This window comes from Micromonospora sp. CA-263727 (assembly GCF_050942455.1).
GTDB lineage: Bacteria > Actinomycetota > Actinomycetes > Mycobacteriales > Micromonosporaceae > Micromonospora.
Map to the genome: position 1 here is coordinate 228839 of NZ_CP192031.1, position 459008 is coordinate 687846.

Sequence of the window (459008 nt, forward strand, 5' to 3'; positions counted from 1 at the left end):
CCGCAGGGGCTGTGCCTGCTCCCGGCGCACGCCGCCGAGGTCGCCGGGTACGACCTGGTGGTCGCCGACACGGTCAACCACCTGCTGCGCGGCGTACGACTGGCCACCGGCGAGGTGGTCACCGTGGCCGGCACCGGGCGGCAGTGGCGTTCCACCGTCGACGATCATCCGCACGACGCGCTCTCGGTCGACCTCTCCTCCCCCTGGGACCTCGCCTGGTACGACGACAAGCTGGTCATCGCCATGGCCGGCATCCATCAGCTCTGGTGGTTCGACCCGATCAAGCGCACCGCCGGGATGTACGCCGGCACGACGGTGGAGGCGCTGCGCGACGGGCCGCTGGCCGAGGCGTGGCTGGCGCAGCCGTCCGGGCTCTCGGTCTCGGCTGACGGTGCCCGACTCTGGGTCGCCGACAGCGAGACCAGCGCCATCCGGTACGTCGAGAACGGGGTCATGGGCACCGCGGTCGGCCAGGGCCTGTTCGAATTCGGCCACGTGGACGGGCCGGCGGCGCAGGCCCTGCTCCAGCACCCGCTCGGGGTCTGCGCGCTGCCCGACGGCTCGGTGCTGATCGCCGACACGTACAACGGCGCGGTCCGCCGCTACGACCCGGGCGACGACCGGGTCGGCACGGTGGCGACCGGGCTCGCCGAGCCGAGCGACCTGCTGCTCACCCCGGACGGCGAGGTGCTGGTGGTGGAGTCTGCGGGGCACCGGGTCACCCGGTTGGCTCCGGGCGCGCTCTCGGCGGCCGGCGCGGAGACCGTCGACGGCCCGCGGCACCGCACCGAACGCAAGCCGACCGACCTGGCCGCCGGCGAGGTGGTGCTGGACGTCGTCTTCACCCCGGCCCCCGGGCAGAAGCTGGACGAGACGTACGGCCCCTCCACCCGCCTGGTGGTCTCCGCGTCGCCGCCCGAGTTGCTCGTGGAGGGGGCGGGCACCGGCACCGAGCTGTCCCGCCGCCTGGTGATCGACGGCTCGGTGACCGATGGCGTGCTCCAGGTGACCGCCCAGGCGGCGACCTGCGACGCCGACGTGGAGCACGCGGCCTGCCACCTGACCCGCCAGGACTGGGGTGTGCCGGTCCACGTGGCCGCCGACGGCGCGACCCGCCTCCCGCTGGTGCTGTGCGGCATGGACGCCGGCTGAGCGCCCCGCTTGTTAGGAGGGGGCCCCTTACCTACACCAGGCGTTAATAGGGGGCCCTTCCTTACACCTCAGGTGAATGGGGTTGGGGTTATGCCGGCGTCGATCAGGGTGGCGCGGACGAGTTCTGCGGCGGCTACCGCGCCGGGGCTGTCGCCGTGCAGGCAGATGGACTCCACCCCGCAGGGGATCACGCTGCCGTCGACGGCGACCACGGTCCGCTCGGCGGCCATCCGCACCGCGCGGCGGGCCACCTCCTGCGGGTCGGTCACCAGCGCGTCGGGCGCGCTACGCGGCACCAGTTGGCCGTTGGGCAGGTAGTTGCGGTCGGCGAACCCCTCGGCCACCACCCGCAGCCCGGCCCCTTGGGCGAGCTGGGCCAGCACCGACCCGGACGGGCAGAGCAGGGGAAGTTCGTGGTCGTAGTCGCCGATCGCGGCGACCAGGGCCGCCGCCGGCAGCTCCTCGCAGGCCGCCGCGTGGTAGAGCGCGCCGTGCGGCTTGAGGTAGCGGACCCGGGTGCGGTACGCCCGGCAGAACGCGTTGAGCGCGCCGAGCTGGTAGAGCACCTCGTCGCGCAGCTCCGCGAAGTCGTACGCGATGTGTCGACGACCGAACCCGGCGAGGTCCCGGTAGCCCACCTGAGCGCCGACGGCGACCCCCCGTTCGACGGCGGTGGCGCAGACCCGACGCATGGTCGACGGGTCTCCGGCGTGGAAGCCGCAGGCGACGTTGGCCGAGGTGATCAGGTCCAGCAGCGCCTCGTCGTCGCCGAGTCGCCAGACACCGAATCCCTCACCGAGATCAGCGTTCAGGTCCATGGAATCTGACCGTAGTGCCTGGGCGGGCCTGCGCGAGCGGGGTCACGTCGTCCACCACCGCGATGACGGGGTACCCGCCGGTGGTGGGATGGTCGGCCAGAAAGATCAACGGCTGGCCGTCGGCCGGCACCTGCACCGCGCCGAGGACCAGCCCTTCGCTGGGCAGCTCCCCGGCCACCGCGCGGGGCAGCGGTGCGCCGGTCAGTCGCGCGCCGACCCGGTTGCTCAACGGGCTCACCTGGTACGCAGTGCCGAGCAGCCGGTCGAGCGCGGCCGGGGTGAACCAGTCGTGCCGGGGGCCGGGCCGGGCGGCGAGGTGCAGCTCCGCCGGGTGCCCGGCCGGGACGGTGACGTCGACCGGGGCGGGCGGTCCGGCCGGTGCGCCCAGCGGCAGCCGGTCTCCGTCGCGCAGCGGCGCCGGCCCGATCCCGGAGAGGATGTCGGTGGCCCGGCTGCCCAACACCGGGTCGACGGCGATCCCTCCGGCCACCGCGAGCCAGCAGCGCAGGCCCTGTCGGGCGGGGCCGATGCGGAGCACCGTCCCGCCCGGTACGGCCAGCGGGCGGCCGGTGTCGCCGGGCCGGGTGCCGACCCGCACGTCGACCTCGGCACCCACCAGGGCGACGGTGCTGGCCCGGGTCAGTCGCAGGTCGCAGCCGGTCAGGGTGATCTCCAGGCCGGCTGCCGACTCCGGGTTGCCGACCAGCCGGTTGGCCAGCCGTAGCGCGCCCGGGTCGAGCGCGCCGGAACGGGGCACACCCAGGTGCGCCCAACCGGGGCGGCCCAGGTCCTGCACGGTGGTCAGCGCCCCGGCCCGGAGCACCTCCACCGCGCCGGTGGCCACCGACGACGATCCGTCGCGCGCCACGCCAGCCGGCGTGGTGGGTCCGGCCCCGGCGGTGCCCGTCGGCTCAGCCCGGTCAGGTCTCACGCCGGCACCAGCCGGACCCGGGTGCCGGGGGTGAGCCGGGCCGGCGGATCGGCGCGTACGTCGAACAGGGTCAGCCCGGTCCGCCCGACCAGCAGCCAGCCGCCCGGCGACGCGGTCGGGTAGATCCCGGCGTACGGGCCGGCCAGGGCGACCGAGCCCGCCGGCACCCGGGGACGCGGGGTGGCGAGCCGGGGCACCGCCAGTTCGTCGGGCAGCCCGGTCAGGTAGCCGAAGCCGGGCGCGAAGCCGCAGAAGGCCACCCGGAACTCGGTCTCCCGCAGGCGGCGCAGGACGGCTGGCACGTCCACCCGCCAGTGGGCGGCGACGAGGGGCAGATCCTCCCCGTCGTAGCTGACGGGGATCTCGACCGTGCCGGCGGCGGCCGTGGCGGTCGGCGGTGCCGGCGTCCAGCCCGCGATCCGGGCGGCGGCGGCCGGCGGATCCGGTACGCCGTCGAGCAGCACGGTGGTGGCGGCCGGCACGATCTCGGTGGCGATCAGCTCGCCCCGCTCCCGGCGGCGCCAGAGCTCCGCCCGCCACGCCTCCACGGTCGCGGCGACGCTGCCAGCCGGCTCGGCTGGCTCGTTCGGCTCGGCCCGCTCGTTCGCGGTCACCGCGAGGTCGAGCAGTAGCGCGTGTGCGCCGACTGGCCTGATCCGCATCCAGTCATCCTCGCGGACCAACTCCACCTCCGCGTCGTTCGCTGGTCGGAAGACGTGACCAGTTGCACTACCCGAAGGTAACCTACGGTGCCGTAACCTAATCACGTGACCACCTCAGCACGCCCCCGGCTCAAGCCGGTCGACATCGGGAAACCCCGGATGCGCGGCTGGCTGCACGCGTACGCGTTCTTCGTCGCCCTGGTCTGCGGCATCGTGCTCTGCTCGATCGCCGCCGCCCGGCCCGGCTGGACACCGTTGCTCAGCTGCGCGGTCTACAGCCTCACCGTCTGCGGCCTCTTCGGCACCAGCGCGCTCTACCACCGTCGAGTGTGGTCGACCCGCGGCTATCAGGTGATGCGCCGGATGGACCATTCGATGATCTTTCTCTTCATCGCCGGCACGTACACACCGTTCTGCCTGCTCCTGCTGGACACCCGCGGCTCCGTGATCATGCTCTCGGTGGTCTGGGGCGGCGCGCTGGCCGGAGTGGCGATCAAGCTGATCTGGCCGCACGCCCCGCGGTGGGTATCCGCCCCGCTGTACCTGGCCCTCGGCTGGGTGGCGGTGGCGATACTGCCCGACATCCTCTTTCAGGGTGGGGTGACCGCGCTGGTGCTGCTCATCGTCGGCGGGGCGATCTACACCGTCGGGGCGGTCTTCTACGCACTGCGCCGCCCCAACCCGTGGCCCACCGTCTTCGGGCATCACGAGTTCTTCCACGCCTGCACGCTCGTCGCGGCGATCTGTCACCACATCGCCATCTACTTCGCGCTGTTCGCCTGAGCGCCCGAGGCGACGCCCGGCGCGAACGGGGGTGACGGGCCGAGCCCGCCACCCCCGCTGTGTCCCGTTGGGAGATCAGATCGTCGGGTCCGGCCGGCGCACCTCGCGGTACTCCTGCACCACCCGGTCGTCCTGGACCGGCACGGTGCGGTCGGCGACCACCCGCTCCTCACGGACCGGAGCGACGACCGTACGACGGCGCGAGTTCCAGAAGTAGAGGGTCACCAGCAGGCCGGCGACCCCGGCGAGCATCAGCACCCAGCCGACGACGCTCAGGTTGAGCCAGCCAAGCTCCGCCTCCACGGCGAACGCGAAGATCGCGCCCAGCGCGATCAGGAAGATACTGCCACCGATGCCCATTTCGTCGTCTCCTCGGTTCTGACCAGTCCGCCGCGGCCATGGATGAGGTAGCGGCACGGACGACTTACCCCGGCACGGAGATCGCCAATCGGGCAAGCTGGAGACATGACGGACACCCCGGTGGATGAACGGACACTCGTGCTGCTCCGGCACGCGAAGGCCGAACAGCCGACGGACGGTCCCGACGTGGCACGCCCGCTGGCTGCCCGCGGGCGCGCCGACGCCGCAGCGGCCGGCGCCTGGCTGGCCAGAAACCGGCTGCTGCCGGACGTGGTGCTCTGCTCGGCAGCGCTGCGGACCCGGCAGACCTGGCACAACATGGAGATGGGCATGACCGGTTCGCCGCCGGAGAACGGTCCCGCCGGACCGGCGCCGGTCGTCCGCTACGAGCCGGATGCGTACGAGGCGCACCCGGAGGATCTGCTCACGCTGGTCCGACGGGTCGAGCCGACCGCGACCACGATCCTGCTGATCGCCCACAACCCGGGCATCTCGCTGCTCTCCGAGTTTCTCGACCCGCGCCACGCCGATCCGGAAGGGCTGCGCACCTGCGACCTGGTGGTGCACCGGCCGGTGGTGCCGTGGGCGGAGCTGGGGCGCGGCACGGCCGGGATCACCGCCCGGCATACCGCCCGCGGCTGAGACTGTCACAGCGGCCGAGCCGGCACCGCCGACGGGCGGGCGTGCCGGCTCAGCCGCTGTGCCGTACGGCTCAGCTGGGCGGGGCGGTCGGTGGCGGCGGGTCGGGAGGTGGCGGCATCATCGCCGTCGGATGAGACAGCCGGTTCTCCTCCACGATCAGGGTCCGCGCCCGCTTGCGGCGGTCCTGCCAGAACCAGAGCGTGGTGAGCAGGACGGCCAATCCGGCCAGGATGAAGACCCAACCGACCGCCCGCAGGTCGACCCACCAGACGTTGGCCCGGAGGGCGAAGGTCAGGATCGCGCCGATCGCGATCAGGAAGATCCCACTACCAATGCCCATGTGCGCGGCACTCCCCCGTGCGGTTGCTTCTGGGCGAACTCTGAACGGTCCGGTTACCCGGCCGCCCCGGGCTTACCCGCGCCGTCGCCCGGCGAACACCCCGGCCGGTCTCCCGCCCCCGGCAGCGACGGACAAAGCTCAGCTCGGCGGCCTAAACCAGTCAGACCTCGGCCGGCGGCCAACGGCCAAGCCCTCCTGCGGGTCTGCCGAGCGCTGGACGGGAATCTCCATGGTCGCCGACGCCGGGTCCCCGATCGCCGGCCCGGCGGCTGCCGGATCCGGTACCGCCGGCAGCACCTGGGTCTCGTCCGCCGAGGGCTGCGTCGGGACTCGTTCGGTGACGGATGGGGCGGCCTGCCGGGGGACCCGGACGGGCGGAGCGGCGGCGGGACCGGCCGGTGCCTTCCCACCCTGCTCCTCGCTCAACCGGAGGGCCAGATGCGCCTCGCGCAGCACCCGGGGGATCTCCATGGTGATGTCGCCGACCCGGTCCGGGCTGCGAATCTCCTGGATGGGCTGGGTCTGGTCGATGGCCCCGTCGATCGCGGGCGCGGTCATCCGCAGGTCCCGCCGCCACAGCGCGATCGGTGCCAGGCAGATCAGCAGGGCGACGACCGGCCAGAGCAGCGCGGCAGGGCTGGCGTAGTCGCGGACGAAGGCGACGCCGATCGCCGCGGCCAGCACCGCGAGCCATCCCAGGTGGGCGCGGAACGTGTACAGCCCGTCGCTGCTGCTGTGGTCCCCCTTCGGGGTGACCACGAACCGGGCCGGCCGGCGCAGCACGGTGCTGATCAGCTGCCCGGCGTAGATCGGCGCCGAGATGATCGACATCAGCATGCCCTTGAGACCACGGGAACCGGGTGGCTCGTACGGACTGACGTTGTACTGCCGGTTGTACAGGTAGAGCCAGAGGGAGAAGGCGGTGGCGTCGGTGTAGAGCGCGAACCAGATCTGCGGGGAGATGGTCATGCCGGTGACCCCGAGGGCCAGGAAGAGCAACGCGTTGACGATGCCGAGCAGCCAGGCGATCGCCATCGACGGGTAGAATGTGGTGATCAGCGTGTAGTGCAGCATGCCGCCGACGGAGAGTCGCGGGAAGCGTAGCCAGTAACGGCCGGAGAGCAGCTCGAAGGTGCCCCGGGACCAGCGGCGTTGCTGCGAGAAGTAGTCGCTCCAGCTGGACGGGCCCTCGCCCGCGGAGAGCACGTCCGGGGTGTAGACCGACTTCCACCGCCGGCCGGTGGCCCGGTTGCGGGTGGTGTGCACGGCCAACCCGGTCGCCATGTCCTCGGTGATCGAGTCGCTGAGCCCGCCGATGTCGCGCAACGCGCGGATCCGGATCGCGTTGTTGGTGCCGACCAGCATCGACGTGCCGTACATGTTGGCGGCCCGCTGGATCACGCTGTGGAACGGGAACTGCTGCGACTCGGCCGCACGGGTGACGAATGCCTCGCCGTTCTTGTAGCACTGCGGACCGACCACGTAGGCGACGTCCGGGTCACGGAAGTAACCGAGAATCCGCTCGGCGAAGTTGGCCAGTGGGACGTGGTCGGGGTCGACCGAGAGGAACACGTCGTACGCGTCGCCGTGTGCGTCGACCCAGGCGTTGTAGTTGCCGTGCTTGGTCTTGGCCCGGAACGGGCCACGCGGCTGGTTGTAGTTCGCCACCCCTTTGCGGGTGAAGTGCCGGACACCCAGCTCCGCACAGACCGCCTTGACCTCCGGGTCGTCGCCCTCGTCGAGCAGCCAGACGTCGAAGACCCCGCGATGGCGGATCCGCTTGGCTGCCCGGAGCGTGTCCCGTACCACCGCGATCGGCTCCTTGCTCGGCACGATGGTGGTGAGGAAGGCGACCTTCAGCCCGGGTTGTGGTGTCACCGGGACCGGGTCCCGGGCGATGACCGAAGCGAGCGACAGTGACAGAACGTTGATCAGACGTAACGTCTCGACGACCAGGATCGAGCAGATGACGAAGACGTTGGCGACCCGGGCCGCCTCGGCGACCGGCCCCGGATTCGTGTCCGCGAAGTGTTCGGGCCGCAGCAGCCAGATGAGGAAGAACACCTCGAAGCAGACGTTCGCCAGCGCGATGCCCACCGCGACCGCGATCCGTCGGCGGCTTCCGGTCGCCCGGTGCATGCTGCGGTATCGCACCCGATAGCGCTCACCGTCCGGCGGCTCGGTCAGCGGGCCGGCGATCCGGCTGAACGCTTCGAGACGAGCCCACGATCGCCCATATACCGGAATTTCCAGGGGATCGGTCACAGGTAAAGCCAGCCATCCTGTTCGCATTGCGCCGACCCAGGCCCGGGTCGATGGTTCTGCGCGATCGTACGTCAAGAATGTTTCGGATTTCGGATCGGCTGGTTGAGCTAGTCTCGGCGATGCCTTACGCCCGCGACGGAGGACGAACGGTGTTGTTTTCGGTGCCCCGCTGGTCGGTGCTTGCCCTACCCACGGTAGCGGCCCTGCTGCTCTCGGCCGGCTGTGGGAGGCCGGAGCCTCGGCCGTCTCCGGTGCCGGACGCCACCGCCGAGACGGGTCCGACCCGATCGGCCGGCGCGCCGACGGCGCTGGCCGGCGCGACACTCTTCGTCGACCCGACCGGTGCCGCAGCCGAACAGGTCACCACCTGGGAAGGCACCGGGCAGTCCGAGGACGCCGACCGGATCAGGCGGATCAGCGAGCGGCCCGTGGCGGTCTGGATCACCAGCCCGACGGCGCAGGTGGCGGCGGCGGTCGACGCGGTGCTGACCCGGGCCGCCGAGTCCGGCGGGATGCCGGTCCTGGTGGCCTACCACATCCCCGGCCGCGACTGCGGCAGCTTCAGTGGTGGCGGCGCCCCGGACGGCGAGGACTACCGGGCGTGGATCCGCAACTTCGCGGCCGGGATCGACGGCCGTCCGGTGACGGTGATCGTCGAGCCGGACGCGGTGGCCCACAGCCTGGACGCCTGTGCCGGCGACGACGACCGGCCGGCACTGCTCGCCGACGCGGTCGCCGTCCTCAAGCAGACCGGCACCGCCCAGGTCTACCTCGACGCCGGCCATCCACGGTGGATCCGGGACGTCTCCCGGCTGGCGAAGGCGCTACGCGCGGCCGGCATCGAGCAGGCGGACGGCTTCGCGCTCAACGTCTCGAACTTCATCCGTACGCCGGAGAACGTCGACTACGGCCACCGGGTCTCCGACGCACTGGGCGGGCGTACCCGATTCGTCGTCGACACCAGCCGCAACGGTGCCGGGCCGGCCGCCGGCGCGACCATCGACGGCGGCCCGGCCTGGTGTAACCCACCGGGACGCCGGCTCGGCGCGGCACCGACGACCTCGACCGGCCTGGACCGGGTCGACGCGCTGTTGTGGATCAAGAGGCCCGGCGAGTCCGATGGCGACTGCCGGCCCGGCGAGCCGCCCGCCGGCCGGTGGTGGTCCGGGTACGCCCTCCAACTCGTCGGCGACTGAGCCGCCCGGGGCGGCCGACGGTCAGGAAACCAGCACCGGTACGCCAGCCGAGGGCACCCCGTCGGTGTCGACGGCGAACAGCAGGTACGGCCCGGAGAGCAGGATTCCCGACTTGCGCGGCAGGGTCAGCTCCAGCCCGTCCGCGCCAGCGGTGAACTCGACCGCAACCGAGCGCTGCTCGTTGTTGAGCATGTGGGTGGCGGCACCGGGCCGGATCAACCGGACCTTGTCGATCCGGGCGGCGTCCGGGCTGGTGACGCGGAACTTCTGGCCCCGCTTGACCTCCTGCGGCACCGTGCCGATCTCCGGGCGGTCGCCACGGAACAGGTACGGCGGCGAATACAACTCCAGCCGCTGCTCGAACTCGCCGCTGATGCTGTTCTTGGCATCGCGGAACAGCGGGTCGGAGCCGACGGTCAGCACCCGCCCGTCGGGCAGCAACAGCGCCGCCGCGTGGTAGTTGCGGCCGATGAGCGGGTCGGCCGCGACCGCGAGGGTGCTGGAGTCCGGGTGGTAGATCCGCGCGGTGTGGTTGTCGCTGGCGCCCCGCCCACGGTAGTCGCGGGACCCGTTGGTGATCAGCGTGGTGTCGTCGGGCAACTGCACCAGATTGGGGTAGCGGGTGCCTTCCGGCAGATCCGGCCCGGGGGTGAACCGCGGGTTGGGGCTGTCCAGGTCGATGATGTCGATCCGGTCGCTGGAGAGTTCGGATTCGCCGACGCCGCCCCCGCCCACCACCATGATCCGCTGGTCCTGGACCGGACCGATCCAGGCGCTCATGCTGGTTTCCAGCTGGTCGGTGTCGCGCAGCCCGTCGACCTTGGTGAACGAGTTGTTACGCAGGTTCCAGAATCCGGGGTCGCGGCCCTGTTCCTCCGGCCCGTAGCCGGCGTTGGAGCCGCTGTAGAAGAGCCGGTCCTTCACGGCCGTCTGGAACAGGCTGGGGTAGGTCGGGAAGTACTGCTTCAGGTCGGGCCGCAGGGTCCAGCTCTTGGTCGCCGGGTCGTAGATCTCGTTCTGCGTACCGTCGAGGATCCGGCCACTGCCGTCGAGGCCGGAGACGGTGAGCACCCGCCCGTCGGGCAGCCCGGTCAGCGTCGGGTACCAGCGCTTCTCGAACATGTCGTCGACCCGCTCGTAGCGCTCGGTCCACGGGTTGAACTCGTACGCGTCGGCCAGGCCCTGATAGTCCTGCTTGTCCATGGTGATGGCCTCGGCGAGGCCGTAGATGTTCTCCGCCTCGTCGCCGACCAGGGCATCCACCCGGTACTGGGTCTGCCGGTCCACCACGTACTCGTCGCCGAACCCGGCCGCGTCGACCCAGATCGCGGTCTCGCTGGCGGTGACGGTGACCCGCTCGACGGGGTTGCCGTCGTGGGCGAGGGCCGGGTCGTAGTCGGGCTCCCCGGGCTCGATCTCCTCGACCGTCTTGGTGGCCGGCGGGACCACGAAGTCGTGGCCGGCGGTGTAGCGGCGGCCGTCGGGGGCGACGAAGACGGTGCCCTTGACAAAGCTGTGCGGCTTGCCGTCCGGGGCTTCGTTCTTGACCAGCATGGTGCCGCCGGCCCGCTTGACGTCCTCTTCGAGAACCTCGTAGCGCTGCGTGCCGCCGGCGACGAGCAGGTTTCCGCCGGGCAGGAAGGCGTGACCGGAGCAGAACAGGTCGACCGGGGTGTGGACCAGTTCCGTGGCGTTCGTCGCCGGGTCGAAGAGCAACGTCCGGAAGGTGCCGGCCTCGAACTGGTCGCGGACGTTGCCGGAGCCGGCAACCAGCAGCACCTTGCCGGTGGGCAGCAGCGCCGCGTGGATGGCGTTGACCCGGCGGTCCTCCGGCAGCTCGATAATCTGCCAGGCACCGTGCTCGCGTTGATACTCCGCGCTGTTGATCCGGCGCTCGTGCAACCAGTTGCTGGAGAAGTTGTAGAGCGGTGGGACATTGGCGGTGAGCAGGATCGATACACCGACCACCGGGAGCAGCACGCGCTGTCGCAGGGTCTGACCGGTTGGCCACTTCACGCGCTGCACACTACCGTCCCTCGACCGCGTCGCCCCGACGGTGTCTCAGGGCCTCGAACAGAGGCAGCCGGCGGGCTGATGCCCGCCGGCTGCCGGAGCACCGGCCCGACTCAGAAAGCCTCTTCCGGAAGGTCCATGATGTCCAGATCGGCGCCCTCGATGATCCGCCGGTCGGCACCGATGCGGGGCAGCACCTCGCGGGCGAAGAACCGGGCAGCCGCCACCTTCCCGGTGTAGAACGCCTGGTCCGTCGCCGAGACCTCGCCGGCCAGGGCCGTGAGCGCCACGTCGGCCTGCTTCTGCAACAGCCAGCCGACAACCAGGTCGCCGAGCGCGAGCAGGAAGCGTCGGCTGCCCAGCCCGACCTTGTAGAGGGCCCGGTCGTCGCCGCCCTGCGCCTCGCCCAGCCAGCCGGTCATCACACCGAGGATGGTCTGGATCTCGGCGAGCGCCCTGCCGAGCGCCTGGCGCTCCTCCTTGAGCTGGCCGTTGCCGGCCTCGGTGGCGATGAACTCCTGGATCTCACCGGCCACCGCCATCAGGGCCTTGCCGTTGTCCCGGACGATCTTCCGGAAGATCAGGTCGAGGCTCTGGATCGCCGTGGTGCCCTCGTACAAAGTGTCGATCTTGGCGTCCCGGACGTACTGCTCCAGCGGGTAGTCCTGGAGGAAGCCGGAGCCACCGAAGGTCTGCAACGACTCGTGCCCGAGCAGCTCGTACGCCCGCTCCGAGCCGACGCCCTTCACCAGCGGGAGGAGCAGGTCGTTGACCCGCTTGGCCAGCCTGGTGGCCGGCTCGTCGCCGGCCGCCTCGGCGATGGCGACCTTGTCCTGCCAGGAGGCGGTGTAGCAGACCAGCGCCCGCAGGCCCTCGGCGTACGACTTCTGTAGCAGCAGCGAGCGACGCACGTCCGGGTGGTGGGTGATGGTGACCCGGGGCGCGGTCTTGTCCGTCGACTGGATCAGGTCGGCGCCCTGCACCCGGTTCTTGGCGTACTCCAGAGCGTTCAGGTAGCCGGTGGAGAGGGTGGCGATCGCCTTGGTGCCGACCATCATCCGGGCGTACTCAATGATCATGAACATCTGCCGGATGCCGTCGTGCTTCTCACCCAGCAGCCAGCCCTTGGCCGGCACGCCGTGCTCGCCGAAGGTCACCTCGCAGGTGTTGGAGACCTTCAGGCCCATCTTGTGCTCGACGTTGGTGGCGAAGACGCCGTTGCGCTCGCCCAACTCGCCGGTGTTCTCGTCGAAGTGGTACTTCGGCACGACGAACAGCGACAGGCCCTTGGTGCCCGCGCCGCCGACGCCCTCCACCCCGACCGGGCGGGCCAGCACGTAATGGACGATGTTGTCGGTCAGGTCGTGCTCGCCGGAGGTGATGAAGCGCTTGACCCCCTCGATGTGCCACGAACCGTCCGGCTGCGGGACGGCCCGGGTCCGGCCGGCGCCCACGTCCGAGCCGGCGTCCGGCTCGGTGAGCACCATCGTCGAGCCCCACTGCCGGTCGATGAAGAGCTTGGCCCACTTCTTCTGCTGCTCGGTGCCCTCGACGTGCAGCACGTGCGCGAAGGACGGGCCGGAGGCGTACATCCAGATCGGGGCGTTCGAGCCGAGCACCAGCTCGGCGAGCGCCCACCACAGCGCCCGCGGGGCGTTGGTGCCGCCCAGCTCCGGAGGCAGGTCCAGGCGCCAGAACTCGGACTCCATGAACGCCTGGTACGACTTCTTGAACGACTCCGGCAGCGGCGCGGTGTGCGTGGCCGGGTCGAAGACCGGCGGGGTGCGGTCGCTGTCCTGGTAGCTGGCGGCCAGATCGTCCCGGGCCAGGCGGTCGACCTCGGCGAGGAAGCTGCGCGCGGTGTCGACGTCGAGGTCGGAGTACGGCTCCTGGCCGAACGCCCGGTCCGCCCCGAACACCTCGAACAGATTGAATTCGAGGTCCCGAAGGTTGCTCTTGTAGTGGGTCATGTGGCTGGCCCCGCTTCCGGACAGGTGTTACCGATCAGTAACCCCGACTGTATTACTCGCGGGTAGACAACGACAAGCCAGCCGCCGAAGTGACAGCCATTACACATCTGCGGTTCAGGCTCCCGCCAGACGGCGTCGACACACACCCCGCAGGCCCGGCTCAGCTCTCGGCCGCGCCGACCTCCCAGCTCGGAACCGCCGCCGTCGTGCCACTCGGCGACCCGGTGTACTCCATCAACACCAGCGCGATGTCGTCGTCGAGCCGGCCCTGCACCCACTCGACCAACGCGGTCTCCAGGGAGGCCAGGCCGTCGGCGACCGTACCGTGCCCGAGCAACCGCCAGGCGCGGTCGGCGGTGGGGAAGAACTCGCCGTCCCGGCGCGCCTCGCCGAGCCCGTCGGTGAACAGCAGCAGCCGATCGCCCGGCTCCAGCCGCTCCACCCTCGGCCGGACCACCGGCATGAAGCCCAGCGGCGGTGCCGGGGCCGGCGGTTCGAGCGGGATCACCGCGCCGTGGCGCAGCAGCAGCGGTGCCGGATGCCCGCAGTTGACGATGGTGAGCGTGCCACCCCGCTCCTCCACCAGCGCCGCGGTGACGAAGTCCTCGTCACCCACGCTCCGGGCCACCGCCCGGTCCAGGTCCGCCACCACCGCCCGCAGGTCGGCCCGCTCGTAGACGACGTGCCGGTACGAGCCCAGCACGATGCTCGCCAGCCGGACCGCCTCCAGGCCCTTGCCGCGCACGTCACCGATGATCATGCGTACGCCGTAAGGGGTGTCGAGCGCCTCGTACAGGTCCCCGCCGATCTCCGCCCTGGCGGTCGTGGAGATGTACCGCCCCGCCACCGAGAGCGCGCCCACCTGGGGGCCGAGCGGGCGCAGCACCGCCTGCTGGGCCACCGCGGCGAGCTTCAACAACTCGGCGATCCGCTCGGCCTGCCGTTCCCGCACCGCGGCGACCACCGCCGCGATGCCGGTGCCGAGCACGATGCCGGCCACGGCCACCGCGGTGGCGAGCGAGACGACTGACTCGACCAGGGCGAAGGCCACCCCGAGCAGGGATGCGACAGCACCGACCCCGAGCACCACGCGCCAGGACGCCAGCGCCGCGGCCAGGAACGGGGCGGCCACCATCAGCGCGATGTAGTTCGCCTCGCGGCCGTCCATCCACTCGACCGCCGACACGAGTGCGAGCAGGACGAGAGCCGCGCCGAGGCCGGCGCGGGATCCGGGGCTCAGCGGGCCACGGCCCGGCTGGAGGAGTCGCGTGCGTACATCCGACAGCATGCCCGATGGACGTGAACGAAAGAATGAACCTGGCCCGTCGTACGAGCCGGTTCTGACCGCGCGGATCGCGGCCCGAAGCCGATCGCCGAACGGCACAGTCAGCCGAGCACCTCGTACCGGACCTCGACGTGCCCGAGGTCGAGCGAGGCGATCTGGGCGAACGCGGCCCGGGACAGGTCCAGGCAGCGCCCCTCGATGAACGGACCCCGGTCGTTGATCCGGACGGTGACCGACTTGCCGTTGGCCGGATTGGTGACCCGAACCCTGCTGTCGAAGGGCAACGTCTTGTGGGCGGCCGTCAACTCCTCCGGATTGAACGTCTCGCCGTTGGCGGTCATCTGGCCCTCCCAGTAGAAGGAGGCGCCGCACGAGCCGGTCTCGACCACCGGGCGGGCGGTCGTCTTCTTGGCGCTGGGTGTCGGCGACGGGCTGGCCGTACGCGACTTGCTCCGGGATGGCGCCTGCGCGGTGCGGCTCGGGGTCGGGGTCGCCGTCGGGCTCGGCGCGGCGCTGGCGCTGGCGCTCGGCGACGCGCTCGGCGAGCCGGTCGCCGGGTCGGCCGGTACCAGGCTCGGCGAGAGGTCGATCGCGACCGGCCGGGCCGGCTCCGACCCGGCGGTCAGGCGTACCGCACCGACGGTGCCCCCGACGGCCAGGGTGACGGCCACCACGGCGCTGGCCGCAAGACCGGCCGGCGAGGTGATCCTGCGGGTACGGGAGTGCCTACCAGCCACCGGCCCGGTCCTTTCGTCAATGGATCAAATCGGGTCGGACCATAACGAGAGAAGCACTTCGGAAGTCAACGTGATCATTACGGTATGCCCGTAATTGCGGTAATACGTGAAGCCGATCATCCGATCCGTGGTGGGCCGGGTGGCCCGTACGGCTGCTGACGCAGGAAGGGTGGTGGGCCGGTGCGCGGCACGCTCCTGGCGCAGGATGGTGGCATGCCCGCCGAGCTGAGGGAACGCCTCGTCGAACTGTTCCGCTGGGTCGATCCCGGCCCCGGCGCGAGCCACCTGGTCAGCGACGTTTCCGGCTGGTGGCGTGACCCGACGGTCCTCGCCGAGCTGGGCCCCGCGCTGGTCGCCCCGTTCCGGTCGGCCCGGCCCACGGTGGTCGTCTCCCCGGCGGTCACCGGGCTCCTGCTCGGCCCCCTGGCGGCCACCGCGCTCGGCGTGGGATTCGTGGCGGCCCACAAGGCCGGCGACGGGCGGCTACCCGCCGGGTCGCTGACCTGGGCGCAGAGCCCACCCGACTTTCGCGGCCGGCAGGTCGACCTGGCCGTCCACGACCGCCACCTCGGACCCGGCGACCGGGTGCTGGTGGTGGACGACTGGGTCGCCACCGCCGCTCAGGTACGCGCCCTGTACGAGATCTGCGCAGCCCGGGGCGCCGAGCCGCTGGGCACCTCCGCCATCGTGGCCGATTGCCCCCCACCCGTTGCACACGACCTAAACATCCACACCCTCCTAACCCTCCCCTGAAAGGAAGGGCCCCCTATTAACGCCTCCGGTAGAGGAGGGGTCCCCTATTAACACCTGCGGCGAGCGGCACACGCACCGCACGGCAGCGCCGGGTCAACGGACGAAGTCCTCTACGACCGTGCAGACCCGGCCGAGCGCCTCGGCGGAGCGGGCCAGCGGTCCGGGCACCATCAGCGCGTGGTCGGCGGCCGGGATCTCCAGCACGTGCGGCGTCAGCCGCCGGGCGACCTCGCCGTCCCACGACGAGTCAGCCGCGCCGCCGACCAGGACGAAGGGGGCAGTGGCCCGGCGCAGCGCGTCGACGACCTCGCCGCGGTGCAGCAACGGGGTGAGCCAGACGGCCGGCAGCCCCCGAGCCGCCGCGAGCGGTGCGGCCAGCGTGCCGAGCGACTTGCCGACCAGCAGGTCGGTGCGCTCGCTCAGGGCCGGGCTGACCTGGTCACACACCCACCGGCCAATGGTGTCCACGTCGAAGTCGTCCGGCACCTGCCAGGAGATCCCGTGCAGCCCGAAGCCAGCCCGCCGCAGCGCCTCGCCCAGATAGAGGAAAAGGGGGTAGCGCGTGTCATAGCCGCGTCCCGGGATGAGCACCGCACGTCTGTCCGCCATGGACGTCTCCTTGTCGTCGGCATCGACCGTACCGCCATCCAGCCGGCGGCCGACGGCGCTCCCGGTCAGGCGCGCAGTACGGGCAGCAGACGGGTGGCCACGTCCACCAGGACCGCCTCGTCTCCGGCGTACCAGCTGCTCTTCCGCGGCCAGTGGGTGATCACGTCGGTGAAGCCCAGCTCCGTCGCGCGCCCGACCTGGTCGGCGAAGAACTGGGCGCTGGTCAGCGAGAAGACGGGCGCGGAGTCCAACGAGAGGTAGCGATCCAGGCTGGCCGGGTCACGCCCCTCGGCGGCCAGCGTCGAGTCGAGCCGGGCCACCATCCCGGCGACCCCGGCCCACCAGGCCGCCAGGTCGTCCTCACCGGGGCCGGTGGTCACCCAGCCCTGCCCGAACCGGGCGGCGAGTCGCATCGAACGAGGGCCGTTGGCGGCCACCACGAACGGCACCCGGGGCGTCTGGACGCAGCCCGGGTTGTTCCGCGCGTCCACCGCCGCGAACCAGTCACCCTGCCAGGTCGTACCGTCCTTCAGCAGAATCGCGTCGAGCAACCCGATGAACTCGGCGAAGCGGTCCACCCGCTGCCGCGGCGGCAGTGTCTCGCCGCCGAGCACGGCCGAGTCGAAACCGATGCCGCCCGCCCCCACTCCGAGCAGCACCCGCCCGCCGGAGACGTCGTCGAGGGCGGTCACCTGCCGGGCGAAGGCCGCCGGGTGCCGAAAATTCGGGGACGCGACCAGCGTGCCCAGCCGGATCCGGGTGGTCACGCTCGCGGCGGCGGTCAGCGTGGTCATCGAGTCGAACCAGGGCCCGTCCACCAGGTCCCGCCAGCCCAGGTGGTCGTACGTCCAGGCGTGGTCGAAGCCCCACTCGTCGGCCTGCCGCCAGCGGTGCTGCGCCACCGACCAGCGCTGGTCGGGCAGGATCACGATGCCAATTCGCATGATCGCCAGGGTACGGGCCAGTTACCGACCCGGGCACGCGCCTGCTGGCCGGCCGAGCGGGCTACCCAGCCGCCGGCTGGCCTGCGGCGGCCGGCGCGGGATCCGCCGTCCGCGACTCAGTGCAGACGGCCGAGAAACTCCAGGGTACGGCCGATCAACAGCTCGGCGGCCTGCTCGTCGTAGTCCACGCTGCTGGAGTCGGCGAAGAGGTGACCCGCGCCCGGATAGAGGAACAGCTCCGCGCCCTCGACCTCCCGCGCCACATCCCTCATGATCGGCACCTCGGCCCACTCGTCGTCGGCCATGGCGTGCAGCTGCGCCGGCGTCCCGGCCGGCCACGGCTGGTCGAAACTCGCCGTCGGCACCGCGCCGTAGAGCAGCAACGCGCCGAGGGCACCCGGACGGGTCTGGGTGAGCGACTGCGCCGGCAGTACGCCGAGCGAGCAGCCCGCGTAGACCATCCGGCCCGGCAACGGCTGCGCCGCGGCCGTACCCCGACGGATGATCTCGCCGAAGCCGATCGACTCGGCGTGCGCGACACCCTCGTCGAGGGTCGCGAAGGTGGCTCCGTCGTACAGGTCGGGCGCGTGCACGGTGTGCCCGGCCGCCCGCCAGCGGTCGGCGAACTCCAGGAAGCCCGGTGTCTGCCCCTGGGCGTGGTGGAACAGCAGTATCTCGGCCATCGGCCGAGCGTACGACCGCCGACCGACAGAAACCGGCCGCCACCACAGGTCGAGCAGTCGCGGCGGGACCTCGCACGCCGGACCCACCGCATTCATGCGACCGGCGATCGGCTCTCCGATGCTGGCCAGCGCTCACGAGGCGCGACCATCTATCCCAGCGCGGAGTCAGCGCTTGCTGCGGCTCCGCCGCACCGCCCAAACTCCACCGGCAATCGCTGCCGCCGTTGGCAGGAGGCAGCACAGGGTGAGAACGAACAGATGCCATGGCTTGACTGCTCCCATGGCACGGGAGCGTAGCCGCAGTTCGCCACCGGCACCGTCGCTGCGATACGACCGGCACGCGGTCGAAGACGCCGACAAGCGCCGACGGAGTGGGGCGTGGTGATCAATGGAGCGGATCTTCCCGTCGGGCAGTCTCCGATCGTCCAGCCTCCCGGACGCCACCGTGGAGCCCCTTCCGGACGAAGGACCTGGTCCCCCGTCCGGGGCAGCCGGTAGCCCTCGTGGCGCACGCTTCGGCGGAAGCTGACCGCTGAAACCGGCCTGCCTCACTCGTGTCGTACGCAGGGCAGCAGATGGCTTGGGTTGCCATTAGGGTCCAGGAATGGCGGAGATACGTCTCGATCCCACACTCGGTCCGGTGCTGGCGAGCACGGGCGACGAGCGTTCCGTGCTCGAATCCTTCCTCGACTTCCATCGTTCCGTGGTGCTGCGCAAGCTGCGTGGGCTTTCCGAGGCCGATGCCACCCACCGATTGGTGCCGTCAGCGACCACGCTCGCCGGCCTGGTCAAGCACCTCACCGTCGTTGAGCGGAACTGGTTTTTGTCTCTGCTCGCCCCCGGGCCGGGTGACGACTACCTCACCTCAAGGGAGGACGCGACGGCCAGCTTCGCTCTCGCCGACGGGGACACCGTCGAGCGGCTTGCGGCGGCCTACGAGGCACAGTGCGCCCAGTCCCGAGAGGTGGCCGCACGGTTCGACCTCGACCACACTGTGCCGCACCCGCAGCTCGGCGAGGTGTCGCTCCGCTGGATCCTGGTGCACATGATCGAGGAAACGGCCCGACACGCTGGCCACGCCGACATCCTCCGAGAACTGACCGACGGGTCGACCGGCGCGTTCTGACGGGGCCACGCTGTCTCTCACGCCATTGCGATCACTTTCCGCCGTCGACCTCGCCTGTCGACTGCTGCGCGTCATCACTGGTGGGAAGGCGAGAACCTGACATCTGGCCTGAACGACAGGGCCCCAGCCAGGAGCAACTCCTGAGCTGGGGCCTCGCGGTGGAGCGGGTGACGGGAATCGAACCCGCACTGTCAGCTTGGGAAGCTGATGTTCTGCCATTGAACTACACCCGCAAGCGGCACCACTGTACCTGAGTCACCGACCCGGTGCACCCAGGCACCCCCGTGCGCTGCCCGGCCTTGCGACGGCCGGTCGGGGCGACAAGAAGTTTCATGGCGGCAATACATAGCTGTTCTCAAATCTGTCGATGGGTTGTAACGTCTGCCCCACGTTTTCCGCAGGACGCGACACAACCCCCGGTCGCGTCGCCAGAAAGAGGTGGGCTTATGGGACTCCGTCCCGTCCTGCTGCATCGGCGCGTCGCCGGCATCACATCGACCTCGTTGGCTCTGGTGCTCGGCGTGGCCACGGTCGGCCTGCTGCCGGTCGCCACGACGGCCGCGAGCCCGGCTGCTGCCGCCGTCACGGCCGACGAGCATTGCGAGGACCCGACCGGCACCGCGGCCCGGGTCCGTGGCGACGCGGTCGTCAAGCACGACCCGAACGAGCTGACCGTGGCCCAGCTGCAACAACGGGAGGCCGAGTTCGCCGACCTGTTGCAGGAGCGGGCCAAGCGGGTCGGGCAGCGCACGCTGAGCGCCCAGGTCGCCGCGGCGTCGGTCACCATCCCGGTGGTGGTGCACGTGATCCGGAGGGACACCACCCGGGCGGGCGGCAACATCCCCGACTCGATGATCCAGTCGCAGATCAACGTGCTGAACCAGTCGTTCAGCGGGGCCACGGGTGGCGCTACCACCGCCTTCGCGTTCCAGCTCCAGAGCATCAACCGGGTCACCAACACCGCGTGGTACCCGATCCGGCAGGGCAGCACGGCCGAGCGGCAGATGAAGACCCAGCTGCGCCAGGGCAACAAGGCCACGCTCAACATCTACCTCGGCGAACTGAGTGACGGCCTGCTCGGCTGGGCGACCTTCCCGCAGAGCACGCTGAACGTGATGGACGGCGTGGTCGCGCTGAGCGAGTCGCTGCCCGGCGGCACCGCCACCAACTACAACCAGGGCGACACCGGCACCCACGAGGTGGGCCACTGGCTGAACCTTTACCACACCTTCCAGGGTGGCTGCTCCGGCAGCGGCGACCAGGTCGCCGACACCCCGGCCGAGGCATCGCCGGCCTACCAGTGCCCGACCGGCCGGGACACCTGCACCAGCGCCGGCCTCGACCCGATCACCAACTTCATGGACTACACCTACGACTCCTGCATGTACCAGTTCACCCCGGGGCAGGCGACCCGGATGATCAACGCCTGGAACACCTACCGCGCCGCGTAGCGCGGGCCAGGTCAGCGCATACCACTGGTGCCGGTCCCGGGTTACGGGGCCGGCACCGGCGCGTGTCGGGTCAGGCCGCGCGCACGTGCCGCCCTGCACGCCTCCCGCGCCGTGCGGGATGGGCGACCGCCTCCGGGTTGGCGCCCGCCGGGTCGAGCCAGACCTGGACGGCCGGACCGCCGGGCCGCTCGCCCGAGCTGCCGGCACCGGCCTGCTCGCGGCGGGCCAGCATCGCCACGTCGACGGTGAACTCGAACAGCCGCCAGTCGGCGTGTGGCGCGGCCCGGGAGGCGAGCGCCAGGCGGGCCACGGTGGCATCGTCGGTGACGGGCCGGGCCTGCCCCGCGACGTACGCCTCGTCGTCGCTCTCCTCCGCGGGGAACGAGTGCAACGCGTAGCGCCCGTCGCGTTCGAGATCGCGCCGTTTCGGCGAGTTGATCACGAAGCAGTAGAGACCGTCATCGGTGATCACCGGGGAGACCGGGTGCACCCGGGGCCCGCCGTCGGCGCGGACCGTGGCCAGGTAGCCGAAGCCCGGGCCGTACTGCTGGAGGAGAAGGCGGATCCCGTCGGCGAGCCGGGGCTCGTCGGCGGCGAAATCGGACCAGGAAGCCATGCCGACATCCTATCGAACATATGTTCTAGAGAGGTAGTCCGACACGCAGGTCACGCGTACCGCTATGGTGTGGCGATGCTGCTCTCCGACCGCGACCTGGTCTCCGAGATCAAGGCGGGCGCCCTGGCGTTGGAGCCGTTCGAGCCCACGCTGGTGCAGCCGTCCAGCATCGACGTACGCCTGGACAAGCTGTTCCGGGTCTTCAACAACCATCTCTACACACACATCGACCCGGCGACCCGGCAGGACGACCTGACCTCGCCGGTCGAGGTGCCCGACGGCGAACCCTTCGTGCTGCACCCGGGCGAGTTCGTGCTCGCCTCCACGTTGGAGGTCATCTCCCTCGGTGACCAGCTCGCCGGCCGGCTCGAAGGTAAGTCCAGCCTGGGCCGACTCGGCCTGCTCACCCACTCCACCGCCGGCTTCATCGACCCCGGCTTCTCCGGCCACGTCACCCTGGAACTGTCCAACGTGGCCAATCTGCCGATCACCCTCTGGCCCGGCATGAAGATCGGCCAGCTCTGCATCTTCCGGCTCTCCTCGCCCACCGAGCACCCCTACGGCTCGGCCGTCTACGGCTCGCGCTACCAGGGCCAGCGCGGCCCGACCCCAAGCCGGGCGTGGCAGAACTGGCGCACCTGGCCGACCCGCTGACCCCGGCAGCCGCCAGGGCCGGCAGCGCCGTGGGCCGCAGGGCGGGTGGGCCGCGGTCGGCGGGGCCCGCGCTGTGGCCCCGCCGACCGATCCGGGTACGCCTCAGAGGCTGTCGGGACACCGCGCGACGGCTGCGGCGGGCCCAGCCGCCTCGCTCGCCCCGGGGTTCCCGACAGCCTCTCAGCCGGGGCGGCCGAAGCTGTGGATGGGGCCGAGATCCAGGCGTTTCATCTTGACCGGCTGGCCCGCGCGGGAGGCGTGCACCACCCAGCCCCCGCCGACGTACATCCCGACGTGGTGCAGGTCCCGGTAGTAGAAGACCAGGTCACCCGGGCGCAGGTCGCCCCGGCTGACCGAGGCGGTGACCTGCCGCTGCCGCGCCGCGTTGTGCGGCAGCGTCACTCCGGCACGCGCCCACGCGGCCAGCGTCAGCCCGGAGCAGTCGTACGCGTCCGGCCCCTCGGCACCCCAGGAGTACGGCTTGCCGATCTGGGCGCAGGCGAAGGTGACCGCCTTACCGGCCGGCCCGCCCGGATATCCCGCCGGGCAGGGGGCCGGTCGCTGCGGGCCGCCAGCCCCGTCGTCGTACGCCCGCTGCCGCAGGCGTTGCAGCCGGTCGATCTCGGCGTCGATCTGCCGTCGCTTCGTCGCGAGGTCGGCCTCGGTGCGGGCGAGTTGCCCGATGGTCCGGTCCAGCCCGGCCTTGGTGCTGGCGAGTTCGTCGCGCAGCGCGCTGGCCTCCTGGACGTCCTGCTGCTGGTAGCGGGCGTAGCGGTCGAGCACGCCGAGTTGCTCGACGACCTCACCGGGCGACCGGCTGCCGAGCAGGGTGTTGACGGCGCGGACCGTCTCGCCCTTGTAGGCCCGCGCGGCCAGCGCGCCGACCCGGTCCATCGCCTCGTCCACCTGACGTTGTAGTGGCGCGATGCGGGCGGCCAGTTCGTCGGCCTGCCGCCGCTTCGCGGCCAGGTCCTGACGGGTGGCGTTGTGCCGTTCGATGACGGGTTCGAGCCTGTTCCAGTCCTCGTCGATCTGGCGCTCGATGTCGGCGACCGTCGGGTCGGCGTGTGCCGCCGTGGCGCCGCCGGCCAGGATCATGGCTGCGGCGGCGAGTGCGGCGAGCGTGTTGGTGCAGCGGTACCAGCGGGAACGCGGCTCAGCCGTCGTCGGGCCGGGCATCGCCGGCCGCTGCGACGGTGGCCGCGGGGCATGGTGTGCCACCGGGCTCCGTACTCCTTCTTCCCATACCGCCTACCGGGTTAGCTGACGGGTTCGGGCGGGAAGGGGACGCCCTACCGCGACCTTCGCGGATTCACCCCGGATACCTGGGTCCCCGGCTCGCTCGGATGCGACTCGGCGGTGTCGGACCGTTACCGCCCCGGGTGGGCGGATCTACCAGCGGGCCGACGATTGCCCAGCGTAGGGACGATCGCCGTCAATACGCAACAGAATCGCGCCATCACTCTCGGTGCTTAAATCTGACAAAGGGGAAGGCCCCCGGTCGCTTGACCGGGGGCCTTCGTTCGTTCCTGTGTGACCGCTCAGCCGGGTCGGCGGAAGCCGGCGACCGGCATGGTGGTGATGGGCGAGACGTTGACCGGCTTGCCCGCCCGGGGCGAGTGCACCATCTGGTTGTTGCCCAGGTAGAGCCCGACGTGACTCAGGTCGCTACGGAAGAAGACCAGGTCGCCGGGGCGGGCGTCGGCCCGCGCGATGGCCTTGCCCTCGTTCCACTGCGCGCCGGTGAAGTGCGTGAGGTAGATGCCGGCGGCCTTGTAGGCGTACTGGGTCAGCCCGGAGCAGTCGAACGAGTTCGGTCCGGTGGCGCCCCACACGTACGGCTTGCCGACCTGCTCGCAGGCGACCTTGATGGCGGTCCGGGCGGCCGCGCTGACCACGCCGTTGATGGTCGGGCAGTTGGTCGTCTTGACCGTGGTCACCGGCAGCGAGCGCTCAAGCCGCTTGATCTCGACGTCGATCTTCTTCTTCTTGGCCGCCAGCTCCTTCTCCTGCTTCTCCTGGGAAGCGATCAGAGTGTCGAGCTTGGCCTTCTGGTCGTCGTACTTCTTGCGGACCTTCATCACGCCCTCAAGCTGCCGGCGCTCCTCCTCCGCCAGCCGGTTGAGGAAGGCCATCTGTTCGCCGAGCGTGTCCGGCTTCGCATTGAGCAGGACCGCGCCGAGATCCTGCGAGGGGCCGGTGATGTAGTACCGGGACGCCATGTCGGCCACCCGGTTCATCGCCAGCTCGGTCTCCAGGGCCAGCGGCTGGATCTTCTTCTCCAGGCTGGCCGACTTCTGGCGGTTGACCCTCAGCTGGGCCCGCACCTTGTTGTACTGCTCGATGGTGGGCTCCAGCTGCCGCCACTGCTTGTCAATCTGCGCCTCGATCTCGTCGACCGAGGGTGCGGCGTACGCCGGGGCGGCGAGCAGGCCAGCGCCGACCGCAGCGGCGGCGACCAGAACGACCAGACCGCGGACGGCCCGGCGTAGGCCGCCTGGACGGCTGACACGTCCGGGCACGTGACGATGGAGGGGCATGGTTGCCACCGACTCCTTTGCGACCGACCACCGGGCGTCTCGCAAGCGGTAGGGGGCGAGACAGACGACCCACGGCAGCCGGTGCCCAACATTAGGGAAGGCGCGGTCCGGAATCAAGGAGACCATCGGCTTATTCACCTTTGCGCGACCGATCGCACACAAAGGGTGTCGACCATTCCGTTATAGTTACGTACGCCAATATAAAACAGGACGCGGCGACACCGGTCATGGTGTCGCCGCGGGCCTGCGTACGTCGCTGGTCAGCCGGCGACCGGCTCGCCCTCCTCGGCCTCCTGGGCCGGCTCGGGCTTGACCGATCGGAGCAGGACGCTGGCCACGTCGACCACCTCGACCTGCTCGCCGGCACCCTTGCCATTCACACCGTCGTTGAGCATCGTCGAGCAGAACGGGCAGCCGACGGCGACCGTCCTGGCCCCGGTGGCCATGGCCTCCTCGACCCGGTCCACGTTGATCCGCTTGCCGATCCGCTCCTCCATCCACATCCGGGCGCCACCGGCGCCGCAGCAGAAGGAGCGCTCGCTGTTGCGCGGCATCTCGGTGATCTCGCCGTTGCCCAACGCGCTGCCCAGCACCTCGCGCGGCGGAGCGAAGACCCGGTTGTGCCGGCCGAGGTAGCACGGGTCGTGGTAGGTCACGCCGCCGTCGACCGGCTGCACCGGAGTGAGCCTGCCGGTGGCGACCAGGTGCGCGAGCAGCTGGGTGTGGTGCACCACCTCGAACTCGCCGCCGAGCTGGCCGTACTCGTTGCCCAGCGTGTTGAAGCAGTGCGGACAGGTTGCGACGATCTTGCGCTTGGCCCGCTCGCGGCCCTCGAACGCCTCGTTGAGGGTCTCCACGTTCTGCTGGGCGAGCATCTGGAAGACGAACTCGTTGCCGATCCGGCGGGCCGGGTCACCCGAGCAGGTCTCGCCCTCGCCGAGGATGGCGAAGGAGACGCCGGCCTCGTTCAGCAGCGTGGCGACCGCACGGGTGGTCTTCTTGGCCCGGTCCTCGAACGCACCGGCACAGCCCACCCAGAACAGATACTCGAAGTCCTCGACCTCGCCGACCCGGGGCACCTCGAAGTCGAGGCCCTTGGTCCAGTCCTCGCGGGTGTTCTGCGGCGCGCCCCAGGGATTGCCCTTGTTCTCCAGGTTGCGCAGCATCACGCCGGCCTCGGAGGGGAAACTCGACTCGATGAGCACCTGGTAGCGGCGCATGTCGACGATGTGGTCCACGTGCTCGATGTCCACCGGGCACTGCTCGACGCAGGCCCCACAGGTGGTGCACGACCAGAGCACATCCGGGTCGATCACGCCGCCCGCCTCGGCGTCGCCGATCAGCGGCTTCTCCGCCTCGGCGAGCGCCAGCACGTCGACGTGGGCGAGTTGGGCGGCGGTCGCCTTCTCCTCGCCGGTCAGGTCCTTGCCGCCACCGGCCAGCAGGTAGGGCGCCTTGGCGTACGCGTGGTCGCGCAGGCTGAGCACCAGCAGCTTCGGCGAGAGCGGCTTGCCGGTGTTCCAGGCCGGGCACTGCGACTGGCACCGGCCGCACTCGGTGCAGGTGCTGAAGTCGAGCAGGCCCTTCCAGGTGAACTGCTCGACGTGCGCGACACCGAACTGGTCTTTTTCCGGGTCCGCCTCCTCGAAGTCCAGCGGCTTGCCGTCGCTCATCATCGGCCGCAGCGGGCCGAGACCGGAGCCGGCCGCGCCCGGCTTGCGCTTGAAGAAGATGTTGGGGAAGGCGAGGAAGCGGTGCCAGGCGACGCCCATGGTCACGTTCAGCGAGATCACGATGAGCCAGGTCATCGAGATCGCGATCTTGACGAGGGCGGCGACGCTGACGCCGGACTCCCAGCCCGGCAGCGCCGCGCCGGCCAGGTGGCTGAGCGGGGTGGCCCAGGCCGGGTACTCGAAGTGGTCGGTGGCGACCTTGAAGCCGCGGATCAGGAAGCCCATGACCAACACGGCGAGGACGACCGCCTCGACGAAGTAGCCCTGCCACATGGTGGAGCCGGTGAACCGCGACCGGCGGCCGGCCCGGTTCGGGCGATTGGCGAGCCGGATCGCGATCAGCACCACGATGCCGACGATGCCCAGGATGCCGATCCACTCGGTGACCACACCGTAGAGCGCCCAGCCGCCGATCAGCGGCAGCCCGCCGGTCGGCGACACCACCTCGAAGTACGCCTCCAGCACGAGCAGCGACAGCACGATGAAGCCGACCATCACGAACCAGTGCGCCGCGCCCACCACGCTCCAGCGGAGCATCCGGGTGTGCCCGGCGGTCTCCGCGAGCATGGTCGTCGTACGGCTGCCCTTGTCACCGAAGCGCGACGGGTCGGGCTGACCCAGCCGGATCACGGCCACCAGCTTCATGACCGCGCGTACCGCAAGCCACACCGCAACGACGGTGATGGCGGCCGCGAGGATCGTGGTGACGATCTGGACGCTGCCCATCGAGTTGGCCTCCCGGTCTGCTGCCTGTCGAGCGGCTCGGCGACCAGAGCCGGGTCAGGGCACGATCGGTGGGTTCACCACTGCCGCACCCTCCACCGGACCGGTCGATGACCTGCACCACTCGGTCATGCCGTGCAGCCTACGCGCAAGGTTACTCGCCGGTAACGTGAGACTTCTCGCACCCGGGCCACGCTGCCCTGCGCACACCATAGGAGGCCAGCCCGGCCGAGACTCGGCCGGGCCCTGTCGATAGCCGGGGTTCCGGGGCAGCTGGCCTGCGGGTCAGCGCCAGCGGGAGAGCAGGATCAGCGAGCCGACCATCGCGCCGAAGCCCACTGCGAGGTTCCAGTAGCCCAGCTCCATGACTGGGTACTCCTGCTCGGAGAGGTAGTAGACCACCAGCCAGCCGATGCCGAAGACGATGAGCGACACCGCCGTGGCCGGCAGCCAGATCGGGCTCGGCTTACGCGTCGCCGCCGTCGCCGTCGGGCGGACGTCTGTCGGCGGGGTGTACACCTTCTTCTTGCGGACCTGAGACTTGGGCACGGCGCTCTCCAGAGGGGTAACGACCTCGTCCGGCCTACAACCGGGCGCGAGGGCGACGGTCCATGGCCAATAATGTTCGACAGCTAGCGTAGTCCGGAAGGCCCGCCCAATCCACGAATGGGGCCAGACCAATAGGGCCAGGCCGGTGCCCGGCAGGACGCCGGGCGGCCGTCGCGGCGACCGCAGCGTGCGGACCGCGGTGCAGAAAGACAGGGGGAACGGTTCGTGGAGTACACCTCCGGCGCAGCGTCGTGGCAGAAGGTGCTGCGACGGCTGGTCGCCGGGTTGCTGCCCCGCCGGCCGCGCCAGCGCCGGCCGGGCTGGTCGATCGGCGTACCGTTGATCGCCGCCGCGGCCGGTCTGCTCTTCACCACCACGGCCACCACAGCCGGCGGCACCGCGCTGCGCGAGGACCGGCGACCCCAGCTGACCGAGCTGATCGAGGATCGCCGCGCCCAGGTGGCGGCGAACGAGGAGCGGGCCGCGACGCTGCGCCGGGAGGTCGAAAGCCGGACAGCTGATCTCGCCGACTCGGACGGCCCGATCAGGGAGCAGCAGGAGCGGGCCGCCGCCAGTCGCACCGCCGCCGGCTTCACCGCCCTCACCGGGCCGGGGTTGACAGTCGAGCTCAACGACGCGCCACAGCTCAAGAATCTGCCCGAAGGTGCCACCAACGACGATCTGGTCGTCCACCAGGGCGACGTCCAGGCGGTGGTGAACGCGCTGTGGGCCGGCGGAGCCGAAGCCATGTCAATCATGAATGTCCGCGTCCTGGCAACCAGCGCGGTACGCTGCGTGGGTAACACCCTGCTGCTGCACGGGCGGGTGTACTCCCCACCGTTCAAGATCGTAGCGATTGGCGATCCCGCCGCACTTCAGCAGGCCCTCGCCGCTTCCGAGGGAGTCCGGTTGTTCAAGAACGCCGTCGACAACTACCAGCTCGGCTACTCCGAGGCCGTGTCCACGGTCACCGTCCCGGCGTTTGAGGACTCCACCACCCTGCGGTCGGCGACGGTGTTGCCATGAGCAATAACTCCGACGGCCGGCACCGCGACCACACCGACGAGCCCACGGCCTTCATACCCAAGATCGACCGGACCGAACCGCCGTCCCGTTCGCGGCTGGCCGGCCAGTGGCCCGACCCCGTGCCGCCGCGCCCCGCCGACCAGACCGGCGGCCAGGTGCAGGAGGCGCAGCGACCGACGAACACCGGTCGCTTCGACGCACCCGGGGACGCCCCCCGGCCCGCCGACGCCGCACCGCCGCCCGGCCCCGCCGGCTGGGACATGAGCACCGCGTCGGATCAGCCGAACCGGTCCACGGCCGGATGGGGCACCCCGGGCGGGTGGAACGCCCCCACCGACCACCAGCGCACCGAGAGCCCGGCGACACCTACCCAGTGGGACACGGCACCCGGCCAGAGCGGTACGCCCACCGGCCGGTGGGACACCGTGCCGGGCCAGCCCGGCACGCCCGCAGGCCAGCGGGACACTGCTCCGGGCCAGGGCGGCACGCCGGGCCAGGGCGGCATGGTCACGGGCCCGTGGGGGACGGCCGGGGAGCCGGGACTCGGCAGCACCCCCGGCCGGCGGCCAGACACCAGCGGCACCGAGCAGTGGAGCGGCGTACCGCTGCCCTCCGGCCAGCCCGACATTCCGGTGGAGCCGACGCCCTGGCGTGGCGCCTTCGAGCCGAGCCGGCCCGCCGCGGGCCAGGGCCAGCCGGGCAACACCCGGTCGACCGCACCGGACCCCGGCCAGGCCGGGTCGGGGGCGTTCGGTCACTCGGGTGCCCCGGCGTCCAGCGGTGCGGCGGCACCGGCCACTGCCACCGGTCCCGGTGCGCCTCCGCCCTGGTCCACCGCCCAGCCGGCGCGGCAGAGCGTGGAGCCGACGCCGCCGGCCGGCGGAGCTGGGCAACCCGGCAACGGGCCGCATCCGGGCGCCGGAGCGATGCAGGCGGGTGGCGGGGTGGTCCGGCCCGCCACACCGCAAGTCGGTCACCCGACGCAGCCGGCCACGCCGCAGGCCAATCAGCCCGCCACGCGTGGTACGACGTCACACACCGGACCGGCCTTCGGGCAGCCGTCGTACGCCGGCCATGCTCCGCACCCCGGCCCGGCACCCTACGCCCAGGCGCCGAACGGGCAGCCACAGCACACCCAGGCTCCGAACGGGCAGGCGCAGCACGGACCGGCTCCGAACGGGCAGGGACAGGCGCAGGGCCCACGGTCACAATCGGCTCACCCGCAGGGGCTACACGGCGGACCGCAGGGCGGCTGGTCGGTCGAGGGACCGACCGCGCTGATGCCGAAGATCAGCGCTGCCACCGGCACCCCGCCACCGGCGGCGGCCGGCCGGCCGGCGGACCCGGCCCGGCCCGGCCCGAACGCCGCTGCGGCGGCGATGGCGGGCCGGCCTGCCGGCCCGTCGCACAACCCGGATGCCGTCAACCGCCCGGGCGATCCGACGGCCGCACCGGCAGCGGGCAACCAGCAGGCAGCCGCGCCGAACCAGCAGCCACCGACCGCCGCAGACCGGCAGGCCGACCCGGGTGCCACCGCACTCATCCCGGCGATCACCGCCGCACGGCCCAGCAGCCCACCACCGGCTATGGACTCGACGGCCCTGATGGGGGCCGTGCCCCGGACGCCGAAGGTCGAGGACCCGTCGGACGGTGCCGACCAACCCGCCGAGCCGCCCAAGCCGCGACGGGGCGAACGGGTGGTGCAGCTCCGCCCGAACCAGACGGAAGAGGGTTACCAGAGCGTCTACTCGGAGCTGACCCGTCCGTCGTTCTGGTCCCGGGTACGCGCCGGCCTGCGGGTCAGCGGCGAGCTGTTGATCACCTTCGGCCTGGTGGTGCTGCTCTTCGCCGGCTACGAGATCTGGGGCAAGTCGGCGATCGTCGACGCGCACCAGGGCGAGCTGAGCCAGGAGTTGGCCGAGGTGTGGGGGCCCGAGGGCGATCCGACGGTGGCCCCGTCGGCGAGCCCCTCGACCAAGCCCAAGCCGCCGGTGCACGGCAAGCCGATCGCCCTCCTCTCCATCCCGAAGCTCGACAAGGAATGGATCGTGGTCGAGGGCGTCACCCAGAAGGACATCCGGTACGCCCCGGGCCACTACCCGGACAGCGCCATGCCGGGCGAGGTCGGCAACTTCTCCGTCGCCGGGCACCGGAACCGGGCCACCTTCTGGCGCTTGGACGAGCTGCGCAAGGGCGACCCGATCCTCGTCGAGGGTCGCAACGAGTGGTACGTGTACCAGGTCACCGAGAGTCTGATCGTGAAGCCGACCCAGGTCGAGGTGGTCGCCCCGGTGCCCGGCCGACCGGGCGCGCAGCCGAGCAAACGGATGTTGACCCTGACCACGTGCAACCCGAAGTTCGACAACTATCAGCGGTTGATCATCCACGCCGAGTTGACGCGTACCCAGCCGAAGGCCGAGGGACGCCCGGCGGAGCTGGGGACCTGACGACGATGTACGCCTGGATCTGGCGGAAACTTCCCTTCGGGCTCCCCGGCAAGCTCGCCGGCAGCCTGCTGCTCGTCACCACGGCGGTGGTGCTGCTCTGGTACGTGGTGTTCCCCTGGGCGGGACCGCTGCTGCCCTTCACCGGCGAGGACGTGCAGGTCACCCAGCAGGACTCCGACCTGCCCGGCGGCGATGTGGTGCCCGGCGACGGCCCGGCCGGCGACACCCCGGCCGGCGACGATCATGACCTGCCGTACGACACCGACCGGAACAACACCCCACCGCCCGACGAGGACGAGTGAGGCCGATGCGCGTACTGGTTATCGACAACTACGACTCGTTCGTCTTCAACCTGGTGCAGTACCTCGGCCAACTCGGGGTGGAGTGCGACGTTCGCCGTAACGACGAGATCGACATCGCCGAGGTGGCGCGGGTCGACGCGGCCGGCATCCTGCTCTCGCCCGGGCCGGGCAGCCCCGACCGGGCCGGCATCTGCCTCGACGTCATCCGCCGGTACGCGGGTGAGATCCCGATCTTCGGTGTCTGCCTGGGACACCAGGCGATCGGCGAGGCCTTCGGGGCCACCGTGGCCCGGGCACCCGAGTTGCTGCACGGCAAGACCTCCGAGGTCCACCACGACGACACGGGGGTCCTCGCCGGCCTGCCCGACCCGTTCACCGCGACCCGGTACCACTCCCTCGCGGTGCTGCGGGACACCCTGCCGGCAGAGCTTGAGGTCACCGGCTGGACGGAATCCGGGATCGTGATGGCGATGCGGCACCGGACGCTGCCCATCGAGGGCGTCCAGTTCCACCCGGAGTCGGTGCTGACCGAGGGCGGCCACCTGATGCTGGCCAACTGGCTGGCCGCTTGCGGCCACCGCGACGCCTTGGAACGCGCCCCCGAACTCGCCGCCCAGGTCGACGCCCGCCGCCGCGCCGCCTTCGCCACCCCGTAGACGGCACGCCGTCACCGGTCCAACCCGCCTCCGGGGGACGATCAGGGGATGAGGGCGGTGGTGATGGCGGCGTCGGCCGGAGAGTGGATGGCCGGTGGACGGCGGCGGATGGCGTCCCAGGCCGCCTTGCCGCTGGCGAAATAGTCCCGGGCCGCTTTCCGCATCAGGAGGGTGGATTCACAGCCCGTGCAGCGGGCGGCCACCCCGTCGACGTCGAGGCCGACGTGCCGGCACAGCGCCACCGCCCGGGACAGGTGGTAGGACTGCGTGACGATCAGGGCCCGCTCGACTCCGTACACCTCGCGCGCCCGAACACAACTGTCGTACGTGTCCAGGCCGAACGGGTCGGCCACGACGCGACGCGGATCGACGCCGAGTTGCCCGGTCAGGTGGGCGGTCATCGCTGCCGGCTCGTCACCGGACGCCCCGCCCCCGTCGCCCGACACCAGCACCACCCGGGCCCGACCGGTGCGTACCAGCTCGGCGGCGGTCTCCAGGCGGCCGGCCAGCCGGATGCCCGGCTGCCGTCCCTCCTCCGTCACCGCGGTGCCGAGGACGATCACGACGTCGGCGGCCGGTGCCTCGGCCTCGTCGTACCGGTGCCCGTGCGCGGCGATCGTCGTCCAGAGCCAGGGCAGGCTGAGCAGCAGCAGCGCGGCCAGCCCCAGCACGGCCACCCGGATCAGGCGTCGCCGCCACCGGCCCGCCGGGCCCCCGTGGGCGGCTCCGCCCGGCCGTCCGGTCACTGCCCGGAGAGGCGGAACGGCAGGAGAGTCGGAGTCGGTGTGATCTGCCCGCCACCGCCGCTACCGCCGCCCTCGCCGTCCGGCGGCGGGGTGGTCGGGGTACCGGTTGGCGGCGTCTGGGTCGGCGGGTCCGGATCCTCAGCTTCCTCCACCGACACGGTGATCGTCACCCGGCTGCCCTTGGTGCGCGGAGTGTTCGCGTTCGGGTTCTGGTCGACCACTCGGCCGGCCTGATCGGCGGGCACCTCGGGGCCGAGGTTGACCCGGACGGTGAAACCGGCCTGCTCCAGCGCCCGCTCTGCCTCAGCCCGGGTGAGACCCTCGACATCCGGCACCGGAACCACGTTGCCCTTGGAGACGGTGAGGGTGACCTTGCTCCCCTCCGCGACCTTCTCGCCCGGGCCCGGGGAGATGGCGAGCACCGTGCCCTTCTGGGCGGCGTCGTCCTTCTCCTCGATCTCTGGCTTCAGCTTGAGGTTCTTGAGTTGGGCCTCGGCGAACTCCCGGGTACCGCCGACGAGACCGGGCGGAATGGTCACCTCGGGCTTGCCGCCACAGAGCTGCACGGTCACCGTGCTGTTCGGCGCCAACTGATCGCCGGCGGGCGGGGTCTGGCTGACCACCGCGCCCTTCTTGCAGTCCGACGTGAAGACCTCGTCGCCGACCGCTGGCGTGAAGCCGTCCCGCTGGATCAGGTCGAACGCCTCCTGCTGGCTCAACCCGGTCAGCGTCGGCACCGGTTTGTCGTCCGGAGCCTGCTCGTTGAAGAGCAGCGCGGCGATCAGGGCGATCACCGCGAGCACGCCGAGCGCGGCGAACAGCGCGATCAGCCAGGAGGAGGCCCGGCGCTGGCGCGGGTCACCCACCCGGGCCGGGATCTGCCGGGTCTGGGCCGCCGCCCCGGCCGACGGGTACCCCGAGGCGTTGGCCGGGGCCATCGCCACGGTCTCGTCCTCGCGCAACACCGGGGTCGCCATCACCGGCCGGCCGGCTGCCGCCCGGAGCAGGTCGGCGCGCATCTCGCCGGCGCTCTGGTAGCGGTTGAGCGGGTTCTTCGACAGCGCCTTGAGCACGATCGCGTCGACCGCCGGGGTGACGTCCGGGTTGAGGTCGCTCGGCGTCGGCGGGGCCTCCCGCACGTGCTGGTACGCGACGCTGACCGGACTGTCGCCGACGAACGGCGGGTGCCCGCAGACCAGCTCGAAGAGCACGCAGCCGGCGGCGTACACGTCGGAGCGGGCGTCGACGGCCTCGCCGCGCGCCTGCTCGGGGGAGAGATACTGGGCGGTGCCGATGACCGCGCTGGTCTGCGTCATCGTGGTGGCGCCGCTGGCCAGCGCCCGGGCGATGCCGAAGTCCATCACCTTGACCTGGCCGGTCTGGGTGAGCATCACGTTGCCGGGCTTGATGTCGCGGTGGATGATCCCGTGCCGGTGGCTGAACTCCAGCGCCGCGCACATGTCGGCGCAGATCTCCAACGCCCGCCGGGGCTGCAACCGGCCCTCGGCGCCGAGCACCTCCTTGAGGGTGCGCCCGTTGACGAACTCCATCACGATGAACGGGAGGGTTTCGCCGGTCGGCGCCTGTTCCTCACCGGTGTCGTAGACGGCGACGATGGCCGGGTGGTTGAGCGAGGCGGCGTTCTGCGCCTCCCGCCGGAAGCGCATCTGGAAGGTGGCATCCCGGGCGAGGTCCGCCCGGAGCATCTTGATCGCGACGTCCCGACCGAGCCGCAGGTCGCGACCGCGGTGGACCTCGGCCATGCCGCCATACCCGAGCAACTCGCCGACCTGGTACCTGCCACCGAGCAGGCGGGCCTGCGCTGTCATCGCGTCTGTCGTCCTTCGCTCGTCGTCGTCTCGTCGCTGCCCGGTCGGGGCTGATCCAGTCGACGGTACGCCGTACCGGCCGGATCGTCTCGTCCGTCGAGCCGCAGCGCGTCGGACGTCACCACGCGCCCGGTCGCCCCGCCCGACATGCTGTTGATGAGGCTCTTCCGCACCTGGTAGGAAATCACGCCGGAGCAGAGAAGAACCAGTGCGGCCAACATGATGGCCAGGAACACCCTTCCGGAGCGCGACCGCCTGGGCACCGGTCGCGACTGGCCGGGCTGCGGAGCGTACGGCGACGGGACCGGGGCCGCACCACGCGGATAGCCGGTCGCCGCCGGCGCGACCGTCGTGGGACGCGGCGGCTGCGCCACCGGCGGGCGGGCCGGCGACGGCATCGCGGCCGGCCGCTGCCCGGCCGCCGGAGCGTACGGAGCAGCCGGCGCGTGGCCTGGCATCGGGAGTGCGGCCCGGCCGCGGCCCGCGGCGGCTGCGGCACCTGGGCCCGGCCTGGTGCGGGCGAGGCCGGCGCGGCGGAGATCGGGGCGGCCGGGCCACCGGCCCGTGCCTCCCGGGACAGCGCCGCCTTCAGTTGACGGGCCGCCCCGGCGAGCGCGGCGGCGCTCGGCCAACGATCCTTCGGATCCTTGGCCATCGACCGCTCCACCAGCGCGCGAACCTGGGGCGGGATGTCGGACGGCAGCGCCCTGGGGGTCTCCCGGACGTGCCGCATGGCGATGTCGAGGGGGTTGTCACCCTCGAACGGCCGGCGACCGGCGAGACACTGGTACGCGACCACGCCGAGGGCGTAGACGTCGGAGGCGGGGGTGGCGACCTGGCCGGTGGCCTGCTCGGGCGAGATGTACGACGCGGTGCCGAGCACCGAGCCGGCCGCGGTGAGCTGCCCGACCAGCTCGGAGCGGGCGATGCCGAAGTCGGTCAGCACCAGCGTGCCGTTGGGGCGGACCAGCAGGTTTCCGGGCTTCACGTCGCGGTGCACGATGCCCTTGACGTGTGCCGCGTGCAGCGCGTCGGCGGCCTGCGCGACCAGCGCCATCGTCCGACCCGGGGTGAGCCGGCCGACCCGGCTGAGCGTGGCCGAGAGCGGGTCGCCCTCGACGTACTCCATGATCAGGAAGGCGATGTGCTGGTCGTTGCCGAAGTCGTAGACGTCGACCACACCGGGGTGGTTGATCGTCGCCATGGTGCGGGCCTCGCCCCGGAACCGCTCGGCGAACCCCGGCTCGTCCAGCAACGCCGGGAGCAGGCTCTTGACCGCCACCGTACGACCGAGCACCTGGTCGGTGCCGCGCCAGACGTCGCCCATGCCGCCGCTGGCGATCCGCTCGTCGAGGCGGTAGCGGTTGCCGAGCTGCACCCCTGGACTGAGCATGTCAGCGCCCCCCGGGATCGGCGATGGCGGCGCGCATGATCTGGCCGGCGATCCGGGCGGCCTCGGCGCTGCCGCCGCTGCCGGCCTCCTCCAGGACGACGCAGACGGCGGAGACCGGGTTGCCGTCGGAGTCGAGCGCGAAGCCGATGAACCAGCCGTGGTCGGGCCGGTCGGGCGCGGACTGCGCGGTGCCGGTCTTGCCGCCGACCGTGTAGCCGTTGATCCGCGCGTTGCGGCCGGTGCCGTTCTCGACCGCGCTGATCATCATCTCCCGCAGATCGGCGGCGACCTGGCTGCTGACCGGCCGGCGCAACTCGCGCGGCTTCGCGGTGTCGTAGACGGTGGTGCGGTCCGGCGCCAGCAGCTGGCGCACCAGGTACGGGCGCATCTGACTGCCGTTGTTGGCGACCGCACCGGCGATCATGGCCCCCTCCAGGGGGGTCATCCGGACGTCGCGCTGCCCGATAGAGGACTGGGCCAGCGCCGCCGGGTCCGCGCCGCCGTCCGGGTTCTCCATGCTGCCGGTACGGCTGGCCGCCACCGAGTGCCCGCCCTCGCCGAGCCGGCCGACGGTCAGGTCGTCCTGCTCGAACCCGAACTGCCGGGCCTTCTCCTTGATCACGTCGGGGCCCAGCTGCACGCCGAGCTTGGCGAACCCGGTGTTGCAGGATTCGGTGACCGCCCTCATCAGGGTGACCTGACTCTGCGGGCAGATCGACGGCGCGGCGTTGGTGATCGACTGGCCGGAGGTGGGCGGGGTGTAGCTCGAACCGGCGGGGATGTTGGTGTTCTTGCCGATCCCGTTCTCCAGCGCCGCGGCGGCCACCACGATCTTGAACGTGGAGCCCGGCGGCAGCACCTCGGCGAGTGCCCGGTTGCGCAGCGGGCGTCCCGCCGCCTGCTCCAGCTCGTTGTACGCCGCAGCCGCCTCGTTGCTGTTGTGGCTGGCCAGTGGGTTCGGGTCGAAGCTGGGCATGGAGACCAGCGCCTGCACCGCTCCGGTACGCGGGTCGATGGCGATGGCCGCGCCCTTGCTCACCCCGCTGTTGTTGTTACGCAGCTGGTCGTACGCGACGTCCTGGGCTTGCGGCGAGAGGGTGAGCAGCACGTTGCCGCCGGCGGTCTGGTCGCCGGTGAACATGTCCTTGATCCGGTCGGCGATCAGTTGATCGCTGGTGCCGGCGAGGAAGTCGTTCTCGGACTTCTCGATGCCGGTGTCGGCGAGGTTGACCGGCTTGTAGCCGAGCACGTGGGCGTACTTGGCCCCGCCCGGGTAGGTGCGCAGGAAAGTCAGCTCCCCGTCGGTCTCCTTGCTCACCGCCAGGGCGGTGCCGCCCGCCTCGATGTTGCCGCGCTTGCGCTGGTACTCGGCGACCTGGACCCGGCCGTTGTAGTCGCTGGTGCGGTACTCGTCGGCCTTGTACGCCTGAATCCAGTTCAGGTTCGCGAAGAGCAGGCCGAACAGGACGATGACGACGACGCCGACCCGGCGCAGGGGTGCGTTCATGGCTTGATCACCTCCGTGGGCGCACCGTGCAACTGCTCGGGCGGGCCAGCGGAGGGCCGGGTCACCTTGCCGCCGACGCCGGTCACCGGGCGACGCCCGGCATCCGACACCCGCAGCAGCACCGCGACGAGCAGCCAGTTCGCCATCAGCGAGGAGCCACCGGCGGAGAGGAACGGGGTGGTCTGACCGGTGAGCGGGATGAGCCCGCTGATCCCACCGACGATCACGAAGACCTGCAACGCGAGGGTGAAGGCCAGGCCACCGGCGAGCAGCTTGCCGAACGAGTCCCGAACCGCCAGCGCGGCCCGCAGCCCCCGCTCGACGATCAGCAGGTAGATCACCAGCAGCGCGGAGAGACCGAACAGGCCGATCTCCTCACCGAGGCCGGCGAAGATGAAGTCGTTCTGCACCTCGGGCAGCAGCAGCGGCTGGCCGCCCCCGGGACCGGCGCCGAACATCCCGCCGGTACCGAGCGCCAGCAGCCCCTGCACCAGCTGGTAGCCCTTGTCGTACGGGTCGCCGAACGGGTCGAGCCAGATCTCGGCGCGCACGTAGAAGTTCGCGAACGGCCCGCCGAAGGCGTCGCCGAGCACGTACGCCAGGTAGGCGCCGCCGAAGAAGAGGACCAGACCGATGAGCAGCCAACTGACCCGTTCGGTGGCGATGTAGAGCGTCACCACGAACATGCCGAAGTAGAGCAGCGAGGTGCCGAGGTCCTTCTCGAAGACGAGGACCAGCAGGCTGATCACCCAGACCACGAGCACCGGGCCGAGGTCACGCCCGCGCGGGAAGTCGATGCCGAGGAACCGGTGGCTGGCCAGCGAGAGCACCTCGCGCTTGCGGACCAGGTAGTAGGCGAAGAAGACCAGCAGGGCGAGCTTGGCGAACTCGCCCGGCTGGATGGAGAAGCCGCCGATGCGTACCCACAGCTTCGCGCCGTTGATCTCGGAGATGCTGGGTGGCAGCACCGCCGGCAGCATCACCAGCACGATGCCCGCCAGGCCCAGGGTGTAGGCGTACCGGGAGACCGACCGGTGGTCCCGCATCAGGGCCAGCAGCCCGGCGGCGAGGATCACCGACACCAGCGTCCAGGCCAGTTGCCGGCCACCGATGCCGGCGAAGGTGGCCAGCTCCGCCCGCTCGGCCGGCGTCGCGTTGGCCAGGTCGAGCCGGTGCAGGAAGCCGACGCCGAGCCCGTTGAGCAGCGCCACCGCCGGCAGCAGGGCCGGATCGGCGAACGGCGCCAGGAACCGGATCACCAGGTGCATGCCGAGGAACACCGCGGAGAGCGCGGCGGCCGGCACCCAGAAACTGGGCGTGATCGTGTCGAGCACGTTCGCCTCGACCATCGCCCCATAGGCGGCGACCAGGACCATCGCCAGCACCAGAAGCGACAGCTCCGCGTTGCGCCGGGACCGGGCCAGGCGTACGCCGGACTGCTCGCCCGCGGGTGCGGGCGAGGTTGCCGGAGTGGCCGCTGCGGTCACGATCGTCCTCGGGTCGGCCGGTGCCTACTCGGGCGACCGGCAGGCCGCCGGATCGACCGTGGGCGAGAAGGTGTCGGCGGGCGGGGCATCGGGGGTGCTCTCCGGCGCAACGGAAGCAGCATCGGGCGACGGCGAGCCCCGGCCCACCGGGCTCGACGCGGGCGAGCCACTGGGGGCACTCGGCGTCGGGGAGGGTGATCCGACCGCAGCACTCGGTGTCGGGGAGGGCGAAGCGGCCGGCGAGGGCGGGCAGAGTGGCTTGAGGTTGACGTTGGTCGGGCTGTCCATCGTCAGCTCCGCCAGCCGGCGCTCCGCGTCCGGCTCGCTCTTGGCAGGGATGCCCTGCTTGACCTGCTCCTGCGCGGCAAGGGTGAGATCGTCCAGCTGGGCGGTGCTCTTCGAGTGCACGGTGGAGAGGTCCATGCCGGCGATCTGGCCCTGGATGCCGCGGAACACGGCCACCTGGCCGTCGGCCGTCGCGCCGACGTAGTACTGCTGCTGCGTGTAGCGCCACCCGGCGAAGACCCCGCCACCGACGATCACCAGCAGGGCGGTCGCCATGGCCACCGTGCGCAGCGGGCGTCGCCGGGCCTCCGGCTCGTCGTCGCCGTTTCCGGCGGGCTCCTCCGGGGCCGCGGGCCGGGGGGCGGAGAGCGCCGAGGCCCGGGCGGCCGGGGTGGAGACGTCGGCCGAGGTCGCCATGCCCCGGTCACGCGCCGCTGCGCCACCGACGATCGGGGCGGCCTCGACGATGTCGCGGTCCGTCGCGTCGGCGATGATCACGGTGATGTTGTCCGGGCCGCCGCCGCGCAGGGCCAGCTGGACCAGCCGTTCGACGCACTGCTGCGGGTCGGTGTACTCGCGCATGGTCTCGCCGATGGTCTCCGCGCTGACCACGCCGGAGAGGCCGTCGGAGCAGATCAGGTAGCGGTCGCCCGGCAACACCTGGCGGACCGAGTACTCCGGGTCGATGTCGCGGCCGTCCAGGGCCCGGGTGAGCAGCGAGCGCTGGGGGTGGCTGCTCGCCTCCTCCGGGCTGATCCGGCCCTCGTCCACCAGCATCTGGACGTAGGTGTCGTCCTTGGTGATCTGCGCGAACTCACCGTCGCGCAGGAGGTAGGCCCGGGAGTCGCCGATGTGGACCATCCCCAGCTTGCTGCCGGAGAAGAGGGTCGCGGTCAGCGTGGTGCCCATCCCCTCCAGTTGCGGGTTGGCCTCCACGGTCTCGCGGAGCTGTTGGTTGGCGGTGCCCACGGCGGAGCGGAGCGCGTCGACCAGGGCGTCACCGGGGACGTCCTCGTCCAACGGCGCCATGGCACCGATGACGATGTTGCTGGCGACGTCACCGGCGGCCATGCCGCCCATGCCGTCGGCGACGGCGAGTAGCCGCGGCCCGGCGTAGACGGAATCCTGGTTACCGTCACGGATCAGGCCGCGGTCGCTGTGGGCCGCATAGCGCAGGGTCAGAGTCATGGCCGTAATTCGAGAGAGGTGCGGCCGATCCGGATCGGCACGCCGAGGGGGACGGGGGTCGGTCCGGTGACCTTAGCGCGATCGAGGTACGTCCCGTTAGTCGAACCGAGGTCCTCGACGAACCATTGCCCGTCACGCGGCACGAGCCGGGCGTGTCGGGCGGAGGCGTAGTCGTCGGTGATGACGAGGGTGGAGTCCTCGGCGCGACCGATGGTTATCTGCGCCTCACCCAACGTGATCCTCGTGCCGGCCAACTGACCTGCGGTCACCACCAGCTGGTGCGCCGCCCGACCCCGCTTCACCTTCGCCGGCCTCGCCGTCGCCTGACCGGTCGATGCGCCCACCGATCGGGGCGCGGCCACCAGCCGGCCCGAACGGGCCCCTGCGAAGAGGTCCCGGCGGATGACGCCGACCACGGTGAACACGAAGATCCACAGCAGCACGAGGAATCCGAACCGGGCGACGGTGATGACGAGTTCCGGCAAGGCGGATCAGCCGTCCACGCGGAAGGTCAGGGTGGTCGTACCGAGCTGGATCATGTCACCGGGGTTCAGCGCCACGGCCGAGACCCGCTGGCCGTTGACCATGGTGCCGTTGGTGGAGCCGAGGTCGGTCAGCACGACCTGGCCGCCGTCGAAGTCCAGCCGGGCGTGTCGCCGGGAGATGCCGACGTCCGGCAGGCGCAGGTTGGCCTGGTCGCCGCGACCGATCACGGTCGAGCCCATCTGTAGGGGGTAGGTGCGGCCATCGCCGGAGACCAGCCGCACGTTGCGGCCGCCACCGTGACCGGCCGGCGGGCCGTAGCCGCCACCCTGGTCGTACGACGGGTAGGCGGGCTGGCCGGCGTCGTAGCCGGGCGCCGGGGCGACCTCGCCACCGGTGTAGACCTCGGCGGTGACCCGGAACATGCCCGTGTCCAGCCCTTCACCGCGCTCGATCTCGACGATCACGTCGCCGTAGACCGTCCACGCCTGCTCGCCGATGAACTCCGCCTGCGACTGGGCCAGTTCCTGGGCCAGCGCGGCGGCGTACGGCGCCAGCCGACTGTGGTCGTACGGCGAGAGATCGATCACGTAGCGGTTGGGCACCAATGTGCGCCCACCGGCCAGGATGGCCTTGTGCGCCTCGGCCTCCCGCTGCATGGCGTTGAGGATCTCCACGGGGTGCACGACCCCCTTGAAGACCTTGGCGAAGGCCCCTTCGACCAGGCCTTCCAGACGCTTCTCGAAGCGTTGCAGCACGCTCACCGGCTCCTCCTCGGGTCCCGAGGACATGATGGTATCCGCCCAGAGCGCACGCAGCTCACACGCCGCTCGGCCGGCAGGCGATGGCCTGCTCGGACGGCCCCGGATTGTCGTGCTACTCTTTCGTCCGCCACGAACGGTAACCGCTCACCGCAGCGAATGCCATTCGCGGCGAGGACCTGGGGTCGCGTAACATGGCCGGGGCCCGCTGGCGACAGCGGGAGCGGCACAGAATACGCTGCTGAGGGTCATGCCACGGGGAAGTGGCGGAATGGCAGACGCGCACGGTTCAGGTCCGTGTGCCCGAAAGGGCGTGGGGGTTCAACTCCCCCCTTCCCCACCACAGACGAGGGCTTCGCGGCGACGCGGGGCCCTTGCTCCGTATCGGGGCGTACCGGACGTCACGCTATGCTCCGATGGTTTCGGCCTCTGACGCACCAGGAGTGGCATGTGAGTGTCGCATTCGTGACCGGCTCGGGCGGGCTGATCGGCTCCGAGGCGGTCCGGCACTTTGCCGGCCTCGGTCTCGACGTCGTCGGCATCGACAACGACATGCGGCAGGAGTTCTTCGGTGAGGAGGCATCCACCGCATGGAACGTCCGCCGGCTGACCGACGAGCTGGGTGACGCGTACTCGCACCACAGCATCGACATCCGGGACCGCGGCGCGCTGGGCGCGCTCTTCCAGCGGTACGGCCGGGACGTCGCCGTGGTGATCCACACAGCCGCGCAGCCCTCGCACGACTGGGCGGTACGCGATCCGTTCACCGACTTCGACGTGAACGCCGCCGGCACGCTGAACGTTCTACAGAGCGTCCGGGAACACTGCGCCGACGCCCCGTTCATCCACTGCTCGACCAACAAGGTCTACGGTGACCGGCCGAACAGCCTGCCCCTGGTCGAGTTGGAGACCCGCTGGGAGATCGAGCCGGGCCACCCGTACGAGCAGGGCATCCGCGAGGACATGTCGATCGACGCCTGCCTGCACTCGATCTTCGGTGCCTCCAAGGTCGCCGCCGACGTGATGGTGCAGGAGTACGGCCGGTACTTCGACATGAGGACGGCCTGCTTCCGGGGCGGGACGCTGACCGGTCCGGCGCACTCGGCCACCGAGCTGCACGGCTTCCTCGGCTACCTGATGCGGGCCAACATGGAACGCCGGATGTACCGGATCTACGGCTACCAGGGCAAGCAGGTCCGCGACGCGATCCACAGCTCGGACGTGGTCTCCGCCTTCGAGGCGTTCTTCCGCAACCCGCGCTCCGCCGCCGTCTACAACCTCGGCGGCGGCCGGCACTCCAACACCTCGATGCGCGAGGCGTTCGCCGAGGCCGAGCGGATCACCGGCCAGGAAATGATCTCGGAGTACGTCGAGGCCAACCGGATCGGCGACCACAAGTGGTGGATCGGCTCCAACGAGGCGTTCCAGGCCGACTACCCGGACTGGAAGCAGGTGTACGACGTACCAATGATCATGCGTGAGATCTACGAGGCCAACGTGGACAAGTGGGTGCCGGGAGCATGACCAAGAAGAACGTCCTCGGCGTCCTGGTCGACGCCACCGACTACGCGGAGGCGACCGAGCAGGTGGTGGCCGCCGCGCAGGAGCGCCGCCCGCTGGCGTTGACCGCGCTGGCCGTGCACGGCGTGATGACCGGGGTGCTGGACCGGCCGCACAACGCCCGGCTCAACTCCTTCGACGTGGTGACCCCGGACGGCCAGCCGGTGCGCTGGGCGCTGAACCTGCTGCACGGTGCCGGTCTCACCGATCGGGTCTACGGGCCGACGCTGACCCTGCACGTGCTCTCCCGCTTCGCCGACGAGGGCCTGCCGGTCTACCTGTACGGGTCGACCGAGGAGACCCTGGCCCGGCTGATCCCGGCGCTGGAGCGGATGTTCCCGGCCCTCAAGATCGCCGGGGTGGAGGCGTCGAAGTTCCGCGCCGTGCGGCCGGGCGAGGACGCCGAGATCGCCGACCGGATCCGGGCCAGCGGGGCCCGGCTCGTCCTGGTCGGGCTCGGCTGCCCCCGCCAGGAGGTCTTCACCTACGCGATGCGCCCGCTGCTGGACATGCCACTGATGGCGGTCGGTGCGGCCTTCGACTACCACGCCGGGCTGCTGCGCCAGCCCCCGCCGTGGATGCAGCGCGCCGGGCTGGAGTGGTTCTGGCGGCTCGGCCTGGAGCCGAAGCGGCTGTGGCGGCGCTACGTGATCCTCAACCCGGCCTACCTGGGCCGGTTGTTCGCGCAGAAGACCGGGCTGTGGAAGGCTCGCCCGCCCGCCCCGGCTACCGAACCGCCCGCCGGGTTCGCGGTCTGACCGGAGTACGCGACCGGGCCCCTGGCGTGCTGCCAGGGGCCCGGTGCCGTTACGGACGTCAGAGGGTCAACGTCCAGGTGTTGATGTAGCCGGTGTCACCGCCGTAGACGTCCCGCACCTGGAGCCGCCAGGTGCCGTTCGCCGCCTTGCTGGACAGGTTCACCGTGTAGGTGGCGTTGACGTTGGCCGCGCTGTCGAAGATGTTGTTGCTCTTCAGCCGGTAGGACGTGCCGTCCGGGGCGAGCAGGTCGATGACCAGGTCACCGCGGTAGGTGTGGACGATGTTCACCGCGACGGTCGAGGCCGACGAGGCGTTCCGGTTGCAGCCGGCGATCGTGATCGAACTGGTCACCGCCGCGCCGGCGTCCGGGATCGGCACGTCGGTGCCGTTCGTCCCGGAGCAGCCGCCGCCGGTGCCGGTCACCGTCAGCGAGTACGTCGCGGTCTTGCTGCCGGAGGCCGCGGTGCCCGTCACGGTCACGGTGTACGTACCGGCCGGGGTGCTGGCCGAGGTGCTGATGGTCAGCGTCGACGAGCCACCCGAGGTGACCGTGGCCGGGCTGAACGAGGCGGTCGCCCCGGACGGCAGGCCGCTGGCCGAGAGGCTGACCGACTGGGCGGACCCGTTGGTGGTGGCGGTGGCCACCGTGGCGGTCACCGAGCCGCCGGGCGCGGCGGAGCCGGAGGTCGGCGAGACCGAGACCGAGAAGTCGTTGGTCGGCGGCGGGGTGCTGCCGTTGACCACGTACAGCAGGCGGTTCGGGGTGCCGGTGCCCACATTCGTGATCACGTTCGGGGTGGCGTTGTTGACCAGGTAGTCCCGGACCTGCTGCGGGGTCCACGACGGGTTGGCCGAGAGCACCAGCGCGGCAACCCCGGCGACGTGCGGCGACGCCATCGAGGTCCCGCTGATCGTGTTCGTCGCGGTGTCGTTGGTGTGCCAGGCCGAGGTGATGCCCACCCCCGGCGCCAGGATGTCCACACAGGTGCCGAAGTTGGAGAAGCTCGCGGCCGCGTCGTTGCTCTGGGTGGCACCGACGGTGATCGCCGGCTCGGCGCGGGCCGGGGAGTAGTTGCAGGCGTTCTGCCGGTTGCCGAGGATGTCGCCGTTGCCGGCGGCGATCGCGTACGTGACGCCGGAGTTGATCGAGTTGATCACGGCGTTGTCGGTGGCCGTGCTCGCGCCGCCGCCGAGGCTCATGTTGGCCACGGCGGGCTTGACCGCGTTCGCGGTGACCCAGTCGATACCGGCGATGACACCGGCGTTGGTGCCACTGCCCTGGCAGTTGAGCACCTTCACGGCCACCAGCCGGGTGCCCTTGGCCACCCCGTACGCCGAGCCGCCGACCGTACCGGCGACGTGGGTGCCGTGGCCGTTGCAGTCGGTGTTGTTGGTGTCGACGGTGTTGGTGCCCCAGGTCGCCCGGCCGCCGAAGTCCGAATGGCTGGTCCGGATGCCGGTGTCGATGACGTACGAGGTCACGTTCGTGGCCGTGTTGGGATACGTGTAGGAGCTGTCCAGCGGCAGGTTGCGCTGGTCGATCCGGTCCAGGCCCCAGGACGGGGGGTTCGGCTGGGTAGCGGTGATCGACACGGTGTGGTTCTGCTCGACGTACGCGACTGCGGGGTCCGCGGCGATCCGGGCCGCGGCCCGGGCGCTGACCCGCAGTTCGGCGCCGCGGACGGCCGAGCGGTACGTCCGGGCCGTCGCGCCCCCGTGCCGACTCAGCAGCCGGTCCACGGAGGACCCGACCGCGGCCCGACTGACCTCGCTGTTCTTGAACACGACGATGTAGCTGCCTTCGACGGCGGTGGCACCGCCGGCGCTGCGGATCGTGCCGACCGGCTCGGCGGCCATGGCCGGGGTCGCCGTCGCCACCATGGCCAGCGCGGCCAGACCGACGAGTACGGACCTGTGTGGAAGAGCCATCTCCCTACCTCCCTCTGACCGGCACCGATCGCCGACCTGCCGGTGACAGCTTGATCGATAAATGCCGATCGAGGTGAGGGTAATTGGCCGCCTGAAGACTCATGAACATGCCGGATCCTCCATAACACCAACGGGATGTCCCCCTACGGGGACGGGTACGGGACGAACGGGGGGTGGGCCCGGATTCGCCGAACCACGGATCGGGCAAGGCTGATGGACATGCAGAGCCATCTCGCCCTTCTGCTTCCGGTCGTCGCCGTCTGGTGGGTCGCCGGCTATCTGGCCGACGGGTTGCCCCGGATGACCCACGCCCGCGAGCTTCACCGGCGCGCCGGCTGGTTGCTCACGCTGACCCTGATCGGGCTCGCCCTGACGGCGGCCCTGCCCATCGCCGGGCTGGCCACCACCGGGGCGAGCACGGCGGACCAGGCCGCGAGCGGGCTCGCGCTCGCGGCCATCCCGGTGCTGGTGGTGGCGATCTGCACGGTGCGCCGGGTACGCCGGCTCCGGGCCGGTGCGGCCACGCTGGCCGTCGCGCCCCGGACACCGGCACCGCACGGACTGCGCGCCGCGACCGCCCACCCGCTGATCGGAATGCCCTTGCAGGTAACCGGGCTGGCCCTGCTGCCGGCCCTGATCGAGGCGAGTGGCGCCGGCCAGTTCTTCGGGCCCGGGGCGACCGGGCCCGCGATCACCGTCGGGGCGCTGGGCATCGTTGCCATCGGCGTACGCCATGCCCTGCGCCACAACCGGCTCGCCGAGCGGGCCAGGCCGGAGCGGGCGGTGGTGTCAGCGCGCTCGGCCGGCGCCCTGCACGTATAGCAGTTCCAGGATCGCCCGGGTCGCCTCGAACCAGCGGTCCAGCCAGCCGGGTGGCGGCACGCTGCCCTTCGGTGGCAACTCCATCAACAGGCCACGCAGCAGCGGGTGGTCCACGAGCGAGCCGTTCTCCTCCACCGACGCCGACCAGCCGGACGCCGGAAACGACGGCTCGGTGAGCGGGTTCGGATCCAGCGACGGCAGGGTGAGCGGCGACCCGCTCTGCTCGGTCACCGCCGCGCTCTCCCGCCCGGCGTGCTCGGTGTCCGTCGACACCACCTCGGTCAACACCGTGTCCCGCCGGGCGCCGCGGTACTTGCCGCCGAACCGCTCCGGCTTTCCCGGCCCGTTGGTGAGGTTCTCCGACCCGATACTCGTCATCCGTCTCGCCTGCCTCGCTCGGTTACCCGCCCTGTCGGGGGGATGTCGACCAGCGCGTACCGAGAGGTACAACGAGACGGGCACGATGTGGCGACGGGAGCCGGCGGATCATGCCGACCGGAACTGGCCTGCGGCACAACGCCACGGTCCCCGCCCGGCCAGGCCGGGCGGGGACCGTCACCACTGTTCCGGCAGTCAGCCCCGGCCGAACGCGCCGTCCCTGGTGCCGGCGACGAAGGCGTGCCAGCCGCCGGGAGCGAAGACGAGGGCCGGTCCGGCCTTGTCCTTCGAATCCCGGACGCCGACCGCCCCGGTCACGTACGCCACCTCCACGCAGTTGTCACAGTTCGGCCCACTCTTCGAACTCTTGAACCAATTTGCCCGCGTCAGGTCCACGGAGAATCCCTGCGTCGCCACTTCCACAACGGCTCCTCTGCCAGTCTCGCGATGTACTCGACGGACTCCTCCGGACGTATGGCCGCTGCTCGAATGTGATCGAAGATGAAGCTGTACTTCTGTAGTTCGTCACTCTTCTCCAGGAAGAGCCCACCCGTGGCGTTCTCCGCGTACACGACATCCGGATCACCGGGCTCGGGGAAGCTGAGGATCGTGAAGGTGCCGTCCATGCCGGCGTGCGCCCCCTGCGCGAACGGCAGGATCTGGAGCGTCACGTTCGGCAGCTGGGCCACCTCCACCAACCGATTGAGCTGGTCACGCATGACCGCGTCCCCGCCCACCGGACGGCTCACCACCGCCTCATCGAGCACCACCCACAGATCGACCGGATCATCCTGGGTCAACAACGACTGACGGTCGAGTCGGACACGCACCCGTTTCTCAACCTGATCCTGGTCGAAATCCGGCCGGGCTGCCCGGATCATGGCGCAGGCGTACTCCTCGGTCTCCAGCAGCCCCGGCACCACCTGCTGCTCGTACGCCCGGATCGAGCTGGCGGCCGCCTCCAGGCCCACGTACGCCCCGACCAACACCGTGCTGTACGGATGCCACCAGCCCTTCTGCCGCGCCTCACGGGCGATCTGCACCAGCTCGTCGCTCTCCGCGCCCACCACCCCGTAGATCCGGAGCATGTCCCGCACGTCCCGCGGGGTCGCCGTGGTGTGGCCGGTCTCGATCCGGGAGATCTTCGACGCCGAGCACTCCAACTGCTCGGCGACGGTCTCGATGGTGATCCCGGCCGACTCGCGCTGGCGGCGCAGTTCCGCGCCGAGCCGGCGCCGCCGGATGGTCGGGCTGCGCCGCTCGCTCACCGCTGTCACCTCTCCGCCTCGACGCGCCGCTGTCGCCACCCGCCCTCGGGCGCGACCATCGGGGCGGACGTTCGCGGCTTGGGGGTGGAGCCGGTCCGGCACCGGCCGCGGCGGGCGAAACCGGTCTCAGTGTGCCGTCCGGGTAGTGGCACGTTCAAGCGCCGTTTCGTGCGTGCCGCTCACGTATCGGCAAAAGTCGACGTGCAACTTGCATGAAGCACGACCCTGATGCACTCTGTTCCGTATGACACGGGTCACGCACCGTTCCGACGCGATCTCCCCACGTGATCAACACGGTGGAGGCGGTGGGGTGCACGACCCAGGTCGGGCGACATGACGCCACCAGCGAATCCGGCACCGACCATGCCAGCTCCACGAACCGGCCCACGAGACACGACCTCGTCGCCGGAGCCGAACATCCCCCCGTTCAGCCTCGCCGGCCTCCCCGCCGGCCGACCCTTCCAGGAGCCCATGTGCTTCCCCGCTCCGGTGACGTACTGCACGTGACACGCGCGGCGAGTGTCCAGTTCCTCAGACCCATCCTGTTCCGAGTGATCCGGGTGCTCGACCGGCCCACCTACGACGGCTGGCTCTGGCTCGAAGGCTACGAGTTGAACGCGGCGGGGGATGCGGTCAACCGTCGCTCGATCTTCGTCCAACGGGAAGGGCTGCGGCAGGCACAGGCCGCACCGCAGCCGCGTCCGCACACGGTGCGCCCGGCCCGTCGGCCGAACGCCCGGACTCCGGTCCGGGTGGGCTGAGCACCACGAACCGCCGCCGGGGGGCATGTCGGCACCATAGAATCGGTATGCCCACCCCGGCAGGTTTCCACCCCGCGCGTCATGGACCCCGAACCTGGGATGGCCATGGTCAATCTGCCCGCGCGGCGGCCCCACCGGTCCCGTATCGCCTACGCCTTCGGACTCCTGGCACTGCTCGGTGCCGCCACCACCCTGGTGGTACTGATCCGGGATCCCGCTCTGTCCTCCACCCGGCTCGCCGAACCTGTCCCGGCACCGGAGATCACCGTGGTCGAGAGCGACCCGACCGGACCCGACGACATGCCCGGCGCCTGGGACGACTTCGCCCCCGCCGACACGGCCGGAGAGCCGACCGACGATCCGGCCGAGCGGTACGGCGGCTCCGGCCGGTCAGCCGACTCACCAGATCATGAGCCGGACGCCTCCGCCCGGACCAGTGGGCACACCCGCCAGGAACTCAGTCGCTCACTGTTCTGGTCGGGCGTCTTCGGACTGGCGATCTCCCTTGCCGGGCTCGGGCTGGTCGGCACCAGACGCCGCATGTGGTAGACCTGCCGGTCGTTCCTATCCGGTGGGGCTCGCCGTGGCGGTGGGCTCCGTGCTCGGCGAACTGGTCGGCGTACCCGTGGTCGCCGACGGGCTCGGGCTGGCCGCGGCCACCACCAGAGTGACCTCGTCGCCGGCCTCGACCAGCTGACCCGCCTCCGGCTCGGTGGCGATGACGGTCCCCGCCGGCCGGTCCGACGGGCGGTACTGCATCCGGTAGTCGAGACCGAGCTGTTCCAGCATCGCCCGCGCCGCCGCCTCGGGCAGGCCGACCAGCGGCGGCACCGGCACCTGGGCCACTGCCGAACTCGTCGTCGGCGCGGGTGAGGGCGAACGCGTGGTCGGCGAGGCCGACGCGGTGGTCGGTGCAGGCTGCGTCGTCGGCTGCGGCGACTGCGGAGTCGACCCACCCTCGTCCAGCGCCTGACGGGCCAGCCACAGCCCGACGCCGAGCAGCCCGAGCAGCAGCAACAGGACGACGCCCCAGAGGATCGGCAGGAACCATGGCCGGCCCGCCGGCTCGTCGGCGTACCACTCGTTGCCCGACGTCTCCCGGTCGGCGCCCGGCCGGACCGACGGCACCTCCGCGCGCCCCGACCACGCCGCCGCCCCGGAGCGCTGGGTCGGCGGCACCGGCGCGGTCTCCTCCGGCGCCGCCTCCTCCGGGGTACGCCCCAGCGGCGCGGTCTCGTCCGGACCGCCGACGGCCGGCGGCAGCCGACGGGTCGCGTCCTCGGGCGGCTCCTGGCGATCGTCGCTCATGCCGGCACTCCGCTTCGCTGCGCGCCATGAGGCACCACCGCGCTGCACCGATGATTCGCTCGCTGACGCTCGCTCATGCCGGCATTCCGCCTTCCTTGACCGGGCGGGCATCAGGGCCCTCGAAGGTCAACCTAACGGTTCCGCAGGCCATCGGCCGGCATCAGCGTGTCGGGTGCCCGTCATTGCGGCGGCGGGCTTTCGTCGCCGTTCGGCAGGTCACCACACCAGATCGAGACGATGTCGTTCCATTTGCCGACGGTGTCACCGGCGGGGTCCTGTGCGGTGACCTTCCCGGCCCGTCGGTTCGGATAGCGGGGCGAGAACCCGTCGTCGACGAGTTGGGCCCCCGCGTCGCGGCAGTTGAGCCCGAGCAGGTCCGGCACCGAGTTCGGCGGCGCGGCACCGGCCACGGTGATCACGACGGTGTGGCCGCGGCTCACCGGCGCACCGGCCGCCGGCTTGGTGCTCCGCACGCTGGAGCTGGCACCGCTGCCGAAGACCAACTGCCAGCCCAGTCCCAGGCTCCGCAGCTCCTCCCGGGCTTCCTCGAAGTCCTCGCCGACCAGGTCCGGCACGGTCAGCCCGGTGGGCTGGGTCGGGGCGGTGCTGGTGGCCGCGGGGGTCGGTGTCGGCCGCCCGCGTGTGGGGCTGGCCTGGACGCTGGGGCTGCGACTGCCGGCCGCATCGGCGGGCGCCTTCACCGGCGGCCTCTGGTCGCCGGCCAGCACCCAGCCGCCGGCCGCCCCGATGACCGCGAGCAGGGCGGCAGCGATTCCGCCGCCGACCATCAGCGGCACCCGGTCCGGGCCGGCGTCGTCGCGCCCGGTCTCCCGCTCCGTGGTTCCGTCCGTCATACCGCCCACCGCCTCATCACCGGCGACCGTACTCGTCGGCGCCAAGCACTCTCCGTCACCGTTCACCACCCGGTACCGCGCACGACTCGCCGCACCGACCACAGGACGTTACGCTGCCCGGCATGGCCAGACAGGGCTGGGGAGGATCGATCGCCACCGCGGCCGGCGTGGCAGCCGGCGCCGGGGCCGCTCAACTGGGTTTCGGGTACGGCCTGGGCATCCTGAACTGGGCACCGGCCGAGGCGGCCGGCGGCACGGCGGCGTGGGTGGCCAGCCTGATCTGGGCCACCTGGATCGCCGCCACCTCGACCATCTTCGGCGCGGTCTGTGCGCAGCGGCTGCACGACCGCCGCACGGGCACGGTCACGTCGAGCGCGGCAGCGCTGGGCAGTGGAGATTCACCGGCCGACGCCGACCAGCCGGACGGTGACAGCCAGCCGGACGGGAACAGCCACGGCGATCTCGGCCGGCCGGACGGTGGTGGGCTGTGGTGGATCACCCTCTCCGTGGCCGCCGCAGTGGGTGCCCTGATCACGGTGCTGCTGGTCGCCGTACCGGCCCGGGTCGCGGTGGTCCCGGACACGCCGTCCCCCCGGGACATGGCGGCCGGATACGCGGCACTCGGCGTACTCGTCGGGGCGCTGGTGGCACTCTGGGCGCTGCGCTGCCGGGCGGCAGCCACCAACGTCATCGCCACCGCCGGCTGGCTCTGGCTGCTCGCGGTGGTCGCCGTCGTCGACTCGGTACTCGCCGGCCGTGGGCTGACCACTGCGCAGTTGGGCATCTGGCAGCTCAGCTCGGGCAGCGACCAGTTCTGGATCCGGGACTACTTCTACTGGCCCGGCGCGGTCCTCTCGCTCGGATCGGCGCTGCTGATCGGCACGCTGGCCGCTCGACGCGGCGTCCGCGAGGCCGGCCGGCGGGTCGGTGCCACCGCCTCGGGTGCCGCCGGACCGCTGCTGGTGGCGGTCGCGTACTTCCTGGCCGTGCCGAGGCTGACCGCGATCAGCCCGGAGCAGGTGTCGGCCCACCTCATCGCCCCGTACGCGGTGATCGTCGGAATCGGCGGCTCCGTCCTGGTCGCGGCGCTCGCCCAACGGGCGGCCCGACACCCGCAGCGCCGCCCGGCCGGCGACGGCGTATCCACGGCGACGGTGCCTCGGCAGCGGACCGGGCAGGACGCCACGAAGACGGCCGGCGAGCCGGCGACCGTCGGCGTCAGGACCGGAGCCCGCGCCACCACCGGCGGCACCGGGCGGCGACGCACGTCCCCGACGCCCGCCGACGTGCCGGCACCCGCCGCTCCGGCGGCACCGACAGCCTCGACACCGACGCCGGCCCAGCAGTCGGTAGACGAGCCGGCATCGGCCGGCGGAACGAGCGGTGCCTCGAAGCCGGCCGGCTCGTCCGATGCCGACTCGACGCCGGAGGAGGCCGGACGCCGGGCCCGACCGCCCCGCCGACCCCGCTGAACCCGTCGGTGAGAGCGCCGGGCCAGAGTGGTCAGTCGATCGGCCAGGTGTGCACCGGCTCGTTGGTGCACTGTAGTTCGGCGTAGCGCTGGAGCATGTGGTGCAGGGCGGCGCGGCGGTCCAGGTTCCGGTGTCGCTCGGCGGCCCAGACCGTGGCGGTCTGCCAGACCGCGCCGTTGCGGCCGTTCCGGCAGCGCTGCTCGATGATGCCGAGCAGGCGGTCCCGCTCGGTCGGGGTCACCCCGAAACCGTCGAGCCCGGCGGCGGCGATCGGCAACAGCACGTCGAGTACCAACCTGGTCACCGACACGTCGCCGAGCCGCGGCCAGTGCAGTACGGCATCCATGCCGCGCCGGGCGGCGGCGTGGAAGTTCTCCTCGGCCGAGCTGAAGGTGAGCTGGCTCCAGATGGGCCGGTCGGCCTCGGCGAGACCGCGGGCCAGCCCGAAGTAGAAGGCGGCGTTGGCCAGCATGTCGACCACGGTCGGCCCGGCCGGTAGCACCCGGTTCTCCACCCGCAGGTGCGGGCGGCCGTCCATGATGTCGTACACCGGCCGGTTCCACCGGTAGACGGTGCCGTTGTGCAGCCGCAGCTCGGCCAGCTCGGGTACGCCACCGGCGTGCAGGACCTCCACCGGGTCCTCGCTCTCGCAGATCGGCAGCAACGGCGGGAAGTAGCGGACGTTCTCCTCGAACAGGTCGAAGATCGAGGTGATCCAGCGTTCCCCGAACCAGACCCGGGGGCGTACGCCCTGGGCCTTCAACTCGTCCGGCCGGGTGTCGGTGGCCTGCTCGAAGAGGGCGATCCGGGTCTCCGCCCAGAGTTGCCGGCCGTAGAGGAAGGGCGAGTTGGCACCGACCGCCACCTGCGCGGCAGCGATCGCCTGTGAGGCGTTCCAGTAGTCGGCGAAGCTGTCCGGCGCGACCTGGAGGTGGAACTGGAGGCTGGTGCAGGCCGCCTCCGGGGCGATCGAGTCCGTGTGCGTCCGCAGTCGCTCGACGCCCCGGATGTCGAGTTCGATGTCCTCGCCCCGGGCGCCGACGATCTGGTCGTTGAGCACCCGGTACCGCTCGTTTGTGGAGAGGTTGTCGGCCACCAGGTGGCGCTCGTTCAGCGTGGGCAGGATGCCGACCAGGACGATCCGGGTGTCCGACCGCGCCGCCCGCTCGTTCGCCCTGTTCAGGCTGCCATGCAGGTCACGCTCGTAGTCGGCGAACCCGCCGCCGGAGATCAGCCGAGGGTTGGCGTTGAGCTCCAGATTGAACTGCCCCAACTCGGTCTGGAACAGGGGATCGGCGATGGCGGCGAGGATCTCCTCGTTCCGCATCGCCGGCTCGGCCGCCGGGTCCACCAGGTTGAGCTCGATCTCCAGCCCGGTCATCGGCCGGTCGGCGTCGAAACCGAAGTCGTCCAGCATCAGCGCGAAGACATCCAGACAGCGGCGGACCTTCTGCCGGTATCGGACCCGGTCCTCCCGGGAGAAGGCGGTTCGATCGACGTCCCTGCCCATGTGTCCTCCCGGCGCGCGACGCGACGGAACGGTGCCGTTCCGCAGCGCATTGTGAACCATACTCGTTAAGCGCGCCGAACCGGTCGAGCCGATCGCACCATCGCTGGTCAGCGTTTACGTGTCACCGGCCGGGAAGGGACCGGCGCAACGGAACGCCGGGCACGGCGAGGCGGACGGAAACCCCGTGATCCGCCACAGCTCTCATGCGGGCAGCCGAAAGGCCCGCGCGTCCGGGCGCGGGCCTTTCGGAGAGTGCCGGGAATCAGGACTGCCGGATGGCCTCACCCTCGATCTCGATCTTGATCTTCTTGCCGACCAGGACGCCGCCGGACTCCAGGGCAACGTTCCAGGTCAGGCCGAACTCCTCGCGGTCGATCTCGGCGCTCGCGGAGAAGCCGAAGATGTCCTGGCCGAACGGGCTGCGGCCGACGCCCTCGAACTCGACCTTCAGGTCGACCGGACGGGTCACGCCCTTGATGGTCAGCTCACCGGTGAGGACGAACTCGTTGCCGCCCTCGGACTTCACGCCGGTGCTGCGGTACTCCAGGGTGGGGAACTGCTCGGCGTCGAGGAACTCCGGGCTGCGCAGGTGCGCGTCCCGGTCGCTCTGCGCCGTGTTGATGCTGGCGGCCTGGATGGTGGCGGTGACCGAGGACTCCAGCGGCTCCTCGGCGATGGTGATCGTGGCGCTGGCGTCGGCGAACTCACCGCGGACCTTGCTCACCATCATGTGCCGGGCGACGAAGCCCACCCGCTTGTGCGCCACATCCAGCAGGTAGGTGCCGGCCGCCGGGATGGTGAGGCCGTTCCACTCGCGGGTAACCGGCTCGGTGCTGCTGGTCATGAGAGACTGCCTTCCGGGAAGATTTTGTTTAGTAGCCCAACGGCTGCGTCAGCAACTATAGTCGCGGCAATATTCCCTCTGTCAAGGATTGGTACGATGGGATGGTGAACCCGAACGTGTTCGACGACCCGCGGATCACCGCCGTCGGCCTGCTCTTCGAGGTGTACGCCGGGCTCTCCGCCCGGTTCGCCGCCCAACTGGAGGAACACGGACTGTCGCCGGTCGAGTTCGAGGTGCTCACCCGGCTGAGCCGGTCACCCGACAACCAACTGAGGATGACCGACCTCGCCGCGCAGACCTCCCTCTCCACCAGCGGCGTCACCCGGGTGGTGGACCGGATGGAACGGGACGGCCTGATCGCCCGGCGCGCCTGCCCCTCCGACCGGCGCAGCTCGCACGCGATGGTGACCGCCGCCGGCCTGCGCCGGCTCGACGAGAGCCTGCCCGGCCACCTTCAGCTCATCGAAGACTGGTTCACCGGACAACTCGAACCGGCGGAGCTGAGCGCGATGCTCGACGGCCTGCGTCGGGTACGCGACGCGGTGCACCCGTGCGCCACCGCCGGCAGCGGGGGATCCACCCCGGCCAACCCGGGACCATCGGTGTTCGGATGACCAGCCCAGCGTGACACCACCGGCAGAAAGACCGGCAGAACCAATTGACCAATGGGCGATAGCTCATCAAACCCGACAGATCATCGGGCCGTGCCTCGCTAATCTCGCTACAGCGGGGGCGCAGTGGGGGGCACCGGCGCGGGCGATGAGCGAGGGGTAACAAAAGGGGGCTTCCTCGCCCGCGCCACCCCCGTTCCCGCCGCCGGTTGGCCGGGTCCCTCGCCCGGCCAGCCGTGCCCAGCGGTGGCCTCCGTGGGCAGCCCGCTCCGGGCCACCGGCAGCACGTGCAGCAGTTCCTCTTCGTGCGGCAACAGCCGGATGCCGGCGTCCCGGCAGGCCAGCTCCAGCCGGTCGAGCACGGTCGGGTCGGAGGTGCTCACGGCCAGGCCCACCAGCGCCTCCACCGTCGTACGCCGGTCCCGATCCGCCGCGTCCATCTCGGCCGCCGCAGCGAACCACTCCGCCGCTGCCTCCCGGTCGCCGCGGCGCAGGGCCAGGTGCCCCTCGACGAGCGCCCCGGGCCCGTCCAGCGGGCGCAACTCGACGAGCACCTCGGCGGCCTCGGCCGCCCGACCGTCCTGCGCGAGCGCCAGCCCCAACGTGCCGAGCACCCGGCGTCGGTGTCGCGGCGCGCCCAGGTCGGCCAACGCCGCCAGGACCCGCCGCGCCTCGTCGGCCGCGTCGGCGTACCGGCCCTCCAGGCGGAACACCTCCGCGACCGTGCCCCGCGCCAGCACCCGCAGGCGCTGCTGGCCGCACTGCCCGGCGAGCCGGTCGACGGTGGCCAGCCGGCGTCGGGCGGCGGCCAGGTCACCCACCCGGATCTCGTGCCACGCCAGGTGGTGCTGCGCGACCGCCATCTGGCGGACCAGGCCGCCTTCGGTGGCCACCGCCAGCACCGCCTCCGCCTGCTCCCGCGCCTGGCCCGGCCGGCCCGTCGCGGCCAGCAGGGCACCCAGCACGGTACGCGCCTCCAACTCGCCCGGGACGTCGCCGAGCCGCCGGAACGCCTCCAGCGCGGCGTGCGCCCTCGACACCTCGGCACCGGCCGCGCCGTGCTCACCGGCGAGCATCGCGACCCCGAGCGACGCCCACGCCCGCAGCGCCGGATCAGCGTCGGCGGTACGCGGGTCGGCAAGCAGCCGCAGCAGCCACTGCCGACCCGGCACGTCACGCCCACGCAGCCGCCACCACCACGGCAGGCCGGCCGCCAGGCGCAGCGCGGTCAGCGGGTCGTCCACCGCCGCGTACGCCAGCGCGGAGCTGATGTCACCGGTGACCTCGTCGAGGCGGTGCGCCGCGGCGGTGGCACCGGCACCGGTCAACCCCGGCGCGGTCCGCTCCACCAGCCGGGTGACCACCCGGGCGTGCCGACGCCGGATCACGGTCGACTCGCCGGAACCGGACGCCTGCTCGACCGCGTAGTCCCGGACCGCGTCGACCAGCCGGAAACGGAACGGCCCGGTCCCGCGTACGTTCAGCAGCCCCAGATCGAGGAACCGGTTCAGCAGCGGAACCGGATCAGCGGTGATCCCGGTGCCGGCGAGCATCTGCTCGGCCAGCTCGACGGACCACCGGTTGCCGAACGCGGCGAGCCGGCGCAGCGCCGCCCGCTCCTCGTCGGCGAGCAGCCGGTAACTGGTCGCCACCGCGTCCCGCAGCGTCTCGGCCACCGCCGTCCGCGCGTCGTCGCCCCGCGACTGGCCCGCCTCCCAGCCGCTGCGGGTCGCGGCGGAGGTGTCCAGGTCCAGCACCCGGTCGCCGTACCGGTCGAGAAGCTCGGTGAGATCGAGCAGCCGGCCACGCGCCGCCATCAGCTCGATGGCCAGTGGCAGGCCGCCCAGCCGGCGCACCAGTGCGGCCAGCGCCGGCAGTTCGTCCGCCGACGGCGGCTCCCGCCGCACCTGGGCCAGCCGCGCGGTGAACAGCTCCACCGCCGGATAGCTGGCCAGCGTCGCCGGATCGGTGTCGCCCGGCGGTGGCACGTCCAGCGGCGACACCGGACGGACCCACTCGCCCGGCAGCCCCACCGGGTGCCGGCCGGTGACCAGCACCCGCAGCGACGGCACCGCGCCGATGAGCCGCTGCAACGTCCCGGCCACCGGGTCGGGCGCCCGTTCGGCGGCGTCCACCAGCAGCAGCGCCCGTCGGTCGTCGAGGCGGGCGGTCAGCTCCGTCAGCCGGGCCACGCCGAAGACCGTCACCGAGGCGGCGAGCACGTCGGCCGCGTCCGACCCGGCACCGACCAGCACCCCGGCGGCGCCGCCGGGGTGGGCGGCGGCGACGGCGTGGACCGCCGCCAGCGCCAGTGCGGTCTTGCCGACGCCGGCCAGCCCCACCAGGCTCACCACCCGAGGACCGCGCGGATCGGTCAACATCGTGGCCAGCTCGGTCAGATCCCGCTCCCGGCCGATCAGATCCGGCGGTGGCGGCAGGTCCAGTCGGGTACCCGGCTCGGACGGTGGTGCGGCGGGGACCGTTCCCCGCGCGGCGGCCAGGAACGCCGTCCGGGCTGCGCCGGCCAGTTCGAGCGCCCCGGCGAGCAGCTCGACGGTGGTGCGTTGCGGCCGCGAGGAGCGTCCCCGCTCCAGGTCACGGACCGTCCGTACGCCGATGCCGGCGCGGGCCGCGAGGTCGGTCTGGGTGAGGCCGGCCGCCAAGCGGTGTGCCCGCAGCACCTCCGGGAGGCCGGCGTGCGCGGGCGGCCCGGACGAACGATCATGACCCAAAGTCATGGCCCGGGACATTACGGGCCAGGCCCGACACCGGACACCTGAGCGTCAGCCACCCGACCGGTCGATGCCGAAACCCGACAGCGGGCCGGCCGTTGGCCGGTACTGGACGAACAGCCGTTGATCGATTTAGTCGGCGGCGGTGACAATGCCGCCCATGTCGTACGACCGGCTGCCCGGTGGCCTGGGAACGTGGCGGGCCCGCTGGCTGCTCGCCCGGCACAACGGAATACTCGGCCCGCTGACCTATCTGGTGGCCCTGGTGGTCGTCCTGCCGGTGATGCTGCTGTGGGGAGCGTTGCTGGCCCTGGTCGGCGCGGGCTCCGCCCGGCTCGGCAACCGGGGCGGCGTGCCGGTCACCCCGAAGAGCCACCCCGAGCTGTACGACCTGGTGGCGGCGACGGCGCAGCGGCTGGGCACCCCGATGCCGGGGCGGGTGCTGCTCACCGCCACACCGACGGTGGACGTGACGGTGGCGTACCGGCAGCGTCATCTGGAGATCGGGCTTCCGTTGCTCGCCTGCCTCTCCACCGCCGAACTGCGGGCGCTGGTCGGCCACCGGCTCGCCCTGCTCCGTCACCGCCATGCCGACCTCGTCACCGGCCTGCTCGACCTCTGGACCGACGCGGTGCAGGCCGAGTCGTACGAGGAGGGCCGCGCCCAGCGGCGGGCCGCCGAGTTGCGGCGTACGCTGGCCGGCTTCGCCGCCGAGGCGCAGCGCGACGCCGACGACGCGGCCGTGCTGGCGGCCGGCGGTGTCGACCCGGCGGCCCGCGCGTTCGCGCTGGCCAGCCTCGTCGCCGACGAGTACGCCGGCTTCCTGGACAACTCCGGAGTGCCGGAACAGCGCTGGTGGCGGCCGGTCGAGGTGGGCATCAGCGACGTGGACGACGGCTGGCGGCGGGCGCTGCACCACGGCCTCGGCGAGTCCGACTGGGCTGCCGACGACGCGCAACTGCTGGCCACCATCCACCCCCGGCTCGCCGTCGCGCTGCGCGCCCTGGGCCACGCGCCGCTTTCGGTGACCCTGACCGCCGACCCCGTGCCGGTCCCGCCGCTGTCGGAGCGGGAGCGCCGCCGGGTGACCCGTCGGATCATGGACATCCCCTACCCGCGCTACATCCGCTGGTCCAGCTTTGCCGACTCGCCACCGCGCTGGTGGCTCCGGCGTGCCATCCGGGACGTCACCAGGGTACGCAGCGACGTCGCCCTGGTGCTGGGCCGGGAGCCCGTCGACGACGTGGAGGTCTTCCAGGTGGTCCGGACGCGACCCCGGGAGGTGCTGGCCGCTGCCCTCGACGTGCCGGTCGACGAGCTGTCGGATCATCCGCACGACTGGGAGCTGGGCGACGAACCGCCGGACGTGCTGATCTGGTTGGTCGAGGAGAACCTGCTGCGGCGGGGCTGGCGGCTGGCGCATCCCGCCGTCCGGGGCGTACTGGTCGGGCCGCGGGGCGACCGGGTCGACGCCCGAGACGTGATCGCCCAGGCCGGCCGGGAGGCGGAGGACGCGCCGGGTCTGCGGCGCTGGCTGGGGCCCACCGCCCCGACCGGCTGACCCGGGCGGCTGCCACGGCGTCGACACGGCCCGCCCCCGTCCTGGGCGGTGTTCACATCCCCAGGTCGCGGGCGATGATCATGCGCTGCACCTCGGAGGTGCCCTCGCCGATCTCCAGGATCTTGGAGTCCCGCCAGAACCGGGCCACCGGGTACTCGTTCATGAAGCCGTACCCGCCGTGGATCTGGGTCGCCTCCCGGGCGTTGTCCACCGCGATCGTGCTGGCGTGCAGCTTGGCGATGGCCGCCTGGCGCTTGAACGGCTCGCCGGCCAGCATCCGGGCCGCCGCGTCGTAGTACGCCAGCCGGGCGGTGTACGCCTTCATCTCCATGTCGGCGATCTTGAACTGGATCGCCTGGTAGTTGCCGATCGGCTGGCCGAATGCCTGGCGCTGGCCCGCGTACTTGATCGACTCGTCGACGCAGCCCTGGGCGAGGCCGACGGCCAGCGAGGCGATGGCGATCCGGCCCTCATCGAGGATGCGCAGGAACTGGGCGAAGCCCCGGCCGCGCTCGCCCAGCAGGTTCTCCGCCGGCACCCGACAGTCGTCGAAGGTCAACTCATGGGTGTCGGAGGCGGTCCAGCCGACCTTGGAGTAGCCGGGCGCGACGGTGAAGCCGGGAGTCCCGCTCGGCACGATGATCGTGGACAACTCCTTCGCGCCGTCCGGCCGGAGACCGGTGACCGCGGTGACGGTGACCAGGGCGGTGATGTCGGTGCCCGAGTTCGTGATGAACGCCTTCGATCCGTTGATCACCCACTCGCCCGCCGCCTCGTCCAGCACGGCCCGCGTCTCGGTGCCGCCGGCGTCCGAGCCGAAGCCCGGCTCGGTGAGCCCGAACCCGGCCAACGCCTCGCCACTGAGCAGCTTCGGCAGCCACCGGGCCTTCTGCTCGTCGGTGCCGAACCGGTAGATCGGCATCGCGCCGAGCGAGACCGCCGCCTCCAGGGTGATCGCCACGCTGGAGTCGACCCGGGCCAACTCCTCCAAGGCCAGGCAGAGGGCGAAGTAGTCGCCGCCCATCCCGCCGTACTCCTCGCTGAAGGGCAGGCCGAACAGGCCCATCTTGCCCATCTGCCGGATCACCTCGTACGGGAAGGTGTGCCGCTCGTAGTGCTCGGCGATGACCGGCGCGACCACCTCGCGGGCGAAGTCCCGCACGCTGGCACGCAGCGCCTCGTGCTCCTCGGTGAGCCGGAAGTCCATCGGGTTCCTCCTGTGTGGACGGGCCGCCGGACGCTCGTGACGCCTCGACGGTGGTCGTGCTGGCTGGTGCGCGTCGACGGCGTGGTCCCGGCCGGGGGTGGACGGGGTTGCCTTCCGGCGGCGTCGACGGGGTGCGTCCCGGCCGGGTCGACGGGTTCAGACGGGGGTGACGCCGTGCCGGCGACGGGAGAAGTGCCGTTCCTTGGTGCGGGCGGCGGCGAACCGGCGGACCAGCTCGGCGCGTAGCTCGTGCGGCTCGACGATCGCGTCGATCACCAGCTCGCTGGCGAGCCGGACGATGTCGATGTCCTGCTCGTACTCCGCGCGCTTGGTCGCGACGAAGGCGGCCCGCTCGGTCTCGTCCCCGATCGCGGCGATCTTGTTGGCGTAGACCGCGTTGACCGCGGCCTCCGCGCCCATCACCGCGATCTTCGCGGTGGGCAGGGCGATGGTGGCGTCCGGCTCGAAGCCCGGCCCGGCCATCGCGTAGAGGCCCGCGCCGTACGCCTTGCGGACCACCACGCAGATCTTGGGTACGGTCGCCTCGGAGATCGCGGTGATCATCTTCGCGCCGTGCCGGATGATGCCCTGCTTCTCCACCGCGCTGCCGACCATGAACCCGGGCACGTCGCTCAGGAACAGCAGCGGCACGTTGAACGCGTCACAGAGCTGCACGAACCGGGTCGCCTTGTCGGCCGAGTCGACGAAGAGCACCCCGCCCTTGAACATCGAGTTGTTGCCGACCACGCCGACGACCTCGCCGTTGAGCCGGCCGAAGCCGACCGTCAACTCCTTGGCCCAGAGCGCCTGGATCTCGAAGAAGGAGTCCTCGTCGAGCAGGCCCTTGACGTACCGCCGCATGTCGAACGCCTGCCGCTCGCTCGCCGGCACCAGCGCGGCGAGGTCCACCCCGGCCTTCGCCGACACCGCCTCGGCCGTCGGCGGCTGCTGGGTCCAGTTCGCCGGCAGGTACGACAGGTAGCGCTTCACCACGTCGAGCGCCTCGGCCTCGGACTTGCAGAGGAAGTGCCCGACGCCCGACTCGGCGCAGTGCACCTTCGCCCCGCCCATCGCCTCCAGGGTGGTCTTCTCACCGGTGACCATCTCGACCATCCGGTCCGAGCCGAGGTACATGCTGGCGTTGCCGTCGACCATCGCCACCACGTCACAGAACGCCGGGATGTACGCGCCACCGGCCGCGCTCGGCCCGAACAGCGCGCAGACCTGCGGGATCGAGCCGGAGGCGCGCACCTGGTTCCAGAAGATCTTTCCAGCGCCGCGCCGCCCGGGGAAAAGCTCGACCTGGTCGGTGATCCGGGCACCGGCCGAGTCGACCAGGTACACCATCGGCACGCCGGTGTCGTACGCCCGCTCGATGATCCGGATGATCTTCTCGACGGTACGCGCGCCCCAACTGCCGGCCTTGACCGTCGAGTCGTTGGCCATCAGACAGACCTGCCGACCGTCGATGGTGGCGGTGCCGGTCACCACGCCGTCGGCGGGCAGCCCCTCGGCGCGCGCGTTGGCGTAGAGCCCGTCCTCGACGAACGATCCCTCGTCGACCAGCAGCGCGACCCGCTCCCGGGCGAACAACTTGCCTTTGGCCGCGTTCGCCGCGTGGTACTTCTCCGCCCCACCCGCACGGACCCGCTTGCCCAACTGCTCCAGCGCCCCACCGTCAACCGTCACGTCGACCCCCCACCCAGCCACCTGAACGATCGTTAGGCTACCCCACTCCACCCTCCCCCCGCACCCCACCCATTCCACCCGCCCCCACCCCCGCCCCCGTCGATCATGGAGTTGTGGTGCCTCACAAAAGCTACGAAAAGGTCGAAGCACCCACCACAACTGCATGATCAACGGGGCAGGGGTGGGGCAAGGGCGGGGGCGGGGGTGGGTGGGGGTGGGTTATGGGGTGGGGGTGAGGCGGGTGCGGGGGCCGGCGCGGAGGACGCCGGAAGGGAGGCGGCGGGCGGTGAGGTGTTCGGCGAGTTCGGCGGCCTCGATGAGGGCATCCAGATCGATGCCGGTGTCGATGCCCATGTCGTGCAGCATGTGCACCGCCTCCTCGGTGGCCAGGTTGCCGCTGGCACCGGGGGCGTAGGGACAGCCGCCGAGGCCGCCGACGCTCGCGTCGAACTCGGTCACGCCCAGCTCCAGCGCGGTCAGCAGATTGGCCAGGGCGGTTCCCCGGGTGTTGTGGAAGTGCAGCAGCAGCGGGATGTGCGCGTTCCGGTCGCGTACGGCGGTGAGCAGGTCACGGACCCGTCGGGGCGTACCCATGCCGGTGGTGTCGCCGAACGCGACGCGGTCGGCGCCGTCGCGGACCACCCGGTCCACGATGGCGGCCACCCGGGCCGGCGCGATGTCGCCCTCGTACGGGCAGCCGAAGCTGGTCGCGATGATCACCTCGGCGCGGGCGCCGGCACCGTGCAGCAGGTCGATCAGCTCGGCGATGTCGTCCAGCGACTCGTCGGTGGCGCGGTTGACGTTGCGCCGGTTGTGCGTGTCGCTGGCGGAGACGACGACCTCGATCTCGGTGAAACCGGCCGCGAGGGCACGCTGGGCACCACGGGTGTTCGGCACCAGCGCCGAGTAGCGGACCCCGTCGACCTTCGCCGCCCGCTGCCACACCTCGTCGGCGTCGGCCATCTGCGGGATCGCCTTCGGGTGCACGAACGACACCGCCTCGATCCGCCGCACGCCGGTGCGGGAGAGCGCGTCGAGCAGCCGCACCTTGGCGTCGGTCGGGATCGGCTCCTCGTTCTGCAACCCGTCGCGCGGCCCGACCTCTCGAATCAACACGAAGCCCGGCAGTTCCGCCATAAGGGATCACCTCACTGTGACGGTGTGACGTCTTGGATGTCCCCAGCATGTCACTCCCACCGCCGCGACCTTGTTGGTCAACGGGGTGGGCCGGGGTTGGTCAGCGCATGCGGGGGATCAGGGCGGTGTCGTAGTCGCCGGAGATGAACTCCTCGTTCTCCAGGAGTTCGGTGAAGAAGGGGAGGTTGTTCTTGGGACCGGAGAGGTGGAAGTTGGCGACGGCCGCCTTCGCGCGCTCCAGGGCCTCGGGGCGGGTGGGGGCGCTGACGATGAGCTTGGCCATCAGGCTGTCGTAGAAGGGGGTGACGGTGTTGCCCTCGACGTAGCCGGAGTCGACGCGTACGCCCTCGCCGGTCGGCTCCACCCAGGTCTTGATCGCCCCGGGGCCGGGCAGGAACCGCTTCGGGTCCTCGGCGTTGATGCGCAGCTCGATGGCGTGCCCGCGCGGGGTGAGCGCCTCCGGGTCGAAGGTCGGCGCGAGGCCGGCGGCCACCCGCAGTTGCTCCTCGACCAGGTCCAGGCCGTAGACCAGTTCGGTCACCGGGTGCTCCACCTGGAGCCGGGTGTTCATCTCCAGGAAGAAGAACTCCTCGGACGCCGAATCGTCCCGCTGACGCGGGACCAGCAGGCACTCCACCGTGCCCGCGTTGCGGTAGTTGACCGCCTCGCCGGCCCGGACCGCCGCGGCCAGCAGGCGCGAGCGCAGCTCCGGCGAGACCGCCGGGGAGGGCGACTCCTCGACCAGCTTCTGGTTGCGGCGCTGCACCGAGCACTCCCGCTCGCCGAGCGCCACCACCCGGCCGTCGGCCAGCCCGAGGATCTGCACCTCGACGTGACGCACCCGGGGGAAGTACCGCTCGATCAGCACCGAGCCGTCACCGAACATCCGTTCGGCGAACGCGCGCACCTTGTCGTACTCGGTGCGCAGCGCGGCCTCGTCGGCGGCCACGCCCATGCCCATGCCACCACCGCCGGCGGCGGCCTTCACCATCACCGGGTAGCCGATCTCGGTCGCCGCGGCCAGCGCCGCCGCCAGGTCCGCGGCCGGCTCGGTGGTTCCGGGTGCCACCGGCACGCCGGCCGCCGCCATCAGGTTCCGTGCGTTGATCTTGTCACCCATCGCGCTGATCGCGTCCGCGCCAGGTCCGACCCAGATCAGGCCGCTGGCCTCGACGGTACGGGCGAAGTCGGCGTTCTCCGACAGGAAGCCGTAACCGGGATGGATCGCCTGCGCGCCGGTCGACTTGGCGGCGGCAAGGATCGCCTCTGTGTTGCGGTAGCTCTGTGCCGGGTTGGCCGGGCCCACGCAGACGGCCTCGTCGGCTTCGAGCACGAACGGCAGGTCGGCGTCGGCCTCCGAGTGCACTGCGATCGCGCGCACGCCGAGCCGCTTCGCGGTACGGATGATCCGGCGGGCGATCTCGCCCCGGTTGGCGACCAGCAGCGACTCGATCATGGTTCCTCCGAGCGTTCCATTTTGTGGGACGCCGGCTAGCCAACCACGCCGATCGGGACGCAAGGAAGGGCCCCCTGTTAACGCCTCCGGTAGAGCAGGGGCCCCCTATTAACCACCGCTGATGTGGGCGGGCTCGGTGGGGGCGAGCAGGGCGGCCAGCGTCGCACCGCGCAGCAGCTCGGCCCGGCGGCGACGGTCGACCTCGCCGCCGAGGAACGGGGTCGAGTTCATCAGGCCGAACGCGGCATGTGCCAGCACCCGCGCCGCACCGTCGGGCAGCCCCGGGTGCAGCACGGTCAGCACGGTCACCCACTCCTCGACGTAGAGCCGCTGGAGGCGGCGGATGCGCCGCCGAGGTTCCTCGGGAAGCCGGTCCAGCTCATGCAGGTGCAACGCGATGACGGCCGGATTGGCCAACGCGAACTCGACGTGGAAGTCGATCAACGACTCCAGTACGGCACGCGGGTCGCCCGGGTGCGCCGCGGACCGCTGCCGGCCGCCGTCGAGCAGCCCCTCGCTGACCGGCACCAACGCGGCGACCAGCATCGCCTCCTTGCCGGCGAAATGGTGGTAGAGGGCCGGGCCGGTGACACCGGCCGCCGCACCGATGTCGTCCATCGACACGCCGTGGTAGCCACGGGAGGCGAACAGCCCCACCGCGATCTCCAGGATCTCGTCCTTGCGGGATCGGCGCCGCCCCGCTCCCGCGGTTCCGCCGTTCGCGCCCCGGGCCTGCTGCTCCACCGTCACCGGCCAAGCGTAGACCCGGCCGGCGCGGGCGCGGCGGCGTGGTTACCCGCCAGTCCGATTACCGGGAACCTCCGCCTCCAGGCGCTGGTTGAGACCGGAGAGGCGCAGCGCGATCCGGCGCCGGATCGGTGGCAGCACCGATACCAGGCGTAGCAGCACGTCCCGGGCCGGGCGGGCGGCGGTTGGCACGGTGGCGAGCCGGGTCAACCGGTCGGCGAAGCCGGCCACCTCGTGGGCGAGCGGGCGACGCCGGGTCGCGTACTCGTCCAGCCGACTTTCGGGCGCACCGGCCAGCACGTCGGCGAGGGTCTCGCCGAGATCGACCGCGTCGCAGATGCCGAGGTTCATGCCCTGCCCGCCGGCCGGGCTGTGCACGTGCCCGGCGTCGCCGGCCAGCAGCACCGGCCCGGCGCGGAACGTCTCCGCGACCCGGCGGTGCAGCCGGAAACGCGACGACCAGAGCACCTCCCGCACCTGGTCCGGCTGCCGGCGCGGACCGCGCTCGTCGAGCAGCTGTTGCAGGTACGCCGCGTCCGGCGCGGCCGGCGGGTCGGTGACGGTGGCGACCAGCCGTACCCGCCCGTCGGGCAGGGGTGCCCAGACCAGCGGGCCACCACGGGCCAGGAAGATCGAGGCGCCGTTGCGGGGCAGCGCGCTGTCGACGCGTACGTCGGCCAGGACGAAGGACTCCCCGGAGCCGGCCGGGCCGGTGAACGGGATGCCCGCCAACTCGCGGACGGTGCTGTGGATGCCGTCCGCGCCGATCACCCATCGCGCCCGCACGGTCGCGCCGTCGAGCTGCGCCACCGCGCCGTCGTCGTCGTGGTGCAGGCCGGTCAGCCGGTACGGGCGCAGCACCCGCCCGCCCGCGTCGGCCAACCGCTCGGTGAGCACCTCCTCGGTCACCGACTGGGAGATCATCAGCGCATAACGGTGGCGGGTGGGCAGCCGGTCGAACGGCACGGTGACCAGCACCCGGTCGCGGTCACGGACGGTGAAGCGCACCGACCGCAGCCCGCGGGCCGCCAACGGCGCGCCCGCGCCGAGCCGGTCCAGCATCTCCAGCGTGTACGCGTGCACGACCGCCGCCCGCGACGTCACCGCCGGCTCCTCCCGCTGGTCGACCAGGGTGACCTCGACTCCTCGGCGGGCCAGGGAGAGTGCGGCGGTCAGCCCGGTCGGGCCGGCCCCGACGATCAGTACATCGGTTCGTTCGGGCAGCATGACGACCTTCCCGAGGCAGTTACCAACATGTTTGCCAACAAGTGTTTGCCAACACTTGTTGGCAACGTTAGGTGGCCCCACGTCCGAGAGTCAACAGCCGTTGGCATACTGTCGGTCACATGACGGACGGCGTATCCCGGGAAGCACAGGAACCGGCGGCGGAGCTGGCGGCCGGGGGCGGGCGCGCGCGCAACTCGGACGCGACCCGCGCGGCCATCCTGCGGGCCGCCCGCGACCGCTTCGCGGCCGACGGCTACGACCGCGCGACGATTCGGGCCATCGCCGCCGACGCGCGGATCGACCCGTCGATGGTGATGCGCTACTACGGCAGCAAGGAGGGGCTCTTCGCGGCGGCGGCCGAGTTCGACCTGCGGCTGCCGGACCTGAGCGGGGTGCCGACCGACCGCCTCGGTGCGGCGCTGGTCAGCTACTTCTTCACCCGCTGGGAGGGAGACACCACGCTGCCGGCCCTGCTGCGCACGGCGAGCACCAACCCGAGCGGCGCCGAGCGGGTACGCGAGATCTTCGCCACCCAGCTCGGCAGCGCGGTGGCCCGCATGGTCGCCGACCCGACCGAGGCTCCCCGCCGCGCCGGCCTGGTCGCCAGCCAACTGCTCGGCGTGGCCCTGACCCGCTATGTCCTCCGCCTACCCCCCATGGTCCACATTCCCCCCGCCGACCTGGTCAGCTGGCTGGCCCCCACCATCCAGCGCTACCTCCGCGCCGACTCGCCACCGGTGACCCCCGGTTGATCGAAAAGTTGTCGTCCCGACACGCCGGGCGGGCTGGTATCAATTTCATGATCAACCACGCGGGTCAGGTGGGGTTGGGGCCCTTGACGACGGGGGCGCGGACCAGGTTGCCCCATTCGGTCCAGGAGCCGTCGTAGTTGCGCACGTGAGGGTAGCCGAGCAGGTGGTGGAGGACGAACCAGGTGTGGCTGGAGCGTTCGCCGATGCGGCAGTAGGCGATCACGTCGTCGTCCGGGCTCAGCCCGAGCTGGTCGGCGTAGATGGCGCGTAGCTCGTCGGCGGGCTTGAAGGTGCCGTCGTCGTTGGCGGCGGACTTCCACGGCTTGTTCACCGCGCCCGGGATGTGCCCGCCGCGCAGCGCGCCCTCCTGCGGGTAGTCCGGCATGTGCAGCATCTCGCCGGTATATTCGCCCGGCGAACGCACGTCCACCAGCGGCCGGTCGGCCGTGATGTGTGCCATCACCTCCTCGCGGAAGGCCCGCACCGGCGCGTCGTCGCGCTGCGGCACCGGATAGTCCGCCGGTGTCCGGGCCGGCCTGTCGCGGGTCAGCTCCCGCCCCTCGGCGATCCACTTCTGTCGACCACCGTCGAGCAGCCGCACGTCCGGGTGGCCGAACAGAGTGAAGACCCAGAGGGCGTACGCCGCCCACCAGTTGAAGTTGTCGCCGTAGAAGACGACCGTGTCGGCGCGGCCGATGCCCTTGGCGGCACACAGTTCGGCGAACCGCTCGGCGTCCAGGTAGTCCCGGGTGACCTGGTCGTTCAGCTCCAGATGCCAGTCGACCTTGATGGCGCCCGGGATGTGGCCGGTGTCGTAGAGCAGCACGTCCTCGTCGGACTCGACCACCACCAGCGCGGCATCGTTCAGGTGCTCGGCCAGCCATTCGGTGGTGACCAGACGCTGCGGATCGGCGTACGACTGGAGGCGGGGATCGGGATCGCTCGGCACAGGCATGATCCCCAAGCTACGCCGGTCGCCGGCCGACCATTGAGATTCGCGGGCGAAGACGGTAACTCGAAACCGCCGCACCCGGTCGGGCTGGGCCGGCAGCAGTGGTGCCGGCCCGGCCCGATTGCGAGATCACCGCGCTGTCGCCCGGCCGGCGGTCGGGCGCACGATCAGGGCCGGAGCAAAGTCCAGTCCTGGTGTTTGCCACCGTTCCTGGGCAGGGTGTAGACCGCGCCGAGGTCCGCGTCCGGGTGCCCCGACTGGTGCCGGTTGCTGTCCAGCGCCCGGCCGGTTGCGCGACTCGCATAGACGTAGCTGGCCAGGCCGCTGACGCCCCGGATCAGCATGGACCCGACCGATTTAATGATCTTCGAGAATTCTCCTCATGACCGACGGGAACCGCTCGTCGCACCCTGACCGACGATCGAGATCACCTTGGGGTTCAACGCACCGGGAGTCCTTTTCGGAGGGTTGTCCGGACCGTCACCGGCCGCGTTCGCCGCCACTCGTCCGGTCACCTCGACGATCATGGCTGCTGAAGATCAGCCGCCCGCCGGGTCGACCGGGTCGGTGAGGATCAGCGGTGCCAGGCTGGGGCGCTTGGGGGCCAGGGTGTCGCCGGAGGAGCGGCCGGTGAGGCGGCGCTTGATCCAGGGGGCCAGGTGCTGGCCGGCCCAGCGCAGGTCGGCGGTGCGGGCGGAGAGCCACGGGGTCGGTGCCGGGTTCGGCGGGACCAGCAGCCACTCCTCGTCGCAGCCGAGGCCGAGCCCGGCGAGCACCTGACCGGCGACCCGGCGGTGCCCGGCCGGGGAGAGATGCAACCGGTCGGTACTCCACAGCATCGGGTTGAGGTACGTGTCGTCGGCGTACAGGTCGACCAGGGTCGCGCCGTGCCGCTCGGCGGTCTCGCCCACCGCCCGGTTGAGCAGGGCGACCCGGGGCGCGATCAACCGCTGCCCGGGCAGCCGCGCCATCACGTCGGCGAACCGGAACAGCACCACGTCCGCGCCATCCGCGCGCAACCGCCCCACCACCTCGTCGAAGCGGCCGACCAGATCGTCCGGATCGAAGGTACGGCGCAGCACGTCGTTGCCCCCGGCGGCGAAGCTGACCAGGTCGGGTTTCATCGCCAGGGCGGCCGGCACCTGCTCGGCCACGACATTCGGGAAGGTGCGACCCCGGATGGCCAGGTTCGCGTACCGGAAATCGGGACCGGCCTCGGCGGCGAGCCGGGTGGCGACCAGATCCGCCCAGCCCCGGAAACTGCCGTCCGGGTAGGCGTCGTCCAGGCCCTCGGTGAAGCTGTCCCCGACCGCGACGTAACTGCGCCAGCGCACTACCCACTCCTTCGGCGTTTCGGAGTAAGGAAGGGCCCCCTGTTAACGCCTGCGGTAGAGGAGGGGCCCCCTTTTAACACCCGGAAGTGTGGCACCGAGCACGCTGACCGGTCCGCCCCGCAGGTGGCAACGTGTCAGAGGTCATCCACACTGCGGGCTCCCGGTGGAAGCGGCTACGGCACCTCCGGGTGATCGGTGGTACCGCTGCGGGCCATCGACGAATAGTGTCCTCAACCACACCGTCCGATCACCTGAAGGGTTCTGCTGTGACTGTGGGTCGCCGATGGCTGTCTCGAACAGTCGCTGCCGCGCTGCTTTTCCTCGCTGGGATCGCTGTCCCCGCCGGTCCCGCCTCGGCGGTGGATCCGGATCCGACGTTCAGTATCGATCTGAGCAGTACGACGGTTCCGCTGGGAGTCAGCAAGAAGGTGGTCCACCTGAGGTTGACCAACCCGACCAACGAGACCCCGAGTGCACTTGAGTTCCGTGTCCGGCCCCTCGAACTGGATTGGTTCGAGAAGGCCTCCGTCGACTGGGCGGACCGCGGCGCCTCCGGCGAGTGCGACGGCGACAGCGGAAGTTGGTACTGCCGTATCGCGAAGGACATTCGTCCCGAGTTGCTGCCGGCACCCGGCGGAACTACGGACATACCGATGAATGTTCACATTCGGGGGACGCCAGAGCCCTTTGAAGGCAGGATCGCGATCGAGGTCAGCATGGCCTGGGGCGAGAACGGGGAGCGCATCACCGACCGCAGGGAGTTCACGCTCACGTTTGTCGACGATTCCGAGGCTGATCTGTCGGTCGTGGTGCCGGACGTGAAGCAGTCGGTGCGCGTCGGTGCAGACGGCAAGCTCGCGTTCACCGGGGCGTTGCACCCGGGCGGGACGGGTGCGGTCCGGTACCAGATCGTCAACCAGGGCCGGCGGGCGGTCAGCGGCGTCACCGTCACCGTGCGCCTGCCCGAGGGCGTGGCGTTCACCCGGCCACCGCAGGAGTGCGTGGTCGACGCCGACGGGCGATCGGCCGTCTGCACCTACGATGCGCTCGCGCTCGTACCGGTCGACCAGGACACCGACCCGAAGGACAGCGTCTACTCGGCTGTCGAGTTGCACAACCTGGTGACGGTGCCGGCCGACGTGAAGGCACCGGTCACCCTGGCGGGCGGGGTCGTGCAGGTCGAGGGCCTGACCGAGGGCGTCGACGCGCTCTCCGGCACGAAGCGGACCGCACTGCCGGCGAACGCCGTCGCCGTACCGGCGGCCGATGTGGACGCCAGTGACAACCAGGACGGGTTCGCCGTCGTGGTCGCCGCCACCGGCGACGGCGGCGGCAACGGCGGCGGTGGTCTGCCGGTCACCGGGCCACAGGCCGGGCTGATCGCCGGAGCCGGTCTCGCCCTGGTCGCGGCGGGCATCGTGCTGCTGCTCGCCCGACGCCGCCGATCGATCGCGTTCGTCACCGGCGACGACACCACCGCTTCCTGATCTGCCCCGCCCGTCCGCCGGACCGCGACGCGGCACCGGCATCCGGTGGCCGGGCCATGAGGCAGTACGCCCGGCTGCATGGTCGGGTCACGACGCGGTACGGGCGGTTGGTTCGGATCGGGCATCTCCACCTCCTGCGGCAAGGGGAAGGGGCCGCCCCGGCACGGGGGAAGCGGGACGGCCCCGGCGCTGCCCCACCCCGCGATCGAGCTGGGGCAGCGCCCGTTCGACCGGCTCTTTCTCAAGCGGGCCGACGAGGTGCTGAACAGCGACGGCCTGCGGCTGGGACTGCTGCGCCTCGCCGAGTTGCAACCCCTCCGGCCAGGGCACTTTCGCACCAAGATCCGATCTTCAGGGCGGCGGGGGCAAATGGGATCGCCGCCGCCGGCCCGGCAGTCGTACGCTGCGGCAATGCTGCTGCGTATGTCGACCACGCTGCTCCGGACTCTGCGCGAGGATCCGGCCGACGCGGAGGTGCCGAGCCACCGGCTGCTGCTGCGCGCCGGATACATCCGTCGGGCCGCGCCCGGCGGCTACACCTGGCTGCCGCTGGGCAAGCTGGTGCTGGACCGGGTCACCGAGATCGTCCGGGCCGGGATGACCGCGATCGGCGACCAGGAGGTGCACTTCCCGGCTTTGCTGCCGGCGGAGCCGTACCGGACCAGTGGCCGGTGGGTGGAGTACGGCGACGACATCTTCACCCTGGCCGACCGGCGCGGTGCCGAGCACCTGCTCGGGCCCACCCACGAGGAGTTGGCCGCGCTGCTGGTGAAGGAGCTGTTCAGCTCGTACCGGGACTTCCCGGTGACGCTGTTCCAGATCCAGACCAAGTTCCGCGACGAGGCCCGTCCCCGGGCCGGGCTGCTGCGCGGACGCGAGTTCCTGATGAAGGACGCGTACTCCTTCGACCTGGACGAGGCCGGCCTGCGAACGGCGTACGACCGGCACCGGGACGCCTACCGGCGGGTCTTCGACCGGCTCGGGCTGGACTACACGGTGGTGCACGCGACGTCGGGGGCGATGGGCGGCTCCGCGTCGGAGGAGTTCCTGGCCGCCACGCCGGTCGGCGAGGACACCTATGTCGGCTGCACCGACTGCGACTACGCGGCCAACACCGAGGCGGTCACCACGCCCGCACCGGCGGCCGGCGACCCGCAGGCGCCGCCGTCCGTCGAGGTGCACGACACCCCGGAGACGCCGACCATCGCCAGCCTGGTCGCGCTGGCCAACGACCGCCGGCTCGCCGGGCACGACGACTGGACGGCCGCGGACACCCTGAAGAACGTGGTGCTGACCGTCCGCCGGCCGGGTGTCGAGTCGGCCGAACTCCTGGTCGTCGGGGTGCCCGGCGACCGGGAGGTGGACCTGAAGCGGCTCGCCGCCGTGCTGGCACCGGCCACCGTGGACGTTTTCGACGCCTGGGACGAGCATCCCGAACTGGTCCGGGGGTACATCGGGCCGCAGGTGTTCGACAAGCTCGCCGTGCGCTACCTGGTCGACCCCCGGATCGTGCCCGGCACCGCCTGGCTGACCGGCGCGAACGAGCCGGGCCGGCACGCCACCAATGTGGTCTGCGGCCGGGACTTCACGGCCGACGGCACGGTCGAGGCCGCCGAGGTACGCCCCGGCGATCCCTGCCCGGCCTGCGCCACCGGCCGGCTGACCCTGCGCCGGGGCATCGAGATCGGGCACATCTTCCAGCTCGGCCGCCGCTACACCGACGCCTTCGCCGTCGACGTGCTCGGGCCGCAGGGCAAGCCGGTCCGTCCCACCATGGGCTGCTACGGCATCGGGGTGTCCCGGGCGGTGGCCGCCATCGCCGAGCAGCACCACGACGATCGGGGACTGGTCTGGCCGGAGGCGGTCGCGCCGTGTGACGTACACCTCGTCGCTGCCGGTAAGGGCCCGCAGGTGGAGGCGGCGCTCGACCTCGGTGCCCGGCTGGCCGCCGCCGGCCTGCGAGTGCTGGTCGACGACCGCACCGGCGTCTCCGCCGGGGTGAAGTTCACCGACGCCGAGCTGATCGGCATCCCGCGGACCGTGGTGGTCGGCCGCCGACTGACCGATGGGTACGTCGAGCTGCGCAACCGGGCCACCGGAGAACGTATCGAACTTTCCCTCGAAACGGTGGCGGAGCGTCTGCTGGACAAGGTAGGCAGGAACGTGGTGTAGCCGTCGCGGTACGGGGTACCGCACCCTGATCGGCAGGAGTGTCTGGAGGCTCCCATGACCGACTACCGGGTCGTCGACGCGATGACCAGGCAGGTGATCTACCTGCCGGCGGAAACCACCCTCGACGAGGCTGCCCGGGTGATGCGGGACGCCGACATCGGCGATGTCGTGGTAACCGACGGTGCCAGTCTGGCCGGCATCCTGACCGACCGCGACATCGTGATCCGCGCGGTGGCGGAGAACGCCGACGTCACCGCCATCACCATCGGTTCGGTCATCACCCGGGAGGTGGTGATGATCGAGCAGTTCTGCACCGCCGGGGATGCCGCGTCCCTGATGCGCGAGCGCGGCATCCGCCGCATCCTGGTCTGCGACCACGACCGCAAGCTGGTCGGCATCGTCTCCCTCGGTGACCTGGCGATGCAGCTCGACCCCACCTCGGCCCTCGGCGAAATCAGCCAGCTTTAAGGAAGGGCACCTTATTAACGCCTCCGGTAGAGCAGGGGCCCCCTGTTAACACTCGACCCGAGGGCGCAGAGCGCGCGGAGGGCGCACACTGCGCCGGTAGCCTGGCGGGATGCCCGAGAGCGAGATGCCGGAGATGCCGAGCAGGCTGGCCGAGATCGTGGACGAGTTCGCCGACGCCCCGCGTGACCTGGTGCTGGAGATGCTGCTGGAGTACTCCGACGCCGTACCGCCGCTGCCGGCCGAGCAGACCGGACACGAGGGCATGGAGCAGGTGCCGGAATGCCAGACGCCGTTCTTCCTCCGCGCCGAGGTGACCCCGCAGGGCACCGTACGCACGCTCTTCGACTGCCCGCCGGAGGCGCCCACCACCCGGGCGTTCGCCGGCATCCTCGCCGAGGGACTGGCCGGGGCCAGCCCGGCGCAGGTGCTCGCCGTACCCGACGACCTGTACCAGCGGATGGGCCTGGCGCAGGCGATCAGCCCGCTGCGGGTACGCGGCGGCACGGCCATCCTCGCCCGACTCAAGCGGCAGGTCCGGGAGCAGGCCGGCTGACTCGACCGGCCGTGCCTGGGATCAGCTTGGCTGACTCGCGGCCGACCTTGAGCTGAGCCGCACCGAGTCGGGCCTGCCCGTCCGGGTCCGGCAGGCCAGGCTCGGCCGACCAGGCAGGAACAGACCGGCCGACCACGCGGGAACAGACCGGCGGAACAGCGGGTTGTGCCGGTCATGGAGATCGACATCTACGCCGACGTGGTCTGCCCCTGGTGTTGGATCGGCCGACGCCGGCTGGAGCAGGCCCTGGCGTCGTACGACGGCAAGGTGACCGTCCGACACCGCCCCTTCCAGCTCGACCCGTCGCCGGTTACCGAGCCGCGCCCGCTGCTCGACGCACTGGGCGACAAGTTCGGTGGGGCGGAGCGGGCCAGGCAGATGGCCGCCCAGGTCACCGAGGTCGGCGCGAGTGTCGGTCTGGACCTTCACTTCGAGCGCGCGATCGCGGCCAACACCTTCGACGCGCACCGGCTGATCAACTGGGCCGCCGAGCGGGGACGGGGCGGCGAGACCGTCGAGGCCCTGCACCGCGTCCACTTCACCGACGGCGTCGACATCGGCGCACCGGACGCCCTCGCCGCCGTCGCCGCCGATGTCGGGCTGGACGGCGACGAGGCCCGTCGCTTTCTCGACTCCGACGCGGGAGTGGCCGAGTTGACCGCCGAACTGTCCGCCGCCCGGCAGCTCGGGGTGACCAGCGTGCCCACCTTCGTGCTCGCCGGGAAGTACGCGGTCACCGGCGCCCAGGAGCCGGCCACCCTGCTCGCCGCCCTCGCCGAGGTCGCCGACCGGGAGTCGACCGGCGCCTGAGCCCCGCCCGCCGCCCGCGCCACCCCAACGGACGCCATCCCCTCCGGAAGCCACCCCGACGGACGGCATCCCAACGGAAGGCACCCCGGCGGGAGGCAACTCCGGACATCCGACCACCACCCGGGGCCAGCCAGCACCCTGGGACCTTCAGCCGCCACTGTGGACGGCTGGCCGGCACAACCCCGGCCGGCCGACTCATCGACGTCGCTGATGTTTCACGTGCAACCAGATCGACGTTGATCGACAGTCAGGCCGGTCGGGCCAGCTCCTCCACCACTCGCGCCCCGGGCAGCGCGGCCAGCGCCGCGCCGGGCAGCGCGATCTTGCTGTGCCGTACGCCCGAACCGACGATCACGTGCGGCGTGGCCACCACCCGCGCGTCAACCAGGATCGGCCACTCCGGCGGCAGGCCGATCGGGGTGATCCCGCCGTACTCCATGCCGGTCAGCTCGACCGCGTCGGTCATCGGCGCGAAGCTCGCCTTTCGCACGTCCAGCGCCCGCCGGGCCACCCCGTTCACGTCGGCCCGGGTGGTGGCGAGCACCAGGCAGGCCGCATAGCGGATCACACCTTCGCGCTTGCCGGCAACCACCACACAGTTGGCCGACTCGTCCAGCCCCACCTCGTACGCGGCACAGAACGCCGCGGTGTCGGCAAGGTCGGCGTCGATCGGCGCGACCAGCACCGCGTCGACGTCCACCGCGGCGTCGGCGGGCCACTGGGCCAGCGCGGCGGCGACCGGCGGGGCCAGTAGGTCGGGGCGGGTGCGGGCAGGCTCAGTCTTCAACGTTCCCATCACGGATGCGATCGTCGCATCCGCGATGGGCATGGCCGCCAGTAGTCCCCGGAGACTGCTCAGCCGTTGGTGAGGAAGCCGTGCTTCTGCAACATGGCCCGGTCCCGGGCCGCGGCCATCTCCTCCACCCGCTCCGCTTGGACCCGACGCACCTCGATGTCCTCGAAGGCGTGCCGGACGGCAAGCCGGATCACTCCGTACAGGAAGACAAACCCGCAGACGTACAGGATGACGGTGGCGACGATGGTGAGCATGAGCCGACGGTAGGGCGAACGTGAACGGGAGCAGGTGTCATCTTGTGGCCGTTCGCCCGTCCGTGTCGGAGATGGTCCGGACATGGTCAGGCCGGTCGCGGTCCGGGCACCACCCGGCCGGCGAGGAACGCCCCGAGCAGCGCCAGTCCGGCGGCCACCACGAGCGTCCCCGCGTAGCTGGCCGGCCCGGGTGCGGCTCCGGCGGCGAGCACCGCGCCGGTCAGCGCCAGCACGGTCGCCGCCGCGAGCGAGTCGCACAGTTGCAGCGACGAGCTGTTGCGTCCCTGCTCGCCGGGGGCCGACAACTCCAGGGTGAGCACCGACAGCGACGGGTAGAGCAGCCCCATGCCGAGGCCGGCCGCCGCCCAGCCGAGCACGCCCACCCAGGCCGGCACGGCCGGCGCGACCGAGACCGCCACCACGGCGGTGCCGACCGTGATGCAGGTGAGGCCGGACCTCGGCAGGGTGGCCGGGGACCGGGGCGCGCGGATCCGCCCCTGCAACCACGAGCCGAACGACCAGGCGACCGCGCCGGTGGTCAGCACCAGACCGGCGGCGGTGGGCGAGAATCCGCGCTCCCGGGACAGCATCAGCGGGATCACCACCTCGGCGCCGACGAAGGCGCCCGCGGCCAGGCCACGCAGCCCGACCACGGTAGGCAGGCCCCGCCGGGCCCGCAGGAACCCGCCGGGCAGCAGGCGCGGGGCGCTGATCAGGACTCCGGCCAGGGCCAGCCCGACCAGTACCACGGCGGTGGCGCCGCGCTGCTGCCCCCCGATGTGCAACAGTGCGGCGCTCACCCCCGCCCCGCAGGCCCAACCGATCCGCGCCAACGCGCCGACCGGTCGGTCCACGACCCCGGCCGCCGGCCGGACCGGGCCGACCGAGCGCAGGCCCGGGTGGATCAGCAGCACCGCCGGCACCGCCACCACCGGCACCGCCAGGAAGACCCACCGCCAGCCGAAATGCTCCACGACCAGCCCGGCCAGTACCGGCCCCACCAGGGACGGCACGACCCAGGCGGCGGCGAAAGCGGCGAAGATGCGGCGGTGCAGGTGCTCCGGGTACGCCTGGGCGACGATGACGTACAGCGCGACCGACAGCAGGCCGGAGCCGAAGCCCTGCACGATCCGACCGATGACGAGCGTGCCCATCGCGTGCGCACCGCCGGCGAGCAGCAACCCGGCCACGAACCCGGCGAGGCCGGACCACATGGGTACGCGCGGGCCCCGGGCGTCGCACCAGATGCCGGAGAGCACCATCGCCACCACACCGGCGGCGAACGGGCCGCCGAAGGCGATCCCGTACAGGGCCAGCCCGTCCAGGCTGCGGGCCACGGTCGGCATCGCCGTGCCCACCGCGAGGGCCTCGAACGCCAGCAACGAGACCAGCGCGACGCTGCCCACCGTCATCGCCCGCAGGCGGGGCGCGAGGAGCGCATCCGGCGGGGTCGGGGCCGCCGCCGGGAGGGTGGCCGTCATCGAGCGCCCGGGCCGCAGGCCGGACGACGTGGGCGGCGCTCGGTGACGGCGGTCCCGGTCGGGAGCGGGTCGATCGGCATGACCCGAGCCTCCGACCTCAACCCACCTTGAGGTCAAGCGTGACGCGGCTTACCCTCAGGCGGCTTCCAGCGCCTCACCGACCCCCTTCGCCAGCCCGGACAGGTGCTGGTCGGCCAACAGATGCCCGGCGGTGATCACCAGCGCCAGCGGCCACTCGATCACCTGGAGCGCGGCGAGCACCCCGATCCCCGCGTAGTAGGCGAGCTTGTCCGGCGGGGGCACGGCCACCTCGCCGAGCCCGGGAATCTCCATCCGGCGGGTGAACGCCCGCAACGTCTCGTGTGTCCCGCTGAGCTGTCGAGTCAGCGCACTCATGTCGACCTCCCCCTGACGTTGACGCCCACCCCGGATTCCACCGCCGGGGCGGTCCATGCCCACCCGAGCGGGAAACTTCCCCCGCCCGGACGGGCATAAGGGACGCCCCGCCGGGAAGCCAGGCCGCCGGGCACAAACGGTAGGAGGCGAGATGCGGCACGGCAGGGGCAGCGGAAAGCCGATCGTCCACCTGAACCGTCGTACCCTTCGATGACCTCCCTTGGCGGCCTCGCCCGCCGCCTCCGGCCACCGGTCGCCGTACCACCGGTGGTGGGTGAGGCCTCCCGCAGCATGGGTGCCGCCGCCACCCGGCTGGCCCGCGCGGTCGGACTGACCAGCCGGCGGGTGTGGTCCCGCCCGGGGCGGCACCACATCGAGGTGCGCGGTGTCTGCCAGAACGGCGGCGACACCCTGGCCCGCCAGGTGGAAACGGCGCTGGAACGGATGCCGGGTGTGCTCTGGGCACGGGTCAACGCCCCGTCCGGGCGAGTCGTCGTGGCGGTCGGCGAGCCGGAACCAAAACTGCGCGACCTCATCGCCACCGTTGCCCGCACCGAACGCAGCTGCCCCCACGAACCGGATCCGGAGATCCCGCCCCCGCATCCGCCCGAGGAGGGGCCGCGTACCCCGCGTACCCTCGGCGCTCTCGCCTCCGACGCACTCGGCCTGACCATCTCCGCGGCCACCCGGATCCTGCCCGTCACGCCGATCCCGGGTGAGGTGTCCGGCCTGCTCAGCGCCATCGACCTGCACCCGAAGCTGCACGCCCTGGCCGGCCGGGGACTGCGCGCCGACCCGCGCGCCGACGTGCTCTTCCCGCTCGCCGAGGCGGTGGTGCAGGGTCTGACCGGCGGCTGGACGGGCATCGTGCTCGACGGTGCGCAACGAGTCGTGCAGTGGGGCGAGGCCCTGGCCCAGCAACATGCCTGGACAAAGGCCGAACCGCGGCTCACCGGTGATCCGGAACGCGCCGTGGCGCGCACCCCGGCTCATGAACGTCCCTGCCCCAAGCCGGACGGGCCCACCGAGCGGTACATCAGCCGGATGATCGGCAGCGGAGCGGCGGCCGTCGCCGCGGCAACGCCCGTCGTCGGCCCGAAACGGGCCGCCGCGCTGGGGCTCTCCGCGCTACCCAAAGCGCCCGGCAGCGGACGCGAAGGGTACGCCGCCCAACTCGGGCGGATCCTCGCCCGGCGCGGCGTCATCGCGATGGACCGCAGCGTGCTGCGGGAACTCGACCGGATCGACACGCTGGTCCTGGACGACCGGGTGCTCGGCTCCGACCGGGGCGTCCTGGCCGACCTGGCCCCGCTGCCCGGCGCCGACACGTCCCAGGTGGCGGCGCGGGCATTCGCGCTCTTCGAGCCGGCAACTCCGGAAGCGGTACGTCACCTCGACGGCTGGCGGCTCGGGCCGCTGAACCGCCTCGACGCACGCGACCCCGGCGACACCGACGACAGCCGGCGGCTACGCGAACGCGGCGGCAACCTGCTCGGCCTCGCCGAGGGCGACGCCCTGGCGGCCGTCCTGCGGATGGAGCCGGAGCCGGCACCCGGCGTCGAAACCCTGCCGGCCGTCGCCCGACAGGCCGGGTTGCGGCTCGTCGTGGCCGGCGGCGACGCCCAGCGGTACGCCTCCGCCGACGCGCTGCTACCCGGCGGCGACCGGCTGGCCGAATCAGTGCGCCAACTGCAACGCGAGGGTGCGGTGGTGATGCTGGTCTCCGCCGACCGGGCGGCGCTGGCCGCAGCGGACTGCGGTCTCGGCCTCGCCGAACCGGAGGCGCTGCCACCGTGGGGGGCGCACCTGCTGGTCGGGACCGACCTGCGGATCGTCGCGCTGATCATCGAAGCGGCCGGGGTGGCCCGCCGGATGACCGCGCAGAACCTGCGCATCGGCCTGGCCGGCAGCGGCCTGGGTGCGCTCGGCGCCTTCACCGCCGCCCCCGCGCAGTTGCCCGCCCGCACGCTCTCCTCGGTCAACGGCGCGGCGGCACTGGCCTTCGCGCACGGCGTCTGGCGGGCCAGCCGGCTCTCCGAACGCACCGAGTCACCCGCCCCCGCGATCACCGCGTGGCACCTGATGCCGGTGCCGACCGTCCTCGACCAGCTCGACACGGGACGCAACGGGCTGACCGACGCCGAGGCCGAACGCCGGCAGGCCGCCGGGCCGGGCGAGACATCCGGCCCGAGCGGGCTGCTGCGCGCCTTCGTCGACGAGTTGGCCAATCCGCTCACCCCGGTGCTCGCCGCCGGGGCGGTGCTCTCCGCCAGCTTCGGCTCGCTGGTCGACGCGGCCCTGGTCGGCGGGGTGGTCGGCGGGTCCGCGCTGGTCGGCGCGGTGCACCAACGCAACACCGAACGGTCGCTGGCCGAGCTGCTGTCCCGCTCGGCGGTCACCGCCCGGGTCTGCCGGGACGGCGTCGAACGGGTGGTGCCCGCCGACGACCTGGTACCCGGCGACGTGATCGTGCTCGAATCCGGCGACGCCGTACCCGCCGACTGCCGGGTGCTGGAATCCGTCGGGCTGGAAGCCGACGAGTCCTCCCTGACCGGCGAGTCGCTTCCGGTCAGCAAGACCGACCAGCCGGTGGTGGCCGCGGCGGTGGCCGAACGCCGGTCGATGGTCTACGAGGGGACCACGATCGCCGCCGGACGCGGGGTCGGCGTCGTCGTGGCCACCGGCGCCGACACCGAGGCCGGCCGCAGTCTCGCCCTGGCCCGCCAGGCGCCACCCGCCAGCGGCGTCGAGGCCCGCCTCGGCCGGCTGACCCAGACCGCGATCCCGCTGGCCGCGGGGTCGGCCGTGGCGGTGGTCGGTGCCGGGCTGCTGCGCGGCGTACCCCTGGCCCAGACGGCGGCGACCGCGGCGAACCTGGCCGTCGCGTCGGTGCCCGAGGGGCTGCCGTTCCTGGTCAGCGCCGCCCAACTGGCCGCCGCCCGGCGGCTGGCCGAGCACGGCGCGCTGGTCCGCAACCCGCGCACCATCGAGGCGCTCGGCCGGGTCGACGTCCTCTGCTTCGACAAGACGGGCACCCTCACCGAGGGGCACCTGCTGCTGGCCGGGGTGGGTGACGCCGACGGGTACGCCCCGATCGACCAACTCGACGACCGGCTTCGGCGGACCCTCGCGACGGCGCTGCGCGCCACCCCGGCCGCGGAGGACCCGGAGGAGCTCTCCATGCAGACCGACCGGGCGGTGCTGCGGGGCGCCACCACCGCCGGGGTGGCCGAACAGGAGGGCGCTCCCGGCTGGCGGGCGCGCGGCGGCCTGCCGTTCGAGCCGTCCCGGGGCTACCACGCCACGGTCGGGGAGACCGAGGGACGAATGCTGCTCAGCGTGAAGGGCGCACCGGAGAGCGTGCTGCCCCGCTGCGCCGCCCGCCGCACCGGCGGGCGGGACGAGCCGCTGGACGACGCGGGCCGCGCCGAGCTGCACCGGCTGCTCGGTGAGCGCGCCGGGGCCGGGCAACGCATCCTCGCCGTCGCCGAATGCACGGTCGGCGCCCCGGACATCGCCGACGAGGACGTGCGCGGCCTGGTCTTCACCGGGTTCCTGGCGCTCGCCGACGGGGTACGCGCCAGCGCCGCGCCGGCCGTACGCCGGATCCGCCAGGCCGGCGTGCACACCATCATGATCACTGGTGACCACCCGGCGACCGCTGAGGCGATCGCCGCCACCATCAGCGACGGGGACGCCCAGCGGGTGGTCACCGCGACCGAACTCGACCAACTCGACGACGATGCCCTGGCCGCCCGGCTGGCCGCCACCGACGTGGTGGCCCGGTGCACCCCGGCGCACAAGGTCCGCATCATCCAGGCGTTGCAGAAGTGCGGGCGTACCGTCGCGATGACCGGCGACGGCGCCAACGACGCGCCCGCCATCCGGCTGGCCGACGTCGGCATCGCCCTCGGCCAACGCGGCACCCCGGCGGCCCGGGCCGCCGCCGACCTGGTGGTCACCGACGACCGGTTGGAGACCATCATCGCCACCCTGGTCGAGGGCCGGGCGATGTGGTCCTCGGTGCGGCACGCGCTGAGCATCCTGGTCGGCGGCAACCTCGGCGAGATCGCCTTCAGCGTGCTGACCGCCGCCGCCACCGGGCAGGCCGCACTCAACGGCCGCCAACTGCTGCTGGTCAACCTGCTCACCGACATGGCACCCGCGCTGGCCATCGCCGTCCGGCCGCCCGGCGGCGACCACGCCGACGACCTGCTCCGCGAAGGGCCGGACAGCTCACTCGGCGGGACCATGACCCGGGAGATCGGGCTGCGCGCCGCCGCCACCACGCTCGGCGCGACCGCCGGCTGGGCCCTGGCCCGCTACACCGGCACCCGCCAGCGCGCCGGCACCATCGCCCTGGTCTCCCTGGTCGGTACGCAACTCGGACAGACCGTCCTGGCCGGCGGCACCAGCCCGTCCGTGCTCGCCTCGACCGCCGCGTCGATCGGCGTGCTGGCCGTGGTGGTGCAGACCCCCGGGGTGAGCCAGTTCTTCGGTTGCACCCCCCTGGGGCCGGTGGGCTGGACCATCGCCACCGGTTCGGCGCTCGGTGCCACCCTCGCCAACGGCGCTCTCACCCGACTGGTCGCCCGGCTACCGGAGGTCAACGGCGAGCAACCCGACCCGGCGAACCAGGACGGCCCTCCGGAGCAGGAGCCCTGACCGACCGCGCCATCCGGCGGGTTGCCAGGTGGCGTCAGCTGGCGGGTTGCCAGGTGGCGGCGGCACGGCGCAGCCGGTCGTTGATTGCCCGGCCGACACCCGTCTCCGGCACCGGCTCCGCGACGATCTCGGTCACCCCCGCCGCGTCCAGCCGATGCAACGCGTCGAAGAGCCGGGCCGCCGCCTCGGTAAGGTCCCCGGCGGCGGAGAGCACCTCCACCGCCGCCCAGCCGTCCACCGGCCGGTCCCGGAACGCCAGGTAGCCACGCCGAGCACCGTCGCCGGCCACCGGCTCGCCGCCCCCCAACAGCCGCAGCGGCGTACGCGGGGCGTAGTGCGCCGCGAGGGTGCCCGGTGCCACCGGATGCCCCGAACTACCCGGACGCACCGTCACCGGGCCGGTCACCTTCTCCACCTCCTCGACCGGCAGCGCGCCGAGCCGCAGCACCACCGGCCGCTCCCCCCGGGCGTCCACGATCGTCGACTCGATGCCGCAGCGGGTCGGCCCGCCGTCGAGCACCACCTCCACGGCGGCACCCAACCCGCGCACCACGTGCTCGGCCCGGGTCGGGCTGAGCTGGCCGAACCGGTTGGCGCTCGGCGCGGCCACCGGCACGCCCGCCACCGCGATCAGCCGCCGGGCGTGATCGTTGTCCGGCACCCGGACCGCCATCGTTTCCAGCCCGGAGGTGACGATCGGCGGGATCGCCGCCGGCCGATCCACGATGAGCGTCAGCGGCCCCGGCCAGAACCGGGCCGCCAACGCCGCCACCACCGGCGGCACCGGCCCGACCAGCGGCTCCAGGTCGGCCGCGTCGGCGAGATGGGTGATCAGCGGATCGAAGCTCGGCCGCGCCTTCGCCTCGAAGATCCGGGCCGCCGCCCGCGCGTCCAACGCGTTCGCGCCCAGGCCGTAGACGGTCTCGGTGGGAAAGGCCACCAACCCGCCGGCACGCAGGACGGCCGCGGCCTCGGCAAGGTCGCCGTCGGCGGGCAGAAGACGGGGAAATCCGGTGCTCACACCCTCGACGCTAGCCTGCGCCCCGCCACCGCCAAACGGCGCTCTCCGGCCGTCAGGCAAAGTGACGACCGAATAGCCAGTTCTCCTGCCACGCTCCTCTATGTCGGGCCGCCGGTGTTCCGGATCATCCGCCGAAGCACCCTGAGGGTTGTGACGTAATCCGCATCATCGATGCCCTCATGGATTTGGGCGCGGATCGCCGGAGCATGCCGCGCAATGTCGACGCGAGCCTCCTCCCCCGCCTCGGTGATCCACAGTCTTCCTTCACCGTCTCGGGTCAGCCACCCACGCTCCAACAGGGTCTTGGCTTCAGCATCCAGATCGTCTTCGGCCCTGCGGTACGAGCTCATCGCCTGCTGGAGCTCCAGCACGGTCAGCCCGCCACCATCCGGTAGTAGGTCATTGTTGGAGAGGTTACGCAGCAGCCAGAACTGAGGCTGGGTGAAGCCGTGTTCGGCAAACCGGGCGCGGGTGAAGGCGATGAGCGACTCGTAGGCAACGCCACTCCAATAGGCGGCAGGTTGGCCCGCAAGTTCGGCGTCGGACAACTGCTGCATCATCACGTGATCTACCTCCGGCATCGACGGCTGAGGACGAAGGTAGAACCTCAACTTGAGTTCAGGTCAAGAGCACGGCCGGAATGACTGGTGCCGGCGGGTTCGAGTGCCAGCGGCCCGTCGGCCCAGCCGTCCACCGGCGCTGGTGCGGCGCCAGACACCGGCCCGAAGCGCCGATCCGGGACCGCGTGCACGAGCAGGGCCCAACCCGGAGGCGTAGCCCGCTCGGTCCGAGTAAGCGGCCGTCGAGGGAGGGAGGGCAAACATGAGCTTGCCTCGCGCGGCTGTTAGGTTAGGTTTGCCTTACCTATCTAGAAGTGGAGTTGCACCATGCGCGCCACCCGATACCTCGCAGGATTCGTCGCTGCAACCGCCGCCTTCGCGCTCGTCGCCTGCGGCGGATCGTCCGACAGCGACACTCCGGCCGCGTCCGGCAGCGCCGCAGCGTCGTTCCCGGTAACGATCACGCACGCGTTCGGCGCCACGACCATCGACAAGAAGCCCGAGCGGGTCGCCACCGTGAACTGGGCCAACCACGAGGTGCCGCTGGCGCTCGGCGTGGTCCCGGTCGGCTACGCCAAGGCCAACTTCGGCGACGAGGACGGCGACGGCCTGCTGCCCTGGGACGCCGCGAAGCTCAAGGAGTTGGGCGCGCAGACCCCGGTGCTGTTCGACGAGACCGACGGCATCGACTTCGAGGCCGTGGCGGACACCAGGCCGGACGTCATCCTGGCCGCCTACTCGGGCCTGACCAAGCAGGACTACGACACGCTGAGCAAGATCGCGCCGGTCGTCGCGTACCCGAAGGCTCCGTGGGCCACCGCCTGGCGCGACAGTATCAAGCTGGAGAGCCAGGCCCTCGGCCTGGCAGCCGAGGGCGACGCCCTGATCGCCGACATCGAGAAGCAGATGGCCGACTCAGTCGCGCGGTACCCGAAACTGGCCGGCAAGTCGGCGATGTTTCTGACTCACATCGATCCGACCGACCTCAGTAAGATCAGCTTTTACACCACCCATGACACCCGGGCGCAGTTCTTCACCGACCTCGGCATGAAGCACCCGGAAAGCATCGCGACCGTCTCGGCGACCACTGACCAGTTCAGCCTCACGCAGAGCGCCGAGCAGGTCCAGAACCTCAGCGACGTGGACATCATCGTGACGTACGGTGACGCCGAGGGCACCACCCTCGCCACCCTGCAGAAGGACCCGCTGCTCTCCAAGATCCCAGCGATCAAGCGTGGCTCGTTCGTCGCGCTGCCCGGCAGCACCCCGGTGGCCACCGCCGCCAATCCCACCCCGCTAGCCATCCCGTTCGTGCTGAACGACTACGTCGACCTGCTCGGCAGGGCAGCCGACAAGCTCTGATGACGTACGTCGAAACCTCGTCCGGGCCGGACGTCGCCGCTCTGGGACGTCCGGCCCGGGTGCGCCTGGCCTGGCTCCTGCTCGTGCTCGCCGTCCTGCTTCTCGTCATGCTGGCCTCGGTCGCCTTCGGCTCCCGCATCGTCGGCTGGTCTGACATCATGGCCGCCGTAGGCGGATCCGACGAGACTCTTGACCAGGCGGCCGTGGTCAAGCGCATCCCGAGGACACTGCTCGCGGCTCTGGTCGGCGCGGCTCTGGGCCTGTCCGGCGCGGTCATGCAGGGCGTCACCCGCAACCCCCTCGCCGACCCTGGCATCCTCGGCGTGAACACGGGCGCCTCGCTGGCGGTGGCCGTCGCCATGGTGACCGTCGGGCTCTCCACCGCCACCGACTACATCTGGGTCGCCATCGCCGGTGCCGCCGTCACCGCCGTGTTCGTCTATGCAGTCGGTTCCCTCGGCCGCGGCGGCGCCACCCCGCTCAAGATCGCCCTGGCTGGCGCCGCCACCTCCGCCGCGCTGGCCTCCCTGGTCGTCGCGGTCGTGCTGCCTCGCGGTGACATCGTCGACAACTTCCGATCCTGGCAGGTCGGCGGCGTCGGCGGCGCGACCTGGAACAGCCTCGGTCACATCCTCCCGTTCCTGATCGGCGGCCTGGGCATCTGTCTGCTCTGCGCCCGGCCGCTGAACGCGTTGGCACTCGGCGACGAGTTGGCCGCCGGCCTCGGCGAACGGGTCGGCCTGGCCCGCGGCGCCGCCGCCCTCGGCGCGGTCGTGCTGTGCGGTGCGGCCACTGCCATCGCCGGGCCGATCGCCTTCGTCGGCCTGATCGTCCCGCACATGTGCCGCCTGCTCGTCGGCCTGGACCACCGCTGGCTGCTGCCGTTCGCAACGCTCGTCGGCGCCGTGCTACTGACCGCCGCGGACGTCGTCGGCCGAATGGTGAACCGGCCCGACGAGATCGAGGCCGGCATCATCACCGCCCTGATCGGCGCCCCGTTCTTCATCTACATCGTCCGCCGGCAGAAGGTACGCGAACTGTGAGCACCACGACCCTGGCAGCCGTCACCCGCAGCCGGGTCCGGCGTGGCCGGCGGCGGCGAACCGTACTGGCCGTCCTGGCGGTGGCCGTTGCCGCGATGTTCGCCGTCTCGCTGATGGCCGGGAAGACCTTCTACCCACCCGGTGACGTGCTGCGGGTGGTCCTCGGCGAGACCGTGCCCGGGGCCTCCTTCACGGTCGGCACGCTGCGGCTGCCCCGCGCCGTCCTCGCGCTGATCACCGGCCTGTGCTTCGGCATCGGCGGGGTCACGTTCCAGACCATGCTGCGCAACCCGCTGGCCAGTCCCGACATCATCGGCATCAGCGCCGGCGCCGGCGCCGCGGCCGCCTTCGCCATCATCGTCCTGGGACTTGACGAAACCGGCGTCTCCGCGTTCGCCATTACCGCCGGGCTCGGCGTGGCGCTGATCATCTACGTCTTGTCGTTCAAGGACGGGGTGGCCGGGACCCGGCTGGTGCTGATCGGCATCGGCATCGCCGCCATGCTGCACAGCGCCACCGCGTACGTGCTGTCCCAGGCTGGCCAGTGGGACCTGCAAGCCGCGATGCGCTGGCTGAACGGCAGCCTGAACGGCTCGACCTGGGACGAGACCGTCCCGGTGCTACTTGCCCTGCTGCTCCTCGGCCCGATACTGCTCAGCCAGTCCCGTAACCTGTCTATGTTGCAACTCGGCGACGACACCGCGGCCGCCCTCGGCACCCGGCTCGAACGCACCCGGCTGGTGGCCATCGTCGCCGCCGTCGGGCTGATCGCGTTCGCCACCTCGGCCACCGGGCCGATCGCCTTCGTGGCGTTCCTTGCCGGCCCGATCGCCGCCCGCCTGCTCGGCTCCGGCGGCTCGCTGCTGCTCCCGTCCGCCCTGGTCGGCGCTCTGCTGGTGCTGACCGCGGACTTCATCGGCCAGTTCGCCTTCGGCATCCGCTACCCGGTCGGCGTCATCACGGGCGTGCTCGGCGCCCCGTACCTCATCTACCTGCTCATCCGCACGAACCGCGCGGGAGGCTCCCTGTGACCACCACCCATTCGCTCACGGTCGAGAAACTGACCGTCGGCTACGCCGACCGAGTCGTCATCGAGTCGCTCGACCTGCTTGTGCCACCGGGACGGATCACCGCGATCGTCGGCGCCAACGCGTGCGGAAAATCGACACTGCTGCGCGCCATGTCGCGGCTGCTCGCGCCACGCACCGGGCACGTCCTGCTGGACGGCCGGGAGGTGCACCGGATGCCGGCCAAGGAACTGGCCCGCACCCTCGGCCTGCTTCCCCAGTCGCCGATCGCGCCGGAGGGCATCACGGTCGCCGACCTGGTCGGCCGGGGCCGCAACCCACACCAGCGGATCCTGTCGCGCTGGAGCAAGGGCGACGACCGTGCCGTGGCGGCCGCCCTAGACGCCACCCGGACCGCCGACCTGGCCGACCGCTCGGTCGACGAACTCTCCGGCGGCCAGCGCCAGCGGGTGTGGATCGCGATGGCCCTCGCCCAGCAGACTGACCTGCTGCTGCTCGACGAGCCCACGACGTTCCTCGACGTCAGCCACCAGGTCGAGGTGCTGGACCTGCTCACCGACCTGAACCGGGACCGTGGCACCACGATCGTGATGGTGCTGCACGACCTGAACATGGCCGCCCGCTACGCCGATCATCTGATCGCCCTCGCCGCCGGTGCGCTACACGCGGCGGGCGAACCGGCCGCGGTGCTGACCGAGGGCTGCGTCCGCGCGGTCTTCGGCCTGGACAGCCAGGTGATCATCGACCCGCTCTCCGGCAAGCCTCTGATGCTTCCGATCGGACGCCACCACATGCGGTCCATGGCCGGCGACGCATGACAGGTTGTCAAGCCCCGGGTCTGGTGGAAAGCTGGTCAGCTGGTTTTCAGGGGTGCGGTGACCGGCTGGGTCATCGCGTTGTCGTACGAGTCGCTCTTGGACCCGACCGAGGCGACGACGCCGGCCTCGGCGAGCCGCTGGGTACAAGCGCCCAGCAAGCTACCAAGCGCCACAACAGACACTCCGGGAACATGAAAACGCAGGTCAAAGCGTGGGCCGGAGGTACCACCATGTGAACCACACCGTCACGATCGCAGGCGATCCGCTGACCCTGGACCTGCCCACCTCACGGACCTCAGGTCGCGCGTGATGATTCCGACATCATTCACCGAACCGCCGGCCAGCCCCATCGCCTAGACCTCGTGGATCTCGGTGGTCAGCGAACAGGCAGCCCGGATGACACCAGGAGCTAGAACCGTAGAACATATGGTTCTACACTCGTGTCCATGGAACGCATCGGTGTCCGGGAGCTGAACCAGAACACGAGCCAGGTCTTGGCTCGGGTGAGTGGCGGGGAGACCGTCGAGATCACCGATCGCGGACGCCCGATCGCCCGACTTGTCCCGGTAGGCGACGACAGGTCGGTACTGGCCAAGCTGGTAGCGGCAGGGCGAGCCGTCGCTCCCACCGGCGGCGGCTCCGTTCCACTTCCACCGAAGCTCGGTGACGAGAGTGTGGACGTGGCCGCCTCGCTCGCTGCGATGCGTGACGAGGAGCGCTGGTGATCTATCTCGATTCAGCTGCCGTCGTCAAGCTGGTGCGGCAGGAAGCATGCAGCGCCGACCTTGTCTCTTGGCTCAACAAGCACGACGACGTGCCGCTGGTCTCCTCCGCTCTCGTCGAGGTGGAAGTACCCAGAGCGCTGCGCCGATCAGCTCCGCGTGCGTTGATCGGAGTGCCGGCTGCTGTCGGACGGCTGTTCCGACTGGAGATCGACAGCACGATCCGTGCAACCGCAGCCGCGTTCGCCGAGCCGACGCTCCGCAGCCTTGACGCCATCCACCTGGCCACCGCCCAGGTGCTGACCAACGAGTCCGGCACGGCACTTATCGCCTTCGTCACCTACGACCGGCGGCTGCTCGATTGCGCCAAGCAAGCAGGACTACCCGTAGCAAGCCCCGGCCAGAACTGACCCACGAATCCACCACCCTGTACGAAGTCCGGCCGCCGCTTGGCCGCGGCCACGACATCGACCGTGGCCTGCGTTCTGCGACCGGGCACCCCTCCGTTTGGGCATCCGCTTCAAGTGGGCCGCCAGGGACTCGAACCCTGAACCTATGGATTAAAAGTCCACAGCTCTGCCATTGAGCTAGCGGCCCGCGCGCTCAGGTTACCGGACACCTGCGGGATCGGCCTCGCGGCTTCCGGGCCGCCATCGATGGTTCCGGAGAGCGCCTCGGCAGCGTACGGGGTCGAGGGGGTAGCTCAGGGCTGGCAGGATCGGTTCAGTCGGCAGTACGACAGGGGAGGTCCAGCGTGCCGGAGCCGATCCGCCTCGCCATTCTGGCCGGGGCGACCCTCAGCACGGGGCTGGTGGCGGGACTGTTCTTCGCGTACGCCTGCTCGGTGATGCCGGGTCTGGCCGCGACCGACGATCGGACGCTGGTCGGGACCATGCAGTCGATCAACCGGGCGATTCTCAACGGATGGTTCCTGTCGGTGTTTCTCGGCGGGCCGCTGCTGGTCGCGGTTGCCGTCGCCGGATATGTGGGCGACGGTGGCGCGGTGTTCGGCTGGCTCGTCGCCGGGCTGGTCGGCCATCTGGTCACGCTCGGCGTGACGATGCGGTGCAACGTGCCGCTCAACAACCAGTTGGACGCCGCCGGGTCGGTCGACGGGATCACCGACCTGGCGGCGGTGCGACGGGGGTTCGAGGCGACCTGGGTGCGCTGGAACCTGGTTCGGACGGTCAGCTCGGTCGCCGCCTTCGGCTGCCTGATCGGGGCCCTGCTGACCCGGTAGACCCGACACGTCAAGCCCACCCGGCCTCGCCCCGCCCGCCCCACCCCCGGGCCCGGCGATCATGCAGTTGTGGTGCTGGACAAAAGCCGGGTGAGCGAACCTTCCGGGCACCACAACTGCATGATCGACAAACGAGGGCGGGAGGGCGGGCGGGTGGGGGCGGGCAGGCGGGGGTGAGGGTGGGGGTATTAGCGGATGGTGGAGGAGGCGAAGGTGGGGGTGCCGGAGCCCAGGTAGAAGATGCCGGGGTAGGTCTCGAAGCCGTGGCTGGGGTTGCGGCGCAGGGTCGAGTTTTCGATGCGCAGGGTGCCGGTGCGGTTGTTGCTGACGAAGAAGAGTGCGCCGCCGCCCTCCTTGGCGTCGTTGCCCTCGATCATTGTGCCGGCGATGCGTACCGAGAACTTGTCGCCGTCGCAGTAGATCGCGCCGCCGCTGCCGCCGCCGGGGGTGCCGGAGCGGGCCGGGTTGGCGCCGTTGCCGACCGCCTTGTTGTTCCGCAGCACGCTGTTGAGCACCACCCAGGAGACTCCGATGCTGCTCAGCGCGCCGCCGTTGGCGCAGGAGCCACCGGTGAAGGTGCTGTTGACGACGTACACCGGCTGGTCGTTGTGCTGGTCGAGGACGCGGATGGCGGCGCCGCCGACGTCCGGGCCGGTGCGGTCGCAGCGGTTGCCGGCGAAGTGCGAGTTGACCACCTTGAAGCGGCCACCCCGGACGAAGATCGCTCCACCGCCGCCGCCTTCGGCCTTCTGGCCGGTGGCGTCGCCGTCTACGAAGGTCAGGTTCTGCACGGTCAGCTGCGGGTGGTCCTGGTCGTTGCAGTGCGAGGTGGTCCAGCCCTGTAGGGCGTCGCAGGTGTTCATGTAGAGGATGCGCCGCTTGCCCTGGCCGCTGAGGGTGACCTTGCCGCCGCCGTCGAGCACCACCTTCGGGCCGTTGGCGTTGCGTACCTTGGCGGTCGCCGTCATCTGGATGGTCACCGGGTCGGGGCCGCAGTCGAAGGTGATGATCCCGCCGGCCGCCACCGCCCGGACCACCGCGGTGGAGGTGCAGCTGGCGGCGGTGCCGGTGCCGACGGTACGGGTCGGCTTCGAGGTGTCGACCGCCCGCGCCTCGGCCGGCACGGCCGCCCCGCCGGACGGGTTGCCGGTGGGGCGTACGGACTGCGGTGCGGACGATGGCGTGGCGCTGGGGCCGGGTGCGCCCAGGCCGGTACGGGCCGACGGGGTGGGCTGGCCGGTCGACGGGTCGGTCGGCTGTTCGGCCTCCTCGGTCGGCGCGGCGGCGTCGGTGTCGCTCTCGCTCACCGGCGGCTGGGCGCTTCGGGGGTCGGCCCGTGGCACGGACGGACCACAGGCGGACAGGGCGGTCATGGCGACGCCGAGTGCGACCACGGCGGCGAGGGGCTTCAGACGCACGTCCGTGATGCTAGGAGCAGAGCGCCGTCGGTGCGAGCCCCGGGCCGGTGATCAGGTGAGCGGTACGTGGTGCAGGTGCCGGCGACGGCGCAGCCGGACGGCGAAGACGCCCGCCACCGTCACCGTCAGCAACACGGTGACCGCCAGCCCGTGCAGCAGGCCCCGGGTCAGGTAACCGTCGTCGGTGTGGTCCACCGCCCAGGTGCCGATCTCCCGGCTCGACCAGAACGGGGTCAGCTTCGCCCCCGAACTGGCCGGGTCGAGCAGCATCTGCATCGCCACCACGGTGAGCAGCAGCAGGGTGCCCTCAAGCTCGCGGGGCAGCAGGGCGCCGATCAGCATGCCGAACGGCGCGGCCACCGCCACGCAGCAGAGCATCGCCACGGCGATCCCGGCGTACCGCACGTTGGTCGTGTCGAAGACGGTGAGCAGGAAGAACGGCACCGAGATGGCCAGCCCGAGCAGCCACAGGCCGAGCATCCGGCCCGCGTAGAGGTGGTGTGGCCGGTAGCCGGCGAGCCGGAGCCGGGGTTCCATCTCGCGGGCGGCGCTGGTGGCGAAGAGCGCGGCGGTGCTGACCGCCCAGCTGATGCCGAGCAGCAACGCGCGGATCGACTGCCCGACGTAGGAGTCCCGCCGGATCAGCCAGAAGACCAACGGCATCAACAACAGGAGCAGGAGTACGCCTCGACGGCGCGCCAGCTCCCGCAGGGTCATCTCGGCCACGGTGACCAGCCGGTTCACGATCGGCCTCCCTGCTTGGCGGGGGTCAGGTCGAGCACGATGTCGACCCGGTCGAGCTGGTTGAGCAGGTGGGTCACCACCACGATGGCCCGCCCCTCGTCGCGCAGCCGGCTCAACTGGTCCCAGAGGTTGACGTAGCTGCCCTGGTCGAAGCCCTGGTACGGCTCGTCGAGCAGCAGCACGTCCGGTTCGGCGAGGGTGGACATGGTGAGGTTCAGCTTCTGCCGCGTACCGCCGGAGAGGTGCCGGGCGAGCAGGTCGCCGTCGGCCTCCCAGCCGAGATTCCGGGCCGCCGCCCGGCCGGCGCGTCGGGCCGGCCCCCGGGCCACGCCCTGACCGGCGCCGACCAGCACGAAATGCTCGTCGGGCAGCAGGAAGTCGGCGGTGCCGCCCTGCTGCGGGCAGTAGCCGAGCCGGCCGGAGACGGTCACCTCGCCGCTGTCCGGCGAGACCAGCCCGGCGCAGATCCGCAGGAAGGTGCTCTTGCCGCAGCCGTTCGCGCCTACCACGGCCGCGATCTGTCCGGCCCGTACGGTCAGCGACGCGTCCCGCAGCACCGGGCGTCGCCCGTACCGCTTGGTGATGCCCCGGGCGTGCAGCCGGACCGGGCCGGGACGCGGGCCGGGCGCGGTGCCGATGCTCTCCACGATCGCGGCGGCGTACGACTGCGGTGGGCCGAAGACCAGCCACGGGTCGCCCCCGCCCTCGCGCAGGTGCGTGGCGGCCTCGGCGACCACGTGCCGAGCGGCGTCGACCGCCACCCGGCGCTGGTGCAGCTCGGCCGCGAACGCCCGCAGCCACTCGTCGGCGTTCACCCGTCGACCCCCTTCGTGACGATGCCGTTCACCGGCGCCACGAACGCCAGCCAGGCGTTGCCGCCCTGGTGCAGCGCCGTCCGCCCGTCGTCGGTGAGCTGGTAGTACTTGCGGGCCGGACCCGATCCGCCCTCCCGCCACTGCGCGGTGACCAGGCCGGTGCGTTGCAACCGCAGCAGCACCGGGTAGAGCGTGCCGCCCTGGATCGGCCCGACGCCCGCGGCGTCGAGCGACTGGGCGAGCTGGTAGCCGTAGGACTCGCCTTCTCGCAGCAGGGCGAGTACGCAGAGGTCGAGCACCCCACGCAGCCATTGCCCCCGACGGTCGGAATCCACTCGCCGAACCCTAGTGGCGCTATCTAGATGGCACAACTACTTAGCTGGACACGCGGGTACGCGGGCCGACCCGGCCCGACGGAGCGGCAGCTCAGCCGGGGGTGATGTCGGAGATCACGACGGTGACGTTGTCCGGCGCGCCGGCCTGGTGGGCGAGCTTCACCAACTGCTCGCCACACTGCTGGCGGTCGGCGTGCAGGCTCAGCGTGGCGGCGATCGCCTCGTCGGCCACGTAGTCGGAGAGCCCGTCGCTGCACAGCAGCAGGCGGTCACCGGCAGCGACCGTCACCATGCCCATCGTCGGCGGCGCGTCCGCACCCTGCACCGCCCGGGTCACCAGGGACCGCTGCGGGTGGTGCCGGGCCTGCTCCGGGGAGAGCGCACCCTGGTCGACCAGCGCCTGCACGAAGGTGTCGTCGCGGGTCAGCTGGCGCAGCAGGCCCGCGCGCAGCAGGTAGCAGCGGGAGTCGCCGACCTGGGCGAGCACCAGCGTGTCACCGGCGAGCAGGGCGGCGGTCAGCGTCGTACCCATGCCGTCGCGGGCCGGGTCGGCGGCGATCGCGGCGTGGATGCGCTGGTTGGCGGTGCTCACCACGGCCCGCAGCGCGTCGTCGGCGGCGTCCGGCGTGGTCGGCGGGATCAGCTCGTCGAGGATCCGGATGACGATCTCGCTGGCCACCTCACCGGCGGGCAGCCCACCCATGCCGTCGGCCACCGCGACGAGGCGCTCGCCGGCAAGGGCCGAGTCCTCGTTGTTGGTGCGGACCAGGCCGATGTCGTTGAGGATGGCCGAGCGGAGGATCAGCGTCATGGGGTCCAGCTTGCCAAGAAGACCCTTCCCGCGTCTCTACGCACTACTGCGTAGGGTTGAGGAATGTTGCCGGTGTCCATGGTCGGGCGCGCCGGTGAGCTGGCGGAGCTGGACCGGACGTGGTCCACCGTGGTCGACCGTCGCCGCCGGTCACCGGCGGTCGCCGTGGTCACCGGTGGCGCGGGCGTGGGCAAGAGCCTGCTGGTCGCCGCCGCGCTGGACGGCTTCGCCCCACGGCCGGAGGTGGTGCTCAGCGGCGCTGCCCGGGTGCACAGCCCGGCGCCGTACGACTGGTTGGCCGCCGTGTTGAGTGGGCGCGACACCAGTCGACTCGACCTGCCGGCGGACGCGCTGGCCTGGCTCGCCCAGCAGCCCACCGCGCCACGTGAGCGCTACGCCCCGGGCACCCTGCTCCGCCTCGCCGTGCGTACCGTCCGGGTGTTGGTCGGTGCCGGCCCGGCGGTGCTCGTGGTGGAGGACCTGCACGCGCTCGACCCGGCCAGCCTCAACCTGGTCGGCGAGCTGGCCACCGCCGCCGGGCTGCCGGCCCTGCTGGTGGTGGCCACCAGGCCCGCCGCGCACGCGGTCGCGCCGGAACTCGCCGGCCGCACCCTGGCCCGCCTCTGCGGGGTACGCGGCGTGGTGCGCCAGCACCTCGGGCCGCTGCGCCCGGCCGAGGTCGCCGAGGTGCTGACCCAGGTGTACGCCGACCGCACGCCCTGCGCCCGGCTGGTGCACGGGGTCTGGCGGCGTACCGGCGGCAACCCGTACGCCCTCACCGAGCTGCTCGCCGCGCACGCCGGACACGAGCCGGAGGCGCTGCTCGACCCTCCCTCCCCGACCGAGGCCCCACCCCTCGCCCGGTCCCCGGTCGACGCTGTGGCTGCGGGCGGGTTTTCCTCCGATTCCGACGGTCCGCCGGGCGGGCCGCCATCGCTGGCGGGCCTGGCCGAACTCGCCGACCTGACCGGCCGGGAGGTCGAGGTGCTCGAATGCCTGGTCGCCGGGATGTCCAACAAACAGGTGGCCCGCGCGCTCGGCATCTCGGTGCGGACGGTCACCGTGCACGTGTCCAACCTGCTGCGTAAGACCGGCTCGGCCTCGCGTACCGGGGTGGCGCTCTGGGCCCTCCGCCAACGACTGGCCGCACCGATAGACGGCTGACCCGTTAGGAAGGGTCCCTTTACCTACACCAGGCGTTAACAGGGGGCCCCTCCTTACATCTGTCGGGGGTAGCGGAGGAGGAGGCTGGCGGCCACCTCCTCGTCGCCGACGGCGGCGTACAGGTGGGGCACGTCGGACGCCCAGCGCAGGTGACCACCGGCGGCGGCGGTCAGCGGTGCGTCGGCCGGGCCGGCGCGCAGCACCCCGGCGAAGACCGTGACGTGCTCGGTCACGCCGGGCTGGTGCGCAGGTGAGAGCTGGCTCGGGCCGGGCGCGACCCGCATCCGGTACAGCTCGTAGGTCGCGTCCGCCTCCTCGAACACCTCCAGCAGGGTGGCGCTGACCGCCGCGCCGCGCACGGTCTGCCCGGCCGGCGGCCCGGACAGCACCGCGGTCAGCGGTACGCCGAGCTGGGCGGTGACCGCGTACAGCGTCTCCAGGGTGGGGTTGCGGGTGCCGTTCTCCAGCCCGGAGAGTGTCGCCTTTCCCACGCCGGCCAGTCGGGCCAGGGCGGAGAGCGAGATCCCGTGCGCCTCGCGCAGCGCGCGAACCCGGCGACCGATCGCCGGGGTGTCCGCGTCGACTCCGGCCGGCTCGGCCGCTGCGACGGGTGCGCGTCCGGTTGCTGTGCGGGCTGGCCGGGGGGCCTCGGCCCGCGGCCCGGGCGGCGCGGCGGATGGGTGGTCGTCCGGTGTGCGGGCGGGCACGGCTGGCCGGGTGTTTTCGGCCCGCGGCCCGGGCGGCGCGGCGGGCGTGCGTTCGGGCCGGGGTGGGTCTGGTGGTGACTGTGGCACCTCGCTATGGTGCTACACGGTCACTGTTCCGTAAACGGAACGATCGGAGGTGGGGCATGGCGGGACGGATGCAACCGGTGCTGGCGGGTGTGGTGACCGCGCTGGTCGGGTTCGCCAGTTCGTTCACCGTGGTGCTGGCCGGGCTGCGGGCCGTCGGTGCCACCGAGGCCCAGGCCGCCTCCGGGCTGCTCGTGCTCTGCGTCGCCTGCGGGCTCTGCGCCGTCTGGCTGGGCCTGCGGCACCGGCTGCCGTTGAGTATCGCCTGGTCCACGCCGGGTGCGGCGCTGCTGGTCGCCACCGGCCCGGTTCCGGGCGGCTGGCCGGTCGCCGTCGGGGCGTTCCTCGTCTCGGGGCTGCTCATCGTGGCCGCCGGGCTCTTCCCGGTGCTGGGCCGGGCGGTTGCGGCGATCCCTAAACCGGTCGCCGGGGCGATGCTCGCCGGAGTGCTGCTGCCGTTGTGTACGGCGCCGGTCCGCGCGCTCGTCGAGGTGCCCTGGCTGGCCGCCCCGGTGCTGGTGTCCTGGCTGCTGCTGCACCGGTTCGCCCGGCGCTGGGCGGTTCCCGGCGCGCTGGTGGTGGCGGCGGGAGCGATCGCGTCGACCACTCCTGGAGGTGGCACCGGCGGACTCCGTCCGGTGATCGAGGTGACCGCGCCGCAGTGGAGCGTGCCGGCCCTGGTCGGCTTGGCGCTGCCCCTGTTCCTGGTGACCATGGCCGCGCAGAACGTGCCGGGCACCGCCGTGCTGGTCGGCTACGGCTACCGGCCGCCGCTCAGCTCCGCGTTGCGGACCACCGGGCTGGCCAGCATGGTCGCCGCGCCGGCCGGTGGGCACGCGGTCAACCTGGCGGCCATCACCGCCGCGCTCGCCGCCAGCCCGGACGCGCACCCCGATCCGGACCGTCGCTGGATCGCCTCGGTGACCGCCGGTGTCGGGCTGGCCCTGCTCGGGTTGGGCGCCGGGGCGGTCACCACCCTGGTCGGGTGGGCGCCGCCGGTGCTCATCGAGGCGGTCGCCGGTCTGGCCCTGCTCGGCGCGTTGGCCACCGCGCTGACCTCGGCGTTGGCCGACCCGGCGGCCCGGGAGGCCGCCGTGGTCACCCTGGTGGTCACCGCCTCCGGAGTGTCCCTGGCCGGCGTGGGTGGCGCCTTCTGGGGCCTGGCAGCCGGCTCCCTGATGCTCCTGATCTTCCGCCCCCGCCCCGTCCCACCCCAACCTCCCGACCGCCCCATCCCACCGCCATCTCACCCAGTCGATCGTGAAGTTGGCGGGCGCTTACCCGCCAGCTGACCTCATGACGCCGGGAGCATGGCTGTGGTCGGCCAGCGCGCTCTCCGCCCCGCCCGTATCGACCCGGCAGGGGGTTAGTGCTCGGAGGGGAGGGTGGTGGCGGGGGCGTTGAGGAGGACCTGGTTGTCGGAGACGGTGACGATCTGGTCGGCGAGCACGTAGACCGCGCCGGTGGGGACCAGGTCGGTGGAGACCTTCAGATAGCCGGTACGCAGTAGCCGGGCGGCGAGATCCGCCGGTACGTCCGGTTCCCCCGCGGTCGCGGACTCGATCAGTTCGTCCAGGCTGCCGCCGGGGTCGGCGCTCGGTGCCTGCACGGTCACCGCGTTCGGGTCGCCGCGTTGGACGAGGTCGACCGTACCCACCTCGATGCCGGCGGAGTCGACCACCCGCATGCCGGTGGTAACCCGCGCCACGGTCGTCTGCTGATCGATGCCCTGCTGCTCCATACCCGCGCGGTTCCCACCTCGCGCTCCCGCTAAACCCTCGCGCGATCTTGGTACGAAAAGGCCCTTCCGGGGACCGTTTTGTACCAAGATCGCGCGGAGGGGTTCAGGGGCGGGGGGAGAGTTCGCGCCACGGGTCGGGGCCTTGAAGCAGGGCGCGTACGGTTTCCTCGGCCTCGTCGATGGAGTCGTACTCGTAGAACCGGGAGATCCCCTCGGCGCCGCCGGCCCGCTGCTCGACGTGCCACCGGTCGGCGTCCACCCGGAGGAAGACGTCACGCCGGGCCAGTCGCCCCCATTTCCCGTTCCACCAGTGCTTTCGCTGCTCCATGGCGGGACTCTATCGAACATGTGTTCGACGTGACGCGGCCCCTGCGGGATTCCCGCAGGGGCCAATGTGCGACTGCCGGATTCAGCGCCCGGTGGGCGGTTCCTCCCGGCGGCCGAGGGCGTCGTCGAGGGCCCCGCGCTGCTGGGCCGGGGTGGTACGGCCGGCGGCGACCAGGGCGTCCCGGATCTCGGTGAGCAGTTTGATCTCCTCGCTCGGCGCGGCCGGCGGCGGCTCCTCGCCCCGCTGGCGCCGCTCGGCCAGCTTGTTCATCGGAAACACCACCAGGAAGTAGAGCACCGCAGCGGTGAGCGTGAAGGTGACCAGAGCGTTGAGGAACTGGCCCCACTCGATGGCGTTGTCGGTCCCCAGCTTGATGCGGGCCCCCGGCCCGGCCTCCGTCGCGCCCACCAGCTTGATGAGCGGTTCCAGGAAGGACGTGGTGAACGACGTCACCAGCGCCGTGAACGCGGCGCCGATGACGATGCCGACCGCGAGGTCGACGACGTTGCCGCGCATGATGAAGTCCTTGAAGCCCTTGAGCATCCGTACTCCCCAGGTGTCCGGTATTCCGTCGGGGACAACCTATGCCCCGGGCGAGGGCTCCAGAAAAGCGCCGGCTTCCCGGGCGGCGAGTTCGGGGTCGCCGGCCCGGATGGCCGCCACCAGCCGGGCATGGTCGACGTGACGCTCCGGCGTCAGCGCGTCGCCCGTCGCGTGGGCGACGGTGCTGCGCAGTGCGGCGCCGACGGAGGCGTACAGCTCGGCGAGCATGCCGTTGTGCGCGGCCGCGACCACCGCCATGTGTAGCGCGGCGTCGGCCTCCACGAACTCGGCGACCCGGCCGCCGCGCCAGGCCGCCTCGCGGGCGGCCAACGCGCCGTCGAGCGCGTCCAGGTCCCCGGGGGTACGCCGTCGGGCGGCCAGCCGGGCGGCCTCCACCTCGAAGGCGCGGCGCACCTCGATCACCTCGGCCATCCGGTCGTCGGTCAGCCGCCGGGCCACCACCGGGGCGAGTTCGTCGGTGGAGAGGACGTATGTCCCGGAGCCCTGCCGGCACTCCAGCACCCCGGCGTGGGCGAGGGCACGGACCGCCTCGCGCACCGTGTTGCGCCCCACGCCGAGCGCGTCGACCAGCTGCGGCTCGGTCGGGATCCGGCTGCCCACCGGCCATTCGCCGTCCATGATCCGCTGGCGTAGCTGGGCGATCGTCTCCCGTACCCGCCGGCCACGGGGCGGGACGGCGGCGGAATCAACCGCTGGTGTCACTGGTTACACCTCGCGCCGAAATTCATCCCATGATTGTAGGTTCGAGGTCATGACCCCGCCGCCCGCCGGCACCCCCGCCACCGACGCCCCGCCCGCCGGCACCGCGCCCGCCCAAGTCGCCCCAGCAGCCCAGGCCGGTCCCGCCACCTCGGCCTGTCCCGCAGCGTTGGCCGGCTCAGCCGCCCCGGCGGCCCAGGCCGGTGTGCCGGAGGAAGTGCAGGAGGGGCTCAGCGGGAGGTCGGCCTCCGGCACCGGCGGGGGATGGCTGGTGCTGGCCGGGATGTTGCTGGTGGCACTCAACCTGCGGGCCGCCGTGACCAGCCTCGGCGCCCTGCTCGACGAGGTACGCGTCGGGCTGGCCCTCTCCGGGACGATGGCCGGCTTCGTCACCACCCTGCCCACCATCGCGTTCGCCGGGCTCGGGGCGGCCACCCCGTGGCTGGTCCGCCGGCTCTCCCCGGCCCGGCTGCTGGTGCTGGGCATGCTCGCGCTCACCGTCGGGCAGGTGCTGCGGGTGGTCACCGGATCGGCCGTGGTGTTCCTGCTGACCAGCGCGCTCGCGCTGGCCGGCATCGCGGTGGCGAACATCCTGCTGCCGATGCTGGTCAAGCAGCACTTCCCGCACCGTACCGGGCTGGTCACCGGGGCGTACACGATGGCGTTGACCGTGGGCACGACGGTGGCCGCCGCGTCCGCGGTGCCGGTGGCGCACGCCTTCGGCTCCTGGCGCGCGGGGCTGGGCGTCTGGGCGGGGCTCGCGGCGGTGGCCGTACTCCCGTGGCTGCCGGCCGCCCTGCGGGCCCGCACCGCCGCGCGGCGGACGAGCGGGAGCGCCGTCGCGCCCAGGTCGGCCATCCGGCCCGCCCGCACCCGGCTCGGCTGGGCGATGGCGGTCTACTTCGGGGCGCAGTCGCTGAGCGGGTACGCGATCATGGGCTGGCTGGCCCAGCTGTTCCGTGACTCGGGCTTCCGCCCGCAGGACGCCGGCCTGCTGCTGGCCGGGGTGACCGCGCTCGGGGTGCCGATCGCGCTGCTGATGCCGACGCTGGCCGGCCGCTTGGGCAGCCTGCGGCCGGTGGTCTTCGCGCTGACCACCGCCTCCACCCTGGCCTACCTGGGGCTGGCCTTCGCGCCGCGTGGCGGGGCGGTGCTCTGGGTGGTGCTGCTGGCGTTCGGTCAGGGCGCGTTCCCGCTCATTCTGACCACCATCGGCCTGCGCGCCCGCACCGCCGACGGGACGGTCGCGCTGTCGGCCTTCGCGCAGAGCACGGGGTACGTCATCGCGGCGCTGGGGCCGCTGCTGGTCGGGATCCTCTACGAGACCACCGGCGGGTGGACGGCGCCGATCGGGTTCCTGCTGGTCGCACTCGCGGTGCAGACCGGCGCGGGAGTGGTGATCGCCCGTCCCCGCTACATCGAGGACGAGCGCTGAGTCTCTGAGCCGTCCGGGTCAGGAGGAGGCCGGCGTGGGGTCGCCGGCGACCGCCTGCTCGACGGTCGGATAGGTGTGCAGCACCTCCACCAGGCCGCTCACCTCCAGGATGCGCAGCACACCCCGCTGCGGCGCGGCCAGCCGGACCACTCCGCCGGCCTCGTCGCAGCTGTTCTTGGCGCGGACGAACACCGACAGGCCGGTGGAGTCGCAGAACGAGACGTTCGCCAGGTCGAACACGAGGCGGCTGCGCCCCTTGTCGAGCAGGTCGGTGATCTGATCCTGCAACTGCGGTGCGGTGGCCATGTCCAACTCGCCCGCGACCGACACGACGACCACGTCGTCGCGCTGTTCCGTGTGCACCGTCAAGGACATTCGCCAGACCTCCTGTGTATCGCTGGAACGGTATCCCACGCCGCCCCCCGTACGCAGAACGGGAGGGTAAGGAAAGGCACCTTCTTAACGCCTGCGGTAGAGCAGGGGCCCCCTGTTAACGCGCCGGCTCAACGTCCGGCGTACGTGCCGGGGGAGACGCCGGTGACGGCGGTGAAGTCGCGTACCAGGTGGGCCTGGTCGCTGTAGCCGAGTTCGGCGGCGAGCCCGGCCCAGTCCGGTGGCCCGCCCGAGGCCCGCTCGATCGCCTCGTGCAACCGGTACCGGCGGATCACCCATTTCGGACCGACCCCGACGTGGGTGACGAAGAGGCGTTGCAGCCGGCGGACGGAGATCCCGTGGCCGGCGGCGAACTCGTCGACCCGCCGTACGCTCCGATCGGTCCGGATCGCCTCGACCAACCCGATCACCTCGTCATTGACCGGATCCGGCCGGGGCGCCCAGCTCGTCAGCAGGTCGTCGAGGGCGTGGCAACGCTCGGTGTCCGTACCGGCACAGATCCCGGAGTCCGGGTACGCGGCCGGTGGCCAGCGGTCGGCCAGCTCGGCGAAGGGCCACCGCCGGTCGGTCAGCTCGGCGACCGACCGCCGCCAGAACGGGTGGAAGCCGCCGGGCCGGAACTGCACGCCGCAGACCCGACCGGCGCCGGTGAGCACGATCGAGAAGAGTTTCCGGCCGACCCCGGCCAGCTCGGCGCGTTCCGGCCCGTCGCCGTCGCGCTGGACCACCACGTTCACCGCCGGATGCGGTACGACCCGCTGCTCGAACGGCTCGGTCAGGTCCCAGTCGATGAGCCAGTAGTGCTCCACCCAGCGGCGTAGCGCGACGGTGGGCAGGCGCCGGCGGAACCGGACCCGCCGCATCAGCCGGGCCGGGTCGAGGATGCCCCGGCTGTCCCCGCGCGGCTGTCGCATTTCTTCAAGACCATCCTCATACGCTGGCCCTATGGCCACACAGACTAGCGATCTGCTGGCGGCGGCGGCGCCGCGAACCGTGACGGTGATCCATGGGATCGCCGATGACCAGCTCGACCTGCCCACCCCCTGCCGGGAGTACACCGTCCGCGACCTGCTCAACCACCTCTACGACGTGGTGGTCAACTTCCAGGCGCTCGCCGCCCGGGAGCCGGTGACCTGGGCCGACAAGCCCGACCACCTCACCGACGGCTGGCGGGACCGGTTCGAGACGCAGACCCGCCAGCTGGTCGAGGCGTGGTCGGATCCGGCCAGTGAGCAGGGCATCTCGCCCGGGATGGGGATGCCGCAGCAGGTGGTGGGCGGCATGGCGCTGCTCGACCTCACCGTGCACGGCTGGGACCTCGCGGTCGCCACCGGCCAGGCGTACGAGCCGGCTCCGGCGGTGCTGCCCGTGTTGCACGAGCTGGCCGACCAGCTCGGCCCGACGGCTCGGCAGATGGGCGTCTTCGCCGAGCCGGTGGCCGTCGACACCGCCCTGCCGGACCTGCCCCGGCTACTCGGCGTGACTGGCCGCGACCCGCGCTGGTCGCCCGCCGGCTGACCACAGCGCGGCCGGCTGACCGGCGGGACCGGCTGGGCAGCGAGGGCCGGCCGGCGTGGCGGGTGGCGGCTTGACATCTGCTATTCACTGAGCGAATAGTAGCCGGGTGTCCACGTCGCACGTCCTGATGGGGCTGCTCGCGGGCGGCACCAAGCACGGGTACGAGCTGAAGCGAGCCCATGACGAACGGCTGCCGCAGGCCCGCCCACTGGCATTCGGGCAGGTCTACGCGACCCTGGGTCGGCTGCTGCGGGACGGGCTCGTGGCGGCGGCCGGGCAGGAACGCCTCGCCGGCCCCGACCGGACGGCGTACGCGCTGACCGAGGAGGGGCGGGCCGCGCTGGACCGGTGGCTGGACACGGTCGAGCCCCCGATGCCGCACGTCAACAGTGTGCTCTTCGCCAAGGTGGTGGTGGCGCTGCTGGCCGCCGACGTGGACCGGGCGCGGGCGTACCTGATCGCGCAACGCCGGGCGCACACCGACCGGCTGCGCGAACTTACCGCGCTGAAGACGGCCCGGTCGGCCACCGTCGACGACATCGTCGCGGCCGACTACGCCATCGCCCATCTCGACGCCGACCTGCGCTGGCTGCACACCACCCTGGAGCGGGTCGCCGACTGGCACCAGGAGGTGCACTCGTGACGCAACTTCAGGCTCGCGGTCTGGTGAAGTCGTACGGGCCGACGCCCGCGCTGCGCGGCGTCACTCTCGACGTCACCGAGGGTGAGATCGTCGCGGTGACCGGGCCGAGCGGTTGCGGCAAGTCCACCCTGCTGCACTGCCTCGCCGGCATCCTGCGGCCCGACGCGGGCGAGGTGACCTGGCGCGATCACCGGATCGACACCTGGTCCGAGGCGGCCCGGTCCCGGTTGCGACGCACCGAGTTCGGGGTGCTGTTCCAGTTCGGCCAGCTCGTCGCCGAGCTGACCGCGGCGGAGAACGTCGCGCTTCCGTTGTTGCTCGCCGGCACGGGGCGGCGAGCGGCACGGACGGCGGCGCTCACCTGGCTGGACCGGCTGGGTGTGGCGGAGTTCGCCGACGTGCGGCCCGGCGAGATGTCCGGCGGCCAGCAGCAGCGCTGCGCCACCGCCCGGGCACTGGTCAGCGAGCCGCGGGTGCTCTTCGCCGACGAGCCGACCGGCGCGCTCGACACGCTCACCGGCGAGCAGGTGCTCACCCAACTGGTCTGGCTCGCCCGGGAGCAGCGTACGGCGGTGGTGCTGATCACCCATGAGCCCCGGATCGCCGCGTACGCCGACCGTGAGATCGTGCTGCGGGACGGCACGATCGACCACACCGGCCTGGGCCTCGACGCGCCACTGGCCGGCGGCACCTGGTGAGGCCCGGCACCCTCGTCCGGCTCGCCGTGGCCGGCAACCGTACCGATGCGGCCCGGGTGGCGTTGACCGCGCTGAGCGCAGCCCTGGCCAACCTCGCCGTGCTGGCGGCGCTGACTGTCCTCGCGATTCAGGAGCCGCCCGGCGATCCGGGACAGCAGTCCGAGCAGTACACCAACGCGTTGCTGCGGGAGCCGGGGCTACGCGGCGGCACCGCGTTCGTGTTGCTGCTGCTGACCATCCCGGTGCTGGCGTTGGCCGGGCAGTGTGCCCGGCTCGGCGCGCCGGCTCGGGACCGCCGGCTTGCCGCGTTACGGCTGGCCGGTGCGACTCCCGGCCAGGTGACCAGGATCGCGATGCTGGAGACCGGTCTGGCCAGCCTCGTCGGCACCCTCGTCGGGCTGGCCGGGTATCTCGCCGGGCGGGCGCTGCTGCACCGGCCGGACGTCAACGGTCAACTCGCCCTGCCGACCGACGTGCTGCCGGCGGTGCCGGCCGTGGTGGCGGTGCTGCTCGGGCTGCCCGTGATCGCCGCGGCGGCCACCGCGGTGATGCTGCGCCGGCTCACCACCACGCCGCTCGGGGTGGTCCGCCGGGCCCATCGCGCCGGGGAACCGCGTCCCTGGCCGGCGCTGCTGATCGGGCTCGGCGTGGTGGGGGCCGCCCTGTTCAACCCGATCCGGGAGGCATCCGGCCCCCAGTTGCCCGGCTGGCTGTTCGCGGTCGTCCTGCTCGGCGCGTTCGCGGCCGTGCTCGGGGTGGTCCTGGGGGCCGGGTGGATCTCGCACCTGGCCGGGCGGGTGCTGCACCGGTACGCCGGCAGCCCGGCCCGGCTGCTGGCCGCCCGCCGGCTGACCGACGACCCGTGGGCCGGCAGCCGGACCTTCGCCGCGTTGCTGGCGGCGCTGGTCATCGGTTCCGGTGCGGCGGCGTTCCGGGCCTGGTTCCTGCTCCACGACCAGATCCAGTGGGAGCAGAACCGGCCGGCCGGCGTCGACGACTCCGCCCTGCACCGCAGCTCCTTCTACCTGCGCACGATGGACCAGGTCGACCTGGCGGTCGCCGTGGCGGTGGCCATCGCCGCCGCCGGCCTGCTCGTCATGCTGGTGGAAGGGATCACCTCGCGCCGGCGGGCGTACGCCGCGCTGGTGGCGACCGGAGTGCCGCGCGCCACCATCGCCACCTCCATCCTCTGGCAGGCGCTGGCACCGGTGGTGCCCGCCGTGCTGATCGCACTCGGTGCCGGGTACACCCTCGGCCGGATGTTCGCAGGTGACGTCGTTTCGGGTGGCCGCTGGGAGAAGGTCTGCCGGGCGACGGCCGAGCAGTGCGCGGATCCGGCCATCCGCGACCGCCACACCGAGCTGGTGCTGGTCGACCAGGTGATCCACGTGCCGGGCGTACCGCTGGAACAGCTGGCGCTGCTGGCCGGTGGCGCGCTGGCCGCGGCGCTGCTCACGGTCGGGCTCGGGCTGCTCTTCCTGCGCGCGAACACGGCGGTGGAGGAGCTGCGTACCGGCTGAGCGGGCTCGCTCAGCCGGCGTTCGCGCGCAGGTAGGTCAGCGCGGCCAGCACCCGGCGGTTGGTGTCGTCGTCCGGCGGTAGGCCGAGTTTGGCCAGGATGTTGCCGATGTGCTTGCCGACCGCCGCCTCGGTGACGTGCAGGCCCGCCGCGATCGCCGCGTTGGACCGCCCCTCGGCCACCAGCACCAGCACCTCCCGTTCCCGGGCGGAGAGGGCGGCGAGTGGATCACGAGGGCGGTGCAGCAGCCGGCGGACCACGTCGGGATCGACCACCGTGCCCCCGGCGACCACGGTGCGCAGGTTGTCGACGAACTCGGTGACCTCGGCGACCCGGTCCTTGAGCAGGTAGCCGACCCGCCGGCCGTCGGCGCTGTCCAGCAGCGCCGCCGCGTACTCGGGCTGCACGTGCTGGCTCAGCACGACCACGGCCAGCCCGGGCTGCTCGGCGCGCAGGGCGACCGCCGCGCGCAGCCCGTCGTCGTGCTGCCCAGGCGGCATCCGGATGTCGGTCACCACCAGGTCGGGCCGGTGTGCCCGGACCGCCTTGATCAGCGCCGTCGCCGAGCCGACGGCGTCGAGCACGTCGAAGCCGAACCGGGCGAGCAGGGCCACCAGCCCCTCCCGGAGCAGCACCTCGTCCTCGGCGAGCACGACCCGCGTCACACCGACCACGGTAGTTCCACCCGGACGACCGTGGGGCCACCCGGCGGGCTGGCCAGCAGCAGCCGCCCGTCGGCGGCGGCGACCCGGTCGACGAGCCCGGTCAGCCCGCTGCCGTGCGCCGGGTCCGCGCCGCCCCGGCCGTCGTCGCTGACCTCGACCACCAGCCCACTGGCGGCTTCGGTGAGCCGGACCTGCGCCCGGGTCGCCGCCGCGTGCCGCGCGACGTTGCCGAGCGCCTCCGACACCACGAAGTACGCGGTGGTCTCGGCCGCCTCCGGCACCGGCCGCCCGAGGTCGGCGTGCACGTCCACCGGGATGGGCGCCTCGTCGGCGAGTTCGCGGACCGCGCCGGCCAGCCCGAGGTCGGTGAGGCTCTGCGGGCGGATGCCCCGGACGATCTGCCGGAGCAGGACCATCAGGCCCTTGGCCTGGTCGTGCGCGATGGCGAGCGGACGGGCCGCTGGCGAGTCGTCCGGCACGTCCAGCCGGGCCAGGCCGATCTGTAGGCTGAGGCTGGTCAGTCGGGGTTGGGCGCCGTCGTGCAGGTCGCGCTCGATGCGGCGACGTTCGGCCTCGTACGCGTCGACCAGCCGGGCGCGCGACCGGGTGACCTCGCGCAGCGCGGCACCGTCCGGGGCGGCCCGGAGCAGCCACCGGGCCACGGCGGCCTGGCCGGCGGCGAGCCCTCCCGCCGCATACCACAGCACCGGCGCGAGCAGCACCCCGACGATCGCGTGCGGTACGGCCTGTGCGGGCGTGTCCACGGTGGCCCAGATGAGGATCACCTCGTCGGCGGCGCCGGCCGCGAACGGACTGCCGATGAGCACCAGGTCGAGCAGCACGATCAGGATGAACAGCCAGTAGACGACGGGGACGACCCCGCCGAGCCAGAACAGGTACGCGGCCTCCCGCCAGGCCGTGGCGGTCGTGTACTGGGCGACGACCCCGCGCCACGGTTGCCGGGGCAGTGATCGCTCGTCGACGAGACCGAGGCGGTACCGCTCGAAGGTCGCCACCGGAGCGCTCAGCAGCGGCGCCAGCGCGAGCACGGCCAGGCCGCACAGCGTCAGGAACACGGTGAGCAGCCCTGGGACGGGCCGGTCGTGCTGGCGTACCGCGTTGACGGCGGCGATCAACGGTGCCAGCACGACCAGCGGCCCGATGGAGAGCAGGCCGGCCAGCGGCACGGTGGTCAGCAGGTAGGCCAGCGCGCGCCACGGCCAGGCGGTCAGCGGGTATCGGGGGCTGCGCAGAGCCCGGGCGAGATGGTCGGGTGCTGCCGATGTCATGCCGCTGACGCTAGTGACGCGTCCCGGCCGGCCCCAGCCGACTGGATCCACCATTGCGGGTATGGCCACCCCTACCTCGTTCGGGTGGGCAGCGGTAGTGCGCCGGCCGGGCGGCATCGGCTGGAGTGGGGCGCATGTCTGCGTACCGCCTCGGTTCCTACGCTCTGCTGCTTGCCGCGCCGCTGTTCGTCGCCGGGAACGCGGTGGCCGCCCTCGGCTGGCGGCAGCCGCCGTTCGACTGGCGTACCCACAACATCAGTGACCTGGGGAACGTCACCTGCGGCATCTGGGACACCACCCGACCGCGACCGGTCTGCTCGCCCTGGCACCCGGTGATGAACGGGGCGATGATCGCCACTGGCCTCCTGATCGTGGCCGGCCTGCTGCTGGCCTGGTCGGCACTTGGCCGCGGGGTGGCCGCCCGGTCGGCTCAGTGGTTGGCGCTGGCGGGCGCCGCCGGGTACGTGTTGGCCGGGGCGTACCCGGCCGACGCCGACGAGAACCGACACTTCCTGGCCGCGCTGTTGGTGTTCGTGGTCGGAAACGTCGCGTTGCTGGTGGCGGCGCTGGCCGGGCGGTCGTCGGTGCTCGGGCCGATCCGCCGGTTCACCCTCCTGCTGGGGTGCACCGGCGTCGTCGCGACGGCCCTGTTCCTGGCCCAGGTGGATCTCGGCTTCGGCGTGGGTGGCATGGAGCGGGTGGCGGTCGCCCCCTTCCTGCTGTGGACGGTCGCCGTCGGAGTCCGGTTGAGCCCCGGGCCGGGCTGCCCGGCGGTCAGGCGCGGTCGAGTCGATCCAGGATCCAGGCGTTGACGAACGCCTCCTCCCGCCAGGCGTCGTAGCGTCCGCTGGGCCCGCCGTGACCGGCCTCCATCTTGGTCTTGAGCAGGTAGTCGCCCTGTGGCGCGACCGCCCGCAGCCGGGCGATCCACTTCGCCGGCTCGTGGTAGAGCACCCGGGTGTCGTTGAGGCTGGTCATCGCCAGGATCGCCGGGTAGTCCAGCGCCGCGACGTTCTCGTACGGCGTGTACGACTTCATGTACGCGTACACCTCCGGGTCGGCGAGGGGGTTGCCCCATTCCTCCCACTCGGTGACGGTCAGCGGCAGCGACGGGTCGAGGATCGTGCTGAGCGCGTCCACGAACGGCACCTGCGCGACGATGCCGGTGAAGGCGTCCGGGGCGAGGTTGGCCACCGCGCCCATCAGCAGCCCGCCGGCCGAGCCGCCCCGGGCGACCAGCCGGTCCGGTGCGGTCCAGCCCGCCTTAGCCAGGTGCCGGGCGCAGGCGACGAAGTCGGTGAAGGTGTTCTTCTTGGCCAGCATCTTGCCGTGGTCGTACCAGCGGCGGCCCAACTCGCCGCCGCCCCGCACGTGGGCCACCGCGAAGACCACCCCGCGGTCGAGCAGGGAGAGCCGGCCGACCGAGAACCACGGGTCCATGCTCGCCTCGTACGAGCCGTAGCCGTAGATGACGCAGGGCGCGGAGCCGTCGCGCGGGGTGCCCCGGCGGCAGACCAGCGAGATCGGCACCTTCGTGCCGTCGTCGGCCAGCGCCCACTCCCGGTGCTGCTCGTACTCCTCCGGCTGGTACGCCCGCCCGTCCGGCCCGGGCAGCACCGGCCGGCGGCGCAGCAGCGTCATCTCGCGGGTCATCAGGTCGTAGTCGTACACCGAATCCGGGGTGACCAGCGAGGTGTAGCGCAGCCGCAGACGCCCGGTGCGGTACTCGGGGTTGGCGTCCAGGCCGACGGTGTGCAGCGGCTCCGGGAACTCGATGTCGTGGGCGTCGCCGCCGCCGACCGGCAGCACCCGGAGCCCGGTCAGGCCGTTGCTGCGTACGGTGACGACCAGGTGGTCGGCGAAGGCGTCCACCGACTCCAGCCGGGTGCCGGGGGCGTGCTCGATCAGCGGCACCCAGTCGCCCGGCGAGTCCGCCGAGGTGTACGCGAGCGCGAAGTCCTCCGCGCCGTCGTTGTGCAGGATCAGGAACCGGTGCCCGTGGTGCTCCACCGAGTACTCGACGCCCTGCCGACGCGGCGCGATCACCGCCGGCTCGCCGGTCGGGTTGCCGGCCGGGATGACCCGTACCTCACTGGTGAGCTTGCTGGCGATGTCGATCAGGATGAATCGCTCCGACCGGGTCAGCTCGACTCCGACCCAGAACCGCTCGTCGTCCTCGGCGTGCACCACCACGTCGTCGGCGGTCGCCGTGCCGACCACGTGTCGCCAGACCCGGTGGGGCCGCCACGCCTCGTCCACGGTGACGTAGAACAGCACCGATGCGTCGGCGGACCAGGCGGTGCCGTAGAAGGTGCCGGGGATCTCGTCGGGCAGCAGCTCGCCGGTGCTGAGGTCCTTGATCCGCAGGGTGAACCGCTCGTCCCCGGAGAAGTCCGTGGAGTACGCGAGGAAACGCCCGTCCGGGCTGACGTCGAAGGCGCCCAGGGCGAAGAAGTCGTGCCCCTCGGCGAGCAGGTTGCCGTCGAGCAGGATCTGCTCCCCGTCGAGCGGGGCACCGTCGGAGCTGATCGGTGGCCGGGTCTCGCCGTCGCGGACCGCCCGGCGGCAGTGCACACCGTACTGCCGGCCCTCGACGGTGCGGGTGTAGTACCAGTGTTCGCCCTTGCGGGTCGGCACCGACAGGTCGGTTTCCTGGGTACGCCGCCGGATCTCCTCGAACAGCTCCGTACGCAGCCCGGACAGGTGCGCCGTCCGGGCCTCGGTCCACGCGTTCTCGGCGTTGAGATAGTCGATCGTTTCCGGATCGTCCTTGGTGGCCAGCCAGGCGTACTCGTCGACGACGGTGTCGCCGTGGTGGACGCGTTCGGTCGGCAGCCGCCTGGCTACGGGCACGGTGGTCTCGGTGGTCACGGCGCCACGTTACCGGCCGTTCCCGCTTCCTGTGCGGAGCAAGTCCCCACCCAGGCCGTTAGAACACATGTACGATTGCTGCCATGGTGCCAGCACGTTCCACCGGTGCGTCCGGGGCTCTCGACATCGCCCACCGACTGACCGAGATCTGCGGTCCGCGTTTCGCCCGGTTCGCCGGCGCGGCGGACGAGGTCGCCGGGCGTCCGGCCCGCTGGGTGGCGGTGCCGGGCGGTCCGCACGCGGCGGCGCAGGTGTTGCAGCTGGCCGCCCGGCACGATCTGGCGGTGGTGCCCCGCGGCGCCGGCACCAAAATCGACTGGGGTGCCGCGCCCGAGCGGGTCGACATCATGCTCGACACCGGGCGACTGGCCGGCATCGGTCACCAGCCGCCGGGCCGGGGCACCGCCGAGGTCGGCGCCGGCACGCCGCTGCGCGCGCTCCAGGCCACCCTGGAACGCACCGGCCAGCGGCTCGCCCTGGACGCGCCCTCGCCCGGCGCCACCGTCGGCGGGGTGCTCGCCGCGGACGAGGCCGGCCCGCTGCGGCATCGCCACGGCACCGCCTGCGACCAACTCGTCGGTCTGCGCTACCTGGCCGCCGACGGCGAGCTGGCCGAGGCCGGCGGCGGGGCGGCCGGGCTGGCCCAGGCGCGGCTGCTGTGCGGCTCCGAGGGCGCGCTCGGCGTGTTGGTCAGCGCCACCCTGCGGGTGCAGCCGGTGCCGGCCAGCCGGGTCTGGGTGAGCCGCCCGGTGTGGACGCCGCTGGAGGTGCACGACCTGATCCGTGCGGTGCTCGCGGCCCGGCTCGACCCCGCCGCGGTCGAACTCGACCTGCCGGCCGGCGCGGGATCCCGGCAACGGCGGGGCGGCCGGGCCGAGTCGATGGCGCGGCACCCGTCCATGATGGGGCGCCCGTCGACCGGCCCGGCGGCCGCCGGCTCACTGGTGGTGCTACTCGAAGGTGGCCCCGCCGAGGTGGCCGAACGCGCCGACCGGCTGGTGTCGCTGCTCGGCCCTCGGGCGACGGTGGCCCGGTCGGCGCCGCCGTGGTGGCGGAGCTACCCGTTCGCCCCCGGCGACACCGCGCTGCGGCTGGAGGTGCCGATCACCGACCTGCACGCCGCCGTGTACGCGCTGCGCGACGCGGCGGGCACGCTGGTGCCGGTGCGTGGCTCGGCCGGGCTCGGCATGGTGCACGCCGCGCTGCCCGGCGCGATGGCGCCGGATCGGGTGGCGGCGATCCTGGCCGCGGTCCGGGGCGTGCTGCTCGCCCGGCGGGGCCGGTGCGTCGTGCTCGCCGCCCCGCCCGCCGTCCGGCGGGCCGTCGACCTCTGGGGCGAGCTGGCCGGACTGGCCCACCTTCGCGCCGCCAAACAGCACCTCGACCCCACCCACCGGCTCGCCCCCGGCCGCCTCCCCGGCGGCCTCTGACCACCACCGGCGGCGCCGGCGCCGAGCGACCGGCGGGGGCCAGGGCGGCCGTGCCAGGCGGGTGGGGCCACAGGCGGGCGGGGCCAGGATGGGCGGGGCCCGGGCGGCTGCGGGGACGGACCGGAGCGGCTGTCAGACGGCGTCGTTGCGGAGGACGAGGATGGCGATGTCGTCGCGGGGCTCCTCCACCGAGAAGTTGATCGCGGTGGCGCGTAGCCGGGCCGCCACCACGTCGGCCGAGTAGCCGGCCAGCGGCGCGGCGGCGTCCCGCAGCCGGCCGGTACCGAACAGCTCCCGGCCGCGACGGCGCTCGGTCACCCCGTCGGTGTAGAAGACCAGACAGTCGCCGGGGTCGAGGGTGATCTCCGCGGTCGGCGAGGTGATCGCGTCGAGCAGGCCGAGCGCGGTGCCGCCGGTGCCGAAGAAGGTGGCCGGCCCACCCCCGGAGCGCAGCAGCACCGGACGATCGTGCCCGGCCAGGTGCAACCCGACGTCGAGCCGGCCTTCCTCGCCCGGCCCGACCGCCGCCAGCGCCAGCGTGCAGTAGCGGCCGGCACCCCGCTCGACCAGCGTCTCGTTGAGCCGGGCCAGCACCTCGGGCAGCGGCTTGCCGTCCCCCGCGAGCACCCGGATCACGTCCCGGACCAGCCCGGTGACCGCCGCGGCCTGCACTCCCTTGCCGGAGACGTCGCCGATCACCACCAGCCAGCGCCCGTCCGGCATCGGCACCACGTCGTAGAAGTCGCCGCCGACCTCGGCGTCTCCACCGGTCGGTACGTACTCGGCGGCGAAGCCGATGCCCTCCACCACCGGCAGCACCGGCGGCAACAGCGACTGTTGCAGCGTCTGCGCCACCCGGCGGCGCTCGGCGTGGATGCGGGCGTTCTCGATCGCCAGGGCCGCCCGCCGGGCCACGTCCTCCAGCACCGCGATCTCGTCCGGGTCGTGCCGGTGCCGCTGGTGCCGCCCGACGGCCAGGGTGCCGAGGCGTTGGCCCCGGGCGATCAGGGGAACGGCGAAGCCCTCCATCGGCGCGCCGAGCGGCGTCTGGGCTCCGTTGCGGCTGGCCTCACGCAGCCGGGCCTGGATCGAGTCCGGGCCCGCCTCCCGCAGGGTGGCGTGCAGCTGCGCCAGCATCGACTCGTCCGCGTGACTGGCCGCCGCGAGCCGGAGCCGACCCCACTCGTCGGTGGTGTGCACCGCGCACCACTGGCCGAGCCGGGGCACCACCAGCTGCGGGATCAGCGCCATGGTCAGCTCCACGTCCAGGGACTGGGCGAGCAGCTCGCTGGCCTCGGCGAGGAAGGTCAGCCACGCCTGCCGGCGGACGTCGGCGCGGCGCAGCCGGTCGTTCTCCAGGTGCAACGAGAGCCGCTCGGCGGTCAGCACCGCCAGCGGCTGGGCGTACGCGGTGGGGGCGCTGTCCAGTTCCAGCTCGCCGGCGTACGGGCGGTGCACCGCCAGCGGCACCCGGAGCAGGTCGTTGCCGGCCCGGGGCTGCCGGCCGTACCGGGCGAGCACCTGCGGGCCGTGGCCGTCGCCCCGGTCCAGTCGCACCACGCCCCCGGCGGCACCGACCATCTCCGCCACCCGGGTCAGCAGGCTGGTGGCGAAGTCCGGCAGTGGATCGTCGGCGTACGGGTCGGGGGTGGTCTGCATCAGCGCGCTCATCGCCCCGGCGCTGGGGGTGGAGGTCTCACCGTTGGCGCCCGGATCGCCGCCCGGAGTCACCTCGTCGTCCCGGTGCTGCCCGTCCGGGTCGGCGCGGTCCAGTCGGAACCACACGCCCTTGCCGGTGGGCAGGTAGGTGGTGCCCCAGCGGCTGGCGAAGTGGTCTACCAGCAGCAGCCCCCGCCCGCGTTCGGCGACCTCGGTGATGTCGGTCGCCACGTTGCGTACGCCCACGGTCAGCTCGTCCACCGGGCCGGAGGCGAAGTCGGAGACGGTCACGGTGAGCCCCGCCGGGTCGGCGGTGACCTCGATGTCCAGTTCGGTGCGGGCGTGTTCGACCGCGTTGGTGGAGAGTTCTGTGGTCAGCAGAAGCGCCTCGTTGAGCAGTTCGTCCAGGTTCGCCTCGGCGAGTACGGACCGGACGACGGCCCGTGCGGCGGCCGGGGTGCGGCGGTCGGCGGGGAGCCGGACGCGCCGAACGTGCTTGTCTGGGCCCTTGGTCATCGCGGGCCCCGCCTCCGCTGACACCCTCGTATCCTCCACCGACACCCGGCCGGTGCCAAGCTGATCACTGCCGGGTCTTCGACGGCGGGCGGCGATGCGCCGTGGCGGTTTCGAGGTCACGGGGACAATATGGGGTGGCCGGTGTAAGCCGGTGGACCCCGATCTGAGCGAGGAATGATGACCACGGCGAAGCAGTCGGCGACCGCGGAGACCTCCGTCGCCGACCACGAGGCGGTCCTCACCGAGCTGGCGGAGGCGTTGCGGCAGGTCCGCCGCGGCGACCTCAAGGTCAGGCTGCCCCGACGTTCGGGCGCGGCCGGCGAGGTGGCGGACGCCTTCAACGACGTGGTGTCGCTCCAGGAGCGGCAGCAGCTGGACCTGCGCCGAATCAGCCGGATCGTGGGCCGCGACGGCCGGCTGACCGAGCGCCTCGACGAGGAGGGGTTGGACGGATCCTGGGCGGAGGGGCAGCGGGCGGTCAATTCGCTGATCGACGACCTGGGCCGGCCCGCGACCGAGATCGCCCGGGTCATCGTGGCGGTCGCCGACGGCGATCTCTCCCAGCACATGGCGCTGGAGATCGACGGCCGCCCGCTGCGCGGCGAGTACCTGCGGATCGGCCGCACGGTCAACACCATGGTCGATCAGCTCTCGTCCTTCTCCAACGAGGTGACCCGGGTGGCCCGGGAGGTGGGCACCGAGGGCGAGTTGGGCGGCCAGGCCGACGTACGCGGGGTCGCCGGCACCTGGAAGGACCTCACCGACTCGGTGAACACCATGGCGTCGAACCTGACGTACCAGGTGCGGTCGATCTCGCAGGTGGCGACGGCGGTGGCCAAGGGCGACCTGTCGCAGAAGATCACCGTGTCGGCGAAGGGTGAGGTGGCCGAGCTGGCCCACACCTTCAACTCGCTGACCGACACGTTGCGGCTCTTCGCCGAGCAGGTGACGCGGGTGGCCCGTGAGGTGGGCACCGAGGGCAAGCTGGGCGGTCAGGCGGAGGTGCCCAACGTCGCCGGCACCTGGAAGGACCTGACCGACAGCGTCAACTCGATGGCGTCCAACCTGACCGCCCAGGTGCGCAACATCGCCCAGGTCTCCACCGCGGTCGCCCGGGGCGACCTGTCGCAGAAGATCACGGTGGCCGCGCAGGGCGAGATCCTGGAACTCAAGGACACCGTCAACACGATGGTGGACCAGCTGTCGTCGTTCGCCGACGAGGTGACCCGGGTGGCCCGTGAGGTGGGCACCGAGGGCAAGTTGGGTGGTCAGGCCCAGGTCCGTGGCGTCTCCGGCACCTGGCGGGACCTCACCGAGAACGTGAACCAGCTCGCCGGCAACCTGACCAGCCAGGTGCGCAACATCTCCCAGGTCTCGACGGCGGTCGCCAAGGGTGACCTGAGCCAAAAGATCACGGTCGACGCCCGGGGCGAGATCCTGGAGCTGAAGTCGACGGTGAACACGATGGTGGATCAGCTGTCGTCGTTTGCCGACGAGGTGACCCGGGTGGCCCGTGAGGTGGGTACCGAGGGGAAGTTGGGTGGTCAGGCGCAGGTCAAGGGGGTGTCCGGCACCTGGCGGGATCTGACCGACAACGTGAACTCGATGGCGTCGAACCTGACCAGTCAGGTGCGCAACATCGCCTCGGTCACCACGGCGGTGGCCAGGGGTGACCTGTCGCAGAAGATCACGGTGGATGCCCGGGGCGAGATCCTGGAGCTGAAGAACACGGTGAACACGATGGTGGACCAGCTGTCGTCGTTCGCCGACGAGGTGACCCGGGTGGCCCGTGAGGTGGGTACCGAGGGGAAGTTGGGTGGTCAGGCGCAGGTCAAGGGGGTGTCCGGCACCTGGCGCGACCTCACCGACAACGTGAACTCGATGGCGTCCAACCTGACCGCCCAGGTGCGCAACATCTCCCAGGTGTCGACGGCGGTCGCCAAGGGTGACCTGTCGCAGAAGATCACGGTGGATGCGCAGGGCGAGATCCTGGAGCTGAAGTCGACGGTGAACACGATGGTGGATCAGCTGTCGTCGTTTGCCGACGAGGTGACCCGGGTGGCCCGTGAGGTGGGTACCGAGGGGAAGTTGGGTGGTCAGGCGCAGGTCAAGGGGGTGTCCGGCACCTGGCGGGATCTGACCGACAACGTGAACTCGATGGCGTCGAACCTGACCAGTCAGGTGCGCAACATCGCCTCGGTCACCACGGCGGTGGCGAACGGTGACCTGTCGCAGAAGATCACCGTCGACGCGCAGGGCGAGATCCTGGAGCTGAAGAACACGGTGAACACGATGGTGGACCAGCTGTCGTCGTTCGCCGACGAGGTGACCCGGGTGGCCCGCGAGGTCGGCATCGAGGGGAAGCTCGGTGGTCAGGCGCAGGTCAAGGGGGTCTCCGGCACCTGGCGCGACCTCACCGAGAACGTCAACCAGCTCGCCTCCACCCTGACCACCCAGCTGCGGGCGATCGCCCGGGTCTCCACCTCGGTGACCCGGGGCGACCTCACCCAGCGGATCGCGGTGAAGGCGCAGGGCGAGGTCGCCGAGCTGAAGGACAACATCAACCAGATGATCGTCACCCTGCGGGAAACCACCCACAAGAACGCCGAGCAGGGCTGGCTCGACTCCAACCTGGCCCGCATCGGCGGTCTGTTGCAGGGGCAGCGCGACCTCGGCGAGGTCTGCTTCATGATCATGCAGGAGGTGACCCCGCTGGTCGACGCGCAGCTCGGCGCGTTCTTCCTGGCGGACAACTCCGAGGGGGTGATGCGGCTGCGACTGACCGCCTCGTACGGCTACGTGTCCCGGGGGCATGACGTGACCTTCGGGCCCGGCGAGGGGCTGGTCGGGCAGGCCGCGCTCTCCCGGCGCACCATCCGGGTCAGCGCCGTGCCGGACGGTCGGATCACGCTGCGCTCCGGGCTCGCCGACACGCCGCCGGCCGACCTGGTCGTGCTGCCCGCCCTCTTCGAGGGCGAGATGCTCGGCGTGATCGAGTTCGCCAGCGCGACCCCCTTCTCCGAGCTGCACCTGTCCTTCCTGGAGCGGCTGGTCGCCACCATCGGCATCGCGGTCAACACCATCCAGGCCAACCGGCGTACGGAGGAACTGCTCGCCCAGTCCCAGCGGCTGGCCCACGAGTTGCAGGAGCAGTCGGCGGAGTTGCAGCGCACCAACGCCGAACTGGAGGAGAAGGCCAAGCTGCTCTCCGAGCAGAAGGCGAACATCGAGACACAGAACCGGGAGATCGAGCTGGCCCGGCTCGGCCTGGAGGACAAGGCGCAGCAGCTCACCCGGGCCTCGGCGTACAAGTCGGAGTTCCTGGCGAACATGAGCCACGAGCTGCGTACGCCGCTGAACTCGCTGCTGCTGCTGGCCCGGCTGCTGATGGAGAACTCGGAGCGGAACCTCAGCCCGAAGCAGATCGAGTTCGCCCGGACAATCCACGGTTCCGGGTCGGACCTGCTGCGCCTGATCGACGACATCCTCGACCTGTCCAAGATCGAGGCGGGGCGGATGGACGTCGAGCCGACCGAGGTCCGGTTCGTCGAGATCCGCGGTTACGTCGAGCAGGCGTTCGCCCCGCAGGCCGACGACAAGGGCCTGGACTTCCAGGTACGCACCGCCAAGGACCTGCCGCCGGCGGTGGTCACCGACGCCCAGCGGCTCCAGCAGATCCTGCGCAACCTGCTCTCCAACGCGGTCAAGTTCACCGACAACGGGGCGGTGACGCTACGCATCTCCCGGGCCCCGGAGAACGCCGTCTTCGACGTGCCGGCGTTGACCAATGCCCGGCAGGTGATCGCGTTCACGGTGATCGACACCGGCATCGGCATCTCCGACGACAAGCTGTCGTTGATCTTCGAGGCGTTCCAGCAGGCGGACGGCACCACCAGCCGCCGGTACGGCGGCACCGGGCTCGGCCTCTCCATCAGCCGGGACCTGGCCCGGCTGCTCGGCGGCACGATCACCGTCAGCTCGGCGCCCGGCCAGGGCTCGACGTTCACGCTCTACCTGCCCGACGTGCTGGCGCCGGACGCGGTGGTGGCACCGGCGCCGCCGTCGCCGCAGCGGGCCGGCCTGCCGTCGTCGTTGCTGATGCCGCCGATGGAGTTGCTGCCGAAGGTGCCGGAAGCCCCGAAGACCCGCCAACTGGACGGTGCCACCGTGCTGATCGTCGACGACGACGTGCGTAACGTCTTCGCGCTGACCAGCGCGCTGGAGCTGCACGGCATGACCGTGCTCTACGCCGACAACGGCAGTGACGGGGTACGCCTGCTGGCCGAACATCCGGAGGTCGACATCGTGCTGATGGACGCCATGATGCCGGACCAGGACGGCTACGAGACGACCCGGCAGATTCGGCGTAACCACCGTTTCGCGGACCTGCCGATCGTGTTTTTGACCGCCAAGGCGATGCCCGGTGACCGGGAGTCGGCGATCGCGGCGGGTGCCAGTGACTACATCACCAAGCCGGTCGACCTGGACGAGCTGATCGAGTTGATGGCCTCCTGGATCAGCGGCAGTCGTACCGAGGAGGGCTCGTGACGCAGGTGGCGAAGGCGCTGCTGGTCGACGACCGCAGGGAGAACCTGATGGCCCTGGAGGCGATCCTCCAGGGGCTGCCGGTGCATTCGGTCGCGGTGGAGAGCGGCGAGGCGGCGCTGAAGCAGTTGTTGGTGGACGACTTCGCGGTGATCCTGCTGGACGCCCAGATGCCGGACATGGACGGCTTCGAGACGGCCAGCCACATCAAGCGGCGGGAGCGGACCCGGCACGTACCGATCATCTTCCTGACCGCCGCCGACCGGGACGCCCAGCTCGCTCTGCGGGGCTACGCGGTCGGCGCGGTGGATTACCTCACCAAGCCGTTCGACCCGTGGGTGCTGCGCGCCAAGGTCTCCGTCTTCGTCGAGCTGTGGACCAAGACCCGCCAGCTCGCCGCGCAATCCGAGATGGTCCGGGAACGCGACGCCCAGTGGCGTCTCCTCACCGACGCGGTAGACGAAGCCACCACCCTCCTCCGCACAGACGACCCGGACGCCGTGACCCGGGCCCTGGCCATCCTCGAACAGGCCCGCTGGGGCACCACCACCTGACCTCCACCCACAGCCCGGTTGATCACGAGGTTGGCGGCGGTTTGGAGATCGAACTGCCGCTAACCTCATGATCGACGCGGTGGGGCCCGCAGCGGTGCCGGGTCAGGTGGTGTGGGCGTCGTTGCGGATCATCAGGGCGCTGCGGAGGCCGGTGATGTCCAGGACGCGGAGCAGGAACTCGCCCACGTTCGTGAGGATGAGCAGGCTCTGCGCGTGGCTGGCCTTGCGGCTGAGGACGACCAGCGTCCCCAGCCCCTGGGAGTCGCAGAAGGTGACCCCGCCGAGATCGAGCACGATCCGAGGCGGCGGCTCGGTGAGTACCTCATTGACGATGGTTGACAGCTGGGCGGCCGTGAGCATGTCGATCTCACCGGCGAGACGCAGCGTCGCTTCGTCGCCAGTCCGGTGCACGGTGATGGACAGTTCGGCACGATCCACCGGGTCAGCCTATCGCGATCTCCGGCACCCGGCCTGTCGAGGCGAATCGCCTCTGCGCAGCGTGCCGCAGGTGAGCCCGGTAACCCCGATCCGGGGTGCCTGCCGATCGTCCGTCGGGCGCTGACACAATGGCGGCATCGTGACTGAGGTGTTTCCTGCCGGATCCGACCGTTACCCGGTCGACGCGCCGGCCTCAGAGGCCCTGTTCGACCGCGCCCGCGCCATCGTGCCGGGCGGGGTGAACTCCCCCGTGCGCGCCTTCCGGGCGGTCGGCGGCACACCACGCTTCATGGTCCGTGGTGACGGACCGTGGCTGTACGACGCCGACGGGCGGCGCTACGTCGACCTGGTGTGTTCCTGGGGGCCGTTGATCCTCGGCCACGCGCACCCCGAGGTGGTGGCGGCCGTGCAGGCCGCCGCCGCGCTGGGCACCAGCTTCGGTACGCCCACTCCCGGCGAGGTCGACCTGGCGGCCGAGATCGTCGAGCGCACCCCGGTCGAGCAGGTCCGGCTGGTCAACTCGGGCACCGAGGCGACCATGTCGGCGATCCGGCTGGCCCGTGGCCACACCGGCCGCTCGAAGATCATCAAGTTTGCCGGTTGCTACCACGGCCACGTGGACGCGCTGCTCGCCGCCGCAGGGTCCGGCGTGGCCACCCTCGGCCTGCCCGACTCGCCCGGCGTCACCGGGGCGGCGGCCAGCGAGACCATCGTGCTGCCGTACAACGACATCGCCGCGGTCGAGGAGGCGTTCGCCGCCGAGGGGCCGGACATCGCCGCGGTGATCACCGAGGCGGCCCCGGGCAACATGGGCGTGGTCGCCCCCCGCGACGGCTTCAACGCGCAGCTGGCGCGGATCGCGCACGCGTACGGCGCGCTGCTCATCATCGACGAGGTGATGACCGGGTTCCGGGTCTCCCGCTCCGGCTGGCACGGCCTCGACCCGGTCGACGCGGACCTCTGGACGTACGGCAAGGTCATGGGGGGTGGACTGCCAGCCGCGGCGTTCGGCGGGCGCGCGGAGATCATGTCGCGCCTGGCCCCGGCCGGCCCGGTCTACCAGGCCGGCACCCTCTCCGGTAACCCGCTGGCCTGCGCGGCCGGGCTGACCACCCTGCGGCTGGCCGACGACGCCCTTTACCACCGGCTGGACGAGACCGCTGCGGTGGTGGGCAAGCTCGCCGCCGACGCGCTGGCCGCCGCCGGTGTCCCGCACCGGCTGTCGTACGCGGGCAGCATGTTCTCGATCTTCTTCACCGACGCCGACGTGGTCGACTACGACAGCGCCCGCACCCAGCAGGTGCCCGCGTTCAAGGCGTTCTTCCACGCGATGCTCGCCGCCGGCGTGTACCTGCCGCCGAGCGCGTTCGAGTCGTGGTTCGTGTCGGCGGCGATCGACGACGTCGCCCTGGAACAGATCGCCGCCGCCCTGCCGGCGGCGGCCAATGCGGCGGCGGCTACAGGGGGGTAGCGGTGAGCAAGACGGTGGTCCACGTGCTTCGGCACGGTGAGGTGTACAACCCGGACGGCATTCTCTACGGCCGGCTACCCGGTTTCCGCCTCAGCGAGCTGGGTGTCCAGATGGCCAAGGCCGCCGCGCAGGGGCTCGCCGAACGCGAGGTCGTGCACGTGGTGGCCAGCCCGCTGGAACGTGCCCAGCAGACCGCCGAGCCGATCGCCGCCCAGTTCGGGCTGCCCGTCGGGGTGGACGAGCGGCTGATCGAGAGCGCCAACTGGTTCGAGGGCAAGCGGGTCTCGCCCGGCGACGGCTCCTTCCGTGACCCGCGCAACTGGTGGGTGCTGCGTGACCCGGTCACCCCCTCGTGGGGCGAGGCGTACCGGGCGATCGCCGAGCGGATGTTCGCCGCGCTGCACGCCGCCCGGGTCGCCGCCGAGGGACGCGAGGCCGTCCTCGTCTCGCACCAGCTGCCGATCTGGACGCTGCGCCGGCACGTGGAACGCAAGCGGCTCTGGCACGACCCGCGCCGCCGGCAGTGCGGGCTGGCCTCGCTCACCACGTTCCACTTCGACGGCGCAAAGATCGTCGGCATCGGCTACTCCGAGCCGGCCGCGCACCTGGTGGCCATCTCGCCGACCGCGCGTACGGCCAAGGGGGCCTGAGTGGCGGCCCGGAGGCGGGCGGCGGGACTGCTCGCGGCGGTGGCCGCGCTGGCGGCCCTGACCGGCTGCTTCGGCGGCGGCGGGCGGCCGGAGTGCGACACCGTCGACGGCATCGTGCAGTGCCGCCCGGACCAACGCTCCGGTGCCCCGGACATCGCCGGTGAGCTGCTCAAGGGTGGCTCCTACGACGTGGTGGACCAGCGCGGCCAGGTCGTCGTGGTCAACTTCTGGGGTTCCTGGTGCGCGCCGTGCCGGGCCGAGGCCGACGACCTGGAGGCGACCTACCAGGCGACCAAGGACTCCGGGGTGACCTTCCTCGGCATCAACGTGCAGGACAGCCGGGACAAGGCGATCGCCTTCGAGGAGGGCCGGGTGACCTACCCGAGCATCTTCGACCCGGGCAGCCGGCTCGCGCTCGCCATGGACGTCCCGCCGAACACCATCCCGGCCACCGTGATCCTCGACCGGGAGGGCCGGATCGCCACCGTGATCCGGGCCGCGGTCAAGCAGGACGGCCTGCAACCGATCGTCGAGCGGGTCGCCGCGGAGTCGCCCGCGTCGACCGGCCAGCGCTGATGGGCGAGACGTTCCGCCAACTCGCCGAGTCCGGCCCGCTGCTGCTCGCGGTGGGCGCGGCGGCCCTGGCCGGCCTGGTCAGCTTCCTCTCCCCGTGCGTGCTTCCGCTGATGCCCGGCTACCTCTCCTACGTCACCGGCCTAGCCGGCACCGACCTAGAACAAAGTGCAAGGAAGGGCCCCCTGTTAACGCCTCCGGTAGAGGAGGGGCCCCCTGTTAACACTTCCGGCGCGGGCGGCGCTCGCGGCGCGGGCGGTGGGGCGGGTGGCGCTCGCGGTGGTGTTGATGCGGCGGTGCGGGCCGAACGGCCGAAGGTCAGTGTCGCGGTGCAGGGGCGGGTGCTCGCCGGGACGCTGCTCTTCGTCGCCGGCTTCACCGTGGTGTTCGTCGCCACCGCGATCCTGTTCAGCAGCATCGGCCGGGTCTTCTTCGACTACGAGCGGACGCTGGAGATCGTCATCGGCGGGCTCGTCGTCGTACTCGGGCTGGGTTATCTCGGGGTGCTCCCCGGGTTCCAGCGTGAGCTGCGGATCAACCGGTTGCCCGCCGCCGGCCTGCTCGGCGCGCCGGTGCTCGGCGCGGTGTTCGCGTTGAGCTGGGTGCCCTGCGTCGGGCCCACCCTGACCGCCGTGCTCGGCCTGGCCGTCACCAGCGGGCAGTTGGACCGTGCGGTGGTGCTGGCCGTGGCGTACTGCCTCGGGCTGGGCATCCCGTTCGTCGTCTTCGGGCTGGGCTTCAACCGCCTGCTCGGGGTCTTCCGGGCGATCCGCCGCAACAGCCGCTGGGTCACCCGGATCGGCGGCGTGCTGCTGATCCTGATCGGTCTGGCACTGGTCACCGGCGGCTGGACGAACGTCGTGATCTGGCTCCAGACCACCGTCGGGGTGGGCGATTTCCAGGTGAGCATCTGATGAGCGTGGTGGACGACCGGCCGGCCACGCCGGCCGAGGCCCCCCGGCACCGCCCCAATGCGCTGCTTGCCCTGCTGCGCAACTCGTGGCGGCAGCTGACCAGCATGCGTACCGCACTCGTGCTGCTCTTCCTGCTCGCGGTCGCCGCCATCCCCGGCTCGGTGCTGCCGCAGCGCGGCGTCAACCCGGAGGACGTGCGCGACTTCTACACCGCGTACCCCGATCTGGCCCCGATGCTCGACCGGGTGGGTGCGTTCGAGGCGTTCGGCTCGGTCTGGTTCTCCGCGATCTACCTGCTGCTCTTCACCTCGCTGATCGGGTGCATCACGCCCCGGTTGCGCGACCACGTCCGGGCGCTGCGGGCCGCGCCGCCGGCCGTACCGAAGCGCTTGGATCGGCTGCCGGAGCATGCGGTGGCGCCGGCACCGGCCGGCGGTGCGGCGGCGATCGCTGAGACGCTGCGACGCCGGCGGTGGCGGGTGGTGGTCCGCGGCGACGGGATCTCCGCCGAGAAGGGCTACCTCAAGGAGACCGGCAACCTGATCTTCCACACCTCGATGGTGGTGGTGCTGGTCGGCGTCGCGCTCGGTTCGTGGTACGGCTGGCACGGCAACCGGCTGCTGGTCGCCGGCGCGGAGCACGTCTTCTGCAACACCCGCCAGCAGTACGCCGAGGCAAAGCTCGGCCCGCGCGTCGGCGACGACCTGCCGGGCTTCTGCATGCAGCTCGACGAGTTCGACGCCCGGTTCCTGCCGACCGGCCAACCCGCCTTCTACAACGCCAAGGTGACCGTCGACGAGGACGGCGGCCCGCCGAGCTCGGCGGAGTTCTCGGTCAACTCGCCGCTGCGCCTCGACGGGGCGAACGTCTACCTGCTCGGCCACGGGTACGCCCCGGTGATCCGGTACACCGACCGGTTCGGCGGTACGCAGACCAGCCCCGTGCCGTTTCTCAGCAACGGCGACATCGGGCTGACCAGCGAGGGGCTGGCCGCCTTCCCGGACGCCAACGTCGACCCGGAGACCGGAGCCCGGGACCCGAACCTCCAGGTGGCCTTCTCCGGCCTGTACCTGCCGACCGCGCCGGAGCAGCCACCGTTCACCCGTTCCCTGCACCCGTCCGAGCAGAACCCGCTGCTCGACCTGGTCGCCTACCGGGGCAACCTGGGCCTGGACGCCGGCATCCCCGGCTCGGTCTACCAGCTCGACCAGCGCCAGGTACGCAACGGCCGGCTCACCGAGATCGGCGCGAAGCAGCTGCGGATGGGGGAGAGCTGGACGCTGGACGACGGCACGAAGGTCGAGTTCGTCGGCACCGAGCCGTACATCGTCCTGTCGGTGCGCTACGACCCGGGCACGATGCCGCTGCTGGTCAGCTCCATCGGGCTGGTCCTCGGGCTGATGGGCTCGCTGTTCGTCCGGCGTCGGCGCGTCTTCGTCCGGCTCCTGCCCGCCGGTTCCGGGTACCCCGGCGGTGGGTCTCCGACGGGCGGTAGTAGCTTGGTCGAGGTGGCTGGCCTGCCGCGTACCGAGCATCCCGGGTTCGCCGCCGAGTTTGCCCAGCTGGTGTCCGCGATTCGCGGTGACGGGCGGGGCGGTGAAGCCGGCTCCGGAGCCGGGTCTGGCGTCCGGGCGCGGGAAGGAGCCGAGTGATGTCCGCACTCTCCGACCAGGTGGTGTCGATCGCCACCCTGGTCTACCTGCTAGCGATGATCAGCCACGCGGTGGAGTACGCCCTCGGCAACGCGCGCGCCAGGGCCGTCGCCGCACCACCCGCTCGCGATCTCGTCGGCGCGTCGGTCGGCGAGTTGGCGATCGGCGGCACGGGCGGGGCGGTCGGCGGGGTCGTGGGTGGCACCGTGCCCCCGGACGGGGCCGAGTGGACCGCACGACGGGCCGCGCTGGCCGCACGACGGGCCGAGCTGGCCGGAAAGATCGCTGTCGCGGCCACCGCCCTGGGCGCCGCGCTGCACCTGGTCGGGCTGGTCACCCGTGGCCTGGCCGCCGGACGGATGCCGTGGGGCAACATGTACGAGTTCGTGCTCACGGTCTCGTTCATCGGTGTCGCCGCCTGGCTGGTGGTGCTCTGGAAGGTGCCGTCGCTGCGCCGCCTCGGGCTCTTCCTGACCCTGGTCATGGTGCTGCTGGTGGCCACCGCCGAACTGGTGCTCTACACGCCGATCGTGCCGCTGGTGCCGGCGCTCAACTCGTACTGGTTCATCGTGCACGTGTCGACCATCGTCTTCGCCTCCGGGCTGTTCCTGCTCGGCGTGGTGCCGGCCGTGGCGTACCTGATGCGGGCCGGCTACGAGCAGGGCAAGCGCAGCTTCCCGTACACCCTGGCCAAGCGGCTGCCGGCGGCGGCCGGCCTGGAGCGACTCACCTTCGTGCTGCACGCCTTCTCGTTCCCGATCTTCACCTTCGCGGTGATCGCCGGGGCGATCTGGGCCGAGGCGGCCTGGGGCCGGCCGTGGGGCTGGGACCCGAAGGAGACCTGGGCGTTCATCTCCTGGGTGGTGTACGCCGGTTACCTGCATGCCCGGGCCACGCCGAGCGTGAAACGGAACGTGACCGCCTGGCTGGCCATCCTCGGCTTCCTGACCGTGCTGATGAACCTGTTCGGCGTGAACATCTTCTTCGAGGGCCTGCACTCCTACGGCGGTCTGTGAGGCCCGGGCCCGGTTTACCGTCGACCGCCTCGCCGGGCCAGGAGGGGCACGTCAGTCCCGGCCAGGTCGGCTCAGGGTTTCGTCGACGCGCAATGTGATCTGGTAGGCGATCTCCGGCACGTCGGCCAGTTCGATGTGCTCGGCGCGCATCGTGAGCTGCGCGTGCAGTTCGCGGGCGATCGCGTCGCGCAGGCGGGTGAGCAGCGGCGACAACCCGTCGGGGTCACCGACGACGTACGCGTCCGACATGCGCCAAGCCTGCCTGTCCCGGTGCCCTGCGGCCAGCGCCAGTGAGATATTCCGCCGCTCGTCGCCTCTGCTGAGGAGATCTGTCCGGTGCCCGGTGGCGGCAACCTCTCCGGTAGGCCGTCAGGCTTGGGTGAGTTCCGCTGCGTGTTAACAGGGGGCCCTGCTCTACCGGAGGCGTTAACAAGGGCCCCTTCCTTCCTCCGTAGGGGGGTGGGGGAGACTGGCTGGCATGGCGGCTCGTGGGTTTCCGTACACCGATCTGAAGGACTTTCTCGCGGCGCTGGAGCGTGAGGGCGAACTGCGCCGCATCGGCGTGCCGGTCGACCCGACGCTGGAGATCAGCGAGATCGTCACCCGGACGGTCCGGGCGGACGGACCGGCGTTGCTCTTCGAGCGGCCCACCCGGGGCGAGATGCCGGTGGCGATCAACCTCTTCGGCACCGAGAGGCGCACCGCGCTGGCGCTCGGCGTCGAGTCGCTGGACGAGATCGGCAACCGGATCGGGGAACTGCTCAAGCCGGAACTGCCGGTGGGCTTCTCCGGCATGATGGGTGGCCTCGGCAAGGTGATGCAGCTCAAGTCGATGCCGCCGAAGAAGGTCAAGACCGCGCCCTGCCAGCAGGTGGTCTACCGGGGCGACGACGTCGACCTGAACCGGCTACCCGGGCTCCAGGTGTGGCCGGGCGACGGCGGGATCTTCCACAACTTCGGGCTGACCCACACCAAACACCCGGAGACCGGCAAGCGGAACCTCGGGCTGTACCGGCTCCAGCAGCACAGCCACAACACGCTCGGCATGCACTGGCAGATCCACAAGAACTCCACCGCGCACCACGCCGTCGCCGAGCGGCTCGGCCAGCGGCTGCCGGTCGCCATCGCCATCGGCTGTGACCCGGTGGTCAGCTACGCGTCGAGCGCGCCGCTCCCCGCCGACATCGACGAATACCTGTTCGCCGGGTTCCTGCGCGGCGAGCGGGTGGAGATGGTCGACTGCCTGACCGTGCCGTTGCAGGTGCCGGCGCACGCCCAGGTGGTGCTGGAGGGCTACCTGGAGCCGGGCGAGCGCCTGCCGGAGGGACCGTTCGGCGACCACACCGGCTTCTACACCCCGGTCGAGCCGTTCCCGGTGCTGCACGTCGAGGCGATGACCATGCAGCGCGACCCGGTGTACCACTCGATCGTCACCTCCAAGCCGCCGCAGGAGGACCACGGCCTCGGCAAGGCCACCGAGCGGATCTTCGCGCCGCTGCTGCGGTTCCTCATCCCGGACATCGTCGACTACGACCTGCCGGCCGCCGGGGTCTTCCACAACTGCGCGATCGTGTCGATCCGCAAGCGCTACCCGAAGCACGCGCAGAAGGTGATGAACGCGATCTGGGGCGCGCACATGATGTCGCTGACCAAGCTGATCGTGGTCGTGGACGAGGACTGCGACGTGCACGACTACCGGGAGGTGGCGTTCCGGGCCTTCGGTAACGTCGACTACGCCCGGGACCTGCTGCTCACCGAGGGCCCGGTGGACCACCTCGACCACTCGTCGTACCAGCAGTTCTGGGGCGGCAAGGCGGGCATCGACGCCACCCGCAAGCTGCCGACCGAGGGCTACACCCGGGGCTGGCCGGAGGAGATGACCATGTCGCCCGAGGTCGTCTCGCTGGTCGACAAGCGCTGGAAGGAGTACGGCATCTGATGGCAACCGCCGCCGCCGTGGAGCCGGTCGCGCGCCCCGGGCGCGTGAAGTCCTTCCTCAAACTCGTGGCGATCGAGCACTCGGTCTTCGCGCTGCCGTTCGCGTACCTGTCGGCGTTGACCGCGATGCAGGTCGACGGCGGGCGGGTGCGCTGGCTCGACCTGCTGCTGATCACCGTGGCGATGGTCGGGGCGCGGACGTCCGCGATGGCCGCCAACCGGATCCTGGATCGCCGGATCGACGCGCGGAATCCGCGTACGGCCAGCCGGGAGCTGGTGACCGGGGCGGTGAGCCTGCGCACGGCCTGGACCGGCGCGGGGGTGGCGCTCGTGGTGTTCCTGGCCGCCGCCGCCCTGCTCAACCCGCTCTGCCTGGCGCTCGCGCCGCTCGCCGTGGTGCCGCTGGTCGTCTACCCGTACGGCAAGCGGTTCACCAACTGGCCGCACGCCATCCTGGCGGTCGCCCAGGCGGTCGGCCCGGTCGGCGCCTGGCTCGCGGTGACCGGCACCTTCGCCGGCTCCGGCCCGGCCTTCCTGCTCGGCGCGGCGGTCGGCCTCTGGATCGGTGGCTTCGACCTGATCTACGCCTGTCAGGACGCCGAGGTGGACCGCGAGATCGGCGTGCACAGCGTGCCGGCCCGGTACGGGCTGCGCTTCGCCCTGCACGCCTCCACCGTCGCGCACGTGGTGACCTTCGGGCTGTTCCTGTGGTTCGGCGTGCTGATCGGCTTCGGCTGGTTCTGGTGGATCGGACTGGCGCTGACCGCGGTCGCCTTCGGCTACCAGCACCTGGTGGTCACGCCGACCGACCTGAGCCGGGTCAACCGGGCGTTCTTCACCGCCAACGGCTTCGTCGGCATCGCGTTGTTCGTCTTCGCCCTGCTCGACCTGGTGTTCCGGCTCGGCCTGCGCCCCTGAGCGCGGGGTGTTAAGAAGGGGCCCCTGCTCTACCGAAGGCGTTAATAAGGTGCCCTTCCTTCGGTGTAGCGGGCGCTCTCCAGGGTCCAGTCGATGGTGCCGCGGACGGCACGGGCCACCCCGTCGAGGTGGGCGGTGACGGCGCTGTCCAGCGCCGGGCCGAACGACGGCAGCGTGGCGCGCAGGGCCACGAAGTCAGCCATCGACTCGTGCCAGCGTCGCGCCACCAGCTCGACGGCGGCGTCCAGCGGCACGCGGTGCTCGGCGGCCACCGCCAGCACCAGGTTGTGCCCGCCGGAGCTGGCCGCGTCCGGTTCGAGCGAGGCGATGTCGTTGTACCAGGAGAGCAGGTCGTTACCGATGTCGCGGAACCGGCGCAGCAGCGGATGGTGGTAGACCGGGTCGGGCAGCGGTCGGCCGGTGACGAACTCGACCAGCGGATACGACACGTTCGCCGCCGAGGTGGCCCGGCGCAGCTCGACGTACTCGGCCACGCCGGGCCGGTGGCCGGTCGCCTTGTTCACCGCCTCCTGCCAGGTTCCGTCGAGGTGATGGGCGACCGCGTCGGCGAAGCGCAGCCGCCAACGTGCGGTCATCCGCCGGCGCGGCTCGCGCCACGCGCTCACCAGCAGCCGGCGCAGCGGGCCGCCCAGCCCGGCGTGCCGCAGCCGGGCACTGCCGCGCAGCAGCGCCACCGCGCCGTCGCGCAGCCCGCGGATCTCGTCCAGACCGAGCCGGCCGGGCCGGTCGCAGGCGTCGTCGACCAGGAAGAACCAGGTGAACAGAGCGGTCAGGGTACGCAGGTCGGGCTCGCTGGCGTCCGGATAGAGCCGTCCCGCGTAGCGGGCAAAGCCGGCCCGGGCCAGCCGTTCGCGGGTCGGCGCGTCCAGCGGCAGCCCGGTCCGCGGCAGCCAGGGGACCAGCCACCGCTGCACGTCGTCGGCGTACGGCGAGAGCCGGGGTGGGATCGGGCAGCCGTCGCGCAGCGACGGCAGGATGTCGGCTGCGGCGAGCGGTGCGGGTCGGAGATTGGCTGCGGCGCGCGGTGCGGGCCGGACATCGTCGGTCATCCGGGATCCTCCCGCGTCTGGTGTCGGCGCGAACCGCCTCCGCAGCATGTCAGGTCGCGGTGACCCGCGCAGGCCGGCCGGACATCGGCGGCGTAACGGCTCAGCTACCGAGGATCAGGGACGGGTCGGACAGTCCGCCCGGGGGTGCCCGACCGGCGGCGGCGACGACCAGGCAGGCTGGAGGGCATGCGCGAACCATGGGTGGTCGGGGTGTCCGGGGCGTCCGGAACGCCGTACGCGGCGGCGGTCGTCCGTGGGCTGCTCGACGCCGGAGCGCCGGTGGACCTGATCGTCTCCCGGGCCGCCCGGCTGACCGTTCTCGACGAGACCGGACGGCCGTTCCGTGACGCGCACTGGGCCGAGGACCTGGCCGCCTGGCTGGGCCGCGACCTCGACGGCGCCGACGTCCGGCACTGGCCCGCCGGTGACCTGGCGGCCGGCCCGAGCAGCGGCTCCTATCCGGTACGCGGCATGGCCGTGGTGCCGGCCAGCACGGCGGCCTGCGCCGGCATCGCGATCGGGCTGTCGAAGGACCTGTTGCAGCGGGCCGCCGAGGTGAACCTCAAGGAGCGCCGGCAGGTGGTCGTGGTGCCCCGCGAGACGCCGGTGACCCGTAGCCACCTGGAACATCTGATCGCGTTGCATGATGCCGGCGCGGTGGTGCTGCCGGCCAGTCCCGGCTTCTACGGCGCGGGTGCCACCGCCTCCGCGGCTCAGCTCGTGGACTTCGTGGCGGGCAAGGTGCTCGACGCCCTCGGCGTGCCACACACCCTCTTCCATCGCTGGGCCGGTCGGTTGAACGCGGACCGGACCTGACGACCGGTCCGCGTCCCGATCCGCACCATTCAGTACATGCCGGCGTTGGCCGGGCCGGAGCCGGTCGAGGCGGCCGGGCCCACATTGCGCGGTCTACCCATCTCGTCCGCCTCGTCCAGCATGCCCTCCCCCTCAAGCAGAGCCCGCACCTCGGATTCCCGAAACCGGCGATGCCCTCCTGGAGTCCGGATGCTGCCGATCCGGCCCGCCGCCGCCCATCGCGTCACAGTCTTCGGGTCAACCCGAAACAGCGCGGCGACTTCACCCGGTGTCAGCAGGCGATCTCCAGTGTCCACAGCCCCCTCCTCGCGTCGACGAAGCCCCCGGCTGAACACACTGCCCCCGGCCGGTGCGAGCCCAGAGCCGTCATGAGGGACGTATGGCAATTACAGCACCAGCGACCTGGCCTGTCCGCCAAACGCGAAAAATGCACTGAGTGGGAAGTTAGTAAATGATACCGGCGTCCCGCCCTCCGAACCTTGGGTATGCGAACTGTCGCCCTCCGCAACGTTCAACGGATGTCGGCGTCCGGCTGTAACGCGGCAACGACTAGGGTCTACAGTCCGTGGACGCCATCGACCTCAGCCTCGTGGACCTGCTCCGCGGCAACGCCCGCCTCTCCTACGCCGAGCTGGCCCGCCAGGTCGGCCTCTCCGCCCCGGCGGTGCACGAACGGGTCGGCAAGCTGGAGTCCGGCGGGGTCATCCGGGCATACCGGGCAGAGGTCGAGCCGGAGACCATCGGGCTGGGCGTGACCGCGCTGATCAGCATCGTGGAGGACTCCGGCGCGGACACCGACGACGTGCTGGAGGCGTTCCGCGCCATCCCCGAGATCGAGTCCTGCTACTTCATGGCCGGGGTCGAGTCCTTCCTGCTCAAGGCCCGGGTGGGCAGCATCGCCGAGTTGGAGCAGTTGATCGTACGGCTGAACCGGACGCCAGGGGTCAACTCGACCCGTACCAGCATCGCCCTGTCGACCAAGTGGGAGAACCGGCCGCAGTCGGTGGCCCCGCCGGCCGGCTGAGCCCGCTTGCTACGTTCGGAACGTGACTCATCTCGACCGCTGTGACGAGGCCGGCCGGCGGTGGGTGACCGAGGCGATCGCGGCCGTCGAGGCGGACGCGAACCGCTCGGCCGACACCCACCTGCTGCCCTTTCCGCTGCCCCGGCGCTGGGGGATCGATCTCTATCTCAAGGACGAGTCGGTCCATCCGACCGGGTCGCTGAAGCACCGGCTGGCCCGCTCGCTGTTCCTCTACGGGCTCTGCAACGGCTGGATCGGGCCGGACACCACGGTCGTGGAGGCGTCGTCGGGCTCCACGGCGGTCTCCGAGGCGTACTTCGCCCGGATGCTCGGGCTGCCCTTCATCGCGGTGATGCCGGCCTCCACCTCGCCCGAGAAGATCGCCCAGATCGAGTTCCAGGGCGGCCGTTGTCACCTGGTCCAGGATCCGGCGAAGGTGGTCATCGAGGCGCGCTGGCTTGCCGAGGACTCCGGCGGGCACTTCATGGACCAGTTCACCTACGCGGAGCGGGCCACCGACTGGCGGGGCAACAACAACATCGCCGAGTCGATCTACGCGCAGCTCGCCCTGGAACGCCACCCCGTCCCGGCCTGGGTCGTGGTCGGCGCGGGGACCGGCGGCACCAGCGCCACCATCGGCCGGTACGCCCGCTACCGGCGACTGCCCACCAAACTCTGTGTGGTCGACCCGGAGAACTCCGCGTTCTACCCCGCCTGGCAGGCGGCGGACTGGTCGGTGCGCACCGGACGGGGCTCCCGGATCGAGGGGATCGGCCGGCCCAGCGTCGAGGCGTCGTTCCTGCCCTCGGTGGTGGACCGGATGGTGCAGGTGCCGGACGCCGCCTCGCTGGCCGCCATGCGGTCCGGTTCGGCCGTCCTGGGCCGGCGGGTGGGCGGGTCGACCGGCACCAACCTGTGGGGCGCTTTCGGGCTGATCGCCGAGATGGTGGCCGCCGGCCGGACCGGCTCGGTGGTCACCCTGATCTGCGACGCGGGCGACCGCTACGCCGACACGTACTACGCCGACGACTGGGTGACCGCCCAGGGCCTCGACCTGGCTCCACACCTGGCCACCGTCGAGCGCTTCCTGAACAGCGGCGCGTGGCCGACCCGCCTCTCCTGACCGGCGACCGGCAGGTGCTGGCGCTGGCGGACCGCCGGTGCGGCTCAGCCGGGGACGAACCGCTGCGCCAGCCCGGGGTAGCGCAGCACGTAGCCGTCCCGGTCCACGTCGACCTCGGCGCTGAAGTCGCCGTTGGCGTACCGGAACCGGGCCGGACCCAGCCCGGTGTAGACCTGCTCGGTGGGCAGCACCGTCAGGCTCGGCAGCAGCACCCACGCCACGTCGATCCGGTGACCGGCGCCGGCGGGCGCGGCGGGCAGGCCGAGCCGGCGCAGCGGCAGCGTGTTGAACAGCGGCGAACCGCCCAGGTCCACGTCGAGGGCGTCGGCCAGCCGGTCCGCGTCTTCCACACCGGGCAGCCCGGCCGGGGCATGCCCGCCGGCCGCCAGGACCGCGTCCAGGTCGCCCTGCTCGGCGGCGGTCACCCGCCACCGCCGCGTGGCCCGCTCCAGACGTACGCTGCGCCGCCACCCGGCTCCCTCGACCTCGACCTCCAGCCGGACGCTGACCCAGTCGGCGTCGGTGACCAGCTGGTAGCGACAGGTGTACGGAATCGGGTCGGCGGCCAGCTGGGTGCCGTACGCGGTGAGCCCGTGGCCGTCGTCGACGAGGGCGTGTTCCGCACCGGCCGTGTCCGTCCGGGTCCAGAGCAGCGACTTCGGCATGGTCGGCATGAGCCGGACGTTACGCCACCCGGCCGGGCTGGGCAGCGCCTTGCGCCGAAGGCCGCTGCGTCACGCCGGTTGCTGCAAGATCCTCAGTAGGTGCGCGCCCGCGGGCGTTCACCTGCCGCCCGCCGATCCTCGCGTGACCGGTCGTGCAGGCCCCGGCCCTCCGAGCGCGGCACCCGATCGCCGAAACGCCGCTCCCCACGGGGCTGGTCCCCGTAGTGCCGCTCGGCGCGCGGCTGGTCTCCGTAGCGCCGCTCGCCACGGCCCTGATCGCCGTGACCGTAACCCCGCTCGCCGCCGGGACCGCGTCCGCCGTATCCGCGCTCGCTGCCGTATCCCCGCTCGCCGCCGTGACTGCGCTCGCTGCGGTACCCGCGTTCGCTGTAACCGCGCGTGCCGAACCCGCGCTCGCCGCGCGACTGGTCGCCGAACCGACGCTCGCCGCGATCCCGGTCACCGTGCCGCCGGTCGTCGCCGTGCCGGTCGGCGTAGCGCCGCTCGCCGCCGGGCCGATCGCCGAACCGGCGAGGGCTGCCCGCCCGGCCCGTCCGGCGCGGCTCCTCCGGCTCGTCGCGTACCGGCACCCCGCTCGGCTCCCGCGCCCCGGTCAGCTCGACCAGGGCGGGGTCGCCGGCGCGTACCCGAATCTCCGCCGGTGCCACGCCGGCCTTCTCCAGCATCGCCAGGGTGGTGCGGCGCTGCTTCGGCAGCACCAGGGTGGCCACTGCGCCCGTCTCGCCGGCCCGGGCGGTCCGGCCCGCGCGGTGCAGGTAGTCCTTCGGGTCCTTCGGCGGGTCGACGTGCAGCACCAGCGAAACCCCGTCGACGTGGATGCCCCGGGCCGCCACGTCGGTGGCGACCAGCACGTTGGTCCGCCCCTCACGGAACTCGGCCAGCGTGCGGGTACGCATCCGCTGGGTCTTGCCCCCGTGCAGCCCACCGGCGCGTACCCCGACCGCCGCGAGCTGCCCGACGAGCCGGTCCACACCGAGCTGGGTGCGGGCGAAGACGATGGTCCGGCCGGCCCGTGCGGCGATCGACGCGGTCACCGGGAACTTGTCGTGCGGCGGGATGAGCAGCAGATGATGGTCCATGGTGGACACGGCGGCGGTCGGCGGCGCGGTGGAGTGGGTCACCGGGTCGGTCATGAACCGCTGGACCAGTGCGTCCACGTCATTGTCCAGGGTGGCCGAGAAGAGCAGCCGCTGGGCGTCCGCCGGCGTCTTCGCCAGCAGCTCGGTGACCTCGGGCAGGAAGCCCATGTCGGCCATCTGGTCCGCCTCGTCGAGGACGGTGATCTCGACATCGTCGAGCTGGCAGACGCCGCGTGCGATCAGGTCGGCGAGCCGGCCCGGGGTGGCCACCACGATCTCCACGCCGCGCCGCAGGGCGTCGATCTGGCGGTCGTAGGGAACCCCGCCGACGGCGGTCTTCAGGAACACGCCGACGGCCTTGCCCAGCGGCATCAGCGCGTCGTTGACCTGCATGGCGAGTTCCCGGGTGGGCACCAGGACGAGGGCCCGTGGGCGCAGCGGCCGAGCCCGGCCGCTGTCCGCGACCCGGGCCAGCAGCGGCAGCCCGAAGGCGAGAGTCTTGCCGGAGCCGGTCTGTCCCCGGCCCAGTACATCCCGGCCGGCGAGGGCGTCCGGAACGGTGGCGCGCTGGATCTCGAACGGGGTGGTGATGCCCTGCCGGGCGAGGGCGCCGACCAGCGGTCGGGGGAGCCCGAGCGCGCCGAAGTCGATCGTGTCGTCGGCGACGCCGGTGCCGGTCGGCTGCGCGGCGGCGACATGGGTGGACAGGGAGATGCCGGGGTCAGCGGAGGTGGTCAAGAAATGCCTTTCGAGCGGGGCGCACCTTCGCGATGTCCCGCTGCGGCACGACGCCGCCGGATCTTCCGCAAGAACGCCCATGGGCGCGCGGGTCGCGCGCCGGGTCGGTAATCGTCGACAAGTGTACGGCGGATGTCGCCCACCCACCGGCCGCCCGGGTGGGTAGTGGGCGGACTCACCCCGGATCCGTAACCGCCCCGGCACCGATCGTGCCCGAGCTGCAAACCCCGCGCTTGAAGCGACACTGGCCGTGACGATCGAGGGCGTCACTGCCTCACTCTTGCAGGCCGCTCAGCGCATCGTTGGCCAGCAGTACGACGAGCACACTGATCGTCACCAGCAGGCCCAGCGCGACGGCCAACACGATCACCACCCGGAGGGTGCCGCTGGACCGCTCGGCCGAGGTCTCCGTCCAGCCCTGGGCCAGGATGTGCCCGGTCAGCGAGCCCGAGTTCTCCTGCTCTCCGGCCGGAAAGGGCACCGTGGCGGAGCTGGTCCCGTCGGCGTAGTACCTGCTCAGGTCGGACCCGCCGGGACGCTGCGCGGCTGGTCCGGCTCCGCCGGGGTGGTGTGCGGCCGATCCGGGTCCGCTGGCGGACGTACCTTGCCGGCCGGCCGGATCCGCGTCGGCCCGGGTCACTGCCGGGCGGCTGTCGGGTGCTGCCCCGGTCGCCGACAGCAGCCGGGGACGGGACGACGGCCGGGGCGCCGCACCGGGCGATCCGGGGGACGGTTCGTCCCGGCGGCCACTGGGATTGGTCGGCGGCGGCCAGACCGGCAGGGCGGGAGCCGGAACGACCGTGGCCGCGGTCGCCGACGAGCCCGCCGTCGTGGGCGGGCCCGGGACCACGGATTGGCCCGGGAGAGCGGGCCGGCCTGGGGGCGCGGGCCGGCCGGCCGTCGCGGGTGGGGGCGGGAACGGCGGTGCCGGCATGGGGCCGGGTGGGGGCGGCGGCGCCGGCACGGGTGGGCCGGGCGGCGGCGTCGGTGGACCCGGCACGGGTGGCGACGGTCGGGGGGTGGGCGGTGGCGCGGGCATCGGCCCCGGCGGGTACGGCGCAGGCCGGGGCGGAGCCGGTGCAGGCGCGGGTGGGGGCGGTGAGGGTGGGGTCGGTCCGGGCACCGGTGGGTATGGCGCCGGTGCGGGTTCCGGCTCGGGCGTGGGCGGCGTTGGTGGCTTGGCCGGCTCGGGTGGCTGGGCGGGCTCCGGTGGCTCCGGGTCGACCGGTGCCGACCGGTAGACGCCGGCCGCCTTGCCGCCACTACCGGCTGCCGCTGCCTCGTCCACGCTCACCCGGCTCAATCCGGGCACCCGGACGCTGGCCCGAACCGGCTTCGGCGTCCCGGGCTCCCGTGGCCCAGGCACGCCGGCCGTACCCGCCACCGCCGCGGAGCCGCTCGCGCCCGCCGGAGCGTTCACGCTCGCCGGTGCGGCCAGGCCGGCCGGACCGCTTGGGCCCGTCGGAGCGGTTGGGGCCACTGCACCGGCCAAGGCCGCCTGACCGGCTGGGCTGAGCTGGGCGAGCTCGGTCGGCTGCGGGGCATGCCTGGTCGGGACGGCCGCTGCCGTGGCCCGGTACGTGGTTCCGGTGGGCCCGGCCGCGCCGTCCCGGGGCGGGTCGACCGGGGCGACACCCGCCCGTCCCCGCGCCGGTGCCGCCGGCCGATCGGCAGTGCGGGGGTCGGACTGCGCGGTGGTGCCGGCGTCGGTGGAACCTGACACGGCGGTGGTGCCGCTGCCGGCAGCGGGCGCGGGGGTGGTGCTGCTGGGGGGAGTCGGTTCGGTGGGGGCGGACGGGGACTCCGGTTCGGCCGGCCCCGCCGGAACCTCGTGCTCGGTCATCCTCGCCCTCCGCGCCACGCTCGCACCCGGACCCGTATGGCCGGACCCGGGAGTGCCCTGAGAGACACCGTGCCATATTCCGACCGTGTGGCACACCCGGAGTGCCCACAGTGTCCGGGTGTACCTCGTGCCGGCCGCCGTCAACCTGCTCCGGGCCGGCAAGCTGCCGGGACCGGCGGTGGCCTTCGGCGCGGGTCAGCGACCGCCGAGGTCCGGGCTGGCCGAGACGCTCACCTCAGGAGCGGAGCTGCTCGCCGCCGTGGTGGGGTCGGCGTCGGCGCTCTGCGACGCCGAGACCGACGGGCTCGGCGGCGGCGAGGTGGAACCCGAGGGCGTTGGCGAGGTGGAGCCGGACGGCGTGGGCGTGGGCGAGGGCGAGGGCGAGGGCGAGGTGGAGCCCGAGGGCGTCGGCGAGGGGGTCGGGGTGGTCGACGGCCGAGGCGTCAACGTCGGCGTCGGCTTGGGCGTGGCCGTGGGGGTCGGCGTCGGCTTGGGGGTCGGGGATGCCGACGGGGTGGGCGAGGCCGTCGGAGCCGGCACCGCACCGACCACCCGGGTCGCGGCGTAGAGCCGGGACCAGCGGACGGTCGAGATCTTCACCACGTCGCCGGTGGTCGGGGCGTGGATCATCTTGCCGCCGCCGATGTACATCCCCATGTGGTGGATGCTCTGCCAGCTGCTGCCGGAGGCGAAGAAGACCAGGTCACCGGGGAGCAACGCGGTCCGTGGCACGGTCCGGGACCGGGTCGCGTAGTACTGGTCGCGGGAGACCCGGGGCAGCCCGTAGTAACCCGCCGACCGGTACGCCGACCAGACCAGCCCCGAGCAGTCGAACGAGTTCGGTCCGGTGGCACCCCAGACGTAGGGATCGCCGAGCTGCTTGCGGGCGTAGGCGACCGCGGCCAGTGCCGTGGGATGCGCGACCAGCCCGTTGGCCGGCTGGTCGAGGTAGTCGGCACCGAGCTGCTGCTCGGCGCGTTCCTGCTGGCGGGCCAGATCGATGAGCTGCGCGGCGTTCTCCTCGCGCAGCTTGATCAGCTTTGCCTCTTCGTCACGCAGCGCCTGCTGGGTGGCGGCGTACTGGTCCTGGACGCCCCGCAGCCGGGAGTCGGCCGCCGTGTACGCCGCCGTGGCCACCTGCTCGTCGGCCTGGGTACGGGCCAGCTCACCGGCGGCCGAGCCGGTGGCGTGCTCGGACTTCTCGCCGAGATGGGCCCGCCGGAGCAGGTCCAGGTCGCGCAGGTCGGTCGCGAAGTCGCCGGGCGGCAGCGCGGCGGCGGCCTTGATCGCCTCGGCGGCGGCCTGGTCGGCGCCCTGCTGCGCCTGCTGGACGGCGGCGCGGGCGAACTCCAGGGTGCGCTCGGCCGCGAGCTGCTCCGCCTCGGCCTCGGCGCGCTGCTGTTGCAGTTCGAGCAGTTGGGTGCCGAGCTCGCCGACCCGCGCCTCGGCGGCGTTGATCTGGGCCTCAAGCGTGTTGCCCGGGACGGGCGGGGTCACCACGCCCGGGGCGCCGCCGGCCTGAGCGCCGCCGGGCAGCTGTAGCGGGCCGGTGACCACCGGCCGGGAACCGCTGTCGGGCACCGTGACCGGCACGCTCGGGTCGGCGTACGCCGGAGCGGCGAGGACCGTGCTGGCGATGGCGCTGAGCAACGCGGACCAGAGCATCGGTCGCAGCACCGGTGAGACCACCGGACTCCGTCGCCGCTGCCGTTGCCCGTTCGCGCTGTCGACCATGCCGCTCCCCGTCTGGCTTGTTTCGCCGCGACTGCCCGGACGCGGCGGTGGGACGCGAAGTGGGTGTTCGTGTCCCATCCTGTCTTACCGCACCTGGTATCCCGGTGTCGATGTCTGGGCCGGTAACAGGAGGCTGAGAGTCCGGTGTCGCCCGCGTTGCCGCCGGACCGCGGTGTGAGCTGCGCCTGCGGTCGACGTAGGCTCTGGTGGCGACCGGGCTCCGGTTGCGACCGGAGGTGGAAGGGACGGGCTTTCGATGGACGCCGGACTCAAGCGCGAGCTCGAAGCGAAGGTGTACGCGGGGGAGCGGCTGACCCGTGAGGACGGGATCGCCCTCTACGACAGCGACGACCTGACCTGGCTCGGCCGGCTGGCACACCACCGGCGCACCGAGTTGAACGGCGACCAGGTCATGTTCAACGTCAACCGGCACCTCAACCTGACCAACGTCTGCTCCGCCTCGTGCGCGTACTGCTCGTTCCAGCGCAAGCCGGGCGAGAAGGACGCGTACACGATGCGGATCGACGAGGCGGTCCGCAAGGCCAAGGAGATGGAGGACGAGCAGCTCACCGAGCTGCACATCGTCAACGGCCTGCACCCGACGCTGCCCTGGCGCTACTACCCGAAGGTGCTGCGCGAGCTGAAGGCGGCGCTGCCGAAGGTCAAGCTCAAGGCGTTCACCGCGACCGAGGTGCAGTGGTTCGAGAAGATCAGCGGGTTGACCGCCGACGAGATCCTCGACGAGCTGATGGATGCCGGCCTGGAGTCGTTGACCGGTGGCGGCGCGGAGATCTTCGACTGGGAGGTCCGCCAGCACATCGTCGACCACGCCTGCCACTGGGAGGACTGGTCGCGGATCCACCGGCTGGCGCACAGCAAGGGCATGAGGACCCCGTCGACCATGCTCTACGGCCACATCGAGGAGCCCCGGCACCGGGTCGACCACGTGCTGCGGCTGCGGGAGTTGCAGGACGAGACCGGGGGCTTCGTGGTCTTCATCCCGCTGCGTTACCAGCACGACTTCGTGGACTCGGCGGACGGCAAGATCCGTAACCGGATCCAGGCCCGGACGACGATGGCCTCGCCGGCCGAGTCGTTGAAGACCTTCGCGGTCTCCCGGCTGCTGTTCGACAACGTGCCGCACGTCAAGTGCTTCTGGGTGATGCACGGGCTCTCAGTGGCCCAGTTGTCGCTCAACTTCGGTGTGGACGATCTGGACGGTTCGGTCGTGGAATACAAGATCACCCACGACGCCGACTCGTACGGGACGCCGAACACGATGCACCGGGACGACCTGCTGCACCTGATCTGGGACGCCGGTTTCCGGCCGGTCGAGCGGAACACCCGCTACGAGGTGGTCCGCGAGTACGACGCCGCGCCGACGCTGGCGCAGCGCCGCTCCGAGCCGCAGCAGGTCTGGGCCTGACCTGAGCCGCCCACCGGCCGGAGTGGCGCTCCGCCGGTCGGTGTTCATCTGCTGTCTGTCCCGCGCGTCGGCGGGCGTGCGCCGGTGTTCGCACACCCCGCATAGACCCTCGGTGTGTCCAGATACCCACGTGCGCGCTCCGCCGTCGCCTCCGTTCTCTTCCTGGCTGCCGCGAGCGTCGTCGCGCCCGCCCCGGCCAGCGCCGCGCCATTGGGGTCGGTGCGGCTGCCGGTGACCAGCGGCACCGTCGACACCACCCCGATCTTTGCCAGTGCCACCACGTCGGCGCCCTGCCCGGCCGGCTTCGGGCGCAACGCCCAGCTGCGAGTAGGTCCGCCCGGTGGCCCGTTCAGCAACCTCGCCCGGCCGCTGACCGACGGTGGCTACGACCGCGCCCCGGTGACCGCCCGGCCCAACCGTTCCTTCGCCACCGCGCTCGGTGGCGCACCGGTCGACGGTGAGTGGTGGGTGGTCGTGGAGTGCCTGAGCGACACCCAGGGCCTGCACCCGGAACGGTTCGTCACCTCGATCACGGTCTCCGGCCGGCAGTGGCGTACCGGCCGGCCTGCGGGCGCCGCACCCGCCACCCCGGGCCCCGACGGTGGCCTGGTGGTGCCCGACGACGCCGCGACGGGTGCGGGCAGCGCGACGCGGCAGCCGCCCGGGACGGCGTCCGCGACCCCGGCCGGCGGGGACGCGACAGCCCCGGCAGAGCCCGACGACGCCGAGCGTCGGCTCACCGGCAACGGAGGGACCGGTTCCGCCTCGCTCCCCAACCCCTGGTGGATTCTTGCCCTGCTCGGCGCCCTGGCCCTGGTCGGCGCGACCTGGCTGGCGACCCGCCGGCCGACCCCGCAGGTGCCCGGCCGGAAGGGCGGCCGTCGCTGACGGGACGGTGACCGGTCCGCTGCGCGGGTGGCCGAGTTATCCGAACGGTGGATGCTCCGGTACGCGCTGTTCACATGCTGCACGTCTGGCGTGAGCGGACGGCTGCGTAAGGGGTCACCCATGGTCCCCACCCTGTACAGCGAATTGCTTCCTGGGGAGGCGGCAACCTGCGTGCGTGGGGCACGCCGGAGAAGAGGGGGACGAGGGTGCAGCGTTCACGGTTCGTGTTTCTCGCCGCGCCAATGCCCGGGCCGTACCAGGGGCAGGAGGTCGACGGCATCGTCTGGATGCTCGTCTCGCCGAACAACCGGCCGCTCGGTCGCGGCGCGGTCTACCACCAGCTTTACGCCAACTGCCGGCAGTCGGTCCTCGACCTTCGAGCCAACGTGGACCGGGTGGTGCCGATGGAGAGCACCCTGCCGACCGACGGGCAGTGGACCTGGCTCGTCGAGCTGGACGGGGTGCCGGTGGCCTTGTCCAGCCGCTCGTACCTGCGTGCTCGCGAATGCATGTACAACCTGACCCGGTTCCTGGAGGCGCTGCCGCTCGCCGAGGTGGTCCCGGGAACCCGTAGCGTACGGCGGCGCCGGACGCCGGAGCCGTTTCCGCCACCACGGGACGGCCACGGCGGCCTGCCCCGTTCGCCGATTCCGACCCACCTGGTGCGGGAGTCGGCACTGCGGCGGGACCTACGGCAGCGGGACGTCGGCTGATGACGGTCGTCGTTTCCGGCCGTGAGACGCCGACCGGCGGCGGGGCCGAGGCCCCCCGCCGGCTACGGCAGCGCCGGAGCCTCTCCGACAGGTTCTTCCGAGGCGTGTTCCGGGTGGCCGGCGCGATCGTCCTGGTCATCATGCTGCTGGTCGGCACGTTCCTCACCCTGCGCGCGATTCCGGCGCTGGACATCATGGGCTGGCGGTTCCTCACCACCCAGGAGTGGGATCCGGAGGGGGCCAACTTCGGTGTGGCCGGCGTCCTCGTCGGCACCGGGCTGATCGCCGCCGTCGCGATCGCCATCGCGGTGCCGTTGGCCGTGGGCGCTGCGCTGTACATCACCGAGTACGCGCCGCGCCGGGTCGCTCCGGTCCTGATCAACCTGGTCGACCTGATGGCTGCGGTGCCCAGCGTGGTGTACGGGATCTGGGGTCTCTACCTGCTCGAACCGCACCTGCTGGTGGTCGGCGAACAGAACGAGGGACTGCCCCGCTGGCTGGCCACGTACCTCGGCTGGTTTCCGCTGTTCCGGGTGGACGACTACGACCCGCGGAACCCGATCAGCGAAGGCGCGTTCACCAGCTCGACGTTCATCGCCGGGATCATCGTCGCGATGATGGTCACCCCGATCATCGCCTCGGTCATGCGGGAGGTCTTCTCCCAGGCGCCGGTGAGCGAGCGGGAGGGCGCGTACGCCCTGGGGGCGACGAAGTGGGGCATGATCCGTTCCGTCGTGCTGCCCTTCGGGCGCGGCGGAATGATCGGCGGAACCATGCTCGGCCTCGGTCGGGCGTTGGGCGAGACCATCGGCGTCTACCTGGTCATCTCGGTCGTGTTCGTCATCCAGCCGCACATCCTGCAGAGCGGCGGTGGCTCCATCTCCTCGCTCATCGCGCTGCGGTACGCCGAGTCCAACGAGATCGGGATCGCGGGCCTGATGGCGGCCGGTCTCGTCCTGTTCGCGATGACCCTGGTCGTCAACTTCGGGGCCGGCCTGATCATCAGCCGCAGCCGGTCCGGCGCGGCGAGTGACGCGTGAGGAGCCGCGGGTGAGCGCCGACCAGACGATGTTCGCCGAGCCGAAGGTGCCGGCTCCGGCGGTGCCGACGGAACCGGAAGGTACGGCCGGCGGGGCGTCCAACACCACCGTGCCGCAGCGATCCGCGCGCCCGAAGGCGCCCGAGGCGCGGCGCGCGCTGACGGCGGCCCGACGTACCGATCTCCTCGCGTTCCTCGGTGCCGCGACGGCGGCGGTCAGCGTCACCTTCCTGGTCTTCCACCAGTTGGCGCCCTTCGACGGTCTGCTCGGCTTCGTCGTCCTCGCCTACCTGATCTTCCTGGGCATCTACGGCGTGCTCGTCTCGCTCGACGAGTCGGGCCCGGCGGTGCAGGACCGCATCGTCGCCGCCGTCGTGCACAGCCTGGCCTTCCTGATGCTGCTCGCGCTGGTCGTGGTCGTCGGGTTCACCCTCTTCAAGGGCCGGGAGCCGCTGTCGCACCTCAACTTCTACTACGAGGACGCCCGGCAGGCCGGCCCGCTGGATCCGCTCTCGGTCGGCGGCATCCGGCACGCGATGATCGGCACGCTCCAGCAGATCAGCATCGCCCTGGCGATCACGATCCCACTGGGCCTGCTCTGCGCGGTGTTCCTCAGCGAGATGCCCAGTCCGTTCACCCGCTTCGTGCGAATCATCGTCGAGGCGATGACGGCCCTGCCGTCGATCGTGGCGGGACTTTTCATCTACGCCACGGTGATCCTGGCGCTCGGCGAACTGGAACGCCGCTACGGGGACCTTCCGCTGATCGGCCAGAAATCCGGGTTCGCCGCGGCCCTGGCGATCAGCGTGATGATGTTGCCGATCATCATCCGTGCGGCCGACGTCGTCCTCCGGCTGGTGCCGGGCACGCTGCGGGAGGCGGCGCAGGCCCTGGGCGCGTCGCAGTGGCGCACCATCTGGCACGTCATCCTGCCGACCGCCCGTTCCGGCGCGACGACCGCGATCATCCTCGGCACGGCGCGGGGTATCGGCGAGACCTCGCCGGTGCTGCTCACGGCCGGCTTCACCCAGTTCACGAACCTCGATCCCACCAATGGGCCGCAGGTTTCGTTGCCCTTGTTCACCTTCGACGCGGTACGCCGACCGGACGAGGTGATGATCGCCCGCGGGTTCGGCGCCGCGACCGTGCTGATGCTGCTCGTCCTCCTGCTCTTCGTGCTCGCCCGGCTGATTGGCGGCCGGGCTCCCGGCCAACTCAGTCGGGGCCAGCGTCGACGCCGGGCCATCGCCTCGCGCCGGGACGCGCTGCGCTTCGCCAGGCGGGAGCGGGAGCGTCCGGAACGTCCGGCTCATGACGCCGGCGGTCCACCCCGATCCGACAACCAAACGGAAGCGACAACGAGGTAGGTCATGGTGAGACAGCGGATCCGCCGCCCGGTGCGGCTGCTGGCCGTTGCGGGAGTCGTCGCCCTCGTCGGCGCGCTCGCACCGCCCGTTTCGCCCTCCGCCCAGGCGGCGAAGCGGACCGTGCGGATCGTCGGCATCGGTTCGACGTGGAGCGCCAACGCCGTCGCCGCCTGGGCCGCGAACGTGCAGGCGAACGGCCTGGAGGTGCAGTACGAGGCAGCCGGGTCGACCCAGGGGCGCACCCAGTTCCGGGAGGGGAAGGCCCACTTCGGCGTCTCGGAGATCCCGTACGGCCTCCGGGACGCGTTCGGCGGCACGGACAGCAAGGGCGCCCGGCCGTCCGGGTACATGCCGATCGTCGCCGGCGGCACGGCCTTCATGTACAACCTGAAGATCAACGGTCGGCGGGTGACCAACCTCCGGCTCTCCGGCGAGAACATCGCCAAGATCTTTACGGGCGGCATCACCCGGTGGAACGACCCGGCCATCCGCGCCGACAATCCCGGCCTGAGCCTCCCGGCCCGCGCGATCACGCCGGTGGTCCGGCAGGACGGATCCGGCACGACAGCCCAGTTCACCCTCTGGATGAGCAAGGAGCATCCGGCGATCTGGAACGCGTACTGCCGGAACTGGAACAAGCCGGCGCCGTGCGGCATCACCTCCACGTACCCCCGGCTCGCCGGCATGATCGGAGCGACCGGCTCGGACGGCGTCTCGGGCAAGGTCCGGCAGGACAACGCCGAGGGCGCGATCACCTATGTCGAGTACTCGTACGCGCTCAACGCGCGCTTTCCGGTGGTCCGGATGCTCAACCGGGCGGGTTACTACGTCGAGCCGACCGCACGGAACGTGGCGGTCGCCCTGACCCAGGCGAGGATCAAGGACACCGGCTCGGTCGACGCCGACGACTACCTCACCCAGATCCTGGACGACGTCTACCGCAACCCCGATCCGCGCAGCTACCCGATGTCGTCGTACTCCTACATGATCCTCCCCGTCGGGACGGTGGCGGGGCAGGAGCAGTACGCCTTCACCACCGACCACGGCGAGACCCTCGGCAAGTTCGCCTACTACTTCCTCTGCGAGGGGCAGCGGCAGGCCGAGGTGCTGGGTTACTCGCCGTTGCCGGTCAACCTGGTGGAACGCGGCATGGAACAGGTGCAGCGGATCCCGGGCGCCCAGAAGCTGAACATCAAGCAGAAGATCGCCAGCTGCAACAACCCCACCGTCTCGTCGAGTGGCGGCAACGCCCTGGCCCAGAATGCTCCACAGCCCTCGGCCTGTGACAAGCGTGGCCCGACCCAGAACCCGGCCGGCACGGCCGGCGCACCGCAGGCGACTCCGGTGCTGGCGGCGGCGGCCTGCTCGGCCGGCGGGGGCAGCCCGAACCCGACCACCTCGGCGGGCCCCGGTGGCGGCACGACCGGACCGGGCACGGGTGGCAGCGGCACGGGCGGAACCGGTACCGGTGGAACCGGCACGGGCGGCCCGAGCGGGGTGCCCACCGCCGGGGCCCCGCCGGTGGTGGACCCGGACACCGGTGAGGTCATCGGCTCCGACGACCCGGGCGGTGCCGGCGCGGGCGAGCAGGCCGTCGCCGTACCGGTGTCCCTTGCCGGCGAGGGCGGCTGGCGGCTCCAGCACACGATGATGCTCTTGGCCGGCCTGCTGCTGCTCGGCCTGGTGATCGCACCGCCGCTGCTGGCGAACACGTTGCAGAACCGGCACCGTGGCGACGACCGGTGGCGTGACCGATGAGCCGCAGCCGTACCCGCGCAGCAACCCGCCGCGCCCTCTCCGTCACCGTGCTGGCTCTCCTCCTGGGCATCCTCGCGACCCTGCAACCCGCTGCCGTGGGGAGTCGGATCGGTGCCGATCCGGCCCGTGCCGAGCAGGCCGCCGGGGGCTCGGCGGTGACCGTGAAGGGGCGGAACCTCGGCCCCGACGAGGTCATCCCCGGCACCGCGCCGGCCGACTTCTCGTCCTTCGAGGTCACCGTCAGCCAGACGAAGGACCTGGCCAACCAGGCCGTCGTGGTGACCTGGAAGGGCGCCACCCCGACGCCGAGACTGCGCCAGCTGGGCGTCGACTACCTCCAGTTGATGCAGTGCTGGGGTGATCCGAACGCGGCCGACGATCCGCTCGGGCTCAGGTTCCGGGAAACCTGCCAGTTCGGCACGAAGCTCGCCACACCGGTGATGCCGAACCAGAACGTCGGGGACCTGACCTCGATCAACGCGGGCAGCCGTGAGATCGAGGGCCTGGGGATCGCCGGCTATCCCGAGCGCGACCCGGGCGAGACGCTGCCCGAGGGGGCCAGGTCGGTGCCCTTCTGGCCGGTCAGCTGCCAGCCGGTCTCCGGCAGCTGCGAGCAGCCCCGGACCGCGGACGGCAGCCCGGGAAACCCGTTTCCCATGATCAAGGACCCGAGAAGGCCGGACGAGCGGGAGGCCTACTCGGAGGAGACGCTGGCGCAGTACTTCTCGCCGGCCGTGACCAACGAGTACCCGTACGCCCTGACCGCCGGTGACGGCACCGGCCGGATCGCCTTCGAGGTGCAGAACGCCATGCGCGCTCCGGACCTCGGCTGCGGCGCACCCTACCTGGACTCCGCCGGACGCGAGCAGCCGTCCCGCCCCTGCTCGCTGGTGATCGTGCCCCGGGGCCATCTCCACCCGTACACGAGCGAGGACGTCTCGGTCAGCGGCGGGGTCCACGGGTCGCCGTTGACGCCCGCCTTGTGGCAGCACCGGATCGTGGTGCCGCTCGAATTCGAGCCGATCGGCAACGTGTGCCCGCTCGACCGGCCAGAGCGGATCACCGCCGGCACCGAGCTGGCCGCCGAGGCGGCGACCTCCTGGCGGCCGGCGCTCTGCACGGCGGCCGGCGGCGCCTCCGTCAGCTATTCCCCGGTCGGGGACTTCGAGGCCGCACGCCAGCTCCTCGCGCCCTACGAGACCGCACCGGGGCTGGTCTACAGCGCCGAGCCGGTGTCGACCACCGACACCGATCCGGCGGTCGTCCACGCTCCGGCGACCCTGAGCGGCGTCGTGATCGCGATCAACATCGACGTCAACCTCGGCGTGGACCGGCGCGATGCGGAGACCGAGAAACTGCGCGGCCTGGGGCTGCACGACCTCAAGCTCACGCCCCGGCTGGTCGCCAAGCTGCTCACGCAGTCGTACCGGCGGGACGTTCCGGGCGGCGCAGGTCCGGAGAAGAACCCGGGCAGCATCCGCAACGATCCGGAGTTCCTGGACCTCAACCCGGTCTTCCGGTCCTGGGAGGACCGTCCCTCGGCCACCTTGCAGGGCCTCATGATGCCCAACGGCAGCTCGGTGGCGGCGCGGACGCTCTGGCAGTGGGTGCTGGCCGACCCGGACGCCGCCGCCTGGCTCAAGGGCACCGAGGAGAAGCCGGCACCGGACGAGCACGGCATGGTGGTGAACCCCGCGTACGCGGAGGCGCTGCGCAGCGGGGCGCCGGACTACTTCCCCAAGGCCGAGTCGCACTGCGTGGTGGAGCCCTGGGAGCGGGAGGACCGGACGGGCGAGGCGAACCTCTGCACCCTGGACTACCGGCCGTACACGCAGGGCCTCGGCAAGGGCGCGGAGCAGACGCTGCGGGCCGACATCGGCGGCCGGGCGTCCCCGCTCGATCTGATCAACGTGCCGTTGTCCGGGGTGCCGGAGTTCACCAAGGTGCCCCGCGACCAGGTGGGCACGCGGTTCGCCATGTCGGTGACCGACTCGGCCTCCGCCGCGCGGTACGGGCTCTTCACCGCGCAGTTGTGCCGAGCGACGTACCAGGCCGCCACCGGTCGGTATGCGGCCTCGGACTGCCGCGGCGCCAGCACCGAGGGGATGCAGGCGGCTGCCGAGGTCGCCGTCCCGAGCGAGGTCCGGGACGTGCCGGTGATCGATCCGGGGAAAGCCTGGTCCACGTCGGGGGCGTACCCGCTGTCGATCCTGACCTATGCGGTCGCCGACCTGACCGACCCCGCCGACGCCCGGCGCGACTACGCCATCCTGCTGCGTTACATCGCCGGCGCGGGTCAGCAGTCCGGCTTCGCCCGTGGCCAACTGCCCGAGGGGTACGTGCCGCTCTCCGAAGCGTTGCGCGCCCGGACCAGGGCCGCCGCGGACCAGCTTGAACGGGCCCGTCCGTCGGCCACGCCGACGCCCGGTGCGACCGCGCCGCCGGCCGCCGGGAACTCTCCGCCTCCCGGTGCCCCGGTGGCCACCACCGGTGCCGCGCTGCCGCCGGCCGGCGTGCCGAGCCCGGGTGCGGTGCCTTCGCCGGCGAACACCGCGCCGTCGCCGCAGGCCCCGACCGATCTGGCCGTCCGCGCCTCCCAGGGCAGCCCGCTGGGCAACATTCGCTATCTGCTCGTCGGCATTCTGGCCGTCGGGCTGATAGGTGGCGTGGCCGGACCCATTCTGCGCCGATACGGCGTCCGCTATCTGTCCGTGGAATCCGACGAATGAGGTCCGACAAGTCCACCTGGCGATTTCGCCAATTGCTGTTCATTCGGCCTACGTGTTGGCGAGAGACAACGTCCCAAAACGTTTGTCTGTCGCCGGTTTCAGCAGCCATCAGCCGCAGCGACCATGGGATTTGGCCCGTCCGCTTTCGGACGAGCGCGAATGTCATGCCCCGAAGAAAGGGAGCACGCATGAAGGTCAAGTCCATCGGCAGGGTGAGCGCGGCGGCCTTCGCCGCCGTGGTCGCCGCCGGCATGGTGGCCACCCCGGCCGCCGCGGACCCGGTTCCGGCCAACGAGTACCGGGTTCTGGCCGGCACCGGGTCGGACACCACCCAGGACGTGATGAACGGTCTGGGCAACGTCGTCACCTCGGGTGGCAACAAGGTCATCGCGTCCTGGGACGCCCGGGGCACCGCCAACATCAAGACCAAGTCGACGGACTGCGAATTCCCGCGTCCGAACGGGTCGGGCAACGGCCGCCGGTCGCTGCTCGCCTCGGAGGGCGAGGACATCGGCCAGGGCGGCCCGGGCCGGTGGCAGAACGTGAACGTGACCGGTTGCGTCGACTTTGCCCGGTCGTCCAGCTACGGCGGCGGCAGCAACCCGTCGACGACCGGCAACTACACCTACATCCCGTTCGGCGTGGACGCCGTGGCCCTGGCCCGCAACACCTTCGGCGACCTGCCGTCGAACGTGTCGTTCGCCCAGGCCCAGCGGGTCTACCGCTGCCTCGACCGGACCATCGGTGGCGTCACGGTCCAGCCAGTGATGCTCCAGGCCGGCTCGGGCACGTGGGAGTTCTGGTCGCAGCGGGTGGGCATCACCGAGCAGGAGATCAACCTCGGCGACTACCCCTGCCTGGCGACCGGCGGCACCCCGCTGATCCCGCGGGCGCAGGAGCACGACGGCACGGTGCTCAACGGCTTCCCGAACCGGGTCGTGCCGTTCTCTGCCGCGCAGTATGTTGCCCAGTCCAACTCCGCCCGGATCCAGAACCTGACCCAGGTCACGGTCGAGGACCGGCGGGGCGAGGCCTCCCTGACGGGCATGCGGCCCACCGGCGGGACGGTCCAGCAGCCGGTGGTGGGTGGCGTGCTGAACATCAACTTCCCGCTTCGTCGTGACGTCTACAACGTCGTGCCGACCGCCAAGCTGAGCGTGCCGGCCATCGCCGGCAACTTCGTCGGGCCCAACTCGACGGTCTGCACCGCGACTGTCAACGAGGGCGGCGTGCCGCGCAACGTCGCCCAGCTGTTCGGCTTCGGCATCCGTGCGAACTTCGTCTCGCCCCTTGAGGCGAACTGTGGCTACACCAACCTGCGGTTCAACAGCTGATCGGTGCGATACCGGTCCGGGCGGTCGTCGGCCGCCCGGACCTCCGCATCAGCCCGGACGACCGGACCAGGTCCCATCCCACCAGCGACTATCCCGACCAGCGGAGGTACCGCAGATGAGCAGGCGTTGGTTCGCCCGCGTGACCGCGCTGGGAGCCGCCCTCGTGCTCTCCCTCGCATCGCTGACCACCGGCGTGCTGATCACGTTGGCCGGCCCGGCGCAGGCGGCGTCGCTCGGCGCCGTGCGGATCAGCCAGACCAGTGGTCTGGTGACCGACACCCCGATCTTCGAGAGCGGCACCACCGGCCGCTGTCCGGCCGGCTGGGGTGAGAACGCCAACCTGCGGATCGGTCGTCCGGGTGGCCCGTACTCGAACCTGGCTCCGGTGCTCGGCGGTGGCGGCTTCGACAACCCGGCGGAGTACCCCGACGGCATCACCGTGAACCCGAACCGGTCGTTCCAGACCGCGCTCGGTGCCGCTCCGGGCGAGGGCGCGTGGTGGGTCGTCATGGAGTGCTACAGCCTGACCGAGGGCCGGCACGCCGACGAGTTCCAGACCCCGATCTTCGTCTGTGGCAACACCTGGCGGGTGGGCACGAGCTGCTCGACCGCGGCGGGTACGACCACCACGCTCACCCTGTCGGCCGAACGGCTGGAGGCCGGCGGGGAGGTGACGCTGACGGCACACGTGGAGCCGGCGTCGGCCGCCGGTGAGGCGATCTTCCGGAGGGTGACCCGGAGCGCGGACGATGGCGGTGACCCGCGGACGTTCGACATCGGCACGGTGACGGTCGTGGATGGAACCGCGGTCCTCACCACGTCGGAACTTCCGGCCAACGCCACGCCGCACGAACTCTTCGTCACGTTCCAGCCGGCGGACGAGAACGCGTACCAGGTGTCGAACTCCGAGCGCCGGCAACTGCTGGTGGTGGCGCCGGGCACCACGACGGTCACGTTGAAGATCGACAAGACCAGCCCGCAGCCGGTCGGCACCCCGCTCACGCTGACCGCGACGATCGAACCGGCGGCAGCGGGAACGGTCCACTTCGCCCGGTACGGCGCTACGACAAAGACCGAGCTGGGCTCCGCGGCGGTGTCGAACGGCACGTCCTCGATCACGGTGACGGAGCTGCCTCAGGGACGGCACAGCTTCGATGCGCACTTCGTGCCGGCGGGCCCGGAGGGTGCGGCCAGCACCTCGCTCCGGCAGACCTTCCAGATCGGGGCGACCGAGACCACGACGAGCTTGGCCGTCTCCCCGACCGGCCCGCTGGCACCGGGTGCGGAACTCACGCTGACCGCGGTGGTCACGCCCGCCGACGCGGCCGGCGCCGTCCAGTTCTGGAACGGCGCGACGCCGCTCGGCGAGCCCGGGACGGTCACCGGCAACGGCTCCGGCAACACCGTCATCCACACGACCGCGATGACCGCTGGACGGCACACCCTCACCGCGGTCTTCACCCCGACCGACAGCACCGTCTTCGCACCGTCGACCTCTGACGAGGTGGTGGTCGAGGTAGGAGCGGCCTCGCCGAGCCCGGATCCCACCGACCCGACGGACGAGCCCACGGACGACCCCACCGACGACCCGACGGACGATCCGAGCAACCCGGGCGGTGGCGGCGACCTGCCGAAGACCGGTCTTCCGCTGATCGGCATGGGTCTGACCGGGTTGGTGCTGGTCGGCGTCGGCACCACCGCGATGGCAGCCGGACGCCGTCGCGAAGGCGAGTGGGAGCCGGTGCGGTGGCCGGATGACGACCAGCCCGGCGGCGACGCCACCGAATCCGACATTGACCGGCGGAGCTGAGCCCCCACCCGCCGTGCGGGCCGTCCGGGCCACCGTCCGGACGGCCCGCCAGAGCAGATCCGGTCGCGAGGAGAGAAAGCATGTCGACGGCCACGATGAATCCGCTGGCGCCGCCGCCGGCCGAGCCGCCGGTGGCGGCCACCCCGCCATCCGCACCGCCGCCGCTGCGCCGGTCGGTCAACCTCGCGCTCCAGGTGCCGGGCACCGCGCTGAGCATCCTCGCCGTGCTGGCGCTGGGCATGGTGCTGCACCTGACCGTCGTCAGTCAGTTGCAGTACCAGCGCAACCAGCAGACGGCGTTCGCCGACTTCCGGAGTGAGCTGGCCCAGGGCACCGCACCGGTGAGCCAGTACCGGATCGACTACCGGGAGGATCCGGAGGGGAGGGAGATGTTGGTCGCGCCCGGCTCGCCGGTCGCGCTGCTGCACATTCCCCGGATCGGCCTGGACGCGGTGGTCTTCGAGGGCACCAGCGCCGACGTGCTGCGATCCGGTCCCGGCCACCGTCGCGACAGCGTCCTGCCCGGACAGCGCGGCACCAGCGTGATCATGGGACGGCGGGCGGCGTACGGCGGACCCTTCCGCGACCTCGAACTGCTCATGCCCGGCGACGTCATCCGGGTCACGACCGGACAGAGCGAGAACCGACACGAGTACGTGGTGACCGGAATCCGCCACCCGGGCGATCCGGTGCCGGACCCGCCCGCGGCGGACGGGGGACGGCTCACGCTCATCACCGCCCTCGGCACCGAGTTCATGCCCACGGATGTCATGTGGGTCGACGCCGACCTGGCCAGCGATGTCCAGCCGACTCCGGCCCGCCGGTTCACCGCGGCCGCGCTGCCCCCGGCCGAGCTGGCGATGGGGACCGATCCGGACGCCTGGACGCCGGTGATGCTCTGGGCCCAGGCGCTCCTGTTCACCGTGCTGGCCGTGACCTATCTGCGCAATCGCTGGGGCGGCTGGCAGGCGTGGATCGCCGGCGGACCGCTCCTCGCCGCCCTCGGCTGCGCCGCCTGCGACCAGGCCGTCCGACTGCTGCCCAACCTGCTCTAGCCGGAGGTTCCTGTGAAACACCGCATCGACAATCCGGGCACCCCGGCAACCGTCCCGATCTCCGGCCCGCCGCTGACGACCGCCGAATCGGCTGGTTCGGCGACGCTGGTCGACCTGCCGGTCACCGACCCCTCTCCGGCCGACCCGGTACCGGCCGGGCGGCGGTACGGGCCACCGGGAGAGGGGCTGGCTGCCCTGGACGCCCGGTCCATCTCGGCCTGGTTCGGCGACCACAAGGTGCTCGACCGCGTCTCCCTCACCATGCCGGCCGGTCAGGTGACCGCCCTCATCGGCCCTTCCGGCTGCGGAAAGTCCACCTTCCTGCGGACGCTCAACCGGATGCACGAACTCGTGCCCGGCGCCTCGCTCGCCGGTGAGGTCCTGCTCGACGGGCGCGACCTGTACGACCCGGAGCGCCGGCTGACCGACGCCCGCCGCCAGGTCGGCATGGTGTTCCAGAAGCCGAACCCGTTCCCAGCGATGTCCATCTACGACAACGTGGTGGCCGGCCTGAGACTGACCGGCACCCGGGCGTCCCGGGGTGAACGTGACGCGCTGGTCGAGGAGACGCTGACCAAGGCCGGCCTGTGGAAGGAGGTGCGGGATCGACTCCGCCAGCCCGGCGGGGCCCTCTCCGGCGGCCAGCAGCAGCGGCTCTGCATCGCCCGGTCGCTCGCCGTACGCCCCCGGGTGCTGCTGATGGACGAGCCGTGCTCGGCGCTCGACCCGACCTCGACCCGCCGGATCGAGGAGACCATCGCGGAACTGCGCGCGGAGGTGACGATCGTGATCGTCACCCACAACATGCAGCAGGCGGCCCGGGTCTCCGACCAGTGCGCGTTCTTTCTCGCCTCGCACGGGACACCCGGTCTCATTGTCGAATACGGGCCGACCTCGGCAATGTTCGACAATCCGCAGGATCAGCGCACTCACGATTACGTCAATGGCCGCTTCGGCTGATCCGCTTACCCCGACATCCGTTCGGTGGATGGGCGGGCACCCAGAATTTGCTTTGCGCACGTTTGGCGGAGACATTGCCCTGCCTGCGCTTTCATGCCCGAGGTTGAGCCTTATCCCGGCCCTTCCAGAGGGACGGGCCGGGTTCACCCTCACGAGAGGAAGTGATTCATGAACAAGCGTGTGCTCGCCCGCGCTGGCGCTCTCCTCGGCGCCATGGCGCTGTCGGCCGGCGTCCTGGTCGGCATCGCCGCCCCGGCGCAGGCGGCGTCGCTCGGCGAGGTGCAGATCAGTCAGACCAGCGGTCTGGTGACCGACACCCCGATCTTCCAAAGCGGCACCACCGCCCTCTGCCCGGCCGGTTTCGGTGAGAACGCCAACCTCCGGATCGGTCGTCCGGGCGGTCCGTACTCGAACCTGGCCCCGGTGCTCGGCGGTGGCGGCTACGACAACCCGGCCGAGTACCCCGACGGCATCACCGTCAACCCGAACCGGTCGTTCCAGACCGCGCTCGGTGCCGCCCCCGGCAGCGGTGAGTGGTGGGTCGTCATGGAGTGCTACAGCCTGACCGAGGGCCGGCACGCCGACGAGTTCCGTACCTCCATCGTGGTCAGCGGCAACACCTGGCGGGTCCCGATCGCCGAGGAGACCACCACCGCGCTCGCCGTGAACCCGGCCAGCCCGGTGGAGCAGGGCACCGAGGTCACCCTGACCGCCACCGTCACCCCGGCCACCGCCGCCGGCACCGTCGAGTTCCGCCGCGGCGCCTCCGTGGTCGGTACCGCGGCGGTCTCCAACGGCACCGCCACCTTCGCGACCACCGCCCTGCCGGTCGGCACCTTCGGCCTGTCGGCTGCCTTCGTGCCGACCGACGCGACCGCCTTCAAGGCGTCCAACTCGGCGGCGGCCCCGTACCAGATCACCGCCGCCGCGGGGGCCATCACCGCGCCGGTGGAGATCATCGCCGACGTGGCGCCGGGCGCGTTCACGCTCGTCGTCGCCAGCCCGACGGCCCAGCTGGCCGGCGGCACCGTCGGTGGCACCGCGACCGGCAACCTGCCGACCGCGACCGTCACCGACCTGCGTGGCACCAACGTCGGCTGGGACCTCACCGGCCAGGTGGAGGACTTCACGCTCGGCGACGACACCATCCCGAGCAGCAACCTGAGCTGGACCCCGTCCGCCGCCAAGACCGGCGGCTCGGGTGCCGTGGTCGCCGGTGCCGCCGCCGACCTCGGCGACGCTCGGACCCTCTGCTCGGCCGCCCTGGATTCCAGCGCCGGCACGTTCACCTGCGACGCCGGCCTGAGCCTGACCATCCCGGACAACATCCCGCCGGGTGAGTACTCCGCGACCCTGACCCTGACCCTGGCCTGATCGCCAGCCGCTCGACCAGCGGCGGAGTGGTCGTGGGCACCGCCCCGCGACCACTCCGCCGCAGCCGGCTTTCTCCTGCTCGACTCCCGGAGCCGCAGATGATCGACAAGATCCGGGACGGACTCCGCCGTCTCGCCGTCGCGCTGACCGCCACCATCGTGGCGGCCGGCATGCTCGCCCTTCCCCTACCTGCCACGGCCGCCGCTGCGGAGGATCCGACCTGGACGGTGGTGCCGTCGAGCCCGAGCGGCCCCAAGGGGCGCAAGCAGTTCGACTACGAGCTGGCGCCGAAAGAGGAGATCACCGACTGGTTCTCGGTGAGCAACCTCGGTGCCCGCCCGATCAAGGTCGACCTCTATCCGACCGACGCGTTCAACGCTCCCGACGGCGGTTTCGCACTGCTGCCCCGCAGCCAGGCACCGAGCGGGGTGGGGTCGTGGATCACGCTGCCCAAGTCGTCGACGACGCTGGCACCGGGAAAGCGGTCCGACATGTCGTTCCGGTTGACGGTGCCGGCCGATGCCACCCCGGGTGATCACGCCGGCGGTGTCATCGCATCGGTGACGGAGGTGCAGGTCGGCGCGGACGGCCAGCAGGTGAACGTGGAGCGGCGGATCGCCGCCCGGGTCTACCTCCGGGTGGCGGGTCCGCTGGAGCCGGCCGTGACCGTCACCGCGGTCGAGGTGAACCACGACAACCCGGCAATGCCGGTGCCGGGCGGAAAGATGCAGGTTGCCTACCGGATCGCCAACACCGGCAACGTCCGCCTGACCGGCACGGTCCGGCTCCAGGTCAGCGGCCCCCTGGGCGTACGCCTGGCCACCGGCGGCCTGGTCGACCTGCCGGAGCTGCTGCCCGACTCGGAGCTCCGGCTGCGGCAGGAGTTCGCACACGTCGTGCCGGCCGGCCCGCTGACGGCGACGGTGGTGGCCAACGTCCGGACCTCTCGTGACACGCTGCCCTCGGTGTCCGGCTCCGGATCGACGCTCTCCGTGCCGTGGACGCTCGTCGGACTGCTGACCTTCCTGGTGGGGCTGCTTATGTACCGCTGGTACCTGCGCCGATCCCGCCGGCTGGCCGCCATGCCACTCGATCCGCCGTCCGGTGCCGGCGGGTCGCTGCCACGTAGCGGTGCCGCGCGGGCCCGGTCCCACCTCGGTGCGGCGAAGTGAGCAGAATTCCCGAACCGCTGCCCGCCTCGGAGTTTCGGCTCACCGGCACGATCCCGAAACGTCTCCTGAGCCGGCCGGATATCCGCCTGCCGTGCGGTCGATCCAGGGACCGTGAGCCGAACGGCGGTGGTCGCGTCCGCCAATCGGGCCGTCTCGACAGCGGGGGTGTCATGGGGCATGCTGATCTTCCTCGGGGTCCAGGTCACGGCCATGTTCCTGGGGATCGTCGGACGCCGGCGCGGTGGGCCGCCGCGGGCGACCGCCGGACTGGTGGCGGTGTTCCGGACCGGCGGGCGGAGACCAGTGAGACCCGAGACGAGAGAGAGACTGTGGTGAACAGGACCCGGATCCGCCGGCACGCGGCGGCGGTCACCTCGATGGCCGGAGCGATCGTCGTCCTCTGGGCGGCGGGCGCCCAGGCCGCGGTCGACCACCGGCCGCCGAGCACGGTGACCGTGGTCGCCCTGGCATCCGCCACCGCGCCGGCACCGGATCAGGGCGGCGAGCAGGGCAGGCCTGTGCGTATCTCCGTCTCGATCGCCCCCAAGCCGACCCCCTCGGGCACCGCCAGCCCGACCGCCTCGCCCTCGGCAACCGCCTCGCCGACGCCGTCGACCACCACCTCGCCGTCAGCCACCGCCTCGCCGGGTTCTCCCGCGCCGTCGCCCGGGGGTGGACTGCCGCGCACCGGTGCCGCGATCGGTGCCCTGGTGCTCGCCGGCGCAGTGCTGGTCGGTGGCGGCGCGGCGCTGCGGACGTTGGCCCGGCGGCGACGGGAACTCCCGTCCGGATAGTCCGCCGACATCGGACGCCGGAGGGGCCGGCGAACCATGGGCGACCCGGCCAGCGGGCTGGCGCCGCCGCGGTTCGCGTACGCTGGCACGACGATGACCGAGCAGCAGAGCGCGTTTCCCCGTCGGGACGCCGAGGGACGCATCCGGACCCTGGGCGACCTGCTTGGTGTCGGCCTGGCCGGGGTGGTCATCGGGCTGCTGGTGCTGGTGCTCTTCGACGGGGCCTTCGCCTCGTTCGGGGCCGGTGACTTCGGCCAGGCAAACGGTTGGCTGGCGGTGATCCTGCCGGCGTGGCTGTTCTGGGAGGACTTCCGGGCCTGGGAGTTCGGCGCCCCACGGGTGGTGGCCGCGCTGGTGGCGGTCGCGGTGGCGGTGGTCGCCGGGCTGGCGCTGGCCGGCGTGACCGTCGGGCTTCCGTCGTTGCTCTCCGGAGGGCTGGCCGCGGCGACGTTCACCGTGGTGTACGCGGTGATCTGGTTTCCCGGCGTCCGCTGGCTGGCCAGCCGGACGAGCTGAGACCGGGCCCGGCGGGCCGGCACCGCAGGAGTGAGAGCGCCGTCAGCCGGACGGCGGGAAGAGGAGAGGCTACGTGAGCGAGCGCACCATCTGGCTGAGCGGCGAGGCGTCGGCGTGAGCGCGGCGGTCAAGTACACGCTGGGCCGGATCGGGCTCTTCGTGGTCGTCGTGGCGGCCCTCTGGCCGGTCAGCATGAACATCTTCCTGAAGCTGATGGTGGCGCTGCTGTTCTCCGCCGCGCTCTCGTTCTTCCTGCTCAAGCGCTGGCGCGACGAGATGGCCGAGGAGATGGCCGCTGCCGCCGAGCGCCGTCGCACGGAGAAGGAGCGGCTGCGGACCGCGCTCGCCGGTGAGGAGCAGGACAACACCGACGCTCCGGCGGGCGGTGCAGCCTCCGCGGACCAGGCCGCCGACCAGCCCGGGACGGGCTCGGATCAGGGGCGCGGTCCGGCCAGCTGAGCCGGCGGATTCCGGCACCCGGCTCCGTCGCGAACCGGCTGGCGGAAACATGTTGCCGGCATGAGGATCCGGCTGGGATGGACCAAAAAACGATCGATATTGATATGACCATGTGACCGGTGGTGGGCTGTCCGCTACCGAGCGGGGGATCCCCGCGCCTTCAGGAGGTTGTCCATGGCCTTCCGCACCGTCCCCGTCCGCCGTGCTCTGGCGCTCATCGTCGCCGCCGGGCTCGGCCTGCTCGCCATATCCGCGCCACCGGTCTCCGCCCGGCCGGCCCCGGACCGTGAGGAACAACCGGCCGCCGCGCCCTACCGGGTGCTCGGTCCGCGTACGCTCGCCGACCGTAGCGCGGTCGCCCGCACCGGCGCCTCCATCGACTACTCCGAGCACGGGGTGCTGCACGTCTCGGCCACCCGCGCCGAGGCCGCCGCCATCACCCGGCTCGGCTTCCGGCTGGAGGAGGTCGCCCCGGCACCGACCGACCGGGGCCACGACGACGGGGACGTCGGCGTGCTGGCCTTCCCGCCGGCCGACGCCGACTACCACGACTACGCCGAGCTGACCACCGTGGTCAACCAGATCGTCGCCACCTACCCGTCGATCGCCCGCAAGATCAGCATCGGCACCTCGTACGAGGGCCGGGACCTGATGGCGGTGAAGATCTCCGACAACGTCGCCGTCGACGAGAACGAGCCGGAGATCCTCTTCAACTCGCAGCAGCACGCCCGCGAGCACCTGACCGTCGAGATGGCGATCTACCTGATGCGGCTCTTCACGCAGAACTACGGCACCGACTCCCGGATCACCAACCTGGTCAACAGCCGGGAGATCTGGATCGTGCCGTCGGTCAACCCGGACGGCAGCGAGTACGACATCGCCACCGGCTCGTACCGGTCCTGGCGGAAGAACCGCCAACCCAACAGCGGATCGTCGTACGTCGGGACGGACCTGAACCGGAACTGGAGCTACAACTGGGGTTGCTGCGGCGGCTCGTCCAGTTCGACCTCCTCGGACACCTACCGGGGCCCGTCGGCGTTCTCCGCCCCCGAGACGCAGGCGCTGCGCAACTTCGTCAACAGCCGGGTGGTCGGCGGAGTGCAGCAGATCAAGGCCAACATCGACTTCCACACCTACTCCGAGTTGGTGCTCTGGCCGTACGGCTACACCTACAACGACACCGCACCCGGAATGACGGCCGACCAGTTCAACACCTTCGCCACCATCGGCCGGCAGATGGCGGCGACCAACGGCTTCACCCCGCAGCAGTCCAGCGACCTGTACATCACCGATGGCAGCAGCATCGACTGGATGTGGGCGGTGCACGGCATCTGGGCGTACACCTTCGAGCTCTATCCGCGCACGGCCTCCGGCGGCGGCTTCTACCCGCCCGACGAGGTGATCCCCGCGCAGACCTCGCGCAACCGGGAGGCGGTGCTCATGCTCGCCGAGTACGCCGACTGCCCGTACCGGGCGATCGGCAAGCAGGCGCAGTACTGCGGCGGTGGCGGCGGCACCACGGTCTGGTCGGACACCTTCGAGACCGCGACCGGCTGGACGATCAACCCCAACGGCACCGACACCGCGACCTCGGGCCAGTGGGAGCGGGGCGCCGCGCAGGCCACCAACTCCAGCGGGGCCAAGCAACTCGTCCCGTACGCGGGCAGCAACGACCTGGTGACCGGCCGGCTCGCCGGCGCCGGCGCGGGTGACTACGACGTCGACGACGGCGTGACCAGCGCCCGGTCCCCGGCCATCACGCTGCCGTCCAGCGGCACGCTGACCCTCTCGCTGGCCTGGTATCTGGCGCACGGTTCGAACTCGTCCTCGGCGGACTACTTCCGGGTCAGCGTGGTGCACAACGGCGGCACCACGGCGCTGCTCACCCAGGCCGGAGCGGCCAGCAACCGCAACGGCGCCTGGACGCAGTCGAACCTCAACCTCACCCCGTACGCCGGACAGTCGATCCGGATTCTGGTGGAAGCGGCCGACCTCTCGACGGCCAGCCTGGTCGAGGCGGCTGTGGACAACGTCACGATCACCGCCTCCTGAGTCGACGGGGCCCCGACACCCCCTCGCGCGGGGCCCCGTCTCAGGGACCAACCGGACAAAGAACACCGAGCCTCCGCCCCGACCTCGGCCGGTGGCGGCCCTGCGGCGTCGACCGCGGCCCTGCTCAGCCGGGTGCGGTCGGGCCGTGCGCTACGGTCTTACCGACCCGCCGCAGCGAAGCCGGTGTGACCCCGGCGCTGTCCCGCAACTGTGATGCCCCCGCCAGGTCGAGATCGAACAGATCACGCCGTGCGGGGACGAGCCAGGTCGCCTGGGGCGCGGTCGCGATCCGCGCTCTCGAGGAAGGGCGCCTCGCGGACGGGCGTCCAGGCTCCCTGTCGGCGAAGCACCGCACTCCTCGACCGACAGGAGGACCAATGTTCCGACGTACCCCCCGGGTCTTCGCCGCCACCCTCGCGGTGGCCGCGCTCGCCCTCGGCGCCTGCGCCGAGAAGGCCGCCGAGACACCCGCCGCCAGCGGTAGCCCGACCAGCGCCGCCTTCCCCGTCACCGTCGGGTCGCTGACGCTGGAGCAGCGCCCCGAGAAGATCGTCTCGCTCTCCGCCTCCGCCACCGAGATGCTCTTCGCCATCGGTGCCGGACCGCAGGTCACCGCCGTCGACGACCAGTCCAACTTCCCGGCCGACGCGCCGAAGACGGACCTCTCCGGCTACCAGCCGAACGCCGAGGCGGTCGCCGCCAAGGATCCCGACCTGGTGGTGCTCAGCGACGACCGCAACAAGATCGTGGACCAGCTCGCCGCGCTCAAGATCCCGGTCTACCTGACCCCGGCGGCGCAGACCCTGGACGACTCGTACCGGCAGATCACCGAGCTGGGCACCCTCACCGGCAACGCGACCGCGGCGGCCGACGTGGTGCAGCGGATGAAGGACGACATCGCGAAGATCGTCGCCGAGGTGCCGCAGCGGCTCCAGGCGCCCACCTACTTCCACGAGCTGGGCCCGGAGCTGTACACCGCCACCAGCAAGACCTTCATCGGCTCGCTCTACACCCTCGCCGGCCTGGCGAACATCGCCGACCCGGCCGACGCCGACGGCAAGAACGGCGGCTACCCGCAGCTCTCCCAGGAAGTCATCGTCAAGGCCAACCCGGACTTCGTCTTCCTCTCCGACGTCAAGTGCTGCCAGCAGAGCGCCGAGACGGTGAAGGCCCGCAGCGGCTGGTCCGGCATCAACGCGGTACGCAACGACCAGATCGTCGCGCTCGACGACGACATCGCCTCCCGCTGGGGGCCGCGCGTGGTCGACCTGCTCCGCACCATCGTGGACGCCACCGCCAAGGCTGGCGCGTGACCGGGTACGGCAGGCGTTAACAAGGGACCCTTTCCATGCACCAGGCGTTAAAAGGGGACCCTTCCTTCGCGCCGGCCGGGGTGGGTGCGCCGTCCCGGCCGGCGGGGTTGCGGAAACGCTGGCTCGCCGCCGGTGTGCTCGCCGTGCTGGTCGCCCTGGTGGCCGGCGTCTCGCTCGGCCCGGTCAGCCTGCCGCCCGGCAGCGTCGCGATCGAACTGCTCAACCTGCTGCCCGGGGTACGCCTGGAGAGCGGGCTGACCGAGCGCGAGATCGCCATCGTCACCGAGCTTCGGCTGCCCCGGGCGGTGCTGGGCCTGCTCGTCGGCGGGATGCTGGCCCTGGCCGGCGGCGCCTACCAGGGGGTGTTCCGCAATCCGCTGGCCGACCCGTACCTGCTCGGCGTCGCCGCCGGAGCCGGGCTGGCGGTCACCGTCATGCTGACCCTCGGTGTCGGGGCGGGCGGTGCGCTCAGCGGCCTGCCGGTCACCATTCCGCTGGCCGCCTTTGTGGGCTCGCTCGGCGCGGTGCTGATGACGTACCTGCTCGGGGCCGCCGGCGGGCGCAGCCGCTCGCCCGCCACGCTGATCCTGGCCGGGGTGGCCGTCTCGGCGTTCCTGAGCGCCGGGCAGACCTACCTGCTGCAACGGCACGCGGAGAGCATCCAGCAGGTCTACTCCTGGCTGCTCGGGCGGCTGGCCACCGCCGGTTGGCACGACGTCCGTCTGGTCCTGCCGTACTTCCTGCTCACCAGCCTGGTCATCCTGCTGCATCGCCGGGAACTGGACGTGCTCTCGGTCGGCGACGACGAGGCGGCCAGCCTCGGCCTGCACCCGCAGCGGTCCCGGTACCTGCTGATCGCCGCCGCCTCGCTGGGCACCGCCGCCGCCGTCTCCGCCTCCGGCCTGATCGGCTTCGTCGGCATCATCGTGCCGCACACCGTGCGGCTGCTCGCCGGGGCGAGCTACCGGGTGATCCTTCCGCTCTCGCTGCTGTTCGGCGGCGCCTTCCTGGCCCTGACCGACGTGGTGGCGCGGACCGCCGCCGCACCGCAGGAGATCCCGATCGGGGTGGTCACCGCGCTGCTCGGCGGCCCCTTCTTCGTCCTGGTCCTACGTACCGCCCGGCGGGTGCTGACATGACCGTGCCCGGCACTGCGGCCGAGGTGCCGCCGGCCGTCGAGGTGCGTGACCTGCACGTCAGCCTGGACGGCGTACCGATCCTCGCCGGCATCGACCTGACCGTGCGGGCCGGCGAATGGGTCACCGTGATCGGCCCGAACGGGGCCGGCAAGTCGACGCTGCTGCGCGCCGTCGGCGGCCTGCACTCCGCGCCGGACGCCATCCGACTCTTCGGTACGCCACTCAGCGCGCTGCGCCGCCGGCAACGGGCCCGGGTGGTGGCCACGGTGGCCCAGTCGCCGGTGGTGCCGCCCGGCATGGCGGTGCTGGACTACGTGCTGCTCGGCCGCACCCCGTACATCCCGCCGCTGGGCCGGGAGTCCGCGGCCGACCTGGCCGTGGTGCACGAGGTGCTCGACCGGCTGGACCTCGCCGGCTTCCGGGACCGCGAGCTGGCCACCCTCTCCGGCGGCGAGCGGCAGCGGGTCTTCCTGGCCCGGGCGCTGGCCCAGGGGGCCACCCTGCTGCTGCTCGACGAGCCCACCAGCGCCCTCGACATCGGCCATCAGCAGGAGGTCCTCGAACTGGTCGACCAGTTGCGCGGCGCACACGGTCTGACCGTGCTGGCCACCATGCACGACCTGTCGATAGCCGGCGAGTACGCCGACCGGATGGTGCTGCTCGCCGGCGGCCGGATCGCCGCCACCGGAACCCCCGAGGAGGTGCTCACCGAGGACCTGCTCGCCCACCACTACCGCGCCCACGTGAAGGTGATCCCCGGCCCCCACGGCCCCCTCGTCCTCCCCACCCGCCCCCACTGACCCCTCCCCCCGCCCCCGCCCCTCCGCTCCCTCCCACCCCACCAGCGCCGATCATGCACTTGTGGTGCCTCGCAAAAGCCGCATAAATGGGTCAACCGGCCACCACAACTCCATGATCGGCGAGGCGGGAGGCGAGGCGGGAGGCGAGGCGGGGTGGGAGGTGGGGTGGGTTTAGGGGGTGGGGGAGGTTAGGGAGATCAGGGAGAAGAGGGCGCCGGTGGGGTCGCGGAGGGCGGCGATGCGGCCGGCGGGGATGTCGCGGGGTGGGACGAGGATGGTGCCGCCGAGTTCGGCGGCGCGGGCGGCGGTGACGTCGGTGTCGGCGACGGAGAAGTAGACCGTCCAGTACGCGGGTGAGTCTGCCGGGAACTCGTCACCCAGCGGCGGCATCATCCCGGCCACCACGCGGTCGCCGAGGCGCCAGCCGGTGTAGGCGACCTGCCCCATCGGCTCCTCCTCCGGTTGCCAGCCGAAGACCAGCTCGTAGAAGACCCGGGCCCCGTCCGGGTCGGGTGTGACCAGCTCGGTCCAGCTCATCGCGCCGGGTACGTCGAAGACCTCGGCACCGGCGAAGGCCATCGGCTGCCAGACGCTGAACGCGGCGCCGGCCGGGTCGCTGAAGACCGCCATCCGACCCCGGTCGAAGACCTCGAACGGCGGCACCACGACCTGACCGCCAGCCCGCTCCACCCGCCCGGCGACCAGGCCGGCGTCGTCGGTGGCGACGTACGTGGACCAGATCGGCACCTGGTCCGGAACGGCCGGCGGGCCCACGCCGGCCACCGCCTGGCCGTCGAGCTGGAAGACCGTGTAACCGCCCGCCTCCGGTTCGGGGTCGACCCGGCCGGTCCAGCCGAAGAGTTCCGGGTAGAAGCGTCGGGCCGCGTCGAGACCCGGCGTCGCCAGGTCGGCCCAGCAGGGTGTGCCCGGCGGGACGCTGGCCACGGCTACCCCTCTCGACCTCCGGCGACCGCCACCCGACAGTCTCTTACCGGCATCGTGGCACCGCCCGGCCGCCGCGGGGGGCGGAATCGGGTGCAACGTCAGCTGAACCGGCGACCCTCGTCCCGCCGGTACGCCCACCCGCCGAGCACGGCCAGCACCACCAGCCAGACCCCGAGCATGATCAGCGACACCCGGCTGGCCGAGTAGTCGCCGACGGCCGCCCACATCAGCTCCACCGCGCCCCGGGTGGGCAGGTACGGCGCGATCGCCTCGATGAAGCCGGGCGCCTCACCGGGAGCGGAGAGCAGCCCGCCACCGAAGGCGAGCGGGAAGAAGACGAGCTGGGCCACCACGATCGCCGCCTTGCTCGGCAGCGCGTACCCGATGGTCAGCCCCATCAGCGTGAACGGCACCGAGATCACCGCCACGGTGACCAGCGCCACCAGGAACGCCGCCGGGGTGATCCGGGCCTCGGTCAGGGTCGCCGCGATCACCACCACCGGGATCAACGACAGGTAGGTGATGGTCAGCCCGGCCAGTACCCGCCCGGCGAAGCGCGGGGCCGGCCCGGCCGGCAGGGTCCGGGTGAACGGGTCCCACGGCTGTTGGCGGTCCTCGGCGACGCCCACGCCGTAGGTGAAGATGTTGGTGCTCATCACCGAGAAGGTGACCATCGAGGCGGTGGCGAAGGTCGCCGCCACGGGGTCCTTCCCGGCGAACGGCACCACGAAGAAGAGCATCGCGGCGGCCGGGAAGAACGCGCTACCGAAGATCGCGATCGGGACGCGGATCGTCTCCAGCAGCTGATAGCGCGCGTGGGTCAGGGCGAGTTGCACGGTCGAGGTCCCCTCAGGCGGCGGCCGGCTCGGCGTCGGCGGTGGTGATGGCGAGGAACGCCTCCTCCAGCGAGGTCGGGCGTACCTCCAGGTCGCGGAACTCGACTCCGCTCGTGACCAGGTCCCGGACCAACTGGTCGGCGTCGGGGGTGAGCAGGTGGGTGCGGCCGTCGACCTGTTCGGTGCGGACCACGCCGGGCAGCGCCGGCAGCGCGTCGGCGGTGAGGCTCACCCGGCGTACGCCGACCACGGCGCGGACCGCGTCGACGGTGTCGTCGGCGAGCACCCGGCCGTGGCCGATCACCACGACCCGGCGGGCCAGCGCCTCCACCTCCTCCAGGTAGTGGCTGCTCAGCAACACCGTGCCACCGTCGGCGTGGAACCCCCGGATCGCTTCCCACAACGTGTGCCGGGCCTCGACGTCCAGGCCGGTGGTCGGCTCGTCGAGCAGCACCAGGCGGGGCCGGCCGACGAAGGCCAGCGCGACCGCGAGGCGGCGCTTCTGCCCACCGGAGAGCCCGCCGGTCTGCCGCCGGGCCAGCTCGCCCAGGCCGAACCGGTCGAGCAACTCGCCGCGGGGGATCGGATCCGGATAGTGGGCGGAGACGAAGTCGACCACCTCGCCGACCCGCAGCGTGGCGGGCAGCCCGGTCTCCTGCGGGGTGACGCCGATCTGCCGCCGGGTCGCCGGGTCACGCGGGTCACCGCCGAACAGCTCCACCCGGCCGGACGTGGGGTGGCGCAGCCCGACCAGCAGGTTGAGCAGCGTGCTCTTGCCGGCGCCGTTCGGCCCGAGCAGGCCGACCAACTCGCCGGCGCGCACCTCGATGTCGACCTGGTCCAGGGCGAGGACGTCGCCGTAGCGGCGGCTGACCCGGTCGGCGCGGGCGAGGATCACGGGCTGCTCCTTTCGGTGTGAATCACCTACCGGTCTACCTGGTGGACGCAAGTGGATACCGGAGGGGTCCGGCGCTGCGGTCGTCAACCGAGCGGGGCGGGCAGCGGCGCGGCATGCAGCACCGAGAGCCGGGACACGGCTCGGGTGAGCACCACGTACAGCCGGTGTAGCCCGCGTGGCTCGGCGGCCACGATGGCGGCCGGTTCGACGACGATGACGTGGTCGTACTCCAGCCCCTTGACCAGGGTGGCGGGCATCACCGTCACCCGCGTCGCGGCCTGCGGGTCGTCGTCGGTCGCGGTCTCGACCCCCGCCGCCGCCAGCGCCGCCCGCAGCCCCTCCACCGCGTCGTCGGCGGCGATCACGCCGATCGACCCCTGGTGGGCCAGCGCCGCCCGGACCTCGGCCGCCGTCGCTCCAGCAAGATCGGTCACGGTACGCACCTCCAGCGCGCCGTCGCGGCGCAGCGACTCGGCCGGCGGTACGTCGACGGCGAGCGCCGGAAGCAGCCGGTTGGCGAAGGCGAGCACGGCCGCGGGCACCCGGAATCCGACCGTCAGCGGAACCACCGCCGCGTCCGGCTTGCCCAGGTGGCGCAGGGTCTCCCGCCAGTCGATGGCGGCCCATGGCGCGGTCGCCTGGGCCAGGTCGCCGAGGAGGGTGAGCGACCCGTGCTCGCTGCGCCGGGCGATCACCCGGCACTGCATCGGGGAGAGATCCTGGGCCTCGTCCACCACGACGTGTCCGTAGCCGGCCGGGCGCTCGATCAGCCCGGCCGCCTCGTCCAGCAGCACGGCGTCGGCAGCGGTCCACCGGCTCGCCTTGGCCGTCCGCCCCAACCTCGTCCCACCCGCCATGCTCGTGGGGTGGCCGGAGAGGAGGGTCTGCTCCGGTGGCGACAGTAGGCCGTCGGCGGCTGCGGCGAGCCGGGCGGCGTCGCTGAACAGGGCGTGCAGCAGCCCGTCGGGGGTGAGGGCCGGCCAGACCGCGTCCAGGAAGGCGGTGACCGGCTTCGCCCGGCCCATCCGGCGCAGCCACGCGTCGCCCGGCGACTCCGCCCGCCGGGCCTCGGCCTGCCGTTGCAGCAGCCCGACCACCCGGGCCCGGATCCGTTCCCGTCCGACGGCGTACGGCAGCCTCTCCTCGCGCGTCTCGTGTACCAACCGGTGTAGCGGCTCCAGCCCGATCCGCCAGCGGAACGAGCCGTCGGAGACGACGATCGGCTCGGTCGGCTCGCCGACGCACGCGTCGACCGCCCGGCGCAGCACCTCGGCCATCCGCGCGTCGTGCTTGAGGGTGGCCACGGCCGGTGGGTCCACCGCACGCAGCGCCACCCGATCGACCAGGTCCTCGACGGTGGCCTGTTCGACCTCCACCTCACCGAGGGCGGGCAGCACCGCCGCGATGTACCCCAGGAAAGCCCGGTTCGGGCCCACGACCAGCACCTTTGACCGCCGTAGCCGTTCCCGGTGCAGGTAGAGCAGGTACGCGGCGCGGTGCAGCCCGACCGCGGTCTTCCCGGTGCCCGGTGCGCCCTGCACGCAGATCGAGTCGGCCAGGTCGGCCCGGACCAACTCGTCCTGCTCCGGCTGGATGGTGGCGACGATGTCACGCATCGGCCCGACCCGGGGGCGCTCGATCTCGGCGGTGAGGATCCGGCTGGCCGTGCCGAGTTCCTCGCCCCGATCCAGGTGCTCGTCCTCGAAGCTGGTCAGCACCCCGTTACCGAAGCCGAACCGGCGTCGTACCGCGAGGCCCTGAGGGTCGCGGGCGCTGGCCCGGTAGAACGACCGGGACACCGGTGCCCGCCAGTCCAGCACCAACGGTTCGCCCTGCTCGTCGGTAACGTGCCGGCGGCCGACGTGGTACCGGTGCCCGGCGTGCTCGGCGTCCGCGTCGCCGAAGTCGAGCCGGCCGAAGAACAACGGCGTACGCGGATCGTCGGCCAGCTCGGCCACCCGCCGGGCGAGGTGGCGGCCGAGCTGCTCAGCGGTGTACGCGTCGCCGGCCACCTTGTCACCGGTGGTGAAGAGCGCCTCGGCGCGCTCCCGCATCCGGTGCAGCGCCGCCCGGGAGGTGGACAGGTGCGCCTGTTCGGCGGCCAGTTCGTCGTCCAGGTCCGGCCCGGACTGGCGGCGCTTTGCGGCATGCGGGATCTCTCGGGCGTGCAGGCTCATCCATGTGCTCCTCGACACGGGAAAAGGCTGCCGCTCGCGTTTCCGACTTGTCGGTCGGCGCGGGGACGTCCGCTGCGGTGCTACTCACCGCGGCCGTCAGGCGGAACGGAAAGCCTACTCCTCGACCGGACCGGGGCAACCGGATTTCCCGCCGGCCGCTCGTCCGACCTCGGGGTGCGGGGTTGGCCACTTTGATGCCGGCCCGCTGAGCAGGCCCGCGGGGGCGAGGATACGGTCAGGGCATGGTCGACCGCGTCGCCCGCCCCCGGGTCGGGCACATCCAGTTCCTCAACTGCCTGCCGATCTACTGGGGGCTGATGCGTTCCGGCGCGCTGCTCGACGTCGACCTGCACAAGGACTCGCCGGACCGGCTCAGTGCCGCGCTGGTCGCCGGTGACCTGGACATCGGGCCGATCTCCCACGTCGAGTACCTGCGGCACGCCGACGATCTGCTGCTCCTGCCCGACCTGGCGGTGGGCAGCGATGGCCCGGTGCTCTCGGTCAACCTGGTGAGCACCCGGCCGCCGGCCGAGCTGGATGGTGCCCGGGTCGCGTTGGGCTCCACCTCACGGACCGGCGTGCTCCTGGCCCAACTGCTGCTGCGGGAGCGTTACGGGGTCCGCCCGGAGTACTTCCGGTGCCCACCGGACCTGACCCAGATGCTGCTGGAGGCGGACGCCGGGGTGCTCATCGGTGACGTGGCCCTGCGCGCCCTCTACGAGGCGCCGCGCCGTGGCCTTGAGGTGACCGACCTGGGGCAGGCCTGGCGGGAGTGGACCGGCCTTCCGATGGTCTTCGCCGTGTGGGCGGTCCGCCGGGACTTCGCCGCCGCCCATCCCGGCCTGGTCAAGGAGGTGCACGAGGCGTTCCTGCGCTCGCGCGACCTGTGCCTGGCCGAGCTGGACCAGGTAGCCGAGTCGGCCGCCCGCTGGGAGCCGTTCGACGCGGCCACTCTCGCCGACTATTTCCGCGCCCTGGACTTCTCCCTCGGCGACCGTCAGATCGCCGGCCTCCGCGAGTTCGCCCGCCGCGCCGCCGCGCTCGACGAGGTTCCCCCGCTGCCCGCCGACGGTCCCGCCTTCTTCACCGGCTGACCCCGCCCACCGGCTGTCACCCGTGGGTCAGGTCGCGGAGGTCAGCAGGGCTTCGGTGATCTTCTGGCAGTTGTTCATGCCGTACTCGTAGCCCTTGTTGATGGGGTAGCGGAGCATCACGCCCATCGTCCAGGTGTCGCCGATCGCCAGGCAGTTGACGTGGATCTCCTGCTCCCGGGTGCGGTCGACCCAGCCGTTCTTGATGGCGATCGTCTTGGCCTCGGCGTCCGGGAACGCCTTGCGGATGCCGAAGTCGCCGGCCCCGCGTACCAGGCGCATCTCGTTGAGCAGCCACTTGGTCCACTTCGGGCCGGCGGCCCGACCGTCGGCGATGCAGTTGCCCAGGCGGGCGGTGTCGCGCGGGGAGAGTTCGGTGCGGCTCCACCCGAGATCGCTGGAGACCTTGCTGTCGGTCAGGTCGCAGGTCGAGAGCAGCCGCTTGATCGAGGCGGAGCGGCCGATCTGGGTGTAGAGCTGCTCGGTGCGGGTGTTGTCGCTGTCCCGAATGATCTTCGTGAGGTCGTCCAGCTTCGCGTCGCTCGGGGTCTGCCCGGCATCCGCGGTGCGGCGCAGGTAGTCGGCGACGATCCAGGACTTGATCAGGGACGCGGTGGTGTTGGTCTCGGTCATGTTCTCCGAGCCGATGATCTCGCCCGAGCGGCGGTCCAGCACGCTCCAGGCGTACCAGCCGTCGATGTCCAGGTCGATCTCCTTCGCCTCGAACGGCAGCGGCTCGGGCTCCGGCGACGGGCTGGGCGAGGGGGACGACGAGGGCCGCGAGTTGCGGTCGGTGGCGGACCCGGTGCGGGCCGCCGGCGACTCGGCCCGACCCCATTCGGCCGCGGCGGCGGACTCGAAGGGCGAACCGGGCAGCAGGCGCAGCGAGACCAGAACCAGTCCGATCAGGACGGAGGCGATGGCGACGAACCGTAGCGGCGATGTGTCGCTCTTCGGGCTGCGGCGGTTGCGGGCCATCAGAGTGTCTTCACTGTCGGCTGCTGCGGCACCTTGAGCGCGCCACCGGGCTGCGGGGTCACCAGTTGGGCCGCGACACTGGCGCAGACATCCGCGCCGTAGTCGAGCCCGCTGCTGTACGGGTAACGCATCATCACCGCAAGGCTCCACTTCTCGGTCACGGCGAGGCAGTTGACGTGCCAGTTGCCGTCGTAGCTGAGCGGGGTCCAGCCGTTCTTGATGCTGACCGGGCCCTGACTGATGATCGACGTGGGCAGGCCGTCGATGATGCCCCACTTGCCGCCGCCGGAGCGGGCCTTCTGGTCCTTGGCGGCGGTGCTGCCGCGTACCTTGGCCATCTCCGAGAGCACCCATTTGGTCCACTTCGGGCCGGCGGCCCTGCCGTCGGCGATGCAGTCGCCGAGCCGTACCGCGTCCCGTGGTGACATCCGGGTGAAGCTCCAATACCCCTCGTAACCGGAGACGTCACCCCGCTTGGTGTCGGTGAGGTCGCAGATGCTGATCGCCCGCTTGATCACCGGCCCGGGCTGGCCGCCGGGCGGCACCACGTACGAGCCACCCGCGATCCGGTAGATGACGTTGGTCGCGTCGTCGTCACTGTCCCGGATGGCCAGACTGGCCGCCTTCTTGAACGTGGCAGGCGGCTCCTCGTCGCCGAGTTGGCGCAGGTAGTCGGAGACGATCCAGGCTTTGATCATCGACTCGGTGGAGCTGGTCGCGGCCAGGTTCTTCGAGCCGGAGATCTTGCCCGACTCGCGGTCCATCAGCGCCCAGGAGAAGAATTCGCCCTTGAAACCCACCGATACCGTGCCGGCGGCCAGGGTCGGCTGCGGTGGCGCAACGGGTGCGGGCGCGGCGACGCTCTCCGGCTTCCCGGCAGCCTCGCCGGTGGAGAGCCGGGCGTACGCGGCCGGCACCAGCATGACGCCGCCGATCAGCACCGCCGTGACGGCAAACACCATGGTCACGCGAGATCGCATGAGCGGGTGAGCTCCCGATATGAGGGCCGGGGGGACCGGCTGGGTTGCCAGGACTGATCGGTGTGGATCGCCTGGGGCCGGGGGAAGCGGCCCCTGTCAGCCGGCGATCGTCTTCAGCCGATCGGTGTGACGGGGGAAGTCTACGTGCGGATTCGCGCCACGCCAGGACCCGACGCAGGTCAACGCGCCGTGAAGGTGGAACAACCGACCGCTATGTGACTGTTGCGAGGATTTGCCGGCTGTTCGTGACCCAAGTCATAGTCGCGGGCGCTACGAGTGGCGGTCGGCTGGTGACGATGGGCAGTTGTCCCAATTCTGTGACACCCTCTGGTGTCTTGGATCGCCAGCTGTAACACTTAGGGAATGTATGGCAATGACTTCCTGGGCGAGGACGCGCCCGGCGGCCTGCTCGGCGAGGTCGAGGCGGCGGAGGCGGCGCTACGGGCGGCCGCGGAGCGGGAACGCGGTGCGGCCGGCCCGGGTGAGGACCTGGCCGCGTACTTCGCGGAGGTCGTCGGCGCCGACCAGAAGATCGAGCCCCGCGACTGGATGCCCGAGGCGTACCGGCGGACGCTGATCCGGCAGATCGCCCAGCACGCCCACTCCGAGATCATCGGTATGCAGCCGGAGGGGAACTGGATCAGCCGGGCCCCGTCGCTCAAGCGCAAGGCGATCCTGCTGGCCAAGGTGCAGGACGAGGCCGGCCACGGCCTCTACCTCTACGCCGCTGCCGAGACCCTCGGCATCAGCCGCGACGAACTGGTCGACCTGCTGCTGAACGGGCGGCAGAAATACAGCTCGATCTTCAACTACCCCACCCTCAGCTGGGCCGACGTCGGCACCATCGGTTGGCTGGTGGACGGCGCGGCGATCGTCAACCAGGTCCCGCTCTGCCGGTGCTCCTACGGCCCGTACGCCCGCGCCATGATCCGGGTCTGCAAGGAGGAGTCGTTCCACCAGCGCCAGGGCTACGAGATCCTGCACACGCTCGCGCACGGCAGCCCGGCGCAGAAGGCCATGGCGCAGGATTCGGTGGACCGCTGGTGGTACCCGTCGCTGGCCATGTTCGGCCCGCCGGACGGCGACTCCACCCACTCGGCCCAGTCGATGGCCTGGAAGATCAAGCGCTTCTCCAACGACGAGCTGCGCCAGCGCTTCGTGGACATGTGCGTCGGCCAGGCGGAGGTGCTCGGGCTGACCCTGCCCGACCCCGACCTGCGCTGGAACGAGGAGCGCCAGGCGTACGACTTCACCCAGCCCGACTATGCCGAGCTGATGCGGGTGATCTCCGGCGACGGGCCGTGCAACCGGGAGCGGATGGCGCACCGGCGTCGCGCCCACACCGAGGGTGCCTGGGTCCGCGAGGCGGCCGTGGCGTACGCGGCGAAGCAGCGCAGCAAGGGGCAGCGAGGCAAGGAGAAGGTGGCGGCGTGACCGAGCGTAGCGAGCGGGGGCTCTCGCCCCTCTGGGAGGTCTTCGTCCGGGCCCGGCGCGGGTTGGCGCACACCCACGTCGGCAGCCTGCACGCGCCCGACGCCGAGCTGGCCCTGCGTAACGCCCGGGATCTCTATACCCGCCGCCAGGAGGGGGTGTCGATCTGGGTGGTGCCGGCGAGCGAGATCACCGCGTCCAGCCCCGACGAGAAGGACGCCTTCTTCGACCCGGCCGCCGACAAGGTCTACCGCCACCCCACCTTCTACGAGGTGCCAGAAGGGGCGGCCCACCTGTGAGCGCGAGGAGTGAGCCGGGTCTGCGAGCCCCGCAGTCCCGAACGGAGATGGCCCGGTGAGCGCGAGGAGTGAGCCGGTTTTGCGAGCCCCGCAGTCGCGAACGGAGACCGCCCGGTGAGCGCGCCCTTCGCCTTCACCCTCGCCCTCGGCGACGACGCGCTGATCGCCGCGCAGCGGCTGGCCGAGTGGACCACCCGCGCGCCGGAGATGGAGGAGGACATCGCGCTGGCCAACATCGCCCTGGACCAGCTCGGCGCGGCCCGGCTGCTGCTGTCGTACGCGGCCGAGTTGGAAGGCGCCGGCCGGGACGAGGACGCGCTGGCGTACCTGCGCGACGACCGGGAGTTCCGCAACTGCCTCCTGGTCGAGCTGCCGAACGGGGACTTCGCGGTCACCATGGCGAAGCTGCTTTTCCTGTCGGCCTACCAGCTGCCGCTCTACACCGCGCTGGCCGGCTGCGCCGACGAACGGCTGGCCGCGATCGGCGCCAAGGCGCGTAAGGAGTCCGCGTACCACCTGGATCACGCGGCGCTCTGGGTGCGACGGCTGGGCGACGGGACCGAGGAGTCGCACCGGCGGATGCAGGCCGGCATCGACCAGATCTGGCCGTACGCCCACGAGCTGTTCGCCGCCCGGCCGGAGGCGCCGGTCGACCCGGCCACCCTGCGGGGCGACTTCGACGGCACCGTGGCCACCGTGCTCGCCGAGGCGACGCTCACCCTCCCGGAGCCGGGCTGGGCACCGGCCGGCGGGCGCGACGGGGTGCACACCGAACACCTGTCGTACCTGCTCGCGGAGATGCAGGTGCTGCACCGCGCCCATCCCGGAGCGAGATGGTAGACCCGCGCACGGCGGTGGCGGCGGTGGTGGATCCGGAGATCCGGGTGATCACCATCGAGGATCTCGGCATCCTGCGGTCGGTGGAGGCGGATCCCGGCACCGGCCGGGTCGTGGTGACCATCACCCCCACCTACACCGGCTGCCCGGCGATGGACGTGATCCGCGCCGACATCCGCCGCGCGCTGGCGCGGGCCGGTCATCTCGATGTCGAGGTGCGCACGGTGCACAGCCCGGCGTGGAGCACCGACTGGATCACCGACGCCGGGCGGGCCAAGCTGGCCGCGGCCGGCATCGCCCCGCCGGCCCCGGTCCGGTGTGCCGGCGTCGTACCGCTCACCCTGGCCGTCCGCTGCCCGCGCTGCGGGTCGCCGGATACCGAGCAGCTCAGCCGCTTCGGGTCCACCGCGTGCAAGGCACTCTGGCGCTGCCGCGCCTGCTCCGAACCCTTCGACCACGTGAAGGCACTGTGACTGTCACCATCACCCGCCCGGTCCGCCGCCGGCCCGTGTTCCACCCGCTGCCCGTCACCGCCGTGGACCGGCTCACCGCGGACGCCGTCGCGATCACCTTCGCGGTGCCCGAGGAGCTGCGCGCGGCCTTCGCGTTCCGCGCCGGTCAGCACCTGACCGTACGCCTGCCGGCGGCGGCCGAGAGCGCCGGCGCACCCGCGGGCGGCGAGGCGGCCGGTAACGGGGCCGGCGCGCCGGGCGGCGGGGACGTGCGGCGCTCGTACTCCATCTGCTCCACGCCGGTGGAGTTGGAGCGGCGCGGCCGGCTGCGGATCGGGGTGCGGGAGGTCCCCGGCGGCGCCTTCTCGTCGCATGCCTGCGCGGCGCTGCGGCATGGTGACATCGTCGAGGTGCTGCCGCCGCTGGGGCACTTCACCACGGCGTTCGCGCCGGACCGGACCCGCCGCTACGGCGCGGTGGTCGCCGGTTCCGGCATCACCCCGGTGCTCTCGCTGGTCGCTACCGCCCTGGCCGTCGAGCCGGCCAGCACCTTCACCCTGGTGTACGCCAACCGCACGGCCAACTCGGTGATGTTCGCCGAGGAGTTGGCCGACCTGAAGGACCGCTACCCGACCCGGCTGCACCTGGTGCACGTGCTCTCCCGGGAGCAGGGCGAGTCGCCGCTGCTCTCCGGGCGGATCGACGCCGAACGGCTGGGCCGGCTGCTGGACACCATCGTGCCCGGCGACACGATCGAGGAATGGTTCCTCTGCGGCCCGTACGGGCTGGTGGTGGCGGCCAAGGCGGTGCTCACCGCGCGGGGGCGGGCGGAGTCGGCGGTGCACACCGAGCTGTTCCACGTCGATGCGCCGCCGGAGCCGGTGCGCCGCCCGGACGAGTCGCCCGACGGCTCGTCCGGCACCGAGGTAACCATCCTGCTCGACGGCCGCTCGTCGCGCTTCGCCATGCGTCGGGACGAGCGGGTGCTGGACGCGGCGCTGAAGGTGCGCGGCGAGTTGCCGTACGCCTGCAAGGGCGGGGTCTGCTCGACCTGTAAGGCGAAGGTGGTCTCCGGCGAGGTCGAGATGGCCCGCAACTACGCGCTGGAGCCCGACGAGGTGGCCGCCGGCTACGTCCTCACCTGCCAGTCCAGCCCTGTCACCGACACCCTCACGGTCGACTACGACGCCTGACTGGCAGGGCGTCGTGGGCACGCCCGCCGTGCTGTCGCGGCGATAGCGGATCGAGAAAGCCCGCGCCAGGCTTGAACGCGCACCGGCCCGCAGTCGTCTGAGTGTCGTAAGGCAGGACCGACAGCATGCCTTCCGGTTTTCGAAAGGTGGGCGGTCCGTCCTGCGATGCTCCACATTGGACGGACGTTGATACGGTCAACTCCGGCCAATCTGGGCTTTTCGGCCGAAGGGAAGCTATGCGTAAGTTCACGTCGGTGGTCCTCACCGCGGCTATGGCGTTCGTGGCGATGGACGCGGTGGTCGCCGCTCCCGCCCGGGCTGCGGCCACCCAGGAGTACGTCGCTCTCGGTGACTCGTACGCCTCCGGAGTCGGCGCGTACCCGTACGACTCCGCCAGTGGCGCATGTCTGCGCAGCCCGAAGAGCTACCCCAGGACGCTGGTGTCCTCCCTCGGCGGGTACACGCTGAAGGATGTCACCTGTAGCGGGGCGACCATCGCGGACGTGCGCAGCAAGCAGCTCTCCGCGCTGAGCAGCAACACCGCCCTGGTCAGCATCACGGTGGGTGGGAACGACGCCCAGTTCTCCGCGGTGGCGAGGGCCTGCCTCACCGAGAGCGAGGTGTACTGCAAGGAGGCGACGGGGTACTCGTCGTACTACGCGAGGAACCAGATGGTGGGTGAACTCGCCGGCCTGTACGGCGAGATCAAGCGCCGCGCGCCCCGTGCCAAGGTGGTCGTGCTCGGCTACCCGAGGCTGGTCGCCCCGACCGGCTCGTGCGGCGCGATCAGCCCCAGCACCACCAAGCGCGCCAACATGAACGCCAACGCGGACGCCGTGGCCGAGGGCACCCGGGCGGCGGCGAGCCGGGCCGGGGTCACCTTCGTCGACATGCGTCCGGTCTTCGCCGGCTACGAGGCGTGCAGCGCCAGGCCATTCATCCACGGCGTCGACCTGACCCGCCTCACCGAGACCTTCCACCCCACCGCGGACGGGCACGGCGCGTACGCCTTCGTGCTCTCCGCCCACCGCTCCTGACCCACCCGCCGGGGCCGTTCGCCGTCCGCGCCACGGGCGCGCGGGCGGCCCCCACGCAGATCTTGGTACGTGAGCGCCCCTCGTGGGGCCGTCCCGTGTGCTGCCGCGTGGGTTGAAGCAGAGCAAAGAACGTCGGAGGGCAGCCCTACCGTCGTCTGGTGGCGGTGACGCAGCCTCCGACCACCGAAGCTCGCTTGAGGTGCTTGCCGGGTGTGGCCCAGGTCCCAGCAGGGCACCGTGGTGGCTGATCAGGCTCGGCGTAGGCTCGGGGCGTGACGGTGAGCCGGGAGATCGACGACATCCTGCAGCGCGGCGCGGACGGCGGGCGGATCGCGCCCGAGGAGGCGCTGCTGCTCTACAGCGAGGCGCCCTTCCATGCTCTGGGCGAGGCCGCCGATGCGGTGCGTCGGCGGCGGTACCCGGACAACATCGTCACGTACCTGATCGACCGCAACATCAACTACACCAACGTCTGCGTGACGGCGTGCAAGTTCTGCGCGTTCTATCGGGCGCCCAAGCACAAGGAGGGGTGGACCCACCCCACCGAGGAGATCCTGCGTCGCTGCGGCGAGGCGGTCGAGCTGGGCGCCACCCAGGTCATGCTCCAGGGCGGCCACCACCCGGAGTACGGCGTGGAGTACTACGAGGAGCTTTTCTCCTCGGTGAAGAAGGCGTACCCGCAGCTCGCCATCCACTCGATCGGGCCGAGCGAGATCCTGCACATGGCCAAGGTCTCCGGGGTGAGCCTGGACGAGGCCATCGCCCGGATCAAGGCCGCCGGGCTGGACTCGATCGCCGGTGCCGGCGCCGAGATGCTGCCGCAGCGGCCCCGCAAGGCGATCGCGCCGCTCAAGGAGTCGGGCGAGCGTTGGCTGGAGGTCATGGAGCTGGCGCACCGGCAGGGCGTCGAGTCGACTGCGACGATGATGATGGGCACCGGCGAGACCGCCGCCGAGCGGATCGAGCACCTGCGGATGATCCGCGACGTGCAGGACCGTACGCGCGGCTTCCGGGCCTTCATCCCGTGGACGTACCAGCCGGAGAACAACCATCTCAAGGGCCGGACCCAGGCGACGACGCTGGAATACCTGCGTCTGGTGGCGGTGGCCCGGCTGTTCTTCGAGACCGTGCCGCACCTACAGGCGTCCTGGCTGACCACCGGCAAGGATGTCGGCCAGCTCGCGCTGCACCTGGGCGTCGACGACCTGGGCTCGATCATGCTGGAGGAGAACGTCATCTCCTCGGCCGGCGCCCGGCACCGGTCCAACCTGCACGAGCTGATCGGGATGATCCGCTCCGCCGACCGGATCCCCGCCCAGCGGGACACGCTCTACCACCGGTTGGCGGTGCACCACACGCCCGCCGACGACCCGTCCGACGACCGGGTGGTGTCGCACTTCTCGTCGATCGCGCTGCCCGGCGGCGGTGCCGGCCGGTCGCTGCCACTGGTCGGGACGAGCTGACCGACGCGCGGGCCGGGAGGGTCCTTCGCTCGCGGCGGGTGCTCGTGGCGGCATCACGGTCGGTTACCCACGGTGGCACACTGCGTCGACGGCATGGCTTGTGTCGGTGTCAGCCGAACGGCCGGTCGGAGTTATCCATCTGGCTCGAAGCATCGGGCTGCCGCGCGGCCGGTCCGGGCGTGGTCGGGCAGCAAGAGCCATCAATCCGGACAATCCTTAAGTGAGCATTAGCTGAGCAGCTGATGCTGGGTGTGTTTCCGGGGTGGCGCGGGTGATCGCCGACCGATAACGTCCCCGCCCGTAGCTTTCCGTCATCCCACGGGGGAGACCACTTCATGACCTTCCGCACCCGCCGAGCCGCCAGCCTTGCCACGGCCGCGCTGCTCGCCTCGGGCGTGTTCACCGGTCTCAGCGCACCGGCCCATGCGGCCGGCACCGAGACCGACCTGGCGATCACCGCCGCCGGCACCCGCCTCACCAGCGGCGTCGAGGGCAAGGTCGCCTGGGCCAAGATCGCAAACCAGGGCGAGGGTACGCCCGGCAAGGTGTTCCTCAAGGTCGACATCTCCAAGGTGGACGACAGCAAGCTCGTCCTGGAGCCGTACCAGGAAGGTGGATGCCCTGCCACCGCCGACGCCAAGCCCAAGCTGCACGTCTGTGAGCTGGACGCGGACGAGATCCCCGGGCCGGGCGAGACGATCGAGGTGCCGATCCTGCTGCTGAACCAGGCCAAGGGCCTCACCGAGCCGTACAGCGCGCCGGTGACCATCAGCGTCGAGTCGCCGGACGACACCGACGACAGCAACAACAGCGTCGACATCAACGTCGAGCTGACCCCGGAGAGCGGCGTCGACCTGGGCGTGTACGTCCCCGACGTGAAGACCCGCGTCGACTTCGAGACCGGCGACGAGGGCCCGCTGCGGCCGGGCGACACCAGCGTCGTCGTCGGCCTGGTTTTCAACCAGGGCGACCTGGCCGTCAAGGGCGTCAAGTGGACCTACCGGCTGCCTGAGGGCGTGACTTTCACGTTCGACGACGAGGTGTGCACCTACAGCGCCGATCGGCGCACCGCCGTCTGCGAGGACAAGGCGCTCGTCATCGAGACGGGCGACGTGCTCCTCCACGGGTTGCCGGTGGCGGTGGACGACGGTGTCGAGGCTCCGGTGACGCTGAAGGAGGGCTGGCTGGAGGCCGAGGCGTTCGGCTCGCTGCCGGCCGGTGCCCGAGTGAGCCAGCAGGCCACCAGGCCACTCTCCGACCGCGCCGAGGTGCGTGCCGTCGAGGACACGGAGTACGCCGACATCGACCCGTCCGACAACAAGGACGACTTCGCCGTGATCGTTGCCGCCGATGCCGGCGGCGGGGGCGGCGGGGGTGGTGGCCTGCCGGTGACCGGTGTGCAGGCCGGCCTGATCGGCGCGATCGGCGCGGGTGTGCTGCTCGCCGGCGTGGCGATGTTCCTGGTCGCCCGCCGTCGCCGGGTGGTCGTGGTGGCGCCGGGTGACGAGAAGCCGGACGCCTGAGGTTCGTCCTCTATCGGCCCGCGAGGGTCGTTCACATAACGCAGGGCAGTCAGGGCGGGATGGGTGACCATCCCGCCCTGAGTGTGTCGGTGACCCGCACCGGGCCGGCCGGGGTCGGGCTGGCAGAGTGGAGGGGTGAGCCGTACCCCGCAGGGCCATCGCGCCAGCCTGGACAAGCAGCCGCACGAGGTCGCCGCGATGTTCGACGGCGTCGCGGCACGCTACGACCTGACCAACACCGTCCTCTCCTTCGGGCAGGACCGATCCTGGCGGCGGGCCACCCGGGCCGCGCTCGACCTGCGTCCCGGGGACCGGGTCCTCGACGTCGGCGCGGGCACCGGAGTCTCCACCGAGGAACTCGCCCACTCCGGGGCGTACGCGGTCGGTGCCGACCTGTCGCTCGGCATGCTGCACGCCGGCAAGCGCACCCGGCCGCAGGTGCCGCTGCTGGCCGGGGACGCCCTGCGGCTGCCCTTCGCCGACGCCAGCTTCGACGCGGTGACCATCTCCTTCGCGTTGCGCAACGTCAACGACACCGACGCCGCGCTGCGTGAACTGGCCCGGGTGACCCGGCCCGGCGGCCGGCTGGTGATCTGCGAGTTCAGCACCCCGGTCAACGCCGCCTTCCGCACCGTCTACCTGTCGTACCTGATGCGTTCCCTGCCGGCGGTGGCGCGGACCGTCTCCAGCAACCCCGACGCGTACGTCTATCTTGCCGAGTCGATCCGGGCCTGGCCGGACCAGCCGGCGCTGGCGGCGCGGGTGGGCGCGGCCGGCTGGGGCCGGGTGGCGTGGCGCAACCTGACCGGCGGAGTGGTGGCGTTGCACCGGGCCGTCCGGGAGTGATCTCCACTATTTAGGTGAATGCAGCGATTTAGTCCGCTTTGCCCCGTAGGCTGGCCGGCATGACGGATCCGAAGGACGTGGCCATCGATGATGCCGCGGAGCTGGTGGAGCAGCTCAGGGATCTGGCCGGCGCGGATCCCGCCGACGTGCGCCAGGTGGTGTCCGAGGTGCTCGCGGCCCTCGACCGGGCCGCCGGCGGCGCGCTGCGTGAGCATCTGCCGGAGACCATCCGGGCCGGCCTGGACGCGACCAGCCCGACCCGGTAGCGACCACCCGGCCGCCCCGCCGAGCCCCCGCCGCCGTCCCGAATTCCCGCGCGCCATGGCGGCGGAGCGGCCCGCAGCGCCGTGACCGGCCCTTCTCCAGCAGGTTAGGTCGCCCTAACAAGGCGAGCTTGCGGCGCCGGTCCTAGACTCGTCCCGGCTGGCTTGTGAAGCATTTCACGAGCATGCGGGAGGAGGCGCGGATGACCGCGGTGGAGAACGACGCCGACGTGATCGTCGTGGGCGCCGGTCCCGGTGGTTCGGCGACCGCGTACCACCTGGCGCAGCATGGCGTACGCGTGCTGCTGCTGGAGAAGACCGAGTTCCCCCGGGAGAAGGTCTGCGGTGACGGGCTGACCCCGCGCGCGGTGCGGCAGCTGATCCGGATGGGTGTCGACACCTCGCCGGAGGCCGGCTGGCTGCACAACCGGGGCCTGCGGGTGATCGGCGGGGGCCTCCGGCTGGAGCTGGACTGGCCAGATCTCGCCAGCTTCCCGAACTACGGCCTGGTGCGTACCCGGCTCGACTTCGATGACCTGCTGGTCCAGCGGGCGGTGGGCGCCGGCGCGAAGCTGCGCACCAGCGTCAACGTCATCGGCCCGGTGCTCGACCCGGACGGCCGGGTGATCGGGGTGCAGGCCGAGGACGGCCCGGAGAAGACCCCCGCCGCCTTCCACGCGCCGCTGGTGGTCGCCGCCGATGGCGTGTCGGGGCGCTTCCCGCTCGCGCTCGGGCTGGCCAAGCGGGAGGACCGCCCGATCGGCGTGGCGGTGCGGCGCTACTACCGCTCCGAGGCCCGGCACGCCGACGACTACCTGGAGTCCTGGCTGGAGCTGCGGGCCAAGGGCAGCGACGCGCTGCTGCCCGGGTACGGCTGGATCTTCGGCCTCGGTGACGGCCGGGTCAACGTCGGCCTCGGCATCCTCAACTCCTCCTCGGCCTTCGGCAAGACCAACTACCGGCGGCTGCTCACCGACTGGCTGGCCAACACGCCGCCGGAGTGGGGCATGTCCGACGAGACGAACGCCGAGGGGCCGATCCTCGGCGCGGCGTTGCCGATGGGGTTCAACCGGGTGCCGCACTACACCCGCGGGGTCATGCTGGTCGGCGACTCCGGCGGCATGGTCAACCCGTTCAACGGCGAGGGCATCGCGTACGCGATGGAGTCCGGCGAGCTGGCCGCGGAGATCGCGGTGCAGGCGCTGGCCCGGCCCGCCGGTGCCGAGCGGGAGCGGGCCCTGATGGCGTACCCGCAGGAGTTGAAGACCCGGTTCGGCGGCTACTACCGGCTGGGCGGGATCTTCGTGAAGCTGATCGGCCGGCCGGAGATCATGCGCGTGGCGACGAAGCACGGCATGCCGCACCCGACCCTGATGCGCTTCGTGCTCAAGCTGCTGGCCAACCTCACCGACCCGCGGGGCGGTGACGCGATGGACCGGGTGATCAATGCGATGACCCGGGTCGCGCCCACGGTGTAGGGGCGCGGCGCAGGCAAGGTCCACCCCGGCGATGGTCGCCGGGTGGGATGTGAATAGTGTGAATTTCGCCAACGAACGAGGGCAGGGAAGGACGAGCAGGAGAAGAATATGTCGCTCTCGCCTTACGTACCCATCATCGGGCTGCTCGCCCTCGCCGCCGGGTTCGCGCTGTTCTCGATAGCCGCCGCCCGCTTCGTCGGGCCTCGCCGCTACAACAAGGCCAAGCTCGAAGCCTATGAATGTGGCATCGAGCCCAGCCCGCAGCCGATCGGCGGAAGCCGGTTCCCGGTCAAGTTCTACCTGACGGCGATGCTCTTCATCGTCTTCGACGTGGAAATGATCTTCCTTTACCCGTGGGCGGTCTCCTTCGACTTCCTGCCGGTGTTCGGGTTCGTCGCCATGTTGATTTTCATCGGTGCGGTCTTCGTCGCGTACGCCTACGAGTGGCGGCGCGGCGGCCTGGACTGGGACTGAGGGAGGAACGTCAATGGGTATCGAGGAGAAACTTCCCGCCGGCGTCCTGCTCACCTCGGTGGAGAAGCTGGTCAACTGGTCGCGCAAGTCCTCGGTCTGGGGTGCCACGTTCGGCCTGGCCTGCTGCGCGATCGAGATGATGGCCGCCGGTGGCCCGCACTACGACATGGGCCGGTGGGGCATGGAGGTCTTCCGGGCCTCGCCCCGGCAGGCCGACCTCATGATCGTCGCCGGCCGGGTGAGCCAGAAGATGGCCCCGGTGCTGCGCCAGATCTACGACCAGATGGCCGAGCCCCGCTGGGTGCTCTCGATGGGCGTCTGCGCCAGCAGCGGCGGCATGTTCAACAACTACGCCATCGTGCAGGGCGTCGACCACGTCGTGCCGGTCGACATGTACCTCCCGGGCTGCCCGCCCCGGCCGGAGATGCTCATCGACGCGATCCTCAAGCTGCGCGAGAAGATCGGCCACGAGGCGCTCGGCCCGAACGGCCGCAAGATGCTCGCGGCCCGCGAGGCGCGCGGTGACGTGCCGGTGGTGCCGTACGGCTCGATGCCGTCGTCGTACCGCAGCGACAAGGCCCGGCGGGCCGAGTGGACGAAGGCCGTCCGCGAGGGCCGCGAGGAGCAGCTGCGGATCGAGAACTGGATGAAGGCCCAGAACCACCTCCAGCCGTACCGGGGGATCAAGTGACTGACGAGAAGCCGACCAACGACGGCGTACCCGTTCCGGTCACGCCGGCCGGGGCGACCAGCGGCGCGCCCGCCGAGTTCCCGCCGGCCAGTCCCGCCGGTCGGGGCATGTTCGGCAACCAGGGCACCGGTGACGTCTCCGGCTTCGGCGGCCTGCTCCGGCAGCACCGGACGATCGAGGACACCCCCCGGCCGTACGGGGGCTACTTCGACGAGGTGCGGGACGCGCTGGAGGAGGCGTACCCGGCCTTCGGCGAGGCCGTCGAGCACGTGGTGGTCGACCGGGGCGAGCTGACCCTGCACATCCGCCCGGAGCGGATCGCCGAGGTCTGCCAGGTGATGCGGGACGACCCGGCGCTGCGCTTCGAGCTCTGCTCCTCGGTCTCCGGGGTGGACTACCTGGGCGCCGACGCCCGCCGGCTGCACGTGGTCTACCAGCTCACCTCGATGACCTACCGGCGTCGGGTCCGGCTGGAGGCCGCCGTCCCGGTCGAGGTGCCGCACCTGCCCAGCGTCACCGCCGTCTACCCGACCGCCGACTGGCAGGAGCGGGAGACGTACGACATGTTCGGCGTCATCTTCGACGGTCACCCGGCGCTGACCCGGATCCTCATGCCGGACGACTGGGAGGGCCACCCGCAGCGCAAGGACTACCCCCTCGGCGGCGTGCCCGTGGAGTACAAGGGCGCCGAGATCCCGCCGCCCGACAAGCGGAGGTCTTACCAATGAGCGCGTCCAACTACGCCACCGAGCGCGAGACCACCGAGGGCCGGGTCTTCACCGTCACCGGTGGGGACTGGGACGACGTCGTCTCGGGCGTGGACCCGATCAACGAGGGTCGGATCGTCGTCAACATGGGCCCGCAGCACCCGTCCACGCACGGCGTGCTCCGGCTGATCCTGGAGCTGGAGGGCGAGACGGTCCGGGAGGCCCGCTCGGTCGTCGGCTACCTGCACACCGGCATCGAGAAGAACCTGGAGTACCGCAACTGGGTCCAGGGTTCGACCTTCGTGACCCGGATGGACTACCTCTCACCGATCTTCAACGAGACGGCGTACTCGCTCGCGGTGGAGAAGCTGCTCGGCATCACCGACGACGTGACCGAGCGGGCGAACACCATCCGGGTGCTCATGATGGAGCTGAACCGGATCTCCTCGCACCTGGTCTGGCTCGCCACCACCGGCATGGAGCTGGGCGCGATCTCGATCATGCTCTACGGCTTCCGGGAACGTGAGTACATCCTGGAGATCTTCGAGCTGATCACCGGCCTGCGGATGAACCACGCGTACGTCCGGCCGGGCGGCGTCGCCCAGGACGTGCCGGACGAGGCGATCGTCAAGATCCGCGAGTTCCTCAAGGTCATGCCGAAGCGGCTCAAGGAGTACGAGGACCTCCTCTCCGGCCAGCCGATCTGGCTGGAGCGGACGAAGAAGGTGGCGGTGCTCGACGTCACCGGCTGCGTGGCGCTCGGCATCACCGGGCCGGTGTTGCGCTCGGCCGGCCTCGCCTGGGACCTGCGCAAGACGATGCCCTACTGCGGCTACGAGACGTACGAGTTCGACGTGCCGACGCACCCCGATGGCGACGTCTGGGGCCGCTACCTGGTCCGGCTGGCCGAGATCCGCGAGTCGCTCAAGCTGGTCGAGCAGGCGCTGGACCGGCTCAAGCCGGGTCCGGTGATGGTGGCCGACAAGAAGATCGCCTGGCCGGCGCAGCTGGCCATCGGCGTCGACGGCATGGGCAACTCGCTGGAGCACGTCGCCAAGATCATGGGGCAGTCGATGGAGTCCCTGATCCACCACTTCAAGCTGGTGACGGAGGGCTTCCGGGTGCCGCCGGGCCAGGTGTACGTCGGCATCGAGTCGCCCCGCGGCGAGCTGGGTGTGCACGCCGTCTCCGACGGTGGCACCCGGCCCTACCGGGTGCACTACCGGGAGCCGAGCTTCGTCAATCTCCAGGCCCTGCCGGCGATGGCCGAGGGCGGCCTGATCGCCGACGTGATCGCCGGCGGCGCCTCGCTGGACCCCGTCATGGGAGGTTGTGACCGGTGAGCGCGAGGAGTGAGCTTGCGCGCCCCCGACGCCTGGGCGAGGAGCGAGCGAAGCGAGCCCCGCAGTCGCGGGCCGAAGCCGGTGCAGTCGCGAACGGAAGGCGGCGCTGATGAGCACGACAGTCTTCACCGATGAGACCAGGGTCCGGGCGCGGGAGATCATTGCCCGCTACCCGGCCGACCGGTCCCGGTCGGCACTGCTGCCGCTGCTGCACCTCGTGCAGTCCGAGGAGGGCTACGTCTCCCCGGCCGGCGTGGCGTTCTGCGCCGAGGTGCTCGGCCTGAACAAGGCCCAGGTCGGGGCGGTCGCCAGCTTCTACACGATGTACAAGCGCCGGCCCACCGGTGACTGGCTGGTCAGCGTCTGCACCAACACCATGTGCAACGTGCTCGGTGGCCAGGAGGTCTACGACACCCTCGCCGAGCACCTGGGCGTCGGGCACGACGAGACCACCGCCGACGGCACGGTGACGCTGGAGCACGCCGAGTGCCTGGCCGCCTGTGACTACGGCCCGGTGATGACCGTCAACTACGACTTCTTCGACGGTGTCGACCCGCAGACCGCGGTCGGCGTCGTCGACGAGCTGCGGGCCGGTGGCCGGCCCACGCCGAGCCGGGGCGCCCGGCTCTGCACGCTCAAGGAGATGGCGGTCCAGCTCGCCGGCTTCGCCGACGAGCGGGAGGGTGCGGTCGCCGACGGCGTGCCGGGCGAGCCGTCCCTGCGCGGCCTGCGGCTGGCCCAGCAGCACGGCATCTCGGCGCCGGGCTTCGACCCGAACACGCCGATCCGCAGCGGGCAGTCCGGCGGCAAGCCGGCCCCGGCCACGCCGGCCAAGGCGGCGCCGACCGGCAGCACCGCGCCCGACGTGCCGGCCCCCGACCGCAAGTCGCCGCAGCTGCGTACGGCCGAGACCCGGCAGCCGGACGCCGGGACCGCCGTGCCGGACGCCCCCGGCACCCGGCTGCCGGCCGATGGCCCGCCGCCCGGTCCGCGTGACGCCCGGGCCGCGGAGGCCGCCGGGGCCGCGGCCAACAAGCCGGCCGGTGACGCCAAGCCTGCCGGCGACGACGCCGAGGCGCAGGAGCGCAACCTCAGGGAGGCGGAGTCCACCGGCCCCGGCCCGGGCTCCGCGAACGACAAGGGGGCTCAGAAGTGACCACGCCTCGGCCCGAGACCCTGGCCAAGCTGACGCCGGTGCTCACCAAGCGCTGGCTGTCGACGGACGCCTGGCGGATCGGCACCTACGAGAAGCTCGACGGCTACGCGGCACTGCGCAAGGCGCTCAAGGCACACCCGGACGACCTGATCCAGCTGATCAAGGACTCCGGGCTGCGGGGCCGCGGCGGTGCCGGCTTCCCCACCGGTCTCAAGTGGGGCTTCATTCCGCAGGGCGACGGCAAGCCGCACTACCTGGTGGTGAACGCCGACGAGGGCGAGCCGGGCACCTGCAAGGACCTGCCGCTGATGACGCACGACCCGCACTCGCTGGTCGAGGGCGTGATCATCGCGTCGTACGCGATCCGGGCCAACCGGGCCTACATCTACATCCGTGGTGAGGCGGTGCACGCCGCACGCCGGCTGCGCAACGCGGTGAACGAGGCGCACGCCAAGGGCTACCTCGGGCGGAACATCCTCGGCTCGGGCTTCGACCTGGAGCTGGTGGTGCACTCGGGCGCCGGGGCGTACATCTGCGGCGAGGAGACGGCGCTGCTCGACTCGCTGGAGGGCTTCCGCGGGCAGCCCCGGCTGCGCCCGCCCTTCCCGGCGACGCACGGCCTGTACGCCAGCCCCACGGTGGTCAACAACGTCGGCACCATCGCCAGCGTGCCGTACGTCGTGCTCGGCGGGGCCGACTGGTGGAAGAGCATGGGCACGGAGAAGTCCTCCGGGCCGATGATCTACTCCCTCTCCGGCCGGATCGCCAACCCGGGCCAGTACGAGTGCGGCCTCGGCATCACCCTGCGCGAGCTGCTGGAGCTGGCCGGTGGGATGCAGCCCGGGCACAACCTGAAGTTCTGGACCCCGGGCGGGTCGTCCACCCCGCTGCTCACCGCCGAGCACCTGGACGTGCCGCTGGACTTCGAGGGGGTGGCCGCCGCCGGCTCGATCCTCGGCACCACGGCCACCCAGATCTTCTCCGACCAGGACTGCCCGGTCTACGCGACCTACCGGTGGCTGGAGTTCTACCACCACGAGTCGTGCGGCAAGTGCACCCCGTGCCGGGAGGGCAACTACTGGATGGTCCGGGTCTACCGGCGCATCCTCGCCGGCCAGGGCACCCACGACGACCTGGACACCCTGCTCGACACCTGCGACAACATCCTCGGCCGCTCGTTCTGCGGCCTGGGTGACGGTGCCACCAGCTCGGTGACCTCGTCACTGAAGTACTTCAAGCAGGACTACCTCGACTACATCGAGGGACGGACTGCACCGAGGTTGTCCGACAAGCAGTTGGTGGGAGCCCACTAATGACGGACGTTGCCAAGTCGACCGAGACGGTCACCCTCACCATCGACGGTGTCGAGGTCACCGCCCCGAAGGGGGCGCTGCTGATCCGGGTCGCCGAGCAGCTCGGCACCGAGATCCCCCGGTTCTGCGACCACCCGCTGCTGGCCCCGGCCGGCGCCTGCCGGCAGTGCCTGGTGGAGGTGGAGGGGCAGCGCAAGCCCGTCGCCTCCTGCACCCAGACGGTGGCCGACGGCATGGTGGTCCGCACCCAGCTCACCTCCCCGGTCGCCAAGAAGGCGCAGGAGGGGGTCATGGAGCTGCTGCTGCTGAACCACCCCCTCGACTGCCCGATGTGCGACAAGGGCGGCGAGTGCCCGCTACAGAACCAGGCCATGTCGACCGGGCGCAGCGACTCCCGGTTCCACGAGCACAAGCGGGAGTACCCGAAGCCGCTGCCGATCAGCACCCAGGTGCTGCTCGACCGGGAGCGGTGCGTGCTCTGCCAGCGCTGCACCCGGTTCTCCGAGGAGATCGCGGGGGACAAGTTCATCGACCTGATGAACCGCTCCTCCGCCGAAGAGATCAACATCTACCGGGACGAGGAGTACGGCGCCGAGGGCGAGGCGGGGGATGTCCCCTTCAACTCGTACTTCTCCGGCAACACGGTGCAGATCTGCCCGGTCGGCGCGCTGACCGGCGCCCAGTACCGCTTCCGGGCCCGCCCGTTCGACCTGGTCTCCAGCCCGAGCGTCTGCGAGCACTGCTCGGCCGGCTGCGCCCAGCGCACCGACTGGCGTCGGGGCAAGGTGCTGCGCCGGCTGGCCGGCGACGACCCGCAGGTCAACGAGGAGTGGAACTGCGACAAGGGTCGGTGGGGCTTCCAGTACGCCCGCGCCACCGACCGGCTCACCACTCCGCTGGTCCGCGACCAGCGCACCGGGGAACTGCGCGAGGCGTCCTGGAGCGAGGCGCTCGCCGCCGCCGCCGAGGGGCTGCGCGCCGCCCGGGACGGCGGCCAGGGCTCGGCGGTGCTCACCGGCGGCCGGCTGACCGTCGAGGACGCCTACGCGTACGCCAAGTTCGCCCGGGTCGCGTTGCACACCAACGACATCGACTTCCGGGCCCGCCCGGTCTCCCGCGAGGAGGCCGACTTCCTGGCCAGCAACGTCGCCGGTAACACCGACGTCACCTACGCCGACGTCGAGAACGCCCCGGCCGTGGTGCTGGTCGGCCTGGAGCCGGAGGAGGAGTGCCCGATCCTCTTCCTGCGGCTGCGCAAGGCGTACCTGAAGAACAAGCTGAAGGTGTACGCGATCGCGCCGTTCGCCACCCGCGGCCTGGAGAAGCTCGGGGCCAAGCTGGCCCGGGTGGTGCCGGGCGAGGAGGCCGGCGTGCTCGCCGAGCACGCCACGGTGGCCGAGGCGCTCGGCGCCGAGGGTGCGATCCTGATCGTCGGTGAGCGGCTGGCCACCGTGCCGGGCGGCCTCTCCGCCGCCGCCGAGGTGGCCGCGCGTACCGGGGCGAAGCTGGCCTGGGTGCCGCGCCGCGCCGGTGACCGGGGCGCGGTCGACACCGGCTGCCTGCCCAACCTGCTGCCCGGGGGCGACTGGTCACCGAGCCGGCCGCTCGGGCCGAGCTGGGCGAGGCGTGGGATCTCCCGGCCGGGGTGATCCCGAGCCAGGCCGGCCGGGACACCGACGGCATCCTCGCCGCCGCCGCTGCGGGCCAGCTCGGCGCGCTGGTGGTGGCCGGCGTGGACCCGGCGGACCTGGCCGACCCGCGCCTGGCCGAGCAGGCCCTGGACGCGGTGCCCTTCCTGGTCAGCCTGGAGCTGCGGGCCAGCGCGGTGACCCGCCGGGCGGACGTCGTCCTGCCGGTCGCGCCGGTGGTCGAGAAGGCCGGCAGCTTCCTGGACTGGGAAGGCCGGCTGCGCGCCTTCGACGCGGTGCTGGACAGCGCCGCGATGACCGACGGCCGGGTGCTCGACGCGCTGGCCGCCCAACTGGACGTCCAGCTGGGCACCGGGGACGTGCTCTCCGTCCGGCGCGAGCTGGGCAGCCTGCCGGCGACCCGGGTGACGCCGCCCGCCGCCCCGACCCACCAGCCGGGGCCGGTGCCGCAGCCGGGCGCCGGTGAGGCGGTGCTGGCGACCTGGCACCAGCTGGTCGACCTGGGCAGCCTCACCGACGGCGACGAGCACCTGGGCGGCACCGCCCGCCCGCCGGTGGTCCGGCTCGGCAAGGGCATCGCGGAGGCGCTCGGTGTCGCCGACGGCGACCCGGTGACGGTGGGCACCGACCGGGGGGCGTTGACCCTCCCGGCGGCGATCACCGAGATGCCGGACGGCGTGGTCTGGCTGCCCACCAACTCGCCCGGCTCGACCGTGCGGCGCAGCCTGGGCGCGACCTCCGGCGCGGTGGTGCGGGTCTCCGCACCCGGCACGACCGAGCCGGTGGCCGCCGACGCGGCCGGCCGTCCGGGCCCGCTCCTCAACTCCTCCGGGGGTACGGCATGAACTTCCTCGCCCAGGCGCCGTCGCTGAGCGACTTCGGCCACGACCCGTGGTGGCTGATCCTCGGCAAGGTCGTCTTCGCCTTCGTGGTCGCCCTGCTCGGGACGCTGCTCGGCGTCTGGTTCGAGCGGCGGGTCGTCGGCTACATGCAGGTGCGGCCCGGCCCGAACCAGCTCGGCCCGTTCGGCCTGCTACAGACGCTCGCCGACGGCCTGAAGATGGCCTTCAAAGAGGACATCCTCCCGCGCTCGGCGGACAAGGTCGTCTACTTCTTCGCCCCGGCCATCTCGGTGATCTGCGCGGTCACCGCGCTGTCGGTGATCCCGTTCGGCCCGATGGTGAGCGTCTTCGGTCACCAGACGCCGCTACAGGTCACCGACGTGCCGGTGGCGGTGCTGGTGGTGCTCGCCTGCTCGTCGATGGCGGTCTACGGCATCGTGCTCGCCGGTTGGGCCTCCGGCTCGACCTACCCGCTCCTCGGTGGGCTGCGCTCCAGCGCCCAGCTGATCTCGTACGAGGTGGCGCTGGGGCTCTCCATCGTGGCGGTCTTCATGCTCTCCGGCACGATGTCCACCAGCGAGATCGTGGCCGCCCAGGGCCAGGGCGTCACGATGAACCTGTTCGGCTTCGACCTCACCGGTCCGGGCTGGTACGCGCTGCTGCTCTTCCCCAGCTTCGTGGTCTTCTTCATCTCCATCGTCGGCGAGACCAACCGGCCGCCGTTCGACCTGCCGGAGGCGGAGTCGGAGCTGGTGGCCGGCTTCATGACGGAGTACAGCTCGCTGAAGTTCGCGCTCATCATGCTCAGCGAGTACGTCGCGATGGTGACCATGTCGGCCTTCACCGTGACGCTCTTCCTGGGCGGCTGGTACGCGCCGTGGCCGATCAGCATGTGGTCGGGCGCCAACTCCGGCTGGTGGCCGCTGCTCTGGTTCTTCGCCAAGGTCATCCTGCTGGTCTTCGTCTTCGTCTGGCTGCGCGGCACGCTGCCCCGGCTGCGCTACGACCAGTTCATGCGCCTCGGCTGGAAGGTGCTGATCCCGGTCAGCCTGGTCTGGATCGTCTTCCTCGCCGGCTGGCTCAAGGTCCAGGACTGGGAGCGCAACGACCGGCTGGTCGCGTTCGCGATCGTCGGCGGTCTGGGGCTGATCGCCGCGGTGTTCTGGCCGAGCCGCAAGCCACAGCCGCAGCCGACCCTCACCGAGCAGGTCGAGAACCGGCCGCAGGGCAGCTTCCCGCTGCCGCCACTGGATCTCCAGGTACCACCGAGCCCGCGCACCCGGCGCATGGTCGCCGAGCGGGAACCGGCCAACGTTCCCGCCGGCCAGGACTCTGAGGAGGTGTGACGTGGGCGCGATCACCGGAACGTTCAAGGGCTTCGGGGTCACCTTCTCGCACATGTTCAGGAAGGTCGTCACCACCGACTACCCCTTCACCCCGCCGACCCCGGCGCCGCGCTACCACGGGCGGCACATCCTCAACCGGCACCCGGACGGGTTGGAGAAGTGCATCGGCTGCGAGCTGTGCGCCTGGGCCTGCCCGGCGGACGCGATCTTCGTCGAGGGCGGCGACAACACCGACGAGCAGCGCTTCTCGCCGGGTGAGCGGTACGCCAGCACGTACCAGATCAACTACGCCCGGTGCATCTTCTGCGGGCTCTGCATCGAGGCGTGCCCGACCCGCTCGTTGACCATGAGCAACGAGTACGAGCTGGCCCGGGACAACCGGCAGGATCTGATCTTCACCAAGGAGCAGCTGCTCGCGCCGCTGCTGCCCGGGATGGAGCAGCCGCCGCACCCGATGCGGCTGGGCGACAGCGAGAAGGACTACTACGTCGGCAGCCTGACCAACCCGGGCACCTCGGCCGGGGCCGAGCGCTCACCGATGGGGCCGGGCCGCTACCAGGTGGACGAGCACCCGGGCGTCACCTTCCCCGGTGCCGAGCAGGCCGCCCAGCGGGCCGCGGCGGAAAAGGGAGAGACGGCATGACCACGTCGACGGTGCTCGCCGCCGCGGGTGCGGTCTCCGGCGGCGAGGCGGTGACCTTCTGGATCCTCGCTCCGCTGGCGCTGGCCGGCGCGATCGGGATGGTCGCCGCCCGCAACGCGGTGCACTCGGCGCTCTGGCTGGTGCTCACCATGCTCAGCCTGGGCGTGTTCTACGTGCTCCAGGCCGGGCCGTTCATCGGCATGGTGCAGATCATCGTCTACACCGGCGCGATCATGATGCTCTTCCTGTTCGTGCTGATGCTGGTCGGCCGGGACGCCTCCGACTCGCTGATCGAGGTGCTACGCGGGCAGCGGATCGCCGCGATCGGGCTGGGCGTCGGCTTCGCCGGGCTGCTCGGCAGCGGGGTCTACCGGGCCACGCAGGGCAGCACTCCGGTCGGTCTGGAGCAGGCCAACGCGGGCGGCAACGTGCAGGGCATCGCCCGACTGCTCTTCACCGACTATGTCTTCGCGTTCGAACTCACCGCGGCGCTGCTGATCACCGCCACCATCGGCGGCATGATCCTGGCGCACGTCGAGCGGCGCAAGGAGGACAAGCGCGACCAGGTGGCCACCATGAAGGCCCGGTTCGTGCCCGGCAACTACCCCGGCCCGAAGCCCGGCCCGGGTGTCTTCGCCACCTCCTCGTCGGTCGCGACTCCGGCCCGCCTGCCGGACGGGCGGCTGAGCGACCGGAGCACGCCGGACATCCTGCCGGTGCGGGAGCTGACCGCCGAGGAGACCACCCTGAAGGGCACGGAGAAATGAGTGACTTCTTCTCGGTCGAGCCGAACTACTACCTGGTCCTCTCGGCGGTGCTGTTCACCATCGGCGCGGCCGGGGTGCTGGTCCGGCGCAACGCGATCGTGCTGTTCATGTGCGTCGAGCTGATGCTCAACGCGGCCAACCTGGCGCTGGTCACCTTCAGCCGGATGAACGGTGACCTCAACGGCCAGATCATGGCGTTCTTCGTGATGGTGGTGGCGGCGGCCGAGGTCGTGGTCGGGCTGGCCATCATCATGGCGATCTTCCGCACCCGGCGCTCCGCCAGCGTCGACGACGCCAACCTGCTGAAGTACTAGAGGGGCCCACCGGTGGACGAAATCTTGACGTACGCCCAGGCTGCTCCGGCCGAGACCGTCTCCTTCGCGACGGCCGACGGGCTGCTGAGCAGCGTCTGGCTGCTGGTGGCGATCCCGCTGGTCAGCGCGGCGGTGCTGCTGCTGCTCGGCAAGCGGGCCGACCGTTGGGGGCACTGGCTCGGGGTGGCCGCCGTCGGGGCCGCGTTCCTGCTCGGCCTGAGCTACTTCCTCGGGCTGCGTGGACTGGACAACAAGTCGGTCCAGCTGAGCCTCTGGGACTTCATCGTGGTCGGCGGCCTGCACGTCGACTTCGGCCTGCTCTTCGACCCACTGGCCGGCGTCTTCGTCCTGCTGATCACCGGCGTGGGTTTCCTGATCCACCTGTACGCGGTCGAGTACATGGCGCACGACCCGGGTCGGCGGCGCTTCTTCGCCTACTTCAACCTCTTCGTCGCGGCCATGCTGCTGCTGGTCCTCGGCAACAACTACGTGATGCTCTACTTCGGCTGGGAGGGCGTCGGTCTGGCGTCGTACCTGCTGATCAGCTTCTGGTACACCAAGCCGGCCGCCGCCACGGCCGGCAAGAAGGCGTTCCTGATGAACCGGGTCGGCGACGCCGGCCTGGCCATCGGCATCTTCATCATGTTCGCCACCCTCGGCACCACCCAGTACGACGAGGTGTTCAACGGGGTCGGCGCGCTGGCCGGCGGCACCGTGCTGGTGCTCGGCCTGCTCCTGCTGCTCGGCGCGGCCGGTAAGTCCGGCCAGTTCCCGCTCCAGGCGTGGTTGCCCGACGCGATGGAGGGCCCGACCCCGGTGTCGGCGCTGATCCACGCCGCGACGATGGTCACCGCTGGCGTTTACCTGATCGCCCGGTCCAACCCGATCTTCTCGGCGAACCACACGCTGCAACTGGTGGTGGTCAGCGTCGGCGCGCTGACCCTGCTGCTCGGCGCGATCATCGGCTGCGCCAAGGACGACATCAAGCGGGTGCTGGCCTGGTCGACGGTGAGCCAGATCGGCTACATGTTCCTCGGTGTTGGCCTCGGCGGGGCGGCGTACGCGCTGGCCATCGTGCACCTGCTGGCGCACGGCTTCTTCAAGGCCAACATGTTCCTCGGCGCCGGCTCGGTGATGCACGGCATGAAGGACCAGGTGGACATCCGCCGCTTCGGCGGCCTCTCCAAGTACATGAAGATCACCTGGCTGACCTTCGGGGCCGGCTGGCTGGCCATCATCGGCATGTGGCCGTTCTCCGGCTTCTGGTCCAAGGAGCCGATCGTCGTCGCGGCGTTCGCCCGGGAGGGCTGGAGCGGTTGGCTGTTCGGCGGTGCCGCGCTGCTCGGTGCCGGGCTGACCGCGTTCTACATGACCCGGCTCTTCGTGCTCACCTTCCACGGCCCGAAGCGGTGGACCGAGGAGATCGAGCACCCGCACGAGTCCCCGCCGCTGATGACGATCCCGCTGGTCCTGCTCGGGATCGGCTCGCTCGGCGCCGGCTGGCTGCTGGCCACCTCGGTGCCGGACTGGCTGACCGCGACCGCCGGGCTGGGCGTGCTGGAGGAGAGCCACGAGGGAGCGCTGTCGCACTACGCGATCACCGCGCTCGCCCTGACGGTCACCGCGCTCGGCGTGGCACTGGCCTGGTTCCTCTTCCGCAACGGCACGGCGACCACGCCGCAGCGGGCCGGGGTGCTGGTCACCGCCGCCCGCAGGAACCTCTACACCGACACGGTCAACGAGGCGGTCTTCGAGAAGCCGGGCATCTTCCTCACCCGGGCGCTGGTCTACCTGGACAACCGGGGCATCGACGGGCTGGTCAACGGCCTGGCCGCGGGGGTCGGTGGCGGTTCGGGCCGGCTCCGGCGGCTACAGACCGGCTTCGTCCGGTCGTACGCCACCTCGATCCTGACCGGCGCGCTGCTGGTGGTGGCCGCGTTCCTGGCGGTGCAGGCGGGGTGGTTCGCGTGATCGCCCTCAAGAGGCCGACAGCCTCTCACGCGGCCGTCATCGGCGGTCCGCGCATCGACGACGGAGGTAAGGCCGCATAATGTCCGACTTCCCGTTCCTCTCGGTGCTCACCGTGGCGCCGCTGGTCGGCGCCGTGGTGGTCGCCCTCCTGCCGCGCAGCCGGCCGACGCTGGCCAAGCAGGTGGCGCTCGGCTGGTCGCTGCTGGTGCTGGCGCTCTCCGTGGTCATGTGGGTGACCTTCCAGGCCGGTGGCGACCGGTTCCAGTTCCGTGAGTCGTACCCGTGGATCCCGAACTGGGGGGTCAACTTCACCTTCGCCGCCGACGGCATCGCGCTGGTCATGCTGATGCTGATCGCGGTGCTGGTGCCGCTGGTGATCCTGGCCTCCTGGCACGACGCCGAGTCCTCCAAGCGCTCGGTGCCGGTCTACTTCGCGCTGCTGCTCGTCCTCGAATGCACGATGATCGGCGTCTTCGCCGCCGCCGACGTCTTCCTGTTCTACGTGTTCTTCGAGGTCATGCTGGTGCCGATGTACTTCCTGATCGGCAGCTACGGCGGCCACCAGCGGCAGTACGCGGCCGTCAAGTTCTTCCTCTACTCCCTGGTCGGCGGCCTGTTCATGCTGGCCGCGGTGATCGGCCTCTGGGTGGTCGGCGGGAAGACCTTCGACTGGGTCGCGCTGTCCCAGGTGGACATCTCCACCGGGGCGGAGCGCTGGCTCTTCCTCGGCTTCTTCATCGCCTTCGCGATCAAGGCGCCGTTCTTCCCGTTCCACACCTGGCTGCCGGACGCCGGTGGCGCGGCCCCGGCCGGTGCCGCCGCGCTGCTGGTCGGCGTGCTGGACAAGGTCGGCACCTTCGGCATCCTGCGCTACTGCCTGCCGCTGTTCCCGGAGGCGGCCCAGTGGTTCGCGCCGTGGGCGCTGGCGCTGGCGGTGATCGGCATCATCTACGCCGCGCTGCTGGCGGTCGGGCAGAACGACCTGAAGCGGCTGGTGTCGTACACCTCGATCGCCCACTTCGGCTTCATCGGCGTCGGCATCTTCGCCTTCACCACCCAGGCCGGCACCGGCGCCGTGCTCTACATGGTCAACCACGGGCTCGCCACCGGCCTGCTCTTCCTGGTGGTGGGCATGCTGATCGCGCGTCGGGGCTCGGCGCTGGTCAGCGACTTCGGTGGCGCCGGCAAGCTGGTTCCGGTGCTGGCCGGGGTGCTCTTCTTCGCGGGTCTCGCCTCGCTGGCGCTGCCCGGCACCGCGCCGTTCGTCTCCGAGTTCCTGGTACTGATCGGCACCTTCACGGTGAACAAGCCGGTCGCGGTGATCGCCACGCTGGGCATCATCCTGGCCGCGGCATACGTGCTGTGGATGGTGCAGCGCACCACGCAGGGCACCCTGAACCCGGCGTTGACCGAGATCGACGGGATGAAGCGTGACCTCAACCTGCGGGAGAAGGCCGTGGTCGCCCCGCTGATCGCGTTGATCGTGCTGCTCGGCTTCTACCCGAAGCCGGTGACCGACGTGATCAACCCCGCCATCCAGGCGACCATGCAGGACGTCGGCCGGACGGACCCGGCCCCGTCGGTAGACACCGTCCAGGAGGCAAGCCGGTGAGCGCGAGGAGTGAGCTTGCGAGCCCCGCAGTCGCGAACGAAAGGTGGGCCCGGTGAGCGCGAGGAGTGAGCTTGCGAGCCCCGCAGTCGCGAACGAAAGGTGGGCCCAGTGACCGAGCTTGAACTGCCGCCGATCGACTATGCGGCACTCGCGCCGATCCTGATCATGTTGGGTGCGGCGGTGGTCGGGGTGCTGGTCGAGGCGTTCGTGCCCCGGCGACTGCGGCACGCCGTCCAGTTGCCGCTGGCGCTGCTGGCGCTGCTCGCCGCGCTGACCATGGTGGTGCTCAACGCCGACAAGCGGGTGATCACCATCGGGGTGATCGCGATCGACGGGCCGACTCTGTTCCTCCAGGGCGCGATCCTGGCCCTGGGGGCGGTGGCGTTGCTGCTGATCGGCGAGCGGGCCATCGAGCGGGGCGGGGCCTTCGTCGCCCAGGCCGCCATCACGGCCGACTCGCCGGACGACCGGCGGCAGGCCGAGCGGGCCGGTGGTGCGGGCGAGGTCTACCCGTTGGTCACCTTCGCCGTCGGCGGCATGCTGATCTTCGTGTCGGCGAACGACCTGCTGACCATGTTCATCGCGCTGGAGGTCTTCTCGCTGCCGCTCTACCTGCTCTGTGCGCTGGCTCGCCGCCGGCGGCTGCTGAGCCAGGAGGCGGCCATGAAGTACTTCCTGCTCGGCGCGTACGCCTCGGCGTTCTTCCTGTTCGGGTTGGCGATGATCTACGGCTTCACCGCGGGCCTGGGCGACCGCGGGGCCGGGGTCGACTTCGCCACCATCAACGCGGCCGTGGCCAACTCCACGGCCAGCCCGGTGCTGCTCTTCGCCGGGATGGCCCTGGTCGCCATCGGCCTGCTGTTCAAGGCGGCCGCCGCGCCGTTCCACGTCTGGACCCCGGACGTCTACCAGGGCGCGCCGACCCCGGTGACCGGCTTCATGGCGGCCTGCACGAAGGTCGCCGCCTTCGGTGCCCTGCTGCGGGTGTTCCACGTCGCCTTCGAGGGGGCGCGGTGGGACTTCACCCCGGTGCTCGGCGCGGTGGCGGTGCTCACCATGCTGGTCGGCGCGGTGTTCGCGGTCACCCAGACCGACATCAAGCGGCTGCTGGCCTACTCGTCCATCGCCAACGCCGGGTACCTGCTGGTCGGTGTGCTGGCGCCGGGGCGGGACGGCCTCTCCGGCACGATGTTCTACCTGGTCGCGTACGGCTTCACGGTGCTGGCCGCGTTCGCGGTGGTGACCCTGGTGCGCGACGCCGACGGGGAGGCCACCCACCTGTCCCGCTGGGCCGGGCTGGGCCGGCGGTCGCCGCTCTACGCCTCGATCTTCACCTTCATCCTGCTCGCCTTTGCCGGTATCCCGCTGACCAGCGGCTTCACCAGCAAGTTCGCGGTCTTCGGCCCGGCCCTGGAGGGTGGGCAGGCATGGCTGGTGATCGCCGGCGTGCTGACCAGCATGGTGCTGGCCTTCCCGTACCTGCGGGTCGTGGTGATGATGTGGCTCTCCGAGCCGGGTGAGTCGACCCCGACGGTCACCGTGCCCGGCGGGCTGACCTCCGCGGCGCTGGTGATCGGCGTGATCGCCACCCTGGTGCTCGGCGTCGCGCCGGCGCCGCTGCTCGACCTGGCCGCCGGTGCCGCGGACTTCGTCAGGTAGCCGCGACAGCCTCTGGCCGAGGGCCGATCCACGCCGGTGGGTCGGCCCTCGCCACGTATCCCCGGTCCGCCGCAGGTAGAGCCCGTGTGGCATGGTGGAGGCGTGGTGATTAGGGGTGGCGAGCGTTCAGGTGTCACCGGCTCCGGTGGCCGCCGGAGCCGGCACGGCGCAGGTCAGTTCGGTGCGCTCGGCCTTCATCTCGCCGATGCCCGCACCGAGGAATCCGTGCTGGGTCTGCTGGAGTCGGTCGAGACGGAGCTGCGGGCGAGCGTCGCCAGCGCCGACCCGTTCGTGACCGAGGCCGCGCGTCACCTGGTGGAGGCCGGCGGCAAGCGGTTCCGGCCGCTGCTGGTGGCCCTCGCCGCCCAGTTCGGCGAGCCGACCCGGGCGGAGGTGGTGTCGGCCGCCGTCGTGGTGGAGCTGACCCACCTGGCCACGCTCTACCACGACGACGTGATGGACGAGGCCCCGGTGCGCCGGGGTGCGCCCAGCGCAAACTCCCGGTGGACCAACTCGGTGGCCATCCTGGTCGGTGACTACCTCTTCGCCCGGGCCGCGGACGTCGCCGCCGAGTTGGGCCCCGAGGCGGTACGCCTACAGGCGCGCACCTTCGCCCGGCTGGTGCACGGCCAGATCGCCGAGACCGTCGGTCCCCGGGCCGGCGACGACCCGGTGACGCACTACCTGCGGGTGATTGCGGAGAAGACCGGCTCGCTGATCGCCACCAGCGCGCACTTCGGTGGCCTGTTCAGCGGGGCGGCCCCGGAGCACGTGGCGGCGCTGGCCGGGTACGGCGAGACCATCGGGGTGGCCTTCCAGCTCTCTGACGACCTGCTGGACATCGCCAGCGAGTCGGTGGAGTCGGGCAAGACGCCCGGCACCGACCTGCGGGAGGGCGTGCCGACGCTGCCGGTGCTCTACGCCCTCGCGTCCGACGACGCCGACGCCTCGTCCGTGCGGCTCCGCGAGATCCTGGCCACCGGCCCGCTGACCGACGACGCCCTGCACGCCGAGGCCCTCGGCCTGCTCCGGGAGTCACCGGCGCTCAAGCACGCCCGGGAAACCGTCCGCAGCTACGCCGAGGATGCCCGCGCGAAGCTGGCCCCCCTGCCGGACACCCCGGCCCGCCGCGCCCTCGAATCCCTCTGCAACCACATCGCCGACCGCACCAGCTGAACCCCTCCCCACCCCCCTGCGGGTGGTCAGGAGGTTCGGTCACGACACGCCGGGACGGCAGACGCGGCCCTCTCGATCAGCACCTCTCGGGGGCGTGGTGTGTCAGGGGGTGGCGTGGGTCAGGTGGCGGGTGGCGGTGAGCATCAGGGCGGCGGCGGTGAGCATGGCGAGTGCGGCGGTGAGCCACATGGTGGGGTAGCCCGCCGCGGCGGCCAGGGGGCCGAGGGCCAGCGGGCCGAGGCAGCCGCCCGCGTACACCCCGGTCTGGGTGATCGAGGTGGCGGCGGCCGGTGCCTGAGGATGCAGCTGCACCACCGCGAAGTTCATCAGCCCCGGCCACGACCAGCCCAGCCCGAAGCCGAGCAGCACGCCGGCCACCAGCGGCCCGGGGCCGGCCACCGCGAGCAGGCCCAGCCCGACCGCGCCGGCCACCAGCAGGCCGGCGATCACGGCCATGTGCCCGCCGGAGCGGCGGTCGGCCAGCCAGCCGACGGAGACCCGGGCGGCCACGCAGACCGCGCTGCCGAGGGTCAGGGTGAGCCCGGCGAGGCCGGGACCGAGCCCCCGGTCGACGGAGGCGTCCACCACGAAGGTGCCGAGCGCGTTCGCCGCGCCGGCGGCGAGCGCCGCGGCCACCCCGACGAGGACCAGCCCGACGGTCGCGCTTCCGGCGCTGCTGGCCGCCCGGCGGGCCGGTCGGGGACCCTGCGCGGGTACCGCCGGCAGCACGGCCAGCGCGGCGCCGGCGGCGGCCACGAACGCCCACCGCCAGCCGACGGTGAGGGCGAGGGTGGGCACCGCCGCGCCGGCCAGCAGGGTGGAGACCGGGATGGCGGCCTGCTTGACGCCGAAGGACAGACCCTGTCGCCGGGCCGGCACGTGCCGGGCCAGCAGCACGTTGCTGGAGAGTTGGCCGAGCGCGTTGGCCGTGCCGGCCACGGCCAGCAGGCCGACCAGCACCGGGTAGGACCGGGCCAGCACCGCCACGGCCAGCAGGCAGCCGGCGGAGAGCAGGACGCCGGCGCGTGCCACCACGGCGCCACCCCACCGTTCGACCAACGCTCCGGACGGGACCGAAGCCAGCGCGCCGACCGCGAAGTACACCGCCACGGCCAGCCCCAGCCCGGCGGGGGAGAAGCCCAACTCCGCCCGCATCTGCACGGCGAGACCGCCGACCAGAAAGACCGGTAGGACGCAGGCGATGGTGACCGCGACGGCTACGGCGCTGGCCCGGACGGGCCGGGTGGCGACCTCCGGGATGCGGGGCAAAGCGGAGTGGGTCATGGTGGACCCAACGTATTGCCAGCCGTGTCCCACCGATCGAAAGTGCGGTCTATCTCACGTCCCGTACGCGATGACCAGGGATGATCCACCCGATCAGGCATTTCGCGGCGGGCCGCTTTTTCATATGGTGTAAGTCCCCGGTGGCGGAGGTGGTTGTGCGTGACCCCCTGGCGGAACCTTCGGACCTGATCCGGAGTGTCTCCCGCGCGCTTCGAGTACTCGAGTCGGTCGGCCGTGCCCCGCGAGGGCTGACGGTGAAACAGATCGCCCGACGCTGCGAGCTGACCGTGGCCACCACTTATCACCTGGTTCGCACCCTCGCCTACGAGGGCTATGTGATCCGCCGGGAGGACGGCACGTACATCGTGGGCCTGGAGGTGGCCGACCGCTACCGCGAGCTGGTCGCCGCGTTCCGGGGCTCGCCCGCGATCGGGGAGAGCCTGCGCCGGGCCGCGCTGGAGACCGGCTGGAGCCACTACCTCGGCCGTTTCGTCGGCGGCCAGGTCGCGGTCACCGCCGTGGCGGAGGGTAACCGTTCGCCGTACCTGGAGGATCTCGTCCCCGGGTTCGACGAGGGGGCGCATGCGACCGCGCTCGGCAAGGCCCTGCTCGCCACGCTCACCACCGAGCAACGCCACCGCTACCTGCGGGAGTACGGCATGCGTCCGTTCACCAGTGCCACCCTGACCACCCCGGAGGCCTTCGAGGCCGACCTGGCGGCCGGGGACCGGCGTGGCATGCAGCTGGAGCTGGGTCAGTTCCGGCAGGGGGTGGCCTGCGCCGCGGTCCTGGTCAGCCCGGACAAGGACATGGAACGGCGGACGGTGCTGGCCTGCGCGCTGCCGGCCAGTGAGATGATGACCTCGGCCCGGGTGGTCCGGACGAAGCTGCTCGCCGCCGCCCGCACGATCGCCGACGGCCTCGCCGCCGAGACCTGACCGGTCGCGCCGGCACAATGCGGCCGGGCCGGGCAGGCGGAGAAAGCGCGGCCGGATGCGCCGGGGCCGGTTGGCCCACCGGAGCCGGGACGGCCCCCTCCCTGGTGGGGAGAGGGCCGTCGCGAAGCGGCCGGCGCGGACGCCAGGGCGGGGTCAGCTGCCGACCGGTCCGCCGTCCAGCCGCCAGGTCACCACCACGCCCGGCTTGGCGTAGTCGCCGTCGGGCCAGGTGGAGGCCGGGTTCTCGACCGTGGCACCGGTGATCTCGCCCGGGTGCTGCACGGCGACGAAGATCGAACGGTTGTCGCCGGTGATGAACGGGCCACAGGTCTCCGCGCCGTACGGCACGGTCAGGAACTGCTTCAGGTGGCCCCGTTCCGGCCCCTCGGTCGCCGTGGCGAAGAGACCGTCGTTGCTGCCCAGGGCGTTGCCGTCGGTGGAGATCCAGAGGTTCCCGGTGGCGTCGAAGGCCACGTTGTCCGGGCAGGAGATCGGCGAGACCTTGGTCTTGTCGTACCCGGAGAAGTAGGTGGACGGGTCCGCCGGGTCGCCGCAGACGATCGGCAGCGACCAACTGAACGCCTCAGCGGTGTTCTCCCCCCGCTCCTCGACCAGCTCCAGGATCTGCCCGTGCCGGTTGGCGGTACGCGGGTTCGCCTCGTCCGGCGCCGGGTTGCTGCCGACCCCCCGGTTGGTGTTGTTGGTCAGCGCCACGTACACCTTGCCGGTGTGCAGGCTCGGCTCGACGTCCTCCGGCCGGTCCATCTTGGTCGCCCCGACCTTGTCACCGGCGAACCGGGTGAAGGTGAGCACCTCGGCGGCGGTCATCCCGTCCACGTAGGAGCGGTTGCCGCTGACCAGCTTGATCCAGCGGCCCCTGCCGTTGAAGGCGCCGTCGCTGGGCAGCCTGCCGGAGCCGTCGATCTCGTCGGCGCTGGTCTGGTCGAGCTTGGCGACGTAGAGCGTGCCCGACTCCAGCAGCGTCAGGTTGTGCTTGCGGGCGACCCAGGAGCTGCCCTTCATGAACTTCTTGTCCGAGACGAACTTGTAGAGGTAGTCGAAGCGCTCGTCGTCGCCCATGTACGCGACCACGTGCCCGCTCTTGGCCACGATGACGTTCGCGCCCTCGTGCTTGAAGCGACCCATCGCGGTGTGCTTGCGCGGCCGGCTCTCCGGGTCGTACGGGTCGATCTCGACGATCCAGCCGTGCCGGTTGGCCTCGTTCGGGTGCTTGGCGAGGTCGAAGCGGGCGGCGGCCCGGTCCCACTTGCGGCTGCCGCTGGGGTAGCGGTCGGTGGTGCTGATGCCGTAGCGGGCCAGCCGGGGCTTCTCCGCCTCCGGCACGGCGTCGCCGCCGACGAAGTACTGGTTGAAGTTCTCCTCGCCGGAGAGCACGGTGCCCCAGGGAGTCACGCCACCGGCGCAGTTGTTCAGCGTGCCGATGACCGTACGACCCTTCGGGTCGGCTGCGGTCTTCACGAAGGCCGTGCCGGCGACCGGACCGGTCAGCTCGAACGGGCTGCTCAGGGCGTCGACCCGGCGGTTGTAGGGGCGACGGCCGGAGGTGACTGCGCGCCACTGGCCGGTGCCGGCCACCCGCTCGATCTCCACCACGGACATGCCGTGCGCGGCGATCGCCACCTTCACCTGCTCGACGGTGAGCGCGTCCTGGCTGGTGAAGCCGGGGAACATCAGGTCCTCGTTGGTGTACTCGTGGTTGACCACGAGCAGCGCCCGCTTGCCACCCTTGTCCAGCGGCAGCACGCCGACGTAGTCGTTGTTGTAGCCGAACTGCTTGGCCTGCGCCGCGGCGGTCTGCCGGCGCACGTTGAAGGCGGGCGCGCCCGGCACCACCGGGTCACCCCAGCGGATCACCACGGCGTGGTCGTAACCGTTGGGCACCACGAAGGTGTCCAGGGTGTTCGGCGGGATCGGCTTGAAGGTCAGCGCGCCGTTGCCGACGCCACGGCCACCGGCGCTGAACGTGGTGGCCTCGGGCACCACCCCGGAGCCGTGTCCCGCAGAGCCCGACCCCGCGCCGGCCGCGCCGGCGCCGGCCAGCGCGCCGGTCGCGCCGCCGAAGCCGAGCACCAGGGCGCCGACCGCCCCGGCGCGGACCACGCCACGGCGGGAGACCTCGGCATTCACCACGTCGCCGAAGTACTCGTTGTCGGAGGTGTTGGGAACCGGGTGGTCACAAGCGTTGCCGCAGCGGTACAGGCAGGTCATGGCGTCGCGGCTGCCGTGGCGGGGGACGCCCAGCAGCGGGAGCAGCCGAGGACGGTCGCTCATGGGGAGGAGCCTCCTGAGGGTCGGCGCACGCCGGTGCAGCTCACCGACGGGTACTCGCCGGACGCTAGGAGGGCGTGGTGAGCGTGGGCCGGCGTCGATGTGAACCAGCGGTGAACTCCGCGCTGGGAATCCCAGGTTTGACCTGGGACTGAACCGATTCGCGTGACCGCACGTATCTCCGGTAGTAACACCGTGCCCGCTCGCGTCGAGAGCGAGGAGAGGACCATCACCGACCACGACGCCCACCTGCTGCGCGCCCTGCACGACGAGCATGGCGAGGCGCTGTACACGCACGCCCTGCGGCTGGTCAACGGCGACCGGCAGCGGGCGGAGGACCTGGTGCAGGAGACGCTGCTGCGGGCCTGGCGCCATCCGGAGTCGCTCGACCCGCGTCGCGGCTCGGTGCGCGCCTGGCTCTTCACCACCGCCCGTAACCTGGCCATCGACGCCTGGCGGCGGCGGTCGACCCGGGTCGGTGAGGTCTACACCGACGAACTGCCCGAGCCGCCGGAGGTCGTCGACGAGACGGAACGCGCCGTCGAGGCGTGGACCGTGGCGGAGGCGCTCAACCGGCTCAGCCCCTCGCACCGTGACGTGCTGGTCGAGTGCTTCTACCAGGGGCGGTCGGTCTCCGAGGCGGCCTCCCGGCTGGGGGTGCCGCCGGGCACGGTCAAGTCCCGCACCCACTATGCGTTGCGCTCACTACGGTTGGTGCTGGCCGAGATGGGGGTGACCGGATGAATCGTTGCGACTTCGTGTACGACGATGGCGCGTACGTGCTGGGCGCGCTGTCTCCGGCCGACCGCGCGGCCTACGAGCGGCACCTCGTCGACTGCCCCGCCTGCCAGCAGTCGGTCTCCGAGATCGCCGTCCTGCCCGGCCTGCTCGGCCGGCTCGACCCGGCCAGCCTGGAGCAGTTCCTCCCGCCGCCGGAGAACCCCCGGGTGCCCGAACTGCTCACCGTCGCGCGGGATCGCCGACGCCGGGAGCGGCAGGCCAACCGGCTGCGGTACGCGGTCACCGGCCTGGCGGCGGCTGCCTTCGCCCTGCTCGTCGGCTTCGGCGTGGCGACGATGCTGCCCGCCGACCCGCCGGCCACGCCGCTGGCCCAGGTGCGGATGGTCGAGATGGTGCCGGTGTCCGGGTCGGCGCCGGTGCACGCCGAGATCGGGCTGCGGGGCACCGACTGGGGCACCGAGGTCACCATGCACTGCGGGTACGACGAGCGGACCGGTTACGGCAAGGCGTACGCCTTCCGGCTGGTGGCGCACGGCCCGGACGGCGCGCAGGAGCAGATCGGCTCCTGGCGGGCCGCTCCCGGCGACGACCTGAGGATCACCGGCGCGACCCGGTTCACCAACGCGGAGATGGTCCGCCTGGAACTCATCCGGGCCGACGGCACCCCGGTCCTCGTCTACGACGTCCGGTGATCGGCTGAGCCACGGCCCGACAGCGATCGGGCCCGGGGTCAGCGGGGAGCGGGGACGGCGGCCGGAGAGGGCGCGGTGGCCGGGCGTGAGCGGCAGGCCTGCCGGGCGTGCCGGAGCGCGTCGACGGTGAAGACGATCAGGGCGAGCCAGACCAGGGCGAAGCCGGCCAGCCGGGCCGGGGGCATCGGCTCGTGGAAGATCAGCACCCCGCAGCCGAGCTGGAGGATCGGCGCCACGTACTGGAGCATGCCCAGCGTGGTCAGCGGAAGCCGGTTGGCGGCCCCGGCGAAGAGCAGCAGCGGAATGGCGGTCAACGCGCCGGCCAGCACCAGCAGCACGGTGTGCCCGGCCGAGACCTGCCCGAAGGTGGCGTCGCCGGTGCTCGCGAGCCAGCCGAGGAAGGCCAGCGCGGGCAGCGACAGCACCGCCGACTCGACGAACAGCCCCTCGGCGGCGGGCAGCCGGAGCCGCTTCTTCACCAGGCTGTACCCGCCGAAGGTGAACGCCAGGGTCAGCGCGAGGTACGGCAGCCGGCCGTAGTCGACGGTGAGCACGGCCACCGCGAGCCCGCCCACGGCGAGTGCGGCCCACTGCGCCCAGCGCAGCCGCTCGCCCAGCACCAGCACCCCGAGCAGCACCACCACCAGTGGGTTGATGAAGTACCCGAGGGCGGTTTCCACCACCCGGTCGGAGTTGACGCCGTAGATGTAGGTGCCCCAGTTGACCGCGATCAGCGCGGCGGCGGCACCGATCCCGGCCAGCGCCCGCGGCCGGCGCAGCAGGGCCTTCAGGAAGCCGATGTTGCGTAGGGCGGCGAGCAGCAGGGCGACGAACGCGACGGACCAGACCACGCGGTGGGCCAGGATCTCCAGCGGACCGGCCGGGCGCAGCAGCTTGAAATAGAGCGGAAAGAACCCCCACAGCAGGTACGCACCGAAGCCGTAGAGGTATCCGAGGCGGAGCGGCGTCACGGCTCCACGGTAAGGGGCCGACCGGTCAACTGATCCTTGCCGGTGAGCGGGCTCACGGTCGCCCGCCGGTCACCTGCCCGGCCTTCCGGATCGTGGACAGTTGCCGTTCGAGGAGGAACGGCAACTGTCCACGATCTCGACGGATCGGTTGTCGGGGCAGCGTCAGTCGCGGTCGAGGATGGCGCCGAGGACCCAGGTGACGATGCCGACGAAGAGCGCGCCCAGCACCGCGGCCGGCCAGAAGCCGTCCACCTCGAAGGGGAGCCCCACCTGGTCGGCGATCCAGCCGGTGAGCAGGAAGAGCAGGCCGTTGACCACCACCGCGATCAGGCCGAGGGTGAGCAGGTAGAAGGCGCAGCCGACGGTCTTGATGATCGGCTGGAGCACGGCGTTGACCACGCCGAAGATGACCGCGACGAAGATCAGCGTCAGCACCGTCTCGCTGATCGAGTCCGCGTTGAGCGAGATGCCGGGGATGACCAGCGTGGCCAGCCAGAAGGCCACCGCCGTGGCGCCGACCCGGATCAGTAGACCTTTCAGAAAACCCATGGCGGGCATGGTGCCATGGCCGGGGCGTGGGCGGAACCCGCGAGATCACCGAGGTTGACGCGGAGTGTCCCGGCAGTCTCAGCGTCGGGCCGGGCGGCCGATCAGCTGCGCCTCGATCGGTGTGCAGCAGAGCAGCGCCCAGCGCAGGGCGCGCCGGTTGACCACGGCCACCATGTCGGGCCGGATCCGGGTCAGCCACTCCGCGGAGTCGCCGAGCCCCAGCGCGGTGCCCGCGACCGCCGCCTCCGCCCGGCTCAACGGCGGCAACACCGCCAGGTCGGCCCGGCCCAGCGCGTCCGCGTCGGCCGGGGTCAGCGCGTCGCGTACCAGCAGGGTGGCCTGCCAGGCGGCGCCCGGACGCGGTCCCGTGGGCGGTGGTGGCGCGTCCAGCACCACGAGCACCGGGGTCAGCGGCGTCCCGGGTTCGCCGTCCACCGGCCGGCCCGGCGGCACCAGCGGGATCGTCCCGCCCGGCGTGCCGAGACCACGGACGAACGGCTCCCAGGCCTGCGGTCGGGCCGTCTGGACGACCACGCGGGCGCCGAGCGCCATCGCACGCATGGTGACCAGTTGGGCGGCGGGTACCCCGCCGACGAGCATCACCCGGGTGCTCTCCGGCCGGAACAGCCGGACGGTGACCGGTTCGCCGTGCCGGTTGGCCCCCACCATCAGCCCGGCCGAGCCGTACGGCAGCTCCCAGCCGCCGCCAGGCAGGGGCGCACCGGAATGGGGCGCACCGGGCCGGCGTGCCCCGGGCGGCCTCGCGCCGGGCAGGGCCAGCGGCAGGGTGCCGGCGAGGCCGGCCAGGTGCGCGCCGTCGAGCCGCTCGACCTCGCCGCCGCCCGCCGCCACCGTCCGGCGCAGCGCCTGGGCGGCGGCCGACAGCTCCGCCGGGGTCGCCGCACTCAGGCGTACGGTCAGCCCGGCCGACGCCGTCCGGCCGGCCTCGGCGTGCAGCGACACCGTGGTCGCGGTCACCGGCAACGTCAGCAGCCGGGGCACCAGCGCAACTGCGGCCTCCGCCGTCGGCCACCGGCGCAGCCCGAAGGTGGTCTGTAGCAGCCTCCCCGAGCGCACGGCCTGCCAGGATTCCCGCACCGGCCCTCCGTCGTGGTGGGCCAGCTCGGCGAGCACCCGCAGCGCCGGCTGTCCGCCCAGGGGGCGGAGGGGCAGCGGACCCAGTCGCCGCACGATTCGGCGCAGCGTGCCGGCGAGGACACGCCGCAGCGACTCCTCCGGCCAGCCCTCCACCCGCGACACCCGGACGGCCAGCACCGCCCGCTCCCAGCCGGCCAGCCGTCCGTCGGTGAGCTGCCGGTACGAGGTGGCCGCCGGGCCGCCGCCGGCACCGATCGCCGGGGCCGCCGCGCCGGCCAGGACGAGCTGGACGCGCACCGGCGGAGCCGGACCGGTGCTCGCCGGCAGCAGCGACCATGGGCAGGGCAGCGGCTGCGCGCCGTCACCGAGCAGGTCGGCCGGGTCGCCGATCTCCAGCACGGCCACCAGGCCAGCCGGGTCGTCCAACACCGCGGCCGGTGACCCGACCAGCTCGACGGGACGGACCACGGCGTCCGGATCCACCAGGTCGAGCAGCGCCGCTCGTCCGGAGTCCGGCGCGTTCGTCCGCCGGCGGGCCAGGTAGCCGAGGCCGATACCCGACCATTCGTAGAGCCACCGCTGCCGGACCCGGCACCAGGCCAACGCCAGTAGCGCAGCCGACAGCAGGGCCGTGGCCAGGGTCGCCGGCAGGCCCCGGCCCAGCGTGGCGACGGGCAGCGCCAGCGCCAGCTGCGCGGCGACCACCTGCCCGGCGTGCGGACGGTACGCCCGCCACCGGCCGCCGGGCCGCCGCTGCGCGGCCTCGCGTCGGATCCGGGGCCCGGAGGGGTGCGGCGGGTCGTCGGGAGGTGGGGGCTGGATCGCCGGGCGGGCCGGGGTGCTCGCCATCGTCACCGCCTCCTCAGCCGATCACCCGCCGCGATCTCATCGCGGCCCATCGTAGTTATCGGCGCCGGAGATGTGTTGTCCACAGGGGAGGGCGGCGGGGTGGCAGAACCGCGATCGTGCCGCTACCGTCAGCGACGAGTTTTCCCGTTGGCCCGTGCCCACGTCGCGTTCGCCCTCCGGCGGTCGTGGGTGGTGCTTCCGCCGCAGGGCCAGCCACGACCGAGGAGACGAGGTGACGTCGGGGTGTCCCAGACCCAGGCAGAGGCCGCGGTGATGCAGCAGACCGCGGTGAAGTTCGAGCAGGCGGACCAGTCGTTGCAGTCGATGCTCAGCGGACTGCTGGCCCAGCTGGAGGTCCTTCAGCAGGCCTGGCGCGGGGCGGGCGGCCGCTCCTTCGAGCAGGTCAAACAGCAGTGGGCGCAGGATCAGGCGAGTCTGCAACGGGCGCTGCGGGAGACCGCGGGCGGCATCCGCACCGCCGGCACCCAGTACGACGCGTCGGACACCGAGGCGGCCGGCCGGGTTACCGCCACCAATCGCGGCGGCATCCAACTGCCGCTCTAGACCACGAGACAGGGGGAGACATCCGATGGAGCACGGTGTGCTGGTCGTCAACTTTGCCGCGTTGCAGCAGGCCAGCGCGGACATCCAGCGGGCGTTGAACACGCTCGACTCGCAGCTCGGTCAGCTGGAACGTGACGCGGCCCCGCTGGTGGCCAGCTGGTCCGGTGCGGCCCAGCAGGCGTACGAGCAGCGGCAGGCCCGGTGGCGGGCCGCCTCGCAGGACCTCCAGGTGATGCTGCGGGACATCAAGGTGGCCGTGGACGAGTCCGCTGCCGACTACCTCGACACCGAGAAGAGGAACGCCGGCCTCTTCCAGTGACCGTCCCTCAGCGGCCCGGGTCGGCGGGGCGCCAGCGTCGGCGGGTGCCCCGCGGCACGACCACGGCCGCCAGCACGACGATCGCCACCACGACGATCGCCACCACCAGCGCACCGGCGGTGGCCAGCAGCAGTGCCCGGTCCCGCGCGGTGGCCCGACGGGCCTGCTGCGCCAGCAGCGCCGGCTCGGCCCGGTCGTCGGGCAACCCGGCGGCCGGTCGGTCGCGTCTCGCCGGGCCGCCGCGACTCTCGGTGACCGCCCGGTACGGGTTGAGCACCCCAGCGCCGTATCCGTCGCCCGGAGCCGGGTCGGCGGTGGCGACGATCCGGGTGGCCACCTCCTCGGCGGTCAGCTCGGGGCGGTACTGGCGGAGCAGGGCCGCGGTGGCGGCCACGAAGGGTGCGGCGTAGCTGGTTCCTTCGGCCCGGTGGTGGCCCTGGCCCGGGGCGGCGATCAGCACGTCCGCACCGGGCGCGACCAGGTCGAGGTAGGAGCCGGTCTGGGAGAAGCCGGCCCGAGCTCCGTCCACGCCGACCGCACCCACCCCGAGCACCCCGGGGTACGCCGCAGGGTAGGGGCGGGGGTCGCCGCTGACGTGCAGGTTGCCGACGGCGGCGACGACAACCACGTCCCGCGCGACCGCGTGAGCGATCGCCGCGCGTACCGCCGGGTGGTCGGCGTACAGCACGACGGAGAGGTTGACCACGTCGGCGCCGTTCTCCACCGCCCAGCGGATCGCCCGGGCGAAGCCGTCCGGGCCGACCGTACGCCCCGATCCGCGGCCGTCCACGACCTGCTGCTCGCTGACTCGGACCGGGAGGATCCGGGCGTCCGGCGCCAGACCACGGAAGGCGATCCCGTCGCGCGGGGCGGCGGCGATGATGCTCGCCACGCCGGTGCCGTGGCCGACGCAGTCCCGGCTGCCGTCGCCCCCCGGGTCCAGCAGGTCGGTGCCGGTGAGCACGCGGCCGGCGAGCTGAGGATGCCGCCGGTCCACGCCCGAGTCGACCACCGCCACGATCACCCCCGCTCCGGTCGCGAGCGGCGCGAGCCGCTCCGGGGCGTGCCGCTGCTGCGGCCACGGGACGGCCGGCACCGGCCGCACCGCCGCCGGCGGGGACTCGCAGCCGGGCACGGCCAGCGCCGCCGTGGGGCGTGCCGGGGCGGGGTGGGCGGCCGTCACCGGGCCGGCCAGCAGGGCCACGGCCAGGCCCGCGAGGAGCGGGCGTGTACTGCGCCGGGACATCGACCGCCTCCGTATCGTGTCGACACCGGAACGGGATGTTATCGCCTTCCTGGGAACCGGGCGGGGCGCCGCCAGCCTGGCATTGTGATCTTGTGGTCACCTTGTAGGTTGTAGGCGATACCTATGGCCTGTGCCCGGGAGGAGGGGTGGCCGTGACCGACTGGGAGCCGGCCACCGCCGCCGAGGCGGCGATGCGGGACGCGCTGGGCAACAGCGACCAGCAGCTTTACTTCCGCATCCTGTCCAGCGTCGAGCTGTTGTTACCGGTCTCCGCCGAGACGGCCGGGGGTCTGACACCGGTGGGTTGGGGCACCTGGACCACGGGCGGTCGTACCCACGTGCTGGCATTCACCTCCGCCGAGGCGATGCGCGCCTGCCTCGGCGAGCACGCCGGGCCGAGCCGGCGCACCGGCTACGCGGAGCTGGCCGCCGGCTGGCCGAACCACGAGTGGTGGCTGGCGGTCAACCCGGGTCTGCCCGTCGAGGGCTACCTGCCCGCCTGGTACGTCTCCCAGCTGTCCCGTGGCGACGTCCGGCTGCCCGGACGCACGGTGGGTGCCCGGGCCCGGCTGGAGCGCGTCGAGGCGCTGAACCGGTCACGCGACGCCGGTCCGGCGGCCCAGCCGGTATCCCCGGCCGAGGCGCCGGGCCAGCGACCGGTCGCTGCCGGCCCGGGTCGTGCCGTGCCGGCATCGACCCCATCGGCCTTCCAACTACCCGAGGTGCCCTTCGCGGCGCCGAGCACGGTCGCCGAACCGCACCGCGAGCAGCCCACCCTGCGGACGCCGGGGCACCCGGACACCAACGGGCTCGGGCCGGTGGCACCGGACGGCCCGCAGGGTGCCGGGGGCAGCCGACCGGATGCGTTCGGCGGTGACGGGCAGCGGGTCTTCGGCGCCGCCCGTCCGGAAGGGCCGGGCGGCCCACCGCCGCGCCGGCCGATGCCGGCCCGGGGCGAGGAGTCCGCGTCACCGGGCCAGGGATGGCCGACCGCGCCCGAGCGGTCCGGGCCGCCGGCCAACGGTCGCCCCGCCGACAGCGGTGCCGACCAGACGGGCCGGCGGTCCTTCTTCGAACCGGCGGCGGGCCGGTCGGCACAACGCGGCGACCGGCTGGCCGAGCGGGCGACGCCGCCGTCCCGGTTCGCCCGGGGCAGCCAGCCGTTCCCGCGCCGCGGGCCGGCCGGCGAGCCGCCGTCCGAGGGGAGTCCCCGAGCCTTCGTCTTCACCGAGGAGCAGTCCGTCCCTCCGGGGCGGCCGGCGCCAGCGCCGGATGGGGAGACGACGCAGCCGCTGGCGACACCCGGCAGCCCGCCGGAGGACCCGACCCGACCGGTGCGGGTGACCGCGCCGCCCGCCTGGACGGCCCCGGCGGGCGCCCGCCCCGCGGGCGTGGGTGCGGCGGGTGCGGGCTCGGGAGGCACCGGCGTGGGCGGCGTGGACTCCGTGGTGGAGGCGGGCGGCGTGCGCGTGGACGCCGCGGAGGCGACCCAGGCGCTGTTCAGTAGCCAGCCGGAGGCGACTCCGGCGCGGCCCGGCAGCCAGCCGGCGGAGGCGACCCAGCCGCTGCCGCGCAGTCAGCCGGCGGAGGAGAGCGAGGAGCTGCCGGCATCGATCGCGGAGCCGGTCTCCGGCCCGCCCGCACCGCGTCGCGGCTTCACCCCGATCGTGATCGAGGGCACCATCATCGAGGCCCGCGACCTCGCCACGGGCGCGGCTACCGACCGTCCCGGCGGCGCGGGCGACGGTGCCCCACCGCTGCCCGAAGAGCGCCCGCACCGGTCCGCCCGGGAGACCCCGGTCGGCGGGCCCGCGGCCGCGCCGCCGCCCGTCGACCCACCGCCGATCCGGCCCGTTCCGGCCGGCGTCGAGGATGCCGGGATGCGCGTCCGGCCGGCACCCGCACCCAACGGCGCACCCGCCTTCGACCTGACCGATCCCACGGCCGGGTCCGAGCCGACCGCGGTGCTCTCCGGGCGCGAGCCCGAGACCGTGCCGAGGCCCACGGTGGAGTCCGAGCCGACCGTGCCGGTTTCGACGACGACGCCGGATCCGGCGGTCGAGTCGGAGTTGACCGTTTCGCTGTCCACCACCGCCCCGGTGTCGGCCGTACCGGTCCAGCCGGTGGCGTCGGCGGCCGAGGCCGATGCGATGGACCCGGTAGCCGGCGCCCCGGGGCTGGCCGCGGCCTCCCGCCAGCCGTCCGGCGCGGCGGACGAGGTGCGTGGTGACGCCCCGGCCCCCGGCCCCCCACCGGCCCCGGCCAACGCCGAAGCCCCCTTCCGGCCCGCCAACGCGGTGGAGGAGGAACTACTCCGTGCCGCGGGCACCGGGAACCCCGACACCTTCCTGTCCACGCTGTTGCTGGCTCGGGTCCTCATGCCGGTCGCGGCCGACTCCGCCCCGGGCAGCCGCCCCGGCGACCCGGGATTCGTCTGGCCGGCCGTGGAACTGGACGGCCAGACCTTCGTGGTGGTCTACAGCTCGCCGCAGCGCCTCGCCGACCACGCCGACCCGACCGCCGAGACGCTCCTGGTCCGTTTCGTCCAGCTGATCCGCCGCTGGCCCGACCTGTCGTGGTCGATCGCGGTCAATCCGGGTACGCCGGTCGGGGCGAAGCTGCCCGGCGAGCAGATCGTCGGGCTGGCCAACTCGGCAGCCGAGCTGGGCCTCGGCGACGATTCCGAGAGCGAGCCCGAGCCGAGCGCCCCGACGTCCGGCTCGGCCAGCGCCCCACGGCAGGCCGCACCGGCCGCCGACCCGGCCCGGCCAATCGTGATGCAGAAGGCGATCGCGCCGAGCCAGCTCGGCTACTACCTGGAACGCGGCTACGACCGGGTCTCCGGTTTCGTGCACCGGGCCAGCGAGCTGGCGCACCTCACCACCCCGGCCGAGCTGTACCAGGCGCTCGGCCTCAACCACCCCGAATCGCCCTTCGCGGCCGACGCCGAGCAGATCTACGTGCTCAGGTGGCCGGCCTTCCGGCCGAGCCTCTACCGGATTCCGTACGGCGGGCAGAGCGAGGCCGCCATGCGGGCCATGGAGGGCTGGGTCATCGAACGCCCACCGTTCCGGGGCAACGGCTTCGCCCCGGGCGAGAGCAGCGACGTGGTGGCCGAGTTCAAGGTGGACAGCGTCCGGTTGCCGCACGGCGCGCAGCTGCTGCGCATCGGGGCCGACGGCAGCGAGCGGCTGGTCGCCGTCCTCGACGCCGACTCGCCCTCCTGGCGACAGGTCGGTGAGCGGTGATGCGCGACGGCTACGTGGCCCGCTGGCGTGGACGGGAATACCAGGCCAGCCCGGACGGCGGCGAGATCCGGCTCTATCGACCCGAGGCGGGTGACGGCTTCGTCGAGGTCCGCCCCGGCCGGCACGTCCGGGTCGTACCGGCCGCCGAGGTCGACGAGCTGGCGTACGTGCGGACGACCTGCACCTGGAAGGGGCAGCCGTTCGTCGTGCTCGCCGAGCACGAGGGGTGGCTGCGGGTCGAGTACACCGGCGGGCGCTGGCCGGTCGCGCAGGCGATGCGGCTGGAGGCGTTCGACTTCGGCGTGTACCAGGGCTGGGCGCCCGTCGCGGAGGTCACCGACGTGCGCGAACAGCGGATCTGACCCGCCCCGCGGTCAGGACTTGGCCCACCGCAGGATCTCGCCGAGCACCAGCTCGGTCGCCTCCAGATGGGGGAAATGGCCGACCGGGTCGAGCAGCCGCCACTCGTACGGTGCGCTGACATAGCGCCCCGAGCCCTGGGCGGTACGCGCCAGCGAGGCGACGTCCAGCGCGCCGTGCAGTTGCAGGGTGGGCGTGACCAGCGGTCGCTGCATCAGCTTGACGAACCGGTAGCCGTGCAGTCGCAGCACCGACCGGAACGCCCACCGGTAGCCCTCCAGCGCGCAGAAGGCGGCCTGCGGGATCCGCATGGCCTCCCGGTAGCGCTGCGCGTAGCCGGCGAAGTCCGGGCCGGCGACCCAGCGTGGGCCGCCCCAGCGACGCAGGATCTCCTCCACCGCCCGCCCCTCGTCCCGGGTGAGGACGTGCTCGTAGCGGGGCAGCTGGAACCTCAGCGCGGGCGTCGAGGCGGCGAACTGGCCCCGCGGGTCGGCGAAGATCGCCGCCCGCAGCCGCAGCGGATGTGGCGCGCCGAGCACCACCAGCCGGCGGACCAGGTTGGGGTGGAACGACGCCACGGTCCACGCGATCATCCCGCCGGCACCGCTGCCGACCACGGTCGCCGAGCGTTCACCGAGGGCGCGGATCAGCCCGGCCACGTCGGCGGCGAGCGTGTAACCGTCGTACCCCCGGGGTGGTTTGTCGCTGGCGCCGTAGCCGCGCAGGTCGACGGCGACCGCGCGGAAGCCGGCGTCGGCGACCGCGGGCAGCATCTGGTGCCAGGCCCACCAGTGCTCGGGAAAGCCGTGCAGGAAGAGCACCATCGGCCCGGTGCCCGCCTCGACGACGTGGAACCGGCTGCCGTTGGCGCCGACGAACCGGTGCGTCCACGGCCCTTCGGTGAGGACGCAGGACTCGTCGACGGCCCCGCCACGCTGCTCGGTCATGACCGACAGCCTATGACCCCGGTGCCGGTCGCTCGGCCCGACGCCGCCTCGCCCGCCCCGGGGTTTCCCGACGGTCTCTCAGCCGACCGGGCTCATCTTCCGGATGCTGGCCGGGATACCAGGGCCGCAGTCCATTTCCGCGACCGGCGGGCCGGTGGTCACCCGTACCCAGGTGCCGGTGACGAAGGTGCCCAGGCCGGTGCCGTGCAGCGCGTACTCCCGGCCGTCGTCGGTGACCAGGGTGTAGCACGGACCGTTGCCGCCGCGGCTGAGCCGGCCGGCCAGCACGTTGGTCCTGCGCAGCTCGGTGGGTTGGCTCGGTGGTGCGGTCGGGGCGCCGATCAGGGGCGGCGTGGCGGGCGGGACCGGCACGCCGGTGCGGTCGGCCGGCGGCTGCGCGGCGCCCTCGCCGGTGTCGGCCGGGCCACCGCCGCTGGCGTCGTCGTCGGCCGGGCCGCTGGCATCGTCGGCCGGTGCGCCGGCGGTGTCGCCGGTCGGGTGGCTGCCGGCATCGGCGGTGGGGCGCGGGTCGGCGGTCACGGTGCCTCCGTTCCGGTCGGCGCAACCGGCCAGCGCCAGCAGGGCGGCGAGGCAGGCGGCCGGCACCCGGGCGCGGACGGTGGTGAACACGACGGTACGACGCGACCACCGTCCCGCCGGTTCCGGGCCGGTGCCACGCCGGTGCCGTGCGCCGGACCCGAGCCCGGCGTGGCCCGCGACGCGTGATGCCCCGGGCAGGTCACCTGCCCGGGGCATCATCGGCACTACCTCAGTTGCTCAGGAGAAGCGGACCGTGGTGTAGATGCCGTTCTGCTTCAGCACCTTGATCTTGGTGCCGGTCGCCGGCAGCTTGACGCCGTGGTTCGGCAGCTCCGGGAACCAGTACTGCTTGGTGTCGTCGAACAGCGGCTGCGCGGCCTGGCCACGGATGTACTGCGGCTGGCTGTTGAGGTGCAGCGTGAACGAGTCCGCCTTCTTCAGGCCGAACGGCGCGTCGTAGACCTGGATCCGGGCCCGCCAGGGCTGCCCGGTCAGGTTGTAGATCGGCCGCGGGTGGGCGTCGATGATCAGGTTCCGGCCCTCGCCCGGGTGCGCGAAGGTGTCGTTGTCCGCCCAGCGGGTGTTCCAGTACGAGATCAGCAGACCCTCCTGGTACGCGTAGTGGTCCACGTAGTCAGGCTTGGTGTTGGCGTACCCGAAGAAGTACGGGCCGGTCTTGAGGTACTTGTCGTAAGAGATGTACTGCCGGGTGCCCGCGATGTAGAAGTTCGCGAACGACCGGGTGTAGGTCTCCTCGACCACCTCGAACCCGCCGGCCAGCGTCCAGCCGGTCGCGCCCTCCTCGGCCCCGTCGGTGAAGACCGTCTCGCCGTCGGCGGTCAGGGTGACCGCGTCACCGAAGAAGCCACCCTCGGAGACGGCACCGTCGGTCTGGTAGCGCAGGCGGAACCCGACGCTGCCGCCGGCCACCGCGTCCAGCGGGATCTCGACGTCCACCCACTCGTCGTCGGTGTAGCCGTCCAGCGCGAACCGGCCCGGGGAGATCTCCTTCAGCGGGCGGCCGTCGGCCGTGCCCGGCTGCGGCGTCCAGGTCTGTCCACCGTCGACGGAGGTCTCGAAGAAGAGGTAGTCGTACTCCTCCTCGATGCTGTAGCGGCCCTTCAACGACAGGGTGGCCGACGACTTCCCGGTCAGGTCGAGCGTCCGGGTCATGGTGCTGTTCAGGTCGTCGCCGTTGCCGGAGAAGAACTGCTTGCTGCCCTCGAACGGCGCGCCGTTCTCGAAGGTGTAATCCCGCTCGGGCAGCACCACCACGGCGGCCTGGGCCTCCTTGGTGTTGTACTCCTGCGGCCCGAGGACCAGCGTGCGCTTGTCGCCGGCCCGGATCACCTCGTAGTCGAGCCAGCCGAGCTGGAGCTTGTTCCAGGCGCCGAGGTCGCCGCCGCGCTCACCGATGCCGCCGTCGTTCTTGGCGCCGAGCCGGCTCTGGGCCATCAGGGTCCAGTGCTCGTTGTTGTTGTCGCCGCCACTGATCACGTTGTAGTCGTCCGGCAGACCGAGGTCGTGGCCGTACTCGTGGTAGAAGACGCTGCGACCGCCGTTCTCCGGCTGGATCGTGTAGTCGCCGATCCAGATGCCGGTGTTGCCGATCTGGGTGCCGCCGGCCGGGAAGTTCGGCGGGCCGGTGCGACCCTGGTCCGAGGCGTACGCGTACCAGCGGTGGCTCCAGATGGCGTCCTCGCCGTAGATCGGGTCGCCGTCGGCCATGTCGCCACCGGCGTGCACGATCTGGAAGTGGTCGATGTAGCCGTCCGGCTCGTTGAAGTCGCCGTCACCGTCGTGGTCGTAGCGGTCCCACTGGTCCATCGCCCGCACGTCGGCGGCGATCTCCTCGTCGCTCCGGCCGGCGGCCTTCTGCTCGGCGACCCACTGGTTGGCCGCGTCGCGCACCAGCGCCCAGACGTTGGTGCAGACGATCGAGGCGCAGGGGTAGCCGTTCGAGCGGCCGTAGCGGGCCTGGTTGTAGTTGACCTTGACCCAGTCGGTGACCACGCCGTCGACGCTGTAGCGGCCCGAGGACTGGGCCTCGTAGTACTGCTTCAGGGACTCGTCGCCGGGGCCGGTGCCGAAGTACAACTTCCGGAAGTGGTCGGCGTCGTAGTCCGCCTGCCAGACGGTGGAGTTGTCCACCCGCCGGTCCGGCTTCGGGATCTCGTTGTGCTGCGGCCCGTCGAACCGGGCCGGTCCGGGGACGTTCGGGTCGGTGTCCTGGTCGGGGTAGTTCGGGTGCCGCTCGTCACCGAACTCGGCGAGGATCACGAAGATCCGGTCGGTCTTCTCCCGGGACAGCTCGACGTACTGCTTCTGGGTGGGCCCCTTGCCACCCTTCTTGGTCTTGGTGTTGCGGCCGGCCTTGGCGCCCTTGGTGGCCCGCTCGCCGACCTTGACTACCGTGCTGCCGTTGATCCGCTCCGCCTCGGCCCGGCCCGAGAGCACCTCGCTCAGGCCCTCCTGACGCAGGGCGCGGCGCTTCTCCTCCAGCGGGTTCGGCAGGTCATGTTCGGCGTGGGCGGGCTCGGCGATCGACTGCGCGGCCGCCGGCACCTCCGCGATCGGCGCGGCGGCGGCGGCGGATGCTCCGACCGTCAGCCCTGTCGCCGTCAGCGAGAGCCCGAGCAGACCCACTGCGACTTTGCGCACGTGGTACCTCCGGATTGAAGGAACCGGCCCGTCGGGGGTTGTGGGCCGGTGAAAGTGGCCCCTTACGCGGGGCCACTGGTGAACTTAGGCACTAGTGGGGCCGGTGGGAAGGGGTACGCGTCGATTTGTTGCAGGGAGTTTCCGAGAGGCATTTTCACTGTCACATTCGGGTTCGGGTCGGGTGCCTGCCGGACACGACGATGGGTGGCGGTCCGCGCTGACCGCCACCCATCGAGTCGTACGCCTGCCGTCAGTCCTCGTCGGACTTGCTCCCGGACATGCCGGAGGCGATCAGCTCCATCACCGAGGAATCCTGCAAGGTCGTCACGTCACCCAGCGAACGGTTCTCCGCCACGTCCCGCAGCAACCGGCGCATGATCTTGCCCGACCGGGTCTTCGGCAGCTCCGGCACCAGCATGATCTGCCGGGGCTTGGCGATCGGGCCGAGCGTCTTCGCCACGTGGTTACGCAGGTCGGCGATGAGCTGCTCACCGGCGTCGCCGACGGTCTCGACGTTGCCGCGCGGGATGGCGAACGCGACGATCGCCTGCCCGGTGGTCGGGTCGGTGGCGCCGACCACCGCCGCCTCGGCCACCGACGGGTGCGAGACCAGCGCCGACTCCACCTCCGTGGTCGAGATGTTGTGCCCCGACACCAGCATCACGTCGTCGACCCGGCCGAGCAGCCAGATGTGCCCGTCGTCGTCCTTCTTCGCGCCGTCACCGGCGAAGTAGATCCACGGGTCACCGGCGTTGCCGCTCACCCCCGCGCCAAACCGCGACCAGTACGTCTCGATGAACCGGTTGTCGTCACCCCAGATGGTGCGCAGCATCGACGGCCACGGCTCGCGAAGCACGAGGTAGCCCCCGCCGCCGTTGGGCACCGACTCGCCCTGGTCGTCGACCACGTCGGCGCTGATCCCGGGCAGCGGGGTCATCGCCGAACCCGGCTTGGCGGCGGTCACGCCGGGCAGTGGCGAGATCATCATGGCCCCGGTCTCGGTCTGCCACCAGGTGTCCACGATGGGCAGCTCGCCCCCGCCGACGTGCTCGCGGTACCACATCCACGCCTCGGGGTTGATCGGCTCACCGACGCTGCCGAGCAGCCGCAGGGAGGACAGGTCGTAACCGGCCGGGATCTCCTCGCCCCACTTCATCATGGTGCGGATCAGCGTCGGTGCCGTGTACAGGATGGACACGTCGTACTTGTCGACGATCTCCCAGAACCGGCCCTTGTGCGGGGTGTCCGGGGTGCCCTCGTACATCACCTGGGTCGCGCCGTTGGAGAGCGGGCCGTACACGATGTACGAGTGGCCGGTCACCCAGCCGATGTCCGCGGTGCACCAGTAGATGTCGCTCTCCGGCTTCAGGTCGAAGACCGCATGCGTGGTGTACGACGCCTGGGTCAGGTAACCACCGGTGGTGTGCAGGATGCCCTTCGGGCGGGCCGTGGTGCCGCTGGTGTACAGGATGAACAGCGGGTGCTCGGCGTCGAACGGCTGCGCGACGTGCTCGGCCGACGCCTGCTCCACCGTCTCGTGCCACCAGTGGTCCCGCTCCGACCAGGCGACCTCCCCGCCGGTACGGCGGACCACCAGGACATGCTCGATCGACGGGCAGTTCGCCACCGCCTCGTCGACGGTCGGCTTGAGCGCGGACGGCTTGCCCCGCCGGAAGCCACCGTCGGCGGTGATCACGACCTTGGCGGTGGCGTCCTGGATCCGGTTGGTCAGCGATTCGGCCGAGAAACCGCCGAACACCACGCTGTGCGTGGCGCCGATCCGGGCGCAGGCCAGCATCGCGACCGCCGCCTCCGGGATCATCGGCAGGTAGATCGCCACCCGGTCACCGGCGGTCACCCCGAGGTCGGTGAGCGCGTTCGCCGCCTGGCAGGTCATTCGGTGCAGGTCGGCGTAGGTGATGGTGCGGGTGTCGCCCGGCTCGCCCTCCCAGTGGATCGCGACCTTGTCGCCCCGGCCGGCCTCCACGTGCCGGTCGAGGCAGTTGTACGCCACGTTGAGCTGCCCGCCGACGAACCACTTCGCGAATGGCGGGGTCGACCAGTCCAACACCTGGTCCCACTGCTTCGCCCAGCTCAGCCGCTCGGCCTGGCGCTCCCAGAAGGCCAGCCGGTCGGCGCTCGCCTGGGCGTACGCGTCGGCGGTGACGTTCGCGGCAGCGGCGAGCGCGGCTGGCGGTGGGAACTGGCGCGTCTCGTTCAGCAGATTGGCCAACGCCTCGCTCATGCCGTGACTCCTCGTCGCTCGGGGGGTGACCTGCGTCTCTTCCGGGCAGGTTAGCCGGGGCGGCGCACCGAGGCGACCGAACCCACCCGCCCCCGTCGCCCAACGGCCCCTCCCACGCGCCGAGGTGCAAGGAAGGGCCCCCTCTTAACGCCTCAGGTAGTAGAAGGGCCCCCTATTAACACGCGGGCCGGGTGGCGCATGTCGCGTCGGGGGCTACTTGCGCCGGGGTCGGCCGGCGGGGTCGCTAGCGTGGCGGGGTGACCGCCGACCCGCTCGCGCCGCTGCTCGCGCTCGCCGACGTCGCCGATGCCGTCGAGCACGCCCGGGCCCGCTTCGACCAGGCGCTCGGCCATCGCGCGCTACGCCGGCACGGCGGCCAGGTCGCGGCCGAGGTGAGCCTTCGGTCCGCGGTGGCCAGCGCCGGCCTGGAGGGCCGGGTCCACGAGCGCGAGGCGGTTCGCGCCGGTACGGTCACCGAACCGGTGCTCCAGGGCGCGTTGCGGGTCGCCGGGGCGCTGCCCGGGCTGAGCGACCTCTGGCCCAAGGCCCCCCGCCAGGCGCTGGCGAAACTGCACGTGCTCGCCGCCCGGGACCTGGTGGCCGCGGCCGAGCTGGGCCGCCCGGTCGACGACCCGGTGGTGGCCGCTCGGCTGGACGGCCTGGCCGGGCTGGTCGCCGGGGGCACGAAGGTCAGCCCGCTGGTGCTGGCCGCCGTCGTACACGGGGAACTGCTCAACCTGCGTCCCTTCGCCGGCCCCTCCGGCGTGGTGGCCCGGGGCGCGGCCCGCCTGGTCCTGCTGTCCAGCGGTTTCGACCCGCGTGGCCTGCTCGCCGTGGACGCCGGCCACCGCGAGCGGGAGCCGGAGTACGTCGGGGCAGCTGGCGCCTTCGCCACCGGCACCCCCGACGGGCTGCGGTCCTGGCTTCGCCACTACATGTCGGCGGTCGAGGTGGGCGTCGACGAACTCGCCACGATCGGCGACGAGGTGCTGGCCGCCGGCTGACCCGGCCCGCCGCGGTGCTAAGGCCCGCTGGTCGCGGCTGGCGTTCGGTCGGCCCGCCGATCGCGGCCGGCCATGGCGCTCGGCCAGCGTGCTGGTCGCAGCTGGTGCAGGCCGTCGTGCGGCTCGCGGCCGGCGCTCGGTGTCGGCGTGCAGGTGGCCTGCTGGCCGTGGCTGGCGCTGGTCGGCGTGGATCAGCCTTGGGCGGCGTTGGCGCGGGTGCGACGGTGACGGCCGTACCAGGCGATGCCGATCGCCACCCCGACGCCCACGCCGAGGGCGGCTGCGGCGACCGGAACGGCGGGGCGCTCCCGGAGCCGCCGGCCCAGCGGGACCGGGTGCCGGAACTCCAGCACCGGCCAGGCGTTCTCCACCGCCAGCTTGCGCAACTGCCGGTCCGGGTTGACCACGGTCGGGTGGCCCACGCACTCCAGTAGTGGCCGATCGCTGTACGAGTCGGAGTAGGCGTACGAGTCGGCAAGGTCGTATCCGCGCTCGGCGGCGAGTTCGTTGACCGCGTCGACCTTGCTCGGCCCGGCCGCGTAGAACTCGACCTCGCCGCTGTACCGGCCGTCCACCACGCCCATCCGGGTGGCGATCACGTCGGTGACCCCGAGCAGCGCCCCGATCGGACGCACCATCTCCTCGCCCGAGGCGGAGACCAGGACCACGTCCCGCCCGGCCGCTTGGTGCTCCTCGATCAGGGCGGCGGCTTCGGCGTACACGTAGGGGTTGATCAGCTCGTGCAGTGTCTCCGCGACGATCTGACGGACCTGTTCCACCTGCCACCCCTTACAGAGCGTGGCAAGGTAGTCCCTTGTCCGGGCCATGGTCTGTTCGTCGGTGCCGCCCAGCCGGAACATCAGCTGCGCGTACGCCGACTTGACCACGTCACGCCGGGTGATCAGGCCGTCCCGGTAGAACGGCCGACCGAACGCCAAGGCGCTCGACTTGGCGATGACGGTCTTGTCGAGATCGAAGAAAGCGGCACTTCGGCCCACGGCGCGAAAGTCTAGCCCGATGGTCTATCGTCGGCGGGTGCCTGGGGGCCGAAGACCGCCCGGACCTGCGGACCGACCTCCACGGTGCTTGCGAACAGTGACGGCGGTCACACTCTGCGAACAGGATTTCGCAGGGAGTGGAGGCTACACCACTCGACGTACACAGGTCCGCTCAGGCAGACTTGTCCACAAGACGAGTATTCATATCTCGGACAACCGGCAGACTCTCGGCGGTTGCACCCCCCGTGACCGCTGAGTGGGTTCGGCTCGACCCCCCCGGAGCCGAACCTCCGACGACCCCCGTCTCCCCCCGACGGGGGTCGTCCCTTTTCCGGGGAGCGCTCCGTCGGGACGGCGTCTTCCTGGATCTTCGCAGGCTCAGCTCATCCAGGGCTAGCGGATCACGGCCCGGGCGGGGGTGCGGGTCGGTTCGAAGCAGGCCAGGGCGCGACCCCGACGGTCCGTCACCACCCAGGGATGACCGACGTACGTGTGCTGCCGGTGTGACGCGGACGGTGGCAGCACCGCGTACTGCCGCCGCCGGCCCTGGTAGTCGAGCCAGTACACGATCACCGGCTGCGACCGGAGGTTGACGAACTCGATGCTCGTCTCGGGCCCGCCACCCACGGACCGCAGATCCCTCTCCCGGCTCGGCGAGAGCGGCGTCAACTCCCTTGACTCCGGTGGCCGGGTGCTCGGGGACGGGCTCGCCGGGCGGCTCGTCGACGAACTCGGGCGGGCGCTGGGCGTACCCGGGTCGGCACCGGCGGTCGAGGGCGGCGAGTGGGCCGCGGCGGAGGCCCGGTTGGGTGGCAGTGGCCGGGTGGACGAGACCCCGCCGACCGACGACGTGGCCGCCGGGACGGACGGGGACACCGACGTGCCGGCTTTGGATTCCTCGGGGCCGGGCACCGGGTCGTTCGGCTTCGGGCCGATCCAGCCGGCGGGCCCCTGTGGGGCCGCGGCCGGCGGCGCCTTGGCCCCGGGCCAGAGCGCGGTGAGCATGAGGCCGAGTACGGCGGCGGCGACCCCGGCCAGCATCAGCCGGTGCGCCTTGCGGCCGGCCCCGCGCTGCGCCGGATCCACAGCAGTGCCGGCGGGCTCGGCGACCGATGTGGGTGTTGGCTCCGGCCGGCTTTCGCGGACCACGGGCACCGCCAGCAGGGCAGGTTGGGCCGGAACCGCCGGTTGCGCCGGGAGCGCGGGTCGCGCCAGCCGCGCCGGGAGTGCCGGTCGTGTCGGTCCGGCCGGAAGTGCCGGTCGTGCCGGCGGCGCGGGGTGGGAGTGCGGGTCGGGCAGCCACGGACCGATCCGAAGTTTCGGCTCGACCCGGGGGCTGTCGTGATCTGGCGACTGCTTCATGACCCCGATCCGGCGAGGATTGCCGTTCCGCCGACGGCACAGGACGTCGATTATGCGTGCTGCGCATCACATTTCGCCACGTTTAGTGGGACCAAAGTGGACGGAATGTGCGGCCGTCTCACATACCAGATCATCGGGCGCTGCGGGGGTTGTCCACAGGTGAGTTGGTTATCCACAGGTTGGCTCCTCGGGGCGGCGGCCGGGGCGGTGCCGGAGGCAGGGTTTCGACTCAGCGAACCCGCGCCGACCGCTTGGAGGCCGCGATGCCACCCCGTACCTCCGTCCCGCCGCACCGGCGTCCACCGCTGGTCGTCACCTCGGACGGTGATCTGCTCGACGATCTGCTCCGGCTCGCCGCTGCCGGCGGCATCGAGGTGGAGGTCGCCGCCGACCCGGCCGCCGCCCGGACCCGCTGGCAGCCCGCCCCGCTGGTGCTCGTCGGCGTCGACCAGGCGCAGTCCTGTCTCCGGGCGCGGCTGCCCCGGCGGTCCCGGCTGGTGCTGGTGGGCCGGGCCGGCGACGTCGAGTCCGGCTGGCAGGTGGCCGATCTGCTCGGCGCCGAACACGTCGCCGTGCTGCCGGCGGCCGAGCCGTGGCTGGTCGACCGGTTCGCCGAGTGCGGTGTCGAGGGTGCGGCCGCCGCCCGAATCGTCGCCCTGCTGGGTGGCCGGGGCGGAGCCGGTGCCAGCATCCTGGCCGGTGGGCTCGCGGTCACCGCCGCCCGAGCTCGACTGCGTACCCTCCTGCTCGACGCCGACCCGCTCGGCGGCGGTCTCGATCTGGTGCTCGGCTGGGAAGAGCTGGAAGGGCTGCGCTGGCCAGCGCTGACCGAAGCCGACGGGCGGGTCGACGCACCCGCTCTGGTTCGGGCGCTGCCCAGCCGGGGCGATCTGGTGGTGCTCTCCTGGGATCGGGGCGACCTGGTCGCCGTGCCAGCCGAGGCGATGGCAGCCACCCTGGACGCGGCTCGGCGCGGCCGGGAGTTCGTGGTGGTCGACCTGCCCCGGCAGCTCGACGATGCGGCGGTGACCGCGCTCCAGGCAGCCGACCGGGTGTTCGTGGTGGTGCCCGCCGAACTGCGGGCGACTGCCGCCGCGGCCCGGGTGGTCGCCGTCGCCGCGCCGCACTGCCAGGACCTGGCGGTCGTCGTCCGCGGCCCGGCTCCCGGGCGGCTGCGCGCGAGCGAGGTGGCCAGGGCACTCGGCCTGCCCCTCGCCGGCACCCTGCGCCCGGAGCCCGGGCTCTGCCGGGGCCTGGAGCGGGGCGAGGCACCCGCGGCCGGTGGGCGTGGCCCGTTGGCCGAGCTGTGCCAGCGGATCGTCGCTGACCTGACCGGCCGGCCCGCGGCAGGTGCGGCGTGACCGGAAAGACCCTCGCGGCCCGGGTGCGGCAGCGGATCGCCACCGCCGCCACGCCGGTCACCCCAGCCGCCATCGTCTCGGCGGTACGCGCCGAGCCCGACGCCGCCCTCCTCGGGGACACCGCCCTGCTGCGGATGGCCGACCGGGTACGCGACGACCTGGTGGGCGCCGGCCCGCTGGCCCCGCTGCTCGCCGACTCCGAGGTGACGGACGTGCTGGTCAACGGAACCCGGGTGTGGGTCGACCGTGGGCAGGGGCTGCACCAGGTCCCGGTGCCGGTGGGCACTGTGGACGACGTGCGCCGGCTCGCCCAGCGACTCGCCGCCGGGGCCGGCCGCCGCCTGGACGACGGCGCGCCGTGCGCGGACGCGCGGCTGGCCGACGGTACGCGGCTGCACGCCGTGCTGCCCCCGGTGGCGACCGACGGGCCGTACCTGTCGTTGCGTACCTTCCGGCAACGACCGTTCACCCTGGACGAACTGGTCGCACAGGGCGCGGTGGCTCGGCCGGTCGCGCCGGTGCTCGCTGCGGTGGTGGCGGCCCGGCTCGCGTACCTGGTGATCGGTGGCACCGGTTCCGGCAAGACCACCCTGCTGAACACCCTGCTCGGAATGGTGCCGGCCACCGAACGGATCGTGCTGGTCGAGGATGCCGCCGAGCTGCGGCCGGTGCACCCGCACGTGGTGGGGTTGCAGGCGCGAACGGCCAACGTGGAGGGCTCCGGCGCGGTCGGCCTGAGCGAGTTGGTCCGGCAGGCGTTACGGATGCGACCGGATCGGCTGGTGGTCGGCGAGTGTCGGGGCGGCGAGGTGGTCGACCTTCTCGCCGCGCTCAACACAGGTCACGACGGCGGCGCCGGGACGCTGCACGCCAACGCCCCGTCGGACGTACCCGCTCGGCTGGAGGCGCTCGGCCTGCTCGGCGGGTTGCCGCGCGCGGCGCTGCATGCGCAGGTGGCCGCGGCCCTCCAGGTGGTGTTCCAGATTCGCCGTACGCCCCAGGGCCGGATGCTCGAATCGATCTGCCTGTTGTTGCCGGAGGGCCCGGAACGCCTGGTCACCACGGTTCCCGCGTGGATCCGGGGTCGCGGGCTCGGCCTCGCGGCGCGGGCACTCGGCACCCTGATTCGAGGCCGCGACGTGCCGGTGCCGCCGATTCTGTGCGAGCCCTGGCCCGGATCGGCGGGGCTGTCTCAGGACGGTACGGAGCACCGTGGAGTGCCGAAATGAGCGGCGTGCGCTGGTGGCTGGCGGTGCTGCCGCTGGTCGCCGTGGTGGCGGTGGCGGTACGCGGGCGGCTGGCTCCCGGACGGATGACCTTGGGCCGCGGGAAGATCGATGATCCTCTCGTCGACTGGGTCACCGCGTTGCGCGAGGCGGGCGACGCGAAGCTGGCCGGCGGCGACGATCCGGGCCAACCGCAACTGATCGAGCCGGGGCCGACCGGCGTCGGATGGCCGCTCACCGGTGTGCCGGCACCGGTCAGGGGCAGCGCCGGAGACGAGACGGAGGGTGGTCGTCTGCTGATCCGCTCTGCCGGGCGGGCCTGCACGGTGCATCGTCCGGGGGGCCGCCGCACGCCGTTGGCCGTCTCTGCGCCGCCGGCCCCACCGTCCGCGCGCCGCCCGCCGGGGTGGCGAGGCAGCCGTCGCCCAGGGGACACGCTCGCCGTGCCCAGCGGACCCGAAAGGGGCAGCGAACCCGGAGCGGGCAGCGAACCCGGGACGGGCAGCGAACCTGGGGTAGGCAGTGGGCTCGGGGTAGGCGGCAGCAGACCCGGGGTGGGCAGTGGGCTCGGGGCGGCTGCGGCGTCTGGCCCTGCCGGCGTCGCCGTTCTGAACGCCCCTGCCAGCCGGTGGGCATCGCCGCGCCGCATCGTGCTCCTGACCATGCTGATCGGCGCGGGAAGCGGCTGGCTGCTGGCCGGTCCGGTGGCGGCGGTTGCCCTGGCCGCATACGGAGTCCTGGGCGTGCGTGCGTTGCACCGGCGCCGTGCGGGGGCGCGGACCGCCCAGATGCATCGGGAGCGGTTGGACCAACTGTGTGCCCTCGCCGCAGATCTTCGCGCCGGGTTGCCGGTGCTGGTAGCGGCGGAGGTGCTGGGGCTCGCCCACCGCCCCACGGCGGTCACCGCCGAGCCTTTATCCGGCGGCGCGCCCATCGCGGAGCCCGGCCGAGCCGACGCAGCCGCAGGACCGAGGCGAGCCGACGCAGCCGCAGGGCCCGGCCGAGCCGACACGGTTGTGGGGCCCGGGCGAGCCGACGCAGCTGCAAGGACCGGCCGAGCTGGCGCAGCCTCGGAGACAGCCGAGGTGCTCGACGCCTCAGCGCAGCGCGGCACCGACGCCCCGTCGGACCGCCCCGGACAGCTTGCCCGGGCCGCGGTGCGGCTCGCCGACCGCACCGGGGCGCCGCTGGCCGAGTTGGTCGAGCGGATCGAGGCCGATGCCCGGTCGACGGACCGTGGGTTGGCCGCTGCGGCGGCTCAGGCGGCCGGGGCCCGGGCCACCGCGTGGCTACTGGCCGCCCTGCCACTGGGCGGCATCGGCCTTGGCTACGGGATCGGGGTGGACCCGCTCCAGGTCCTGCTTCACTCCCCGGTCGGTGGTGGCTGCGCGGTCGCCGCCGTCGGGCTCCAGGTGGTCGGCCTGCTCTGGACGGAACGTCTCGGTGCCGTGCCGGACGGGGGACGCTGATGTCCGGCACGGCCCTCGGCACGGGTTGCCTCGCTGCTGCCGCGCTGCTCGCCGTCGTGGCCGTCGGCCGGCACCGTCCCCGGCGGCGGCTACGCCGGCTGGCCAGCGGAACACCCCCGACCGATATCCGGGCCCGCCGTCGGGGTACCGGCGACGGTCCGCCGGGTTCCCCGGCCGGCCGTCGGGTGGACACCGTCCGGCTCGCCGCCGGACTGGCCGGCGTCGCCGTGGCCGTACTGGTCGAGGGGTGGCCCGGCCTGGTGGCCGCGTTGCCCGTGGCTGTGCTGCTTGACCGGCTGCTCCGGCGGATCGAGCATCCGGCCGTGCGGGCCCGGCGGGTGCGCGCCGCCGCGGACCTCCCACTCGCCGCCGATCTGCTGGCGGCGGCGCTGCGGGCCGGCGCGCCGGTGGAACGGTCGGTGCTCGCCGTGGCCGACGCGCTCGGCGGTCCGCTGGCCGACCAGCTCAGCCGGGTCGGCCGGACGCTGCAACTCGGCGGGGGGCCGCAGGAGGCGTGGGCGCACCTGGCGACGGTGCCGGGCGGGCCACGGATCGCCACCGCCGCGGTCCGCTCGGCCAGCAGCGGGGCAGCCCTGGCGGGGGCGCTGACCCGGCTCGCCGACGACCTGCGTGCCGACCGGGCCGTCGCGATCGAGTCGGCCGCCCGCCGGGCGGGCGTGCTGATCGTGCTGCCGCTGGGCCTCTGCTTCCTACCCGCCTTCATTCTCGCCGGCCTGGTGCCGGTGATCGTCGCCGTCCTCGGCGACGTGCTGTGAACCCATCGAGAAAGGACGAACACGTGCGCAGAATTCTCGCCCGCCTGCGCGGGGATGCCGGGATGAACACCGCGGAGTACGCCGTCGGGACGCTCGCGGCGGTCGCCTTCGGCGGCATCTTGCTGAAGGTGCTGACCTCGGACAGCGTGCAGTCCGCGCTGGCCGCCGTCATCGACCGGGCGCTGAGTTGACCGGGCGCCGGTGGGCCGGTCGCGACCGGGGCTCCTTCACCGCCGAGATGGCGGCCGGCCTGCCGGCGCTGATGCTGCTCCTGCTGACCGGCCTGACCGCCGTCAATGCGGTCAGCACCAAGGCGGCCTGCCTGGACACGGCCCGGGAGGCGGCGCTGGCCGCCTCCCGGGGCGAGCCGGGCGTGACGGCCGGCAGCCGGTCCGCGCCGTCGGGCGCGGAGGTGACCATCGTGGTGGAGGGCGGCCGGGTCCGGGCGACGGTGCGGGCACCCGTTCGGGTTCTCGGCGGTCGCCTTCCGGCGGTCAGCGTGGTGGGCGTGGCCGTGGCGGTCGCCGAGCCGGGCCTACCGGAGCCGCAGCCGTGAGGGCCGCTCAAACCGGCCGGCGTGCTGCTGCCGGCCGTGTGCGACCCCAGCACCGCCGAACCGGAGGCCGGGAGCGTGGCGGGGCCACCATCTGCCTTTTGGCGGTAGGGCTGGTGTTCGTGCTGGGAGGTCTCTTCGGTGCCGGGGTCGGCGCGGCCCGGATGGCGCGCCAGCAGGCCCGGGTCGCCGCCGACTTCGGTGCCCTGGCCGGCGCCGCGCAGGCCCTTCGGGACGAGTTGGCGGCGTGCGCTCAGGCCGCTGAGATCGTCGCCGCGAACGGCGCCCGGTTGGTCCACTGCCGGCTTGACGGGCTCGATGTCCTGGTCACGGCCGAGCTGACGGTGGAGCCGTTGCCAGGGCTGAGGCAGGCCGCCACGGCAACCGCCCGAGCCGGTCCGCTGCGCGGCTGACGTCCCTGAACGGTGCGACCCAGCGCCGCCGGGTGGCGATGCCGGGACACCGGCGACCGCAACAGCCGGCCGTGAGGTCAGCTCAGCCGGCGGAGACCCTCGGTGATGGCGGTCTGGAGTTGCTCGCCGTATGCGTCTGCCGGCAACGCGGCGACATGCTCGGCCGCTCGCTCGAAGGCGGCGCGTGCGGCGACGGTGTTGCCGAGCCGCTCGTCAGCCATTGCCACACCGACGTGCAGCGAAGGGTAGAAGGCGGCAACCGTGGAGTCGCCGACGGCGTCGGCATGCCGCAACGCCACCTGGTTCCACCGCAGGATGTCTTCGGGATCGTCCTGCCGCCGGGCCAGATAGTGTGCCGCGACGCACGCGTCGTAGTCATTGGCACGCATCGTCCAGGCCTGTTCGAACAGCGTCCGTGCGTCGGCAGTCCGCCCTTCCGCCTCTGCCCGCATCCCGTCCTGGCACAGCTTGAGCACCGGGTTGCCGAGATCCATGATTGCTCCTCGTGATCGCCGACTGGCTGACGTGACGATCCTGCGGGCTCGACCAGGTCGAGGATCAAGGGCACGAGTCGCTCCCGCCGACACACCCGGCACTGCCTGCTCAGCCGGGATCTTGGACAGTTCCCGCTAGCTGGGAACGGCAAGTGTCCAGGGTCCCGCACTCGCATCTCAGTCCGTGCGAGCGGCGTCGTGCGGGGTGAGAGCGGACGGGGTGGGCGCCAGATGGGGGCGCCCACCGGTGCCCGGGACGGTCAGCGACTCTGGAGGGCGTCGAGGGCGACCGCCATCGCGATCACCAGGCGGCGGTCGATCTGGGGGTGCTGGATCTCGACGACGTACCGGTCGCGCAGGCCCCACTTCTTGACCACGGAGAAGACGGGCTGGCCGTTCGCGACGAAATCGAAGTGATACGGCAGCCAGGACAGCGACTCGGCGAAGCGGCGCAGCACGGCCACCGGCATGCTGCGCTCCTGGCCGGTGATCTCGGGCAGGCCGTCCTGCTCGACGTGCCAGGTCGAGCGGAGGAGGGACTGCGCGAAGTTCTTACGGAACAGGCCGATCCGGTTCCCGGCATGGTCGGTGACGTCGTACGTGGCGCCGAGGTCGATCCGCTGCCGGGCCTTGAACCCGAGCAGCGGTTGCTGCTTGGTGTCGTCGGCGTAGATCGTCACCTGCTCCTTGAAGGCGAGCCGCTTCTGCTGGGCGAACGCCAGCAGCCCGCCCTCGGAGCCGTCCGGCGCGACGCTGTGGACCTCGTACTGGTTGACCATGAACCGCAACCGCTGGCGGATGTGGAACTGGTGCTGCGCCTGCAAGCTGTCGAGCTGCATGAGAACTCCTCAACTGTGGTGCGCCGGAGTGTGGCACAGCCCGGCAACCGCGCCGCGAGTCACCGAGATGGCCGGCATCCGGGTGGGCACCGCGGTGCCGACAGAAGAAGCCAGGCAACGGTTACTCCGGCAGGTTGGCCAGCACCACGTCGAGAACCCGGATGGCATCCGGCTTGGAGAGCGGGTTGTTGCCGTTGCCGCACTTCGGCGACTGCACGCAGGACGGGCAACCGGCCTCGCAGCCGCACTCGGCGATCGCCTCGCGGGTGGCCCGCAGCCAGGCCGCCGCCATGCCGTACGCCCGCTCGGCGAAGCCCGCACCGCCGGAATGCCCGTCGTAGACGAAGACGGTCGGCGTCTCGGTGTCCGGATGCACCGCCGTGGAGAGCCCGCCGATGTCCCAGCGATCGCAGGTGGCCACCAGCGGCAGCAGCCCGATCGCGGCGTGCTCGGCGGCGTGCAGCGCGCCCGGCACCTCGGCCGGGTCGACCCCGGCCGCGGCGAGCGACTCCGGGGAGAGGGTGAACCAGACCGCGACGGTCCGCAGCTCCCGCGCCGGTAGGTCCAGCGGGCGGGTGTCGATCACCTCGCCGGTGGCGATCCGTCGCCGCTGGTACGACACCACCTGGCTGGTCACGTCGACCTCGCCGAGGAAGAGCCCGACCGGCCCGGCGTCGACGTACGAGCGCACCGACACCACCGACAGCGAGATGACGTCCCGCGCGTGGGTGGACCAGTCCGGCTCCTCCGGGCGCACCAGCGCGCTGCCGTCGTCGAGGTCGAGCGTGTCGACCACGTAGGACACTCCCTGGTGCAGGTAGACCGCGCCGGTGTGCAGCAGGAAATGCGACGAGCCGCCGTCGACCGTGCCGAGCAGCCGACCGGTCGCCGCCTCCACCACGACGATCGGGGCGCCGCCCTCGCCGCGGAGGTCCACCTCGGGCCGCTCCCGGTGCCGCCAGTACCAGCCGGTCGGCCGGTGCCGCAGCGCACCCGCCTCGACCAGCGCCTCGACGGCCTCCTTCGCGCCGTCACCGAAGAGTTCCAGGTCGGCCGGGGTCAGCGGTGCCTCGGCTGCCGCGCACGCCAGCTGCGGCCCGAGCACGTACGGGTTGGCCGGGTCGAGCACGGTGGCCTCCACCGGCGCCCCGAACACCGCCTCCGGATGGTGCACCAGGTAGGTGTCCAGCGGGTCGTCCCGGGCGACCAGCACCGCGAGGGCCTCCTGCCCGGAGCGCCCGGCGCGGCCGGCCTGCTGCCACAGCGACGCCCGGGTGCCCGGATAGCCGCAGATCAGCACCGCGTCCAGGCCGATCAGGTCGACGCCCAGCTCCAGGGCGTTGGTCGAGGCCAGCCCGAGCAGGTCACCGTGCAGCAGCGCACGCTCCAACTCGCGACGCTCCTCGCGCAGGTAACCGGCCCGGTATGCGGCGACCCGCTCGCCGAGCCCGGGCACCACCTCGTCGAGGCTGCGCCGGGCGCTGTTCGCCACCACCTCCGCTCCCCGCCGGGACCGGACGAAGGCCAGCGTGCGTACCCCGGCGGCGACGGTGTCGGCGAGCAGGTCGGCGGTTTCCCGCAGCGCCGACCGGCGGACCTGGACGAGGCCGGCCGGTTCCCCGGCCGCGGGCGGCCGTCGGCCGGCGGGCGACGCGTCGGTGGAGAGTGTCGGGCTGGCATCGCGCGCGGCAGCGTCGAGCGGTGTGTCGGTGTCGGCATCCGGTGTGGACGGCACGGCGTCGGGCGCCCGGCGGGGCGCCGGCGCGGAGGTGGACGCGGCCGGGTCGGGGGCAGCAGCGGCGGCTCCCAGAGCGCGAAGGTCACCCCGGCCCGCGGCGAGGTGTCCTCGGTGACGGCGGCCACCGGCAGGCCGGTCAGCCGGCCGGCCGCCGCGGCCGGGTCGCCCGACGTCGCCGAGGCCAGCACGAAGGTCGGCCCGGCGGTACGCCCGTAGCGCGCGCACTGGCGGCGCAGCCGACGCAGCACATGGGCGACGTGGGAGCCGAAGACTCCCCGGTAGACATGACACTCGTCGACCACCACGTACGCCAGCCGGCGCAGGAAACCCGACCACTGGGCATGACCGGGCAGGATCCCGTGGTGCAGCATGTCCGGGTTGGTCAGGACGAACCGGGAGTGCTGCCGGATCCACTCCCGTTCGGCGCGCGGGGTGTCGCCGTCGTAGCAGGCCGGGCGTACGCCCTCGACCTCCAGGGTCGAGACGGCGCGCAACTGGTCGGCGGCGAGGGCCTTGGTCGGGGCCAGGTAGAGCACCGTGGCGCGGGGGTCGGCGAGCAGCGTGGCCAGCGCCGGCAGCTGGTACGCCAGGGACTTGCCGGACGCGGTGCCGGTGGCCACCACGACGTGCTGGCGGTCGTACGCCAGAGTGGCCGCCTCGACCTGGTGCCGCCACGGCGTCGCCACACCGCGCCGGGCGTACGCCGCGCGCAGTTCCTCCGGGACCCAGCGTGGCCACGGCACCGGCACCCCGGCCCGGGCCGGCACCCGTTCGACGTGGGTGACCGGGTCGGTGGCGTGCCGTTGCCGGAGCCGGCGCAGCAGCGCGTCCGGCGCGACGGCCAGCGCGTCGCCCGGCGGCAGCTCGGGGCCGCGGCCGGCGGATACGCTGGCTGCCGAGGTCACGTCCTGCACTCTCGCACTGGTGTTCGGAATTGGGAAATCGGCGTGCCGGGCAACGGGAAGAACCGCCCCCGGTGAGTCGTCGGTCGGGCCGGGGGTAGTGGTTGAATGCCCAGAGAGTTTACGGCTGCGCGAGGGAGTACCGATGGAGCTGTCGCTGGCGACTCGCACCGTGGGGGAGCACACGGTGCTCGAAGTCGGCGGTGAGGTGGACGTCTACACCGCCCCTCGACTGCGCGAGCGGCTCCTCGAACTGATCGACGCCGGTGCGCGGCACGTGGTGGTGGATCTCGGCCGGGTGGACTTCCTCGACTCCACCGGGCTCGGCGTGCTGGTCGGCGCGCTCAAGCGGCTGCGCACCGCCGATGGCACCTTCGCCCTGGTCTGCGACAAGGAGCCACTGCTCAAGATCTTCCGGATCACCGCGTTGGACCAGGTATTTCCGCTGCATCCTACGGTCGAAGCGGCGACCGGCGTCGGCGCGTGATGGCCACGGTCCGGCTCTCCTTCTCGCCGGCTCCGGTGCACGTGCGCACCGCCCGCCTGGTCGGTGTGGCGGTCGCCCGCCGGGCGGGAGTCCGCGAGGACCTGCTCGACGAGGTGCGCCTGGCCATCGGCGAGGCGTGCACCCGCGCGGTCGCCCTGCACCGCCAGTACGGCCTGACCGACCCGGTGCTGGTGGAGATGTCCGACTCCGGGTCGTACGCGGTGCGGGTGGTGGACCGGGCGCCGATCGAGGCGGGCATCGGCCTGGCCGCGCTGGACGCCGATCAGCTGGCCAACGAGTCGCTGAACGAGGACGATCTCACCACCGGTGTCGGCTTCGCCCTGCTCGCCGGCTTTGTCGAGGACCTCCAGGTGCGCCCGGTGGAGGACGGCATCGGCACCGAGGTGCGAATGGTCTGGCCGGTCCACCGCTGACCGTCCGGCGAGTCGCCGTCTTCCCTGGCCTGGGAATGCGGCGACTTTGTCATGGACCCGGCCCTATATCAGATTCCGATTCATAACACAGCGACGAAGATCATCGAGTTTGGGTGCCACCTCGGTGTGACCTCGAACACTGCGGAGGGCTACAGTACCCGGGTTGTCAGCAAGTGATCCACCGCGCACAGCCAGCGCAGATGGGCGTCCGTCGCTGGTTCGGCCGGGTGGGTCGGCGCGCACTTGCGAATTCGCATCCAGGCGCCGGTCGGTGCGTCTCCACCGGCCGGCGCGTTGTTCGGCACAGGAGGACACAGATGTCCGACACCTTGGCCGCCGAGGGCGGCGGGATTTCCGTCGACGGCGGGATCTCCCTTTCCGGAGCCAATGTCACGTACGTCGTCATCGCCGCGGTGATCGCGTTGGTCGCGCTCGCCTTCGCCGCCGCGTTGACAAAGACCGTGCTGGCCGCCGGCAAGGGCACCGAAAAAATGCAGGAGATCTCCGGGGCCGTTCAGGAGGGCGCCTCGGCCTACCTGCGCCGGCAGTTCCGGACTCTGGCGATCTTCGTGGCGATCGCCGTGGTCCTGCTCTTCCTGCTGCCGGTGCACGACACGGCGGGCAGCGAGACGGCCGTGAAGCTCGGTCGCTCGCTCTTCTTCGTGGTCGGTGCCCTGTTCAGCGCCTTCATCGGCGGTGCCGGCATGTGGCTGGCCACCCGGGCCAACCTGCGGGTGGCCGCCGCCGCCCGGGAGCGTGAAGGCGGCCGGGAATCGGCCATGAAGATCGCCTTCCGGACCGGTGGCGTGGTCGGCTTCCTCACCGTCGGCCTCGGCCTCTTCGGTGCCGCGCTGGTCGTCCTCCTCTTCCGGGGCGACGCGCCGACGGTGCTGGAGGGCTTCGGCTTCGGTGCCGCGCTGCTGGCCATGTTCATGCGGGTCGGCGGCGGTATCTTCACCAAGGCCGCCGACGTCGGCGCCGACCTGGTCGGCAAGGTCGAGCAGGGCATCCCCGAGGACGACCCGCGCAACGCCGCCACCATCGCCGACAACGTGGGCGACAACGTCGGTGACTGCGCCGGCATGGCCGCCGACCTCTTCGAGTCGTACGCGGTCACCCTGGTCGCCGCGCTGATCCTGGGCCGGGCCGCGTTCGGCTCCGACGGCCTGGTGCTCCCGCTGATCATCTCCACGATCGGGGTGCTGGTCGCCATCATCGGCGTCTTCATCACCCGGCTGCGCGCCTCCGACCGTAACGGCCTGACCGCGATCAACCGGGCCTTCTACCTCTCCGCGTTGATCTCGGCCGTGCTGGTCGCGGTGGCCACGGTCGCCTACCTCCAGCCGTCCTGGGCCGCGCAGCTCGGCGACGGCTGGCGGGAGACGCTCGGCGTCGACGGCGGGGACCCGCCGTTCGGTCCGCGCGGCGTGGTCATCGGCGCGGTCGTCATCGGCATCGTGCTCGCCGCCGCCATCCAGGCGCTGACCGGCTACTTCACCGAGACCAACCGTCGACCGGTGCAGGACATCGGCAAGAGTTCGCAGACCGGCCCGGCCACCGTCATCCTCGCCGGCATCAGCGTCGGCCTGGAGTCCGCGGTCTACTCGGCGCTGCTCATCGCCGCCGGTGTCTTCGGCGCCTTCCTGCTGGGCGGCGGCTCGATCACCCTGTCGCTGTTCGCCGTGGCGCTGGCCGGCATCGGTCTGCTCACCACCGTCGGCGTGATCGTCGCGATGGACACCTTCGGCCCGATCTCCGACAACGCCCAGGGCGTGGCCGAGATGTCCGGCGACATCGACGAGCAGGGCGCCCGGACGCTGACCGAGCTGGACGCGGTGGGCAACACCACCAAGGCGATCACCAAGGGCATCGCGATCGCCACCGCGGTGCTGGCCGCGACCGCGCTCTTTGGCTCGTACACCGACACGCTGCGCATCGCGTACGCGGACGCCGGGGTGACCGACGTCGGCGCCGAGATCCTCAACGCGCTGAACGTGGCCAACCCGCAGAACCTGGTCGGCCTGATCATCGGTGCGGCGGTGGTGTTCCTCTTCTCCGGCCTGGCCATCAACGCGGTCTCCCGCTCGGCCGGCGCAGTCGTGATGGAGGTCCGCCGGCAGTTCCGTGAGCTGCCCGGGATCATGGACTACTCCCAGCGCCCGGAGTACGGCAAGGTCGTCGACATCTGCACCCGGGACGCGCAGCGCGAGCTGCTGACCCCCGGCCTGCTGGCGATCATGGCGCCGATCGCGGTCGGTTTCGGCCTCGGGCCCGGCGCGCTGGCGTCGTACCTGGCCGGGGCGATCGGGGCCGGCACGCTGATGGCGGTCTTCCTGGCCAACTCCGGTGGCGCCTGGGACAACAGCAAGAAGATGGTCGAGGACGGCGCGTACGGCGGCAAGGGCTCCGAGGCGCATTCCGCGACCGTCATCGGCGACACCGTCGGCGACCCGTTCAAGGACACCGCGGGCCCGGCCATCAACCCGCTGCTCAAGGTGATGAACCTGGTCTCGCTGCTGATCGCGCCGGCCGTGGTGGCGTGGAGCATCGGTGACGACCGCAACGTGGGCCTGCGGATCACCATCGCGGTGGTGGCCACGCTGGTCGTGGTCGCGGCGGTGGTGTTCAGCAAGCGCAAGAGCATCGCGATGGGCGACGACACCGACAGCGACTCCGGCAACGCGGACCCGCGTCCGGAGGCGATCAAGGCCTGACCCCGTACGGCACTCCCGGTCCCCGGTCGACGCAACCGTCGGCCGGGGACCGGTCTGCCTGCGGGGCCGGGCCACCTGACCGGTGCCGACCAGCGGGGAGAAGCCGTACCCTGCAACGCATGCGTACGTGCCGGGCGGCGGCGGCCGGAAAGCTCACGGTGGTCCTGGCCACGCTGGTTCTCCTGGCCGCCTGCGGGTCCAGCGGTCCCAGCCCCCGGGCCTGGGCGACCTCGGTGTGTTCGGCGCTGACCCCCTGGCGGGCCGAGATCAGCAAGCTGACCAGCAGCACCAACCAGCAGATGACCGCGCAGACGACTCCCGCGCAGGCCAAGGAGAACCTGGTCCGGCTCTTCGGCGGGGCCGAGCAGGCCAGCGAGACCGCCCGGCGCAAGGTGGAGCAGGCGGGGGTGCCGAACGTCGAGCACGGCGCGGAGGTCTCGGCCGGCTTCCGGACCTCACTCGCCTCGATGCGGGACGCCTACGGTCGGGCCGGAGCCACCATCGACGGGCTGGGCACCGGCGAGGCCACCGTCTTCTACGACGGCGTCCGCGCCGCGGTGGAGACCCTCCAGCAGGAGTACGACGCGAGCGCGCTGGACACCACCCAGCTCAACTCCGAGGAACTGAAGCGCGCCTTCGACGAGGTACCTGAATGCCGTTGAGCGGTCCCGGCGAGTCACCGACGCCGCAACCGGCCGAGCCGGGCGCCGACCCGGACCGGCAGTTGGTCTTCTTCGGCGCGGAAACCGGCGACCCTTCCGTCGCCGACCTCGCGGGGCTGCTCGCCGGGCCGGGCGAGGTGCACCGGATGGGCGGCACGGCCCGGTTGTCGGTGGTGGTGGATGCCGCCTGGCGGGTGCACGTGCTCGTCGCCGAGCTGGCCGTGCGGGGCGTCCCGGCGACCTGGGCACCCACCGAGGACCAGCGGTACGCCGTGCGCACCGCGTACACCCGGACGATCGTGCCGCTGGCGGCGGCCTGGCTGGGCGGCCCGACACAGCATCCGCCCGCCGGGTTTCAGCTCGACGGCCGACGGTTGCGGCTGTGGCTCGCCGCCGCCGGTTTGGCCGAGCCGCCGGCTTTCCTGCTCCGTCTCGGCGGCACCGACCCGGAGCGCTGGGCGGCGGTCGGCGCGGCCCTCGCCGCGGTCGGCCTGGCCGGAGATCTGGTGCCGCCCGACGCGGGCGGTCCGGCCTACCGGATCGCCGGCCGCCGCAACCTGCTGCGTCTGGCCGAACTCGTCGGCCCCCGCCCCCCCCCCCCCCCCCCCCCCACCTGGCCCCCCCACCCCTAGCCCCACCCCCACCCCACCCCACCCACCCACCCCCTGTCGATCATGCAGTTGTGGTGGAAGTTATATGGTGATGCGCGGCTTTTGTGAGGCACCACAACTGCATGATCGGCCCCAGGGGTGGGTGGGGGCGGGGGTGGTGGGTGTCTGATCGGGGACAGCCGGCGAGCGGGGAGGGTGGGGAGAATTGGTGGGGTTCTACCTCCACCGAGGGGCTGCCATGGTCACAGTGGCCCGCTCCACGCCCTACTCAGGGTGTACGGTGACGCCGTCCGGCGCGACCACAGATCGTCCCGGGCGGATCCGCCGCCCGCGAAACCCGAAACACGGACGGCGCGTTACGTTGGACATCCGGACCACCGGGTACCGGTGGGTCGAGTGCGCCCCGAACCCGGCAGGCGCGGCCGAGAGTTAGGAATGAGGTCGAAACAGACGTGCCGAGCAGAGCTGGAACCACCCGTCTGGTCATCGTCGAGTCTCCGGCGAAGGCCAAGACGATCTCGGGCTACCTCGGCCCGGGGTACGTCGTGGAGGCCAGCTTCGGGCACGTCCGCGACCTGCCCCGCAACGCCGCCGACGTCCCCGCCCGCTACAAGGGCGAGCCGTGGGCCCGGCTCGGGGTGGACGTCGACAACGGCTTCCACGCCCTCTACGTCGTCTCCGCCGACCGCAAGCAGCAGATCAGCAAGCTGACCAAGCTGGCCAAGGAGGTCGACGAGATCTTCCTCGCCACGGACGAGGACCGCGAGGGCGAGGCGATCGCCTGGCACCTGGTGGAGACGCTCAAGCCGAAGGTGCCGGTCCGGCGGATGGTCTTCCACGAGATCACCAAGCCGGCGATCCAGGCGGCGGTGGCCAACCCGCGCGAGATCGACCGGGACCTGGTCGATGCCCAGGAGGCCCGGCGCATCCTCGACCGGCTGTACGGCTACGAGGTCTCGCCGGTGCTGTGGAAGAAGGTCATGCCGAAGCTCTCGGCGGGCCGGGTGCAGTCCGTGGCGACCCGGATCGTGGTCGAGCGGGAGCGGCAGCGGATGGCCTTCCGCACCGCCGAGTACTGGGACATCCTGGCCACCCTGGCGGTGGCGAACGCCGGCGAGGGGCCGCGCAACTTCAACGCCACCCTGGTCGCGCTGAACGGCGACCGGATCGCCACCGGCAAGGACTTCGAGCCCACCACCGGCCGCGTCCGCGCCGGGGCGGGCGTCGTGCACCTCGACGAGGCCGGCGCTCGCGGGCTCGCCGCGCGGCTGGAGGGGCGGCCGTTCACCGTCACGCGGGTCGAGGAGAAGCCCTACCGCCGTCGCCCGTACGCGCCGTTCATCACCTCCACCCTCCAGCAGGAGGCGGCCCGCAAGCTGCGGTTCTCGTCGCAGCAGACGATGCGCACCGCGCAGCGGCTCTACGAGAACGGCTACATCACCTATATGCGTACCGACTCGGTCAACCTGTCGGAGACCGCCATCGTGGCGGCCCGCCGGCAGATCGTCGAGCTGTACGGCGAGCGCAGCGTGCCGCCGGAGCCGCGCCGCTACACCGGCAAGGTGAAGAACGCGCAGGAGGCGCACGAGGCGATCCGTCCGGCGGGGGACAACTTCCGCACCCCGGGTGAGGTGGCCAAGGAGTTGTCGGCCGAGGAGTTCAAGCTCTACGAGCTGATCTGGCGGCGCACCATCGCCTCGCAGATGACCGACGCGGTCGGCTCCAGCGTCTCGGTGCGGATCCGGGCGACCACGGCCGGCGGCGAGGAGGCCGACTTCGGGGCCACCGGCAAGACCATCACCGACCCGGGCTTCCTGCGCGCGTACGTCGAGTCCAGCGACGACGAGAACGCCGAGGCCGAGGACGCCGAGCGCCGGCTGCCCAACCTGGTCAAGGACCAGCCGCTGACCGCCGACGAGTTGGCCGCGCAGGGCCACCACACCCAGCCGCCGGCCCGCTACACCGAGGCGTCGCTGGTCAAGGCGCTGGAAGAGCTGGGCATCGGCCGCCCGTCCACCTACGCGTCGATCATGCAGACCATCCAGGACCGCGGGTACGTCGTGAAGCGTGGCCAGGCGATGATCCCGTCCTTCCTGGCGTTCGCGGTGATCGGGCTGATGGAGCGGCACTACCCGCGCCTGATCGACTACGACTTCACGGCCAGCATGGAGAACGAGCTGGACGAGATCGCCGGCGGCGACCACGCCGCGGTCGACTTCCTCACCGCGTTCTACTTCGGCACCACCAACGGCGCCGGCGACCAGGACATCGCCCGCTCCGGTGGGCTGAAGAAGCTGGTCACCGAGAACCTCAGCGAGATCGACGCGCGCAGCGTCAACTCGATCCGGCTCTTCACCGACGACGAGGGGCGTGAGGTGGTGGTGCGGGTCGGCCGGTACGGGCCGTACCTGCAACGCCGGGTGCCCGGCGAGGAGCAGGCGCCCGCCGCGGAGGGCGAGGAGGGCGCGACCCCGGGCGACCGGGCGCCGATCCCGGAGGGCCTGGCACCGGACGAACTGACCCCGGAGAAGGTGCACGAGCTGTTCCTCGGCGGCGGTGGCGAGCGCAAGCTCGGTGACGACCCGGCGACCGGGGAGCCGATCCTGCTCAAGTCCGGCCGGTTCGGCCCGTACGTGGCCAGTGGCGAGCGGAAGTCGTCGCTGCTGCGCTCGCAGTCACCGGATTCGCTCAGCCTCGACGAGGCGCTCAAGCTGTTGAGCCTGCCCCGGCTGATCGGGGTGGGCCCGGACGGCGCCGAGGTGTTCGCCAACAACGGCCGCTACGGCCCGTACGTCAAGCGTGGTGACGAGTTCCGCTCGCTGGACTCGGAAGACAAGATGTTCTCCGTCACGCTGGACGAGGCGCTGGCGCTGCTGGCCGCCCCGAAGACCCGCCAGCGCCGGGCCGCCGCGCCGCCGCTGCGGGAGATGGGCGTCGACCCGCTGACCGAGAAGCCGCTGGTCATCAAGGACGGCCGGTTCGGCCCGTATGTCACCGACGGGGAAACCAACGCCTCCCTGCGGCGGGGGCAGACCCCCGAGGCGCTGAGCCTGGAAGAGGCCGCCGAGATGCTCGCCGAGAAGCGGGCGAAGGGCCCGGCCCCGAAGAAGAAGGCCGCGGCCAAGAAGGCGCCTGCCAAGAAGGCCGCCGCCAAGAAGACCGCCGCGGCCAAGTCCACCCCCGCCAAGAAGACCACCACCGCCCGCACCGACTGACCACATCCGGATCCTGGTAACGGGATCAGGCGGCGAGTGTGGGTGGCTCGCCGAGGAGGGTGGACAGGTGGGGGGTCTGGAAGGTGTGGTGGGGATCCAGGCGGGTGCGGAGTTGCTGGAAGTCGTGCCAGCGGGGGTAGGCGGGGGCCAGCGAGGCGGCGTCGCGCCAGTGCAGTTTGCCCCAGTGCGGGCGTCCGGACAGGTCGGTCGCCACCTCCTCGAAGGCCCGGAAGAAGGGCTCGTACGGCATGCCGGCGTACTGGTGCAGGGCGACGTATGCGGAATCGCGTCCGTAGGAGTGCGACAGCCAGATCCGGTCGGCGGCGGTGAAGCGCACCTCGACCGGGAAGAGCACCCTGAACGGCAGCTTGTCGATGATCCGGCGCAGCGCGTCGAGCGCGGCCGGTAGGGCGTCGCGCGGCAGGGCGTACTCCATCTCCAGGAAGCGGACCCGGCGCGGGCTACAGAAGACCGCGTCGGAGCGGCCGGTGTAGACGCGCTCGCTGAGCGCCCGGGCGGAGACCGCGCTGATCCCCGGCGCCAGGGCCGGCACCGCGCGGCCGAGCCGGCAGGCACCGGCGAAGACGGTGTTGGCCAGGAAATCGTCGTCCAGCCAACTGCGCCAGCGGGGTAGCGGGTGGTCGTCGGTGGCCGCCCGATCGTTGACCTTCAGCTGCACCCGGTCCGTGTAGGGAAACCAGAAGAACTCGACGTGGTCGTGCCCGGCGACCAGGCCGGGCAGGTCGGCCAGCACGGAGTCGAGCAGCGCCGGGCGTTCGTGGGCCCGGAGCACGAAGGCGTCCACGCAGCGCAGGGTCACCTCGACCAGTACGCCGAGCGCGCCGAGCGAGATCCGGGCTGCGTCGAACACCTCGGGGTGCTCCTCGGCGGAGCAGCGCAGCACCTCGCCGGCCCCGGTGACCAGGGTCAACGCCTCGACGAAGGTGGCCAGTCCGCCGTAGGCCGCGCCGGTACCATGGGTGCCGGTGGAGATCGCGCCGGCCACGGTCTGCGCGTCGATGTCGCCGAGGTTCGGCAACGCGAGCCGGTGACTGGCGAGTAGGGCGTTCAGCTCCCGCAGGGTCATCCCGGCCGGTACGGTGGCGAGGCGCCGATCGACGTCCACGTGTACGTCGATGGCGAGTTGGGTGAGGTCCATCCGCTGCCCGTCGCCGATCGCGACGGGGGTGAAGGAGTGGCCGCTGCCGACCGGGCGGATCCGCTCACCGGTCTCGGCAGCGGAACGGACCTGCTCGGCGACCTCGGCGATGGACGAGGGGCGTAGGACGGCGGTCGCGGTGCTGTGCTGGTTGCCGGACCAGTTCGACCAGGCGGCGACGTCGGCGGGTGCGGTTCCGGCCATCAGCGCTCCTCAACGTGAATATGAACCGAATTCATATCAGGAACGTTGTTCCTGGTAAACACCGCAATCGAGGTCCGCTCGTTGTACCGGTAGTCACGTACTCGTGACTTGTAGATATCTTCATCCGTCGAGAGGGGGTGGCGAGTGTCCACTTCAGCCGCCACGACCGGGCCGCTGCGCCGTGTACCGGTGCAGGGCCGTAGTGTCGCGCGGGTCCAGCGGATGCTGGACGCCTGCGCCGAACTCGTCGACGAGGTGGGGTACGAGGGGCTGACCACCACCCTGCTCGCCGAGCGGGCCGAGGTGGCGATCGGGTCGGTCTACCAGTTCTTTCCGGACAAGCGGGCGATCGTGCAGGCGCTGACCCTGCGCACGATGGAGTCCTACCTCCAGCGGCTCGACGAGCGCTTCGCCTCGGACGACCTGACCCACTGGTGGGACGGGGTCGACGCGGGCATCGATGAGTACATCACGATGCACCGCACCGTCCCCGGGTTCCGTACCCTGCACTTCGGCGACGTGGTCGACCTGCATCTGCTCGATGAGCAGCGGGACAACAACGGGGTGATCGCCGACCAGTTGGGCCGGGTGCTCACCGAGCGGTTCGGCCTTGCCGACGTGCCGGACCTGCGCTTCCATCTGGAGATCGCGGTGGAGGCGGCCGACGCGCTGATCAAGCTCGCGTTCCGGCGGAAGCCGGACGGCGACGACCGGGTGCTGACCGAGGCGAAGGCGCTGATCCGTGAGTACCTGCACCGCCAGGTGAACGCGCGGGGCGATGCCGGCCACCGGCCGGTCGTGCAACCGGCCAAGCCGGCCGACGACCAGATCTCCGGGGCCGAGGTGGTGGCCGAGCCGGCCGCCCAGCCCGCCTGACATCGCCGCGGTCCCGCGTCAGAGAAAGGCCCGGCCCTCGCCCCGGTAGGTCGGCACGGTTGCCACCACGTCGTCGCCGTCCACCAGGTGTAGTTCGTTGACCCGTTCGCACAGCTCACCGGACTTGGCGTGGCGGAACCAGACCCGGTCGCCGATCCGCAGGGTGGCGGCCGTCGTGCCGGCCAGGGGGGTCTGCACCTCGCCGGCCCCCTCGGCGCCGATCAGCTTGAGCCCGGCAGGCAGCCATGGCCGGGGCAGCCGGCTGTCGTCGGCCGAGCCGGAGGCGATCCAGCCGCCACCGAGCACGGTGGCCAACCCCGGTGCCGGCCGGCGGACCACCGCGCAGGCGAAGAAGGCCGCCGGGGTGGGGCGCCAGCTGCGGTACCCGTCGAACAGCGTCGGCCCGTACAGGCCGGATCCCGCGGTGATCTCGGTTACCGCGGGATCCGCGCTGGTCGCGGCCACGCTGCCGGTGCCGCCACCGTTGACGAACTCCAGGTCGGCGTGCTCGCGTACGGCGGCCACCGCCGCGCTCCGGCGGGCCAGCAACTCGCGGTACGAGCCGCGCTGGGCCAGCCGGATCGCGGTGCCGAGCATCGCCTGCCCGGGCGGTGCGTCGCCCAGGCCGGCGATCTGCGCCTCGTACGACATCAGGCCGACCAGCCGGAAGCCCGGCCGGCCGGCGACGGTGGCGGCCATCCGGCCGGCCGCCCGGGCGCTGTGCAGCGGTGAGCGGTGGACCCCGATGTGCACCCGCCCGCCGAGCAGTCGCCACGAGGCGTCCAGGTCGAGGCAGACCCGCAGTTCGGGACGGCGTCTGGGAGCGCACACCGCGTCGCAGAGGTCCAGTTGGTCGGGGTCGTCGACCATCAGGGTGACCGCCGCCGCGAGCGCCGGATCGGCGGCGAGTTCGGCCAGCGCGCCCCGGTCGACCGTCGGGTACGCCACCAGCGCGTCGGCGGTCACCCCGGTGCGGACCAGCCAGATCGCCTCGGGCAGCGTGAAGGCCATCACCGCGTGCCAGCCCGGCCGGGCCAGCGCGCGGGTGATCAGCTCCCGGCTGCGCAGCGACTTGCTGGCGATCCGCAACGGCTTGCCGCCGGCCCGGGCGGCGAGCGCGGCGGCGTTGGCGTCGAAGGCCGGAAGGTCGACCACCGCGTACGGCGGGTCGAGGTGCGCGGTCGCCCGGTCCAGCCGGTGGCGCAGGTTCTCGCTGTCGGTGGCCACGTGTGCACGCTAACTGTGAAACGGTTAATGCGAAACACCCTCGCGTCTGCTCGCCTGGGTCGAGCTGGCAACCGCGGCCTAGGCTGCGGCGAGCAGGCGATGCACGACGGGCAGAGGTTCCTGTCGGGTCTAGAGTGTTCCACCGGGGGTGCCCAGCGATGGGCCGGCACGTGGAGGTACGGCCATCGAAAGCCAGTTCAACGGCGAGTCGTCCGGCGTGTCGCCGTCCGCGGACCAGCCCGCCGGCACAGCGAGCCCGAAGAGCCAGCCCGACCAACCAGGCGGGGCGTCGGGCCCAGCGGGTGCGCCCGCCGGCCAGACCGACCTCACCGGATACGGCGCGATCCGCTCGGTGCTGCGCATCCGGCCGTTCCGCCGGCTCTGGATCGTGCTCGGCGCGGCCTCCTTCGGCGACTGGTTCGGCCTGCTCGCCACGTCGGTCTTTGCCGCGGCCCAGGTGCAGGGAAGCACCGCCAAGGGGGTGGCCTTCGGCAGCGTGATCGCCGTCCGGCTGCTGCCGGCGCTGGTGCTCGGGCCGATCGCGGGCGTGCTCGCCGACCGGTTCGACCGGCGCTGGACGATGGTCATCTGTGATGTGCTGCGCTTCCTGCTGTTCGCCTCGATCCCGCTGGTCGCGCTGCTCGGGGCCAGCGGCGCGGCGGTGGTGGGGTGGGCCGCCATCGCCACCTTCCTGATCGAGACGGCCACCCTGCTGTGGATCCCGGCCAAGGAGGCCGCGGTCCCGAACCTCATCCCGCGGGCCCGGCTGGAGGCCGCCAACCAGCTGACCCTGATCACCACGTACGGCCTCACGCCGGTGCTCGCCGCGGTCGTCGCGGCGGTGCTCGACCGCAGCGTCCGGACGATCGTCGGCGGGGACATGCCGGCCTGGGCCGAGCCCGCACAGCTCGCCCTCTGGGTCAACGCGTTCTCCCGGCTGGCCACCGCGCTGGTGGTGCTGTACGGGATCAAGGAGATCAGCCAGGGTAGAGCCGCCGGGCAGCAGCGCACCGACCAGAGCATGGTCCGGCAGTTCGTCGAGGGCTGGCGGTTCATCGGGCACACCCCACTGGTGCGGGGCCTGGTGCTCGGCATTCTCGGCGCGTTCGCCGGCGGCGGCATCGTCATCGGCACCGCGCAGTTCTTCGCCACCTCGCTCAACGCCGGTGACGCCGCGTTCTTCCTGTTGTTCGGTGCGATCTTCGTCGGCCTGGCGGTCGGCATCGGGCTCGGCCCGACGATCGTGCGGGACATGTCCCGGCGCCGCTGGTTCGGCATGAGCATCGTGCTGGCCAGCGCCTCGGTGATGACCCTGGCCTTCGCCATCCACCTCTCCATGGCGATGGTCGGGGCGATCCTGGTCGGCGCCGGTGCCGGGATGGCCTTCCTGTCGGGCACCACCCTGCTCGGCGGCGAGGTCGCCGACGAGGTACGCGGCCGGGTCTTCGCCGTGGTGCAGATCGGCACCCGGCTGGTGCTGATCCTGGCCATCGCGCTGGGCAGCGTGCTGGCCGGTCTCGGCGGGTCACGAACCCTGGAGATCGCCGGTACGCAGATCTCGGTCTCCACCACCCGCCTGCTGCTGCTCGCCGCCGGCGTGGCCGGGATCTTCGCCGGGATCAGCGCGTTCCGCCAGATGGACGATAAGAAGGGCGTTCCGGTGCTGGCCGACCTCTGGGGGTCGGTCCGGGGCCGTCCGCTGATGCCGGCCGAACCGTTCGTCTCGGCCGGGCTCTTCGTGGTCTTCGAGGGTGGCGAGGGCGCGGGCAAGTCGACCCAGTTGGCCCAGTTGGCCGAGCGGCTGCGGGGCGATGGACGGGACGTGGTGGTGACCCGGGAGCCGGGGGCGACCGGCATCGGCGCCCGGATCCGGTCGCTGGTGCTCGACACCTCCGCCGACGAGGCGCCCTCAGCGCGCGCCGAGGCGCTGCTCTACGCCGCCGACCGGGCGCACCACGTGGCCACCGTGGTCCGGCCCGCCCTGGTCCGGGGGGCGGTGGTACTCAGTGACCGGTACGTCGACTCGTCCCTGGCGTATCAGGGCGCCGGCCGTACGCTGCCGGTCGAGGAGGTGTCCTGGCTCTCCTCCTGGGCCACCGGCGGGCTCAAGCCCGACCTGGTGGTGCTGCTGGACATCGACCCGCGCACCGGGCTGTCCCGGGTCGCCGCGCGCAGTCAGGCCGCCGATCGGCTGGAGGCCGAGTCGGTCGCCTTCCACGAGCGGGTCCGGTACGCCTTCCTCGACCTCGCCGCCGCCGACCCGAAGCGCTACCTGGTGCTCGACGCCGCCCGCCCGACCGACGAGATCGCCGAGCGGGTGGCCCGCCGGGTGACGGAGATGCTCGACGCGGCCGGCGGCGTGAACCACCCGGGTCCGGCCAACGGCCCGGACACCTCGGTGCAGTCCGAGTTATCCCCAACGGAGCTGGTGACGACGGAGCGGACCTGATGCCGGACGCCTTTGCCGACCTGGTCGGGCAGGACGAGGCGGTGGCCACGCTGCGCCGGGCCGCCGCAGCGGCCGCCGCCGTCCTGCACACCGCCGGCACCCGCCCGCCCGGGGACGATGGCGCGGCTTCCCCCGGGGAGGGCGGCGCGGCTCCGGCGGAGGCCGGGGACCCGGGCGCGGGAATGACCCATGCGTGGATCTTCACCGGGCCGCCGGGTTCGGGTCGGTCGGTCGCGGCACGCGCCTTCGCCGCCGCGCTGCAATGCGTGCACGGCACCGGCTGCGGCGAGTGTCCCGGCTGCCACACCACCCTCGCCGGCACCCATGCCGACGTGCGGCTGGTGGTTCCCGAAGGGCTCTCCATCGGCGTCAACGAGATGCGGGCGCTGGTGCTCCGCGCGGCCAGCACCCCGTCCGGCGGGCGCTGGCAGATCGTGATCATCGAAGATGCCGACCGGCTGACCGAGGCGGCCGGAAACGCGCTGCTCAAGGCGGTGGAGGAGCCGCCGCCGCGAACCGTCTTCCTGCTCTGCGCACCCTCCACCCACCCGGACGACATCTCGGTGACCATCCGGTCGCGGTGCCGGGTCGTACCGCTGCGGCAGCCGCCGCCCGACGCGGTGGCCGAGGTGCTGGTCCGCCGGGACGGGATCGCGCCCGACGTGGCCCGGTGGGCGGCGGCGGCCACCCAGGGCCATGTGGGGCGGGCCCGGCGGCTGGCCGGCGATCCGCAGTCCCGTGCCCGGCGGGAGGCGGTGCTCGCGGTGCCGCGCCGGCTGACCGGCGTGGGCGCCGCGTTCGACGCGGCCTCCGCGCTGATCGAGGCGGCCGTGGCGGAGGCCGCGGCGTCGGTCGCGGAGATCGACGCGGCCGAGCGGGCGGCGCTGGAGACCGCACTCGGCGCGGGCGGCACCGGCCGGGGTGCGGCGGGTGCGGCGCGGGGGGCCGCCGGGCAGCTCAAGGAGCTGGAGCGGCGGCAGAAGTCACGGGCGACCCGGGCCCAGCGGGACGCGCTGGACCGGGCCCTGGTCGACCTGGCCGCCTTCTACCGGGACGCGTTGACCACGGCGCTGGGCGCGTCGGTGGCGCCGGTACACACCGACGCCGTCGAGCTGACCGACGCCGGGGCCCGTCGCTGGCAGCCGGAGGGGGCGCTGCGGCGTCTGGAGGCGGTGCTCGCCTGTCGTACCGCGATCGAAGCCAACGTCAAGCCCCGGATCGCCGTCGAAGCCATGATGCTCGCCCTCTGGAAGGGCTGACCCGGCATTCCCGGACGAGGTCCGGCCAGGCGTCCTGCCGGCCGGACCGGTTCTCCACAGGCATCGACACACGCAATTCGGGTGCGGTACGGTCCGGTGTGCCGTGGTGACGGCGGCAGCACGCACAGTGACAATGGTCGGGGAGGAGTCCGCTGATGCCGCGGGGCGAGATCGACGAGGCATGGATCGAGGAGGCGGTCCGGCGTTACCGCCGGATCGAGTCCCTCCAGGCCGAGTTCGACCAGGCCGTCGCGACGGTCGAGGTCACCGTCCGGTCGCCGGACGGTCTGGTCGAGGTGGTGGTGACCGCCAGCGGCCGGATCACCGACGTGCGGTTCCTCGGCCCGCTGCACGCCCGGGCGCCGCGTGACGTGGCCGGCTCGGTGCGGGCCGCGGTCACCGCTGCGGCCGACGCCGCCCAATGGGCCCGGGAGAAGCTGCACAACGAGACCTTCACCGCCTACCGATCGCTGACGGGGGCCTGAGATGGACAGCCTTCGTGCTCTGGCCAGCCGCCTCGACGAGGCGAGCGCCACGCTGACCGCGCTCTCCCGCTCGGTCGCCGTCGGTGACCCGCCGCAGGTGGCGTTCGGCGCCGACGCCCCGGGCCGACCGGGCGAGATCGGGCGGGCGCTGCATCGCCAGTGGGTGGCCGCCACCGGCGACCGGGCCCGGGAGGCGCACGCCGCCGCCGCCCACCTGACGTCCGTGGCGGTGGCCCTGCGCCAGGCCGCCGACCAGTACGCCGACACCGACTCCGCCGTCTCCCGCCGGTTGGTCGGGGAGGCGTGATGGACCCGCTGGACCGGCTCGCCGAGCCCGGTCTCGACCTGTTGCGCCGGGTCGACACCCTGCTCGCCGCCGGTGCTCCCGAGGGTCACCGCGTCTGGCCGCTGCTGCGCCGGATGCAGGTGCTGCCCGGCGACGCGCTGCGCAGCTTCCTCGACCTGCGTCCCGCGCCGCTGGCCGGTGCCGGGCGCACCGTGCGTCGACAGGTCCATGGGTACGACCACGCCTGTGCCGCGCTGACCGACCCGGTGCTCTGGTCCGGGCCGGCCGCCGCGTCCTACGGGCAGTCCCGGGCGATGCTGCTGCGCCACCTCGACGAGGGGCCGGAGAGCCTGGTCGGGCGGTTGGAGGCGACCGCCAGTTACGCCGACGCGCTCGCCGACTGGGTGGAGGGGAGCCGGCTCGCGGTGGCTCGGGCCCTGGCCGACGTGATCGGCTCCGCGGAGGCGGTGGCCGTCGTGACGGCCACCTCGGTAACCGGTGAGGCGACCCACTCCGGGCCGTCGTCACCGGGCGGTGCCGCTGCCGCCGAGATCGCCGCCCGGGTGCTGGCGGTCCTCTGCGTCGCCTACGACGGCGCGGAGACACTGCTCCGGCAGTGGGCACCGAGCCTCGCCGAGTCTCCCTGGCGTCCGGCCGGCAACCGGTCCCGCCCGGACGGCGGCGCTCTGCCGGGCACCCGGGCGACCCGCATCGGCTGGTGACCGCCGGTTGCCCCCCGTCGTGCGCCGCCCGGGGTCACGGCAGCCGGTCGGCACGGCACACGGCACCGCCCGATGCCGGCGAAGCGTCGTAGGGTGAACGGCATGGGCATGCTCTGCGCGGTCAGCTTCCAGCGGTACGGGCGCCTCTACTACCTCGACCCGGGCGAGCTGCGCCCGCAGGTGGGCGACAAGGTGCTCGTCCCCACCGACGACGGTCCCGAGGTGGCGGAGTGCGTCTGGGCCGCGCAGTGGGTGACCGAGGAGACCGGCGGCTTCCCCCGGCTGGCCGGGCTGGCGCAGGAGGAGGACCTGCGCCGGGACGAGACGCTGCGACGGCGCAAGGCGGAGGCGAAGGTCGCGGCGAAACGGCTGATCCGGGAGCACGGCCTGCCGATGAAGGTGGTGGCGGTCGACCACGTGCTCGGCAGCGTCGAGGCCGGCGGCGAGCGCAGCACCATCTACTTCACCGCGCCGCACCGGGTGGACTTCCGCTCCCTGGTCCGCGATCTCGGGGCCACCCTGCACTGCCGGGTGGAGCTGCGCCAACTCTCGGCGCGGGACTCCGCGCGGGTGCAGGGTGGCATCGGCTCCTGCGGGCGTGACCTGTGCTGCGCCACCTTCCTGAACGACTTCGAACCGGTCACCATCCGGATGGCCAAGGACCAGGACCTTCCCCTCAACCCGCTGCGCATCTCCGGCGCCTGCGGCCGGCTGATGTGCTGCCTGAAGTACGAGCACCCGCTGTACCAGCGCTTCCAGGAGTCCGCCCCGGAGGTCGGTGCCCGCGTCTCCACCCCGAAGGGGGAGGGCCGAGTGGTCGGCCACAGCGTCCCCCGCGACGCCGTGACGGTCCGCCTGGATGCCGACGGCTCCCGCTGCTCCTGCTCCCGCGCCTCGGTCTGCGCCCCCCGCCAGGCCCACGACCAGCACTACACCCCCTGACCTCACCCACCCCTGTCCCGGCGTCGGCGTCAGGTGAGGGTGATGGGGGGTTCGGCCAGCCGGGGGCGGAGCGGGGTTCTGGGGGTCAGCCAGGAGGAGTCGGGGGACTGGTCGGGGTTCACCCGCCAGTTGCGGGCCACCCGGTCGATCGCGATCGGGTAGAGGGTGAGGGTGCCGTCGGGGTCGATGCGCAGGCGTACGAAGCCCTTCGCGTCCTCGATGCCCTGGCCGGCGAACAACTCGTTGACGTTCACCCCGAACACGCTGGCCACCAGCAGGTACGCGGCCACCAGCTGACCGGCCACCAGGCCGCTCACCGGCAGGTAGACGGCGACTGCGGCGACCGCCGGCAGGGGCCAGGGCCAGTCGTGGAAGGGCAGGGCCAGCCAGGCCCAGGTGCCGGCGGCGGCCAGCCCGACGTGAGCCAGGCCGTGCCCGACGCCGAGGATCCAGTGCCGCGCGTGGCGTTTGCCGGTGGAGCTGGGCGGCTTGGCGAACAGGGCCGCCGCGAGCACCGTCACCAGCACCATCATCACCAGCGGCACGCTGAACAGGCGCTGCTCGGACGCCTCGGCCCGGAAGTCGGTAACGCCGGTCATCGACAACATCAGCAGCGTGTGCAGGACGCCCAGCATCGAGGCGAAGCCCGGGTTGCGCAGGGGCAGCCGGCTGAAGATGCCCCAGCCGTACCGGCGGGAGCGGGCCGCGTCGGGGTAGCGGCCGGCCAACTCGTACGGCTGGGAGGGGCTGGACCGGCGGGCCAGGGTGTCCCGGGGCGGCACCTCGATCCGCTCGGGCAGCTGATGCGTCGGGTACAGGTAGGCGCCGCCGCTGCCGGAGGTCACCAGCTGCCGGCCGTCCGGCCCGGTGTACCGGGCGTAGTGGTGCAGGTCGCCGGAGATCAGCAGCCGGACCCGCGCCCCGGTCGGCGCGACGATGGTCCGGATGAAATAGTCGATCGAGTCGTACGCCGAGGGGTCGTCGACGGCCTTGACCCACGCCGGCGCCGGCACCGCCAGGATCACCCTGCTCTGCGGCCCCAGCTTCTCCGCCACCGTGTCGAAGTAGGTGAGCTGCGGATCGTCGACGTAGGAGCCGGACTGGTCGTCCAGGCCGAGCAGCCACCAGTCGGCGGGCAGCTCGGCGGCGAAGTACGAGCGGGACTGGCCGGTACGCCAGCCGCCGAAGTGCCGGTCCCGGGTGCGGACGAAGAGCCGGAGAAACGCGGTCAACCCGTCGTACCAGTCGTGGTTGCCGGGCACCGCGAAGATTGTCGGCTGCTCCGGCGGGGTGGTGACCGGCAGCGCCGCCTGGTAGGGCCCCTTGCAACGGTCCTCGTACGCCTCGTAGGCGGCCGACGGGTAGACCTGGTCGCCACCCATCACCAGGGTCTGCGCCCGGGGCAGCCGGTGCCCGTCCACCGCCAGCTCCCGCTGGGCGAGCAGGTACGCCACCGAGTACGTGGCGTTGAAACCGTCGCCCAGGTCGGCCACATAGTCCAGCCAGAGCCCGCCGTCGGGCCCGACCTGCCGGGCGACCTCCGCGTCCAGCGCCTTCTGCAACTCCCGCTTGTCCAGGTACGCCCCGAAGAGCAGCGCCAGCAGCGTACGCAGCCCGGTGCTGATCAGCAGAAACGGCGCGAGCCACGGCACCGGCCTGCGCGGTGTGAAGCCCAGCTCCAGCGGATCGGTGCTGCGCGGTCGCCGGGACGCCCGCCCGCCGTCGGCCTCTCCGCGAGCGGGGCGGTCGACCGGTTCGTCGCCAGGGATGTGATCGTCGGTCATTCGCCGCAGCGTAGTGCCCACGCTCCGACGTACCGAGCCCCAAAGGCCCGGTGCCCGGTTCGCCGACGCGGGCAATCCCACTCGGTCCGGTGCCGACGCGTGCCGTACACTTGGCCATCGTTGCCGCCTTAGCTCAGTCGGCAGAGCGACGCACTCGTAATGCGTAGGTCGACGGTTCGATTCCGTCAGGCGGCTCAGGGTGAGGCCCTGACCAGCGGGTTCGCTGGTCAGGGCCTCATTTCCATCGATGGGGTTTTGAATCGCCCCCCGAAAACCCCCCGGTAACGCCTGTGGGCGATCAGGTTCGGCATGCCTGCGTCGTGGGGTGTCGGTCGCTGTCTATGCCGGGCTACGCGTCCGGCAGGGAAATGATGCTGCGCAGGTCGGACCTGACCGCCCACATCGGCTACGGCCTCGGCCAGGACATCGCACACAACGACAGAGACGCCGTCACCCGGCTACGTAGGCTCGCACGCCGATACGATCGCCTCACTGTGGCCCACATCCCCGAACCGCAGCCGAACATCCTGATCTTCGACGACACGTGGGTGAACAGCGGCTTCGACTGGCTCTCCTTCCGCGACCAGCCCACACGCACGTACCGCCCCGAGGAAGGGACGCTGGTACGCGAGAAGACGCACGTCGACGAGCAGTACAACCGCTACGCTGAACTGATCGCCCGGGCCGGCACTCCCACCAGGCGCTAAGAAAAGCAGCGAGAGACGCAGATTATCGGGTCGACCGTCCAGCTTGGATCACCGATAATCCGAGGCATGGCAGAAGAGGGTAACGCAACCGAAGGTGAAAAGGACGCGGTCGCAGATCTCCTGAGGCGAATCAGATTGGCGCTCAAGGGATTTGGCGCGGCGCCGGCAGAGCCGGCGAGCCTCGTGTGGAAAACAGGAGGGGAGCACTTCAGGTTTCCTGTCGATCCCAAAGACCTCCCTGTGCCACTTCTGCCGCGTTTTGTTCTGGCGCTGGCCGGCGCCCAGAACATGGGGCCTGGCGATAAGGTTGCTTGGGAGTACATCTTCACCTTCGAGGGATCCGAATGCGCACTGAGCCTCCAGAAGTACGGGTTAAGGCTTTACGTCGGACGCCGACCAGGGTCCGCCGAGAAGGAGGCTTTGCAGGCGTCCCGGCGTATTGTGAGCCGACTGAAGAAGGCGCAACAGATCGTTGAGAAGAGTCTGCTCAGTCCCAGGATTGAACTCCTTATGGCGGCTGGCGAGTTCGCTATCACCAACCAGGCCCCACGCCTGCGCGGGATGTACAAATACTTCCGAGATCGGGCCTTTGAGGAATTCAGTACTCCACCTCAAGCCACGCCACTGGAGCCGGTCCCGGGGCGGCCAGGCATGATGCGCCAGTCGGTAAAGGGCCCCCTCTTCAGGCAGGTGACCGGCTTCTACAATACCTTCGCTATGGTCACCGCCTACACCAGTTGGCTGGAGCACGTCCTGGTGCTGCTTCTGCCTTTTATTGGCGGCCTTCCACCGGGAGCAGAGATCAAGAAATTCATCGGCGATCGCTGGAGTGCAAAGTTCCAGAAGGTGTTCGATATGAAAGACCGTGTTGCCAAGGGCCACTACGACACCATACACGCCATCGTGGAATACTATCGGAATCCGTACTCGCACGGCGGATTCGATAAAGCCGGCTCCACAATCTCGGTCTTCTTTCCTGGCCTCGGGGCGCTGCCGCTGACGATGAGCGACGTGCGCGACAGTCCGACGTTCGACTTCACTCCTGCCGGCGTGGACGGATTTACCTCGATCTGCTCTGAGCTCGATCGCGTGGATGGGTGGCTGGAATCCGGAGCCACCGAGATCGGCATGATCTGGATCAACGAAGGGCTGGACGTCAGGTTCGACAAAGAATTCGCGGACCTTCTGACCTCCCGATCGGCCGACGTCGAGGAATTCCAAGAGTGGGTCTTCCGCAGCTCACTGGAGCGAGACCGCATGGAAAATATGGAAGGCTTGTTCTAGGCCAGACCAGATCATTCATCGATCAACAACGGCACGTCAAAGACAATACCCGCTCGCAGGGCTGGTGGAGCGGAGATATTTGAGTGATGCCGTATTCGGTACAGGTGCCTGCCGCCCGGGCGTGCCCACGCCGCCAGATCTCGGCTCTTCGTCGGCGATGGGTCACCCGATCATCAGGCGCCGTCCACATCGGTGGTCTGCCCCGGTTGGGCAATCCGGTTGCAGGGCTCGTGATGATGTCCTCGTGGAGCATCAACCGCGGTTCGGTCCGGGCTTTGTCGAGGAACATCGTCGCCGCTTCGGCGCCCGGCCGCGTTCCGGGCGGCAGCTGACCTACGACATTGCTGTCGATGACGAGTACGCGCCGTGGCGCGCCTGGCTCGGCGAGCAGCTTGATCTGCTCGACGCGAAGGAGGCCGCAGGGTTCGAGCGGAAGGTGTGGCTCGACGAAAGTCACTGGCCGTGCATCTTCGAGCTCGCCACCGGTGCGGCGCTTCGAGCGGTCGGCTTCACCGTCGTGTACGAAGGTGAGCACGGCGCGCTTACGCCGGACTGGACCGTGCTCGATGCGGACGGGAAGCCGGCCATGTTCGTGGAGGTTCACACCGATCAGCCGGCGAGGCAGACCTTCGGCCAGATCCGCGGGTGGCACTTCCTCGACCAGCTGATCAGAAAGATCCCGGTGGGTGTCGTCCTTGCCTTGGCGGCTCGCGGCAACATGCCGCCTAGACCGCCCGAGGCGGGCATGGCCAAACGGATCGCGCGGGACCTGCGCGCCCGGCTACTCACCTCGCCGATCCCGCCCGCAGTGATCGATACCCATGGCTACCGGTTTACGGTGGTCGCCAATCGATTCGGTCCGCTCCGCTCGACCAATGGGCTATGCGCGCAGTTCGCCTCACCGAGCGGCATCGCGGGACCTGTCGACGCGCGCAGGCTCGCCGCCGCCGTCGACGCCAAGGTCAGCAAGTACGCCGACATCATCGACGTACGCGACGTACCGTTCGTCGTCGCGGTCGGCGCGCACCCGTTTACCGGGCTGGGGCTGACCAATGTCGACAGTCTGCTCGCCGGCGAGCAGACCATGGCGTTCCAGTTCAACCTTGGCGACACACATGTCGGCTCGTACCAGATCGACCTAGCGCATCCGCCCCGATGGACGATGCCCGCCCGATTGTCGGGGCTGTTGTGGATGTCGAACAGGTACCCCTTCGGCGTCGGTGGAGTCCGCCTCAACCCCGGATCGCGGCGGCCTGTTCCACAGATCCTCATCGAGCTACGTCGCGGTGAGGTCTTGGGCGAGGCGTAGGGCGTGGTGGTGCTCCAGCACCTCGCCGCCGATCAGGGGTTGGAGACGGTCTCAATTTAGGTTGTCGGGCCGCTCGGCCGGTCGGACCATTGGCTGGTGTATGCGCGTCAGCTCGACAAGATCCTTCACCTGCCTGAGCGGCAGCGGTTCGCCGTCATGGCCGAGGGCATGGAACAGTTGGCCTCAAGTGTCGCCGCGCTTGAAGCAGATGCGGGGGCGCTTGCGGATTCTCGTCGTCATCAAAGCGCTGCGGTCCTGCGGTGTTTCGCTGACGAGGAGGCTGCGAAGGTTCTCATCCTCTTGGACGTGGCACGCGCTGGCTGGAAGGACCGTAAGCGGGTCGAGGACCTGCTGCGTCGCCGGTTCTACCAGCACCTTGCGCGTGGTCTGTACGTGCGGGCCTATGATGGGAATCCGGCTGACCTCGCGGAGGTTCGCCGCTACGTTGATAGCTGGCGAACGGAGTTCTACCTCGACGGCCCGATGGACGTCGACTGGATCTTCAGTAACGAGGTCCTCGCCGGCCGTGAAGAGCGTCTCTACGTCGACTACGTCCGAGACGAGGACGGCAACGGCTACTGGACCGGGCCGGGAAGCCGCGCCGCGATGATCGACGAGCCGTTTAAGTATCCGCTGCCAGCGTCGGTCGCCATCCGGCTTGTCGCCGCGATGCACCGGATCGGACTGCTCTCCATCGACGGGCTTCGGACGACCCGTGCCGTCTGGCAAGGGGTCGCCGTTGACGACAGCATGCACTGGAGTACTTTGCACCCGCTCAACGTCGCTGTCATCGGCCGGCTGGCCGAGGAGGGCTTGGACCTCGACATCGAGGAAAACCTGGAGGCCGTGCGGTTCGTGTGCGATCGCTGGATCTTCCCGCTGTACACGCTGGACCTGGACATGGAGAAGGTGACGCTGGCCGAGCTTCAAGCCGCCCGTGAGCGGCGGTTGGCGTGGGAATCCGGTGTCACTGAAGATCTTGCCTATTACTACGGCCAGTAGGCGACAGGTTCGTGGTCGTTGCCCCGCTAGTGGCTTGTGACATCGGGTAGTGGATCGTGTCGGTGGCGCGGTCGGCGACGCCCTAGCCACGCGAGCGAGTTCCCGCTGCCGAGGTGCGGGCAATGATGTGATGTGCGGGGTGATGGGGGAATATGTTGATCTCGCGCTACCGTGCTGGGTGGCCCGCTCGTGTACGCGGTGGCCCCGTAGGCGGCAGGGCTGAAGTAGCCGAGGGTTGAGTCCTGACGGCGAGTGTTGTATCACCCCTCGATCCAGTTGAAGATCGCCGTGCGGCGAGTTGGGTGGGTCGAGTTGGTCAGTGCGCCATGCCCGCCCGGCACACCGAGGTGTTTCGTTTGCCCTTGCTGACTACCGATGAGGGAGGTCGTCGGTTCGATTCCGACAGGCGGCTCAGGTGAGGCCCTGACCAGAAACCCTGGTCAGGGCCCTATTTATTGTCGTGCGGTTTTGAATCACCCCCCGACTCCCCGGAAACGCCAGTGCGCGATTAGGTTCGACATGTCCGCCTTGGGCGGCGTAGGCCGCTGGCCGTTTGCATGGGCACATGCCCGCGCAGCGACTCGCGGCCCGACCTGTGGCGAGTCGCGGACGGAGCGGACCCGTCAAGTTCCTGGACTGGCAGACCACCAGCCCGACCACGGTCTTACCCGCCTCCGGTGTTCATCTTGACCACCAGATCACGTTCCATGCGGCGGGCGAACCAGCTCTCCAGAACCTGTCCCTGGGGATCACGAAGAAACGGGTACCGCTCGGCGCGGTCGGGAAGCGCCTCAAAGAGCTGACGTGGATCGATGAGCCGGCGGGTGCACCGCCCGGCACCGACCTTGGAGAAGTCGAACGCCAAGACACCACCTCCGGACCGACTCGATATAGCGTAGGTGCCCGATGCGTCCGGCGCCGACCTTGTCCCTCGTGCCGCCCGGCGCCACAGCAGTTACAACCAGCGGGTCGCGTCGCTATGTGTACCTGTCGGGGTAGGAGTTCGCCAAGTGATAGTGGCGTGGCGCTCTGCGACGCAGGCGTCCGGGGGCATCTGGAGAGGGCGGGCGGGTCGTACTCCACAGCTCAACCGGTTCCTGTACCTCAGCGCGGGCGAGGGCCGGCTTCGGGACTACTCGCTGGGTGATCACACCCGGTGGACCACGGTCGCGGACAGCACGGACGGCTGGCGGCGCACGGTGATCCGCGCCATCGCCAGGGCCCGCATCGACTTCGAGATCTCTACGCCGCAGTCGACCGCGACGGACGTGGCAGATGGCCATAACCATGCCGGTGGCAGCGGTAGACCGCCTTGCTCTCTTCAGTCGTTCGTGCGGCCGGGGAGCTCGGCGGCACCGGTCCTCGACGTGCTTTCCAAGCGTCGTTTGATCGCGCGGATCACGTCCACCACCGTGGCTCCGATCTCGGGGTCGGTAAGGTAGGGCTCCAAGAGCACTATGGTGGCGTGGGTTCCGACGTAGGCGAGGTCCGCGATGAGTTCTCGGCGTGCGTCGTGGGCCGTCCGTCGGTCGAACGGCGGTCCGGCCCGGACGTAATGCAGCAGGCACCATTCGAACAGTTGCCGCGTCTGGTCGGGCCACGTTTCGACCAGGCATACGTACGGTGACGGTTCGAGGGGGATGAGGCTGAATCTGCAGGCTGATCTGACGTGTGCGACAGCATCGACTGCATTGGCCGCGTATGGTCCCAGTAGTTCGGACCACAGCATCGCCAGGGCTTCTGCGTTTTTGTCGGTGCCGCGGAAGGCTTCAAACAGCAGTTCATCGACGATGCGCCATGTCCGAGTGACTGGATCGGTGTCATCGGCTGGGGGTGGCGGCAGGCGGTCGGTGAGCTTCGCCCAACCGTAGATTGCGATCAGGTGGGCGCGGATCGCCTCGTCCCGGAATGGGTTGTCCCAGTCGAGTCGCCCGATCGCATCGCGCAGGGCAGCTCGGGCGTCGTCGTCGTTTCGGTCGGCATGATCAACAATTACCTTCAGAATCGTATCCCGGTTGTACGGGAAGCTGCTGCTGCGGGCGGCCATGACATGCAGCCGTAGCGCGTCGGCGTCTTCCAGCCCGTAGAGCACTTCGGCGTAGGGTCCGTGCAGACGCTGATCCTCGAAAGTCATGCCGATCATGGCCTGTGCGGCGTCCCATGCCTGTGGGTCTGCCGGCGAGGCCAGAATCTCGGCGATCTCCGCGCGAATCTCATCTTCGGTCTTCAGCGGGTCAAGACCACCGTGGGCCGCCAGAGCCTCGAACAGCAGGCTGTTGAGTAGGACGTTGTCCTTATCGCAGTCGTCCAAGAGTGAGCGCATCCGTTGACGAGTGGATTCGTCGGCGTTGTAGGACGCCCGCATCGCAGCGTCTAGCGCTGTCAGCCGTAGGTGGTAGCCGTTGGCTTTCCATGCGGCGGCGAACACGTCGGGTAACAGCCGCAGGTCGGCAGGGTCGTCCGGGTTCATCAGCAGCAGCGCGGCCGTGAGGCGACCCCATCGTGGTTGGCCGGGATAGTCCCATAACCTGCGCATCGCCGATGGCGTCCGCGATGGCCGATTCTCCTTGATCCAGCCATGCTCGCTGGCCCTGACGACTACCGAGGCGGCAGGTTGGCGGCGCTCGCGGTCGTCGCCGTAGACGAATCGGCCGTACGTGGCCTGTACGACCGCACTGATAGCGCGGCGGCTACCGGCCTCGCGCAGCCGGCGCATCTCGTCGGTGCAGCGACGATCGGTGGCATCGAGCAGGGACGCGGACTCTTCGATGAAAAGGCCGTCGGCAAGGCACCGTCCAGCCACGCACAACAACGCCTGCTGAAGGTCGTTGCGTGCGGTGTCGGCGGTCCAGTGGGGCTCAAGGACGTTGTCTGACGTCTCCTCGATGCTGGTCAAGCGGTAGTCGTCTATGGCGGCTGTAGCAACCTCAAGAACCGTTGAGACTTCCGCAATGACCGCGTGAGCTGTTGCAGGGCCGAATGCGCCGCGCGCGGCGGCGCGCAGGAGACTGACGCTGGACAGCGTGAGAAGCAGGGTGAGGCGGCGTTCAATATCGGCTTCCAGCGCTACGGCATGGTTGTGCAGGTCCGTTCGCCGGACGTCGCCTAACGCCTCGGCGAGGGTGCGGCTATCGGCAGCTTCGAGTACGAGTTGCTCCGCGGTGAGGAACCGGGCCAGCAACTCGTGGCTGAACGCGATCCGCCCTTGGGTCGGAGCCAGCAGGGGCGAGCCGAGCATGGTATCCATGTCGATCGTCCGGGGGTCAGGGGTCGCCCGGTGAAGCAGGAGGCGTACCTCGGTGGTGGTCAGCGAGCCGCGCAACTGGATGTCCATCTCGGTTGCGATACGGCGGAGGCCTGCACGTGTTGTCTCCGATGGGCACAGTCGGGTGACGTAGGCGTCGAACAGTTCAGTAGAGGTGGCGCCCGGCCGCAGTGACTCCCCGCACTCGGCAGCCATGGACAGCTCCATCGGAGTTTGAAACGCTTCGAGGCCCGATAGTTCGCCTCGGTGGCCGTGCACAGCCATCAAGGCCGTGCGGGCGTCGTCGTCAGGGGCCAAGGTCTGAAGGGTTAACGCATTGGATTCTGGCAGCCCGACCTTCTCTGTGGAGGTGATGACGACAGCGACCGGTACCCGAAGTTGTAGGGCGCCGACCTGTTCGATCAGGACCTCACGATCAGTCGGCACGCATTCGTTCACCCCGTCGAGGATCACCAGCACGGGGCAGCCGAGGTCGACGGCGCTGTGTAATAGCGGGAGGCACGCTTGCGTCGTGAACGGCGCAACAGCGCGCGACAAGGCATGGCTGAGCCGGCCACGCTCGTACTCGCCGCAGCGTACCCACACTGGTACGCCTCCGTTCTCAGCGACCGCAACTGCGGCGTGCTGGGCGGCGTGGGACTTGCCGGTGCCGCTTTTACCGACGATCACCACCGTCTGCCCGCTGGCGGTAGCCTCCGTCAGGAATGCGGCTGGGTCCGGCACGATTGTCTCACCCCGCCGTGCGGCGATAGGCACGTACGCCCGCAGGCGGCGGCGTGCGGCGACGAACCGGCGGCGATAGTCCTCCAGCATGGTTCGGCTGATCCGCTGCTCAGCGCCTTCGGCGCCGTCGACCGGTTGCGGGTACATCTGAAGGTGCCGGGTGAACGTTGACCAGTGGTCATCGGCCCAGGCTGGGTGGGGCCCGTCGGTGCTGAGCAGCATGAGCAGGTGCCGGTAGCCGAGGACATCGACATGGTTGTAGTGGTCCACCCGAGTATCAGCGGGAATGTCCGGGTATAAACATATAACCGTGTGGATATGACGGTAGAACTTGCCCCCGGGCTGCGGCACCTCACCTCTGTTGGCCAAGTCGTGCATGTCGTCGCTGATGGCGAAAGTCGTTTGCTGAGCCTGGCGGTAGAAGTTGCGCTCGAGCGAACGGCGCTGCCCGTCCGGTAGCTGCTGTTCCCACGGCCCGTTGGCGCTACCAATCAGCGGCAGCCCAGGGTCCACAGCTTTCAGTTCGACGTGCACAAGCCGGTGTGCGGTGCTAATGAGGAAATCAACCTGGCGCTGAGAGCGTCGGGTGATGAAGTTGGCATAGATCCTTGCGGTACCACCATGTCGTTCTAGATCAGCCCGGACTCGCCGCAGGAAGCGAGCCTCGTTGCGGTCGTCGATCTGGGTGCCGAGGAAGACCTCGCAGGGGCCCCTACTCACCTGTTACGGCCAACATCCGAAGCTGACCCGTGTATACCCGTCGTGGGCGCCACCTACTCACACGGTGACCGTAGCGACGAACTTCGGCCGACGGTAGGTGTTCGCTGCTCGTTCGAGCTTCGGCCTGGCTTACTCAGAGGGCGCTGATCAAGCCTTCTTGCGGAGCACGCCAGAACCCAACCACTGAACCAGGGTCGCCGCGAGGTGCACGGCGGCTTCAGCCTCGGCTTGATCCTGGCGGCGGGACTTCGGGGCGCCGCCGTGACGGGAGACCTGAGCCTGCCAGAGCAGCTCTAACATGCTGACCAACGGCGTCACGTCGCGCGGAGCGCCGGTAGGGCCGGGGAGCACCAGTTCCCACCTGTGTCCGGAGTTCTTGGCGAGTTCGCCGATGACGGTGCCGAGCGTGGCCTTGCCGTTCTCGGCCTTCTTGGCCTCCACCAACGGGCACGCGATCGACTCGACGGCACGGATAGCCTCGTGGAACACCTTGTCTGGGTCGGGGTGCCGACCGTACGCCGCGCGCCAGGCGGCGGCGAGATGATCGGCCGCGTCTGCCGTGACGCTGGAGACGGTGTGGATGACGGTGGCTGTGACTGTCTCGTCTACGCGACGCTCCACGGCGGTGCCGTCAGCGGTGACGCGCCACCCGGCGCCGCCGGCGGTCAGCATCTCGGCGATCTGCTCCCGCAGCGCCGGCCGCATCGTCCACCAGTTCAGGATCGCGTCGATGAGGTCGAGAAGTTGTTCATCGGTGAGCGTGCAGGGGGCGGGAACCTGCTCCCAGCGCAGCCGTAGCCGCAGGGTGTTGTCCAAGGCCCCCGAGTCTCGGTCGTTCTCCGCAACGTTGTAGACCATGTCGACCCAGTCAGTCAGTGCGCCGCGCATGTAGCTCGGAACGCCGTCGTGGACAGTGTCGTCTGGGCCGAGGCCTGCGATGCGGCGGCTCAGCGGTGCCCACGTGAATGCCGCAGCGGATTCTGGCGCATCGGCGGTCGCGGAATCGCCCCATGGGTCGTCCCAGGCGTCGGTCACGGCCGTGACACTATCGGCCATCACTAGAGCAGGGCAGCAGGATTACGCCGGGCGCGCGCGGGCGCGGCCTTCCCGAAGACGTCGGCAGAAGCCCATGGCGCCAGGTACGGGGCCGACTCATGCTGGCTTGGCGGCTGGATTGATGCTGTGCCGGTCGAATAGGTCACGGAAGAAGGCGGCGACAACTTCGTCGGCGCTGCGCTGGTCCTGGCAGAGTTCGTAGCCGCCGAACCGGTACATCTCGTAGCCGGCGAGGCGTAGGAGACGGTCCGCGGAGACCATCTCGGCATATAGCCGTGGCTGCGCTCGACCCGTCTCGTCGGCGTAGTGCTGCTTACCATCGATTTCGATCACGATTCGCTGGTCCTGGGGTAGAAGCATGAGAAAGTCCATGCGTTGCCTCGGCAGCGGGCCGGGGGTGGCTTGGCGGCTGCGCTGGGTGTACGGGTCGTAGTGTAGGTACACCTGCGGGATCAGCGCCGGGACGCGGTCCATGTCGTGCGGGCCGTGCAGATCGTGATACGCGCGGAAGAACCGTCGCTCCGGCTCCGATGCCAGGGAACGGGCCAGGCGCTTGAACAACAGTCGAGCCGGATAGATGAGTTCGTCGCCGGGCGGCATGCCCTGGGCCTCGCACCACCAGCGCACCAGGGCGGCCCAGCTCAGGCCGTCGGCGGGCAGGGGGCGGTCGTAGACGAGGCAGTGCTCGCCGTGCTTGACGATCTCGATGACGTTGTTGACAGCGTCACGCAGAACGAGTTCCGGCTTCGGCCCGTCCGCAGCGAAGATCAGGTTCTTGAAGTCGCCCACGACGCCTCGCGCTCCGGCGCGGTTGACGAGCTGCTGCAAGGCGTCGTCGGCGTGATCCTCCAGGATGCGGACCGCGAGGGTCACCAGTTGGGGCGTGTCCCACTCTTCGATCCGGCGCAGGACGTACCACTTCTTACTGGCGTACGCCTCGTCGTCATCGCCGGGGGCGAGACCGTAGCGCGCACATGCCTTAGGAAGCTGGTACGACTTGAGGTGATATAGCGCGTTGGCGATAGCCTCGCGCAGCTCATGGGCTCGCACCCGTTGCGTCACCACCGCAGGGTATCGGCTACGGGGCGCCGTGTGTCTGTCTAAGGTAGTCAGTGCGGCGGAACCGCCGGATATATCGGCGTAGGACGTTCAGCTGCGTTGGCGACGGTCCAAAGGTCGGCCATTGGATTCCGAGTGGCGGCCAGCATGCGGCCCTGACCGGCAGGAGTGCCGGGCAGGGCCTCATGTCTTATCGATGCAGTTCTGACCGTTCCATCGACGCCTTTAACATGTCCGTGCCGTGCGGTGTCGACCGCCGTCTGTGCGCGTCTACGCAGCCTGACGTGGCCCAGGATCACGGCGCTTGGCGCCTGTCGTCGTCCTGCCGGTGCCGAGCTGTTCGAGAATGTCGGAGCTGTCCGGGGCGAGGGCGGGCTTGACAATGTAGTGCTTGTTGGTGACCTGCTCGGTGGCGTGCCCGAGCTGAGCGGCGGCCCTCTTGGCGTCGGCCTCCTTGTCGATCAGGGTGGCGACAGTCTTGCGGAAGGTGTGCGGGGTGACCCATTCGAGGCCGGCGTCGGCGCGGGCTTGACGCCACTGGCGGCGTACGTTTTGCGGTGACAGCCAGGTGCCGCGCCGCGAGGCGAAGATCGCGTCGTGGGGATTGTCGGCGGCGTTGAGTTTGCGACCCATCAGCATCCCGACCGCGAACCGAGGCAGCACGACCGTTCGGAAACCGGCGTCGGTCTTCGTCCACTCCTGCCGGAAGAAGCCCTTGCCCTTGAGGTAGACGATCGTGCCGCAGATGGTGAGCGTCGGGCGTTCAGCGACAAGATCGAGATCCTCCCAGCGCAGCGCAAGAATTTCGCCGATGCGGGCGCCGGTGGCGAGCATGAGGTCGACGATGTCGGCCAGGTCGCCGGTCGGCCGAGGTCCCGACTTGCCGGGGGCAGGTTGCTGCCAACTCCGGATCGCCTCGCGAACATCGTTCAGTTGGTTCACCTCCAGGGCCACCACCTTGCGGCGGGGGCTACGCAGTCGACCGGTATCGCGCACGGGGTTGGCCGTGAGCGCGCCTCGGCGTACAGCCAAGGCGAACATCTGGCCGAGGACAACCTTTGCGCCTTTGGCGGCTGACGGACGGTCCTCGGCGACCTTGCGCAGAAACCTGTCGAGGCGGCCTGCGGTGGCCTCTCGGATACGCAATTCGCCGAGGGCGGGCTCGATCGAGACACGCACGCTGATCTCGTACCTACTGATCGTCTGCGGCGTGACACGTTCCTCCGCGGTGATCTCGTCCAACCAGAGCCTCGCGAGGACGCTGACGTGGGTATCTCTGGTGATCTCGTCGTCGTTCGGGGTGACTCGGTCGCGAAGTTTGACCTTCAGAGCCCGAATGGCGGCGGGGCCGGTGGTGTCGGTGGCCTCGACGTCGCGGGTCTTGCCGTCGTGGTCGCGGAATCGGGTTCGGGCGCAGTACCGGTTGGGGCCGAGCTTTTCGGTGCGGATCGCGCCCCAGGTGCCGATGGGTAGCGGAGGTCGAGCCACGGCTCAGCGCTCCGGGTCGGTGTGGGCGTCGAGCCAGCGTTCGACCTCGCTGCGTCGGTAGCGCAGGGTGTTGCCGACTCGGATGGCGCGCGGTCCCTTGCCTCGGCTGTGCCAGGCGTAGAGGGTGTTCTTCGGCTTACCCAGCCAGACGGCGACGTCATCAATGGTCAGGAGAGGGTCGGGCCGCCATTCTGCGGTGGTGGGCGTGGTCATGGGCGGCCTGCCGATGGGCCGGGCTGTCGGGTCGCCCTGTCGTTGTCGGTAGACCGCCGGTGGTCGGTGGCATCTGGTCGTACGGACCCTGGTGGACGGCACGGATCGGATGTCCTTTCAGCATCCCGGCCCGGGTGGGCCGGGGGTGCGGTGGTGCCACCCGCGTTGGCGGGGGGCACCGGTTGTGGACGTCGATCCACGCGTGGCGGGGCGAAGGCATCAAGCCTGTGATCACGGCGCGCACCGCCGGTGACTGGCCGAGGCGATGTCGAGTGGCGTCCGAGGGCGTGCGGCTGCCCGAGTACGGATTCGCGTCGCGAGTACCTCGGTTCGGCCAAACTCGTGGAGATCAGTGGGGCTTTGAGGATCAGAACGTCTTCGTGCTGGACGAGCCATTGGGGGTCACCGGTGGCGATGGCGTCTCGGGTGTTCTTCTGCTGAAAGAACGAGGCCCGGGGGATGATCACGCCGTCGCGGACGCCGCAGATGAGGGCAATGCACTCCTCGACGAGTTCAAGTCCGGCGTTGATGCCGGCGGCGACGACCATGCCGGGGATGTCGATGAGTTCGCCCTGGCGGCGGTAGGGCCGGGCGGTGACGACAACGTGTCCGCCGGGACGCAGGAGCTGGCGGCAACCGGCGAGGATCGCGGTGAACCCGTCGGCGAGTTGGCCGTGGCTGCGGTAGGCGAGGTTGTCCACGCCGCCGTACTTGTGGTTGATCTTGCGGACCTTGCCGCGCCTCGGGCCAGGGGTGCGGACGTGGCCGTGGGTGGACGACCCGTAGGGCGGTGAGGTGATCACGAGGGAGACCTGGCCGTGCAGGCTGGCCGGCAGCAGGGACGGTAGCGCGGTCGAGTCCCCGTGATAGATCTCGCCCTGGCCCGATGCCCCGGTCTGGAGTGTGTGGCGGATGTTGTCGGCTGCCTTGGCGACCCATTCGGCTTCGTACTCGACTCCGACGCCGTGCCGGTCGAGGTGCATGGCTTCGATGATGGTGGTGCCGATGCCGGCCATAGGGTCGAGGACTACGTCGCCGGGGTTGGTGTAGGTGCGGATGGCGTAGCGGGGGATGGTTGGGAGCATCTTGCCGGGGTGCGTCAACGACTCCGGGGTGTATCGGCCGCGCCGCAGGTCACGCGATGCGGTTTGGCCGGTGAGCCAGACCGATCCGAGGTAGCCCTCGGCGAGCAGCGCCGCCAGATAGGACGCGCTGTGGTACGGCGGCTCGGAGTCGTGGGGGTCGCCGGGGTGCAAGGGCGGACGAGATTCAGGCACGGGCGTTCTCCTCACCGGTGGCGATGGCGGTGGCGGTGGTCCTGAGCACGACCAGGTCCCGGAACGTCGGTAGATGACGGCCAGCGAGCAGACGCCGCCCGCCGTCGGCCTCGTCAAGGTGTTCCGGGGCCGTGCGCGGCTCGTGCTCGGGCAGCGGGACGAGGGCAGCGGGGATGTGCTGGTGGTAGAAGAAGCCGGCGGTGCGGGCGGCGGCGATGACCGAGGTCCGCTGGCTGACCTCGCCCGGCTGAGGCGGTGAGGCGGTGAGTCCAACCAGCAGGAAACCGCCGGGGCGTAGCAGAGGCCGCCAGGTGCTCATTGCTGTGGCGATGCCGTCTCGGGTGAGGCCCTGTGCGCCCTGCGGCAGGGTCGCCAGGATCAGGTCGACACATGGGCCGTGCCGTCGTGCGGCGTGTGGGTTCGGGCGTTCGGGGGTGGGCGGTAGGAACCGCACGTGTAGACCGTGGCGATCGGTGACCAGCCGGGCCGGTACCCGGTCCAGGTAGGCAGTCGCGGCGATGGCGGCCGGGTGCGCGTCGAGGTCGAGCACCACGTCACCGACGTGGGTGTAGCGGCGGATGAGGTAGGCGAGGTGGCTCGGGGACAGTCCGTGCCAGTGCGGCACTCCCGGACGGGGCGTGCGCGGGACGCGGGCTCGGGGCAGGAGCAGCCCGACCGGTGCCGGCTGAGGCCGGTCGTCGGGGGCGGTGGAGTGGGGCTTCGGCATGGGCGTGTGGGCCACGTCCGCCGACAAGCGCTGACACTAGGGGATTACAAATCCGGGCCTCGGATTGGAAACCGCGCCCGCTGCCGAGCCGGGTACCTCGCGCGACGCCGCCGGGTTGAACAAGATCCTCAACGGGTTGAACACGCAGGTCAGAGCCATAGAGACACCGGCTGTCGGCATCACCCGACCCGTGAGGGCCGCCGACGCGATCCCTGGCCGGTTGAACAAGATCCGCGCCGGGCTTGAACAAGATCGTCATCTGGTTGAACACGAGGCGGCTCGCCGCCTCGGGGCCTTGAACACGATCGAGATGGGGCGTGAGTGCCCTCGGCGAAAGCCGCTCGTGGTCGTCCTGCTTCACCCCGTGGCTGCCTCGTAGGCGACGCGTGTTCAAGGGTGCCGTCTTGACGTGGCTGCGCCCAGCTTGAAGGGCCTTGAACAGCCTGACCACGGGTTACACACCCCGACTCGGGGTGTCCACTGGTTGACGTCGAGATGCATCGACGGGGATTGGCGACGGCCGGGTTGAACATGGGTCGAGACGCCTTGAACAAGATCAACAGTGTTCATGATCTGTTCAAAGTCCCTGGTGGCGTGGTGGCACAGCGCCGACCGGCACTCCCGCCGGACGGCAACGGTCATCACGAGGGAGCACCACCATGGACTGTCGTACCCCCGCCACCGGCCCGACTGCCGGGCCGCGCGGCGAGACACTGCTCAGCGACATCGAGTACCGGTTCCGGCTGTTGGGGCAGGGTCCGAACCCGCTGTCGGTGGACGGTCGCAGCCTCGGCCACGGCTTGCCCCGCCGGGCCATCGCTCTGCCCGAGCTGTCGGCGATCCTGATGCACCCGTCCTGCGGCTTCGCCGCCCGGGACGCGGCGTGGCGGCTGCTCGTGCAGCGCGCCCGTACCGGTGATCCGGCGTGGCGTGCCGGTGTGGTCGGCGTCGCGTTGCCGGGCCTGCGGTTCAAGGCGTACCTGCTGGCGAAGCTGTTTACCGGCGACGTGCAGGCCGCCATTGTCGAGCACTTCCTCCGCGCTCTCAGCACGGTCGACGTCACCAGGCCGGGCGTGGTCGGCAACCTGCTGTCCGCCGCGTTCTCCAAGGCCCGCGCCGAGCTGCGCGAGCAGGAGCCCGCCTCGTTCGGGGCACCGAACCACGCCCCGGGCGCGGTGGTGCCGCCGGCCCCGTACGGTCACCCGGATCTCGTCCTGGCCCGCGCGGTCACCGCCGGGGCAATCACCGTTCAGGAGGCCGATCTGATCGGCGCGACGTACCTGGAAGAGGTCACCCTCACCGCCTACGCCGAACGTACCGGTCAGCCTCGCTGGAACCTCTACAAGCGGCGCACCGCCGCCGTCGCCCGACTGAAGGCCGCGATCGAGGCCGGGGAACTGTCCGATCCGTACACCGACGTGGTCAACGAAGCCACGGCGACGGTGGTCCTCGACGCGTCCACCGCCCGGAAGCGTCCGTAGCCAGCCTGCCTGAGCTGCGGGTTTCCAATCCGGGGCTCGGATTTGTAATCCCCTAGTGCGGGACTCTTCCGCGCAGGTGACCTTGTTCCGATCGGACCCGCTGACGGCGCTGACACCCCGCACGGTCCCCGGCCCATCGCCTTCCCGGTGAGGAGGACGGCCGCGCCGGTCGGCACTACAGGTCACCCCGCACCGCCCGGTCCCGCCTTCGCCACCCACTCGCGCACCCACGCCCCGCTGCGGGCTGCGTCGGCGTGTGCACCGGAGGTGCCCAACCCATGAATCACCACCCCTTCCCACGCCCCGAGGCGGCGAACCGCCGCCTCGGGGCCGGCAAGCGCGGACGGCCGTCCGTCCGCCGTCCGCCCCGAGGCCGTCCTCGGACTGTCCGCGCCGCCCTGCTACTACTCCTCAACGCCGCCGCGGTGACGGCAGCGCTCGTTGCCGTGCCGACCGTGGCGTGGGCGGCCGAGCCCACCTCGGTGGTGCTGGCTGCCGAGTCGATCCAGCAGGTCGCCAACAACATCCGCGCGTGGCTCGTCGGCATCCTCGTCGCTGTCGCCACCCTGTTCCTGACCGTCGGTGGCCTGCGGTACCTGGCGGCCAACGGCGATCCCGGTGAGGTCGAGAAGGCCAAGCTCGCGCTGCGGTCCGCCGCGATCGGCTACGCCCTCGCGCTGCTCGCGCCGCTGTTCGTGACCATCGTCGGCGCGTGGGTGGCCTGATGAGTGCCCTCACGCTCCGATCCCGCCGCCCGGTCCGACCGGTGTCGTTGCTGCTGCTCGGCGGCATGATCCTCGCCGGCCTTGCCCTGACCTGGGCCGGGCCGGCGCACGCCGAGCCGAGCCCGGCACCCGGCCCTCCGGCTACCGCACCCGGCCTGCCGCCAACGCCCGGCGTGCCTGACCCTGGCGTCCGTCCGCCGGGAGGGGAACCGTCTCCGTCCGTGCCGGCACCCGCGCCTGGTCCGGCCCCGACTCCCGGCCAGCCCTCCGTCAGCGATGATCCGGCCTGGTACGACGTCGGAGGTCAGATCCGCAAGGCCGTGGTGGACTTGGTGGTGTGGGCTGCTGAGCAGGCTCTCCAGCCGGTGATGGAAGCCCTCGGCGCGTCTTGGCTGTCCACCCCCGACCTCACCAACAACGAGCACGTCAAGGCGATCTGGACAACCAGCCTGGTCGTCGCCAACGGCATCATCGTGCTGTTCATCGTCGCCGGAGGGTTCCTGGTCACCGCCCGGGAAACGCTGCAAACCCAGTACGGGCTCAAGCAGGTGCTACCCCGCATCGCCGTGGGGGTGGTCCTGGCCAATTGCAGCCTGATCATCGGGCAGAAGGCCATCGAGCTGACCAACGCGCTGACCGTGGCCATCGCTGGCAACACGATCGACGGGCCGAGCGCGGCGACGGCGATCCGGCAGGTCGTGGACGAAGCCCTGCAGGGTCAGGGGTTCTTGATGGCGTTGCTGGTCATCGCCGTGATCGTGATGTGCCTGGTTCTGGAGTTCACGTTCGTCCTGCGGCTGGCGGCGCTGATCATCCTGCTCGGGGTCGCCCCGGCGGCGTTGATCTGCCACGCCAGCCCACTCACCGAGGGCGTGGCGCACCTGTGGTGGCGGTGCACGCTGGCCTGCCTCGGCCTGCAACTCGGTCAAGCCGTCGTCGTCATGGCCAGCGTCAAGGTGTTCCTCACCCCGGCCGGACCGACCGTGCTGGGCGTACCGGCGACCGGGCAGGGGCTCCTCGGCGTCGTGGTGTGCCTGACGATGCTGTGGCTGCTGATCAAACTGCCGGGCTGGATGCGACAGTTCGTTCTCGGACCGCTCGGACAGAGCAAAGGCCGAGGACTGCTCGGGCAACTCGTCCACGCCTTCATCATGATCAAAACGCTCGGTGCGGCGGCCGGCATCCTCGGCGCGAGCCCGTCCCGGACCGGCGGACGGACGGCCCCTCGTCCGCCCGGCCCTCGTCCGTCACCGGGTGGCCCCCGTCCGCCCCGTCCACCGCGCCCGCCCCGTCCGGGGCCGACTCCCGTCCCCCCGCCTCCGCCGGGACCGGTGGCCTTCAGCCACGCCCCGGCCACCCACACGCCGCTGCCCGCGCCGTCCGGGACGAACGCCGCCCCCACCTTCAGCCACCCGGCCGTCCCGTCCACGCCGACCCCTGCCCCGTCCGGCGGTGTCCCGGCGGCACCGTTCTCCCACCCAACCCCGCCCCACCCGAGCGTGCCGTCCCCGACCACCCCACCGGCCCGAGTCGCCTTCAGCGACGCCACGACCCCGGCACCGACCCCAGCACCCAGAGGCGCGGCACCAGCCGTGGAGTTCTCGGCCGCGCCAGCGCCGCAGAGCGCGCCGCGCCGGCCACCTGCCCCGGTCACGCCGGTGTTCTCCGCAGCCCAGGCCACACCGGCACCCGGCGGGCCACGACGAACCTCGACCCCCGGGACACGGCCCACGGCAGCGCGACGCGCTACCCCGAGCGGGCAAGCCGCCGCCAACCCGGGCACCCCGTCCGCCGTTCGGCGGGCAGCCACGCCCAGCACGCCCCGGCCCCGTCCACCGGCGTCGTCCGCCCCGCCGTCCCCGGACGGTCGGCGGTCGGCGTTTCCGTCCCCGCCGCGAACGTCCCCGTCCCCGGCGGGCGGTGTGACATCGGCAGGTCCGTCCGCCGTCCCGTCCCCGTCCCCGCCGTCCAGGTCGTCCGGTCCGGTGCGGGGTTCTTCATCGAAGCCGAGGGGTGATCAGCGGTGAGCCGCCACAGTAACGAGGCCCCAATGAGGGCTCGGGTGCCCGCCGACATCGAGCGGCCGGACAGGCTCGCGTTCGGCATGTCAGGACGCCAGTTGGTGATCCTGGCCGTCACGGGCCTACTCCTCTACGCGGCGTGGACGGCGGTGGCCACGCTCGTGCATCCACTGGTGTTCCTCGCCGGGGCGATGCCGCCCGCCGCTGCGGCGTTCCTGCTCGCGGTCGGCCGCCGAGACGGCGTCAGCCTCGACGCCTGGGTCCTCGCGGCGCTACGGCACCGCCGCAGCCCTCGCCGGCTCGTCCCGGCCGACGGACCGGTCATCCCGGCCCCGGCGTGGGTGCAGACCACCGCTGGGCCGGGTGACCGGCTACCGCTGCCCGCACCGCTGCGGCTGCCCGCGAAGGGCATCACCGGCGACGGGCTAATCGACCTCGGAGCGGACGGCACCACGGGCCTTGTCGCCGCCTCGACCGTGGCCTTCGGCCTGCGGACACCCGCCGAGCAGAACGGCCTGGTGGCCGGGTTCGCCCGCTGGTTGCACAGCCTCGACGGCCCGGCGCAGATCGTCGTGCGGGCACAGCGGGTCGACCTGACCTACCTGGCCGACCGGTTCCTCGCTGCCACCCCGGGGCTGCCGCACCCCGCCCTGGAAGAGGCAGCCCACGCGCACGTGACGTTCCTCGATGACCTGGCCGGGCAACGTGAGTTGCTGCACCGGCAGATCACCGTCGCCATGCGCAGCCGACGCGGCGCGCACCACACCGCCCACACAGCGGCCGAGACGGTGCGTGCCCTCGCAGGCTGCGAGGTTCCCGCCCGGGTCCTTGGTGAGCCGGAGGCCACGGTGCGGCTCGCGGTCAGCCTCGACCCCACCGCCCCAGCGCTCACGCCCTACGCCCCATCTGACGGAGGTGACCAGCGGTGAGACTGCTGTCCGCACTGCTGCCGAAGCGGCGGTCCGCCCTGCCTGAGTCTGCCGCGATCCTGCCCGGTTCCCCGGACGCCGTGGAGGTCGACGGCCGATACGTGCGGGTCGGGGACGGCTACAGCGCCACCCTGGCTGTCGTCGGCTACCCGGCTGAGGTCGGGCCGGGGTGGGCGGAGCCGCTCCTGTCCTACCCGGGCCTGGTCGACGCCGCCTTCCACATCGAGCCTGTCGCGCCGGCGGTGGCCTCGCAGCGGTTGCGGAAGCAGCGCGGCCGGTTCGAGTCCTCCCGTCGGCAGGATGCGGCCAAGGGCCGCCTCGATGATCCCGACCTCGACGCCGCTGCGGCCGACGCCGCCGAGCTGGCCGCCCGTGTCGCCCGAGGCGAGGCCCGGCTGTTCCGCCTCAGTCTGTACCTGACTGTCCACGGCGCCAACCCTGCCGAGTTGGCCGATCGGGTGGCCGAGGTGCGGTCCCTGGCCTCCTCGTTGCTGCTGGACACCGCGCCGGTGACGTGGCGTCAGTTGCAGGGCTGGATCAGCGGTCTACCCCTCGCGTTCGACGCGTTAAGGATGAAGCGGGTCTTCGACACTGACGCCCTTGCCGCGAGCTTTCCGTTTACCAGCCCTGACCTTCCGGACACCGCTGGGGACAGCGGTATGGGGGTGCTGTTCGGGTTGAACTTATACTCGGCCGGCGTCGTGGTGTGGGACCGGTGGGCGCAGTCCAACTACAACGCGGTCATCCTCGCCCGCTCCGGGGAAGGCAAGTCGTACCTGGCCAAGCTCGACCTGCTGCGCAACCTGTGCCTCGGGGTGCAGGCGTTCGTCATCGACCCTGAAGACGAGTACCTGCGGCTGGCCGATGCGGTCGGCGGCACGGTCATTCGGCTCGGCGCGGCTGGTGTGAAGATCAACCCTCTCGACCTGCCGCCGGGTAACGACGATGCCCTCAACGACCGGGCACGGTTCCTGCACACGCTCGTGACCGTGATGGGCAGCGGCGATACCGCCGTCACCGCCCCACTGCCCGGCGACGAGGCCCGCTCCCTCGACGTCGCCGTGCTGGCCGCGTACCGGGCCAAGGGCATCACTACCGACCCGCGCACCTGGAGGCGACCGGCCCCACTCATCGGTGATGTGATGGCCGCGTTGGAGGACACCGACGACGCTGGCCGCCGCGTCGCCGCCCGACTGCACCCCTACGTCGCCGGGAGCATGAAGGGCCTGTTCGACGGTCCCACCACCACCGCCGCCCGAGGGCACCTGGTGGTGTTCGCCATCAAGGACCTGCCCGAGCAGCTTCATCCGGTCGGGACGCTGCTCACCCTGGACACGATCTGGCGCACCGTACGCGGCGCGACCGCCTCCGGCGCACGGCCCGATGCGCTGCGGATGGTGTTGGTGGACGAGGCGTGGAAGCTGCTGTCCGGCGGTCGCGGCGGCGTGTTCCTGGAGACCCTGGCCAAGTCCGCCCGCAAGTACGGCACCGGCCTGACCGTGGTGACCCAGGACGCCGCTGACGTGCTCGCCACCAAGACCGGCCGCGCCGTCGTCTCCAACGCCGCAACCCAGGTGCTACTCAGGCAGGCGCCTCAAGCGATCGACGCGGTGGCCGAGGCGTTCGGGCTCACCGATGGTGAACGGGCGTTCCTGCTGTCCTGCCAACGCGGAGACGCCCTCCTCGCAGCGGGGTCGGCGCGGGTGGCCTTCCACAGTCACGCCTCCCCAACCGAGCACGAGTTGATCGTCACTGGCCCGGTCACCGGCCCGCCTGCCCGCCGCCGCTGATCCCGCCCGCGAGCCTCCTTCACCACTGCCGATCGGAGTTCCCGATGGTTTTCTCCTCTACACTGTCCGCATCCCCGCCCTCGCAGGCATCGGCCCCCGATGGCTGTGTGCCCGGTCAGGGCGGAGTGCCCGACTCGATAGTGGGCGAGCTGGTATGCGGGTCCGGGGGCATCGACGCCACCGACGCCGTCTGGCGTCTCGTCCGCGACCGGTGGCCGCTGCTCCTCGCTTCCCTGGCCGCCCTCATCGCCGTACGGGTCGGGTGGGCGTTGTGGCGGCGGCGCGTCTGGCGACGGCACGCCTCAGCAGCGCGGTGGCTGCAGATCATCCCGCCGGTCACCGCCACTCCGGCCGCGACGATCGGCCTGTGGCGGCTGCTTGCCACGGCGTTGCCCGCGCCGCGCCGGTGGGCGCTGCGCCCGGCCAGGCTCGTGTGGGAGGTCGCCGCCGACCCGGAGGGGATGCGGTGCGGGCTGTGGTTGCCACCGGGGGTCAACCCGACCGCCGTGGTGCGGCTGCTGCAACGCGGTTGGCCCGGGGTCCGCGCTGAACAGACCCGCCCACCAGCCGTCCCCACCACCGGGGCCATCGCCGCCCTCGCGGTCTGGCCCACCCAGCCGGAATGGCTACCCCTGGTCGAAGGCACGACGCCTACCCACCGCCGAGGCATGGACGCGAGCGTCCCCGAAGAGGACCGGCTCCGGGGGGTCTACGGCGGGCTGGCCTCGGCCGGGCGCACCGGCGGCGCGATCCTGCAAGTCCACCTCGGCCGAGCACCCGCCCACCGGATGCGCACGCTGCGCCGCGCGATGACCAACCCCCAACGCGCCCGTCGGCCCCGAGGAACCGCCCGCGCCGCCGGCATGCTCGCCGATGGGCTGCGCGCGCTGATCCTCGGCGTTCTGGACATCGTCACCCCCGGCCCGTCGAGCCCGAGGCGGCACACCCGTTCCACTGACCCGTACACCGCCGAGTTGGCCCGGCAGGCGCGGGCGAAGTACGCCGACGCACCGCACCTGCTCGTCGCCGTGCACACCGTCGCCGCCGGCCCCACTAAGCCCGCCGCCCGCGCTGCCGCTGCTGATGTCAGCTCCGGGTTCGGGCTGCTGTCGGCCCACTTCACCCGCCGCCGGCTCCGTTCCGGCGCGCTCGCGGCGGCCGACCGGTGGGTGCCCGAGGCCCGGATGAGCCTGGTGTCCGTGGCGGAAGCCGCCGCCCTGGCCGGGTTGCCCGCCGAACCGGCCGCCTACGGCCTGCCCGGCGCGGCGTCACGCCGCCGGGCCGCGACCCGCGACATCTTCCGGGCCACCGAGCGGGACACACACCCTCGCCCGGCAGAGCAAGCCGCGCCCACCGCCGACGACCCGCCAACCGTGTGGAGCACCCCATGAATAAGACCAACCGCAAAGCCGTGGCTCCTACCTCTCGCCCGCAAGGGCGCCGGCTGAACCTGGTGCCGGTCGAGGACCGGCAGGGCCTGGGCGGCAAAGTCATCGGCGTCGCCAACGCTGGCCCCGCGATGCGGGTCGGGATCTCTTTGGCCGACTGCCGGTTCCACGTTCATGCGCTCGGACCGACCGGCACGGGCAAGACCACCCTGCTGATGCGGATGATCCTGGATGACGTTGAGGCCGGGCGCGGCGTGGCCGCGTTCGACCCGGCCAAGGGTGACCTCATCCGAGACCTCCTGGATCGGCTGCCGAAGGACTGTGGTGACCGGCTGGTCCTGATCGATCCGGAGGAGCGGGCCGCGCCACCGGCGATTAACCTGCTCGACCCGGCCGTGCATGGCGGCAGCGCGCACGACGTGGCCGCGAACTTGACGGCGGTGATGGCGAAGGTGTGGTCACGGTGGTGGGGCCATCGCACGGCCGACATCTGCTACCACGGCCTGCTCACCCTCGCTCACGTCGAAGGTGCCACCCTCGCCCAGCTACCGCGGCTGCTGTCGGACTCGAAGTGGAGGACCGCACGGGTCAACGCCGCCACCAGCAAGCTGAACGCCTGGGAGGGCAACACCCTCGGCGAGTTCTGGGAAGGGTTCAACGAGCTGCCCGCCGCCCAGCGCTCCGGCCTGATTGCCCCGCTGCTGTCCCGGCTCCGCCTCGTCCTGGCGCACCCGATGGCGGCGTCGCTGTTCGGGGTGCCGGCCACCACGTTTTCCTTCGCCGAGATCCTCGACGGCGGCATCATGCTCGCTCGGCTACCCAAGGGCGTCATCGGTGAGGACGGCACCCGCCTCGTCGGTTCCCTGCTCCTCGCCGGGTTGTGGCAGGCGACTACCGCCCGCGCCCGCATCCGCGAGGACGAGCGTCCCGACGCAATGATCGTGTTGGACGAGTGCCACAACTTCCTGCACCTGCCGATCGGCATAGATGACGCGCTCGCCGAGGCCCGCAGCTTGCACACCTCGTTCGTCCTCGCTCACCAGTATCTCGGGCAGTTGTCGGGGGACATGGTGGAGGCGATCGACGCCAACGCCCGGAACAAGGTGTACTTCGCCCTCGCGCCCCGCGATGCCATCGACCAGGCCCGGCACCTGCGGCCGTATCTCGATGACGGGGACCTGATCCGGCTCGGCGGCTACGAGGTCGTCCTCCGGCCGGTTGCGGGCGGGAGGGTCGTGCCACCGGTCACTGCCGACACCGAGGCCCCACCACCGGCCGTGCCAGGTCGAGCCGGCGAGCTGCGCCACGCTGCCCGTGGCCACACCGGCCTCGCCATGAAGGAACGTCACCGGTTGCTCGGCGAGACTGCCACCGCCGCCCCCAAGGCCGAACCCTCGGCACCCGTAGAGGACATGGCGATGGAACTGGTGGGTCGCAACACCTTCGCTGTTCAGGGCGAGGGGTCTAACGAGAGGTCTAACGAGCGATCCAACGAGGAACGCAACGACCACGAACCACCGGGTGAACACGCCCCCTTGAACACGTCGTACGCGCACGTGGACGGGGGTGAGGAGGGCTCGTGGACCGGAACCGACTGATAAGAGATATCCCTCCTACCCGTACATCTGCCACCGGCAGTCTCCGCCTTACGGCGTCCGTCGTGGCCGCCGAACTCGGCCGACTTACCCCTCGAGACCGGCTCCTGCTCGACCTGCTCGACCAGCACCGAACCTTCACCACCGATCAGCTCGTCGACCTCGCGTTCGGGTCGGTCGGTCGTGCCCGCAACCGCCTCAACACCCTCCATGATCGAGACATCCTCGACCGGTTCCGGCACTACCAGAGGCCCGGGTCGCAAGCGTGGAGGTGGACCCTCGGCCCGGTCGGCGCGGCACTGCTCGCTGCCGGACGAGGCGAGACGCTGCCCCGTCCCGCCGTTGTGCGCGACGCTACGGCCCGACTCGCCATGTCCCCGACGCTGGCGCACCTGCTCACGGTGAACGGGTTCTTCGTCGCGCTCACGGCTCATGCCCGCGCGCACCCCGGGGCGCGGTTGGTGCGGTGGTGGAACGAGGCACGCTGCCGGGAGGCGTGCGGCAACCTGGTCCGCCCGGACGGACACGGCGTGTGGGCCGACAACGGGCGTGCGGTGCCGTTCTGGGTCGAGGCCGACCTCGGCACCGAAACCCTGGGCCGGGTGGTGGGCAAGCTGACCGGCTACGCCGCCCTACCGCCCCGCCGGGCGTACCCGGTGCTGTTCTGGCTGCCCACCGTCGCCCGTGAGACCAACCTGCACGCCCACCTCCGGCGGGCCGGGGTGCCGGACGGGCTGACCGTGGCCACCGCCGCCGCCGACCACGCCGCCGCGTCCGGCGGCCCGGCGGGGCCGGTCTGGCGCGTCGTGGGGCACCCCGCCCGGGTACGTCTGGCCGACCTACCTACGCCGACCGGGGGCGGTGCGTCGTGGGACGGGTAGCGCTGTGGGTCGCGACCGGGGTAGCCGTAGCGCTGCTGCTGCTCACCTCGGCTACCGCCGGTGTCGTCTCGTCCGTGTTCGGCGGTGGCGGTGGCGGTGGTAGCTGCGTCGGGGCGGTCACCGCACCGGGCGCGACCCCGGCGGGGTTGTCGGCTGAGCAGGTCCGTAACGCCTCGGTGATCGTGACCGTGGGTGAGCGGTTGCGGGTACCCGTGCGCGGGTGGGTGATCGCCGTGGCGACCGCCCTCCAGGAATCCTCGTTGATCAACCACGGGCACCTCGGCCCAAAAAACGATCATGACTCGTTGGGGTTGTTCCAACAGCGACCGTCGCAAGGATGGGGTACCCCGGAACAGATCATGAACCCCGAGTACGCCGCCGCCACCTTCTACGAGCGTCTCCTCGCCGTGCCGGGGTGGGAACGGCTACCGCTCACCGACGCGGCACAGAAGGTGCAGCGGTCGGCGTACCCGGACGCCTACGCCAAACACGAGACACGAGCAACCGAGATCGTGACGGCGTACACCGGCGGAACGCTGCCCGTGTGCGACGGTGCGCCGATCAGCGCCTCCGGGTGGACCCGCCCGGTGGCGGGCACGGCAGGCTCCGGCTTCCGCACCAGCGACCGGCCCGGCCACGACGGGGTCGACATCATGGCCCCGAAAGGCACCGTCATCCGTGCCGCGTCCGGTGGCGTCGTGGTGCGCGTCCGGTGCAACATCGGGGGCGACTCGTGGGACCCCACCGGCGGCCCGATGGCGTGCGACAGTGACGGCTACCCCGGCCTCGGCGGGTGCGGCTGGTATACGGAGATCCGCCACGCGGGCGACATAGTTTCGCGGTACTGCCACATGGTGCGACAGCCGATTGTCCGAGTAGGGCAGACCGTGATAGCGGGGCAGCCTATCGGCCACGTCGGGACTTCCGGGAACTCGTCCGGTCCGCATTTGCACTACGAGATCCACGAAGGCTACCCCGCCACCGAGAACAATGCCGTTGACCCCGTTCCTTTCATGCGCCCAAAGGGCGTGTCCCTGTAGATTCGTGAAGTGATTTTCCGCACAATTCAAGAAGGCCCGCACGGGTTGCGGTGAGCGCCGCGCGTCCGGTCCGCCGGGCGCGCGGCGTAGTCGTTTCCACCCGAAACCGCGACCCCGCAAGATGGCGTGAGCGGCCCCCGTGTCGCCCACCCTATGCAGCACCAGGGAGCCGCGCCGAACGTGCCGCAGCGTCGGACATGGGGCCGTCAAATGGCGTTTCGGGTGGCGGTGGCGGTTCCAGAATCGAGAACGGAAGCGGTGCGGGGCGATTCCCGTAAAGAGTCTTGCGTAGCGGGGTTGACAATCGTCGTGTGCAGAGGGTCCATGGACGTGGGCAACAAAAACCGCCCCGGCGGAACCGCAAACAATGCGCATCACGCGTATGCGGAATCGCTATTCGTGAACCCCTTATGTGGAGGTGTATTGCCATGACCGCAAACATCGTTCTCACCCCCGGCAGCGACGAGGCCCGGTCCGCTGTCGCCGAGGCGCTGCGCACCTACCCCGGCGTCACCGCCCGCAAGTTGGCCGGACAGGCGAACCTGCCGCTACCGGTCGTCACCGAGGCGCTCACCGCCATGGAGGCCGCCGGGACCGCCACCCGCACCCCCGACCCGGCCAAGGGCAACCGCAAGAGCGCCGACACCTGGCAGACCACCACCGCCGACCCGAACGCCGACGACGAGCCGACGCCCACCGGCGACACCCCGGCCACCGACCCGGCAACGGGCACCGCCGACGACGAGGCCACCACGGACGCGACCCCGGACACGGCCGACGAGCCCACCGCCGACAACGACGGCCCGGCCACCGCCGACGAGCCGACGGCCGAGGACACCCCGCCGACCGACCCGGCGGCGGTCGCGGCCGACGAGGCACCCCTGCCCGAGGCCCCGGTGTCCAGTGCGCCCGTGTTCGGTGCGCCGGTCGGCCCGCGTCAGCCTGACCTCAAGGTGTTGATCATGGCGGGTGTGTTGGGTGGGCACCCGGACGGGATCACGGCTGACGCGGCGATCGGGGAGAGTGGCCTGTCGGTGGCGATGGGTGACACGATCCTCGCCGCGATGGAGGTTGCCGGTGCGGCCCGTCGCCTGCCGGTCACCGAGGATGGTGACGAGCTGTGGGTGATCGGGGACGGTGACCTCGCCACCGTGGACCCGGCGAACGCGCCGACGCACAGCACGTGCCCGACGTGCGGGCACACCCGCAAGATCCGCCGCCCCTCGGCCCGCCGTGCCACCGGCACCGGCCGTAGCACGGGTGAGATCAACAGCGACGGGTCGGCCAAGCTGGGCAAGAACGAGTTGCGTAACCGGGTCGAGGCGTTCATGCGTGACCTCGGCCCCGGCCACGACGTGACCCCCGGCACCGTTGCCCGTGAGATCGGCGGGCGGAGCCCCGGGGCGGTCCGCAATGGCATGGAGAAGTTGACCGGGTTCGGGGTGCTGGTCCTGACCCGTGAGGCCCCGGAAACCTACGCCCTCGCGGACAACCCGCCCGCCCCGACCGCCGAGGTTCGCGCGTTCATGGCCCCGCCGCAGACCGACGCCACTCCGCCCGCCGGTGACGAGACCAGCGCCGACGAGGCCGGCACCGACGAGGCCGCCGCCGCGCCGGTAGCGGCCTGACCTACCGCCCCGCCGGGGTCGGGCATCATGCCCGGCCCCGGCACCCGCACGCCCACCCGCAAACACCACGGAAGGAACAGGCCATGACCACCCCCCACAACCACCCCCACGGCCCAACGGTCGCGCCGGGGGCGCTGTGCTGCCCCGAATGCCCCGAATGCGCCGAACCGGCCCGGCCCGTACCGCCGCGTCGCTGGCCCCTCGACGGATTCGCCTCACGCCCGGTCGCGTACCACCACGACGGCACCCCGCTATGCCCGGTGCCCGGCCCGAACGGCTCGCAACCGGCGGACCCGATCGGCGCATCGGCACGCTTGACCATGTGGCAGGCCGTCCGGCAATCGTGGCTTATCCATCCTGATTGGACTGTCGCTGATCATCTCGCGTGGCTCGATGGCGAGGGCTACGACACCGGCACCCTGACCGGCGACCCGGTCGAGGTGGTGGGCCGGTGGCTGGCCGAACACCGCCGTACCGTCCGGGTGCCCCGGCCCGCCGATGACCGGCGCGTCTACATGGTTGCCGGGGGCGACATGGTGGCCGTATTCGACTCGGCGGACGAGGCCGACATCATGGCCGTGACGATGACCGCCGCAAACCTCGAACCGGTCACCCTGCCCCTGACCGAGGCGCAATGGGAACAGGCACACGCCGTACTGCGGTCACAGCTACCGCACGTCACCGTGACCGATGCCCGGTCCACCCGCGCAGCCGGTGACTCGTGACCGGCCCATCGGCCACCGGCCCGGCCGCCAACCGGCCCGACATCCCGCCCTCGCTGGCCGCGCGTCCCCACGACGAGCGGCGCGGCCTACCCATCCCACCGGTCAACATCCACCCCGACTCGACAGGCGGCGGGTCGCACGTGGACTTCACCACGATCAACACCACCACCTCGACCCGCCTCGCGGTCGAACGAAGGTGCTCGCTGTGCGGTGAGCCCATGGGCTACTGGGTGGCGTTCCTCGGCGGCCCGAGGGCCGCCGAGCTGATGCGCTACGCGGACCCGCCGGGGCACCCCGAGTGCATGAACGCCGCCCTGTCACTCTGCCCACACATCGCGCTCGGCCAGCACCGCCGCGCCCGCGCCGACCGGCCCGGGGCGGGCATCATCCCGCCGGGGTCGCACGGCGACAAACCCGACCGGTACCTGTTGGGCATCACCCGCACCTACCGAACCCGGTTCATCCCCGAACACGGGTTCACCGTGTACCTACCGGCCCCGTTCAAAACCGTGCACACCTATCTGTACGGGCCGGACGGGCGGCTACGCCCGGCTACCGACACCCGGTAGGCCGCGCCGCGCGGTGGGCGTCAGATTCGCCGCAGAAACCTTCATCGACTCGAACCGATCGTCTTGATCGGCGGATAGAGGTAGGAAACATTGTTTGTGGCGGCACGGTCAGGGCTTGGAATCCCCTGACTGTGCCGCCCAACCGAACACCACACGACCGGGAAGGGGTGCCACCGTGGCACACGAACTCGAAACTCTCGCGAACGGTCAGACGGCCTTCGCCTCCGCACGGTTGACCGCCTGGCACCAACTCGGCACCGTCGCCGAGGCGTGCATGACCGCCCAGGAGGTCATGAGCAAGGCGTGGCTCGGCGGCTGGGAGGTCCGCAAGATCGCCCTTCAGGGCATCGAGGTCACCGAGCGTGGGGTGACGAAGGTCGACTGCCCCGACAAGTACATGACCGTGCGCACCAACCCCGCCACCGGTGAGACCGAGTACCTCGGCGTCGTCGGCGAGGACTACAGCGTGGTGCAGAACGAGCAGGTCGCCGAGACCCTCAACCTCCTGGTCGACGCCTCCGGCGCGCACTTCGAGACCGCTGGCTCCATGCGCAAGGGCCGGTCGGTGTTCGTGACCATGAAGCTGCCCACTGCGATGCGCATTGCCGGGGTGGACGACATGGACCTGTACCTCGCGGCCACCACCTCGCACGACGGCACCGCCGCGCTTCGCCTCGACGCGACCCCGGTGCGGATCGTGTGCGCGAACACCCAAGCCCTCGCTTACCAGCGGTCGCGTAGCTCGTACACGTTCCGGCACACCTCGAACGTGACCAGCAAGATTTCTGAGGCGCGGCAGGCCCTCGGGCTGATGTGGAAGGCGTTCGACGCGTTCGAGGCCGAAGCCGAGAAGATGATCAACGAGTCGTTGACCATGGGTGAGTTCGAGAAGATCGTCGCGCAGGTGTGGCCACTCGCCGACGACGCCTCCGACACGGCGCGCAACAACGCGAAGCAGCGCACGAACACGTTGCGGTACTTGATCCGGGACGCGGACACGCAGAAGGCGATCAAGGGCACCCGGTGGGCCGGATACCAGGCCATCACCGAGTACGTCGACCACTTCGCCCCCGCCAAGACCGACCTCGCCCGCGCCACGCGGGCGCTGACCGGTGCCGGTGCGGACCTGAAGGCCCGCGCGTTCGAGCTGCTGGCGGTCTGAGATGCGCTGGCCATGGTTCCGACGCCGGAAGAAGAGGAACAAGCCCGGCCCTGTCACCGGGGCGCACCACGCCACCGGCACGGCGAAAGTCCGTACCGAGCCGGTCGTCGCGCCACCACCCGCCTCGGTGCCTACCGACTCGGCCGTGATCGCGCTGGTCAACGATGTGTGCGCCCAGTTTGCGCGGGCTGAGGTCGCCCGCGCGTTGGCCGGACACTCCACCAGCCACGCCGAACACGCCACCCTGACCGAACGCGCCGCCCGATTCGACGCACTCGTTGACGAGCGTTGGCGGGAACTGGTCAAGGCGATCCGCGCGGGACTGCCCGGCGCGGCGCAGGTCGAGCGGTTCATGCCGGTCCGACCGCTGACCAACGGCCACGTCGAGCTGCACGTGCACGACACCTCGGCCCGCCGCCTCGTCGTGCTGCTCACCGGCGCGCAGGCCCTCGCCGTGGGCGCGCACATGACCGCCAACGGGGCGCTCGTGCTCGACCGCATCGGGCAGAAGCTCGACCCCGGCCTGCCGCACGTGAAGGCCGCACCCCCGTTCGCTACCGGGTCCGCCGTTCGGCCGGCCACCCCGGACGGGGCCGCCGGCCCGCCGGTCGCCCGTTCCTGACCGTCGCCCGGTGTGCCGCGCGGTCACGGTCCCACCCGGACCGCGCGGCACCCGCAGGCGACATCCCCTCGACTCGCTACGGAGCACCCGTATGAATCCAGACCGACTGTTCGACCTCGCCGCCGAGTTTGCTCACGCCACCGGCAACGCCGAACGTTTCCACGCCCGCGCGGCGGTCGCCACCGGCGACACCCGCGCCGCCCACGAGAAAGCGGCGTCGAGGTGGGAAGCCACCGCCGCCCGCCGCCGCGAACACCTGCGCGCCGCACTCCGCGAGGCGCTGCGCGGCACCGTCAACGCGACGCCGGACGAGCGGCTGCCCGTCGCCACCTGGCAGGCGAGCCGCGTCGAGGTCCGCGCCACCACCCTCGACGGCACTCGCGCCGTACGGGTCCGGTACACCCCGGCCCAAGCCGCCGCTGCCGGAGTCGCGCTCATCGCCTGCGCCGCCCTCACCGACGACCCGGATGGCAGCACCCTCGCCAGCATCCTCCCAGCCTTCCCACCCACCCCACCGGCCGACGAGCACGCCACCGACGAGGGGAGGCCGGCATGACGACCGGGACGGCCACGTCGGAGAACACCGACGGCTTCAGCGACGGGCAACGCACCCTTAGCGGCCCGCAACTCGCGGGAGCGTTGGCTCTGCTCGGCTCGGTCGACCCCGTGTGCGCCGAGGTGATCGGCCGGCTCAACCTGCGGGTCTACCCCGGCGAGCCCGGGGACCGCACCGCCTACGTAGTGCTCGATCTGCACGGGGTCTCCATCGGACTGAAACGCCGCGCCGACGACCTATACCTGCACGCCGACACCACCGAGACCGATGACCGTCTCATCGCGTTCGAGGTCAATGGCGGCGGCGAAGTCGACCACCCCACCAGCTAGCCCTCACCCCTTGAACGGAGTCCCGATGTACCGGTCTCTGGAGTACGGCGACAACGCCCGGGTGATCACGCCGACCGACCTGGTCGAGTACCGCCTCGGCACCATCACCGATGTCCGCTATTCCACCCCGCACACCACCTACGCCCGCCGCTATACCCTCCGCTTTCCCACCGGCGACGAGCGCACCTACCCGGCCGAGAACGTCAGGCGAGCCACCCGGGCCGACGACCGCGCCGCCCTGGAGGCCGCACTCACCACAGCGGCCGAGGCGGTACGCGACGCCTGCCGCATCGCCCACGACTACGACGCCGACCTCAGCACCGGAACCGCGAGCCTGCTGCGGCGGCTGGTCGACCTCGCAAGCCTGCGCCTCGGACTGACCCTCGACCCCGCCAACCCCACCCGGCCGCAGCTCACCCGCCACCAGGACGGAGGCGACCAGTAATGCCACCGCACTCCCCACACCCCGACGAATCCGCCCGACTCCCCGAGGCGGCAGCGCTCGACGCGAGCACGGCGCCGGTCCCGGAGTCGCTCTACTGCCGCCGCTGCCGCCGAGCGCTCAACATCCGCTACAACAACCTCGGCATGGTCGTGGAGTACCTGCACGCGGCCGAGCAACGCGGCCAGCGCAGCGACCACCGCCCCGAGCCCGCACCCATCTCCGAGATCCCTGACCCGATCATCGAGTGCGACTTCTGCACCGCACCCGACGCCGCCTGGATCTACCGGTGCGCGAACCAGGTCACCGACGCCCGCCGAGTCACCGCCCGAGTGGTCGCGGTTGGCGACTACCAGTCTCGGCACCACGCGGCGCGGGTACGCCGCACCGACACCGAGCACGCCTTCACCCAAGCATGGGGCGAACGATGGTCCGCGTGCCAGGGCTGCGGCGACCTTATCGAGGCCCGTGACCTGTATGGGCTGATCGGCCGGGTGGCCGACGCCTTGCCCGCGAAGCTCACCCGAGGCAAACACCTCATGCGCACCCGGGGCCAACTCCACGAACGGTACTCCGACGTGTTCGACACCCTCGCCCCCGGCCGAGGCCGGATCGCGCCGGGCCACCCCCTCGGCATCTGGACCCACCCGACCGGGGAGGCACCATGACCGACACCACGGGCCGGCACGAGTGGCCCGCCCTCACGCACGCGAAGGGCCGCCGCCGGATAGGGCCGGTGTGCGGCGCAGCCGACGTGCCGTTGAGCCGCGTCACCGAGGACCCGCACCTCGTCACCTGCCCAGACTGCGAATCGCTGGCCGAGATCGAGGCGCTTCCCGACCATGCGACCGCTGGCGACTCCCGCGTTATCGAGCTGTTGCGGGAGGCGAAGGGCGGCAACTTCCGCAAGATCGACGGGGTGGTGGTGGACGCGACCACCGCCGCCGCGATCCTGACCGTCTATGACGCGATCAAACCCGCCACTCAGGCGAAACTCGCCGCACTACCGATACACCTGATGGCGAAGGCGGCGTGGCGGGTGCTGCGTCCGCCGTCGTAACGAGGCGGGTCGGTGGCCGGCGGCACACCCGAGGGTGCGTGGAATCCCGACCGGCCACCTCGCCCCGCTGCAGGCCAACCTGCGGACCACACGACCGCTTCTGCCCGAGCCAGGCGTACCGCCGATCCTATGACCGCGCGCCCTGCTCGCCTCGCCTCGACCGCACGGCGTGGGCCACGAAGAACCCGGGGAGGATGAACGGTGTGGCACGACACGTGATTGACGGACGGCTCGCCCTCGACCGGGCCGGAGTCGCCGCGCACACTGGCGCGGCGTACTCCACGGTCAATCACTGGCACCGCCACCGCGCCCGGTTCGGCTTCCCCGAAGGCTTCTTGCATGATGGGCGGGAGTGGTTCTGGCTCGACGACATCGAGGCGTTCCACGCCGCGCACCATGTCGCGAAGCGCGCCGAGCTGACGAGGGTCGACCGCCGCGGCGACTCCGACGACCTCATCGGCTCCGGTGCGGCAGCGAGGGTCCTCGGCTACGGCTCGTACCGCAACCTGCCCGACACCCTGTACGACCACCCCGACCGAGTCGAGACGCTGCCGGACGGGCGGGTGCGTCGTCTGTGGTTCCGGCGCACCGTGTGGGCTGTGGCCGACGCCCGGACGGGCCGGCAGTCCACCGGCCGCACCCCCGGCACCACTGGTGCCCGCAAGCCGCACCCGTACGCCGACGACCCTCGGCTTTCCGCTGCCATCGCGCTCCTGGCCGAGGCCGACCGCACTGGACGCGACCGGCGCGGCCTCGGCGTCGCGCTCGCTCAGCAGCTCGACATCACCGAGCGCACGGCGCAACGACTACTTGCCGCCGCGTGTGCGGCAAGCGGTGCCTATTCCGGGCAAAGGGCCTGAGTGCGACAGGTGCCGCCGAGTCGGGTCAGCCCGGCCTCGGCGGCACCTGTCGTACGAGTGGTTCAGTCTTCGTCGTCGTCCTCGCCGGCAGGCCGAGGCGTCGGAACCTCGATCAGGTAGCGCAGCGCGCCGTTGATGTCGGTGTCTCGGCTGTCTGCGGTGCGCTTCAGCACGTCGTACACATCGTCAGCGACCTCGATCGTACGAAGGCCGGGCGCTCTGTCGGTCATCTGTGATCCCTTCTGGCAGCGTTCGGTGCGGTGCCCAATCGGGCAGCCGTACCTATCCACGCTGACCTCGACGGCGCGATCAAGACCCCCGCTGATGCCAGGTTGGGACTACGACTAACGGCTTTCAGCCAAAGCCAGCGGCGCTGAAGGGGTCGTCGAAGTAGATCGAATCAGGCCGACCGACGAAGACATAAAAGAATGACTCGGGTACATAACCTGGACGCTTCAACCAGTTCCGGACCTGTGATCCAACTCCCATAGAATCAGCCATGTCACACAGCACCATCTCGGTGTCGGAGTAGATGTGCCCTCGTCGAAGGCGACCGACGGACCGGCGTTCCATGAACTCAGCGAGAACCGACGATCCTGATTCCGTTCGACTCCTTCCCCAGGCATGCAATGAGCGCGATGCCAACAGTACATCATTAATCGCATTCGATGCCTGGGTTCGATGCCAGACCTCAAGAAGATTGGAATGAGATTCGCGACCCGCCAGCACTTCGCCGATGTAAACGAAGAAACGGACCATCAGTGCTGCATTGTGTCGGACATCGACCGGGACTTGGGTGCCCAGAACGGCCAACGCGCCTTGCCGAAGCAAAAGGTCGGCGACTCCGACGATAGCTCGGCCGCGAGGGGCCGTATAACAGGCACTCAGGATGACTACTGGTGGCACCTCATCCAGTTCCGGCCCGAGGCACAGGTCTTTCCCGATGACTAGCGCGGCGGTATTGGTCTCACGCGAGAGCGAGCCATGGGCGCTGATTACAAGAATGTCTGGTTTGTGGGTCTTGATGGCAGTCTGTAGTTCGGCTATAGACAGAGCCTCGGTTCGCTGAAGCTCCACCGCTGGGGCCTGTCCTGCAAAGTACTGTTCCGAAACGTCCCAGCCCTGGCGGGATGCGACTCCCACCGGATCAGACGTTGGGATGCACTCAGCCACGAGAACTTTACAACGGTTCCGAAGGGTGATACCGGGGGATCTGCTTAGTTCAAGCTGAAGCGTACGGGTCAAGGGCAGCACAGGCCGGTATGCGATGGGCACGCGTGTCATCAGCGGAGCGCTGTCCGACGGCAGACGCAGGAGACCAATCGGGAAGTTGGTGTAGGCGTAAATCATTGACGCGCGACTGATGGCCGTAAGAACACCGGGAGTCCAGGATACGTTGGCTGCTTGGTTGAGCCTCTCAAGCATCCGCCACACCTTGGTACCGTTCACAGTCCCCTCGAAATGCCGTTCGAGCTCGGCGAGTTGAGTGAATGCCTCCTGTGGAACCTCGGGCAAGGGAATCCCGATGCCACCTCGGCCGATCGCTCTCCGGGTGACGACGAGTTCGATAGCAGCTCGTTCTGTCAGGGAATCCGGTCTCGTCCCGATCTCCAGTGACCACGTGTCCTCAGGATCAAGGGAGGGTATTCGCCGCACCCGCGACCGTGTGGCCGGGGTCAGCGCCATACGTGAGTAGCTAGCGGGGACGCCCGGCATCGACACTGTGACGACGGGCGAGAATCGCTTGAGCTGCTCAGAAAATGTCTCGTCCCACCGGGCAATGCCTTCCTCTTGTGTTGCGCCCGCTTGATCGAGTGCGTTCGTCGTCGCGTTGCCCAAGAGAAGGCGGATGGCGTCCTTTACGAGTGGGTCGATATCAAATTCTCTTCCGATTTCGGCCCACGGCCTATCAATGTATTGTCTTGCTAGCCAGCGCATCGGCAGGGCTGCCGGCGCGAGATCGAGACGTCCGGGCAGACTCGGTTCACGTCCGAGGTAAGGCTGCTCGGGCAGGTGATGCCGATGAATCTGGCGCCAATGTTCGTGAAGAGATTCGTCGGACAGTCGTGAGAAACCAATTGCGGCCAACGCAAACCCAAGGCTTTTAGAGATGGGCGCGACGTGATCGAGTCGATCATCCGGACAGATCACCAGCATCGGATGCGCTGTCGTTGCTAGGTTACGGATCAGCTTCTCGGTAAAAAACTTCGTCGGCATGAGGAGAATGTCATGCGAGAGATCGAGGCGCTGCAACGCGGTGATGGCATTCGCCGGCAAATCGAGCATCTGAGTAAGATCGTTCGGCAGGTGAAGACAGTACCAGAGCGCAGGCAACGCAGCCGCAACGGCTCGGTCGAGGTGGTGGGGGACGGTGCCTGGCTCATCTTCACCGAACGGTTCCGATCGCACGGGCTGATCCGAATCATCCTTTTCTGAGTCAAACAGGACGACGTAAAGCGGTCGTTGTGCCCAACCTGCCGAGTTTTCCACGACTCAATTATCCTCTCTGCCGCGTCGCTGGTGGTATTCGGCCGGGCCGCCTTCGAGAAGCTGCTCAGCGACCACCTGCAAGGTGCTCGGCCCGCTCTTCGCCATACCTGCCGCGCCACAACCTTGCCTACTCGCGGTGATGGGGCAGAGACCAAGCCGGCGCTGTCAGGTCTCGAAGATTGGCGCCGATCGAAAGATTTCGTGTAGACCCCCCATCACGGTTACTGCATCGGCAGAGTCGCAGGTCAAGGGATCGGCTGGGCTTAGGTCGGCTGGTGGGCCTTGCAGCCGCACCTAGCCTTGCGCTCGGAACACGTGCCGCCGTTCGCGTTTGCTTCTGCTACTGCAGGGCGTTACCCCGAAGGGCTGCGTCGGCTGCGTCGGCGGCACGGAGCAGGGCGGCGGCGAGGCTACGAGCGTGCTCGGGGTTGAGACTTAGTTGTAGGCAGTCCTCGGTCGGGACGCTGAACTCGACATAGGGACGTTCCAGGTCGGCGGGATCGGTGCCGATCCAGCTCGGGGTCTTGTCCCAGTAGGCGACCCGTACGTGTGCCTCAACCAAGAGACATTCCTGGTCGTAGACGTGCACGGCGTCGGCCGCGCCTCGGTGTAGGAGCGCTCGGGGTGAGAAGGGGTCGGCGTCGTCGTGGCGGCAGTCAATGCACCAGGGCGGGCAGTGCTGTGGGTGGGGTGGGCGGGCGGCGCTGGCCGCTCGGGCAGGCTCGGCCACGGTTGGCCTCCTCGCGTGTCTGATCCTGCGGTGAGCTGACGTCGGCACGCTATACCGATGCCGTGGGCCGAGTGCCGTTGACCGGCTGCGTCTCCTGGCGCAGCGTGGCGAGCAGTTGTGAGACGGCGCTGTTGCGGATTGAGTGGCCGTTCTGGCGTAGTCGCCGGGCAAGGGCATCCCGGCTGACGGTGTGCCCTTCTCGGGTCAGTTCGTCACGGGCCGCGCGGGCGGCGGGCAGTAGCGGCACCAGGTCCGGGGCGAGGTCGACGTCCATGTCATCGGTCTCGTCGGATGGGTCGTCATCGTCAGGTTCCACATCAAGGTCAGCGCCAGTCTCGCTACCGTCCGCCTCCCGGTCGTCGTCCCGGTGGCCGGCAGCGTCAGGATTCCCGCCGTGGGCCGACCCGTCGGCATCGGCATCACGGGAAGGATGTTCGGACAGTGGACCCCGACCGGTTGGCCTGCTGTCGCTCATCCCGGGCATGGTCTCGACGGGTGTCGACTCGATGGGCTGACCGCGAGATGGCGCCGGTGAGGTCTGCGCCGCTACGACGCGTGGCGGGTGCTCGGCTTCGCGGCGGCGGGCGGCGAGTTCCACGAGCGATACCGACGCGACGATGATCAGCCCGTCCACCGACAGCGGCAGGAGGTAGGGCACAGTGCCGGTCTCGCCGTACCGGGCGACGACTCCGACCATGTGGTGGTAGCTGATCCAGGCGGCGATGGCGGCGATGGCCGAGGCGGCGACGATCCGGATGACGCCGAGCGCACGGCGGTAGACGGGTATGCGGGTGACCAGCTCGACGGTGATCAGGAGGGCCAGGGGCGGCCACGCCGCGATGGTCTGGGAGATCGGGTTCGGTTGGGCGTGCAAGATGTTCGCGGTGACCGAGGCGGCCACGCCGAGGACCAGTGTGGCCCGCACTGCCCACTGCATCCGTTGGAGCTGGCGGTGGTTCATGGCCGTCCTCCACCGGCGGGGACGACGGGTCGAAGCTGGCGCTCGGCGACGCGGCGGGTGGCCTGGGACGGTTCGGCGTCGCCGAGGTCCGCGAGACGTTCCTCCAACCGGCGCAGGGTACGCCGGACGGCATCGGGCCGTTGCCGTCTGCCGTGGATGCGCATGATCCGTTGGTATAGCTCCTCGTTGACGGGATCGAGTTCGGCGGCGTGTTCGAGGGCGGCAACAGCCTGGTCGGGGTGGTCGGGTTCGAGGATCTCGGCGATGCGGGCGTAGGCAGTGAGGATCTGGTGGCGGTAGCTGGTGGCGTAGTCGGTGGCCCACGGATGATCATGGCCCTCGGCGAAGTCACCTCCATACAGCTCGGTGGCCCGGACTAGCGCAGTGAGCATGGCCGCTTCGTCGTCGGTGGTGGTGGCTTGGTCGATGGCGGTGAGCATCTGCCAGAGGTCCACGGTGACGGTCTGCGGGTCGAGCTGGTATCGGCCGGTGGCGAGGTCATAGACGATGAACATCGGTTCCTCGTGGCCGGTGGTGGCGCGAAGCACCCGCCGGGCGGAGGTGATGTCAGTGCGTACGCGTTTGACGGCGGCGGCCGGGTCGGCGTTGGGGTGCAGGTCGGCCGCGAGTTGGTCGAGGGTGCGGCCGGCGGGGTGGGCGGCGAGTACGGCGAGCGCGGTGTAGGAGCCGCTGCGCATTCCGGTGGCGATCGGACCGGCGTCGGTGGCGACGGTGACCGGGCCGAGGACCCGGAGGCGGACCAGGGCCGCCGCGTCATCGGCCTGGAGCGGTGCCGCCTCGTTCGTCTCGACGGTCACCGCGGCCGACGAGGTCTCGACGGGCGGGTCGTCGACGTCAGTACCGGCCTCGGGACGGGCTATCGCGTCGGTGAGCATGGCGAGGACAGCGGCGAGGCCATCCGCGCCGAGAGTGGACAGCCGGGCCACCGGATGCGGTTCGTCGCCGGTTGCGGTGCCCTCGGCGCTGATCTCGATGGTGGGGATGCCGTCGTGCGGGCCGAGGATGACGGGGTGCAGGTTCAGGGCGGCGCGGTGGGTGGCGACGGCGTGGAGGCGGGCGGCGCGCCGGGGGTTGGAGTCGATGAGCAGCACGTACGGCGGTTGGGTCTCGGCGTGGTCGGTGCGGGCGTTGAGGTCGGTGATCGTCTCGGCGTCGAAGGTGTCCAGCAGCCGGCGGCGGCCGATCATCTCCTCTTCGGCGTGGGTGATCGCCGCCGCGGTGTCGGCGAGCACGATGAGTCGTTCTCCGTCGTAGGCGGTGCCGTCGGGGTCTAGCCCGACCGCCGGGGCGTCCTCGGGCAGGAGCCGGGCGAGTAGGTCGACGGTGGTGACCACTACCGGGCGGGCGGCGGCGGACTCTGCCGCGCCGCTGGTCAGGATGGACGCGAGGATGGCGCGGGCCGCTGGTACGGCTCCGTCGCCTCGCAGGGCGACGCCGGGACCGGGCAGGTGGAACAGGCTTACCTCGGTGCCGTCCGAGTCGACGCCGATCGGTGCCGCAACGGTGGGGCTGGCGGGCCGGTGGTCGCTGCTGGGGCCGAGGTGGCGGCTGCCGAGGATGTCGACGGTGGCCAGAGACGGTGGCATTGGGGAGCCTTGCGGGGCGGTGCTGACCGGTGTGGGGAAGGTCAGTCGGGCGCGGCGGCGTCGTTGTAGGCGTAGCAGAGCGGCTACGGCGGCGATGGCGGCGGCCAGGCCGAGGCTGATCCAGCCCTGCGCTGGCAGCGTGATTCCGGCCTCGTCGGTCGGCTGGTCATCGGATGGGTCGGTGTCCGGTGCGGGGGTGGCAGCATCGGCCGAGTCGGCGGGAGTGCTTGGTTCGGTGGTAGGCGGTGAAGGGCTCGGCTCCGGGGCGCTGGGGGTTGGGGTGGCGCTGGCCGGCGGCGCAGGCGGTGGGACGGCTGGGGCGGTCTCGGTGGCCTCGGGCGCGGTGGTGTCGGGGTTGCCGGGCGGTGGGTCCTGGGTGTGGGGTGGGGTGGCTGGTGGTGCGGCCTCGCGGGCGGGGAGAGCGAGGATCCATCCGACGTGGATCTCGTCGGGGTCGGTGAGGGCGTAGCCGTTGGCCTGTTCGTGTCCCCGGTTGAGTTTGTAGATCTCCCGCCAGCGGTGCGGGTCGCCGAGGTGCTTGGCGGCGAGGTCCCACAGGTTGTCTCCGGCGACGACGCGGTGTGTCCCGCCCGGGGCGTCTTGTGCCCAGGACGGGACGGCAGGGCTGGCTCGGTGGGTGGCGAGCGGGAGGGTGGCGCTGGTGGCGGACACGCCGATGGTGAGCGCCGGGCGCGGGCCGTGCTCCACGGTTGACAGCGCGGCGGGGTGTGCCGGGACGACGGCAACGGCTGGGCGGCGTGCGGCGGCATCGGCGGCAGCCGCACCAGCGGTGGAGGTGCTGGTGACGGCGCGGGCGGCGTCGAACAGCACGGCTCCGACGATCGCGCCGACGAGGACAGCGGCGACCCAGCGGATCGGGCCGCGTCCACTCGCCGGGGGGCGGGGCTGGCCGCGCCGGCTGGCTCTCGCGGCGGCGGACGTCTCGATGATCTCGATGATGGTGTCGCGCAAGAACTGCGCCCACAGCACCCAGCCGATCGTGGCCAGCAGCGCGAAGACCATGTTGTCCGACCACGGGCTCGTGATCGCGGCGTAAAGGTCGGTCAGCGTGGGCACCGTGTCGGCCTTCGGCCAGCCGATCCAGTCGAGGGGCCAGCCGGCCGCGACGATCAGCAGCCACGGCACCCCGGCGGTGAAGCCCGCCAGCACGGCGAGCGCGAGCAGGGCACGCAGGGTCCGGGCGACGGCGGCGAGTGCGCGGGGCATGGGGTCGTCCTCCTCCGGATGGGCAGGGTCAGGTGGTGGGGCCGGTGACGCCCTGCACGGCGGTGGCACTGGCGGAGGCGGACACGGCGAGCTGCCGCACGCCGACGATCTGCAGGAGCTGCGTGCGGCTGGTCCGCCGGACGGTCACGGTCACGGTGGTGGTGGTCGCGGTGGCCTCGCCAGTGGCGCCCGCCGAGGCCAGCCACGCCCGCGCGGCCGACGCGGCACGCGCCGGATCGAGTACCGCGACGTTGCGGGTGCGGTACTGGTACAGGTCGAGTTCCTGCGCCCCGGCCCTGGCCGCCGCCTGGGCGATGTCGAGGGCACGGACCTTCTGCGTCAGGGCCAGGCCGGCGTCGAGGACCAGCCCGGCCACGGCGAGCAGGGCGACCATCATCAGGACCGCGAACGCGGTCACCTGGCCCGAGTCGTCTCCGGTGCGTTCGCGGAGCCGCCGCCAGCGGCCAGCATCGGGTTGCCTCACGATGAGACTCCTCTCCACACGTCGATGGGGGAGGTCGCCGTGGCCCGCGTGGTACGGGAACCAGGCACGGACAGTAGGGCGAGGTCGGACAGGGGAACGGTGCACTCCACGGTCACGGTGACCGTGCCGCCGGGACGCAACCCGCCGGTGGACACGGTGACGCTGACCTGCTGGCAGGCGACCGCGCGGGAGGCGAGGGTTTCCCGAGCGGTGCGGTCTGCCTCAGCGCGTGCGGCAGCGTCAGTGCGGGCGAGGGAGGCGGACCGGGCCGCGGCGCTGGCGGCGGCCTCAAGGTCCATCTGCGCGGAGACCAGCCGGCCGCACAGCACCACGAAGAGCATGACGGCCACCAGTAGCGGGGTGACGAGGGCCGCTTCGGTGGTGCTCGCTCCCCGGTCACCGAGGGCGATGACCCGCCGGAGCCGGAGGTGTCCGGCTTGCGCTCCTGCCCTGGTCATGGCGCGGCTCTATCATCGGGCACGAAGCGCTCGACGGGCCGAACGACGGTGGCGCGAACAGTCCACCGCACGCCAGGAACCACGGTCGCCGCAGTACCCGTGATCTCGGTACGGACCTCGGTGGCGGTGCGGGTCACCGACACCGAGGGGTCCTTGAGGACCCCGTCGCCGATCGCGGCGAGGGTTTGCTCGCCCGCGTCTCGGCCGGTGGCAGCGCTGGATTGGTAGCCGGCGGCGGCGTTGGCCGAACGGGTCGCGGCGCTCTGGGCAACGTGGGTGGCGTGCATGAACACCCCGGCCTGGATGACGAACATGACGATGAGCAGCAGCAGCGGCATAGCGATGGCCAGCTCGGCGGTGGCGGCGCCCGCGTCGGAGTGGGCGGTCACGCGCCTCCATCGGGCGCGCAGCCGTCGAGCCGCGCCGAGCGCCGGGGAGGGCGGGCGCTCGGCGCGGTGTTCCCGGATGGTCGGCGGCATCGGTCAGCCGAGGTTGATGCTGTTGGCCTTGCTGGTGACCTTGACCGCGATGATGCCGAGCACCACGATCGCCAGCGTTACAAGCACGGCGGTGACGAGAACGGCTTCGGTGGAGTAGCCGCCGTCTTTGGTGTCGCGCACCGCCTGCCAGCGGTGCCGCAGCTCGGCGGCGAGGTAGGTGACCAGAGCGGACATGGTGTGTTCCTCCAAAGCGGGTACGGAATCTCGCGGCTGTTCGGGATTGGTGAACTGGCGTGCCTCCTACAGCCCGCCGAGTACGGCGGCCATCGCGGGATAGCCGAGGAAGATCAGGAAACCGGCGAACAGGGCGACGATGGGCAGCGCCATCCGCTCGGTCGCGGCGTTCGCCTCGCCCTCGGCGTCGGTGAGTTGCCGGGCGCGCAGGGCGATGGCACGCGAGCGCAGGGACGCGCGGACCTTCGCTCCTTCGGTGCCGGCCAGCCCAACGGTGGCGGCGAGCTGCTGTAGCTCGGCGACGGCGACCCGGCGGCCGAGGGCGGCGAGGATGTCCCACGGCGGTACCCGGGCCAGCCGCGCCTCGGTCAACGCGTACCGCAGTTCGGTGTAGGCGGGGCCGGAGCCGACCTTCGCCGCGTCGTCGAGCGCCTGGTCCACCCCGGCCCCGGACGCGAGGCTGATGACCACCAGATCCAGGAAGGACGACAGGGCGTCACGGAACGCCGTGCGGTGCTTGGCGGCCTCGGATCGCACCGACAGCTCCGGGGCGAGGAATCCAGCGATGCCGAGCGCCAGCGATCCGGCGACGGGCACCGTCACGCCGGTACCCACTCCGGCGAGGACGAGCAGCGTCGCGGCGACGGGAGGCAACAGCAGTCCGAACACCATCGCGGTCGCCTGCTCGGCGAGGTGCACGTCGACCGGCTTGTCGACGGTGGCGAGGTCGCGGCGGGTACTGGCCAGGGGAAGACCCGCGCGACGCAACCACCGCACCGCCGGGCGACCCCACCGACCCGACCACCCCAGAGAGTGAGTCTCGGCGGTGGCGTCACCAACGCGGGGGATCTCGTACGGTGCGTCAAGGGCTTTGTCGAGCCGAGGCGGGCGGGGCAACCAGCCCACCAGCACGAGCCACAGGCCCACTCCGGTGCCGAGCCCGGCCAGCAGTATCAGCCCGGTCATGTCGCCACCGCCTCGGGCTCGGCCGGTGCGGCGACTCCGACGAGGACGCGGGCGGTGTCGCGGTCGCGCATGAGCCGGCCGAGCCAGACGAACGCGGCGGCGAAGCAGCCACCAGCGGCCAGGAGGACGAGCTGACCGGTCGCCGTGTCGAACGGGGCGAGGTAGCCCCGGTTGAGCAGTGCCAGCAGCCCGGCCATGGTCAGGGTGGCACCGACGATGACCCGCGCGGAGGTGCGGTTGCGTTTGCGGGCGGCGGCGATGCGGTGCCGGGAGGCGACCTTCGCCCGCGCGGACGCGGCCAGCTCGCCCAGCACGTCACCGAGTTGCCCGGCGCTGCCCCGCGCGGCCATCACCAGCCCGGCGACCACCAGATCGGCGGTTGGATCGGCCAGCTCGGCGGCGAACGCGCGCAGCGCGTCACGCAGTCGCCAACTGCGTTGCAGGCGTACGGCGAGGCGGGTCACCTCGTCGCGGATCGGCTCTGGGGATTCGATCGCGCTGGCGGTGATCGCCTGTTCCAGCCCGGCCGCGCCGGACAGGTTGTCTCGTAACGCCTCGGTCCAGGTGGCGATGGCCTCGATCCGGGCCACCCGGCGGGCGTGGTCGCGGTCCGGGCCGATGACCTGCGGCAGCATCCACGCCCCGGCCGCTGCCAGGGCCGCCGCGACTGGCCAGCGGGTCACCACACCGACGATCACGCCCACCGTCAGGCACAGGGCTACCCGACGCCGGTCGACCGGCCCACGGGCCGATGCGAGCCTCGACAGCCACGACTCGGTGGTGGAGTCGCCGGGCCCGTCGTCCCGGGGCGACAGACCCACGGCCAGCAGGACCATCCCGAACGCGGTTCCGGCCCCCAGCAGGGCCGCGAGGGGCACGGTCAACACCATCACGCCCACCCCCCACCCGGGGCGGTGCGGGCTTCATCGAGCAACCCTGGGTCGAAGCCGCACCGGGCCAGCGCCGACAGCAGCCCGGTCGACGGTGGCGCACCCGGGACGGCCCGGCCGTCCCGGTCGGGGCGGAAGATCTCGTTGCTGGACACGGCCAGCCCGTCAGCGCCGACCACCTCCCGCATCGACGTCACCGCCCGCACCCCGTTGTTACTGGTGAACCCCAGGTGTACGACCAGGTGAACCGCCTCGGACACCAGAAGATTGGTGGTGGCCGGGTCGAGGCGTTCCGGCGCCTGCGCGGCGTAGAGCATGAGCTTGTGAAACGCCCCCGCCGACGACGAGGCGTGAATGGTGCCCAACGAGCCGTCGTTGCCCTGCGACATCGCGTTGAGCATCGGGATGACCTCGTGCCCGCGGATCTCCCCGACGATGACTCGGTCCGGGGACATGCGCAGTCCGGAGCGGAACAACATGCTCATGTCGAGCGCGCCTTCACCCTCGACGTTGGCCTCCCGCGACTGCAACGCCACCACGTCCGGATGCGCGGCCTTGTCCGCGTCGAGCGCCAGCTCGTAGGTGTCCTCGATCGTCACGATCCGCTCGCTGAAGGGGATCGCCGAGGCGAGAGCGCGCAGGAGGGTGGTCTTGCCCGCACCGGTACGCCCGGCGATCAGCACGTTCAACCTCGCCCGCACCGCAGCGGAAAGGAGTTCCCGCAGCACTGGGTTGACGGTGCCGAGCTGCTCCAGATCGGCCAGGGTGACCTTCACGTAGCCGTGCCGGCGGATCGACAACGCCGGACGCCGGGTCACCGACATGATTGCGTGCAGGCGGGAGCCGTCCGCGAGTTGCAGGTTCAACACCGGGGCGGCCCGGTCCCAGCGGCGCTCCTCCGCGCCCTCGCCGCCGGTCTCAGCACGGCCGGCGTCGGCCGCCAGGCGGCGGATCAGTTCCACCATCTCCGCGTCCGAGTCGGCGATCGGCCCGACCTGTGCGCGACTGCCATTGGAGTAGCGGACGAACACCTGGTCACAGCCGTTGGCGTTGACCTCCTCGACCCGATCGTCATTCAGTAGTGGCTGCAGGCCGCCCGCGCCGAGCAGCATGTCCGCTACTGCCCGACCCACCCGCGACTCGGCATCCGGGCGCAGTGGCGGGCGCCCGGCGTTCATCTCCTCCGTCGCGTACCCGTCCAGAACCTCGGTGATCAACCGGCGGGTCGTCGCCGCGCGTTCGTCGGCGGGCATCGGCGAACCAGTGGCGGTCTCGTGCGCCCGTGTGGCCCGGGTCAGCCGCTCGGCGACCTCCCGGCGGACGCGCCGCACCACCGTGATCTCGCCGGACTCGCCGGACCCAGGGGCCGACAGAAAGGGGCCGGTCACGATGTCGCCTCCGTGGGTACGTCGGTGGGCTGCGAGGCCGCGACGGGCAGGTACGGGCCGAGGTCCGTCCACAGCCGCGCGTAGGCGGCCATCAGGGGCAGGCGACGCCAGCGCCGCCCGGCCACGAGGTCTCCGCCGAGCACCGCCGCCGCCCGCCGGTCGTCCGGCAGCGGACCGAGCACGCTCACCGCTTCCGGGTCGCGGGCCAACTCCTGCCCGACGTGAGTCGACAGGACCTCCGCGACGTCCGCAGCCGGGTACACGCCGCCCGCACTGAGCAGCACCACCAAGCGGCCAGCGCCCGCGTCGACGAGGTCGCCCAGGTGCTCCCGCAGATGGGCCATCTCGTCGGCGTTCGCCCGAGCCAGCACCACCACCACATCCGCGAGCCGCAACAACGGCCACACCGGCGAGCCCGGCCCCAACCGGCCGCAGTCCGCCACCACCACCCGATCGGGCGCGGCCAGCACCGCCCGGCCGCTACCGGTCAACTCCGGCAACGCCGCGCGGGTCTGCGCCCCACCCGCCGGGGCGACCACCACCGGCACCGCGACCTCGGCCACCGACACCGGCTGCGACGCGGCGGCGAACACGTCCCCGGAACTCGCCGTGCCTCGGGCGGCGGCGGCCAGGTCCACCACGCTCGGCACCGCCGCCAACCGGTGCCGGCGCATCAGGTCCCCGCCCGCCGGATCGCACTCCACCACCACCGGCCGCGCCCACTCCGGTGCAACCGCGGCCAACCCGAAGGCTGTCGTCGTCGCTCCCGGACGACCTTTCACATAGGTCACCGCCACCAGAGGCATGTCAGCTCCCCACCGGCGAGGTCTGCATCAGCACCACACCGCCAGCCGGAGCCGTCGCCAACTGCGGCGCATCCGAGGCAGCCAGCAGAAGCGTAATGACCGTCGAGCCCTGGCCGTCCCCGGCGAGGTCAACTCCCAGCACCACGGCCGACAACCGCGCCGGGGTCGAACCGCTCGCCGTCGAGCTGGACGCCGGAGCGGGCTGACCACCGTTCTGCACGGCCGACACGTAGACGGACACCTTCGCACCGGCCGCGAGCCCTTGCGGATACTGACCCGGCTTCACCGCCACCGAGGCGGTCACCTGACCGCCGGGCGGAAACGCGGCATCCCCGAGCAACTCCGGCGTCAACAACGTGCCAGCCACCAACGGCACCACCGCCGTACGACCAACCACCTCCACCGCTTGCGCGGCCGGAACCAACCGCACCCCAGGATCACGGGCGGCAGAGACCTGCTTGAGGTCCGCAGCGGTGATCGCCTGCCCGGCGGCCACCGGCCGCGCCACCGCCAGCACCTGCACACGATCACCGAGCTGCGCCGCCCCGTAGGCATAGGCCAGCACACACACGATCACCAGCAGGCCGCCCAACGCGACGAACGGCAACCGGCGACGCCGCCGGGCGGCCCGCCACGGCCCACGTCCCGCACGGCCGGCCGCCGCCGCACGATCTCCCAGACCTGTTTTAGGGCGCACGGAATCCAGCGCCATGACTTGTCCTCCTCGGGAATCGGCGCGCGAACGAACTGACTTGTTGGCCTAGCGCACGACGGCCTGCGACTCTTGGACCCGGGTCTGCACCTGCCCGGTCGTGGTCAACCCCGGCACCGTGCCGGACTGCCCAGCACCAGCCCAGGTCACCTCCCACGTGACCGTCACCGTCACGGCGTAGCGCCCACCCGGTGAGCCGGCCGAGGACCGCCGATAGACATGCCCGCAGTCAGGCGACGCCTTCGCCGGATCGGTACCCGAAGCCCACAGCGTCCCCGGCCCGTCGCATGTCACTGTCACCCCGTCACCCATCGACCAGCTCGCCTTCACCGGCCGCGCCGTCGCCGTGACGCTGACACCCGGAACGGAAGCGGTCGCCGAGTGCGATCCCCACGACCCCCGGTCGAGAGCCAGCCAGGCCGGCAGGTTGACGAGCTGATCACCCGGCGGATTCATACGAATGACGACCCTCGGCAAGTCAAGACGCGCCCGCGCCTGCCGCGCCAACACCGCCGGAGACACCACCGGCGGGTCACCCGCGATCCACACCGCACCTCCGAGCGCACTGCTGTCGCCGTAGCAGATCCGCATGTACCAACCACCCTCACCCGTAGGCTGCCCTCCCAGGGCTTCGATAGTGGATGGTGACGGATCAGTCGGCGCGTAGTAGCAGCCATCCGCCCCAGCCCACGCACCGTCCCGCTCACACGGAATCTCCTCGCCGGCAGGATTGCGGCACTTGCCATCCCCACGCTGGCCTCCGCCACCATTTCCCGGATTTGAGCTGCCAGCACCGCCGGGATTGCCGGCCGTGACGTCGCATCCGGGAGCGCTGGGGTTGTTGTCGCAGCGCGTGTCTCCGAACGGGTCAGCCTGCGCAGCCATCGGCGCGACGAGCAAGACGGCTCCGGCCAGCAGAATCACTGCTGCCATACGTATGAGCTTCAGCATGATCCGATGTCCCCCACATCGAACGAGACCACCTTCCACGAGCCGTCTATCGGCTTGACCACGGCGGTGATGTTGCGTCGCCCCCGTGGATCGTCCTCAATCAGCTCACCGGTGGTCTTCTTATGTTTGGTCCAGTTCGTAGAGTCGGCGCAGTCGGCGACGGTGACCTCGGTAGGTTCGTCGGCCGGGCTCGCACCGGTCGTACGCGCATTCAGGACCGGTGCGCCGCGCGTCACGACGCCGGTCTCGCGGTAGGTAAACAGCACGTCAACAATCCGAGCCAACGCCCGGTCGGCGGCGTACCGACGCAGCTCCGGCGCATCTGGATCGGGAAACTCGCCCGCCTTCGCCATCGCTTGCCACATCCCGACGTACGACGCGAGCGCTTCCTGCTGGGCAGACGGTGCCTCGGAGGCGGGCGCACTCGCCGGGGTTGTCGCCTGCGTCGAAGGCGTCGATTCGCCGCCGTCGGTCGCGCTGCACGCCGTGCTGAGCAGCGCCGAAACCCCGACGAGACCAGCCATGAACCTCCGGGTCAACACTGGCCGCGAACCTCCCCGATCTCGTGAGCGGCCCCGGCTGGCAGCCGGGGTTCTGCGACCCGCCGACGCCGTCCAACGGTGACTGACTCGCCCAAGGTCACGAGTCGTGTCTACACCCTGACCCCTCGGTGATGTCTACGTGCGTACCTGCGGCTACGCGCATCAGCTAGGGCCGGACTCACACGCACAGACGTACGCACCATGGGCAGACTGGCCTTCAAATAGCCGCAAAGCGGCCGAAAGGGTTGTCGCCTACCCGACAGATAAGTGGGCGTCAATTGCGACCACGGTTAGCTGAAAATGAAGGTGCGAGAAGGGTGAGGGGGGCCAATGAATGACCACAATGGAACAGAACACACACTGACCCTGCTCGCCCAGAGTGGTGCCATGGAGTTGCTACTGGCGATGCATCATCGCGGCGGCACTGCCAGCTTCGCCCAGATCGCCGCCGCGTCCCCCCGACCCGCAGCCCTGTTGCGAGCGATGGCGGCAGACGGTTTCGTGGTCAGCCCTCACGCCGGCTCGCTGGACAGCGAGTCGCTCGACCGAACCTGCTTCTGCCTGACCGGCAAGGGGGTAGCGATCGTTGGTCGCCTTCTTCGGCTACGCCGCTGGCTGGCGTCGCGGCCAGCTTTAGACCCGAGGCTCACCGGGGGCTGATCCGGAAACGGGGAACGTAAAATGTGGAAATTGTTCCGGAAGCTCCCGCGATTCCCGGCCTTGCTCCATAATGGATGGAACTTTCGCCACGTTAAACCCTCGCCGAACACTTGTGCGGCCTCATAGACTGTTGTCTTGAGCTGGCGCGCTCGATTCGGGGGAGGTGAGTGGCGCTGACGAACGATCTCGAACACCTACTCAACCTGGCGAAGCGAAAGCTGTCGGTTGCGGTTTTGACCGTCCTCTATGAAGGGCCGTTGCGCTACTCGAAGCTTCACCACGCGGTGTCACAGGTCAGCCCCGACGTCGTGCACGCCCGTACGCTGACTGACACCCTGACCTACCTCCGCGCCCACGACCTCGTTGAGCACCACCAAGGCGACGACAGGGCCGACTACCGGCTGACCGACGGCGGCGTTGAGCTGGTTGATCTGCTCGGCGAGATCGAACGATGGGGCCGGCAGCACCGCGCGAGCGGCGACCGGACCTAACAACCGTGGCGAACAGCCTCGCCGCGATCAACCTTGGCCTCGCCGGCGCGATGGCTGGCGTACCGATCGCTGCCGTCGCGTACGGAACGGGCGAGTCCGGGCCGGTACGTCTACCCGCACGGTGGTGGACCGGCAGTCCCGCTCGCCCCACAGAGGTGATCGTTACCGCCCTTCTCACCGCCGCCACCACCGCCGTCACCGGGATAGTCATACCTCCCGGTCTCACACTGCCCGCCTTCTGGCTTTTCGCGGTAGTAGGCGTAGGTCTGGCAATCATCGACGTGCGGTGCCGGCGGCTGCCCCATCACCTGACCGGCTCGCTGTGGGTGTCGTCTGGTCTGCTCTTCCTGATGGCGGCCCTCGTCGGAAGCGATTTCGGGCCGCTTATTCGAGCTGCGTTTGCGGGTATCGCGGCAGGGGCGGTCATGCTTGCCGTCGCCTTGGCGTTGCCCGGCCAGCTCGGCCTCGGTGATGTCGTGTTCTCCGGTGCCATTGCGTGCAACCTCGGATGGCTGGGCTGGCACACCGCGATCCTCGGCCTTCTTGCTGGGCTGCTTCTGCACGGCACCGTCGCTTCCGTCGTCAGACTCCGACGGTCGACCGACGCGAAGAACTCGCCGATCCCTATGGGACCGGCCCTCGCTGTTGGTTGGCTTCTGGCTGTGGTACTTGCCGCATAGCGAAACAACGTCGAGCTGGCGTGGGTGGCGTGAGGTACCGCCGCGACGGCGGGATCAGTCGCCATCACGCTCGTACCTGAGGGCGTCATCGTCGATGGGACGGTCGCGACCGCCGACCCGGAAGCCGGTATGCCCCGGCGGCGGAGCAACCTCAAAGTGCTGCGGATCAGCGCCTGCGGTAGCTATGACGAGTTCGGCGTGAAGCCGAGCCGGACACGGTGCGGCCCGTCCACACGCCTTGCAGATCCTGGGCTGGTCGTCGACGACATGCCGTCGGTAGAGGGCCACCGCCACGTCGAACATGACCGACTGGCGCAGTCCCGGGATGACCGTCAACGGCCTGCCCATTGTTGTCCCTTCACCGCACGGCCTGTGGTCCCTGACTCCGGTGAAGCGGGGTCACCGTCGCGGGACGATCGGTTCGAGGCGTACCAGCATGGTCGCTGGACCTCATCGGCGGCATCTGAAGAATCCGTGCGAAGCGAGTCCGCGCTTCCTGGTCGGCGAGTTTGAGGAGGTCGTCGAGGGCGGCTTGCATCGGCAGACTCGGCGGCTCAGGCTGTCTACGGTTCTCCCACGCCGCGACGATCGAGGAAGGCACACGAAGCCGCTCGGCGAACGCCCCAAGGCTGAGCCGCAGTGCCTCCCGCAACGCAAGGACTTCCCGCTCCCTCCAACGAGCGACCGCGACCGTGCATCCGCAGCTCGGAGACGCGCTCATGAGGCCGGGTGGATTCGGCGGAGTGGTTGTCTGATGGCGTAGCAGCCGTTCGTGTTCGGTCACCCACGCTCGATGCCTCCGGAGCATGGTGATCAGGTCGTGGAGCCTGTCGAACGCCTCCACCAACGATCCTTGCGCCCGGAGTTCGCGGTCAGCGCGCTCCCAGAATCCACGGGGGATGTTGTGTCGCCCGATCTCGACGTTCGCGACCGAACTGCGGGAGTAGGCCGTCCGCCTGGCGAGGGCAGCCTGGGTCATGCCGGCTGCCTTGCGCCAGTGGGCCAACTGCCGTCCCAACGCCTTCTGCAGGTCGCGAATCTGTTCAGGAGTGACGGGTTCCGGGACGGCATCCATTTCGATCACCCGTCCTGTCCGCCGCGAAGCGCGTACAAGCGCGGCCGGCCGTCCCGGTTCGCGCGGAGTGCGGTGTCGGAGTCGACTGGTCCGACTGGCACGATCTCCATGGCCACCATGAACCGTGTCGGCATCGTCGCCGACGCATCCGTTCGTGGCTGTGCTGCCGTCTGGTGGTCCACGAAGCGCCGCAGCCGGGCGAGCGCTCCGCCCGTCTCCAATGCCTCATCGCAGCGAGCCATGACATCCAGGCTGGCCGCACGCTCGGCCTTCTCGATCTTGCCAAGCAGGTCCGGACTCACGTACACCAGCGCCGCGAGCCGTGCCAGCGACAGCCCGCGCTGCTGCCGCCAACAGCGCAGCTCTGCGCCGAGGAAGTGGCGGGCGGACACGTGGGGCCTCAACTCGGCCGGCCGCTGCCCCATCAGGCTCGCCTGCGTCGGTCGGCGAGTGAGTACACCCGCGCCCCAGAGCCGACGGTCGGCGGTAGCGCCAAGTGGTCGTCGGGCATCGTGGTCAGTACGACGCGGACCGGGCCAGAAGATCCACTGTCGAGCGTGATCCTGACTGTCGTGCCCGCCGCGACGCCGAGATGAATAGTGGGCGTCGCGTCCGCGCGCTGGTTCGGTGACGTGATCTCCTGCGCTTGCTCCGTCCTCCGAGCCAGAGAGGGCGCTGCCTTCACGGTCTCGGTCGGTCGTCCCGAGCCGTAGATGACGTGCAGCCCGATCGAGGCATCGTTGTCCACGTCGAAGACCCCGCGTAGCCCTGCCCGGACGTGCGCCACCGGCCAGCGGGACTCCCCGCGATCCAGCTTGCCGACGTACCTGCTGTCAAGATACGTGCGCCGTCCCTGGTGCTCCCAGATCCACGCGTTGACCGCCTCGGCAACCTCCTGCCGCGACATCGCTCGACCCGACCCTGTCGGTGACCGCATGGCAAGTCGTGCGCGTCGTAGCAAGTCGTTCGGGCTGCGTGGAGCCCTCGTCTGAGCGCCCGATGCGCCGTTCACTATCAATACCTCTCGAAATCAGACGGGCGTTGCAAGATCAGGTTGTGCTGGTCTCTGGGTCAGCTTCTGGTCGTGGGGGTCGACCTACTTCCCGGCGACGCCTGGGTGTGCCGGGGCTCGGCCCCCGTCCCGGTCATCTCGTCGCCCCCGCAGTCCGGGGCTGATGTAAACCACGGAGCCGAAGGCGCAGCACTTCCCGGTACTGGAGCGACGCGGCGCACCCCTGAAACGCCTGGTCGGCGGCGTGGCAGAAGGCCGTACTTCATGAACGTGGAGCCAGCCTCTCGGCGGCCGGAGCACGGCTCGACCTCGCCACAGGTCACACACTCACCGGATGGTCGGACCGTTAGGTGGCGTTCAAGTTCTACTTGGGCTCGGCTGACCTCCTCCAGCGCGACGGTCGCCAGGTAGGTCGTGCTCACGACGACCTCGACGGCGGCGCGATGCGCAGCGCACGCATCCGGACGAGTGCCGGGCGAGGGCTGGGGTCGAGCTGCGTGCCGTCTGCCCTCAGCGCTAGACTCTCCACTTCCAGCCACTCGTCGTCATGCAGTCGTACCTGGTCACCGATGCGGGTGACTCGTAGGAAGAGATGCCCGTTCCCGTGCTTGTAGTCCTGGTCGCCGACCTCGATCACGTCGCCTAGCGGGGGCAATGTCATCGGGCTCGCCTGACCTGTTCGCGAGCAACGGCTGTGGATCCGCACTGGGGGCACCATCGGTCCTTGACCTTGAAGGACACCAATCCAGCGACGTAGCCGACCACCAACGCCGCGAGAACACCGAACAGCAGCACCGTCATCACCTCAATCGAGTTGACCTTGACGCGTCGGGGTGAACCCCCTTATCTGGCTCGTTCGTCGTGCATCGAAGTCGCCTTGCGGACGCAACTCCGTCGCTCCCGGTGTTGGCCACCGCTGGCCGTTGCGTCCGCTGCGGGCGACCCCGCATCACAGCCACCTACTATGCTGGCCAGTGTTGCAGCATCGTACGATGCTGGCAAGCATCAGGATGCGGTGGCCCCATAGGTTCGCTGGTTGCGCATGAGGGAGGATCAGAGCATGGCCGGATTCACGCCACCGACGCCTCGGTCTCGCCGTCTCGGCAGGGAACTGCGACGGCTACGCGAGGGACGCAGTCTCACGCAGGGAGACGCAGCCAAGCTGCTCAAGTGCTCGCAGCAGCGGATCGCCCGCATCGAGTCCGGCGACATCAAGCCGCGCCCGCGAGATGTGCTGGAGATCCTCGTCGCCTACGACGTCCCGCACGACGAAGAGCCCGGGCTGGCGCTCCGCAGCATGGCCGAACAACTGCGCGAGCCGGGCTGGTGGCAGCGGCTCAACACGCTGCCGGCCCGATACGCCACGTTCATCGCGTACGAAGCTGAGGCGGTCGAACTCCGTGAGTTCCAGCCGACCCTCATCCCCGGACTCATCCAGACCCGTGCGTACGCCGAATCGGTCATCCGCATCGGTCGGGAGACTGACCAGGAGGAGATCACCCAACGTGTCGAGGCGCGCCTCAAGCGCCAAGAGGTGCTGACGACGCGCCGGCCGCCGCTGCGACTACACGCGATCATCACGGAACAATCGCTGATGCTGGAGGTCAGCGACGCCGACGTGCGGCGCGAGCAACTGGATCATCTCATCAAGGTCTCCGCGCTGCCCAACGTCACCGTGCAGGTCCTGACGCTCGCCGCCGGTGCTCACCTCGCTGTACATGGCGGCTTCGATGTCCTGACGTTCGCGGATGGTGACCCGCCTCTTGGCTACATCGAGACCCTGGCGGGAGAATTGTTCCTGGAGTCGCCCGAGGAGATCCGGCGGCTCACGGGCGTCTTCGATCACCTGCTCTCCCTGACGCTGTCGCCCAGGGAGTCCACCCGATTGATTCAGGAGAAGAAGGATGGACTCGGTTAAGTGGTTCAAGTCCAGCCGATCCGGCAACAACGGTGCGTGCGTGGAGGTCGCCCACCTAGGTAAGGACGCTGTCGGGGTCAGGGACACCAAAGCTCGGGGCGAGGGGCCGATCCTGGAGTTCACGCAGGCGGGGTGGGCTGCGTTCATCGACGGCGCGAAGCACGGCGCGTTCGACTCGACGGACTGATGCTGTTGGGTGCCCAGTCGAGCTGTGCGGGCACCCAACACCGTCGATCCTCGTCTGGGAGCCCGACCCGCCTCTCTGGCAACAGCCACGGCTACTCGCCCCAGTCGCACTGATCGTCGGGTACGCCCGCCGAGCGTGCGTAGGCGACGGCCTCGGCGCGGCCTCGATCGTCGCCCCTGCGATAGGCGAAGGTCTTGTCGGGGAAGACGACAAACTTCTGATCTTCGGTGTGGAAGTCGACGTACCACCCCGGGCTGGACAGGGCTTGCGCGAACTGGTCGGCAAGTCCCATGGGGTCGCTGCGGTCCGAGGTGAAGTCCACGATGGTCCAGGTATCCGGTTGGCCTGGCGCAGGGTCGGGGTTTCGCCAGCGGGAGATCTTGTCGACTCGTAGGTTGAGGCGTTCGAGCGTCACGTCGTGGCGCAGACTCTCAGTGATCAGGACTCCCGCAAGCACGGGTCCAACCGTACGGGAATTCTGGTGATCAGGCCCTGACGGTGCGTGTCAGTGTTGGTCGAGGGTTGCCGACAAACCCTGACACTAACCCTGCCGTCGACACCTTGACCCTGATGAATGCGCCCATCGACGCTTGGAGCATGGATCGTCAGGGTTCTGGCAGGCTTCTGCCTCAGTTCCGCGTCACCGTGAACTCGCGGTGTGGTCGTGCGTGCTTCTTCTGCCGGCCTTCCGGGGAGGCGGTGCTGACCGCGGCGGGCACCGACTTGAACGTCGACCGCCTCGTATCGATCGGTCGTCTGGTCCGTCGCGCGGGGGTGACGGGAGTGAAGCTGACGGGTGGCGACCCGGCACTCTACGACCCGCTGGAGGAAGCGGCCGAGCGGCTGCGCACCGAAGCGGCGTTCGGCGAGGTCGAGGTCATCTCGCGACACCCCCGCATCGGTCCTCGGGCGGACGAACTGGCTCGGGCCGGAGTGACTCAATTCAACATGAGCGTGGATACGCTCGACCCGGAGTTGCACAAGGAAATCACTGGTCAGGGCGATCACGCCGCCGTGCTGGACGCGCTGCGGGCGTGTGTGGCTACGGGTGTGCCAGTCAAGGTCAACATGGTGGTTATGGCCGGCGTCAACGACGACGAGGTGGCGGACCTGGCCGCGTTCTGCGCGCGAGAAGGCGTCGCAACGCTGAAGCTTCTGGACGTCATCCAGGACCTCGACGCGGGAGCGGAGTCGTTCGCGAAGCGGCTCGCGCGTAAGCGCGCGGGGCGGGTGATCCGGGACCTGTATGTGCCGTTGGAGTCGATCACGGCGCAGTTCGCGGAGGACGCCGTGGAGATCTCGACGCGGACGCAGGGCGGGTTGGGGCATCCGATGACCGTCCTGTCGTTCGCCACCGGGTTCGAGGTAGTGGTGAAGGACAGCACTGCCGGTGCCTGGTACGGCTCAGTCTGCGACACCTGCCCGTTGTTCCCATGCCACGACGCGTTGATGGCGCTGCGACTGACGGCCGACCTGCGGTTGCAGTTCTGCCTGTTGCGGGAGGACATCACCGTGCCGTTGGGCGAGCTGTTCGACAGCGACGGCGGCGAACTGGAGTCGACCGTACAACGGGCTCTCGACGTGTATGCGGGGGCGACGTTCCGCGTGGAGGCATCCAAGGTGTCGGTGGCGGAGGTGCTGTCATGACGGTGTTGCTGCCGTCTCCGGCCCGGCGCCGGCTGGTGATCCTGGTCTACCCTCGGGTGGAGCACGAGAAGGACTACCTGTACCACTGGATGCCGTTCTCGCTGTTGACGATCGCGCAACGCCTCCTCGCGGATGGCGATGTCGACGTGGTGATCTTCGACGGCAATCAGCGCACCGGGCAGCAGTGGACCACATTCCTGGACGAGCACCTCGACCGGGCCGTGTGCATCGGGGTCAGCATCATGACCGGTGGTGGCCAGATTCGGCACGCCTTGGAGATGGTGCGGGAGGCGAAGCTCCGATCCGGCTGTCCGCCGGTGGTGTTCGGCGGGCCGCACGTCAACGTGCTCGGGGAGCAGACCGCCACGCACGAGCTGGTGGACATGGCATTGGTTGGTCCTGGACAGCGGTCGATGCCGGAGCTGGTGCGCTGCCTGCTCGGGTCTGGCCGTCTGGAACAGGTCCCCGGGCTACTGATGGCGCGCGGTGGGCATTTGATGAAGGGGCCGGTGAACGCGCCGAAGACGGAGATGATGGCCCGGTACCCGTGGCAGTTGCTCAACGTGCAGGAGTACGTCCGCGACGATCCGACGGTGGCGCCCCGGACGCTGAACTACGTCTCGTCGCAGGGCTGCGTCTACAAGTGCCAGTTCTGCTACGAGCTGACCTATCAGCGGTCGTGGTCTTCGATGCCGGCCGATCCGCTCGTGAACGACATCGCCGAGTTGGTCGAGGCGTACGACCTGAGCGGGATCAAGTTCTACGATGCCGACTTCTTCGTCCAGCCCCGCCGCGCGGTCGACTTCTGCCAGGCACTCACCGAACGGCAGCTCGGGATCGGCTGGGCGGCCTCGATAAACCCGAACGATGTGCTGCGCTCCCGCAAGCAACGGCTTGACTTGCTCGGCGGCATCGCCGGCTCCGGGTGCCGGCGGCTGCTGATGGGGATCGAGTCGGGCTCGGACCGGGTGCTGCGGGAAATCGTCCGTAAGGAGATCACCCGGGAACAGGCGTATGACGTCGCGGCCGACATCGCCGCGCACGGCATCCTCGGCTGCTACACGTTCATCGTCGGGTTCCCCGGCGAGGCCGACGCCGAGGTGGACGAGACGTACGACCTCCTAACCGCAATCAGCCAACTACAGCCACGGCCCGAGACGCGGGTACATCTGTTCGGCCCGTTCCCCGGTACGCCGCTGTTCGATGACGCCCTGCGCTACGGGTTCGAGGCACCGGACACGTTGGAGGGCTGGGCCGATTTCGACTACTACGACTCGCAGACGCCGTGGACGTCGGCGGCGACCGTGGCGCGTGCCCGCGCCCACACTCGCCTGGTCAAACAGCCCGGGGCAGCACGAGCGGAGGTGCCGGCATGAAAGCCGACCAGGCTGTTGAGCACTCGGAGAGAACAATGCGCGGCTTGGTGTTGATGGAGAGCCTGACCGACGGGCAGCTACCCATGCCGATGCCGGCGGTGATGGTGCGCCGCTACCCACACCTGCTCGGCGGCACCCTGCCGGTGCAGATCGCCGAACTCGCCGTGACCCGTCACCGAGTCTTGGCGGTCGCCATGCAGGTAGCCCAGGTGCTGCTGCCGAAGCGGTTCTACGCACATTTCCTCGACGACGAGCGAATGTACGTGGCCTTTCCGAACTGCGTGGTGGTCATCGGCCGCGACGACCCCGCCTCGGCGGACACCGCACGTGCGGTCGGCGCACTGTTCGACATCCCGGAGGTCCAGATGCGGTTCGAGGAGATGTTCGTCAACGACCATCCCGACTCGCCGCGCGCCGAGGCAGCCTGATGGGCAGCGGGCGGAATCTCGCGGTGGTGGTCGGCGGGTCCGGTGCCATCGGCCGGAGCGTGACGGCCGAGCTGCGCACGCGCGGGCTGGGCGTGATCGCCACCCATCACGGGCAGCACCCCGGCGACACCGACGCCGGTACGGGCTGGGTGCCGTTCGACGCGGCCAGCGGCGACGCCAGCGGGCTACGGGCGGCGGTGGACGCTGCCCCTGACCGGCTGGCCGTGGTGGTGTTCACCGTCGGGGTGGCGTCCTCCAAACGGCCGGTGGCGGAGACGCCCATCGAGGAGTTCGCCCGGCTGTTCGCGGTGAACGCGCTCGGCCTGGTCACGGCCTGGCAGGCGCTCGCCGCGCGGGCACGTGCCGGGGCAGCCCGGATCGTGGTGGTCAGCTCGGACACCGTGCGCGTGGCCGGGGCCGGCAACGGCGCGTACACCGCCTCGAAGGCGGGGTTGGAAGCGCTCGCGCTGACCTTGGCCAAGGAGGAGGCCCGCCACGGCGTGCGGGTCAACGTCGTCGCGCCGTCGCTGATCGCCTCCCCGCAGGCCGAGCAGATCCTCGCCATGAAGGGCGTCACCGACGTCGACGCGCACTACGCAGGTCTGCCCGCTGGCCGGGCATTGACGGTGGAGGAAGTAGCGGCAGTGATCGCCGGGTTGGGCTGTGACCCGGCATGGGACTACGCCACCGGCACGGTGGTGCGGCTGATCTTCGACAGCAGCGCCCGGTAGGAGGCGACGATGACGGTCGGATACATGCGCTGGCTGGCCGATCTCGAACGGCCAGACCTCACTGGCGAGCCGGAGAGCGAGGTCTTGGGTATCAGCTTCGTTCCGGACGGGGCGAGACTGCCCGGGTTGGCGCTGCTGGTGCAACGGCTCGCCGCCAGGCTCGGGAACGTGCAGGAACACCCGCTGAGGGTCACGGTCGTCGTGACGGCGGCATTGGAGGCCGCGAGCGCGGTGTACGCCAACGCCAGCCAGGCTGAGACCACGCTGACCGTCGAATTGCGGGAACTGCTCGCCGCCCTTGACTGCCAGTCGCGTCCCTTGTTGGTCCAGACCCTGCCCTACGCCGACCCGGAGTCGGCGCAGGCGGTAGAGGCTGCGAACGCCGCTGTCACCGAGACGACGGCAGCCGCCGGTGCAGTGGTGATACCAGTGCACCAGGCGGCCGACCTCGACGTGCTGACCGCCGGTGAGGACTTCCCGGCGGTGGCCGCGACGCTGGAGGTGCTCGGCCGCCGAGACCGCGTCGGCTACCTGTGGAACCGCCTACTCGACCTGGCCTGGACACACTGGCAGGCACTCGCCCCGCACCTGACACCCGGACCCAAGGTGCTGCTGACCGACCTCGACGGAGTGCTGTGGCCCGGCACGGTGGCCGAGGACGGCCTCCCAGCAGCGTTCACGGCCGGTGGGGTCGTAGGCCAACTCAGCCACCGAGTATGGCGACAGCATCTCGCCGCCCGTCAGCAGCGCGGCGCCCTACTAGCAGGGATCAGCAAGAACGACCCGGCCGAGGCGCAGGCTGCCCTTGCTGGCATCGATCCGGCCGTGCCATTAGCAGAGTTGTGGGCAGCACAGGACATCGACAAGACCGCCGCGACCACGTGGGCGTTGAGCTACTTCGACAACATCTCCGCGCAGCACGCCGTGTTCATCGACGACAACCCCGGCCAGCAGGAGCGCCTCCGCGCCGCATACCCGGCACTGCATGTGCCCGCGGTGGCCGCTACTCCGCTTCTCGTTACCGACCTGTGCCGCCAACTACACCCCGGCAGCGACCAGCCGCCCACGACCTCAGACCTGCAACGCACCCGCTACTACCAGGCCCGCCGCAGCGGCGAACTCGTTCCGGAGATCGTGTGCATCGAAGACCCGACCGACGCGGAGACCCTGCGGCGGCTCGCGCAGTTGCACGCCCGCTCCAACCAGTTCAACATGACCACCCCTCGCCGCACCGCCGACCAGTTGGCCGCCCTGGTCGCCGACCCGGCATGGAGTGTCCTGGCGTTCCAGGTCACCTACCACGGTTCAGACCTCGCCGACGAGATCATCGGCTGCGCCGAGATTACCTACCCGCCAGACGGCCCAGCCCGGCTGGACTCGTTCCTGGCAAGCTGCCGCCTGCTTTGGGCGGGAGCCCAGCGGCGCATGTTCGGCCAGGCCCAAGCCGTCGTACGCGGCCGAGGCATCAAGGAGTTGACCGCCAGATGGCAGCCCAACGGCCGCAACGAAACCTACGCCCAGTGGTACGCCCACCAGGAGTGGGCCGAGCCAGAACCGGACGGGGCCGGATGGTTGTTCACCGGCACCACCGTCACCCGAGACGGCGAGAGTCCTGATGACCTTCTGGAAGTGATGGCGCGCTACCTCAACGCCGCCCTACGACCGGCAGACCCGACGCCGACGCAAACCCGTCTTCGGGATAGCGACGGCGCTACCGAGGTGCTCATCCCGGGTGGCCCGGCCACCCTCGGACTCCGCGCGGAGGACCGCGCCGTGGTCCGGTCCGTGTTCGGGCTCGACCCCGTCGGGGAGGAAGCGCGACCGGTCGACCTCACGCCGTTCTGGATGGACCAGCATCTCGTCAGCCGCGATATGTTCGCCACCTTTCTCCGCACGACCGATCGAGCGGAACAGGCCGCGGCTGTCGAAGCGACGGCCGAGCAGTACGTCCTCGGACCGGTCGGGGATGTGCAGCCGGCGTTCGGAACGGGGCAACTCCCGGCGATCGTGCCCTGGGTCTGGGCGCAGCGCTACGCGCTGTGGGCCGGCGGCCGGCTGCCCAGCGAGGACGAATGGGAGTTCGCCGCTCGCGGCACCGATGGCCGTTGGTTCCCCTGGGGCTCTGCCATGCCCGCGCCGCCGCGTTGCTTGGCCAGAGGTTCGACCCTTCATACGATTACCGCCAATGGTTGGGGGGCATCGCCGTTCGGAGTCGACGACATGACCGGCCACGTGTGGCAGTGGTGCTCCGACAGCTACCGCGACCACCCGCAGTACCGAGGCGGCGACACCCGCGCCAACACCTACTTCCTGCGCACCACCGTGCGCCCCCTGGAATCCGCCGAGCACTGCGGACACCTTGTGGGCTTCCGAGTTGTCCGCGACGCCGGACCAGACGATCAACCAGAAAGGTAGGGGCGATGCCCACCACGATTCGGCCTCCAGCCGCGCCACCCGGTTCCACCGTGGCAGTGGTCGCTGCCTCGTCCCCGGTGAGCAGCGACGACCTTGATCGGCTTGTCGGCTACCTGCGCGGACGCGGTTACGAGGTGCGCACCTACCCGAGCTGCCGGGCCACTACCGGGTACCTCGCCGGCCCGGCCGAGCAGCGCGCCGCCGACCTCAACGCCGCCTTCACCGACCCGGACGTGCGGCTCATCGTGCCCGCCACCGGCGGCAAGGGCGCAGCGCAACTACTGCCCCTGCTCGACTACGACGCCATCGCCGCCAACCCCACCATCCTGACCGGCATGTCCGACCCCTCCATCCTGCTCAACGCCATCCACGCCCGCACCGGCCTGCTCACCCTGCACGGCCCCTCCGGCTACGACTTCTTCCAACGCCCCGTGCACGACGAAACCGCCACCGCCTTCTTCGATGCCATCACCAGCGGCTTCACCGGCCGGGAAGTTCCCGGCAAGGATTGGAGGATCGTGCGCGGCGCGGGCACCACCGTGCGAGGCCCGGTCATCGGCGGACACCTCGGCACCATCCGCGCGCTCGTCGGGACCGACTACCTACCCGACCTCGACGGCGCCATCCTGATCCTCGAAGACGTCTTCGTGGGCTGGGTGGACATCGACGCGGCCCTCACCCACCTGAGGTTGGCTGGCGTGTTCGACCGGATCGCCGCGCTCGTCGTCGGTGTGCCCGTGGACACCAGCCAGGGGGACGCGCCCGACCAGACCTGGGACGACCTGATCGTGCGCTGCGCCGGCGGAGCCTTCCCGGTGATCACCAACGTCGAGTTCGGGCACACCCCGCGCAAGATCCAGCTGCCGATCGGCGGCGTGATCGAGCTACACCTCGACGACAACAGCCCGGTCCTGCGGTACCGCGACGACCTGATCGAGGCCCGATGAGCAGCCACGACCTTGTCCTCGACCTGGACACCCACGTTGATTTCACCTACGCGCTGGAGACCTACCTGATCTATCCGTGGGTCCGCGACGGCGACGAGTTGGTCCGCCCGCTACGAATCGGACCCAAGGACGCCCACCACGCCGTCGCCCGGATCAGGCAGAGCGCACCAAACCAGCTCACCGCCCGGGTCACCGTGGACGACGCCATACCCGATGAAGTCGACCAGGTCCGCGCCGCGCTGGTGCGCTGCCTGCAACTCGACTACCCGTACGAGCAGATCGTTGCCCTCGCCTCCGGCGATCCGGTCCTGCAAGCCGCCGTCAACCACCGCGGCCTCGGTCGCGGCAAGCTCTACCCCGACGTGTTCGAGGCGCTGTGCGGGGTGGTGTGCGCCAAGCGCACGAACTTCAACCGGATCTACGCCATGATGGGAAACCTCGCCGCCGCCTTCGGCGAGCCCAGCGGGGAGACGGTGGCCGGCGAACCCGTGTATGTGTTCCCGACACCGCCGATGATGGCCCGCGCCACCGACGAAGAACTCCGCGCCTGCAAGGTCGGGTTCCGGGCGAAAGACCTCGCCAACGTGGCCGGCTACCTCACCGAGGTCGGCTACACCTGGGCCGACTGGCGCAGCCGCCCACCGGCTGAGGTGATCACCGACCTGCTCGGCATCAAGGGCGTCGGCCCCTACACCGCCAACCTCACCACAAACCTCGTCTACGGCAGCGGCGGCACTGCCCACGTCGACACCTACGTCATCGACGTCATCGGCCGGCTCTACCTGGACAACCCCACCCCCACCCCGGAAGAGGTCGCCACTTTCATCGACCAACGCTGGGGACAGCTCGGCGAACACGTCCTCGACTTCCTCACCACCGACACCGAACAGTGGGTCAGCACCATCGGCAAGACCGTGGGGGTGCGCTCCGGTGCCCGGTCCTGACACCCGTATCCGCGTCGCGATCGACGCCCGCTACTGGTGCGGCAGCTTCCAGACTGGAGTTGAACGCTACATCCTGCTCTTGCTCGAAGCCCTCGGCACCGTGTACGAGCACGTCACTACCGCCGTCGTGGTCCGCGAGAGCGAGCGGGCCGCGTTCCCCGCCGACGCGTACCCCCACGTCCAGGTGCTCACCGTCAGCACCCGCCACGCCCACGCCCTGACCCGAGCGCTACGCGGCTTCGAGCCTGACCTCGTGCACTACCCGTTCGACCTACCCCGCCGGTTCGACCACCCCGCCGTCTACACACTGCACGACCCAGGCCGCTACCTGTACCCCGAGCTGATGGTCAAACGCATCCGCGACCAGGACAACGATCGGCTGCGCGACCAGCTCCACCACCCGCACCTCCGGGCGATCATCACCGTCTCGGACTCCAGCCGCGCCGACATCGTCCACGTCTTCGGCGAACCCGCGCAGCCGCTGACCGTCGTCCCGAACTTCATCGACAGTCGATTCGCCGCCCAACTCCACCACGCCCGCACCACGGCCCGACCACCAGCACAGCCGTTCCTACTCGCCGTCGGCGTCTACATCCCCACCAAGAACATCCCCCGCCTGGTCCGCGCCTTCCGACTCGCTCGCCAAGCCGCACCCGACGCCATGCCCCCACAACTGAAACTCGTCGGCCGCCTCGGCTGGGAACGCGGTTTGCCCATCAACGGTGCGCCCGACATTGCCGTCCTCGGCCACATTGACAACCGAGTCCTAGCGCAGCACTTCGCCACCTGCACCGCGTTTCTCTGGCCCTCGTTCTACGAAGGCTTCGGACTGCCCGTCCACGAGGCGCTGGCCGCAGGCGCACCCGTATTGGCAGCCGACACCCCGGTCAACCACGAGATCGCCGGTGACCTGGTCACCTACACCGACCCATACGACGACGACCAGATGGCAAAGGCCATCGTTACCCGCTGCCAGCAACCCGCGCCCCCGGCACAGACCGTCGCCGACCACCTCGCCCGCTACACCGCCGCGACCGCGGGCACGGCCCTTCTCGACACCTACCGCCGCGCGGTCGCTCGATGATCTAGCCACGCCGCCGCGTAACCCTGACAATGGTGACAGTCGCCAGGTCAGGAGCAATCGTGGTCAACCAGCGCTATGCCCGCCACATCGGCATCGTGCAGCAACTACGGTCAAAGAGTTGGGTCTCGGCCACCGCGCTCGCCACCCGCTTCGACGTCAGCGTCCGCACCATCTACCGCGACATCGAAGAACTCAACACCGCCGGACTGCCCATCGAGTCCATCGCCGGCCGCGAAGGCGGCTACCGGCTCAGCGCCGAAAGCCCAGTCGACCCGCTGATCATGGACGCGGACGACGTACTGCGCCTCTACGTGCTTGGCCTCATCGACAACGGAGACGAAGCCATCACCGACCCCGGCCTCCTCCAAGCTGGCGGGGTCAGCGCCTACGCCCGAGACACGCTCCGCAAGATCGGCCAACGCATCTACTTCGACACCCGAGACTGGTACTGGCAAGACGAAGGTTCCGGCCACGTTCCCGCCATCCGCTACGCACTGCTCACCAGCACCGCCATCGAGATCACCGTCCGCGTCAAACGCTCCCAGGCGGCCGAAACGATGACGGTCAAGCCCTACGGGCTGGTCTGGAAGGGGGGCGAATGGTGGCTCGTCGCCGCTCCTACCCGAGGCGAACCTCGCCGCTACCGTCTCAACCTCATCGACCGACTCAACCGTACTGACCTGACCTTCGCTCACCCCGGCGACGCCTTCAACCTGCGTGACTGGTGGACCCAAGCCCTCGAAGACTACGGACGCGGCTCCACCCGGGTTGCGCTACGCATTCACGCCAGCGCCCGAGACGAGATGCTGCGGCTCGGGCTCAAGCCCGACTCGGAGGTCCACCACGAACCAGACGGAACGGTGCGGATCATCCTGTACGTGGACAACTGGCAATGGCTCGTCCCGCTCGTCGCCAGCTTCGGTGCCGACGTCGCCGCTGAGGAACCCGCAGAACTTCGCCGAGCGCTCCGTCACCACTACGAAAGAGCGCTAGCCGCCTATCGTGAACACGAGAGCCTAACCAGCAGCGATCCGAGCTACCTCCACGACGACAGCCGGCTACGCGCAACCCGAGGCCGCAATCCACGCAGCTCGCGGTAGCGGCGACGCCACAGGGTGGGATGTCCCGGCAGTCTTCTGCGACATCATCACCAACGCCAACGATCTCGTTGGCGCGGTTCGGTCGAGCGTCGTTGGCGCTGATCCGTTGCCCGCACGCCGCTGGCGGTCGCACTGGGCTGACTGTGAGCCCTCGACCCGTCCGCCGGATACAGGGTCACCTGCTGCGTCCAAGGCCACGAGGCTGGCCGCGCGTAACCCCAACTGCGACTGCAGTGCCTGCGACGTCGGTAGCCGTGGAATGTTGGCCGTGTCTTTACGGCACGAACCCGACTGAGCAGGCCAACGCTTTACTGCTCCGGCCGGGAACGAATAACGTTGGGGTCGATCATCAGCGTCGCCGTGTCCACGTTACTATGACACGGCCAGCGAAGGGGGAAGGGTGGTAGGGCAGGACGACCCCCGGGACGGTCCAAGTCTGGCGTGTCGTACCGAGCCGTGGCCGCCGGCGCAAGTCCAGCTCAAGCCCGAAGCCGTTGATAACCCGCGCCAATATTCGGCGTCGGTGGTCAGCCCATTGCGATATCCCGGTGCCAAACGCCAGCTCGTGCCGATCATCGAGCGCATCATTGCTAGCAATGTGCCACCCCCCCGGCTGTTCGTGGAACCCTTCTGCGGTGGAGCTACGACGGCGTTGCGACTGGCAGGCACCGGCGTCGTTGAGCACGTTGTGCTCGCGGACGCTGATCCGCTTGTAGCGGCTTTCTGGCACGTGGCTGCATTCGATACAACATGGTTGATCGACGCAATGCATGAAATGCCGGTGACTGTCGAGCGATGGAAGTGGTGGCGAAATTGCAATTCGACCACAGCTCGCGATCTGGCACTAAAGTGCCTGTTTCTGAATAGAACTACATTCTCTGGCATCCTGCATGGTTGGGCTGGTCCGATCGGCGGCCTGAATCAAAACGCCGAAACCAAGTATAAAATTGACTGTCGATTCAACAAGGAGGCGCTCGCGCGGCGAATAGAGGCCGTCGGGCAACTGGCGAACACTGGGCGCCTACTTGACGTATGGAGCCACGACTGGGATGCCAGTTTGAATCTTGTCTCTCGCAGGTACGGCGGATTGGTGGGACGGGAAGAGACGGTCGTGTACTTCGATCCGCCATATGTCGATAAGGCGCGATACCTATATCAGTGGTCGTTTCAAGATGATCAGCATAGGGCCCTTGCGCGGGTACTTTCCGGCGAGACCTCGTTCCGGTGGTTGTTGTCCTACGATGACAACGCACTCGCGCGTGCACTGTATCCCCCAGCCGAGGGCCGTCATGTGCTGCACGCAATGCACCGGTATACCGCAGCGGGACTCAGGGCAGACGACAAGAAGGGCAAACGGCAACGAACCGTCCGTGCCGAGTTGCTCGTGACCAACTTTCCAGATGTCCCAGAGTCGGACGACTATCACAACGTCGGTGACGGCACATGCAGCTCGTGCGAGAAGGTCAACTCGACGGACACGAGCGGGAGCTGAACGAGGGGTTCCGTCCTCGGGCGACAGAAGGCATGATGGTTGATCGTGTCGATGATCTCACTGACTGTCGTTGCTGATCTCATGAGGCTCAACGCTGTCTCGCCCCAGCGACCGCGTTGAGTAGTTGAGCTGCTCAGCACCGGAGGTAAACGTCAGCCTGGGCCAGGCGTCAAGGTTCTGTGCAGTGTCGGTGCTGGCGCGGCCCATCACGGACCGGTAGATGGCAGAGCCTTCTTGTCGTATCTCCCTGCTACCTCTATCTACACAGCGCCCGACCTGCACCGGGCGCAACACGAAGGAGGAGTCGCGTGACCACGTTGTCCGGCATCGCTGGGGCCGCTTCGGCCGGCGGAAATCCGTTGACCTGGCTGCTCGATGGTGCCAGCCGTCTGGGCGGCATCTATCACCTCGGCTATGACCGTGCGATCGTGATCACCGATGACCTTGTCAAGCGTGACGCGGGTGGGGTGCCCCGTAATGGGTTCCTGCTGGCGGCGGCGACGGTGCCCACAAAGGAGACCAACGCGCCGCTGGATGAGGAGGAAGTCATCCTTCTGCGGGTGCGTAGCACCGCAGCGCTGCCGAATGAGGCGGAGTTGGTCGCGACCCGACTGGCGGCGATGCGTGACGCCGACATCCGTGACCAGCGACCCGCTGACGTCATGGACAACCTCACCTCCAGTCAGACGCAGCTCTCGGCGTTCGAGTGTGATGTGCTGGGCACCTTCTACTCCGATACCGTCGCCCGCCGGCCATTCATCCAATGGGGCGCTGACATCGACAACGTCTACGCGGGCGCCCGATACTTCGTGTACCTGCCCTCGGCCGAGGTGTTGTCGTTCGTGGCCTCCTACCCCGAGCGGACTGAGCAGGAGATCGCCGAGTCGACCACTCCAAGCCTGATCGAGTTGGGCACCGTGCGGTTCGCCTCGACCCGCCGTCGGGCGACGGCGGCGAAGATGGATGCCGTGCCGGCGAAGGTTCGAGTCACGGATTTCATCTCGCGCAAGACCGCCGTGCTCGGTATGACGCGCGTGGGTAAGTCCAACACCAACAAGACGATCTGTACGGCTGTGTTCGAGCATGCCGCTCGTACGAATGTCAAGATCGGACAGTTGATTTTCGATCCGCAGGGCGAGTACGCCAACGTCAACGATCAAGATAAGACCGGCCTGAGACTGCTCGGTACGGGGAGCGACCTGGTGCACATCTACAAGATGCGCCCGGACGCGAACACTGGGCAGGAGTTCCCGCTGGCCGTCAATTTCTTCGACACCGACGAGCTGCCTATGGTATGGGAGTTCGTGCAGAACTCTTTGGCCGACGTGACCACTGCCTACGCCAACGCGTTCAAGACCGCGGCCATCTTCGACCCGGACCGCGCCGACTTCCCCAGCGGCCCGGCCGGCGACAAGGAGTTCTACGACGAGCTGGGTAAAACGCAGCGTGCCCGGTTGGCGTTCTACGCTCTGTTGTCCAAGGCCGACTTTCCGCCGCCACCGCGCGGGTTTTCCCTGTTGTTCAAGATAAACAAGCCGCTGCGGCAGGCATTCGAGCAGGTCCGCCCCCAGCACATCCGAGTCGTCAACGAGCGTCAGGGGTTGTGCGCGGTCGACTCACCGGTCGCCGCGAAGCGGCTGATGGACTGGCTGTCAGCGCGGATCGATGAGGTGGTGACAGGGCGGGTGCCTGCCCAATACGCCTCGCTCGACCTCCAGTCGTGGCAAAACTGCGATGCGTTCATGAACATCCTGACCGTGTACGACGCGAAGGTGGGCAGCGTCGTACTCAATAAGATCCGTCTGCTGACGGACTTCCATGACCCGACTAGCACCGGTGACCTTGCTGACCGGGTGTGGGCGGACCTGAAGGAAGGCCGGATGGTCATCATCGACCTGTCGATCGGGTCGGACCAGGTCATTAAAATGCTCTCCGAGCGCCTGGTGGTCCGGCTGATCGACAAGGCGAACGACCGGTTCCGTAGCAACCAACCCGCCGTGCCCATCCAAATCGTCGTCGAAGAGGCACACAACCTGTTCGACCGAGATAAGTCGGGCAAGTCGAAGGTGCAGGACGACCCATGGGTACGGCTCGCCAAGGAGGCCGCCAAGTACGAGATGGGGCTCGTCTACGCCACCCAGGAAGTCACCAGCATCGACAAGCGGATCTTGTCGAACACGTCGAATTGGGTTGTCGCTCACCTGAACTCGGACAACGAAACGCGGGAACTGGCCCACTACTATGACTTCGGGGTCTTCGCGGACGGCCTGCGCAAGGCCGAGGACAAAGGCTATGCCCGGGTGAAGACGTTCTCCGGCAAGTACATCGTGCCGGTGCAGATCGCCAAGTTCGACCACGACATGATCAATCGGGCGCGGACGGCAGCCGGTCTCCCGGCTATCTCGGTCGAGGATTGAGGGCAACGAGAAGATGTCGTACGACCAGGAACGTGCTTCCCGTATAGGCCACGTCTCCACTGTTCTAAGCCCGGCCGTGGCTGAAGCGATGAAGCGTTGGATTACCCCTTCAGTCAGCGTCGAGGAACCAACGCAGATCACCAGCCGGCTCGTCCCGCTGGACGAGGTTCCCCGCGACCAACGCCCCGACCCGTCGTTCACCATCGCCTTCGACGGCTCCAATCAGGAGGTCGAGGCCCGCGCGGGGTTCCCGTCGGTGCGGGTGGGCTTCCTGCAGATCGCGGGCGTATACGTCGATATTCTGCGCTTCCTCAATGCCAACCGTAGCGGCCTGGTCGACGCCCGGGAACTCGAACGCGCCCAAATCACCCAGACAGTTAACGCTGTACTGCCGGGCTCGAATGTGACGATCAAGGGGTTCACCGGCAAAGAGTCCTGGCGTGCGGAGTTCGACCGGGCACTACACGAATCCGGCGTCAACGACTTCGGCGCGAAGTTCACCCTTGCTGACGCACTGATGACCATCCACGGCGCCCCGGGCAGTCCGGCGTCTCACGCCGAACTCGCTAAATGTCCCAGCTGCGAGAAGGTCAGCTCTCTAGTGCAGACTGTCACACTTGACGGCGGGCGCTGCAACCAATCTGGCTGCGGCGAGACACTGCATTTAGCCGATGTGCTTCGCGTGTACGAGGAATTCAGCGACGAAGGGGAGAACCTCGGCCCTCTGAACCGCGCGATGAACATCGCCGAACGGCTCCTGCTCATCGCATATATCGATGGCTTCTACCGCGCGGATCCTAGTAGGCTCTCTCAGGGCATGTTCATCACCGACGGGCCCCTGGCCCTCTATGGCCCGATGGCTCCGATGAAGTCAAAGTTCCTGTCCTATTGGGAGCAGCTATGCAATGATCTCGACCGCCGCGACATTGCGGCACCGCTGCTTGTTGGCATCGAGAAGACGGGCCGCTTCGTAGACCACGCTCGCGCCATCCAGGAGCACATCAAGCCGGGCCATGTGATGATCCTCGACACTCCGTACGTCAACCAGTACATCATCAACCAAAAACCCGATCATTTCTACGGGCAGGACGAGTTCTACGGACGCCGGTTCTTCTACCGCACCACCACGGGGGAGGTTCTTGTCGTCACCGTGCCGCGGCTACCGAGTGGCAGACCTTATGAGAAGCCGCAGAAGAATCGGGACGGCACCTTTGTTTCTGGGCCAGAAGAGCAACTGGCCTCCTACCCGACGCTGCGTGCCACGCTTGAGGCACTCGACCTTCTACAGACTCGCCTTTACCCCAACGCCGTCATCCCCGTCGCGCTGGCACACTCGGCGTCCTCGCTGCCGCTAGGGACCGGTCGCAGCGTTCTGACTCTTCTTGCCCAGCAAGCGCTCAACATGCCGCGCGACACGATCAGCCTCAGCAGGTTCAAACCACCGCGATACGGTCAGAGGTAGGCGGAGGGATCCTTTCCGGCGCCGCCTACTTCTCGCTTGCGGCTTACCCGTGCCCTGACGCTGCCTCACCAGCCACGCCGTGCCTGGTGAGGCGGCAACTCCTCCTGCAACACGTACGCAAACCGGCTCCGAAGATCGGCTAGGTCGATCTGTCGTCCCGCCATCCGCTCGATCAACTCTGCTAGCGGCCAGGCACTGAGATAGCCGAACCGCACTGCGAACAAACCGACTGTGTCGATGCCGTACTGGTCGGAGTAGTCCATCAGCGCGTACCCAAGCAACTGGTCGAGATCAGTACGGCCCAGCGACGCCGCCCGCGTGCCGTCCGCCCGAGGCTTACCTCCCTGGCCCGCCTTGAAATCAACCAGCATCCCCCCTGCGATGAGATCCGCGTCCGCGTTGAGATCGGCGCTGCCGTCAAACGTCATCCCCGTAGCGATCGGGCCGGCTGGCAACGCGGGCAGCAGTCGCTCAGCCGCTAGGTCACGCATCTGGATCAGATCGGCTACTTCGGCATCGTTGGCGAGCCCCAATAGGTCAGCCGCGCTACTGCGTGCGTCCAGGGCCATCAGCCGGGAGTGCTCCACGGCCGCTGCGCGGTAAAGCTCGACCAGGAGTGCAAGGGCGTAACAAACCCGCGCCCACCACTCGTCATCGCGATCCCCAAAGTCGGACGGCCGCATCCGAAGTTCAACGCCTCCTTCATGCGTACGACGCGGCGACTCACCGGCGGCCAACTCGCCCAGCAGCTCCTGCCCAGCCCGTAGGCAGGGGGCACGCCTTGACAACAGCCCTACCAGGGGAAGCGCGATCGACGGCATCGGATCAACTTGCATTCGCAACCAGAAGTCGATCGCTGCGCCCTGCGTTCCGGGAGCCACCCCGGCCGGCATCAATACCTGCTGCGGCCCCGCAGCGCTGCGGAACTCCGCCTGGATTTCCTTGTGATAGGGGAAGGTGGCGCTCAGCCACGCAGCCACAGGACTCTGCCGGTCCTTGACCTCATACGTCAACGCAGACATACCGGCACGCTACCGAAGGCCACCGACAAGAATTGAGAGGCGACCTCCGGCCCAGGAGCGTCAATTGGTGTCGCGAGCGCGTGCGATCGATGTCGTGAGGACGTACGCCCGGCGACCAAAACGCCGGATCGGCTCCGCCAGGCCCGCCGCGGACCGCCGTCAACCACGAAGGCGAGACTTCTCTCCGAGACCGCAGCCGGCCAGGATCAGCGGAAGGGCACGGGCAACGCGTCGCCGGGCCGAAGAACGACAATGCCGTCGAACTCCACGAAACCGTCGGGCTCCAGACCATCAGGCAACCTGAACAACCGTGCTTCCAGACCCCCTACAAGCTCACCAGTGCGTGTCGTCGGGATCGGTCCACGATCCCGCTCGGCGAGCGCAAACGAGGCTCGGTGACCGAACAGCCCAACCAACCCGGCTGGCACGAACTCGTCACCGGGCATAAGTACCTCCCGACGCCGTACGCCGGGCTCGATCTGCGTTACGTGGATGACACTCTTCGGCGACAGCGACCTACCCGCCGCCACCGGCAACTCCATCCGTTCCGCCGCCGTAATCCACCGGCACCGATGCTCGGCATCAGGCCGCTGCTCGAACCAGGCCGCATCCGCAACCATGAGCGCATCCAACGACGTCGCCATGGGGCAAGTTGGCTCATGGACAAGCCTGCCGCCCGACGGACGCTTGCCACAGTCCGGACATTTAGGACCAGCAGGGTGTCCGCTGCGACGTCGACTTGCAGGCATGGGTGATCAGACTCCTCGCCCTGTCAGGCCGCCTCAAGGCGGTCTCTGAATACCATACCGATCGATGTCATACTGGGTGGCCGTGAAGGGGCCAAGGCGCTATGGCGGACGACGAGCACCGCGCCGCCCTGACGCCGAAGTCCGGTGATCAACTCCGGGTGTTACCGAGGATCAAAGTGCGTGTCCGTCTTCGTACTAGCGTACGAGAGTCCGCGATCGTCCCGGGTCGGAGGCTGGTACCACAAGCCTGCATAAGGGGGCAAAAACGCGCAGCGAACATTGCGTATCGACCTGGAGGATGACCGTGATGGAGCAACGCCAGGCGGCAGAACTGACTTGGGTATTGCGCCCGGCTTCAACGCGACCTGAGCGTGTCCAAGCCTTGACCGGCACGCCAGTGCACGGAATCGGGCCGGTCTCGCCCGACGGAGAAACGGAGGTCGTCCAGGGCGACTGCACTCGTCTGCGCACAACACCAGCTGAGATCGTCGCCGAATAGCGTCCGGACCAGTAAGACGGAATCTGCGGCTCTGCCGAGGTTATCCACAGGGCGTCCCATCGGCTGTGGATTCTACGATTCTCGACAGGTCGTCGAGGTCACTCCCTCGCATCGCCGGCCACGGCTACGGGCAGGTGGGGTGAAGCGAGCAGCAGCGCCATCGACAGGTGGCGGCCCGCCCGCGATGTCGCAGACGGGCCGTCGACCTTTGCCCTCAGTGCCGGCCTCGGTGCCCGGCTTCCACTCGCACGAGGCCCCGGCACATCGCAGCGATGTCTATTGTGCGAAGTTAAGGTTGATGTATGCGACCTCGAATGGCGGTGGCGAAAGCGACTATCTGCTCGACCGTTCCTCGCTCTGCTATGCGTCGGAGCGCATATCCTAGGGCTTGATCGTGGAAGCCTTGTTTGCTCACCCATTCGATAATCTGGTCGAGGTCTATCGGAAGTTTCTCGTCCTGCATGTTGCCGCTTACTCGACCCTGCAATTGGCCCAGTGACCGGCCGGTGCGTCCGCGATCACGTGGCGTCGTAGCCAGCGATGGCTCCTTATTGTTTGCCAAGTTTGGATCGACGATTTGGCTGCGCCGGGCCGGCCAGTTGCCCTCCGGCAATTTGCGAATCTCCTGTCGCCTTTTCACGAGAAACGATGGACCGAAATCACTCGTAACCCATTGCCAAACACCATCTTTGCCTTCAACGGGATCGATTCCGTAGATGGGTTTGACCCAGCCGATTCCGCCGATCGCCACCTGGCCCCCCGCCAGTCCAACCGCTTCGAGTTGACTCCGCGGCGGCGACCAATGCAAAAGATCTGGGTAACTGAATGTCTCGGTAGGGCCATTCGTAGCAATCGTAGTGAGCCGAATTGCTTCCTCACGCATGTAGGCCGAATCTAACAGTGGCCCCGGCATCGTTGCCTCATCTGAAACACCGACAATCGCCGCCGCCATTGTGGCGATCGTGTCGGTGTCCGTTTTAAGTGCACCGGCTGCGAGTAGGCTGACGGCTGCCGGATCCGATGGGAGAGCGGCGGCTAGCACGAGTGCCGCGACTGCCGTGGTTGTACCGCTGCCTCGCTGCGCTCGATCCGTAAGCTTCAGGGCTGCAATGAGACCCTCGTACATACTTTCGGGGCTGTCTGTCGTTTCGGCAACTTGCCGAGCCGTGACGAGTAGCTCACGACATTCATCAACTGTGACATGCCATGTTTCGGCAAATAAGCGACCAGTAGCCTTCTCCCATGATGGACGCCACACTGAAGCCAGTTGATGATTTCCGTCGATTAGCTCGACAGCTTTGTCGACGACGTTGAGTAGTTCGGGCAAATCTTTGAGCTTTGGTGCGACCCCAGAATCAATCGCAACGCCTAGTGCAACGGCGTGCAAGACAGCGCCGACCAATGCGCGAGGGTGGCCGTGGGTTGTCGTTCCGTTGACGATGACATCGAGGAGGTGCGGTCCGAGGCTGGCAGGGCTCTGAGCAGACCAGATATGCGGTTGAATACGCATGGCGACGCCATTGCCGCCAGCATCGTGCCATCCCTCAAAGAAATTGCCGAACCATGGGATATTGGGCTTTGCCAGGTTGGCCGCCGCTGCCTTGCTCGCACGTCCGCCGCCCAGCGCATAGGCTGGCCACACCGGGAGTTCTACACGTGCAAATGCCTCTACATCGAACCCGTGGCCCGAGATCGCCCTCGCCGTGGCCAGGCGTAGCTGAGTGTCATCTGAATAGCATCCGGCGGGAAGAGTGACCCCTACGCCGAATCGTCCTCCCACGCGGCGCACCCATTCCACAGGCTCCACGAGCGGACGACCGCCGAGCCGCCGGCTGAGGCCATTTTCATCCGTGAGTTCCGAGATGAAGCCGACAGCGTCGGCCCAAGCTGCCCACAACATTGAGGAAATGGTGCGCTGCCGGCGCTTCGTCACACTTTGAGTCTCGTTCACTGGAATACCTCCGGCCTCACTGTGACTGGCACTCGCGGCACATGCGGGAAGATCCCAAAGAGCCCGTGCACGTGATCCACATTCTCGCCGTCACGTACGTATATGGCCGTCAGTTTGCTGATCGATAATTCGCCGGGATACAGTACCTCCGCCTGAGGGTCGGTGGTCCACTCCAGCGGCATTCCCTGGTATCGGATCTTCTTTGAACCATAATATCCCCATTCGACCGACCGCGCAAAAAGCTTGCGCAGCGCGGGCGCCCCCATGCCGCGTTCAACGCAATTATGATATGTATTGTTCGTGGTGGTGAAATGGACTCTAGGGTCGGCCAAAATGGAGCGATCGAACGCCAGTACGGCCCACCAGGTCTCGCCATCGTTGTGCCAGCTACTTGCGGAAATGCCGAGCATTCGCCCGTTCACGCGGCTTATGGACAGATTGACGTAATCGGTCCAGTCGGCATCCTTTAGGCGGTCGGTGCAGTTTGGTGTGTAGATGTGCTCAATGTAATGATCCGCGTCTAGCCGATCACGTGACCGGACCGCGCCGGTTGCGAAGATCCCGAGCAGGCCGTTACCGGTTGTGAAGTGCAGTACCTCGGTGATCCCTCGTTCGGCGACGTATGCCGTGATCTCGTCAGTTCTGGCCGGTCCGCTGCTCACAAGGTCACCAGCTCGTAGGTATCGGGCTTGAGTAGACCGAGGACCGTGGAGGGGTCGTCCGATTTGTAGCCGATGATGACAGATTTCCGTGCCCGGCCCACGGCCATCGCGATGAGGCGGCGGAGTCGGTCGAGCTGGGCGTCTCCGTCGCCGCCACCATGCGGTGTGACCTCTTGGTTGAGGCCCGGCATGATGACATGGTCGAACTCCAGGCCCTTGGCCGAGTGGATCGTGCAAAGTGCCACCTGCTCTGGGCCTGTCGGCCATGTGCTTGCCCGAGTCAACTCCGTCCATGGAATCCCAGCCGCCTTGAGCCGTGATCGCAGGTAGTCAAACCATCGTCCGCCACGGGGCTGGAGAAACACGACCGACTCGCTGGTCAAGTCCACGGTGTTCAAGAGCCTGGCCAAGACGTAGTCGACCTGACGGCTGTACTGGCCCGACACCACCACGGGCAGGGGTCCGTCAGACTCGCATGCTTCAAAGTCAGGAAGTGTGCCGTCATCCTCAAGCGGAAGCCCTTCGACGAGGGGCCGGGCAAAGGCGGCGATCTGCTTGGTGTTGCGGTAGTTGCGCTTGAGCGGGTGGATCTTGGCGAACGAGTCGATCCCGGCTTCCTTCCACGTGAAAAACCGTGGATAGATTCGCTGCGCCGCGTCGATCACGAACGTGGCCGAGAAGGGATCGTTGAGGTGCTGTAGCACCGTGCGGATCTGGTTGGCCGAGAAGTCTTGGGCCTCGTCGATGATGACAACGTCCCACGGGGGTACATCGTCGACCCGCCCAGCCGCGACGGCGATATCGTTCCAGTCCATCAACCCCTTCTGCTTCTTCAGGCCGATGTACGGGAGGATCACCTCGTCCAACAGCCGTCGCCGCAGCCCTTGGTCCACCCGAGGGGTGGCACCGCGCCCACCACGCCGGGCCGGCAGGTAGGCTTCAAGGTCATCCAGCTCGAACCGGCCCAAGACGTACTCAACCTCCTCAATAAAGAAGTCGGTGTCTCCGGCCAAGGGCCTGACCAGGGGCCGCAACAGCCTCGCCGAGTCGTCTCGGTCCAGAATCTCGGCGCCACCCAAAAGGTCCACGGCCCACTTGCCGAAGGTCAACACCTGCAGTTCGAGCCCGACGTGACCAATGACCTGAGCCCGAGCAAGCTCGCTGATGTATCCCTCAAGAGTTCGGTTGTAGGTCAGTACCAGCACCCGAACCGGGGCTTCCAGGCCGAGTCGGGTGCGGCGTGACGACCAAGACTCGCACAAGATCCGAAGACGATAGAGAGCCGTCGTTGTCTTTCCGCTCCCAGCGGCACCGCGGATGAGGACATACCCCGGCTTGGTGTCCCCGAGGATGGTCAACTGTTCGGGGGTAGGGGAGATGGGCGGAAGGATCCGCATGGCCGCCTCCTGGCGGGTCGGGGCTCGGTGTGCCGAGCTCACATGTCGGCCATCCTACTCCTCCGATGGTCCCGGCAGATGACCTGAACGCCAGGGTGCTCGCGCAGCCAGTCGGCGAGGGTGTCGGCGGTGCGGTCGGGCAGCACGTCGATCGGCCGGTGTGTGTGCATGTCGAGCAGCACGGTGGCGTACCGGTGTCCACGACGGCGGGCGAAATCGTCCACACCCTGCACCGGCGGCGGGTCGGCATACGCCGGATCATCCGGATCAACCGTCATCTGCGACCGTATGACGGGCATACTGTCGAGTCAAACCGGGCACCTGCTCGACGAACGTCCGCCGCCGGCACCCGCTGTTGCCGCAGGTGAACCGTCAACGCGGCAACGGGTCAACGGTGCCCCCGTCTACCCCCCGAAAACCCCTGCTAAGGGGCGACTAGCGGTGACGAGCGTCGACAAGCTGGCGATTGCGTCTGTGCAGGTCAATGACGGGTTCTGGCGGTCAATGACAAGCCCAGTACCGTGACGTTCGGTTAGCGTAGGTCGACGGTTCGATTCCGTCAGGCGGCTCGGAGTGAAGCCCTGACCAGCACAAACGCTGGCCAGGGCTTCACGTTTTTCGATATCCTGCCGCGAGTCGAGGCGGGGCCACCGTTCGGAACCGGCGTCGGTCCTCGTCCACCGCTGGCGGAGGAAGCCCCTGCCCCTGAGGCGGACGATCGTGCCGCAGGTGGTGGGCGTCGGGCGTTCGGCGGCAAGATCCAGGTCCTCCCGGGTTCACCCCGTTTGTCGCCGCCAGTCTCATGATCAACAGGAAATTTCTTGCATGGGGGTAAATGGATCGGGGCGCTGATGCGTAAACCCCCTGTGGAACGAGAACGGAAGGACTTCGCGGACTTCTATCAGCGCTTCCGGGACAACTGCCTGCGTGCCGTACTAGCTGTTACGGGCGATCGCGCGCTGGCCGAGGATCTGGTCGCTGAGGCGTTCGCGCGAGCCTGGGCCTCCTGGCCGCGGGTGAGCCAGCATCCGGCACCGGCGGCGTGGGTGGTGCGCACCGCCCTCAATATCCGGGTGTCCTGGTGGCGGCGACGCCGGCGGGAGGTGGCCCTCGACGGCCACGAGCGGGCGGCCCTCGTCGAGGACGACCTCGACAGGAACGACGCCCTGCTGGCCGTCGTCCGCCGGCTGCCGCGGCGGCAGCGCGAGGTGGTCGTGTTACGTATCTGGCTCGACCTGGACACCAGGTCCGTGGCTGCGGTGTTGGGCATCTCCGCGCAAACCGTAGCCGTCCATCTGTCCCGTGCCACCGCAACCCTGCGGGCGCAGCTCGCGCCCGCAGCCTGTTAGGAGATTGGATCATGAACGACGATGAGGTGTGGTACGCGGTGAAGCAGACCCTTTCCGACGCACAGATGGATCGTCCGGTCGAGGCGATCGAGCAGCGCGGCCGGGCGCGGCGGCGCAAGCGCCACGTGTTCGGCATGGCCGCCGGTGGTGGCCTCGCGGCCGTGGCCGCGCTCGCGCTGGCCCTGCCGGTGGCCACGGGATCCGGCCCGGCCCCGGCTCCGACCGGCCCGGACAATCAGGCTGGGGCCGTCTCCCCGGCACCGGCGGGCGACACCAAGCTCGTGTCCCTGGCGGCCAGCCTTACCGCAGAGAACGCCTCGCTGCCGGGTGACGCGTCGCTGATCATCGAGAAGGTCGATGTCCGCCGGGGCACCGTGCCATCCCGTACCCGGTACCACCTGTACGCCGACAGCGGCGAGGTTTACTACACGGAGGCCAGGCGCGAACTTCCACGGGTGGTCGCTCGTGGTGAGAACCTCGGCAACGGCTATCACACCCGTGGGGTGGCGGCGGCGCGGTACGCGGCAACCGGTGACCTCGCCAAAGCCCGGGAGCAAATGATCAACTCGGTGTACGACGAGGGAAAGCCCCCTACTGCCGCCGAGCAGGACCTGATGGAGATCCTTCGGCGGAAGGGAGCCGCCAGCCCGCCGCCGCTCACCGACGAAGACCGGAAGCGCATCGCCGACAACCACCTCTGGGTTAACAGCGTCGACGTGCTCTCCGCAGGGGGAGGCGACCCGAAGGTGCGGGCGGGCGTGCTTCGCCTGATCTCCACCATCCCCGATGTCACCGTTGCGGAGTCGACGACCGGTGGACAGCCCACCCTGACCCTCACTGCGAGGGTGTTCTCGAGCGAAGCCCAGCAGGTGCTGACGATCAACGCCCAGAACGGGGTGCCGATCACCGCCGTCATGGATGACCCGGAGTTGAAGACCTTTTTCGCGAGCACCTTCGAGGTCTCCCGGGTGACGGTGGCCGACATCAGGGCCGGTAGGTTCTGACCCTCGATCCTTGACCGTGCGCGCCGTCCGCACCACCTGGGCGGCGCGCACGGCGGGCTCGACGAGCGGCCTGGAGAGACAAAGTACCGAACCTGGCCGGCAACCCTGGGGATACACGGCCACGACTTCGGGGATGCTGCTGCATCCGAGAGCGCGTGAGGCAGCAACATCCCCGAAACTGTGGCCGGTGGGGTCAGGTGTAGAGCTTGGTGGCGTACTCCGGGCCGTAGTGGCGCTCCAACTCGGACAGGGTCTCGGCGGGGGCCTCGACCTCCTTGATCAGGCGGGCCCGGCTGGGCAACGGATCCGCCGGCCAGGTCGCCGGCTGCCACAGCTGCGAGCGGAGGAACGCCTTGGCGCAGTGGTAGAAGATCTGCTCGATCTCGACCACCACGGCGAGCACCGGCCGATGCCCCTTGACCGCCATCTGGTCGAACCAGGGCGCGTCGCTCAGTAGCCGGGCCCGGCCGTTGATCCGCAGGGTGTCGGTGCGCCCGGGGATCAGGAAGATCAGCCCGACGTGTGGGTTCGTCAGGATGTTGCGGTAGCCGTCCGCCCGCTTGTTGCCGGGCCGCTCCGGGATGGCGATGCTCCGCTCGTCCAGCACGAGGGCGAAGCCGGCCGGGTCGCCCTTGGGCGAGACGTCGCAGGTGCCGTCCGCCCCGGCGGTGGCCACCAGGCAGAACGGGGACGCGGCGAGCCACTGCCGGTCCCGCTCGTGCAGCGTGGTGCGTTCCTTGGCGACGGCGCGGGGCGCCGGGGCGCCGAGCAACTCGGTCAACTCCGCCGCCGAGGTGATCTCCACCGTCACTCTGTGCCTCCCCGTGGCGTTGACCGTGGTGACGGCACCCGGACGGGAAAGCCGTCACCGTAAGTGTAGTCGTCTGCACCGTGAGGTTTGTCCCGTGGTGACCGGGGTAGGGGCGCAGCGGGCGCCGGCACAGGCGCTCCCCGTGACCCGAGCAGTGGAGGCCCGGAAATGGAGAGCCGACTCAAGATCCTGGGTCACCCGGTCCACCCGATGCTGGTGATGTTCCCGGTCGCCCTGCTGGTCACCACGGTGCTGTTCGACATCATCGACGTGTTCGGCGGGCCGGACTACCTCGGCGAGCTGGCCTACTGGAATCTCACCGTCGGCCTGATCGGCGGCGTGCTGGCCGCGGCGACCGGGCTGGTCGACCTGCTGGCCATCCCGTCCGGCACCCGGGCCAAACGGGTGGCGCACACCCACGCCGCCGCCAACTCCGCGATGCTCCTGCTCTTCGCCGCGGTCTGGGTGGTACGGCTCAACGCCGAGTATCGGACCGCCGGTGGGGCGCTGATCGCCATCGAGATCGTGGCGGTCTCCATCCTCGGCGTCGCGGCCTGGCTCGGCGGGGAACTCGTCGACCGGCTCGGCGTCGGCGTCGAGCGGGACGCCAACCTCGACGCGCCGAGTTCCCTGCGGTCCACCACCTCCGGCCAGCCGACGGGAGGCGCACGATGAGCAGGTCGGGACGGGGCCGGCGCGGCGGCCAGCAGGGCTGGGACCCGCTGGGTGAGTTGCAGTCGTTGCGGGCCGAGCTGAGCCGGCTGGTCGGCGGCCGGCCGGGACCGCCCGAGGTGGAGCTGGGCGAGACCACCGACGGCTGGGAGGTGGTCGTCCGGCTGCCCGGTGTCGCGCCGGAGGAGGTCGCGGTCGAGCTGGACGACCACGAGCTCTGCGTACGTGCCCGGACGGAGGCCGAGGTCAATGCCGACCACGGCATTCCCGGCGGGTTCGAGACCCGGGGCTTCGAGTACCGCGTGCAACTGCCGTCGCGAGTGGACCCGGACGCGATCGACGCGGTGATGGACCATGGCCTGCTCCGGGTGCGGTTGCCACGGGCGATCCGCCCCCTGCCGCGCACCATCACCGTCGGCCGCACCGGGCCGCGCCCCACCGGCTCCCCCAGCGGTACGCCGGACAGCATCGACCCGGCGGCGGATCGGGAACTGCACCGGCCGGACGTCGCCATCGGCGAACTCGGCCGGTAGCGGCCCTGTCGTGGCCGCACCGACCCTGCTCGCCCCGGCCACCGGGCTGGTGCCCGACGTGGCCAGGATCGCCGTGCTGCGGGCGAACGCGCTCGGCGACTTCATCTTCGTGCTGCCGGCGCTGGACGCGTTGCGTGCCGCGTACCCGAAGGCGGAGATCGTGTTGCTCGGCGCGCCCTGGCACGCGGCGCTCTGGCGCGACCGGCCGGGCCCGGTGGACCGGGTCCAGGTGGTGCCGCCCGCGCCGGGGATCCGCACGCCGACCGCCGGCGAGGCCGAGTCGAGCATGGTCGACTTTCTGGCCGCCGCCCGCACGGAACGCTTCGACCTGGCGCTCCAGCTGCACGGGGGCGGCGCGAACTCGAACCCGCTGGTCGCCGCGCTCGGTGCCCGGGTCACCGCCGGGCTGCGTGCCGAGGACGCCCCGCCGCTGGATCGCTGGCTGCGCTACGTCTACTACCAGCCCGAGGTGATCCGCTACCTGGAGGTGGCCGCGCTGGTCGGCGCCCCGGCGACCACGATCACCCCGACGCTGGCGGTCACCGACGCGGATCGCGCGGAGGCGCGATCCGTGCTGGGCGATCCGGAGCGCCCCCGGGTGGCGCTGCACCCGGGGGCCACCGACACCCGTCGCCGCTGGCCCGCCGACCGGTTCGCCCAGGTGGCCCGGACGCTGCACGCCGACGGGTACGAGGTGCTCGTCACGGGGACCCCCGCCGAACAGGACGTGGTGGACCGGGTGGTCGCCGCCGCGGGCGTGCCGGTCCGGCCGCAGGTGGGCACGCTCAGCCTGGGTGGGCTGGTCGGCTGCTACGCCGGCTGCGAGCTGGTGATCTCCAACGACACCGGCCCGCTGCACCTGGCCGCCGCGGTGGGCGTCCCGACCGTGGGCATCTTCTGGGTCGGCAACCTGATCACCACGGCCACCGCGCTGCGCGGCCGGCACCGCCCGATCACCTCGTGGACGGTGCACTGCCCGGTCTGCGGGGTGGACTGCACCCCCGGCATCTACCCGCACCGCCCCGGCGACGGCGACTGCCCGCACCGCGATTCCTTCGTCACCGACGTCCCCCTCGAAGAGGTCCTAGAAGCCGCCCGCGAACTGCTCTTCCGTGAAGGCGGGGCCCCTTCTTAACGCCTCCGGTAGAGGAAGGGCCCCCTATTAACACGCCGGCACCCGGGGCACGCGGGCGTGGCGGCGCGCGGGGGCGCGGGCGGGTGGGTTCAGGCGTCGGCGTCCGCGTCGGCGAGGACCACCTCCCAGGCCTCCACGTCGCGGTCGGTGACCGTGGTCGGCGACTCCAGGTGGTAGGCCCCGCTGGGCAGGACGCCGGCGCCGCCGTGGCGCGCCAACACGGCGAGCTGGGCGGCGACGTCCTCGCCCTGGTGCCGCTCCTGCACCCGCCGCCAGAAATCGAAGCCGCCGGAGTCGATCAGCTTGGCCCGGTCGTACAGCACGCAGCCGCCGATCCAGGAGATCTTGTACGCCCGCCAGCTCCCCTCGGGAAGCGCCAGCGACCCGGTGACGTGCAGCAGGTTCGCCGCCGAATGGATCTGTGCCCGGTCCCACTCGGGCGTGCCTGGACGGATCCGCTCCGGCACCGGCGGACCGGCCCACTCCTGGTAGTGCCGATGCGTCTGCGGCCGAACATCGTGCAGGTAGGACAGTCCGTGCACCCCGTTGCCGACGAACCCGCAGCCCAACTCCTCGATCGCGGTGACCAGTCGACGCAGGGATCCCGGTTCCAGCCAGACGTCGTCGTCGAGGCAGAGCACGTACCGGGCGGTGGAGGCGGCGAGCAGCGAGGCCCGGTGCTCGGCCAGCCCGCGCCGGGGTAGCCGCCGGGTCAGCAGCACCGGATGCCCCCGGTGGCGTAGCGCGCGGACCATGGTGGCCGCCGCCGGATGGGCGTACCCGGGGTCGCCGTCGGACTGGTCGCTGACCACCACCCCGAAACCCGGCACGTCCTGCTGGGCGGCGAGCCCGGCGAGGGTGACGGCGAGTTCGGCGGGACGGTCTCGGGTCGGGATCAGGACGTCGAGCCGGCGGTCGGCGCGGAAGTCCGCGTGACAGCCGGTGTCGAGCGGTCGGTTCACGGCGCCTTGCCGGTGAGCGGCGGGGCGGCCGGGCCGGTCGCGGGCCCGCCGGCACCGTTCGCCGCCACCGCCGGGTCGGGGGTGGTCACGGCGGTCGCGGCGGTACCGGCCGAATCGGGCAACGGACCGCCGGCACCGACCTCGGGCGCGCTTCCCTGGCCGTACGCCCGGATCCGATCGATGATCGCGGAGGTGGAGCGGTCCGGCACGTACCCCAGGGTGCGCACCTGACCACCGAGCCGCTGCACCAGCGGCGCCTCCGGCACCAGCTCGGGCGGGTAGTCGCCGCCCTTGACGTAGACGTCCGGTCGGATGTCCTCGATCAGCGCGGTCGGCGAGTCCTCCTCGAAGACCACCACGTGGTCGACGCAGGACAGCGCGGCGAGCAGGGCGGTGCGGTCCTCCACCGGGTTGACCGGCCGGTCCGGCCCCTTGAGCCGGCGTACGCTGCCGTCCGAGTTGACCGCCACCACCAGCAGGTCGCCGAGGGCGCGGGCCTGTTCCAGGTATCGCACGTGTCCCCGGTGCAGCACGTCGAAGCAGCCGTTGGTGAAGACGACCGAGTGTCCCGCCTGGCGGTGTTCGGCGATGATCGCGGCCAGCCCCTCGGTGCCGATGTGCACCGGCGGGCGGTCGCTGCCCGGCCCCGGCCGGCCCAGCGCGGCCAGCAGGTCGTCCCGCCGGCACACGCAGGTGCCGGTGCCGGCGACGGTGCTCGTCGCGGCGAGCTGGGCCAGCTGGGCGGCGGTCGACAGCGGCGCGTCGGCGGCCAGCGCGAGCGTCATGGCCGCCAGGTACGCATCCCCCGCGCCGACGGCCTGGCTGGCCGGGACGGGGGTGCTGTGGCTGCGCCGGGGCTGCCCGTCGGCACCGCCGACCACCGCACCGTCGGTGTCCAGGGTCACCGCGACCACCTCCGCGCCGGTGTGCGCGCGCAGCTCGGCCAGCCGGGACTCGGCCAGGACGGCCCGGTCCACGCCGGCTCCGGCGTCGGCGTTCACGGTCACACCGGTGCCGGTCACGCTGAGCCCGTCGCGGGTCATCGCCACCCGGCCCTCGCCCGGGGTGGGCTCACCGGTCGGCCCGTCGGTACGCCGCAACCCGGCCCCGCCCGGTGCCGCGCCCACGGTCAGCTCGGACGGCCCGTCGGCCCCATCCGCCTCGGGATGCTCCAGGTACAGCTCACGAACCCCATCGGCCGCTGCGCCGGCCGCCGGCGTGCTGGCGCTCGTTGCGCCGGTGGCCAGGGGGTCGCGGGCCGATGTGTTGGCAGCCGGCGTGCTGTCCAGCGACGCGCCTGCGGCGAGGGGGCCGGCGGGCGATCCGCCCGCTGTCGGTGTGCGGGTGGCGGCTGCGGTGTGGGTGGCGGATGCGGTGCGGGAGGGCGGCGGGACGGTGGTCAGCGCGGCGGTGCCGGCTCGGGCCAGCAGCCGGGTCGCCTCGGCGAAGCTCGGGGTCACCACGGTCGGAGCGAGGCCGCGCCAGTCGGCAAGGTCGTGTGCGTCCAGCGCGACCGTGGCGTACCGGTCCCGCCTGGCGACCAGCCAGGCGCGTACCGGTGCGGGCAGCGCGCCCAGGCCGTAGTCGCAGACCACCAGGGTCGGGGCTGCGCCGCCCGCGGCGGCCCGCAGTTCCTCGGTCGCGCAGTCCAGGGCGGTGAGCAGTTGGTCCACGCCCTCGTCGCTGAGCGGGTCGTCCGGGTCGCCGGAGTCCTCCCGCAGCAGGATCTGGTCGCCGGCCAGCATCCGGCGCTTGACCGGGGTGTGCCGGCCGGGCTGGCTGACCGTACGGTCCCAGACGCCCGCCCGGTCCAGACAGTCGTGCAGCTCGTCGCCGGCGACGTCGGCCCCGACCGGTGCCACCAGCACCGACCGGCCGCCCAGCGTGGCGACGTTGACCGCGGTGTTGGCCGCGCCGCCCGCCGCGGAGATCCGGCGCCGCAGGGTGAGGACCGGGGCCGGGGCCTCCCGGCACAGCCGGTCGGAGTCGGCGAACCGCCACTCGTCGAGCATGGCGTCGCCGATCACCAGGACCGGGCGTCCGAGCCAGCTCTGCACGACGTCGGCGAGCCGGAGCTGTTCCGCTGCTGCTCGTGCCATGCCGGCGGATCCCCGGGGCCGGCAGCGTCAAACCTGCCGGACCGGCCGCGGGTGCCGGGCAACGGGACGGCAAAGACGGTTGGGAACCATCGCCCCGATACCTCACCTGCCGCCTGGTCCGACCAGGTCCTGGGCAGTCACCGGGCGTCGACCGATGCCGGGTCGGCACCGGTCATCCCCGCTCGTCCTTTGCTCTGCTTCAACCCGCGCACCAGCAGCCAACCGCATCGGATCGCGGTCCGGTCGGCTCTGGTGGGCATGTTTCCGGTGGTTCGGGAAAGAAGGCGGGATGACGACGGAAGGCCGCTCGACGCCGGTGCTGAACAGGGGTCAGATTCGCCTGCTGATGTTCGGTCTGATGACCGGCATGCTGCTGGCCGCGCTCGACCAGACCATTGTCGGGACCGCGCTGCCGACCATCGTGGGCGAACTCGGCGGCATCAACCACTATTCGTGGGTGGTGACGGCGTACCTGCTCGCCTCGACCGCCTCGACCCCGCTCTACGGGAAGATGGCCGACCTGTACGGACGCCGTCCGGTGTTCCTCTTCTCTATCGGGACGTTCCTGCTCGGCTCGCTGCTGGCCGGGCTCTCCCAGGACATGACCCAGTTGATTGTCACGCGCGGGGTGCAGGGTCTCGGTGCGGGCGGTCTGATCACACTGGCCTTCACCATCATCTCGGACGTGGTCTCGCCCCGGGAACGCGGCCGGTACCAGGGCATCTTCGGTGCGGTGTTCGGGATCGCCTCGGTGGCCGGCCCACTGGTAGGCGGCTACTTCGCCGAGACCAACTGGCGCTGGATCTTCTACATCAACGTGCCGCTGGCGATCCTCGCCATCGTGGTCTGCTCGCGGGTGATGCGGCTGGTGCCGTTCACCCGCCGCAACCACGCGATCGACTGGCTCGGCGCGATGCTGCTGGTCGCCGGGGTGAGCTGCCTGCTGCTCGCGTTGAGCTGGGGTGGCAGCACCTACCTCTGGAGTTCCTGGGTGATCATCGGACTCTTCGCCGCCGGGGCCGTGCTGGGGCTGCTCTTCGTGCTCCAGGAGCGCCGGGTGACCGAGCCGATCCTGCCGCTGCGACTGTTCCGCAGCCGCACCTTCGCCCTGGCCAACAGCGCCGGGTTCGTGCTCGGTCTGGTGATGTTCGGGTCGATCATCTTCATCCCGCTCTACCTCCAGATCGTCAAGGGCGCCTCCCCGACCCGCAGCGGCCTGCTGATGCTGCCGATGATGGCCGGCATCATCGTCACGTCGGTGCTCACCGGCCGGGCGATGAGCCGGATCGGCCGGTACAAGTGGTTCCCGGTGGTCGGGGCGACGGTGCTGCTGGTCGGGATGCTGCTCTTCACCCGGCTGCAGGTGAGCACGTCGCTCTGGGGCGCGTTCGGCTTCATGGTGGTGATCGGCGTCGGGCTGGGCCTCTGCATGCAGTCGCTGATCCTCGCCGTGCAGAACGCCGTGTCAATGCGCGACCTGGGTGCCGGCACGTCGTCGGCGACGTTCTTCCGGTCGCTCGGCGGATCCTTCGGGGTGGCCATCCTCGGCGCGGTGCTCACTGCCCGGCTCGATCACGAGTTGGGCGCCCGGTTGCCCGGTGCCATCGCCCAACTGACACCCGAGCAGCAGGCCGCGGTGGCCGCGCGCGGTGGCACGGGCATCTCGATCAACGAACCGGCGACCATCCTGGCCCTGCCCGCCCCGGTACGCGCGGCCGTCCAGATGGCGTTCGTCGAGTCGCTGCACCTGGTCTTTCTGACCACCGGGTTGATCGCGATCGTGGCGGTGCTGGTCACCCTGGCCCTGCCGAACGAGAAGCTGCGCGACGCGAGCGGCGGCACCGACGGTCTCGGCGGCGAGGGTCCCGCCCCGGGCGGAAAGCCGCTGGACCGCGAGTCGAAGCCGGAGGCCGCCGCCGAGATGGAGGCGAAGTCCCAGACCATGCTCTGACCCAAGACGAGCCCCGTCGACAGAACGACGCACTCGTAATGCGTAGGTCGCCGGTTCGCGGGTCACTTCAGGATCATGCGGTTGGTCTGCTCGAAGACGTCCAGGTCGGCCAGGGTCTCGGTGACGCTGGCGGTGATCGGGTGTGGCATCGCCTCGCGGTGGAAGAAGCCGGCGTCGGTGGTCTCGTCGGTGACCCGGGCCAGTTGGCCGTCCCACTCCTCGACCCGGAACGCGGTGGTGAAGATCTGGTAGGTGTGGCCGTACATGTTGGTGTGGGTGCGGTCCGGGCCGGTGTAGAGCGCGAAGGCACTCACCCGGAGGGCGCGCAGCCCGGTCTCCTCGCGTACCTCCCGCACCGCGCAGTCGGCGATGGACTCGCCCAGCTCCATCGCCCCGGCGGGCATCGCCCACTGCCCGTTGTCGGAGCGGCGGATCAGCAGGATCCGGGCGGAGCTGTCGCGTACCACGGCGCGGGCGCCGACGAACATCAGCGTCCGGTCGCCGGCCAGCGCGCGTAGCTGCCCGACGTACGAATCAGCCCAGGAGATGCTCACCCGGACAAACATACGGGTGTCGAAAGATCAGTGTCGGCAAGTCGACAAGAAGGCGATGCGGGTCCCGGTACGCCGACGGTGACCTGGATGTGCGGGAACTGGCCACGCCGTAGCGATTTCCGGCGCATCATCGCCGTTAGGAGTTGTGGGCCTCTCCAGTCCCTCTCTCCGGTGGGCGGCCCCGGCGTTCGCACCGCGCCGGGGCCGCCCGTCCTTGCGGGGCGACCCGCACTGTCAGTATTGCGAAAGTTGTTCGCCTCTGTCCCGATGATGGGAAATTTGCTTAGCTCGGCGCGTTAATCGCTGGCGCTCACCAGCACCTTGCCGACCACCGAGTCCTCCACCGCCCGATGCGCGGCGGCCGTCGCCGAGAGCGGATAGTGGTGCAGCGGCAGGCCGGCCTCCTCACCCACCCGGATCCCGCCCTGGGCGGCGGCCGCCGCGACGTCCACCACCGCCTGCGCCTTGGCCGCCTTCGGCATGGTGTAGACCATCACGAACTGCCAGCGCGCGTTCGGCGCCATCAGCGGACGGATCGGCAGCGTCACCTCGTCGCCACCGTCGTTGGCGTACACGCAGACCGCCCCGCCCCGGCGCAGCAACTGCACGTCGATGGCGGCGTTGCGGGCGGCGGAGACCTCCACGATCGCGTGCACCCCGTCGGGGGCGATCTTGTGGACCTCCTCCACCACGTCCTGTTCCCGATAGTTGATCACTGCGGAGGCGCCGGCCGCCGCGGCCAGCTGCGCCTTCTCCGCGCTGCTCACCGTGGCGATCACGCAGGCGTCGGCCCAGGCCGCGAGCTGGATCGCCGCGTTGCCGACGGCACCCGCCCCGCCCTGCACCAGCACCGTGTGATCGCTCAACGCCCCGGCGCGCAGCCCGTCCGGCACGTACTCCCCGGCGGTCAGGCAGCGGTGCGCGGTCAGGAACGGGATGCCCAGGCAGGCACCCAGCTCGAAGGAGGCGTCACCGAGGCGTACCACCTGACGGACCGGCAGCACCGCGTACTCGGCGGCGGTGCCCCAGGGCCGCTGCCAGGCGGCCTCCCAGACCCACACGCGCTCGCCGAGCAGATCCTGGTCGACGCCCTCGCCGACCGCCTCGACCACCCCGGCCCCGTCCTGCCCGGGCGTCTGCCAGCCGGCCGGCAGCGGCCCCTGCCGGCGGGACTTCCAGTCCGTCGGGTTCACCCCGGAGTACGCGACGCGCACCAGCACCTCGCCCCGGCCGGGTTCCGGCACCGGTCGGTCGACCAGCTGGAGCACCGACGGGTCACCGGTTTCCTCGTACACCACTGCCTTCATGCCACCGACGGTAGGCGGGTGGGGGACCGCCTGTGGCGGTTCAGCCGAGCCGGTCGACCACCTCCGGGGTCAGCTCGCCGACCGAACCCAGCACCGTCGCCGCCAGCCGCTCCGCGTCCGGGCCGAGCGGGTACGACCCGTGTGGCACCGCCACCACGGTCATCCCGGCGGCAGCCGCCGAGCGGACCCCGTTGGAGGAGTCCTCCACCGCCACGCAACGCGCGGGCTCGACGCCGAGGTGCCGTGCGACAGTCAGGTACACGTCCGGCGCCGGCTTGCCGCGCTCGGTCTCCTCGGTCGACAGCGTGCTCCGGAACGCGCCGGTCAGGCCGGTGGCGGCCAGCGCCGCCGCGATCAGCCGGGTCGGCGACGAGCTGGCCAGCCCCAACGGCCACCGTCCGGCCAGCCGGCGCACCACCTCGTCCGCACCGTCGATCACCGGTACGCGGGCCGCGTACCGCCGGGTCATCTCCTCGACCACCTCGGTGGCGACCTGCTCGGCGGTGCGCCGCACGCCCAGCTCGTCGCTGAGGTAGTGGGCCCACTCGCGGGTGCTCATCCCCATCAACCGGCGTTGGGTGTCCGCCTGCCAGGTGCCGCCGTGCGTCGCCACGTAGGCCCGCCGGACCTCCTCCCAGACCGGCTCGGAGTCCACGATCACGCCATCCAGGTCGAACACCACCGCACCCACCACCATCCGCCCATCCTCCAACCCCGGCAAATGGCGCACAACTTCGGGGATGTTGCTGTGTCTGGGAGTGCGTGAGACAGCAACATCCCCGAAATGGCAGCCAAGCGGGCTGATCAACTTGGAAAGGCGGGGAGGCCGATGGGGCTGTCCGGGGGGATCACGGTGTGGGCGGCCTGGGCGATGGGGTGCAGCAGGGCGCGGAGGCGGCGGGTGGGGTCTGGGCCGAGGGCGCGCCACGGGCGGGCGGCGGTCCGGTCGGTGGCGTCCTCGACGGCCTGGAAGCCGGCCCGGCCGCGCTCGGTCGGCTCGCCGTCTGCGGTGAGCCAGCCCCGGGCGGCCAGCCGTTCGCGCGCCTGCGCCCACTCCTGCTCCGACCAGCCCCGGCCGAGCAGGTTCCGGGCCGGCATGCCGACCGCGACCCGCCAGGCCAGCGTCTCCACCGGATCGAGGTCGGCGGCGACCAGCGCCGCCACGTGCCCGTCCCCGCGGTGCTCGCGCAGCGCTGGTGGCGGCCTGCCAGAGCCGGGCCAGCGGGTACTCCCCGCGCGGCAGGGCGGCGTTGGCCGCCCCGAGCACCCGGCCGGCGGTGCCGACCAGGTCGGCGGCGGCCTCCAACAGCTCGGCGGTCTCCGCCAGGTGCCGCTCGGGCAGCTCGTAGGTCAGCTCGGCGAGCGCCTGCACCGCCCCGGTCAGCCGGGACCGCAGGGCCTCCTCGGGAGTGGCCAGCTGCCACACCGCGGGCAGGGCGCGGCTCACCATGTGCGGGGCGAAGCCGTAGAAGGCGGCGACCACGGGCGCGGCACCGGCCGGCCCCAGCGGGGCGGCCCGACCGGCGAAGTAGCCCCGCCAGTAGCCGCGCAACCCGGCCGCCTCGAACGCGGACCGGGCGCGCGGGTGGAAGTAGGTGACGGCGTGCACCGGCTCGAAGTGCGTCCACATCAACCGGGTGGTCCGCCCCGCGTCGTCCAGCGCCGTCACAGGCACCTCCGCGTTCGCTCCGGTGTGCGCCTACTGGGCGGCGAGGATGTCGACCACGAAGCGCAGCGGACCGCCCGGACGCCCGCCCGCGCCGTCGCCGTACGCCTGTTCGGCCGGGATGTCGAGCTGCACCCGGCTGCCCACGTTGACCCCGACCAGGCCCTTGTCCCAGCCCTCGATGACCTGCTGGACGCCGATCGGGAAGGTGGCCGGCTCACCCCGGCTCCAGGAGGAGTCGAACTCCTCGCCGTTGGCGTAGAACACGCCCACGTAGTTGGTGGTAATCGACTGGCCGGTCTCGACCTTCGGCCCGGCGCCCTCGATCAGCGTGGTGACGGTGAGCTTGGTCAGCTCGCCCTCGCCAGCGGCCACGGTCGGCTTGCTCCCGAGCGCCGGGTCCGCGCCCTCGGGCAGCTGCGGAGCGGGCGGTGCATCCGGCTCCGCCGGGTCGCTCGCCACCGCCGACGGCGCGTCGGCCGCCTGCTCGGGGGCGTCGTCGCCGCGCTGGCCGCCGATGATCACGAACACGGTGATCAGCACCGCGACCACGGCGACTCCGGCGAACGCGCCGGCCCAGGCCTGCCGGCGGCGCTTGGCCTCGGCGGCCTTCTGTTCCGCCAACTGTTCGGCCAGTCGCCGCCGTGCCTTGGTCTCCTGCCCGCCCGCGTGCTCGCTCACGTCCTCGACTCCCTGTTGAGAGGTGGGTGCGTCCGGGCCACGGACGCCGTCGCCGACACACGGTACCTGGTGGCCGGCGTACTTCCGACCGTCGATCGTGATGGGTGGGATGGCCGGGGCGGTCGGGGCGGAACTGCGGGGCCCGGAACACGCTTCCGGGGCCCCGCGTCGACGCCGTCCCCACCCGTGGGGCGTCACCAGGACGTGGGCTTGCCCTTCTGGAACAACCACACGTCGAAGAAGGCGGTGAGATCCTGCCCGGACTCCCGCTCGGCCAGCGAGACGAAGTCGGCCGTGGCGGCGTGGCTGTACCGGTGGATCGCCGCCCACCGTCGCAGGATGCGGGCGAACGCCTCCTCGCCGACCTTGCCGCGCAGCGCGTGCAGGGTCATCGCGCCCCGGTTGTACGGGATGCTGCTGAACATCTCCATCGGCCCGGGGTCGGCGAGGAGCACCTGCCAGAACGACGAGGTCGCGGCGCGCCCGTAGTTGCTGCTGTTGTTGAAGGTCGCCTCGACCGTGGCCCCGCCGTTGAACTCGGTGTACATCCATTGGCCGTAGGTGGCGAAGCCCTCGTTGAGCCAGATGTCCTTCCAGCGCTCCGGCGAGACGCTGTTGCCGTACCACTGGTGGGCGATCTCGTGGGCCATGGTGCCGACGCTCGCCGTGTTCGAGAAGATCGGCTTGGTCTGGGTCTCCAGGGCGTAACCCACCTGCGGCGCGTAGTCGACGATCGCCCCGGTGGAGGCGAACGGGTACGGCCCGAACTTCCCGGTGAAGAACTCCATCATCTTCGGGATCTGCGACACCGCGTTGGCCGAGCCGGCGACCAGGCGCGGGTCGATGGCGACGTACGACGGGATTCCGCTCGGCGTGACCGACTCGGTGACCTCGAACGTGCCGATCGTGATCGTCGCCAGGTAGGTCGCCATCGGCTCGGTGCTGTCCCAGACGAACGTCGTCCAGCCGTTACGGGTCCTCTGGGACAGGAGTTGGCCGTTGCCGACCGCGGTGAGCCCCTCCGGCACCTTCGCGGTGAACCGGAAGGTCGCCTTGTCGGTCGGGGTGTCGTTGCTCGGCAGCCAGGCGGGGGTGCCCTGCGGCTCCCCGACGACGAAGGCGCCGTCGTCGGTCGGGATCCAGCCCTCGATCGACCCGTCCGGGTCGGTCACCGGTCCGGGTACGCCGGCGTATTTCACCACCACGGTGAACTTCTTGCCGGCCTTCAGCTTCCCGTGCGGGGTGACGACCAGTTCCTGGCCGTCCCGGCTGAAGGCGCTCTTCTTACCGTCCACGGTCAGCGAGGTGATCTCCGGGCCCCGGAAGTCGAGGTCGAACCGGTCGAGATTCTGGGTGGCGTGCGCGGTGATCGTCGCGGTGGCGTCCATGACCTGGGTCGCCGGGTCGTACGAGAAGTCGAGGTCGTAGTGCTTGACGTCGTACCCGCCGTTGCCCTGGTCCGGGAAGTACGGGTCGCCGATGCTCGGCGCGCCGGGAGAATACCGGGGGGTGCAGGGCTTGCCGGGCTTGGGCTTACCCGGCGCGGCCTTGGGTTTGCCGGGGGCCGGGGTGGGCTTGGCGGGGACTGCGCTGGCAGCGGTCGGTGTCGCCAGCAGGCCGGCGGCTACCAGGGCGGCGGTGGCCAGGCCGGTAGCACGCAGACGGGGACGTGTCATGTGAATCCTCTCAATGGGGATGTCAGGCAGAGTAGGATTCACAAAATTCCTGGTCAATGCCGGCGAGGCCGGAGGCCATTGGCCTTGATCAGGCGGTTTTACGAGGGCTTGTCTTTTTCGTGGCTGTCTTCGTCGCCTTCTTCTCGGCGGTCTTCGTGCCCGTCTGGGCCTTCTTGGCGGTCGTCTTCTTCGCCGCGGTGGCCTTCTTCTCGGCGGTCTTCTTCGCCGGGGCCTTCCTCGCGGTCGTACCGGCGGCCTTCTTCTGGGCCGAACGCGCGGCGGTGATCGGCGTCGGCGCGCCGGCGCCCCCGGACGGCTCCTCGCCACGGGCCGCGCGGGCTCGCTCGACGGACGCCTTGAGGGCCGCCATCAGGTCCACGGCGGCGGCCGGGGCCTCCTCGACCTCCTCCGGCTGGACCACCTCGCGGCCCTCCACCTTGGCGTCGATGACCTCCTGCAACGCCGCCCGGTAGTCGTCGGTGAACTCGTCGGGATGGAAGTCGCCGGCCATCGAGTCGATCAGCGAGCTGGCCATGGCCAGCTCGGGCGGCCGGACCTTCAGCTCCTCGCCGAGAAAGCCGAAGTCCGGCTTACGGATCTCGTCGGGCCAGAGCATCGTGTTCAGCAGCAGCACGCCGTCGCGGACCCGCAGGGTGGCCAGCTGCTCCCGCTGGCGCAGCGCCACCTTGACGATGGCCACCCGCTCCGAGTCGGTCAGCGCGTCCCGCAGCAGCAGGTACGGCTTGGTCGCGGTGCCCTCCGGCTCCAGGAAGTACGCCTTGTTGTACAGGATCGGGTCGACCTGCTCGGCCGGCACGAACTCCAGCACGTCGATCGCGTGCGAGGTGCTCAACGGCAGGTCGGCGAAGTCGGCGTCGGTGAGGATCACCATCTCGCCGCCGCCGATGTCGTAGCCCTTGGCGATGTCGTCGTAGCTGACTTCCTCGCCGCAGACCTGGCAGGTGCGCTTGTACCGGATACGCCCCCCGTCGGAGCGGTGTACCTGATGGAACCGGATGTCCTTCTCCTCGGTCGCGGAGTAGAGCTTCACCGCGATCGAGACCAGGCCGAACGACACGGCCCCCTTCCAGATGGCCCGCATCCAGCGCCCCCTTCCCCGGTATCGACCATGCTCGCATCTCCAGTGAACCGGACGTGACGTGTTTGGCCTGCTACTACAGTCATTTCGTGTCCGGCCCGCCGCTCAAGCCGATGCTTGCGATGACCGGGCAACTCCCGGTCGGTGCCGGCTGGGCGTACGAGTTCAAGTGGGACGGGGTACGCGCGCTCGCCGACATCGCCGCCGGACGGCAACGCCTGTACGCCCGCTCCGGCGTGGAGATCACCACCGCGTACCCCGAACTGATCCCGCTCGCCGAGCAGGTCGACGACGCGCTGCTCGACGGCGAGGTGGTGCTCTTCGATCCGGCCGGGCGGCCGTCCTTCACCGCCCTGGCCGAACGGATGCACGTGCGGGACCCGGCGAAGGCGGCCCGGCTGGCGGCGACCGTCCCGGTCACGTACATGATCTTCGACCTGTTGCGGCTCGGCGAGGCCGACCTCACCGGCTGGCCGTACGCCCGACGCCGGGAGGCCCTCCACGGCCTGGGACTGGGCGCGGCGCGGTGGGCGGTGCCCCCGGTCTTCTTCGACGGCCCGGCCACCTACGAGGCGGCCGGCGAGCACGGCCTGGAGGGGGTGATGGCCAAACGGGTCGACTCGACCTACCGACCCGGGGTCCGCACGCCGGACTGGACGAAGGTCAAGCTGGACGTGACCGGTGACTTCGTGGTCGGCGGCTGGCGGCCCGGCGCGCGGAAGATCGGCGGACTGCTGGTCGGGGTGCCCGGCACCGGCGGGCGACTGATCTTCCGGGGGCGGGTGGGCGGCGGGATCGGCGCGGCCCTCGAACGCGAGCTGCTGCGTGAGCTGGAGCCACTGCGCACCATCGCGTCGCCGTTCGGCCGGGACGTGCCCCGCGAGGATGCCCGGGGCGCGATCTGGGTGACGCCCCGGGTGGTGGTCGAGATCAAGTACGGGCAGCGCACCCCGGACGGGCGGCTGCGGTTCCCCCGGATCCTGCGACTGCGCCCGGACAAGCCGGCCGAGGAGGTCGACGATGCCAGCTGACCGGCTCCGGGTCGACGTGCAGGGCCGGACCCTGGAACTCTCCAACCTGGACAAGATCCTCTACCCGGCGGCCGGGTTCACCAAGGGCGAGGTGATCGACTACTACACCCGGGTCGCGCCGGTGCTGCTGCCGCACCTGCACGACCGGGCCCTCACCCGGATCCGCTACCCGAACGGGGTGGCGGGCAACTCCTTCTTCGAGAAGAACGCCCCCGCCGCCACCCCGCCGTGGGTACGCGTCGAGACGCTCCCCGCGCCCGGCTCCACCAAGGGCCGGGAGACCATCGACTACGTGCTCGCCGACGACCTGCCCACCCTGGTCTGGCTGGCCAACCTCGCCGCCCTGGAACTGCACACCCCGCAGTGGAAGGTCGGCGAGCATCCGGACCTGATGGTGGTCGACCTGGACCCCGGGGCGCCGGCCACGCTGCGACAGTGCTGCCAGGTGGCGTTGCTGCTGCGGGACCGGCTGGCGCTCGACGGGGTCGACTCGTACGCCAAGACGTCGGGAAAGAAGGGCATGCAGCTCAGCTGCCCGATCGCCGGCACACAGGACGCCGACGACGTCTCGGCCTATGCCCGGCGGATCGCCCAGGAAGTGGAGCGCGAGCACCCGAAACTGGTCGTGTCGAGGATGGCGAAGAACCTTCGCCCGGGAAAGGTCTTCATCGACTGGAGTCAGAACAACGCGGCGAAGACGACCGTGGCGCCGTACTCGCTGCGCGCCCAGCCGGTGCCGTCCGTCTCCACCCCGCTGACCTGGGACGAGGTCTCCGCCGGCGCCGCCGGCAGGCGGCCGTCGTCCCGGCCGTTCACCGCCGCTGAGGTGCTGGGCCGGATCGACGAGTACGGCGACCTCCTCACCCCCCTCCTCACCCCCGGCCCCACCCTCCCGGTGTAAGGAAGGGCCCCTTGTTAACGCCTCCGGTATAGGAGGGGCCCCCTATTAACCCCGTCGGTCAGGTGGTGTGCGAGTGCTGATCGTGGTCGGCGAGGACTTCGGCGATGACGCGCTGGTTGGCGGTGGCTAGTTCGGGGTTGCCCCCCAGGTGCTGGCTCACCAGCAGCAGGGCCTTCCACAGGGCCCAGCCGCGGGCCCGCGCCCAGGTGCCGTCGTCCTGCCCGACCGCCTCCCGGAAAGCCTCGCGGCTGGCGCCGGAGAGCATCGTCCAGGCGAGCACCAGGTCGCAGGCCGGGTCGCCCACGCCGGAGGTGCCGAAGTCGATGACCGCGCTCAGCTGCCCGTCCGCGACCAGCAGGTTTCCCACCGCGATGTCGCCGTGGAACCACACCGGCGTGCCGCGCCACTCGGCGGCCAGGGCGGCCTCCCACACTGCGGCGGCCCGGTCCACGTCGACCTGACCGGCGAGCGCGGCCAGCAGGCGACGGGTCTCCTCGTCGTAGTGGGCCGGCGAGGCACCCCGGTAACAGCTCTGCTTCCCGGCGAGCGGGCCGCCGGTGGCGTCGCAGCGTTGCAGGGCGCGGAGGAATTCGGCCACCGAGACGGCGAAGCGCGTCAGGTCGTCGATGCGCCCCCGGTCGGCCGTGGTGCCGGGCAGCCAGCCGCGTACCGACCATGGGAAGGGGTATCCCGCGCCGGGCTCGCCCAGGCCCAGGATCGGCGGGACGGCGACCGGCAGCTCGGGCGCCAGCCGGGGCAGCCACTCGTTCTCCTTGGCCACGGCGGGGGCGTAACCGGGGGCGGTGGGCAGGCGTACGGTCATCTCCTCGCCCAGGCGGTATGTCCGGTTGTCCCACCCGTCGACCTCCACCGGGGTCACCGGCAGGTCGCTCCACTGTGGAAACTGTGTCGCGATCAGTCGCTTCACCAGCGCGGCGTCGATCCCGGCGCGGCCGTCGAGGGGAGCCGGGGAAGTGTTGTCCTCGCTGGTCGAAGGCATGACGTCATCCTTGGTGGACGCCGGCCCGACGGCAACGCGGTTTCGGTGGCCCGAGGCGCTCCGGGTGCCCGCCGAGGCGATGCACCGGGGCCACCCGCCGCTCACCTCGCCAGGACCCGTGCCGCCGCTCGTGGCATCTCGTACGAAAGGATGGTGATCGCCAACCCTCAGGGCCTTTGCCCGCCGCGACCGTGCCCCTACCCTCTCAAGTTCGGTAATAGCTGATCTTGACAATACGGGGGTCTCGTGCGGCGAAAGCTGATCGCGCGTTTCATGGTCGCGGCACTGGGTGCCGCATCCGTCGTGGCGGCATCGCCCGGTTCCGGTATGGCCGTACCGCCGTCGTGGGCCGGGACCAGCAGCTCCATCGACGCGGACTGGTCGTCCGGCGAGGACGGGGCGGTGGAGTTCGAGGGCCGGCTGTCGTTCTTCCCCGGTGAGGTGACGTCCGCCCAGACGCTTCGGGTACGGAGGGTGGACGCGCTGGGCTACCACACCCTGCCGGACGTGATCACCGACGCCGGCGGCGGCTTCGTCATGACCGACACACCGATCCACCATGGCGACAACACCTACACGTTCCACTACTCCGGCACCGCCTCGCAGGCGCCCGAGTCTCGGGATTTCACTGTCTTGGTGGACGGCACCACGTCGGCGCTGTCCCTGACGGCGCCGACGAGCGGCAAGCGCGCCGCGAAGCTCACTGTCAGCGGGACGTTGACGTTGAGCGGGAAGCCCCTGCCGGCACCGTGGAGATTGCAGGTGGTGCGCAAGGACGCCGCCGGTAGCACCACGCTGCCGGTAGTCACGGCCAACCCGGCCGGCGCGTTCTCTTTCAGCGACACCCCGCCGGTCGGCGGCAACAACACCTACACCGTGACGTTCGTGGGTGACAACTTCGTCACCGGGTCGACCCGGTCGGCCGTCGTGAGCATCTCCCGCGCTCCCACCACGCTGCGCCTGACCACGAAGGCGGACACCAAGAGCTGGGCTCCGAATGTGAAGGTGACCGCGTACCTGGGCAAGACCTACACCAACCGCAAGGTCTGCCTGTACGCGAAACCTCACGGCGAGTACGAGTACCCGCTCAAGTGCGGCAAGGTGAACTCGTCCGGCAACCTGAATGCCACCAACATCATCAACAAACGGACCGTCTACACGGCACGGTTCACCGGGGACCACCGGTATGCATCCGCCAAGGTCAGCTCGGCGGTGAAGCCGTCGGTGAACGTCGCGAACGCCGTGGGCGGCGCTTCCTTCACGAAGTCGGGCAAATACCGGATCTTCCAGCGGAAGAGCAACCCGGTGACGAGGAGCTGGGTGTCACCGGAGAACCACAAGGGCGTCTGCATGTACTACACGGTGCAGGCGTACAAGTCCGGCAAGTGGCGCACCGTGTCGACCAGCAAGTGCCACAAGCTGAACTCCGCCAGCCAGGGCAACTACACCTACAAGGGGAAGCGGACGGTCGGCGTCAACTACCGGGTACGGGCCAAGTTCGCCGGCACCGCCGCGCACAGGGCCACCAACGGCGACTGGCACTACTTCCGGTTCCGGAACTAATCCGACGGGCTCGACAGGGCGGGGCAGCCCGTAGTATTACGTACCTATGCTTGCTGCCCCGCCTGTGCTTTCCGTCGTCGGTCTCGCCGAGCGGGAGCAGCCACTGCTCACCTACCTCGACCACCGCACCGGGCATCGTCAGCAGCTGACCGCCGCGGAACTGGGCGAGTGGTCGGCCCGGGCCGCCGGCCTGCTGCGCGACGGGTGCGGACTGGCTCCGGGCAGCCGGGTGGCGGTGCTGCTGCCGCCGCACTGGCGTACCGCCGCGGTGTTGCTGGGAGCCTGGGCGGTGGGGCTGGAAGTCTCGTTCCGGCCGCGTGCCACCGCCGGGCTGCCGGTGCTGGAGCCGGGCGGCGACCGGCCGTACGACGCCGTCCTGGTCAGCCCGGAACGACTCGACGACTGGTTGGAGGACGTCCCCGACGGCCTGCACCGCTACCTCGTCGGCACCGGGCCGGAGCCGCTGGCCGACGTGCCGGCCGGCTGGCTCGACTGGTCCGTGGAGGTGCTGCGGCACGGTGCCGCCCCGGCCGATCGCCCCACGCTGCACGCGTCCGATCCGGCCAGCCCGGACGGCACCAGCTACGACGAGTGGGGCCGGGTGGCCCAGGCGGTCGCCGAACAACTCGACCTGCGAGTCGGTGACCGCCTGCTGGTCGACGTCACCGAGCACGACCAGCCGTTGAAGTGGCTGCTCGCCCCGCTGTCGGCGGGCGCGTCGGTGGTGCTCTGCGCCAACCTCGACCCGGCGGACCGGGACTTGGTCGCCACCACCGAGCAGGTGACCCGGGTGCTCTGACCGGGCCCGCCCGCAGTCGCCGCGCCGTCCCGGACCCGGCGGCAACACGGACCGGTGACGACACCGGTCCCGAGCGCAGACGCGGATGGTCGACGACGCCGAGCCTGGTTGGAGGCGCGGACCGGTGACGACGCCGGCCCCGGGGCGGCGAACCCCGGGGCCGGCGTCGTCGGTCAGTGGTTGGTCAGCGGCGGCCGAAGACCTTGGCGCTGGTGCCCAGGCGGAGCAGCACGGTCTCGCCGGTCGAGTTCTCCAGGCCGTCGTTGTCGGTGATGGCGTACACCTGGCCGTTGCCGGCCACGGTCAGCCCCTCCAGCTTCTCCTGGGTCCAGCCGTCGGTGGCGCGCAGCGCCGGCAGGACGTCCAGGGCGAGCCGCTTCGGCAGCACCGTCAGCGGGCCGGGAGCGGCCGGGCCGGCCGGCAGCGGCACGGTGTAGATCCGCTTGATCGCGGCGGCCGGGCCGTTCAGCTTGTCCCGCTCGATCACCGCGAGCCGGTCGCCGACCACGGTGATCTCGGAGAGTCCGATCCAGTCACCGGGGACGTCGGTGCGCTCCAGCCGGTAGCCGAACCAGCTCCACGTCCCGGCGGTCACGTCGTACCGGCCGATCCGGACCACACCGGCCGGATCGGTGGCGACCTCCCGCTGGAGCACCGCCCAGACGATCTCCCGGCCGCGCTTGTCGGTGGTCGCGGTGACCCCCTCGAAGCCCTGCTTGGCCAGACCGGCGGCGATCTCCGAAGGCAGCGGCACGACCTGCCGGGTCACCCCGGCGTCGTCCAGCCGGACCAGCTTGTTCTCCGGGCCGCTGGCCCCCTCGACGGCCAGCCAGAAGCCGCCCTGCGGGCGCGCGAAGATGCCTTCGGCGTCGTAGCCGATCGGCTCGCCGCGCTCGTCGCGGACCGGCAGAGCCTTGCTGATCACCGCCGGGCTCTTGCGCGCGTCGATGGTGAAGATCTGGGTCTTCGCGTACGCCGCGTCGGTCACGCTGTAGAGCAGGTGCGGCTGCTTCGGGGCGGCGGAGAGGGCGCCGAGCGCGCCCCAGCCGATCGGCGCGCCGGTGGCGTCCGGGCCGGAGACGATGCTCGGGAACCCGGGAGTGCCCCTGCCGAGCTGGTACAGCGCCACCGAGGCACGCACGCCGACCGTGGCGTCGTCGGTCTCGCTGGAGACCGCGAGCAGCCCACGGGACGGGATCGGCAGCAGCCCCTCCGGCCCGTTCGTGGTGGCGAGGACCTGCCTGAACACCGGGGCGGTCGGCCTGCTCACGTCGTAGACGGCGACGAAGTTGCTGCGCTCCGAGCCGACGAAGGCGTAGCGGGTGCCGCCGTACTCGGCGACGGCCAGCCCCTCCGGTTCGGTGCCCTTCTTGCCCGCCCGGTCCTCGTTGTGCAGGCCGTGCCGGACGGCCAGCCACTCGAAGCTGTTACCGGCGTCCCAGGCCACCCGGCCGGTGCGGCTGTCGAAGACCGTCCAGCCCCGGGTGCCGCCCCGCCAGTCACCCTCGTTGGCGGTGGCCAGGTAGCGGTCGTCGATCCAGGCCAGCGCGTCCGGCTCCCGGGGTACGTCGGTGATCGAGCCGGTCAGGTCGATCACGCCGTCCTTGACCGTGTCGATCCGCTCCACCGAGGCGGTGCCGGCCGAGAACGCGCCGGTGATCCGGCCGGTGGGCAGGTCGATCAGGACGATGCCGTTGTTCTCCTGGAGCGTCACCGCGAGCTGGTTACGCCCATTGATCGAGACGTACTCGGGCTCCGGGTCGGTGGGCTCGGTGATCCCGGCGGCGGCCAGCGCGGGCAGCGCCCGGCCGTCGGCGGTGGTCAGCGGTACGGTCCGCAGCGACCACCGCTGCGGGTTGGTGCCGGCCAGGTCGACGATCTGCACGAAGCCGGCCGGCGCCTGCGGCAGGTCGCCCTTCTTGCCGCCGGGCGGGGTGGCGTCCTCGTCCCGCTCGTTCTCGATGGCGATCGCCGCGTACCGCCGGTCGGCGCTGATCGCGATCGAGTCGGGCTGGCCGCCGAGGTCGATGCTGCGCACCCGCTTGCGGGTGGCCAGCTCGATCACGTCGAGGCGGCCGGCGGGGTCGGCGAAGCTGGCGCTGGTGTTGACCACGACCAGGACGTAGCGGCCGACCACGGCCACCGAGGTCGGCTCGTCCTCGGCGTCGCCGAGCTGGGTCAGGGAGAGCGTGCCGAGGCCGCGCGGCTTGTCGGCGCGGGAGAAGTCGAGGAAGCCGATCCGGCGGGCCGCCGCGTCGGTGTAGACCAGGGTGCGGCCGTCCTCGCTGATCGCGGAGATCTCGGCCACCGTCTCGGTGGCCGGGTCCTCGCCGGCCGGGCGGTTCAGGAAGACCGGGTAGGTGGCGGTGCGGTCGAAGCTCTTCGCCGGCCCGTGCGGCTTCTGCGTCGTGCTCTTCTGGGCGGTGGGCTTCTGGGCGGCGTGGGCCGTGCCGGTGATGGCGAGGGCGGCAATGGTGGCTCCGGCCACCGCCAGCCTGGGGAACGATCTCTTGCTGGTCACTGGTCCTCCGTCTGTGCAGACACGGACGGAGGCTGGCAGGCGCGGCCGAGCACCGGCTGTCGCCACCGTGAACAGCGGGCGAACAGCACGCCGAGCAGGCCGGAGGCTGATCCCACACATCGGGAGGCATCGGGTAGATCCTGGAAACTTACTGTTCGGCTCGAACGGAAACTGTCCAAGATCTCGGATTCAACCCAACGGCGAGCGGCTTACCGACGGATTGATCGTGGCGAGCAGGGCAAAGCGTGAGCCGCCGGCCCGCCTCAAGCCGCCTGCGCGTCGGGTCGCCGTTATGATCGATTAGCCGGTTAGTCGACCGTCGGTAGGGGCGGTCCGAGGACGTCGTCGGCGTCGATGATGGTGTACGCGTAGCCCTGCTCGGCGAGGAAGCGCTGGCGGTGGGCGGCGTACTCGGTGTCGATGGTGTCCCGGGAGACGACCGTGTAGAAGTGCGCCTGCCGGCCGTCGGACTTCGGGCGGAGCACCCGGCCCAACCGTTGCGCCTCCTCCTGGCGGGAGCCGAAGGTGCCCGAAACCTGGATCGCCACCGCCGCCTCGGGCAGGTCGATGGAGAAGTTTCCGACCTTGGAGATCACCAGGGTGCAGATCTCCCCGGAGCGGAACGCGTCGAAGAGCCGCTCGCGTTCCTTGTTGGTGGTCGAGCCCTGCACGATCGGGGCGTCCAGGTATTCGCCGAGCTGGTGCAACTGGTCGATGTACGCGCCGATGACCAGCGTCTGCTCGCCCGGGTGCCGGTCCACCAGGGCGCGGACCACCGGCAGCTTGGTGCGGGCGGTGGCCGCCATCCGGTAGCGCTCCTCGGCCTCCGCCGTCGCGTACGACATCCGCTCGGCGTCGGTCAGGGTGACCCTGACCTCGGTGCACTCGGCCGGGGCGATCCAGCCCTGCGACTCGATGTCCTTCCAGGGCGCGTCGTACCGCTTCGGGCCGATCAGGCTGAACACGTCGCCCTCCCGACCGTCCTCGCGGACCAGGGTGGCGGTCAGCCCGAGCCGGCGGCGAGCCTGTAGGTCGGCGGTGAACCGGAAGATCGGCGCGGGCAGCAGGTGCACCTCGTCGTAGACGACCAGGCCCCAGTCGCGGGCGTTGAACAGGTCAAGGTGGGTGAAGGCGCCGCCGCGCCGCGAGGTGAGCACCTGGTACGTGGCGATGGTGACCGGGCGGATCTCCTTGCGCTCGCCGGAGTACTCGCCGATCTCCGCCTCGGTCAGGGAGGTGCGGGCGATCAGCTCCCGCTTCCACTGCCGGCCGGCGACCGTGTTCGTGACCAGGATCAGGGTGGTCGCCTTCGCCTCGGCCATCGCCGCCGCGCCCACCAGCGTCTTGCCGGCCCCGCAGGGCAGCACCACCACGCCCGAGCCGCCGGCCCAGAACGCCTCGACCGCCTCCCGCTGGTACGACCGCAGCGTCCACGGCCGGCCGCCGTCCTTGCCGGCCTCGGCCAGCTCGATCGGGTGTGCCTCGCCGTCCACGTAGCCGGCCAGGTCCTCCGCCGGCCAGCCGAGCTTGAGCAGGGCCTGCTTGAGCCGCCCCCGCTCGGACGGGTGCACCGCGATGGTGTCGTCGTCCAGCTTCGCGCCGAGCATCCCGGCCAGCTTCTTGCTCTTGGCGACCTCGACCAGCACCACCCGGTCCAGGGCGCGTAGGACGAGGCCGTGCGCCGGGTCGTTGGCGAGCTGGAGCCGGCCGTACCGGTCCATGGTCTCGGCCACGTCGACCAGCAGGGCATGCGGCACCGGGTACCGCGAGAATTTGATCAGCGCGTCGACCACGCCCTCGGCGTCGTGGCCGGCGGCGCGGGCGTTCCACAACCCGAGCGGAGTCAGCCGGTAGGTGTGCACGTGCTCGGGGGAACGCTCCAGCTCGGCGAAGGGCGCGATGGCCATCCGGCAGGCCTGCGCGTCGGGGTGGTCGATCTCCAGCAGCAGGGTCTTGTCCGACTGCACGATCAGGGGTCCACCACTCACGCCGAATCTCCTCCTCCGTACGGCTGATCCGACCGCCCGGGCGGCGGCCTGACCTGCCTCAGGGCGACCATCCAGTGTTGCACGTCCGGATCGGCGTCAAGAAATGTTCACCGTGCGCGCAACCAACCTGCTGCTTTGAACCGTCTAGCAGGTGAGACGGGTGTCGAGGGTGGCGGCCCGGGAGTTCGCAACCGGGCCGCCGCACCGCCCTCGCAGTCGTCACGCCGGTCGGCGCCGGTGCGTGCGCGTTCGATCCGCGGTCAGACGGGCCAGGAAAGCGGGGGCCGTCACCGTCGCCGCGGGCCAGCCAACGGGGGCGAGCGGCGCGCCCGGACGCCGGACCGGCGAACACTCCTCCGTTTCGCCGCCGCGCCACCCTGGGTACCACCCGGACCGGATCGGTACGCGGTGGTGCTGGTCCGCAGCCGTCCAGAGTGACACTCTTGATGGCAGGGCCGGACCGAACGGGGGAGGGCACATGTCCATCGATCAGGAAGTGATCCCCGAGCGCGAGCAGGCCGAGCCGGCGACGGCACCCGTCTCCACCGCCACGGTGGTCGCGTACGCGGTGGTCGGGGTGCTCCTCTTCGGCTGGTTCCTCTTCGGCTGGCTCGTCCTCCAGCAGGGCTTCATCGACTCGGTCGGCGAGGCGGCCGGCACCGGGTTCGCGTTGCTGCTGGTCGTGGCGATTGTCGGGTCGGTACGGCGCAGCCGGCGCTGACCCGTCTCACTTCTCCAGCACCGCCGCGGTGATCCGGTGCAGCGCGAAGGTGTGCAGCATCTCGGTCCGCTCGTCCTCCGCGCGCAGGTACCCCGCGCCGAGTGAGACCGGCCGCACCAGCCGCGACGCGGTCGCCCCGTGTGCGTCGACGTAGCCGACCCAGACCAGCGCCTTGTCGCGGACCGCCTGTTGGAGCACGGCCAGGGCGTCGCTGTGACTGGGCACCGGGGTCGGCCCGGTCGGTGCCGCGCCCCGTACCGCCGCGGGTGCCCGTCGGGCCGCCCGCGCCGCCGCGTCCCCTCGGCGGATCTGCTCCACCACGCCCAACAGGCGCGGCAGGGGCAGGCGGGGGGTGGCGAGCGGGTCGAGTGCCCGGGTGGCCACCGACACCCGGGCCGGCGCCCGCCGGATCTTCTGGCGGGTGAGCACCGCCGTGCCGGTGGCATCCTCGGCCACCGGGGCGTAGCCGGCCTCCCGCAGCACGGTCAGCATCCGGCCGGCCTGGTGCGGGGTGACCAGCACGGTCGGCGCGAGCCGGCGTAGCGCCAGCCCCTCTACCCGCCGGTCGGCGAGCACCTCGGCCAACAGCGCCTCGTCGTCGCTGCGCAGGTACGCCCCGGCGGAGCCGATCCGCAGCCCGCCGTGCTTGCGCGCCACGTCGTCGACCAGGTAGGCCAACCCCTGCGGCACCGGCGTACGGGACCGCCGCCGGAACAGCGCGTGCAGATCGTCGGCGGAGTAGCCGGCGTCCAACGCCCGCCGCACGCTGCCCGTGGTGACCCGGTGCACGCTCGCCCCGCCGGCCGACTCGGGCTCGGCGATCACCTCCAGCTCGGCGGCGAGCGCCGGCTCGGGCGGTCCGGGCACCACCACGGTCAGGTCGGCCTGCACGAGGAAGTGGTCCACCGGGGCGGGTAGCAGCGCGTCCAGCGCCCGCACCGCCGTTCCCCGGCCGTCCTCGGCGTCGGCCCGAAGCCCGAGCGGGTCCTCCGTGTCGCGGTCCTCGGTCGCCGTCGCCTCGGCGAGCAGCAGCCGCCCGTACGAGGTGAGCGCCCCCAGCCCGGTCACGCCCAGCGTGGCCGCCTCGGCGAGCACCTCCCGGTGCGCCGCCTCCCGGCCCCGGCTGCGCCGCGGGGCCCGCCAGTCGAGCAGTGCCAGCACCTCGTCGACGGTGGGCGCGGCGGCCGGCTCCAGGTCGGCGAGCACACCGAGCACCGCCCGCCGGGCGGCCGGCGCGCTGGCCCGTTCCGCCTCGGCGGAGAGCACGGTGATCGGCCGGTCCCGGTCGTCGCGCTGGCCGACCAGCCCGACCTGCCGGGTCATGGTCAGCCAGGCCCGGATCAGCTGCTCCCAGCGTTGGGCCAGGGAACCGGACTGCCACATCTCGAACCCGGCGGTGGGCAGCACCTGCTGGTCGGCGCCGTACCGGCCGGCTGCGCCGGGCAGCTCGACCTCGCCGGTCAGGCCGGCCGCGTACGCCACCTCCAGCAGCAGCGCCGCCGTCGGCTCGTCCAGCCCGGTGGCGCGGGCCAACCGGCGCAGGTCGCGTACGCCGAGGCCACCCGAGCGGAGCACCGGCGCGGGATCGGCGGCCAGCTGATCCAGCAGCGCCTCGGTGTGGCGTACCACCTCCATGGCCTGCCCGGCCCCGGCGGAGTCGGCGGCCTTCGGCTCGCGGGGCGTGCCGGCCACCGGCGGCGGGCTGGTGCGCAGCGGTCCGAGCGGTCCGGTGTCCCGCCGCAGCAGCAGCCCGATCTCCCGGGGCAGCTCGACCATGCCGGTGCTGCCGCCCTTGCCGCCGGCGACCCGGACCAGCAGCCGGTGGTCGACCAGCCAGCGCACCGGAGAGCCGGTCGGCGCGCCGCCGTTGGTCTCGTCCGGGGGCAGGTCGTCGACGACGCCGGCCGCGGGGGCCTGCAACGCGCCGGGCGGCACGCTGCCGACCGGCGGCCCGGCGGCCAGCCGGTCCAGGATCGCCCGGGCCGACGGTGGCGCGGCCAGCAGCGTCCGCCGCAGCTTCGCCGGGTCCGCACAGAGCGCGGCCGTGCGCGGGTCCAGCTCCGCCGCCGGCCGGCCCAGCCCCGCCGGGTACGGGGAGATCTCGTCGATGCCACCGACCAGCTGAAGCTGCTGTTCGGGGCCGTACAGCAGGAACCGGGCACGCAGCCGGTCGAGGGCGGCCCGGACGGCGGTCGGCGCGGGCGGGCGGGGGCCGGTGGTGGCCATCGCGAGAACCCCGTCGACCGAGGTGGTGCCGTCGGCCGGGTCACGGGTCAACCGGGCGGCATCCATGATCTGGATGGTGAACTGGTCCAGCCCGTCCAGGGCGCGCGACACCGAGACCCGGGACTGGGCCCGAATGGCGAGCGCGGCGACGTCGGCGGGTACCGGTACGACGAGGTCGGGCCGCAGTTGGAGCAGGGCGGCGAGCGACTCGTCGGGCAGTGACCGCAGGTGGTCGGCGAGTGAGGTGGTCATCGTCGTTCCACGCTAGCCCGGCCGGGGCCGCTCCCGCCCATCGGACGACCGGGCTGCTCCGGGCGGCCGGGTAGCTTCGCAGCATGCTCCCTCTGACGGTCGGGTTCGACCTCGACATGACCCTGGTCGACTCACGCCCCGGCATCGCCGCGACCTACCGCGCGCTGACCGAGCGGACCGGTGTGCCGGTCGACGCCGAGGCCGCCGTGTCCCGGCTCGGCCCGCCGCTGCGCACCGAGATCGCCCGCTGGTTCCCGGCCGGGCAGGTCGAGGAGGCCGTCCGCGTCTTCCGCGAGCTCTATCCGGCGTACGCGATCACGCCGACCGTGCCGATGCCCGGCGCCCGGGCCGCCCTCGACGCGGTACGCGAGCGGGGCGGCCGGGTGCTCGTGGTCACGTCGAAGATCGCCCGGCTGGCCCGGCTGCACCTGGACCACCTGGGTCTGGTGGTGGACGAGCTGGCCGGGGACCTCTTCGCCGAGGAGAAGGCGACGGCGTTGCGGGCGCATGGCGCGACCCACTATGTGGGCGACCACGTGGCCGACATGGTGGCCGCCGGAGCGGCCGAGGTGCCCGGGATCGCGGTGGCCTCCGGGCCGTGCTCCGCCGACGAGCTACGGGCCGCCGGTGCGGCGGCGGTGCTGGCGGATCTCACCGGATTCCCGGCGGCGCTCGACGGCGTGATCCGGCTAGCCTTGAGGCAGTAGACGTCTCAGAGACTGTCGCGAAACCCCGCGCGGTTTCCCGACAGTCTCTCAAGCGAAGCAGAGGTTCTCAGGTGCCTACGGGTCGAGTGAAGTGGTACGACGCGACCAAGGGATACGGGTTCGTCACCAGCGACGAGGGTGGCGACGTGTTCCTGCCCAAGGCCGCGCTACCAGCGGGTGTCACCGACCTCAAGGGCGGCCAGCGGGTCGATTTCAGCGTGGTGGACAGCCGGCGCGGCGCGCAGGCGATGGGGGTGAAGCTCCTGGACGCCCCGCCGTCCGTGGCGGAGCTGCGCCGCCGACCCGCCGAGGAGCTGCACGGCCTGGTGGAAGACATGATCAAGGTGCTGGAGGCCAAGGTCCAGCCGGACCTGCGCCGGGGCCGTTTCCCGGATCGTAAGACGGCGCAGAAGGTCGCTCAGCTGGTCCACGCGGTCGCCCGCGAGCTGGAGGTCTGAGGCACGAGCCCGGCGTCGGCGGCCCGACCGAGCAGCGCCTCGACGGCGGCGAGCCCCGACTCTCCCAGGTCGGCGGTGAACTCGTTGACGTAGAGGCCGATGTGCCGGTCCACCACGTCGGGCTCCATCTCCTGGGCGTGCGCCAGCACGTACGCCCGGCTGGCCGCCGGGTCCGCCCAGGCCCGCTGGACGGAGCCCCGGATCCACCCGGCGGCCTCCTGCGGGTCGACCGCGTCGCGACGGGCCAGGATCGCGCCGAGCGGGATCGGCAGGCCGGTGTCGGCCTCCCACCACTCGCCGAGGTCGACCAGGGCGGTCAGGCCGTGGCGCGGGTAGGTGAAGCGGGCCTCGTGGATCACCAGCCCGGCGTCGTACCGTCCGGCGGCGACGCCGGGCATGATCTCGTGGAACGGCACCACCTCGATGCGCCGCGGCGTCCGGCCGGCCGCCCAGAGCCGGAACAGCAGGTACGCCGTGGTCCGGTCGCCGGGCACCGCCACGGTCGCGCCGCTGAGATCGGTGCGGTCCGGCCCACCGTCCCGGTCGCCCCTGGTGAGCACCAACGGGCCGCAGCCGCGACCGAGCGCGCCCCCGCAGGGCAGCAGGTGGTAGTCGCCCAGCAGCCACGGCAACGCCGCGTAACTCACCTTGACCAGGTCGAACGCGCCGCGCTCGGCGGCGGTGTTGGTCACGTCGACGTCGGCGTAGGTCACCTCGACCGGCGGTGCGCCGGGCACCTGCCCGTGCACCAGCGCATGGAAGACGAACGTGTCGTTTGGGCAGGGCGAGATAGCCAGCGAGAGCGCCACGCCCCCACGGTAACCCGGGCCGCGCCGGAGGCCCGCGCCAGAACCGTCAGCGTAGGGCGGTGGCGGCGGTGGTGAGGGCGGTGAGGGCGTCGCGCATGCGCCAGGCGTCGCGGTCGCGCGGGCCGACCGGGTTCGAGATGGTACGCAGCTCGGCGAAGGGCACGCCGGCATGGCTGGCGGCGACCGCCACGCCGTACCCCTCCATGGCCTCGGCCACCGCGTCCGGGTGGCGTCGGCGCAGCGCCTCGGTGCTGGCGGCGGTGCCGGTCACCGTGCTGACCGTGAGCACCGGGCCGACGGTGGCGGTCGGCAGCGCGGCGCGCAGGGTGCTCAGCAGCTCCGGGTCGACGGTGACGACGGTGCCGCCGCCGAGCAGTTCGGGCGGCATGCCGAGCTGGTCGACGGGGATGAACCCCCCGGGCGACTCCGCGCCGAGGTCGGCGGCGACCGCACAGCTGCCGAGCACGGTGCCGCCAACCGCCACCAGACCCGAAAAACCACCCGCCACACCCGCGCTGAGCACCCCGCGGTACGGCCGGCCGGCGGCCTCGGCGAGAGCCAGCAGCCGGGCGGTGGCCGCTCCGGCGACGGCCGGGCCGACGCCCACCGGCACCACCGCCACGGTGGGCTCGGCGAGACCCGCCTGGATCGCCTCCGCCTCCGCGGGAACCGCAGTGACCACGAGCAGGCCGGTCACGGGAGTGGCCCCGGTGAGCTGCGCCGGGTCTCGTCGTCGGCGCCGCCCGGGCCGGGGACCGCCGACGACGGACGGTAGATGTGGAAGCCGGGGGGCGCGAGGCTCGGCTCCTCAGGAGCCGGTGCGCCCTGGAAGGGCGCGGGGGAGGTGGGGGCGGGGTCGGCATCCGTCCGGTCCCGGGCAACCTGCTCCTGGGCGGCCTGCTCGTCGGCCACCCGCTCCTGTGCGGCCTGCTCGTCGTCGGTCAGTGGCCGGCCGCGTAGCCGCTCGGCCCGCAGCCGACGGGCCATCACCAGCCCCCGCCCGGCGGCCAGCACCCCGACCCCGGCGGCGACGGCGATGCCGATCCGGCCGTCGAACGGGACCAGCCCCAGCCCGCCGCCGGCCACGAAGGCGAGCATCAGCACGGTCTCGGAGTGGGCGAAGGAACTGGCCCGTAGCCGTTCCGGGATGCGTTCCTGGATCGAGGCGTCCACGGCGAGCTTGGCGATGCCACTCATCATCGCCGTGACCACGCAGAGCAGGGCGACCATCGGCAGGGAGAAGCTCAGCGTGGTGAGCACGGCCACCCCGGCCACGATGATCATGCCGCTGGACTGGAGCGCCGCCGGCCGGTGGATGCGCAACCGGGTGCCGGTCGCGGTGGCCAGGAAGGTGCCGACGGCCAGTGCGCCGCCGACCAGGCCCAGCGCACCCTCGTCACCCAGGTCGCGGCCGAACACCACGGTGGTCAGGTCGCCCGCCTTGATGGTGAACGCCAGGAAAAGCAGCAGGAAGCCGTAGACCGCGCGCAGCGTGGCCGCGCCGATCAGGGTCGAGATCACCAGCCGGCCGGCGGGGCGTCCCCGGCCGAGGGGCCGCTCGCCCGTGCCGGACCGCAACGCCCGCAGCGGTCGCGGCACCCGTTCCGGCGGCTCGGAGTCGGCCTTCGGTGGCAGCCGGAGGGCGACCACCATGCCGATCAGGAAGATGACCGAGGCCACCCGCAACGGCCACTGCGGCCCGAACCAGAACGCGGCCAGCCCGATCGGGGCGACCAGGGCCCCGGCCACCGTGCCGTAGACGCTGGCCCGCGCCCCGACCTGGGACAGGCCGAGCCCTTCGGGTAGCAGCCGGGGCACGGCCGCGGAGCGGGCCACGCCGTACGCCCGGGAGAGCGCCAGCACGCCGAAGGCCGCCGGATAGAGGCCGAAGCCGTGGATGTAGTCGGAGATCAGCCAGGCCAGGAACGCCCGGCCCAGCATGGTCGTGGCCAGGGCGTACCGGCGGCCGTGCCGGAAGTGGTCGAGCAGCGGCCCGACCACCGGGGCGAGCATGGCGAACGGCACCATGGTCACCAGCAGGTAGAGCGCCACCTTGCTCCGGGCCTCGCCGAGCGGCACGTTGAAGAAGATCGTGCCGGCCAGGCCGATGGCGATCAGGGTGTCCCCGGCACAGGAGACCGCGTGCAGGTCGAAGAGGCGGACCATGCCGGTCTCCCCGCCGGCGCCGCGGGCCCGGGCGCGGGCGGCACTGCGGGTCATCCATCGGCCACCGTTGAGCGAGCCGCGCAGCAGCAGCCGGATGGCGCGGATGCCGGTGCCGACGGTTCGCCCGAGGAGGGACCGCTCGGAGCGGGAGAACAGCGGCATGGGACCCATCCTCACCCATCGGCTCGCCGGATGCCGCGCCACCGTCCCAGAACACCTCTGGGGAGTGCCTCACAGCCGAACCCGCCGATAGGGGACAATGGTCGGGTGACCAGGCCCGTCTCCGCCCGCGCCGCTCGTCTCGACCAGGTCTGTGCCGCCGCCGTCGAGGTGGCGCGTGCCGGCATCACCGAGGTGGACCCCGACGAAGTCGGCGACCACCTCCAGGCTGTCGCCGAGGGTGATCGTCTTGTCACCCATTATTTCGAGTGTCGGCTGGCCGGCTATCGCGGCTGGCGGTGGGGGGTGACCGTCACCCGGGTGCCGCGCAGTCGCACCGTGACGATCTGTGAGACCGTGCTGCTGCCCGGGCCGGACGCGCTGCTCGCGCCGGGCTGGCTGCCCTGGCAGGAACGGCTCAAGCCGGGCGACCTCGGCCCCGGTGACCTGCTGCCGACGCCGTCCGACGACGAGCGGCTCCAGCCCGGCTACCTCCTCTCCGACGACCCGGCGGTCGAGGAGGTCGCCTGGGAGCTGGGGCTCGGTCGGCCGCGGGTGATGTCGCGGGAGGGGCGCGTCGAGACGGCTCAGCGCTGGTACGACGGCGACCACGGGCCGTCGGCGCCCATCTCGACCGCCGCCCCCGTCGCCGCCCGCTGCGGCACCTGCGGGTTCTACCTGCCGCTCGCGGGCAAGCTGCGGCAGTGCTTCGGCGTCTGCGGCAACTTCTACGCCCCGGACGACGGTCGGGTGGTCAGCTCGGACCACGGTTGCGGTGCCCACTCGGAGACGCTGGTCGAGGCCGAGACGGCGGTGGACGAGATGCCGACCGTCTACGACGACAGCGCGGTGGAGCCGGTGTCGGTCAGCCGTGCGCCCGGCTCGGTCGAGGCGGACGAGCCGGCGGAGCCGTACGGCCACTCCTGATCCGACCGCGGGCGGCCAGCTGAACCCGGCAGCCGGCGCGTTCAGTTGGCGGCGCGCCGGCGACGGCGGTGGGCGTCGTGCCGCATCATGACCGCCAGACCGGGGAAGCCCCACAGGAAACCGGCGAGGCAGATCCAGAGCCAGTTCTCGTGCCCCTCGGCGACGAGCCGGTCGCGGAAGAGCAGCAGCACCAGCCCGGTGACCGCCCAGGCCGCCATCCCGGCGAGCGCGAACGGCACCATCGGCGGGTCGAGCGGCTCGGGTCGCGGCTGCTGCTTCGGCACCCGGCCAGGGTACGCGACCTGCCGTACGCGATGGCGGCGCTGTTCGTGGTGTACTTCCTGCGCGGTCCGATCGAGTCGCTGCTGTCCTGACGCCGGCCGGGAGCAGGCACGTCGCCGGGTGAGCATGGTCATATCAGCTGCGGCGCGGTCATCTAATTAGTTAGGCTAACTATCGTGACGGAGCGGACGGTGACGGCTCAGAGCATGCCACCGGCGCAGCTGGCGCATCAGCTGCGTGATGCGATCACCCGGCTCAACCGGCGGGTCCGCCAGGCCCGGCCGGTCGGTGACCTGACGGTCACCCAGTTGTCCGCGCTCACCAGCATCCGGCTGGGAGGCGCGCTCACGCCGCGGGAACTCGCCGACGTCGAACGGGTGCAGCCACCGACGATGACGAAGATCGTCGCGAAGCTGGAGGAGCGCGGCCTGGTGCAGCGCAGCCCTCACCCGACCGACGGTCGGCAGGTGATCCTCGCGGTGACCGAGGGGGGCCGGACCGTGCTCGACCAGTTCGAGCGGGTCCGGGACGAGTGGCTGGCCCGCCGGCTGGCCGAGCTGAACGATGCCGATCGGGAGACCCTGCACCACGCCGCGGAGATCCTCCAGCGGCTCTCCCGCGCCTGACGCCGCCGCACACCTGGTGTGCTCCGCGCCGCGCCGTCCGTCGTTGATGACGCGTACGACCGCGAGGAGGCGCACCAAGAGTGCAGGCGAGGCTGAGCACGATGTTCCAGTCCCTACAGGTCCGCAACTACCGGCTTTTCGCATCCGGGCAACTGATCAAGCTGATCGGCGTCTGGATGATGTTCATCGCCCAGGACTGGCTGGTTCTCGAGCTGTCCAACGACTCGGCCACCGCTCTGGGTGTGGTCGTCGCCCTCCAGTTCACCCCCGTTCTGCTGCTCACGCTGATCTCCGGCCGGCTTGCCGACCGGTACGACAAGCGGATGCTCCTCTTCGTCGCCAACGCGTTCTGGACCGTGCTGTCGCTGGCGATGAGCGTGCTCGTCCTCACCGGCCTGGTCCAGCTCTGGCACGTCTTCGTCTTCGCCGCACTGCTCGGCGTGGCCAACGCGGTCGAGACCCCGGTGCGTCAGGCCTTCGTCTCCGAGTTGGTCGGCACCCCGCTGCTGCCCAACGCGCTCTCCCTCAACGCGGCCGTGTTCAACTCGGCCCGGATCGTCGGCCCGGCCGGCGCCGGCCTGGCCATCGCCGCCCTGGACGTCGGGCCGGTCTTCCTGGTCACCGCGCTCAGCTCGATCGCGCCGCTGGTCACGGTGGTCCGGATGCGTCCGGCCGAGCTGCACCGCGAGCCCCTGCCACCGCGTGACAAGCGGGCCGCCGCGACGGTGCTGGACGGGCTGCGCTACGTCGGCCGCCGTCCCGACCTGCTGCTGCCGATGGTGGTCATGTCGGTGATCGGGATGTCGTTGTTCAACTTCCAGCTCACCCTGGCGGCGCTCGCCAAGACCGTGTTCAACACCGGTGCGGCCTCGTTCGGCCTGTTCAGCACGACCCTCGCGGTCGGCGCGCTGGCCGGCGCGCTGGCCGGGACCGGGCGGCGCAGTCGCCCTTCGGTCTGGCTCGTGCTCGGCGCCGCGATCGCCTGTGCCGTTTTCGGAACACTCGTCGGGTTCGCGCCCTCGTACTGGATGGTCGTGGTGCTGCTGCCGCCGACCGGGTTCTTCATGGTCTACTTCGCCCAGGCGGCCAACCAGCGGGTCCAACTCGGCACCGACGCCGCGTTCCGGGGACGGGTGATGGCGCTGTGGGTGCTGGTGTTCCTGGGAACCAACCCGGTCGGCGCGCCGGTCATCGGCTGGGTCGCGGAGACCTACGGTGCCAGTGTCAGCATCTGGGCCGGCGGCCTGCTCTCCCTGACCACCGCACTGCTCGCGCTGACCTGGCAGCTCCGCCGGGACGGTGCCCGGCTGCGCTTCCGGGTCCTGCCGATGCCCCGCTTCTACGTCACCGAGGTCTGAACGGACGCCGGTCTGGGCCTCGCTCGCCGTGCGGGGCGAGGGGCCGCGGCCTGCGCGTACGTGCCGGGCTATCGCACGGAGCCGGGGCCGGATGCGGGAATTCGGTTACGTGACGCTGCGCAGCGGCTTAGCTTCGGTTAGTGGAGATCATACGCTTGCTGCTGCTCGCCGTGGCGCTGGCCGCCGTGGTCTGCCTGCCCCTGCTGATCGCGCTCGTGATCTGCGCCGACGAGGTCCTCGACCGGGTGACCTGTGGATACACCGAATGGCGGGATCGTCGGCGGGAGCGGCTCCTGATCGCCCAGCTGGACCAGGCGGTCGACGCCGACGAGTTCGCCAGCCGGGTCGATCTCGACGCCCTCGACCGGGCCGATCGACGCCCCCTGGAGCAGATCGCCGCCGACCTGCGGTGCCTACGCCGGGCACGGGTCGGCGGCGAGGGCCCGGCGGTGGTCTGGCACAGCAGCGTGCTCGACGCGTACGACGAGCGGCTCCGGCACGCCTGCCGGGCGCTGGGCCTCACCGAGCACCTGGCCGAGCTGACCGGGATGGATCGGGAACTCGAACGGGTCCGGGTCGAGGGCGAGCTGGACGCGGCCGGTCTGCGGCTGCCGGCGACCCGTCCCGGGCAACGCGAGCGGCACCCCTGACCGCCCGGGTTGCCGGGCCGCGGCTCGGCGCGGCCCGCCACCTGACGGCGACCCGCTATCCCCCGGTGGGAGCGGGGACGGTCAGGAGGATTCGCGGGCGGCGGGGCCGCTGCCGAAAAGGACGTCGTCCCAGCTGGGCAGGCGCTTGCGGGGCTTGCCGGAGGCGTCGGTCGAGTCGCTGGTGCCGGTCGCCGGCGTGTTGGTGCGGCGCGGGCGCAGCACCGCCAGCGACGGCACGGCCGGGACCTCCTTCGGCGCGTCCGAATCGTCGTCGAAGGCCGAACCCGGACCGCCGCCGAGCAGCGCCGCCGCGCCGCCGCTGACCGGCCGCTGCCGGGGCGCGTCCTGCCCGGCGGCCGGCGAGCGGGGCTCCAGACCGCGACCCGAGGTCGAGCCGAGCGGACGGTCGAGCGAAGCGAGCAGCGCGTCGCGGCCGGCCCGGATCGGGTCACGACCCGACCGGCCCGGCTCGGTGGGCGTGGGCAGGCCGTGCCCACCCCGGCTCGGCTCGCCACGTGACGGACCGGGCAGCGCGTGCCCGCCCCGCTCCGGTGCCGGCTCCTGACCGAGGATCGGCGTCGGACGCTCGGCACACAGATATTGCGCCATGTCGTCGTGCGGCGTCACCGACTGCCGGGTCTTGTCCAGATCCCAGACCGCCTGCGCGGTGGCCTTGCCGGAGGGCCAGGTGGCGACGATCCGCCAGGTGCCGTCGTCGCGACGCCACGCGTCCCAGGAGATCTTCTCGGTGTCGATCCCGTGCTGCGCGAGCCGGCCGTTGACCACCTCGGCGAGGGGCGTGGGCTTCTCGGCACCCTTGAGCCGGGTACGCCGGGCGTGCTGGGCGAGCATCGCCCGCTCCTGGAGCACCGGACCGGCGTAGCGGAGCACCCGGTCGACCGGGACCCCGGCGATGCGGGCCACGTCCTCGGCGGACTCGCCGGAGCGGATCCGGGCCTGGATGTCCCGTGGGGACAGCGACGGCACCGGGTCGGCAGCGGTCGGTGCCACCACCAGAGCGGGGGCGCCCGGCTCGGCGTGCATTGCTCCGGCGACGCGCTCGTCTATCGGCAGGGCGAGCAGGCGCCCGACCTCGTCGGCGAGCACCAGGGCCTGGCCGTCCTCGGAGAGGGCGACGAAGCGTACTGGGCGCATCGCGTTGCCTCCGTCCCGCCTCGCTGGCCGTACGCCACGAGCCGGCCACCCGGGGCGTTGCGTACCACGGTACGCCCATTCGTGGCCAGGGGGGAGACGCCACGCCCGGGTAGGCGGGCGATTCGGGCTGCTCCGCCACTGTGCGACGGCTCAGCTGTTGAAGGCGAGCCGGGGTGTGGTGCGCAGCTCGGACCGGTGGGCGGGGTGCACGATGAGGTTGCTGGCGTCGACGACCTCGCCGGCCGCGTGTCGGTGTCCACCGAACGCGAACATGCCGCCCACCAGGCGGGCGACGTCCGCGGCGGGGCGGACCACCAGCCTCAGGAACTGGCTGGACATGCCGAGCTTGTTCCCGCACTCGCGGACGAAAATGCCGTGCTTGGCAACCAGGTAGTCGCGCAGGCCGACGCCGCCCTGGCCGGGCGGCAGCTTGACCAGGACGAAGTTGCCCTGGGACGGAAAGACCTTGAGGCCGGGCACCTGGCTCAACGCGGCGATCATCTCGCGCCGGTCACGGCTGAGCAGACGAAGGCTCTCCCGGTATTCGGCCTCGTAGTCCTGGATCATGTAGACCACCGCCTCGGCGAGCGAGTTGAGGTTCCACTTGGGCAACGCCTTGGCGATCTTCGCGGTGATGGCCGGATTGGCCACCATGTAGCCGAACCGGATGCCGTGCAGTCCGAAGTTCTTGCCGAGACTCTTCAGCACCACCACGTTGGGGCGGATCGCCGCGTCCGGCCCGACCGTGGGGTACGGGTCGTCGACGAAGTCGACGAACGACTCGTCCACCACCACGAGGTCGAGGTCGTCGAGGGAGTCGACGAAGCGGAGGATGTCCCGTCGGTCGAGGTAGTTGCCGTCGGGGTTGTTCGGGTTGCAGACGACCGCGACCCGGGAACCACGGGAGCGGATGAACTGCCCGTACTCGTCGAGATCGAGCCGGAAGTTGTCCCGCTCCTGGAGCAGGAACATGTCCACCCGCTTGCCGGTCTCCATCGGCTGGTCGGTCCACCGGCCGAAGGTCGGGATGGGGATGGCGATGCTCTGCTCGATCATGAGGTGGTCGAGCCAGGTGATGATCTCGGTGGAGCCGTTCGACATGGCGATCGTCTGCGGGTGCAGCCCCAGGACGTCGGCCAGCTTCCGGGTGATCGTCCCGGCGTCGCTCGGGTAGTACTTGAGGATGTTCTTGAGGTCCGCCGCGAGCGCGTCGAACATGCCCGGCGTCGGGAAGTACGGGTTGCACGGGATGCAGAAATCGACGATGTCGGCATCACCACCCATGTTGCGGGCCAACATGAAGTAGGAGGCGCTGTGCGAGCCCTGGTGCAGCACGCTGGTGTCGATTCCGTTGTTTCCCACGTCGCCCTCCGGCTTCCGGTTCGGTGCACCTGGCGTGGGGTACGGCTGGTGGGACGCCAGAAGTTCACCGTGACGGGTGCCGGAATGCGCGGGACCCGGCCACCCTGGTGGGGTCGGCCGGGCCCGTGGCGCTGCGTTCCCGTTCGGTTACAGTCGCTCGACGACGTAGTCGATGGACGCGGTCAGCTTCTCCACGTCAGCCGGCTCGACGGCCGGGAAGAGCGCGACCCGCAACTGGTTGCGGCCCAGCTTGCGGTACGGCTCGGTGTCCACGATGCCGTTGGCCCGCAGCGCCTTGGCGATCGCGGTGGCGTCCACCCCGTCGGCGAAGTCGACGGTGGCGACCACGTTGGAGCGCAGCGCCGGGTCGGTGACGAACGGGGTGGCGACGGCGGAGCGCTCGGCCCAGCCGTACACGATCGCGGCGCTCTCGGCCGTGCGCTTGGCCGCCCAGGCCAGCCCGCCCTGCGCGTTCATCCAGTCGGTCTGCTCGGCGGCGAGGAAGATGGTGGCCAGCGCCGGGGTGTTGTACGTCTGCTCCAGCCGCGAGTTGTCGATCGCGGTGACCAGGTCGAGGAAGGCCGGGATGTACCGGCCGGACGCCTTGATCTCGGCGGCCCGCTCCAGCGCGGCCGGCGACATCAGGGCCAGCCAGAGCCCGCCGTCGGAGCCGAAGCACTTCTGCGGGGCGAAGTAGTAGACGTCGGTCTCGCCGACGTTGACCTCCAGCCCGCCCGCGCCGGAGGTGGCGTCGACCAGCAGCAGCGAGCCCGGGTCGGCGCCGGCCACCCGGCCGATCGGCACGGCCACGCCGGTCGAGGTCTCGTTGTGTGGGGTGGCGTAGACGTCCACGCCGGCCTCGGCGGTCAGGGTCGGCGCGCTGCCCGCGTCCGACTTGCGGATCGTCGGCTCGCCGAGAAACGGCGCGTCCTTGACGGCCTTGGCGAACTTGGCGCCGAACTCGCCGAAGCTGGCGAACTGGGCCCGGTCGCGGACCAGGCCGAAGGTGGCGACCTCCCAGAAGGCGGTGGTGCCGCCGTTGCCGATGATCACCTCGTAGCCCTCGGGGAGGGAGAAGAACTCGGCGATGCCGGAGCGCAGCCGGGCCACCTGGTCCCGGACGGTCTTCTGTCGGTGCGAGGTGCCCAGGTAGCTGGTCGCCACCTCGGCGAGCGCGGATACCGCGGCCGGACGGACCTTGGACGGCCCGCAGCCGAATCGGCCGTCGGCGGGCTTGATCTCGTCGGGAATCCGGATGGTCGGTGCGTCAGCCACGGTTGTCAAGATCCTTCCGCAGGGGTCGGGGCCCGGGTGAGCGAACGGGCGGACCGACGGCGCGTGCGGATGCACGTGGAACCGGGGTCTCAGCCCTTCGGCGGCGCTGCCGGACTTCATCCTCGCACCCGTCGCGGCCGGTCCGGGCGCGCGTCCCGGCCCCAACCGTGAGGCGTCCGCCACAACCGGTGGCGTCGCCCACACCCCGAGCCCGGCAGGGCGTGTTAAGAAGGGCCCCTTCCTCTACCGGAGGCGTTAATAGGGGGCCCTTCCTTACACGTCAGAGGCCGTGGGGGACGGCGTCCCAGCCGTCTACCTCGTGGGGCTTGCGGGGGGCGGGGCCGACGTAGCGGGCCGAGGGGCGGACCAGTCGCTGGAGCTTCTTCTGCTCCAGGATGTGCGCGCTCCAACCGCCCATCCGGGCACAGGTGAACATGGAGGTGAACATGTGCGCGGGTACCTCGGCGAAGTCGAGCACCACGGCGGACCAGAACTCGACGTTGGTGGCGAGCACCCGGTCCGGCCGGCGGGCCTGCAACTCGGTGAGTGCGGCCTTCTCCAGCGCCTCGGCGACCTCGAACCGCGGCGCGCCGAGTTCCTTGGCGGTGCGGCGGAGCACCCGGGCGCGGGGGTCCTCGGCCCGGTAGACCCGGTGACCGAAGCCCATCAGCCGCTCGCCCCGGTCGAGCACGCCCTTGACGTAGCTCTCGGCGTCACCGCTGCGCTCGACCGACTCCAGCATGCTCAGCACCCGGGACGGCGCGCCGCCGTGCAGCGGGCCGGAGAGCGCGCCGATGCCGGAGGAGATGCAGGCGGCGGCGTCCGCGCCGGTGGAGGCGACGATCCGGGCGGTGAAGGTGGAGGCGTTCAGGCCGTGCTCGGCGGCCGAGATGAAGTACGCGTCCACGGCCTTGACGTGCCGGGGGTCGGGTTCGCCGCGCCACCGCTTCATGAAGCGCTCGACCACCGTCGAGGCTTTGTCGATCTCCTTCTGCGGCACCGCCGGCAGGCCGAGACCCCGGGCGGACTGGGCGACGAAGGAGAGTGCGGTGACCGACACCCGGGCGAGGTCCTCGCGGGCCTGCTCGTCGGAGATGTCCAGCATCTGCTGTAAACCCCAGTACGGGGCGAGCATCGCCACGGCGGACTGCACATCGACCCGGATGTCGCCGGAGTGCACCGGCACCGGGAACGGCTCGGCCGGTGGCAGGCCGGGACCGAACCGGCCGTCGACCAGCAGCGCCCAGACGTTGCCGAAGGAGACCTGGCCGATCAGATCCTCGATGTCGACCCCGCGATAGCGCAGCGCACCGCCCTCGCGGTCGGGCTCGGCAATCTCGGTTTCAAAGGCTACGACGCCCTCAAGTCCGGGTTTGAAATCGGCCATCTCACTACTCCTGGTGTTGGTCGGTGCGCCCGCCCGGGCTCGGTGTCCCGGCCCCGGCCGGGTGAGCGCCTTAGGCGACCCTCAGGGATGTGTTCGTGACATCTTGCCTGCTGGTAGCCGGGTACGCGACCCACTGTCGATGTGCTGCACACGACATCCCCGGACGCGACGGCCGCTGGCCGTTCGGCCAGACTGGGTCGTACAGGCTGGTCGGGCGCGGATCGGCCCGACGGACAGGGGAGGGAACGTGACGGGGGACACACCGCCACCGGCAAGGATGCGGCACGAGTACGCCGCCGGATCCGGGCTGACCGAGGACGACCTGGCGGGCGACTGGCACACCCAGTTCGATCGCTGGTTCGCCGAGGCGGTGGCCGCCGGGCTGCCCGAGCCGAACGCGATGGTGGTGGGCACCGCCGACGCCGACGGGCGGCCGAGCGGGCGGACCGTGCTGCTCAAGGGATACGACCCGGAGGGCTTCGTCTTCTTCACCAACTACCACTCCCGCAAGGGCGCCGAGGCGGTCGCCAATCCGTACGCCAGCCTGGTGTTCCCCTGGTTTCCGATGCAGCGGCAGGTGATCGTCGCCGGCCGGGTGGAGCGGGTCGGGCGGGCGGAGACCGAGGCGTACTTCGCCAGCCGGCCGCGCGGCTCCCAGCTGGGAGCCTGGGCGAGTACCCAGTCGTCGGTGCTGCCGGACCGGGCCGGGCTGGAGGAGGCGTACCGCGCGGCGGCGCAGCGGTTCGCCGACGGGACGCCGATCCCCGCCCCGCCGCACTGGGGTGGGCTGCGGGTCCGGCCCGAGTCGGTCGAGTTCTGGCAGGGCCGGGCCAGCCGGTTGCACGACCGGCTGCGGTTCCGCCACGCCGGGGATGGCTGGATCGTGGAGCGGCTGGCCCCGTGACCGCGACCAAAACGAGCCGGCCGCGCGAGCAGCGCCGCTGGGCGATCGACCTGCGTCCGCTGCGGGTGCCGGCGTACCGGCGGCTCTGGCTCGGCAACGCGATCGCGATGTTCGGCTTCCAGCTGACCGCGGTCGCCGTGCCGGTGGAGATGTACGCGCTGACCCAGGACTCGTTCTGGGTGGGGCTGCTCGGCGTGGCTGCCTTCGTACCGCTGCTGGTCTTCGGGCTCTGGGGCGGCGCGGTGGCCGACGTGATCGACCGGCGTCGGGTGCTGCTGGGCGGCTCGGCGCTGCTCTGGCTCTCCGTGCTGGGGCTGCTGGTGCAGGCCCTGCTGGGCATCGGCAGCCCGGTGCTGCTGCTTGCGCTGGTGACGCTGAGTTCGATCTCGTTCGCGGTCAGCGGCCCGGCCCGCAACGCGCTCGTCGCCCGGCTGGTCCCGACCGAGCTGCTGCCCGCGGCCACCACGCTGAACTTCACCACGGCGATGGCGACCTCGGTGCTCGGGCCGCTGGCGGCCGGCCTGATCCTGGCGCTCTGGGACCTCGGGGTCGCCCTGCCGATCGCGTACGGACTGGACGCCACGCTGCTGGCCGCCCTGGTCTGGGCGGCGCTGCGGCTGCCCGCCATGCCGCCCGATCCGGACCCGGACGGCGCGCCCCGGCAGGCCGGGCTGCGCAGCATCGTCGACGGGATCCGCTACCTGGCCGGCAGCCCGGTGCTGCTGCTCTCCTTCGGCATCGACCTGATCGCGATGGTGTTCGCCTTCCCTCGCGCGTTGTTCCCCGAGGTGGCGGCCGAGCGGTTCGGCGGCGGTGCGGCGGTGGGCTGGCTGTACAGCTCGATCGCGATCGGCTCGCTGCTCGCCGGGCTGGTCTCCGGCTGGATCGGCCGGGTCCACCGGCAGGGAATGGTGCTGGTGCTCGCCGTGGTGGGTTGGGGCGTCGCGGTGGCGTTGGCCGGGCTCGCCCGGCAGTTCTGGCTGGTCATCGCGCTGCTGGTGCTGGCGGGGATGGCCGACCTGATCAGTTCGGTGGTGCGCCAGTCGATGCTGCTGGTGTACGCGCCGGACCGGATGCGCGGGCGGCTCCAGGGGGTCAACCTCGTCGTGGTGGCCGGCGGGCCGCGCCTGGGCGACCTGCGGGCCGGCGCCATGGCGGCCGGCTTCGGCAGCGGGGTGGCCTGGGTGGGCGGCGGCCTGGCGGCGGCCGGCCTCGCGGTGCTGCTCGCGGTGGCTTTCCCGGCGCTGGCGCGCTACCGGCCGGCGACCGCGTCGAGCGCGGGCGGTGGTGTCGAAGATCGCCGACCGGAGCGAGCGGGTCGCGGTCCTGACGACTAGGGTCTGGCGATATGGACAGCCGCGAGCCGCGTCCCCTTTCCGGGGCACAGTGGACCATTTCCGCCGCCGGGCACGAGGCGGTCATCGTCGAGGTGGGCGGCGGGGTCCGCACCTACCGGCAGGGCGGTGTCGAGCACCTCGACGGGTACGCCACCGACGAGTTGTGCCCCGGCTCGGCCGGGCAGGTGCTCGCCCCCTGGCCGAACCGGATCCGGGACGGCGCCTACACCTTCGACGGGCGGTCGTTGCAGCTCAACATCACCGAGCCGGAACGGCACACCGCCATCCACGGCCTGGTGAACTGGGCGTGGTGGCAGCTGATCGAGCAGCGGCCGGACGAGGTGACGGTCGGCTACGACCTGCCGCCGCAACCGGGGTACCCGTGGCCGCTGCGGCTGCGTACCCGGTGGAGCGTGGGGGGCGACGGGCTGCGTGCCGAGCACGAGGTGACCAACACCGGCGCCGAGCCGGCGCCGTTCGGCTTCTCCGTGCACCCGTACCTGCGGCTGCCCGGGGTGCCGGTGGAGGACATCAGGCTGCGGGTACCCGGGCAGACCCGGCTGGTGCTGGACGGCCGGTTGCTGCCCGTGGGCGCGACCCGGGTCGCCGGCACCGAGTTCGACTTCACCGAGCCGCGCCGGATCGGCGAGGCGGTGCTGGACCTGGCCTTCGGCCAGGTGACGCGGGACGTCGACGGCGGTTCCCAGGTGACGCTCACCGGTCCGGACGCCTCGGCCGGGCTGCACATCTGGGCGGACGCCCAGTTCGGCTGGTGGCAGGTCTACTCCGGCGACACGCTGACCGGTGAGCGGTTCCGTCGGTCGGTGGCGGTGGAGCCGATGACCTGCCCGCCGGACGCGTTCCGCTCCGGCCGAGATCTGATCACCCTGTCGCCCGGCGAGACCTGGCGCGGGGGCTGGGGCGTTCGCCCCGGGGCCTGACCGGGCGACGTCCGGGCCCGAGTGGCGGGGTCCCCGTTCCGGTGGTTCCGGGTCCGACGCGGTCGGTTCCGGGTCCGACGCGGCGACTTCCGGGTTCGACGGGTGAGTGAGGAGAGCGGCGTGGAGTTCGCGGAGGTCGTCCGGCGGCGTCGGATGGTGCGCAACTACGATCCGGACCGTCCGGTCCCGCCGGAGGTGGTCGAGCGGCTGCTGGACCATGCGGTGCGGGCCCCGTCGGCCGGGTTCTCGCAGGGCTGGGGGTTCCTGGTGCTGGAGGAGCCGGCGGACCGGGAACGCTTCTGGGCGGCCAGTACCCCGGAGGGCGGCGGGATGGAGCGCTGGCTGACCGGGATGCGCCGGGCCCCGCTGATCGTGGTGCCGCACGCCAACCGCTCGGTCTACCTGGAGCGCTACGCCGAGCCGGACAAGGGCTGGGCGGACCGGTCGACGGAGCGCTGGCCGGTGCCCTACTGGTACGTGGACACCGGCTTCGCCGCCCTGCTGATGCTGCTGACCGCGGTCGACGAGGGGCTCGGCTCGTGCTTCTTCGGCATCCCGCCGCACCGGCTGGATTCCTACCGGGAGGCGTTCGGCGTGCCGGAGGCGTACCACCCGATCGGAGCCCTCACCATCGGTTATCGCGCCACCGACCACCGGTCACCATCCCTGCGCCGGGGGCGTCGTCCGGTGGACGAGGTTGTCCGCCGGGGACGGTGGAGCTGACCCGAACCGGCGGGTTCGTCCTGTTGGGAACCGGACGACCGGTAGCGAAACTGGCATCAGGGAGCAGAACGTGGGGTGCAGGGTGCGGTTACCCTGGCATGGTCATCGGCACCGCGGGGCGCGGTGCCATGCCACGACCCGACCCGGCGTCGTGGCTCGGCCCGACCAGGGGGAGGGGAGCGTGCCGTCGTGATCTTCAGAGCGGTCCGGGACGGGCGTCCCTACCCGGAACACAACCTGACGCTCAAGCAGTGGGCGGAGATCCCGCCCCGGCCGTTGCGCTTGGACCAGCTCATCACCACCAAGCGCGAGTTGGCGCTGGACAAGCTCCTCGCCGAGGACTCGACCTTCTACGGCGACCTCTTCCCGCACGTGGTCCAGTGGAACGGTGGCCTCTACCTGGAGGACGGCCTGCACCGTGCGCTGCGCGCCGCGCTGCAACAGCGCAACCAGATCCACGCCCGGGTCTTCGTGCTCGCCGGGGCGGTCGAGTGACCCCCACCGCCTGATCCTTCGTTAAGGTGGTTGATGTGAGCCCCGTGGACCTGCTCGACCTGGACTCGTCGCTGACCGAGGAGGAGCGGCAGATCCGCGCCGTCGTGCGCCAGCTGGTCGACGACCGGGTACGCCCGCATGTCGCCGGCTGGTACGAGGCGGGCCAGGTGCCGGCCCGCGAACTGGCCCGCGAGTTCGGCAAGCTCGGCCTGCTCGGCATGCACCTGACCGGGTACGGCTGCGCTGGCTCGACGGCCGTCGCGTACGGGCTGGCCTGCCTTGAGCTGGAGGCCGCTGACTCCGGCGTCCGGTCGCTGGTCTCGGTGCAGGGCTCGCTGGCCATGTACGCCATCTGGCGCTACGGCAGCGAGGAGCAGAAGCAGCGCTGGCTGCCGGCGCTGGCGGCCGGCGAGGCGATCGGCTGTTTCGGGCTGACCGAGCCGGATCACGGCTCCGACCCGGCGTCGATGGCCACCCGGGCCCGCCGGGACGGCGACGACTGGGTGCTCACCGGCAGCAAGATGTGGATCACCAACGCGCCGATCGCCGACGTCGGCGTGATCTGGGCGCGCACCGACGACGGCGTGCGGGGTTTCGCCGTACCGATGGACACCCCGGGGGTGGCGGCGCAGGAGATCCGCCGGAAGATGTCGCTGCGCGCCTCGCTGACCGGGGAGATCGCGCTCGACGACGTGCGGCTGCCGGCGGACGCGCAACTACCCGGCGCGATCGGGTTGAAAGCGCCGCTGAGCTGCCTGACCGAGGCCCGACACGGCATCGTCTGGGGCGCGCTCGGCGCGGCCCGTGACTGCCTGGAGACCACCCTGACGTACGCGACCACCCGCACCCAGTTCGGCCGGCCGCTGGCCGGCTTCCAGCTCACCCAGGCCAAGCTCGCCGACATGGCGGTCGAGTGGAGCAAGGGCTACCTGCTGGCGCTCCAGCTGGGCCGGCTCGCCGACGCCGGAAAGCTCCGCCCCGAGCAGGTCAGCGTCGGCAAGCTCAACAATGTACGCGAGGCGCTGGTCATCGCCCGGCAGTGCCGCACCATCCTCGGCGCGAACGGGGTCTCCGGTGACTACCCGGTGATGCGGCACGCCAACAACCTGGAGAGCGTGCTGACCTACGAGGGCACATCGGAGATCCATCAGCTGGTGATCGGGCAGAAGCTCACCGGCCTCTCCGCCTTCACCTGAGCCGCCGACCCGCAGACCGTCCCTCAACGAGCGGGTGTCGTACGTGGGGCTTACCGTCATCAACAGACGACACGTCGGACGAGGACGGTGAGGGCGATGGCACGCGACCGCGACATCAACGAGCCCACCAGCAGTTTTTCTGACGGCGACCTGCTCACAGACCGACCGGACCGGCCGGAACTCCCGCCCTCGCAGGGCGGCGGCGCGGTGCGCGCCCTGCTCTGGGTGCTCGGCGTCGCGGCACTGACGGTGGTGGTGCTGCTCGGCGTGCGGACCACCGGGATCCTGCCCGAGTTCCGCAACCCGTTCACCCAGGAGCAGACCGACCGCAGCCAGCCCGCGCTGCTTGAGTCGATGCAGGACCTCAGCCGCTACGTGGCCGCCGAGGGCAACTTCCAGGTCGTGGTCGACCTGCAGAACGACCGGCGCAACGTGCCGGACTGGCTGCTCAACCAGCGGACCCTCTTCGTCGGGGCGGGCAGCGTGGAGGCGTACGTCGATTTCGGCGCCCTCGCCGAGGGGGCGATCGTGCAGTCGGCCGACGGCAAGTCCGTCGAGGTCAAGCTGCCCGCGCCGCAGCTCGCGCAGACCAACCTCGACCTGGACAAGAGCTACGTCTTCGCCGAGGAGCGCGGCCTGCTCAACCGGGTCGGCGACCTGATCGGCGGCGACCCGAACCGGCAGCAGCAGGTCTACCGGCTGGCCGAGGACCGGATCACCGCCGCCGCCCGGGACAGCGGGCTGATCGCCCGAGCCGAGGAGAACACCCGCAAGATGCTGGAGGGGCTGCTCCGCTCGCTCGGCTTCGAGCAGGTCACCGTCACCTACATCGCTCCCTGACCCACCCGGACTCCCTGCCGCCTGGGGGGCGCCCAGGGGTAGCAAAATCGGGGATGTTGCTGCCTCCGGCGCTCCGGTAGCAGCAACATCCCCGATGTCGTTGCACCGCCGGTGATCGACCGAGCCGGGTGGGTCGGTGGGTCGGTGGGTTGATGGGTGGTTGGGTCGGCGGGCCGGGTGGGTCAGTGGCCGGCGATGAGGTAGCGGTCCTCGTTGGGCATGATGATCCAGAGCGCCAGATAGATGATCACTTGGGTGCCGGGCAGCAGCAGCGAGAGCAGGAACAGCAGCCGGACGAGCCCGGCCGAGATGCCGAACCGCTGGGCCAGGCCGGCGCAGACCCCGGCGAACATGCGCCCCTGCCGGGGCCGGACCAGTTTGCGACTCATCGTCGTACTTCCCCTCTGCGGCGATCCGCCGCTCCTGCCGTCAACGCTACGAACGGCCGTTCCCCCTGCCCTCACTCCCGAGGAGGAATCGCACCCCGCCCACCCGTAGGTACATACCCGCGCCCCCACCCCCGTCACCCCTCCCACCCCACCCCCACCCACCCGCCCCCACCCGCCGCCGTCCCACCCCCTCCGCGTCGATCATGCAGTTGTGGTGCCTCGCGTAAGGGGTCTACCGGGTTGAAACGGACACCACAAGTGCATGATCGGCGGGCGGGTGGGGCGGGTGGGTGGGGGTAGGGTCGGCGGGGTCGGCGTTCTTATCGTGGGCGTCGTGGGGCCGCGTTGAGGGTGGCCACGATCGAATCGGCTGTTGACCGGTGATCCCGGCGGCGGCGGGGAAGTGCAGTCATGATCAGTGTGTTCGACCTGTTCAGTGTGGGCATCGGGCCGTCCAGCTCGCACACGGTGGGGCCGATGCGGGCGGCGCGTACGTTCGTCTCGGGGCTCAAGGCCGACGGCCTGCTCACCGACGTGGCCCGGGTGCGGGCGGAACTCTTCGGTTCGTTGGGCGCCACCGGGCACGGCCACGGCAGCGACCGTGCGGTGTTGCTCGGCCTGGTTGGCGAGGCGCCCGAGTCGGTCGACACCGACGGTGTCGAGGCGCGGGTGGCCGGCATCCGGGCGGAGCGGCGACTGGCCCTGCTCGACACGCACGAGATCGACTTCGACCCGGACCGGGATCTGGTCCTGCACCGCCGCCGGTCGCTGCCGTACCACCCGAACGGGATGACCTTCGCCGCGTACGACGTCGCCGGAACCGAGGTGCGGAGCCGTACCTACTATTCGGTCGGTGGCGGCTTCGTGGTCGACGAGGCGGCGGCCGGAGCGGATCGGATCAAGCCGGACAGCACCCGGGTCCGGCACCCCTTTCTGACCGGTGCCCAGCTGCTCGACGTGACCGCCGGGACCGGGCTGTCGATCAGCGAGGTGATGCTCGCCAACGAGCTGTCCTGGCGGGCCGAGGCGGATGTGCGGGCCGGTCTGCTGGACATCTGGCGGGTGATGCGGGAGTGCGTCGAGCGCGGCTGCACCCGCGACGGCACGCTGCCGGGCGGGCTGAAGGTGCGCCGCCGCGCCGCCGAGCTGCGCCGCAGCCTGGAAGCGGAGGCCGCCCACACCACGGGGCTGGGCAACTCCGAGCACGCTGCGGGCCTGGGCAACTCCACCCACACCACGGGCCTGGGCAGCGCCGGGCACGGTGCGGGCCTCGGCGGCTCCACCCACACCACGGGCCACACGACGGGCCTGGGCAGCGCCGCCCACACGACGGGCTTTGGCGGTTCCGTCCGCAGGACGGACCTGGGCGGCTCCGAGCGCGGGATGGCGGATCCGCTGCACGTGATGGACTGGGTGACGCTGTTCGCCCTGGCGGTCAACGAGGAGAACGCGGCCGGCGGTCGGGTGGTGACCGCACCGACCAACGGGGCGGCCGGGATCATCCCTGCGGTGCTGCACTACTACACGCGGTTCGTGCCGGGGGCCTCCGACGAGGGGGTGGTGCGGTTCCTGCTGGCGGCGGGCGCGATCGGGGTGCTGTTCAAGGAAAACGCGTCGATCTCCGGCGCCGAGGTGGGTTGCCAGGGCGAGGTCGGGTCGGCCTGCTCGATGGCGGCCGCCGGGCTGGCCGAGGCGCTGGGCGGGACGCCGGCGCAGGTGGAGAACGCCGCCGAGATCGGGATGGAGCACAACCTCGGGCTGACCTGCGACCCGGTCGGCGGCTTGGTGCAGATACCCTGCATCGAGCGCAACGCGGTGGCTAGCATCAAGGCGATCACTGCCGCCCGGCTCGCGCTGCGCGGCGACGGGGTGCACGCCGTCTCGCTCGACAAGGTCATCAAGACCATGCGGGAGACCGGCGCCGACATGAAGGTCAAGTACAAGGAGACGGCGCGCGGCGGTCTGGCCGTCAACGTGATCGAGTGCTGAGCGTACGGCTCGTCGGACGGCGTTCACCGGCTGCTAACCTGTCGTCCGTTCAGCAGGCGGGAGACGGCGGTGACCTCTGGCGTGGGGGCGTTGTGGTCGCACCGCAACTCGCTGCGCATCCTGGTCCGGCGTGACCTTGCGGTCAAGTACCAGCAGTCGTTGCTCGGTTACCTCTGGTCGCTGATCGAGCCGCTGGGCATGGGGGCGATCTACTGGTTCGTCTTCGGCGTCCTCTACTCCCGCGACACCAACCGGCACCTCGGTGAGGCGGCCGGGTCGTACCCGCTGTTCCTGATCACCGGGATCTTCGCCTGGATGTGGACCAGCTCGGCGCTGAGCGAGGCGACCAACGCGCTGACCGGCCAGTCCCGGCTGATCACCACGATGAACGTGCCCCGGCAGGTCTTCCCGATCGGCCGGGTCGCCGGCCGCTTCGCGGAGTACGCCGCCGGCCTGCCGATCCTGGCGGCCATCGCGATCTGGTACGCGGCCAACGGCCGGGTCGAGCTGGGCTGGTCCCTGCTGGCCCTGCCGCTCGCGGTGCTGGTGCAGGCCACTTTGCTGATCGGGCTGGCGCTGCTGCTGTCGGCGTTCAACGTGCTGATGCGGGACGTGGAGCGGTTCATGCGCCTGGTCATCCGGGTGCTCTTCTACGCCACGCCGATCATCTATCCGCTGAGCCTGGTCCGGGGCTCCGGCCTGCCCGGCTGGCTCAAGCTGGGCTACGAACTCAACCCGCTGGTCGGTATCTTCCAGCTGCACCACTCGGTGTGGTACCCCGACGAGTTCCCGGACACCCGACTGCTCGCCACCACCATCGGTGTCAGCCTGTTGCTGCTCGTCACCGGCTGGTGGACGTTCCGCCGGCTCGAACCCGCCGTGCTCAAGGAACTCTGATGGCCGAAGCGATCATCGAGGCGGAGGGCCTCGGCATCCGGTTCGTCCGCAACCGCCGCCGCCAGCTGCGGCTGCGGGAGCTGTTCATCCACCGTGGCGCGCGGGGCAGCTCCGACGGCCGGTTCTGGCCGCTGCGCGACGTCTCCTTCTCGATCGGGGCCGGCGAGACCCTCGGGGTGATCGGCCGTAACGGCACCGGCAAGAGCACCCTGCTGCGGTTGATCGCCGGGGTGCTGATCCCGGACGAGGGCCGGATCAGGGTTCGTGGTGACGTCGCCCCGCTGCTGGAGCTCTCCGCCGGCTTCTCCAACGACCTGACCGGGCGGGAGAACCTCTACCTGGTGGGTGGGCTGCACGGGCTCTCCTCGGGGTACCTGAAGGGGCACTTCGACGAGATCGTCTCGTTCGCCGGCGAGCAGGTGGAGCGGGCCATCGACACCTCGGTACGGCACTACTCGTCCGGCATGAAGGTCCGGCTCGGGTTCGCGATCATCTCCCACCTGCCGCATCCGATCCTGCTGATGGACGAGGTGACGGCGGTGGGGGACGCCGAGTTCCGCGCGAAGTGCTACACGACCATCGACCGTCTGCTCGGGGAGGGGCGCACTCTGGTGCTGGTGTCACACAACGAAAAGGATCTGACCCGGTTCTGTCGTCGGGGACTCTTCCTCGACGCGGGCCGGCTGAGTGTCGACGGCACGATCGCCGAGGCGCTGGCCGCGTACCACGACGCGGTTCCCCGGTGACCCTCGCGATCGTGCTCGCCGCCGGGTCGCCGGCCGCGAGCCTGCCGACGGGCACCGGCGAGGCGCTGGCCGACCGGCTGGCCGCCCAGTGGCGCCGGGCCGGCGTATCCGAGGTGCGGGTCGCCGCCGACCTCGACGAGCTGGCCGAGCTGGCCGGCCGGGCCGACGGGCCGGTGCTGGTCAGCGGCGCCGACCTGGTCGCCCACACCGCCGTACTGCGGCATCTGGTGACCAGTCCGGTCGGCCCGACGGTGGCCCTGGTGCTCACCGACCCGCCGGCCGGCGGGCGCACGGCGGTCCGCGAGGAGCGCGGCCAGGTGGTCGACGCCGGCCCGCCCGAGCGGCTGGACGGGGCGGCCACCGGCGTCTTCGGCGGCGCGGTGCGGGTCGGCCGCGACGACGTCCCCGCGCTGGTCGCCGCGGCCCGCGCGGTGGCCGCCGGCCGGCCGCCAGGCGGTGCCGTCGCGGTCGATCGCACTCCGGCGGAGGCGACCGACCGGATCGGACCCGGCGGGCCGGCGGAAGCCGGGCCACGCCCCTGCGCCACCGCTGCCGACGCGGCGGCCGGGGCCGTCGTGGACCAGGTCTTCGCCGGCCTCAGCGCGCAGGGTGCGCTGGTTTTCGCACATCGGGTACGCCTGCTCGTCGCGCACCGGGTGGACGACGCGGCCGGGCTGGCCCGGGTCGAGGCGGCGGTGGCGGGCATGGACGAGGACCGGGCCGAGCTGCGGCTCTCGGTGAAGGAGAAGGACGACTTTTTCACCACGTACTTCGTCAGCACCTGGTCGCCGCAGGTCACCAGGGCGACGGCCCGGCTCGGGCTGAGCCCGACCGCGGTCACCATGCTGTCGGTGGTGTTCGCGGTGGCCGCGGCGGCGCTCTTCGCCACCGGCGGCCGGCCGGCGCTGGTGGCCGGCGCGGTCCTGCTCTACCTCGGGTTCGTGCTGGACTGCGTGGACGGCCAGCTGGCCCGCTACACCCGCAACTTCAGCGCCTGGGGCGGCTGGCTGGACACCATGGCGGACCGGGCCAAGGAGTACCTGGTCTACGCCGGCCTCGGTTGGGGTGCCACGGCGGCCGGGTTACGGTACGGCTGGGCGCTGGCGATCGCCGCGATGACGTTGCAGACCGTGCGGCACATGACCGACGCGTGGTACGGCGTGCTGCACGACGAGGCGGCCCGCCGGCCGAAGGACGTGGGCGCCGGCGGGGCCGCCGGTGGTGGCATCGGTGACCGGCTGAACGCCGCGTCGAACCGGGTGCAGGCCGACTCGGGCTCGGTGTCGTACTGGCTCAAGCGCACGGTGGTCTTCCCGATCGGCGAGCGGTGGGCGCTGATCGCGCTGGCCGCGGCGCTGTTCGACCAGCGGATCGCCCTGCTCGCGGTGCTGACCTGGGGCGTGCTGGCGTTCGGGTACACCGGTGCGCTGCGTACGCTGCGGGCCCGCTGGATGTGGGTCCCGGTGCTGGACACGGTCGACGCGACCCTGCACCGCGACGACGGCCCGCTGGCCGTCCGGCTGCCGGTGCTGCGCCGACCGGGGCCGCTGGTGCTCGCCGTCGTCGCGGCGCTCGGCGCGGCGGCGCTGCTGCTCGCGGCGTTGCTGACCGGCGGCGCGGACGGCGGGACGGTCGGGCTGCGCTGGGCGGTGCCGGTGGCGCTGCTGGTGTTGCTGGTCGGCGCGGCCGGGGCCGGGGCGGCGCACAACGGGCCGCTGGACTGGCTGGTGCCGGCCGCGCTGCGGGCCGCCGAGTACCTGTTCGCCATCGCGGTCGGGGTGATCGGCGGGGCACCGGCCTGGCTGATCTTCGGGTACGTCTTCGTGCTCACCCTGCACCACTACGACCTGGTGGCCCGGCTGGAGAAGCGGCAGCCGGCACCGCCGCTGCACGCCGCGACCCTCGGCTGGGAGGGGCGCTCGGCGCTGCTGGCGCTGACGGCGATCGCCGGATTCGTGAGTGTCGGCCTGGCTACACTCGGTATCTACCTTCTGGTGCTCTTCGTGGCGAGCGTGGTGCTGGCCTGGTTCGTCCAGCCGGCCCGCGCCGTGCGGGTGCCGGCGGGTACGGGAGGCCGCGCGACGCGCTGACGGGGGGCCGGGACGATGACGCTGATCAGCTTCGTCGTCCCGGCCTTCCGCGTGCAGGGCTACCTGCGCGAATGCCTGGACTCGATCCTCGGTCAGCCGGTCGCCGACATCGAGGTGATCGGGGTGGACGACTGCTCGCCCGACGACAGTGGCGACATCCTCGACGAGTACGCGGCCCGCGACGACCGGGTGCGGGCGGTCCGGCTGGACCGCAACGTGGGGCTCGGCCCGGCCCGCAACGCCGGGCTGGACCGGGCCGTGGGCGAGTACGTCTGGTTCGTCGACGGCGACGACTGGCTCGTGCCGGACTGCCTCGCCGAGGTGGCCGCCCGGCTGCGCGCGACCCGGCCGGACGTGCTGATCGTCGACCACGTCCGCGCGCACTGGGACGACACGGTGACCCGCAGCGCGATGGCAGAGGTCTTCCCGGAGCCACCCGGGCCGGTCACCTTCCGGCTGCGTGATCGCCCGGAGGCCCTGGAACTGCTGCACACCGCCTGGAACCGGCTGCTGCGCCGGGTTTTCCTGGCCGACGTCGGGCTGCGCTTCGCCCCCGGCTGGTACGAGGACGTGTCGTTCAGCTATCCGGCGCTGCTGGCCGCCGAGCGGATCGGCGTACTCGACGTGGTCTGCGTCAACTATCGGCAGCGGCGGGCGGGGGCGATCACCCGTACCCGGGGTGACCGGCATTTCGAGGTGTTCGAGCAGTGGCACCGGGTGTTCCGGGAACTGGACCGGCTCGGGGCCGAGGAGCTGCGGTCGGCGGTCTTCGAGCGGATGATGTGGCACTGCCTGACGGTGCTCGGCAACGGCAACCGGATCGCCCCCGAACTGCGCCCGACCTTCTTCGCCCGGGTCGCGATCGAGCATGCCCGCCTGCGACCGCCGGGTGGCCACCGGGTGCCCGGCGGGGTGGCGGGGCTCAAGCACCGGCTGGTGGCGGCCGGCCGGTGGCGGACGTTCAGCGCGCTGCGGGCGACCAGCCGGGCGGGCGAGGCGGCCCGGCGGGTCGCCGGTCGGGTCCGGCGTCGGGTGGTCCCGCCGGCCCGCTTCACCGTGCGGGCGGCCCGCGACACCGCGCTGCGCGGATACCACCGGGTCGAGTCGCGTCGACCGCTCGACGACAACCTCGCGGTGTACGCCGCCTACTGGTACCGCGGCTACGCCTGCAACCCGGCCGCGATCTTCGAGGCGGCCCGTCGGCTGGCGCCACAGGTCCGGGGGGTGTGGATCGTCCGGCGGGACCGGGTGCACACCATGCCCGAGGGGGTCGAGTACGTGGTTGCCGGCACGGCCGCGTACCACCGGTTGCTGGCGCGGGCCCGGTGGCTGGTCAACAACGTCAACTTTCCGGATTCGATGCGCAAGCGGCCTGGCTCGGTGCACGTGCAGACCCACCACGGCACGCCGGTCAAGGTGATGGGGCTGGACCAGCAGCGATACCCGCTTGGCGCGGTCGGGATGGACTTCGCCGGGCTGCTGCGCCGGGTGGACCGCTGGGACTTCAGCGTCACCTCGAACAGCTTCTCCACCCAGATGTGGGAACGCGCCTATCCGGCCGCGTACACCACCCTGGAGGTGGGGTATCCGCGCAACGACCGGTTGGTCACCGCGACCACCGACGAGGTGCTCCGGCTGCGCGCGGAGCTCGGCGCCGGCCTGGGTGAGCAGGTCGTGCTCTACGCTCCTACGCACCGGGAGCACCTGCCCGGCTACCGTCCACCGTTCGACCCGGAGCGGTTCCTCGACGCGCTCGGCCCGTCCGGCCTGCTGCTGATGCGCAGCCACTACTTCCACGACCGGGACCGGGGACCCCGACGCCCGGCCGGTCCGGCGCGGATCCGGGATGTCAGCGACCATCCCCGGGTCGAGGAGCTCTACCTCGCGGCCGACGTGCTGGTCACCGACTACTCGTCGGCGATGTTCGACTACGCGGTCCTGGACCGGCCCATCGTGGTCTACGCGCCGGACTGGGACATGTACCGGCTCACCCGGGGGGTCTACCTCGACATCACCGTCGAGGCGCCCGGCCCGGTGGTGCGTACCTTCGCCGAACTGCTCGACCTGTTCCGCTCCGGGGAACACGCAGTAGCCTGCGACCAGGCGCGTGCGCGGTTCCGGGAGCGGTTCTGCGCGTTGGAGGACGGGCGCGCCGCGGAGCGGGTGGTGCGCCGAGTTTTTCTCGGCGAGACCGGCTAAGAAGTGAAGTTTCGGGCGATAGCCGCCACTCGATGGAACGTAATAGGTCTGTCACGATTCGAACATGGCACGTTTACCCGATGTGCCGGCCCGATGATGCTCGTCACAGTCATTCGGGGTTCGGCCGACGAGGTGGGGGAGGAGACGGTGACCACCGTCGCGCTCAAGGATGTCACGAAGGTCTTCCGGGACGGCACCGTCGCCGTGGACAGCATCAACCTCGACGTCAACGACGGCGAGTTCATGGTGCTGCTCGGCCCGTCCGGCTGTGGCAAGTCGACGGTGCTGCGCATGGTCGCCGGGCTGGAGGAGCCGACTACCGGCGCGGTGATGCTCAACGGGGAACTGGCCAACGACCTGCCACCCCGGGACCGGAAGATCGCCATGGTCTTCCAGGACTTCGCGCTCTATCCGCACATGAGCGTCGGCGACAACATCGCCTTCCCGCTCAAGCTCGCCGGGGTGGAGCCGAACCCGCGTGGCGAGCGGGTCACCGACGTGGCCAGCGCCCTCGGCATCCGCGACGTGCTGGGTCGGCGGCCCAGCCAGCTCTCCGGCGGTCAGCGGCAGCGGGTCGCGATGGGCCGGGCGATCGTCCGCCGGCCCGGCCTGTTCCTGATGGACGAGCCACTCTCCAACCTGGACAGCGGCCTGCGCGCGGAGTTGCGGGCGGAGATCTCCGGGCTGACCCGCGAGTTGGGCGTCACGACCATCTACGTGACCCACGACCAGGCCGAGGCGCTGACCATGGCCGACCGGGTCGCCATCATGCGCAAGGGCGTCCTCCAGGACGTCGGCACCCCCACCCAGGTGTACGGCCGCCCGGCCACCCTCTACGTCGCCGCCTTCCTCGGCAGCCCCCGGATGAACCTGCTGGAGGCGGCGGTCTACGTCCACCTCGACCGGTACGTCACGCTCACCCTCGGCGAGCAGGCCCTCTACCTGCCCTGGGACGACATCCGCAGCCGGGCGGTGGCGCACTACCACGGTGAGCGGATCGTGGTCGGGATGCGCGCCGAGGCGCTCACCCCGGTCGCCCCGGACACCCCGGGCGACGTGCTCCAGGGCCGGATCCGCTACCTGGAACACCACGGCCACGAGTCGCTGGCCTTTCTCGACATCGGCGCGACCGCGATCGTGGTCGACGAGGTCGGTGGTCCCGCCGACGGAGAGGCCCAGCCCGGCCAGCGCGGCCTGCGCCGGTTCGGTCAGGTGATGCAGCGGCTCACCGGGCGGGCCGGTGAGCCGGAGCCCCAGTCGACCGGCAACGGCCGGACCAGCGTGCTGCACGACCCGGGCCGCCATCACCGCCGCCCCGCCGAACTCGCGGTCCGCCTCGCCCCCTACCCTGCGGTCTCCGCCGGCCACCCCCTCGCCATCAAGGTACGCATGGACGCCCTGCACTTCTTCGACGAGCGCGGCGACCGCATCGACGTCGGCTGGCGCTGAGATGTAAGCAGGGGCCCCCTGTTAACGCCTCCGGTAGAGCAGGGGCCCTCTATTAACGCCGCTGGTGCGGCCTTGCCGATGAAGTTACTGGACGGTAATGTTCGGGGCGTGACCATCGACTCGCGGCAGGTGGCGGCCGGCATGCTTGAGGCGGTGCCCTTCGCCCGCACGCTCGGCGTCGAGTTCGTCGAGGTGGCCCCCGAGGCGGAGAGCGGGGTGCGGGCCGTCGTCCGGCTACCCGACTCGCCGGCCACTCACAACCACGTCGGCGGGCCGCACGCCGGGGCCATGTTCACCCTCGGCGAGACCGCCTCCGGCGCGGTCGTGCTCGCCGCGTTCGGCCACCTGCTCGACCGGGCCACGCCGCTGGCGGTGCGCGCCGAGATCGCGTACCGCAAGCTGGCCATGGGGCCGGTGCGCGCGACGGCGCGGCTCGGCCGTCCGCCGGCCGAGGTGATCGCGGAGCTGGCCGCCGGCGAGCGGCCGGAATTCCCGGTACGCGTCGAGATCGCCACCGAGGAGGGCAAGCCGACCTCGGAGATGACCGTCGTCTGGACCCTCCGTCCGAACTGAACAAGAGCGGGGCGCGCGGGCAACGGCGTCGATCAACACCTCGGCGCATGGTTCGGGATATCCAATTTTGTCCGAACCATTCCCGCCCACTTGGTTGGCCGGTCCGCTATGCCAGCCAATGCCACTACTCCTGAATGGAGCCAGAATTAGCATAAGCCTCTTGTTTGGGCACTGGGCGCAACTGGCTTTCAGGGACAACGGGCTTGTGGGCTGGGTGTTAGGCTCCCCGACGTACGAAGCAAGCGGCCGGGCATTGTTGGCGCAATGCCCGGCCCACCCTCTGCCATGGTGAAAGGAGATGAGGGTAATGAGAACTGTATCAGGCCGGTTGGGGGCCGCAGTGCTGGCGGTTGCTTTCGGGGCGGCGCTCGCGTTCTTCGCCGCGATCGTGGCGCCGGCGCAGGCCGCCCCCAAGGGGACGTGGGTCAACTGGAACTCCAGCTCCAGCCCGCTCACGGTGACCGGGTACGGCAGTACTGCCAGAGGGTACGGAAAGTGGCGGGTGGTCGACAACAGCCAGGGCACCCGGTCGTACACGTCGGGCTACTACTGGTACTCCAACGCGGATAACCACAAGAAGTACGGCTGGATGATGACCCAGTCCAACTCCGGCCTCTGCGTGGCGCCCCAGTACACGAGTTGCAGCAGCTCATACTACAACTACACGTCGAACGAGAGTTCACACTCCAACACCACCGGTGGGCAGTGGCTCGACTTCAGCACCAGGGTTGACCCGGGTGGGAGCTACGCTCGCGCGCAGCAGAAGGTCTGCCTGGACGTTCCAGTCCGATCCGATCCGTGCAGCGGAGCCACGTTGACCGAAGGCGTGCCCTACTAAGCAGATCCCCGACCGCCAAGCCAACTGGCTTGGCGGTCGGCTTGGGCGAATCGAAAAGAGTTCGACTGGGATGAGTGTAAGCCGGCTCGTGTGTGAAGAGTTGTCAAAGACCTATGGCGGCGGTTTCCGCCTCGGCCCGCTGACTATGGAGATCTCGGTTGGTGTGACGTGCCTGGTGGGCGCGAACGGTGCGGGCAAGTCGACGTTCTTTCGGCTCGCGGCGAAGGTGGACAAACCGACGTCGGGCACGGTCCGCCTGGACTCTGGTGTCAACCGGGCGGCCTTGGGCTACCTGCCGCAGGAGCCGACCCTTCCCCCGGCTGCGACCTGCGAGGATTTCCTTGTCTATGTGGCGTGGTTGCAGGGAATTCCGGCCGCTGCCCGTGGCCGGGCCGTTTCCAGTGCCCTGTCCCGGGTCGGATTGACCGATCAGCGGGCTTCGAGGGTGCGCAGCCTCTCCGGTGGGATGCGGCGCCGGTTGGGCATCGCGCACGCGATCGTGCACGATCCGGCTCTGCTCCTGCTGGATGAGCCCACCGCCGGTCTGGACCCCCGACAGCGCATCGGGCTGCGCGAAACCATCGCCAACCTCGGTGGCGACCAGGTGGTGATTGTTTCTACTCATCTGGTCGAGGACATCCGAGGGCTCGCCAGCCGGGTCATCGTGTTGTCCGAGGGCACGGTGGTGTTCGATGGGGACGTGGCCGGCCTGGAACGGCTGGCTACCCCTGACGCGCCGGGGGACACTGACCTCGAACGGTCGATCGCGAGCCTGATGGAGGCATCAGGATGACCCCGCGCATTCGCTATGCGCTGCGGACCCTGCTCGGCCCGTGGCTGGTTGTCCCAGCCTTCGGCATGGAGGCCGCGATCTTCCTGACCAGAGGCATGCCCTGGCGGGGCGAAGGGCTGTGGACGGTCGACTGGTTCGCCATCTCAATCTTCATCATCGGCCCGTTGTGCAGCGGTGTCGCCGCCATCGACGCGGCCCGTCTGTCTCGGCCCGGCAACATCCACCTTGTGGTCTCCGTCTCGCGGTCGGGGTGGGCATACCTGCGAGCTGCCGCGTGGTGCGCCATACCTCTGGTGTGCCTACACCTGCTGACGATCGCGGTCGCATTGATCGTCGGCCGGGTCGGGCACCCGAGCGTGAGTTGGTGGTCGTTGGTGGCTGGGGCGCTCGTACAGTGCTTGGGCATCGTCTGGTACGTCGCGTTGGGATCGGCGATTGGCCGGTTCACAGGTGTCCTGGTGGCGGGCCTCGTCGGAGGGGTCGGCGCCTTCATACTCAGCTATGCCATCGGTGGGGCGTTCGCCAGCGAGCCGACGTTCCAACTGCTGAATCTCGGCTCGGCCACGATTACCATGATCGGTAAGTCCTTCAGTGCGGCTTATCTGGCCTCGCAGGCCGTCCTGTTCATCACCACCGCTGCGATCTTCATGACCCTGCGGGTGCAACCCCGCTCTGGTCTCCGTGTCCCGTCGACGGGTGCAACGGTGGCCGCCATTGCCGCTGTGGCCGCCATCGGCGTCGCGCCGGTGGTCCTGCCCGGTCAGCGGTACGACTCGACACCTCATCCACCGACGGCGTGCGCGGGCACGAGGCCAGAGATCTGCCTGTACCCGGAGCACGAGCGCTATGCCGCCTTGGTAAGTCAGCCGATCAACGCACTGGCTCAAGCCGCGCAGGCAAACGGCTATCTGCGATTCATGCCCGAGCGCATCATCGAGGAGAGCCGAAGTTACCGTCCGAGTGGCCCCGGCGTGTTTGCCCTCTATCTGCCGACCAGCGTCTACGAGGACGGCCTCTTCTCTCTGGAGGACGCGGCGAGCACCCTTCTCAACCCGACTCATTGCCAGTTCGTTCAGGATCCGTCCGTCGGTGGTGTCGACATGGAGCAGTTCGCCTTCAACTACTTCTCACTGCTCACCACCTGGTTGCAGTTGGCAGGAGTCGAGGATGTCTCCGCTCCGACATCGACGAAACACCTCAGCCCGCAGGAGGCCAGCACGATCCTGGACAGCTTTGCGAACTGCCGCCTGGACGTCCGACTGTGAACGGACCGGAATCCTCGCCCGCTGGACAAATCGGATCATCAGCGGGCGGCGAGCCAGGATCGCGTGCCCGACCCGCGCCGAGGGCGATCCATCGGGATCTTCTGCGAGCGTGGGCTCGGGTACACCCGAGCCGCACCGCCGGTAACACTCTGCTCGTCATCCTGGCTGGGTCTGTCCTGCTCTCACAGGTGTCATTTGACGATTTCGGCATGGTCCGACTGATCTCGCCGCTGTCTGCTCTGCTCCTTCTGCCCGTCATCGCGGGCACAGCCGCCGCCATCGCCTGCGACAACACTGCCAAGTTGCCGTTGCCTGACCCGCCGCGAGTCAAGCTTCTGCGAGTTCTGTGGGCCTTCGGCTGGACCGCCGTTGCGTGTCTGTCATCCACCGCCGGCGTCCTCGCCGGGTCGTCGACGGGTTATGTGCCGATCGTTCGCAATCTACTTATCTTCAATGGGCTGGGACTGATCGTCCTGTGGCTGGGTTTTCCGCACCTGACCTGGCTGCCCTCGCTTACGTACACGATGGCCTGTATTCTCTTCGGGTATCCGAACCACGGGATTGACTATTACTGGTGGGCTGTTGTCATGACAGACCACGCCACCGTCGGCGCTGTCCTATCGGCGGGTGGAATCTATCTGGTTGCGCTTGCCTGCTACGGTGCGTCGGTTCGCCGGAACGGTGCTCGCCGAGCATGAGGCCGGCCCATCACCGGCGAGCGGGCCACCACTGTAGGTCGGCTTGGTAGAAGCGCGTTTGCCGAAGTGGGGCGATGGATAGATTGGTGGGATGCTCGGCCTGCCTGCTCATGTGACCGCATGTCTCTTCGATCTGGACGGTGTGCTGACGCAGACCGCCCGGGTGCACAACGCCGCGTGGACCGAAACATTCGACGACTTCCTGCGGCGACGCGCCGCCGCCACCGGCGAGCCCTACCGGCCGTTCGATCCCGGCCCGGACTACCACCGGTACGTCGACGGCCGTCCCCGCCTCGACGGGGTACGAACCTTCCTCGCCTCGCGTGACATCACGCTGCCCGACGGCACCCCCGACGATCCGCCGGGCACCGACACGGTCCAGGGCATCGGCAACCAGAAGAACGCCCTGACGCTGGAGCGGATCCGCAGCATGGGGGTGGACGTCTATCCCGGCTCGGTGGCGTACCTCAAGGCGGTGGCCGCGGCGGGGCTGCGCCGCGCGGTCGTCACGGCCAGCGCCAACGGCCAGGAGGTGGTCGCCGCCGCCAAGCTGGAACCGCTGCTGGAAGCCCGGGTGGACGGGCTCACTGCCCGCGCCGAGGGGCTGCGCGGCAAGCCACATCCGGACACCTTCCTGGCCGGGGCGAAGATGCTCGGCGTGGAGCCCCGGCAGGCGGCCGTCTTCGAGGACGCGCTCGCCGGGGTCGAGGCCGGCCGGGCCGGCGGCTTCGGGTACGTGGTCGGGGTGGACCGGGCCGACCAGGCCGACGAGCTGCGCGCCCACGGCGCCGACGTGGTGGTCGAGGACCTCGCCGACCTGCTCGACACCGGGCGGCCCGCGTGATCCGCGAGCGCGCGTACCCGGTCGAGCCGTGGCACGTGCGGGAGACCCGGCTGGACATGGACGTGCTCGCCCAGTCCGAATCCGTCTTCGCGCTCTCCAACGGGCACGTCGGGCTGCGCGGCAACCTGGACGAGGGCGAGCCGCACGGCCTGCCCGGCACCTACCTCAACTCGTTCTACGAGCTGCGTCCCCTGCCGTACGCGGAGGCCGGTTTCGGCTACCCCGAGTCCGGCCAGACCATCGTCAACGTGACCAACGGCAAACTGATCCGGCTGCTGGTCGATGACGAGCCGCTCGACGTGCGCTACGGCGAACTGCTCGCCCACGAGCGGATCCTCGACATGCGCGCCGGCACCCTGCACCGGTCGCTGCACTGGCGCTCGCCGGCCGGCCGCGAGGTGCGGGTGAACAGCACCCGGCTGGTCTCCTTCCGGCAGCGCTCGGTCGCCGCGTTCCGGTACGAGGTGGAGGTGGCCGACGGCGAGCCGCTGCGGCTGATCATCCAGTCGGAGCTGGTGGCCAACGAGGCGTTGCCGCCGCAGAGCAACGACCCCCGGGTGGCCGCCGTGCTGGAGTCGCCCCTGCAAGCGGAGGAGGAGCTGACCACCGCCAACGGCGGTCTGCTGATCCACCGTACCAAGGTCTCCGGGTTGCGGGTCGCCGCCGCGATGGAACACGAGGTGGAGTCCGCGGCGCGGACCACCGTCGAGTCGGAGGGGTACGAGGACTGGGTGCGTACCACCGTGGGGTGCGTGCTGGAACCCGGCCAGACGCTCTGCGTGGTGAAGTACCTGACCTACGGCTGGTCGAGCCGGCGGTCGCTGCCGGCGGCGCGCGACCAGGTCGGCGCGGCGCTGGCCGCCGCGAAGCTGGACGGCTGGGACGGGCTCGTGCGCGAGCAGCGGGAGTACCTCGACGAGTTCTGGGACGCGGCCGACGTCGAGGTCGATGGCGATCCGGAGGTGCAGCAGGCGGTCCGGTTCGGCCTGTTCCACGTGCTCCAGGCCGGTGCCCGCGCGGAACGCCGGCCGATCTCGGCCAAGGGGCTCACCGGTCCCGGGTACGACGGGCACGCGTTCTGGGACACCGAGATGTTCGTGCTGCCGGTGCTCACGTACACCCACCCGGCGGCGGTACGGGACGCGCTCTACTGGCGGTACTCGACGTTGCCGCAGGCGCACGAGCGGACCAGGACCCTCAACCTGGCGGGCGCCGCCTTCCCGTGGCGGACCATCCGGGGACCGGAGTCGTCCGGCTACTGGCCGGCCGGCACGGCGGCGTTCCACGTCGCGGCCGGCATCGCTGACGCGGTGCGCCGCTACGTGCTGGTCACCGGGGACCGGCAGCTGGAGCGGGAGATCGGGCTGACCCTGCTGGTGGAGACCGCGCGGCTGTGGCGCTCGCTCGGGCACCACGACCGCAACGGCCACTTCCACATCGACGGGGTCACCGGGCCCGACGAGTACACCGCCATCAAGAACGACAACATCTACACCAACCTGATGGCGCAACGGAACCTGATGGCCGCCGCCGAGGTGGTGATGCGTTACCGCGACGCGGCGTCGCACCTCGGGGTCACCGACGAGGAGGCCGCCGCGTGGCGGGACGCCGCCGCGGCCATGCACATCCCGTACGACGACGAGGTCGACGTGCACCAGCAGGTGGAGGGCTTCACCCGGCTACAGGAGTGGGACTTCGCGAACACCCCGCAGGACAAGTACCCGCTGCTGCTGCACTACCCGTACTTCGATCTGTACCGCAAGCAGGTGGTCAAGCAGGCCGACCTGGTGTTGGCGATGCACTGGCGGGGGGACGCCTTCACCCCTGAGGAGAAGCTGCGCAACTTCCTCTACTACGAGCGGCGTACCGTCCGGGACTCGTCGCTGTCGGCCTGCACCCAGGCGGTGCTGGCGGCGGAGGTCGGCTACACCGAGCTGGCGCACATCTACCTGCGCGAGGCCGCGCTGATGGACCTGCACGACCTGAACGAGAACACCCGCGACGGGGTGCACATGGCCTCCCTCGCCGGGGCGTGGATCGCGCTGGTGGCCGGGTTCGGTGGGCTGCGGGACCACGATGGGGTGCCGTCGTTCGCGCCCCGCCTGTCGAGCCGGCTCGGTCGCCTGGCGTTCTCCCTGGAGTGGTGCGGCATGCGGCTCCGGGTCGACGTACGACCGCACGAGACGACATACGCGCTGCACCACGCCGCCCCGGACGCGACGCTGGAGCTACGCCACTACGGCAACCCGGTCCGCGTCACGCGCGCCGCACCGGTAACCGTACCCATCCCCCAACCCCCCAAGAATCTCCCACCACCGGAACAGGCCCCCGGCCGTACGCCCCTTCTCCGCCTCCCCGAAAACCCCGCCTGACCAGCCCCGGCATCCCGGCCCTCGCTTCCACCCCCGCCGGTCGGGCTGCCACCCGCCACGGCGGTGGGCGGGGTCGGGGTGGTGGGGTCAGATGGGTTCGCCCTGGGAGGGGCGGCCGGTGGGGTCGTGGGGAGTGCGGGCCCGGGGGTCGTCGGCGGAGCGTGCCTGGGCGGCCTCGTCCGCCCAGTCCCGGCCGGGCTGGTCGTCCTGTTTCCGCTGCTTGCGCTCGGCGGCCTGCTGAACGGGCTCGCGCTCGTGATGCGGCATGACGGTCCTCGCGATCTGGTCGGTGGCGCCGGGGCGCCGGTCCGTCTGCGGTCCGTTGTCGGCTACCCGGCGCTCCCGCCGGCAAACGCCGGGGCGTGGCGGCGGCCAGCCGGGGTATCCGGCGGATGGGAGGAGAACCTGGCCGGGTTCAGGAGGGCCACCCGGCCGGGCGGGAGGAGTCCCTGGCGGGGTCCCGGAGGACCCGGCCGGTTGGTGGCGTGGCCCGTGGGCGGAGAGGCGGCGGGTGAGATGGGCGTTCGCAGCGGTGCGGTGACGATCCCGGCGGGCGACGCGCAGCTGCCGGCCGACCTGCTGGTGCCGGCGGAACCGGCCGGAGTGGTGCTGTTCGCGCATGGCAGTGGCAGTTCCCGGCACAGCCCCCGCAACGTCGCTGTCGCGCATGCGCTCAACGGCGGCGGGCTTGCCACCGTTCTGGTCGACCTGCTCACGCCGGAGGAGGACGAGGCGGATGCGGTCACCGCCGAACTGCGCTTCGACATCGGGCTGCTGGCCGACCGGCTGGCCGCGATCGTGGACTGGCTGGCTGCCGAGCGGCCCGTCGGCGGGGCAGCCATCGGTCTCTTCGGGGCCAGCACGGGGGCCGCCGCCGCCCTGGTCGCCGCGGCGCAACGACCGGAGCTGGTGCACGCGGTGGTGTCCCGGGGTGGCCGCCCCGACCTTGCCGGTGCCGCCCTCGGCCAGGTATCCGCCCCCACCCTGCTGCTGGTCGGTGACCTCGACGAGCAGGTCATCGTCCTCAACCAGCAGGCGCTGGGCCAACTGACGGCGCCGGCCGAACTACGGCTGATCCTCGGCGCGACCCACCTCTTCGAGGAACCGGGCACCCTGGAGCAGGTCGCCGAGGCGGCGGCCGGCTGGTTCCACGACCACCTGCATCCCCAGCCCGCGCCAGCCTGAGTGGGCGTCCGGGAACGCCGGTTGCCGAACACGCCTGCCACGGCGGCAGCTCCCGAGCGGCACTGCCGGTGGTGGCCTGCCCGACTATGCCATTGCCTTCCTGCGTCCTTCGGTAGTGGTGACGCCGCGCCTCCTAGCCACCGAGTTCCCGGACGCTCACCCGAGCGACTGTCGGAAAACCGCGCGGCGGTCGATGACGGTCGGGCGGGGCGGCGGCTCGGGTCAGTACGCGGCGACCGGTGCCCGGCCGACCATCGCGGTGGGTATCTCCCGGGTCTGCTCGGCACCGCCGAGCAGGATCAGCGGCAGCACCGACTCGCTCTCATCGGGCGTCGGCAGCAGCGCGGCGACCGCCTCCTCGCGCAGGCTGCGCGCGGCCGAGGCGGCGCGTTCCGCGGCCTGCCAGGCGGCCTGCTCCCGCTCCCGCGCCGCCCGCTGGCGGGCGAAGAGGTGGTCGCGTACCGCCCGGCGCAGTATCAACTCCTGCTCGACCGGGTGCCGCCGGGGATCCCAGCCCCGGTGCGCGAAGACGTCGCTGAGCTGTTCGACCGACAACTCCCGTCGCCAGTACGCGTCCAGGGCCGCCCGGTGCAGCCAGCGCTCGCGGTCGGCGTATTCGGCGGGGGTGTGCGGGGTCTGCGGCAGCGGCATGCCGGTGGCCCCCGACAGCCGGCGGACGTCCGCCTCCGCCGCCTCGTACGCCTGCCACGCCTGCTCGGCCTCGTCCTGGGTGGCGAGCCATTCGTCGCGTTGGCGGCGGGCTGTCGCCTCGGCCCGGTCGGCGGCCACGCTGACCTCCCCGGCCCAGCGGTCCTGGTCGCGATCGTCCTCGGCGCGCGGCGACCGGCTCGGCAGTGCCGCCTCGCGGATCCGGGCGCCCACGTCGAAGCGGAAACGGCGGGGGTGTAGCAGCAGGCCGGCGACGGCGAGCGTCACCACGCCCAGCAGGGTCAGCCAGATGGCGGCGGCCCGGGGCACGTCGAGCAGGACGGAGGAGAGTGCGGTTTGCATCATCAACACCTCGCGGTCGGGATGGTCGTCGACGGTGGTGCATGGGAAGGCAGGGGTGGACGGGTTCGCCCAGGAAACGCGCGGTCAAAAGGTCGACCGTCCGGCGTGGGTCGGCCCGCCGTAACCGGCGGTGGGCCCGGTGGGCTCTGGGCGCGCGCCCGGTCAGGCGGTGGGTGGACCGCGCCGGGTCGGTTCGCCGGGGCCGGTCGCGGTGCGCGGCACGGCGAAGTGGTACGCCAGAATGGCGGCGGCCGGGGCGGATGCGATGTCGGTGTGCCCGGGCTGGGTCGGCGGCGCGGTCGGAGCGAACGCCGGCACCTGCCGGACCGGATGCGCATCGGCCACTCGGAGGGCCCCGTCGGCGGGGCGTAGCGCGACCGTCGCGGCGATCGGCCGGGCCGGCAGATCGATGGCGGCCGGCCGGGTGTCAGGTTGGCTGGCGGCCGACCGGGCGGCGAGATCGGTGGCGGGCCGGTCCGGTAGGCCGGACGGGGCACCGAGACCGACGGCGAGCACCAGTGTCGCCAGCGCCAGGCGGGTCAACTCCCGCAGCGCGCGCAGCGTCGCCGGCCACATTGGACGGGCGAACGCGACGGCGGGCACCCGTCCAACCTATCGCCCGCATCCGGTTGCCGCACGGCGACGATGGCACGCGGATCGTGAAGCACGCCACGTCGTCCACTATGGAGGCATCCGCCAGCGCCGCGCCGGGAAACCGGGTGGGGACCGTGACGCCGGGGCTAGCGCTCCGCGGTGCCGCCCACGGGCTCCTTGGTGAAGAGGGCCAGCAGGTCACCTACCTGGCGGTCGGCCTCGGCGGGGTGGCGGAACCGGCCGGCCGGGTTGAGGGTGTACTCGTTGCGCCGGCCGACACGGGTGCGGTGCAGGTAGCCACCCGCCTCCAGGTCGGCGACGATCGCCTGGGCGGCCCGTTCGGTCACGCCCACCTCGCTGGCGACGTCGCGTAGCCGGGCGGTGGGGTTGCGGGCGATGGCGAGCAGCACATGCGCGTGGTTTGTTAGGAACGTCCAGTTCCGGGTGCTTTCCCGCTCGCCTGTGCTCGCCATGCCCGCCATCGTATGACCTGCCCTTCGGGTTCTCCGGGCCGCGCCGTCCAGCGGCGTCCCCGTCCCACTCGTACGCAAGCGTCGAGGGATACATGAAATGCATATCACGCATAGCTTGACGCATCTTGCGTTGCGTGTGACGGTGATGGCAGCCCGCGACCGCCGTCGGCCGGGATGACCAGGCATTCCACCGAGAAGCGAGGTGTGGCCGGATGAGTCGACCCGGACCGATCGGCGCGCAGCCGGGGCCCGACCGCGAGTACCTCACCGCGGATCTACCCGGAGCCCCACAACTCGCCCTCGCCGAGCTGCTGGCCGGCAACCGGAGGTTCGTCACCGACGCGCTCCGGCATCCCAACCAGAACGCCGGGCGGCGGGCCGCCGTGGCGGCGGAGCAGCATCCCTTCGCGGTGATCGTGGGCTGCTCCGACTCCCGGTTGGCTGCCGAGATCATCTTCGATCGAGGGCTGGGCGACCTCTTCGTGGTCCGGACCGCCGGGCACACCGTCGGGCCCGAGGTGCTGGGCAGCGTGGAGTACGCGGTGGCGGTGCTGCGTACGCCGCTGGTGGTGGTGCTCGGGCACGACTCGTGCGGCGCCGTGCAGGCGGCCCGCGACACGGTGGCCACCGGCACCCCGCCGACGGGCCACCTAGGGGCCGTGGTCGACGCGGTGGTGCCAAGCCTGCGGCGGGCGCAGGCCGCAGGGGTGAAGGAACTGGACCGGATCGTGGACATCCACATCGCGCGGACCGTCGAGACGATGTTGGGCTCCTCCGAGACGCTCGCTGCCGAGGTGGCAGCCGGGCGGTGCGCGGTGGTGGGCATGTCGTACCGGCTCGCTGCCGGTGAGGTGCGGGCGGTGGCCGCGGAACCGGCCGGGCTGGCCGACACGGTGCCCGCCGCCTGAGAGACCGTCGGAGACCTCGGCGCGTACGGCGAGGGCCGTCCCACCGGATGGCGGAACGGCCCTCGAACATCTCGCGCTGGCGGACCCAGCGCAGACCGGCTCAGAGCAGTGACACGTGTACGTGGTCGGTGTGGTTCGACGGGCCGCTGTAGGCGCTCCAGCCGGTCGTCGGGAACCAGATCTGCCGGTTCCAGATCACGTAGTAGACGCCCAGCCGGTCGGCGTTGCGGACCAGGAAGGCCGCCAGGTTGTTGCCGTAGATCCGGGTGTCGTTGTTGTGCCAGGGGCTGAAGCCGCTGTTCTGCAACGACCAGTCACAGGCCCGGCCCTTGGGGTGCTCGAACTTGTCGCCCGGCCGGAAGCAGCCCACGAACCGGTTGAAGCCGGCCCGCTTGACCTCCTTGTACATGTGCAAGGTGCGCGGCGTGATGCAGCCCGACGTGGTCGGGTCCTTCTGGCTGCACGACTCGGACTTCCAGCCACCGTCCGCCGCCCGGTTGGGCCCGACCCGGGCGACCGGGGAGGTGGCCGCCACCAGGCCGCCGGTGAGGCCGGTGCCGCCGACCAGCCGGAGCGACTTCTCCGCCTCGCTCTTCTTGCGGGCCATGTCGTTGGTCAGCTTCTGCTGCTCGCGCACCTCGGCGTCGAGCGCCAGCTTGGCTTGCTGGGCGCGGAGCCGGACGGCGTTGACCTCGCTGAGCTTCTTGTCGTTGACCAGGTTCAGCTCGTCCAGCGCGGAGGCGCGGTCGATGAACGAGTCGGGGGCGTTGCTCTGCAGCAGCATGGAGATCGCGCCGACCCGACCCGTCCGGTACGACTGGGTCGCGATCTCCGCGACCTGCGGGGCGAGCGCGTCGAGGTCGGCCTGGGCGCGACGGACCTCGACGGCGAACTCAAGCTGCCGCTTCTTGGACTTCTCCAGCTTGTTCTTGGCCTTGGAGTAGTCCCGGTTGGTCGCCTCGATCAGATCGTTGAGCATCGGCGGGTCGTCGTCGTGCTCCGCCGGCTTGGGGGGTGTTGGCGCGGCCATCGCCGGCAGCGGGCCGGCGAACACGGCGCACGCGGCGAACACGGCCACCACGGGTGTCAACCAGCGGCGTAGGGGTGCCGTCACTGTCTTTCCCTTCCATCGACCGCCGACCGGGTTAGCTGACGGGTTCGGGACGGAAGTGGCCCCTACCGCTGTCGCGGATTCACCCCACGTACCTGGGTTCCCGGCTCGCCTCTGGGCGATTGGGCGGCGGCACCGCAGGCGCCGGTGCGCGCCTTCGGCGGTGACCGGCAGTGAGGTTACCCGACAGGCGATCGGGCGCTCTACGCCCCGAACCTGACTAGATGTGTCATTTCGTAATCGCGTTGAGTGACCAGCGACACCCTGGCCGGCCACATCGGCCGCGGCGGTCACGCTGAGGAGTGTCACCATGTGGTGTCCGTGCTCCTGTCCGGTTCGGGCCACCCCGACGGGGTGGCGGGGGCGGTGTTACGGGTGCGCGGTGTGCTGAGCGCGTGGAGCGCCTCGGCCCGGTCCGTCGCCGGCCGGGAAACCATGGGGGCGGCGGTCGGCCCGGCGCCGTCGGGCCTGCTGCGCGGTCCGCCACCGGCCGCGGCGCCGTCCGGACCCGGGCGTCGGCCGGCGGTGGTCACCAGCACGGCCAGTGCGGTGGTCAGCGGTACGGCGGCGATCAGCCCGAGCGTGGCCACCACGCTGCGGACGATCTCCTGGGCGAGGAACTCGCTGGTCAGGATCTGGCCCACCGCCCGGGAGTCGGCGGTGAGCAGGACCAGCAGGGGCAGCGACGCACCGGCGTACGCCAGGATGATGGTGTTGACCACGGAGGCGATGTGCGCCCGTCCGACCCGGGTGGCCGAGCGGTACAGCTCCCGGCGGGAGAAGTTCGGGTTGGCGTGGCCGAGTTCGGTGACCGCGGCGGCCTGGGTGACCGTGACGTCGTCGAGCACCCCCAGCGACCCGATGATGATGCCGGCCAGCAGCAGGCCGTGCAGGTCGACGTCGGCCCGGAACATGGACAGCGTGGTGGCGTCCTCGCTGCCGAAGCCGGTCAGATGGGTGGCCGCCGTCGCGGCCAGGCCGAGCAGCCCGGTGAGCACCAGGCTGCCGAGCGTGCCCAGCACCGCCACGGACGTCTGCGCGGACACCCCGTGGGTCAGGTACAGCACCACGAACATGATCAACGCCGCGCCGACGATGGCGACCACCAGCGGCGGCTGGCCGGCGGTGATGCCGGGCAGCACGAAGGTGAGCAGGATGGCGAAGCTGGCCGCCAGGCCGGCCAGGGCGGCCAGTCCGCGCAGCCGCCCGAAGGCGACGATGGCGGCGGCGAAGAGCACCGCGAGCCACACCAGCGGCTTGCCGCGCTGGTGCTCGGCGATGTTGTAGGTGCTGATCGACGGATCCGCCGGGTCGATCAGCGGGACCACGATGACGTCGTCACCGACGCTGACCCGGGGCGCGCCGGGTCCGGCCGGGATGGGCGTCTGCACCTCCTGGCCCGAGTCCGGGCCGCCCTGCATCCGTACGGTGACCGTGCCGCACGGCCCCTGCGCCGTCGTCGGGGTGCCCTCCGGGACCAGCGGGTTGGGCGGGCAGGATTCGGTCACCACCTGGGTGACCGTGCCGTGGTAGCGGGGCGCGGCGTCGGTGGCCTCCGGACGTGGCGCGTCCCGGGGCCAGAGCGCCAGGGCGGCCACCAACGTGGCGAGGAAGAGGGGAACCACCGTCACGACGAGGATCCGCCGCACCCCGGGCGGGGTGGGCGGAGCGGAACGGGTGTGGTCGGCGCCCAATTCAGTGTCTCCCAACGATTCCCAAACGGAGTACGTGCCGGCGGGCGAGTCGGTTCAGCGTCGCCGTACGGCCGTCGCGACGGGCGGCATGGGCCGACCGGAAGTGGCGAGATGGCTGCGTACCGTGAGTCGCCGGCCGGCGCTCGACGGCCGCCGGGCAGTGGCGGCGGAGGTTCGTGCCCGGCGGAGGGCGCGGGCCGGGCGGCACGGATTTCGGCAGGCCATCGTCTGCGAATGGTAGCCAGCCCGACCTCGGAACGCAGGTCGTCAGGGTGCGTCGGCGGTTCACGACATCCGTGCGCGGGCGGGCGGCGGCGCGGCCCCGGGTCAGCCGCGCTTCATCAGGCGGCCGACGGCGGCCATCATCTCGGAGGCCATCTCGTCGGCGCGGCCCTCCGCGGCGCCTTCGTGCATGCAGTGCCGGGTGTGCCCGTCGAGCAACCCGAGGGCGACCTTGTCCAGTGCGGCCTGGATGGCGGAGATCTGGGTGAGCACGTCGATGCAGTAGCGATCGTCGTCGACCATCTTCTCGATGCCGCGTACCTGACCCTCGACGCGGCGTAGCCGGGCGAGCAGCTGCTCCTTGCTGGCGGTGTAGCCGCGGATCGGCGCAGGTGTGGTCATGCCACGAGAATAGCCAACCCCCGGGGGGTATGGTCCACCGGCGAACAGCCAAACTCGGCCGACCTGCCGGGAACCAACCGCCGGGCCCGTACGACCAATACGGCGATGACAGCTGTGACCGACGACATAACCGGGTACGCGTTCGCCGCGGGCCGGGGCGACCACGCCGCCGCGGCGGCGTTCGTCCGTGCCACCCAGCAGGACGTCCGACGGTTCCTGGCCCACCTGCCCGGGGTACGGGAGGTCGACGACCTGGTCCAGGAGACGTACCTGCGGGCCTGGCGTGCCCTGCCGTCGTTCGCCGGCCGCTCCACGGCCCGGACCTGGCTGCTCGCCATCGCCCGCCGGGTCGCGGTCGACCAGGTGCGGGCCGCCACGTCCCGTCCGCGCACCGCGAACCTCGCCGACTGGCAGGCCGCCGCCGAGGCGACGCCGGCCGGGGTGCGCGCCGGGGTGGACGAGCAGGTGGTGCTGCACGGCCTGCTGGCGGGGATCGCCCCCGACCGCCGGGAGGCGTTCGTGACCACCCAACTGCTCGGGCTGTCCTACGCCGAGGCCGCGCAGGTCTGTGACGTGCCGGTCGGCACCATCCGGTCCCGGGTGGCCCGGGCCCGCGAGGACCTGGCCGCGGCGATGCAGCCCGCGACGCCCGCCCGCCGCCGGGGCCGGGGCGCGGCCGGCTGACCGCCGGCCCGGTCAGCGCCCGGCCGCTTGGCGGTGGAACGCCGGTAGGGCGCCGGGCGGCCGAGCGCCGGTGAAGGGCGAGGCGGTGGAGCGCCAGGCGGTGGGGGGCCAGCGTCACGCGGCGCGGTGGCGCTCCCGGCCGTGTCGGGCCTGGGCCGGGTACGGCGGCAGCAGGCGCAGCGGGGTCGGCTCGTCGACCTCGTCGAGGCGCAGCCGCCAGCGGGACCGCTCCGACCGGTGCCGGTCGCTCGGGTCGCCAGGTCGCCGCATGCTCTGGGCCAACAGCACGGTGATCAGATAACCGACCACCAGGAACCCGTGGCTGACCAGGCGTTCCACGGCGACCTGGGAGGCGACCAGGTCGTTGACCGAGAGCAGCACGAGGGTCACCACGAAGGCGCTGAGCATCGGCAGCAGCCCGGAGGGCGGGGTCCGGCGCAGCGCGACGAAGAGGAACCCGGCGCCGACCGCGACGTTCCAGGCGGCCGACTCGTGCCACAGGTGCTGGCCGCTGGCGTGCAGATGTTCGGCTACTCCGCCGCGACCGACCTGCGCCAACCCGAGGACCAGCTGCACCGCGCCGAGCAGGCCCAGCGCGGCACGCAACCCGGTGACCAGCGTGGCGCGCCCGGCCGTCAGGGCGCGCCAGCGCCCGGCCCGCGGCGTGACGGCGGCGAGCAGCGCGCGCCAGCGCCGGGGGCGCGGCGGCGGTGCGGCGGCGAGGATCGCTTCGGTCAGGTCCGGCAGGGCGGTCACCACCTGGGTACGCGCCCGCCGGGTCACCAGCGCCGCCGCGTCCAGCCAGCCACGGCAGCCGGCACAGGTTTCCAGGTGCACCGCGACGGTGCCCTGCTCCTCCGGCGTCGCCTCACCGTCCAACTGCGCGGACAGGATCTCCCGCCACTGCTCACACCCCATGTTCAGGTAGTCGCTCGTGCGCCCGGGGTGGTTCCCGCCGGGTGCCTGAATCGGGGCATCCGGGTCAGGAGCCGCCCCGGGCCGCCCAGGCGTGCAGCGCCTCCCGGTCGCCCGCCCCGTCGAGATTGAGCGCCGCCTCGATCAGCGCCAGGTGGGTGAACGCCTGTGGATAGTTGCCCAGGGCCGTCCCGTCGGCGGCGAGCTGCTCGGAGTACAGGCCGAGCGGGCCGGCGTACTGCCGGAGCTGGTCGAAGAGCTTGCTGGCCTCGTCCCGCCGGCCGGCCAGCACCAGCGCCGAGACCAGCTCGAACGAACAGAGCAGGAAGGCGCCCTCCTCGCCGGGCAGCCCGTCGTCGGCCCGGTAGCGCCGCAGCAGGCCGGGGCCGATCTCCAACTCCTCGCGCAGCCGGTCGATGGTGGACCGCATCCGAGGATCGTCGCCGGGAAGAAAGCCGACCAGCGGGATGCGCAGCAGCGAGGCGTCCAGCTCGGTCGAGCCGTACCTCATCACGAAGCTGCCCACCTCCGGGTCGAAGCCACGGTCCAGGACCTCGGCGTGGACCGCGTCCCGGGCCGCCCGCCAGCGGCCGATGTCCGCCGTCGGGTCGCCGAGCGACTCCGCCAGGCGGATGCCCCGATCCAGGCAGACCCAGGTCATCACCTTCGCGTTGACGTAGTGCCGGCGCGGGCCACGTACCTCCCAGACGCCGTGGTCCGGCTCGTGCCACCGGTCGGCCATCACGTCGACGTGCTTACGCAGCAGTGCCCACTGCTCGCCGGTCAGCTCGTGGTAGACCAGCGCGGCGTCCAGGATGTGCCCGTACGTGTCGAACTGCACCTGCTCGGCGGCCTCGTTGCCGATCCGCACCGGCCGGGAGCCGGCGTATCCCGCCAGGTGCGGCAGTTCGCGCTCCTCGTCGGTGTCGCCTCGGATGCCGATCAGGGGCGTGAGCAGGTCACCGGTGCAGACGGAGAGCAGGAAGTGCAGGTACCGGCGTCCCTCCTCGGCGTGGCCGAGACGGAACAGCGCGAGCAGTAGCAGCGCCGCGTCCCGGTGCCACACGTACCGGTAGTCCCAGTTGCGGACCCCGCCGATCTCCTCCGGCAGGCTTGGTCGTGGGCGCGGCGATCAACGCGCCGGTCTCGTCGAAGGAGAGCCCGCGCAGCACCAGCGCGCTGTGCCGGACGGCGTCCGCGCCGAAGCCCGTGTAGTCGCTGCGCGCCGACCACTCCTGCCAGGTCCGGCAGGTGCGTGCCAGCAGTTCGTCCGGATCGCGGTGCCCGGCGGCGTCCTCGTCGTAGCCGACCAGCACGGCCGCCTGCTCCCCGGCGGAGAGTTCGGCCTCGATCCTCAGCACCCCACCGGTGGCCTCGACGGGCAGGTCGGAGTCGACCCAGAGCGGGATGCCGGCGGCCCGCCAACGCCCGTCGACCCGCTCCCAGGCCACCTCCCGCGCACCGTGGTCGGGTCGGGGCTCGACCCGGACGGTCAGCCGGACCGTGCCCCGCTCCACCGTCACCCGGCGCACCAGCACCTGATCCGCGCGCAGCGGCTGGACCGGATCCCCTGGCGCCACCGCGAGGAAATCCTTGACGACCGCCGTCCCGTCCGGCGCCGACCACCGGCTCCCCAGCACGAGGGTGTCCGGCAGGTACCGCCGGGTCGGCCGGGGACAGCCGGCCACGGAGAGGCCGAGGACGCCACCGATCCGGCGGTCCAGCAGGCGGGCGAGGACGGCGTCACCGGCAAAGTGCGGTACGCAGAACCACTCGATCGCGCCGTCGGCGGCGACCAGCGCGGCGGTGTGGGTGTCGGAGAGGAAGGCGTACGAGTCGATCGGGGGACAGGTCATCGCAGGTCCGGAAGGACGTGGGAGCCGAACCGGTCGAGGAAGGCGGCCTGGTCCCGCCCCACGTGGTGCAGGTAGAACTCGTCGACGCCCAGTTCGGCGTACTCGCGCAGCCACTGCGTGTGCGCCTCCCGGAGCGCAGCCGCCTCGTCGCTCGCCCAACACAGGTGCACCTGTAGCAGCAACGGTCCGCTGCCGCCGGCCGCCCGGTACGCCTCGACCACCCTGCGCACCTTCGGCAGCGGCTGGTTGATGGTGATCAGGCCGTCCGCCCAGGAGGCCGCCCAGCCGGCGGTGGCCGGGGTGACGGCGGCGGCGTACACCGGTGGCGGCTCGGCCGGCCGGGACCAGAGCACCGCCCGGTCGACGGTGACCAGCCCCCGGTGGCTGACGCACTCCCTGGCGAAGAGTGCCCGGATCACCTCGACGCACTCGCGGAGCCGGGCGTTGCGTTCCGGCTTGCTCGGCCAGCGCTCGCCGGTGATGTGCTCGTTGAGCGCCTGCCCGCTGGCCACGGCGAGCCAGAACCGGCCGGGGAACATCTCCGCCAGGGCCGCGGCGGCCTGGGCCACGATCGCCGGGTGGTACCGCTGCCCGGGTGCGTTGACGACACCGAAGGGCAGGTCGGTGCGGGCCAGCGCGGCGCCCAGCCAGGACCAGGCGAAGCCCGACTCGCCCTGCTCCGCGCCGAACGGGGCGAAGTGGTCCGAACACATCGCCCGGTCGAACCCGGCCTCCCGGGCCACGCCGACCAGCCGGAGCAGGTCGCTCGGCCGGAACTGCTCGTGAGAGGCGTGGAAGCCGTACGCCGGCATGCAGCCCTCCCGTCGTTGCTGTCCTCGTCTATGACTACCCAGCCGGCCCTGGGGTAAGCGCCCGGTTCGCCGTCGGAGAGGAGGCTGCGGGTGACCCGTCCGTTCGTGAACTGGTCCGGCAGCCTCTCCTTCACACCGGCCGGCCGCGCCGAGCCGGCCGGCGAGGACGAGGTGCGGGACCTGGTGCTGCGGGCCCGCGAGTCAGGCCGCACCCTGCGTCCGGTCGGCTCGGGACACTCGTCGAGCCCGCTGGTGCGCACCGACGGCCTCCTGGTCAGCCTGGACCGGATGGCCGGGGTCCTCTCCCTGGCCGACCTGCGGGCCACCGCCTGGGGCGGCACCCGGCTCAAGGCGCTCGGTGAAAGCCTCTACGACGCCGGCCTGGCCATGGACAACCTCGGCGATGTGGACTATCAGTCGATCGCGGGCGCCACCGCCACCGGCACGCACGGCACCGGCCTCGGCTTCGGCAACCTGTCCACTCAGGTCAGCGGAGTGCGGCTGGTCGCCGGCACCGGCGAGGTGCTGGAAATCTCGGCGACCAGCAACGCCGAACTGCTGCCCGCCGCGCGGCTCTCCCTCGGCGCGCTGGGCGTGGTCACCCAGCTCACCCTGGACGTGCAGCCCCGCTACGTGCTGCGCCGCCGCGCCTGGTGCGCGCCGGTCGAGTGGACCCTGGACCACCTGGCCGAGCTGGCACACACCAACCGCAACATGGACTTCTACTGGTATCCACGCAACGACCTGACCCAGGTCCGCACCATGAACCGGGCCGACGACCTGCCGGAGGACCGGATGTGGGCGGCCCGCCGGGTGCCGGAGCCCGGCCCGTGGAGCGAGCCGAAGGAACTCGAACTCGGGCCGACCCACCGGACCATCCCGCAGAACCGGGAGCTGCGCTTCGAGGAGATCGAGTACATGCTCCCGTCGGAGGCGTTCCCGGCCTGCTTCGCCGAGGTCCGGCGACGGATCCTCAGCCGGCACCGGCGCAGCGTGGGCTGGCGGGTGCTGGTGCGCACCATCGCCGCCGACGACATCTGGCTCAGCAACGCGTACGGCCGGCCGACCACCACCATCGCCTGCCTACAGAACACCTCGTTGCCGTACGAGGAGTACTTCCGCGACATGGAGTCCGTCTTCCGGCAGTACGGCGGCCGGCCGCACTGGGGCAAGAAGCACTGGTTGACCGCCCGCGAGCTGCGCCCCCTCTATCCCCGGTGGGACGACTTCCAGGCGGCGCGCCGTCGCCTCGACCCGGATCGCGTCTTCGGCACCCCCGACCTGGACCGGCTGCTGGAGGAGGCGTGATGGCACAGCTCGGGGCACTGGTGTGGGCGGTGCCGGGCGGGCACATCCCGTTCGGCGGCAGCGGCCCGGAACCGGAGTTCACCGGCTTCGACCAGCTCTGCGTGCTCAACACCGGCGATGCCGAGGCGGAACTGACGCTCGTCTTCTACTACGAGGACGCCGAACCGGTCGGCCCGTACCGGCTCGGCGTCGGCGCCCGGCGGATCCGGCACGTACGGATCAACGACCTGATCGACCCGGAGGCGGTCCGCCTCGACCGCCCGTACGGCTGCGTGCTGCGCTCGCCGGTGCCGGTGGTGGTGCAGTTCCTGCGGCAGGACACCCGCATCCCGGGCACGATGGCGCTCACCGGCACCATGGCCCACCCCGCCAACGAGTAAGGAAGGGCCCCCTATTAACGCCTGGTGTAGTAGCGGGGCCCCTTCTTAACAAATGGTGTGATCGAGGCCGATGGTGACGGTGGTGCCGGCCATCAGCTCGACCGGCCGGTCCCGGACCAGCACGGTGACCGGTGGATCCGTCCCCGGCGGCGTGGTGAGCCGGACGTGGTGGTGGTCGATCCGCAGCTCGATCAGCCGGTCGCGGTACCGGATCACGCAGTCGAGGTGGTCGAGGCCGTCGGGCAGCAGCGGGTTGAGTCGCAGCACGTCGCCGCGTACCTCCAGCCCGGTGTAGCAGCGCTGGAGGATGTCCAGCGTGCCCGCGGTCGCGCCGAGGTGGATGCCCTCCCGGGTGCTGCTGTGCGCCGGATCGGCCAGATCGGTGCCGAGCGCGGCGAGCAGCATCTCCCAGGATCGGCGGCGGTCCGTACGGGCCAGCACCCAGGCGTGGGCGATCCGGCTCAGCGTCGAGCCGTGGGTGGTCCGGGAGAGGTAGTAGTCGACGATGTCCGGGATCCGTGCCGGATCGAAGGGGTAGCCGAGCTGGCGTACCAGCGCGGTCAGCTCCTCGGCGCTGAACAGGTACAGCAGCATCAGCACGTCGGCCTGCTTGGAGATCCGGTACCGGTTCGGGTCGTCCCCCTCGGCCTGCAACAGCGAGCCCAGCAGGCGTAGGTCGCCGTAGCGCTGCCGGTACCGGTCCCAGTCCAGCTCCGCGAGTTCGTCGTACCCCTCGAACTGGGCGGGGATCCCGTCACCGACGAACGCCAGCCGCAGCCGCCGGGCGAGGTGTGCCCACCGGCGGCGTTCCTCGTCACCGACGGTGATCGTCCGCCACGGCACCGCGCCGGGATGCCGGCTGACGATGGCGTACGCCTCGGTCGCCCGGCCGAGCGTCCAGGCGACCATGAGGTTGACGTACGCGCAGTTGTCCAGCCCCTGGCCGGGCCGCCCCGGGTAGCCGTCGTGGTACTCGTCGGGGCCGGTCACCCCGCGGATGTCGTACCGGTCGTCGGCCGGGTCGTAGGTGGCCGCGGCCGCCCAGAACCGGGCCGTGCCGACCAGCAGTTCGAGGCCGGAGGCGGCGAGGAACGACAGGTCGCCGGTGGTCTCCCAGTACCGCCAGGCGGAGTAGGCGATGGCGAGGTTGGCGTGCGGCTGCCGGCCCGTGTAGTCCACCACCCACTCGCCGTCGACCGGGTTCACCGAGCGCGGCGGGCTCTCGTCCTGCCCGCTGGTGCCGCTCTGCCAGGGGAACAGCGCCCCGGCCCCGCCCTCGGCCGCCGCCTGTCGCCGCGCCGCGGTCAGCCGGCGGTGCCGGTACTCCAGCAGCGCCCGGGTCAGCTCGGGAAACCGCAGGTTGAGGTACGGGTAGACGAACAGCTCGTCCCAGAAGATGTGCCCGTGGTAGCCCTCACCGTGCAGCCCGCGCGCCGGCACTCCCGCGTCGAGGTCGGCCGCGTACGGCGAGAGGGTCTGCAACAGGTGGAAGGTGTGTACCCGGACGGGCAGCTGCCAGGCGTGCCGCTCACCCACGTCCAACCGGAACCGGTTCCAGAGGTCCCGCCACGCGTCGGCGTGCCCGGCGAGCAGTCGCGCGAACGACCCGGCCCGGTGCACCTCCGCCAGGGCCGCCGCGAGGGGCTCGTCGACGGCGCGGTCCCGGGAGGAGAAGATGGCAGCCGTCTTCGCCACCACCAACCGTTCCCCGGCGCGCAGGTCGACCGCGAGCACCTGGGCGATCTCCTCGGCGCCGCCCACCTGACGGCGGCTGGCCGGGCCGCCGCCGGTGACCACGGTCCGGGCGGCCAGCGCCACCAACTGGTGCGCCCCGGTCGTGGTGGCCGTCAACCAGATGACGTCGGCGCCGTCCGTGCCGCAGGCGACCCCGGTCAGGTGCCGGCCGCAGGTGCCCGGCTCGCTGACCGTGTTCGCGTTCCGTACGCCGCCGTCGACACCGGCGCGGATCTCGACCCGGCCGGACCAGTTCTCCGCGATGAGGATGGTCTCCAGCGCGGCGAGGTGGGGTTCCGCCATGGACACCAGACGCCGTTGCCGGATCCGGGTGCGCCGTTGGTCCGGGTCGAGCAGCAGCAGCTCGCGCAGGTACAGCCCGCGCCGCAGGTCCAGCGCCCGATGTTCGTGCAGGCGGCGGTACTGCCCGGGGGCGTACCACTGGCCGGCGGCGGGTCGGAAGGTCAGCGGCAGCCAGTTCGGCAGGTTGACGATGCTCTCCTCGCCGCCATCCGGGCCGGGCCGCCGGTTGTGGAACCCGGCCAGGTAGGTGCCGGGGTAGTGGACGCCGTCGGCGGACGCCTCGGGGTCGGCGCCCCGGGCCGCGAGGTAGCCGTTGCCCAGGGTCAGCATCGTCTCCCGGGTGCCCTCGCCCGCCGGGTCGTCGTCGGTGTACGACAGCGTCCACGACGCCGGCAGCCCGCCGGCGCACAACTCGCAGCCGGGGTCCGGCTCACCCCGCACGGGATTCCTCCTCACGGCTGGCCCGCACGGGTCCTGCCCACGGCTCAGCTCGGCGTCAGCGACCGAGGACCGGTCGGCGGGTGCGGCACGGCCAGGGTCATCGTGGGCCTCCTCGTGGCTGCCGCGGCGTCGGCACGGATGCGGGCCGCCGTCTACCCGCCCCGCGACGAGACAAACCCGGGTGCGGTTCAGCCCCAGATGGCTTCGGCCAGGGCGACGCCGGCGAACGCGGCAGCCAGCCCGGCGGCCACGCTGAGCCCCACGTTGAGCAGGGCACCGAGCCGGTCGCCGTCGGCGAAGAGCCGGACCGTCTCGTAGCCGAAGGTCGAGTAGGTGGTCAGCGCCCCGCAGAGTCCGGTGCCGAGCAGCGTGACCAGCGACCCCGGCACCGCACCGGCGGCGGCACCGCCGATCAGGATGCCGAGCAGGAGGCAGCCGGCCAGGTTGACCACGAGGGTGCCCCACGGGAAGGCGGAGCCGTGGCGGGCCTGCACCGCCCGGTCCACCAGATAGCGCAGCGGCGCGCCGACGGCGGCGCCGAGCGCGACGAGCAGGACGCTCACCTCGTCGCTCCGGCGTTTCCGGGCCGGTGCGACCACGGCCGGCGGCGGCCGGTGGCCAGGCGGGTCAGGGTCATCCCGGCCCAGACCGCGGCCAGGGCAGCGACCAGGGTGCCGGCGAGGTAGAGCAACCCGGTCCGGGCGGCGCCGACGGCGACCGCCTGCTGTACCTGTACGGCGTACGTGGAGAAGGTGGTGTAGCCGCCGAGCAGGCCGGTGCCGAGGAACGGCCGGACCAGCCGGTGCGCCCGCCACACCTCGGTGACCAGCACCATCAGCACGCCGATCAGCAGGCAACCCGAGACGTTGACGGCGAAGGTGGCCCACGGGAACCCGTGGGGCGAGTGCGGAAAGGCCACGGTCAGCCCGTGTCGGGCCAGCCCGCCGATGACCCCACCGGCGGCGACCGCGCCGAGCAGGCTCGCGGTGCCCTGCCGCAGCTCGGCGCGCTGACCCGGTACGTGGAGATCGACGTCCGGGTCGGTGGGCGGTCGGTCGGGCCGCACGGGTCACCTCCTTAGGCCGGACATGCCCTGATCCGGTGGTCGAGGATAGTCCCGCCACCTGGCCGGTTCTCGGTAACCCGCAGTAAGGTGCGGCGCGTGACCGTGCTGCGTTCCGTGCTGCTGTTCGTCCTCGCCGCCGTCGCCGAGATCGGCGGTGCCTGGCTGGTGTGGCAGGGCTGGCGCGAGCACCGCGGACTGTGGTTCATCGCCGCCGGACTGCTCGCCCTCGGCGCGTACGGCTTCGTCGCGACCTTCCAGCCCGACCCGAACTTCGGCCGCGTCCTGGCCGCGTACGGTGGGGTCTTCGTCGCCGGGTCGCTCGCCTGGGGCGTGGCGTTCGACGGCTTCCGCCCGGACCGGTGGGACCTCACCGGTGCGGCGCTCTGCCTACTCGGCGTGGCCGTCATCATGTACGCCCCGCGCGGGGCCTGACCGTCGCGCCGCCCGGCACCGGGCGTACGGTGGCGGCCATGCGCGTGCTCTTCGCCAGCCTGGCGTCGGTCGGTCACAGCTATCCGATGATCCCGCTGGCGGTCGCGGTCCGCGCGGCCGGGCACGAGGTGTACTTCGCCGCCGGGGAGGCGATGCATCCCTCGCTGGCCGCGAACGGGCTCGGTCCGTTCCGGCCTGCGGACGCGTTCTACGAGATGTACGCCGAGGATCTGGCGCCGGAACTGGCCCGGTTGACGCCCGACCTGGTGGTGGGCGGATGGGGAGTGCCGGGGGCCGCGATCGCCGCCGCCCGGGCTGGTATCCCCGGCATCTGGCACGGCTTCGGCCGGATGTTCCCGGACGGCATCGGCCTGGAGTTGCCCACCGCGGTCGCCGAGGCGTCCGGGCAGCCACACCTCGACATCTGCCCACCCTCCCTGCAGGACGCGGGCTTCCTCGCCACCGCCGAGCGGATCGAGCTGCGTCCGGTCCCGTACTCCGAGCCGGTGTCGCTGTCCGAGTGGAACGACAACCGCTGGTCACGGCCGCTGGTCTATCTGACCCTCGGCACCGTATTCGGCACCCGGGAGGTGCTCGCCACCGTCATCGACGGGTTGGCCATGCTGGGCGTGCGCGTCGTGGTCGCCGCCGGCCGGGTGCCGGTGGAGCAGCTCGCCGGCGTGCCGGACACCGTCACCGTGCGGCGCTGGATCCCGCAGGCCGAATTGCTGCCGCTCGTCGACGTGGTGGTGCATCACGGGGGCAGCGGCACCACCCTCGGCGCGCTCGCCGCCGGGATACCGCAGCTGATCCTGCCGCAGGGGGCAGACCAGTTCGCCAACGCCGAGGTGGTCAGCGCCGCGGGCGCGGGGTTGCGGCTGGTGCCCGGCGAAATGAGCGCCGAGGCCGTCGCGGCGTACGCCGGGCGGCTGCTGCCGCGCCGGTCCGACCACCGGGACGCGGCGCGCGTGCTCGCCGGGGAGATCGCCCGGATGCCGTCGCCGGACCAGGTCGTCCGCCGGCTGCCGGAGTACGCCGGCCGGCTCTGACGCCGGCCGGGCGAGGGTGACGCACCCGGTCATCTGACCATCCGGCGGCGGCCGAGCAGGGCGAGCACCGCGCCGGCGGCGACCAGCAGGGCGGCCAGGGCCAGCAGCGGGCCCGGTCCCGAGTTCGATCCGGTGACCGGTAACGGCTGCTTGGAGGGATGGGGGGTCGGGCTGCCGGACGGCCTGGGCAACACCTCGAAGGTGACCCCGGTCGAACCGGCCGGCGCGGTCGCCGCCGGCGCGGCCAGCGATCCAGCCGGCCCGGCGGGCTGCCGCGCCCCGGCGGCGGTCGCCGAGCCGACGGCGAGCAGGACGGCCGCGATCAGGCCGGCGACGGCCGGCCGGGCGAGCCCCACCGCACGGACCGTGGGGACGTTGCGGGTCCGGACCACCATCAAGACCTCCATCCAGGCGTACGCCACCAGCACCGGGACGGTGGCCGGCGGCATCGATCGGCGCGTGACACGCGACCGGGCGACTGTCGAGGGGAAACGCGAGACTGATCCTATATGCCCGATTATGGGAGTGATCTCGGCTTTCGGCGTAGCGGCGCGAGTCAAAAGTCTGTTTCGGGTCTGCGCTCTGTCCGGCCACGCGGCCCGGCCGGTGTCACGTTTGTGCCGGCGGGCGGCGGGAACCGGAGCCGGACCGAGAGTCAGGAGCGGAGCATGAGCGAGCCGGTGCCGGACCAGCCCGTCGGCGAGCTGGAACTCGTCCACGCCTTCACCGGGCCCATGCCGACCGGGGTGAGCGTCTCGCACACCGGCCGGATCTTCGTCAACTTCCCGAGATGGGGTGACGACGTGCCGGCCACGGTGGTCGAGCTGCGCGACGGACGTGAGGTGCCGTTTCCGGACGAGGCGTGGAACCAGCCGGGCCGCGACGACGACCCGGAGGCGTTCGTCTCGGTGCAGAGCATCGTGGTCGATCCCGCCGACCGGCTCTGGGTGCTCGACACCGGCAGCCCGATGTTCCAGCCCACCAGACCGGGCGGCCCGAAGCTGGTCCGCGTCGACCTGGACAGCGACACCGTCGCCCAGGTGATCGCCTTTCCACCGGATGTGGCGCTGCCCACCACGTACCTCAACGATGTGCGGTTCGACCTGCGCCGCGGCGGCGCGGGGATGGCGTACATCACCGACTCGGCGGTCGCCGGGCCGAACGGGATCATCGTGGTCGACCTGGCCACCGGGGCGTCCTGGCGACGGCTGCACGACCATCCGTCGACCAAGGCGGAGCCGCCGTCCAGTTTCCGGCCGGTGGTGGAGGGGCGTCCGTTCGTGGAACGGCCGGTCGACGGGCCGCCGCAACCGGTCATGATCGGCTCCGACGGGATCGCCATCTCCGCCGACGGCTCCCGGCTCTACTACTGCCCGCTCGCCTCACGCCACTGGTACAGCGTCGCCACCGACGCACTCGCCGACGTCACGGTCGGCGCGGACGAGGTCGCCGCGACGGTGCTCCACGAGGGCGAGAAGGGCGGCGGGTCCGACGGACTGGAGAGCGACGACGCCGGCCGGGTCTACCTCACCTCGTACGAGCACAATGCCGTGCTGCGGCGCCGCCCGGACGGCGAGTACGAGACCGTCGTCCACGACCCACGGCTGCTCTGGCCCGACACCATGTCGGTGGCGCTCGACGGGCACCTCTACGTCACCGCCAACCAGCTGCACCGGCAGGCCAACTATCACCGTGGCAGGGATCTGCGTCGCAAGCCGTACGCGCTGTTCCGCACCCGGATCGACGCCGGTCCGGTGCTGCTGCGCTGAGGACCCGCGGCGGCGGGACCGTGATCACGCCCGTGCCACCTGCTCGGGCCGCCGCCGGCAGGATCGCTAGCGGTACCGGTTGGGTCCCTTGGCGTACATCAGGTAGGCCATCGGCCCCACCGGGAACGACAGCACGATGATCAGCGCCCAGGTGTTGCGATCGAAGTAGCGCAGCTCGTAGTCGCTGGTCCGGGCGAGATCCGCCAGGCAGCGCCGGTCGAACCAGACCACCACGCCCAGGATCACCGCAGCGGTGATCAGGACGAGCGTCCCGTTGCTGCTCATCGTCGCCTCCGCCCGGTCCGTGGCACCTGCCCAGCCGTTGCTGATCCGGCCGCCACGTCCCAGTATCCGCCGGTCCGGACATACCCGGAAGGGTGGGTGCTCAGCTGCTGGCGCGGCGGCGGAGCAGGAACACGACGGCACCGGCGACCAGGACGAGCAGCACCCCGCCACCGGCCAGCAGCATCGTGCCCGGCCCGTCGTCGGTCGAGTCGCTGGCGACCGGGCTGGCCGGCGCGGTGGACGCGGCGGCGGTGGTCGGCGCGGCGGGCGGCGTGCTCGACGGCTCGGTCACCTCGGCGCTCGCGGTGGGTGCGGCGCTGGCGTCCGGGTCGGCGACGGTGAACTTGTAGGACCCCTGCACCGGGTGCCCGTCGGTGGAGACCACCCGGTAGGCGACCGTGTAGGTGCCGTTGGCCAGCGGCGCGTCGATGGTGACCGTGCCCTTGGTGCCGCTCACCTCCGGCTCACCGGTGGTCACCTTCTGCTCGGTGGCGTCGCTGAGCGTGATGGTGGTGAACTTCGGGTTCAGCTTCTGGAGGAAATCCAGGGTGATCTTGGTTGGCGGGGCGGTGAGCTTGGCGTCCTGGGCCGGGGTCGCCTTGCGCAGGACGTTGTGCGCGTACGCGGGGGAGGCCGGCGGGACCAGCAGCGCCGCGGCGGCCAGGGCGGCGGCGAGGAGGCCCGCGGCGGAGCGGCGGCGGATACGGATCAGCATGACGTTCATTCTCCTCGTCAGTCGAGCAGCTGCTGGCCGACCCAGCCGCCCTCCGGGCAGCCGGGCGGAACGGCGAAGACGGCGGAGCCGATCGGGGTGGTCCACTCGTTGAGCAGATCCCGTTCGGCGAGCCGCCGCTGGATGGGCAGGAACTGCGTCGCGATGTCGGCCTGGTACGACGCGAAGATCAGTCCGCTGTCGGCGGTGCCGTCGGCAGCGGGTACGCCGTCGTAGTTGTAGGGACGACGCAGGATCCGGAACCGGTCGTCGGTGACGTGCGCCCGGGTGAGGTGGGAGAAGTCCGGCAGCACCGTCAGCCCGTCCGGGCCGAGGGCGGCGAAGTCCGGCTCGTCGTGCTCGGCCGCCCCGGTCAGCGGGGCGCCGGTGTCCAGCCGCCGGCCGACGGCCAACTCCCGGTCGGTGCGGCCGAGCAGGTCCCAGGTCTCCAGGTCCATGCTGATCCGCCGGAGCACCAGGGTGCTGCCGCCGCGTAGCCAGTCCGGCCCGTCCGGGATCCACACCGCGGTCTCCACCGGGGCCCCCGGCTTCGGGTTGGCGGTGCCGTCGAGCTGGCCGAACAGGTTGCGCTGGGTCCGGCCCGGCTCGGCCCCGGCGGCCCGCCGGAAACCCTGCTGGACCCAGCGGACCGTGGCGAAGGGCCGGCTGTCCTTGACCAGGACCCGTTGGGCGTGGGCGACCGTGATCGGGTCGTCGGCGCAGATCTGCAACAGCAGGTCCCCACCGGACCAGCCGGGTTGCAGCCGGTCGACGGGGAAGGCCGGTAGGTCGACCACCGAGGGCGGGCGGCGGTCGTCGAGCCCGGCGGCGGCGAACAACCCCGGACCGAAGCCGAAGGTGACGGTGAGCCGGGCCGGCAGCAGCCCGAGTTCGGGCTCGGTGTCGGCCAGCGCGGGCCGGCCCTGGGTGAGCCGGGCCGCGTCGTCGGAGAGTAGGCGCAGCATCCGGCCGAGCGCGGCCCGGTCCGCGCCGGGCCGCAGGGTGAGCGCGACGAACGCCGCGTGCGCCTGCGGCTCGGTGGCGATGCCGGACTGCCGTTCACCGTGGAACGGCTCGATCGCCGCGCCGACGGTCATCGCCACCGGTTCGGGTGTGCGTACCGGCGGCTCGCCGTCGCGGGTGGCGGCGACCGCGGCGGCACCGGCCAGCGTGCCCCCGGCGGCCAGCGCGCCGCCGGTGAGCAGGCCGCGCCGGCTCACCGGCCGGCTGGTCGAGGTCACCGGGCCGGGCTGGGGCTGGCGGACATGCCCGGCATCGGCTCGCCGTGACCGGGGGCGTAGCTCTCCTGGGCGCCGGTGAAGGGCTTGGCCACCGCGGTGAACGCCTGGGTCCGGCCGTCGGCGAAGGCGAGGGTGACGGTCACCTCGTCGCCGGCCTGCACCGGCTCGGCCAGGTTCATCAGCATCAGGTGGTCGCCACCGGGTTCGAGCCTGTGCTCGCTGTGGGCCTTGATCACTACACCACCCTCCTTGGCCCGCATCACCATCTCCCCGTCCTGCATGGCCATCTCGTGCAGCTCCACCGGAGACACGGTGGTGGTGGCCCCGGTGATGGTGACGTCGGTGTCGCTGTTGTTGACCAGCGTGCCGAAGGCCGCCGTCATGCCCTCGTCGGCGGCCTTCACCCAGGGATCCCGTACGCCCACCACCTCGGCGGTGGCGCCGGCCGACGCGGAGGTCGTCGCCGACGGGCTGGGCGCGTCGGCCGACGTGTTGTCGGACGAGCCGCAACCGGCGGCGAATACGGCGAGGACGGCCCCGGTCAACAGGAGGGCCGGGCGCGCGAACCGGCGGGACGAAGCGGTGCTGGGCATGGACTTCCCCTCGAAGATCGACGTCATGAGGTTGGTCGGCCACCACCGCCGGGAAGTTCCCCCGTCGCGGGCAGAGGCTGATCGTGCACCTGCCGCCGCGGGGCAGAGAGCGACGACGTGCGAGACCGCGGGTGGGGTGGGCGGTTGCTGGGGTCGGATGCGGTTCCGTGTGGGGAGATGCGGCCTGTTCGGGTCCTTTTCGGCCGTAGGTGCGGAGATCTATGGTGGTCGTCGTGACGATGTTTCGGATGAGCGATGCGGCCGAGCTGCTCGGGGTCAGCGTGGACACGATGCGGCGCTGGGTGGATGCCGGACGGCTCGCCGCGAGCCGCGACGAGCACGGCCACCGGGTGATCGACGGCGTCGACCTCGCCGCCTTCGTCCGGGCTCAGGCCGCTGACCCGGACGACCGCGCGGAGGGGTCGTCGGCGCGGAACCGGCTGCGTGGCATCGTCACCGCCGTGGTCAAGGACGCGGTGATGGCGCAGGTCGACATCCAGGCCGGCCCGTTCCGGCTGGTGTCGCTGATGAGCCGCGAGGCGGTCGACCACCTCGGCCTGGAGGTCGGTTCGGTGGCCGTCGCAGTGATCAAGTCAACCACGGTCGTCGTGGAGAAACCGATCGCGACGGCCGGAACCAGGGGAAGGGCGAACGCGTGAGAGCAGCAAAGTTTCTGGCCGTCTTCACCGCACTCGCGGTGCTGGGCCTGACCGGGTGCGCCGACGATTCCACCGACCCACCGGCGAGCGGCGACGGGATCAGCGGCGAGCTGACCGTCTTCGCCGCCGCCTCACTGACGGAGTCGTTCACCCGGCTCGGCCAGGACTTCGAGGCCGCCCACCAGGGGGTGAAGGTCACCTTCAACTTCGCCGGCAGCTCGGCCCTCGCGACCCAGATCAACCAGGGCGCGCCCGCCGACGTGTTCGCCTCCGCCGCCCCGGCCAACATGAAGACGGTCACCGACGCCGGCAACGGCGACGGCGAACCGACCATTTTCGTCCGCAACCAGCTCGTCATCGCCGTACCCAAGGGGAACCCCAACGGGGTGACCGGCCTGACCGACCTCACCAAACCCGGCGCGAAGGTGGCGCTCTGCGCCGAACAGGTGCCGTGCGGGGCGGCGGCGCGCAAGGCCCTCGACACGGCCGGGGTCGCGCTCACCCCGGTCACCCTCGAACAGGACGTCAAGGCCGCGCTGGCCAAGGTGCGGCTCGGCGAGGTCGACGCCGCGCTGGTCTACCGCACCGACGCGCAGGCGGTCGACGCCGCCGCCGACGTGGACGGCATCGAGTTCCCCGAGTCGGCCGGGGCGATCAACGACTACCCGATCATCGTGTTGAAGGACGCGGCCAACAAGCCGGCCGCCCGGGCGTTCGTCGAGTACGTCCGCTCCGACACCGGCCGGAGCGTGCTCACCGCGGCCGGATTCCAGGCGCCGTAGCCGGTGTCCCGCACCGACAGCGAGGTGACGCGGCCGTGGTCGGCCGCGTCACCCGCTTCGAGCCGACGCACCAGCCGGATACCGGTCGCGTTGCTGGTGCCCGCCGCGCTCGGGCTGCTGTTCCTGGTGCTGCCGCTGGTCGGACTGCTCGTCCGGGCCCCGTGGGCCACCCTTCCGCAACGGCTCACCGAGCCGGGGGTGCTCACCGCGCTGCGGCTGTCGGTGCAGACCGCCACCCTCGCCACCCTGCTCTGCCTCGCCCTCGGCGTACCCCTGGCCTGGCTGCTGGCCCGGGTCCGGTTCCCCGGCCGGCGCGTGGTGCGCGCCCTGGTCACCGTCCCGCTCGTGCTGCCGCCGGTGGTCGGCGGCGTGGCCCTGCTGCTGGTCTTCGGCCGCCGCGGGCTGATCGGCTCGTGGCTCGACGAGACGTTCGGCCTCACCCTGCCGTTCACCACCACCGCGGTCGTGCTCGCCGAGGCGTTCGTCGCCATGCCGTTCCTGATCATCGCGGTGGAAGGGGCGCTGCGCGGCGCCGACACCCGCTACGAGGAGGCCGCGGCCACCCTCGGCGCCGGCCGGTGGACCACCTTCACCCACGTCACCCTGCCGCTCGTCGCGCCCGGCGTCGCCGCCGGAGCCGTGCTCTGCTGGGCCCGCGCCCTCGGCGAGTTCGGCGCCACCATCACCTTCGCCGGCAACTACCCCGGCCGTACGCAGACCATGCCGATCGCCGTCTACCTGGCCCTGGAGACCGACCTGGAGGCGGCGATCGTGCTCAGCCTCATCCTGCTCACCGTCTCCGTGGTGATCCTGGCCAGCCTCCGCGACCGATGGGTCAGCGCACCATGAGCGCCGGCCAGGGCCCGCACCGCACCGCACCGCGCCCCGGCGCGCCGCTGCTCGACGCCCACCTTGTCGTGGACCGGGGCACCTTCCGGCTCGACCTGCCGCTGAGCATCGACCCGGGCGAGGTCGTCGCGCTGCTCGGGCCGAACGGGGCCGGCAAGACCACCGCCCTGCGTACGCTCGCCGGCCTGCTCCCGCTCTCCGCCGGGCACCTCACCCTCGCCGGCCGGGACCTCGACCACCCGGGCCGGCGGGCCTGGATCCCCACCGAGCGGCGACCGATCGGCGTGGTTTTCCAGGACTACCTGCTCTTTCCGCACCTCAGCGCGCTGGACAACGTGGCGTTCGGCCCACGCCGGCGCGGCCTGAACCGGCCGCAGGCCCGCCACCGGGCCGCCGACTGGCTGGCCCGGATGGGGTTGACCGAGCACGCCCGCCGCAAGCCCCGGCAGCTCTCCGGCGGGCAGGCGCAGCGGGTCGCCCTCGCCCGCGCGCTGGCCATCGAGCCGGCGCTGCTGCTGCTGGACGAGCCACTGGCCGCGCTCGACGCCGGTACCCGGCTCGACACCCGGGCCCAACTGCAACAACACCTCGCCGCGCACGCCGGAGCCACCCTGCTGGTCACCCACGACCCGCTGGACGCCCTGGTGCTCGCCGACCGGCTGGTCATCATCGAACACGGCCGGGTCGTGCAGCAGGGCAACGCCGCCACCATCACCGCCCAGCCCCGCACCGACTACGTGGCCCGCCTGGTCGGGCTCAACCTCTACCGGGGGCAGGCCACCGGACACCGCATCCGGCTCGCCGACGGGTTCCGGCTGACCAGCGGCGACCAGCACGACGGCGAGGTCTTCGTGGCCTTCCCGCCGTCGGCGGTGGCCCTGCACCCGCGGCAGCCCGACGGCAGCCCCCGCAACACCTGGCCGGCCACCATCGCCGGCATCCAGCGGCACGGCGACAACCTGCGGATCCAGCTCACCGGCCCGATCGAGGTGGCCGCCGACGTCACCCCGGCCGCCGCCGCCCAGCTGAAACTGGCCCCCGGCCAGCCGGTCTGGGCCGCGGTCAAGGCCGCCGAGACCCGCGCCTACCCGGCCGCGCCCGTACCCTGACCGGGTGGTCCGCGCACAGCAGGTACGGGTCTGGTCCCCCTCGGTCAGCGGAATCACCGAGGTGCTGCACGCCCGGTTCACCGACCACGCGTACCCGATGCACACCCACGGCAGCTGGACGCTGCTCATGGTCGACGACGGCATCGTCCGGTACGACCTCGACCGCCACGAGCACGGCGCCTTCCGGCAGGTCGTCACGCTGCTGCCGCCGGACGTGGCACACAACGGCTGTCCGGCCACCCCGCACGGCTTCCGCAAGCGGGTCCTCTACCTCGCCCCCGAGCAGTTCGGCGAGCCGCTGATCGGCCCCGCCGTGGACCAGCCGACCGTCGAGGACCCGGCTTTGCGGCGACGGATCGACCTGCTGCACGCCCGGCTGGCCGAGCCCGGCGACGAGTTCGCCGCCGAGGTGCACCTCGCCTTCGTCGCCGAGCGGCTCCGGGCGCACCTCACCCGGCGTACGCCCGGCGCGGCAGCGGTGCGTGATCCACGCATCGCCGGCCGGCTGCGCGAACTGCTGGACGAGCGCTTCGTGGCAGGGGTGACCCTGCACGAGGCGGCCCGGATCCTGCACGCGCACCCGACCTACCTGGTCCGGGCCTTCTCCGCGGCCTTCGGCCTCGGGCCACACCAGTACGTGGTCTCGCGCCGGGTCGACCTGGCCCGCCGGCTGCTGCGGGAGGGCGTGCCGGCCGGGGAGGTGGCTGTGGCGGCCGGCTTCTACGACCAGCCGCACCTGAGCCGGCACTTCAAGCGGATCCTCGGCTTCAATCCCGGTCAGTACGCCGCCCGCGGGCGGCGCCAGCCCGGTGTCCCGGGCCGCCTCACGGATGCATTCGGGCGCCCTTGAGCACCTTGTCCACGGCGTTCCTCGGCCCGTACACGGCAAGTCCGGCCAGGTCGAGATGGTCGCGCGGGACAGCCCGGACGGCCGCCCGGTTGTCCCGATCGTTGCCGGTCCGGAACAGGTCGGAGGTGAAGACCGACAGCGGCAGCTCGCGGGTGACGGCGCGCTGGTGCGCGGCGGTCAGCGTCTCCTTCGCGCCGCTGAAGACCAGCACGGGCTGGCGGAACATCGGCAGGTAGGGCGTGCCGTCAGCGTCGGCGTACGGCTCGCCGATCACCTCGGGCGCGACCTGACCGATGCCGCTGACCAGGAACGCCGTCATGTTGAGTCGCTGCCAGGTCGGCAGGTCGTCGCGGAGCAGGACCGCGATCTTGGTGTCGAAGCGTACGGGCGCGCTGCCGGTTTCCATGCCGTCGAGTCTCACCGCCGGCTACGGCCCCGGTCTTGTACGAAACTTCCCGGGCCTGCCAACGGGGGCGCGCTGTTCGCCGCCGCCCTGGCCGCTGCGCCGCGAGACCGCTCAGTCCTGCGGTCGCAGCCGGACCCGGCGCAGCAGCTGGGCGTTGAGCGCGACTACGATGGTGGAGGCCGACATCAGCACCGCCGCGACCGCCGGGCTCAGCGCCACCCCGGCCCAGGCCAGCACCCCGGCGGCGAGCGGCAGCGCGACCACGTTGTAACCGGCGGCCCAGGCCAGGTTCTGGATCATTTTCCGGTACGCGGCCCGGGACAGCCGGATCACGCCGGTCACCCCGCGCGGGTCGGACGAGGCGAGCACCACGCCCGCGGACTCGATGGCCACGTCGGTGCCCGCGCCGATCGCGATGCCCACGTTCGCGCGGGCCAGCGCCGGCGCGTCGTTGACCCCGTCGCCCACCATCGCCACCCGCAGCCCCCGCCGTTGCAGGTCCGCCACCGCGTCGTCCTTGTCCGCCGGCAGCACCTCGGCGAAGACCTCGTCCTCACCCGGGCGGAACCCCAGGTCGGCGGCGACCGCCTCGGCCACCGGCCGGGCGTCCCCGGTGATCATCACGATCTTCCGGACGCCCTGCGCCCGCAGGTCGGCCACGGCCTGCCGGGCCTCCGGACGCACCTCGTCCTCCAGGGCGAGGGCACCCAGCACGGTGGCCCGGCCGTCGTGCAGGCGAAGCAGGTGCAGCACCGCAGCCCCACGCCGGGACCAGTCGTGCTGCTGCCGGGCGAGGTCGTCGGGCACCGTGGCGTCGTATTCCCGCAGCAGCGCCGGACCGCCGACGGCGTAGGTCGCGCCGTCGACCTCGGCGCGGACGCCCCGGCCGGTCAGCGACTGGAACCCGGTCGCCGTCCGTCGATTCCCCTGCTGGTCGGCGGCGACCACGATCGCCCGGGCGAGCGGATGCTCGCTGTCGGCCTCCACGGCCGCCGCGATGGCGAGCACGTCCTGCTCGCCGGTGGCGGCCACGCCGGTGACGACGTGCTCACCGCGGGTCAGCGTGCCGGTCTTGTCGAACAGCACCGTGTCCACGGTGCGCATCCGCTCCAGGGCCAGCCGGTCCTTGACCAGGATGCCACCCTTCGCGGCCACCGCCGTGGAGAGCGCGATCACCAGCGGGATGGCCAGGCCGAGCGCGTGCGGGCAGGCGATGACCAGCACGGTCACCGTGCGTACCACCGCCTCGTCCAGACTGCCCAGCGCGGACCACACCACCAGCGTGACCACGGCGGTGGCGGTGGCGATGTAGAACAGCCAGGCGGCGAAGCGGTCGGCCAGGACCTGCGCCCGACCACTGGACTGCTGCGCCTGCGCCACCAGCCGCTGGATGCCGGCCAGCGCGGTGTCGTCGCCCACCGCCTCGATCCGGACCCGGAGCGCCGCGTCGGTGGCGACCGTGCCGGCCACCACCCGGTCGCCGGTCGCCCGGGATACCGGCCGCGACTCGCCGGTGATCATCGACTCGTCCAGCTCGGCCTGGCCGTCGACGATCCGCCCGTCCGCCGGGACCCGCCCACCCGGCCGCACCAGGACCAGGTCGCCGACGCGCAGGTCGGCTATTGAGACCTGCTCCGGTCGACCCTCCGGGCCGAGCCGTTCCGCGTCGTCGGGCAGCAACGCGGCCAGCGCCGACAGGGCGCCCCGGGCCTGGCCGATCGCCTTCATCTCCTGCCAGTGCCCGAGCAGCATGATCGTGACCAGCGCGGCCAGTTCCCACCAGAAGTCCAGGTCGAACGCGCCGAACGCGGTGGCCAGCGACGCGACGTAGGCGACGCTGATCGCCATCGCGATCAGCAGCATCATGCCCGGCGCGCGGTCCCGGATCTCGCGTGCCGCGCCCTGGAGGAACGGCCAACCGCCGTAGCCGAACACCACCGTGCCCAGCACCGGCCCCACCAGGTCGATCCCGGGGAACTCCAGCCGGTAGCCGAACCAGTCCATCACCATGTGGCTGGTGACCACGATCGGCACGGTCAGCACCAGGCTCAACCAGAACTTGCGGCGGAACGCCTCCGGGTCGTGCCCGGCATGCTTGTCGTGTCCACCGTGCTTGTCGTGCCCAGCGTGCTTGTCGTGTCCGGCGTGGGGCATCTCATCGCCTCCTCACCCGCCACCATATACCCCTCGGGGGTATCCGTCTCTCGTGTCGGCGGGCAAGTACCCCGGGCGGACAACGACGCCGCCGGCGGGGCTGGTGCCGGCCGGTTGTGACCGCACCGACCTGCGGATTGGGCTAAGACTGCCTGAGTGGGGTGGCCGCACCCTGCGGACGGGTGGACCATGTTGCCGCGAGATCCGAGCGCACTGCTGCACAAGGGCGAGGCGACGCGACGGGCGTCGTTCCTGGAGCTCTTCTTCGACCTGGTGTTCGTCTTCGCGCTGACCCGGGTGGTGGCCCGGGCGGCGGAGGACCTCACCGGCAGGGCGGCCATCCACCAGCCCGAGGCGGTCTTCGCCGGTGCCACCAAGACCCTGTTCCTGGTGCTCGCCCTCTGGTCGGTCTGGCACGGAAGCGCCTGGACCACCAGCCGCTACGACCCCTATCAGCCGATCGTGCAGTCGACCGTGCTGATCGCGCTGGTGGCCAGCATGGTGATGGGAGTAGCCATTCCCCGTGCCTTCAGCGTCAACGCGGTGGCCTTCGTGGCCGGCTACCTGACTGCCCAGCTCAGCAGATCACTGTTGCTCGCCATCGCGCTACGCGGCCATCGACAGCAGCGGCTTGAGCTGCGGATATTCATTACCTACTCGGCGACGGCGGTCCTCTGGACACTCGGCCTCATCTTCCGGACACACCCCGGTCGCCTGGCTCGCGGTGATCCTCAGCGGCCCGGCGCTCTACCTGGTGGGCCGGTCCCGCTTCGAGTACGAGGTGTTCAACCGAGTCTCCCCGTCCCGGATGATCGCCATCGGGCTGCTGCTGGCGCTCATCCCCGCGCTGCTCAGGGCACCACCGCTGGCCGCCCTGACAGCAGCCGGACTCATCCTGGCCGCGGTGGCCGTCGCCGACGCGCAACGGGCGCGGGGCAACCCCCCGAGCCGCCGGCCCCACCGATGTGAGCACCAGCCCATCTCGAAGGCCACCCGGGCCGGGTCACCGGGCCGCGAATGACCTGCGGCCTCTTCGTCCTCGGCTCGGCGCAGGGGGACTGTAAGACGAAGGGCTCTGTCTCACATTCGGTGGTGACGGAGGGTGTTGGTCAGCCGAGCAGGATTCGATGGCGCAGGAGAGCGAAGCCCGCGCGTCCGTACATCTGTCGCTTGATCAGTTTGGTTTTGGTGTTGACGCCTTCGGTGCCGCCGTTGTGGAAGGGGTAGGTCAGGGCGGCGTTGACGGCGTCGCGGTCAAGGCCGAGGCCGCGGGTGAACGTGTGCAGGTGGGGCAGGTCCGTGGCCCTGACCTCGGCAATCCACGTGGTAAGACGGTCATCGTTGCCGCCTGTGGGCGTGAGTAGCGCGGCGAACGAGCCGATGAAGCCGGCCAGCGCGGTCATCTGTGGACAGGCGCTGGTGAGAGCGTCGACGAGCGTTCGCTGATGGTCTTTGAGCTGGTCGGGTGGGGTCAGGAGGTAGCGGGTCAGGCGCCGGGGCGATAGGGCTGGGCGGTCGGCTTCGACGCGGCCTTGGGTGATGTAGCGGTAGAGCAGGTTGAGGCTGCCGATGTAGCCCAGTTCCCTGATTTCGGCGAGGAGTTGAGTGGCGCCGACGGCGGGGTCTTGTTGGCGGCGGCGGCGTAGGTGGTCGCGGTAGGGGTCGACGAGGGTGGGCCGGTACTGCGGTGCGCGGACCAGGCGTTGGGGTTCGCTGATTCGGGCGTAGCGTTTGATGGTGTTGAGGCCGAGGTTGAGCCGGCGGGCACATTCCAGCAGGCCGACGCCTTTGTCGAGCAGGTCGTGGACCTGCTGCCACCGCTGCCGGGTCGTCACCGCTCGTGTGCCTTCTTGTGGCGGCGGGCCTGCTTTGGCCCAGCAGGAGCTGTGCGCGGTGACCTCTTTGCGCACGGCCTCGGCGAGGTTGTGCCACAGATGCCAGCGGTCCGCGACCTGCAACGCCTCGGGCAGGGCACGGCGGACCGCTTCGGCGTAGGCGCCGCAGGAGTCCCGACACATCACCTCGACACCGGGATGCTCACGCAGCCACGCCTCCAACGTGTTGGCCCTGCGGTCGGGCAGCACATCGATGCGCTCACGGGTGACCGCGTCGATCAGGACGGTGGCGTATCGCTGACGTCGCCGCAACGCGAAGTCGTCCACCCCGAGCACCAGAGGCACCCGCCGCTCGGGCAACGGCAGGCGCAGCAGCGCCCGCAGGGCGGTGTGCCGGGACACGACCACCGCCAAGGCCGACAACATCCGCGCCCCGGCACGGCCGGCCAACTGCCGCGTCACTGCACCGACCTGGGAGATCAGCCGGCATGTGCGGCGCTGGTAGCGATGCAGAACCCCGGGCAGCTGTTCCCGGAACGTTCGACGACAGCCCTGGGTCGAGCACACCAGACGACGTACTCGCACCCGCACCACCACCGGCCGGGCATCGACCGGCACGTCCGCGAGGGTCCGCTGGTGATACCCGTGCACCCGGCCCGTCACGGCCGCGCAACCCGGACAGGCCACCGTCCCTCCGGGAGTCCGCGCCCGCACCAGGATCCGTTCGCCCTCGTCCGCCACGCCGTCGATCACCAGCGGCAGCAGCCCCGAGAACACCATCTTCGTAAGATCACCGATCTTGCACACATGACCTCAACGACATCGACTACCTTCGGTCACCACCGAATGTGAGACAGAGCCGTTCATTTGACAGACCCTTCGACGGGAGATGACGGATGGCGCGCCGTGACTACTTCAACGACCCCAATGCGCCAGCTGCCACCAGCGTGGTGCCGTCGGTTGTGGCGGCAGTGCGTAACCAGCGCGGTGAGCTGCTGATGATCCACCGCACCGACAACAACCTGTGGGCGCTACCTGGCGGTGGCCATGACATCGGCGAGTCGATCTCCGACACGGTGGTGCGGGAGGTGCGCGAGGAGACCGGCATCGAGGTGGAGGTCACCGGCCTAGTCGGGATCTACAGCAACCCCCACCACGTGATGGCCTACGACGACGGTGAAGTACGCCAGCAGTTCTCGATCTGCTTCACAGCCCGACCCGTCGGCGGGAAACCGACGACCTCCAGCGAGTCGCGTCAGGTCCGCTGGGTGAACCCCGCCCAGCTCAACCACTTGGACTCCACCCCTCGATGCGGCTGCGTATCGACCACGCCCTCAACGAGCGGGCGACGCCGTACATCGGTTGAGCAACGAGGGGCGTGTCACCTTGATGACGCAGAAAATCCCGTGTCTATGGGCCCGTGGCGATGGTTAGGTTGCGCAGATGAGCGCAACCTCGGTGGCCGCGCCGCGCCTGCAGTTCTGCAAGACTCCGGGCGAGTTCCTCGCGGTAGCTGGCGATCATCTGGCCGCCGACCCGGTAGTCAGCACGGTCGTCACCACCGTCGCGCACCGGCTGCTGGCGCTGCAAACCGATGGGATCGCGCAGCCCGACCGCAATTGGTGGTTGGTGGTTAGGGGTGCATCCGGCACGGTCGTCGGCGCCGGTATGCGAGCGGCGCCGTTCGCACCCTATCCGCCGTTCCTGCTGCCGATGCCCGACGAGGCGGCCGTGGCCCTGGCCTACGCTCTGCACGAGCGCGGGGAGGAGGTCCTTGCGGTCAACGGGGCCGTTCCTGCCGTTGCGCTGTGCGCCACCGAGTTGACCCGGCTCGGCGGGGGCAGGGTCCAGGTCAACCAGCACACGCGGCTGCACGAGCTCGGCGAGCTGGCTCGTCCGGCGGCAGTGCCTGGCTGCCTGGAGCTAGCGGTCGAGAAGGACGTCGAGCTGGTCATGAAGTGGTTCGGCGAGTTCGTGGGCGACGCTGACGAACAGGCGGGCCGCCGACGGGGTACCAGCGCACATGAGGTGCCCGACCGCGCGGAAGTGCTGCGCCGACTGCGGGCCGGGCATTTGTGGTTCTGGGTCGACGGGACTGGAGAGCGGGTGCACCTCACTGGTGCCAGCCCCCCATCGTTCGGAGTCGCGCGCATCGGTCCGGTGTACACGCCACCAGCCCAGCGCGGGCGTGGATGGGCCAGCAACGCGGTTGCCGAGGTTTCCCGGCGGATCCAGGCCGACGGTGCGCGGGTGTGCCTGTACACCGATCAAGCAAACCCGACCTCGAACAAAATCTACGCCGCGCTTGGCTACCGGCCGGTGGTAGACATGGCCAACCTCGTCATCGTCCGCTGACGGGAATGGCGCCCACGGCGATGTCATGGTCGACCAATGCCCGCCCCGCACCGTTGGCGAGACAGGCAATATTCATCGCCGATGGACTCGTGGCCTACGCGCCTGGTGTATCCATAGGAGTCCAATAGCCTGTCCATGAGTTACACCCTGTTGCCGATTGTCGGGAGCCGTGCGGCTAGGGCGCAGTTTCCGCGGGCTGCCCTTGTTTTGCTAATGCCAATACGGGAGATCATATGGTGGCGAAGGTCGTGGTATATAAGGTTCTCTGCTACGTGGTGCGAGAGGGGCGGTTGCTCGTCTTCCGTCACACCGACTACAGCTATGAGCAGGTGGGCGTCGAGGTGCCGGGAGGCACCGTTCGTGTAGGTGAGGCGCCGGAGGACGCCGCGCTGCGCGAGGCCCGCGAGGAGACCGGGCTGACGGGCTTTCGCGTTGTCCGCAAGCTGGGGGAGGTTGAGTACGACATCACACCGCTCCGGTTCGAGATTCAGTACCGTCACGTCTTTCAGTTGGAACTCGTAGGGCCGGCGCCCGAGCGGTGGGCTAGTCAGGAAGACCACGACGGTACCCAGGAACCCACCCACCTCGAGTGTTTCTGGATACCGTTGAAGGCTGCGCATATCCTGCAGGCTGGCCAGGGTGCTCTCCTGGCCAAACTTTGTTCGTGATCGGGTGTACATCACGAGGTTGGCAATGCGCGGCTATGGGACCGAAGTGGGCCAACGGCATTGCCTGATCATTGGCAATGCCGTCATACCAATATCCCGCCATGCGTTGTGAGGCGACCGCGAGACCCGGGTGCGGATGCAGGCCGGTCGGAACGTTCTACATCCCTGAAGCAAGATGCGGCGGTGGCTCGACTGGCAACTCCGGTAGCTGGTGTTCACCTCGGAGCAGCGCCCCGAGCCGCGGGCACTGGGCCAGCATCGCGCTCAGATCCCGCTCCTCCGCGACGGCCGCGATGAGGCGGAGCGCATCGGTGGCCAGACCGAGTGCGCCGAGTTCCACGACCGTGCTGGCCTCCCCTGCCAGAACCGGGTCCATCAGCCGGGTCCACTCCGGCAGCAGGACCCAGGACGCGTACAGGTGATCGTCGAGCCAGGCGACGGGCCGAGCCGCGAAAAACTCCCTCCGGTCGGTGGGAACCTCGACGAACACCGGCGTCGAGTAGACCGGATCAACCTGGGCGGCGGCCAGCAGAAGCGGGTCCTGCACCAGGGTGGCGTCCACGAGCTGCGCGAACGACGGCGTCCAAACAACCATGTGGCCATTCGTGGTGCCATCGGCATGGACGACCGGCGGTCGTTTCCACACGCCGACCTCGGACACCTCGGTAAACGTGTCGGTCACCCCGTATAGCGAGGCGTACGCGGCGACCGCCTCGGCCTCGAAGCCAAGGTGCCGCAGCGCCCCACTGACCTGATGACTCGTCGGGACACAGGTGCCCACCGGCATGCCGCTCTGCGCCTGGTGTAGAACGGCTAGGACCGCGAGCAGCGGCACCATCTCCACCGGCGCGTCGACGAGCCGTCCGAACATTGGGCTGTACTCAAATTTCGGCATCAGCGCCGTCTCGTCCGGGCGGTGAGGGCGCCGGCTGCCGGGCACGCGGGTGAGCGGGATCATCCGGCGGATCGGCTCCCGCCGCTGCCGGCGGCCACTGCGCTTGCGATTACCCACCGATCCTCCCGACGCGAACACCCGCACCGCCGTTCCGTCGATGCTGATACGTCGACAGCCGGACACGACAGCCGCAGACCCCACCCCACGAGCTGGAATCTGGACCGGAAGCCGCTCGTGCGACTACTCGCATCGCGGTGGCTGTCTGCGGTGCCGACCGCCTCGCCGATGTCTGGTGACCTCACAAGGAGCCCGGTAGGTTCAGCTGCCCAGCACTTTCGCTCTCATCGATTGGGGTGCCGGCCACGTGTCGCAGATCGAGAAGATCACCGGTGAACTCCGCGCGTTGATGACCGGGGTCGAACGCGCGCAGGGGTTGGCAGCCGCCGCGGACAGCCAGGCGCAGGAGGTGGGGTTGCGGGCCGCGGGCGCAGGCTTCGTCGCCGTGGCGGCGGGCGTGGCCCGGGTACGCAACGCGATCACGGGCATCCAGGGCGGCCTGGGAAGTCTTGCCGGGTCGATCGGCGAGGCGACGAAGGCCACCGCGGCGGTGCCGAACGAGGCCACCCCGCAGGAGACGATCGCCGGGCTGGCGCCCGTGCTGAGCGCGGTGGACGCTGCTCGGGACGCGGCGACCGGGGCCATCACCGGCGTCGGGGAGGCGCAGCAGCTCGTCGCCGTGGTCCTGCAGGGTGGGCAGCCTGGGCCGCTGTTGCAGGCGTTGGAGGCCATCAAGCAGGTCCTGGTGCTGATTGTTCAGCGCACTGGCGGGGCCCGGCAGGCCGTTGAGGCGGCGATCGCACAGGCCCGGCAGTTGGGGTCGTCGGGAAACTGACGGGGGCTGGCGGTCATCCACCGGCCAGCCCTACCCCTTCCGAGCACGGTGACCCGCCGTCGACACCTCATGCCGCCGGCGACACCCCATCAGCTGACCACGGCCACGGCACGTCTTGGACCAGGCAGCCAACCGGTGTCCCGGGCGGGACGCCGACCGGTCCGAGAACCAGGATTCCGCCCCGGTTGGACGACGAAGGGCGGCGTCCGTTGGAGCTCGAGAACGAATGCGCCGATATAGTCGCCAGCAAGAGCTACCGGGTCCACCAGAACCCCACCAGGCAGGAGATCGCCGATGCCCGGCTCCGTACCGGCGACTCGGGCAACCCGAACAAAGACCCGGATTACCTGATCGAGGGTCACGTGTTCGACTGCTATTCGCCCACTCTCGGCAAGCCGGTACGGGGTGTCTGGAGCGAGGTCCGCGCCAAGGTCGACAAGGAGCAGACCCAACGCGTGGTGCTGAACCTGCACGACTGGCACGGAGACCTCGCGGCCCTGCGGACACAGTTCGACACCTGGCCCGTCGAGAAGCTGAAAGAACTCGTCGCGGTAACGCCCAGTGGCGCGATCGTGCAGATCGTCCGTCGAGACTGAGGAGAGGCGCAGAGATGGCTGTCGAGTTCAGGTTGACCCTGGCGGGTGACCTGCCCCTGGACCACGTGGCTGATCTCGTGGCGGCGGACACCGCCGAGAAGCCCAGGCCCAGCGGCACCAACCCGCGGCTGTTCAGTGCCCGCCTCTACGACACCCGCGGGTACGCGCTGACCGTCTCTTCAGGGAGCCAGGGTTATTTCGATGCCGAGGCCGACGACGGTGCCCGCTGGGAGTGGGAGCCGGAGACGTACGTCGACATCGACTTCTCCATGCGGGCAGACGACGTGGTCGACAAGGGGATCCCGAACATGATGAAGGCCGTGGCCCGGGTGTTGGCCGCCCGGCAGGAGGACGCGGCGCTGGTCCAGAACGGAAACTGGCTCCTGCTGACCCGCACCGCGGGCGAACTCCACAGACATCGGCCTACATGGTGGAGCCACTACGGTGTAGCCGACCTCATCACCCCATGAGCCAACCGCGTGGGTGACCCGCTGACGGACGATGCGGCTTCGACCCGCCGTCCGTGCGTGACATCGACGTCGTCTTCCTCGACCCGGTGGACCTGACCCGCGACAACGCCGACCGGGCCGCCGCAGGGCCGATGGCGACGTGGCCGGACCCCCTGTGGGAGGCGACGCCCAGCCGGCAAGCGGGTAGCCCCACATGATCTTCGATGATGTGCGGGGTGTGTGCTCTGCAGCGGATGCCAACCCGGGTGAACCGGTGCCAACGCGGGTCACCGCGGCCGACCGCCGGTCGCAAACCGGGGTTCGTGTGCTCCGGGTGTGGTCCTGGGCTGGGCGAACGGGGGTCCGGGGAACGCGGGTGAACGTGGGCCACTCCCTGCCACCCCAGGTGAACCCCCAGGTCGCTAGACTAGGCCCTCGCGCCCTCGTAGCTCAGGGGATAGAGCATCGGTTTCCTAAACCGTGTGTCGCAGGTTCGAATCCTGCCGGGGGCACCTCAAAGATCAGCAAGAACGCCACCTGGCCTGCGGATACGCTTCCCCATCGATCGGCCGAGGTGTGCAGCCGGATGCCACCCGAAGTCGCCGTTTGTAGCCGTCCGTGCAGAATACGTGCAATGATCTTGGGGAGTCTGACGGCAACGTTCTCGCAGGTGACGCGCCCCGAACTCTTGGAGGCTGTAGGTAGCAACAGCTACAGTCTCCGCGTGCCGCCAGAGAGCCACTCTTAACTCGTCCCGCTCCGTCATAGGAACACCGCCACTGGGGGCGGTGGGGGTGCCGGCACAGTGAACTCACGTAGCCAGTGGCCCTCCGCGTCCTCCGGCCGTGCGCAGGAGCATTCGCCGTCGAACCAGATCCTGATCAGGTGGTATTTCTGGTCAGGACGTCCCAGGTGTAGTTCGATGCTCTCGCCTGCCCTAATGGTGCCGACCCCGATGTCCGAGTAGTTGTCCGCCTTGAAGTAGATCCGGGCTCGGTAGCTGAACTCCATCGGGCTCGCGTTCTTCACGGTCGCTACGTAGCTCGCGGGGATAGGAGCCCTTGCGCCCTCCCGTGGCTTAACGCTGACCAACTCCACGCGGCTTGCACCGTAGTCATGATGGTCTCGTCTGGCTTCGATCCTGACAGCCTCACTCGCTGCCTCGGCTGACCGCTTGGCCTCCTCCTTCGCGTCCTCGGCGATCTTGACTTGAACCTCAGCCGCGTCAGCAGACCGCTTCGCCTCCCCTTTGGCTCCCCTAGCGATTTCCGTCTGCCGATGGGCGTAGGAAGCGGCTACTGCTGCGGTTGTGATGGCGACAATGATGCCGATGCGATCAGCGTTCAACCAGTCCAGCCAGGTTGGCATGGCTCAGCTCCTCGAAAGCTGGAAGAGTTAGCAGGCTTCGCGAAGGGTCAGGATGCCACCATCAGGCAACGTCGGGTCGACCGCTACTCACCGTTTCAGCGCCGACTCGATCCGCTCGTTCATTCGGCTCCGGTCCCCGTCGAGGCACTTGGCGTACACCTTGAGCAGCACGTCGACCGAGTGGCCGGCCCGCTCCGCGACCTCCGGTGCCGGTAGCCCGGCGTTGAGCCACAGCGAAACCCCGGCGTGCCGCAGGTCGTACGGTCGACCGGCCAGGGGAGAGTCCACCCGCTCCGGCGGCAGGCTGAACCGCCGCGCCTCCTCCCACACTCGGGAGTACGTCGAGGACGCCACCACGTTGCCCCGCCCGCTACGGAACAGCCGCCCGTCGGCGCCCACGCCGAAACGGTCGATGTGCGCCCGCAGGATTGCCACCAGTTCCGGCGGGATTGGCACCTCCCGCGCCTCTGCGTCGCCCCGGTGCTTCAACCCCCGGTCGTCGTGCACCTCGCCACTGTCGGTGTACCGCTTCCCCGCCGCCGGCCGGGACTTCTCCAACGTCAGCAGGCCCCAACCTTTCGCCGGAAGGTGGCAGTCCCGCTCCCGCAGTCCCAGCGCCTCACTCGGCCGCAGCGCCGCGAAGTACAGGCAGGCGTAGAAGGCGACCAGGCGCTCACCGCGCCGGCCGTTCTTGCCCCGCTGGCCGACGTACGTGACACCAACGAGCAGTTCCCGCGCTTGGCGGACGTTCACCACAACTCGGCGGTCAACCTCGCCGGACAGCTTCCGTCGGCTCGACCGCACCCGCAGCTTGTCGACCGGGTTAAAGTCCAACAGCTTCAGTTCGACGGCGTACTGAAGGATGTTGTAGAAGACCGAGCGCCGCCGCCTGGCCGTCGACGCCGCCAACGGCCGGCCGTCCATCCGCAGGCCGAGCGCGTCCAACGCCGGCCGCACCACCACCGCTTCCGCCAGCGCCGACAGCGGCAGCGAAGCCCGCTCCAACCAGCGCAGCGCCGCAGCGACCTCCGCCGGCCGGTCGAGTTGCCGAGACGCGGGCGGAAACTCCCACTCCCGCAACGCCCGCCGCAACACCACCGGGTCAGGCCGCCCGGCCATGTCCCGCACCAGCGCAGCCGTGACCGACGCCAATGCATCCGTGGTGCTCTCCCGAGACTTGGCCGCCGCGCCCGGCCACTTCATGTCGACATACCGGCGGACGAACCCGAGCCAGCTCACCGACTCCGTCGGCGCGACCATCGACTCCGGCAAGCCGGAGTCGCCGTCGAATGCCTCGCCCTGGTTCGCCGCCTGTTTCAGGTCCGACCGGAAGTTGTCTGCCAGGGCCCGGGTGCTGAACGTCCGCGACTTCGGCCCCGTTCCCACTACCCACCGAACGGTGTACGACTTCTTGCGGCCCGCCAGCGCGTTGACCTGAATGCCCCGTATCCGGACCTCGCGCGACTTCACGCCGCCTCCCGGTGCTGCTCAAGCCACGCTCGCAGATCCCGCCGTTCAATGCGCAGCTCACCGTTGGGTAGCTTGATGCACTCGGGGGCGATTCCCAGCTCACGCCAGCGGTAGAAGGTTCGCCGCGACACTCCATTGAGGACGGAGAGGACTTCCGGAACGGTCAGCAGCTCACTTTCCATGAGGGGTTCTGTCCTCCAGATCATCGAACAGCAGGGGAGAGGGGAGTAGTGGTAGCCGAAACGGCCCCGGCTGTTCGTTGCCGTGCTGTGTCGAGGTCTGCCCGCCATCGGATGCGGGCGGAGATGGCGCGTAGGAGTCGGTGCTCCAGCGGCGGCACGTCAGGGTCTTCGGGCCGGGCGAGTTCGAACCGGTACCGCTTCGGTCCGTCTGCTTCGTCGGCGGCCTGGTCGTGTTCCTCGGTGTCGGCCATGCCGCCAGCGAGAATCGCCCGCACCCACGAGCGGTTATCCGCCCGATGATCGGCGAGGGTCTTGCCCGACCACTGGCGAGAGACGAGGACGCGCCGGCCGGTGAAGCCAAGGGTGGAGCGTTGGTGGACTTTCCCGGTGCACCGGCCGGGCGTCAAGCCGGCCTTGACGCCGTCGGGCTGGACGCCGTGGAGCAGCCAGTTGGCGCAGGTGGGCGAGCAGGGCAGCACGGACAGTTCTGCGTGGAGGCGGTCGAAGTGTGCCTTCTGTGCGTCCGACCGGGGCTTGGCGTGGTCGGTCAGGTCCTTGGTGACGTACTTGGTCACGTACCGGATGGATCGTTCCGCGTCGCGGGTGCCTTGTTCGATGCCGCGTGCGTCGATGCGGCCGAGGCGGGCGACGTAGGCGGGTCGGCTGTCGGGTTCCTCCAGGGCGTCAAGGGCTTCACCCCACGTCGGTAGCGGCTCGCGGGTCCTCGGGTCGACGTATGCCTGTTGGTCGACGTCCCAGACCGGCGGCTTGTCCACCGAGTAGACGGGTTGGTTGAAGGGTGGCCACCACACCTGGTGGTAGGTGGCGGCGGCGATCTGCTTGAGCAGCCGGCGGGGCAGGGTGCCACGGATCGCAAAATGCGCGTGCGGGGCGAGGCGGCGTTGCAACTCGACCGCGCCCGCGTACTGGACGTTCCAGCCGGCAGCCCGGCGTACGTTCTGCCACCACCGGTCGATCACCCGCGCGAAGTGGATCGCATCCAGCGCTGCCCGCCGGTAGTCGTATGCGGTCGGGTCGACCGGTGTGCCGAGCACGTCATCGTGCGGCCCGTGCCGCTGCCCGCACTCGCACGGCGCGACGTATGGGCCGCGTCGGAGGTGGGAGTGCATCGGCCCGTGTGAGCCTAGGGTCAGGGTGACGAGCATGGAGGGCCGGTGGGTCTTGCCGGTCTTGCCGGAGTAGGCCCGGCCGACCGTGCGGGGGTCGAGGGGCAGCCGGGGCAGATCAGGTGAGTCCTGACGCCGCCTGGTCGACCGTTTGCGGCGGGGCCGGTCGTCACGGTCTTTGGGGGTGAGGTGCCCGCGCAGGCTCGTCTCACCCAGCGCCTCATCCAGCTCCGCGATGGCAGCGTCTATCTCGGCCAGGTGCGCGACCCGCTCGTCCGGGGTCATCGGTTGGTACTGGACGGCTTCCCGTTCGAATTCCAGGTGTGCCCGCACCCGCACCAGCGCGAGTGCATCTTCCCCCGGCTGGTCGGGGCGCACGGCGGGTTCGTCGGCGAGGTGCCAGCCTTCCCGGATCTGCTGAATCCGTAGCCGACGGCCCCGCTCCGCACACGGCGTGCACTTCGCCGCGAGGGTGGCCCCGCAGGGCACCTCCACCACCTCAGTCATGCCAGTGACGGTGTCGGTGCGGCGCAGCGCGAGAGGTCGCACGCAGACGCCGTTCTGTTCGGCGAGCTGCTTGAGCGCTTCCTTGGCAAGCGGCTTGCGTAGCCGGTCGGCGCGCGACCCCGGCCGAGGCCGCTCGACAACGTCGGGGGCCGGGGTCGCGGAGGGGATCAGTTCGAGTTGGCTCACCGGTCACCTCCCGGACCGGCAGGGGTGCCGTTGCGCGGGGTGAACGCCGCCGCCGGGACGGGCACGAGGCCGGGACGCCGTTCGCGCTCGATCGACGGCACGGGCCGCAGGATCACCGGCCGAGGCTGCTCCTCGTCGGCATCCCGAACGACGGTCGCCGTCTGGTCGTCGTCGGATGGCACCGCCACCGCGTCACTTCCGGTCGGCTTGTCGATGGGCGCCGGTACCGGCGCGGTGGAGAACACGAGCTTTGACAGTCCGAGGAACGCCAGTGCCGGGACGGCGGACAACAGCCACCCGGACAGACCCGGCTTGGCCACCGCGAGCTGCGCGGCCAGAGACAGCGCGACCGCACAGACAAGCAGGAACATCGGATAGCCGATCGGGCCGCCGGTGCGGCGGCGTTGCCGGATGGTCAGCAGCGCCGCCAGGGGCAGGAGTTCGGAGATGGCGGCGTTGGCCCAGCCGAACCATTCGCCCGTACCGGCCGGTGAGTTGGCCATGGTCCAGTCATGCACGTGGGTGAACGAGGCCGCTCCGGCGAGTCCGCCGACGACGAGGACGATGAGCGCCAGGAACACGCCCTCCACCCGCTGCGCGGTGGTCTTCACGCCGTCACCCCCTGCTCGTCGGTGGTGTGGTCGAGGCGGCGGTAGGTGTGGCCAAGCGAGCGGATGTCGTCGTCGGTGAGGTAGGCGAAACGCACCCGGACGGGTTCGCGGACACCATCCAGGACCACGAACCCCACCCCCGGCGACGCCTCAGGGATCCGGTCACACAGCGCGCCCCGATCGCGGGCAGAGTCGCCGAGGACCATGTCCACCTGCTCCGGTTCGGTCAGCCGCAGGCCGATGCGGGTCGGGAACAGATCCCGAAACGGCAACACGTCCTTACGCGGATCCTGCAACGCGGCGATGACATGCACCCCGACCGCACGGCCCTGCGACAGCAGCAGGCCGAGAGATTCCTTGATCCGGTCGCGGACTTTGCGGTCGGTGAGGTAGGCGGTCAACGCGGCCAGCTCGTCAATCACCAGGACCAGCAACGGTTCCTCGACCGTCGGCACATGCTGCCGCGTCACCCCACGCAGGCGAGCCGCCCGCATCCGCATCCGCTTGACCGCCTCGTCCAGAACGCCGGCCATACCGTCCGGGTCGTCGTAGGCGAACCGGGCGAACAGCGGCACCCCGGCCGCCAGCTCCATGCCGCCCTTGGGGTCGAACGCCCACACCTCGACCAGCCCGGAGCGGACACCGCCGGCCAACGACCGGATCAGCGACCACAACACCGAGCCCTTGCCCGCCCCCGTCGCCCCCGCGACGAGCACGTGTGAGCCGGACAGCCGCAACCGGTACGGATCCCTGTCCTCCCGCACGCCGAGCGGCAGCCCGCCCAGGTCGGGCACGTCCACCACCGGCAGCGGCGCGACCACACGGGCGAGAGGGTCGCGGCGCATGAACCGCACCACCACCCGATCGGGCCGGTGGGTGGAATGGGCCTGCCCGGTGTGGAGGCGGAAAGCGTAGGCGAGACGTTCCGCAGCCTGGCCCCAGTCGTCGGGGATCTGGCCCGGCAGCATCCGCACGGTCAGCTCATCGCCCCACCGATCACAGCGCACCTTGACCAGCCGAGGCACGTACCGGTCACCACCGAACATCGTCGCCAGCCCGCAGGTAGCCATGACCGACGCCCACCGAGGCCGATACACCACCAACACCCGAACCCGAGCGACCAGCGGATACCAGCCGAACCGCAACCACGACACCGGATGCCACTGCCACCACGCCGCGCAGCCGGCCGCAACCGTCGCGGCGACGGCGGCCAGGACCAGACCACCGAATTCCGCCCGGATCCACAGCGCGAGCACGGTCGGACTGGTGATCCACCAGTAGCGGATGGCCAGGACGGTGAGGCGGAACAGGCCACGGGCCAGCCACCAGAACACCAGCAGCCAGCCCGGCACCCGCCACGCAGGAAGACGCACATTCATCGGCGCAACCGGGATCTTGTCCCCCGGAATCACGTTGATCAGAGGCACACGCCACCCCCGCGACGACCACGGCCGAGAGTGGCAATGCAGGACCGGCATGACATGCGCCGCAGGTCGAACCGACGCGGCTTCACCCACCGCGAACAGCGCGGGCAGCGAATCGCGTACACCAGACCGGAAGCCGGCGGCAACCGCAACACCGTCCGGACCGCCGCTTCCATCTCCCGCAGCATGTGCCGCAGACCGGCAAGACGTGTCCGAACCATCAGCAGCAGCGCGCCGGCCAGCAGCGGCACCACCGCGATCAGAGCAGGGTGAACTACGGTGGGCATCACGCCCTCCTTCACACACGAGGGATGGGAAAGCGCGGGAGCGGGCCGGGACTCTTGGCGGGGAAACGACCCGCCCCGCGCGCCAAACAAGAAGCGATCAGGCAGCCGCCGTACCCGGCACCGCCGACGCCGGCCGGATCGCCGAGGCTCGCAGCGAATACGCCATCCGTGAGCGGCAGTCACCGGACGAGCGGCCCGGCTTGCACCGCTGCGAATCGACGTACGGGGTCAGGGTCAGGCCCTCGAACTCCACGGCCGGCGGGTAACCCGGCACCGTGGACGCAGGCGGCACCGGCTGCTGCGCCGCCACCACCTTCACCTTCGCCTCAGTGGAGCGGCCGAACTTCCCGGCCTCCGGGTCGAGGTCCATCACCCGTACCACCCAGACCCGCTCCCCGGTCTCCTTGTCCCGCGCCTGGTTGTCCGCCTCACCACGACGCTCAAAGTCGATCTGCGGCGACACACCCAGGCAGAGCGCCCCGGCGGGGAAGACGTACTCGGAGGGGACCGGCACTTTCAACGTCATGGGAACCAACGAACGACCTCCAAATCCACGAAGCCAACTCAACCAGTTGACTTGTCAAGTTGCGTCAAAGGTAAGGTTCAACAACTTGACTTGTCAAGTGCGGGATCGAGTTGCGTCAGTCGAGGGGATAGACGTCTTCGAGATCGTGCCGCCGTGCTGGCAACAGCAGATCCACGGCGAGCAGTGGCTTGGCGGAGCGGTCGCAGACGGACAGCAGCACTGTCAGCACCGGGTCTTGTTCGGCGATCTGTAGGAGCTGGGCTTCTTCGGTGTTGGGCAGGCGAGCGGAGATTCGTTCACTGACGTGGTCGAAGCGCATGCGTTTGCGGGAGGCCACATGACGGAGCAGTCCCTCCGGAAGTGGGTCGCCGCCGCCGACGCCCGTGCCATGGGCTAGGTCGGCGGGCAGGAAGGCGGTGCCGAGTTCGACCGGCCCGAGTCCGTCGATTGTGATCAGGCGACGCCGCGCGACGACCGGTGTTCCCGGTTCGATCCCCAGCGCTACTGCGGCCCGTGGGGGGGCCGGCACTGCGCCGGCCGCGAGCAGGGTGGAGCCGGCCCGTTCGTCGTCTTCGAGGACCGCATAGCGGCGTTCGCGTTGCCGCTGGTCGGCCCGGTCGGGTCGGCCGAGGACGAAGCGGCCCTTCCCCTGCCTGCTGTCGATCCAGCCGTCTTGCCGCAGCAGGTCCAGCGCCCTCACCACGACTGGCCGTGACGCGCCGAACTCACGAACTAGTTCGGTTTCGCTGGGCAGCATCGAGCCCGGTGGGTACGTGCCGTCTTCGATGCGTTGTTGCACCGCGTTGACGATCAAGACGTACTTGGGCGGCGCAACTTCGATCGGCACCGGTTTCACCTCAGACGACAACTCGGCTTGTCAACAGGCTATCTGCGCTGCTCAGGTTCTGTCCATCGCCCCGCATTGGCCATCCGGCCTGACCTGCGAGCGATGCTGGTCTGCCACTCGCGCAGGGCGATCTTCAAGCGGGCATTTTCCGCACGCAGGCTAGCTTCCACGCCATCGCGCGCAATCAGCTCGTCGACGACCGCGCGGACGAAGCCGTACACCTGCTCCTCGACCAAACCACGCCGTCCGAGCCGGGCGCGGCGGAAGCGGATTCGCCTCACCTGTTCCGGTCCCAGCCGAGCCAAGCGCGATGCTGCCTTCACGACGCCAACCGAATGCCTGCTGGTCACCGCAACCTCCTCGACGTCGGGACTGTTGTAGGTGCCTTACAACTTGCTCCGCCCCGCCCTGCATAGCCGGAGGCGGTGGGTGGGGCGCGTCCGGCGACCGGCACGGCAGCCGGAACGAGCAGCCTCAGGCCCACGCGCTGCACGAAGATCTCTCGCCGGTCCACAGCGTTGCCGGCGCGGTCCAAGACATAACCCGTCAACCACACCCACCCGTGGTAGGTCGGCCGGTCACCGACCTTGATGACCCGGAAGATGAGCGACCGGTTGCCGCTGAACTGCACGGATGCCGGACGGCCGACGTGGAGGACATCGCCTGGCGCTGGGTCCATCATCACCCGTCCTCACCGTTTGCAACGGATGGGCACCGAGGCAGGCGGGCTTGTGGCCACGACCGACACCGTCGCCTGCCAGCACCTGCCCCGGTGCCCTGCTCAGAACACAGCCGCTACCGGCACTGCCACCGACTGCGTCTGCCTACCGGTGCCGGCGCAGTCCGGGCAGCCCCGGCGTTGCAACCGGTTCGGATCACTCGGGGCACGAAGGGACCGCCGAGGGCTGGCCATCTTCCAACCCCGCCCCTCACAGCCGGGACAAGCCACGAGAGACGGCGAGGCATGGCACCCTCCCCGCCGGGAACGCCCCCCATCGACACACCGAAGGACCCGAACACCGCCCCCCGCTACGGCCGCAGCCGACCCGACACGAGCACGAGCGGCCCGCTGCCATGTCGACCCATGCACCTCATCGGTCAGTACATGCACAATTGCGGTGGGTAAGACGTCCATGGTGGAGATAGAACACCCGTTGACGGAGACCGATCGAGGACCGAGCCAGCACCTCTGGCGGACATCGAGCGGACACCATGAGGACCTGCATTGAGTTCAGGACCTCCGACAGGCGAGCGTGATAACAAGCCCATCAGGAAGGCATCGAGATGGCCCGAGACCGCCGCGAACCTCGCACCGTGCTGGAGCACCTGATCCAGCACAGCGACCGCACGTACGAGGAACTGGCCGACGAGTTCAGCCGCATGGACCCCCGTGCGGCCATCAGCGCTCGACACCTCGGACGCTTGGCGCGCGGTGAACGGGACCTGGCCTCGTCGACACCCGCCACCCGGCGCGCGTTGCAGGCCATGTTCGGCAAGACCGTCGATGAGTTGCAGCAACCCTGGGCACCCCACCAGTTGACCCCTGCGCCAAGCCGACAACTCATTGTCGAGCCCTTCGGCGCCGGCCCGGAAAGGAACCTCCTCGCCATGGCCGCACAACGCGCCCGCCATTACGCCATGCTCGCCGCCGAAGCCACCTCACCGGCAGCCATCGACCAGCTCACCGAGGACGTGCAGCGCCTGGCTTTGGCCTACCCGCAGCGCCCGGTCAGCCAGATCCTGCCGGACCTGGTGGAGACCCAAGACACCCTGTTCACCCTGCTCGAACGCCGCCAACAACCAGCACAGTCGCGGGACCTGCACTTCCTCGCCGGCATCACCAGCGGCCTACTCGCCAAGGTCTCCCACGACATGGCCGACCCGCACTCCGCGATGCTGCAAGCCCGTACCGCCGTGCTCTGCGCCGACCAGGCCGCCCACCCCGGCCTGCAAGCCTGGCTCCGCGGCCTTCAATCCTTGGTCGCCTACTGGGCCGGCCGCTACGCCGAAGCCGTCCGCTACGCCGAGGCCGGACGCGAGTACGCCACCCAGACCGGCGGCACCTCCGCCGTCTGGCTACCCGCCAGCGCCGCCCGCGCCTACGCCGCCCTCGGCAACGCCGAGCAGGCCAAGGCCGCCATCCAGGAATCCGTAGACGCCTGGTCCCGAGTGCGCCCCGACGAGATGGACGAGATGGGCGGCATCTGCACCTTCAACCAGCCCCGCACCCTCTACTACGCCAGCGACGCCCTCGCCTGGCTCCCCGACGAAGCCGCCACCACCGAGCGCTACGCCCTGCAAGCCGTCCAGGCGTACGCCGACCGCTACGACCCCTCATGGGCCTTCGGCGACCAAGCCGGCTCACACACCAACCTTGCCATCGCCCGCGTCGCCAACGGCGAACTCGACGCCGCCGAAGACGCACTCGCCCCCGTCCTCGAACTCCCCGCCGACCAGCGCATCAACGGCATCATGCACTCCGTCCGCCGCGTCCACCAAGCCATCACCCGCGCCGGCCACGCCGACGACGCCCGCGACCTCATCGACGGCATCGAACACTTCACCCACACCCCCGCCAACGCCCTACCCCGATAAGGCACCATCAGCGCATGTACCCGATCACCATCCCCGGCCGCGTCATCACCCTCCGCGAACTGCGACCCGATGACGCGGCCGACGCCTTGGCGATCATCGGCGACGACCGCGTCACCCACTGGCTCTCCTTCGACAGCCGCGACCACGCCGCCGCCGTCGCCATGATCGAAGGCGCAGTCACCCGGGCACAGCAAACCCCCCGCACCGAGTACTACCTAGCCGTAGCCGACACGGCAGACCGCATGATCGGCTTCGCACGCCTCGGACTCACCGGCCACCAAGCAGCCAAACTCGGCTACGCCATCAACGCCGACCACTGGGGCCACGGCTACGCCACCGACGCCGCCCACACCATCATCGGCTACGGCTTCCAAGAGCTGCGTCTCCACCGCATCACCGCCGCCATCGGCCCCGACAACGCCGCCTCCATCACCGTCGCCAAACGACTCGGCATGCAGTACGAAGGCCGACTCCGCGACCACGTCTACACCAACAACGCCTGGCGCGACTCCCTGCTCTACTCCATCCTCGCTCCGGAGTGGACCGCTGCCCCCGGCTGACCGTTTGTCAAACACCGCTCCCCGACGCGCGGACCGGCCCCGATCATGCCGCCGGTACGATCGCCGCCATGCGCGACGCCGACACGCCGCCGCACGAACCCGCCGACCGTCCCCACACCCCAGCACCTACACCACGCGAGCAAGCATCCCGCATCCGAGTGGCAACAGCGGAGGTGTACAAGCGCGTGCAGGAGTGGCGGAAAACGCCTGGCTGGCAGGAGACACCGACGAACAGTCACCGGTATCGGGCGACTATGGGCGCAGCCGCCGCGCTGGACGCGCTGCCCGATCCTGAGAACTGGGACGATCTCACTGGGCTCATCGAAGCCGTCCGACCCGTACTCGCGGAGTGGCGACCAAATCGACCTGGCCGTGAGCAGCAGATTTTCGCTGCGATCGATCGGCTTCGACGGGCATGCGAATAGCGTAGTGGGAAGAGCTCTTGCTAGTTGTCAAAGCGGCCTGCCCGCGTGGGCCAGTGGCGTCGCCGATCCAGGGGCCAGGCCCGCAGAGCAGCCGCCGTGCCGCTGGTCTTTGGAGCGAGCGTCTCGATTGCTGCCCGCAGCGGGCACGAATACGACTAAGTCTCGCGCCACCAAAAGCGCAGCTAGCAACAGGGAAGACGTCAGTACCTTCCTCTGGCGTCCATCAGAGTATTCGCGGCGCGGATCAGCATGGGTGCAGTGTCCGGCAAGTGGCTCAGCTTCTCGGCGGCCTGACGCAAGGTATAGACGGCGTCGGGATCCACGGCGTAGTGCCTCGAAGCGCCGTCGTTTAGTTGACCGATGAGGATTTTGAGTACGGATGCGGCCTCGAAGTCCACCTTTGAAAGCTTGTCAATGGCCGACCGAACGTCGTCGTTGAACTCTTGTAGCGACATTGCAATCAACTGTTTTAGGCGCTCTTCCGTCAGTCCTTGCAAACCTCGGAGAACGTCTCGACCGTTCGCCTCGCGGTTTTCTTTCCACTCCCGCAACAAATCTACGGGATACCTTTCGGGGCTTGTCTGGTCGACGTGCCGGTGGTGGACCTTGCAGAGAAGTATAAGGTTGTCGAAGGAGTTTCGCTCGTCCTCGGCCATGCTGTAGTCGTATCGGGGGCCGTCGGGTTTAAGGGCGCAAATGTGAGCGATGTCAACGTTCAATTCTGGAGTTTCGCCAACGAACTCAAGCACCTTCTTTGGGCACCCTGGGTAGTAGCAGGTTCCCTGGGATAGTGATACGAGCGCCGCCCGGACGGCCGGCGGGTAGTTTCGAGAAGCCACTTCAGATCCTCCAAAATGGGGCGAACGCACTAGAGAAGACACTATCTATCAGGCGAAAGTCACACAAGGTGCCGATGTGATCGCCCCCCCGGCGTGGCGTTCGGGCATCTGCGGGGCGGTGGCATGGAGACGTCTCAGCGTTGCCGAAACGCTCTCTTCTGGATCAAGCGCGCTCCGCGCGGCGCGGGCCGGGCGCGGTAACCGGCTCCTGACGGAGCCGCCGCCCCGCCCGCCTTCGGCGGTGGGGCGGTAAGTCAGCCGCCCCGAAACCCACGCCCGCCCCGCGCGTCACCCGTGGTTCCGTGAAGGGAACCGGTGACGAGTCCCGGAGGTCGACCGGGACTAGCCTCGATGATTCGCCGGTGGTGGCTGCTGGTTCGGCCGGAGCGCATTGGTCGATGATTGTTGATGGGTGTGGCGGTCTGGGCATGGTGGTGGGCCGTCTGTCGCGGCGGCGGGGCGTGGTCTCCTGGGGTGTCCGGTCGTAGGTGTTGGGGCTGACGGGGGTCAGCCGGGTGCGGGGATTGTCGTGATCCGGGTGAACGCGGCGGACAGTTGGGTGGCCCAGGGCCAGGTGGCGGGGATGCGGAGCCAGCGGCGGCGTTGGCCGTGGGTGAGGCGGGCTGCGGTGTGCAGCAGCCGGTATCGCAGTCGTTTCGGTTCGGCGCGGGCGAGGTCGCCGTCGAGGGCGTGGATCTGCAGCCAGGCGAGCAGGTCGGCGGCGATCGCGGCCGCGAGGCACCGGGCCTGGTTGATGGCGAACTCGCGGGACGGGAGCCGGCGCAGGCCGGTGTCCTTGGCGCAGCGGATCCGGTCCTCGACGCGGGCGTGGGCGCGGTGGCGGGCTTCGAGCCACTGCAACGCGCCGGCGCGGGTGTTGGTGACGAATGCGGTGTAGCGCCAGCCGTCCCGGTGCTCGAACAGCGACAGCTGAGCGCCTGGGTGCGGGCGTTCGCGGCGGACGATGACCTGCATCGTCTGGGGCCAGCCGGGCAGGGTGAGCAGGCCGGTCAGCTCGGCCACCTCGGCTTTCTCACGGACGCCGCCGTCGGCGGTCAGCGCCGGCGTCCACGCCGTGGCGGGCAGCGCGGTGATGGCGGCGCGTTCCGGCTCGCCGACCGACCAGCCGATGGAGTACTCGACGGTGCGGCGGCGGGTGTTCAGCGCGGTGAGCCAGTCCAGCACGACGTGCGTGCCGGCCGCGCTGTCCCCGCGGATCAGCAGGTTCCGGCGATGCGCGGCGGGGATCTGCGCGATCGCGTCGGCCAGCACCGCGAGGTGGTCGGCGGCGGTGTTGGCGCCGGCGTTGCCCGGCCGCAGCGTAAGGGCCAAAAGTTCGCTGGTGTTGTCGCAGGTCACGAGGATGGGGTGGAAGCCGTAGGTGTGCTTGTAGGTGGCCGCGGCGCCGTCTTTGTCGGAGTGCGCGATCAGGATCGTGGAGTCCACGTCCAGCACGACCACCCCGTCACCGATGTCACGCCCGGCGGCGCGGGCCGCCGGTGGGCCGCCGAACAGCTGCCACAGCCGGGCCCGGACCTTCGCCCTCGCCACCGCGATGCGCCGTAACTGGGCAGGGCCGATCTCGTCCAGGGCCCGCCAGACGGTGGTGTCCGAGGCGACCGGCCCGAACACCTCGCCCTGGTGCCGCAACACGTCGATGTCACAGATGGCTTCACCGCCGTCGGCGATCATCACGGCCAGATCGACCAGGACTCGGCCCCGGTCATGAACCGGGAACACCCCGGCACGGGCGAGCGCTGCCGACAAGGCGTTGGTTAGCCCGGCCCGGTCCGCGAGCATCCGCAGCAGCGCCGTGCCGACGTGCGACACCACCTGTGTTCCGTCCGCGGTGACCCGCAGATCCTTCGACCACGCCGTAAACTGCACGCCGGAAGTGCCTCCTTGGTAGAGATCCTTGTAGATGTCGCAATCACAAGTTTCCCCTGCCGGAGAGGCACTTTCGTCTATTACACGCCGGTCAGACCCACAAGTTGATGATCACCACGAATCACCCGGGCTAGGAGGACAACGTCCTACCTCAGGTCACGCATTCAGCCTCACGACGGGAACCGCGGACCCGATCGACGGCCGGTCCGGGCGAGTTGCCGAACGGAATCACGCCGACCGCTCACGGGTCCGAGGTGAGAAAGAGGTGAGGGTGAGGAAGGGGGCGGAGGATAGGGCGGGGCTGGGGTCAGACCTGAGTTGTAGCGTTTTGGTGATCTTGTGATCGTGGGTGCCGCTGACGTGGGCGTTTGCTCGCGGATCGGCGCTGATGTGGTCACTAACGTGGCTTGGCTGCGTGGGTAGTCTCGCGGGGTGGGCGCTTTCGTGCGGCGGGTGAAGACCGCCTCGGGAGCGACCGCGGTCCAGATCGTGCACAAGCGAGGCCGACGCGTGTTGAGTATCGAGCACATCGGCTCGGCCCACACCGACGACGAGTTGGCGCTGCTGCTGCAGGTCGCTGAGGAACGCCTTCATGGCGGGCAGTTGACCCTGGACCTGGACGGTGCGGGCGCGGTCGCGGTCGGGGCATCTGCGGTGGTTGAGGGCACGTCTTCGCTGATCTTGTGGGAGGTTCTGAACAGCCTCTACGACGACCTCGGCCTGGATCGTCTCGGTGATGACGCGTTCCGGGCGCTGGTGCTGGGCCGGGTGATCGAGCCGACCAGCAAGGCGGACACCGTGCGGGTGTTGACCGAGATCGGGGTCGCCTCGCCGCATCGGGTGACGTTCATGCGCTGTCTCAAGCGCGTGGTCGAGCGTGACTACCGGGCCGTGATCGCGCAGGCCTGTCACCGGCACGCCACGCGGGGTGGGAGCTTGGCGATAGTGCTCTACGACGTGACCACGCTGCACTTCGAGGTCGAACGCGAAGACGGGCTGCGCAAGGTTGGGCTGAGCAAGGAACGCCGCGTCGACCCACAGGTCACCGTCGGGCTGCTCACCACCGGCGACGGGTTCCCGCTGGAGGTGGACCTGTTCGCCGGCAACAAGGCCGAGACCAAGACGCTGATCCCGGTCCTGACCCGGTTCCGCGACCGCCACCAGGCCCGCGACCTCGTCGTCGTGGCCGACGCCGGGATGCTGTCCGCGGCGAACCTGCTGGCGTTGGAAGACAACGGATTCCGGTTCATCGTCGGCTCCAAGACCGGCAAGATCCCCTACGAGCTACAGGCCCACGTCGACAGGCACGGCAACCACCTGCCCGACGGCGCGACGATCGAGACCACCAGGCGCATGGGCACCGGGACCAAGGCCCGTGACCGACGGGTGGTCTACCAGTACACGTTCAAAAGAGCCCAGCACGACAACCGCGCGATCAACGCGATGGTCGAACGCGCCGAGAAGGTCGCCACCGGCGAACGGCCGCTGAAGAAGGACCGCTTCGTCACCTTCACCGACAGCACCACCAGCGTGAACTGGGACCTCGTCGAACGTGCACGCGCCCTGATCGGGATCAAGGGCTACGTCACCAACATCGACGCCGCCGGGATGGACGGCCCCGCCGTCGTCGCTGCCTACCACGACCTCTACCAGGTCGAGCGTTCCTTCCGGATGACCAAGTCCGACCTGGCCGCACGACCGGTCTTCCACCGCCTCGAAGACAGCATCCAAGCCCACCTGACCATCGTATTCGCTGCCCTGGCCATCTCCCGCGAAGCGCAAGCCCGTTCCGGGTTGAGCATCAACAAGATCCTCAAGACCCTGCGGCCCCTCCGCTCAGCCACCATCACCATCGGCACCCAGCAAGTGACCGCCCACCCGCGCATCCCCACCGAGACCCGAACCCTCCTGACCGACCTCGGCTGGAGTGGTCACTAAACCGCTACAACTCAGGTCAGAGATGGCCTCCGGCGGGGGCCAGACGACTCCAGGATGGAGTTGCCGAACGGTTGCGGCCGTGGGGGTAGTGGTTGGGGGCATCCCGTCTACCGCCGACCCAGGCAGAGCCGAGCAGACCAGGGCCAGGGTGACAAGGTCGTTCGTCCGGTAGGGCGCTCCACCTTGTCACCCTGGCCCTGGCCCGCCCCACGGTGTGTGGGTCGGCGGCAGACGGGATGGCGCTGCGTCAAGGAGCTTCAACTTCGGTTGGCGAGGTTGCAATGACGCGATAGACAGCCAGTGGCACGATGTTGAAGCCAGGCCATTGGGGCACGTCAGCAAATCCCAGCGCCCCTAGGAAGCGCATGTATGAGTTGATGAAAGCGGCGGTCCGACCCCGAACTACATTGCCGGCGCCGTCGGTTATATCCCCGTACGACGGAGCGATCCGATCATCAATATTAGCGTAATGTCCGATCGTCCCGACGACGGTCCAGAATTGCTTACCTATTCCATATCGCGCAAAGAGTATCTCCGGATCGCCGTCGAGGAAATGCCTACCTTCTTGAAGTCGCACACCGATGCTGAGGGTGTCGCTATCGGTCGGATACAGGTTCAGGTGCAGTCCCGGCGTGAATAGTCCACGAGCAATCTTCGTGAGCCCGCGGAAGAAATCCGGCCCGATTCCAAGGCTTCCGTCGTCATTTCTGAGAGGGCCAAATTCGGGGATGGTGTCCTCGATTTGATTGGTTGTCTCGTGGGACTTATTGCCCTTCGTTCGCGCTGGTCGCGCCTTGTTCGGCCTTGAAGGTACAGCGGGCGAGGCGGCGGGCACCGATCCTATGCCTTCTAGTCCTGAATACGTCGCACCAAATCCCGCCAAGCTTGCTGCGACGTATCGAGCGTCGAAAAGTGATCCCGGCGAAGATATGCGGACAAGGGTGCCCGGGGGTGTAGATTCTCGCAACTCGTCAGAGGTCCAGAAGGGCTCACCCTGCAGATGGTCAGACAGATCCTTGATCAGGTCGCTGGAATCTAGCGCATCTTCCAAGGTGGGGAATAGTAAATCACCGAGGGACTTCGTGGTGTAATTCTCCTCACCCCACCCCTGGTAGTGTCCAGCGAACCCCTTAACTCCAGCTTCCGTCCGCCTATCACTCTTAGTCGTGTTCCTCGCCTCCTCGGCGATTCCCCCGTCTAGCTGGGCTAGCATTCCCCGAACTTTTTCGGTGTCGACGTAAAGGAACTCGCGAAGTATCAATCCAACTCCAGATTCAGAATTCGTAACAGCCGTTCACCGAGCGAGTATCCGTCGCTATGCCCTGACGGCCCAATCAGTGTCAGGCTTCCGACCCAAACCAGCCGACGCGCACAGTCCAGAGCCCCGACGGGGCGATGCGACGAGCAGGAGAGCCGCACCTCCCACCTGTTAACTATTGATGCGCCGAAGATCGACTAGTGCAACCTCAGTGCAGGTGAGCGCCGCAGGAGCTGTGAAACGTCGAGAGGTGGTGACGGGGCCGGTCGAGGTCGGAGCGCCGATGAATCCGCCTCCACCCGATGCGATCGACGCTCGCGGTTAAGGGGTTCTAGCCTCCGCAGGGAGCCCGAAGTTCGTTGCCGGTGAGACGGGTTGTTGCGCTCGCGGCCTGCCCTGCGGGCGGCCTCCGGCCGTCCTCGGGCGTCCGCGGCGCCGTGCAGAGTACCTGCAATGATCTTGCACCGCCGCGCCGACAGGAATCCCGGACGCGCAGGTAGCGGCCACAGTGGATGGCTTGCCTCAGTCGCCTTCCTAAACCGCAGGCCGCAGGTTCGAATCCTGCCGGGGGCACCAACACAAGGCCCTGACCAGCACGAAGCCGGCCAGGGCCTTGATGTCTATCTATGCAATTTTGAATCGTCCCCCGACCCCCCCGGGTAACACCTGTGGGCGATCAGGTTATTGCGGACCTCTGCTGCGGCTGCTCGACAAGATCGATGGCTCGGAACCGACGGCGCAGGACGCGGGTGAGCTGGACGGGTAGGGGCGGGTCAGGGGTACATCGCCGGTTGAGTACGTTCGCTCCCTGTCCCGTCAGGGAGCCCTCGGTGATCGGCGTGACCGTCGCCAAACGGGGCGGACAACTTCTCGGTGTACACCCCGATGTTCCGCACGATCGGTCTGACCAGCAGTCTCGTCACGGTCGCAGTGTTCGCCGTCGGGGTCGCGGTCTGGTGCCTGGCCGGCGCCATGATCGCCGCCGTCGGCGACCTACTCGTCCGCGCGAACGTCTCGCCGGATCGACTCGACATCGCCGGGCGGGCGGCGGGCCACCGGGTTCGCCTGGACGGCGGCCGCGGCCCACGGCGGGTGGAGATCTGGGCCTTACCGCGCATCATCGTCGTCGGGCACCCAGCGCAGGACGTCACCGGGCTGGCAGTCGAGCGCCTCGCAGATCGCGTTGAGTGTGGAGAACCGCACGGCTTTCGCGCGGCCGTTCTTCAGCACCGACACGTTTGCCAGGCTCAGCCCGATTGCGTCGCCGAAGTCCCTGACCGACATCTTCCGCTTCGCGAGAAGCACGTCGATCTCGACCACGATGGCCATCAGAGCACGCCGTCCAGCTCCGTCTGTGCGCTCGTCGCGCGATCGACGAGCCGGTGCACCACGAACATGACCCCGAGCAGCGCGGCGCCGACCAGGCAGCCCAGCCCGCTGGCCATCCACAGCCCGAGAGTGTCCATGCCGTCGGTGGGCGACGGGAACTCCCCGAACGTGAAGAACACGAACAGGCCGACGGTGAGCAGGGTGCCGGCGCCGATCGCCGCGCCGATTGTGATCACCCAGCGCTGCGACCCGGGCCGGAAGAAGGTGCCCGACTGCGCGCGGAACAGCAGCATCCAGACTGCCGCGAGCACGACCTGCGCACAGGCGATGAACGCGATGCCGACCGTCAGGAGCGGGACGCGGTAGGGCTCGTACGGTGGGAAGAGTTCGGCCTCCGACGCGGCGATCCCCGGCAGGATCACGACCTGGGCGAAGAGGCTGATGGCCATCCCTAGCACGATCAGGAGAGTGAGCAGAACAAAGACTATTCGATGCACGTATCGAATATTGCAGAAGATCGCTCGATAATCAAGCGATTTCGCTCGAAAATCGAGTCTCCACGGTGCATCCCCGTGGCGCGCGCCCTAGCCTGGGTGATGCACTGTGATCGCCATGATGCGCTGCCCGTCGGCGTGTGGATGAGCGGAAGTGCCTGCCCTGCAAGGGAAACCTGTGATTGCGACATCTACAGGTTTCTCTTCGAGGGAGGCACTTCCGAGGTGCAGCTTACGGCGTGGTCGCGGGATCTGCGGGTCACCGCGGACCCGTCCGCCGTCCTGCACGGCGCGCTCCTGCACAGCCCCAGCAGGGATCGCGATAGCGCCCTCGTTTACCCCCCGAAAACCCCCGCTAAGTGTTGGCTACCAGCGACAATTGATGATCGGCGGCTGGCTGCGGTCGGGCAGGTCAAGCCTGGTTCTTGACGATCAACGACAAGTTCGAGAGGGCGTTGGTCGACAACCGTGTGTCGCAGGTTCGAATCCTGTCGGGGGCACTCCTTCATCGGTCGCTGTCTACCAGGATGCCTTCCGGACGCCCGGCAGTTCGCCGTGCAGCGCCATTTGGCGGAAGCGAATCCGGGACAGCCCGAAGCGGGTGAGCACGCCGCGGGGCCGCCCGTCGACCATGTCGCGGTTTCGCAGGCGTACGGGGCTGGAGTCGCGGGGCAGCCGGGCGAGCTGGCGCACTGCCTCGTCTCG

Annotated in this window: 421 protein-coding genes, 5 tRNA genes, 12 pseudogenes and 3 riboswitches (2 of these 441 running past the window's edge); of the genes and pseudogenes, 239 read left to right on the forward strand and 199 right to left on the reverse strand. The window is 71.0% G+C overall.

Going from position 1 to position 459008, the window contains the following annotated elements; genetic code table 11:
- Positions 1-1152, forward strand: partial view of an NHL domain-containing thioredoxin family protein gene (locus ACQPYA_RS01040; RefSeq protein ID WP_433530762.1) — the 3' portion only. Its footprint begins 684 nt before the window's first position; 1152 of the gene's 1836 nt are visible here — the last part of the coding sequence; the start codon falls outside the window, past its left edge; its stop codon occupies positions 1150-1152.
- 68 nt (positions 1153-1220) lie between these two features.
- On the opposite strand, the gene ACQPYA_RS01045 is transcribed toward ACQPYA_RS01040, so the two are convergent.
- The 3 genes from ACQPYA_RS01045 to ACQPYA_RS01055 are packed head-to-tail and all read right to left on the reverse strand — an operon-like array spanning position 1221 to position 3563.
- Positions 1221-1970, reverse strand: a complete 750-nt coding sequence (locus ACQPYA_RS01045; protein WP_433530763.1) for a LamB/YcsF family protein — start codon at positions 1968-1970, stop codon at positions 1221-1223.
- Positions 1954-2901 (reverse strand): biotin-dependent carboxyltransferase family protein, encoded by a 948-nt coding sequence (locus tag ACQPYA_RS01050; RefSeq protein WP_433530764.1) that lies wholly within the window; start codon positions 2899-2901, stop codon positions 1954-1956. The genes ACQPYA_RS01045 and ACQPYA_RS01050 overlap by 17 nt, the downstream gene beginning before the upstream one ends.
- Positions 2898-3563: a 5-oxoprolinase subunit B family protein gene (locus tag ACQPYA_RS01055; protein WP_433530765.1), complete on the reverse strand. Its 666-nt coding sequence runs from the start codon at positions 3561-3563 to the stop codon at positions 2898-2900. The genes ACQPYA_RS01050 and ACQPYA_RS01055 overlap by 4 nt, the downstream gene beginning before the upstream one ends.
- Before the next feature lie 105 nt (positions 3564-3668).
- On the opposite strand from ACQPYA_RS01055, the gene trhA reads away from it, so the two are divergent.
- Complete coding sequence (gene trhA / locus ACQPYA_RS01060) at positions 3669-4346, forward strand: PAQR family membrane homeostasis protein TrhA (protein ID WP_433530766.1); 678 nt, start codon at positions 3669-3671, stop codon at positions 4344-4346.
- A 75-nt stretch (positions 4347-4421) separates the two neighbouring features.
- Here the strand turns inward: trhA and ACQPYA_RS01065 are convergent, their stop codons facing one another.
- Positions 4422-4706, reverse strand: coding sequence for a DUF6458 family protein (locus ACQPYA_RS01065; protein WP_433530767.1), 285 nt, complete (start codon positions 4704-4706; stop codon positions 4422-4424).
- A 105-nt stretch (positions 4707-4811) separates the two neighbouring features.
- Here ACQPYA_RS01065 and ACQPYA_RS01070 point away from each other — a divergent pair, with 105 nt between their 5' ends.
- Positions 4812-5348, forward strand: coding sequence for a SixA phosphatase family protein (locus ACQPYA_RS01070; protein ID WP_433530768.1), 537 nt, complete (start codon positions 4812-4814; stop codon positions 5346-5348).
- 70 nt (positions 5349-5418) lie between these two features.
- On the opposite strand, the gene ACQPYA_RS01075 is transcribed toward ACQPYA_RS01070, so the two are convergent.
- Entirely contained in the window at positions 5419-5688 is a 270-nt protein-coding gene (locus tag ACQPYA_RS01075; protein WP_111212693.1) for a DUF6458 family protein, read from the reverse strand.
- A 138-nt stretch (positions 5689-5826) separates the two neighbouring features.
- The gene (locus tag ACQPYA_RS01080; RefSeq protein ID WP_433530769.1) at positions 5827-7827 is read right to left on the reverse strand and encodes a glycosyltransferase family 2 protein; all 2001 of its coding nucleotides are present in this window, start codon (positions 7825-7827) and stop codon (positions 5827-5829) included.
- 275 nt (positions 7828-8102) lie between these two features.
- On the opposite strand from ACQPYA_RS01080, the gene ACQPYA_RS01085 reads away from it, so the two are divergent.
- On the forward strand, positions 8103-9149 hold the full coding sequence (locus ACQPYA_RS01085) for a glycoside hydrolase family 6 protein (RefSeq protein WP_433530770.1): 1047 nt from the start codon (positions 8103-8105) through the stop codon (positions 9147-9149).
- Between the two features lie 21 nt (positions 9150-9170).
- Here the strand turns inward: ACQPYA_RS01085 and ACQPYA_RS01090 are convergent, their stop codons facing one another.
- The 4 genes from ACQPYA_RS01090 to ACQPYA_RS01105 form a co-directional block, all read right to left on the reverse strand.
- Positions 9171-11165, reverse strand: coding sequence for a galactose oxidase-like domain-containing protein (locus ACQPYA_RS01090; protein WP_433530771.1), 1995 nt, complete (start codon positions 11163-11165; stop codon positions 9171-9173).
- 110 nt (positions 11166-11275) lie between these two features.
- Complete coding sequence (locus ACQPYA_RS01095) at positions 11276-13132, reverse strand: acyl-CoA dehydrogenase (RefSeq protein ID WP_433530772.1); 1857 nt, start codon at positions 13130-13132, stop codon at positions 11276-11278.
- A gap of 160 nt (positions 13133-13292) precedes the next feature.
- Positions 13293-14420 carry a PP2C family protein-serine/threonine phosphatase gene (locus ACQPYA_RS01100; RefSeq protein ID WP_433530773.1) on the reverse strand — a complete coding sequence of 376 codons (1128 nt, stop codon included), beginning with the start codon at positions 14418-14420 and terminating at the stop codon, positions 13293-13295.
- 98 nt (positions 14421-14518) lie between these two features.
- The gene (locus ACQPYA_RS01105) at positions 14519-15154 is read right to left on the reverse strand and encodes a septal ring lytic transglycosylase RlpA family protein (protein WP_433530774.1); all 636 of its coding nucleotides are present in this window, start codon (positions 15152-15154) and stop codon (positions 14519-14521) included.
- A 213-nt stretch (positions 15155-15367) separates the two neighbouring features.
- Between ACQPYA_RS01105 and ACQPYA_RS01110 the strand changes: the two genes are divergently transcribed.
- The gene (locus ACQPYA_RS01110) at positions 15368-15907 is read left to right on the forward strand and encodes a phosphoribosyltransferase (RefSeq protein ID WP_433533721.1); all 540 of its coding nucleotides are present in this window, start codon (positions 15368-15370) and stop codon (positions 15905-15907) included.
- Positions 15908-16000: 93 nt separating this feature from the next.
- Here ACQPYA_RS01110 and ACQPYA_RS01115 read toward each other — a convergent pair whose 3' ends face one another.
- The 3 genes from ACQPYA_RS01115 to ACQPYA_RS01125 all read right to left on the reverse strand — a co-directional run bounded on the left by ACQPYA_RS01115 (position 16001) and on the right by ACQPYA_RS01125 (position 18143).
- The gene (locus tag ACQPYA_RS01115) at positions 16001-16516 is read right to left on the reverse strand and encodes an alpha/beta hydrolase (protein WP_433530775.1); all 516 of its coding nucleotides are present in this window, start codon (positions 16514-16516) and stop codon (positions 16001-16003) included.
- A 65-nt stretch (positions 16517-16581) separates the two neighbouring features.
- Positions 16582-17460, reverse strand: a complete 879-nt coding sequence (locus tag ACQPYA_RS01120; protein ID WP_433530776.1) for an LLM class flavin-dependent oxidoreductase — start codon at positions 17458-17460, stop codon at positions 16582-16584.
- Positions 17461-17576: 116 nt separating this feature from the next.
- On the reverse strand, positions 17577-18143 hold the full coding sequence (locus tag ACQPYA_RS01125; RefSeq protein WP_433530777.1) for a dienelactone hydrolase family protein: 567 nt from the start codon (positions 18141-18143) through the stop codon (positions 17577-17579).
- Between the two features lie 604 nt (positions 18144-18747).
- On the opposite strand from ACQPYA_RS01125, the gene ACQPYA_RS01130 reads away from it, so the two are divergent.
- On the forward strand, positions 18748-19269 hold the full coding sequence (locus ACQPYA_RS01130) for a DinB family protein (protein WP_433530778.1): 522 nt from the start codon (positions 18748-18750) through the stop codon (positions 19267-19269).
- A 159-nt stretch (positions 19270-19428) separates the two neighbouring features.
- Here ACQPYA_RS01130 and ACQPYA_RS01135 read toward each other — a convergent pair.
- Positions 19429-19502 (reverse strand) — tRNA-Gly (locus tag ACQPYA_RS01135).
- A gap of 213 nt (positions 19503-19715) precedes the next feature.
- Between ACQPYA_RS01135 and ACQPYA_RS01140 the strand changes: the two genes are divergently transcribed.
- Positions 19716-20720, forward strand: a complete 1005-nt coding sequence (locus tag ACQPYA_RS01140) for a zinc metalloprotease (RefSeq protein ID WP_433530779.1) — start codon at positions 19716-19718, stop codon at positions 20718-20720.
- A gap of 70 nt (positions 20721-20790) precedes the next feature.
- Here ACQPYA_RS01140 and ACQPYA_RS01145 read toward each other — a convergent pair whose 3' ends face one another.
- Positions 20791-21336: a pyridoxamine 5'-phosphate oxidase family protein gene (locus ACQPYA_RS01145; RefSeq protein WP_433530780.1), complete on the reverse strand. Its 546-nt coding sequence runs from the start codon at positions 21334-21336 to the stop codon at positions 20791-20793.
- A gap of 75 nt (positions 21337-21411) precedes the next feature.
- Here ACQPYA_RS01145 and dcd point away from each other — a divergent pair, with 75 nt between their 5' ends.
- Complete coding sequence (gene dcd / locus ACQPYA_RS01150; protein ID WP_433530781.1) at positions 21412-21990, forward strand: dCTP deaminase; 579 nt, start codon at positions 21412-21414, stop codon at positions 21988-21990.
- 180 nt (positions 21991-22170) lie between these two features.
- Here dcd and ACQPYA_RS01155 read toward each other — a convergent pair whose 3' ends face one another.
- The 4 genes from ACQPYA_RS01155 to ACQPYA_RS01170 form a co-directional block, all read right to left on the reverse strand.
- A complete protein-coding gene (locus ACQPYA_RS01155; RefSeq protein ID WP_433530782.1) occupies positions 22171-23211 on the reverse strand; it encodes an NlpC/P60 family protein in 1041 nt (346 codons plus the stop codon).
- A gap of 12 nt (positions 23212-23223) precedes the next feature.
- Positions 23224-23359: riboswitch (cyclic di-AMP (ydaO/yuaA leader) on the reverse strand.
- A 172-nt stretch (positions 23360-23531) separates the two neighbouring features.
- Positions 23532-24530, reverse strand: a complete 999-nt coding sequence (locus ACQPYA_RS01160) for an NlpC/P60 family protein (RefSeq protein ID WP_433530783.1) — start codon at positions 24528-24530, stop codon at positions 23532-23534.
- A 260-nt stretch (positions 24531-24790) separates the two neighbouring features.
- Positions 24791-26989 carry a (Fe-S)-binding protein gene (locus ACQPYA_RS01165; RefSeq protein WP_433530784.1) on the reverse strand — a complete coding sequence of 733 codons (2199 nt, stop codon included), beginning with the start codon at positions 26987-26989 and terminating at the stop codon, positions 24791-24793.
- A 282-nt stretch (positions 26990-27271) separates the two neighbouring features.
- Positions 27272-27535, reverse strand: coding sequence for a cell division protein CrgA (locus ACQPYA_RS01170; protein WP_433530785.1), 264 nt, complete (start codon positions 27533-27535; stop codon positions 27272-27274).
- A 225-nt stretch (positions 27536-27760) separates the two neighbouring features.
- Here ACQPYA_RS01170 and ACQPYA_RS01175 point away from each other — a divergent pair, with 225 nt between their 5' ends.
- From ACQPYA_RS01175 to ACQPYA_RS01190, 4 genes are all read left to right on the forward strand, one after another.
- Positions 27761-28561 carry a DUF881 domain-containing protein gene (locus ACQPYA_RS01175; RefSeq protein ID WP_433530786.1) on the forward strand — a complete coding sequence of 267 codons (801 nt, stop codon included), beginning with the start codon at positions 27761-27763 and terminating at the stop codon, positions 28559-28561.
- A gap of 926 nt (positions 28562-29487) precedes the next feature.
- Positions 29488-31008: a class E sortase gene (locus ACQPYA_RS01180; protein WP_433533341.1), complete on the forward strand. Its 1521-nt coding sequence runs from the start codon at positions 29488-29490 to the stop codon at positions 31006-31008.
- Between the two features lie 5 nt (positions 31009-31013).
- Positions 31014-31310 carry a hypothetical protein gene (locus ACQPYA_RS01185; protein ID WP_433530787.1) on the forward strand — a complete coding sequence of 99 codons (297 nt, stop codon included), beginning with the start codon at positions 31014-31016 and terminating at the stop codon, positions 31308-31310.
- A 5-nt stretch (positions 31311-31315) separates the two neighbouring features.
- Positions 31316-31966: an aminodeoxychorismate/anthranilate synthase component II gene (locus ACQPYA_RS01190; protein ID WP_433530788.1), complete on the forward strand. Its 651-nt coding sequence runs from the start codon at positions 31316-31318 to the stop codon at positions 31964-31966.
- 41 nt (positions 31967-32007) lie between these two features.
- Here the strand turns inward: ACQPYA_RS01190 and ACQPYA_RS01195 are convergent, their stop codons facing one another.
- The 8 genes and pseudogenes from ACQPYA_RS01195 to ACQPYA_RS01230 all read right to left on the reverse strand — a co-directional run bounded on the left by ACQPYA_RS01195 (position 32008) and on the right by ACQPYA_RS01230 (position 41675).
- Positions 32008-32712 carry a SanA/YdcF family protein gene (locus tag ACQPYA_RS01195; RefSeq protein ID WP_433530789.1) on the reverse strand — a complete coding sequence of 235 codons (705 nt, stop codon included), beginning with the start codon at positions 32710-32712 and terminating at the stop codon, positions 32008-32010.
- Positions 32709-34541 (reverse strand): Stk1 family PASTA domain-containing Ser/Thr kinase, encoded by a 1833-nt coding sequence (gene pknB / locus ACQPYA_RS01200; protein ID WP_433530790.1) that lies wholly within the window; start codon positions 34539-34541, stop codon positions 32709-32711. Before pknB ends, ACQPYA_RS01195 begins: the two co-directional genes overlap by 4 nt.
- A pseudogene (locus ACQPYA_RS01205) lies at positions 34538-35934 on the reverse strand (protein kinase domain-containing protein). The gene pknB and the pseudogene ACQPYA_RS01205 overlap by 4 nt, the downstream one beginning before the upstream one ends.
- Position 35935: 1 nt before the next feature.
- Complete coding sequence (locus tag ACQPYA_RS01210) at positions 35936-37441, reverse strand: peptidoglycan D,D-transpeptidase FtsI family protein (protein ID WP_433530791.1); 1506 nt, start codon at positions 37439-37441, stop codon at positions 35936-35938.
- Positions 37438-38928, reverse strand: a complete 1491-nt coding sequence (locus tag ACQPYA_RS01215) for an FtsW/RodA/SpoVE family cell cycle protein (protein WP_433530792.1) — start codon at positions 38926-38928, stop codon at positions 37438-37440. The genes ACQPYA_RS01210 and ACQPYA_RS01215 overlap by 4 nt, the downstream gene beginning before the upstream one ends.
- A 24-nt stretch (positions 38929-38952) precedes the next feature.
- Positions 38953-40401 carry a PP2C family protein-serine/threonine phosphatase gene (locus tag ACQPYA_RS01220; protein WP_433530793.1) on the reverse strand — a complete coding sequence of 483 codons (1449 nt, stop codon included), beginning with the start codon at positions 40399-40401 and terminating at the stop codon, positions 38953-38955.
- A complete protein-coding gene (locus tag ACQPYA_RS01225) occupies positions 40398-40886 on the reverse strand; it encodes an FHA domain-containing protein FhaB/FipA (protein ID WP_111214067.1) in 489 nt (162 codons plus the stop codon). Before ACQPYA_RS01225 ends, ACQPYA_RS01220 begins: the two co-directional genes overlap by 4 nt.
- Before the next feature lie 6 nt (positions 40887-40892).
- Positions 40893-41675: an FhaA domain-containing protein gene (locus tag ACQPYA_RS01230; RefSeq protein WP_433530794.1), complete on the reverse strand. Its 783-nt coding sequence runs from the start codon at positions 41673-41675 to the stop codon at positions 40893-40895.
- 227 nt (positions 41676-41902) lie between these two features.
- Here ACQPYA_RS01230 and ACQPYA_RS01235 point away from each other — a divergent pair.
- The 3 genes from ACQPYA_RS01235 (at position 41903) to ACQPYA_RS01245 (ending at position 43963) form a co-directional block, all read left to right on the forward strand.
- Positions 41903-41988 (forward strand) — tRNA-Leu (locus ACQPYA_RS01235).
- 65 nt (positions 41989-42053) lie between these two features.
- A complete protein-coding gene (locus ACQPYA_RS01240) occupies positions 42054-43169 on the forward strand; it encodes an NAD-dependent epimerase/dehydratase family protein (RefSeq protein WP_433530795.1) in 1116 nt (371 codons plus the stop codon).
- Positions 43166-43963 carry a WecB/TagA/CpsF family glycosyltransferase gene (locus ACQPYA_RS01245; RefSeq protein ID WP_433530796.1) on the forward strand — a complete coding sequence of 266 codons (798 nt, stop codon included), beginning with the start codon at positions 43166-43168 and terminating at the stop codon, positions 43961-43963. Before ACQPYA_RS01240 ends, ACQPYA_RS01245 begins: the two co-directional genes overlap by 4 nt.
- Before the next feature lie 58 nt (positions 43964-44021).
- Here the strand turns inward: ACQPYA_RS01245 and ACQPYA_RS01250 are convergent, their stop codons facing one another.
- Positions 44022-45893, reverse strand: a complete 1872-nt coding sequence (locus tag ACQPYA_RS01250) for a S8 family peptidase (RefSeq protein ID WP_433530797.1) — start codon at positions 45891-45893, stop codon at positions 44022-44024.
- 219 nt (positions 45894-46112) lie between these two features.
- Between ACQPYA_RS01250 and ACQPYA_RS01255 the strand changes: the two genes are divergently transcribed.
- Positions 46113-46715 carry a hypothetical protein gene (locus ACQPYA_RS01255; protein WP_433530798.1) on the forward strand — a complete coding sequence of 201 codons (603 nt, stop codon included), beginning with the start codon at positions 46113-46115 and terminating at the stop codon, positions 46713-46715.
- Here the strand turns inward: ACQPYA_RS01255 and ACQPYA_RS01260 are convergent.
- The 3 genes from ACQPYA_RS01260 to ACQPYA_RS01270 all read right to left on the reverse strand — a co-directional run bounded on the left by ACQPYA_RS01260 (position 46683) and on the right by ACQPYA_RS01270 (position 48361).
- Positions 46683-47093 carry a hypothetical protein gene (locus ACQPYA_RS01260; protein ID WP_433530799.1) on the reverse strand — a complete coding sequence of 137 codons (411 nt, stop codon included), beginning with the start codon at positions 47091-47093 and terminating at the stop codon, positions 46683-46685. The two genes, ACQPYA_RS01255 and ACQPYA_RS01260, sit on opposite strands and share 33 nt — an antisense overlap.
- Before the next feature lie 195 nt (positions 47094-47288).
- Positions 47289-47510: a DUF397 domain-containing protein gene (locus ACQPYA_RS01265; protein WP_433533342.1), complete on the reverse strand. Its 222-nt coding sequence runs from the start codon at positions 47508-47510 to the stop codon at positions 47289-47291.
- Positions 47480-48361, reverse strand: a complete 882-nt coding sequence (locus tag ACQPYA_RS01270; protein ID WP_433530800.1) for a helix-turn-helix domain-containing protein — start codon at positions 48359-48361, stop codon at positions 47480-47482. The genes ACQPYA_RS01265 and ACQPYA_RS01270 overlap by 31 nt, the downstream gene beginning before the upstream one ends.
- A 473-nt stretch (positions 48362-48834) precedes the next feature.
- On the opposite strand from ACQPYA_RS01270, the gene ACQPYA_RS01275 reads away from it, so the two are divergent.
- Positions 48835-49122, forward strand: a complete 288-nt coding sequence (locus tag ACQPYA_RS01275) for a hypothetical protein (protein ID WP_433530801.1) — start codon at positions 48835-48837, stop codon at positions 49120-49122.
- Positions 49123-49221: 99 nt separating this feature from the next.
- Positions 49222-49671 (forward strand): hypothetical protein, encoded by a 450-nt coding sequence (locus ACQPYA_RS01280; RefSeq protein ID WP_433533343.1) that lies wholly within the window; start codon positions 49222-49224, stop codon positions 49669-49671.
- Positions 49672-49686: 15 nt separating this feature from the next.
- On the opposite strand, the gene ACQPYA_RS01285 is transcribed toward ACQPYA_RS01280, so the two are convergent.
- Together ACQPYA_RS01285 and ACQPYA_RS01290 are read right to left on the reverse strand one after the other, a co-directional pair.
- A complete protein-coding gene (locus ACQPYA_RS01285; RefSeq protein WP_433530802.1) occupies positions 49687-50430 on the reverse strand; it encodes a PASTA domain-containing protein in 744 nt (247 codons plus the stop codon).
- A gap of 179 nt (positions 50431-50609) precedes the next feature.
- Entirely contained in the window at positions 50610-51284 is a 675-nt protein-coding gene (locus ACQPYA_RS01290; protein WP_433530803.1) for a PASTA domain-containing protein, read from the reverse strand.
- Positions 51285-51406: 122 nt separating this feature from the next.
- On the opposite strand from ACQPYA_RS01290, the gene ACQPYA_RS01295 reads away from it, so the two are divergent.
- On the forward strand, positions 51407-52756 hold the full coding sequence (locus ACQPYA_RS01295; RefSeq protein ID WP_433530804.1) for a hypothetical protein: 1350 nt from the start codon (positions 51407-51409) through the stop codon (positions 52754-52756).
- A 31-nt stretch (positions 52757-52787) separates the two neighbouring features.
- Here ACQPYA_RS01295 and ACQPYA_RS01300 read toward each other — a convergent pair whose 3' ends face one another.
- Both ACQPYA_RS01300 and ACQPYA_RS01305 read right to left on the reverse strand, forming a co-directional pair.
- Positions 52788-54266 (reverse strand): glutamate--cysteine ligase, encoded by a 1479-nt coding sequence (locus tag ACQPYA_RS01300; RefSeq protein ID WP_433530805.1) that lies wholly within the window; start codon positions 54264-54266, stop codon positions 52788-52790.
- A gap of 262 nt (positions 54267-54528) precedes the next feature.
- Positions 54529-55110, reverse strand: coding sequence for a YceI family protein (locus tag ACQPYA_RS01305; RefSeq protein ID WP_433530806.1), 582 nt, complete (start codon positions 55108-55110; stop codon positions 54529-54531).
- Between the two features lie 101 nt (positions 55111-55211).
- Here ACQPYA_RS01305 and ACQPYA_RS01310 point away from each other — a divergent pair, with 101 nt between their 5' ends.
- Positions 55212-55724: a MarR family winged helix-turn-helix transcriptional regulator gene (locus tag ACQPYA_RS01310; protein WP_433530807.1), complete on the forward strand. Its 513-nt coding sequence runs from the start codon at positions 55212-55214 to the stop codon at positions 55722-55724.
- Between the two features lie 278 nt (positions 55725-56002).
- Here the strand turns inward: ACQPYA_RS01310 and ACQPYA_RS01315 are convergent.
- A pseudogene (locus ACQPYA_RS01315) lies at positions 56003-58459 on the reverse strand (ATP-binding protein); the annotation flags it as partial.
- 154 nt (positions 58460-58613) lie between these two features.
- On the opposite strand from ACQPYA_RS01315, the gene ACQPYA_RS01320 reads away from it, so the two are divergent.
- On the forward strand, positions 58614-60014 hold the full coding sequence (locus ACQPYA_RS01320; protein ID WP_433530808.1) for a M48 family metallopeptidase: 1401 nt from the start codon (positions 58614-58616) through the stop codon (positions 60012-60014).
- A 52-nt stretch (positions 60015-60066) separates the two neighbouring features.
- Here the strand turns inward: ACQPYA_RS01320 and ACQPYA_RS01325 are convergent, their stop codons facing one another.
- The 6 genes from ACQPYA_RS01325 to ACQPYA_RS01350 form a co-directional block, all read right to left on the reverse strand.
- Positions 60067-61221 (reverse strand): acyl-CoA dehydrogenase family protein, encoded by a 1155-nt coding sequence (locus tag ACQPYA_RS01325; RefSeq protein ID WP_433530809.1) that lies wholly within the window; start codon positions 61219-61221, stop codon positions 60067-60069.
- 156 nt (positions 61222-61377) lie between these two features.
- Positions 61378-62910, reverse strand: a complete 1533-nt coding sequence (locus ACQPYA_RS01330; RefSeq protein ID WP_433533344.1) for an acyl-CoA carboxylase subunit beta — start codon at positions 62908-62910, stop codon at positions 61378-61380.
- 219 nt (positions 62911-63129) lie between these two features.
- Positions 63130-64047 (reverse strand): hydroxymethylglutaryl-CoA lyase, encoded by a 918-nt coding sequence (locus ACQPYA_RS01335; RefSeq protein ID WP_433530810.1) that lies wholly within the window; start codon positions 64045-64047, stop codon positions 63130-63132.
- A gap of 100 nt (positions 64048-64147) precedes the next feature.
- The gene (locus tag ACQPYA_RS01340; protein ID WP_433530811.1) at positions 64148-65503 is read right to left on the reverse strand and encodes an acetyl-CoA carboxylase biotin carboxylase subunit; all 1356 of its coding nucleotides are present in this window, start codon (positions 65501-65503) and stop codon (positions 64148-64150) included.
- A gap of 108 nt (positions 65504-65611) precedes the next feature.
- On the reverse strand, positions 65612-66253 hold the full coding sequence (locus ACQPYA_RS01345; RefSeq protein WP_433530812.1) for a TetR/AcrR family transcriptional regulator: 642 nt from the start codon (positions 66251-66253) through the stop codon (positions 65612-65614).
- A 42-nt stretch (positions 66254-66295) separates the two neighbouring features.
- Positions 66296-67477, reverse strand: a complete 1182-nt coding sequence (locus tag ACQPYA_RS01350) for an FAD-dependent oxidoreductase (RefSeq protein ID WP_433530813.1) — start codon at positions 67475-67477, stop codon at positions 66296-66298.
- 119 nt (positions 67478-67596) lie between these two features.
- On the opposite strand from ACQPYA_RS01350, the gene ACQPYA_RS01355 reads away from it, so the two are divergent.
- A complete protein-coding gene (locus ACQPYA_RS01355) occupies positions 67597-68229 on the forward strand; it encodes a TetR family transcriptional regulator (RefSeq protein ID WP_433530814.1) in 633 nt (210 codons plus the stop codon).
- A 64-nt stretch (positions 68230-68293) separates the two neighbouring features.
- Here the strand turns inward: ACQPYA_RS01355 and ACQPYA_RS01360 are convergent, their stop codons facing one another.
- From ACQPYA_RS01360 to ACQPYA_RS01370, 3 genes are all read right to left on the reverse strand, one after another.
- The gene (locus tag ACQPYA_RS01360; protein ID WP_433530815.1) at positions 68294-69184 is read right to left on the reverse strand and encodes a sulfurtransferase; all 891 of its coding nucleotides are present in this window, start codon (positions 69182-69184) and stop codon (positions 68294-68296) included.
- Between the two features lie 164 nt (positions 69185-69348).
- Positions 69349-69525, reverse strand: a complete 177-nt coding sequence (locus tag ACQPYA_RS01365) for a hypothetical protein (protein WP_433530816.1) — start codon at positions 69523-69525, stop codon at positions 69349-69351.
- 195 nt (positions 69526-69720) lie between these two features.
- Positions 69721-70515: an SGNH/GDSL hydrolase family protein gene (locus tag ACQPYA_RS01370; RefSeq protein ID WP_433530817.1), complete on the reverse strand. Its 795-nt coding sequence runs from the start codon at positions 70513-70515 to the stop codon at positions 69721-69723.
- Positions 70516-70703: 188 nt separating this feature from the next.
- Between ACQPYA_RS01370 and ACQPYA_RS01375 the strand changes: the two genes are divergently transcribed.
- The 5 genes from ACQPYA_RS01375 (at position 70704) to ACQPYA_RS01395 (ending at position 76005) form a co-directional block, all read left to right on the forward strand.
- On the forward strand, positions 70704-72002 hold the full coding sequence (locus ACQPYA_RS01375) for a hypothetical protein (protein WP_433530818.1): 1299 nt from the start codon (positions 70704-70706) through the stop codon (positions 72000-72002).
- A 411-nt stretch (positions 72003-72413) separates the two neighbouring features.
- A complete protein-coding gene (locus tag ACQPYA_RS01380; RefSeq protein ID WP_433533345.1) occupies positions 72414-74174 on the forward strand; it encodes a proline--tRNA ligase in 1761 nt (586 codons plus the stop codon).
- Between the two features lie 54 nt (positions 74175-74228).
- Positions 74229-74642: a CBS domain-containing protein gene (locus ACQPYA_RS01385; protein WP_433530819.1), complete on the forward strand. Its 414-nt coding sequence runs from the start codon at positions 74229-74231 to the stop codon at positions 74640-74642.
- Between the two features lie 124 nt (positions 74643-74766).
- On the forward strand, positions 74767-75195 hold the full coding sequence (locus ACQPYA_RS01390) for a SufE family protein (protein ID WP_433533346.1): 429 nt from the start codon (positions 74767-74769) through the stop codon (positions 75193-75195).
- 174 nt (positions 75196-75369) lie between these two features.
- The gene (locus tag ACQPYA_RS01395; RefSeq protein ID WP_433530820.1) at positions 75370-76005 is read left to right on the forward strand and encodes a DsbA family oxidoreductase; all 636 of its coding nucleotides are present in this window, start codon (positions 75370-75372) and stop codon (positions 76003-76005) included.
- A 247-nt stretch (positions 76006-76252) separates the two neighbouring features.
- Here the strand turns inward: ACQPYA_RS01395 and ACQPYA_RS01400 are convergent, their stop codons facing one another.
- From ACQPYA_RS01400 to ACQPYA_RS01415, 4 genes are all read right to left on the reverse strand, one after another.
- Entirely contained in the window at positions 76253-76801 is a 549-nt protein-coding gene (locus tag ACQPYA_RS01400) for a YbaK/EbsC family protein (RefSeq protein WP_433533347.1), read from the reverse strand.
- A 59-nt stretch (positions 76802-76860) separates the two neighbouring features.
- The gene (locus ACQPYA_RS01405) at positions 76861-77055 is read right to left on the reverse strand and encodes a hypothetical protein (RefSeq protein ID WP_433530821.1); all 195 of its coding nucleotides are present in this window, start codon (positions 77053-77055) and stop codon (positions 76861-76863) included.
- Positions 77056-77141: 86 nt separating this feature from the next.
- The gene (locus ACQPYA_RS01410) at positions 77142-78536 is read right to left on the reverse strand and encodes an MFS transporter (RefSeq protein WP_433530822.1); all 1395 of its coding nucleotides are present in this window, start codon (positions 78534-78536) and stop codon (positions 77142-77144) included.
- Positions 78537-78671: 135 nt separating this feature from the next.
- Positions 78672-78932, reverse strand: coding sequence for a hypothetical protein (locus ACQPYA_RS01415; protein ID WP_433530823.1), 261 nt, complete (start codon positions 78930-78932; stop codon positions 78672-78674).
- A gap of 210 nt (positions 78933-79142) precedes the next feature.
- On the opposite strand from ACQPYA_RS01415, the gene ACQPYA_RS01420 reads away from it, so the two are divergent.
- Positions 79143-83597 (forward strand): HAD-IC family P-type ATPase, encoded by a 4455-nt coding sequence (locus ACQPYA_RS01420; protein ID WP_433530824.1) that lies wholly within the window; start codon positions 79143-79145, stop codon positions 83595-83597.
- Between the two features lie 34 nt (positions 83598-83631).
- Here ACQPYA_RS01420 and ACQPYA_RS01425 read toward each other — a convergent pair whose 3' ends face one another.
- Entirely contained in the window at positions 83632-84594 is a 963-nt protein-coding gene (locus tag ACQPYA_RS01425) for an L-threonylcarbamoyladenylate synthase (protein WP_433533348.1), read from the reverse strand.
- A 122-nt stretch (positions 84595-84716) separates the two neighbouring features.
- Positions 84717-85178: a MarR family winged helix-turn-helix transcriptional regulator gene (locus ACQPYA_RS01430; RefSeq protein WP_433533349.1), complete on the reverse strand. Its 462-nt coding sequence runs from the start codon at positions 85176-85178 to the stop codon at positions 84717-84719.
- Between the two features lie 327 nt (positions 85179-85505).
- On the opposite strand from ACQPYA_RS01430, the gene ACQPYA_RS01435 reads away from it, so the two are divergent.
- Genes ACQPYA_RS01435 through ACQPYA_RS01450 form a run of 4 tightly spaced genes read left to right on the forward strand, consistent with a single transcriptional unit; the run spans position 85506 to position 89429 of the window.
- Positions 85506-86540 carry an iron-siderophore ABC transporter substrate-binding protein gene (locus ACQPYA_RS01435; protein ID WP_433530825.1) on the forward strand — a complete coding sequence of 345 codons (1035 nt, stop codon included), beginning with the start codon at positions 85506-85508 and terminating at the stop codon, positions 86538-86540.
- Positions 86540-87583 carry a FecCD family ABC transporter permease gene (locus ACQPYA_RS01440; RefSeq protein WP_433530826.1) on the forward strand — a complete coding sequence of 348 codons (1044 nt, stop codon included), beginning with the start codon at positions 86540-86542 and terminating at the stop codon, positions 87581-87583. The genes ACQPYA_RS01435 and ACQPYA_RS01440 overlap by 1 nt, the downstream gene beginning before the upstream one ends.
- Complete coding sequence (locus ACQPYA_RS01445) at positions 87580-88614, forward strand: FecCD family ABC transporter permease (protein ID WP_433530827.1); 1035 nt, start codon at positions 87580-87582, stop codon at positions 88612-88614. The genes ACQPYA_RS01440 and ACQPYA_RS01445 overlap by 4 nt, the downstream gene beginning before the upstream one ends.
- On the forward strand, positions 88611-89429 hold the full coding sequence (locus tag ACQPYA_RS01450) for an ABC transporter ATP-binding protein (protein ID WP_433530828.1): 819 nt from the start codon (positions 88611-88613) through the stop codon (positions 89427-89429). Before ACQPYA_RS01445 ends, ACQPYA_RS01450 begins: the two co-directional genes overlap by 4 nt.
- A 35-nt stretch (positions 89430-89464) precedes the next feature.
- Here ACQPYA_RS01450 and ACQPYA_RS01455 read toward each other — a convergent pair whose 3' ends face one another.
- A complete protein-coding gene (locus tag ACQPYA_RS01455) occupies positions 89465-89602 on the reverse strand; it encodes a hypothetical protein (protein ID WP_433530829.1) in 138 nt (45 codons plus the stop codon).
- 273 nt (positions 89603-89875) lie between these two features.
- Between ACQPYA_RS01455 and ACQPYA_RS01460 the strand changes: the two genes are divergently transcribed.
- On the forward strand, positions 89876-90154 hold the full coding sequence (locus tag ACQPYA_RS01460) for a type II toxin-antitoxin system Phd/YefM family antitoxin (protein WP_433530830.1): 279 nt from the start codon (positions 89876-89878) through the stop codon (positions 90152-90154).
- Entirely contained in the window at positions 90151-90561 is a 411-nt protein-coding gene (locus tag ACQPYA_RS01465) for a type II toxin-antitoxin system VapC family toxin (protein ID WP_433530831.1), read from the forward strand. Before ACQPYA_RS01460 ends, ACQPYA_RS01465 begins: the two co-directional genes overlap by 4 nt.
- Positions 90562-90676: 115 nt before the next feature.
- Here the strand turns inward: ACQPYA_RS01465 and ACQPYA_RS01470 are convergent.
- A tRNA-Lys gene (locus tag ACQPYA_RS01470) sits at positions 90677-90748 on the reverse strand.
- 157 nt (positions 90749-90905) lie between these two features.
- Between ACQPYA_RS01470 and ACQPYA_RS01475 the strand changes: the two genes are divergently transcribed.
- Positions 90906-91391 carry a DUF1772 domain-containing protein gene (locus tag ACQPYA_RS01475; RefSeq protein WP_433530832.1) on the forward strand — a complete coding sequence of 162 codons (486 nt, stop codon included), beginning with the start codon at positions 90906-90908 and terminating at the stop codon, positions 91389-91391.
- A gap of 188 nt (positions 91392-91579) precedes the next feature.
- Here ACQPYA_RS01475 and ACQPYA_RS01480 read toward each other — a convergent pair whose 3' ends face one another.
- From ACQPYA_RS01480 to ACQPYA_RS01500, 5 genes are all read right to left on the reverse strand, one after another.
- Positions 91580-92809, reverse strand: coding sequence for a hypothetical protein (locus tag ACQPYA_RS01480; RefSeq protein WP_433530833.1), 1230 nt, complete (start codon positions 92807-92809; stop codon positions 91580-91582).
- Positions 92810-92860: 51 nt separating this feature from the next.
- Positions 92861-93553 carry an ABC transporter permease gene (locus ACQPYA_RS01485; RefSeq protein ID WP_433530834.1) on the reverse strand — a complete coding sequence of 231 codons (693 nt, stop codon included), beginning with the start codon at positions 93551-93553 and terminating at the stop codon, positions 92861-92863.
- Positions 93550-94368 (reverse strand): ATP-binding cassette domain-containing protein, encoded by an 819-nt coding sequence (locus ACQPYA_RS01490; RefSeq protein ID WP_433530835.1) that lies wholly within the window; start codon positions 94366-94368, stop codon positions 93550-93552. The genes ACQPYA_RS01485 and ACQPYA_RS01490 overlap by 4 nt, the downstream gene beginning before the upstream one ends.
- A complete protein-coding gene (locus tag ACQPYA_RS01495; protein ID WP_433530836.1) occupies positions 94365-94703 on the reverse strand; it encodes a PadR family transcriptional regulator in 339 nt (112 codons plus the stop codon). Before ACQPYA_RS01495 ends, ACQPYA_RS01490 begins: the two co-directional genes overlap by 4 nt.
- Before the next feature lie 91 nt (positions 94704-94794).
- Positions 94795-95514, reverse strand: a complete 720-nt coding sequence (locus tag ACQPYA_RS01500; protein ID WP_433530837.1) for a PP2C family protein-serine/threonine phosphatase — start codon at positions 95512-95514, stop codon at positions 94795-94797.
- Between the two features lie 63 nt (positions 95515-95577).
- On the opposite strand from ACQPYA_RS01500, the gene ACQPYA_RS01505 reads away from it, so the two are divergent.
- A complete protein-coding gene (locus ACQPYA_RS01505; RefSeq protein WP_433530838.1) occupies positions 95578-96678 on the forward strand; it encodes a LuxR C-terminal-related transcriptional regulator in 1101 nt (366 codons plus the stop codon).
- Positions 96679-96731: 53 nt separating this feature from the next.
- Here the strand turns inward: ACQPYA_RS01505 and ACQPYA_RS01510 are convergent, their stop codons facing one another.
- Positions 96732-97385 carry a helix-turn-helix domain-containing protein gene (locus ACQPYA_RS01510; protein ID WP_433530839.1) on the reverse strand — a complete coding sequence of 218 codons (654 nt, stop codon included), beginning with the start codon at positions 97383-97385 and terminating at the stop codon, positions 96732-96734.
- 143 nt (positions 97386-97528) lie between these two features.
- Here ACQPYA_RS01510 and ACQPYA_RS01515 point away from each other — a divergent pair, with 143 nt between their 5' ends.
- Entirely contained in the window at positions 97529-98761 is a 1233-nt protein-coding gene (locus ACQPYA_RS01515; RefSeq protein ID WP_433530840.1) for a benzoate/H(+) symporter BenE family transporter, read from the forward strand.
- Between the two features lie 74 nt (positions 98762-98835).
- On the opposite strand, the gene ACQPYA_RS01520 is transcribed toward ACQPYA_RS01515, so the two are convergent.
- The 4 genes from ACQPYA_RS01520 to ACQPYA_RS01535 form a co-directional block, all read right to left on the reverse strand.
- On the reverse strand, positions 98836-99195 hold the full coding sequence (locus ACQPYA_RS01520) for a hypothetical protein (RefSeq protein WP_433533350.1): 360 nt from the start codon (positions 99193-99195) through the stop codon (positions 98836-98838).
- A 118-nt stretch (positions 99196-99313) separates the two neighbouring features.
- Positions 99314-99538: a hypothetical protein gene (locus ACQPYA_RS01525; RefSeq protein WP_433530841.1), complete on the reverse strand. Its 225-nt coding sequence runs from the start codon at positions 99536-99538 to the stop codon at positions 99314-99316.
- An 81-nt stretch (positions 99539-99619) separates the two neighbouring features.
- Positions 99620-100081 carry a large conductance mechanosensitive channel protein MscL gene (mscL, locus tag ACQPYA_RS01530; protein WP_433530842.1) on the reverse strand — a complete coding sequence of 154 codons (462 nt, stop codon included), beginning with the start codon at positions 100079-100081 and terminating at the stop codon, positions 99620-99622.
- 39 nt (positions 100082-100120) lie between these two features.
- Complete coding sequence (locus ACQPYA_RS01535; RefSeq protein ID WP_433530843.1) at positions 100121-100804, reverse strand: FadR/GntR family transcriptional regulator; 684 nt, start codon at positions 100802-100804, stop codon at positions 100121-100123.
- Positions 100805-100853: 49 nt separating this feature from the next.
- On the opposite strand from ACQPYA_RS01535, the gene ACQPYA_RS01540 reads away from it, so the two are divergent.
- Complete coding sequence (locus ACQPYA_RS01540) at positions 100854-102236, forward strand: MFS transporter (protein ID WP_433530844.1); 1383 nt, start codon at positions 100854-100856, stop codon at positions 102234-102236.
- 18 nt (positions 102237-102254) lie between these two features.
- Here ACQPYA_RS01540 and ACQPYA_RS01545 read toward each other — a convergent pair whose 3' ends face one another.
- Positions 102255-102611, reverse strand: a complete 357-nt coding sequence (locus ACQPYA_RS01545; protein WP_433530845.1) for an STAS domain-containing protein — start codon at positions 102609-102611, stop codon at positions 102255-102257.
- Between the two features lie 128 nt (positions 102612-102739).
- A complete protein-coding gene (locus tag ACQPYA_RS01550; RefSeq protein WP_433530846.1) occupies positions 102740-103543 on the reverse strand; it encodes an AraC family transcriptional regulator in 804 nt (267 codons plus the stop codon).
- 31 nt (positions 103544-103574) lie between these two features.
- Between ACQPYA_RS01550 and ACQPYA_RS01555 the strand changes: the two genes are divergently transcribed.
- The 4 genes from ACQPYA_RS01555 (at position 103575) to ACQPYA_RS01570 (ending at position 107008) form a co-directional block, all read left to right on the forward strand.
- Complete coding sequence (locus ACQPYA_RS01555; RefSeq protein WP_433530847.1) at positions 103575-104147, forward strand: TIGR03086 family metal-binding protein; 573 nt, start codon at positions 103575-103577, stop codon at positions 104145-104147.
- 106 nt (positions 104148-104253) lie between these two features.
- Complete coding sequence (locus ACQPYA_RS01560) at positions 104254-104790, forward strand: PadR family transcriptional regulator (protein ID WP_433530848.1); 537 nt, start codon at positions 104254-104256, stop codon at positions 104788-104790.
- Positions 104787-105488 carry an ABC transporter ATP-binding protein gene (locus ACQPYA_RS01565; protein WP_433530849.1) on the forward strand — a complete coding sequence of 234 codons (702 nt, stop codon included), beginning with the start codon at positions 104787-104789 and terminating at the stop codon, positions 105486-105488. The genes ACQPYA_RS01560 and ACQPYA_RS01565 overlap by 4 nt, the downstream gene beginning before the upstream one ends.
- Positions 105485-107008, forward strand: a complete 1524-nt coding sequence (locus ACQPYA_RS01570) for an FtsX-like permease family protein (protein WP_433530850.1) — start codon at positions 105485-105487, stop codon at positions 107006-107008. The genes ACQPYA_RS01565 and ACQPYA_RS01570 overlap by 4 nt, the downstream gene beginning before the upstream one ends.
- 10 nt (positions 107009-107018) lie before the next feature.
- Here the strand turns inward: ACQPYA_RS01570 and ACQPYA_RS01575 are convergent, their stop codons facing one another.
- Positions 107019-107681 carry a response regulator transcription factor gene (locus tag ACQPYA_RS01575; protein WP_433530851.1) on the reverse strand — a complete coding sequence of 221 codons (663 nt, stop codon included), beginning with the start codon at positions 107679-107681 and terminating at the stop codon, positions 107019-107021.
- Positions 107669-108961 (reverse strand): sensor histidine kinase, encoded by a 1293-nt coding sequence (locus ACQPYA_RS01580; RefSeq protein ID WP_433530852.1) that lies wholly within the window; start codon positions 108959-108961, stop codon positions 107669-107671. Before ACQPYA_RS01580 ends, ACQPYA_RS01575 begins: the two co-directional genes overlap by 13 nt.
- A 134-nt stretch (positions 108962-109095) precedes the next feature.
- On the opposite strand from ACQPYA_RS01580, the gene ACQPYA_RS01585 reads away from it, so the two are divergent.
- Entirely contained in the window at positions 109096-109773 is a 678-nt protein-coding gene (locus ACQPYA_RS01585) for a DUF998 domain-containing protein (protein WP_433530853.1), read from the forward strand.
- Here the strand turns inward: ACQPYA_RS01585 and ACQPYA_RS01590 are convergent.
- Positions 109736-111832 (reverse strand): S9 family peptidase, encoded by a 2097-nt coding sequence (locus tag ACQPYA_RS01590; RefSeq protein ID WP_433530854.1) that lies wholly within the window; start codon positions 111830-111832, stop codon positions 109736-109738. The two genes, ACQPYA_RS01585 and ACQPYA_RS01590, sit on opposite strands and share 38 nt — an antisense overlap.
- An 83-nt stretch (positions 111833-111915) precedes the next feature.
- Here ACQPYA_RS01590 and ACQPYA_RS01595 point away from each other — a divergent pair, with 83 nt between their 5' ends.
- Positions 111916-113262, forward strand: coding sequence for an FAD-binding oxidoreductase (locus ACQPYA_RS01595; protein ID WP_433530855.1), 1347 nt, complete (start codon positions 111916-111918; stop codon positions 113260-113262).
- Positions 113263-113394: 132 nt separating this feature from the next.
- Here the strand turns inward: ACQPYA_RS01595 and ACQPYA_RS01600 are convergent, their stop codons facing one another.
- Positions 113395-115461, reverse strand: a complete 2067-nt coding sequence (locus tag ACQPYA_RS01600) for a SpoIIE family protein phosphatase (RefSeq protein WP_433530856.1) — start codon at positions 115459-115461, stop codon at positions 113395-113397.
- Positions 115462-115614: 153 nt separating this feature from the next.
- Here ACQPYA_RS01600 and ACQPYA_RS01605 point away from each other — a divergent pair, with 153 nt between their 5' ends.
- Positions 115615-119985 carry a HAMP domain-containing protein gene (locus ACQPYA_RS01605; protein ID WP_433533351.1) on the forward strand — a complete coding sequence of 1457 codons (4371 nt, stop codon included), beginning with the start codon at positions 115615-115617 and terminating at the stop codon, positions 119983-119985.
- Positions 119982-120536 carry a response regulator gene (locus tag ACQPYA_RS01610; RefSeq protein ID WP_433530857.1) on the forward strand — a complete coding sequence of 185 codons (555 nt, stop codon included), beginning with the start codon at positions 119982-119984 and terminating at the stop codon, positions 120534-120536. The genes ACQPYA_RS01605 and ACQPYA_RS01610 overlap by 4 nt, the downstream gene beginning before the upstream one ends.
- A 102-nt stretch (positions 120537-120638) precedes the next feature.
- On the opposite strand, the gene ACQPYA_RS01615 is transcribed toward ACQPYA_RS01610, so the two are convergent.
- Positions 120639-120974: an STAS domain-containing protein gene (locus ACQPYA_RS01615; protein ID WP_433530858.1), complete on the reverse strand. Its 336-nt coding sequence runs from the start codon at positions 120972-120974 to the stop codon at positions 120639-120641.
- 139 nt (positions 120975-121113) lie between these two features.
- On the opposite strand from ACQPYA_RS01615, the gene hemL reads away from it, so the two are divergent.
- From hemL to ccsB, 6 genes are read left to right on the forward strand one after another with little or no spacing between them, the layout of a single operon-like run.
- The gene (hemL, locus tag ACQPYA_RS01620) at positions 121114-122445 is read left to right on the forward strand and encodes a glutamate-1-semialdehyde 2,1-aminomutase (protein ID WP_433530859.1); all 1332 of its coding nucleotides are present in this window, start codon (positions 121114-121116) and stop codon (positions 122443-122445) included.
- A 2-nt stretch (positions 122446-122447) separates the two neighbouring features.
- On the forward strand, positions 122448-123095 hold the full coding sequence (locus ACQPYA_RS01625) for a histidine phosphatase family protein (protein WP_433530860.1): 648 nt from the start codon (positions 122448-122450) through the stop codon (positions 123093-123095).
- Complete coding sequence (locus ACQPYA_RS01630) at positions 123096-123671, forward strand: TlpA family protein disulfide reductase (protein ID WP_433530861.1); 576 nt, start codon at positions 123096-123098, stop codon at positions 123669-123671. It abuts the gene before it with no gap.
- A complete protein-coding gene (locus ACQPYA_RS01635) occupies positions 123671-124582 on the forward strand; it encodes a cytochrome c biogenesis CcdA family protein (protein WP_433530862.1) in 912 nt (303 codons plus the stop codon). Before ACQPYA_RS01630 ends, ACQPYA_RS01635 begins: the two co-directional genes overlap by 1 nt.
- On the forward strand, positions 124582-126234 hold the full coding sequence (locus tag ACQPYA_RS01640) for a cytochrome c biogenesis protein ResB (RefSeq protein ID WP_433530863.1): 1653 nt from the start codon (positions 124582-124584) through the stop codon (positions 126232-126234). Before ACQPYA_RS01635 ends, ACQPYA_RS01640 begins: the two co-directional genes overlap by 1 nt.
- Positions 126234-127250 (forward strand): c-type cytochrome biogenesis protein CcsB, encoded by a 1017-nt coding sequence (gene ccsB / locus ACQPYA_RS01645; RefSeq protein ID WP_433530864.1) that lies wholly within the window; start codon positions 126234-126236, stop codon positions 127248-127250. The genes ACQPYA_RS01640 and ccsB overlap by 1 nt, the downstream gene beginning before the upstream one ends.
- Before the next feature lie 51 nt (positions 127251-127301).
- Here ccsB and ACQPYA_RS01650 read toward each other — a convergent pair whose 3' ends face one another.
- Positions 127302-127499: a hypothetical protein gene (locus ACQPYA_RS01650; protein WP_433530865.1), complete on the reverse strand. Its 198-nt coding sequence runs from the start codon at positions 127497-127499 to the stop codon at positions 127302-127304.
- A gap of 229 nt (positions 127500-127728) precedes the next feature.
- Between ACQPYA_RS01650 and ACQPYA_RS01655 the strand changes: the two genes are divergently transcribed.
- Entirely contained in the window at positions 127729-129189 is a 1461-nt protein-coding gene (locus tag ACQPYA_RS01655) for a menaquinone biosynthesis decarboxylase (protein WP_433530866.1), read from the forward strand.
- Positions 129189-130106 carry a menaquinone biosynthesis prenyltransferase MqnP gene (gene mqnP, locus ACQPYA_RS01660; protein WP_433530867.1) on the forward strand — a complete coding sequence of 306 codons (918 nt, stop codon included), beginning with the start codon at positions 129189-129191 and terminating at the stop codon, positions 130104-130106. The genes ACQPYA_RS01655 and mqnP overlap by 1 nt, the downstream gene beginning before the upstream one ends.
- 41 nt (positions 130107-130147) lie before the next feature.
- On the opposite strand, the gene ACQPYA_RS01665 is transcribed toward mqnP, so the two are convergent.
- Positions 130148-131176, reverse strand: a complete 1029-nt coding sequence (locus ACQPYA_RS01665) for a terpene synthase family protein (RefSeq protein WP_433530868.1) — start codon at positions 131174-131176, stop codon at positions 130148-130150.
- Between the two features lie 186 nt (positions 131177-131362).
- On the opposite strand from ACQPYA_RS01665, the gene ACQPYA_RS01670 reads away from it, so the two are divergent.
- Complete coding sequence (locus ACQPYA_RS01670; protein ID WP_433530869.1) at positions 131363-131992, forward strand: UbiX family flavin prenyltransferase; 630 nt, start codon at positions 131363-131365, stop codon at positions 131990-131992.
- A 29-nt stretch (positions 131993-132021) separates the two neighbouring features.
- Here ACQPYA_RS01670 and ACQPYA_RS01675 read toward each other — a convergent pair whose 3' ends face one another.
- The gene (locus ACQPYA_RS01675; RefSeq protein ID WP_433530870.1) at positions 132022-132288 is read right to left on the reverse strand and encodes a BldC family transcriptional regulator; all 267 of its coding nucleotides are present in this window, start codon (positions 132286-132288) and stop codon (positions 132022-132024) included.
- A gap of 269 nt (positions 132289-132557) precedes the next feature.
- Between ACQPYA_RS01675 and ACQPYA_RS01680 the strand changes: the two genes are divergently transcribed.
- Positions 132558-133016 carry an Lrp/AsnC family transcriptional regulator gene (locus ACQPYA_RS01680; protein ID WP_433530871.1) on the forward strand — a complete coding sequence of 153 codons (459 nt, stop codon included), beginning with the start codon at positions 132558-132560 and terminating at the stop codon, positions 133014-133016.
- 22 nt (positions 133017-133038) lie between these two features.
- Positions 133039-134139: a PLP-dependent cysteine synthase family protein gene (locus tag ACQPYA_RS01685; protein ID WP_433530872.1), complete on the forward strand. Its 1101-nt coding sequence runs from the start codon at positions 133039-133041 to the stop codon at positions 134137-134139.
- Positions 134140-134183: 44 nt separating this feature from the next.
- Here the strand turns inward: ACQPYA_RS01685 and ACQPYA_RS01690 are convergent, their stop codons facing one another.
- From ACQPYA_RS01690 to ACQPYA_RS01705, 4 genes are all read right to left on the reverse strand, one after another.
- Positions 134184-134813, reverse strand: a complete 630-nt coding sequence (locus ACQPYA_RS01690) for a putative glycolipid-binding domain-containing protein (protein WP_433530873.1) — start codon at positions 134811-134813, stop codon at positions 134184-134186.
- 83 nt (positions 134814-134896) lie between these two features.
- Positions 134897-136642, reverse strand: coding sequence for a DEAD/DEAH box helicase (locus tag ACQPYA_RS01695; RefSeq protein WP_433530874.1), 1746 nt, complete (start codon positions 136640-136642; stop codon positions 134897-134899).
- Between the two features lie 274 nt (positions 136643-136916).
- Positions 136917-137282 (reverse strand): hypothetical protein, encoded by a 366-nt coding sequence (locus ACQPYA_RS01700; protein WP_433530875.1) that lies wholly within the window; start codon positions 137280-137282, stop codon positions 136917-136919.
- 1398 nt (positions 137283-138680) lie between these two features.
- The gene (locus ACQPYA_RS01705; protein WP_433530876.1) at positions 138681-140219 is read right to left on the reverse strand and encodes a C40 family peptidase; all 1539 of its coding nucleotides are present in this window, start codon (positions 140217-140219) and stop codon (positions 138681-138683) included.
- A 256-nt stretch (positions 140220-140475) separates the two neighbouring features.
- On the opposite strand from ACQPYA_RS01705, the gene mqnE reads away from it, so the two are divergent.
- The 20 genes from mqnE (at position 140476) to ACQPYA_RS01805 (ending at position 164917) form a co-directional block, all read left to right on the forward strand.
- Positions 140476-141645, forward strand: coding sequence for an aminofutalosine synthase MqnE (mqnE, locus tag ACQPYA_RS01710; RefSeq protein WP_433530877.1), 1170 nt, complete (start codon positions 140476-140478; stop codon positions 141643-141645).
- A 114-nt stretch (positions 141646-141759) separates the two neighbouring features.
- Positions 141760-142533: a hypothetical protein gene (locus ACQPYA_RS01715; RefSeq protein ID WP_433530878.1), complete on the forward strand. Its 774-nt coding sequence runs from the start codon at positions 141760-141762 to the stop codon at positions 142531-142533.
- Between the two features lie 206 nt (positions 142534-142739).
- Positions 142740-143246 carry a hypothetical protein gene (locus ACQPYA_RS01720; protein WP_433530879.1) on the forward strand — a complete coding sequence of 169 codons (507 nt, stop codon included), beginning with the start codon at positions 142740-142742 and terminating at the stop codon, positions 143244-143246.
- Positions 143246-144286 carry a phosphate ABC transporter permease subunit PstC gene (gene pstC, locus ACQPYA_RS01725; RefSeq protein WP_433530880.1) on the forward strand — a complete coding sequence of 347 codons (1041 nt, stop codon included), beginning with the start codon at positions 143246-143248 and terminating at the stop codon, positions 144284-144286. Before ACQPYA_RS01720 ends, pstC begins: the two co-directional genes overlap by 1 nt.
- Positions 144287-144296: 10 nt before the next feature.
- Positions 144297-145652 (forward strand): phosphate ABC transporter permease PstA, encoded by a 1356-nt coding sequence (gene pstA / locus ACQPYA_RS01730; RefSeq protein WP_433530881.1) that lies wholly within the window; start codon positions 144297-144299, stop codon positions 145650-145652.
- Positions 145653-145655: 3 nt separating this feature from the next.
- Complete coding sequence (locus ACQPYA_RS01735; protein WP_433530882.1) at positions 145656-147410, forward strand: substrate-binding domain-containing protein; 1755 nt, start codon at positions 145656-145658, stop codon at positions 147408-147410.
- Positions 147407-150139, forward strand: a complete 2733-nt coding sequence (locus ACQPYA_RS01740; RefSeq protein WP_433530883.1) for a hypothetical protein — start codon at positions 147407-147409, stop codon at positions 150137-150139. The genes ACQPYA_RS01735 and ACQPYA_RS01740 overlap by 4 nt, the downstream gene beginning before the upstream one ends.
- A 188-nt stretch (positions 150140-150327) precedes the next feature.
- Positions 150328-151473 (forward strand): hypothetical protein, encoded by a 1146-nt coding sequence (locus tag ACQPYA_RS01745; protein ID WP_433530884.1) that lies wholly within the window; start codon positions 150328-150330, stop codon positions 151471-151473.
- A 115-nt stretch (positions 151474-151588) separates the two neighbouring features.
- Entirely contained in the window at positions 151589-153283 is a 1695-nt protein-coding gene (locus tag ACQPYA_RS01750) for an Ig-like domain-containing protein (RefSeq protein WP_433530885.1), read from the forward strand.
- Between the two features lie 80 nt (positions 153284-153363).
- Positions 153364-154338 (forward strand): sortase domain-containing protein, encoded by a 975-nt coding sequence (locus ACQPYA_RS01755; RefSeq protein WP_433530886.1) that lies wholly within the window; start codon positions 153364-153366, stop codon positions 154336-154338.
- Between the two features lie 12 nt (positions 154339-154350).
- A complete protein-coding gene (gene pstB, locus ACQPYA_RS01760; protein ID WP_433530887.1) occupies positions 154351-155298 on the forward strand; it encodes a phosphate ABC transporter ATP-binding protein PstB in 948 nt (315 codons plus the stop codon).
- A 168-nt stretch (positions 155299-155466) separates the two neighbouring features.
- Positions 155467-156672, forward strand: coding sequence for an Ig-like domain repeat protein (locus ACQPYA_RS01765; protein ID WP_433530888.1), 1206 nt, complete (start codon positions 155467-155469; stop codon positions 156670-156672).
- 98 nt (positions 156673-156770) lie between these two features.
- A complete protein-coding gene (locus ACQPYA_RS01770; RefSeq protein WP_433530889.1) occupies positions 156771-157844 on the forward strand; it encodes a WxL protein peptidoglycan domain-containing protein in 1074 nt (357 codons plus the stop codon).
- Between the two features lie 332 nt (positions 157845-158176).
- Positions 158177-158638 (forward strand): LPXTG cell wall anchor domain-containing protein, encoded by a 462-nt coding sequence (locus ACQPYA_RS01775; RefSeq protein ID WP_433530890.1) that lies wholly within the window; start codon positions 158177-158179, stop codon positions 158636-158638.
- 93 nt (positions 158639-158731) lie between these two features.
- Complete coding sequence (locus tag ACQPYA_RS01780; RefSeq protein ID WP_433530891.1) at positions 158732-159154, forward strand: hypothetical protein; 423 nt, start codon at positions 158732-158734, stop codon at positions 159152-159154.
- A gap of 114 nt (positions 159155-159268) precedes the next feature.
- Positions 159269-159613, forward strand: a complete 345-nt coding sequence (locus ACQPYA_RS01785) for a DUF4229 domain-containing protein (protein ID WP_433530892.1) — start codon at positions 159269-159271, stop codon at positions 159611-159613.
- 174 nt (positions 159614-159787) lie between these two features.
- A complete protein-coding gene (locus ACQPYA_RS01790) occupies positions 159788-161665 on the forward strand; it encodes a M14 family zinc carboxypeptidase (protein ID WP_433530893.1) in 1878 nt (625 codons plus the stop codon).
- A gap of 179 nt (positions 161666-161844) precedes the next feature.
- A riboswitch (cobalamin riboswitch) is annotated at positions 161845-161932 on the forward strand.
- Between the two features lie 110 nt (positions 161933-162042).
- Positions 162043-162978, forward strand: coding sequence for an ABC transporter substrate-binding protein (locus ACQPYA_RS01795; protein ID WP_433530894.1), 936 nt, complete (start codon positions 162043-162045; stop codon positions 162976-162978).
- A 35-nt stretch (positions 162979-163013) separates the two neighbouring features.
- On the forward strand, positions 163014-164117 hold the full coding sequence (locus ACQPYA_RS01800) for a FecCD family ABC transporter permease (RefSeq protein WP_433530895.1): 1104 nt from the start codon (positions 163014-163016) through the stop codon (positions 164115-164117).
- Positions 164114-164917: an ABC transporter ATP-binding protein gene (locus ACQPYA_RS01805; RefSeq protein WP_433530896.1), complete on the forward strand. Its 804-nt coding sequence runs from the start codon at positions 164114-164116 to the stop codon at positions 164915-164917. Before ACQPYA_RS01800 ends, ACQPYA_RS01805 begins: the two co-directional genes overlap by 4 nt.
- 171 nt (positions 164918-165088) lie before the next feature.
- On the opposite strand, the gene ACQPYA_RS01810 is transcribed toward ACQPYA_RS01805, so the two are convergent.
- The 4 genes from ACQPYA_RS01810 to ACQPYA_RS01825 form a co-directional block, all read right to left on the reverse strand.
- Positions 165089-165862 carry a VOC family protein gene (locus ACQPYA_RS01810; RefSeq protein WP_433530897.1) on the reverse strand — a complete coding sequence of 258 codons (774 nt, stop codon included), beginning with the start codon at positions 165860-165862 and terminating at the stop codon, positions 165089-165091.
- Positions 165863-165960: 98 nt separating this feature from the next.
- Entirely contained in the window at positions 165961-166698 is a 738-nt protein-coding gene (locus tag ACQPYA_RS01815) for an ABC transporter permease (RefSeq protein WP_433530898.1), read from the reverse strand.
- A 13-nt stretch (positions 166699-166711) separates the two neighbouring features.
- Positions 166712-167596: an ABC transporter ATP-binding protein gene (locus ACQPYA_RS01820; RefSeq protein ID WP_433530899.1), complete on the reverse strand. Its 885-nt coding sequence runs from the start codon at positions 167594-167596 to the stop codon at positions 166712-166714.
- A gap of 83 nt (positions 167597-167679) precedes the next feature.
- Positions 167680-169773, reverse strand: coding sequence for a HelD family protein (locus tag ACQPYA_RS01825; RefSeq protein WP_433530900.1), 2094 nt, complete (start codon positions 169771-169773; stop codon positions 167680-167682).
- 242 nt (positions 169774-170015) lie between these two features.
- On the opposite strand from ACQPYA_RS01825, the gene ACQPYA_RS01830 reads away from it, so the two are divergent.
- On the forward strand, positions 170016-170867 hold the full coding sequence (locus ACQPYA_RS01830) for a menaquinone biosynthetic enzyme MqnA/MqnD family protein (protein WP_433530901.1): 852 nt from the start codon (positions 170016-170018) through the stop codon (positions 170865-170867).
- A gap of 27 nt (positions 170868-170894) precedes the next feature.
- Here ACQPYA_RS01830 and ACQPYA_RS01835 read toward each other — a convergent pair whose 3' ends face one another.
- Together ACQPYA_RS01835 and ACQPYA_RS01840 are read right to left on the reverse strand one after the other, a co-directional pair.
- On the reverse strand, positions 170895-171842 hold the full coding sequence (locus ACQPYA_RS01835) for a serine hydrolase (RefSeq protein WP_433530902.1): 948 nt from the start codon (positions 171840-171842) through the stop codon (positions 170895-170897).
- Positions 171842-172822, reverse strand: coding sequence for a hypothetical protein (locus tag ACQPYA_RS01840; RefSeq protein WP_433530903.1), 981 nt, complete (start codon positions 172820-172822; stop codon positions 171842-171844). Before ACQPYA_RS01840 ends, ACQPYA_RS01835 begins: the two co-directional genes overlap by 1 nt.
- A gap of 363 nt (positions 172823-173185) precedes the next feature.
- Here ACQPYA_RS01840 and paaA point away from each other — a divergent pair, with 363 nt between their 5' ends.
- The 26 genes and pseudogenes from paaA to ACQPYA_RS01970 all read left to right on the forward strand — a co-directional run bounded on the left by paaA (position 173186) and on the right by ACQPYA_RS01970 (position 201307).
- Positions 173186-174256, forward strand: coding sequence for a 1,2-phenylacetyl-CoA epoxidase subunit PaaA (paaA, locus tag ACQPYA_RS01845; RefSeq protein ID WP_433530904.1), 1071 nt, complete (start codon positions 173186-173188; stop codon positions 174254-174256).
- The gene (gene paaB, locus ACQPYA_RS01850) at positions 174253-174552 is read left to right on the forward strand and encodes a 1,2-phenylacetyl-CoA epoxidase subunit PaaB (RefSeq protein ID WP_433530905.1); all 300 of its coding nucleotides are present in this window, start codon (positions 174253-174255) and stop codon (positions 174550-174552) included. Before paaA ends, paaB begins: the two co-directional genes overlap by 4 nt.
- A 114-nt stretch (positions 174553-174666) precedes the next feature.
- On the forward strand, positions 174667-175392 hold the full coding sequence (gene paaC / locus ACQPYA_RS01855) for a 1,2-phenylacetyl-CoA epoxidase subunit PaaC (protein ID WP_433530906.1): 726 nt from the start codon (positions 174667-174669) through the stop codon (positions 175390-175392).
- The gene (gene paaD / locus ACQPYA_RS01860; RefSeq protein ID WP_433530907.1) at positions 175386-175862 is read left to right on the forward strand and encodes a 1,2-phenylacetyl-CoA epoxidase subunit PaaD; all 477 of its coding nucleotides are present in this window, start codon (positions 175386-175388) and stop codon (positions 175860-175862) included. The genes paaC and paaD overlap by 7 nt, the downstream gene beginning before the upstream one ends.
- Positions 175859-177034, forward strand: coding sequence for a 2Fe-2S iron-sulfur cluster-binding protein (locus tag ACQPYA_RS01865; RefSeq protein WP_433530908.1), 1176 nt, complete (start codon positions 175859-175861; stop codon positions 177032-177034). Before paaD ends, ACQPYA_RS01865 begins: the two co-directional genes overlap by 4 nt.
- A 236-nt stretch (positions 177035-177270) precedes the next feature.
- Positions 177271-178071 (forward strand): SGNH/GDSL hydrolase family protein, encoded by an 801-nt coding sequence (locus ACQPYA_RS01870; RefSeq protein WP_433530909.1) that lies wholly within the window; start codon positions 177271-177273, stop codon positions 178069-178071.
- A gap of 272 nt (positions 178072-178343) precedes the next feature.
- Complete coding sequence (gene mqnC, locus ACQPYA_RS01875; RefSeq protein ID WP_433530910.1) at positions 178344-179534, forward strand: cyclic dehypoxanthinyl futalosine synthase; 1191 nt, start codon at positions 178344-178346, stop codon at positions 179532-179534.
- A 335-nt stretch (positions 179535-179869) separates the two neighbouring features.
- Entirely contained in the window at positions 179870-181057 is a 1188-nt protein-coding gene (locus tag ACQPYA_RS01880) for an LPXTG cell wall anchor domain-containing protein (RefSeq protein ID WP_433530911.1), read from the forward strand.
- A 198-nt stretch (positions 181058-181255) separates the two neighbouring features.
- Positions 181256-181903, forward strand: a complete 648-nt coding sequence (locus ACQPYA_RS01885) for a demethylmenaquinone methyltransferase (RefSeq protein ID WP_433533352.1) — start codon at positions 181256-181258, stop codon at positions 181901-181903.
- 59 nt (positions 181904-181962) lie between these two features.
- Entirely contained in the window at positions 181963-182169 is a 207-nt protein-coding gene (locus ACQPYA_RS01890) for a hypothetical protein (RefSeq protein ID WP_433530912.1), read from the forward strand.
- Positions 182170-182369: 200 nt separating this feature from the next.
- Positions 182370-183644, forward strand: coding sequence for a geranylgeranyl reductase family protein (locus ACQPYA_RS01895; RefSeq protein WP_433530913.1), 1275 nt, complete (start codon positions 182370-182372; stop codon positions 183642-183644).
- A 108-nt stretch (positions 183645-183752) separates the two neighbouring features.
- Positions 183753-184118: an NADH-quinone oxidoreductase subunit A gene (locus ACQPYA_RS01900; protein WP_433530914.1), complete on the forward strand. Its 366-nt coding sequence runs from the start codon at positions 183753-183755 to the stop codon at positions 184116-184118.
- Positions 184119-184131: 13 nt separating this feature from the next.
- Entirely contained in the window at positions 184132-184809 is a 678-nt protein-coding gene (locus ACQPYA_RS01905; RefSeq protein ID WP_433530915.1) for a NuoB/complex I 20 kDa subunit family protein, read from the forward strand.
- Positions 184806-185537 (forward strand): NADH-quinone oxidoreductase subunit C, encoded by a 732-nt coding sequence (locus ACQPYA_RS01910; RefSeq protein WP_433530916.1) that lies wholly within the window; start codon positions 184806-184808, stop codon positions 185535-185537. Before ACQPYA_RS01905 ends, ACQPYA_RS01910 begins: the two co-directional genes overlap by 4 nt.
- A complete protein-coding gene (locus tag ACQPYA_RS01915) occupies positions 185534-186859 on the forward strand; it encodes an NADH-quinone oxidoreductase subunit D (protein ID WP_433530917.1) in 1326 nt (441 codons plus the stop codon). Before ACQPYA_RS01910 ends, ACQPYA_RS01915 begins: the two co-directional genes overlap by 4 nt.
- A gap of 109 nt (positions 186860-186968) precedes the next feature.
- A complete protein-coding gene (gene nuoE / locus ACQPYA_RS01920; RefSeq protein WP_433530918.1) occupies positions 186969-188015 on the forward strand; it encodes an NADH-quinone oxidoreductase subunit NuoE in 1047 nt (348 codons plus the stop codon).
- Positions 188012-189328: an NADH-quinone oxidoreductase subunit NuoF gene (gene nuoF / locus ACQPYA_RS01925; RefSeq protein WP_433530919.1), complete on the forward strand. Its 1317-nt coding sequence runs from the start codon at positions 188012-188014 to the stop codon at positions 189326-189328. The genes nuoE and nuoF overlap by 4 nt, the downstream gene beginning before the upstream one ends.
- A pseudogene (locus tag ACQPYA_RS01930) lies at positions 189328-191822 on the forward strand (NADH-quinone oxidoreductase subunit G). Before nuoF ends, ACQPYA_RS01930 begins: the two are co-directional and overlap by 1 nt.
- A complete protein-coding gene (gene nuoH, locus ACQPYA_RS01935; RefSeq protein WP_433530920.1) occupies positions 191819-193165 on the forward strand; it encodes an NADH-quinone oxidoreductase subunit NuoH in 1347 nt (448 codons plus the stop codon). The pseudogene ACQPYA_RS01930 and the gene nuoH overlap by 4 nt, the downstream one beginning before the upstream one ends.
- Position 193166: 1 nt before the next feature.
- On the forward strand, positions 193167-193808 hold the full coding sequence (nuoI, locus tag ACQPYA_RS01940; RefSeq protein ID WP_433530921.1) for an NADH-quinone oxidoreductase subunit NuoI: 642 nt from the start codon (positions 193167-193169) through the stop codon (positions 193806-193808).
- Positions 193805-194575 (forward strand): NADH-quinone oxidoreductase subunit J, encoded by a 771-nt coding sequence (locus ACQPYA_RS01945; RefSeq protein ID WP_433530922.1) that lies wholly within the window; start codon positions 193805-193807, stop codon positions 194573-194575. Before nuoI ends, ACQPYA_RS01945 begins: the two co-directional genes overlap by 4 nt.
- On the forward strand, positions 194572-194889 hold the full coding sequence (gene nuoK, locus ACQPYA_RS01950; protein ID WP_092381049.1) for an NADH-quinone oxidoreductase subunit NuoK: 318 nt from the start codon (positions 194572-194574) through the stop codon (positions 194887-194889). The genes ACQPYA_RS01945 and nuoK overlap by 4 nt, the downstream gene beginning before the upstream one ends.
- 12 nt (positions 194890-194901) lie before the next feature.
- A complete protein-coding gene (gene nuoL / locus ACQPYA_RS01955) occupies positions 194902-196860 on the forward strand; it encodes an NADH-quinone oxidoreductase subunit L (protein ID WP_433530923.1) in 1959 nt (652 codons plus the stop codon).
- 79 nt (positions 196861-196939) lie between these two features.
- Entirely contained in the window at positions 196940-198472 is a 1533-nt protein-coding gene (locus ACQPYA_RS01960; protein WP_433530924.1) for an NADH-quinone oxidoreductase subunit M, read from the forward strand.
- Positions 198473-198580: 108 nt separating this feature from the next.
- Positions 198581-200131 (forward strand): NADH-quinone oxidoreductase subunit NuoN, encoded by a 1551-nt coding sequence (gene nuoN, locus ACQPYA_RS01965; protein ID WP_433530925.1) that lies wholly within the window; start codon positions 198581-198583, stop codon positions 200129-200131.
- Positions 200132-200233: 102 nt separating this feature from the next.
- Positions 200234-201307, forward strand: a complete 1074-nt coding sequence (locus ACQPYA_RS01970; protein ID WP_433530926.1) for a polyprenyl synthetase family protein — start codon at positions 200234-200236, stop codon at positions 201305-201307.
- Positions 201308-201409: 102 nt separating this feature from the next.
- Here the strand turns inward: ACQPYA_RS01970 and ACQPYA_RS01975 are convergent, their stop codons facing one another.
- Positions 201410-202591: an MFS transporter gene (locus ACQPYA_RS01975; protein ID WP_433530927.1), complete on the reverse strand. Its 1182-nt coding sequence runs from the start codon at positions 202589-202591 to the stop codon at positions 201410-201412.
- Positions 202592-202746: 155 nt separating this feature from the next.
- On the opposite strand from ACQPYA_RS01975, the gene ACQPYA_RS01980 reads away from it, so the two are divergent.
- Complete coding sequence (locus ACQPYA_RS01980; protein ID WP_433530928.1) at positions 202747-203529, forward strand: IclR family transcriptional regulator; 783 nt, start codon at positions 202747-202749, stop codon at positions 203527-203529.
- A gap of 153 nt (positions 203530-203682) precedes the next feature.
- On the opposite strand, the gene ACQPYA_RS01985 is transcribed toward ACQPYA_RS01980, so the two are convergent.
- Positions 203683-205821: a PhoX family protein gene (locus ACQPYA_RS01985; RefSeq protein ID WP_433530929.1), complete on the reverse strand. Its 2139-nt coding sequence runs from the start codon at positions 205819-205821 to the stop codon at positions 203683-203685.
- 246 nt (positions 205822-206067) lie between these two features.
- Between ACQPYA_RS01985 and ACQPYA_RS01990 the strand changes: the two genes are divergently transcribed.
- Both ACQPYA_RS01990 and ACQPYA_RS01995 read left to right on the forward strand, forming a co-directional pair.
- Complete coding sequence (locus ACQPYA_RS01990) at positions 206068-206562, forward strand: sigma-70 family RNA polymerase sigma factor (RefSeq protein ID WP_433533353.1); 495 nt, start codon at positions 206068-206070, stop codon at positions 206560-206562.
- A complete protein-coding gene (locus ACQPYA_RS01995; RefSeq protein WP_433530930.1) occupies positions 206559-207251 on the forward strand; it encodes an anti-sigma factor family protein in 693 nt (230 codons plus the stop codon). The genes ACQPYA_RS01990 and ACQPYA_RS01995 overlap by 4 nt, the downstream gene beginning before the upstream one ends.
- Before the next feature lie 38 nt (positions 207252-207289).
- On the opposite strand, the gene rarD is transcribed toward ACQPYA_RS01995, so the two are convergent.
- The 3 genes from rarD to eccE form a co-directional block, all read right to left on the reverse strand.
- Complete coding sequence (gene rarD, locus ACQPYA_RS02000; RefSeq protein WP_433530931.1) at positions 207290-208222, reverse strand: EamA family transporter RarD; 933 nt, start codon at positions 208220-208222, stop codon at positions 207290-207292.
- A 162-nt stretch (positions 208223-208384) separates the two neighbouring features.
- A complete protein-coding gene (locus ACQPYA_RS02005; protein ID WP_433530932.1) occupies positions 208385-208771 on the reverse strand; it encodes a phage holin family protein in 387 nt (128 codons plus the stop codon).
- 78 nt (positions 208772-208849) lie between these two features.
- Positions 208850-210718 carry a type VII secretion protein EccE gene (eccE, locus tag ACQPYA_RS02010; protein ID WP_433530933.1) on the reverse strand — a complete coding sequence of 623 codons (1869 nt, stop codon included), beginning with the start codon at positions 210716-210718 and terminating at the stop codon, positions 208850-208852.
- Between the two features lie 243 nt (positions 210719-210961).
- Between eccE and ACQPYA_RS02015 the strand changes: the two genes are divergently transcribed.
- A complete protein-coding gene (locus tag ACQPYA_RS02015) occupies positions 210962-211282 on the forward strand; it encodes a WXG100 family type VII secretion target (protein ID WP_433530934.1) in 321 nt (106 codons plus the stop codon).
- 25 nt (positions 211283-211307) lie between these two features.
- Positions 211308-211601: a WXG100 family type VII secretion target gene (locus tag ACQPYA_RS02020; RefSeq protein ID WP_433530935.1), complete on the forward strand. Its 294-nt coding sequence runs from the start codon at positions 211308-211310 to the stop codon at positions 211599-211601.
- 7 nt (positions 211602-211608) lie between these two features.
- Here ACQPYA_RS02020 and mycP read toward each other — a convergent pair whose 3' ends face one another.
- Positions 211609-212847 (reverse strand): type VII secretion-associated serine protease mycosin, encoded by a 1239-nt coding sequence (gene mycP / locus ACQPYA_RS02025; protein WP_433530936.1) that lies wholly within the window; start codon positions 212845-212847, stop codon positions 211609-211611.
- A 152-nt stretch (positions 212848-212999) separates the two neighbouring features.
- Between mycP and ACQPYA_RS02030 the strand changes: the two genes are divergently transcribed.
- On the forward strand, positions 213000-216095 hold the full coding sequence (locus ACQPYA_RS02030; RefSeq protein WP_433530937.1) for an SseB family protein: 3096 nt from the start codon (positions 213000-213002) through the stop codon (positions 216093-216095).
- Positions 216092-216457 carry a hypothetical protein gene (locus ACQPYA_RS02035; RefSeq protein ID WP_433530938.1) on the forward strand — a complete coding sequence of 122 codons (366 nt, stop codon included), beginning with the start codon at positions 216092-216094 and terminating at the stop codon, positions 216455-216457. Before ACQPYA_RS02030 ends, ACQPYA_RS02035 begins: the two co-directional genes overlap by 4 nt.
- 12 nt (positions 216458-216469) lie before the next feature.
- Here ACQPYA_RS02035 and ACQPYA_RS02040 read toward each other — a convergent pair whose 3' ends face one another.
- The 4 genes from ACQPYA_RS02040 to acs form a co-directional block, all read right to left on the reverse strand.
- Positions 216470-217402 carry an alpha/beta fold hydrolase gene (locus ACQPYA_RS02040; protein WP_433530939.1) on the reverse strand — a complete coding sequence of 311 codons (933 nt, stop codon included), beginning with the start codon at positions 217400-217402 and terminating at the stop codon, positions 216470-216472.
- Positions 217403-217480: 78 nt separating this feature from the next.
- Positions 217481-218032 carry a hypothetical protein gene (locus tag ACQPYA_RS02045; protein WP_433530940.1) on the reverse strand — a complete coding sequence of 184 codons (552 nt, stop codon included), beginning with the start codon at positions 218030-218032 and terminating at the stop codon, positions 217481-217483.
- Between the two features lie 147 nt (positions 218033-218179).
- Positions 218180-220588 carry an immune inhibitor A domain-containing protein gene (locus ACQPYA_RS02050; protein ID WP_433533354.1) on the reverse strand — a complete coding sequence of 803 codons (2409 nt, stop codon included), beginning with the start codon at positions 220586-220588 and terminating at the stop codon, positions 218180-218182.
- A 265-nt stretch (positions 220589-220853) separates the two neighbouring features.
- Positions 220854-222848: an acetate--CoA ligase gene (gene acs / locus ACQPYA_RS02055; protein WP_433530941.1), complete on the reverse strand. Its 1995-nt coding sequence runs from the start codon at positions 222846-222848 to the stop codon at positions 220854-220856.
- 257 nt (positions 222849-223105) lie between these two features.
- Here acs and ACQPYA_RS02060 point away from each other — a divergent pair, with 257 nt between their 5' ends.
- Complete coding sequence (locus tag ACQPYA_RS02060) at positions 223106-223852, forward strand: oxidoreductase (protein ID WP_433530942.1); 747 nt, start codon at positions 223106-223108, stop codon at positions 223850-223852.
- Between the two features lie 191 nt (positions 223853-224043).
- On the opposite strand, the gene ACQPYA_RS02065 is transcribed toward ACQPYA_RS02060, so the two are convergent.
- Positions 224044-224850 carry an HAD family hydrolase gene (locus ACQPYA_RS02065; protein ID WP_433530943.1) on the reverse strand — a complete coding sequence of 269 codons (807 nt, stop codon included), beginning with the start codon at positions 224848-224850 and terminating at the stop codon, positions 224044-224046.
- Positions 224851-225243: 393 nt separating this feature from the next.
- Positions 225244-226005 (reverse strand): hypothetical protein, encoded by a 762-nt coding sequence (locus ACQPYA_RS02070; RefSeq protein ID WP_433530944.1) that lies wholly within the window; start codon positions 226003-226005, stop codon positions 225244-225246.
- Between the two features lie 470 nt (positions 226006-226475).
- On the opposite strand from ACQPYA_RS02070, the gene ssd reads away from it, so the two are divergent.
- The 7 genes and pseudogenes from ssd to ACQPYA_RS02105 all read left to right on the forward strand — a co-directional run bounded on the left by ssd (position 226476) and on the right by ACQPYA_RS02105 (position 232010).
- The gene (gene ssd, locus ACQPYA_RS02075; RefSeq protein ID WP_433530945.1) at positions 226476-227573 is read left to right on the forward strand and encodes a septum site-determining protein Ssd; all 1098 of its coding nucleotides are present in this window, start codon (positions 226476-226478) and stop codon (positions 227571-227573) included.
- The gene (locus ACQPYA_RS02080) at positions 227570-228802 is read left to right on the forward strand and encodes a TadA family conjugal transfer-associated ATPase (protein WP_433530946.1); all 1233 of its coding nucleotides are present in this window, start codon (positions 227570-227572) and stop codon (positions 228800-228802) included. Before ssd ends, ACQPYA_RS02080 begins: the two co-directional genes overlap by 4 nt.
- 1098 nt (positions 228803-229900) lie before the next feature.
- Positions 229901-230268: pseudogene (locus ACQPYA_RS02085) on the forward strand (hypothetical protein); the annotation flags it as partial.
- Positions 230268-231044 (forward strand): type II secretion system F family protein, encoded by a 777-nt coding sequence (locus tag ACQPYA_RS02090; RefSeq protein WP_433530947.1) that lies wholly within the window; start codon positions 230268-230270, stop codon positions 231042-231044. The pseudogene ACQPYA_RS02085 and the gene ACQPYA_RS02090, both read left to right, overlap by 1 nt.
- Positions 231045-231106: 62 nt before the next feature.
- Positions 231107-231235: a DUF4244 domain-containing protein gene (locus ACQPYA_RS02095; protein WP_229705779.1), complete on the forward strand. Its 129-nt coding sequence runs from the start codon at positions 231107-231109 to the stop codon at positions 231233-231235.
- A gap of 47 nt (positions 231236-231282) precedes the next feature.
- Positions 231283-231600, forward strand: a complete 318-nt coding sequence (locus ACQPYA_RS02100; RefSeq protein ID WP_433533355.1) for a TadE family type IV pilus minor pilin — start codon at positions 231283-231285, stop codon at positions 231598-231600.
- Positions 231597-232010, forward strand: coding sequence for an Rv3654c family TadE-like protein (locus ACQPYA_RS02105; RefSeq protein ID WP_433530948.1), 414 nt, complete (start codon positions 231597-231599; stop codon positions 232008-232010). The genes ACQPYA_RS02100 and ACQPYA_RS02105 overlap by 4 nt, the downstream gene beginning before the upstream one ends.
- A 77-nt stretch (positions 232011-232087) precedes the next feature.
- Here ACQPYA_RS02105 and ACQPYA_RS02110 read toward each other — a convergent pair whose 3' ends face one another.
- The 3 genes and pseudogenes from ACQPYA_RS02110 to ACQPYA_RS02120 form a co-directional block, all read right to left on the reverse strand.
- Positions 232088-232504: a hypothetical protein gene (locus tag ACQPYA_RS02110; protein ID WP_433530949.1), complete on the reverse strand. Its 417-nt coding sequence runs from the start codon at positions 232502-232504 to the stop codon at positions 232088-232090.
- Positions 232505-232764: 260 nt separating this feature from the next.
- Positions 232765-233343 (reverse strand): hypothetical protein, encoded by a 579-nt coding sequence (locus tag ACQPYA_RS02115; RefSeq protein WP_433530950.1) that lies wholly within the window; start codon positions 233341-233343, stop codon positions 232765-232767.
- Positions 233344-233464: 121 nt separating this feature from the next.
- Positions 233465-235966, reverse strand: a pseudogene (locus ACQPYA_RS02120) (DEAD/DEAH box helicase); the annotation flags it as partial.
- Between the two features lie 162 nt (positions 235967-236128).
- Between ACQPYA_RS02120 and ACQPYA_RS02125 the strand changes: the two are divergent.
- The 6 genes from ACQPYA_RS02125 (at position 236129) to topA (ending at position 244106) form a co-directional block, all read left to right on the forward strand.
- A complete protein-coding gene (locus tag ACQPYA_RS02125; protein ID WP_433530951.1) occupies positions 236129-236470 on the forward strand; it encodes an STAS domain-containing protein in 342 nt (113 codons plus the stop codon).
- Positions 236470-236904: an ATP-binding protein gene (locus ACQPYA_RS02130; protein ID WP_433533356.1), complete on the forward strand. Its 435-nt coding sequence runs from the start codon at positions 236470-236472 to the stop codon at positions 236902-236904. Before ACQPYA_RS02125 ends, ACQPYA_RS02130 begins: the two co-directional genes overlap by 1 nt.
- A gap of 317 nt (positions 236905-237221) precedes the next feature.
- Positions 237222-239618 carry a sodium-translocating pyrophosphatase gene (locus tag ACQPYA_RS02135; protein ID WP_433530952.1) on the forward strand — a complete coding sequence of 799 codons (2397 nt, stop codon included), beginning with the start codon at positions 237222-237224 and terminating at the stop codon, positions 239616-239618.
- A gap of 119 nt (positions 239619-239737) precedes the next feature.
- Positions 239738-240280 (forward strand): hypothetical protein, encoded by a 543-nt coding sequence (locus ACQPYA_RS02140; protein ID WP_433530953.1) that lies wholly within the window; start codon positions 239738-239740, stop codon positions 240278-240280.
- Entirely contained in the window at positions 240271-240912 is a 642-nt protein-coding gene (locus tag ACQPYA_RS02145; protein WP_433530954.1) for a hypothetical protein, read from the forward strand. Before ACQPYA_RS02140 ends, ACQPYA_RS02145 begins: the two co-directional genes overlap by 10 nt.
- Positions 240913-241343: 431 nt before the next feature.
- Positions 241344-244106 (forward strand): type I DNA topoisomerase, encoded by a 2763-nt coding sequence (topA, locus tag ACQPYA_RS02150; protein ID WP_433530955.1) that lies wholly within the window; start codon positions 241344-241346, stop codon positions 244104-244106.
- Between the two features lie 25 nt (positions 244107-244131).
- Here topA and ACQPYA_RS02155 read toward each other — a convergent pair whose 3' ends face one another.
- The gene (locus ACQPYA_RS02155; protein ID WP_433530956.1) at positions 244132-245469 is read right to left on the reverse strand and encodes a D-arabinono-1,4-lactone oxidase; all 1338 of its coding nucleotides are present in this window, start codon (positions 245467-245469) and stop codon (positions 244132-244134) included.
- 222 nt (positions 245470-245691) lie between these two features.
- On the opposite strand from ACQPYA_RS02155, the gene ACQPYA_RS02160 reads away from it, so the two are divergent.
- Positions 245692-246345, forward strand: coding sequence for a TetR family transcriptional regulator (locus ACQPYA_RS02160; RefSeq protein WP_433533357.1), 654 nt, complete (start codon positions 245692-245694; stop codon positions 246343-246345).
- Between the two features lie 18 nt (positions 246346-246363).
- Here the strand turns inward: ACQPYA_RS02160 and ACQPYA_RS02165 are convergent, their stop codons facing one another.
- Positions 246364-247572, reverse strand: a complete 1209-nt coding sequence (locus ACQPYA_RS02165) for an amino acid deaminase/aldolase (RefSeq protein ID WP_433530957.1) — start codon at positions 247570-247572, stop codon at positions 246364-246366.
- A 388-nt stretch (positions 247573-247960) separates the two neighbouring features.
- On the opposite strand from ACQPYA_RS02165, the gene tmk reads away from it, so the two are divergent.
- The 6 genes from tmk to ACQPYA_RS02195 all read left to right on the forward strand — a co-directional run bounded on the left by tmk (position 247961) and on the right by ACQPYA_RS02195 (position 253715).
- A complete protein-coding gene (gene tmk, locus ACQPYA_RS02170) occupies positions 247961-250021 on the forward strand; it encodes a dTMP kinase (RefSeq protein WP_433533358.1) in 2061 nt (686 codons plus the stop codon).
- Positions 250021-251280 carry a DNA polymerase III subunit delta' gene (locus tag ACQPYA_RS02175; RefSeq protein ID WP_433530958.1) on the forward strand — a complete coding sequence of 420 codons (1260 nt, stop codon included), beginning with the start codon at positions 250021-250023 and terminating at the stop codon, positions 251278-251280. Before tmk ends, ACQPYA_RS02175 begins: the two co-directional genes overlap by 1 nt.
- 155 nt (positions 251281-251435) lie before the next feature.
- The gene (locus tag ACQPYA_RS02180) at positions 251436-251765 is read left to right on the forward strand and encodes a YbaB/EbfC family nucleoid-associated protein (RefSeq protein WP_433530959.1); all 330 of its coding nucleotides are present in this window, start codon (positions 251436-251438) and stop codon (positions 251763-251765) included.
- A gap of 1 nt (position 251766) precedes the next feature.
- On the forward strand, positions 251767-252072 hold the full coding sequence (locus ACQPYA_RS02185; RefSeq protein ID WP_433530960.1) for a hypothetical protein: 306 nt from the start codon (positions 251767-251769) through the stop codon (positions 252070-252072).
- The gene (locus tag ACQPYA_RS02190) at positions 252072-252773 is read left to right on the forward strand and encodes a hypothetical protein (RefSeq protein ID WP_433530961.1); all 702 of its coding nucleotides are present in this window, start codon (positions 252072-252074) and stop codon (positions 252771-252773) included. The genes ACQPYA_RS02185 and ACQPYA_RS02190 overlap by 1 nt, the downstream gene beginning before the upstream one ends.
- A 102-nt stretch (positions 252774-252875) precedes the next feature.
- Positions 252876-253715: a PSP1 domain-containing protein gene (locus tag ACQPYA_RS02195; protein ID WP_433530962.1), complete on the forward strand. Its 840-nt coding sequence runs from the start codon at positions 252876-252878 to the stop codon at positions 253713-253715.
- A gap of 29 nt (positions 253716-253744) precedes the next feature.
- Here the strand turns inward: ACQPYA_RS02195 and ACQPYA_RS02200 are convergent, their stop codons facing one another.
- Positions 253745-255499, reverse strand: coding sequence for a metallophosphoesterase family protein (locus ACQPYA_RS02200; RefSeq protein ID WP_433530963.1), 1755 nt, complete (start codon positions 255497-255499; stop codon positions 253745-253747).
- Positions 255500-255621: 122 nt separating this feature from the next.
- Here ACQPYA_RS02200 and ACQPYA_RS02205 point away from each other — a divergent pair.
- The 5 genes from ACQPYA_RS02205 to ACQPYA_RS02225 all read left to right on the forward strand — a co-directional run bounded on the left by ACQPYA_RS02205 (position 255622) and on the right by ACQPYA_RS02225 (position 259801).
- Positions 255622-255694 (forward strand) — tRNA-Thr (locus tag ACQPYA_RS02205).
- Between the two features lie 146 nt (positions 255695-255840).
- Positions 255841-256206: a hypothetical protein gene (locus ACQPYA_RS02210; RefSeq protein ID WP_433530964.1), complete on the forward strand. Its 366-nt coding sequence runs from the start codon at positions 255841-255843 to the stop codon at positions 256204-256206.
- A 66-nt stretch (positions 256207-256272) separates the two neighbouring features.
- Positions 256273-257490 (forward strand): hypothetical protein, encoded by a 1218-nt coding sequence (locus ACQPYA_RS02215; RefSeq protein WP_433530965.1) that lies wholly within the window; start codon positions 256273-256275, stop codon positions 257488-257490.
- 244 nt (positions 257491-257734) lie between these two features.
- Positions 257735-258799, forward strand: a complete 1065-nt coding sequence (locus tag ACQPYA_RS02220; protein ID WP_433530966.1) for a hypothetical protein — start codon at positions 257735-257737, stop codon at positions 258797-258799.
- A gap of 96 nt (positions 258800-258895) precedes the next feature.
- Positions 258896-259801 carry an AbiV family abortive infection protein gene (locus ACQPYA_RS02225; RefSeq protein WP_433530967.1) on the forward strand — a complete coding sequence of 302 codons (906 nt, stop codon included), beginning with the start codon at positions 258896-258898 and terminating at the stop codon, positions 259799-259801.
- Positions 259802-260465: 664 nt separating this feature from the next.
- Here the strand turns inward: ACQPYA_RS02225 and ACQPYA_RS02230 are convergent.
- The 8 genes from ACQPYA_RS02230 to ACQPYA_RS02265 all read right to left on the reverse strand — a co-directional run bounded on the left by ACQPYA_RS02230 (position 260466) and on the right by ACQPYA_RS02265 (position 270329).
- Positions 260466-260666, reverse strand: a complete 201-nt coding sequence (locus ACQPYA_RS02230; RefSeq protein ID WP_433530968.1) for a hypothetical protein — start codon at positions 260664-260666, stop codon at positions 260466-260468.
- A 456-nt stretch (positions 260667-261122) separates the two neighbouring features.
- Positions 261123-264509 (reverse strand): NERD domain-containing protein, encoded by a 3387-nt coding sequence (locus ACQPYA_RS02235; RefSeq protein WP_433530969.1) that lies wholly within the window; start codon positions 264507-264509, stop codon positions 261123-261125.
- A 147-nt stretch (positions 264510-264656) separates the two neighbouring features.
- Positions 264657-265544, reverse strand: coding sequence for a hypothetical protein (locus ACQPYA_RS02240; protein ID WP_433530970.1), 888 nt, complete (start codon positions 265542-265544; stop codon positions 264657-264659).
- 117 nt (positions 265545-265661) lie between these two features.
- Positions 265662-266627 carry a hypothetical protein gene (locus tag ACQPYA_RS02245; RefSeq protein ID WP_433530971.1) on the reverse strand — a complete coding sequence of 322 codons (966 nt, stop codon included), beginning with the start codon at positions 266625-266627 and terminating at the stop codon, positions 265662-265664.
- A 267-nt stretch (positions 266628-266894) separates the two neighbouring features.
- Positions 266895-268112: a tyrosine-type recombinase/integrase gene (locus ACQPYA_RS02250; RefSeq protein ID WP_433530972.1), complete on the reverse strand. Its 1218-nt coding sequence runs from the start codon at positions 268110-268112 to the stop codon at positions 266895-266897.
- Positions 268113-268115: 3 nt separating this feature from the next.
- Positions 268116-268325 (reverse strand): helix-turn-helix transcriptional regulator, encoded by a 210-nt coding sequence (locus ACQPYA_RS02255; protein WP_433530973.1) that lies wholly within the window; start codon positions 268323-268325, stop codon positions 268116-268118.
- On the reverse strand, positions 268322-269581 hold the full coding sequence (locus tag ACQPYA_RS02260; protein WP_433533359.1) for a DNA methyltransferase: 1260 nt from the start codon (positions 269579-269581) through the stop codon (positions 268322-268324). The genes ACQPYA_RS02255 and ACQPYA_RS02260 overlap by 4 nt, the downstream gene beginning before the upstream one ends.
- A gap of 13 nt (positions 269582-269594) precedes the next feature.
- Positions 269595-270329: a hypothetical protein gene (locus tag ACQPYA_RS02265; RefSeq protein WP_433530974.1), complete on the reverse strand. Its 735-nt coding sequence runs from the start codon at positions 270327-270329 to the stop codon at positions 269595-269597.
- A gap of 64 nt (positions 270330-270393) precedes the next feature.
- Here ACQPYA_RS02265 and ACQPYA_RS02270 point away from each other — a divergent pair, with 64 nt between their 5' ends.
- From ACQPYA_RS02270 to ACQPYA_RS02370, 21 genes are all read left to right on the forward strand, one after another.
- Positions 270394-270708 (forward strand): hypothetical protein, encoded by a 315-nt coding sequence (locus tag ACQPYA_RS02270; protein ID WP_433530975.1) that lies wholly within the window; start codon positions 270394-270396, stop codon positions 270706-270708.
- A gap of 280 nt (positions 270709-270988) precedes the next feature.
- Positions 270989-271810: a hypothetical protein gene (locus ACQPYA_RS02275; RefSeq protein ID WP_433530976.1), complete on the forward strand. Its 822-nt coding sequence runs from the start codon at positions 270989-270991 to the stop codon at positions 271808-271810.
- A gap of 278 nt (positions 271811-272088) precedes the next feature.
- Positions 272089-272535 carry a pilin gene (locus ACQPYA_RS02280; protein WP_433530977.1) on the forward strand — a complete coding sequence of 149 codons (447 nt, stop codon included), beginning with the start codon at positions 272089-272091 and terminating at the stop codon, positions 272533-272535.
- A gap of 323 nt (positions 272536-272858) precedes the next feature.
- On the forward strand, positions 272859-274562 hold the full coding sequence (locus ACQPYA_RS02285; protein WP_433533360.1) for a hypothetical protein: 1704 nt from the start codon (positions 272859-272861) through the stop codon (positions 274560-274562).
- Positions 274559-275485 carry a PrgI family protein gene (locus ACQPYA_RS02290; RefSeq protein ID WP_433530978.1) on the forward strand — a complete coding sequence of 309 codons (927 nt, stop codon included), beginning with the start codon at positions 274559-274561 and terminating at the stop codon, positions 275483-275485. The genes ACQPYA_RS02285 and ACQPYA_RS02290 overlap by 4 nt, the downstream gene beginning before the upstream one ends.
- Complete coding sequence (locus ACQPYA_RS02295; protein WP_433530979.1) at positions 275482-277275, forward strand: VirB4 family type IV secretion system protein; 1794 nt, start codon at positions 275482-275484, stop codon at positions 277273-277275. Before ACQPYA_RS02290 ends, ACQPYA_RS02295 begins: the two co-directional genes overlap by 4 nt.
- A 140-nt stretch (positions 277276-277415) precedes the next feature.
- The gene (locus tag ACQPYA_RS02300) at positions 277416-278666 is read left to right on the forward strand and encodes a hypothetical protein (protein WP_433530980.1); all 1251 of its coding nucleotides are present in this window, start codon (positions 277416-277418) and stop codon (positions 278664-278666) included.
- Complete coding sequence (locus ACQPYA_RS02305) at positions 278663-280261, forward strand: type IV secretory system conjugative DNA transfer family protein (protein ID WP_433530981.1); 1599 nt, start codon at positions 278663-278665, stop codon at positions 280259-280261. The genes ACQPYA_RS02300 and ACQPYA_RS02305 overlap by 4 nt, the downstream gene beginning before the upstream one ends.
- A gap of 62 nt (positions 280262-280323) precedes the next feature.
- Positions 280324-281139 (forward strand): replication-relaxation family protein, encoded by an 816-nt coding sequence (locus ACQPYA_RS02310; RefSeq protein ID WP_433530982.1) that lies wholly within the window; start codon positions 280324-280326, stop codon positions 281137-281139.
- A complete protein-coding gene (locus tag ACQPYA_RS02315; protein WP_433530983.1) occupies positions 281127-282179 on the forward strand; it encodes a M23 family metallopeptidase in 1053 nt (350 codons plus the stop codon). Before ACQPYA_RS02310 ends, ACQPYA_RS02315 begins: the two co-directional genes overlap by 13 nt.
- A 428-nt stretch (positions 282180-282607) precedes the next feature.
- The gene (locus ACQPYA_RS02320; RefSeq protein ID WP_433530984.1) at positions 282608-283807 is read left to right on the forward strand and encodes a hypothetical protein; all 1200 of its coding nucleotides are present in this window, start codon (positions 282608-282610) and stop codon (positions 283805-283807) included.
- 260 nt (positions 283808-284067) lie between these two features.
- Complete coding sequence (locus tag ACQPYA_RS02325) at positions 284068-284532, forward strand: hypothetical protein (protein WP_433530985.1); 465 nt, start codon at positions 284068-284070, stop codon at positions 284530-284532.
- Positions 284529-285101, forward strand: coding sequence for a hypothetical protein (locus ACQPYA_RS02330; protein ID WP_433530986.1), 573 nt, complete (start codon positions 284529-284531; stop codon positions 285099-285101). Before ACQPYA_RS02325 ends, ACQPYA_RS02330 begins: the two co-directional genes overlap by 4 nt.
- Positions 285102-285276: 175 nt before the next feature.
- Entirely contained in the window at positions 285277-286263 is a 987-nt protein-coding gene (locus ACQPYA_RS02335; protein WP_433530987.1) for a DUF932 domain-containing protein, read from the forward strand.
- Between the two features lie 127 nt (positions 286264-286390).
- Positions 286391-286885: a hypothetical protein gene (locus ACQPYA_RS02340; RefSeq protein WP_433530988.1), complete on the forward strand. Its 495-nt coding sequence runs from the start codon at positions 286391-286393 to the stop codon at positions 286883-286885.
- A 91-nt stretch (positions 286886-286976) separates the two neighbouring features.
- Complete coding sequence (locus ACQPYA_RS02345) at positions 286977-287441, forward strand: hypothetical protein (protein WP_357215314.1); 465 nt, start codon at positions 286977-286979, stop codon at positions 287439-287441.
- Positions 287438-287770, forward strand: coding sequence for a hypothetical protein (locus ACQPYA_RS02350; RefSeq protein WP_433530989.1), 333 nt, complete (start codon positions 287438-287440; stop codon positions 287768-287770). The genes ACQPYA_RS02345 and ACQPYA_RS02350 overlap by 4 nt, the downstream gene beginning before the upstream one ends.
- 25 nt (positions 287771-287795) lie before the next feature.
- Positions 287796-288215 (forward strand): hypothetical protein, encoded by a 420-nt coding sequence (locus ACQPYA_RS02355; protein ID WP_433530990.1) that lies wholly within the window; start codon positions 287796-287798, stop codon positions 288213-288215.
- Positions 288215-288880, forward strand: coding sequence for a hypothetical protein (locus ACQPYA_RS02360; RefSeq protein WP_433530991.1), 666 nt, complete (start codon positions 288215-288217; stop codon positions 288878-288880). Before ACQPYA_RS02355 ends, ACQPYA_RS02360 begins: the two co-directional genes overlap by 1 nt.
- On the forward strand, positions 288877-289272 hold the full coding sequence (locus ACQPYA_RS02365; protein ID WP_433530992.1) for a hypothetical protein: 396 nt from the start codon (positions 288877-288879) through the stop codon (positions 289270-289272). The genes ACQPYA_RS02360 and ACQPYA_RS02365 overlap by 4 nt, the downstream gene beginning before the upstream one ends.
- Before the next feature lie 194 nt (positions 289273-289466).
- Positions 289467-290132, forward strand: coding sequence for a hypothetical protein (locus tag ACQPYA_RS02370; protein WP_433530993.1), 666 nt, complete (start codon positions 289467-289469; stop codon positions 290130-290132).
- Between the two features lie 62 nt (positions 290133-290194).
- Here ACQPYA_RS02370 and ACQPYA_RS02375 read toward each other — a convergent pair whose 3' ends face one another.
- The 16 genes from ACQPYA_RS02375 to ACQPYA_RS02450 form a co-directional block, all read right to left on the reverse strand.
- Positions 290195-290362 carry a hypothetical protein gene (locus tag ACQPYA_RS02375; protein WP_433530994.1) on the reverse strand — a complete coding sequence of 56 codons (168 nt, stop codon included), beginning with the start codon at positions 290360-290362 and terminating at the stop codon, positions 290195-290197.
- A gap of 124 nt (positions 290363-290486) precedes the next feature.
- Positions 290487-292622, reverse strand: coding sequence for a CHAT domain-containing protein (locus tag ACQPYA_RS02380; protein ID WP_433530995.1), 2136 nt, complete (start codon positions 292620-292622; stop codon positions 290487-290489).
- A gap of 340 nt (positions 292623-292962) precedes the next feature.
- Positions 292963-293400 (reverse strand): DUF6907 domain-containing protein, encoded by a 438-nt coding sequence (locus tag ACQPYA_RS02385; protein ID WP_433530996.1) that lies wholly within the window; start codon positions 293398-293400, stop codon positions 292963-292965.
- Between the two features lies 1 nt (position 293401).
- Entirely contained in the window at positions 293402-294313 is a 912-nt protein-coding gene (locus ACQPYA_RS02390) for a DUF2637 domain-containing protein (RefSeq protein ID WP_433530997.1), read from the reverse strand.
- Positions 294310-297147, reverse strand: coding sequence for a BTAD domain-containing putative transcriptional regulator (locus ACQPYA_RS02395; RefSeq protein WP_433530998.1), 2838 nt, complete (start codon positions 297145-297147; stop codon positions 294310-294312). Before ACQPYA_RS02395 ends, ACQPYA_RS02390 begins: the two co-directional genes overlap by 4 nt.
- Positions 297148-297175: 28 nt before the next feature.
- On the reverse strand, positions 297176-297631 hold the full coding sequence (locus ACQPYA_RS02400; protein ID WP_433530999.1) for a pilus assembly protein TadG-related protein: 456 nt from the start codon (positions 297629-297631) through the stop codon (positions 297176-297178).
- Positions 297628-298089, reverse strand: coding sequence for a TadE/TadG family type IV pilus assembly protein (locus ACQPYA_RS02405; protein ID WP_433531000.1), 462 nt, complete (start codon positions 298087-298089; stop codon positions 297628-297630). Before ACQPYA_RS02405 ends, ACQPYA_RS02400 begins: the two co-directional genes overlap by 4 nt.
- Positions 298086-298568: a TadE family protein gene (locus ACQPYA_RS02410; RefSeq protein WP_433531001.1), complete on the reverse strand. Its 483-nt coding sequence runs from the start codon at positions 298566-298568 to the stop codon at positions 298086-298088. The genes ACQPYA_RS02405 and ACQPYA_RS02410 overlap by 4 nt, the downstream gene beginning before the upstream one ends.
- A gap of 3 nt (positions 298569-298571) precedes the next feature.
- The gene (locus ACQPYA_RS02415) at positions 298572-298763 is read right to left on the reverse strand and encodes a hypothetical protein (RefSeq protein ID WP_018803909.1); all 192 of its coding nucleotides are present in this window, start codon (positions 298761-298763) and stop codon (positions 298572-298574) included.
- Between the two features lie 66 nt (positions 298764-298829).
- Positions 298830-299729 carry a type II secretion system F family protein gene (locus ACQPYA_RS02420; protein WP_433531002.1) on the reverse strand — a complete coding sequence of 300 codons (900 nt, stop codon included), beginning with the start codon at positions 299727-299729 and terminating at the stop codon, positions 298830-298832.
- A complete protein-coding gene (locus tag ACQPYA_RS02425; protein WP_433531003.1) occupies positions 299726-300628 on the reverse strand; it encodes a type II secretion system F family protein in 903 nt (300 codons plus the stop codon). Before ACQPYA_RS02425 ends, ACQPYA_RS02420 begins: the two co-directional genes overlap by 4 nt.
- Entirely contained in the window at positions 300619-302007 is a 1389-nt protein-coding gene (locus tag ACQPYA_RS02430) for a CpaF family protein (RefSeq protein ID WP_433531004.1), read from the reverse strand. The genes ACQPYA_RS02425 and ACQPYA_RS02430 overlap by 10 nt, the downstream gene beginning before the upstream one ends.
- Positions 302004-302813: a hypothetical protein gene (locus tag ACQPYA_RS02435; RefSeq protein WP_433531005.1), complete on the reverse strand. Its 810-nt coding sequence runs from the start codon at positions 302811-302813 to the stop codon at positions 302004-302006. Before ACQPYA_RS02435 ends, ACQPYA_RS02430 begins: the two co-directional genes overlap by 4 nt.
- Position 302814: 1 nt before the next feature.
- The gene (locus ACQPYA_RS02440; RefSeq protein WP_433533361.1) at positions 302815-303420 is read right to left on the reverse strand and encodes an SAF domain-containing protein; all 606 of its coding nucleotides are present in this window, start codon (positions 303418-303420) and stop codon (positions 302815-302817) included.
- Between the two features lie 153 nt (positions 303421-303573).
- Positions 303574-304476 carry a hypothetical protein gene (locus ACQPYA_RS02445; RefSeq protein ID WP_433531006.1) on the reverse strand — a complete coding sequence of 301 codons (903 nt, stop codon included), beginning with the start codon at positions 304474-304476 and terminating at the stop codon, positions 303574-303576.
- Positions 304470-305000: a hypothetical protein gene (locus ACQPYA_RS02450; RefSeq protein ID WP_433531007.1), complete on the reverse strand. Its 531-nt coding sequence runs from the start codon at positions 304998-305000 to the stop codon at positions 304470-304472. Before ACQPYA_RS02450 ends, ACQPYA_RS02445 begins: the two co-directional genes overlap by 7 nt.
- 405 nt (positions 305001-305405) lie before the next feature.
- Between ACQPYA_RS02450 and ACQPYA_RS02455 the strand changes: the two genes are divergently transcribed.
- From ACQPYA_RS02455 to ACQPYA_RS02465, 3 genes are all read left to right on the forward strand, one after another.
- The gene (locus tag ACQPYA_RS02455; RefSeq protein ID WP_433531008.1) at positions 305406-305678 is read left to right on the forward strand and encodes a hypothetical protein; all 273 of its coding nucleotides are present in this window, start codon (positions 305406-305408) and stop codon (positions 305676-305678) included.
- 167 nt (positions 305679-305845) lie between these two features.
- A complete protein-coding gene (locus tag ACQPYA_RS02460) occupies positions 305846-306169 on the forward strand; it encodes a winged helix-turn-helix transcriptional regulator (protein WP_433531009.1) in 324 nt (107 codons plus the stop codon).
- Positions 306170-306174: 5 nt separating this feature from the next.
- Positions 306175-306849: a prepilin peptidase gene (locus ACQPYA_RS02465; RefSeq protein WP_433531010.1), complete on the forward strand. Its 675-nt coding sequence runs from the start codon at positions 306175-306177 to the stop codon at positions 306847-306849.
- Positions 306850-307207: 358 nt separating this feature from the next.
- On the opposite strand, the gene ACQPYA_RS02470 is transcribed toward ACQPYA_RS02465, so the two are convergent.
- The 4 genes from ACQPYA_RS02470 to ACQPYA_RS02485 all read right to left on the reverse strand — a co-directional run bounded on the left by ACQPYA_RS02470 (position 307208) and on the right by ACQPYA_RS02485 (position 309573).
- On the reverse strand, positions 307208-307924 hold the full coding sequence (locus tag ACQPYA_RS02470) for a helix-turn-helix domain-containing protein (RefSeq protein WP_433533362.1): 717 nt from the start codon (positions 307922-307924) through the stop codon (positions 307208-307210).
- Between the two features lie 5 nt (positions 307925-307929).
- A complete protein-coding gene (locus ACQPYA_RS02475; protein ID WP_433531011.1) occupies positions 307930-308316 on the reverse strand; it encodes a helix-turn-helix domain-containing protein in 387 nt (128 codons plus the stop codon).
- 32 nt (positions 308317-308348) lie between these two features.
- Positions 308349-308831, reverse strand: a complete 483-nt coding sequence (locus ACQPYA_RS02480; RefSeq protein ID WP_433531012.1) for a hypothetical protein — start codon at positions 308829-308831, stop codon at positions 308349-308351.
- Positions 308832-309354: 523 nt separating this feature from the next.
- Entirely contained in the window at positions 309355-309573 is a 219-nt protein-coding gene (locus ACQPYA_RS02485) for a hypothetical protein (RefSeq protein ID WP_433531013.1), read from the reverse strand.
- A 423-nt stretch (positions 309574-309996) separates the two neighbouring features.
- Here ACQPYA_RS02485 and ACQPYA_RS02490 point away from each other — a divergent pair, with 423 nt between their 5' ends.
- A complete protein-coding gene (locus ACQPYA_RS02490) occupies positions 309997-310854 on the forward strand; it encodes a helix-turn-helix domain-containing protein (protein ID WP_433531014.1) in 858 nt (285 codons plus the stop codon).
- Positions 310841-311041 carry a DUF397 domain-containing protein gene (locus ACQPYA_RS02495; protein ID WP_433531015.1) on the forward strand — a complete coding sequence of 67 codons (201 nt, stop codon included), beginning with the start codon at positions 310841-310843 and terminating at the stop codon, positions 311039-311041. The genes ACQPYA_RS02490 and ACQPYA_RS02495 overlap by 14 nt, the downstream gene beginning before the upstream one ends.
- A gap of 91 nt (positions 311042-311132) precedes the next feature.
- Here ACQPYA_RS02495 and ACQPYA_RS02500 read toward each other — a convergent pair whose 3' ends face one another.
- On the reverse strand, positions 311133-311498 hold the full coding sequence (locus tag ACQPYA_RS02500) for a hypothetical protein (RefSeq protein WP_433531016.1): 366 nt from the start codon (positions 311496-311498) through the stop codon (positions 311133-311135).
- A gap of 113 nt (positions 311499-311611) precedes the next feature.
- On the opposite strand from ACQPYA_RS02500, the gene ACQPYA_RS02505 reads away from it, so the two are divergent.
- From ACQPYA_RS02505 to ACQPYA_RS02560, 12 genes are all read left to right on the forward strand, one after another.
- Positions 311612-312688 (forward strand): radical SAM protein, encoded by a 1077-nt coding sequence (locus ACQPYA_RS02505; RefSeq protein ID WP_433531017.1) that lies wholly within the window; start codon positions 311612-311614, stop codon positions 312686-312688.
- Positions 312685-314064 carry a B12-binding domain-containing radical SAM protein gene (locus ACQPYA_RS02510; RefSeq protein ID WP_433531018.1) on the forward strand — a complete coding sequence of 460 codons (1380 nt, stop codon included), beginning with the start codon at positions 312685-312687 and terminating at the stop codon, positions 314062-314064. Before ACQPYA_RS02505 ends, ACQPYA_RS02510 begins: the two co-directional genes overlap by 4 nt.
- A gap of 44 nt (positions 314065-314108) precedes the next feature.
- Positions 314109-314492 carry a hypothetical protein gene (locus ACQPYA_RS02515; protein WP_433531019.1) on the forward strand — a complete coding sequence of 128 codons (384 nt, stop codon included), beginning with the start codon at positions 314109-314111 and terminating at the stop codon, positions 314490-314492.
- Positions 314492-315223 (forward strand): SDR family NAD(P)-dependent oxidoreductase, encoded by a 732-nt coding sequence (locus ACQPYA_RS02520; RefSeq protein WP_433531020.1) that lies wholly within the window; start codon positions 314492-314494, stop codon positions 315221-315223. The genes ACQPYA_RS02515 and ACQPYA_RS02520 overlap by 1 nt, the downstream gene beginning before the upstream one ends.
- A gap of 9 nt (positions 315224-315232) precedes the next feature.
- Complete coding sequence (locus ACQPYA_RS02525) at positions 315233-317638, forward strand: SUMF1/EgtB/PvdO family nonheme iron enzyme (protein WP_433531021.1); 2406 nt, start codon at positions 315233-315235, stop codon at positions 317636-317638.
- 50 nt (positions 317639-317688) lie between these two features.
- A complete protein-coding gene (locus tag ACQPYA_RS02530; protein WP_433531022.1) occupies positions 317689-318585 on the forward strand; it encodes a S66 peptidase family protein in 897 nt (298 codons plus the stop codon).
- On the forward strand, positions 318582-319529 hold the full coding sequence (locus ACQPYA_RS02535; protein WP_433531023.1) for a DNA-3-methyladenine glycosylase family protein: 948 nt from the start codon (positions 318582-318584) through the stop codon (positions 319527-319529). The genes ACQPYA_RS02530 and ACQPYA_RS02535 overlap by 4 nt, the downstream gene beginning before the upstream one ends.
- Positions 319516-320613, forward strand: coding sequence for a glycosyltransferase family 4 protein (locus tag ACQPYA_RS02540; protein ID WP_433531024.1), 1098 nt, complete (start codon positions 319516-319518; stop codon positions 320611-320613). The genes ACQPYA_RS02535 and ACQPYA_RS02540 overlap by 14 nt, the downstream gene beginning before the upstream one ends.
- A 59-nt stretch (positions 320614-320672) precedes the next feature.
- Positions 320673-321713, forward strand: a complete 1041-nt coding sequence (locus tag ACQPYA_RS02545) for a helix-turn-helix transcriptional regulator (RefSeq protein ID WP_433531025.1) — start codon at positions 320673-320675, stop codon at positions 321711-321713.
- A gap of 400 nt (positions 321714-322113) precedes the next feature.
- Positions 322114-323205 (forward strand): DNA adenine methylase, encoded by a 1092-nt coding sequence (locus tag ACQPYA_RS02550; protein ID WP_433531026.1) that lies wholly within the window; start codon positions 322114-322116, stop codon positions 323203-323205.
- Between the two features lie 308 nt (positions 323206-323513).
- Positions 323514-325622, forward strand: a complete 2109-nt coding sequence (locus tag ACQPYA_RS02555) for an ATP-binding protein (RefSeq protein ID WP_433531027.1) — start codon at positions 323514-323516, stop codon at positions 325620-325622.
- 76 nt (positions 325623-325698) lie between these two features.
- Positions 325699-327084, forward strand: a complete 1386-nt coding sequence (locus ACQPYA_RS02560; RefSeq protein ID WP_433531028.1) for a hypothetical protein — start codon at positions 325699-325701, stop codon at positions 327082-327084.
- A gap of 65 nt (positions 327085-327149) precedes the next feature.
- Here ACQPYA_RS02560 and ACQPYA_RS02565 read toward each other — a convergent pair whose 3' ends face one another.
- From ACQPYA_RS02565 to ACQPYA_RS02595, 7 genes and pseudogenes are all read right to left on the reverse strand, one after another.
- Positions 327150-328106, reverse strand: a complete 957-nt coding sequence (locus tag ACQPYA_RS02565) for a hypothetical protein (protein ID WP_433531029.1) — start codon at positions 328104-328106, stop codon at positions 327150-327152.
- A 206-nt stretch (positions 328107-328312) separates the two neighbouring features.
- Positions 328313-328750: a hypothetical protein gene (locus ACQPYA_RS02570; protein ID WP_433531030.1), complete on the reverse strand. Its 438-nt coding sequence runs from the start codon at positions 328748-328750 to the stop codon at positions 328313-328315.
- 893 nt (positions 328751-329643) lie between these two features.
- Positions 329644-331305 (reverse strand): ADP-ribosylglycohydrolase family protein, encoded by a 1662-nt coding sequence (locus ACQPYA_RS02575; protein ID WP_433531031.1) that lies wholly within the window; start codon positions 331303-331305, stop codon positions 329644-329646.
- Positions 331302-331967 (reverse strand): DarT ssDNA thymidine ADP-ribosyltransferase family protein, encoded by a 666-nt coding sequence (locus tag ACQPYA_RS02580; protein ID WP_433531032.1) that lies wholly within the window; start codon positions 331965-331967, stop codon positions 331302-331304. The genes ACQPYA_RS02575 and ACQPYA_RS02580 overlap by 4 nt, the downstream gene beginning before the upstream one ends.
- On the reverse strand, positions 331964-333364 hold the full coding sequence (locus ACQPYA_RS02585) for a 3'-5' exonuclease (protein ID WP_433531033.1): 1401 nt from the start codon (positions 333362-333364) through the stop codon (positions 331964-331966). Before ACQPYA_RS02585 ends, ACQPYA_RS02580 begins: the two co-directional genes overlap by 4 nt.
- A gap of 56 nt (positions 333365-333420) precedes the next feature.
- Positions 333421-333603, reverse strand: a pseudogene (locus ACQPYA_RS02590) (transposase); the annotation flags it as partial.
- Between the two features lie 385 nt (positions 333604-333988).
- Positions 333989-334134, reverse strand: a pseudogene (locus ACQPYA_RS02595) (site-specific integrase); the annotation flags it as partial.
- Between the two features lie 81 nt (positions 334135-334215).
- On the opposite strand from ACQPYA_RS02595, the gene ACQPYA_RS02600 reads away from it, so the two are divergent.
- Both ACQPYA_RS02600 and ACQPYA_RS02605 read left to right on the forward strand, forming a co-directional pair.
- Positions 334216-334713, forward strand: coding sequence for a sigma-70 family RNA polymerase sigma factor (locus ACQPYA_RS02600; RefSeq protein WP_433531034.1), 498 nt, complete (start codon positions 334216-334218; stop codon positions 334711-334713).
- 11 nt (positions 334714-334724) lie between these two features.
- The gene (locus ACQPYA_RS02605; RefSeq protein WP_433531035.1) at positions 334725-335717 is read left to right on the forward strand and encodes a hypothetical protein; all 993 of its coding nucleotides are present in this window, start codon (positions 334725-334727) and stop codon (positions 335715-335717) included.
- Between the two features lie 193 nt (positions 335718-335910).
- Here the strand turns inward: ACQPYA_RS02605 and ACQPYA_RS02610 are convergent, their stop codons facing one another.
- On the reverse strand, positions 335911-336528 hold the full coding sequence (locus tag ACQPYA_RS02610; RefSeq protein WP_433531036.1) for a pyridoxamine 5'-phosphate oxidase family protein: 618 nt from the start codon (positions 336526-336528) through the stop codon (positions 335911-335913).
- A gap of 168 nt (positions 336529-336696) precedes the next feature.
- Here ACQPYA_RS02610 and ACQPYA_RS02615 point away from each other — a divergent pair, with 168 nt between their 5' ends.
- Genes ACQPYA_RS02615 through ACQPYA_RS02625 form a run of 3 tightly spaced genes read left to right on the forward strand, consistent with a single transcriptional unit; the run spans position 336697 to position 338868 of the window.
- Positions 336697-337203: a DUF2231 domain-containing protein gene (locus ACQPYA_RS02615; protein ID WP_433531037.1), complete on the forward strand. Its 507-nt coding sequence runs from the start codon at positions 336697-336699 to the stop codon at positions 337201-337203.
- Positions 337200-337733: an Hsp20/alpha crystallin family protein gene (locus ACQPYA_RS02620; protein WP_433531038.1), complete on the forward strand. Its 534-nt coding sequence runs from the start codon at positions 337200-337202 to the stop codon at positions 337731-337733. Before ACQPYA_RS02615 ends, ACQPYA_RS02620 begins: the two co-directional genes overlap by 4 nt.
- A gap of 10 nt (positions 337734-337743) precedes the next feature.
- Complete coding sequence (locus ACQPYA_RS02625; RefSeq protein WP_433531039.1) at positions 337744-338868, forward strand: glycosyltransferase family 9 protein; 1125 nt, start codon at positions 337744-337746, stop codon at positions 338866-338868.
- 89 nt (positions 338869-338957) lie between these two features.
- Here the strand turns inward: ACQPYA_RS02625 and ACQPYA_RS02630 are convergent, their stop codons facing one another.
- Together ACQPYA_RS02630 and rfaE2 are read right to left on the reverse strand one after the other, a co-directional pair.
- On the reverse strand, positions 338958-339830 hold the full coding sequence (locus ACQPYA_RS02630; protein ID WP_433531040.1) for a glycosyltransferase family 2 protein: 873 nt from the start codon (positions 339828-339830) through the stop codon (positions 338958-338960).
- Complete coding sequence (gene rfaE2, locus ACQPYA_RS02635; protein WP_433531041.1) at positions 339827-341929, reverse strand: D-glycero-beta-D-manno-heptose 1-phosphate adenylyltransferase; 2103 nt, start codon at positions 341927-341929, stop codon at positions 339827-339829. Before rfaE2 ends, ACQPYA_RS02630 begins: the two co-directional genes overlap by 4 nt.
- A 289-nt stretch (positions 341930-342218) precedes the next feature.
- On the opposite strand from rfaE2, the gene ACQPYA_RS02640 reads away from it, so the two are divergent.
- Positions 342219-343880, forward strand: a complete 1662-nt coding sequence (locus ACQPYA_RS02640) for an MDR family MFS transporter (RefSeq protein WP_433531042.1) — start codon at positions 342219-342221, stop codon at positions 343878-343880.
- A gap of 62 nt (positions 343881-343942) precedes the next feature.
- Here the strand turns inward: ACQPYA_RS02640 and ACQPYA_RS02645 are convergent, their stop codons facing one another.
- The 7 genes and pseudogenes from ACQPYA_RS02645 to ACQPYA_RS02675 form a co-directional block, all read right to left on the reverse strand.
- A complete protein-coding gene (locus ACQPYA_RS02645) occupies positions 343943-344434 on the reverse strand; it encodes an NUDIX domain-containing protein (protein ID WP_433531043.1) in 492 nt (163 codons plus the stop codon).
- Between the two features lie 296 nt (positions 344435-344730).
- On the reverse strand, positions 344731-345741 hold the full coding sequence (locus ACQPYA_RS02650; protein WP_433531044.1) for an NADPH:quinone reductase: 1011 nt from the start codon (positions 345739-345741) through the stop codon (positions 344731-344733).
- 40 nt (positions 345742-345781) lie between these two features.
- A complete protein-coding gene (locus tag ACQPYA_RS02655; protein WP_433531045.1) occupies positions 345782-346438 on the reverse strand; it encodes an HAD family hydrolase in 657 nt (218 codons plus the stop codon).
- Between the two features lie 107 nt (positions 346439-346545).
- Positions 346546-347371: pseudogene (locus tag ACQPYA_RS02660) on the reverse strand (SCO6745 family protein).
- Positions 347372-347440: 69 nt separating this feature from the next.
- Complete coding sequence (locus ACQPYA_RS02665) at positions 347441-348088, reverse strand: FKBP-type peptidyl-prolyl cis-trans isomerase (RefSeq protein ID WP_433531046.1); 648 nt, start codon at positions 348086-348088, stop codon at positions 347441-347443.
- 194 nt (positions 348089-348282) lie between these two features.
- Positions 348283-349764, reverse strand: a complete 1482-nt coding sequence (locus ACQPYA_RS02670) for a M1 family metallopeptidase (RefSeq protein ID WP_433531047.1) — start codon at positions 349762-349764, stop codon at positions 348283-348285.
- An 88-nt stretch (positions 349765-349852) separates the two neighbouring features.
- On the reverse strand, positions 349853-350866 hold the full coding sequence (locus tag ACQPYA_RS02675; RefSeq protein ID WP_433531048.1) for a Ku protein: 1014 nt from the start codon (positions 350864-350866) through the stop codon (positions 349853-349855).
- Positions 350867-350952: 86 nt separating this feature from the next.
- On the opposite strand from ACQPYA_RS02675, the gene ACQPYA_RS02680 reads away from it, so the two are divergent.
- The gene (locus ACQPYA_RS02680; protein WP_433531049.1) at positions 350953-351894 is read left to right on the forward strand and encodes an ATP-dependent DNA ligase; all 942 of its coding nucleotides are present in this window, start codon (positions 350953-350955) and stop codon (positions 351892-351894) included.
- Positions 351884-352795: a non-homologous end-joining DNA ligase gene (gene ligD, locus ACQPYA_RS02685; RefSeq protein WP_433531050.1), complete on the forward strand. Its 912-nt coding sequence runs from the start codon at positions 351884-351886 to the stop codon at positions 352793-352795. Before ACQPYA_RS02680 ends, ligD begins: the two co-directional genes overlap by 11 nt.
- Positions 352796-352853: 58 nt before the next feature.
- On the opposite strand, the gene ACQPYA_RS02690 is transcribed toward ligD, so the two are convergent.
- On the reverse strand, positions 352854-353795 hold the full coding sequence (locus tag ACQPYA_RS02690) for an aminoglycoside phosphotransferase family protein (protein ID WP_433531051.1): 942 nt from the start codon (positions 353793-353795) through the stop codon (positions 352854-352856).
- A 327-nt stretch (positions 353796-354122) separates the two neighbouring features.
- Between ACQPYA_RS02690 and ACQPYA_RS02695 the strand changes: the two genes are divergently transcribed.
- Positions 354123-355358 (forward strand): hypothetical protein, encoded by a 1236-nt coding sequence (locus tag ACQPYA_RS02695; RefSeq protein ID WP_433531052.1) that lies wholly within the window; start codon positions 354123-354125, stop codon positions 355356-355358.
- A gap of 64 nt (positions 355359-355422) precedes the next feature.
- Positions 355423-356157, forward strand: a complete 735-nt coding sequence (locus ACQPYA_RS02700; RefSeq protein WP_433531053.1) for a TIGR03089 family protein — start codon at positions 355423-355425, stop codon at positions 356155-356157.
- Between the two features lie 184 nt (positions 356158-356341).
- On the opposite strand, the gene ACQPYA_RS02705 is transcribed toward ACQPYA_RS02700, so the two are convergent.
- Both ACQPYA_RS02705 and ACQPYA_RS02710 read right to left on the reverse strand, forming a co-directional pair.
- Entirely contained in the window at positions 356342-358678 is a 2337-nt protein-coding gene (locus tag ACQPYA_RS02705; RefSeq protein WP_433531054.1) for an esterase-like activity of phytase family protein, read from the reverse strand.
- Between the two features lie 308 nt (positions 358679-358986).
- Positions 358987-360666 carry a DNA repair helicase XPB gene (locus tag ACQPYA_RS02710; RefSeq protein WP_433531055.1) on the reverse strand — a complete coding sequence of 560 codons (1680 nt, stop codon included), beginning with the start codon at positions 360664-360666 and terminating at the stop codon, positions 358987-358989.
- Positions 360667-361144: 478 nt separating this feature from the next.
- Between ACQPYA_RS02710 and ACQPYA_RS02715 the strand changes: the two genes are divergently transcribed.
- Positions 361145-361387: a hypothetical protein gene (locus ACQPYA_RS02715; RefSeq protein WP_433531056.1), complete on the forward strand. Its 243-nt coding sequence runs from the start codon at positions 361145-361147 to the stop codon at positions 361385-361387.
- 6 nt (positions 361388-361393) lie between these two features.
- On the opposite strand, the gene ACQPYA_RS02720 is transcribed toward ACQPYA_RS02715, so the two are convergent.
- Positions 361394-363865, reverse strand: a complete 2472-nt coding sequence (locus ACQPYA_RS02720) for a helicase-associated domain-containing protein (RefSeq protein WP_433531057.1) — start codon at positions 363863-363865, stop codon at positions 361394-361396.
- Between the two features lie 83 nt (positions 363866-363948).
- On the opposite strand from ACQPYA_RS02720, the gene ACQPYA_RS02725 reads away from it, so the two are divergent.
- Together ACQPYA_RS02725 and ACQPYA_RS02730 are read left to right on the forward strand one after the other, a co-directional pair.
- A complete protein-coding gene (locus ACQPYA_RS02725; RefSeq protein ID WP_433531058.1) occupies positions 363949-364572 on the forward strand; it encodes an HAD family hydrolase in 624 nt (207 codons plus the stop codon).
- A gap of 71 nt (positions 364573-364643) precedes the next feature.
- Complete coding sequence (locus ACQPYA_RS02730; protein WP_111215200.1) at positions 364644-365030, forward strand: cold-shock protein; 387 nt, start codon at positions 364644-364646, stop codon at positions 365028-365030.
- Here the strand turns inward: ACQPYA_RS02730 and ACQPYA_RS02735 are convergent.
- From ACQPYA_RS02735 to ACQPYA_RS02745, 3 genes are read right to left on the reverse strand one after another with little or no spacing between them, the layout of a single operon-like run.
- Positions 364991-365839, reverse strand: a complete 849-nt coding sequence (locus ACQPYA_RS02735) for a 1,4-dihydroxy-6-naphthoate synthase (protein ID WP_433531059.1) — start codon at positions 365837-365839, stop codon at positions 364991-364993. The two genes, ACQPYA_RS02730 and ACQPYA_RS02735, sit on opposite strands and share 40 nt — an antisense overlap.
- Positions 365840-365885: 46 nt before the next feature.
- Positions 365886-366536, reverse strand: coding sequence for a futalosine hydrolase (locus ACQPYA_RS02740; protein ID WP_433531060.1), 651 nt, complete (start codon positions 366534-366536; stop codon positions 365886-365888).
- Positions 366533-368167, reverse strand: coding sequence for an MFS transporter (locus ACQPYA_RS02745; RefSeq protein WP_433531061.1), 1635 nt, complete (start codon positions 368165-368167; stop codon positions 366533-366535). Before ACQPYA_RS02745 ends, ACQPYA_RS02740 begins: the two co-directional genes overlap by 4 nt.
- A gap of 87 nt (positions 368168-368254) precedes the next feature.
- On the opposite strand from ACQPYA_RS02745, the gene ACQPYA_RS02750 reads away from it, so the two are divergent.
- On the forward strand, positions 368255-369091 hold the full coding sequence (locus ACQPYA_RS02750; RefSeq protein ID WP_433533363.1) for a DUF3027 domain-containing protein: 837 nt from the start codon (positions 368255-368257) through the stop codon (positions 369089-369091).
- A gap of 41 nt (positions 369092-369132) precedes the next feature.
- Here ACQPYA_RS02750 and ACQPYA_RS02755 read toward each other — a convergent pair whose 3' ends face one another.
- The gene (locus ACQPYA_RS02755) at positions 369133-369375 is read right to left on the reverse strand and encodes a DUF2530 domain-containing protein (protein WP_433531062.1); all 243 of its coding nucleotides are present in this window, start codon (positions 369373-369375) and stop codon (positions 369133-369135) included.
- 174 nt (positions 369376-369549) lie between these two features.
- On the opposite strand from ACQPYA_RS02755, the gene ACQPYA_RS02760 reads away from it, so the two are divergent.
- The 3 genes from ACQPYA_RS02760 (at position 369550) to ACQPYA_RS02770 (ending at position 372007) form a co-directional block, all read left to right on the forward strand.
- On the forward strand, positions 369550-369999 hold the full coding sequence (locus ACQPYA_RS02760; protein ID WP_433531063.1) for a MarR family winged helix-turn-helix transcriptional regulator: 450 nt from the start codon (positions 369550-369552) through the stop codon (positions 369997-369999).
- Positions 370000-370079: 80 nt separating this feature from the next.
- On the forward strand, positions 370080-371357 hold the full coding sequence (locus tag ACQPYA_RS02765; protein WP_433531064.1) for an MFS transporter: 1278 nt from the start codon (positions 370080-370082) through the stop codon (positions 371355-371357).
- A 140-nt stretch (positions 371358-371497) separates the two neighbouring features.
- On the forward strand, positions 371498-372007 hold the full coding sequence (locus tag ACQPYA_RS02770; protein WP_433531065.1) for a hypothetical protein: 510 nt from the start codon (positions 371498-371500) through the stop codon (positions 372005-372007).
- Positions 372008-372088: 81 nt separating this feature from the next.
- Here ACQPYA_RS02770 and sepH read toward each other — a convergent pair whose 3' ends face one another.
- The 4 genes from sepH to ACQPYA_RS02790 form a co-directional block, all read right to left on the reverse strand.
- Positions 372089-373162 (reverse strand): septation protein SepH, encoded by a 1074-nt coding sequence (sepH, locus tag ACQPYA_RS02775; protein ID WP_433531066.1) that lies wholly within the window; start codon positions 373160-373162, stop codon positions 372089-372091.
- Between the two features lie 150 nt (positions 373163-373312).
- The gene (locus tag ACQPYA_RS02780) at positions 373313-374524 is read right to left on the reverse strand and encodes a pyridoxal phosphate-dependent aminotransferase (RefSeq protein WP_433531067.1); all 1212 of its coding nucleotides are present in this window, start codon (positions 374522-374524) and stop codon (positions 373313-373315) included.
- 147 nt (positions 374525-374671) lie between these two features.
- On the reverse strand, positions 374672-375799 hold the full coding sequence (serC, locus tag ACQPYA_RS02785; protein WP_433531068.1) for a phosphoserine transaminase: 1128 nt from the start codon (positions 375797-375799) through the stop codon (positions 374672-374674).
- 280 nt (positions 375800-376079) lie between these two features.
- A complete protein-coding gene (locus ACQPYA_RS02790; RefSeq protein ID WP_433531069.1) occupies positions 376080-377186 on the reverse strand; it encodes a citrate synthase 2 in 1107 nt (368 codons plus the stop codon).
- A gap of 277 nt (positions 377187-377463) precedes the next feature.
- Here ACQPYA_RS02790 and pdxH point away from each other — a divergent pair, with 277 nt between their 5' ends.
- From pdxH to ACQPYA_RS02825, 7 genes are all read left to right on the forward strand, one after another.
- Positions 377464-378090, forward strand: a complete 627-nt coding sequence (gene pdxH / locus ACQPYA_RS02795) for a pyridoxamine 5'-phosphate oxidase (RefSeq protein ID WP_433533364.1) — start codon at positions 377464-377466, stop codon at positions 378088-378090.
- A complete protein-coding gene (locus ACQPYA_RS02800; protein WP_433531070.1) occupies positions 378087-379427 on the forward strand; it encodes an MFS transporter in 1341 nt (446 codons plus the stop codon). The genes pdxH and ACQPYA_RS02800 overlap by 4 nt, the downstream gene beginning before the upstream one ends.
- Before the next feature lie 11 nt (positions 379428-379438).
- Complete coding sequence (locus ACQPYA_RS02805) at positions 379439-380368, forward strand: aldose 1-epimerase family protein (RefSeq protein ID WP_433531071.1); 930 nt, start codon at positions 379439-379441, stop codon at positions 380366-380368.
- A gap of 120 nt (positions 380369-380488) precedes the next feature.
- Complete coding sequence (locus ACQPYA_RS02810) at positions 380489-381091, forward strand: nitroreductase family protein (RefSeq protein WP_433531072.1); 603 nt, start codon at positions 380489-380491, stop codon at positions 381089-381091.
- Between the two features lie 189 nt (positions 381092-381280).
- A complete protein-coding gene (locus tag ACQPYA_RS02815) occupies positions 381281-381586 on the forward strand; it encodes a type II toxin-antitoxin system VapB family antitoxin (RefSeq protein WP_204002044.1) in 306 nt (101 codons plus the stop codon).
- Positions 381587-381621: 35 nt separating this feature from the next.
- Positions 381622-382782: an acyl-CoA dehydrogenase family protein gene (locus ACQPYA_RS02820; RefSeq protein WP_433531073.1), complete on the forward strand. Its 1161-nt coding sequence runs from the start codon at positions 381622-381624 to the stop codon at positions 382780-382782.
- 96 nt (positions 382783-382878) lie between these two features.
- Positions 382879-383622, forward strand: coding sequence for a DUF4230 domain-containing protein (locus tag ACQPYA_RS02825; protein WP_433531074.1), 744 nt, complete (start codon positions 382879-382881; stop codon positions 383620-383622).
- 182 nt (positions 383623-383804) lie between these two features.
- Here ACQPYA_RS02825 and ACQPYA_RS02830 read toward each other — a convergent pair whose 3' ends face one another.
- Complete coding sequence (locus ACQPYA_RS02830; RefSeq protein ID WP_433531075.1) at positions 383805-384011, reverse strand: PspC domain-containing protein; 207 nt, start codon at positions 384009-384011, stop codon at positions 383805-383807.
- Positions 384012-384422: 411 nt separating this feature from the next.
- On the opposite strand from ACQPYA_RS02830, the pseudogene ACQPYA_RS02835 reads away from it, so the two are divergent.
- The 14 genes and pseudogenes from ACQPYA_RS02835 to ACQPYA_RS02900 form a co-directional block, all read left to right on the forward strand.
- Positions 384423-384878: pseudogene (locus ACQPYA_RS02835) on the forward strand (serine dehydratase beta chain); the annotation flags it as partial.
- Positions 384879-384935: 57 nt separating this feature from the next.
- A pseudogene (locus ACQPYA_RS02840) lies at positions 384936-386000 on the forward strand (L-serine ammonia-lyase); the annotation flags it as partial.
- A 69-nt stretch (positions 386001-386069) separates the two neighbouring features.
- A complete protein-coding gene (locus ACQPYA_RS02845; protein ID WP_433531076.1) occupies positions 386070-386897 on the forward strand; it encodes an ABC transporter permease in 828 nt (275 codons plus the stop codon).
- On the forward strand, positions 386897-387643 hold the full coding sequence (locus ACQPYA_RS02850; RefSeq protein WP_433531077.1) for an ABC transporter ATP-binding protein: 747 nt from the start codon (positions 386897-386899) through the stop codon (positions 387641-387643). Before ACQPYA_RS02845 ends, ACQPYA_RS02850 begins: the two co-directional genes overlap by 1 nt.
- The gene (locus tag ACQPYA_RS02855; RefSeq protein WP_433531078.1) at positions 387640-389733 is read left to right on the forward strand and encodes a DUF5941 domain-containing protein; all 2094 of its coding nucleotides are present in this window, start codon (positions 387640-387642) and stop codon (positions 389731-389733) included. The genes ACQPYA_RS02850 and ACQPYA_RS02855 overlap by 4 nt, the downstream gene beginning before the upstream one ends.
- A gap of 15 nt (positions 389734-389748) precedes the next feature.
- The gene (locus ACQPYA_RS02860; protein WP_433531079.1) at positions 389749-391932 is read left to right on the forward strand and encodes a bifunctional glycosyltransferase/CDP-glycerol:glycerophosphate glycerophosphotransferase; all 2184 of its coding nucleotides are present in this window, start codon (positions 389749-389751) and stop codon (positions 391930-391932) included.
- A gap of 147 nt (positions 391933-392079) precedes the next feature.
- Positions 392080-393381, forward strand: a complete 1302-nt coding sequence (locus ACQPYA_RS02865; RefSeq protein ID WP_433533365.1) for an ABC transporter ATP-binding protein — start codon at positions 392080-392082, stop codon at positions 393379-393381.
- 108 nt (positions 393382-393489) lie between these two features.
- Positions 393490-393954, forward strand: a complete 465-nt coding sequence (locus tag ACQPYA_RS02870) for a DUF4442 domain-containing protein (protein ID WP_433531080.1) — start codon at positions 393490-393492, stop codon at positions 393952-393954.
- A gap of 307 nt (positions 393955-394261) precedes the next feature.
- A complete protein-coding gene (locus ACQPYA_RS02875; protein ID WP_433531081.1) occupies positions 394262-394792 on the forward strand; it encodes a hypothetical protein in 531 nt (176 codons plus the stop codon).
- A gap of 70 nt (positions 394793-394862) precedes the next feature.
- Entirely contained in the window at positions 394863-395585 is a 723-nt protein-coding gene (locus ACQPYA_RS02880; protein WP_433531082.1) for an ATP-binding cassette domain-containing protein, read from the forward strand.
- Positions 395582-396850, forward strand: a complete 1269-nt coding sequence (locus ACQPYA_RS02885; RefSeq protein ID WP_433531083.1) for a hypothetical protein — start codon at positions 395582-395584, stop codon at positions 396848-396850. The genes ACQPYA_RS02880 and ACQPYA_RS02885 overlap by 4 nt, the downstream gene beginning before the upstream one ends.
- A 209-nt stretch (positions 396851-397059) precedes the next feature.
- Positions 397060-397548, forward strand: a complete 489-nt coding sequence (locus ACQPYA_RS02890; RefSeq protein ID WP_433531084.1) for a hypothetical protein — start codon at positions 397060-397062, stop codon at positions 397546-397548.
- A gap of 91 nt (positions 397549-397639) precedes the next feature.
- Entirely contained in the window at positions 397640-398392 is a 753-nt protein-coding gene (locus ACQPYA_RS02895; RefSeq protein WP_433531085.1) for an HAD family hydrolase, read from the forward strand.
- On the forward strand, positions 398389-400764 hold the full coding sequence (locus ACQPYA_RS02900; RefSeq protein WP_433531086.1) for a glycoside hydrolase family 65 protein: 2376 nt from the start codon (positions 398389-398391) through the stop codon (positions 400762-400764). Before ACQPYA_RS02895 ends, ACQPYA_RS02900 begins: the two co-directional genes overlap by 4 nt.
- An 87-nt stretch (positions 400765-400851) precedes the next feature.
- On the opposite strand, the gene ACQPYA_RS02905 is transcribed toward ACQPYA_RS02900, so the two are convergent.
- Positions 400852-401031: a hypothetical protein gene (locus tag ACQPYA_RS02905; RefSeq protein ID WP_433531087.1), complete on the reverse strand. Its 180-nt coding sequence runs from the start codon at positions 401029-401031 to the stop codon at positions 400852-400854.
- A 249-nt stretch (positions 401032-401280) separates the two neighbouring features.
- Here ACQPYA_RS02905 and ACQPYA_RS02910 point away from each other — a divergent pair, with 249 nt between their 5' ends.
- Positions 401281-401949, forward strand: a complete 669-nt coding sequence (locus tag ACQPYA_RS02910) for a dienelactone hydrolase family protein (RefSeq protein WP_433531088.1) — start codon at positions 401281-401283, stop codon at positions 401947-401949.
- Positions 401950-402171: 222 nt separating this feature from the next.
- On the opposite strand, the gene ACQPYA_RS02915 is transcribed toward ACQPYA_RS02910, so the two are convergent.
- The 3 genes from ACQPYA_RS02915 to ACQPYA_RS02925 all read right to left on the reverse strand — a co-directional run bounded on the left by ACQPYA_RS02915 (position 402172) and on the right by ACQPYA_RS02925 (position 404036).
- Positions 402172-402963 (reverse strand): hypothetical protein, encoded by a 792-nt coding sequence (locus ACQPYA_RS02915; RefSeq protein ID WP_433531089.1) that lies wholly within the window; start codon positions 402961-402963, stop codon positions 402172-402174.
- A 159-nt stretch (positions 402964-403122) separates the two neighbouring features.
- Positions 403123-403563, reverse strand: a complete 441-nt coding sequence (locus tag ACQPYA_RS02920; RefSeq protein WP_433531090.1) for a hypothetical protein — start codon at positions 403561-403563, stop codon at positions 403123-403125.
- Positions 403564-403700: 137 nt separating this feature from the next.
- Positions 403701-404036, reverse strand: coding sequence for a helix-turn-helix transcriptional regulator (locus tag ACQPYA_RS02925; RefSeq protein ID WP_433531091.1), 336 nt, complete (start codon positions 404034-404036; stop codon positions 403701-403703).
- Positions 404037-404239: 203 nt separating this feature from the next.
- Here ACQPYA_RS02925 and ACQPYA_RS02930 point away from each other — a divergent pair, with 203 nt between their 5' ends.
- Complete coding sequence (locus tag ACQPYA_RS02930; protein ID WP_433531092.1) at positions 404240-404935, forward strand: carbonic anhydrase; 696 nt, start codon at positions 404240-404242, stop codon at positions 404933-404935.
- Positions 404936-405035: 100 nt separating this feature from the next.
- Here the strand turns inward: ACQPYA_RS02930 and ACQPYA_RS02935 are convergent, their stop codons facing one another.
- The 3 genes from ACQPYA_RS02935 to ACQPYA_RS02945 form a co-directional block, all read right to left on the reverse strand.
- On the reverse strand, positions 405036-406049 hold the full coding sequence (locus ACQPYA_RS02935; protein WP_433531093.1) for a coiled-coil domain-containing protein: 1014 nt from the start codon (positions 406047-406049) through the stop codon (positions 405036-405038).
- Positions 406050-406053: 4 nt separating this feature from the next.
- Positions 406054-406185: riboswitch (cyclic di-AMP (ydaO/yuaA leader) on the reverse strand.
- Between the two features lie 166 nt (positions 406186-406351).
- On the reverse strand, positions 406352-407740 hold the full coding sequence (locus ACQPYA_RS02940; protein ID WP_433531094.1) for a YibE/F family protein: 1389 nt from the start codon (positions 407738-407740) through the stop codon (positions 406352-406354).
- A 327-nt stretch (positions 407741-408067) separates the two neighbouring features.
- Complete coding sequence (locus ACQPYA_RS02945; protein ID WP_433531095.1) at positions 408068-408364, reverse strand: metal-sensitive transcriptional regulator; 297 nt, start codon at positions 408362-408364, stop codon at positions 408068-408070.
- A 114-nt stretch (positions 408365-408478) separates the two neighbouring features.
- Between ACQPYA_RS02945 and ACQPYA_RS02950 the strand changes: the two genes are divergently transcribed.
- Positions 408479-409048, forward strand: coding sequence for a sigma-70 family RNA polymerase sigma factor (locus tag ACQPYA_RS02950; RefSeq protein ID WP_433533366.1), 570 nt, complete (start codon positions 408479-408481; stop codon positions 409046-409048).
- A gap of 114 nt (positions 409049-409162) precedes the next feature.
- Here the strand turns inward: ACQPYA_RS02950 and ACQPYA_RS02955 are convergent, their stop codons facing one another.
- The 4 genes from ACQPYA_RS02955 to ACQPYA_RS02970 form a co-directional block, all read right to left on the reverse strand.
- Complete coding sequence (locus ACQPYA_RS02955) at positions 409163-409966, reverse strand: zf-HC2 domain-containing protein (RefSeq protein ID WP_433531096.1); 804 nt, start codon at positions 409964-409966, stop codon at positions 409163-409165.
- Between the two features lie 64 nt (positions 409967-410030).
- Positions 410031-411029: a glycoside hydrolase family 15 protein gene (locus ACQPYA_RS02960; protein ID WP_433531097.1), complete on the reverse strand. Its 999-nt coding sequence runs from the start codon at positions 411027-411029 to the stop codon at positions 410031-410033.
- Complete coding sequence (locus tag ACQPYA_RS02965; RefSeq protein WP_433531098.1) at positions 410923-411819, reverse strand: trehalase-like domain-containing protein; 897 nt, start codon at positions 411817-411819, stop codon at positions 410923-410925. The genes ACQPYA_RS02960 and ACQPYA_RS02965 overlap by 107 nt, the downstream gene beginning before the upstream one ends.
- Entirely contained in the window at positions 411816-412631 is an 816-nt protein-coding gene (locus ACQPYA_RS02970) for a TIGR03557 family F420-dependent LLM class oxidoreductase (protein WP_433531099.1), read from the reverse strand. Before ACQPYA_RS02970 ends, ACQPYA_RS02965 begins: the two co-directional genes overlap by 4 nt.
- Positions 412632-412721: 90 nt before the next feature.
- On the opposite strand from ACQPYA_RS02970, the gene ACQPYA_RS02975 reads away from it, so the two are divergent.
- Positions 412722-413939, forward strand: coding sequence for a D-arabinono-1,4-lactone oxidase (locus tag ACQPYA_RS02975; RefSeq protein WP_433531100.1), 1218 nt, complete (start codon positions 412722-412724; stop codon positions 413937-413939).
- Entirely contained in the window at positions 413939-414319 is a 381-nt protein-coding gene (locus ACQPYA_RS02980) for a sensory rhodopsin transducer (protein WP_433531101.1), read from the forward strand. The genes ACQPYA_RS02975 and ACQPYA_RS02980 overlap by 1 nt, the downstream gene beginning before the upstream one ends.
- 45 nt (positions 414320-414364) lie before the next feature.
- Here ACQPYA_RS02980 and ACQPYA_RS02985 read toward each other — a convergent pair whose 3' ends face one another.
- From ACQPYA_RS02985 to ACQPYA_RS02995, 3 genes are all read right to left on the reverse strand, one after another.
- On the reverse strand, positions 414365-416797 hold the full coding sequence (locus ACQPYA_RS02985; RefSeq protein WP_433531102.1) for a glycoside hydrolase family 65 protein: 2433 nt from the start codon (positions 416795-416797) through the stop codon (positions 414365-414367).
- A gap of 188 nt (positions 416798-416985) precedes the next feature.
- A complete protein-coding gene (crcB, locus tag ACQPYA_RS02990; protein WP_433531103.1) occupies positions 416986-417360 on the reverse strand; it encodes a fluoride efflux transporter CrcB in 375 nt (124 codons plus the stop codon).
- Positions 417357-417863 (reverse strand): fluoride efflux transporter FluC, encoded by a 507-nt coding sequence (locus tag ACQPYA_RS02995; RefSeq protein WP_433531104.1) that lies wholly within the window; start codon positions 417861-417863, stop codon positions 417357-417359. The genes crcB and ACQPYA_RS02995 overlap by 4 nt, the downstream gene beginning before the upstream one ends.
- A 96-nt stretch (positions 417864-417959) precedes the next feature.
- Here ACQPYA_RS02995 and ACQPYA_RS03000 point away from each other — a divergent pair, with 96 nt between their 5' ends.
- Positions 417960-418295, forward strand: coding sequence for a YnfA family protein (locus ACQPYA_RS03000; protein WP_433531105.1), 336 nt, complete (start codon positions 417960-417962; stop codon positions 418293-418295).
- 38 nt (positions 418296-418333) lie between these two features.
- Positions 418334-419344: a glycosyltransferase gene (locus tag ACQPYA_RS03005; protein WP_433531106.1), complete on the forward strand. Its 1011-nt coding sequence runs from the start codon at positions 418334-418336 to the stop codon at positions 419342-419344.
- 29 nt (positions 419345-419373) lie between these two features.
- Here ACQPYA_RS03005 and ACQPYA_RS03010 read toward each other — a convergent pair whose 3' ends face one another.
- The gene (locus ACQPYA_RS03010) at positions 419374-419793 is read right to left on the reverse strand and encodes a hypothetical protein (RefSeq protein ID WP_433531107.1); all 420 of its coding nucleotides are present in this window, start codon (positions 419791-419793) and stop codon (positions 419374-419376) included.
- A gap of 219 nt (positions 419794-420012) precedes the next feature.
- Between ACQPYA_RS03010 and ACQPYA_RS03015 the strand changes: the two genes are divergently transcribed.
- Positions 420013-421113: an L-dopachrome tautomerase-related protein gene (locus tag ACQPYA_RS03015; RefSeq protein ID WP_433531108.1), complete on the forward strand. Its 1101-nt coding sequence runs from the start codon at positions 420013-420015 to the stop codon at positions 421111-421113.
- A 66-nt stretch (positions 421114-421179) separates the two neighbouring features.
- Here ACQPYA_RS03015 and ACQPYA_RS03020 read toward each other — a convergent pair whose 3' ends face one another.
- The 4 genes from ACQPYA_RS03020 to ACQPYA_RS03035 all read right to left on the reverse strand — a co-directional run bounded on the left by ACQPYA_RS03020 (position 421180) and on the right by ACQPYA_RS03035 (position 423944).
- Complete coding sequence (locus ACQPYA_RS03020) at positions 421180-421398, reverse strand: hypothetical protein (RefSeq protein ID WP_433531109.1); 219 nt, start codon at positions 421396-421398, stop codon at positions 421180-421182.
- A gap of 100 nt (positions 421399-421498) precedes the next feature.
- Positions 421499-422113, reverse strand: coding sequence for a copper resistance protein CopC (locus tag ACQPYA_RS03025; RefSeq protein ID WP_433531110.1), 615 nt, complete (start codon positions 422111-422113; stop codon positions 421499-421501).
- Between the two features lie 17 nt (positions 422114-422130).
- Positions 422131-423351: a Dyp-type peroxidase gene (locus ACQPYA_RS03030; RefSeq protein WP_433531111.1), complete on the reverse strand. Its 1221-nt coding sequence runs from the start codon at positions 423349-423351 to the stop codon at positions 422131-422133.
- On the reverse strand, positions 423348-423944 hold the full coding sequence (locus ACQPYA_RS03035) for a copper chaperone PCu(A)C (protein ID WP_433531112.1): 597 nt from the start codon (positions 423942-423944) through the stop codon (positions 423348-423350). Before ACQPYA_RS03035 ends, ACQPYA_RS03030 begins: the two co-directional genes overlap by 4 nt.
- Positions 423945-424177: 233 nt before the next feature.
- On the opposite strand from ACQPYA_RS03035, the gene ACQPYA_RS03040 reads away from it, so the two are divergent.
- Genes ACQPYA_RS03040 through ACQPYA_RS03060 form a run of 5 tightly spaced genes read left to right on the forward strand, consistent with a single transcriptional unit; the run spans position 424178 to position 428193 of the window.
- Positions 424178-424603: a TOBE domain-containing protein gene (locus ACQPYA_RS03040; protein WP_433531113.1), complete on the forward strand. Its 426-nt coding sequence runs from the start codon at positions 424178-424180 to the stop codon at positions 424601-424603.
- Positions 424600-425385 (forward strand): molybdate ABC transporter substrate-binding protein, encoded by a 786-nt coding sequence (gene modA / locus ACQPYA_RS03045; protein ID WP_433531114.1) that lies wholly within the window; start codon positions 424600-424602, stop codon positions 425383-425385. Before ACQPYA_RS03040 ends, modA begins: the two co-directional genes overlap by 4 nt.
- 24 nt (positions 425386-425409) lie before the next feature.
- Positions 425410-426234, forward strand: a complete 825-nt coding sequence (locus ACQPYA_RS03050; protein WP_433533367.1) for an ABC transporter permease — start codon at positions 425410-425412, stop codon at positions 426232-426234.
- The gene (locus ACQPYA_RS03055) at positions 426231-427343 is read left to right on the forward strand and encodes an ABC transporter ATP-binding protein (protein ID WP_433533368.1); all 1113 of its coding nucleotides are present in this window, start codon (positions 426231-426233) and stop codon (positions 427341-427343) included. Before ACQPYA_RS03050 ends, ACQPYA_RS03055 begins: the two co-directional genes overlap by 4 nt.
- A 4-nt stretch (positions 427344-427347) precedes the next feature.
- Positions 427348-428193: a helix-turn-helix domain-containing protein gene (locus tag ACQPYA_RS03060; RefSeq protein WP_433531115.1), complete on the forward strand. Its 846-nt coding sequence runs from the start codon at positions 427348-427350 to the stop codon at positions 428191-428193.
- Here ACQPYA_RS03060 and ACQPYA_RS03065 read toward each other — a convergent pair.
- Positions 428168-428599 carry a DUF2000 family protein gene (locus tag ACQPYA_RS03065; RefSeq protein WP_433531116.1) on the reverse strand — a complete coding sequence of 144 codons (432 nt, stop codon included), beginning with the start codon at positions 428597-428599 and terminating at the stop codon, positions 428168-428170. The two genes, ACQPYA_RS03060 and ACQPYA_RS03065, sit on opposite strands and share 26 nt — an antisense overlap.
- A gap of 111 nt (positions 428600-428710) precedes the next feature.
- Positions 428711-430753 (reverse strand): copper-translocating P-type ATPase, encoded by a 2043-nt coding sequence (locus ACQPYA_RS03070; protein WP_433531117.1) that lies wholly within the window; start codon positions 430751-430753, stop codon positions 428711-428713.
- 189 nt (positions 430754-430942) lie between these two features.
- On the opposite strand from ACQPYA_RS03070, the pseudogene ACQPYA_RS03075 reads away from it, so the two are divergent.
- Together ACQPYA_RS03075 and ACQPYA_RS03080 are read left to right on the forward strand one after the other, a co-directional pair.
- Positions 430943-431375: pseudogene (locus ACQPYA_RS03075) on the forward strand (low temperature requirement protein A); the annotation flags it as partial.
- 102 nt (positions 431376-431477) lie between these two features.
- The gene (locus tag ACQPYA_RS03080; protein WP_433531118.1) at positions 431478-431774 is read left to right on the forward strand and encodes a hypothetical protein; all 297 of its coding nucleotides are present in this window, start codon (positions 431478-431480) and stop codon (positions 431772-431774) included.
- A gap of 88 nt (positions 431775-431862) precedes the next feature.
- On the opposite strand, the gene ACQPYA_RS03085 is transcribed toward ACQPYA_RS03080, so the two are convergent.
- Positions 431863-433368: an ISL3 family transposase gene (locus tag ACQPYA_RS03085; RefSeq protein ID WP_433531119.1), complete on the reverse strand. Its 1506-nt coding sequence runs from the start codon at positions 433366-433368 to the stop codon at positions 431863-431865.
- A 116-nt stretch (positions 433369-433484) separates the two neighbouring features.
- Between ACQPYA_RS03085 and ACQPYA_RS03090 the strand changes: the two are divergent.
- The 3 genes and pseudogenes from ACQPYA_RS03090 to ACQPYA_RS03100 all read left to right on the forward strand — a co-directional run bounded on the left by ACQPYA_RS03090 (position 433485) and on the right by ACQPYA_RS03100 (position 435611).
- Positions 433485-433954: pseudogene (locus ACQPYA_RS03090) on the forward strand (NUDIX hydrolase).
- A gap of 77 nt (positions 433955-434031) precedes the next feature.
- Positions 434032-434943, forward strand: a complete 912-nt coding sequence (locus ACQPYA_RS03095) for a GNAT family N-acetyltransferase (protein ID WP_433531120.1) — start codon at positions 434032-434034, stop codon at positions 434941-434943.
- 233 nt (positions 434944-435176) lie between these two features.
- A complete protein-coding gene (locus tag ACQPYA_RS03100) occupies positions 435177-435611 on the forward strand; it encodes an NUDIX hydrolase (RefSeq protein ID WP_433531121.1) in 435 nt (144 codons plus the stop codon).
- Positions 435612-435768: 157 nt separating this feature from the next.
- On the opposite strand, the gene ACQPYA_RS03105 is transcribed toward ACQPYA_RS03100, so the two are convergent.
- Positions 435769-436650: a hypothetical protein gene (locus tag ACQPYA_RS03105; RefSeq protein WP_433531122.1), complete on the reverse strand. Its 882-nt coding sequence runs from the start codon at positions 436648-436650 to the stop codon at positions 435769-435771.
- Between the two features lie 220 nt (positions 436651-436870).
- On the opposite strand from ACQPYA_RS03105, the gene ACQPYA_RS03110 reads away from it, so the two are divergent.
- From ACQPYA_RS03110 to ACQPYA_RS03130, 5 genes are all read left to right on the forward strand, one after another.
- Positions 436871-437398 (forward strand): DUF6244 family protein, encoded by a 528-nt coding sequence (locus tag ACQPYA_RS03110; RefSeq protein ID WP_433531123.1) that lies wholly within the window; start codon positions 436871-436873, stop codon positions 437396-437398.
- Between the two features lie 185 nt (positions 437399-437583).
- Positions 437584-437994, forward strand: coding sequence for a hypothetical protein (locus ACQPYA_RS03115; protein ID WP_151493135.1), 411 nt, complete (start codon positions 437584-437586; stop codon positions 437992-437994).
- Positions 437995-438008: 14 nt separating this feature from the next.
- Positions 438009-438464 carry a SitI3 family protein gene (locus ACQPYA_RS03120; protein ID WP_433531124.1) on the forward strand — a complete coding sequence of 152 codons (456 nt, stop codon included), beginning with the start codon at positions 438009-438011 and terminating at the stop codon, positions 438462-438464.
- A gap of 53 nt (positions 438465-438517) precedes the next feature.
- Positions 438518-438661 (forward strand): hypothetical protein, encoded by a 144-nt coding sequence (locus ACQPYA_RS03125; protein ID WP_018740203.1) that lies wholly within the window; start codon positions 438518-438520, stop codon positions 438659-438661.
- A 221-nt stretch (positions 438662-438882) separates the two neighbouring features.
- Positions 438883-438955 (forward strand) — tRNA-Arg (locus tag ACQPYA_RS03130).
- Positions 438956-439205: 250 nt separating this feature from the next.
- Here ACQPYA_RS03130 and ACQPYA_RS03135 read toward each other — a convergent pair.
- From ACQPYA_RS03135 to ACQPYA_RS03180, 10 genes are all read right to left on the reverse strand, one after another.
- The gene (locus ACQPYA_RS03135) at positions 439206-439811 is read right to left on the reverse strand and encodes a hypothetical protein (protein ID WP_433531125.1); all 606 of its coding nucleotides are present in this window, start codon (positions 439809-439811) and stop codon (positions 439206-439208) included.
- 87 nt (positions 439812-439898) lie between these two features.
- Positions 439899-441281, reverse strand: a complete 1383-nt coding sequence (locus ACQPYA_RS03140; RefSeq protein WP_433531126.1) for a tyrosine-type recombinase/integrase — start codon at positions 441279-441281, stop codon at positions 439899-439901.
- A complete protein-coding gene (locus ACQPYA_RS03145) occupies positions 441278-441463 on the reverse strand; it encodes a helix-turn-helix transcriptional regulator (protein WP_018722283.1) in 186 nt (61 codons plus the stop codon). Before ACQPYA_RS03145 ends, ACQPYA_RS03140 begins: the two co-directional genes overlap by 4 nt.
- 20 nt (positions 441464-441483) lie before the next feature.
- The gene (locus ACQPYA_RS03150) at positions 441484-443283 is read right to left on the reverse strand and encodes a replication initiator (RefSeq protein ID WP_433531127.1); all 1800 of its coding nucleotides are present in this window, start codon (positions 443281-443283) and stop codon (positions 441484-441486) included.
- Complete coding sequence (locus ACQPYA_RS03155; RefSeq protein ID WP_433531128.1) at positions 443280-443894, reverse strand: DUF2637 domain-containing protein; 615 nt, start codon at positions 443892-443894, stop codon at positions 443280-443282. Before ACQPYA_RS03155 ends, ACQPYA_RS03150 begins: the two co-directional genes overlap by 4 nt.
- Positions 443891-445321, reverse strand: a complete 1431-nt coding sequence (locus ACQPYA_RS03160) for an FtsK/SpoIIIE domain-containing protein (RefSeq protein WP_433531129.1) — start codon at positions 445319-445321, stop codon at positions 443891-443893. Before ACQPYA_RS03160 ends, ACQPYA_RS03155 begins: the two co-directional genes overlap by 4 nt.
- Positions 445312-445605: a hypothetical protein gene (locus ACQPYA_RS03165; protein WP_433533369.1), complete on the reverse strand. Its 294-nt coding sequence runs from the start codon at positions 445603-445605 to the stop codon at positions 445312-445314. Before ACQPYA_RS03165 ends, ACQPYA_RS03160 begins: the two co-directional genes overlap by 10 nt.
- A gap of 97 nt (positions 445606-445702) precedes the next feature.
- Positions 445703-446131, reverse strand: coding sequence for a hypothetical protein (locus tag ACQPYA_RS03170; RefSeq protein ID WP_433531130.1), 429 nt, complete (start codon positions 446129-446131; stop codon positions 445703-445705).
- Between the two features lie 115 nt (positions 446132-446246).
- On the reverse strand, positions 446247-446978 hold the full coding sequence (locus ACQPYA_RS03175) for a GntR family transcriptional regulator (protein ID WP_433531131.1): 732 nt from the start codon (positions 446976-446978) through the stop codon (positions 446247-446249).
- 38 nt (positions 446979-447016) lie between these two features.
- A complete protein-coding gene (locus ACQPYA_RS03180; protein ID WP_433531132.1) occupies positions 447017-447328 on the reverse strand; it encodes a DivIVA domain-containing protein in 312 nt (103 codons plus the stop codon).
- A 964-nt stretch (positions 447329-448292) separates the two neighbouring features.
- On the opposite strand from ACQPYA_RS03180, the gene ACQPYA_RS03185 reads away from it, so the two are divergent.
- Positions 448293-449573, forward strand: a complete 1281-nt coding sequence (locus ACQPYA_RS03185; RefSeq protein WP_433531133.1) for a hypothetical protein — start codon at positions 448293-448295, stop codon at positions 449571-449573.
- A gap of 14 nt (positions 449574-449587) precedes the next feature.
- Complete coding sequence (locus ACQPYA_RS03190; RefSeq protein WP_433531134.1) at positions 449588-450133, forward strand: GNAT family N-acetyltransferase; 546 nt, start codon at positions 449588-449590, stop codon at positions 450131-450133.
- A 625-nt stretch (positions 450134-450758) separates the two neighbouring features.
- On the opposite strand, the gene ACQPYA_RS03195 is transcribed toward ACQPYA_RS03190, so the two are convergent.
- Positions 450759-451397 (reverse strand): HNH endonuclease, encoded by a 639-nt coding sequence (locus ACQPYA_RS03195; protein WP_433531135.1) that lies wholly within the window; start codon positions 451395-451397, stop codon positions 450759-450761.
- A 507-nt stretch (positions 451398-451904) separates the two neighbouring features.
- Complete coding sequence (locus tag ACQPYA_RS03200) at positions 451905-453284, reverse strand: IS1380 family transposase (RefSeq protein WP_433529539.1); 1380 nt, start codon at positions 453282-453284, stop codon at positions 451905-451907.
- A gap of 432 nt (positions 453285-453716) precedes the next feature.
- Here ACQPYA_RS03200 and ACQPYA_RS03205 point away from each other — a divergent pair, with 432 nt between their 5' ends.
- The gene (locus ACQPYA_RS03205; RefSeq protein ID WP_433528571.1) at positions 453717-455222 is read left to right on the forward strand and encodes an IS1634 family transposase; all 1506 of its coding nucleotides are present in this window, start codon (positions 453717-453719) and stop codon (positions 455220-455222) included.
- Positions 455223-455469: 247 nt separating this feature from the next.
- Here ACQPYA_RS03205 and ACQPYA_RS03210 read toward each other — a convergent pair whose 3' ends face one another.
- The 4 genes from ACQPYA_RS03210 to rpsN all read right to left on the reverse strand — a co-directional run.
- The gene (locus ACQPYA_RS03210; protein WP_433531136.1) at positions 455470-456483 is read right to left on the reverse strand and encodes a DUF6414 family protein; all 1014 of its coding nucleotides are present in this window, start codon (positions 456481-456483) and stop codon (positions 455470-455472) included.
- Between the two features lie 1104 nt (positions 456484-457587).
- Positions 457588-457809: a helix-turn-helix domain-containing protein gene (locus ACQPYA_RS03215; protein ID WP_433531137.1), complete on the reverse strand. Its 222-nt coding sequence runs from the start codon at positions 457807-457809 to the stop codon at positions 457588-457590.
- On the reverse strand, positions 457809-458258 hold the full coding sequence (locus tag ACQPYA_RS03220) for a DUF2975 domain-containing protein (protein ID WP_433531138.1): 450 nt from the start codon (positions 458256-458258) through the stop codon (positions 457809-457811). Before ACQPYA_RS03220 ends, ACQPYA_RS03215 begins: the two co-directional genes overlap by 1 nt.
- Before the next feature lie 564 nt (positions 458259-458822).
- Positions 458823-459008, reverse strand: partial view of a 30S ribosomal protein S14 gene (gene rpsN / locus ACQPYA_RS03225; RefSeq protein WP_433531139.1) — the 3' portion only. 120 nt of this gene lie beyond the right edge of the window; 186 of the gene's 306 nt are visible here — the last part of the coding sequence; the start codon falls outside the window, past its right edge; it ends in the stop codon at positions 458823-458825.

Coding starts and splice junctions, on each gene's coding strand:
- ACQPYA_RS01080 (WP_433530769.1), bottom strand. CDS start 7,827: ATGCACCGGGCGACCGGAAGCCGCCGACGGATCGCGGTCGCGGTGGGC.
- ACQPYA_RS01380 (WP_433533345.1), top strand. CDS start 72,414: ATGCTGCTGCGTATGTCGACCACGCTGCTCCGGACTCTGCGCGAGGAT.
- ssd (WP_433530945.1), top strand. CDS start 226,476: ATGCCACCCCGTACCTCCGTCCCGCCGCACCGGCGTCCACCGCTGGTC.
- ACQPYA_RS02615 (WP_433531037.1), top strand. CDS start 336,697: ATGGAGAGCCGACTCAAGATCCTGGGTCACCCGGTCCACCCGATGCTG.
- ACQPYA_RS02490 (WP_433531014.1), top strand. CDS start 309,997: ATGGCCGGATTCACGCCACCGACGCCTCGGTCTCGCCGTCTCGGCAGG.
- ACQPYA_RS01390 (WP_433533346.1), top strand. CDS start 74,767: ATGCCGGAGATGCCGAGCAGGCTGGCCGAGATCGTGGACGAGTTCGCC.
- ACQPYA_RS01800 (WP_433530895.1), top strand. CDS start 163,014: ATGCACCAGGCGTTAAAAGGGGACCCTTCCTTCGCGCCGGCCGGGGTG.
- ACQPYA_RS01045 (WP_433530763.1), bottom strand. CDS start 1,970: ATGGACCTGAACGCTGATCTCGGTGAGGGATTCGGTGTCTGGCGACTC.
- ACQPYA_RS02390 (WP_433530997.1), bottom strand. CDS start 294,313: ATGAACCACCGCCAGCTCCAACGGATGCAGTGGGCAGTGCGGGCCACA.
- ACQPYA_RS01690 (WP_433530873.1), bottom strand. CDS start 134,813: ATGCCGACCATGCCGAAGTCGCTGCTCTGGACCCGGACGGACACGGCC.
- mqnP (WP_433530867.1), top strand. CDS start 129,189: ATGGCAACCGCCGCCGCCGTGGAGCCGGTCGCGCGCCCCGGGCGCGTG.
- ACQPYA_RS01360 (WP_433530815.1), bottom strand. CDS start 69,184: ATGCCTGTGCCGAGCGATCCCGATCCCCGCCTCCAGTCGTACGCCGAT.
- ACQPYA_RS02360 (WP_433530991.1), top strand. CDS start 288,215: ATGCCACCGCACTCCCCACACCCCGACGAATCCGCCCGACTCCCCGAG.
- nuoH (WP_433530920.1), top strand. CDS start 191,819: ATGAACTTCCTCGCCCAGGCGCCGTCGCTGAGCGACTTCGGCCACGAC.
- ACQPYA_RS01180 (WP_433533341.1), top strand. CDS start 29,488: ATGCAGGCGGGTGGCGGGGTGGTCCGGCCCGCCACACCGCAAGTCGGT.
- ACQPYA_RS01830 (WP_433530901.1), top strand. CDS start 170,016: ATGGTCGACCGCGTCGCCCGCCCCCGGGTCGGGCACATCCAGTTCCTC.
- ACQPYA_RS02115 (WP_433530950.1), bottom strand. CDS start 233,343: ATGCAGCTCGACAGCTTGCAGGCGCAGCACCAGTTCCACATCCGCCAG.
- ACQPYA_RS02830 (WP_433531075.1), bottom strand. CDS start 384,011: ATGAGTCGCAAACTGGTCCGGCCCCGGCAGGGGCGCATGTTCGCCGGG.
- ACQPYA_RS03220 (WP_433531138.1), bottom strand. CDS start 458,258: ATGGCCATCAGCCTCTTCGCCCAGGTCGTGATCCTGCCGGGGATCGCC.
- ACQPYA_RS01945 (WP_433530922.1), top strand. CDS start 193,805: ATGACCACGTCGACGGTGCTCGCCGCCGCGGGTGCGGTCTCCGGCGGC.
- ACQPYA_RS02020 (WP_433530935.1), top strand. CDS start 211,308: ATGGAGCACGGTGTGCTGGTCGTCAACTTTGCCGCGTTGCAGCAGGCC.
- ACQPYA_RS01065 (WP_433530767.1), bottom strand. CDS start 4,706: ATGGGCATCGGTGGCAGTATCTTCCTGATCGCGCTGGGCGCGATCTTC.
- ACQPYA_RS01650 (WP_433530865.1), bottom strand. CDS start 127,499: ATGTCGGACGCGTACGTCGTCGGTGACCCCGACGGGTTGTCGCCGCTG.
- ACQPYA_RS02110 (WP_433530949.1), bottom strand. CDS start 232,504: ATGGATCTCGGCAACCCGGTGCTCAAGCTGTGCCAGGACGGGATGCGG.
- mqnE (WP_433530877.1), top strand. CDS start 140,476: ATGGACGCCGGACTCAAGCGCGAGCTCGAAGCGAAGGTGTACGCGGGG.
- ACQPYA_RS02930 (WP_433531092.1), top strand. CDS start 404,240: ATGAGTCGACCCGGACCGATCGGCGCGCAGCCGGGGCCCGACCGCGAG.
- ACQPYA_RS01705 (WP_433530876.1), bottom strand. CDS start 140,219: ATGGTCGACAGCGCGAACGGGCAACGGCAGCGGCGACGGAGTCCGGTG.
- ACQPYA_RS02305 (WP_433530981.1), top strand. CDS start 278,663: ATGAATAAGACCAACCGCAAAGCCGTGGCTCCTACCTCTCGCCCGCAA.
- ACQPYA_RS01835 (WP_433530902.1), bottom strand. CDS start 171,842: ATGGCCCGCAACCGCCGCAGCCCGAAGAGCGACACATCGCCGCTACGG.
- ACQPYA_RS02605 (WP_433531035.1), top strand. CDS start 334,725: ATGAACGACGATGAGGTGTGGTACGCGGTGAAGCAGACCCTTTCCGAC.
- ACQPYA_RS02415 (WP_018803909.1), bottom strand. CDS start 298,763: ATGTCCGCTCTGGTCACCTACCTCGCCGCCGAGCTGCGGCACCGCTGG.
- ACQPYA_RS01140 (WP_433530779.1), top strand. CDS start 19,716: ATGGGACTCCGTCCCGTCCTGCTGCATCGGCGCGTCGCCGGCATCACA.
- ACQPYA_RS02880 (WP_433531082.1), top strand. CDS start 394,863: ATGAGTGTAAGCCGGCTCGTGTGTGAAGAGTTGTCAAAGACCTATGGC.
- ACQPYA_RS01635 (WP_433530862.1), top strand. CDS start 123,671: ATGGGCGAGACGTTCCGCCAACTCGCCGAGTCCGGCCCGCTGCTGCTC.
- ACQPYA_RS02875 (WP_433531081.1), top strand. CDS start 394,262: ATGAGAACTGTATCAGGCCGGTTGGGGGCCGCAGTGCTGGCGGTTGCT.
- ACQPYA_RS03070 (WP_433531117.1), bottom strand. CDS start 430,753: ATGCCCCACGCCGGACACGACAAGCACGCTGGGCACGACAAGCACGGT.
- ACQPYA_RS01755 (WP_433530886.1), top strand. CDS start 153,364: ATGTCGACGGCCACGATGAATCCGCTGGCGCCGCCGCCGGCCGAGCCG.
- ACQPYA_RS02860 (WP_433531079.1), top strand. CDS start 389,749: ATGACGCTGATCAGCTTCGTCGTCCCGGCCTTCCGCGTGCAGGGCTAC.
- ACQPYA_RS02480 (WP_433531012.1), bottom strand. CDS start 308,831: ATGTCGCGGCAGGAGGTTGCCGAGGCGGTCAACGCGTGGATCTGGGAG.
- ACQPYA_RS01745 (WP_433530884.1), top strand. CDS start 150,328: ATGAAGGTCAAGTCCATCGGCAGGGTGAGCGCGGCGGCCTTCGCCGCC.
- ACQPYA_RS03215 (WP_433531137.1), bottom strand. CDS start 457,809: ATGGCCATCGTGGTCGAGATCGACGTGCTTCTCGCGAAGCGGAAGATG.
- ACQPYA_RS03015 (WP_433531108.1), top strand. CDS start 420,013: ATGAGCGAGCCGGTGCCGGACCAGCCCGTCGGCGAGCTGGAACTCGTC.
- ACQPYA_RS02130 (WP_433533356.1), top strand. CDS start 236,470: ATGGCCACGGTCCGGCTCTCCTTCTCGCCGGCTCCGGTGCACGTGCGC.
- ACQPYA_RS01260 (WP_433530799.1), bottom strand. CDS start 47,093: ATGACGAGTATCGGGTCGGAGAACCTCACCAACGGGCCGGGAAAGCCG.
- ACQPYA_RS02905 (WP_433531087.1), bottom strand. CDS start 401,031: ATGCCGCATCACGAGCGCGAGCCCGTTCAGCAGGCCGCCGAGCGCAAG.
- ACQPYA_RS01500 (WP_433530837.1), bottom strand. CDS start 95,514: ATGACGCTGATCCTCCGCTCGGCCATCCTCAACGACATCGGCCTGGTC.
- ACQPYA_RS01120 (WP_433530776.1), bottom strand. CDS start 17,460: ATGCGAATTGGCATCGTGATCCTGCCCGACCAGCGCTGGTCGGTGGCG.
- ACQPYA_RS02925 (WP_433531091.1), bottom strand. CDS start 404,036: ATGGCGGGCATGGCGAGCACAGGCGAGCGGGAAAGCACCCGGAACTGG.
- ACQPYA_RS01665 (WP_433530868.1), bottom strand. CDS start 131,176: ATGACCGACGATGTCCGGCCCGCACCGCGCGCCGCAGCCAATCTCCGA.
- ACQPYA_RS02510 (WP_433531018.1), top strand. CDS start 312,685: ATGACGGTGTTGCTGCCGTCTCCGGCCCGGCGCCGGCTGGTGATCCTG.
- ACQPYA_RS01770 (WP_433530889.1), top strand. CDS start 156,771: ATGATCGACAAGATCCGGGACGGACTCCGCCGTCTCGCCGTCGCGCTG.
- ACQPYA_RS01230 (WP_433530794.1), bottom strand. CDS start 41,675: ATGTCCTCGGGACCCGAGGAGGAGCCGGTGAGCGTGCTGCAACGCTTC.
- ACQPYA_RS03055 (WP_433533368.1), top strand. CDS start 426,231: ATGAGCGCCGGCCAGGGCCCGCACCGCACCGCACCGCGCCCCGGCGCG.
- ACQPYA_RS02720 (WP_433531057.1), bottom strand. CDS start 363,865: ATGACCACCTCACTCGCCGACCACCTGCGGTCACTGCCCGACGAGTCG.
- ACQPYA_RS02745 (WP_433531061.1), bottom strand. CDS start 368,167: ATGCCGCTGTTCTCCCGCTCCGAGCGGTCCCTCCTCGGGCGAACCGTC.
- ACQPYA_RS02715 (WP_433531056.1), top strand. CDS start 361,145: ATGTCCATCGATCAGGAAGTGATCCCCGAGCGCGAGCAGGCCGAGCCG.
- ACQPYA_RS01740 (WP_433530883.1), top strand. CDS start 147,407: ATGAGCCGCAGCCGTACCCGCGCAGCAACCCGCCGCGCCCTCTCCGTC.
- ACQPYA_RS02370 (WP_433530993.1), top strand. CDS start 289,467: ATGAACGGTGTGGCACGACACGTGATTGACGGACGGCTCGCCCTCGAC.
- ACQPYA_RS02885 (WP_433531083.1), top strand. CDS start 395,582: ATGACCCCGCGCATTCGCTATGCGCTGCGGACCCTGCTCGGCCCGTGG.
- ACQPYA_RS03120 (WP_433531124.1), top strand. CDS start 438,009: ATGGCTGTCGAGTTCAGGTTGACCCTGGCGGGTGACCTGCCCCTGGAC.
- ACQPYA_RS02280 (WP_433530977.1), top strand. CDS start 272,089: ATGAATCACCACCCCTTCCCACGCCCCGAGGCGGCGAACCGCCGCCTC.
- ACQPYA_RS02535 (WP_433531023.1), top strand. CDS start 318,582: ATGAGCAGCCACGACCTTGTCCTCGACCTGGACACCCACGTTGATTTC.
- ACQPYA_RS01210 (WP_433530791.1), bottom strand. CDS start 37,441: ATGAACGCACCCCTGCGCCGGGTCGGCGTCGTCGTCATCGTCCTGTTC.
- ACQPYA_RS01395 (WP_433530820.1), top strand. CDS start 75,370: ATGGAGATCGACATCTACGCCGACGTGGTCTGCCCCTGGTGTTGGATC.
- ACQPYA_RS02650 (WP_433531044.1), bottom strand. CDS start 345,741: ATGAAGGCAGTGGTGTACGAGGAAACCGGTGACCCGTCGGTGCTCCAG.
- ACQPYA_RS01295 (WP_433530804.1), top strand. CDS start 51,407: ATGGCCAGACAGGGCTGGGGAGGATCGATCGCCACCGCGGCCGGCGTG.
- ACQPYA_RS02495 (WP_433531015.1), top strand. CDS start 310,841: ATGGACTCGGTTAAGTGGTTCAAGTCCAGCCGATCCGGCAACAACGGT.
- ACQPYA_RS02155 (WP_433530956.1), bottom strand. CDS start 245,469: ATGGCCGGAACCGCACCCGCCGACGTCGCCGCCTGGTCGAACTGGTCC.
- ACQPYA_RS02585 (WP_433531033.1), bottom strand. CDS start 333,364: ATGCGGATCCTTCCGCCCATCTCCCCTACCCCCGAACAGTTGACCATC.
- ACQPYA_RS01555 (WP_433530847.1), top strand. CDS start 103,575: ATGGCCACACAGACTAGCGATCTGCTGGCGGCGGCGGCGCCGCGAACC.
- ACQPYA_RS02355 (WP_433530990.1), top strand. CDS start 287,796: ATGTACCGGTCTCTGGAGTACGGCGACAACGCCCGGGTGATCACGCCG.
- ACQPYA_RS01905 (WP_433530915.1), top strand. CDS start 184,132: ATGGGTATCGAGGAGAAACTTCCCGCCGGCGTCCTGCTCACCTCGGTG.
- ACQPYA_RS03100 (WP_433531121.1), top strand. CDS start 435,177: ATGGTGGCGAAGGTCGTGGTATATAAGGTTCTCTGCTACGTGGTGCGA.
- ACQPYA_RS02195 (WP_433530962.1), top strand. CDS start 252,876: ATGGGCATGCTCTGCGCGGTCAGCTTCCAGCGGTACGGGCGCCTCTAC.
- ACQPYA_RS02215 (WP_433530965.1), top strand. CDS start 256,273: ATGGCAGAAGAGGGTAACGCAACCGAAGGTGAAAAGGACGCGGTCGCA.
- ACQPYA_RS01335 (WP_433530810.1), bottom strand. CDS start 64,047: ATGGCGGAACTGCCGGGCTTCGTGTTGATTCGAGAGGTCGGGCCGCGC.
- ACQPYA_RS01240 (WP_433530795.1), top strand. CDS start 42,054: ATGCTCCGATGGTTTCGGCCTCTGACGCACCAGGAGTGGCATGTGAGT.
- ACQPYA_RS01340 (WP_433530811.1), bottom strand. CDS start 65,503: ATGATCGAGTCGCTGCTGGTCGCCAACCGGGGCGAGATCGCCCGCCGG.
- ACQPYA_RS02040 (WP_433530939.1), bottom strand. CDS start 217,402: ATGACCGAGCAGCGTGGCGGGGCCGTCGACGAGTCCTGCGTCCTCACC.
- eccE (WP_433530933.1), bottom strand. CDS start 210,718: ATGGCGAGCACCCCGGCCCGCCCGGCGATCCAGCCCCCACCTCCCGAC.
- ACQPYA_RS01795 (WP_433530894.1), top strand. CDS start 162,043: ATGTTCCGACGTACCCCCCGGGTCTTCGCCGCCACCCTCGCGGTGGCC.
- ACQPYA_RS03190 (WP_433531134.1), top strand. CDS start 449,588: ATGTACCCGATCACCATCCCCGGCCGCGTCATCACCCTCCGCGAACTG.
- ACQPYA_RS01075 (WP_111212693.1), bottom strand. CDS start 5,688: ATGGGCATTGGTAGTGGGATCTTCCTGATCGCGATCGGCGCGATCCTG.
- ACQPYA_RS01365 (WP_433530816.1), bottom strand. CDS start 69,525: ATGCTGATCCGGGGCGTCAGCGGCCTGGCCAGCTACGTCTATGCGAGT.
- ACQPYA_RS01070 (WP_433530768.1), top strand. CDS start 4,812: ATGACGGACACCCCGGTGGATGAACGGACACTCGTGCTGCTCCGGCAC.
- ACQPYA_RS02505 (WP_433531017.1), top strand. CDS start 311,612: ATGAATGCGCCCATCGACGCTTGGAGCATGGATCGTCAGGGTTCTGGC.
- ACQPYA_RS01640 (WP_433530863.1), top strand. CDS start 124,582: ATGAGCGTGGTGGACGACCGGCCGGCCACGCCGGCCGAGGCCCCCCGG.
- ACQPYA_RS02210 (WP_433530964.1), top strand. CDS start 255,841: ATGCCGGGCTACGCGTCCGGCAGGGAAATGATGCTGCGCAGGTCGGAC.
- ACQPYA_RS01440 (WP_433530826.1), top strand. CDS start 86,540: ATGACGTACGTCGAAACCTCGTCCGGGCCGGACGTCGCCGCTCTGGGA.
- ACQPYA_RS02005 (WP_433530932.1), bottom strand. CDS start 208,771: ATGGGTTTTCTGAAAGGTCTACTGATCCGGGTCGGCGCCACGGCGGTG.
- ACQPYA_RS01125 (WP_433530777.1), bottom strand. CDS start 18,143: ATGGCCGAGATACTGCTGTTCCACCACGCCCAGGGGCAGACACCGGGC.
- ACQPYA_RS02255 (WP_433530973.1), bottom strand. CDS start 268,325: ATGACCACGCCCACCACCGCAGAATGGCGGCCCGACCCTCTCCTGACC.
- ACQPYA_RS01320 (WP_433530808.1), top strand. CDS start 58,614: ATGTCGTACGACCGGCTGCCCGGTGGCCTGGGAACGTGGCGGGCCCGC.
- ACQPYA_RS01750 (WP_433530885.1), top strand. CDS start 151,589: ATGAGCAGGCGTTGGTTCGCCCGCGTGACCGCGCTGGGAGCCGCCCTC.
- ACQPYA_RS01220 (WP_433530793.1), bottom strand. CDS start 40,401: ATGACTCTGACCCTGCGCTATGCGGCCCACAGCGACCGCGGCCTGATC.
- ACQPYA_RS01805 (WP_433530896.1), top strand. CDS start 164,114: ATGACCGTGCCCGGCACTGCGGCCGAGGTGCCGCCGGCCGTCGAGGTG.
- ACQPYA_RS01840 (WP_433530903.1), bottom strand. CDS start 172,822: ATGCGATCTCGCGTGACCATGGTGTTTGCCGTCACGGCGGTGCTGATC.
- ACQPYA_RS02690 (WP_433531051.1), bottom strand. CDS start 353,795: ATGCCTTCGACCAGCGAGGACAACACTTCCCCGGCTCCCCTCGACGGC.
- ACQPYA_RS01605 (WP_433533351.1), top strand. CDS start 115,615: ATGACCACGGCGAAGCAGTCGGCGACCGCGGAGACCTCCGTCGCCGAC.
- ACQPYA_RS02805 (WP_433531071.1), top strand. CDS start 379,439: ATGGACAGCCGCGAGCCGCGTCCCCTTTCCGGGGCACAGTGGACCATT.
- ACQPYA_RS01580 (WP_433530852.1), bottom strand. CDS start 108,961: ATGACATCGGCAGCACCCGACCATCTCGCCCGGGCTCTGCGCAGCCCC.
- ACQPYA_RS01405 (WP_433530821.1), bottom strand. CDS start 77,055: ATGCTCACCATCGTCGCCACCGTCATCCTGTACGTCTGCGGGTTTGTC.
- ACQPYA_RS03065 (WP_433531116.1), bottom strand. CDS start 428,599: ATGGAAACCGGCAGCGCGCCCGTACGCTTCGACACCAAGATCGCGGTC.
- ACQPYA_RS02410 (WP_433531001.1), bottom strand. CDS start 298,568: ATGCCGCCGACCATCCGGGAACACCGCGCCGAGCGCCCGCCCTCCCCG.
- ACQPYA_RS01095 (WP_433530772.1), bottom strand. CDS start 13,132: ATGACCCACTACAAGAGCAACCTTCGGGACCTCGAATTCAATCTGTTC.
- ACQPYA_RS01280 (WP_433533343.1), top strand. CDS start 49,222: ATGGCCATGGTCAATCTGCCCGCGCGGCGGCCCCACCGGTCCCGTATC.
- ACQPYA_RS02090 (WP_433530947.1), top strand. CDS start 230,268: ATGTCCGGCACGGCCCTCGGCACGGGTTGCCTCGCTGCTGCCGCGCTG.
- ACQPYA_RS02915 (WP_433531089.1), bottom strand. CDS start 402,963: ATGATGCAAACCGCACTCTCCTCCGTCCTGCTCGACGTGCCCCGGGCC.
- ACQPYA_RS03135 (WP_433531125.1), bottom strand. CDS start 439,811: ATGCCAACCTGGCTGGACTGGTTGAACGCTGATCGCATCGGCATCATT.
- ACQPYA_RS02525 (WP_433531021.1), top strand. CDS start 315,233: ATGACGGTCGGATACATGCGCTGGCTGGCCGATCTCGAACGGCCAGAC.
- ACQPYA_RS03145 (WP_018722283.1), bottom strand. CDS start 441,463: ATGGAAAGTGAGCTGCTGACCGTTCCGGAAGTCCTCTCCGTCCTCAAT.
- ACQPYA_RS01670 (WP_433530869.1), top strand. CDS start 131,363: ATGCGCGAACCATGGGTGGTCGGGGTGTCCGGGGCGTCCGGAACGCCG.
- ACQPYA_RS01310 (WP_433530807.1), top strand. CDS start 55,212: ATGGTGAACCCGAACGTGTTCGACGACCCGCGGATCACCGCCGTCGGC.
- ACQPYA_RS02200 (WP_433530963.1), bottom strand. CDS start 255,499: ATGACCGACGATCACATCCCTGGCGACGAACCGGTCGACCGCCCCGCT.
- ACQPYA_RS03095 (WP_433531120.1), top strand. CDS start 434,032: ATGAGCGCAACCTCGGTGGCCGCGCCGCGCCTGCAGTTCTGCAAGACT.
- ACQPYA_RS02100 (WP_433533355.1), top strand. CDS start 231,283: ATGGCGGCCGGCCTGCCGGCGCTGATGCTGCTCCTGCTGACCGGCCTG.
- ACQPYA_RS02320 (WP_433530984.1), top strand. CDS start 282,608: ATGACCGCAAACATCGTTCTCACCCCCGGCAGCGACGAGGCCCGGTCC.
- ACQPYA_RS02955 (WP_433531096.1), bottom strand. CDS start 409,966: ATGGGGTGTGAGCAGTGGCGGGAGATCCTGTCCGCGCAGTTGGACGGT.
- ACQPYA_RS02790 (WP_433531069.1), bottom strand. CDS start 377,186: ATGGCCGATTTCAAACCCGGACTTGAGGGCGTCGTAGCCTTTGAAACC.
- ACQPYA_RS01185 (WP_433530787.1), top strand. CDS start 31,014: ATGTACGCCTGGATCTGGCGGAAACTTCCCTTCGGGCTCCCCGGCAAG.
- ACQPYA_RS02620 (WP_433531038.1), top strand. CDS start 337,200: ATGAGCAGGTCGGGACGGGGCCGGCGCGGCGGCCAGCAGGGCTGGGAC.
- ACQPYA_RS02265 (WP_433530974.1), bottom strand. CDS start 270,329: ATGCCGAAGCCCCACTCCACCGCCCCCGACGACCGGCCTCAGCCGGCA.
- ACQPYA_RS01325 (WP_433530809.1), bottom strand. CDS start 61,221: ATGGACTTCCGGCTCACCGAGGAGCACGAGGCGCTGCGTGCCAGCGTG.
- sepH (WP_433531066.1), bottom strand. CDS start 373,162: ATGCGCCCAGTACGCTTCGTCGCCCTCTCCGAGGACGGCCAGGCCCTG.
- ACQPYA_RS01430 (WP_433533349.1), bottom strand. CDS start 85,178: ATGATGCAGCAGTTGTCCGACGCCGAACTTGCGGGCCAACCTGCCGCC.
- ACQPYA_RS02565 (WP_433531029.1), bottom strand. CDS start 328,106: ATGTCTGCGTTGACGTATGAGGTCAAGGACCGGCAGAGTCCTGTGGCT.
- ACQPYA_RS01985 (WP_433530929.1), bottom strand. CDS start 205,821: ATGAGCGACCGTCCTCGGCTGCTCCCGCTGCTGGGCGTCCCCCGCCAC.
- ACQPYA_RS02455 (WP_433531008.1), top strand. CDS start 305,406: ATGGAGTTGCTACTGGCGATGCATCATCGCGGCGGCACTGCCAGCTTC.
- ACQPYA_RS01110 (WP_433533721.1), top strand. CDS start 15,368: ATGCCCGCCGAGCTGAGGGAACGCCTCGTCGAACTGTTCCGCTGGGTC.
- ACQPYA_RS02895 (WP_433531085.1), top strand. CDS start 397,640: ATGCTCGGCCTGCCTGCTCATGTGACCGCATGTCTCTTCGATCTGGAC.
- ACQPYA_RS01540 (WP_433530844.1), top strand. CDS start 100,854: ATGACCCCGCCGCCCGCCGGCACCCCCGCCACCGACGCCCCGCCCGCC.
- nuoK (WP_092381049.1), top strand. CDS start 194,572: ATGAGTGACTTCTTCTCGGTCGAGCCGAACTACTACCTGGTCCTCTCG.
- ACQPYA_RS02890 (WP_433531084.1), top strand. CDS start 397,060: ATGGTCCGACTGATCTCGCCGCTGTCTGCTCTGCTCCTTCTGCCCGTC.
- ACQPYA_RS01515 (WP_433530840.1), top strand. CDS start 97,529: ATGGCGGGACGGATGCAACCGGTGCTGGCGGGTGTGGTGACCGCGCTG.
- ACQPYA_RS02970 (WP_433531099.1), bottom strand. CDS start 412,631: ATGCCGGCGTACGGCTTCCACGCCTCTCACGAGCAGTTCCGGCCGAGC.
- ACQPYA_RS01055 (WP_433530765.1), bottom strand. CDS start 3,563: ATGCGGATCAGGCCAGTCGGCGCACACGCGCTACTGCTCGACCTCGCG.
- ccsB (WP_433530864.1), top strand. CDS start 126,234: ATGTCCGCACTCTCCGACCAGGTGGTGTCGATCGCCACCCTGGTCTAC.
- ACQPYA_RS03165 (WP_433533369.1), bottom strand. CDS start 445,605: ATGCCCACCGTAGTTCACCCTGCTCTGATCGCGGTGGTGCCGCTGCTG.
- ACQPYA_RS01115 (WP_433530775.1), bottom strand. CDS start 16,516: ATGGCGGACAGACGTGCGGTGCTCATCCCGGGACGCGGCTATGACACG.
- ACQPYA_RS02095 (WP_229705779.1), top strand. CDS start 231,107: ATGAACACCGCGGAGTACGCCGTCGGGACGCTCGCGGCGGTCGCCTTC.
- pstC (WP_433530880.1), top strand. CDS start 143,246: ATGACGGTCGTCGTTTCCGGCCGTGAGACGCCGACCGGCGGCGGGGCC.
- ACQPYA_RS01655 (WP_433530866.1), top strand. CDS start 127,729: ATGGCGGCTCGTGGGTTTCCGTACACCGATCTGAAGGACTTTCTCGCG.
- ACQPYA_RS01415 (WP_433530823.1), bottom strand. CDS start 78,932: ATGAGTGCGCTGACTCGACAGCTCAGCGGGACACACGAGACGTTGCGG.
- ACQPYA_RS01245 (WP_433530796.1), top strand. CDS start 43,166: ATGACCAAGAAGAACGTCCTCGGCGTCCTGGTCGACGCCACCGACTAC.
- ACQPYA_RS01420 (WP_433530824.1), top strand. CDS start 79,143: ATGACCTCCCTTGGCGGCCTCGCCCGCCGCCTCCGGCCACCGGTCGCC.
- ACQPYA_RS01900 (WP_433530914.1), top strand. CDS start 183,753: ATGTCGCTCTCGCCTTACGTACCCATCATCGGGCTGCTCGCCCTCGCC.
- ACQPYA_RS01975 (WP_433530927.1), bottom strand. CDS start 202,591: ATGACCCACTCCGCTTTGCCCCGCATCCCGGAGGTCGCCACCCGGCCC.
- ACQPYA_RS02675 (WP_433531048.1), bottom strand. CDS start 350,866: ATGCGGGCCATCTGGAAGGGGGCCGTGTCGTTCGGCCTGGTCTCGATC.
- ACQPYA_RS02125 (WP_433530951.1), top strand. CDS start 236,129: ATGGAGCTGTCGCTGGCGACTCGCACCGTGGGGGAGCACACGGTGCTC.
- ACQPYA_RS01765 (WP_433530888.1), top strand. CDS start 155,467: ATGAACAAGCGTGTGCTCGCCCGCGCTGGCGCTCTCCTCGGCGCCATG.
- ACQPYA_RS01735 (WP_433530882.1), top strand. CDS start 145,656: ATGGTGAGACAGCGGATCCGCCGCCCGGTGCGGCTGCTGGCCGTTGCG.
- ACQPYA_RS01595 (WP_433530855.1), top strand. CDS start 111,916: ATGGTGCCAGCACGTTCCACCGGTGCGTCCGGGGCTCTCGACATCGCC.
- ACQPYA_RS01165 (WP_433530784.1), bottom strand. CDS start 26,989: ATGGGCAGCGTCCAGATCGTCACCACGATCCTCGCGGCCGCCATCACC.
- ACQPYA_RS02180 (WP_433530959.1), top strand. CDS start 251,436: ATGCCGCGGGGCGAGATCGACGAGGCATGGATCGAGGAGGCGGTCCGG.
- ligD (WP_433531050.1), top strand. CDS start 351,884: ATGCCAGCTGACCGGCTCCGGGTCGACGTGCAGGGCCGGACCCTGGAA.
- nuoE (WP_433530918.1), top strand. CDS start 186,969: ATGAGCACGACAGTCTTCACCGATGAGACCAGGGTCCGGGCGCGGGAG.
- ACQPYA_RS02725 (WP_433531058.1), top strand. CDS start 363,949: ATGCTCCCTCTGACGGTCGGGTTCGACCTCGACATGACCCTGGTCGAC.
- ACQPYA_RS03010 (WP_433531107.1), bottom strand. CDS start 419,793: ATGCCGCCGGCCACCGTCCCGGTGCTGGTGGCGTACGCCTGGATGGAG.
- ACQPYA_RS02450 (WP_433531007.1), bottom strand. CDS start 305,000: ATGGCTGGTCTCGTCGGGGTTTCGGCGCTGCTCAGCACGGCGTGCAGC.
- ACQPYA_RS01460 (WP_433530830.1), top strand. CDS start 89,876: ATGGAACGCATCGGTGTCCGGGAGCTGAACCAGAACACGAGCCAGGTC.
- ACQPYA_RS01885 (WP_433533352.1), top strand. CDS start 181,256: ATGTTCGACGGCGTCGCGGCACGCTACGACCTGACCAACACCGTCCTC.
- mscL (WP_433530842.1), bottom strand. CDS start 100,081: ATGCTCAAGGGCTTCAAGGACTTCATCATGCGCGGCAACGTCGTCGAC.
- ACQPYA_RS02375 (WP_433530994.1), bottom strand. CDS start 290,362: ATGACCGACAGAGCGCCCGGCCTTCGTACGATCGAGGTCGCTGACGAT.
- ACQPYA_RS02345 (WP_357215314.1), top strand. CDS start 286,977: ATGAATCCAGACCGACTGTTCGACCTCGCCGCCGAGTTTGCTCACGCC.
- ACQPYA_RS02145 (WP_433530954.1), top strand. CDS start 240,271: ATGCCGTTGAGCGGTCCCGGCGAGTCACCGACGCCGCAACCGGCCGAG.
- ACQPYA_RS02185 (WP_433530960.1), top strand. CDS start 251,767: ATGGACAGCCTTCGTGCTCTGGCCAGCCGCCTCGACGAGGCGAGCGCC.
- ACQPYA_RS01870 (WP_433530909.1), top strand. CDS start 177,271: ATGCGTAAGTTCACGTCGGTGGTCCTCACCGCGGCTATGGCGTTCGTG.
- ACQPYA_RS02175 (WP_433530958.1), top strand. CDS start 250,021: ATGCCGGACGCCTTTGCCGACCTGGTCGGGCAGGACGAGGCGGTGGCC.
- ACQPYA_RS02670 (WP_433531047.1), bottom strand. CDS start 349,764: ATGACACGTCCCCGTCTGCGTGCTACCGGCCTGGCCACCGCCGCCCTG.
- ACQPYA_RS03035 (WP_433531112.1), bottom strand. CDS start 423,944: ATGCCCAGCACCGCTTCGTCCCGCCGGTTCGCGCGCCCGGCCCTCCTG.
- ACQPYA_RS01190 (WP_433530788.1), top strand. CDS start 31,316: ATGCGCGTACTGGTTATCGACAACTACGACTCGTTCGTCTTCAACCTG.
- ACQPYA_RS02470 (WP_433533362.1), bottom strand. CDS start 307,924: ATGGATGCCGTCCCGGAACCCGTCACTCCTGAACAGATTCGCGACCTG.
- ACQPYA_RS01100 (WP_433530773.1), bottom strand. CDS start 14,420: ATGCTGTCGGATGTACGCACGCGACTCCTCCAGCCGGGCCGTGGCCCG.
- ACQPYA_RS01545 (WP_433530845.1), bottom strand. CDS start 102,611: ATGTCCTTGACGGTGCACACGGAACAGCGCGACGACGTGGTCGTCGTG.
- ACQPYA_RS01505 (WP_433530838.1), top strand. CDS start 95,578: ATGTTGCCGGTGTCCATGGTCGGGCGCGCCGGTGAGCTGGCGGAGCTG.
- rfaE2 (WP_433531041.1), bottom strand. CDS start 341,929: ATGGCACGAGCAGCAGCGGAACAGCTCCGGCTCGCCGACGTCGTGCAG.
- ACQPYA_RS03005 (WP_433531106.1), top strand. CDS start 418,334: ATGCGCGTGCTCTTCGCCAGCCTGGCGTCGGTCGGTCACAGCTATCCG.
- ACQPYA_RS03170 (WP_433531130.1), bottom strand. CDS start 446,131: ATGACGTTGAAAGTGCCGGTCCCCTCCGAGTACGTCTTCCCCGCCGGG.
- ACQPYA_RS02350 (WP_433530989.1), top strand. CDS start 287,438: ATGACGACCGGGACGGCCACGTCGGAGAACACCGACGGCTTCAGCGAC.
- ACQPYA_RS02135 (WP_433530952.1), top strand. CDS start 237,222: ATGTCCGACACCTTGGCCGCCGAGGGCGGCGGGATTTCCGTCGACGGC.
- ACQPYA_RS01255 (WP_433530798.1), top strand. CDS start 46,113: ATGCAGAGCCATCTCGCCCTTCTGCTTCCGGTCGTCGCCGTCTGGTGG.
- ACQPYA_RS02695 (WP_433531052.1), top strand. CDS start 354,123: ATGGCCGTACCGCCGTCGTGGGCCGGGACCAGCAGCTCCATCGACGCG.
- ACQPYA_RS03085 (WP_433531119.1), bottom strand. CDS start 433,368: ATGGTGTTCTCGGGGCTGCTGCCGCTGGTGATCGACGGCGTGGCGGAC.
- ACQPYA_RS02600 (WP_433531034.1), top strand. CDS start 334,216: ATGCGTAAACCCCCTGTGGAACGAGAACGGAAGGACTTCGCGGACTTC.
- ACQPYA_RS02395 (WP_433530998.1), bottom strand. CDS start 297,147: ATGCCCCGCGCACTCGCCGCCGTCGCCCGGACCCTGCGTGCCCTGCTC.
- ACQPYA_RS02420 (WP_433531002.1), bottom strand. CDS start 299,729: ATGACCGGGCTGATACTGCTGGCCGGGCTCGGCACCGGAGTGGGCCTG.
- paaD (WP_433530907.1), top strand. CDS start 175,386: ATGGTAGACCCGCGCACGGCGGTGGCGGCGGTGGTGGATCCGGAGATC.
- ACQPYA_RS01780 (WP_433530891.1), top strand. CDS start 158,732: ATGACCGAGCAGCAGAGCGCGTTTCCCCGTCGGGACGCCGAGGGACGC.
- ACQPYA_RS01525 (WP_433530841.1), bottom strand. CDS start 99,538: ATGGAGCAGCGAAAGCACTGGTGGAACGGGAAATGGGGGCGACTGGCC.
- ACQPYA_RS01585 (WP_433530853.1), top strand. CDS start 109,096: ATGTCTGCGTACCGCCTCGGTTCCTACGCTCTGCTGCTTGCCGCGCCG.
- ACQPYA_RS03020 (WP_433531109.1), bottom strand. CDS start 421,398: ATGAGCAGCAACGGGACGCTCGTCCTGATCACCGCTGCGGTGATCCTG.
- mycP (WP_433530936.1), bottom strand. CDS start 212,847: ATGTCCCGGCGCAGTACACGCCCGCTCCTCGCGGGCCTGGCCGTGGCC.
- ACQPYA_RS01410 (WP_433530822.1), bottom strand. CDS start 78,536: ATGACGGCCACCCTCCCGGCGGCGGCCCCGACCCCGCCGGATGCGCTC.
- ACQPYA_RS01790 (WP_433530893.1), top strand. CDS start 159,788: ATGGCCTTCCGCACCGTCCCCGTCCGCCGTGCTCTGGCGCTCATCGTC.
- ACQPYA_RS01355 (WP_433530814.1), top strand. CDS start 67,597: ATGACGGACGGCGTATCCCGGGAAGCACAGGAACCGGCGGCGGAGCTG.
- ACQPYA_RS02435 (WP_433531005.1), bottom strand. CDS start 302,813: ATGCCTCTGGTGGCGGTGACCTATGTGAAAGGTCGTCCGGGAGCGACG.
- ACQPYA_RS02405 (WP_433531000.1), bottom strand. CDS start 298,089: ATGACCAGGGCAGGAGCGCAAGCCGGACACCTCCGGCTCCGGCGGGTC.
- ACQPYA_RS01880 (WP_433530911.1), top strand. CDS start 179,870: ATGACCTTCCGCACCCGCCGAGCCGCCAGCCTTGCCACGGCCGCGCTG.
- ACQPYA_RS02850 (WP_433531077.1), top strand. CDS start 386,897: ATGGCCGAAGCGATCATCGAGGCGGAGGGCCTCGGCATCCGGTTCGTC.
- ACQPYA_RS02140 (WP_433530953.1), top strand. CDS start 239,738: ATGCGTACGTGCCGGGCGGCGGCGGCCGGAAAGCTCACGGTGGTCCTG.
- ACQPYA_RS01250 (WP_433530797.1), bottom strand. CDS start 45,893: ATGGCTCTTCCACACAGGTCCGTACTCGTCGGTCTGGCCGCGCTGGCC.
- ACQPYA_RS02910 (WP_433531088.1), top strand. CDS start 401,281: ATGGGCGTTCGCAGCGGTGCGGTGACGATCCCGGCGGGCGACGCGCAG.
- ACQPYA_RS01305 (WP_433530806.1), bottom strand. CDS start 55,110: ATGACCAGCAGCACCGAGCCGGTTACCCGCGAGTGGAACGGCCTCACC.
- paaA (WP_433530904.1), top strand. CDS start 173,186: ATGTATGGCAATGACTTCCTGGGCGAGGACGCGCCCGGCGGCCTGCTC.
- ACQPYA_RS02980 (WP_433531101.1), top strand. CDS start 413,939: ATGGCACAGCTCGGGGCACTGGTGTGGGCGGTGCCGGGCGGGCACATC.
- ACQPYA_RS02160 (WP_433533357.1), top strand. CDS start 245,692: ATGCTGGACGCCTGCGCCGAACTCGTCGACGAGGTGGGGTACGAGGGG.
- ACQPYA_RS01300 (WP_433530805.1), bottom strand. CDS start 54,266: ATGGGCAGGGACGTCGATCGAACCGCCTTCTCCCGGGAGGACCGGGTC.
- ACQPYA_RS01435 (WP_433530825.1), top strand. CDS start 85,506: ATGCGCGCCACCCGATACCTCGCAGGATTCGTCGCTGCAACCGCCGCC.
- ACQPYA_RS02445 (WP_433531006.1), bottom strand. CDS start 304,476: ATGCTGAAGCTCATACGTATGGCAGCAGTGATTCTGCTGGCCGGAGCC.
- ACQPYA_RS02640 (WP_433531042.1), top strand. CDS start 342,219: ATGACGACGGAAGGCCGCTCGACGCCGGTGCTGAACAGGGGTCAGATT.
- ACQPYA_RS02655 (WP_433531045.1), bottom strand. CDS start 346,438: ATGGTGGTGGGTGCGGTGGTGTTCGACCTGGATGGCGTGATCGTGGAC.
- ACQPYA_RS03025 (WP_433531110.1), bottom strand. CDS start 422,113: ATGCTGATCCGTATCCGCCGCCGCTCCGCCGCGGGCCTCCTCGCCGCC.
- ACQPYA_RS02365 (WP_433530992.1), top strand. CDS start 288,877: ATGACCGACACCACGGGCCGGCACGAGTGGCCCGCCCTCACGCACGCG.
- ACQPYA_RS01290 (WP_433530803.1), bottom strand. CDS start 51,284: ATGACGGACGGAACCACGGAGCGGGAGACCGGGCGCGACGACGCCGGC.
- ACQPYA_RS01400 (WP_433533347.1), bottom strand. CDS start 76,801: ATGGGAACGTTGAAGACTGAGCCTGCCCGCACCCGCCCCGACCTACTG.
- ACQPYA_RS01130 (WP_433530778.1), top strand. CDS start 18,748: ATGGCGGAGATACGTCTCGATCCCACACTCGGTCCGGTGCTGGCGAGC.
- ACQPYA_RS02825 (WP_433531074.1), top strand. CDS start 382,879: ATGGCACGCGACCGCGACATCAACGAGCCCACCAGCAGTTTTTCTGAC.
- ACQPYA_RS01550 (WP_433530846.1), bottom strand. CDS start 103,543: ATGCGACAGCCGCGCGGGGACAGCCGGGGCATCCTCGACCCGGCCCGG.
- ACQPYA_RS02945 (WP_433531095.1), bottom strand. CDS start 408,364: ATGACCACACCTGCGCCGATCCGCGGCTACACCGCCAGCAAGGAGCAG.
- ACQPYA_RS02190 (WP_433530961.1), top strand. CDS start 252,072: ATGGACCCGCTGGACCGGCTCGCCGAGCCCGGTCTCGACCTGTTGCGC.
- ACQPYA_RS02520 (WP_433531020.1), top strand. CDS start 314,492: ATGGGCAGCGGGCGGAATCTCGCGGTGGTGGTCGGCGGGTCCGGTGCC.
- dcd (WP_433530781.1), top strand. CDS start 21,412: ATGCTGCTCTCCGACCGCGACCTGGTCTCCGAGATCAAGGCGGGCGCC.
- ACQPYA_RS01960 (WP_433530924.1), top strand. CDS start 196,940: ATGTCCGACTTCCCGTTCCTCTCGGTGCTCACCGTGGCGCCGCTGGTC.
- ACQPYA_RS02570 (WP_433531030.1), bottom strand. CDS start 328,750: ATGGCGACGTCGTTGGATGCGCTCATGGTTGCGGATGCGGCCTGGTTC.
- ACQPYA_RS01160 (WP_433530783.1), bottom strand. CDS start 24,530: ATGCCCCTCCATCGTCACGTGCCCGGACGTGTCAGCCGTCCAGGCGGC.
- ACQPYA_RS01385 (WP_433530819.1), top strand. CDS start 74,229: ATGACCGACTACCGGGTCGTCGACGCGATGACCAGGCAGGTGATCTAC.
- ACQPYA_RS01825 (WP_433530900.1), bottom strand. CDS start 169,773: ATGAGCCTGCACGCCCGAGAGATCCCGCATGCCGCAAAGCGCCGCCAG.
- ACQPYA_RS01895 (WP_433530913.1), top strand. CDS start 182,370: ATGACCGCGGTGGAGAACGACGCCGACGTGATCGTCGTGGGCGCCGGT.
- ACQPYA_RS01285 (WP_433530802.1), bottom strand. CDS start 50,430: ATGAGCGACGATCGCCAGGAGCCGCCCGAGGACGCGACCCGTCGGCTG.
- pknB (WP_433530790.1), bottom strand. CDS start 34,541: ATGACAGCGCAGGCCCGCCTGCTCGGTGGCAGGTACCAGGTCGGCGAG.
- ACQPYA_RS02275 (WP_433530976.1), top strand. CDS start 270,989: ATGGACTGTCGTACCCCCGCCACCGGCCCGACTGCCGGGCCGCGCGGC.
- ACQPYA_RS01350 (WP_433530813.1), bottom strand. CDS start 67,477: ATGCTGCCCGAACGAACCGATGTACTGATCGTCGGGGCCGGCCCGACC.
- acs (WP_433530941.1), bottom strand. CDS start 222,848: ATGAGCGAGGCGTTGGCCAATCTGCTGAACGAGACGCGCCAGTTCCCA.
- ACQPYA_RS01915 (WP_433530917.1), top strand. CDS start 185,534: ATGAGCGCGTCCAACTACGCCACCGAGCGCGAGACCACCGAGGGCCGG.
- ACQPYA_RS02965 (WP_433531098.1), bottom strand. CDS start 411,819: ATGACCTGTCCCCCGATCGACTCGTACGCCTTCCTCTCCGACACCCAC.
- ACQPYA_RS01145 (WP_433530780.1), bottom strand. CDS start 21,336: ATGGCTTCCTGGTCCGATTTCGCCGCCGACGAGCCCCGGCTCGCCGAC.
- ACQPYA_RS01890 (WP_433530912.1), top strand. CDS start 181,963: ATGACGGATCCGAAGGACGTGGCCATCGATGATGCCGCGGAGCTGGTG.
- ACQPYA_RS01995 (WP_433530930.1), top strand. CDS start 206,559: ATGAATCGTTGCGACTTCGTGTACGACGATGGCGCGTACGTGCTGGGC.
- pdxH (WP_433533364.1), top strand. CDS start 377,464: ATGCGGCACGAGTACGCCGCCGGATCCGGGCTGACCGAGGACGACCTG.